Raw genomic sequence first — 454,055 nt, forward strand, 5'->3', positions numbered from 1 at the left:
CAGATCGCCGCCAGCTCCGCCGAACCCAGGTACACGTTGGTGTTGCGGCCCAGGCGGTTCGGGAAGTTGCGGGTCGAGGTGGAGAACACCGTCGCGCCCTCGCGGGCCTGCGCCTGGTTGCCCATGCACAGCGAGCAGCCCGGCATTTCCATGCGTGCGCCGGCCGTGCCGAAGGTGCCGTAGTGGCCTTCCTTGGTCAGCTCGGAGGCGTCCATCTTGGTCGGCGGGGCGACCCACAGGCGCGTCGGGATGTCGCGCTTGCCTTCCAGCAGCTTCGCGGCGGCGCGGAAGTGGCCGATGTTGGTCATGCACGAACCGATGAACACTTCGTCGATCTTCGCGCCGGCGACGTCGGACAGCGTCTTCACGTCGTCCGGGTCGTTCGGGCAGGCCAGGATGGGCTCCACGATCTGGTTCAGGTCGATCTCGATGACCGCGGCGTACTCGGCATCGGCGTCGCCTTCCAGCAGCTGCGGGTTGGCCAGCCACGCTTCCATCGCCTTGATGCGGCGGGCGAGCGAGCGCGGATCGGCGTAGCCCTCGGCGATCATCCACTTCAGCAGCGTGATGTTGCTGGTGAGGTATTCGACGATCGGCTCCTTGTCGAGCTTCACCGTGCAACCGGCGGCCGAACGTTCGGCCGAGGCGTCGGACAGCTCGAACGCCTGTTCGACCTTCAGGTGCGGCAAGCCTTCGATTTCGAGGATGCGGCCGGAGAAGATGTTCTTCTTGCCCTGCTTGGCGACGGTGAGCAGGCCCTGCTTGATCGCGGCCAGCGGGATCGCATTGACCAGGTCGCGCAGCGTGACGCCCGGCTGCATTTCACCCTTGAAGCGCACCAGCACCGATTCCGGCATGTCCAGCGGCATGACGCCGGTGGCCGCCGCGAAGGCGACCAGGCCCGAGCCGGCCGGGAACGAGATGCCCACCGGGAAGCGCGTGTGCGAGTCGCCGCCGGTGCCGACGGTGTCGGGCAGCAGCATGCGGTTGAGCCAGCTGTGGATCACGCCGTCGCCCGGGCGCAGCGCGATGCCACCACGGTTGCTGATGAAGGCCGGCAGCTCGTGGTGCGTCTTCACGTCCACCGGCTTCGGGTAAGCGGCGGTGTGGCAGAACGACTGCATGACCAGGTCGGCCGAGAAGCCCAGGCACGCCAGGTCCTTCAGCTCGTCGCGGGTCATCGGGCCGGTGGTGTCCTGCGAACCGACCGAGGTCATCTTTGGCTCGCAGTAGGTGCCCGGGCGGATGCCTTGCTGCGTACCGTTAACTTCGGGCAGGCCGCAGGCGCGACCGACCATCTTCTGCGCCAGCGAGTAGCCCTTGCCGGTGTCGGCCGGGTTCTGCGGCAGGCGGAACAGCGTCGACGGCGCCAGGCCCAGCGCTTCGCGCGCCTTGGCGGTCAGGCCGCGGCCGACGATGAGCGGGATGCGGCCGCCGGCGCGGACCTCATCGAACAGCACGTCGGACTTCACCGAAAACTCGGCGATCACCTTGCCGTCCTTCAGCGCCTTGCCTTCGTACGGACGCAGTTCGACCACGTCGCCCATGTGCATCTGCGACACGTCGAGTTCGATCGGCAGCGCGCCGGCGTCTTCCATGGTGTTGTAGAAGATCGGCGCGATCTTCGAGCCCAGGCACACGCCGCCGAAGCGCTTGTTCGGGATGTACGGGATGTCCTCACCGGTGAACCACAGCACCGAGTTGGTGGCGGACTTGCGGCTCGAACCGGTGCCGACGACGTCGCCGACGTAAGCAACCAGGTGACCCTTGGCCTTCAGCGATTCGATGAAGGCAACCGGGCCGCGCTTGCCGTCTTCTTCCGGCTCGATGCCGTCGCGCTTGTTCTTCAGCATCGCCAGCGCGTGCAGCGGGATGTCCGGGCGCGTGGTGGCGTCGGGCGCCGGCGACAGGTCGTCGGTGTTGGTTTCGCCGGTCACCTTGAACACGGTGATGGTCATCGACGCCGGGACTTCCGGACGGCTGGTGAACCATTCGGCGTCGGCCCAGCTCTGGAGGACGGACTTGGCGTTCGCGTTGCCCTTCTCCGCCTTTTCCTGCACGTCGTGGAAGGCGTCGAACATCAGCAGCGTGTGCTTGAGCGCATTGGCGGCGACGGTGCCGACTTCGGCGTCGTCCAGCAGCTCCACCAGCGGGTGGATGTTGTAGCCGCCAAGCATCGTGCCCAACAGCTCGGTGGCACGCGCGCGCGAGATCAGCGCGTTCTTCTCGGTGCCGAACGCCACGGCGGCGAGGTAGGACGCCTTCACCTTGGCGGCATCGTCCACACCGGCCGGGACGCGGTTGGTGATGAGGTCGAGCAGGAAGCCTTCCTCGCCCGCCGGCGGAGCCTTCAGCAGTTCGATGACGTCGGCGGTCTGCTGCGCGGTGAGCGGCAGCGGCGGGATGCCCAGCGCGGCGCGCTCGGCAACGTGGTGGCGGTAGGCTTCCAACATTGAACTTCTCCGAAAGGAATTGCGTGCAATCAGGCGACGACTTTGGGGACGATGATCTTCAGTCCCTTGAAGTAGTCGCGAAAGAATCCTGCGTCCCGGGTGATGAGTCCCGAGCACTGCAGCAACGCATGCGCGCCGACGATGAAATCGGGCACGGTGCGCGGTGAAATCTGGCCGGCCTGCCCCGCGGCGCGGCGGCGCTGGTTGAAACGGCGCTGCATCTCGCCGGCGCGGATCGCCGAACGGCGCTCCACCGGCAAGTAACGCATGCCCATCTCCTCGACGACGTCCATGATGTCGGTGCCGTGTCCCAGGCCCGCGGTGATCTCGCTGACCACCACGTCGCACAGCACCACCGGGCCCTGCGCGAGCGCGTCGCGCACGCACTGCTCGGCGGCGTCGGCCATGCCGGCGTCTTCGCCCAGCAGGTCGATCAGCACCGAGGTGTCGATGGCGATCATGGTTCCGGCAGGAATGCTCATGCGATCACTCGTCCAGCGGATCGCCCGGCGCGCGTCCGCGCAGCTCGCGCATGATGTCGTCCGTCCTCACGCCCTCGGGCAGCTTGAAACGGCCGCGCGCGCGCGAGATGGCGTCGTCGACGTTCTTGCGAAGGATGATCCGGCTGCCTTCCAGTTCCACCTTGAGCAGCGTGCCCTTGGTCAGGCCCAGCGCGTCGCGCACGGCCTTGGGCAGGGTGATCTGGCCACGTTCGGCGACGATGGCTTCCATGGCGTACCTCCTCGGGCGGACGGGACTTCCGAAAAATCCGGTATGCATGAATGATACATACCATTCCGCCCATACTCAATCGCGCATAATCTGGCAAGCGCACAATGGCGCCCTGTTCAGGCGTAAGACCTTCGTCCGGTCGGCGCCTTAACGCGAGCAGCGGATAATCGACCGGACCGATCGTCCTCTCCGAGCCAGACTCGCCATTCAGCCAAGCCGCCAGGAGGCCCCATGTCGCAAGACTCCTTCCAGACCCGCCGCCAGCTCGCCATCGGTGGCCGATCGCTCACCTATTTCAGCCTGCCGGCGCTGGGCGAACGCTTCGATATCGGCCGCCTGCCCTACTCCATGAAGATCCTGCTGGAGAACCTGCTGCGCCATGAGGACGGCGGCGTGACGGTCGGCAAGGAGCACATCGAGGCGGTGGCGAAGTGGGACGCGAAGGCCGAACCGGACACCGAGATCGCCTTCATGCCCGCGCGCGTGGTGCTGCAGGACTTCACCGGCGTGCCCTGCGTGGTCGACCTGGCGGCGATGCGTGATGCGGTGACGAAGCTGGGCGGCGATCCCCGGCAGATCAACCCGTTGATTCCGTCGGAACTGGTCATCGACCATTCCGTGCAGGTGGACGTGTTCGGCCGCCCCGACGCGTTGGACCTCAACGGCAAGATCGAATTCGAACGCAACAAGGAACGCTACAGCTTCCTGCGCTGGGGCCAGAAGGCGTTCGACAACTTCAAGGTGGTGCCGCCGAACACCGGCATCGTCCACCAGGTGAACCTGGAGAACCTGGCGCGCGTGGTGGTCGAACGCGAGGTCGACGGCGAGAAGCTCGCCTTCCCCGACACCGTCTTCGGCACCGACAGCCACACGACGATGATCAACGGCATCGGCGTGCTGGGCTGGGGCGTCGGCGGCATCGAGGCCGAGGCGGCGATGCTCGGCCAGCCTTCGTCGATGCTGATTCCGCAGGTGGTCGGCTTCAAGCTCACCGGCGCGCTGCCGGAAGGCACGACCGCGACCGACCTCGTCCTCACCGTCACGCAGATGCTGCGCAAGCTCGGCGTGGTCGGGAAGTTCGTCGAGTTCTTCGGCGACGGCCTGCAGCACCTGCCGCTGGCCGATCGCGCGACCATCGCCAACATGGCGCCCGAGTACGGCGCGACCTGCGGCATCTTCCCGATCGACGCCGAATCGCTGAACTACCTGCGCCTGTCCGGCCGCAGCGAGGAGCACATCGCGCTGGTCGAGTCCTATGCGAAGGCGCAGGGCCTGTGGCACGAACCCGGCGCGCCGGAAGCCACCTACTCCACCACGCTGGAACTCGACCTGGGCGACGTGAAGCCCTCGCTCGCCGGCCCGAAGCGTCCGCAGGATCGCGTGCTGCTGGTCGACGTGAAGCAGAACTACCGCGACAACCTCGGCCCGCTCACCGTCAACCGCGACAAGCGTTCCAACGATGTGTCCAACTTCGTGGCCGAAGGCGGCGGTGCGGCGGTCGGCAACGAATCGCTGCACAAGGGCATCTCCGACGTCGTCATCAACGGCGAGAACGTGCGCCTGAAGGACGGCGCGGTGGTCATCGCCGCGATCACCTCGTGCACGAACACCTCGAACCCGGCGGTGATGCTCGGCGCGGGCCTGCTCGCGCGCAACGCGGCGAAGCTCGGGCTGAAGGCCAAGCCGTGGGTGAAGACCTCGCTCGGCCCGGGCTCGCTCGTGGTCACCGATTACCTGCGCAAGGCCGGCGTCCTCGACGACCTGGAGAAGCTCGGCTTCTTCGTCGTCGGCTACGGCTGCACCACGTGCATCGGCAACTCCGGTCCGCTGCCGACGGAAGTCAGCGCCGGCATCGCCGCGGGCGACCTGGTCGTCGCGTCGGTGCTGTCGGGCAACCGCAACTTCGAAGGCCGCGTACATCCGGAAGTGAAGATGAACTACCTCGCCTCGCCGCCGCTGGTGGTGGCGTACGCGATCGCCGGCACGGTCGACATCGACCTGAGCCGCGAACCGCTGGGCAAGGGCGCCGACGGCCAGGACGTGTTCCTGCGCGACATCTGGCCGAGCAACAAGGAAATCGGCGACGTCATCGCCGCGACCGTCGGGCCGGAGCTGTTCGCGCAGAACTACGCCGACGTGTTCAAGGGCGACACGCGCTGGAACACGATCGCCTCGCCGGAAGGCGAGTCGTTCGCGTGGGACGCATCGTCGACCTACATCAAGAACCCACCGTACTTCGACGGCATGGGCATGCAGGTCGGTTCGATCGACGACATCTTTGGCGCACGCGTGCTGGGGTTGTTCGGCGATTCGATCACCACCGACCACATCTCGCCGGCGGGCAACATCAAGAAGGATTCGCCGGCGGGGCGGTTCCTGATCGAACGCGGCGTACAGCCGGCCGACTTCAACAGCTACGGCAGCCGTCGCGGCAACGACGACGTGATGGTGCGCGGCACCTTCGCCAACATCCGCATCAAGAACCTGATGTTCGGCGGCGAGGAAGGCGGCAACACGCTCTACTTCGGCAAGGGGGATGCCGCGCCGGAGAAGCTGTCCATCTTTGATGCGGCGATGAAGTACAAGGCCGACGGCGTGCCGCTGGTGGTGCTGGCGGGCAAGGAATACGGCACGGGTTCCTCGCGCGACTGGGCGGCCAAGGGCACCAACCTGCTGGGCGTGAAGGCGGTGATCGCGGAGAGCTTCGAGCGCATCCACCGTTCCAACCTGGTCGGCATGGGCGTGCTGCCGCTGCTGTTCAAGGAAGGCGAGAACGCGCAGGCGCTGGGGCTGGACGGCTCGGAAACCTTCAGCGTCACGGGCCTGCAGGATGGCGAATCCAAGCGTGCGACGGTGACCGCCACGCGCAAGGACGGCAGCACGGTGTCGTTCGAAGTGAAGGTCATGCTGCTGACGCCGAAGGAAGTCGAATACTTCCGCCACGGCGGCATCCTGCATTACGTGCTGCGGCAGCTGGCGGCGAAGAAGGCGCTTTGATGCGTGTTTGGGCCCTCTCCTTCAGAGAGGGCCCACCAGGGTCGGCGGAGATCGCGACCAACAGGTCGCACGAATGAGCAGCCCTCGCCCGCCCTGAAAGCGCTACAACCGCCCCTCCCACGCCACGCTCGTCATCCGCCATTCCCCATCGACTTCGCGCCATCCGGTCGTCACGTCGTACAGCCGCGCGGCATCCGGCAGCAACTGCCCGGAACCCCCGGTCAACGCGACGCTGAAGCGTGCCGTCGCATGTTCGTCCTGCAGTTCGATGGCCACCGGCCCGACGTTCGCACCGACCGTGCCATGGCGCAGGAACATCATCTGCGCCATGCGCCGCGCGCCGGCGCGATCGAGCGAGCCGGGGCCGACGAAGTCCTCCGCCAGCACACCTTCCAGCGCGGAGGCGTCCTTCTTCTCGATCGCCGCCTGCAGCTCGCCCATCGTTTCGCGCAGGCGCTCCTCCGGCGCGCTCCGCCCGCAGGCCGCCAGCGCGAACGCAAGGCAGGCCGCCGCGACGACGACGAAACCTTTCCCCTTCCCCATTGCAACCACCCCCTGACGATGCATCAGCGCGACATCCTGCCATGGACCTGCGCGCCGGAGCCGCGCCGCAGCGCGCCTTGCCAGTCCTCCGGAGCCTATGCTCCAATCGTCCGGACACCGTACGGTGGAGCATCCATGGAATGCGACCGACGGAACTGCAGGCCGGAACACTGGCCCCGATAACGGCGATGGAGAGGGGATCGCGATGAGTTTCGAACGTCCGTGGCTGGCACAGTACCCCGAGCGGGTTCCGGCGGAGATCGACGTGGACGAGTTCCCGTCCGTCGTCGCCGTGCTGGAAAGCGCCATCCAGAATTACCGCGACCGCCCGGCCTTCGCCAATCTCGGCAAGACCCTCAGCTATGCCGAAATCGACCAGCTCAGCGCGCAGTTCGCCGCGTACCTGCTGGGCGAGCTGAAACTGAAGAAGGGCGATCGCGTCGCGATCATGATGCCCAACTGCCTGCAGTACCCGATCGCCACGTTCGGCGTGCTGCGCGCGGGGCTGACGGTGGTCAACACCAATCCGATGTACACCGCGCGCGAGTTGAAGCACCAGCTGGTGGATTCGGGCGCGAGCGTGATCCTGGTGCTCGACAACTTCGCGCACACCGTGCAGGAAGTGATCGGCGACACGCAGGTCAAGCAGGTCATCACCACCGGCCTGGGCGACATGCTCGGCTTCCCGAAGGGCGCGATCGTCAACTTCGTCCTGAAGTACATCAAGAAGATGGTGCCCGAGTACGACCTGCCGGGCGCGATCCGTTTCCGCGACGCGCTCGCGCGGGGCAGCCGGCACTCGCTGCCGGAAGTCGACATCGAGTCGTCCGACATCGCCTTCCTGCAGTACACCGGCGGCACCACGGGCGTGGCGAAGGGCGCGATGCTCACCCACCGCAACATGGTCGCCAACATGCAGCAGGCCGCGGCGTGGGTCGGCACCAACGTGAAGTACGGCGAGGAGATCATCATCACCGCGCTGCCGCTGTACCACATCTTCGCGCTCACGGCGAACGGCCTGGTGTTCATGAAGTTCGGTGGGCTGAACCACATGATCACCAACCCGCGCGACATGAAGGGCTTCGTCAAGGAGCTCAAGGGCGTGCGCTTCACCGCGATCACCGGCGTCAACACGCTGTTCAACGGGCTGCTCAACACGCCGGGCTTCAGCGACGTGGATTTCTCCGGGCTGCACCTGACGCTCGGTGGCGGCATGGCCGTGCAGCGCTCGGTCGCCGAGCGCTGGAAACAGGTCACCGGCGTGACCCTGGTGGAAGCCTACGGTCTGACCGAATCGGCCCCGGCGGCGTGCATCAATCCGATGGACCTGGCCGACTACAACGGCTCCATCGGCCTGCCGATCTCCTCCACCGATGCCTGCGTCAAGGACGAGAACGGCAACGCGCTGCCGCAGGGCCAGGTGGGCGAGCTGTGCATCCGCGGCCCGCAGGTCATGAAAGGCTACTGGAAACGCCCCGAGGAAACCGCCGCGGCCATCGACGACGACGGCTGGCTGCACACCGGCGACATGGCGCGCATGGACGAGAAGGGCTTCTTCTACATCGTCGACCGCAAGAAGGACATGATCCTGGTGTCGGGCTTCAACGTGTACCCGAACGAGGTCGAGGACGTGATCGCGATGATGCCGGGCGTGCTCGAAGTCGCCGCCGTCGGCGTGCCGGACGAGAAGTCCGGCGAGGCGGTCAAGGTGGTCATCGTGCGCAAGGATCCATCGCTGACCGCCGAGCAGGTCAAGGCCCACGCGCGCGAGAACCTCACCGGCTACAAGCATCCCCGGTACGTCGAGTTCCGCACCGAGCTTCCAAAGACCAACGTGGGCAAGATCCTGCGTCGCGAACTGCGGGACGCCCCTGCTCCCCACTGAACCTCGCCTGCCCGTTTGTCGGACGCTTCATGAAAGCCCCTCCCCGCGCGGAGGGGCTTTCTCTTTTGTCCAGAGGTCGCGGTGTAGCATCGCGCGGGTGGGCAACACCCCCTGCCGCTCGCTGCCCACTCCCTGCCTGCGGGCGGCCAGTGCCGAGGACCGCAACATGAGCATGATCGAGAAACTGCACCGCACGCGCGCCTACCCGACCCTGCGCGTCGAATCCGACCCCGCGGGCGACACCCACTGGATGTACATGCACAACGACCATGCACAGGGCGCGCGTCCGTGCTTCCGCACGGAACTCATGGACGACATGTGGAGCTTCCTCAATTCGATCACGCTGCGCGACAACCAGCGCCAGAGCGGACGTCTTCGCCACGTCGTACTCGCCTCTTCCGCGCCGCACGCGTTCAATCTCGGCGGCGATCTCGCGCTGTTCTCGCAACTGATCCGCGCGAACGATCGCGAACACCTGCTCGCCTACGCGCGCCGCTGCGTGGACGGCGTGCATCACTTCCACACCGGCCTGGGCGGCGACGTGCGCACCGTCGCGCTGGTGCAGGGCGATGCGCTGGGCGGCGGCCTGGAGCTCGCACTGTCGTGCCATACCATCGTCGCGGAGCAAGGCGTCGAGATGGGCCTGCCGGAGGTGCTGTTCGGCCTCTTCCCGGGCATGGGCGCGTACTCGTTCCTGTGCAAGCGCGTTTCGCCGCAACTCGCCGAACGGCTGATCCTGGAAGGCACGATCGCGCCGAGCGAGGAATGGCATCGCATGGGCGTGGTCGACCTCCTGGTGCCCAAGGGCGAAGGCGAGGCCGCGGTCAACGACGTGATCCGCCGCCAGCAACGCGCCCCGCACGCGCATCTGGCGATGAACGCCGTGCGCGGCATCGGCCAGCCGGTCGGTTACGACGAACTGATGGGGATCACCGAAGTCTGGGTCGACACCGCGCTGGCGCTGGGCGAGAAGGCGCTGCGGACGATGGAACGCATCGTACGGGCGCAGGAGCGTCGTTCCGGAACCGAAGCCGCCGCGTGACGGCGGTCCGGGGCACGAACCTCAGCACGACTACGGCACCACGGGGACGAACGGGCCGGACCTGCGGCCCGGGATCAGGGGGAGCGCTCGCTTTCACCGCGCGCGGCACGCTGCCGTTCGCGGGCTTCGAGCGCCGCCCTGCCCTGCGCCAGCCGTTCGCGCAGGCGCGACAGGTGCGATGACCAGTCCCGCGCCAGCTGCCAGTCCGGAAGGCGCATCAACTCGCCGCTGATCGCGGCCAGCTTGATCAGGCCCAGGTTGCTGGCGACACCCTTGAGCGCGTGCGCCTGGTCGCGCGTGCGTTCCCAGTCGGCGCGCTGCGCGCAGGCTTCGAGCTGTTGCAGGCACTTGTCTGCGTCCACCAGGCACTGCGCGATGAACTCACGCTCGAACCCCGCGCCCATGCCGAGCGCGCCCAGTTCGTCCAGCACGGACGGGTCGAAATGGCTGTCGCTGGCGAGTGCGGTGGCTTCCCCGCGCGGCGGCGCGACCACCGTCGTGGCGACGCGCTGGTTCGCCGCGATGTCGGCCAGCGTGTCGAGCAGCCGCGTGGTCGAAACCGGCTTGGACAGGAAGGCGCGCGCGCCGGCCTGCTCGCAGGCCTGGATCGATCCGGTGGTGACGTCGGCGCTCAGGATCAGCACGGGCGTACGTCGCCCACTTCCGGCTTCCATGACGCGCAGTTGCCGCAACAGGTCCAGACCGCTGACGTCGGGCATGTGCAGGTCGGTGATCACCGCGTCGTAGTCCGAGGTCGCCAGTGCGTTGAGCACTTCCTCGCCGCCTTCGACGCACACCACGCGGTGCCCCGCCTTCTGCAGCAGCCGCTGCAGCACCATGCGGTTGGCGATGTGGTCGTCGGCGACGATGATCGACAGGCTGCGCACGCGGGCGCGATGGCGCAGGAACGGATCGGAGAAAGCGATGACGTTGGGCGCCGTTCCGGCAGGGCCCTGCTCCGGCGCGAACGTGTCATCGGGCTGCGACTCGATCTCCGCGCGCTCGAACGGCAACTCGACCCAGAACCGGCTTCCGCCGCCCTCCATGGGTTCGTAGCCGATGCTTCCGCCCATGCCTTCGGCGAGCCCCTTGGCGATCGTCGTGCCCAGGCCGGTGCCGCCGTAGCGGCGCGCGAGGCTGACGTCAGCCTGCTCGAACGGCTTGAACAGGCGCTGGCGCATCGCCGCGGGAACGCCGATGCCGGTGTCGGTCACCGTGAAACGCAGGCGCACGCGCTCGGCGGTGGGATCCAGCACGGCCACGTCCACGCGGACCAAGCCCTGGTCGGTGAACTTCACCGCGTTACCGGCGAGATTGATCAGGATCTGCCGCACGTGGCCCACGTCCCCGCGAAGGACCTCGGGCACGTCGCGGGCGATGGCGACCTCGTACTTCAGCTGCTTGGCGCGCGCCTGCGGCTGCAGGATCAGGCTGATGCTGTCCATCAGCTCGCGCGGGGTGAAATCGACGCGGTCGAGCTTGAGCTTGCCGGCCTCGATCGCGGAGATGTCCAGCACGTCCTCGACCAGCGACAACAGGCTGCGCGTGGACGCCTGGATCGTGCTCAGGCACTCGCGCTGCTCGTTGTCGAGCTTCGTGGTCGCCAGCAGTTCGGACATGCCCGCCAAACCGTTGAGCGGCGTGCGGAACTCGTGGCTCATGTTGGCCAGGAAGCGACTCTTGGCTTCGTTGGCGCGCCGCGCCTCGTCGGTGGCCGTGGTCAGCGCCCGCAGCAGGCCGGAGAGATACAGCGGAATGGCGACGAGCCCGAGCAGCAGGCCGATGCCGAGCACGCGGTTCGACAGCCAGTATTCGTTGAATGTCACCACCGAACCGAAGCTGGCGAACGCCATCGCCACCGCGCCGTACAGGTAGCCGTTGCCGAAACGCAGGCCGTTGCCGATGGTGACCCACATCAGGATCACGTAGACCCATGCGAGCGGTTCGCCGATGTGGATCATCGCCGCGGCCATCAGGCCGTAATCGGAGATCATCCCGATGATGCGCCGCAGGTGCGATTTACCGGGGCGCCAGAGGATCCACGCGATCAGGAACACACCGACCGCGAAACCCGTCTCGACCATCTTCAGAACGTTGACGTACTCCTTCGACGGGAGCGCGCCGGTGGCGCCGCGGACGAGCATGTAGGCCAGCACGACGGAGAGCACCGCAAGGCGTACGAAGGCCTGCCCGTGTTCGCTGTCGGGCCGCCGCGAAAGTTCCCTCTGCACGTTGCGCACCATGCGGTGCAGGACGCTCAACATCGCGGCTCACTCCAGGCCGGGGCGCGCGGACACCGTCGAGAACCGGTTGCAGATGTCCTCCAGCCGCTCGCGGCTGCGGATCAGCGCGTCGACGCAGCGGGGGTCGAACAGGCGACCGCGCTGCGCGTAGAGATAACCCAGCGCCGCGTCCACGTCCCATGCCTTCTTGTACGGGCGGGGCGAGATCAGCGCGTCGAATACGTCGGCAACCGCGACGATCCTGGCTTCCAACGGGATTTCCTCCCCGCGCAGGCCATCCGGATAACCACTGCCGTCGTAGCGTTCGTGATGGCGCAGCGCGATGAGCGCGCCGGCCTGGATGAAACGGTTCTGGCTGCCGCTGAGCAGTTCATAGCCGATGCGCGGATGCCGGCGCATCACCGCGGTCTCGTCTTCCGACAGGGGGCCGGCCTTCATCAGGACGGCGTCCGGAATGGCGATCTTGCCGATGTCGTGCAGCGGCGCGGCCATTTCGATAACGCGGACTTCGTCCTCGAACATGCCCAGCTGCTCGGCGATCAGCCCGGCGACGTGCGCCATGCGTTCCAGGTACGCGCTGGTGCCGGCGTCGCGGTATTCGATGGCGCGGGCGAGACGCGAGAGGGTTTCGCGCTCGCGCTCCTCGACCTCGTGCATGCTCGACAGCAGGCGCTGTTCCAGGGACAGCGCCCGCTGCTTCACGTTCTCGGACTGCTGGCGGAGTTGCAACAGGTTGCGGCAACGGGCCCGCAGTTCGCGCGGGCGCACCGGCTTGACGAGGAAGTCGATGACGCCCGCTTCCAGCGCGGCCTGCCGGATCGGCTCGTCGCCGACCACCGTCACCAGGATGATCGGGATGTCGCGGTGCAGCGGGAGACGGCGGAAGCGGCGGGCGAATTCCAGCCCGTCCAGCGCCGGCATCCGGTAGTCGAGCAGCAACAGGTCCGGCTGGTTGGATTCGCACCAGCCCAGCGCGGCTTCGGGGTCGCCGAAATCGGACACATGCAGCTCGGACGAAATGTCCTCGATGATGTGGCGCAGCATCGTGCGCGCGGAGGTTTGGTCATCGACGATGACGACGTTCACATCGGGGTTCCGTAGAGCCGCCACCCCCTGTGGTGGCCGATGAGGGGAGCATACCCCGGGCCGGCGGCGCCCGCAGCCGGGAACCGACCCGGCTTGATATGGGAATCGGCTGACCCTGGCGTAGGCTTTAGCTGGGCTTCACTGCGGGACGCAGGGCCTGCGCTCCGGGCGCGGCCGACGTCGCCGGCCGCGCTGCCCGACACGTTGTGGGCTTGGATCCCGGCCTTCGCCGGGATGACGACATCGACGCGCCGCTATCCGGTCGGCAACGGCGTCAGCTGGCCTCGGGCCGCATGTACGGGAACAGCAGCACGTCGCGGATCGAGGCCGAACCGGTCATCAGCATCACCAGGCGGTCGATGCCGATGCCCAGGCCGCCGGTCGGCGGCAGGCCGACTTCCAGGGCGCGGATGTAGTCGGCGTCGAAGTGCATCGCCTCGTCGTCGCCGCCCTCCTTCGCCGCGACCTGCGCGCGGAAGCGCTCGGCCTGGTCCTCGGGGTCGTTCAGCTCGGAGAACCCGTTCGCCAGCTCCTTGCCGTTGACGAACAGCTCGAAGCGGTCGGTGATGCCCTTTTCGTTGTCGCTCTCGCGCGCCAGCGGCGAGACCTCGACCGGGTAATGGGTGATGAAGGTCGGCTGCACCAGCTGGTGCTCGGCGGTCTTCTCGAAGATCTCCAGCAGCAGCTTGCCCCAGCCGTAACCGGCCTTCACCGGCACCTTCAGCCGTTCGCAATGGCGCACGAGCGCGGCTCGGTCGGTGCAGTCGGCGACGGAAATTTCCGGGTTGTAGTGACGCACCGCCTCGTCCAGGCGCCAGCGGCGGAACGCCGGGCCCAGGTCGATGTCGGCGCCGTCCCAGTGCATCTGCGTGGTGCCGAGCACCTGCACCGCGACGTCGCGGATCAGGCCTTCGGTCAGATCCATGATCTCGTTGTACGTGGCGTAGGCCTCGTACAGCTCGAGCATGGTGAATTCCGGGTTGTGGCGCGTCGACACGCCTTCGTTGCGGAAGTTGCGGTTGATCTCGTAGACGCGTTCCAGGCCGCCGACCACCAGGCGCTTGAGGTACAGCTCCGGTGCCACGCGCAGGAACAGCTCGAGATCCAAGGCGTTGTGATGCGTGACGAAGGGCTTGGCCGCGGCGCCGCCGGGGATGTAATGCATCATCGGCGTTTCCACTTCGAGGAAGCGGCGACCGTCCAGCCATGCGCGCATCGCGCGGATGATCTTGCTGCGCTTGACGAAGACCTCGCGCGCCTCGGGCGTCACGATCAGGTCGACGTAACGCTGGCGGTAGCGCTGCTCGACGTCGGCCAGTCCGTGGAACTTGTCCGGCAGCGGGCGCAGCGACTTGGTCAGCAGGCGCAGCGCATCGGTCTTCACCGACAGCTCGCCGGTCCTGGTACGCGTGAGCACGCCCTCGGCGCCCACGATGTCGCCGACGTCCCACCCCTTGAAGGCCTCGTAGGTGTCGCCGAGCACGTTCGACTGGAGGAACAGCTGGATGCGCCCGGATTCGTCCTGGATCTGCACGAAGCTGGCCTTGCCCATCACCCGCTTGAGCAGGATGCGGCCGGCGATCGCGACGCGCTGGCCCTTGGCTTCCAGCGCTTCGGCGTTCCACACCTCTGCATCGGCGAACTGCGCCTGCAGGTCGCCGGCGTAATCGGCACGGCGGAAGTCGTTCGGGAACGCGATGCCCTCACCGCGCAGCGCCGCGAGTTTGGCGCGACGCTCGGCGATCAGGAAGTTCTCGTCGGCGGGCGTCTGGGCGGTCGGGGTCTGGTCGGTCATGGGCTGGAGCAGTCGTGGGTTTCGAGAAGTGGGAATTGGGCCGGGCGAGCCGGGGAAGGCGTGCCGGAGAGGCTCATCCTCTCACTTCCCGCTCCTCCCCACCCGCCCTGCATCAAACGGCGTCGGCGCGTTTCGAACCGGCTTCCAGGCCGGATTTCAGGCTGGCCTCGACGAATTCGTCCAGGTCGCCGTCGAGCACCTTCTGCGTGTCGCTGCGTTCGATGCCGGTGCGCAGGTCCTTGATGCGGCTCTGGTCGAGCACGTAGTTGCGGATCTGGCTGCCCCAGCCGATATCGGACTTGGTGGCCTCCACCGCGTCGCGCTCGGCGTTGCGCTTCTGGATTTCCAGCTCGTACAGCTTGGCCGCGAGCATCTTCATCGCACGGTCGCGGTTGGCGTGCTGGCTGCGTTCGGTCTGGCACGCGACCACGATCCCGCTCGGCACGTGCGTGATGCGCACGGCGGACTCGGTCTTGTTCACGTGCTGGCCGCCGGCGCCGGAGGACCGGTAGACATCGGTCTTCAGGTCCGCCGGATTGATCTCGATGTCGATCTTGTCGTCGACTTCGGGCGACACGAACACCGAGGTGAAACTGGTGTGCCGGCGGTTGTCCGAATCGAACGGCGACTTGCGCACCAGGCGGTGCACGCCGGTTTCGGTCTTGAGCCAGCCGTAGGCGAAATCGCCTTCCACGCGGAAGGTCGCCGACTTGATGCCGGCCACGTCGCCGCCGCTGACTTCCATCAGCTCGGCCTTCCAGCCGCGCGATTCGGCCCAGCGCAGGTACATGCGCAGCAGGATTTCAGCCCAGTCCTGCGCCTCGGTGCCGCCGGCGCCGGCCTGGATGTCCACGAACGCGTTGGCCGCATCCATCTTGCCGGAGAACATGCGCTGGAACTCGAGCTTCTCGACGTCCTTCGCATAGCGTTCGACGTCGTCGACCACGGCCTGCGCGGTGCCTTCGTCGTTCTCCATCTCGGCCAGTTCGAGCAGTTCGCCCGCGCCATTGAGGCCATCGGTGAGGTCGCGGATGCCGCCGACCACCTTGTCGAGCGAGGAACGCTCACGGCCAAGCGACTGGGCGCGGTCGGCGTCGTTCCAGACGTCCGGGCTTTCCAGTTCGCGGTTTACTTCTTCCAGACGTTCGACCTTGCGGTCGTAGTCAAAGATACCCCCTGAGCGCATCCAGCCGACCGGTCAGGTCGGCGATGCGCTGGCGGACGGGATTAAGCTCGATCATGTCCGATTCGAATCGCGATGGTGAACCGCCGATTCTAACAAACACGGCTCCGACAAACGCGGTCCGTGGGCCGCGCGGAGCCGTGCGCCCGATCGGTGAGCACCCACCTGCCCTACGTCCGCCGGAATCCGGCGCTCAGCGGAACCGGAACGGCCCCGGGCGCCAGCCGGTATCGGAATACCGCCGCACCGGCCCGTAGCTGCTGCTTCCGCCAAAGCCCGTACCGAACCCGCTGCCGAAGCCGCCACGGAAATCGCGGTTGCGCCGGCGGTGCATCCGGTCCTGCAGTTCCTCGCGGCGGGATTCCAGCCAGTCCGCCCGCCCCACTCCGGCCGGGTCGAGCTTGCGCCGCTCGGCCTCGCGCTGGCGGAATTCGCAGAAGTCGTCGTAGGCCTCGAGTTCGTGCCGCAGCTCGCGCGCGCACAATTCGATCATGATCGCGTCGTCGATGAAGCCCAGCACCGGCACGTTGTCGGGGATCGCGTCTCCGGCCGACACGAAGTACGCCAGCGCGGAACGCACGTTCGCCGAATCCGCGTCCGACATCGCCCAGGCTTCGTCGCGCAACATCGCGATCAGCGAGTCCAGCGTCAGCAGGCGGTCCTTCACGAATTGCGGCGGATTGCTCTGCCCGGCCTTGAGCGCCAGCTGGGTGGCGGCTTCCACGACCTGGGCGTTGCTCTTGTCCGAGGCTTCCTTGCGCGCGGCTTCGACCACGCCGGCGAAATGCTGCAGGTCCTCGTCCGAAAGGTCGATGTTGATCGTCAACGGCATGGCACGGACTCCCGGAGCAGGGGAAGGGCCGTTCAGCCTAGGTGCGGAGATGTTCTGGCGGCGTCAAGCCGGGACAACCGGAGGCCGGTCCGCCTGCTCCCGGCGGCCGGCGCTGAACGAAACCGCCGACCGCGACTTCCCTCAGATTCGTCTGGTCGGAAGCTGCCGCCCGGCCCGATAGCCTACGCACTCGCCCGCACACATGCGCCGCCCATCCGCGTTCCCCATGAAAGCCTTCGTGCCATTCGCACTGCTTCCGTCGACTTTCGCGCGTTCCGTGCGCGGCGGCGCGGTGTCATGGGATGAGTTGGGCTCGCCGGATCAGGAACGCGGCGCGCGCGATCCGGTGCGCGGCGCGAAGCCGACATCCGGATGCCGGAACGTTCCGTCTCCGGTTGCGTTCGCGTGCCGCTCGACGAACGAGAGCGGAATGCGCAGCAGCGCGGCGATGTCTTCGGGCGATCGGCCGCGTTCGACCATCTGCGCGATCTCGCGACCGAGCACCGGGTCGTCCATGTGGCCGGCGTACTGGTCCATCGCTTCGGTGAAGCCGGGACTCACGACGACCTCGCCCTGCGAGACCGCCTGGAGCGCGGCGTGCAGTTCCAGCGACGGCGCCGCCTTGTCGATCAGGCCGCGCACGCCCTCGGCGAGCAGTGCGCGCAGCAGCACGCCGTTCGACATCGTGGTCAGCATGATCACGGGCAATCCCGGCCACTGCGTCCGGACGCGATGAATCATCTCGATGCCATCGACCTGCGCGTCGACCGGCATCGCGTAATCGCACACCAGCAGATCGCAGGGAAGCTCGTGGAGTGCGGCGAACAACTCGTCGGGCGAACGCGCGCGGGCGACCACCGTGGCGCCCGTGCCCGCGACCGTCGCACTGACGGACGCGAGCACCGGCAGGTGATCGTCCGCGATTACGACACGTGTCTGCATGGTCCGGCTGCTCCTGCGATGGTCGCGGCAGTGTGCGCCCGGGCGGCCGGCCGGACCATCGGACTGATCCGGATCTTCGCCTCGGGGGCAGGCCGCTTCAGGCCAGGCTTTCAGGCCAGGCCGTTCTCCCGCGCGTACGCATACAGCTCGGCCTCGTTCTCCAGCCCGAGCTTGCGCATGGCATCGATCTTCTGCCGACTGATGGTCTTCAGGCTGCGGTCCAACTGCTGGGCGATCTCTGTTACCGTCAATCCCGACGCCAGCAGGCGGATGATCTCGGCTTCACGCGCGCTTAACGTGCCGCGTCCGCGCCGCTTGCCAATGGCGTCCAGCTGCCGTCGCAGGCCGGGCGAGATGAACACGCGACGGTTGGCCGCCGACTTCACGGCCATCGGGAGGATTTCCATGTCCTCGGTCTTCTCCACCACGCCCAGCACCGCCGCGCGCAGCAGCGAGTCCAGGATGCCCACGTTCCCGATCATCGTCATCACGACGATCGGCAGCAGCGGATGGCGTTCGCGCAGCTGCCGGATCATCTCCGCGCCATCGGGCGAGGCGCTGTTGGGCATGGCGAAATCGGTGACCACGACGTCGCACGGCGTGTTTTCGAGGGCGGCCAGCAGTTCGTCGCTGGAGCGGGCTTCTCCCACCACGGCGATTCCACTGGCTTCCAGGATCACCCTCGCACCGCGAAGGACGACCGGATGATCGTCGGCCAGAAACACGCGCAGGTTCATACAGGATCGCCCGCCAGAAGAGGTTGCTTTCGGCGGATAGGATATCCCCGTACCTTCGTGCATGCACCGTGCATGAGGTTCCGTCGTTTCGCATGCCTGCTGCTGTTTTTCGTGGCGGCGCTCGCGCACGCGGCGACGATCGAACTCACCGGCGAGGAGCGCGAATGGCTGCGCGCGCATCCGACGATCACCGTCGCCACGTATGCCGGCGGCTGGCCGCCGTTCGAACGTTACGAGAACGCAACGCTCAGCGGTCTCGGCCCCGCCTACCTCGACGATGTCGCGCGCCAACTCGGCGTGCGCATCGCGGTGCGCCCGTATCCCTCGTGGGACGAAGCCTTCAAGGGCGGTTGCCGTCGCGAAGTCGACGTGCTGATGAACGTCTCGCTGGTGCCGGAGCTCACGCCCTGCCTGGTGTTCACGACTTCGTACATCGAGGCCGTTCCAGTGGCGGTGGGCTTGGCCAGCCGCAACGATCTGCTCGCACCCGACCGCTTCGCGTCGGCGCGCATCGTGGTCAATCGCGGCGCAGCGGTGGAACGCGCGGTGCGAGCACAATTTCCCGATGCGCGGATCATCGCGACAACCGCCATCGGTGAGGCATTCGACGCGATAACGAAGGGCGATGCCGACGTCTTCATCGGCAATCCGTACGTCGTGCGAACCGCACTGGCGACCGGCACGTGGCCGGCCCTGGCGGTGCTCGCACCGGTCGACCTGCCGTCGGATACCTTGCACTTCGCCGTTCCGGACGACCGCAAACCGCTGGCGAGCGCGATCGACAAGGCGCTCGCCCGCATCACGCCGCAGCAACGTGCGGCTTACGAGCGCCGGTGGCTCGGCGCTTCGTCCTCGCCGATCCCGCGCGCGGGAGGCGTGCCGCTCACGCGCGACGAGGAACTCTGGCTCGAACGCATTCCGCCGCCGCGCATCGGGTACGCACACGATTGGGAGCCGGTCAGTTTCACCGGCGCCGACGGGCGCATCAGCGGAATCGCCGCCGAATACCTGCAGATGATGCAAGCGCGGCTGGGACTCAAGCTGGGACGGGTATCCTCGGGTTACATCGAAGACCTGCGCGGCATGATGGCTCGTGGCCAGGTCGATCTCGTCCCGATACCGGCAAGCGCGCCGGTCGGTTCCGATTGGGTGCGCACCTCGGCGTTCACGCGGGTCAGCGTCGTGATCGTCATGCGCGCCAGCTCGCACGCGATCAGCGGACTGGATGACCTGGACGGCAAGCGCATCACCCTCGTGGGGCCGGCTCGTGCCGCCAGGGTCAAGGCCGAGATACCCGGCGCCGTGATCATGCCGGTGACCAGCATCTCCGAGGGATTGCGGGCGGTGGAACGGGGCGACGCGGATGCGTATGTGGGTGACATGATGTCGGCGGACCGCCCGCTCCGGCGCGGCGAGTACCCGACGCTCCGCCTCGCGGCGCCCGCCGGATTCGACGAAGACCTGGTGTTCGGCGTGCGTGGCGAGTACCAGCCGCTGGTGCCGCTGATCAACCGCATGCTCGGTGCACTGACCCCTGAAGAACGGCAACGCATCCGCTCGGGCTGGCTGGAAGTGCAGGTTTCCAGTGGCGTGAAATGGCGCACGGTCGCGATCGGTGGCGGCCTTGCCGCCTTGCTGGTGGCGGTGCTCGCCTTCGCCTACCTGCGCACGCGCACGGAAATCCGCCGTCGCGAGAAGAGCGACAGCCTGATGCGCGATCTCACGCGCAACCTGCCCGGCGTGATCTTCAGGATCACGCGCGATCCGCAAGGCAACTACGCCCTGCCCTTCGTCGCAGGCAACACGCGCGCATTGTTCGGACTGGACCACGACGAACTCGTTTCCAGGCCCCAGCCGGGAGTCGAGGGCTGCATAGACGAGCATGATCGCGAGCGATTGCGCCTTGCGCTCGAGACATCGACCGCGGAGCTGACCCCCATCGAGATGGATTTCCGCACGATCTCGCCCGCGCCGGAACGCTGGATCCGCGTGAGCGCGGTCGCGCATCGCCGCGACGATGGTCTGGTGCACTGGAGCGGATACTGGGTCGACGTGACCGCGTCGCATCGTCAATCCGAAGCGCTGGAGGCTGCAAGGACATCGGCTGAAACCGCCGCCACCGCGCGCGCGAACTTCCTCGCCGCGATGAGCCACGAGATCCGCACGCCGATGGCCGGCATCGCCGGCATCATCGAGATCCTCTCGCGCAGCGACATCAACGACGACCAGCGCCATCTCCTCGGCCTGGTGCAGGACTACGCGATGGCATTACGCACGATCCTGGACGACGTGCTCGACCTGTCGCGCATCGAAGCCGGTCGCCTGGAACTGGAGCCGGTCGAAACCGACCTGCGCGTGCTGCTGTCCAATTCGATCGAGCTGGTGCTGGACCTGTGCCGGCGCAAGAACCTGCGCTGCGCCTGCCACATCGATCCGGCGCTGGCGGCACTGGTGGTCGCCGATCCGACGCGGCTTCGCCAGATCCTGCTCAACCTGCTCAGCAATGCGATCAAGTTCACCGGCAGCGGGTACGTGGCCGTTTCGTTGCAGGTACTCGAAGCGACCGACCAGACGCAGACCTGGTGCATGGCCGTGACCGACTCGGGCATCGGGATCGCGCCCGCCGAACAGGCCAAGCTGTTCCATGCCTTCACCCAGGCGCAGACGAGCACGTCGCGAACCTACGGCGGCAGCGGCCTGGGCCTGGCGATCTGCCGGCGGCTGGCCGAACTGATGCGGGCCACGCTGGACATGGAAAGCACGCCCGGGACGGGCACGCGAGTGTGGCTGGTGCTCACCACGCCGATCGCGCCGGGCAGCACCGTCGATCCGGCGCTGGCGGGGCGCAGCGTGGTCGTGCGCAGTCGCGATCACGATGTCGCGGATTCGCTGGAGGCCATCCTGCGCTCGTTCGGCACCGAGGTCGTATCCGATGCCACGCGCGCGGATCTGCTGCTTTCCGACGAACCGCCGCCCGCCGGAGCATCCACGCGCTTCGTGCCGCTGCTGGCCGACGGCCCCGATGTGCCGCGCACTGCGATCGTGACCGAGCCGCTGCTACCCACGCACGTGCGTCGCGCCTGCGTGCTGGCGCTGGACGATGCGGTTCCGCGCACGACCGCCCCCACGGCGCCTAAGGCCTCGCACGCCGGGCACATCCTCGTTGCCGAGGATCATTCGACCAACCAGCTGCTCGTGCAGCGCCAGCTCGACGAACTGGGCTATCGCTGCCGCGTGGTGTCCAGCGGCGAGCAGGCGCTCGCGGCGCTGGCCGAAGACCGTTTCGACCTGCTCATCACCGACCTGCAGATGCCGGGCATGAACGGCTTCGAGCTCGCGCGTGCGATCCGCACCGGCGAAGCGGCTGAAGGACGAAAGCGCCTGCCGATCCTCGCCCTGAGCGCGGGCGTGATGTCGGAAGACGAGGCGCGCTGCCGCGAAGCCGGCATGGACGGCCATCTGCGCAAGCCGATCGGCCTGGACGAAATGATGAAACAGCTGGAGCTCTGGCTACCCCCCGACGACACCATGACCACCCGGCCACCCGACACCACATCGCCCGCGGCAACCGATTCGCCGCACGACGACGTGCTGGATACGGCCAGCCCGTCGCAGTCCACCGAACCCGCGCTGGAGCCGCTCGACCTGGCGATGCTGACGCGGAGCTTCGGCTCGCGGGAAACCGTCCGGCTGGTCGCCGAGGACCTGCTTGCGAACCTGCCCGACGACCTCGCCGACCTGCGGCGTTCCGAGGAAGACGGCGATGCGGTGCGCATGGGCCGCGCGCTGCATCGCATCACCGGCGCGCTGGGAACGTTCGGCTATCGCAACCTCGCGGCCGACCTGCGCGTCGCCACGCGCACCGCGGAAGCGGGGACGCTGGTATCCCCGGATGAAATCGCGCGGCTGCTCCGGCGCGTCGACGGCACGCTGTTCGAACTCGGGCAGTTCGTGACCACGCACAAGGCCGACGCCGACGAATCGTCGACGTCGCCGTGATCACGCGACTTCAGCCACCGCTTCGCGGTGCACGACGACCAGTTGCACAGCCTCGCCGCCGCGGTAATCGTCGGCTTCCAGGCGGAACGCGATGCGCACGCGCGGCGGTGGCGCCAGTCCGCCCCAGCCGCCGAACTCGATCGCGTTGAGCCGGCGTCCGGCCAGGCCGAGTTCGAGTTTCAGATGCCGTTCGCCGACGACGCGCCAGCCGAGCACGTCGAACTCGCCATCGAATTGCGGCTCGGCGAAGCCCTGCCCCCACGGACCGCCATCGCGCAACGCTTCGGCGCTGGCGCGGCAGAACTCGTCGGCGTGCAGTTCTCCGTCGCTGAGCAGCTCCGCCTGCAGCAGTTCGGGCGTGAGCAGCGCGGCGGCACAGTCGCCGAACGCCTGCGCGAACGCGGCGAACTGGTCCGCACGCAGCGACAACCCCGCCGCCATCGCGTGGCCGCCGAAGCGTTCGATCAGCTGCGGATGGCGTGCGTGCACGTCGGCGAGCGCGTCGCGGATGTGGAAGCCGGGGATCGAACGCGCCGAGCCACGCAGGGCATCGCTGCCCGGCTCGGCCGGTGCGAACGCGATGACCGGCCGGTGCAGCCGTTCCTTCATCTTCGACGCGACCAGGCCCACGACGCCCGGATGCCATTCTGCATCGAACAGGCAGATCGCCGCCGGCACCGCCGCATCGTTCATCGCCACGCGTGTGAGCGCGCGCTCGGCGTCGTCGGTCATCTGCTGCTGCACGGCCCGGCGCTCGCTGTTGATCTCGTTGAGCGTGGCGGCGATGTCTCGCGCGCGTGCGAGGTCGTCGGTGAGCAGGCATTCGATGCCGAGCGCCATGTCTTCCAGCCGCCCCGCCGCATTGAGGCGCGGGCCGACGGCGTAGCCGATGTCGGTCGCGGTGAGCCGCGCGGCATCGCGCTGCGAGACTTCGATCAGCGCACGCAATCCGGCACAGCCCTGCCCCGCGCGGATCCGCCGCAGGCCGGCGGCGACGAGCGCACGGTTGTTCGCATCCAGTGGCACCACGTCGGCGACGGTGCCGACGGCGACGAGGTCCAGCAACACCTGCAGGTCGGGTTCCCTGCCGGCGAACGCACCGCGCTCGCGCAGGTGCCTGCGCAGCGCGAGCAGCACGTAGAACATCACGCCGACGCCGGCCAGGCACTTGCTCGGGAACGCGTCGCCGCGCAGGTTCGGATCGACGATGGCATCGGCCGGGGGCAGATGTTCGCCGGGCAGATGGTGATCGGTGACCAGCACCTGCCAGCCGCGCGCCTTCGCCGCGGCGATGCCGGCGTGGCAGGCGATGCCGTGGTCGACCGTGACCAGCAGGTCCGGTTGCAGCGCAGCGAGTTCCTCCACCAGCGCCGGCGAGAGACCGTAACCATGCACGATGCGGTTGGGCACCGCATGCGACACGCGTCGCGCACCGAGCATGCGCAGCCCGCGCACGCCGACCGCACAGGCGGTGGCGCCGTCGCAGTCGAAATCGCCGACGACGACGATGTGGCGGTCGTCATCGATGGCGCGCGCGAGCAGCGTCGTCGCCGCGTCCAGGCCGCCCAGCAGTTCCGGCGGGTGCAGGTGTGCGAGTCGCGGCTGCGCGAGCTCCAGCGAGGTCGCGCCGCGCGCGGCATACAGGCGGCGCAGCAGCGCGGGCATCGAATCGGGCCATTGGCCCGGATCGACGCACTCGCGCCGACGCAGTCGCGCGACGGGCTTCATCCGGCGGCCATGGCGTTGACGAACGACGGCAGCGGACGGCGCCAGAAACGCCAGCGCTGCGACCGCGCGAGATCGTAACGCGCGCCGTCGTCGAACTCGAACCGCAGCTGTTTCAGCGCGCCGTCGGCGACTGCTTCAAGCAACGGCGCGAACCAGTCGCGTTCGAGCAACGCGAGGTCGCGCGCGTCGCGCAGGTCGAACAGGTCGCTCCCCGCTTCGACGCGGCCATTCCAGGCGTCGGGTTTCGGCGCGACGTTCACGCCGGCCAGCACGGCCAGCGCGGTGAGGGTTTCGTCGTCGCTGGCGATGCGCGCGTAGTGCGACTGCACGCGATCGGGCAGCGCACCGGCGCCCCAGAACCACAGCGAATTCACCGGCGCCAGTCCGGTCGCGGCGCGCTGCGCATTGAGCGGATGATTGTGCAGCACGATCTGCGCCTCGCTGAGGAGCGCGCGCCAGCGGCGGCCTTCGGGGCCTTGCGGCAGTTCGTCGAACAGATCGGCGCCGAGCGCCTGCTCGGGCGCGGTGAAGGCCGGCAGCTTCGCGCCGGCCGGCAACCGCAGGTACCAGCGCGACGGCACCGGCGCGTCGATCGGGAAGCCGGCGTCGCCGAACAGCGGCTTGAGCGGTTTGAGGAGCGCGGCGGCGTCCTGCGCGGTCAGGCCCAGCGCCTGCCCATACGAGAGCAGGCGCGCGCCGTTGATGTCGGGCCGCACGTAGGCGGGATCCGCGCGGAGCCACGCGGATCCCACGGCATCGCCCGCGTCGCGCTGGCGCGCGGCCGCCGCCACGGGCCAGCCGCGTGGGAGCACGTCGAGGATGTTCGACAGCGCGTCGCCATTGCGGTCGCCGCGATCGCCGCGCGCGAGCGCGCGCCCCGTCGATGCGGACAGGCGCTGGCCACCGAAGCGTTCGCGCGGCGGCAGCAGCAGCGTGATCATCGACGGGCGCGAATCAGCCGGCGTAGCTGACGCCGACGATCTCGTACTCGCGGGTGCCGCCCGGGGCGTCGATGGTGATCGTGTCGCCTTCGTGCTTGCCGATCAGCGCGCGCGCCACCGGCGAGGAAATCGCGATCAGGCCCTGTTTGATGTCCGCTTCGAGGTCGCCGACGATCTGGTAACGCTTTTCCTCGTCGGTCTCGGTGTCGGCCAGGTCGACCGTCGCGCCGAAGACCACGCGCGAGCCGGCGTTGAGCGAGGACACGTCGATGACCTGCGCGTGCGACAGCTCGGCCTCGAGCTGCTTGATACGGCCTTCGATGAAGCCCTGTTGTTCGCGGGCGGCGTGGTACTCGGCGTTTTCCTTGAGGTCGCCGTGCGCGCGCGCTTCGGCGATCGCATTGATCACCGCCGGGCGCTTGACCGACTTCAATTCTTCCAGCTCGGCGCGCAGACGCTGCGCGCCCTGAAGGGTAAGGGGTGCTCGCATTGCTTGTTCTTCCTGTGCGCCGGGCGCGGGAGCCCGGCGGTTCCGTTAGGCGGATTCTGTCTCAGATGGGCGCCGGGGTGAACCCACCCGGCGCCGCAGGATGCGCTCGTGTAGCCCGGTAAGGCCGAAGGCCGCACCCGGGATTGCGTCACCGTGGCGGCCAACCCGGGTGTGCTGCGCTTACCCGGGCTGCCAGTGCGTGGATGCGACTTACGCGCCCTGCACTTCCGCGTGCAGTTCCTGCAGCGACCAGACCGGGCCGGTGCCGCGGTAGTCGAGCGAGTTCACCAGCGCGCGCGCGCCCGACACGGTGGTCGAGTACGTCACGCGGTGCTGCAGCGCCTCGCGGCGGATCGAGAACGAATCGTTGATCGCCTGGCGGCCCTCGGTCGTGTTCACGATGTAGGCGATCTCGCCATTCTTGATGAGGTCGACGATGTGCGGACGGCCTTCGGTGACCTTGTTGATGCGCTCGCAGGCCAGGCCCTGTCCGGTGAGGAACTGGTGCGTGCCTTCGGTGGCGACCAGCGTGTAGCCGCGCTTGACCAGGTCCTGCGCGACCGGCAGCACGCGCTTCTTGTCCGGATCGCGCACCGACACGAACACCTTGCCGCCTTCCGGCAGCGCCTTGATGCCGCCGGCTTCCTGCGCGCGCGCCATCGCGGCGCCGAAGTTGCGGCCGACGCCCATCACTTCGCCCGTCGAACGCATTTCCGGCCCGAGGATCGGATCGACGCCCTGGAACTTGGCGAACGGGAAGATCGCTTCCTTGACCGAGTAGTACTCCGGCACGATCTCCTTCACGGCGCCCTGCTCGGCCAGCGTCTTGCCGACCATGCAGCGCGCGGCGATCTTCGCCAGCGCCATGCCGGTGGCCTTCGACACGAACGGCACGGTGCGCGAGGCACGCGGGTTCACTTCGATCAGGTAGATGGTTTCGCGGCCCTCGTCGTCGAAGGTGATCGCGAACTGCGTGTTCATCAGGCCCACGACCTTCAGCGACTTGGCCAGCGCCACGACCTGCTCGCGCAGCTTGTCCTGCACGGCCGCGCTCAGCGAATACGGCGGCAGCGAGCACGAGGAGTCGCCCGAGTGCACGCCGGCTTCCTCGATGTGCTCCATCACGCCGCCGACCAGCACGTGGCCGTCCTTGTCGGCGATGACGTCGACGTCGACTTCCACCGCGTTGTCGAGGAAGCGGTCCAGCAACACCGGCGAGTCGTTCGACACCTTCACCGCATCGCGCATGTAGCGATGCAGGTCGGCGTCGGCGTGGACGATTTCCATCGCGCGGCCGCCCAGCACGTAGCTCGGGCGCACGACCAGCGGGTAGCCGATCTGCGAGGCGAGCACGATGGCTTCCTCCGGATTGCGCGCGGTGCGGTTCAGCGGCTGCGCCAGGCCCAGGTCCTGCACCAGCTTCTGGAAGCGCTCGCGGTCCTCGGCCAGGTCGATGCTGTCCGGCGAGGTGCCGATGATCGGCACGCCGTTGGCTTCCAGCGCGCGCGCCAGCTTCAGCGGCGTCTGGCCGCCGTACTGCACGATCACGCCCTTGGGCTTCTCCAGATCGCAGATTTCCAGCACGTCTTCCAGCGTCAGCGGCTCGAAGTACAGACGATCAGAGGTGTCGTAGTCGGTTGAAACGGTTTCCGGGTTGCAGTTGACCATGATGGTCTCGAACCCGTCCTCGCGCAGCGCCAGCGCCGCGTGCACGCAGCAGTAGTCGAACTCGATGCCCTGGCCGATGCGGTTCGGGCCGCCGCCGAGCACGATGATCTTGTTTCGGTTGGTCGGCTCGGCTTCGCACTCGTCTTCATAGGTCGAGTACATGTAGGCGGTGGTCGTAGCGAACTCCGCCGCGCACGAGTCCACGCGCTTGTACACCGGACGCACGCCGAACGCGCGGCGCAGCGTGCGCACGGCGGTCTCGTCGGTGCCGGTCAGCTGCGCGATGCGCGCATCCGAGAAACCCATGCGCTTGAGTTCGCGCATGCGCGTCTTGTCGAGCGAGGACAGGCCGGCAGCTGCGACGTCCTGCTCTGCGGCGATGAGTTCCTCGATCTGGTCGAGGAACCACGGGTCGACGAACGACAGCGCGTGCACGTCTTCCACGCTCATGCCCGCGCGGAACGCGTCGCCGATGTGGAACATGCGTTCCGGACCCGGCTCCTTCAGTTCGCGACGCAGCGTGGAGAGGTCGTCTTCGCTCGAAAGATCAAGCCCGGTGGGGTCGAGGCCGACCTTGCCGGTCTCCAACCCGCGCAGCGCCTTCTGCAGCGATTCCTGGAAGGTGCGGCCCATCGCCATGACTTCGCCGACGGACTTCATCTGCGTGGTCAATCGCGCGTCGGCCTGCGGAAACTTCTCGAACGCGAAGCGCGGGATCTTGGTGACGACGTAATCGATGCTCGGCTCGAACGATGCCGGCGTGAGGCCGCCGGTGATCTCGTTCTTCAGCTCGTCCAGCGTGTAGCCCACCGCGAGCTTCGCGGCGACCTTCGCGATGGGGAAGCCCGTCGCCTTCGACGCCAGCGCCGAGGAGCGCGACACGCGCGGGTTCATTTCGATGACGACGACACGGCCGTTCTTGGCGTTGATGCCGAACTGCACGTTCGAGCCGCCGGTGTCCACGCCGATCTTGCGCAGCACGGCGATGGAGGCATCGCGCAGGCGCTGGTATTCCTTGTCGGTGAGCGTCTGCGCCGGCGCGACGGTGATCGAGTCGCCGGTGTGCACGCCCATTGCGTCGAAGTTCTCGATCGAGCAGACGATGATGCAGTTGTCCGCCTTGTCGCGGACCACTTCCATCTCGAATTCCTTCCAGCCCAGCACCGATTCCTCGACGAGGATTTCATGCACGGGCGAGAGTTCCAGGCCGCGCTTGGCGATCTCCTCGAACTCTTCCTTGTTGTAGGCGATGCCGCCGCCGGTGCCGCCGAGGGTGAACGAGGGGCGGATGATGGTCGGGTAGCCGACCTTCGCCTGGATCTCGATCGCCTGCTCGAAGTTGCGGGCGACTTCGGCTTTCGGGCATTCCAGTCCGATCTCGGCCATCGCGACGCGGAACAGCTCGCGGTCCTCGGCCATGCGGATGGCTTCGCGCGAGGCGCCGATCAGCTCGACGTTGTACTTCTCCAGCACGCCGTTGTCGGCAAGGTCCAGCGCGCAGTTGAGCGCGGTCTGGCCGCCCATCGTCGGCAACAGCGCGTCGGGCTTTTCCTTCGCGATGATCTTCTCGACCGTCTGCCAGTTGATCGGCTCGATGTACACGGCGTCGGCCATGTTCGGGTCGGTCATGATCGTGGCCGGGTTGCTGTTGACCAGCACCACGCGGTAGCCCTCGTCGCGCAGCGCCTTGCACGCCTGCGCGCCGGAGTAGTCGAACTCGCAGGCCTGGCCGATCACGATCGGGCCGGCGCCGATGATCAGGACGGTTTTGATGTCGGTGCGCTTGGGCATGGGGGTCCTCAGTAAAGTCGTTCCTGCCACGCGTCGGGCGCGAGCCAGGTGATCTGGTCGGGCGATCGGGCGTCGATCGCGCCTTCGTTCACGGCAGCAAGCACGGCCTGCTGCATGGCGGTCCAGCTGTCGGCGGCCGCGCCGATGCGCGCGCCGAGCCGGTTGTTGTGCGCATCCATCGCACGCGCCGCGTTGCCCTGCCCGTCGCGCTCCATCACTTTCGTCACGATGTCCACGCAGCGCGGGGACAGCGTGTAGGCGACGATGGCGCTGGCGAGCGAGTGGCGGTACGCATCGGCCGGGCCGTTGCGACCGCCGGGCAATCCGGCGGCGAAGAACTGCGAGTACGTGGCCACCATCACGAACGCCGGGTAGGCGCCCAGCACGACCGCAACAACGAACAACCTGCGCCAGTGGCGCTTGCGGGCGGGCTTGGTGGCGGCCGGGCTCACTTGGCCTGCTGCATCATCGCGACGAAGCGATCGAACAGCGGCGCCACGTCGCGCGGGCCGGGACTCGCTTCCGGATGTCCCTGGAAGGAGAACGCCGGCGCGTCCGTCAGCTCGATGCCCTGGTTGGTTCCGTCGAACAGCGAGCGATGGATCACGCGCACGTTCGCCGGCAGCGTCGCTTCATCGACGGCGAAACCGTGGTTCTGCGAAGTGATCATCACCCGGCCGGTGTCGAGGTCCTGCACCGGATGGTTCGCGCCGTGGTGGCCGTGGCCCATCTTCACCGTCCGCGCGCCAGCGGCGAGCGCCAGCAGCTGGTGGCCCAGGCAGATGCCGAAGGTCGGGATCTTCGCCTTGATGAACTCCTTGATCGCCGCGATCGCGTAATCGCACGGCGCCGGATCGCCCGGGCCGTTGGACAGGAACACCCCATCGGGCTTGAGCTTGAAAACCTCCGAGGCCGGCGTCTGCGCCGGAACGACGGTGAGCTTGCAGCCGCGTTCGGCGAGCATGCGCAGGATGTTGAACTTCACGCCGTAGTCGTAGGCGACGACGTGGAACTTCGGCTCCGCGCGCACGAATTCATTGCGGTCCAGGTCGAGCTGTCCCTCGCTCCACTCGTAGGGCTCGCGGACGCTGACTTCCTTCGCCAAGTCCATGCCCTTCAGGCCCGGGAACTTGCGCGCGGCCTCGAAGGCCTTGTCGACATCGATCTCGCCGGCCATCAGCGCGCCGTTCTGCGCGCCCTTCTCGCGCAGGATGCGCGTGAGCTTGCGAGTGTCGATGTCGGAAATGGCGACGATGCCGCGGGCGGCGAGCCATTCCGGCAGCGAGACCTGGCTGCGCCAGTTGCTGGGACGGCGCGGCACGTTGCGCACGATCAGGCCCGAGGCGAAGCAGCGAGCGGCCTCGTCGTCCTGGTCGGTGCAGCCGGTGTTGCCGATGTGCGGGTACGTCAGCGTCACCAGCTGGCGGGCGTAGGACGGGTCGGTGACGATTTCCTGGTAGCCGGTGATGGCCGTGTTGAATACGACTTCGCCGACCGAAAGGCCGGGCGCGCCTACGGAAACGCCCTCGAAGAGGGTGCCGTCTTCGAGCGCGAGGATTGCGGGTTGGGTCACGGGGATCGCCTTGGCTGCCGGGGGGTGCTGAGCCGTTCCGTGCGCGTACGCCGTAGAAAAACCGGGTTGCAGCAAAGCGCGGACGCGGTGCGGGACCGGTCCGACGGAAGGGGTTCAGGCGAGCCGGAATTCTAGCGGGCCGGGGCTCGTAACGCCAGCGTCATGTGCCCGGATCGTGCGATCCGGCCCGCCTCGTTCAGGCGAGCAGATCGCGCAGGCGATAACGGCCGGGCGCGCGGCCGGCCAGCTTCGCGGCGGCGTGGAGCGCGCCGCGGGCAAAGATGTCGCGGTTGGTGGCGCGGTGGACCAGCTCGATCCGCTCGCCCGGCGCGGTGAACTGCACCAGGTGCTCGCCGACGATGTCGCCGGCGCGCAGCGAGGCATAGCGCGGCGTCGCCCCACCCTGCTCCGCGTTCGCGCCCAGCGCCAGCGCGGTGCCGGAGGGCGCGTCCTTCTTGTGCACGTGGTGCGATTCCACGATGTCGCAATCCCAGCCCGGCAGCGCCTGCGCGGCGCGTTCGACCAGTTCGCCCAGGATCGCCACGCCCAGGCTGAAATTCGCCGCCCACAGCAGCGGGATGCGCTGCGCCGCGGCGTCCAGCGCGGCGCGCTGCGGCGCTTCCAGTCCCGTCGTGCCCGACACCAGTGCGGCGCCGCGCTCCTCGCACAGCGCGAGGATGGGATCGAAGCCCTCCGGCAGGCTGAAATCGATGGCGACGTCGAACGCGGGCGCGCCATGCAGTTCGGACGCGGCGAAATGCGCCACGCCCTCCACCACCCGCTGCGCCGGTTGTGAACGCTGCACGGCCGCGACGACGACGACGTCGTCGCGCTCCGTGGCCAGGCGAAGCAGCGCCTGCCCCATGCGGCCGGAGGCACCGTGGACGAGGATGCGGGTCTGCGCGGTGTGGTCGCTCATGCGGGCAGTCTGAAGCGGCCACTTCGCGGCGACAAGCGTTTCGTGCCGCCACGACCGTTTCGCAGCGCGACGGCGATTCGGAACCTTCCTATGTTTCGACGCCAACGTGCTTCCTAGCATCGCAGCGCCGCAATCGGCGGCGCCATGCCGGTCCGGGGACCACGCACGCATGAAGACGTTGTTTCGAAGCATCGCATTGCTGCTACTGCTCGTCGCCGCTGGCTGTTCGGGCAGGAAGGACGCCGAACTGCTCGCCGCGCCCAAAGTGGGCGACCTCTACGCCAGCGAGCTGTCGCACTTCGCCGAGTTCGATGGCGGGAACCGCGCGTACGGCCTGATGAAGGTGGTCGCCGTGACCGACGGCAGCATCTCCGTCGTCACCGACAGCAGCGCCTGGCCGGCACCGTCGGGCGCGAACAACGACCTGCGCGGCGACCTGGCGGACGTGAAGTGGGACACGCAGAACATCCTCCGCCTCGCGCGCTCCGAACTCCGGGACCTGTACGAGGAGGACCGCATCTTCGGCGTCCGCCGGCCCGACGCCGGGGAATCGCAATGAACGTCTTCCATCGACCTGTGGCCGGCCGTGCTCGGCGCCGGCTCGTTCGTGCTGACCCGCTTCAACGTCGATTCAAGCTGCTCGCCTGGTGGACCACTGGGGTCCGTCCACCGGAACGCTGATCCGCGCCGGGCGGATCGTGGCGGGCGTGCTGCTGTGGCTGATGTTCCGCGCCCGCAGGTCTTCGGCGGAGTAAGGCCCCCTGCCGACAGCGCTGATGAGCGCGAAAAAAAAGCCGCGGAACGCCCGCGGCTTTTTTGATCGAGCCTCTTCCGCCGGTTACTGGTAGACCACCTGCGCGCGCAGGTTCGTCAGCACCTTCTGCATGAAGTCCCGGTAGTCGCGGTTGTAGCCGGGCTCGCACAACGGGCCTGGCGTGCGGTCGTCGAGCACGCGCGTGACGCGCAGCGTGTTGCCGTCGCGCTTGTAGGTGGCCCGATAGCTGAACGCACTGCCCTTGAGATCGACGTCCGGCGGCACCGCGATCAGCTGCACGGGCTTGGCGAACTCGATCTCGTACTCTTCCTGCGAGAAGCCGCTGGCGCAGGCGCTCGGTCTGGCCTCGTCGACTTCCAGGTTCGCCTGTGCGGCGAAACGCATCACCGGCGCTTCGGTCGGGAAGATCGGCGTCAGCGCGATCGCACCCGGCACCGGCATCAGCTGGCCGACACTGAAGTTCACCTGGTAGGCGTAACGGTCTTCCAGCGGTTCCGGATCGTCCATGCGCACGCTGCCGGTCCCGTCCTGCCCCATCTGCTGGAAGTAGCGCTTCACGCCCTGCGTGGCCTGGTCCGTGGTGGAGCCGCGGAACGCCGCGCGCGTGGTCACCGCGTACATGCCCTGCAGTTCGACGTCGGCCTGTCCTTCGATCGAGCCGTCCGCGCCGACCTTGAGTCGCGTCTTCACGGTCTGGCGCCCGCTGCCCGGAACCATCGCCGGCGTGGTGGTTCCCTCGCGATAGCCATCCACGCGGAAGACCGGCTTGCCCATGTCCGGGTACGGCAGCATGCCGAAGGGAATGCCCTTGGCGGTCGCATCCAGGTACAGGTCCCACTCGGGGAGGTAGGTGATGACGTGGTTGACCATCGCCACCGCCGGCGTGCGCGGCAGGTCGTACAGACTGCTGGAGTTGATCAGCGCCTGCGTCGCCGGAATGCCCTTCGCCGTCAGCAGCGCCTGCAGCAGGGTCGCATGGTCCTTGCAGTCGCCCATCCTGTTGTCGAGGACGAAGTCCAGATCGTGCGGCACCACCGCGCCCAGCCCGATGCAGTTGCCCGCATAGGTGATCTGGGTCGAGACCCATTCGTACATCGCCTTCGCGATGTCGCGCGGCTCCTTGCGGGTGCCGGCGATCTCGTCCGCCAGCTTGCGGATGCGCGGCGTGACCGCCGCCTTCGGCTTCGCCCGCGCGCCGTAGGCGAGCGCGATGTCGCCATAGCCGGCGAAGGTCGAATACACCAGGCCCGGCTGGTCCTCGAAGCGGAACGCGGAAGCCGACTGGTCGGGCAACAGCGGCTGGCGGTTCTGGAAGCGCCAGTGGCTCAGGCGGCGATCGCCCACCACTTCATCGCGGACGCGCTCCATCCGCCATGCCTCGGACTTCACGGGCAGCTGCGCCGGCGCGTCGAAGCGCAGATCGACCTGGCCGTAGTAGGTTTCGCGCGGGAACGTTTCGACTTCCGAGAACTGGCCGTCGAACATCGGCTGCGAGCCGGTCAGGCGGTACTTGAACACCGTGGTGTCGCCGACGGCCAGCTCGGGGAACACCACCGTCATCGACGTGCGATCGGAGAACACCGGCGCGCCTTCGCCGTGTCCGCCGTTGGTCTGCACCTGGTAGTTGGATTTGGGCACCGGCACGCGGCGGCCGTCGGGCTTGAGCGTGTAGGCCTCCAGCACCTCGACCTTCTGGATGCTGGTGCTGTAGCCGATGGAGGAATCCTTGACGTATTCCAGCGCATCGGACTTGAGCACCTTGATGGTCTGCTCGCGCGTCTCGGTGTACGAGCCGTCCGGCTGGATGACGTAGGCGACGTCGAGGCGCTCGATCTGCGCCGAACGCTCGCCTTCAGGCTGGATCGCCTGCGCCGCGGAGGCCGGCGCGCACGCGAACTGCCACGCAGCCGCGAGGGCCAGCGCACTTGCATGTTTCAACATGGTTCCCCTTATCCGGCGAATCCGTCGCCGTCCGGGGAATGCTAGCGCAGGCTCCGGCGCCCGGCAGCGGGGCGAACTTCCCACCCGCGTGCCGGACCTGCCGTAGCGTTGCTCAGGACGTCATCCGGTCCCAGAAGCCCTTCACGCCGTCCAGGAAGGTCGAGGCGCGCGGCGAATGGCGGCGGGCGCCTTCGCCAACGAAGGTGGCTTCGAACTTCTCCAGCAGTTCGCGCTGCTCCGGCGTGAGGTTCACCGGGGTTTCCACGACGATGCGGCAGTACAGGTCGCCGGGCTTGCGGCTGCGGACGGACTTCACGCCGCGGTCGCGCAGGCGGAACAGCTTGCCGGTCTGGCTTTCGGCGGGAATGCGCAGTTCGACGTCGCCGTCCAGCGTCGGCACGCGGATGGTGTCGCCGAGCGCGGCCTGCGCGATGCGCACCGGCACTTCGCAATGCAGGTCGTCGCCGTCGCGCTGGAAGATCTCGTGCTCGCGCACGCGCACGTCGACGTACAGGTCGCCCGGCGGCGAACCGGCCGGACCGGCTTCGCCCTCGCCCGCCAGGCGGATGCGATCGCCGTTGTCGACGCCGGCGGGGATCTTCACCTGCAGCGTCTTGGTGCGTTCGACACGGCCCTGGCCGTTGCAGTCGGCGCACGGGTTCGGGATCGTCTTGCCGCGACCGCCGCAATGCGGGCAGGCCTGCTGCATCGAGAAGATGCCGCGCTGGAAACGCACCTGGCCGCGGCCATGGCAGGTCTGGCAGGTTTCGGTCTTGCCGTCGGCCGAACCCGAGCCGTCGCAGGTCTCGCATTCGTCGAGGGTCGGGATTTCGATCGTCTTCTCGGCGCCGAACACGGCCTCTTCGAGCGACAGCTCCATCACGTAGCCGATGTCGGCGCCGCGACGCGGTCCGCGCGCGGCTCCGGCGCCAAAGATGTTGCCGAAGATGTCGCCGAAGATGTCGCCCATGTCGGCGTAGCCCGCACCGGCGCCATCGGCGCCCATGCCGTGCTCGAAGGCGGCATGGCCGTGCTGGTCGTAGGCGCGACGGCGGTTGCCGTCGGACAGGACTTCGTAGGCTTCCTTGCACTCCTTGAACGAAGCTTCCGCGGCGGCGTCGCCGGGATTGCGGTCCGGATGGAACTTCATCGCGCAGCGGCGATAGGCCTTCTTCAGGTCTTCTTCGCTGGCATCGCGGGCCACGCCCAGCACTTCGTAGTAGTCGCGTTTGCTCATGGAGCCGGAAATCGGGAATTGAGAATGGAGAATGGTTCGAAGCGATGGCCCTGCAGCCTACGGACACAAGAACGGGAATTGGGAGAGTGAAAGCGATGACGCCTCACGATTCCCAATTCCCGGTTCCCTATTCCCGTCTTACTTCTTGTCGTCCTTGACTTCAGTGAACTCGGCGTCGACCACGTCGTCGGACTTCGCGCCGCCCGACGGGCCGGCACCGGCGTCCGGGCCGCCCGGCTGGCCGGCCGCCGAAGCCGCCGCGAACAGCGACTGCGCGGCTTCCTCCAGCGCCTTCGACTTGGCCTCGATCTGACCCTTGTCGTCGCCGCGCATGGCGGTTTCGAGTTCGGCGATCGCGCCTTCCGTGCGACCGATGACGTCGCCCGGCACCTTGTCGCCGTTGTCCTTGATGGCGCTGCGCGCGGTGTGGATCAGCGCGTCGGCGTGGTTGCGGGCCTGCACCAGCTCGTGGAACTTCTGGTCTTCCTCGCGATGCGCCTCGGCGTCGGAGACCATCTTCGCGATCTCCTCCTCGGACAGGCCCGAACCGGCCTTGATTTCGACCTTTTGTTCCTTGTTGGTCTTCTTGTCCTTGGCCGACACGTGCAGGATGCCGTTGGCGTCGATGTCGAAGGACACCTCCACCTGCGGCATGCCGCGCGGCGCCGGCTCGATGCCGGTCAGGTCGAAGCGGGCCAGCGATTTGTTGTAGCGGGCCTGCTCGCGCTCACCCTGCAGCACGTGCACGGTCACGGCCGACTGGTTGTCCTCGGCGGTGGAGAACACCTGCGAGGCCTTGGTCGGAATGGTGGTGTTCTTCTCAATGATCTTGGTGAACACGCCGCCCAGGGTTTCGATGCCCAGCGACAGCGGGGTCACGTCGAGCAGCAGCACGTCCTTGACGTCGCCGGCCAGCACGCCGCCCTGGATCGCGGCGCCCAGCGCCACGGCCTCGTCGGGGTTGACGTCCTTGCGCGGCTCCTTGCCGAAGAACTCGGCCACGGCCGACTGCACCTTCGGCATGCGGGTCTGGCCGCCGACCAGGATCACTTCGCTGATCTCGCTGGCGCGCAGGCCGGCGTCGTTCAGCGCGATGCGGCACGGTTCGATCGTGCGCTTGACCAGGTCGTCCACCAGCGCCTCGAGCTTGGCGCGCGTCAGCTTGATGTTCAGGTGCTTCGGACCGGAAGCGTCGGCCGTCACGTACGGCAGGTTCACTTCGGTCTGCTGCGCGCTGGACAGTTCGATCTTGGCGCGCTCGGCGGCGTCCTTCAGGCGCTGCAGGGCCAGCGGGTCCTTGCGCAGGTCGATGCCCTGATCCTTCTGGAATTCCTCGACGAGGTAGTCGATGACGCGCTTGTCGAAGTCTTCACCGCCCAGGAAGGTGTCGCCGTTGGTGGACAGCACTTCCACCTGCATTTCGCCGTCGACGGAGGCGATCTCGATGATCGACACGTCGAACGTGCCGCCGCCGAGGTCGTAGACCGCGACCTTGCGGTCGCCGCCCTTCTTGTCCATGCCGTAGGCCAGCGCGGCCGCGGTCGGCTCGTTGATGATGCGCTTGACGTCAAGGCCGGCGATCTTGCCGGCGTCCTTGGTCGCCTGGCGCTGGCTGTCGTTGAAGTACGCCGGCACCGTGATGACGGCTTCGGTGACGGTCTCGCCAAGATACGCCTCGGCGGTCTTCTTCATCTTGGCCAGCACTTCGGCCGAGATCTGCTGCGGGGCCATCTTCTTGCCCTCGGAGGTCTCGACCCACGCGTCGCCGTTCTCGTGCTGGGTGATCTTGTACGGGACCAGGCCGATGTCCTTCTGGACTTCGGCGTCGGTGAACTTGCGGCCGATGAGGCGCTTGACGGCGAAGAAGGTGTTCTTCGGATTGGTGACGGCCTGGCGCTTGGCGCTGGCGCCGACGAGGACTTCGCCGTCCTTGGTGAAGGCGACGATGGACGGGGTGGTGCGATCGCCTTCGGCGTTCTCGATGACGCGCGGCTTGCCGCCTTCCATGATCGCCACGCACGAATTGGTCGTGCCCAGGTCGATACCGATGATCTTGCCCATGGTGTTGCTCCCTCTCGATGCTTTGACTGTGCGGCGGCGCGGGCCGCCATGCTTGAAGGTGTATGGCGGAGCGTCCCGCCGATGTGCGTTATCTGGGGGGCTCGCGCCCCCGCTTCAAGGCGTCAGTCGTGCTTGGCCACGACCACCAGCGCCGGGCGCAGGAGGCGTTCGTTCAGCACCCAGCCCTTCTGGTACACCTGGACCACGTCGCCGGGCGCGTGGCCGGCGGCGTCGACCATGCTCATCGCCTGGTGGCGCTCGGGGTCGAACGGCTGGCCCACCGGATCGACGGCGATCAGGCCGTTGTCGGACGCCACCTTCAACAACTGGCGCAGCGTGAGTTCCATGCCCTCGCGCAGATGGGCGGCGGTGTCGCCCTGCACGGCCAGGCCGGCTTCCAGGCTGTCGATCACCGGCAGCAGTTCGGACAGCAGGCGCTCGTTGGCAAACCTGCGCGCCATGTCGATGTCGCGCGTCATGCGCTTGCGCTGGTTTTCGAGTTCGGCGCGCTCGCGCAGCGAGTCCTCGCGCAGCTGGGTCAGCTCGGCCTGGACGGCCTCGAGCTGCGCGGCCAGCGTGGCGACGGCGTCGGGCGTCTCGGTGTCGGGGGCCACTCCGGTGGTCTGGTTGGGTTCGCCGGAAGGTGTGCTAGCGGTCATGCGGTGCTCCATCCCTGCGCCAGGGGCGCTCAAACTTGCTGGAATTCAAGGTCTTGCAACCGCGCTCGAAGGCGCGTCAGGCCAGCAATGGGGCCGTCCCAACGGGTTTCAAGACAGCACATGGGAGACGAATGCGGCGGCGGGCGCCGGCCAGCCGCCCGCCCCGGCCCGGGAACCGGCCTGTTTCCAGGGCGTTTACTGATCCGGATGCAGCGCCGCCCCGAGCGCATCGGCGGCGGCCTGCACGACGGGGATCACCCGGTCGTAGGCCATGCGGGTGGGCCCGATCACGCCCAGCACGCCCAGCACCGTGCCGGAGCCGGACGCCACATAGGGCGCGGTCACCAGCGACATGCCCTCCAGCGGGGCCAGCCCGGTTTCCTCGCCGATGAAGATGCGCACGCCCGGCGCCTGCACGGTGCGTTCGAGCAGCTGGAGGATCTCCCGCTTGCGCGAGAAGGCCTCGAACAGCTCGCGCAGGCGGTCCAGGTCGGCCAGTTCCTGCACGCCCATCAGGCGAGTCTGGCCCGCCAGCACCATGTCGTCGCCGCCGGGGGCGAGCGCCTGTTCGGCCAGCTCGACCGATTGCGCCAGCAGCAGCTGCATCTCGTCCTGTGCGCTGCGCAGCTCGCGCACCAGCGTGGCGCGGATGTCGGCCACCGTGCGGCCGGCGAAATGCGCGTTGAGGTAGTTCGCCACACGCTCCAGTTCGCCGCTATCGAACGGACGCCGCGTGGCGACAATGCGGTTCTGCACCTCGTTGTCGGCGAACACCAGGATCGCCAGCACGCGCGAGCCGTCCAGCGGCACGAAGTCGATGCGCCGGAACGCGAACTGCTCGCGCCGCGGCACGCTGACCACGCCGACGAAATGGGTCATCGCCGACAGCAGCTCCGACGCGCTGCCCAGCAGCGCCTGCGTACCGGAGCCGGCGGGCAGCTCGCCGCGCAGCCGCGCGACGTCGGTCTCCGGCAGCGGGCGCACCTGCAGCAACGAATCGACGAACAGCCGGTAACCCTGCGGCGTCGGCACCCTTCCGGCCGAGGCATGCGGCGCGCTGAGCAGGCCTGCGTCCTCCAGGTCGGCCAGGATGTTGCGGATCGTCGCCGGACTCACGTCCAGCCCCGCGTGGCGGGCCAGCGTCTGCGACCCGATCGGCTCGCCGCTGCGGATGTAGCGGCCGATCAGGGTGCGCAGCAACTGGCGTGCGCGCGGGTCGAGGCTGGGATCGGCGGGTTTGCGGCTCATGTCGGCGATATATGACGGCTGGGTACGGGGCGCAAGTCGGGACGCTACGGAGCGCGCCATCCCGAGCCACAGGCGGCGCCAGCGCACGAACGGAACCCGGTCGCGATCTCCACCCGTGAGACGCCCCACCGCTATCAAGCCGCAACCCACACAGGGCACAATCGCGCTCCGATGCTCGTCCACCTGTCCCTCAAGCAATTCGCCGTCGTCACCGAAGCCGAACTGGCCTTCGGTCCCGGCCTGACCGTCATCTCCGGCGAAACCGGCGCGGGCAAGTCGCTGCTGGTCGACGCGCTGGGCCTGATCTCCGGCCTGCGCGCCGACAGCGGCGTGGTGCGCCACGGCGCCGATCGCGCCGAGCTGGTCGCCGAGTTCGCCCTCGACGACGTTCCGCAAGCCGCCGCCTGGCTGCGCGAGAACGAACTCGACGAGGACGACAGCTGCCAGATCCGCCGCGTGATCCGCGCCGACGGCGGTTCGCGCGCGTGGGTGAACGGCCGGCCGGTGACGCTGGGCCAGCTCGGCGAACTGGCGGCGCTGCTGGTGGAAATCCACGGCCAGCACGAACACCAGGCCCTGCTCTCGCGCCCGAGCCAGCTCGCCCTGCTCGACGCCTTCGGCCGCACCGAGGCCGAACGCCGCGCGGTGGAAGTCGCCGCCGCCCGCTGGAGCGCGCTGCTCGCCGAGCGCGACACGCTGCTCGCGCAGGGCGACGTCTCCGACCGCATCGACTGGCTGGAACACCAGCACGCCGAACTCGATCGCGAAGACCTCTCGCCGGACGCCATCGACCGCCTGCAGGCCGACCATCGCCGCCATGCGCACGCCGCCGGGCTGATCGCCGCCTGCGACGGCGCGTTCGCGCAGCTCGGCGGCGACGACGGCCCCTCGCTTTCGCGCACGCTGCAGCACGTGCGTTCGGACCTCGCCCGCGTGGCCGAACACGAGCCGCGGCTGGGCGAAGTCGATGCGATGCTCGACGCCGCCACGATCCAGATCGACGAAGCGCTCGCCCTGCTCGACCGCGTGCGCAGCGACCTGGACCTCGATCCCGCCGCGTTCGACTCGCTCGAACACCGCCTGGGCCGCCTGCACGAACTGGCGCGCAAGCATCGCGTCGCGCCCGAGCAGCTCGCCGCGCAGCGCGACGCGATCGCCGCCGAACTCGACACCCTGCGCGGCGCCGGCGTGCGCCTGGCGAAGCTGGATGGCGAGATCGACGCCGCCGGCCACGCATGGCGCGAGGTCGCGCAGGTGCTGAGCGCGCGTCGTCGCGAGGCGGCGGCGCATCTGTCGTCGAGCACGAGCGCGCTGATCGGCGAACTCGGCATGGGCGGAGGCCGGTTCGATGTCGAACTGGAACCGCTCGACACCGGGCGCCCCGATCCGCAGGGCGCCGAGCGCGTGGAATTCATGGTCGCCGCCAACCCCGGCCAGCCGGCGCGCCCGCTGCGCAAGGTGGCGTCGGGCGGCGAACTGTCGCGCATCTCGCTGGCGATCGAAGTCGCTGCGCTGGGGCTGGATGCCGTGGCGACGATGGTGTTCGACGAAGTCGACACCGGCATCGGTGGCGCCGTGGCGGAGATCGTCGGACAGAAGCTGCGCGCCCTGGGCGCCAGCCGGCAGGTCCTCTGCGTGACCCACCTGCCGCAGGTCGCGGCGCAGGGCCACGCGCACTACCGCGTCAGCAAGGCCAAGAGCGAAGGCGTCACCCAGAGCGCGGTGCAGTTGCTGAAGGCGAAGGAACGCGAGGAAGAGCTCGCGCGCATGCTCGGCGGCGTGGAACTCACGCGCGAGGCGCGCGCGGCGGCGAAGCGGTTGCTGGCCGACGTGGGGTGAGGAGCCGGGACCCGGGATTCGGAAAAACAGAAAGCCCGCCATCCGGCGGGCTTTCTGTTTGGTGCGGGAAGCCCGCGGGAGCCGCTCTTGCGAATCCCCGATGCTGAATCCCTGCTCTTACCGCTTCTTCCGCACATAGAGCACCAGCGAGTGCTCTTCGATCTCGTAGCCGTGCCTGGCCGCGACCTTGCGCTGCAGCTCTTCGATCTCCGGGCTCTCGAACTCGATGATCTTGCCGGAGTCGATGTCGACCATATGGTCGTGATGGTGGCCGCGATCGAGTTCGTACACCGACTGCCCGGCCTCGAAGTTGTGCTTGAGCACCAGCCCCGCCGCCTCGAACTGCGTCAGCACGCGGTACACGGTCGCAAGGCCGATGTCCTCGCCGTGTTCGAGCAGGTGGCGGTAGATGTCCTCGGCGGTCATGTGCCGGGGCTTGGCCTGCTCCAGCAGTTCCAGGATCCGCAGTCGCGGATGGGTGACCTTGAGTCCGGCCTTGCGGAGGTCTTGCGATTCCATGGTGGTCCCTCAACGAAGCGGCGCGACCGGGGGCGCCGGAACGGCGGATGAACACGGCCGACCGGTAAGCTGGTCCGCCCGACTCCGCGCTTGGTGGATACGCCCTTCAGTGTATCATCGCGGCGTTATCCGCCTGTCGCAGACACCGATGCCGAAGCACACGCACAAGCTCCTGCTGGTCCTCTCCATTGCCTTGGTCACCAGCGGCTGCGGCATCCTCTACAAGCAGCCGATCTACCAGGGCAACCTGCTGGAAAAGGCCAACATCGACCAGTTGCAGACCGGCATGAGCAAGCAGCAGGTCACGCTGCTGCTCGGCACGCCGTCGGTGGAGGATCCGTTCCACCACGACCGTTGGGACTACACCGCCACGCAGCGCACCAACCGTCGCGGCACCACCGAGAAGAAGAACCTCACGCTGTGGTTCGAGAACGACAGCCTGGTGAAGTGGGAAGGCGACTACTTCCCCGAACAGGACGAACAGCTGGCCCGCCAGACGGTCAAGCAGTTCGGCCGCAACCTGCCGAAGGAAAAGGGCAAGAAGGGTCGCTGATCCTACGCGAACGCCCCGCTCCGCGAACGGAAGCACGAACGAAAACCCCGGCTCACGGCCGGGGTTTTGTTTTGGTCGATTCGGCTCGTCGCCGGCGGGCGTCCTTCGGGTCGGCCACCAGCGGGCGCAGCAGTTCCAGGCGATCGCCCTCGCGCAGTTCGGTCTCCCGCGTGGCGCGCACGCCGAACACGGCGTAGCCGACGGTTTCGGGCTCGTCCCGCCATCCCGCCGCCGACAGCGCATCGGCCACGGTCGCGCCCGCGGGCAGTTCCAGCCAGACCGAGTCGAAGCGCCGCGGCCAGGCGCGGACGACCTCGATCCTCACGCCTCGTCTCCGCGATCGGCCACCCGCACGAAGTCGTCGACCATGCGGTCGGCCAGGCTCTGGAAGCCCACCGCCATCGCCGGGCCCAGCAGCTTCACCTTCGGCTCGAACTCCAGCGTGAGCGTCACCTTGCAGGCCGACTCGTCCAGCGCGTGGAATTCCCAGCGCCCGCCCAGGCTCTGGAATGGCCCGTCGACCAGCTTCAGGTCGATGTGGTGCGGCGCGCGGGTGGTGTTCTGCGTGACGAACCAGGTGCGCAGCGCGCCGAAACCGATGTCCAGCCGCGCCACCATGCGCCCGGTGCCGTCCTCCTGGCTGCCCTCCTCCAGCACCGTGGAGGCCTCGCACCAGCTGAAGCGGCGCGAATAGGCGGCCACGTCGTTCACCAGCGCGTACATGCGCGCGGCGGAGTGTTCGACGAGGGCGGAACGGCGGATGGTCTGCATGCGGCGGCGGTTCCCGAAGCGCTGGTGTCGCGCGCGGGCCCCGCTTTCGGGGACAATGGCGCGATGTCCAAGAATTCCAACAAGAAGACCGGCAAGGATAAGGGAAAGGGCGCCGGCGGCGGGACCATCGCGCTGAACAAGCGCGCCCGCCACGAGTACCACCTCGAAGAGAAGTTCGAGGCCGGCCTGTCCCTGCAGGGCTGGGAGCTGAAGGCGATCCGTGCCGGCCGCGCCAACATCGGCGACGCCTACGCGGTGGTCCTGCGCAACGAGATCTTCCTGATCGGCTCGCAGATCACGCCGTTGATCTCGGCCTCGACCCACGTGGTCGCCGACGACCGTCGCTCGCGCAAACTGTTGCTGCATCGCGCGGAGATCGACACCCTCATCGGCCGCGTGCAGCGCGACGGCTACACCATCGTGCCGACCGCGCTGTACTGGAAGGGCAACAAGGTCAAGGCCGAAGTCGCGCTCGCCAAGGGCAAGCAGGCGCACGACAAGCGCGAAGCGAGCAAGGAGCGCGACTGGCAACGCGAGAAGCAGCGGGTGATGCGGCGCCATAATAAAGACGCGTGAGGAACGAGCGGAGAGGAACGAGAAACTAGAGTGAGCGTTCAACTCGTTTCTCACTCCTCTTGACTCGTTCCTCGTCTTACTCGCCCAGCTTCTCGCGCGGCAGCGTGAACCAGAACGTCGCGCCCTTCCCCACTTCGCCTTCCGCGCGGATGCTGCCGCCGTGGCGTTCGACGATGCGCTTGACCGACGCCAGGCCGATGCCGTGGCCGGCGAAATCCTCGTTGTGGTGCAGGCGCTGGAACGGGCGGAACAGCTTGTCGACATAGGTCTGCGAGAAACCCGCGCCGTTGTCGCGAACGAAGTACTCCAGCCCCTGCTCCGTCGGCACCGCGCCGAATTCGATGCGCGCGTCGAGCCGGTCGCGGGTGAATTTCCACGCATTGCCCAGCAGGTTGCCGAGCAGGTTGCGCAGCAGCGGCGCATCGCCGATCACGAACAGGTCGGGCTGGATGTCCACCTCGACCTGCCGCCGGTGGTCGCCCACGCGCAACTCCTCGATCACCTCGCCGGCGAGCCGGCTCAGGTCCACGCGTTCCAGGCGCAGCTCGCCGCGGCTCACGCGCGACATCTTGAGCAGCGCGTCGATCAGCTCGCCCATGCGCGCCGCCGCGCGGCGCACGCGCGCCAGGTACGCACGGCCGTTCTCGTCCATGCCGGCGCAATGGCGCTCGATCAGGATGCGGCTGAAGCCGTCGATCGCCCGCAACGGCGCGCGCAGATCGTGTGAGACAGAGTATGCGAAGGCCTCCAACTCCTGGTTGGCCTGGCTCAATTCGCGGGTGCGCAGGGCCACCCTCGCCTCGAGCGTCCGGTTGAGCGCATGCACGCGCGCCTCGGCCCGCAGGCGCTCGGTGACGTCCTCCACCTGCACCAGTCCGGCGATGTCCTGACCGACGTTTCCCGGCACCGGCGCGTAGGTCAGCTGCGCCTGTCGCGGCTCGCCCCCTTCGCGATGCAGGCGGCGCGTCGCGCGATGCACGCCCTGCGCGTCCGTGGTGCCGTGGCCGTAGGCGATCATTTCCGGCTCGTCGCTTTCGAACAGCGCGTCGAAACGCCGGCCGACCAGCGCCTCGGGCGTCAGTCCGACGATGTTCCCCAGCGCGGGATTGGCCTCGACGATGTGGCCCTCGCTGTCCAGCAGCGCCTTGCCGATCGCGGAATAGCGCATCGCGCTGCGGAAACGCGCCTCGCTGCGGCGGAAGTCCTCGGTCATGCGTACCGCGATGCGATACGCCTGCGCCTCGGTACGCGCCAGCATCCACGCCACCGCGTACAGCAGCAGCGACGAGAACAGCCCCAGCGCGAGCAGGTTGCGCAGCCCCAGCAGGCGCGGCGCAGCCTGCGCCAGCGGCGGCGATTCGAAATCCACCCGCCAGTGACGGCCGTACAGTTCGAACGTGCTGCTGTGGCGGAACGCCGGCGGCGGCCGGTCGTTCGGCGCGTAGGTCGCGTACAGCAGGCGCTCGCCGGCCGACACGTCGTACACGCGAAACTGGTTATCGTTGCGCAGCGGGCCCAGCGCGTTGCGCACGAAGCCTTCCATCCGCACCGGCACGTACACCCAGCCCTGCATTTCGGCGCGCCGGTTGGCGAGCGTCGCCGGCCGCGCCCCGCCGCGATAGACCGGCAGGTACAGCAGCAGCCCGGTGCTGCGCAACGAGCCGTCCTGGATCAGGTGCACCGGCCCGGACAGCGTGGCGTTGCCGGTTTCCATCGCCTTGGTCATCGCGGCGTGGCGCACCGGCTCGGAATACATGTCGAAGCCGATCGCGCCGACGTTCGCCGGCGTCTTCGGTTCCAGGTAGAGGATCGGCCCATAGTCGCGCCGTTGCCCGCGCGGCCAGATCTGCAGCAGCCCGTGGCCGGCCTCGCGCCATTCCAGCTGCAGGTCGGTCAGGCGCGTGGCCGGCACGAACTCGCCGAACCCCAGTCCGACCATGCCCGGGAAGCGCCGCTGCAGGTCCATGCCGTCGACGTACGCCTGCCACTGCATCGGCGACGGTCGCGGTCGCGTCACCGACGCGAACATCGACACGCCGCCGCGCGCGACCAGCTCGTACTTCGTCATGCCCTGGCGCAGCAGTTCGGTGACTTCGGCGGTCTTGCTGATGAACTCGGCTTCGGCCGCGCGCAACTCGCGTTCGCGCGCCGCATGCCACGCCGTGAACACCAGCAGCAGCGAGCCCACCAGCACGATCAACGCCAGCAGGTAGCCGCGGCGTGGCGCCAGCTCGGACAGGTCGGGCGTGCGGTCTTCGCGAACGGCCACGGGGCTCATCCCCCAAGCATACAGGGGCGAGACTTTGTCGCGTTCAGCCTGACGGCACGGAGCAAACCGTGTGGGCGATCACATGCACGGTCAGGTCCGCGGGCCCCGTGGCGAACGCCGCACACCGAGAGCGCCAGCAGCTCGATAGCATCGACACGGAAACTGCATGCGCGCGCCATGATCAACGCACGTTTTCGCGTGGTGACGTAACCGCGCTTGCGCATGCGCCGAAGCATTTCGGTGCTGATGCCGGCTGCCTGCGCAGCCGCGCCACAGGATGGGAAACATTCTACGTATCGCTCGACCGGATTGGCCGCGACGTCCATTTCGTTAGTCATGCGGCATTGGATACCACCGCCAGTTGGCACATTCAACAACCCATAAATGCGCGCTTTTCTTGCAGGCCGCGCAACAATAAGTTGCGACGACGCACACTCCTGATGTGCGTGTCGGAACTCTCCTGTTTCGAGCGTAGGGAAATGCCTAAAGCACCGCACAAGGAATTCGCCAAACGCCTGCACGAGGTCTGGGATTACGCCGGCATCGCGCAGGGTCGGGGCCGCACCGCCGCGGTCGCCGAGTACTACGAAGTCAGTCGCGAATCGGCCCGCAAATGGTCGCTGGGGCTGTCGATCCCCGCCAACGAACGCCTGCGCGCGATGGCGGTGCAGCTGGGGCTCAGCTACGAATGGATCTCCACCGGCCGCGGCACGATGGAGGGCAAGAACCTCGTGCGCGAGCAGCCCAGCAAGTACGACAACCCCGAAGAACTGCGCCTGGTCGGCCTGGTCCGCAAGCTGCCGCGCAAGAAGCAGCGGGCGCTGATCCAGCTGCTCGAGGACACCTGAGCGGCGGCACCGTCGCAGCGGGCGTCCGGAACGTCGGGAAACGCCGGAACGCGCCTCCCCGCTTGAACGTGCGCAAACGCGCGTCAGCGCGGCCCTTGTGGTCGCGACCGTCGCCCCTATACTGGTCGGGTCAGCGCGAGCTGTCCCCGGGGGTGCACTGGCTTCGACGGGGGTTGCGAAATCGCTTGGCGCATGCCGAGGGGGTAGCTTTCCTCGTAAATCCAGCTGCGAACTCATAGTTGCCAACGACGACAACTACGCTCTGGCCGCTTAAGGCCTAAGCCCCGAAACTGCTTGTGTCCGTGCTCGCAGCGTAGGGTCACTATCACGGAATCGCCGGAGGCCGTTGCCTGTCAGCCCCCGGTCAACCCAAAACAGGCTGGCCTTCGGATGCGCTTTGCGCGCCGTGCTGTCCGGGGGCGAGATCCAACGGAGCGCTAAGCATGTAGTGCCGGGGATGGAGTGCCTTCGGACGGGGGTTCAATTCCCCCCACCTCCACCATTACCTTGAAAGGCCCGCTTCGGCGGGCCTTTTTGTTTCCGGCTGGCGGGCTCCCATCCTTTCGGCGGCAACCACGCATCTTTCGGACTCGTCTGATAGGCCCGCAAACGCCGGTTGCGGATTCTGGGTTCCACTTCGCCTCCGGTATGCCCATGCGCCAGGCCTGTCGACTCACCGGCACCGAGCTGACCCAGACCGAACGTTTCGCGCTGCTCGCGCTGCGGAACCGGACGCAGTTGTTCCGCTGGGAACGTGCGCTGATGGAAACGCCGACGATGCAGCGGCTGGCCATGCAGGGACTGGCGGTGTTCGAGAACGAGCGCTGGGAGCCGACGCAGAAAGGCATCGAGCTGATCGCACGCCTGACCGGCTACGACCTCAGTTCCATCGCGATGCCCGAGTCCGCGCAGGAAACCATGCCGGCGTGAACGCCTGCCGCTGCTAGCCCTTCGCGCCTTTCCCGCCCTTGCGACTGCGCCGCAGCAGGCGCAGCGCCGCCTGTTCCCACTGGCGATCGCCACGCGCACCAGCCACCGCCCGCTGCAGGCGCCCGTCTTCCCAGCATTCGAACACGGTCGGGTCGATGTAGGACTTGCGGCACACCGCCGGGGTGTTGCCCAGCAGGTGCGCGACTTCCTTGATCACTTCGTTGCGCACGGCGGGAATGGCGGTGATCTTGACCTCGCCGTCCTCGCGGCGCGGCACCTCGCGTTCGGCGAGCAGGCGGATCGCCACCAGCGTCCCGCCCCAGGTGCGGAAATCCTTGGCGGTGAACTCCGCGCCCATCGCGTCGCGCAGGTAATCGTTGACCATGCCCGAATCGACCGGCTGCTGCGTTCCGTCGCCGTCGAGGTACTGGAACAGCATCTGCCCCGGCAATTGCTGGCAGCGGCGCATCAGCTTCGTCAGTCGCGCGTCGTCGAGGACGATGTCGTGCTCCAGTCCGCCCTTGCCGCGAAAACGCAGGTGCGCGCGACCGCCGCGGAGGAATTCGACGTGGCGGTTGCGCAGCGTGGTTAGGCCATAGGAGCGGTTGCCGCGCGCGTATTCGGAGTTGCCGATGCGCACCAGCGTGTCGGCCAGTACCGAGACGACGATCGCCAGCACCTTCTCGCGCCCCAGTCCTTCGCGCGCCAGGTCGCGCCGCAACGCGCGACGCAGATGCGGCAGCGCGGCCGCGAAAGCGACGATGCGATCGAACTTGCGGGCGTCGCGCACTTCCTTCCAGCGCGGGTGGTAGCGGTACTGCTTGCGTCCACGCGCGTCGCGACCGCATGCCTGCAGGTGGCCGTTCGCGCGGCGGCAGATCCACACGTCGCGATAGGCCGGCGGAATCGCCAGCGAGCGGATCCGCGCCAGCGTGTCCGCATCGCGCACGGTGCGGCCTTCGGGGTCGATGTAGCGGAACCCGCGCCCCGAGCGCATGCGACGCAGCCCCGGCTCGCCGTCGCTCACGTAGACCAGCCCGCCGTCGCTCGCCGAGGCGATGCACGCCTCGTCCTTCGGAACACCGCTGCCGTTGCCGTTCCGGGGCGTCGGGATCTTGCGCGCACGTGCCATGCGTCCAGCATCGGAAGTGCCGCATCAAAATCGCGTCGCGACGGAACGCGACGGAGCGCGTACACGCGCGATGGGCGATCATCGGCGCATGGCTTTCCTGCGCACCAGCGAGCCCGAACGCACCCGCGGCGCCAGCGAAGGCGCCTGCCACCTCTACGTGCTGCCCTGCGCGTACGAGGACCTGCTCAAGCTGGGGTTTTCGCGGCAGCCGCTGGAGCGCATGCAGGCGCTGCATCCGCGCTTCTTCGAGTTCTTCGACCTCGACCGCGCCCTGCTGGTGGAAACCGAGACGGTGCGCGATGCACGACGACTCGAACTCGAACTCGGCCATCGCCTCAATGAACACAGCGCGCCGGCGCCGCTCACGGTGCGCGTGCAGGCGGCGGGGCTGACGGAGTGGTACCGGGGCGCGTATCCGCTGCTGGCGCAGGCGGTCGAAGGCCTGGCCCAAACCGGCCACACCGTGCACGCGCCGCTGCGCGGCTGGATCCAGGCGCAGATGCAGGCCCGTGCGCCGGCGCTGTTCGGCTGGGGGATGGCCGTGCTCGATCGCGTGGAAGGCGAACCCGGGCATCTGGATCGCATGCAGATGCTGCACGCGCTGCGCCAGCAGGTGCTGGACGTGCTCGATGCGCACCGCGCGCTCGATATCGACGTCGGCGATTACCTGCCGGACGCGCTCGCGCAGTGGTACGCGCGACGATCCCGTTGATCGGCCCGCCTCACTTGCGACCTGCGGACAACGGCTCCTCGTCCCGGTCGTATGCCGGCGGATAGTAGAAATTGACGGTCGCCAGGCGTGTGCGCCCGGTGTTGCGGATCTCGTGGCGCTCGCCGCGCTCGATCACCAGCAGGCTGCCCGCTTTCAGGGGCTGGCGACGTCCTTCGACGATCGCCAGCCCCGTGCCCGATACCACGTACAGCCACTGGTCCGCGCCGCGATGCCGGTTGTCCGGACCGCCTTCGCTATCGCCCGGTGCGATGACCATTTCGGCCGCCTGCACCTTGCGCACGTCGAAGGCCACGCGGAATCCGGTTCCGAAGCGGAACCGCTTGTGCTTCATGCGTCAGCGGGCGCGACCGCGCGTGAACAGGTTCACGATGGCAAGCAGCACCACCGCGCCCAGCAGCGACAGCAAGAGGCCGGCGATGCTGAAGTTCCCGTCGTTGATGTCGCCGCCGCCGATGCCCAGCATGCTGCCGAGCCAGCCGCCGATGAAGGCGCCGATGATGCCGACGACGATGTTGAGGATGATGCCCTGCTGCGCATCGCGACGCATGATGAGACTGGCCAGCCAGCCGACGATGCCACCCACGATCAACCAGATGATGATGCCCATGGTGCTGTCCTCCGCTCCCGTCCTGATGTGCCGCGGATGGTAGGAATGGTGTCGTGAGCGGCGCGTGTGGGGCGCACCGGCCGTCCGTGACGGCGCCTACACGCCCCGGCTTCCACCGTGGGTGGATGGACTGGACCCTGCAACTGCTCGTCCTGCGCGACGCGGCGCTGGCGATGCTGCTGGGCGGCGCGGTCGGCTTCGAGCGGGAGTTGAAGAACCGCCCGGCCGGGTTCCGCACGCACATGCTGGTTGGCGGCGCGGCGGCGCTGCTGGTGGGGTTGGGGCAGCTGGTGATCACCGACCACCGCCTCGACAGCGTGCAGCACCTGACGATGGATCCGCTGCGCCTGGTCGAAGCCGTCATCGCCGGCGTGTCGTTCATCGGCGCTGGCACGATCTTCGCGCGGCGCGGTTCGCAGGTGGTGGTGGGCATCACCACGGCGGCGTCGATCCTGATGGTCGCGGTGATCGGCGTGATGTGCGGCTTCCGCTATCACCTGCTCGCGACGCTGGCGACGGTGCTGGCGCTGATCGTGCTGACGCTGATCGCGTGGGTGGAGCGGCGGATCCCGTCCAACGGCGATCCCGGCGCGAAGAGCGGGTGACTGACGCCGGCCGCCGCGCGTGAAGCGCGCGGCGGCCGGGGCTCACGAAGCCTTAGCACCGTCCTCCTATGCTGGAGCCCGTTCGCGGCGACGCGACGCACGCTCCATGCGCACGCAGCGCACCACCCGCGGCATGCGGACGCGGGTTGCAACGACACCCGCATTCCCCCGCACGACGGAGCCCGATCGAATGCCAGACGCCCTGCCCGCGCCCTCGCTCTCCGCGATTCCCAAGCCGCGCGATGCCACCAGCACGCAGGCCAACGGCCTGGCGCGCACCGGCCGCATCCTGCGGTTCCTGATGCGCTATCGCGGCACCGGCGTGTTCACCGGGCTGGACCTGCGTTCCTCCACCGCGGTCGCCGGCGAGGTCGACGTCGCCGACCAGCGGCCAGAGCAGTTCGTGAAGGACCTCGAAGCGCTGGGGCCCACCTTCATCAAGCTCGGCCAGGCGCTGTCCACGCGCACCGACCTGGTGCCGCCGGCGTACCTCGCCGCGCTCACGCGCATGCAGAGCCAGGTCACGCCGGTCGAATTCGATGCGATCCGCACGCAGGTGGAAACCTCGCTCGAACGCCCCATCGACGAGATCTTCGCGTGGTTCGATCCCTCGCCGCTGGGCTCGGCGTCGCTGGCGCAGGTGCATCGCGCGCGGTTGCTCGACGGTCGTCCCGTCGCGGTGAAGGTGCAGCGGCCCGGTGTCGCGGAGGAAGTGCGGCAGGACCTCGCGGTGCTCGATTCGATCGCCACCGGTGTCGACCACACCACCGGGCTCGGCCAGCGCGTGCGGTTCTCCGACTGGGTGCACGAGTTCCGCAAGGCGCTGGTGGGCGAGCTCGACTACACGCTGGAAGCGGCGAACCTGGAGCGCTTCTCCGAACATCTGGCCGCATACCCCGACCTGCTGATCCCGCGTCCGGTGTGGCCGCTCACGCGCACCCGCGTGCTGGTGATGGACCTGGTCAACGGCGATCCGCTCGATGCCCACGGCCTCTCGCGCGTGCGGCCGGACGCGCTGGAAGGACTGTGCGAATCGCTGCTGCGCGGTTACCTCGACCAGATGTTCGTGCATGGCGAGATCCATGCCGACCCGCATCCGGGCAACCTGCTGCTCACCGACGACGGCCGCCTCGCGGTGATCGATCTGGGCATGGTCGTGCACGTGCCGCCGCGCCAGCGCACGCGTCTGCTGAAGCTGATGTTCTCGGCGGTGGAAGGCCGCGGCGACGATGCGGCGGACGAGGTCATCGCGCTCGGCACGCGGCTGGAAACCTTCGACGAGGAGCGCTACCTGCGCGAATCCGGCCAGCTCATCGCGCGCTACGCCGCGCATGCCGGATTGAAGGACCATTCCGAAGGCCGGCTGATGCTCGACCTCACCCGCATCGGCGCGATGTGCGGCTTGCGCACGCCGCCCGAACTCAGCCTGCTCGGCCGCACGCTGCTGCACCTGGAAGGCGTGTGCCGGCTGCTGGCGCCGCAATTGAACGTGCAGAAGGTCATCGAGAGCCACATGCCGACGATGATCACCGCGCAGATCAGGCGCTCGCTGTCGATGCCCGCGCTCGCGGTGGAAGCGGTCGAACTGCAGGGCCTGGTGCAGGACGCGCCGCGCAAGCTGTCCGCGGCGCTGTCGCTGCTCGCGGAGAACCGCCTGCAGGTGCGCATCACCGGCCTGCAGGAATCGCGTTTGATGGAGAACCTGCAGAAGATCGCCAACCGCATCGCCGCGGGCGTGGTGGTCGCCGCGCTGATCCTCGCCTCGGCGATGCTGCTGCGCGGCAGCGGCCCGGGCACGACGAACCGCTACGAATGGCTGGCGCTGGTGCTGTTCCTGGTCGCGACGGCGCTGGGGCTGGCGCTGGTGATCAGCGCGCTGTTCCGCGACCGCAAGGCGCGACCGCGCGAGGAACGCGGGCCGCGCACGTGATTCGCGGGTTCCCGGACACCGGGGCGTCCTGCGCCCTCAGCGCACCTGGTTGATGCGCACGTGGTTGCCGGCCGGATCGCGGAACGCGCAATCGCGCACGCCGTAGGGCTGGTCGGTCGGTTCCTGGATCACCTCCGCCCCGCTCGCCTGCACCTTCTCGAAGGTGGCGTCGAGGTCGCGGCTGGCGAGGATGATCATCGCGTAGGTGCCCTTGGCCATCATCTCAACGAGCGTGCGCCGCTCCTGCTCGGTGATGCCGGGCGTGATCGCCGGCGGCGTCAGCACGATGTTCGTTTCCGGCTGGCCCTTCGGCCCGACGGTGATCCAGCGCAGCCCGCCGTAATCGACGTCGTTGCGCACTTCGAAGCCGAGCGTGTCGCGATAGAAGCCCAGCGCCGCGTCGGGATCGTTGTGCGGCAGGAAGGTGGAGTGGATGGTGAGGTCCATGGGGTCGGACTCCTGACTGGATGAAGGCGGTGGAATGTCCACCCGTTCAGTCTAGGGCCGGCGCATCGGCGGGCGCTTCTTCATTCCTGACCGGTGCGGACCGGACCGGTCGCGTGACCTGCCTGGCGACGCAGGCAGGCATGCCGTCGGCCGCCCCGTCCCGTTGGCGACGGTAGGCGCTGGGCGGCATGCCGACCAGTTCGGCGAAGCGCGTGCTGAAGCTGCCCAGCGAGGAACAGCCCACTTCGAAACACACCTGGGTGACGCTCATGTCGCCGCGACGCAGCAGCGCCATCGCGCGCTCGATGCGGCGCGTCATCAGGTAGCTGTAGGGCGATTCGCCGAAGGCCAGCTTGAATTGCCGGCTCAGGTGCCCGGCCGACATGTGCACGCCACGGGCGAGCGCTTCCACGTCGAGCGGCCTGGCGTACTCGCGGTCCATGCGGTCGCGCACCCGGCGCAGGCGCGCGAGGTCGCGAAGGTGGAGGTCGTCGGCATCGGGAGCGTTCACCGGCGCGATCCTGTCATGCGACGGCGGGAACGCTCAAGCGCGCAGCCGCTCCGGCGGAAGGCCGCCCGTCGCGGATTCACGTCGAATGTGCGGCGGCTTCACGCGCGACGAATCGCGCCGGTGCGAAGGTTCCGGTTTCGACCCCCGCAATGGAGCACGCCCATGAAAGTCGCGCAGATCATGAACACCGACGTCTTCCTGACCGCGCCGAACCGCAGCATCCGCGAAGCCGCCGAGACGATGCAGCGCATGGACGTGGGCAGCCTGCCGGTCGGCGACGGCGATCGCCTGGTCGGCATGGTGACCGACCGCGACATCGCCGTCCGCGCCGTCGCTCGCGGCCTCAACGCCGACACGCCGGTGCGCGACGTGATGACGCAGGACATCCGCTACTGCTTCGACGACCAGGACGTCGACGACGTCGCGCGCAACATGGCCGACCTGCAGGTGCGCCGCCTCCCGGTGATCAACCGCGACAAGCGGCTGGTCGGCTTCGTATCGCTGGCGGACTTCGCGCACGGCGCGGACAACGGCGCCACCGAGGAGCTGGTCAAGGGCGTCGCGACGCCTCACTGACGTTCGCGCGATGCGCTCCTTCGCGCCGCTCCTGATCGTCGCGATGGCGGCCGTGGCGTTCGCCGGCTGCCATCGCGACGACGCAACGCCGGCGGACACGGCCCCGCCCGCGTCGCAGCAGCCATCGACCGACGCGACCGGCGCGGGCACGACCGCGTCGGACACGCACACCAGCGCCGACCGGCCACCGCCCGCTCCCGCTCCGCCGCCATCGCAGGGCGTGTCGCTGGCGCTCGTCGCCGCGCTGGACGAGCACGAGATCGCCGCCGCCGAACAGGCGCGCGGAAAGAAGTTGCGCGCGCCGGTGCGCGAGTACGCCGACCTGCTGCACCGCGAGCACAGCGAGAACCTGGCGGCGTTGCGCGCGATCGCTTCGGGCGAACCGCCGATCGGCATGGAAATCACGACGGAAGTGCACGCACTGGTGGGCCGCGGCAAGGCGGAACTCGATGCGTTGTCGGAGAAGTCCGGCGCGGCGTACGAACGCGCCTGGCTGGAAGCGATGGTCGCGGGCCATGTCGATGCGTTGGCGCTGCTCGACGCGCGGCTGATCCCCGCCGCGCAGGACGAATCGGTCCGCAATTTCCTCAACAACACGCGCGACCACATGGCGATGCACCTGGAGCGCGGGCGGGCGTTGCTCGAGGGCAAGGCGCTGCGCTGAGGCCTTCGTCATTCCGCAATGGCGGGGATTACTCCAGCCGCACCTCCGTGTGCGGCATGATTCGACACGACGGTATCGTCGTCTCCGTCAGCGGATCGTCGCGAACCCGAAGCGCGGCTCCTGTTCGTACGAACGCGGCGCGTGCCGCTCGGACAGCCGCGTCCACGCGGCCATCGCAACGGGCAGCGCCTCGTTCCAGTCCAGCCGCGAATTGCCGCGCACCCGCACGTAGCACAGCTGCAGGTTGTCGGCCATGTCGTCGAAGTCCTGGCCGTGGCCGCGCAGGTACGCGTCCAGCCCGAGTTTCAGCGCCGGCAGGTAATCCTCGCTGCGGAAGCGCGGGACGTAATTGCGGTAGTGCCGCATCCAGTACGAGATCTCCTCGTCGATATCCACCGCTTCCACCACGGTCGAATGTTCCCCGTAATACAGCTTGGCGTTCATCATCTCTCTCTCCCTGCAATGTCTGTGGTCAGCGCGGTGCGTCGGAACCGGCCTCACCGGTGCGACATCACAAGCATGAGCAACTTGCATGCCATGTTGCTGTCCCACGGGACATCGCGCGAAGGACGCGTGAAAAATCTTCGCGAACATGACGCTACGCACACCGAGGTGCGCCGCTGCGCGCCTTCACGGCGTGAAGGCGTCGCACTTCGCGTGAAGATGTTTCCTTCGCCGTTGAACGTTCTTCAAGGCGCCTTAACTTCGAGGCGCATAGGCTGACGGCCTCAAGAGGGAGATCTCCAGTGCCGGCATCCTTGTTGATCGTCGATGACGATCGCGACTTCACTGCGTCCGCGGCCGACTTCGCGCGCCTGCGCGGATTCCAGCCCTACGTGGCGCATTCCATCGAGCAGTCGCGGCAGTTCAGCCACCTGCCGCCGCTCGATCTGCTGCTGCTCGACCTGGAACTGCCCGACGGAAACGGCATGGATCTGCTCGACGACCCGGCGCTCCCGGAACACGACCACGCGGTGATCGTCACCGGCCAGCCGTCGGTGGAATCGGCGATCCAGGCCGTGTCGCGCCCCGTCTACGATTACCTGCTGAAGCCGTTGTGCCCGGAGCAGTTCGACGCCCTGCTCTCCCAGGCCGCCGCCGCATACGCGCGTTCGCGCAGCGCGCAGATGCGGTTCGGGATGGTCGGCGCCTGCGAGGCGATGCGGCAGGTGATGGAGGACATCGAACGCGTCGCGCCTTCCGAGGCTTCGGTGCTGATCACCGGCGAAAGCGGCACCGGCAAGGAACTCGTCGCGCGCGCCGTGCACACGCGCAGCGGCCGGCATGGCGCGTTCGTGGCGGTGAACGCGGGCGCGATCTCGCCGGAACTGCTCGCCAGCCATCTGTTCGGCCACGAACGCGGCAGCTTCACCGGCGCCAATGCGCGCCACGCCGGCTACTTCGAACAGGCGCACGGCGGCACGCTGTTCCTGGACGAGATCACCGAGATGCCGATGGCGTTGCAGGTGTACCTGCTGCGCGTGCTGGAAACCGGCACCGTCACACGCGTGGGCGGCAGCGAGAACATCCCGGTGGACGTGCGCATCGTCGCGGCCACCAACCGCGATCCGCATGCCGCGCTCGACGCCGGCACGCTGCGCGAAGACCTGTATTACCGGCTGGCCGATTTCACCATCGCGCTGCCGAACCTGCGCGAACGGGGCGAGGACGTGCCGATGCTGGCGCAACATTTCCTCGACCTGCTCAACGTGCGCCATGCGACCAACAAACGTTTCGCCGACGGCACCGACCGCACCCTGCGTCGTCATGCGTGGCCGGGCAACGTGCGCGAGCTGCGCAGCGCGGTGCAGCGCGCATTCCTTGGCAGCGACGACGGCATCGTGCGGATGCGGCCGAATTCGCGACGCATGCGCGCGAGCGACGCGGACCCGGGCTCGGTGACGTTCACCGTCGGCATGACGTACGCCGAGATCGAACACGAAATGCTCAGCCGCACCCTCGCCTACTTCGACAACGATCGCACGCGCACGGCGCGCGCGCTCGGCGTGAGCGTGCGCACCATCCACAACCAGCTTGCGCGCCTGCGCGCGCGGGATGCGGACGCGTGAACGCGACCACGCCGCTCGACGAAGCGGCCGAACGCCGCTGGCGGCACGGCCTTCGCAACGAACTCAACGTGATCACCATGGCCGTCTCCACGGCGCTGGCGATGCTGGACCACGGCGCGGACCCGGAACGCGTGCGCGAACACCTCAAGCGCGCCGAGGCGGGCTGCCGGCGCTGCCGCGACCTGGTGACGGAGCCGGAGAAGCAGGAGTGAGGAGAGAGAAGTGAGGAGTGGCCGGTGGCGCTCGCCGTTCACTTTCCGACATCCCGCTTCTCACTCCTCCAGTGACTTCCGCAATGGAAAGGCCCGCGATTCGCGGGCCTTTCCGTGCATTCCCAGCGTGACCGTCACGTCTCAGTGCTGGGACGACGCACCCTGGTTGTCGCCGCCGCGGGTGGACGATCCCGTCGTGCCGCTCGCGCTGGTGCTGCTGGCGCCCTGCTTCGACGAAGCCGAGGTGCGGCCCTGCGTCGTCGACGATTCGCCCATGCGCTGCTGTTCGCTGCCCGAACGCTGCGACTGCACCTGGATGCGGTTCTCGACCTGCTTCACGCCGCTGCTCGCATCGGCCAGGTCTTCGGCGCGGTGCTTCATCCAGCGCTCGGCGACCGTGCCTTCCAGCGTGATCACACCATTGACGCAGCGCACGGTGATCTCGGTCGCGTCGAGGTAATCGTCCTCGGTCAGGCGCTCGTTGATGTCCTCCAGCAGGCGTTCGTCCGAACGCGTGTAGGAACGCGGGCCCATGCCGCGATAGTTGCGCCCCTGCTGGCCGCGCTGCGACATGCCGGTCATCGCCCGATGACGGCTGCCGGCGCCGAAGGACTGCGCGCCTTCGGTGTCGGAGGCGTAACCGGTCACGTAGCCACTCGTGCCGTACTGCCCGCCATACGCCTGTTCGTCGGCGTAACCGGACGACATGCCGTAGCCTTCGCCATAGCCGCGCTCCCAGTTGCGGCTGCCGGCGCGACGGCCCGATTCGCCGCCTTCGTAACCGCGATATTCGCGCCCGCTGCCATAGCCGTGCGAGCCGAAGCTGCGTTCGCCCTGCCCGTAGGCCTGCGTGCCGGAGCCGCGCTGGTTGCTGTAATCCTGCTGGCCTTCGTAGCGGCGCTGGCTGCCGTATTCGGTGCCGTACGCGCGATCGCGGCCCTGGCCGCCGTAGTCGTCGCCGTACTGCTGCGAGCCGTAACCCTGGCCGTAGCTCTGCCCGCCATAACCCTGGCTGGTGTGGCCCTGGTTGCCGTATTCGCGGTTGCTGCCGTAATCGCCGCGTCCGCGCTCGCCGAACTGGCCGCTGAAGTCGCGGTCGCGTCCGTACTCGCTGCTGCCGTAGCGTTCGAATTCGTTGCTGCCCTGCGCGCCGTAGGTGCCCTGCTCGCCCCAGCGCTGCGATTCGCGCCGGCCCTGCGACCAGTCCTGTTCATCGCGGCCCATGCCGCTGCCGTACTGCCGGCCCATGCGTGCGGCCGAGCCGGTCTCGTAATCGCCGGCATAACGCCCCTGCGTGCGGCCGTAGCTGGTGTCGTCCCAGTCTTCGCCGGCGCCCCAGCGGCGCGCGCCCTGCCCGTAATCGGAACGGCCGCCCATCCCCGATTCATGGCGCTGCTGGCGCAGCCGTTCTTCGTAGCGCGTGGAAACATCACGTTCGTTCATCGTTCCTCTCCTTCCACTCAACCAAGCACGTCCCGTTTCCAGGGCACGCGCGCCGAGCCGCATCGCGTCTTGCGCAACGGCCTTCAATTCACCGGTTCCCGATCGCTCGTCAGGCACTGGACTACCCTCCTGTGTGGATGCATGCCCTGCAGATGGATGTATCGCCGCACCGCGGATGCGCTGCGTGCGTCGCGGATCTCGCGCGCTTGAAGCGGCAAGCGCTCGCAGGCGGACTGTGCCGCGCGGCATGTAAAGACTGCGCGGACATCGTTCAGCCACGACGTAACAAGCCGTGGATGCGAGGGCGGATTCATGCGTGACGGTTCGAAAGCGTGAGACGGCTAGGAAAACGCGCCGCAAAACGCATGCCAGCGCGCGCACGCTTCAGCACGGCGTGCGCGGGTGCGAGTGCGGAGAAATCTTTCCGGCGCCGAAATTCTTGCCGTCGAGGTTTGCGCGAGGCGCTGCACGCACGTGCGATCGTCGGGGCGCGTGCGATTGGCGATCGGGGCCGCTTCGTGAGGGGTGCGTGACTTCGCGTGCGCGATGAACGCGCTGAATGCGCGTCATCGCATGTCGCCGCCGGTTACGGCCTCACGCTGCCGTTGTCTTCCTGCAGTTCCGGCTTGAACGGAATGTCCGGCGGCGGGCGCGCTTGCGCTTCCTGGTCGTTGAGGTTCGGATCGCTCAGGCCGCAGGCGCCGCCCAGGCCGAGCATCGACACCACGCACTCGATGCGCTTGTTCGTGCCGGGAATCGGGATCGCCACCTTCTGGATGCCCTTGCGCACCCATTCGGCGAGCAGGGTTTCGTCCGGCACCCAGTACTTGTCGAACGATGTGGGTTCGAAATCGGTCGGCTTGCGCTTGAGCCAGGTGCCGGAGCGGTCGAGGTCGCGGATTTCCTGGGTGATCGCGCCCGGCGGCTGGCCCGGCGAGGCGGAACCGGTGGGTTCCGGCACGCGCAGGCTGCCGTCGCGGTTGTACAGGCCCGGGGTAAGGCCGCGCTGTCCGCCCGGCGCGTTGCGCGTGCTCTCACCCCAGTCATCGCCGCGACGCGGCGTGGACCAGGTGCCCGGCGATGGCGTGGGCCGCGGACCCGCCCCCGCCGTCGCGGGCTGCGTGCCGCGACCGGCGGTGGGCGGTGCGGTAGGTGCGGTACCCGAAGGCGCCGCCGCACCGGGTGCGGCGGACGGCGCGGCAGTGCTCGGCGCGGCCGACGACGGGCTCGCCGAAGGGGCCGGCGTGGTCGCGGCGGTGCTCGCCGGGGCGGCGGCGGACGGCGCCGGAGCCGACGGCGCCGGAGCTGGCGCGGGCGGTGCAGGCGTCGGAGGCGTGGGCACTTCGCGTGTCCGCACGGTCTGCTCGGCCGCGCGCACCTGCGGCGTTGGCACGGTGAGTTCGGGCAACGTGGGCGTCTGCACGCGCGCGACCGGCGCCGGGATTTCGCGAACGGCGATGTCGCGCGTGCGCTGTTCGATGGCCGGCGCGGCGATGTCGCGCGGCGCGATCTGCGGGCGCACCGGCTGCACCGGTTCGGCGACCTCCGCCGTCCGCACCGGCGGCACCGGCGTGGTCAGCTCCGGCGCGGCGAGCGTCGGCTCGGCCGGCTGGCGACGCGTGGGCGGCAGCACGAAGACCTGCGGCGCGTCCGGCACCGGCTCGCTCACGGTCACGGCCTGCTCGACCTGCGGCGCCGGCGGCGGGAGTTGCGGCTCGGGCACTTCGCGTTGCGCGACGTCGGGCAGCGGCGCGTCGATCGTCGGCGTCGGCACGGGGGGCGTCGGCACCGCCGGCGCGGGCGGTGGCTGCGGCGCGGGTTCGGCGGCGGCCGTCTGTTCGGCGGGCGTGGGCTGTTGCGCGGGCGCAGGTTGCGCGGGCGCCTGCGTCGCCTCGGGCTGCTGCGTGGGTTCGTTCGCGCCGCCGCCCGGTTCCTCCGGCGTGCCGGTGCCGATGTACTCGATCATCGTCACCTCCTCGCCCTGCGGCGGCGGCGCGCTGGCGGCCATGAAGCGCAGGTACATCAGGTACAGCAGCAGCGCGCCGAAGAAGATGTGCCAGAAGATCGTGAACGTCGCCGCGAACCAGTGCGTGCGGCGATCGTACTTGTCCCAGCGGTCGGCATCGCGCGACCAGTCCTGGCGCATCAGCGTGGTGAATGCCTGCCAGCGCGTGAGGTCGCGCAGGCGCCGCGGGCGTTCGGCCAGCGGTCGCTGCAGGAACACGGCGATGATGGCGTCCGCGGTCGCGCCGCGCACCTCGCCCATGCGCTGTGCCATGCCGTCGAACCACGCCTGCCAGCCCGGCGGGAAGTCGCCCGGCTTGCGGCGCAGGTGCGGCGCGATGAGCTGCAGTCTTCGCTGCAGTGCGTGGATCAGATCGGCGGCGGAGAACATCTACGTCGCCGGTTCCGCGTCAGGCCGCGCTGTCGCGGCGGATGTAGGGTGCGTCGCCGGTGGCGTGGTCGGTCGCGTCGCGCACCGCCGTCACGCCGGGCACCTTGCTCAGCAGCGTCTTCTCGATGCCCTGCTTCAACGTCACGTCGGCCATGCCGCAACCGTGGCAACCGCCGCCGAAGCGCAGCACCACGACGCCCTCGGCGGTGACTTCCTGCACCGACACGTGGCCGCGATGCGAGGCGAGCTGCGGATTGATTTCCTGTTCGACGATCCAGTGCACGCGCTCGACCAGCGAGGCCGACTCGGCCGGCGCCTCGCCCTTGATCTTCGGCGCGCGGATCTGCAGCTGGCCGCCGGTGGACTGGGTTTCGTAATCGATCTCCGCGCCGTCGAGGAACTTCACGCTGGCCGCGTCGAGCCACATCGTGAAGCCTTCGCAGTCCACCGCCCATTCGTCGCCCTGCAGGTCGCCGGGCTCGGCGAACTCCAGCCGCACGTCGGCGCGCGGCGTTCCGGCGTGGACCGCGGAGAGACGAACGCCAAGGCCGGGCAAGGACTCGCGCTCGATCAGCTTGCGGAAGTGACGCTGGGCGGATTCGGAAATATTGATCATGGCGGTATTCTACCGGGGTCCACGCATTCAGATGGCGCGGTCGTCACCCGCGATCGCCGACGATGCGTTCCATTCAGTCGGCCTGCATTCGATCGGCCCGTCCCGCAAGGAGCCTTACGCCGTGAACGACCTGATTCCCCTCGCCCAGGCCCACTGCATCGCCCGGCGCGGCTCCGAGCACCGCCTCAGCGAAGCGAGGGTGCGCGAACTGCTGCCGCAGATCCCGGGTTGGGAGATCGTCGAGGACGGCCACGCCATCGCCAAGACGTTCCGATTCGGCAACTACCACGAAACGATGGCCTTCGTGAACGCGCTGGCCTTCGTGGCCCATCGCGAGGACCACCATCCCGACCTTGGCGTGCATTACGACCGCTGCGTCGTGCGCTATTCGACGCACGACGTCGGCGGCCTGAGCGAGAACGACTTCATCTGCGCGGCCAAGGCCGAAGCCCTGGTCGACTGACCGCACACGCCCGAGGTTGCCTGCATGGACGTTTCCCGCATTCGCATCGCGCTCGTCGCCGGCTTCGCGTTTTCGCTCGTTTCGCTGGCCGCGTGCCAGCCGCAACAGCCGCCCGCGCCGCCGGTGCCGACGACCGAACTGCTGGCCGTCGACACCCCGCCGCCGGGTTATCCCGAAGAACTGGCCTGCGACAACGTCGGCGGCCAGGTGGTGCTGGCGATGACGGTGGGCATCGACGGCAAGCCGAGTTCGGTCGAAGTCTTCCGCGGCAGCGGCAACGTCGCGCTCGACAAGGCGGCGCTGGAGGGCGTGCGCGGCTGGACGTTCAAGCCCGCCACCCGCGGCGGCCAGCCGCAACCCACGCGCCTGCAGGTGCCGGTGAACTTCAATCCGCCGCAGGTGCGTCCGCAGTCGTGCTTCGTGCTGGACGAGCAGCGCCGCCGCGGCGGCTGAGCCTCACGCCGTCTGGTTCGACCCGGGCCTGATCTTCGCGATCTCGGCGCCGTGCAGGTCGCGCTCGACGCCGATTTCGTAATCGCGCTGCAGGTTGATCCAGAACGCATCCGACTGCCGGAAGTAACGCGACAGCCGCAGCGCGGTATCGACCGAAATGACGCGACGCCCCGCGAGGATCTCGCCGATGCGCGTCTGCGGGCACGCCAATGTCGCGCGCGAGCCGTTAGGCGGTGACCTCCACGGCTCGAGGAATTCCTCCCTGAGCACTTCGCCCGGATGGGGATAGGGAACCGTACGCATGGCGTTCCTCTTGCTCAGCAGGCCAGTGGTGGCTCACGCCAGCCGGTCGAGCACGTCGATCAGCTCCGGCGCCAGCGGGGCGTTGAGCAGATACGGGGTCTTGCCGTCGTCCAGCGCGAACTCCAGCGTGGAGGCGTGCAGGAACAGCCGCTTGAGGCCCACCTGCTCGCGCAGGCGCTTGTTGGCGTCCACCTCGCCGTACTTGTCGTCGCCCGCGATGGGGTGGCCGATGTGCTGGGCGTGGACGCGGATCTGGTGGGTGCGGCCGGTCTCGATCCGCACCTCGCAATAGGACTGCCCGCCGCGACGTTCGAGCACCTTGAAGTGGCTCAGCGACGGCTTGCCGGCCGGGTTCACCTGGACGTGCCGCTCGCCACCCTGGCGCAGGCCGATGTGAAGCGGGGCGTCGACGGCCATCACGCCGTCGGGCATGCGGCCGGTGAGCAGCGCCAGATAGCGCTTGGAGATGCCGCCGTCCTCGCGCATCAGCGCCTGCAGCTCGGTCAGCGCGGAGCGCTTCTTGGCGATGACGAGCAGGCCCGAGGTGTCGCGATCGAGCCGGTGGACCAACTCCAGCGTCTGCCCCGGTCGCAGCGCACGCAGCGATTCGATCGCGCCGTGGCTGATCCCGCTGCCCCCATGGCTGGCCAGGCCGGAGGGCTTGTTGAGCGCGAGCAGGCGGGCGTCCTCGTAGACGATCGCCGCTTCCAACGCGTCCAGCAGGCCCTTCGGAGGCGCCGGGCGGTCGCCGGTGTCGCCCAGCCGGACCGGCGGGATGCGCACTTCGTCCCCGCCCTCGAGCTTGCGTTCGGCCTTGGCACGGCCGCCGTTCACGCGGACCTGTCCGGACCGCACGATCTTGTAGACCAGCGAGCGCGGGGCGCCCTTCAGCTGGCCCAAAAGGAAGTTGTCCAGGCGCTGCCCGGCGCGGTCGTCCGGCACGCGCACCGTACGCACCTGGGCGGCATCGTTGGCCGGGCGTGGCTCGGCGGCAGTCCGGCCCGGCCGGTTCTTCGGGTCTGAATGGGTCATCCTGCGGGGGTTATCTGTTACACTCGCGACGCGAGATAAGGTTTTGATTTCGCAGGAAGTTGCACTCCAAAGGCCGAAAGCCCTTTCCTGCGATTCCGGTCCGCGCCTAGCCACTGCCCCCGGGGCAGCCATGTTAGCAGCGATGGCCCGGCGGAACCCGACCTCGCCGGCGCGGGTCAAACCGCCCGTGATGAACACGTCCCGCGCGGCCTTCGCGCCGCCGGTCCCTAAGTTGTCCGGAAGAAACAATTAAGCGCTCCCGCGGCGTGCCGTGGTGTCGTAGCGCTGGAAAACTTGAGGCCGCAGCGCCAGGCCCCGCATCCAATGCGACCGGCGCGCGGCTTGCGGTATCCAGAGGCGAAACGCCCCACGGCGTTCCGCGGCTGCAGGACGCATGCGTCCTGCGCCGACCACGCGCAGGAGCGCGCGAGGAACGCAACAATGAAGCGAATGCTGATCAACGCGACGCAGGCGGAAGAACTGCGCGTTGCCATCGTCGATGGCCAGACCCTGTACGACATCGACATCGAACAGCCGGCCAAGGAACAGAAGAAGTCCAACATCTACAAGGGCCGCATCACCCGGCTCGAACCCTCCCTCGAAGCCGCCTTCGTCGATTACGGCGCCGAGCGCCACGGCTTCCTGCCGCTGAAGGAAATCTCCCGCGACTATTTCCAGGCCGGCGTCGACCACAACAAGGCCGGCCTGCGCGAACTGCTGCGCGAAGGCCAGGAAATCGTCGTCCAGGTGGACAAGGAAGAACGCGGCAACAAGGGCGCGGCGCTGACCACGTTCATCTCGCTGGCCGGCCGCTACATGGTGCTGATGCCCAATTCGCCCACCGCCGGCGGCGTGTCGCGCCGCATCGAGGGCGAGGACCGCGCGGAGCTCAAGCGCGCCATGGACGCGCTGAACATCCCCGACGACATGGGCGTGATCATCCGCACCGCCGGCGTGGGCCGCGATGCCGAGGAACTCCAGTGGGACCTCGACTACCTGCTGCAGGTCTGGAAGGCCGTCGCCGAGGCCGCGCTGAGCAAGCCGGGCACGTTCCTGATCTACCAGGAATCGCGCCTGATCATCCGCGCCCTGCGCGACTACATGCGCCCGGACATCGGCGAGATCCTGGTCGACACGCCCGAGATGTACGGCGAGGCGCGCGACTTCGTCGAGCAGGTCATGCCGCACAACCTGCGCAAGCTCAAGCACTACACCGACGACACGCCGCTGTTCAACCGCTTCCAGATCGAATCGCAGATCGAGAACGCCTACGAGCGTGAAGTCCGCCTGCCCTCCGGCGGCGCGCTGGTCATCGACCAGACCGAGGCGCTGACCGCGATCGACGTGAACTCGGCGCGCGCCACCAAGGGCGGCGACATCGAGGAAACCGCGTTCAACACCAACCTTGAGGCGGCCGAGGAAGTCGCGCGCCAGATGCGCCTGCGCGACCTCGGTGGACTGGTAGTGATCGACTTCATCGACATGGCCTCGAACAAGCACCAGCGCGAGGTCGAGAACCGTCTGGCGCATGCGCTCAGGCAGGACCGCGCGCGCGTGCAGATCGGCCGCATCTCGCGTTTCGGCCTGCTCGAACTGAGCCGCCAGCGCCTGCGTCCCTCGCTGGGCGAATCCAGCCAGCTGGTCTGCCCGCGCTGCGAAGGCCACGGCCGCATGCGCAGCGTGGAGTCGCTGTCGCTGTCGATCCTGCGCCTGGCCGAAGAACACGCGATGAAGGAAAACACCGGCCAGGTGCTGGTGCAGGCGCCGACCGAGATCGCCAATTACCTCCTGAACGAGAAGCGCCGCGCGCTGAGCGAGATCGAGAAACGCCACGACGCGCCGATCGTCATCGTCGCCGACGAGCAGCTGCACACCCCCCACTACGAAGTCACGCGCATCCGCGAGAACGAGCTGGGCGAGGAATCGAGCAAGCCGAGCTACCAGCGCGGCACCCCGCGCAAGCTGCCGACGCACGCACTGACCAAGGCCCATCTGAACATTCCGGCCGCGCCGGCGGTCACCAACGTCAAGCCGGCCCAGCCGGCGCCGCTGCGCGAGCCGCGCGAGCAGCCGCCCGCCGCGCCGATGCCCGCACAGGCGCCCGCGCCGGTCGCCGCGCCGACGCATTCGATCGGCGTGGTCGAACGCATCCTGCGTTTCTTCCGTGGTTCCAGCGCGCCGATCGCGGTCGAACCGGCCCCGGCCGCGCGTTCGCAGGACAACCGCGGTGGCCGTAACGACCGCAATGACCGCAACGCGCAGCGTCGCGACGGTCGCAACGGCAAGCAGGGTCGCGACGGTCGTCGCGACGAGCAGCAGTCGCGTCGCGAGGAACAGCGTCGCGACGAGCCGCGCCGCGAGAACAAGGCGCAGCAGCCCCAGCAGCAGAAGCAGCCCAAGCAGCCGCAGGGTCAGCAGCAGCCCAAGCAGCAGAAACAGTCGAAGCCGCAGCAGGCCCAGCAGGCCCAGCAGGCGCAGGTGGACGAGCGCGTCCAGGCGCAGCAGACCGCCGAGCCGCGTCCACCGCGCAACGAGCCCAAGCCCGCACCGGTGAAGGCCGAAGCGAAGCAGGACGTCGCCCGCACCGAGGCCGTGAAGCCGGAAACGCCGGCCACCACCGCTGCGGACGTGGCGCTGGTCGCTCCGGCCGTGGTCGCCGCCGCCGTGGCGTCCGACGCGACCGACACCGCGCCGACGACCGCCGCACAGTCCGCCGACACCGTCGCCAACGCCGAAGGCCAGGCGCCGCAGGGCGAAGGCACGGGCGAAGGCGGTGCGCGTCGTCGCCGTGGCCGTCGTGGCGGCCGCCGTCGCCGTCGTGGGGGTGGCGGTGAAGCCGCCTCGGCGAACGACGAGGCGCAGCTGCACGACGATCACGACGACGTGTCGCTCCTCGACGACGAGGACGACGCGATCGAAACGCCGGCCGCCGCCGACGCGACCCAGGCACCCGTCGCGCAGCGCTCGCAGCCGGAGTTCGACTTCGACGACGAACCGTCCACGCCGGCTGCATCCGTGCCGTCGTCCGTGACGCAGGCGCCTGCCGCGCCGGCGCCGAAGGCAGCGGCGTCGAGCCCGGTTGCGACGCCGGCTCAGGCCGCAGTCGCGACCGTCGCCGCCGTCGCCACGGTGGCGATCGAAGAAACCGCCACTCCGAAGCACGAGCCGACCGCGCCGGTCGCGGCCAGCCCGGAACCGGACGCGCCGAAGGACACGCCGGCCGCACCGGCGGTGGTCGTCGAGCCGCCGGCCGTGATGCCCGAGCCCGTCCCGGAACCGGAAAAGGTCGAGGAACCGGTCGTGATCGATCCCGCCCCGGTCGCGCCGGCCGAGGATGCGCGTCCGCCGAAGCAGTCCGAGGCGGAAGTGACCGACTCGCGTCCGCAGGTGGCCGAGCCGGCCGCTGCATCGATCGAAACCAACGGCGGCTTTCCGCGCACCGCGGGGCTGTTCGATTCGCTGCCGCACGACACGCGCGCGCCGGCCGCTGCCGAGACCGCACCCGTTCCGGCGCCGGTGGAAGCCTCGGTGGCGGGCGAAGCGCAGGCCGATGAAACGCGTGCGGAATCCGCTGCGTCGGAGGCGGTCGTCGAGGCGGCCGATGAAGTAGTCGCGCCCTCGCCCGCCGAGGCTGCCGCCGAACACGTCCACGCGGTGAAGGACGAAGCCGAGCGCAAGCAGGAATCCGGGCACGTCTGATCGCGCCCGGTTTCCACGCTGGTATCAGACACCGGCTGCCTTCGGGCAGCCGGTGTTTTTTTGAGCCCTCATCCGGCGAAAGCGTGCCCTTGTTCGCAGCACCACCTTCATTCCCGCCTGGGGAATAAAGGCACCGCCCTCAGATCGCCCGCGTCGGATCCATGATCCCGTACCGGCTCGCAAGCCGTGCCAGCGCAATGCTGTCGGCGATGTCGAGCTTTTCGAACAACCGCGCCTTGTGCGTGTTGACTGTCTTCGCGCTCAGGCTCAAACGCTTGGCGATGGCGTCCTGGCGCAACCCCTGGATCAGCATCAGCGCGATCTCCATCTCGCGCGGCGACAGGCTGTCGAACGGCGAAGCGCCGCCGTCGATGCCCGCCAGTGCGAGGTTCTGCGCGATGCCGCTGGCGAGGTAACGCTTGCCGCGCGCGACTTCGCGGATCGCCCGCAGCAGTTCGGCCGCATCGCCGCCCTTGCCGACGTAGCCCGACGCGCCGGCTTCCAGCAGGCGCTTGGGCATCGGCCCGTCCTGCAGCACCGACACGATGATCACGCGCGAGCCCTGTTCGCCCTTGACGATGCGCTCGGTCACTTCCAGACCGCTCAGCCCCGGCAGGTGCAGGTCGCACAGCACCACGTCCGGCTTGAGCTTGCGGATCAGCGGCAGCGCTTCCTCGCCGCTCTCCGCGTCGCCGACCACTTCGATGTCGTTCTCGCCCGACAGGATCAGGTTCAACCCCGTCCGCACCAGGGCGTGGTCGTCGATGATGAAAACCCGGATCTCCATTCCTACTCTCCGTTACCGTTGCGTGTCGCCCGGGGCTGCACGGGGATGGCCTTCCGGCCCATCCCAAGTCCCCTGCCCTCGGGCACACTGAACCGGATTCTAATGGGGGACCCCACCGATGCACCGATTGTTAGTTGCGACACTTCCGATCCTTTTTCTCAGCGCCTGCGCCACGGCGGACACCGGAAGCCGCCCCGCGACGGCCGCGCAAGCCGCGCGATCGCCGGACACGCAATGGCTCTCCGACGTACGCGCGATCAGCGACGCAGGCCCGAACGCCCAGCGCCGTGAGGCGATCGCCGCCCGCCTGGACGCCCTGAACCTGTCGTGGCGCAAGGCGCCGTTCGAAGCCAACGGCAAGGCCGGCGAGAACCTGATCGCCGACGTCGCCGGCCCCGCAGACGCCCCGATCCTGCTGATCGGCGCGCATTCCGACCGCGTCGCCGTCGGCCACGGCGCGACCGACAACGCGTCCGGCAGCGCGTCCGTGCTCGCGCTGGCCGAGCGCTTCCAGCGCCAGCCGCTGAAGCATCACCGCGTCGCCATCGCGTTCTGGGATCTCGAAGAGGAAGGCCTGCTCGGCTCGAAGGCGTACGTCGCCGACGGTTCCACCAAGCCCGCGCTGTACGTGAACTTCGACGTGTTCGGCTGGGGCGACACGCTGTGGATGATGGCGCCCGCGCAGGGCCAGCAGGCGCTGGTGGACAGCAGCCGCACGGCGACGCAGGCGCTGCGGCTGGGCTTCTCGCCGGGCGAGAAGTACCCGCCGACCGATCACCTGCCCTTCCTGCGCGCCGGCTGGCCGGCGGTGTCGTATTCGCTGGTGGGCGCGACCGAGATCACCCAGGTGCTCGACGCCTACGCCGGCAAGAAATCGCCGACGCCGGCGAAGGTCATGCAGGTGATCCACACCGACCAGGACGTGCTCGGCCAGATCGACGCGCAGGCCGCCGTGCGCGGCGTCGACGCGGTCGAACGCGCGCTGCGCGACTGGGACGCGAAGGCCGCCGCAAGCGCGTCCACCATAACGTCCGAAACCGGCCGGTAAGCATCCCCCGGCTGCCGCACTATCGTCCGTCCCCACACGCACGAGGCCTCCCATGCACGAACGCAACGCCGAACACGCCGCCCGTTTCCGCACGCTGCACACGCAGGGCGTGTTGCGACTGGCCAACGCATGGGATGCCGGCAGCGCCCGACTGATCGAAAGCCTCGGCGCCCCCGCCATCGCCACCACCAGCGCGGGCGTGGCGTGGGCGCACGGCTACGCCGACGGCGATACGTTGCCGATCGAACACCTGCTCGCGACGACGAAGGAAATCGCGCGGGTGATCCGCGTGCCGCTGAGCATGGACATCGAAGGCGGCTATTCGGACGACCCCGCGGTCGTCGCGAACAATGTCGTGCGTGCGGCCGAAGCGGGCGCGGTCGGCATCAACATCGAGGACGGCGGCGGCTCGCCCGAAGCGTTGTGCGCGAAGCTCGCGCGCATCCGCGAAACGCTGGCCGCACGCGGACTGGACGTCTACGTCAACGCGCGTACCGACGTGTACCTGCGCGGCCTCGCGCCGCCGGAGGAACGCGTGGCGATGGTGCTCGAACGCGCCGCGCTTTATCGCGAGGCCGGCGCCGACGGCCTCTTCATTCCCGGTCTGACCGACGCCGGCGCGATCCGCGACGTCGCCGCCGGTGCCGGACTGCCGCTCAACGTGATGCTGCGCCCCGGACTGCCCACACTGGAGGAACTGGAGGCCCTCGGCGTGCGCCGCCTCAGCGCCGGCTCCGACCTGGCGCAGGCCGCGTTCGCGCATGTGGGCGCACTCGCGGGCGCATTCCTGCAGGACGGTCACGCCGCGCCGGGAGAGCGCATGGCATATGGCGAGGTCAATGCGCTGTTCGGCGAGCACTGAGACGCACTGAAGGGCAGCTGCGGTTGTTCCAGCGGTCGCCTTTTCGCGGAATTCCAATCCGCTTGAACCGGTAGACACAAGGCCGGTTTAGAAGACGGCCGGCCATCCGATGCCGGTGCGGCACATCGGCCGACGCCCGATCCCGCCCGTTGCGATGCCCGGCCGATCAGGCGCCTCAGCGTCAACGCCGGAAGCACGACGAGTACGGACTTACGACTTCTTCCGATTGCGAGCCATTTGCAGCAGCCGCTACAAGGATGCTCGCTCACTTCATGGATAAGAAGTATGAAGTCCGATGTAGCCTTCTCCTTCGCGTTGGGCGAAGGACCGGCGCTGGATGTGGTCCGTTTCGAGCTGACCGAAGGTGTTTCGCAAGCGTTCCGGCTGGAGCTGGATCTTTCCAGCGCCGATGACGCGATCGATGCGGCGGAGTTGCTGGATCGCGAAGCGGTGTTCACGATCGAACGCGATGGCGCTGCCGAGCGCACAGTGGTCGGCATCTGCACCGCGTTCGAGCAGTGCGAGACCGGCTTCCGGCTCACTCGATATCGTGCCGTCGTCGAGTCGCCGCTGGCGCGTCTGGCACTGCGTCACAACAGCCGCATCTTCCAGCAGGTCAACGCGCCGGAGATCCTGGCGACGATCCTGCAGGAACACCGCCTGCAGGGCTCGAAGACGACGTTCCTCGGCCATCACGAGCCGCGCGAGTACGCCGTGCAATACCGGGAATTCGATGCGGAGTTCCTGCACCGTTTGGCGACCGAGGAAGGCATCGTCTACTGGCACCAGGCCGAAGGGGCCACCCATTCGCGGCTGGTGTTGACCGATCGCATCGACACCGCGCCGACGCTCGACGGCGAAGTGCTGTACCAGCCTGCACCGGCTGGCGACGCACCACGACCGCACCTGTGGCACTTCGCGCACCGCCGCCAACTTGCGCCCACTCGCGTGACGCAGCGGGACGCGACATTTCACAACCCTCGGTATGACCTGCAGCACGAAGCGAGGCCCTGGAGCCACGACAAGGCCATCGGCGACTATGGATGCGCGAGCGCATGGGTGGCCATGGCGTCAACGGCTTCCGCCCGCGCACGGTGGAACGCGCGGCCGGTGCGCTGGTCGAGGTGTACGACAGCGAGGAGGTGCAGGCGCAGCTCGACCAGAGCACGAAACTATCAACGCGGCTGCGGTTCTGGCACAACGCCAAACTGGGATTGGGCGGACTGGGCCTGTTCGCATCCGCCTACAGCGCCAACGCGGCGTTCAAGGCGTTGGGGCGTGAAAACGGGCTGACGTTTGCCAATTCGCTGGATGCGGGCGGCAAGGTGCTGGGGTTGGGCGTGGGTGGTAGTGCGATGTTGAAGCGGGCGTATTACGAGAAGCAGCGGGATTTGGCACTTTCGCGCCGGGATAAGGCGGCGGCCGAGCAGTCTGATGCATTGGCTAGAAGCTTTGAGCGCAGGGCGATTCTGGCAGCAGCGGCAGTAGCAGCGATGATTGCGATCAAGGACGCCGGAAATGCGATCTCCGCAGAAGAAGGCAAAGCAGCTGCGATCAGTGCCGCCAGCGCTTCCGTGCAGGCCGTAGCGGCGTCAATAGGAGGGCTGCAATTTGCAGGCAAGATAAATGCGGAATTCCTTGAAAAGTGGGGAGTATCTCGACTCCTTGCCTTACGCGGGGCTGCTGCCGTTGCGAGAATCGGCAGCGGTCCCATCGGCTGGACACTGTTGGTCTTGGAAGGCGCATACACCGTGCTGCGCACGTGGCACGACAAGGTAGCCGATGAACAGAAGATCACCGACTGGGTTGCACGCAGCATGTGGGGCACGGGGCAATCGGACAAGTGGTTCGGCGACAAGGCTTTGCCGCCGTTCGCGGATGACATGGAAGAACAGCGCGAGTTCTACCGCCTATTCCAGCAGCCGCGCATCGAGACTGACATCGATGAATTGAAAGCTCTGCAGGCGGCCACGCCGCTTGGCATGATCGTCAATGACGGACTGCCCGATGGCCTACGCGCGATCACTGTCGCCCTGCCCGGCTGGCAGCCCCAGATCAGCCACTACAAGGTGACCCAGCAGCAGGCAGCGAAGCTGGGCGAACTGCATGCGGGCAGTCGCACCTACGACGATCCAGCACTGATCAAGCTGATCGGCGGCGTGGGCTATCTGACACTGAACACCAACACTCTGATCGGCAAGACGGCGGTGGAGTATCGACCCAATGGATTCACCGATCCGGACTACGTACTGACCGAAGGGAACTGGCTGTGAACGACACGACGGAGGAAACCTTTCCGCCGGCCGACCCGAAGGCGGAGTTCGAGCGCCAGTGCGGGGAGCTGGATGAACGGCGCGATTTTGTGGCGTTGCCTGGTATTGATTTTGCGATGCATCCGGATGACCTGTGGTTTACGGATGATGTTTCGGATGACCGCTACTTCAATGAGCAGTTCATCGAGCCGCGCATGGAGGGAGAGATAGCCTTCCTTGCGCGGATGATGGCGGGATGCTGGATAGTGATGCCGGTAGTCATTATCTTGGTTCTCGCGCCTTTGTTCGGTGAAATCAAGAGCGTGATGGATTGGTTCTGGGGCGCGCTGGGATGTGTCCCCTTCGTTCTAATTGGTTTTTTTTGGCTGTGGGCTGGCGGGAAAGGCATTCGCCGAATTCGTTTCAATCGCGTGGCGCAGGTAGTCCATGTCATGTGTCTGGATCATGCGGTGCACTTGCCTTGGCAAGAGGTGAGGGCATTCATGGAATTGGGCACCGATTACAGACTAAGGCTCTGTTTTCCTATTCCCTACTCCCAACTGCGATCGTATCTAGAGCCGATCTCCTTCAAGCGTATTTTTCACAACCGGCCGCTGGCGGAATCTGGAAGCTTCGACACTTCTGACTCGGCCACCTTCGGTGCTGCATTGGAACGCTTTGAGTTCATCCGCCGCTACATGGAACACGGCCTGGAAGCGATCCAACCGCATCCCGAAGCCGTGGCAGCTGGCCGCGTACGCAAGCCCAGCGGCTTTGTCGCCGACGACCGAAGTCGGCTACCCAAGGCATTCTCACTCGGCCACTGGGCCTACATGCTGGCGCTCGGCCCCTGGGTGGACCGCTGGATCCAGCGCAAGGCCGACGCGTACCAATGGCCCGAAGAAGTCGAACGCCTGTGCGCTCCCGATGCGGACCTGTCGGGCTACGACACCACACCGGTGAAATCCCGCACCGACGTGTACTACGTCTATCGCGGGATGGACCAGGGCATCGTCTTCGTCGACGCCAACGGCAAGCCTGTGCATGGCCTGCGCCGCTGACATCGGCACACGTGTGAAGGCACTCAAGGCCGTCACGCCGATGGGCGTTGTCGTCAATGGCGGACTGCCCGATGGGGTGCGCTCCATCACGGTCGCCCTGCCCGGCTGGCAGCCCCAGATCAGCCACTACAAGGTGACCCAGCAGCAGGCAGCGAAGCTGGGCGAGCTGTATGCCAACAGCCGCACCTACGATGATCCAGCACTGATCAAGCTGATCGACGGCGTGGGCTATCTGACCTTGAGCACCAACACCCTGATCGGCAAGACGGCGGTGGAGTATCGGCCCAATGGATTCACCGATCCGGACTACGTACTGACCGAAGGGAACTGGCTGTGAACGACACGACGGAGGATACCTTTCCGCCGGCCGACCCGAAGGCGGAGTTCGAGCGGCAGTGCCGGGAGCTGAATGAGCGGCGTGATTTTGTGGCGTTGCCCGGGATTCGTTTCGCCATGCATCCCGATGACCTGTGGTTCTGTGACGATGTGTCGGACGAGCGCTACTTCAACGAGCGGTTCATCGAGCCTCGCATGGAGGGGGATACGGCCTTCCTTGCGCGGCTGGTGGTGGGATGGGGAATCGTATTTCCTCTGGTTGGTGTTCTGATATTGGCTCCGCTGTTTGGCGAGTACGAAGGGATCAAGAACGGTGTGCAAAGGGACATTACCGATATGTTCTGGCTTCTGCTTTGGTGTACTCCGTTCTTCCTTGGTTCCTGGCTCTTCCTCTGGTTGGCTTCGGGTGCTGGAAACAAAGGCGGCGGCGTACGCTTCAACCGTCGGGCACAACTGGTGCATGTGGCGTTTAATGATGAAGTCATACATCTGCGCTGGCGCGATGTACGGCCGTTCATGGAACTTGGGTCCCATTACGGGATACGGCTTTGTTTCCCAATCCCGTACGACCAGCACGCGGGAAGGGATGCGCTCTGGCTGACTCGCACCTATCGCGGGCGCCCATACGAGCTGCGCGCCGCTTTCGACACCATCGATTCAGCCACGTTCGGACGTGCCTTAGAGCGCATTGAATTCATCCGCCGCTACATGGAGCACGGCCTGGAAGCGATCCAGCCGCATCCCGAAGCCGTGGCAGCTGGCCGCGTACGCAAGCCAAGCGGCTTTGTCGCCGACGACCGAAGCCGGCTACGCAAGGCATTCTCACTCGGCCACTGGGCCTACATGCTGGCGCTCGGCCCCTGGGTGGACCGCTGGATCCAGCGCAAGGCCGACGCCTACCAATGGCCCGAAGAAATCGAACGCCTGTGCGCTCCCGATGCGGACCTGTCGGGCTACGACACCACACCGGTGAAATCCCGCACCGACGTGTACTACGTCTATCGCGGGATGGATCAGGGCATCGTCTTCGTCGACGCCAACGGCAAGCCTGTGCATGGCGTGCGCCGCTGAGATCGGAGGTCAACACGTCACTCGGCGAGCGTTGAGACGCACTGAAGGCCGGCCGTAGCTGGTCCAGCGGTCGTCTTAGGAGCCCCGCAGCTCCAACCAGCTTCAGCTCATCAACGTAAGTCACTGATTGAGAAGAAGTCGCACCCAGTGATACTCCGGTGCGGTTCCATCGGCCCGACGCCCGGGCTTGCCCGCGGCGATGAAGGTAAATAGATTTTTACCTCAGCCAGGCCCGTACCGATGTCCGACCTCACCGCCCGCCAGGCGCAGATCCTCGCCTTCATCCAGGATCACACCGACGCCGAAGGCTTGCCGCCGACGTTGCAGCAGATCGCCGATGCGTTCGGCTTCCGCCAGGCCTGTGCGGCGCACAAGCACGTCAAGCGGCTGGAACAGGCCGGCCGTCTGCAGGTGCGGCCGAACCAGGCGCGCGGAATCCGGTTGGCCTCGCGCGGGCCGAAATCCCGGCGCGACGACGATCGCCTGACCCTCGCCGTCCTCGGCCGGGTTGCCGCCGGTGCGCCCATCGGCGCCGATGCCGGCGTCGAACGCGAGGTGCACATCGATCGCGCGCTGTTCTCCACCACGCCCGATTACCTGTTGCGCGTGCAGGGCGATTCGATGCGCGGGGAAGGCATCTTCGACGGCGACCTCGTCGCGGTGAAACGCACGCGCGATGCCCGCGACGGGCAGATCGTGATCGCGCGCATCGACGATGAGATCACCATCAAGCGCCTGGAACGCTCGGCGCGCGGCATCCGCCTGCTGCCGCGCAATCCCGATTACCCGCCCATCGACGTCCCGCCCGGCAGCGATTTCGCCATCGAAGGGCTCTACTGCGGCCTGGTCCGCACCGACTGATGGCTGCGCACGTCGTCCCCCTGGAATCGCTGCTGTCCGCGCGCACCGTCTGGCGCGCCGGGCGCCAGGCCGCGCCGGCGCCATTGGGCGAATCCACCGGCTTCGCCGCGCTCGATGCACTGCTGCCGCACGGCGGCTGGCCGCAGGGCGCGCTGAGCGAACTGCTGATTCCGGTCGAAGGCGTCGGCGAACTCACCCTGCTGGTGCCGACGATCGCACGCATGACGCAGGCCGGACGGCTGGTCGCGCTGATCGCTCCGCCGTTCTGCCCGTACGCGCCGGCGTGGCAACGCGCGGGCGTGGATCTGCGTTATCTGGAAATCGTCGACACGAACGCGCAGGCCGGTTCGAAGGGCGCGTTGTGGGCATTCGAGCAATGCCTGCGCAGCGCCGCGTTTTCGGCGGTGCTGGGTTGGCCGTCGAATGCCGACAGCCCGGCGCTGCGGCGACTGCAAGTGGCCGCCGACACCGGCGAGTGCCTCGGCTTCGCCGTGCGCGACAGCCGGCACGCCGACAATCCCTCCCCTGCCGCGCTGCGCATCGAGCGCGTGCAGGCCGACTGGCGCATCCGCAAATGCCGCGGTGGCCAGGTGCCTTCGCAAGGATTCGCGCCCCCCTCGCATCACGCCCTGCCGGGCTGAGGCCGCGCCATGCTCTGGGCCTGCATCCGCCTGCCGCATCTGGCGCTCGACGCCGTCCTTCGCGACGTCGAAGACCCCGCGCGTCCGCTCGCGCTGGTCACCGGCCCCGCGCAATTGCGCACGCTGCTTGCGGTCAACGCGGCGGCGTCCGAAGCCGGGCTTCGCCCCGGCATGCGCCTGACTGCCGCCCATGCGGTGTGCGCGCAAACCGCGCTGCACGATCACGAACCCGAGCGCGATGCCCGCGCGCACCGCTTCCTCGCCGCGTGGGCGTACCGGCACAGCTCGCTGGTGAGCGCGCAATGGCCGGGCGCGATCGTGCTGGAAGCCAGCGCGAGCTTCCGCCTCTTCGGTCCATGGCCGCAGCTGGAAGCGAAACTGCGCCGCGAACTCGAGGCGCTCGGCTACCAGCACCGCATTGCGCTCGCGCCGACGCCGCGCGCGGCGCAGGTATTCGCCGGCCTGCGCGACGGCTATGCGCTGCACGATCGCGATGCGCTCGCGCCGACGCTGGATCGGGTGCCGATCCGCCGCGCCGCATTGCCCGACGACGCCGGCACGCGCCTGCACCGCATGGGCATCCGTTCGCTGAAGGACCTGCGCGAGTTGCCACGCGACGGCATCCGGCGCCGCTTCGGCCTGCCGCTGCTCGATCACCTCGACCGCCTCTACGGCATCGCCGACGATCCGCTCGACTGCTACCAGCCGCCCGATCATTTCGATTCGCGCGTCGAGCTGGGCTACGAGGTCGAAAGCCACCAGGCGTTGCTGTTCCCGCTGCGCCGCCTCGTGAACGACCTCGCCGTGTACCTGTCCGCGCGCGACGGCGGCGTGCAGCGGTTCGTGATCCGTCTCGAACACGAGGTGCTGAAGCGCGAAGCCGGCGTACGCGAGAAGAGCCACACCGATGTCGCCGTCGGCATGCTCGCCGCCGAACGCGACGCGACGCTGCTGATGGACATCGCGCGCAACCGGCTGGAACAGGCGTCGATCGACAAACCCGTCGTCGGCCTGCGCCTGCTCGCGCGCGAACTGCCGCCGTTCGTGCCGGCCGCGCGCGACCTGTTCGACACGCGCCCCTCGCAGGCGATGCCGTGGCCGCAGTTGCGCGAACGCCTGCGCGCGCGACTGGGCGATGATGCGGTCTACCGCATCGCGCCGACGGGGGATCCGCGACCCGAACGTGCGTGGCGCGTCGCCGGCGTGGAGGACGACAGCGTCTGCGTCACTCCTGCGCCTGAACGCCCGCCCCGCCCCACATGGCTGCTGCCGCAACCGGTGCCGCTGCGCCAGAGCGGGTTGCGCATCGTTTCCGGCCCGGAACGCCTGGAAAGCGGCTGGTGGGACGACGGCGACGTGCGACGCGATTACTACGTGCTGGAAACTCCGCAGGGCCAGCGCGCCTGGGCATTCGCCGCTCCGGGAAAACGCGGCGAATGGATGCTGCACGGCTGGTTCGCATGAGCTGGGACGACGCCATCGGTGGCGTGGACCGCGAGACGCCCGGCGATCACATCCCGCGCGCGTTGCAGGTCAGCCTGCGTCTTCGCAACGCGGCCAACGACGATCGCCTGGACGATGACGCCCCGGCCTACGCGGAACTGCATTGCCTCTCGGATTTCAGCTTCCTGCGCGGCGCGGCGAGCGCGGAGGCGTTGTTCGCGCGTGCCCGGCTGTGCGGCTACCAAGCGCTGGCGATCACCGACGAATGTTCGCTGGCGGGCATCGTGCGCGCGCTGGAAGCCTCGCGGGCCACCGGGCTCCGGCTCATCGTGGGCAGCGAATTCCGCCTCGTCGATGGCACGCGTTTCGTATTGCTGGTCGAAAACGCCACGGGTTACACGCGCCTGTGCGAACTGATCACGCGCGGTCGCCGTGCCGCGAGCAAAGGCACGTACCGGCTCGATCGCGCCGACGTCGAATCCATCTTCGCCAACGCCACACCGGGCGTGTTCGCGCTTTGGTTGCCGGAGGTTTCGCCCGAAAGCGAAGCCGACGACGGCCCCGGCCGCTGGCTGCGCAACGTGTTCGGCGAACGCGCATGCCTCGCGGTGGAACTGCATCGCGAACAGGACGACGACGCACGCCTGCAGACGTTGCGTTCGCTGTCGTCGTCGCTGGGCATGACTGCCGTCGCGTGCGGCGACGTGCACATGGCCTGGCGCAGCCAGCGCATGCTGCAGGACACGATGACCGCGATCCGCCACAATCTTTCCTTGAGCGAATGCGGCGCGCACCTGTTCCGCAATGGCGAACGCCACCTTCGCGCGCGCGCGACGCTGGGCAACATCTATCCGCACGAACTGTTGCAGGCGTCGGTCGAACTGGCGGCGCGCTGCACCTTCGACCTCGACAAGGGATTGCCCTACGACTACCCGAAGGAACTCGTGCCCGAGGGCGAAACGCCGAGTTCGCACCTTCGCAAGCTGACGCTGGCCGGCATGCGCAGACGCTGGCCCGGTGGCGCGCCCGCCAAGGTCGCCGAGCAGATCGAAAAAGAACTGGAACTGATCGCCTTCAAGAAGTACGAAGCGTTCTTCCTGACCGTCGAGGACATCGTCCGCTTCGCCAACAGCCGGAACATCCTCTGCCAGGGGCGCGGATCTTCGGCCAATTCGGCGGTGTGCTACGCACTGGGCATCACCGCGGTGAATCCCGACGAAAGCCGCCTGCTGATGGCGCGGTTCATTTCGGAGGAACGCGACGAGCCGCCCGACATCGACGTGGATTTCGAGCACGAACGCCGCGAGGAAGTGCTGCAGTACGTCTACGCGAAGTACGGTCGCGATCGCGCCGCGCTGGCCGCCACGGTGATCCGCTATCGCGGCAAGAGCGCGGTGCGCGACGTCGCGAAAGCCTTCGGCCTGCCGCCGGACCAGATCGCGCTGCTGGCCAGTTGTTACGGCTGGGGCAACGCCGGCACCGAGATGGAACAGCGCCTGACCGAAGCCGGTTTCGATCCGGACAACCCGCTGATCCGCCGCGTGCTGAAAGTCACCGGACAACTGGAAAACCACCCGCGCCATCTTTCGCAGCACGTCGGCGGCTTCGTCATTTCCGAAGCGCCGCTGTCCACCGTCGTTCCCGTGGAGAACGCGGCCATGGACGACCGCACCATCATCCAGTGGGACAAGGACGATCTGGAAACGATGAAGCTGCTCAAGGTCGACTGCCTCGCACTGGGCATGCTGACCTGCATCCGCAAGGCGATCGCGCTGGTGGAGAAGCATCGCGGCCGCACGCTCGACATCGCCACGATCCCACCCGACGACAAGCCCACCTACGCGATGATCCAGCGCGCCGACACCGTGGGCGTGTTCCAGATCGAATCGCGCGCGCAGATGACGATGCTGCCGCGCCTGAAGCCGGAGAAGTTCTACGACCTCGTCATCGAGGTGGCGATCGTGCGGCCCGGTCCGATCCAGGGCGGCATGGTGCATCCCTACCTCAAGCGGCGGATGAAACAGGAACAGGTGGACTATCCCTCGCCCGAGCTGGAGGAAATCCTCAAGCCCACGCTCGGCGTCCCGCTGTTCCAGGAACAGGTGATGGAACTGGTCATCGCGGCGGCGGACTACTCGCCCGGCGAAGCGGACAAGCTGCGGCGTTCGATGGCCGCCTGGGGCGTGGACGGCGACATGGAACCGCATCGGCAGCTGATCCGCGAGCGCATGCTCGCCAACCACTACAAGCCCGAGTTCATCGACCAGATCTTCGAACAGATCAAGGGTTTCGGTTCGTACGGTTTCCCGCAGAGCCACGCCGCGTCGTTCGCCAAACTCGTCTACGTGAGCTGCTGGCTCAAGCGGCACGAACCGGCGGCGTTCGCGTGCGCGCTGCTGAATTCGCAGCCGATGGGTTTCTATTCGCCCAGCCAGATCGTGCAGGATGCGCGCCGCGGCGCGCCAAAACGCGCGGCGGACGAATTCGCCAATGAAGCCGAACGCACGCTCGCGATGCGCGAAGCCGTGGACGTGTTGCCGGTGGACGTGATGCACAGCGACTGGGACTGCACGCTGGTCGGCGGCGATGCGCGCACGCAGCCGGCGATCCGTCTGGGCCTGCGTGAAGTGAAGGGGCTGTCCGAAGCCACCGCGAATGCGATCGTCGCCGCGCGTGCGCGTCGCGCGTTCGCCGATCTGCAGGACCTGCGCCTGCGCGCCGGACTGGACGAAAAGATTTGCAAGGCGCTCGCCGAAGCCGATGCGCTGCGAAGCCTGGTCGGCCATCGTCATCAGGCGCGCTGGTCGGTCGCCGGACTGGAACGCCGCCGCCCGCTGCTGCCCGGCAGTCCGGAGGAAGACGGCATCGCCCTGCCCGCGCCACGCATCGGCGAGGAAATCCTGTCCGATTACCGCGCCACCGGGCTCAGTCTGTCGTCGCATCCGATGGCGCTGCTGCGACCGCAGCTGGATGCGCGCCGCATCAAGGGTTCGCGCGACCTGCGCGAAACGCGCCACGGCCGCGGCGTGCACGTCGCCGGGCTGGTCACGCAGCGGCAGCGCCCGGCCACCGCGAAGGGAACGATCTTCGTCACGCTGGAAGACGAGCACGGAATGATCAACGTGATCGTCTGGCCCGACCTCGCCGCGCGCCAGCGCAAGCCGCTGCTGGATTCCACACTGCTGGCCGTGCGCGGTCGCTGGGAACGCGTGGACGGCGTGGAACACCTCATCGCCGGCCAGCTGACCGATCTGAGCGGACTGCTGGGTGAATTGCAATCGCCGTCGCGGGATTTCCGTTAGCGAGCCATCGCGATGACGTCATGCGGATGACCGGTCGGGCGCGCTTCCGACGTGACATCCGACAGCGGCCCGATGGAACGCGCCGGCATTCCCCCGCAGGCGAGGCTGGCCGTGGACGCACCCCGCTATTTCGTGACCTACCGGCACCCGCACGACGGCGCGACGACCACGCGCGTGTTCGGGCGCTTCCCCGACGCGCCCCTGGCCGAACGCATCGCCCGCGCACAACTGGGCGAGGCCGGCTGCGACGTGCACGAGGTGCGCGCGGAAACGCCGACCGAAGCGCTGCACCACCGCGTCTCGCGCTTCGTCACGCGCACGCTGCGCATCGCGTTGGCGACGGGCCTGGGCCTGCTGGCCTATCACGCGCTGTTCCTTCGCGCCGGCCCGCGCATCAGCGACGTCCCACTGGGCCGCCTCACGCTGGGCATGCTGCTGACCTTCGGCTTCCACGGCGTGCTGATGATCGCGGCGCTGGTGTTCTGCTGGGACATCGCGTTCGGCGGGGGGCCGTATCACGGGCGGTGAAAGCCCACCCGATCGCAGTGCAGGCTCCCTCCCCTGCGCGAAGGGGAGGTTGGGGAGGGGGGACGAGCACAGCGCCGCATCGCCCGGCGCGAAGCGACCGCTCAACGCCGCAATGCCGCCTTACAATGCCCGACCCTTCCCCGCACGCGGACACCCGATGGAACTCGCCACCGACACGATCGCCCTCCTCATGGCGGTCGCCTTCGTGGCCGGTCTCATCGACGCCATCGCGGGCGGCGGCGGATTGCTGACCATCCCGGCCCTGATGGCAGCCGGCCTCCCGCCCGTCAACGCCATCGCCACCAACAAACTGCAAAGCAGCTTCGGCACCGCGAGCGCGGTCCTCGCTTTCGCCCGCAAGGGGCGCATCGATTTCCGCCGGTTCCTGAAACCCGCCCTCGGCGCCTTCCTCGGTTCCGCGCTCGGCGCGTGGACGTTGCAGCGATTGAACCCGGCGTTCCTGTCGGGCCTGATTCCCATGCTGCTGATCCTGATGGTCATCTACTTCCTGTTCGCACCGAAAGCGAGCGAGGAAGACCGCCAGGGCCGCCTCGGCTCCGTCGCGTTGCTGGCGATCGTCTCGGCGATCGGTTTCTACGACGGCTTCTTCGGCCCGGGCACGGGCTCGTTCCTGACCACCGCGCTGGTCGCGCTGTTCGGCCTCGGCCTGGTCTCGGCCACCGCGCACACCAAGTTCCTCAACCTGTCGAGCAACATCGCCGCGCTGATCACGCTGATCATCGGCGGCCACGTGCTGTGGACCGTCGGCCTGCTGATGGCCGCCTCCAGCATCGCCGGCGGCCAGCTCGGCGCGCACCTGGCGATGCGCGTCGGCGGCAAGGTCATCCGCCCGCTGCTGGTCACGATGTCGCTGCTGCTGACGGCGAAGCTGCTGTCGGACCCGGCGAATCCGCTGCGGGTGTTCGTGATGGCGCATGCCTGAGGGTTGAACGGCTCCAACGCTTTCCCGGCTGTACCTGCGAGCCTTCGACTCGTGCGCGATATCGGCAGGTCGCCGCGAGACCTTCCGCCGAAGGCACCACGGAATCGCGTCGGACAAAAGGCGTAAATTCTTCCGACACTTTCAGACATTTCTCATGGTTCGAAAGGGGGTGGCTCGCCCACCATTTGCATCATCGAGAGCCCTGACGCCACAGGCCGGACGTTGATCCGCCAAGGCGGCCACCAAGGGTGGTCGCGGTCGCGCCCGTTGCGATCGCAACGCGTGCGCGCCATCAAGCCGCATGCGTTTCGTCATCGAACAAGCCATCTGCCGCGACGAACGCACCGTCGCGACGGCGACGCTTGTCCGTGGCTCTCGCATCGCTCCCCAAACCAGGAAGTTGCACCATGAAAAAGCTGTACTTCGTCGCGCTCGCGGCCTGCCTTCTCAGCGCCTGCGCCAGCGTCGGCAATGTCGCGCTGAAGAACGAGACCTCCGAGACGATCTCCACAAAGATCACCAAGGGGCAGACCACGCAGGCGGACGTCCGCGCGCTCCTCGGCTCGCCCGATTCGACGAACTTCACCGACAGCGGTAACCAGATCTGGCGCTATTCGCGTAGCGAGTCCAAGGCGATGGGCCGCAACTTCATTCCGTACGCCAACCTTTTCAGCTCCGGCGCGAACGTGGAATCGAAGGAACTGGTGATCTTCTTCGACAAGGACGGCGTCGTGCAGAACTACTCGATGGAGCAGAGCAAGTCGCAGGTCAAGCAGGGCATCCTGCGCCAGTAACGCGGCATCAAAGCTTCGTAGCCCGGGCATGCGAAACGCACCCGGGCTCGACTCGACCGCAAGCGTGCAAGCAGGCAAGGCAGTCTGCATTACTGGCACGTCCCACCTGCCCGCCAAGCCCTTCGCGGTCATTTGCGAAGCACAATCCATCGGTCGCCAGTACGCCGTGCAGTAAATGCAAATGGGTTCCGAGCATCCATGGCGCGCACCTGGCGATGCGCGTCGGCGTCACGGTGATCCGCCCGCTGCTGGTGACGATGTCGCTGCTGCTGACGACGAAGCTGCTGTCGGACCCGGCGAATCCGCTGCGGCTGTTCGTGATGGCGCACGCGTGAGGCGATGCGCCCCGGCAATCAGATCGGCTGTGGCTCCGGGAATTTCCACGACCCGTCGAGAATCGCCGCACGTGGACGATACAGCCGCACCGTGTAGTTCCAGCCCGGCATCACCGGGATGCAATTCGGAACCGCGCCGTCGCATCCGCCGAACTGGATGCGGACCGACCCGTCGGCCTCCCGCCTGGCGGTCAGGTTGTTGATGGAATAGGCGTTGAGCGCGTTCTTCTCGTAATACCCCTTCGCGTCGTACACGCTGACCGACCAGAAGGCATCGACCGGCACGTCCTTCACGTCCAGGCGATAGACCGTCTTTCCGTCGTTGCGTTCGGGCGTGATGTTCAGATACGTCGCGTCCTTGTCCGGATTGCCGCCGAACCCGGCGGCCGTGCCGATGAGATGGCGCACGGGATCGACTTCCTGCTTCGTGCCGAATGCCTTCCTGAAGTCCGGCGTGGTCGCGCCCAGTGCGAGCAGCGCCTCGCGCACCTTGGCCTGACTGGCCGCGTCCCACCTCGGCAATTCAAGCGTTCCCGCGCTCTCCTGCGCGACGCCGATCGCGTCCTGCAGCGCACGCACCTGCTCCAGATCCTTCGGATCGTTGGGATCGGCCAGCGTGCGGATGCCCACGACGACGTAGCGCGTGCCGGCCTTGTCCCGCGTGATGGTGTGCGGGCCCGCACCGTACTCGGTCCACGCGTAATGATCCTGGTTGATCACCTGCAACGACTGGAACCGCTTGCCGGTATCAGGCAGCGTGATCGTCAGCGGCCCCGCGTCCAGATCGAACACGCCGGAGCTGTAGAGCGTGTCGCGATTCAGACGGATGACCGTCTGCTCGTCGATGGACGCCGGTTCACGGCGATGGTGCAGCTTCCCGACGCCGCCCGCTTCCTTCGCCATGCCCGCCATGTAGGTGTCGGATTCGGCGCGCACGAAGTTGTCGGGGGTGACGATGGTTGCGCCTGGCGTTGCGGCCGGTGTCGAACCCGCCTGCGCTGGCTGCATCGTCGGCGTGGTCGGCGTCGTCGGCGCCGTGGCTGTCGCCGGCTGCGATGCCGCAGCGTCGGTGGTTTCCTTCGGCCCACATCCCGCACACGCCAGCACGAACCCCAACGCCAGGAGACCCCCAATCGATCGGCTCATGCGAACGCTCCTCGTGGCTACCGGGCCCAACCGGCGCGAGGGAGTGAACGCCGCGACCTGATAAGGACGTGTGAAGAGGCGCGGTTGATCGAGACCGTCCGCCCGGGTCGAAGTCCGATTCCGCCATGACGAAGTCAACGACGAAGACCGTCGCGGCGCGCCTCCAGACATGGCTCGCTGCGAAGCACCTTTTCGATCTTGTACGACGTCGTGGCGTGCGACATCGCCGACCGGCACTCCTCGACCGCGCGCCACTCGACCGCGATCGATCCCGTCATCACCAGCAATGTCGTCGCCACGACGCCCAGGATGAGCTGACGTCGGCTCGGGAATGCATCGGGCATTGGCCACCTCCTTATTCACTGGAGATATCGGCCGCCTCCCGCGGGACTTGTAGCCCGGGCAAGCGAAGCGCACCCGGGGCAACGTCGCGGGCCCTCATCCCGGGGGGGAGGAGCCTGGACTCCCGCGACATCCCCACGGGATATCACGCAATCACGCGCTCCCCCGCCACCTCATCCGCCAACCGCATCGCGAGCGCATCCACCTGCGCTTCGGCTGCCGCGATGGACGCGTGCAGGCGTTCGTCGGCGAACTCGTCGTACTCGATCGCGACCCGATCGACCGCGTCGATGCCGATGTACCGCAGCGGCGTGGCGACACCGTCCTCGACGTGGTTGCTCCCGGCAAGGCGCCCGCCGGGGTCGTAACCGTGGTCGCCACGCGAGCCCAGCAGCACCAGGCGCTTTCCCTGATTCGCCAGCAGCGGCCAGTACGGCTCGCCGATGCGGCTGCGATCGAAGCCGAACGTGCGCCCGACGCGAACGATGTTGTCGATCCACGCCTTGAGCGTGGAAGGCATGCCGAAGTTGTACATGGGCACGCCGATGACGATGAGATCCGCACCCACGAGTTCGTCGACCAGGCGGTCGCTTTCGCCCAGCGCGGCATGCATCCACGGCTCGCGGCGCTCCGGCGCGGTGAACGCGGCGTGCACCCATTCCCCGGTGACCGGCGCGGGCGGCGCCAGCGCGAGGTCGCGGTAGACGACCGCATCCTGCGGCCGCCGCGCCCGCCACTGGCGGACGAAACGGGCCGAAAGGCGGCGCGTGTGCGAGCCGTGCGCCTGCTCGCCCGAACGGCCGGGACGGGCGCTGGAGTCGATATGGAGTAACCTGAGCATGATTCACCTGTGCCTGTAGGGTGCGCACAGGTTCAACGCATGAAACCCGCTCGTAAAACGATCATTTCGCATCCACCAGCTGCATCCAGTTCATCCATGAATGCACGCCGATTGCCGCCGCTGACCGCGCTGCGGGCCTTCGAAGCCGCCGCGCGGCACCTGAGTTTCAAGCATGCCGCCAACGAGCTGTCGCTGACGCCGACTGCCATCAGCCACCAGGTCCGCCAACTGGAAGACCACCTCGGCGTGCGGCTGTTCGCGCGCGGCGCGCGGCGCGTGGATCTCACGCCCGCCGGCCAGGGCTGTTCGCCGCTCAGAGCTGTAATCCTGAGCACAAGTAGGGCATCACCTGGTGGGTGGTGCCCTACTCCTCCAAAGCCCTGGTGGGGCATCGCAACCGGCTGGTGGCCGCAAGCGAACGTGAATCCATCCGTTCCCTTGGGAGCCACCCTCATGGCTGTCACCCAGATCGCGGACGTCGTCGTCCCCGCAGAATTCACCTCTTACGTCGTGCAGAACACGATGGAACGAACCGCCCTCTTCCAGTCCGGTGTCGCCGTTCGCAACGGCGAAATCGAGGCCCTGCTTTCCGCCGGCGCGGACATGCTCACCGTTCCGCACTGGAACGACCTGGGCAACGAAGAAGCCAACATCGTCAACGACAACCCCGCTGACGAGTCCACGCCCTACAAGATCAACGCCGGCAAGCAGATCGTCCGCAAGAGCTTCCTGCACAACAGCTGGTCGGCGATGAACCTCGCCAGCGAGCTGTCTGGCGACAACGCCCTGCCCCGCATCCAAGAGCGCGTGACCGCCTACTGGGACCGCCAGATGCAGCGCCGCCTCGTGGCGAGCCTCAACGGCATCCTTGCGGACAACATCGCCAACGACGGCGGCGACATGGTGCGCAGCATCGCTGCCGACATGGTCGGTGCCATCACTGCGAACACGCGCTTCAACGCGACCGGGCGTGATCGAGGCCACCGGCACCCTCGGCGATGCGATGCGACCTAGTCGCGATCGCGATGCACAGCGACACGTACGAGCACGCGCTCAAGAACGACCTGATCGAGACCGTGCGGCAGTCGGACGGCGGCTTCATCCAGACGTTCCGCGGCCTGGCCGTCATCGTCGACGACGGCATGCCGTTCACGCCGGCCGAAGGGCCGAATGCCGACGATGATGCGGCGGTCTACACCACGGTTCAGCAGCGCCTCGCGCACCGAATCGCCGGCATTACGCCGGATCCTGATGACGTCGATGGTGAAGACGACAATCGCTGCGCACAGCAGCATGTGCACCACCGTTGCTCCGACCTGCCAAGCGTTCATGTGTCCGCTCCGATCTTCCGCTTGAAACGCGCCTCCAAAGCCGGGATCAGGCGCGTTGCGAACAAGCCGATAAGGTGGGCGACGCCACCGCCCAGGTCTTGCGGCGATTTAGCAGGCAGCAGGTAGTGCATGACCAGCGGCGTGAGGAAGACGGCAGAGAGAAAGCCCGTCATCACCGCAACGACGGTCATAAGCCGGTTGAGGCCTTTCAGCCTGCCGAGCGAGAGCACGGCGCCAGCGAATCCAGCGATCGCCACCCAAGCCTTTGCGGTCAGGAAGGCGACGATGCTGCTCGATGTCGGTTCCATCACGTGGTTGCTCCAGGTTTGCCGGTGACGCGGCCGCCGGCGGCGACATAGGTCGGCGCCAGCTTCGCCATGGACACTTCGCGCTGGCCGTAACCGGCGCCGGGCAGGCTCGCCCATTCCTTCGCGCACTTCGCGATCGCCGCGTCGATGCGGCCGGCGCGCACGTCTTCCAACGCATCGCGGCCACGGATCAACTCGACGGCGCCGAGGTCCTGCAAAACGGGCGAGAAGTCGCGCAGCTTCAGCTGCTTCGCGAGGTTCTTCCACGTCTTGTTGAGGAACTGATAGCGACCGGCCGCCGTGCTGTTCACCGCGTAGCGTGGCAGCCAGACCGACTTGTTCGGGTGGCTGACGTAGCTGGTGAACAGGGCGCCGCCGACGAGCACGTTGTACCCGTCGTCGCCGCGCCCGGCGGTTCCCTCGCTGAAAGCGATCATGTCCAGGAACGCGCGGATGTTCGCGCCGCCGGTTCCGAGACTGGCAGCTGTGATCCGGGCCATGCGTTCACACCTCAAATGGCTTGGTCCACCGGCACGGCCCCAACTCCCCCGAGCCATCCACCGCGCCGGTGGACCAAATGGAAAAGCCCCGGCCTTTTCAGGCCGAGGCTGCGATTTTTGTGTTGCGTGAGCTTCAGCGCTTCGACGTAGCCGCTAGCTCCTCTTCGCTCAGCTGGGAGCGGTGCAGGTACTGACCATGTACTACGGGCAACTCGACCAACTGCGGTGCCCGGTCCACGTCCCATGTGGCACCTATCAAGCCCACGACGCCACCACCATGGCGCGCTGCCCATGCCGCAATCGGGATAACCGTCGGCCCCTCCGTCGCGGGGCTATCGAAGACGTAGTACCAGTCAACAGCGGGGCAGATTGAAACGTACATGGCGGGCACTCGCTCGGGGGGAGTCCCACCGTACTGAGTGCATGCAGCAAGCACCTTGCGAAAATGCCGTGCCCGGAATGCAGAAGCCCCGCACTGGGCGGGGCTTCGGGTCACAACTCTGCGACGATGGCGAATCTACGCCTGTTTCTGCGTCAACGCAATGACGCACCTTCAGTCGCCGATGAGACTTTCTGCCGGGATGCCGAGGTTACGGTGCAGGTTCCGGATCATGTTGATGGACAGGTCGCGCTTACCGCTCAGCACCTCGTAGACGCGGTTCGTGGCGCCGATGGACGGCTCCAGGTCCTTCACGCTGAGCCCGCCTTGCTCCATGCGGAACTTGATCGCCGCGATGGGATCCGGGGCTTCCATGGGGAAGCGGCGCTGTTCGTACGCCTCGACGAGCGTCGCGAGCACCTCCAGGCGCGCGCCGTCCTCGCTCTCCACCTCGGGATCGAGGTCGACGAGGCGCGACACCTCGGCCAGCGCGTCGCGGTAGTCCTTCTCGCTGCGGATGGGATTGATGTTCATGTGTGCTCCACGGTGGCTGCATCCACCTTGTCGTATTCGGCATGCGTGCCGATGAATTTGATGTAGACGACGCCGACGTTGTAAGCGACGGCGACGACAAGGCGGTAGTCGTTGCCCTTGATGTTGAACACCACGCGATTGCGAGCCACGAAGCTCGCGCTCGCATAGCGCGCCTTGATGTCCTGCGGCGTCGCCCACTTCGCTTCCTTCGCTTCGTCGTACCACGCCTTCAGCGGCTGCTCTGCGTCGGCGTGGGCTTCCCAGAAGCTCCGGAGGGTGCCGAGGGCGATAACTTTCATGGGTTGCAGCTTAGTCCCATTTTGGGACTATTGCAACCCTACGGCGCCGCCCGCCGCCCCAGCGCCGCCGCCCGCTGCTCGGCCTGCCGCATGGCCGTCAGCGTGAACTCGTAGCAGTGGCGCCACGACCGCCGATAGGTCGCTCCGGCTTTCGGAAACTTGCCCGCGTTGATTCGTTCGTAGATGGCGGTCTTCTTGAGGCCCACGCGGCGCATCACTTCGGGAAGACGGAGAAGGACGTCGGTCATAGCTGTTGCTCCTGCTGGTATGCGTTCCACGCGTGCTGCACGGCATGGAACTCGTCGGCGTTGCCGCCGTGGTCTGGATGATGAATTTTGCGAAGGCGCCGGTAGCTGCCTTCCGGGTCGGCCGGATCGAGCACGTCGCGCCAATGCGCGGTGCCGCCCGGCGCGGGCACATGCAGGTGCTGCTGGTAGTTCACGCCGGACTCCCGTACCGCCTCGGCGAACGCGATCACCATCGCGCCGGCACCACATGCCGGCTCGCTCACCGAAACGAATCCGACCTCCTCGACCCTGTCGCGGAGGTATGCGCCGTCGCCAATCGTGATGCGCGCCATCAAGCGGCAGACCTCGTACGGCGTGAAGAACTGACCGCGCGCGGCGTTGCCCAGGTCCAATTCGCCGAACACGCCGCCGAGCACGTCGGTCGGTCCGTCCTCCAGCGCCAGCACCAGGCGTGAGAGCATCTCTGGAAAGCGCTTCCGCTCTGCGGCGTCGTATTTTGCGATGATCTGCTTGTAGCGCTCCTCGCGCGCATCACGCTGCGTCCAGTCAACGCTGTCGCTGACGGCCAACGCCGCCATTTCGACGAAGTCGGCGAACACGTCCCAGAGGTGATGCCGGTACGCGTTCGCCTGCAGGAGCTTCGCGAGTCCTTCTGGTGTTGGCTCATCCGAACAACCCTCCGGCCTGACGATTCGCCGATGTGGCCGCGATCAGCGATCGCAGCCAGTTCACGGCCGCGCGGCTCTCGGCGCAGGGGCGATGCACCTTGTGATAGCTCTCGATCCCGAGTTCGAGCTGCTCGACGGCCGCCGCAATCGCGTCGCCTCGTGTCTGCTTGAGGACTTGCCGGTCGCTGAACGGCATTAGGGGGCTCCCCATCCCTTGGTTGGTGAACTGGTAGGAAACCGCCCAGGCCCACCCTCCAGGAACGCAGCACAGCTCAATCTCGGCTGGCTTACATCCCTGCCACGACTTTCGAGGGTGCGGACAGAAGAGGACCTCAGCGCCATTCACGACGACGCCGTACTCGTTCAGGACCACTTCGCGACCTTCGCCGCGGGCGATCAGCCCGCCGCCCGGCAGAGGCAGGTCGCGCTGATACGGCTCGGCAGAACTGATTTGGCGAGTAGCGCGCATTAGGCCACCAGTTGCCTGAACCCAATGACCCGCACCCATGGATTTTTCGCATGGATACCGGCGCGCGAACGGTCCATATCCTCCGACGGCATTTCTGCCGCATATCCACACGGAGGATTCGCAATGCGCAAGCTGTTGAAATGGATCGGGATCATCGTCTTAGCGCTGTTCGCAATAGGCGTGGTGCGAGTGATGCTCATGTCGCCAGAGGAGAGGGCCGCCGAAGTGGCGAAAGCTGAGGCCAGCCGCGCGGAGCGGCAGGCGGAGCAGGCGGCTAAGGAAGCGGCGGCAGCGGCCGACAAGACGGCCGAGGCGCAGCGCGTCGCCGATTCGCTGCCGGCGATCACGGCGGCCGAGTACGCGAGCGCGTACGAAGAGAACACCGTCGCGGCCGACGCGCTCTATAAGGGCAAGCAGTTCAAGGTGACGGGCACCATCGAGGACATCAACACGGACTTCATGGGTGATCCGTACCTGACGCTCCGCGGCACGAACGAGTTCTCGAGCCCGCAGTTCGGTTTCAGCAAGGCCAACCTCAGCGCCCTCGGCGCCCTGAAAAGGGGGGAGCGCGTCACGTTGATCTGCACGGGCAAGGGCGACATCGCGAAGACTGCAATGTCGGACGAGTGCTCGCTGCTCTGAGGCGTTAGAGGCCTTCATTCGCCCCTCCGCTCTCACGCCGCGCTGACCAGCTCGCGCGTGCCTGCTCGCGATGGCTTTGGCTGTCGCGGGCAGGCTTCGACACTGCCTCCGGCGGCAGGCATTCCGGCTGCCGCCGGGTGATCGCCGGCCATCCCGGCGCGAATGTATGCGCCGTAATCGAACAGGTTGGCTCGATGCCGGGGCAGGGCTTGGCGTCCACGTTCCGCTTCGGCCAGGCCGACGGCATCGTGCGCGGCGTCCTTGGTGCGTTGCGCATTGCGTTCGTGGAAGTGCCGCCGGCGACGTGGAAGAAGCACCTGCGGTTGGACGGTGCGGAGAAGGACGTGGCACGCAGCTACGCGATTCAGCGCTTCCCGGCCATCGCCGACCAGCTCGCGCGGAAGAAGGACATCGGCCGCGCCGACGCGCTGCTCATCGCCCTCTGAGCGCATCTAACCGAGCGGTCGCACGAGGGCCGCGTGATGGAAATGACCCCGCTGGAAATCGAAATCGAGAATGCCTGGTTCGCACTGGCGAAGCTGCCGGAAGGCGAGGGCCGGACGCTGTACCTCACCGAGGCGCGCCGCATCACGTGACAGGGCAAGCAGCGCGGTCGGATGCTGCAAGCCCGCGTCGAAGTCGGCACCTACACGCGCGCGGCGACGCTGACCAGCCTGCGCGAGGACGTGTTTTTCGTTGGCGAGCAGATGCGGAGGGCTGCGTGATGTCAAACGTTCGCGAAATGCTGGCTCGATTGAACCCCACCAACGTGCGCTTCGACATCGGCCGCTGTGGCGGCGCGCCGGCACTCACGGCGCAGGACATCGCCGCTGCGTTGGGCATGGTGACGCCCGGCCTCGGCCGGGAAGTGCTCATCGCATGCTGGTGGCCGGACGGATCTAAGCTCGATGGCGCATCGCTCGCGCGCCATCTGCTGGCCGTCATCGGTACCGAGTGGCAACGGCAGGGCCACGAGCTTGAGGAGGCCCGGATGGAGTTGTCGATCGCACAGACCTGCGCGGGCTGGCACGAAGTGGTGACGCCGGTGCTGCAGCGCGAGCTCACGCGCACTCAGTCGCGATGGGATGCGGCGAAGGCGGCGGCGTGGCCGCGCGAAATGCCGGAGATGCTGCCGGCGATCGGACGCGCCGCGTTGCATGAGCTGTGCTGGCCCGACATCTGCGGTAAGTGCGAGGGTCACGGTTCGCTGGTGGTCGAGAACCTGGTCCAGCAGTGCGACGAGTGCGAAGGCCGTGGCCGTATGTCGCTCAGCGATCGCACGCGCGCCCAGCTCGTCGGCAACCCGTGGCCGACGGTGGTGCATCGCGCTGGGTGAGGACGAAATCGACTCCTACATCGCCGCGTTGATGGAGAATCGAAACGGGGCCCAAGACGGGACCCGTCGCACGGCCGCCTAGCATAAGCAATTGTTTATAAAGGGGATTTTTTTAACAGATATGGCGGAGAGAGTGGGATTCGAACCCACGGAAGGTTTGACCCTTCGGCGGTTTTCAAGACCGCTGCCTTAAACCACTCGGCCATCTCTCCGGTTCGGCATCGCTTCCTTACATCGATCGCATCGTCCACATGGTCGCCACGTTGCCCGGCGCCCGCGATTCCGGCTTGCCCGGGATCGTTCGTCCGGGCCCTCAAAGGAAGCGGCCCGCGTGGTGCGGGCCGCATTCTCTCATGCCTCGGTGACGATGCGGGGGGCCGGCGTGGGGATCGCGGGCGTAGAAAGCTTCGCCACGTCCTCGGGGCACGGCTTGCCCTTGATCTCGCTGCACTGCAGGCGCGCGGCTTCGACGAGCGCGGGGGCCTTCTCGGCGATGAAGTCGATGAACACGCGCACCGCCGGCAGCAGGCCGCGACGCGAGGCGAACACGGCGTGGAAGATGCCCTGCGGCAGGCGCCAGTCGGGCAGTACGACTTCCAGTTCGCCGCGACGCACGGCCTCGGCGCAGATGGTTTCCGGCAGCAGCGTGATGCCCACGCCCTGCTGCGCCAGCTGCATCAGCATCGGGAAATCGAAGCCCATCACGCGCGGCTTGAGTTCGACGCGGCGCACGTCGCCATCGGGACCGTGCAGTTCCCAGCGCTGGCGCGCGTCGTCCTCGCTCATGCTGAGGGTGACGTGCTCGGCCAGTTCGTCCGGGTTCTTCGGACGGCCCATGCGCTTGAGGTAATCGGGGCTGGCGACCAGCAGTTCCTGGATCTGGCCGAAGCTGCGCATCACCAGGCTGCCGTCGTCGTCCAACTTGGAACGCACGCGCAGGGCGACGTCGATGCCTTCGTTGATGATGTCGACGCGGCGGTTACTCACCAGCAGCTGCACGCGCACCTGCGGGAAGCGCGCCAGGAATTCCGGCAGCAGCTTCGGCATCTGCTGCTGCGCCATGCCCACCGGCACGCTGACGCGGATGACGCCGCGCGGTTCGGCGCTGAGGCGGTCGACGACTTCGTGCGCCGCCTGCGCTTCGGCCAGCATGGATTGCGCGTGCCGATAGACGCTGTTGCCGACGTCGGTGACGGCGAAGCGGCGCGTGGAACGCTGCAGCAGGCGCACGCCCAGATCGGTTTCGAGCTGGCTGATGCGGCGGCTCAGGCGCGATTTGGGAATGCCGAGCGCACGCTCCGCGGCAGCGAAGCCTCCGTGCTCGACCACCATCGCGAAGTAGTACAGGTCGTTCAGGTCCTGCATGGCCATAATTCCAATTCCAGAACAGTTAGTGATATTTGACCAGATTTATTCCATTACAGCAACGATCTACCTTGGTCTCCGAGCCGGCACCCCGCCGATCGTTCCATTAGAGGCCCATCATGAAGCTCCTGCATCTGGATACCAGTGCCCTTGGCACCAATTCGGTCACTCGCGAACTGACCGCGGCCGTCGTGGCCCGCTGGCAGGACGCCACCCCCGACCTCACCGTCGAATACCGCGACCTCGACGCCGATCCGCTGCCCCACCTGACCGGCCGCACGCTGGCCAAGGCCGATCCGGCCCAGGCCGAGGCCGATGAGGCGACGCTGCAGCAGTTCCTTGCTGCCGATGTAGTGGTGATCGGCGCGCCGTTTTACAACTTCAGCATTCCGTCGACCTTGAAGGCGTGGATCGACCGCGTGGCCGTCTCCGGCCGCACGTTCCGCTACACCGAAGCCGGTCCGGAAGGCCTGGCGGGAGGCAAGCGCGTGATCGTCGTCAGCGGTCGTGGCGGCCTGTACGGCGATGCGAGCCCGGCGGATTTCCAGGAGGCCTACCTGCGCCAGGTGTTCGGTTTCCTGGGCGTGACCGACCTGGAGATCGTCCGCGCCGAAGGCGTGGCCTACTCGCCGCAGCACCGCGCGGACGCGCTGGCCGCCGCGCACGCGTCGATCCGTTCGCCTCTGGCAGAAGCTGCCTGAGGAACGCGATCGCCGGCTCACCCCTCCCCGCTTGAGCCGGCAAACGCTAACGGGCCCGCAGCGCGGGCCCGTTTTTTGCCTTTTTGAACCCCTCTCCATGTGCAGGGCTGAGAGCGCTTGAGCGGCGAAGTAATGGCGCTGATCAATCACGCCAGCCATCCATGGCGGTGCGGAACTGGCTTTCGGAATGTCCTGCCCGGCCATCCTGGCCGGTCGTTCGCCGTGCCACGCGGCAGTCCCGCGCAAGCGGGCCCGGCTCACCCTCATTCGCCCTTCGGGCACCTTCTCCCGAAGGAGAAGGGAAAAGCTCGGTGCGCCCGAGCCGTCACACCAACCGATCAACCCCACCCATATACGGCCGCAGCACCTCCGGCACCGTGATCGAGCCGTCGGCGTTCTGGTAGTTCTCCATCACCGCGATCAGCGCGCGGCCCACCGCCGTGCCCGAGCCGTTGAGCGTATGCACCAGCTCCGGCTTGCCGGTCGCCGGATTGCGCCAGCGGGCCTGCATGCGACGGGCCTGGAAGCTCTCGCAGTTCGAGCACGACGAGATCTCGCGATACGTGTCCTGCGACGGCAGCCAGACTTCCAGGTCGAACGTCTTGGTCGCGGCGAAACCCATGTCGCCCGTGCACAGCAGCACGCGGCGGTACGGCAGGCCGAGCTTCTCCAGCACGACTTCGGCGCAACGCGTCATGCGCTCGTGCTCGACGTAGCTTTCCTCGGGCTTGGCGATGGTGACCAGCTCGACCTTTTCGAACTGGTGCTGGCGGATCATGCCGCGCGTGTCGCGGCCGTGGCTGCCGGCCTCGGCGCGGAAGCACATCGAATGCGCGGTCATGCGCAGCGGCAGCGCGTCGGCCTCGACGATCTCGTCGCGCACGATGTTGGTCAGCGGCACTTCCGAGGTCGGGATGAGATAGCGCTTGTGCGCCGTTTCGCCATCGCCGATCGACGTGGCGAACAGGTCGTCCTCGAACTTCGGCAGCTGGCCGGTGCCGCGCATGCTGTCGGCGTTGACCAGCAGCGGAACGCTGGTTTCCTGGTAGCCGTGCTCGCCGGTGTGCAGGTCGAGCATGAACTGCGCGAGCGCGCGATGCATGCGCGCCAGCGGTCCGCGCAGCACGGTGAAGCGCGCGCCGCTGAGCTTGGCGGCGGTGTCGCCGTCGAGCCAGCCGTTGCGCGCGCCGAGCTCGACGTGGTCCTTCACCGGGAATTCGAACGTCCGCGGCGTGCCCCAGCGGTGCTGCTCGACGTTGTCGTTCTCGTCATTGCCCTGCGGCACGGACTCGTGCGGCAGGTTCGGCATGGTCAGCGCGATCGCCTCGATCTCGCCGCGGATGGCTTCCAGCCGCGCTTCGCTGGCCTTGAGTTCGTCGCCGAAGCCGGCGACCTCGGCCATCAGCGCGCTCACGTCCTCGCCCTTCGCCTTGGCCTGCCCGATCGCCTTGGAACGCGTGTTGCGCAGGTTCTGCAGCTCCTGCGTGCGGACCTGGATCTGCTTGCGCTCGGACTCCAGCGACTCCAGCGCGCCGGCATCGAGGTCGTACCCCCGGCTCTGGCGCAGGCGCGCGGCGAGTTCGGCGGGGTTGTGGCGCAGCAGGTTGGGATCGAGCATGGGAGCGGTCGAACGAGTGATCGAAGTCGCGATTATCGCGTGTAAGCGCCGTTCAGCGCGACGGATTGCCGAAATGTTCACGACCTGGATCGTGCGTGAAGGCAGAATCGGGGAAGGTTTCCCACCGGTTCACGCATGTCGACTCCTGCTCCCGCGCCGCACCGCCCCGTCTTCGACTTCGCCCGCTGGCTGCCCGCGGGGCGCTCGTTCCTGTGGGTCCTGCTCGCTTTCGTCGTGGGGCTGGTGCTGTTCGCGCTGGTGCTGTCGGCCGGCCGCAAGGACGACGATCTGTTCCGCGTCGGCACGCCACCGACCGCCGACGCGCCGGATTACGCCCCGCTCCCCGCACCGTTGCCGGCCGCGCGCGACAACGCCAGCGGCATGGGCGAGGCGCCCGGGCAGACACCGGCCGGCGAGGAAGAACGCCCGCGCCTGGTCGAAACGCGCCCGGCGACGCCTCCGCCGTCGCTGCCCCAGCCGGCCGCTCCGGCACCGACCGCCGCCGCTTCGCGCCCGGAACCGCTGGCCGGCCGCACGCCGGCGCCGCGCTATCCCACGCAGTCGCTGCGCCGGGGCGAGAGCGGCACGGTGATGGTGCGGGCGCAGATCGGTCCGGACGGCGTGCCGGGCGAGGTCGAAGTCGCCAACGGCAGCGGCTCGCGGTACCTCGATCGCGCGGCGGTCGATGCGGTGAAGCGCTGGCGCTTCCGCCCGGCGATGCAGGGCGGCCAGCCGACCACGGGAACGGTGATGGTGCCGGTCGAGTTCCAGGCGCAGCGCTGAGGCTACGCAGCGGACGCCGCCTTCAACCCTCGCGGGCGCGGCGTTCGCGGATCAACCCGTAGGCCATGCAGCAGCCCAACAGCAGGCCGAGCGGCGCACGCGCGTATTCGAACCGCCACAGCAGCGAATCGAAGTTGTTGGCGATCAGCACGATGCCGACGCACCCCGCGAGCCCCCAGAAGCTGGCGGTCGACACGATGCCCGTTCGCCAGGCGAGCCACAGCTCACGCATGAGCAGCGCGAACACGCCGAACAGCAGCGCGGTACCGACCACGCCCAGTCCGACCAGCATGTCGAGATAGGCGTTGTGCAGGTGAACGAAGTGCTCGGGGCCGGTGGGCAGCTGGGCGCGGTCGATCAGCACCGGGATCGTGTCGAGCCCCCAGCCGAACCATGGCCGTTCCAGGAAGCGGTCCACGCCCATCCGGTACAGCAGCATGCGGATGCCTACCGCCTTGTTGCCGGGGATGGCGGTGTCCAGTCCTTCGATGTCGCGCGGGAGCGCGAGCGGATCGACGTTCGCTGCCGGTGTTTCCGGTGACGCGATCGACTGATCGGCAGGCGTGTCCGCTGCGGGCGCCGGTGCGGCAACGGGCGCAAGCCTCTCCCCGTCCGGCTCCGGTGCGTCCTCCAGCAGCGCTTCCGCCCAGGCCGGCAGCAACTGGTCCGCCCCGTCGAAACGCAATGCGAAAATGCGATGCGCCGCCACCAGCAGCAGCAACGCGACCAGCACCGCGAGCAGGATCGGCTGCCACGGCAAGGGCCGCTTGCGCGGACCACGGGTGAGCGCATACCCGACGATCGCCAACGGCGCCGCGATCATGAACGACAGCCACGCGCCGCGCGACTGCGAGAACAGCAGCACGCAGAAGCAGCCCGCGTACGCGAGCACCGCCAGCACCAGCAGCCATGTCCGCCGCCGGCCGCGCGGGTAATCGCGCCAGATGCCGATCAGCAGGCACAACGTGAGCCAGCCACCGACCGCGGCGATCATGCCGCTGAGGTTCTGCGAGATGCCGAAGCGCGGGCGCATCTCGCCCGACCAGATCGCGGGCATCTCCGCCCAGGGCATGTGGTACAGCACCGCCGCGAGCAGGCCCAGGATCAGCACCCCCAGCAGCTTCGGGATCGCCTGCGGGCTCACCGACATCCACCAGCCGATGACGCAGGCCTGCAGCCCCAGGCGCAGCATCTTGGCGACCACGGTGAGCTGGTTCGACCAGCGCAGCTCCAGCGTCCAGGCCATGTAGCCGGCGTGCAGGATCATGAAGACCGCCAGCACGCCCAGCAGTTTCACCGCGGGATGCGCCGCCAGTTCCCGCCACGGCCGCTTGCCGGCGAACGCCATGGCGACCAGCGCCACCAGCGTGCCGTACTCCGGGTGCATGTTCGGGATGTGCCGGCCCAGGTCGTTGATCGCGAAGAACGCCTGGAACGCGATGCCCGCCAGCGCGATCCACGCCAGCGCGCGCGACACGCCCAGCGTGTCGGGACTTGCGAGGGCCAAAGCTCGACCGCCGAAGGAATCGCTTGCGTCGGGATCGGCGGATCGTTGCACTTGGGTCGGCGGAATGCGGCTGAGCAGGGGACGCGGTGAGTCTAAGTCACGCGCCCGCGGCCAGCCAGATACCGCTATCACGGGCCAGCGCATCGAACCCCGGGAACGAGGTCGCGACGTTGGCGACGTCCTCGATCCGCACCTCGCCCGACGCCCGCTGCGCGGCAACCGCGAAACTCATCGCGATGCGGTGGTCGCCATGGCTGTCGACCGTGCCCGCGCCCAGCGGCCCGGGCACGATGGTCGCGCCATCGGGATGCTCGTCCACCTCCAGGCCCAGCGTCCGCAGTCCCTGCGCCAGGGTGGCGATGCGGTCGGATTCCTTGACCCGAAGTTCCGCCGCGTCGCGGATCGTGGTCGCGCCGTCGGCGCAGGCGGCGGCAATGAACAACGCGGGGAACTCGTCGATCATGTCCGGCGCCAGTTCGCCGTCCACTTCGATGCCGTGCAGCGGCGCGTGGCGGACGACCAGGTCGGCGACCGGTTCGCCGCCCTGCTCGGTCGCGTTCTCCTCGCGGATGTCCGCGCCCATGCGGCGCAGCGCGGTGAGCAGGCCGGTGCGGCGCGGGTTCATGCCGACCGCTTCGAGCCGCAGCTCGGAACCCGGCACGATGCTCGCCGCGACGAGGAAGAACGCGGCCGAGGAAAAATCCGCCGGAACGTTGACGTCGGTCGCGCGCAGGCGCGCGCCGCCGGCGAGCTTCGCGTATCCCGGCGAGAACGCGATCGGCCAGCCGAACGCCGCGAGCATGCGTTCGGTGTAATCGCGCGTGGGATGCGGCTCGCGCACCACCGTGTCGCCCTTCGCATACAGCCCGGCCAGCAGCAGCGCGGATTTCACCTGCGCGCTGGCGACCGGCAGGGTGTAGTCGATGCTGACCAGCGGTTGCGCGCCGTGGATGCGCAGCGGCGGAAGCCCGCCCTCCTCCGCATCGATGCGCGCGCCCATGCGCGAGAGCGGATCGATCACGCGGCGCATCGGCCGCTTAGACAGCGACGCATCGCCGACCAGCGTGCTGTCGAACGCCTGCCCCGCGAGCACGCCGGCGAGCAGCCGCATGCCGGTGCCGGCGTTGCCGCAGTCCAGCGGCGCCGCACTCTCCCGCAGGCCGTGCAGGCCGACGCCGTGCACGATGCGCTCGCTCGCGCTGGGCGTTTCGATGCGGACGCCGAGCTGTTCGAACACGCGCGCGGTCGCCCGCGTGTCCTCGCCTTCGAGGAACCCGCGAACATGCGTGGTGCCTTCGGCGAGCGCGCCGAGCATCACCGCGCGATGCGACACCGACTTGTCGCCGGGCACGCGGATCGTCCCGCGCAACGGCTCGCCCCGGCGCGCGATCCAGTGCTGCCGGCTCATGCGTTCACCTGCGCGAGCACGTCGTCGACGGCCGCGAGCAGGCGGCGGTTCTCGTCGATCGTACCGACGGTGACGCGCAGGCATTCCGGCAGGCCGTAACCGCCCATCGGTCGCAGCACGACGCCACGCTTCGCAAGCTCCGCTTCGATGCGCACCGTCTGCGGCCCGAAGCGCACCAGCACGAAGTTCGTCTGCGACGGATACACGCGCAGGCCGCGCCGTTCGAACGCCTCGGCGAGCGCGGCGCGCTGTTCGGCATTGCGATCGCGCGCCCATTGCAGATGCGCGGTGTCGCCCAGCGCGGCCTCGCACGCGGCGAGCGCGGGGCCGTTGACGTTGAAGCTTTCGCGCAGGCGTTCCATCACCGCGACGAGACCCGGCGCGCCGATCAGATAGCCCACGCGCAGCCCCGCCAGCCCGTATGCCTTGCTGAAGGTGCGCGTCAGCGCGAGGTTCGAACAGGTCGCGAGCAACGGCAGCGCGGTCGCCGCGTCGGCGTCCGCGTCGGCCATTTCCGCGTAGGCCTCGTCCATCACCACGATCGCGTGCGCCGGCACCTTCGCCATGAAGGCGGCGAACGCCTCGCGGCCGAACCAGGTGCCGGTCGGATTGTTCGGGTTGGCGAGATAGACCAGCTTGGTGCGATCGGAAATCGCCGCCGCGATGGCGTCCAGGTCGTGGCCCAGCGGCATCGCCGGATGATCGTCGGGCAAGGCCGGCACGATGCGCAGCGTGGCGCCGGCGGCCTGCGTCGCGAGCGCGAACACGGCGAAGCCGTAACGCGAGAACACGACCTCGTCATCGGACCCCGCGAACACCTGCGCGAGCTGCATCAGCAGTTCGTGCGAACCATTGCCGAGCAGGATCTGTTGCGTATCGACGCCGTGCTTCACCGCGAGCGCGCGCTTCAGGTCGGCGCCGAGCGGATCGGGATAACGATGCAGCGCATGCAGCTGGTCGAGGATCGCGGCGCGCGCATCGGGCGATGGGCCATAGGGATTCTCGTTCGACCCCAACTCGACGAGATTCGCCTCGCCGAACCGCTTCCGGAACGCCACCAGATCGTGCCCCGGATCGTACGCCTTCAACCCCTGCACGCCTCGCGAGGCACGCGCCGCGAACCATGCTTCGTCGCGCGTGACCTGCATCGCGTCGGCTTGGGGATCGCGTACGGCGTTCATGCGATGGCGACCGGGTAGGAACCCAGCACCTTCACTTCCTGCGCGTATTCGGCGAGTTCATCGAGCGCGCAGCGCATCGCTTCCTCGTGCACGTGGCCGCCGATGTCGATGAAGAACGCGTACTGCCACAGCCCGGTGTGTCCGGGGCGCGATTCGATGCGGTTCATGCTCAGGCCGTGTTTCGCGAACGGCGCCAGCACGTGGTACAGCGCGCCGGGCTGGTCCTTGATGAACACCAGCAGCGAGGTACGGTCGTTGCCCGACGTCGGGAACAGTTCCCGGCCGATCACCAGGAAGCGCGTGGTGTTGTCGGGACGATCCTCGATCGGGCCGGCGATGGATTTCAGGCCGTAGACATTCGCCGCGCTGATGCCGGCGATGGCGGCCGCATCATCGGAGCTGCGCGCACGACGCGCGGCCTCGGCGTTGCTCGACACCGGGATCTTCTCCGCCTTCGGCAGGTACTGGCGCAGCCACGCCTTGCACTGCGCGAACGACTGCGGATGCGAATACACGCGTTCGATGCCTTCGATCTGCCCGTTGCGCGACAACAGGTGCTGATGCACGCGCAGTTCGACTTCGCCGCAGATCTTCAGCTTCGAGGTCAGGAACATGTCGAGCGTCGACTGGATCGTGCCCTGCGTGGAGTTCTCCACCGGCACGACGCCGAAATCGGCGTGCCCTGCCTCCACTTCCTGGAACACCTCCTCGATGCTCGCCAGCGGCAGGCCGTGGATCGAATGGCCGAAATGCTTGTAGACCGCCTGCTGCGAATGCGTGCCTTCCGGGCCGAGGTAACCGATCTTCAGCGGCTCCTGCTGCGCCAGGCACGCGGACATGATCTCGCGGAACAGCCGCACCAGCACTTCGTCGTTGAGCGGACCGTCGTTGCGATCGACCACGCGGCGCAGCACCTGCGCCTCGCGTTCGGGACGGTAGTAATCGACCGCCGCGGCGAGCTTGCCCTTGGCCTTGCCGACCTGGTTGGCGAACTGCGCGCGCTCGGCGATCAGCGACTGGATGTGGCGATCGATGCCGTCGATGCGTTCGCGCAGGGTGGCGAGGTCGAGCGGTGCGGCGTCGCTCGCCTGCACAACCGCAGCGGCGGCCCGGGTGGAGGCGCTCTTCGTGGCCTGCTTCTTCGGTGCGGCCTTGCCGGTCTTCTTCATGGGGTTGTCCGTGTTCTTGCTTCTGTAGCCCGGGTAAGCGAAGCGCACCCGGGATCCGGCACCTGGCCCGGGTGCGGCCTGCGGCCTTACCCGGGCTAGAAGAGCCTTATCCGTATCGCGACTGGAAATCGCGCATGAAATCCACGAGCGCGCGCACGCCCGCTTCCGGCATCGCGTTGTAGATCGACGCGCGCATGCCGCCGAGGACGCGATGGCCCTTCAGCGCCAGCAGCCCCGCGGCCTTGGATTCCTTCAAGAACGTCGCATCGAGCGCGGCATCGTGCAGGAAGAACGGCACGTTCATGCGCGAGCGCGCGGCAGGCGCCACGTCGTTGCGATAGAAACCGCCGGAGCCGTCGATGCCGTCGTACAGCATCGCCGACTTGCGCGCGTTGCGACGTGCGAATTCCTCGACGCCGCCTTCGGACAGCATCCACTTGAACACGAGCCCTGCGAGGTACCAGTTCCACGTCGGCGGCGTGTTGAGCATCGATTCGCCCGCCGCGTGAGAGCGGTAGTTGAGGATGTCCGCGCGCGGCTGCCCCGCGCGTTCGAGCAGGTCGCGCCGCACGATCACCACCGTGACGCCGACCGGCCCGAGGTTCTTCTGCGCGCCGCCGTAGATCAGGCCGAAGCGCGAAACGTCCAGCGCTTCGGCGGCGATCGAGGAACTGAAATCGGCGAACAGCGGCGCGTCGCCGACGTCGGGAATATCGCGGAATTCCACGCCGTGGATGGTTTCGTTCGCCGTGTAGTGCACGTAGGCCGCGCCGGGCGTCAGGCGCCATTCGCTGCGCGGCGGAATGTCGTGGAAGCCGTTCGCCTCGCCATCCGCGGCGATGCGCGCATCGACGTAGGTTCGCGCCTGCTTGATCGCGGTCCTGCCCCAGTGGCCGGTGACGACGTAGTCGGCGGCCTGCCCGGGTTCGGCGAAATTCAGCGGGATCAGCGCCTGCTGCAACGTCGCGCCGCCGGCGAGGAAGAGCACGGCGTAGTCGTCGGGAATCGACATGAGCGTGCGCAGGTCGGCCTCGGCCTGGCGCGCGACTTCCATGAATTCCGTGCCGCGATGGCTGATCTCGACGATCGAGGCGCCGACGCCGTTCCACTCCAGCATTTCCTCCTGCGCCTGGCGCAGCACCGGTTCGGGCAGGGTCGCGGGGCCGGCGGCGAAATTGAAGGCGCGGGACATGGGGCTCCGGTCAGCAAGGCGAAGAAGGGGTGAGCGACGCAGTATGCCGCACTGCAGCAGCCTGCGGATTCATGGTTTCGGAGGCAACTTTTTGCGCATCCGGCCCCTCTATAGTGGACGGGGCGCATGGTTGGCCACGCAACCGCCCTCCCCGCGATCCCACAACGCGAAAACCGGAACCGCCATGTCACTGCGCGATGCATTGAAGATTCCCGCTTCCGAAATCACCGACGAATCGGTCTATCGCGAACGCCGACGGCTGCTCGCGGCGCTCTCCATCGCCCCGGCGATGACGCTGTCCGGCTGCGGCCAGGCGGAACCGCCGGCGCCGCCGAAGGTGGCGATCACGCCCGGACAGGCGCGTTCGGGCTTCCGTACCGACGAGACGCCCACGCGCTACGAGGACATCACCACCTACAACAACTTCTACGAATTCGGCACTGGCAAGGCCGACCCGTCGAAGGCGAAGCGCACCCTGCGCACGAGTCCGTGGACGGTCGCCGTCGGCGGTCATTGCGCCAAACCCGGCAAGGTGTCGCTGGAGGACCTGCTGAAGGGCTTCACGCCCGAAGAGCGCGTGTACCGGCTGCGCTGCGTCGAGGGCTGGTCGATGGTGATCCCGTGGCTCGGCGTGCCGCTGGCGGGCGTGCTCAAGCGCTTCGAACCGACCGCGCAGGCGAAGTACGTCGCCTTCACCACGATCGCCGATCCGAAGCAGACGCCGGGCGTGGTCTGGCCGTCGCTGGACTGGCCGTACCGCGAGGGCCTGCGCATCGACGAGGCCATGCACCCGTTGACGCTGCTGGCCACCGGCATCTACGGCAAGCCGCTGCTGCAGCAGAACGGCGCGCCGCTGCGGCTGGTGGTGCCGTGGAAGTACGGCTTCAAGAGCATCAAGTCGATCGTCGCGATCGATTTCGTCGAGAAGATGCCCGAGACCGCCTGGCACCAGGCACAGCCGAGCGAGTACGGGTTCTTCTCCAACGTCAATCCGAGCGTCGACCATCCGCGCTGGAGCCAGAAGACCGAACGCCGCATCGCCGGCACCGCGAGCAAGCTGTTCGCCGAACGCATTCCCACGCGGATGTTCAACGGGTACGCGGAGCAGGTCGGCGGGATGTATCGCGGGCTGGATCTGAAGAAGTGGTTCTGACGCAGTGGTTCTGAAAGCGCGGCGCTTTGAAGCCCTCCCCTTCACGGGGAGGTTGGGCGATGGTGTCCGCTCTCCACTCTCGTGCTGCTCTCCCACCGACTGACACCCTCCCCACCCCGGCCCTCCCCTTGAACGGGAGGGAGAAAAAGCACATGCCGCCACGCGCCTCGAACCCGCTCATCGCCACCAAAACCCTCGTCCACGCCCTCGCGCTCACCCCGGCCGCGATCCTCGCCTGGCAGATCCGCGCGGAGTTCCTGACCGGCAGCGGCGGCCTCGGCGCCGATCCGGTGGCCGAGATCGAGCACCGCCTGGGCCTGTGGGCGCTGCGCTTTCTGATGATGACGCTGGCGATCACGCCGCTGCGGCAGATCACCGGACAACCGGTGCTGCTGCGCTTCCGCCGCCTGCTGGGGCTGTATGCGTTCGCCTACGCGACGCTGCACTTCAGCGCCTACCTGGTGCTCGACCTGCGCGGCTACTGGACGCAGATCTTCGAGGAGATCGCCAAGCGGCCGTACATCACCGTCGGATTCGCCGCATGGCTGCTGCTGGTGCCGCTGGCGCTGACCTCGACGCAGGCGGCGATCCGCCGGCTGGGCCGCAACTGGGCGCGGCTGCACAAGCTGGTCTACGCCATCGGCGTGCTCGCGGTGCTGCACTTCTGGTGGCTGGTGAAATCCGACGTCCGCGAGCCCGCGCTGTACGCGGGGATCCTCGCGGTGCTGCTGGGCTGGCGCGGCTGGAACGCGCTGAACAAGCGCAGGCTCAGCGCGCGCCGTAAAGCAGCAGCAGGCTGAGCGCCGCCGACAGCAGGATCGCCGCCAGCAGCAGCCACGGAATGCGCCGCGCCGAGCGCTGGATCGTCGGCGCCGCGCGCGTCTCCTCCACGACCGGCACGCGCGGCTTGGGCGCCGGCGCGTCGGGCGCGACGCTGCGCTGCATCGGCGCCTCGACCACGAACCGGTGCTGGCTGCCGAACACCACCTGGTCGCCCGCCTGCAGCAGCGCATGCCGCACCGGCCGGCCGTTGACCAGGCTGCCTTCGACCGAGCCCATGTCGCGCAGGATCACGCCATCGGCATGCGCTTCCAGGCGGGCGTGGCGGTCGGCGAAATCGGGATCGCCGACGCGGATGTCGCACTCGCCGGCGCGGCCCACCAGTCGCGGCGCGTCCAGTGTGAAACTGCGGCCGTGGTGCGGACCGGCGACGCCGCGCAGCAGCATGCGCGAGTCGGTGCCGCCAGCGAATCCATAGTCGGCCGGCGCCGGCAGCGGATCGCCGCCCAGCAGCACCAGCTCCACGCCGTCGATGAAGATCGCGTCGCCGACGCGCAGCATCGCCATGCGCTTCACCGGACGGCCGTTGACGTGCAGGCCGGGCGCGCCTTCGCGCACCTGCAGCCAGACGCCGCGACGGTCCACGCAGATCTGCGCGACGGCGGCATCGGGCGCGACCTGCGCCAGTTGACCGTTGCGGTCGTAGCCAATGGCATGCACGCCCGGCCCGAGGGACAGGTCGGCATGTTCGCGGTTCTGGAAGCGCAGGCGGAGGGCAGTCACGTCCGCGCAATCTAGCAGAAGCCCGCGCACCTTCGGCAGGGGCCCGCGCACTTGGAATGCATCGCATGCGGCGCGCACAATACCGGCCACTTCGGGAGAGCCCACATGTCGAACATCGATATCCGCCACGCGCATTCGCTGCCGCCGGAACAGGCGCGCCAGGCCGTGCAGGACGTGGCCGACAAACTGGCCGACCGCTTCGGCATGATCTACGGCTGGAGCGGCGACACGCTCAATTTCAGCCGCAGCGGCGTGGACGGCCACATCGCCGTGGCGCCGAGCGAACTGCACGTCACGGCCAAGCTCGGCTTCCTGCTGAGCGCGATGAAGGGGCCGATCGAGGCGGAGATCCGCCGCGTGCTCGACGAACGCTTCACCTGACGCTCACCGCTACCCCATCGTCCCGTCGAACGGATCCGGATCGCCCGCGAACAGCCGGCGCGAGACCTCGCGTTCGTCGCGCTCGATCTCAAGGATGAAACGGCGCGCGTCGCCAAGGCGGTCGAACGCCTCGAAGCCGCGCTCCAGGAAGCCCTGCAGTTCCGACAGCCCGGCCGCACGCGCCGGCGCGCGCGACAGGCGCAGCAGCATCGGCACGCCCGGCATGCGCAACGCATGCTCCAGGCCGGTGCCGACGCGGGCGATCAGGTCGATCTGCCAGGCGCGCAACCGCGGCAGCCCGGCGACGCGGTAGGCGTGCGCGTACAGCGCCGCGTCCAGGCGCCCGTGCGGCTCCGCGATCCGGCCCAGCACCTGCGCCATGCGCAGGTCCAGCGCGTGGGTGAGCAAGCCCAGTTCGATCGCGTCGGCCACGGTGGACAGCAGGGTCTCCGGCAGCAGGCGCTGCATCATCGGCAGGACGCGGGCGATGTCGGCGTCGCGCCGGGCGAAGTCGTGTTCGTTGTAGACGTCGCTCAGGAAGAACCGTGCGGCGGGCCGGCGCTGCGGATCACGGAGGAAGCGGTCGAAGCTCGCCTCCAGCCGGCGCGCCTGCCAGCGGCGGAGTTCCGGCAGCCACGGCAGGCGGTTGCGCGGTTCGACGGCCGGATCGTGCAGCGCCTGGTGCTCGCGCAGGAGCCGGTCGAGCCGCTCGCGCAGGGGCCGCTCCCGCAGCGGGCGGCGCCGCGATGGGACGGCGCGCGACTGACGGCGGACGGGGCTCGGGCGCGGCGGCATCCCGGCCGATGATCGGCGGCCCGCGCCCCGCCCGCAAGCCGTCGCGACGCGGCCTGCGCGGCGGACGGCTACACTCGGCCGACCTCCGACGCTCTCGCCCGCATGCTGTCACTCCACCCGGCCCGGCAACGCGCGCGCACCGGCCGCCCGGCCCGCATCGGCCTGGCGATCGCCGGCGGCGGGCCCATCGGCGGGATGTACGAGCTCGGCGCCCTGCGCGCCCTGGACGAGGCCATCGACGGCCTGGACCTCACCCGCCTGGACGGCTACGTCGGCGTGAGCAGCGGCGCGTTCCTCGCCGCCGGGCTCGCCAACCGCATCGACACCGCGCAGATGTGCCGCATCTTCATCACCGGCGACAGCACCGACGTGCAGTTCCGCCCGGAAACCTTCCTGCGCCCGGCGATCTTCGAATACCTGCGCCGCGCCGTCCGGCTGCCCCGGCTGGCGGCGCAGTGGTGGCAGGAGCTGCTGTTCTCGCGCAACGAGGCGCGCTGGTCGGACCTGCTGATGCACTTCGGCGCGCTGGTGCCGACCGGACTGTTCGACAACCGCCGCGTCGAGCTGTTCCTGCAGGACGTGTTCTCGCGCCGCGGCCGCAGCAACGATTTCCGCGAACTCGACACGCAGCTGTGCGTGGTCGCGGTGGACCTGGACAGCGGCGAGGCGGTGAAATTCGGCACGCCCGGCTGGGACGAGGTGCCGATCTCCGTCGCCGTGCAGGCCAGCGCCGCCCTGCCCGGCCTGTATCCGCCGGTGGAGATCGGCGGCCGGCACTTCGTCGACGGCGCGCTGCGGCGGACGATGCACGCCTCGGTGCTGCTCGATCGCGGGGTCGACCTGATGATCGGCCTGAATCCGCTGGTGCCCTTCACCCACGACGAAAGCGGCCGGCCGGTGAGCCACGACCGCAGCCTCGCCGCCGGCGGCCTGCCGGCGGTGCTCTCGCAGACCTTCCGCACGCTGCTGCAATCGCGCATGCAGGTCGGGCTGGCGCGTTACGCGCAGCAGTATCCCGACACCGACCAGCTGATCTTCGAACCCAACGCCGGCGACGCCGAGCTGTTCTTCACCAACGCCTTCAGTTTCTCGGCCCGCCAGCGCATCTGCGAGATCGCCTGGCGCAACACCATGGCCGACCTGCGCCGCCGCGCGGACGAACTGGCGCCCGTGCTCGAAGCCAACGGGCTGGCCCTGCGCATGGAGGTGGTGAACGACGAGGCGCGCACGCTGCTCGACGGCCTCGCCCCGCCGCCGCGCGACAACGACGCCACCGCCCGCCTGCGCCGCGCACTGGACGACGTCGATCGTCGCCTCGAGCCCCGCCGCCCCGCCGCACGCGGCGCGAACGCACGCCGCCGCGCGCCCTGACACCGCCTCGACGCGTCCGATGGTGCGATGGCCGCATGTGCATCGCGGCGGACCTCCATGCGTGCGGCATCCCGCAACGTCTACATCGGTTGCGCCGGCTGGTCGCTGCCGGCGGCTTCCCGGTCGCTGTTCGGCGCGGGTGATTCGATGCTCGCCCGCTACGCCACGCGCTTCAACGCGGTGGAGATCAACTCCTCCTTCCACCGCCCGCACCGGCGCCAGACCTATGCGCGCTGGGCGGCAACCGTGCCGGCCGGCTTCCGCTTCGGGGTGAAGCTGCCGCGCACGATCACCCACGACGCACGGCTGCGCGGCGTCGCGCGCGAACTCGACCGCTTCGCCGGCGAAGTCGACGGCCTCGGCCGCAAGCTCGCCGTCCTGCTCGTGCAGCTGCCGCCGAGCCTGGTGTTCGATGCACGCATCGCGACGACGTTCTTCGCGATGCTGCGGCGGCGTTTCGACGTCGGCATCGCGTGCGAGGCGCGCCATGCGTCGTGGTTCACGCCCCGCGCGGACGCGCTGTGGCAGCGGCACGGCATCGCGCGCGTGGCGGCTGATCCGCCGGTTCCCGACGGTGCATCACGCCAACCCGGCGGCGATGCGCGCCTGCGCTACTGGCGCTGGCACGGTGCCCCGCGTGTCTACTACAGCGCCTACGACGACGCCGCGCTGCGCACGCTGGCCGACGCGTTGCGCGCAGGACGCGGCACGCGCTGGGCGATCTTCGACAACACTGCGCACGGGCATGCGGTGACGGACGCGGCGCGTTTGCAGGCACTGCTCGGCGACGCCACGGCGACGAAACGGAGACGCGCATGAGCGACGTGCTGGACTGCATCGTGGTCGGCGGCGGACCCGGCGGACTGACCGCGGCGACGTACCTGGCGCGCTATCGCCGCCGCGTCCGCGTGTTCGACAACGGCCTCACGCGCGCGGGCTGGATCCCGCGCAGCCGCAACTGCCCCGGCTTCCCGCAGGGCGTCGGCGGCGACGAACTGCTGCAACGCATGCGCGACCAGGCGCGCAAATTCGGCGTGGACACCATCGCCGCCGAAGTCACGGCGCTGCATCGCGACGGCGACGGCTTCCTCATCCGCCATGGCGACGACGAGCTGCGTGCGCGCTGCGTCATCCTCGCCACCGGGTGCGAGGACGTGGCACCGGACGTCGACGGGCTGGACCAGGCGATCGACTGCGGCGCGATCCGCATGTGCCCGATCTGCGACGCGTTCGAGGCCATCGACACGACCATCGCCGTGCACGGCCCGGCCGACAAGTCGGCGTCGCACGCACGCTTCCTGCGTACGTATTCGTCGAACGTGGCGCTGGTGCCTTCGACCACGGACGGCATCGACGACAACATCCGCGCCGGGCTGGCGCGCGATGGCGTCGAGCTGACGCCGGTGCCTTCGTCGCTGTCGTTCGACGGACAGCGCTGCGTGTTCGAATTCGACGGCCGCGCGCGTGCGTTCGACGTGCTGTATCCGACGCTGGGGCTGATCTCGCGCTCGTCGCTCGCGGTGGGCGCCGGAGCCGACTGCGACGAGGAAGGCGCGCTGATCGTCGATGCGCACCAGATGACCTCGATCGAAGGCCTGTACGCCATCGGCGACGTGGTGAGCGCGCTGAACCAGATTTCCGTCGCGACGGGGCATGCGGCGATCGCGGCGACGGACGTGCACAACCGGTTGGGGGCGAATTTCGCCTGAGCCGAAGCGTCGTCCGCAGCGGGCGTTTGTAGCCCGGGCAAGGCCGAAGGCCGCACCCGGGGTGACGGCGGCGGGGTGCGCGCCATTGGCGCGCAAACATCCCCCTGCATTCGCGGGGGCGGGGGCGAAACGCCCCGGGTGCGCTTCGCTTACCGGGCTACAGGAGCCGCATTCGTCGCGGCCGGGCACGCGACGGTCGCGGCGACGGCCGTGCACCACCGGTTTGGGGGCGACTTTCGCCTGAGCCGAAGCGTCGTCCGCAGCGAGCGTTTGTAGCCCGGGCAAGGCCGAAGGCCGCACCCGGGGTGACGGCGGCGGGATACGCGCCATTGGCGCGCAAACGCCCCCCCCCGCATTCGCGGGGGCGGGGGCGAAGCGCCCCGGGTGCGCTTCGCTTGCCCGGGCTACAGGAGCCTACAGGAGCCGCATTCGTGGTGAGGGTTCGCTCGCGTTTACTGGTGCTTCGCCAGCACGCTCACGCCGCTGAACGTCTTCGATCCCACCACCTTGATGTAGTACACGCCCGCCTGCGGCGTCGGGATGCGCAGGGTTTCATTGTTGCCCGGGCGGGCGGAGCGGAAATCGGCGTTCTCCAGCGTCGGTTCCTCCTCGAAGCTGGCGAGCAGCGTGACGTCGCCCATGCCGCCGTACGACAGGATGCTCAGGCCGCTCGCCCCGGCCGGCACGGTCAGTGCCAGAAGGACGCCCTCGCCCGCCGCACCGCCGAGGCCGGTGATCGGGACGCCGTTGCTGATCGGCGCCGCGTCCGGCGGGCCGCAGTCGTCGCCTTCGCAGGGATGGGCGACCTGCTCGATCGCTGCCGCCGCATCGAGGATGCCCGCGCCCAGCGGCGTCGCCGACGGCATGCCGGCGGGGAACGCGCGCACGGTGTCGACCAGCAGCGTCCTCACCTGCGCCGGCGTGAGCGGCGTTTCGGCGACGCTCTGCAGCAGCGCGACCGCGCCCGCGACGTGCGGCGCCGCCATCGACGTGCCGGTGTAGCCGACGTAGGTTTCCGCGCCCTCCACCGGTGCGGTGGGGCTGTCGTGCCACGCCTGCCAGATGTAGCCGCCGGGGTTGCCGTCCACCGCGCCGCCACCGCCGGGCGCTGCCAGGTCGATGCGCGCGCCGAAGTTCGAATACGACGCGCGAGCGCCGGTGATGCGCGTGGCACCGACCGTGATCGAACCGGTGCAGCTGGCCGGCGTGAAGTTCGCCGCGTTCGCGTTGTCGTTGCCCGCCGCGACCACGACGGTGGTACCGCGCGAGATCGCGTCGTTGATCGCCAGTTGCATCGGCGACTGCGCGTCGCACACGCCCGCGCCGCCGAGGCTGAGGTTGATCACTTCGGCGGGCGTGGTGTTGTCGGGGACGCCGTCCACATGGCCGCCGGACGCCCACACGATCGCATCGGCGATGTCCGACTCGTACCCGCCGCAACGGCCGAGCACGCGCACCGGCAGCACCTTCGCGCCGTGCGCCACGCCGGCCATGCCGACGCCGTTGCCGGTCTTCTCGGCAACCGTGCCGGCCACGTGCGTGCCGTGCCAGCTGCTGTCGGAGACGGGGCATTGCGACGCGTCGTCGTTCCAGTCGCCCAGGTCGTGCGCGCCGGGAGCGCGTTCGTCGCTGTCGCGGCGCGAGATGAAGGCGTCGGTGATGAAGTCGTAGCCTTCCAGCACGTTGTCGTCGAGGTCGCTGTGCGCGGTGATGCCGGTGTCGAGCACCGCGACGACGACGCCCTCGCCGGTGGCCGCGTCCCACGCGGCCGGCGCGCGGATGCCGCCGGTGGGATTGTGGAAATGCCACTGGTATTGCGCGTAGTACGGGTCGTCCGGCGTGGCCCGCACGGCCATGCGAGGCGACGCAAGCGCGACGCTGCGGCGCTCCACGCCGGTGTGGCGCAGCACGTCGTCGACTTCGGCATGCGCGACCGACGGATCGGCCTGCAGGCTGCGCAGCAGCGCCGCGGTTTCGACGCGATCGAGCCGGCGCGAGAGCTTCACCACTTCGGCGCCGCCGGCCGTGCGACGCAGCGTGCGCGCGCTCAGTGGTGCCGCGCTGCGCGCGTTGGACAGACCGGCGCGACGGATCGCATCGTGCAGCGGCTGCGCGTGCGATCGTGCGTCGAAACGCGCGGCGGTGTCGTCGCGATAGCGCACGATCAGCCGGTCGTGGCGGCCGTCGTCGCCGTCGGCATGCGCGAACGGCGCGGCCAGCGCGAGCGCGACGAACGCCGCGAGCGGGCGGAGCGTGACACGGAAACGGGGATGCATCGTTCGAACCTCCTGGAGGAAGAAAAAGGCCGGGCGGTGGTGGATCCACGAAAATGCGCGCCCGGTCGGGAAACCGCCGTGCGTCACCAGCCGAAGCCGAGACCGACGCCGACCGAGCTTTCGTCGCTGCTGAAGGCGCCGCCGAAGGTCAGCGTGGCCTTGTCGTCGAACGAGCGCTGGTAGCCGACCGACAGCGCCGATTCGCCGCCGGAATAGCCGGCGCCGACGCCGATGCGGTTCGCCGTGCGCACGCCCGCGGCGCTGGTCGCCATGTTCACCATCGCGGCGTTCATCGCGCCCATGCGGTCGATGCGGCGTTCCTGCTCGTGGAAGCGTTCGCCGACTTCGGCGCGCAGGTCGTCGACGGCGGCCATCGGCACGGCGAGGGCTTCCTGCACGCGCGCGTCGGCGTAGGCCTTCGCATCCGTCAGCGTCTTCGCATTGGCGGCCTGCACCTCGCGCGCGCTGGCATCGGCGTCGGACGTGGCGGCGGCGACGCGTTCGCGCGACGCCGTCGGCGTGCCCTGCACGGCCTGCTTCGCATCCGGGGTCTCTTCGAGCGTCGCCGCCGTCGCGTTCGCGCGCAGCGTGCGTGCGCTCGATTCCGGCGATGCGCTGCCTGCTTCCAGTCCGTCCACGCGTGCATCCAGCGCGGCGATGCCGTCGTCGAGCGCGCCGAGTGCGTCGGCGACATTGCCGAACGACGAGCCCATCACGTTGAAGCTCGGCGCGATGAACTGCCCGTTGGCGCCGAACGTCGCGCCGCCGCCGAGCGCGTTCGCGACCGCCTGCGTGGTGGCGAACGACTCGCTGCCCAGCGCGCGCAGCTGCGCGAGATTCACCGCATCGGTGTCGCGCGTGCCGGCGGCGACGTTGGCGATCTGGCGTTCGCTGCCGGCGCGTCCGACCGACACGGTGTTGGCGCGATCGGCGATCGACTGGCTGCCGAGCGCAACGCTGTTGCCGGCGATGGCGTTCGCGCGTTGGCCGATCGCCGCCGCGCCGTTGCCGTTGGCGGACGCCTCGCTGCCGAGCGCGATGGCATTGGCGCCGTTCGAACGCGCGTAATGCCCCGCGGCCACGCTGTTCGCACCCTGCGCGACGCTGCCCGAACCCAGCGCGCTGCTGCCCTCGCCCGCCGCGCGGCTGGATTCGCCCGCGGCGGTGGCGTACGCGGCTTCGGCGCTGGCGTGGGCGCCCAGCGCGGTGGCGTTGTCACCGCTGGCCGTGCTGCCGGCGCCGTTCGCGGTCGCGTACAGGCCGCTAGCGACGCTGCTGCTGCCGCTCGCGGTGGCGAGCGCGCCGCTGGCCTGCGCCTCGTCGCCGCCTTCCTCCAGTCCGTTGGCGCGGAAGTGGCGTGCGGTCTGCTGCGCCTCCTCCGTGGCGTCACGCAACTGGGCGACGTTGACGGCGTCGTAGTCCCCGGTGCCGGCGGCGACGTTGACGATCTGCCGCTGGAACGGCGCGATGGTCTGGAAATCGCTGTCGAGCATCTCCACCGCGCTGCCCACCGAGACGGTGTTCGCACGATCGGCATGCGAGTACGCACCAAGGGCGACGCTTCCTTCGGCCGTCGCATCGCTCATCGCGCCGAGTGCGGTGCTCGCACGCTCGCGCGCCTTCGACCAGCGCCCGAACGCGCTGCTGTCCAGGCCCGCGGTGCCGGCGAACTGGCCGACGGCGGTGTTGGCTTCGTCGTACGCGGTGGCGTTCGCGCCGATCGCGACACTGCGTTCGCCCATCGTCTTCGCGCTCGCGCCGATCGTCACGCCCAGCGTTTCGTACGCGCGCGCCTGGCTGCCGATGGCGATGCTGCGATCGCCGCGCGCGGTGCTCGCCGCACCGACCGCGACGGCGCCGTCGGCGGCGGCTTCGGAGGTCATGCCGATGGCGGTCGCGGCGTATTCGGTCGCGCGCGCGGCGACGCCGACGGCGGTGCTTTCCTTGCCCGAGGCGACGGTGGACCAGATCTCGTGTTCCCACGTGGTGCCGTTCACCACTTCCATCTGCCCGCCGATGGCGGTGGCGCTGTCGCCCAGCGCCTGGCTGCCGGTGCCGTAGGCGGTGCTCCAGAGGCCCGCCGCGGTGCTGCCATAGCCGCCGGCGGTGGCCTGTTCGCCGAGCGCCATCGCCCCGCTGCCCAGCGCGGTGGCACCGAGGGCGAACGCGCTCGCGGCCGAACCGACGGCGGTGGCGTAATCGCCGTCGGCGAGCGCGTCGTCGCTGTCGTCGCGTGCGCCGTTGGCCTTGAAGTAACGGGTGGATTCCTCGGCGACCGCTTCGAGCTGCGCGAGGTTCACCGCGTCGTGCGCCTGCGTGCCGGCGGCGACGTTGACGATCTGGCGCTGCGTGCCGAGCATTTCCGAGCCCACCGACAGCACGCCGGCGCGCGTGGTGTCGGAGTTCATGCCCAGCACGATGCTGTCGTCGGCCAGCGCCATGGCGCCGTCGCCGATCGCGATGCTGTTCGCGCCCTGCGCCGAGGACAGGGTGCCCAGCGCCATGCTGTCGCGGCCTTCCGCGAAGCCGCCGCCGATGGAGATCGCATTGACGCCGCTGGCGACCGAGCCCGCGCCCAGCGCGACCGACTGGTCCGCCGCCGCCGCGCCCTTGCCCACGGCGGTTCCGTAGAACTGCGCATACGCGTTGCGACCGACCGCGACGGCGCTGTCGCCCACCGCACTGCCGCCCACCGACACGGCCATTTCGCCGCCGGCATAGGCGGTCGAGCCAACCGCGATGGCGCCGTACTGCAAGGCCTGAGCGCCGGCGCCGAAGGCCGCGCTTTCCGGCCCGGCGGCGAGCGTCGGCAGCAGTTCGCGCTCGCCGGTGTGGCCGTTGAAGATGTAGGCGTAGCCGCCGATCGCGGTGGAACCGACGCCCGCCGCTTCGCTGCCGGCGCCGTACGCGGTGGCGTACTCGCCGCTGGCGGTCGCGTTGAAGCCGCTCGCCGTCGTGTACTGCGCCAGGGCGAACGCGCCGCTGCCGATCGCGGTGCTGGCGATCTCGCGCGCCATTGCCGACGAACCCACGGCGCTGGCGTACTCGCCTTCGGCCGAGGCGTCGGCGCCCAGCGCGAGGCTGGAGGAACCCGTCGCGAGGCTGCGCGCACCGAACGCCGCGCTGCCGTCGCCGCCGGCGTGGCTGGCGTAGCCGGCGGCGGTCGCGTCGATGGCGTCCGCGCGGGCGGTGCCGCCGAGCGCGGTCGTGCGCTCGCCCCCGGCAACGCTGTTCGCACCCGCAGCGGTGGCGAACGCGCCCTGCGCGTCGCTGCCGGCACCCATCGCAGCCGCGCCGACTCCCGAAGCGTCGGCGTACGCGCCGGCGGCGAGGGCGCCTTCGCCGTCGCTGCCGGCGTTGAAGCCGAGCGCGGTGCCGATGACGCCGCTCGCGACGCTGTTCGCGCCGGCCGCCAGCGCGCCTTCGGCGAGCGCCTCGCTGTTGAGGCCGATCGCGTTGCTCTGCGCGCCGGCGGCATGGCTGCCCGGGCCGACGGCGGCAGCGAACTCGCCGCTCGCGACGGCGTTGGGACCCAGCGCCGCGGAGAAATCGGCATCGGCCCGCGCGCCCGCGCCGAGGGCGACCGCATGCGTGCCGGCCGCGGTGGTGCGGATCCAGCCGAGGAAGGAGTTGTACTGGCCGCCGATCGCCACGGACGAATCGCCGTCGGCCCGCGCGCCGGCGCCGACCGCGGTCGAGCCCAACCGCTGCGCCTGCGCGTCGTTGCCGACGGCGGTGGCGTATTCGCCGATGGAGCGCGCGTTCGCGCCCGCGGCGAGGCTTCCATAAGCGGCCGCCCGGCTGCCCGCGCCGTACGCGGACGAGAGCTGGCCTTCGGCGCGGCTGCCCGAACCGGCGGCGACGGACCGTCCGCCGGTGGCCTGCGCGCTGTCGCTGCCGTCGCCGGTGGCGCGGAAGTAGCTCAGCGTGCCGGCGATGTCGTCGAGGATGGAACGGAGGCCTGACGCCGGGACCGGTGACCAGGGACCGGGGACCCGCGTGGTCGCCCAGACATCGGCTTCGGTCTGGCCTTGTTCACGGGTCCCGGGTCCCGGGTTCCCGATCCCGACCCCACGACGCTGCTCGGCGGCCTCTGCCTTCCCGGGCGACGCCGCCTGCGCGACGCCGGCGCAGGCCAGGACGGCGAGCACGGCGACGGTCAACTGCACTCTCTTCATGCGTACCAACTCCAGGGGTGGATGGATCGCCAGATCCTTCACACGCCCCTCGCCGGGCCGCACTCCAACCGCGCAACCGTTTCGTTACAGTTTTATTTTCGCCTTGTGTTTCCGTGGGTTACGGCCAGGTCGTCCGGCATTTCGACCACCCGCGGGCGCGGGATCGCGGTCAGTGCGGCGGGGATCGAACGCTCGCCGGCCATGTGCCGGGCGGTCTCCAGCGCCGACAGCCACAGGTCGCGATGGCCGAGCGCGTGGTACAGCTGCGCCTGCAGAAGCGCGCATTCGTAGTCGCGATCGGCCCACAGGCCGACGCGCCCGACCAGCGATCCGGCCACCGCCAGACGGCCGCGCGCGATCAGCCACGGCGTGTAGGCCGACACGGCGTCGGCGATTTCCGACGGAATGCCGCGCCGCTCGGCCAGCGACAGCGCCCGCGCGTAGAGCGCGTCGGCACCGGCCACGTCGCCGGCGGCACGCAGTGCGATCGCCCGGGCGAGCCATTCGGGCACGGCGCTGCCGCGGTCGATGCCGGCCTCGGCGCTGGCATCGAGGGTCGTCGGCGGCATCGCCAGCGGCGTGGCGCCCAGCGCCAGCGCGGCCTGCTGGCGTCGGAGCAGCACCCAGGCGCGCGTGTTGTCCCAGCTTTCCTCGGACCAGCCCAGGAGGATCGCGTCGGCCCGCCGCAAGGCATCGCGGGCGTCGCCCCGGCGCCAGGCCAGTTCGATGTTCACCCAGGCGCGGCGGCGTTCGTTGACGAGCGCGCCGGCGTCGGCGAGCGCGGGATCGTCCAGCAGCATCCGCGCGCGCTGGAACTGCCCCTGGCGGATGAGGATCTCGGCGCGGTCCAGCGCGAGCGACAGCCGCTGGCCCGGATCGCGCACGCGGTCGCGCATCGCCCAGTCGCGCTCGCTCGCGGCCCATGCCTGGTCGTACTGCAGTTGCATCAGGTGCACCTGCAGCACGTGCGAGCGGGTGATCAGCAATTCCTGCACCGCCCCGTAGGACTCGAACACCGCCGCCGCCTTGCGCAGGTAGTCGATGGCGTACGCGGGCCGGCCGCGGTTGAGTTCGAGCACGCCCAGGTTCGCGTCCACGCGGGCGACGGCGAGCGCGTCGTGCGCGCGCAGCAGGTGGATGCGCGCCTGGCCGAGGTCGGCGAGCGCCGCGTCGAACTCGCGCAGGCCGCTGCGGGTGACGCCACGATAGGTCAGCGCGCGGCCGAGTTCGGCGTGGTGGCGATCCGGATCGAGCAGGTGCACGGCGGCGTCGAAGTCGCGCATCGCCTCGCCGATCTGCGCCTGCCGCATGCGCACCTGCCCGCGGGCGACGAGCACGCGGGCGACGAAGGCCGGATCGGCGTCCACCGATGCGTCGGCGAGCAGCGGCGTGAGCAGCGCCATCGCGCCGGCGAAGTCGCCCGCGCGCGTGTAGACCTGCGCCAACTCGTAGCGCAGGCGCGGGCTTTCGCGCTGCGCGGGCGGCGCCGACAGCAGGATGTCGCGCGCGGTGGCGAGTTCGTTGGCCAGACGCGCGGCCTCGGCGCGCTGCGTGCGTTCGGCGAGGTCGAGGTCGGCCTCGCCGGTGACCGGCGCGTGGCGGCCCAGCGCGGCGAGCAGGCGGTCGCTGGCGATGCGCGCGGCGCGCAGCAGATCGGCGTCGCGCGCCTCGCCGTGCCGGCGGATGCCGTGGCCGTCGACGGCGCCGACCGACAACCGCCAGTTGCCGCCATCGCGCACGATGTGGCCGTCCACCACGAGGTCCACGTTCGCGGCCTGCCGCAGCCAGTGCGCGTCCGGCGGCGCGGGGCCCGCGCGGCCGAGCAGGCCGAGCGTGCTTTCGTTCGGCACCACGGTGAGGCCGCCGCGACGCAGGCGTTCGGCGACGAAGGCCATCAACCCGAGTCGCGCCCAGGCCGCGTCTTCCGGCCCGCGCACGTCCACGGGCATCACCAGCGCCGAGGACGGCGCGCGCGACAGGGCGGACGCGGTTGCCGGCGCGGTGCCGCGCGTGACCACCACGCCCGCGCCGCCGATGGCGAGCGCCGCCGACAGCGGCACGGCCCACCACAGCCGTGGGCGCGTGCGAAAGGCGCGGCGTGGTGTGTTCGCCGGGGGGGCGGACATCGCGATCGTGTCCGCGCCGGCGCACATCGAATCGGCGATCGACGCGATGGCAGGCGCTGCCGGCAACGCGTGCGCCGTAGGATCAGGCGGATCGTTGGCGGCGTCGCGTTCGACATGCGCCGGCTCGGCGTGCGGGCTGCCGACCGGCGCGGCATCGTCGCCAAGCAGCGGCGCGCTGCGCACTTCGGTCGGCGCGGTCCAGCGGAAGCCGTAACGCGGGATCGTGCGGATCAGGCGCTGCTCGTGGCCGTCGTCGCCGACGGCGCGCCGCGCGCGGAGGATCACCTGCCCCAGATGCGCGTCGGTGACGTCGATGCGGCCGAACGCGGCGTGTCCCAGCTCGTCGCGGCCGACGGCGCGGTCGCGATGCTCGATGAGGTGACGCAGGCACTCGAACACCTTGCCCGGCAGCGCCACGACTTCGTCGTTGCGCCGCAGTTCCCGTCTGGCGATGTCGAGGACGCAGTCGTCGAAGCGGTAAAGGACGTTCATGACCTCCGCGGAAGCGCCGGCACGTGGCTTGCATTCTGGCCAACTTCGCCGCCCGCGCACGTGCCTTTTCCGGATCGGCGTCACGACTTGGAGATGAAGGCCGGAACCGGCCAACGCCCAAGGACGGACTGCCGGCTCCAACGCGGACAGCAGCGGCGCGGCGGAACCCCGCCATCGGGCGCCGCGCGCACAAGCGGGCGACAAATCAGCGACGGCAAAGGGATGCCGTCCGCCTCAGCGCTCAGTCGCTGCGTTCACACGAGCGGGGAGCCTCGTAGCGCCGGCGACGCTTCGGATCGAACGTGCGGTCCAGTATCGCGCAGCTCGGGCACCATGAGCCGCTCAGCACGCCGATCGCCCTCGCCCGCCATACGTGCCCTCGCCCGCACTGCCATGCCTGCTTGTCGTGTTCGCGCAGGTATACGTCCGACAGGCAGCGCCCGCCTCGCGATGCGGCCAGCTCCCGCATGGCACCGATGCCATGCCGTCGGTTCTCGAGGCTGCAAACCGGACACCAGCATCCCCTGGTGAGGACGTTCTGGGCGCCCCTCGCGGCAGCGGAAGCGATAGTTGCTCTTTCTCCGCAGGACTTCGTTGGTGAGACACACGCCGCCTGGTTCGATCGCCTTGCGGTGCAGTCGCTGGAGGTCGCGTTCATCCCAGCGTGCCTTGTTGACGTGCTCATAAGGGCCGTTCCACCGGATCTGATCCAGCGCTCTGCGCAGCGCCGACGTGCCGCTTCCGTCCTGTTTTGCCCAGCGGGCGCAGCACGCGCGCACCGTGTACCAGAGTGGGAATGCATCAGGCAGTCCCACGAAGGAACATTGGGTCACCGTCGGCAAGGACCTGGTCGAGGACGTCGGCAACGTCCGTATCGAAAGAACCGCGTCGGATCGCAACGTGACAACGGGTGGACATTACACCCATCGCATCGAAGGGCGGCATGACACCGAAGCGGGTGAGCGAATCACCCAGCGCACACGCATGTACGAGCTGTACGTTGCCGAGCGCCTGGAGATACATGGGCCGGGAGGGTCGATCACCCTGGACGACGCCGGCGTGACCATCGAGGGCTTCGCAATTCAGATGAAGGGGCCGGTGGAGTACGACCCCGCCGGGAGCGGGAACGCACTGACGATCCACGGATTCGTCAATGCTCCGATCGAAGAGCCCAAAGGTCCCTTCAGTGGACGCTATCTGATGATCAAGGACGACGACCGCTCCTTCGTGGGCTACGGCTACAGGGTGGTCGAAGACGACCGCCTGCTGGCCGAAGGGAAGACGGACGAGGAGGGCGGAACGGCCTGGATCGACACCCCGAAGTCGCAGCGCGTGCAGGCCTACAAGACCGTCATGCGCGAGGACCAGTGCATCACCGAGGACTGGGAATCTCGGCTGGGCTGGGTCGATCAGGCCGGCCCCATCGATGCCACGCCGCGTACGCAGGAAGATCCCGGGCGAAGTGGTGGAAACCACGATCGAGGTGGCGCTGAAGCAGACCACGGCCTCGCTAATCTTCGAGACCATCGACAACATGCTGGACTGGAAGAGCCCGCTGAAGGCCGAGCCGAATTATTACAAGGGAAACGGCAAGCCTGCGCTAGACAGCAACATCAACACAAAGCCCTACCGCGTCAGCGAGATCTTTCCGTTCTGGCCGCGACCGCGCGGCTGCATCGCACCGGATCTGGTGATCGTGGAATACCGGCAGCGGCCGTTCGCTGTGGAGAACGTGTTCGCGGCGGTGGAAATCAAGTTTCCGGGGGATTGGGTGAGGGATCAGCAAATGCGAGATTACGACGCCATCATGGGAGGAAAACACCAGAAGAAGGTTGCGCTGTTGCGCGTTCCGGAGGATTGCACCGGCACAACTCCCGACGCTACCAAGGAAGATGATTCTAGAAAGCCTGGACGAAGGAAGAGCAAATGAGCACCACGCAACGACTCATGAGCGACGAAGATATCGATGGTATGGTGGGAGGTCTGAAGAAATGGCCGAATGTCGCTCATGACAATGGCGATTTTGAGCTTGCGATAAGCCCGTTCCTGACGTTCTATTTCGATTTTGAGCCGGAGCGATATCTGGAAGCCTCACTCGCATTGATCGATGTACACGAGGACTTCGAGACGCTGGCCGGAAGGCCGTACATAATCGCAACACATCCGAGGTCGGAACGGCCTCATCCCTACGGCTCAACACGCCTTGGAGATCGCCGGGCCTGGGCCCGGAAAGCGAAGTTCGATGAGTCCTTTGTCTTCAAGGCTACCGACGAGGAGAATCATCGTAGCTCTCCAACCACGGCCGCATACTATTGGAGATCTTCCGGAATATTCTTCGAGCGCGACAAGGAACTGTATTACTCCTACGCGCAGTTCTACTATCGCTGGCAATGGTGGCTGGACAACCGTGACGCATGGCGCCGCTTCGTGCATGCGACCATCGAACGGCTGAAGCCAGAGCAGGTCTATAGCGGATTCGCCATGGCCAACCCGCTGGAGTTCGGAACGCGCTCGGAAGTGACCGTGTGGGATCGGGCGCTGGCTCCGTACTTCTACGGGCTTGACACGGATTATCCCTTCGGCATGGCCGATCGGCATGACCTGCGCAAAGGCATCCGCCCACCCACCTGGGCCTTCTTCCTTTCCGACATCTGGCGCGAAAAGCTCGACAAGAGCCGAGAGGAAGTTCACGCCGCGCTCGACCACCCGCGTATCCGCATCGATGACTTGAGTTGCGGCCAATGGATCGAACTGGGTGAACAGCCCGATCTGTATCCGGTGGAGAACGGCGTGCCGTTGCTGCCGGTGATGCTGAACGCGCTGCTCAAACCGGTCCGGCATCCGGACCTGGATCTGCTGGGCTTCGGCGAATGGGACGGCGATCCGAACGTGCGCTTCAATCGCGAAGACACCCGGCGCTGGATGGGCCGCTTCGACCGGGATAGCGACTGGCCCGACGCCGCCACCCGCGCCCGCTCTCCAACGCCAAGCGCATCGACGGGTGTACGCATCCGCTCCGGCCAGCCCTGCCCATATCCCGCTGTATGGGAGTGCCTGGACATTCCCGTCGGACCGCAGACCGTAATGCACGGCGTGCCGATGCCGCAGGTGAACGGTCGTGATGTGACGTGGCAACTGGTACGCATTGCCGGTGCTTCCGACATAAAGCCTTGAACAGGTTGTTGATCTCGAAGACATGCGGCCGTTCGGCAGCATCACGTCATAAACCGAATCGAGACCAAATGGGGCGCTTTCGTGCCGGGGGGAAGCGAGCCGAGCAGGCCGAACTGGCCTTCACCGAGAATTTCAACAACATCGCGCCGACCTTCGATGAGGCTCCGTACAGCGCCGGCAACGCGCAGGCGGTGCTGATGTCCAGCGGCAACGTCAAGCGCTTCAGGAACCCGGCCGAGATGGAACGCTGGCGAAAGGCGGAAATCGATCGCGTTCGAGCGGAAAGCTGGGAGAAACGCTACCAGCCCAAACTGGACGACCAGGCACGGACGACGTTCCTCGATCGGTGCCAGCGCGTCATGGACTCGGCCGACGCCGTGAAGGAGCTTCGCGCGTTCGATCACGCTGTGTGGTGCAGGAGCGCGCAGCTGGTGCAGGCGTGCAACGTCTACGACCGCACCGACATGCGCAACGGCATCGCGTTCGAAGGCCAGATGGGCAAGGCGCTGATCGGCATGGACAGCGCGGCGGCGGGCCGCAAGCTGCTGGACGACTGGTCGGATGAGTCCGTGCCCACGCTGGAGAACCTGTTCTGGCGCTGTGTCGCGGCGAACCAGCAGGACGCCGAGGACGAGATCGGGAAGATCCTGGCGCAGCGGGACCTCGTCACGGACATGACCGAGGACCGGACCCGTGAAATGACCAAGGCGCTTAGCGACATCTTCGACAAGGCGCACGCGCTGGTGGATGAAGTCGCGAACAGCGTGCATATCGGCGTGGCTCCGGTTCGGGTCGGCGAGAGCGCATTGCTCATCAACGTGCTCGGCAACCGACTCCTGCGTACGCGGGCTGCCGCGCTGACGGACACGCTGGCGAACCGGACTCTGGCGGCGATCCTGGCTGCGCGCCTCGGCCGTCTGGCGCAGCAGTTCCGGCTTGAAGAGCGGGGGAGCGCGCTCGGCGGGGGCGCCGCCGCGCGCATCAATCGCGCCGCGGCGCGGAGCTTCACCGACGCACTGAGGGCCGGCCTGCGCGGCCCGATGGCGGAAGTGCGCCTGGGTGCGTTGCTCACGGCGCTGGAAGCCTGGAACACGAAGATCAAGTCCGAGAAGCTGGACAAGGGCAGCCGCGAATGGTGGGAACTGGGCGCAGCAATGATGGGGCTGGGCGCGGCGGGGCTCGAACTGGGTGGCATTGCCGCCGGCTTCGCCGAGGGAAGCAGAAACGCCGCTGTGCGGCAAGCCGCTGGAGTGTTCAAGGGCGGGTTGCGGTTGGACGATGCCTTCCTCGGTGGCGAGCTGATGGAAGAACGTGGCGTCGGATTGCCGGTACTGGGTGCAGTACTCACGCAGTTCGTGATTGCCTCCATACACGCTACGCGCAACGAGGCGATGCTCCTTGAGGAGCGTCTCCAGGATTCCCGGCGCAGCGATCCGCTGGAAGATGCGGCTGTTGTGGCGCAATCCCAGGCGTGCAAGCGGGGATTCCACGACAGCGCGATAGCGGGTTCTATGGAATCCGGTCCCGCCCTGCTCGAACGCACACACAAGCCCGAACACCGCCCGGTGCACCACACCATCCCGCTCGATGGTAAAGCGCGCCTGAGTGTCCAGCAGCGCAGCGGCATCGACCGTATCGTCGAAACCGGACAAATCCAGTTCCAGGCGGAACGGCTGCGAGATGCCCTCCGACAGCTCGAAGCGAACGACATCGAAGGCGCGACCCGCGGCTTCGAACTTGAATCTCACGTCAGAACGATGCGCCATGGCTCAGTCCATTGCATGGGCTGGCCAACGTGGCGAAGTTGACATTCGGTGTCCATGAGAGTTATTCGCGAAGCCGGGGTTCACGAGTCCTCGTTCGAACCGTGCGCTCGACCGCCCTCATGGGCGGGGCTGCCGCGATCGCGACACGCACCGCCCGGACACATCGAGCAAGCACCTTCGCTCCTGCGCAAAGTTTTCACACGGAAGCCAACCGCAGTCCCATCGCATGGGGCACCCAGATGCCGGCCGTCCACGACTTGGAAACATCTCAATGAACGACACGCCCCGGGCGTGCGCTCACGGGAATCGACAGCCAGGCGGTGCGTCACCAGGCATGGATCGCCGCAAAGCCTTCCTCAGCCCCATCGCCCCTGGATCTCGGATGAAACACGTTCTTATGGCCGTGCTCGTACTGGTGTGCGCGGTCGCGTTCTCCGCGCATTTCGAAACAGACGCGGCGCAGTTCGGTGTCGAGGCGGGCGGCGAGATGTGACGCGGTGCCGGCCTTTGTAGCCCGGGTAAGCGAAGCGCACCCGGGGCCTGTCACGCGACAATCCGACGTTGTCGCCCGCACTTCCCCGCCCCAACCCTCTCCTGCATTCGCAGGGGAGGGAGTTGGAGCGCCATCGCCCTCTGACCGGCGGCATCCCTATCTGCTGACACCCACTGGCAGCAATGTGCCCATCGGCATGGCGATCGCCGCCGGCCGCTCGTTACCATGCGACGTCCTCGCATCCGGAACGCTGCTCGATGACCCGCACCCCGCTGCTCCTCGTTGCCCTGCTCACCGCCCTGCCCGCCTTCGCCGCACCGTCGGACACCACGCTGACCACCGTCTCCGAACGCAGCGGCTTCGTGAAAACCGGCCGCTACGACGAAGTGATCGCGCTGTGCGACGCCTTCGCCGCGCGTTATCCCGACGCCGTTCGCTGCCAGGACTTCGGCACCACGCCGGAAGGCCGTCCGATGAAGGTGCTGGTCGTTTCGAAGGCCGGCGCATTCACGCCCGAGGAGGCCATCGCGAAGGGCCTGCCGGTGATGCTGATCCAGGGCGGCATCCATGCCGGCGAGATCGACGGCAAGGACGCGGGCTTTCTCGCGCTGCGTCAGGCGCTCGATGGCGAGACCGCGGTCGGCGCGCTCGAAAAACAGGTGCTGCTGTTCGTGCCGGTGTTCAACGTGGACGGCCATGAGCGCTTCGCCGCATGGAATCGCCCGAACCAGCGCGGCCCGGAGGAAATGGGCTGGCGCACCACCGCGCAGAACTACAACCTCAACCGCGACTACGTGAAGGCCGACACGCCGGAAATGCAGGCGATGCTGCGCCTGGTCAACGCGTGGGACCCGCTGGCCTACGTCGACCTGCACGTCACCGACGGCGCGAAGTTCGAGCACGACGTCTCCATCCAGGTCGAGCCCGTGCACAGCGGCGACGACAACCTGCGCAAGGCCGGCACCGCGCTGCGCGACGGCGTGATCGCCTATCTCGCCGAGCAGGGTTCGCTGCCGCTGCCGTTCTATCCCTCGTTCGTGGTGAACGACGACCCGTCGTCCGGCTTCGAGGACGGCGTCGCCACGCCGCGCTTCTCGCACGGCTATTTCCAGCTGCGCAACCGTCTGGCCATGCTGGTGGAAACGCATTCCTGGCGTGATTACCCGCACCGGGTGAAGGTCACGCACGACACGATCGTGTCGCTGCTGGACCTGGTCGCGCAGCACGGCGCGCAGTGGCGCCAGGACGCGCTGGCCGCCGACGTGCGCGCGCAGCTGCTGGGCGGCAAGCCGGTGGCGCTGGACTACAAGGCCACCGACAAGGTCCGCACGATCGACTTCCGCGGCTACGAATACACGCGCACGCCGTCGGAGGTGTCCGGCGCGCTCATGACGCGCTACGACGAAACCAGGCCGCAGGTGTGGCAGTTGCCGATGCGCGACGAACTGGTGCCGGCGCACGTCGTCGCTGCGCCGAAGGCCGGCTACATCGTTCCGGCCGCGCATGCGGCATGGGTCGGCGCGAAGCTCGACCAGCACGGCGTGACGTATCGCCTCCTCGACAAACCGATGGGCAAGACCGCGGTGCAGGCGTTCCGCGCCGACAAGGCGACGCTTGCCGCGCAATCGGTCGAGGGCCACCAGCGCGCCACCCTGGAAGGCGAGTGGAACGACGAAAAACAGGACATCGGCGCCGGCGCGCTGTTCGTGCCGATCGCCCAGCCCAAGGCGCGCCTGGTGATGGCGCTGCTGGAACCGCAGGCGCCGGATGCGCTCGTCGCGTGGGGCGAATTCAACAATTATTTCGAGCGCAAGGAGTACATGGAGGACTACGTCGCCGAGGAAGTCGCGCGCGAGATGCTGAAGAATCCGAAGGTGAAGGCCGCCTTCGAGCAGCGCCTGAAGGACGACCAGGCCTTCGCCGACAGCCCGCAGCAGCGGCTGGAGTTCTTCGCGCGCCGGCATTCGTCCTGGGACGACCAGTACCGCCGCTACCCGGTGGTGCGCGTGAACCGCGCGCCGCGCTGACGCCGTCGCAACGAACGGCCCGCTAGGCTGCCGCCACTCCAGGAGGACGCGCCATGACCGTGTTCCGGAACTCCCCGTACCGCGCCGCTACGCCGGTTCTCGTGGCGCTCGCGGTGGCGGTGCTGATCGCCGCCTGCAAGCCGCAGGAGAGCGCGCCGCTGCCGCCGATGACGCAGGGCGCGCACGCCGTCACCGGCACGGCGACGTATCGGGAGCGGATCGTCCCCCCGCCCGGTTCGAGCCTGCGCGTGCAGTTGCTCGACAACCTGCTGGCCGACACGCCCAAGGCGGTCATCGCGCAGACCACGGTGAAGGACGCCGCCGCATCGCCGATCGCCTTCACCCTGCCGTTCGATCCGACGAAGCTGCGCCCCAACGGCCAATACGGCCTGCACGCCACGCTCGCCGGTCCGGACGGCGCGCCATGGTTCGTCAGCGACACGCGCGTGCCGGTGGATCCGTCGGCGAACGTGCCGGTGGAGATCGCGATGGTGCGCGTGGGCGGCGCGTCCGCGAGCGCCGACGCGCCCGAGCCGACGCACTGGCAATGCGGCGACCTGCGCGTGGGTGCGGCATTCGACAACGTCGCCCGGCGCGTGACGCTGACATACAGCGGTCGCAGCCGATCGCTGCCGCTGGCGGTGTCGGCGTCGGGCGCGCGTTATGCGGATGATGCCGGCGACGAGTTCTGGACCAAGGGCGACAGCGGGACGTTGACGCTCGACGGCGAGAAGCACGAATGCACGCGCACGAACCTCGCCTCGCCGTGGGACGAGGCACGCGCGCGTGGCGTCGCGTTCCGTGCGGTGGGCAACGAGCCGGGATGGCTGGTCGAGGTCGGCCGTGGCGAGGCGCCTTCGCTGCATGCGCAGCTGGATTTCGGCTCGCGCAAGCTCGACGTCGCGCAGGTGCAGCCGCGCGCGGACGGCACCGGCTGGACCGGCAGGACCGCGAACGGCATGCAGGTGGAACTCACCACGCAGCGCAAGCCCTGCCAGGACCCCGCCGGCGCGACGTTCGACATCACCGCGCAACTGCGCGCCGGCGGCAAGACGTATTCGGGCTGCGGCGCGTTCCTGGAACCGGAAGGCGGGTAACCGAGCGGGCCCACTCGTTCCTCGTTCCTCGTTCCCCGACACTCCTTCCTGGCCTTGACGCGTCCTGAACCCGGCACGCTGCACGCTGGCCGGCGAGCCTGCACCGTGGACGATCCATGATCGACATCCTGCCCTCGCCCTCGCACGTCGGCGCCTACCGTTTCAGCGGCACGCTGGACGGCGCGGACTACGACCGCTGCATCGCCGACATCGAAGCCCGCCTGCGCCTGCACGAACGCGTCGGACTGTATTGCGACATGACCGGTTTCACCGGCCTCACGCCCGAAGCGCTGGCGAAGGACCTGCGTTACGCGCTCGACAAGTTCGGCCAGTACCGCCGCTTCGCGCGTGGCGCGATCGTGACCGACAAGCGCTGGCTGGCCGGCATTTCCGAGTTCGCCGGCCGCTTCTTCCCGAACACGGAAATCCGCGCGTTCGAGCCGGAGGACCACGACGCGGCGCTGGCGTGGGCGTCGCAGATCGAACCGCTGGCATAGGCGGGCGTTTGTAGTCCGGGTAAGCGCAGCGCACCCGGGGAGGCGCCGAATTGCCAAGAGCATCGCAGTTCGGCATCGACGCCCTACTTCATGTACTTCCAGTTCCGCGACTTCCCCTCCGCAAGCCACTCCACCGCCTGCGCGATGCGCCGCTGCCGCGTGTCCTCGCGTTTGGCCTCGACGATCCATTCGACGTAATCGCGTCGGTATCCCGGCGCCAAGGCCTCGAACGTCGCGCGCGCCTTCGCGTTGCGGCGCAGCGCCGCGGTGAGGTCCTCCGGCACCGGCAGCTCCGCCTTCGGCGCGGGCTTCTTCTTCGGCGGCTGGATCGCCGCGTTCGCGACGCGCGCCATCGCCTGCTTCACGTAGCCGGCCAGTTCGCGCTTGCCGGGGAGATCGGCCTTCCGGGTGATGCGGCCGAACTGTCCCATCGCCTCGTCGCCCTTGTCACCCTTGTCGCTATCGACAATCGCACGGCCTTCCCAGAACCACAGCGTCATGTGCTGCTTGAACGCCGCCATGCCGCACAGGATCTTCCCGTGCCAGGTGAAACTGGGCATGCCCCACTTCAGCGTTTCCTCGACGTCCGGACACGCGGCGTGCACCACCTCGCGCACCTGCGCGAGCAGCGGCCGGGCGAAGTCGGCCGATTTGGCGATGTAGGCGTCCACACGCGGATCGGTGGTGGGCATGCGCGGCTCCGGTCGACGAAGAAGGCAAGGACGTTTCGAACGCTAATCCAGCGCCCAGCGCCCGACCACCTCGTACGGCGTGCCGCGCCCGGGATCGCTGTCGATCAGCACGAACTCGCGCACCGGCCACGCCAGCGCCGGCACCGGCGCCGGCGCGATGTGCCGGCGCACGTCGCGCTGCACGGTCAGGTGCGGGACGAAAGCCGGCGCCGGCTTCACCGGAACCCGATGCCGCAACAGCGATCGCCCCAGCGCGTCGTGCAGCGCACGCAACGCATCGGGCACGTGATGCGACCCCAGCCACCACACGTTGGCGCCGCGGAAGCTGCCGACTTCGTCCAGTGAAAGCTCGAACGCCGGCGAACGCACCGACGCGGCGGCGGCGCGCGCATCGTCCAGCAGCGACGGCGGCAGCGGCCGGAAATCGCCGAGGAACTGCATCGTCACGTGATAGCGCGCCGGTTTGAGCGAACGCCCGCCCGGCGCATGTTCGGCCACCACCGACGCCGCCGTCGCGGCGATGCGCGCGCGCAGCGCATCGTCCGGCCACAGCGCGAAGAACAGCCGGTGCATGCGTTCATCCGGGGCGTCGCCGAATCCCAGTCCCATCTGCATCGTCACTTCACCGGCTTGCGCAGGAAATCCGCGAGCCCGCGCAGCTGCTGCGCCTGGACCTTGTCCACGACCGGTGCGAGCTTCGAGAGATCGTCCGGCGTATAGCCGCCGGCGCGATAGGACATCGTGATGCGCGTGCCGCCGCCGTCGGCCGGCGCGAGGCGGAATTCCAGCGCGCCGTCCAGGCCCATGCCCTGCAACGGACCGAGACCGCCGGTCATGCGCAGCGTCCTGCCGGGATCGACGAACACCACCGCCATGTGCCGCGCCTGGCGCGCACCGGCGATCTCGCAGAAACAACCGCCGGCGCGCGCATCGATGGACAGCATCGATTCCGTGCCCCACCAGCTGTGGTCCTTCGGCCACCAGCGGTCGACGTCGTGCACCAGCGCCTTCCACGCCGCGTCTGCATCCACCTGCACGAGTTCTGCGTTCTCCACGGTGAATCCGCTCGCGATCGCATCCTTCACCGCCGCGTCCGCCGGGTGGTACATCGATGCCAGCGCCATCGCGCCCGCCAATGGAATCCAACGCATCGCACGCGCTCCTGTCCGAAACAGCCGAGATTAGGCGCGCGCGACGCCGGCCATGCAAGCGCGCACGCGATGGGCGACGCGGGCAATAATCGCGGTTCCCCCATACGAAAGGATGCGCATGTCCCGCAACGTCTGGCTGGTGCTGGTGGTGATCGCGACCGGGGCGGCGCTCGCCGCGACCTACGTTTACGAGCGCCGTCCGCCGGCCACACGCGCGGTGCTTGGTCCCGTGCCGACCGCGATCGGCTGGGCGGGCCGCATCGACCTGGTCGCCGGCGACGGCGTGGCGGGCCTGCGCGACGGCGGTGCGATGCAGGCGCGATTCGCCGACCCCTACGGCGTGGCGGTGGCGAAGGACGGCGCGGTGTTCGTGAGCGATGCGGGCGACAACAACCGCATCCGCCGGATCGCGCCGGACGGAACGGTCACCACGTTCGCGGGCTCCGTCGAAGGGTTCGCCGATGGCCTCGGCGCGGCGGCGGCGTTCGACACGCCGTCGGGCCTCGCCTTCGACCCCGAGGGCAATCTCTACGTCGCCGACACGGGCAACCACGCCATCCGCCGGATCACGCCGCGGGGCATGGTGAGCACGCTTGCCGGCGGCGGCACGCCGGGGTTCGCCGATGGGCCGGGCGCGCAGGCGCGTTTCGACGGGCCGACCGGCATCGCGGTCGGCGCCGACGGCCGCGTGTACGTCGCCGATACCTACAACGACCGCATCCGCATCATCGCCGCCGACGGCACCGTCGGCACGCTCGCCGGCGGCGAACGGCCGGGCGACGTCGATGGGCCGGGCACGCTGGCGCGTTTCGATACACCCACCGCAGTGGCGGTCGATGCGATGAACCGCGTGTACGTGGCCGACCTGCGCAACAACGCGATCCGCCGCGTCACGCCGGGCGGCGAGGTCTCCACGCTCGTCCGCGCGGTGCGCGGCGACGAACATCCGCCGGTGCATCGCCCGCTTGCCCTGGCGATCGCGCACGACGGCGTGCTCTATGTCGGCGAGATGTACCGCGGCATCGTGCAGATCGCCCGCGACGGCAGCGCGCACCAGATCACCGGACAGACGCAGGCGCAACGGTTGTCGCGCGCGGCGGGACTCGCGGTGGCGGACGACGGCACGCTGCGCGTCGCCGATGCCGGCGCGTATCGCGTGCACCGCATCCGTCCGGCCAGCGAAGCGCCGGACGCGCCGCAGATCGTCGGCCCTTCGCCGGCCAACCCGCTGCCCGCCACCGCCGGACGCTGGCCACTGCGTCCGCAGGACGGCTGGCATGAAGTGGTCGGCACGCTCGGCGAGGTGCGCGGCAATTACCAGCACGAGAACCGCGACCATCTGCACAGCGGCTTCGACATCCGCGGCGACGTCGGCCAGGAGGTGCTCGCGATCGCCGACGGCAAGGTGAGCAGCCCGCACGCGGCGTGGGGCTTCGGCGAGCTGGGCGAAGGCATGGCGATCGACACGCTCGGCTACGTCCACATGCGCGCGGGCCGCACGCCGCACGGCGAGGCGATCGATCCATCGCGTTTCATCCGGGTGGACGACGAGGACGGCAAGCCCGAACGCATCCGCGTGCGTCGCGGCACGCGCTTTGCCGCAGGCGACGTGCTGGGCACGATCAACGGCATGGCGCACGTGCACCTGAGCGTCGGTTCCAGCGGCTACGAGCGCAACGCAGTCGCGCTGGGCTTCGCGAATTACGCCGACCGTCATGCGCCGCGCATCGACCGCATCGAACTGCTCGACGCGCAGGACCAGCCTCTGACGGTGCGGCGTGACGGGCGGCTCGTGCTTTCGCGCGCGACGCCGGGCGTGCAGATCGCGGTGGACGCGTGGGACCAGGTGGACCGCAACCTGCCGCGGCGGCGGCTCGGGCTGCACGCGCTGGGCTATCAGTGGCTCGATGCGGCGGGCATGCCGCTGCCGGGCTTCGAACAGCCGCGCATGACGATCGAGTTCAACCGCATGCCGGTCGATCCGGACGCGGTGAAGGTCGCCTACGGCCCGGCGAGCGGCATCACCGTGCACGGGAGCGCGATCACCCGCTTCCAGTACCTGGTGACGAACACGGTGCGCGACGGCGTGCTGGAGTCGGGCCTGTGGCGACCGGCCGAACTGCCCGCGGGCGACTACGTGCTGCGCATCACCGCGCGCGATTACAGCGGCAACGTGGCCGGCGTCGGACGCGACCTGCCGGTGCGGCTGGAGTGAACCTCAGCGCGCGCCCTGTTTCGGCGGGCGCACGCGATACGCGAGGCTGATGCGCGGGCCGACCGGCGCCTTCGTCTTCGGAACGCCGTGTTCGTGGGTGAGCTGGCTGGCGTGGCTCATCACCAGCAGGCTGCCGGGTTCCAGGTCGATGTGCAGCGCCTTGCGCGAGGCGTTGTCGCGGATGGTCATGCGGCGCGGCGAACCGAGCGAGACCAGCGCGATCGGATGGCCTTCCTTGAGCATGTGCAGCTTGTCGCCGTGCGGGGCCACGCTGTCGTTGCCATCGCGGTAGAAGTTCAGGCCGACGGCGTTGAAGGGCTCGTTCAGGTGCCTGCGCACGCGCTGCACGCCGTCGATCAGCGGCGCGGGGATGCCGTCGTCCTCGAAGCGGTAGGAAGCGACCAGGCGCGGGACGTCGACGATGCGGTCGTACATCGGGCGGCGCTGGGCTTCCCAGGCGACGGCGGTTTTCAGCTCGGCGAACCAGGCTGAGGCGAGCTCATCCGGGAGGAAGCCGGGGAAATAGCGGATGCCGCCCTGGGCGTCTTCGACGAGCGTGCGCGGGGTGTTTGCCCGTGCCGGTGGGAACAGGTCGGAAGCGAAAAGGTCGGGGGTTGAGGCGGTGGCGCGCGGCATCGCGCGAGTGTGGGGGGTGGGCGTCTCGTGGGGTGAGACTGGGCTTGGCCCGCTCGCTTTTGAGCCTTTTCCCCAGTTGCGAGTGCGCGCGCTGATACTCCGCCGCCCCTCACCCCAACCCCTCTCCCGATGGGGAGAGGGGCTCACGGCATCGCCCTTCGTCGGAAGCGAGGCTCCGGCGTCAGCGAGTCTCAGCCTTCCAGCTCATTCCACCGCTCATACGCCGCGTCCAGTTCCGCCTGCGTCTTCGCCAGTTCGTCGGTATGCGCGGTGATGGCCGCCGCATCGCGCTGGTAGAACGCGGCCTCGTTCATCCGGGCGGTGAGGTCGGCGACACGGGATTCCAGCGTTTCGATGCGCAGCGGCAACTGCTCCAGCTCGCGCGCGTCCTTGTAGCTGAGCTTCTTCTTCGCCGGAGCGGGCGCCGGCGTCGCAACTGCAGCCGCCGGCGCGGCGGCAGCGGCGGCCTTCGCCGACGAAGCGGCCGGCACCGACTTCACCGGCCGCTGCCGCAGCCAGTCGGTGTAGCCGCCGACGTACTCGCCGACGACACCCTCGCCTTCCATCACCAGCGTGGAGGTCACCACGTTGTCGAGGAAATCGCGATCGTGGCTGACCAGCAGCAGCGTACCGGGATAGTCGCCGAGCAGTTCTTCCAGCAGCTCCAGCGTTTCGACGTCCAGATCGTTGGTCGGTTCGTCCATCACCAGCAGGTTGGACGGTTGCGCGAAGAGCTTGGCGAGCAGCAACCGGTTGCGTTCGCCGCCGGACAGGCGGGTGATCGGCGCGCGGGCGCGTTCGGGCGTGAACAGGAAATCCTGCAGGTAGCCGATGACGTGCTTGGACTTGCCGCCGACTTCGACGAACTCGCGCCCTTCGGCGACGTTCTCCAGCGCGTTCCAGTCCTCGCGCAGCGTGGCGCGGTACTGGTCGAAGTACGCGATCTGCAGGTTGCTGCCGAGTTTCACCTCGCCCGATTGCGGCTTCAGCTCACCGAGCAGCAGCTTCAGCAGCGTGGTCTTGCCGCTGCCGTTGGGGCCGATCAGGCCGATGCGGTCGCCGCGGAAGATCGTGGTCGACAGGCGATCGACCAGCACGCGGTCGCCGTAGGCGAACGTCACGTCCTTGGCTTCGACGACCTTCTTGCCGGAGGACTCGGACTGCGCGAAGTCCATCTTCACGTTGCCCTGCAACTCGCGCCGCTGCGATCGCTCCACGCGCATCTGCTTCAGGCGCGTGACGCGGCCCTCGTCGCGCGTGCGGCGGGCCTTGATGCCCTGCCGGATCCACACTTCCTCCTGCGCCAGCAGCTTGTCGAAACGCGCGTTTTCCTGCGCTTCGGCGTTCAGGCGCTCCTCGCGGCGGCGCAGGTAATTGTCCCAGTCGCCGGGCCAGCTGGTGACCTGGCCGCGGTCGATCTCGACGATGCGCGTGGCGAGCGAACGCAGGAAGCGGCGATCGTGGGTGACGAACACCAGCGCGCCCTGCCAGGCCTTCAGGAAACCTTCGAGCCAGTCGATGGCCTCGATGTCCAGGTGGTTGGTCGGCTCGTCCAGCAGCAGCACGTCGGGCGATGACACCAGCGCGCGGGCGAGCAGCACGCGGCGCTTCATGCCGCCGGACAGACGCGCGAACACGGCGTCGCCGTCCAGTTCCAGGCGCTGCAGGGTCTCGGTCACGCGCTGGTCGAGCGACCAGCCGTTGGCGTCCTCGATCTTCTGCTGCACCTTCGCCAGTGCATCGGTGTCGACGTGCTCGGCGTGGCTGAGGTGATGGAACTGCGCGAGCCAGCTGCCGAGCTCGCCCAGCCCGCCGGCGACCACGTCCCAGACATCGCCGTCGGCGCCGGGCGGCACTTCCTGCTCCAGGCGGGCGATGCGGACGCCGCCCTCGCGGCGGACCTCGCCGTCGTCGGCGTGGAGGTCGCCGGCGATGAGCTTCATCAGCGTGGATTTGCCGGCGCCGTTGCGGCCGATGAGCGCGATGCGCTCGCCGGGTTCGATGGACAGGACGACGTCGGAAAGCAGCAAGGGGCCGCCGACGCCGTAGTCGACGTTGTTCAGGGTGATCAGGGGCATGGGGGGATTCTACCGGCTCGCCCGCCTGCGCCTTAGTGCTCTCCGACCAGCCCGATGGAATTCGTCGGAATGCGGCTCGGCGCCGCGCGCCTCACGCCCCTCCCATCCTCCCGCTGCAAGCAGGGGGAGGAGCAACAGCATGGGATCATGACGCCATGCCCTCCCCCACCTCCCTCGCCGCCGCCCGCATCCGCCACTGGGTGCTCTCCGCCTTCCCGCGCGGCCAGAGCGGTATCGACTACGACCAGCCGCCCGGCGATCCCGGCCTGTTCGGCCCCGACACCGTCACCTGGCGCGTGCATTCCGACTTCCCCGGCATGCTCGCCGGGGGCCTGTGCGCGCTCATGCTCCAGACCCTGCATCCGCGCGCGCTCGCCGGCGTATGGGACCACTCGAACTTCCGCACCGACCTCGTCGGCCGGCTGCGTCGCACGACCAACTTCGTCGCGGGCACGACCTACGCATCGAAGCCGGAAGCGCGAAAGCTGATCGACCGCGTCGCCGGCATCCACGAGCAGGTGCGCGGGACCACCGCCGACGGCCGCGCGTATCGCGCCGACGATCCCGACCTGCTGACCTGGGTGCACGTCACCGAGAGTTTCGGCTTCCTTGAAGGGTTCCGCCGCTATTCGCCGCTTTCGTTGCCCGCCGGCGCCGCCGATGCCTACTACGACGAAGTGCGCCGCGTCGCCGAGGCGCTCGGCGCGCGCGACGTACCGAAGTCCGAAGCCGAAGTCGCCGCGTACTTCGCGCGCGTGCAGGGCGAACTGCGCCTGGACGAGCGTTCGCGCGAGGTGCTGGCCGTGCTCGCCCGCATCCGCCTGCCGGTGCCGGCGGCGGGGCTATCGCGCGATCTGTTCCTCGGCGCGGGCACGGCGCTGCTGCCGGACTGGGCCGCGCGCATGCTCGCGCTGGGACGCTTCGAACGCGCGCGTGCGGCCGTCGCCTCGCGCACGCTGCACGCGATCGCGCCGCTGTTCCGCGTCGCGCTCAACGACGGCGTGGCGCCGCGCGCGTGCCGGCGCGTGGGCGCCGATCCGTCGATCCTTGAACGCTGGCCCTGAGTCAGCCGCCGCCCGCAGGGCGCAACAGCACGATCTTCGATGCCGTGCGCACGCGGCCGGCGAGGTGGAACGCCATGTCGATCTCGTCGCCGGGCTTGAGCTGGTCGAGCCGCATCGGCGATCCGTCCAGCGCGAACACCTGCGTCTGCGCGTCGATCGCGATGCGGTTGCGGATGCGCGTCTCAGCCTGGTCGACCATCAGCACGTTGGTGCGCGGGACGAATTCGGCCACGGTGCCGTGCAGGTACTGGCCCCAGCCCTGTCCGCGCGTGGTGTCCGGCAGCAGGCGCACCGACGTCGCTTCGACGCGGTTGCCGGTCTTGACCGTATCGAGCATCACGCGGTCGCCCGGTTGCAGTTGCGGCCGTGTGGCGCGATCGCGCTCGGCCGTCGCCTCGTCGTAATAGAGGTTGATCGGAGCGCCCTGCCCCAGCTCGCTGCCGGTGCGCGCGTCGGGACTGAGCACGATCCGGTGCTGCGCCGGATCGTGCCGTTGCAGCGTGCCGACCGTGCGGCCCTGCACCTGCGCGATGGCCGCCGCCATGCCGAACGCGACGCACGCCAGCAGCGCGCGATGGATCCAGCCGACATTCCCGAACGTTCCGTTGCCCATGGCCGCGACTCCACGATGCCCGGCGGCATCATGCGCCGCCGGCGTGTAGGCCGCGTCAGGAACTGCAGGACAGCATCGAGCAGCCCGCGCGCTCACGCGCCCAGTCGGGGCGGCGGCGTGCGTAGGCCTCGTGGCCGGGCTGGTCGTCGTACGGGCGGCGCATCACCTCGAGCAGTTCCGTGACGCCTCCGATGTCGCCCTCGGTGGCGCGATCGATCGCCTGCTGCGCCAGGTAATTGCGCAGCACGTAGCGCGGGTTGGCGGCGTTCATGCGCGCGCGGCGCTCGCCGGCCGGCAGCGACTGGCGCGAGAGCCGCGCGACGTAGCGCGACAGCCATTCGCGCAACGCCGGCTCGACGGCCTCGCGGCGCATCGGGTCGTAGAACGCGTCTTCCATCGGCGCCAGTTCCGGCGCGTCCACGTCGAGGTCGGCGAGGCCGCGGAAGAACAGCGTCATGTCGATCTCGCCTTCCGTCAGCAGGTCCTGCAACTGCTGCATCAGCGCGGTGTCCTCCTCGCGGCATTCGTCCAGGCCGAGCTTGCGCGCGGTGTTCTCGCGATCGGCGTCGAGGTAGGTCGAGACGAAACGGCGCAGGCCCGCCTGCAATGGCTCTGTGTCGTCGAACAGCAGCGACAGCGAACCGGCGAGGCGCCCGAGGTTCCAGTAGGCGACCTGCGGCTGCTGGCCGAAGCGATAACGACGCTGGTAGCGGTCGGTGGTGTTCGGCGTCCAGCCCGGGTCGAAGTTGTCGACCCAGCCGTAGGGGCCGTAATCGATGGTGAGGCCGAGGATCGACATGTTGTCGGTGTTCATCACCCCGTGCACGAAACCGACGCGGATCCAGTGCGCCATCAGCACGGCGGTGCGCTCGCACACCTGTGCGAACCATTCGGCGTACACCGGCTGGCCGCGGCCGAGGCCGCGCAGTTCGGGGAAATCGCGGCGGATGCAGAAATCCGCGAGCTGGCGCAGCAGTTCGGTGTCGTTGCGCGAGGCCGGCAGTTCGAAATTGCCGAAGCGGATGAACGACGGCGCGACGCGGCACACCACCGCGCCGGGCTCCATCTGCGGATGGCCGTCGTAGAACATGTCGCGTTCGACACGCTCGCCGGTGCCGACCAGGCTGAGCGCGCGCGTGGTCGGCACGCCGAGGTGGTGCATCGCCTCGCTGCACAGGAATTCCCGGATCGACGAGCGCAGCACCGCGCGGCCATCGGCGCTGCGCGAGTACGGCGTCGGCCCGGCGCCCTTGAGCTGCAGTTCCCAGCGTTCGCCGTCGGCGTTGATCATCTCGCCCAGCGTGATCGCGCGACCGTCGCCGAGCTGCCCGGCCCACTGGCCGAACTGGTGGCCGCCGTAGTTCGCCGCGAACGGCTGCATGCCCGGCAACAGCGCGTTGCCGCCGAAGACGCGGGCGAAGTCGTCGGAGGAGATGTCGGCCTCGCTGAAGCCGAGCCGCCGCGCCATGTCTTCCGACACCGCCAGCAGGCGCGGCTGCGCCACCGGCGTGGGCTCCACGCGCGAGTACGCCGCGCCGTGCACCTGGCGCACGCCGGGTGAGGTGTCGGGATCGCCCGGCAGATCGCGGACGAAGGTGTTGTCGAAATGCGGACTCAACATGGGCGCGTTCAGCAGGCGGGCGCGGCGGGACGCCTGCCGAGATGGTGCCGCGCCGTGCGGGTACAAGCGGTGAACCTGCGGCATCGGTCGAGCCGGCAGGCGCGGCACATCGACGCGGTTGGCAGTCCGCGGGCGGCCGGGCGGCTATGCTGGCCGTTCACGTCGAATGGGGAGACGACCGGATGACCGACCGAGCACGCAAGCACATCGCCCGCCACCAGGTTCGTTCATCCGGGCCGATGCTCGCCGCCGCGATGCTGCTGGCGTCGGCCGTGCCCGCCGGCGCGCAGGCGCCCGCGGCGACGTCGTCGTGCCGGCTCGTCCAGGCCGGCCAGTTGCTCGACCGCCCCGGCCATCCGGCGCGCGGCGCGAGCACGCTGCTGGTGTGCAACGCCCGTATCGAAGCGGTGCGCGACGGCTTCGTCGAGCCGTCGGTCTTCCCGAACGCCACCGGCGCGGCCGTGATCGACCTGCGCCAGCGCTTCGTGCTGCCGGGCCTGATCGACAGCCACGTGCACCTCACCTCCGACAAGGCAGGCGTGGAAGGTCAGCTGGAAGGCATTTCCAAGGGCGTGGCCGACCACGCGTACGAGGCCGCGGTGAATGCGCGCAAGACGCTGCACGCGGGTTTCACCACCGTGCGCAACCTCGGCGACGAGGACGGCGTGACGCTCGCGCTGCGCGACGCGGTGGCCGCGGGCAAGCTGCCGGGGCCGCGCATCGTCGATGCGGGCATGGCGATTTCCGCCACCGCCGGCCACATGGACCCGACGCTGGGCTTCCGCGACGAACTGCACGCCGCGCTCGACGTGCACGGCAACACCTGCGACGGCGCCGAAGCCTGCCGCAAGGCCGTGCGCCGCCAGGTCGCGCGCGGCGCGGACGTGATCAAGATCGCCACCACCGGCGGCGTGAACAGCCGCATCGGCGCGGGGCTGGGCCAGCAGATGTTCGACGACGAGGCGAAGGCCATCGTCGAAACCGCGCACCTGTACGACAAGAAGGTGGCCGTGCACGCGCACGGCGCGGACGGCATCGCGCTCGCACTGCGTGCCGGCGCGGATTCCATCGAACACGGCACGCTGATGGACGAGGCGGACATCAAGCTGCTGCGCCAGACCGGCGCGTATTACGTGCCGACGCTTTCCACGGTGAACGGCTACAAGGAGCGGCTTGCGAAGAATCCCGACGCCTACACCGGCGAGGTGCTGGCCAAGATCCAGTGGCGCATCGGCATCACCGGCAAGGCGCTGGAACGCGCGGTGCCGGCGGGCGTGAAGATCGCCTTCGGCACGGATGCGGGCGTGAGCCTGCACGGGCGCAACGCGGACGAGTTCGAGCTGATGGTCGCGCACGGGATGACGCCCGCGACGGCGATCCAGGCGGCCACGGTGAACGCGGCCGACCTGCTGGGGCTTTCGGATCAGGTGGGCACGCTGGAGCCGGGCAAGCGCGCGGACCTGATCGCGGTGAGCGGCGATCCGTTGTCGGACGTGACGGTGCTCAGGCGCGTGGCGTTCGTGATGAAGGACGGGCGGGTGGAGAAGGATTCGGGCCTCGGGGCGGCCGATTGAGCCGGCAGGCGCGATCGCGCGTCCACTCGACGTGACCCCGTCGTTGTAGAGCGGTTTGCACGCGCGCGGGCGCATTTTTCCCCGCACTCGCGCATCGCTACACAGCCCCACCACGCCCCTCGGTTACACTGTTCAGTCTTCCGACCGGCGTTCGCCGGCGCTGCCGAGTCCTCCCCCATGAGCGCCGAGTCGCAAAGCTCGAACGATGCCCCGTCCCTGAAATTCACCGATCTCGACCTGCCCGAGCCCCTGCTCAAGGCACTGGCCGACGTCGGCTACGAGTCGCCCTCGCCCATCCAGGCCGCCACGATCCCGCCGCTGCTGCAAGGCCGCGACGTGCTCGGCCAGGCGCAGACCGGCACCGGCAAGACCGCCGCGTTCGCGCTGCCGATCCTGGCGCGGATCGAGCCGGGCCAGCACAAGCCGCAGGCGCTGGTGCTGGCACCGACGCGCGAGCTGGCGATCCAGGTCGCCGAGGCGTTCCAGAAGTACGCCCACCACCTGCCCGGCTTCCACGTGCTGCCGATCTACGGCGGCCAGAGCTACTACCCGCAGTTGCAGGCGCTCAAGCGCGGCGTGCAGGTCGTGGTCGGCACGCCCGGCCGCGTGATCGACCATCTGGAACGCGGCTCTCTCGACTTGTCGGAACTGCGCTGCCTGGTGCTCGACGAAGCCGACGAAATGCTGCGCATGGGCTTCATCGACGACGTCGAGGCGGTGCTGAAGAAGACGCCGGAAACGCGTCAGGTCGCGCTGTTCTCGGCGACGATGCCGCCGCCGATCAAGCGCATCGCGCAGACGTACCTGAAGGACCCGGTCGAGATCTCGATCAAGGCCAAGACCACCACCGCCGCCAACATCCGCCAGCGCTACTGGGCGGTGAGCGGCGTGCACAAGCTCGATGCGATCACGCGCATCCTGGAAGCCGAGCCGTTCGACGCGATGATCGTGTTCGCGCGCACCAAGCAGGCGACCGAGGAGCTGGCCGACAAGCTCGCCGCGCGCGGGATTGCCGCTGCCGCCATCAACGGCGACGTGCAGCAGGCGCAGCGCGAGAAGACCATCCAGAACCTCAAGGACGGCAAGATCGACGTGCTGGTCGCCACCGACGTGGCCGCGCGCGGCCTGGACGTTGAGCGCATCAGCCACGTGCTGAACTTCGACATTCCGTACGACACCGAAAGCTATGTGCACCGCATCGGCCGCACCGGCCGCGCGGGTCGCAAGGGCGAGGCGATCCTGTTCGTCACGCCGCGCGAGCGCGGCATGCTGCGCGCGATCGAGCGCGCCACGCGCCAGCCGATCGAGCCGATGGCGCTGCCCACCATCGAAACGGTGAACGAGCAGCGCGTGAACCGCTTCCTCGGCCGCATCACCGGCGCGCTCGACAGCGACGACCTGGCGCAGTTCCGCGACCTGGTCGAGCGCTACGAGCGCGAGCAGGACGTGCCTGCGGTGGAGATCGCCGCGGCGCTGGCGAAGCTCGTGCAGGGCGACATGCCGCTGCTGCTCGACGCCACCGCGGAGAAGCTGCGACCGCATGCGCAGGTCGGTTTCGAACAGCGAGGCCCGCGCGAACAGGGGCGCGATTCGCGCTTCGGCCGCGATCGGGATGCGCGTTTCGAACGCGACGGCGGGTCGCGCGCGGCGCGCGAGCCGCGTCAGGAGTCCCGTCATGAGCCGCGCCACGAACCTCGCCATGATCGCGGCGAACGGTTCGAGCGTCCGCAGCGCAGCGAAACGGCGGGCGCTCCGGCGGAGCGTTACGAGCGTCCGGCGATCGAACGACCGCAGTTCGAACAGCCCCGCTCCGAGCGTCCGCAGAACGAGCGTTCGTTCAACGCGGGCGAATCGATGTTCGACGACGACGCGCCGGCACCGCGCCGCGAACCTCGCGAGCCGCGCGAATCGCGCGAGCCCGAGGTCGGGATGGAAACCTTCCGCATCGAGGTCGGCCACGTGCATGGCGTGAAGCCGGGCAACATCGTTGGCGCGATCGCCAACGAGGCCGAACTGGAAAGCCGCTACATCGGCCGCATCGACATCCGCGACGACCACAGCCTGATCGACCTGCCCGAAGGCATGCCGCGCGAGGTCATGGACCACCTCAAGCGCGTGCGCGTGGCCGGCCAGCAGCTGCGCATCAGCCGCGCCGGCGAAGGCGGCGGCCATGGCGCCCAGCGTCCGCACGGCCGTCATGCGCGCGAGTTCGACGGCGAGCGCCGTCCGCCGCGCGGGCCGCGTCCGCCGCACGGGGCGGGGCCGCGGAAGCCGGGTGGGTTCCGGCGCTGAGGTTCCTGCGGGTGCGTGGCGCGTAGGCGGCGCGATCCGTCCTGACGCAGGGTTTGGCGGGCGCTTGTCCGCCGGTGGGCTGCATCGCCCTCACGCACATCATCCCGGCGCACACACACGTCATCCCGGCGAAGCCCGGGATGACGGCCGATGTGGGGACGAGTCCATCTGGGATGGGCGGCTTCTGACGCTTCCCTGATGGCGATGTCCGCACACCTCTCAGCCCCTCATTCCTTCGATGGCATCATCCTTCGCCCGCCGTCGATCACGGAACCTCCGAAGCGCCGATGCACCTGATCCTCCTCAGCGCCCTGTGCAGCGTCCTCGTTTCGGTGCTGCTCAAGCTCGCGCCGCGGACGCGGCTCGATGTCGGACAGCTGGTCACCTGGAACTACCTCGCCGCCGGCGCGCTGTGCGCGTGGCTGCTGCGGCCGCCGCTGCACAGCCTCACCCATCCCGACACGCCGTGGGCCGCGCTGCTGGGGCTCGCGGTGGTGCTGCCGTCGCTGTTCCTCGTGCTCGGCGCGTCGGTGCGCGCGGCAGGCATCGTGCGTACCGACGTGGCGCAGCGACTGTCGTTGCTGCTGTCGCTGCTGGCAGCGTTCACGCTGTTCGGCGAACGGGCCGACGGGCTGCGGCTGCTCGGCCTCGCGCTGGGGCTGGTGGCCGTCGCCGGCATCGTCGCGCGGCCCGAACCCGCGCCTGTCGGCGCGGAACGACGGAGCTGGCTCCTGCTGCTCACCGTCTGGATCGGCTTCGCGCTGGTGGACGTGATGCTCAAGCGCATCGCCCTGGCGGGCACGCCGTCGATGGCGGCGTTGCAGGCCGCGTTCGCCATCGCCTTCGCGCTGATGTTCGCCACGCAACTCGTGCGCCAGTTGCGCGGGCGCACGCGGTTGTCATGGCGCAACTTCGGCGGCGGGCTGCTGCTCGGACTGCTGAATTTCGGCAACATCATCTTCTACGTGCGCGCGCACCAGGCGCTGCCGGACAGCCCGTCGGTCGTGTTCGCGGCCATGAACATCGGCGTGGTCGTGCTGGGCACGCTGGTGGGCGTGTTCGCGTTCGGCGAGAAGACCAGCCGATGGAACCGCGCGGCGATCGTCCTGGCGCTGGTCGCCATCGCGCTCATCGCGATGGCGTCGCGCGCGTAGCGGCGGCGGATTTGGCATAGTCGAACGCCGCCCGCCGCCCCGCTCCACCATGCCCCGCCTGCTCGTCTTCCAGCACGTCGCCGCCGAACCGCTGGGCACGCTCGATCCGCTGATCCGCCGGCGCGGGCACCGCATCCGGTTCGCCAATTTCGAGCGGCAGCCGGATTTCGAGCCGAACGTGGACCGTTATCGCGGCCTGATCGTGCTCGGCGGGCCGATGAACGTCGAGGACCAGGCGCGGCGACCGCACCTGAAGACCGAACTGCGCGCGATCGAACGCATGCTCGAACAGGGCAAGCCCGTGCTCGGCATCTGCCTGGGCGCGCAGCTGCTCGCGCACGTGCTCGGCGCGCCGGTGCGGCGGCACGAGGCGCCCGAGATCGGCTGGTATCCGCTGCGAACGACGGACGCCGGCCGCGAGGATCCGGTGCTTTCGCCGCTGGGCGACATGGCGCCGGTGTTCCAGTGGCATCGCTACAGCTTCGAGGTGCCGCGCGAGGCCACGCACCTGGCCAGCACCTCCAGCTGCGAGCACCAGGCCTTCCGCCATGGCGAGAACGCGTACGGCTTCCAGTTCCACCTGGAGATGGACGAGGCGCTGATCGAACGCTGGCTGCGCAATCCGGCGTATCGCGAGGAACTGGCGGAACTGGGCGGGCTCGATCCGGCGCGTGCCGATGTCGAGGCGATCCGGCGCCACACGCACGAGCACATCGCCGGCATGCAGGCGCGGGCGGACGAGGTGTTCAACCGCTTCCTCGATCTGGTCGGCCGGCCGCAGCGGCGGATCACGCTGCCTTCGCGCGAGTGGGTCTGAACTCCCGCGCGGGCTTGGTGTGAAAGCTCTAGAGCCGGGCGCGAAGGTGACCGGACCCCAGCCACTCCCATCGAGGGACCCCGCATGGCGAAGTTCAAGAAAGCGGCCGGCACCAGCACGGCACAGGGCGCACGCCCGCGCAAAAAGACCGGCACGCGGACTGAACAGCAGCAGGCCGACCAGCTCTCGCGCAGCCTGAGCGAATCGGCGCAGCAGATCTGGCTGGCCGGCGTGGGCGCGTTCTCGCGCGCGCAGGCCGAAGGCACGAAGCTGTTCGATGCGCTGATCAAGGAAGGCACTACACTGGAACAAACCGCGCGCCGCCTCGCCGGCGGCCAGGCCGACGCGATGCGCGACGCGGTCGGCTCGAAGGTGGGCCAGGCGCGCGAACGCGCGGCGGACACCTGGGATCGACTGGAAAAGGTGTTCGAGGATCGCGTGCAGCGTGCGCTGGTGAAGCTGGGCGTGCCCGGTCGCGACGATCTCAACGAACTCAGTCGCCGCGTCGATGCGCTCACGAGCGAACTGCGCCGCCAGGGCGGCACCGCCGCTGCACGCAAGTCGCCCGCCGGCAAGTCGCCGGCCCGGAAGGCCACCGCCAGCCGGCAGGCGACGCAGGCGCCGGCCGCGCGCAAGTCGCCACGCAAGGCGACGCGCGCGCGATCCAGCGCGACGACCTGATCCCTACCGCTTCAACGCCCGGCCCTCTCGCCGGACACCGACAAGCCCGCCAGTCCGCGTCTTCCGTATGCTCCCCTCCCCTTACGGTTTCGGACTGGCGGGCTTTCTCTTGCGCGCAGCCAACCGGCGCACGTGATCCGCGCCACACGGGGCGCCACGCCGCTGTCGTATAGTCGCCAGCCTCCGACATCTCCGGGCTGTGCATGCTGGCTGGCTTTTCCCTGACGATCGCGCTCCTCATCACCGTCCTGCTGGGCGCCGCCGCGACGGCGTGGCTGTGGCTGGTGCGTCGAAGGCAGGAGGAGACCGCCGCCGGCATCGGCGCGTTGGCCGACATGCGCTGGCGCGAGTTCTCGCGACTGGTGGTGGAAGCCTTGCAGACACGGGGCTTCGAAGCCGAATCGATCGAACAGACGCTCGAACGCGGCCCGCAGGCCGAACTGCGCCTGCGACGCGATGGCCGCACCTGGCTGCTGGCATGCAAGCTGGCCGCCGCGCGTTCGCGTCTGGGCGTGGCGACGGTGCGCGAACTGACCGACTCGGTACGTTTCAACGGAGCCGCCGGCGGCCTGCTCGCCACACCGGCGCGCATCGACGCGGACGCACGCAAGGCAGCCGATGGCCTGGAACTGTTCGACGGCAACGCGCTGTGGGCGCTGGTCGGCCCGATGCTGCCGGCCTCGCTGCGTGACGACCTCACCGCCAATGCACGCCGGCGCAGCGTGCGCGAGACCGCGCTGGCGTGGGTCGGGGCACTGGTGCTGGGCGTCGCGGCGGGGTTCGTGCCGGCGCTGATGCAGGACGACCCGGCGGCGGCGACGCCGGTCGAGGCACCCGCCGCGCCCACGCCGGCGCAACCGGCTTCGACTGGGCCACAGGTTCCCGTTGCGGATCCGTCGCTCGCCGCTCCCGCCGACCCGAACCGCGAGCAGTTCGAACGCGGCGAAGTGATCCACGCGATCGCCGCGCTGCCGTGGGTCGAACGCGTGATGTGGTCGACCAGTTCGACGCTGGTGATCCAGCAGCGCGAAGACGTGGACCAGCACGACGTGCACGAGGTCTGCAACGTCCTCGCGCGTTACGACGCGCTGCGCGCCTCGCGCCTGCAGCTGCAGCCGCCGGCGGCGAGCGAGCGGAAGGTGCGGTTCCTGCAGTGCCGGGCGTACTGAGGCCTTGAAGCCCCTCTCCTCCGGAAGAGCGGTCGGGGTGAGGGTCGGCGGTGGGGGATGCGACCCGATCGCCGGTGTGACAAGGCTTTTGTAGCCCGGGTAAGCGAAGCGCACCCGGGGATTTCGCGCACTACCCGGGTGCGCTTCGCTTACCCGGGCTACAAGAGCTACAAAGGCTACAAGAGCCACAAGACCGGCAACGATGCTGAGGTGCCCTCAGCCTGGATCCCGGCCTTCGCCGGGATGACGATGGTCAGTTGGTCCGTCGATCGACCGCGCTACCAATGCACCCCACGCATCAGCGCCGCGAACGCGATCTGCTCGCTGCTCGGCGCGACTTCGCCCTTCAGCGCCTGCTTGTCGCCGCGCGCGGCGGCGGAATCGGGGAACAATTCGAAGGCGGTGCTCATGATCACTTCGTAAGCCTTCGGGGCCAGTGCGTTCACCACCGAAGCGAAGATGCCCAGGCGCGTCGCAATGCGGCTGGGGCGTTCGATGATGCCCTTGATCACCAGGTCCGCCGCCTCTTCCGGCGTCAGCGTCGGCACGCTGTCGTACATCCGGGTCGGAGCGATCATTGGCGTCTTCACCAGCGGCATGTTGATCGTGGTGAAGCAGATGCCCTTGCCCGACAGTTCGCCCTGCGCGCATCGGCTCCACGCGTCCAGCGCGGCTTTCGACGCCACGTAGGCCGAAAAACGCGGCGAATTGGCGAGCACGCCGATCGAGCTGATGTTGATGATGTGGCCCTTCCGGCGCTGCGTCATGCCGGGCAGGAAACCCATGATCAGGCGCAGGCTGCCGAAATAATTCAGTTGCATCGTGCGTTCGAAATCGTGGAAGCGGTCGTAGCTGAGCTCGATCGAACGACGGATCGAGCGTCCGGCGTTGTTCACCAGCACGTCGCAACGGCCGTGCTCTTCCAGCACGGTTTTCACCAGGCGGTCGCAGTCGTCCATGTCCGCCAGGTCGGCGGTGTAGGCGAACACCTTGCCGCCGGCAGCGTTCATGTCGTCGCGGGCCTTGAACAGTTCCTCCTCGCCACGCGCGACGATGATCGTGATCGCGCCGGCTTCGGCCACGCGCTGCGCGGTCGCCAGGCCGATGCCCGACGAACCGCCGGTGATCACCACGACCTTGTTGCGCACCTTGCCCTTGAGGCTGCGGTCGACGAACAGGTCCGGGTCGAGGTGGCGTTCCCAGTAATCCCACAGCCGCCACGCGTAGGTGTCCAGCGCCGGCACGTGGATGCCGCTTCCCTTGAGCGCACGCTCGGCCTCGCGATTGTCGAAGCGAGTCGGGTAGGCGAGGAACTTCAACACCTGCTTGGGGATCTTGAAATCGCGCAGCAGCATGCCGACGAAACGCCGCACCGGCGGCAGGTTCGCCACCGCACCGCGCACGCTGCCGGGGATGAAGGCGAACATGCGCGCGTCGATGCGCATGGTCATCTCCGGCGAATGCCCGGCGCGCGCGAAGGTGTTGAGCACCTCGCCCACGCGCAACGGCTCGGGGTCGGTCAGGTGGAAACAGTGGCCGTCCAGGCGCGGCTTGTGTGCGATGTGGTCCATCGCGTCGACCACGTAATCCACGGGCACGATGTTGATGCGACCGCCTTCCAGGCCGAGCATCGGCATCCACGGCGGCAGCATCTCGCGCAGTTTCTTGAGGAAGGTGAAGAAGAAATACGGGCCGTCGATCTTGTCCATCTCGCCGGTGCGCGAGTGGCCGACCACCATGCCGGGACGATAGATGCGCCATTTCACGCGCGTTTCCCGCCGGACCAGCCCTTCGGAGTCGTGCTTGGTGCGAAGGTAGGGATCGTCCAGTCCCTCGGCTTCGTCGAACATGTCCTCGCGGAACACGCCCGGATACAGGCCGGCGGCGGCGATCGAACTGGTGTGGTGGAACACGCCGGCTTCCAGCGCCGCCGCGAGATCCAGCGCATGCCGAGTGCCGTCGACGTTGGCCGCGTACTGGGCCTCCGGCTTGGCGGTGAGGTCGTAGATCGCCGCGAGGTGGAAGAAGTGCTTCACCTTGCCCTTCAGCGCACGCACCTGTGCGGCGGAGACGCCGCACGTTTCCTGCGTCATGTCGCCTTCGACCGGGACCACGCGCTTCATGTCCCAGGCCATCTTCTTCGCGACGGCGTCGAGCTTCCTGCGCGAATCCTTCCGCACCAGCACGTAGACCGTGCCCTTGCGCTGGCGGAGCAGCCGGTCGACCAGGAAGCGGCCGATGAAACCCGTGGCACCGGTGACGAAGTAGCTCATTGCCCTCTCCCCGACCTTGTGTCCGCCGCGCGGCGTGGCTCCTACGTTGCCAGAGGCCCCGCTCCGTCACAATTCCCCGCCGTATTGACCACCCCGACGGTGCGTGAGGTAATTCCGGCCACGATCCCGCCTCGCCGGAGGGCCGCCGCCATGGCCGACCTGCAGTCCGCTTTCGAACAAGCCGCGAAGGACGTCCAGGGCCTGCCCGAGCGCCCTGACAACGACACCCTGCTGCGCCTGTACGCGCTCTACAAGCAGGGCTCCGAAGGCGACGTCGCCGGGCCGAAGCCGGGGTTCTTCGATTTCGTCGGCACCGCCAAGTACGAGGCCTGGGCGAAGCTCAAGGGCATGTGCAGCGACGATGCCAAGCAGAAGTACATCGACCTGGTGAAAAAGCTGCGCGCCTGACACGCGCCGCAGCCGCCCGACACGACCGATGGCGAAACAGACACGCCAGCGCATCCTCGACAGCGCATTGACGATGTTCAACGCCCTGGGCGAACCGAACGTCACCACCAACCACATCGCCGACGAGCTGGAGATCAGCCCGGGCAACCTGTACTACCACTTCCGCAACAAGGACGACATCATCGAGCAGTTGTTCGCGCGCTTCGAGGAGCGCATGGACGCCGCGCTCGCCGCGCCGGAGGGACGGCTGCCGGGGCTGGAGGACATCTGGCTGCAGCTGCACCTGGTGTTCGAATGCATCTGGGATTACCGCTTCCTGCATCGCGACCTGGTGGAGATCCTCAGCCGCAACCGTCGCCTGCGGCTGCGCTTCGCGCGCATCCTGCGACGCGCCAACGACCAGGCGCATACGGTGATGCGCGGGCTGGTGCAGGCGGGAATCATGCGCGCGTCGAAGGACGAACTCGCCGCCACGGCGACGAACGTGCTGGTCATCGCCACCTTCTGGCTGAACTACGCCGCCGCGCGCGGCGACAAGGACGAACACGCGGCGATCCGCGACGGCATCGTGCAGGTGATGATGCTGCTGGCGCCGTTCCTTCGCGATGCGGAACGGGTGCATCTCAATACGCTGACGCGGGCGTATCTGGACTGAAAGACACCTCGTCTCACTGCCCACTCCACCCGCAGGAACACCCGTCCCGCCCCTTGCCCCCCTTGCCAGCCCCCGGGCGCAGGCGGGATGCTGCGCGCTCGACCCGCACCGAGGCACCGCCGATGGCCGCGAAGTCCAGTTGGGCCGCCTTTCCGCACGATGCCAGGAGCTTCGCCTACGCCGGCGAGGGCCTGAAAAAAGCCTGGTCGAAGCTGCATGCCGGCGACGCGGAGCCCTACCCCGACGCGCGACGCGCGGCCACCCTCCTGGCCGCCGCTGGCAAGGCGGCGCCAAAAGGCATGGAAGCCGATTCGCTTGCTGCGGCGTTGCAGGACGCCTGGCGGGCCTTCCATCGCGGCGATTTCCAGGTCGCTTACGACGCGGGGGTGGCGCTAGGGCCGATCGGCGCCTCGGTGGCGGTGAAGGCACTCGGCATCCACACGACGTACCTGGTCCACGCGGACGAGGAGCGCCTGCGGCGGTTCGAACAGGGCGCGAAGCTGGCCGAAGCGGCCATCAAGGCGCTGCCCGATGAAGCGAACAGCCACTACCGCTACGCCTTCGCGCTGGGCCGTTACAGCCAGGGACTGAGCATCGCCAAGGCGCTGAAGGCCGGGATCGCGGGCAAGGTCCGCGGGGCGCTGGAAGCCACGCTGGATCTTTCCCCCAAGCACGCCGAGGCGCACACCGCGATGGCGCTCTACCACGCCGAAATCATCGGCAAGGTCGGCGCGATGATCGGCGGCCTGACCTACGGCGCGAAAGCCGGGGAAGCGGAGAAACACATCGCCACGGCGCTCAAGCTCACGCCCGACTCGCCGATCGCCCACATCGAACACGGCAACGTGTTGATGCTGCTGCACGGCGACAAGAAGGAAGATGCAGCCGCCGCCGAATACGAGAAAGCGGCCAGGCTCAAGCCGCTCGACGCGATGGAAGCGCTGGATGCGGACTACGCGGCATCGCAGCTGGAATAGCTTGGGTGCCGGAGTCAGAGCTCCGGATGCAGCATCCCGAGGTAGCCCCGCTCCCGCGCCACGCGGGCGAGCGCCGGCAAGGTGCGCACCCCCAGCTTCACCATCAGGCTCGTGCGGTGCCGGTACAGGGTCTTCACGCTGATGCCGAGGTCGGCGGCGATCGCCTTCGGCGGCAGCTCGGACAGCAGGCCGCGCAGGGTTTCCAGTTCGCGCGGGGTCAGGCCGAAATCGCGCGAGCGGTCCACCGCCTGCCCGACGTCGCTGCTCAGCGCCACGTCGCCCTTCATCACACGGTCGAGCACCGTCACGAGTTCCGCGATCGCGGCGGTCTTGGTCACGTACCCGTGGGCGCCTTCGTCCAGCGCCCGTAGCACCACGCCCGGATCGCTGTGCATGCTGACGACGACCCGACGCACCTGCGGCAACTTCTTCCCGAGCGTGCGCAGCAGGACGAGGCCGCCTTCGGCGGTCGTCAGGCTGAGGTCGATGACCGCCACGTCGATGGGACGGATGCGGACGATCTCGAGCGCCTGCGCAGCGTCGGCGGCTTCGGCGACCACTTCATAGCGGCCCGTATTGTGGAAAAGGCGTTTGAAGCCTTCCCGGACGATCGCGTGGTCGTCCACAAGGAGTGTGCGGATCATTCCGCGAGTTTCCTTGACCGCAAGGGCCGGTGTAAGCGGAATATTCTGATTGTGATGAGGAAGAGTCCCAATCGGACAGGGGTGTTGCCAACCTCCCGCCTCTTTGCGCTATACTGCGCAGCCCTTACGGGCGGTTAGCTCAGCGGTAGAGCACTGCTTTCACACGGCAGGGGTCACAAGTTCGAAACTTGTACCGCCCACCAGTTTCAGGCAAAGGCCGGCGAAAGCCGGCCTTTTGCTTTTTCCGATCCGACCCGCTCCCGATGCGAACCGGAGGCCCAGATGAACGGAACGCGCCTGTACCACAATCCGCGCTGCTCGAAATCGCGCGGCGCTCTCGAACTCCTGCGCGAACGCGGCATCGAGCCCGGGATCGTGTCCTATCTGGAAACCCCGCCCTCCCCGGCCGAGTTGCGGAGCCTGCTCGACATGCTGGGCGTCCCCGCCCGCGCCCTGCTGCGCACCGGCGAGGACGAATACCGGGCGCTCGGCCTCGCCGATGAATCCCTGCCGGAGTCGGCGCTGATCGAGGCGATGAGTACCCATCCGCGCCTCATCGAACGTCCGATCTTCATGCACGGCGGGCGCGCCATCATCGGCCGCCCGCCGGAACGCGTGCTGGAGCTGCTCGACTAGCGCGCTCCGGTCAGAGCCGGGCGTCGACCTCGTCGCGCGGATACAGGCTCTTGATGTCGTAAAGCAGCGCCTGCGGCCGACCGTAGGCACGGGCGCCGGTCGCGCCGAGCTTCCGGAATTCGTCGTGCGCGACGGCCAGGACGATGGCGTCGTACACGCCGCGCTCGGGCTCGGCGACCAGCTCGATCCCATAGGCGGCGCGCGCCTCGTCCGCGTCGGCCCAAGGATCGTGGATGTCCACCTTCGCGCGGTATTCGCCGAACTTCTGCGCCAGCTCCACCACGCGCGTGTTGCGAAGGTCGGCGCAGTTCTCCTTGAACGTGAGACCCAGGATGAGGATGCGCGCCCCCGCGACGGCGATGTCGCGCTGGATCATCAGCTTCACCACATCGGTCGCGACATGCTCGCCCATCGCGTCGTTGATGCGCCGGCACGCCAGCAGGATGTCCGGGTAATACCCCGCGGCCTGCGCCTTCTGGATCAGGTAATACGGATCCACGCCGATGCAGTGCCCGCCCACCAGTCCGGGCCGGAACGGCAGGAAGTTCCACTTGGTCCCGGCCGCTTCCAGCACCTCGGTCGTATCGATCCCGAGCCGCTGGAAGATCAGCGCGAACTCGTTGACCAGCGCGATGTTCGCATCGCGCTGAGTATTCTCGATGACCTTGGACGCCTCTGCCACGCGCAGGCTGGACACCTTGTGCGTCCCGGCCTTGATGATGCTGCGGTACAGCGCATCGACGAACGCAGCCGTCTCCGGCGTGGACCCCGACGTCACCTTCGGAATGTCGACCAGCTTGCGCTGCTTGTCCCCCGGATTGATGCGCTCCGGGCTGTAGCCGACGAAGAAATCCTGGTTGAACACCAGCCCCGACGCGCGCTCGAGTTCCGGCACGCAGATCTCCTCGGTCGCGCCCGGATAGACGGTGGACTCGTATATCACCGTATCGCCCTTCTTCAGCACGGTGCCGATGGTGCGGCTGGCCTCGATCAGGGGGCGGAAGTCGGGGCGTTTGTGTTCGTCTACGGGGGTGGGGACTGTGACGATGAAGACGTTGCAGGTGCTTAGGTCGCTCGCTTCTGCGACGAAGCGAAGTCGTACGGCAGCCGCGATCTCGTCAGAACTCGCCTCATTCTTGGCATCGGCTCCCAACTTCAACTGGCCTACACGCACGGAATCGATGTCGTATCCCACCGTGTCGTACATACGACCCAGTTCAAGCGCGAGAGGAAGTCCTACGTATCCCAAGCCAACGATTGCGATACGCACCCCGCCTCCTCTCGCTCGATAGCGCGCACGCGGCCCGCACCAGGCCGCGATGCCAACTCGCCAGAATCATCCCAATTAGCCTGATCGGACGCAAGACGTTAGTCACCGGCATCCATCTCTCTTACGAGAGAACTGGACTCGCGGCCGATGGAGGGCGCCAGACGACAGAATGGTCATCATGCGCGTGCAATGCATAGACGTCGCCCATCTTCGAGAGCGGCTCGAATGGGGCGTATGCATAACGGAACGAGCCGGGGCCACTGCCCCATGGGAAGTACGCCTTTGCGGCATCCCAGCCGTACTGCAGGTATTGCCAGCGTAGATCCTGTAGCGGGTCCAGCTCTAGTCGCGTACTAAGGCCGCTCCAGGCATAGATCGAGATCATGCCTGCGGCCACGAAGGTTACGAACGCCGTCACGACGATCGCACGCTTCCGGCCAGCGCACGCTCGCGAGGCCCGAGGCTCTGCAGCCAGGTGGTGCGTGCCGCGCCCGGCCGGCCAGCGCGCGCCAATGTATCGATCAGCGCGGAACGCTCGAGAGGGGCCAGCGGCCGACGTGTGGACAGATCCTCGATCACCTCGGCCGCAATGGCCGGATCGGTCGAAGGAGCCATCAGGATCGACATCATGCGTCCCGTCCATGGTGGATCGGCTACAAGACTGTCGACGAGAGCGGTTCTGAGTGAGACGTCGTCAAGGTCCGGCGCGAGTGCCTGCAACAGGGCTTCGCCCAGGCCGGGTTCGACGCGCAGGATGGCATCGAGATGCTCGATACCCTCACCCGCCGCACCGCGCCTGAAAGCCTCGTCCATCAGGAACGCGTGCGCCTGCCAATCGCGCGGATCCCGCCGGACGGCGATGCGATACAGCTCCTGTGCGCGTTCGCTTGCACCGCGTCGGGCGGCGGCAATGCCGAGCATGCGGAAGGCGGTGCCGTCGACGGGACGATCGCGAAGCGCCGCATGCGCACGCGCCTCCATCATGGTCGGCCGGAGGTTGCCAGCATCGGCAAGTATCCGATCCGGACCGAGCGCCGGTCCATACTGCGTATCGACGCGGAGCAGGCACCAACCGCCGAACGCCAGCAGAGCAGACGCCGCCAAGCCAAGGAGAATCCGGCCCGGCGACGCCCCTGCACGTGCGCCGTTATCTCGCCTTCGGCGAGGCATGGTTGCCGTACCCTGCCGGTTCGCCTCGGCGATCTGCTGTTGCAGCTGCCTCATGTTCGGATAGCCGGGTTTGAACGTCGCCAACGAGTTCTGGTAGTTCGCCTCCATCGCTGCCTTCTGTTCGCGCAACTTCTGGATCAGCAGGTTACCGACCACCTGCGGCAACGCCATGCCGTCGCCTTCGCTGGCCCGTTGCCAGAGTGCCTCCGCCTTCATCCGCGCGCCTTGGGCCGTGGCGAGCGCCGCATTGAGGTCGCTCAGGCTTTGTGCATCGAGCGATGGCTTGTCGTCGCTGACCGAGACGATATGCTCCTGCGCGGAGAACGCCACGACCTGCCGCTCTGAATCTTCCAGCCGGTCCTTGAGCTGCGCGAGGCGCTCTTCCAGGTACTTCTTCGCATACGAGGACGCCTGGAATCTTCGCTCCAGGTTGCTGGCGATGAATGCGGTGGCGTACGCATTGGCGACTTTGGCCGACAAGCCCGGATCGGGCGAATCGAAGTTCACGCGCACCAGACGCGAGTTCCGGATGGGTTCGATGGAAAGCGCTTCTAGCACGGGCTTCACGACCGCGTCCTCACGAAGCTGCCGGCGCAGACTGTTGTTCACGGGTTTGCCGTCGGCTCGCTCCTCCGCATCCTCGTCTGCTGCCTCGACGTACTTCTCGTACGTGGGTTCGGCGATCATCCTGAGGTCCTCGATGACCCGCTTGGCCAACGACTCGCTCTTCAGCAATTCGTACTGCGTCTGATAGAAGTCGCGGTCGAGCGGTGATTCGGTGGGCTCGATCGCCTCGAACGAAACCACCTTCATCGTGTCGCGCTCGATCTGCAACGTCGTTCCGGCGCGGTACGACGGCGTCGCTAGCAGAGTGAACACCAGCGCCAGGAACACAGTCGCGATCGCAGTCCCGGCGAACAGGCGCCAACGCCGGCGCAGGATGCCCCAGTATTCGAGGAGGTCGATGTGGTCCTCCTGGCCCTCCGCAGGCGTGGAGTATTCGACGATCGTGCTCATTGGTATGCCCTCCAAACGGCCACGAAGGGCGCCAACTGGATCAGCGTCTTCAAGGTCTGCTTTCCCGTCGACGTGTCCACGATGATCAGGTCGTCGCCGTAGACGGCCGGGTCCGCATCCTCCCCGCGGCTGATCGCTGCGATGTCGAAGCGTGCGAACTGACGTTCGCCATCGACCGTTCGGAACACCAGGACGTTTTTCTCGCTGCCGACATCATTCAAACCTTCGGCGAGCGCCAGCGACTGCAGCAACGTCAACCGCGAACTCATCGGATAGATCCCCGGTTTCTTCACCGCGCCGCTGACGGTTACGCGCTGGCTGGAGAATTCCTTGACGAAAACACTCACCTGCGGGTTCTGCAGATAGCGGTCGCGATAGCGACCCGCTATCTCCTGCTCCGCGTCGCCAACGGTGCGTCCGGCCACTTCCACGCCGCCGATCAGCGGCAGCGAAATCTGGCCGGCGTTGTTCACGCGGACTTCGCGATTGAGGTCCTGCACCTGGAAGACCGTCACGGCGAGGAGATCGCTCGGCCCGATGCGGTACTCGCTGTGGCCCAGGGCCTCGGTGACCGGGTCGGCTTCGGGCAGCGATGAAGCCGCACCGGTCGTTCCGTTCGCGGCGCATGCGGATAACAACAGAAGCAGGCACACGACACCTGCGCGGAACATTGAGCTCGACACCCGACACCTGAACTGACTGAAGGCAGCCAGCTATTATCGTGTTCGCTCCTGACGCACCGCCGTACCGGGACCGAGACTCTTTCTACGCGTGCCCGTTAGACGCGCGACCAGCGACCGAGCATCCGCGAGATCAATCCGCCTTGCGAACCGCCTCCACTCGCGCGCCTCGCAGTGGCAAGGTTGATGGACGGCGCGGGCGGGAGATCGCCAGGCGGAAGGTTCTGCACGATTCCCGCCGGCCGCGTCACCACCAGGTGCTCGGCCTCTTCCCGCCCGACCAGACGCGTCGCCGCTTCGCGCGCTTCCATGAGGAACGGCGGGCGTCGTCGCGGATGATGCGCGTCGGTAGCGAGGATCATGCACAACCCTTCGCCCACGAAGCGCTCGGCGGCGGTCCGCGGCCGCGAACCGAAGCGCCCCGTCAGCGCACCCGCGGTGATCTGCATCCACGCACCGTGTTCGGCGAGCCGCGCGAACACGTCGAAGTGCGAATCCACCCAGCTCAATCGCTCGGGATGGGTAATGACGGGCACGATGCCCTGCGACATGAGCTGGAAGACCGCTTCCTCGAAGCGAGGCGGGGCGACGTGATGGGGAGGCTCGAGCAGCAGATAGCGCGAGGCTGCGAGCGTGGGAATGCGTCCATTGCGAATGCCATCGGCAAGATCGGGCGCGAGATGAACGTCCGCGCCTTCCACCAGGGTCAGGGCGATGCCGTGCCCGGCAAGCTCGCTCCGAAACAGTTCGATCGCGCTGCGGATCCCGTCCGCCGTGTTCTCGTAGACGCCCGGGTAGATGTGCGGCGTGCACGCGATCGTCGTGATGCCGTCGGCGACGGCTAGCCGCGCCATTTCCAGTGCGGTGTCGAGATCGACCGGACCGTCGTCTATCGCTGGAAGGAGATGGCAGTGCAGGTCGTACATCGCGTGGATCCTGTGGCTGAACCGGAGTCTAGCGATGGATCCGCGATGCGATCGGCGGTGCGCGAGAAAGTATCAGCCAGCTGCGATGCGACGCCGATCAACCGCGGTGGTAGATCGTCAGATCGTCGCCGGCGGCGATCACCAGACTGTCCCCGGAGTATGAGAATCCGCACGCGTGGATTTCCGGGTCGCTCTCGATGCGCACGAACCGTGCGTCTTCGTCTTCATGGCACACGAACAACGCGCTCCCGGGCGGCACCAGCAGCACTTCCTGCGTCGGCCATTCGAGCGTGACCAGTTCCAGCGACCAGCCATCGTGCGTGGCGCGCGGCAAACCGCCGCCCTTTCGGCCTGCGATGACGATATCGGTGTGTTCGAGCGGACCGATGCCCTTCGCCTGGAGCAGGTGCGTCGGCTTGGCATCGTGCTGCGTGCCGCTCTTGCGTGCGATCTTTTCGCCCGTGGCGCAATCGATCACGCCCCGGCCGTCACGCGAAAGAACCAGCAGCAGTTCGCTGTCGCGATCGAACCCGATGGCATCCAATTGCGGCACCGCGAACACGCCCGACACGCGCCAAGGAGACGGCGGCGCCGCCAGCGGTGTCGTGCGGATCTGCCGTCGGATGGGGCCGAGGTATCGTGCCGCGGATTCGCGCTCCGCGCGTAGGCGTCGTGTACGAAGGAGTGTGAGCATCGGCAATGCATGCTCGGCACGCCGGATGGGAGCGCCGGAACGATCGATGGGAACCCGCCGGGAAGTTCCTGCGGTACGGACACGCAGGCGGAGTCGCTCGCGATGTCGAAATGGTAGGAAGCGGCGTTCGCCACAGCCATGGGAATTGTCCGATTCCGCGTCGGAAAATCCTGATGCGCCTCTTTCGACTGGTGCCCGGACCCGGAATCGAACCGGGACGGCCGCGAGGCCGGCGGATTTTAAGTCCGCTGCGTCTACCTGTTCCGCCATCCGGGCTGGAGCGCGTGCGTAGCTTACGCGACGGCGATGCGTCGGCTGCATGGACGGCGCCAAAGAAAAAGCCCGACCTTTCGGTCGGGCTCGTCTTGCTGGAGGCCTGGGTCGGAATTGAACCGGCGTACGCGGATTTGCAGTCCGCTGCATAACCACTCTGCCACCAGGCCGGTGACTCGAATCCGCTGGCCGGATTCTTTCATATTCCAGCCCCGTTCACGCATGGGGGCCTGAAACGACAAGGCCCCGAGAACGGGGCCTTGTCAGAAACTGGAGCGGGAAACGAGACTCGAACTCGCGACCCCGACCTTGGCAAGGTCGTGCTCTACCAACTGAGCTATTCCCGCTGAGGAAGCGACATTTTAGGCATGGAATGAAAAGTGTCAACACCTTTTTCACTCCGTGGGAGGCCCCGTCACCGGGCTTCCCGAACCGCCGATCGGGCTGCCATCTCCCGGTCGGATCGTCGAACGCGTCGGCGTTCGCGATGCGCATATTCTCTATGAACGCGCGTCTTCGCGCAATACCGGCCACGCTGCACGAAGGTAGGCAAATCCCGACCACAGCGTCAGCAATGCCGCAGCAGCCAGCAACCATTCACCGATCAGGAAAATGTTCAGTCCGAGGAACGGTTCCTGGTACAGCAGGCACACCAGCGCCACCATCTGCACGATGGTCTTGATCTTGCCGATTGTCGCGACCTTCACGGTGGCGCGCTGGCCGAGTTCGGCCATCCACTCGCGCAGCGCCGATACCGCGATTTCGCGACCGATGATCACCGCCGCCCACAACGCCATCCACACGGTCGGATGCTTCTGCACGGTGAGCAGCAGCGCGATGGCGACCATCAGCTTGTCGGCCACCGGGTCGAGGAACGCGCCGAACGCCGAGAACTGGTTGTAGCGGCGCGCGATCCAGCCATCGAGCCAGTCGGTGATGGACGCGAACGCGAAGATGAAAGCGGCCGCGAAGCTCGTCCACTTGTAGGGCAGGTAAAAGACCAGCACGAGCACCGGGATCAGCATGATCCGGAGCAAGGTCAGCATGGTGGGTACGGTCAACTTCATCCTTCGCTCCGTGCGTTGCTGGTGGGTTCGGGTGCTTCCGGTTGCGTGGGCCGTTCGAGAGGTTTATCGGGCACGTCCAGGCCATGAAGGGTCGCATAGATGCGCTCGGCGAGCGCTTCGTTGATGCCGTCCACGCGTGCGATTTCCTCGATTCCCGCCGCCTTCAGCCCGCCCAGTCCGCCGAAATGCCGCAACAGGTTAGCGCGCCGGCGCGGGCCGATGCCGGCGATGTCTTCCAGCCGGCTGGTGTTGCGCGCCTTCTGGCGGCGGCCACGGTGGCCGGTGATGGCGAAACGGTGCGCTTCGTCGCGGACCTGCTGCACCAGCTGGAGGGCGGGCGACTCGGCGCCCGGACGCACGGTCCGTCCGTCGGGAAGCAGGAGTTCCTCCTCGCCCGGGCGGCGCTCGGGGCCCTTCGCCACGCCGACGAGCGCGACGCCTTCCACGCCCAGGTCGTCCAGCACCGCCCTCGCCTGTGCCACCTGGCCGGCACCGCCGTCGATCAGCAGGATGTCCGGCGTCACGCCGCCCTCCTCCACCGCGCGGCGGAAGCGGCGCTCGATCGCCTGGTGCATCGCGGCGTAATCGTCGCCCGGTTCGATGCCGGCGATGTTGAAACGGCGGTACTGCGAGCGCACCGGCCCCTGCGCGTCGAACACCACGCACGAGGCCACGGTCGCCTCGCCCATGGTGTGGCTGATGTCGAAGCATTCGATGCGCGAAGGCAGCGCCTGCAGGCCGAGCAGGTCGCGCAGTCCGTCCGCGCGCGCGTGCTGCGCGGCGTGGCTGGTGCGTTCGGCGGCGAGCGCCAGTTCCGCGTTGCGACGGGCCAGATCGACGTAACCGGCGCGTTCGGCGCGCACGTTGCATTTGATCTGCACGCGGCGATCGGACGTGCTCGACAACGCATGTTCGATCAGTTCGCGATCGGGAATGTCGCGATCGAGCACGATCTCGCGCGGCGGCGTCTGCTCGCCGTAGTACTGCGAAACGAATGCGGCCAGCACTTCCTCGGCGTTCTCGCTGCCGTTGGTCTTCGGGAAGAACGCGCGCGTGCCGAGATTGCGACCGTCGCGGAACGCGAGCAGCAGCACGCACGCGGTGACGCCGTGCGTCGCGATCGCCAGCACGTCGAGATCGGCCGCGCGGCCGTCGACGTATTGCCGCGCCTGAAGGCTGCGGATCGACTGCACCAGATCGCGCAGACGTGCGGCTTCCTCGAAGTCGAGCCGCACGCTCGCCGCTTCCATCGACTTGACGAGTTCCTCGCTGAGCTCATCACTGCGGCCTTCGAGGAACAGTCCGGAACGTCGCACGCTTTCGGCGTAATCGCGCGCGGCGACGAGGCCGACGCACGGCGCGCTGCAGCGTCCGATCTGGTGCTGCAGGCACGGCCGCGAACGGTTGCGGAACACGCTGTCCTCGCAGCTGCGCAGCTTGAACAGTTTGTGCATCAGGTTGAGCGTGTCGCGCACGGCGCCAACGCTCGCGTACGGGCCGAAATAGCGGCCGGGAATCGCACGCGGCCCGCGATGCATGGCCATGCGCGGCCACGCTTCCTGCGTCATCAGCACGTAGGGGTAACTCTTGTCGTCGCGCAGCAGCACGTTGTAGCGCGGCTTGAGCGACTTGATGAGCTGGTTTTCCAGGATCAGCGCTTCGGCCTCGGTGCGCGTCACCGTGACTTCCATGCGCGCGGTCTGCGCCAGCATCGCCATGATGCGGGCCGACTTCGGCGTCGCGTTGAAATAACTGGAAACGCGGTTCTTCAGCGCGCCGGCCTTGCCGACGTAGAGCACGCTGTCGTCCGCCGCGATCATCCGGTAGACGCCGGGCGCGGTGCTCAGGTGCTTGACGAAGGCCTTGCCGTCGAAGGCCGGTGCGGCGTCACGACTCATGAATGCGCGGGCCCTGCACAGCCCGGGCCGGGGCACGCCCGGACGCGTCGCGCGGTGGCGGCGTGGGACGGGACGATGGCGGGAATGGCGGTCATGAACATCGGCTCAGGAATGGGGCCGATTATGCGACAGGGCAAGGCGAAAGGCCGTTCCGGACGTGTCCGTGTCGGTCACAGGCGACTGGAAACGCGCGTTCAGCCCAGGCGCGACGGGTATTCATGGCGCAATCGCGCGATGACCCCGTCGGCGGCGCGATCCAACAGCTGGTAGACATGCTCGAACTGCGACGCACCGCCGGTGTACGGGTCGGGAATCTCGCCTTCGTCCTCCACGCCCGCCCAGTCCAGCAGCAGCGCGATGCGCGCGTGCGAATCGGCCGGCGCGCGCGCCCGCACGTCGCGCAGGTTGGCGCGATCGGCGCAGAGCAGCCAGTCGAAGCGGCGGTAATCCGATGCGGACAACTGGCGCGCACGCAGGCCGGCGATGTCGACGCCGTGGCCGGCGGCATTCGCGATCGCCCGCCGGTCCGGCGGCTCGCCGACGTGCCAGTCGCCGGTCCCGGCAGAATCCAGCTCCACGCGCCCGGCCAGGGTCGAGGTGGCGATGCGTGCGCGCAATACGCCCTCGGCGACCGGCGAGCGGCAGATGTTGCCCAGGCAGACGACGAGAAGTCGGACGGGCTCAGCCATGGCCGGCGGAAATCCAGGCTTCGGCGCGGGCGAGGTCTTCGGGCGTGTCGACGCCGGGCGGGAATGGCGCCGGCGTGATGCCCACGGCGATGCGGAACCCGGCCTCGAGCACGCGCAGTTGCTCCAGCGATTCGATCGCCTCCAGCCGCCCCGGCGGCAGCGCCGCGAAGCGCTGCAGGAAGCCGGCGCGATAGCCGTAGATGCCGATATGGCGCAGCCACGGCCCGCCTTCCGGCATGCGGCTGCGATCGCGCGCGAAGGCGTCTCGCGGCCACGGGATCGGCGCGCGGCTGAAATACAGCGCGCGGCCGTCCTCGCCGCGGACGAGCTTGACCGCGTTCGGATCGAACAGGGTTTCGACGTCGTTCACTGGCGCGGCCAGCGTCGCCATCTCGGTATCGCCCGCGCGCATGAGCTCGGCGACCGCGCGGATGCCGGCCGCCGGCGCGAAGGGTTCGTCGCCCTGCAGGTTCACCACGATCGTCTCGTCGCTCCAGCCGGCGAGGCGGGCGCATTCGGCGAGGCGGTCTGTGCCGGAAGCATGATCGGGCGAGGTCATCGCCACACGCACCCCCGCGCCGTCCAGCGCGCGGGCGATGCGGTCGTCGTCGGTGGCGATCCACACCTCGCGCGCACCGGCCGCGAGCCCACGCCGCGCGACGTGCAGAACCAGCGGCTCGCCCGCCAGTGCGCGCAGCGGCTTGCCCGGCAGGCGGCTGGCGGCGTAGCGCGCCGGAATCGCGACGACGAAATCGGGCGTGTTCATGCGGTCGTGTTTCCTGGTGCGCCACGGTAGTGCGATGCCTTCGCCGCGACGCGGTCGAGCAGGCTTACCCAGAAGGCCTCCGGCAGCTCCGCGCGCACCGGCACGCTGAAAAAACGGTCGTCGGCGAAGGCGGCGCACTTGACCGCGTCCTTCTCGGTCATGAGCACCGGCAGTTCGCGGCTGCCGAATTCGAAATCCTCGGCCTGGTACTGGTGGTGATCCGAAAATGCATGCGGCACGACGGCGATGCCGAAGTCGCGCAGCGTCGCGAAGAAACGCTCCGGATCGCCGATGCCGGCGACCGCATGCACGCGCTGGCCGGAGAACGAACCAAGCTTGCGCGCGCGTCCGCCCAGCATGGGATCGGCCGCGTCGGCGAGCAGCCGCATCGACCATTCGCCGAAGCCGGTGTCGGCGCCGCCGGTGCCCACGTTCACTACGCGGAAATCGCAGTCCTGCGCGCGCTCGGGGAGTTCGCGCAACGGGCCGGCGGGTAGCAGGCGGCCGTTGCCGTAACGGCGGCGGCCGTCGACGACTTCGATCTCGATGTCGCGTGCGAGGCGGTAGTGCTGCAGGCCGTCGTCGCAGATGACCAGATCGCAACCCGCGTCCGCCAGCGCCTTCGCGGCAGCGGCGCGGTCCTTGTCCACGCGCACGGGTGCGCCGGTGCGCTGCGCGATCAGCACCGGTTCGTCGCCGGACTCCGAGGCGTCGCTGCGCGTGTCGACCCATCGCGCGGTCCCGGCATCGCTGCGGCCGTAGCCACGACTGGCGACGCCGGGGTTCCAGCCTTCCGCGCGCAGGCGTTCGACCAGGGCGATCGTCAGCGGCGTCTTGCCCGCGCCACCGGCGGTGAGATTGCCGACGACCAGCACCGGCACGCCCGGATGGCGGCGCTTGAACCAGCCCTTGCGATACGCGCCACGACGCAAGCCGCTGAGCGCGGCGTACACGCCCGACAGCAGGCGCGCGCCGACCGGCACCGGCAGGTCGCCGTACCAGTACGCCGGAGGATTCACCGGGCCTTTGCTCACCGTGCCCTGCCCTTCTGATTCGTCACCGCGCCGGTCTTCATCGAACCCGTGTTCATTCGGCTTCCCGGAACTGCATGCGATGCAGGTGCGCGTAGAGCCCGCCCATCGCGAGCAGCTGCGCGTGCGTCCCGCGTTCGACGATGCGGCCCTGGTCCAGCACCAGCACCTGGTCGGCATGTTCGATCGTCGACAACCGATGCGCGATCACCAGCGTGGTGCGGTTGGGCATCAGCGTCTCGAGCGCGCCCTGCACGAGGCGCTCGGATTCGGTGTCGAGCGCCGCGGTGGCTTCGTCGAGGATCAGGATCGGCGCGTCCTTCAGCATCGCGCGCGCGATCGCCAGGCGCTGCCGCTGACCGCCCGACAGCCGGCCGCCCTTGGCGCCGATGTCGGTCTGCAAACCTTCGGGAAGGCGTTCGACGAACTCCATCGCATTGGCGCCGCGCACCGCGCGTTCGAGCGTCGCGGCATCGGCCGTCTGCATCTCGCCGTACGCGACGTTCGCCGCGATGGTGCCGTCGAACAGCATCACCTGCTGTCCGACGAGTGCGACCTGGCGGCGCAGGTCGGCGAGCCGATAATCCTGCAGCGGATGGCCGTCGAGCAGGATCTCCCCGCTCTCGACGTCGTAGAAGCGCGGAATCAGCTTGATCAGCGTCGACTTGCCGCTGCCGGAACGGCCGACGATCGCGGTGACCGTGCCGGGGCGCGCCTCGAACGTGATGTCAGACAACGCGGGCTCGGCCTGGCCGGGATAGCGCGCGGTGACGTGGCGGAATTCGAGCAGGCCCTGTGCGCGTTCGAGCGGGAGCGTTCCGGTGTCGATCTCGTCCGGCGTGTCGATCACGTCGAACAGGCGCTCGGCCGACGCGACGCCACGCTGCAGCATGCCCTGCACGTTGGTGAGCTGTTTCAGCGCGGGAATCACGGCGAGCATCGCGACCATGAGGCTCACGAATTCACCGGCGGTCAGGCGGCCCTGCATGGCTTCGCGCCCGGCAAAGAACAGCAGCATCGCCAGCCCGATGGCGCCCATCAGCTGCACCATCGCCGAGGAGATGCTGCGCGTGGATTCGACCTTCAGGCTCAGGCGCAGGTGGTGGTTTGCCTGGCCGCTGTAACGCGACAGCTCGGTGGCCTGCGCGCCATAGATCTTTACTTCCTGGTGATTCGACAGCGCCTGGTCGGCCGATTGCAGCAGTTGCGCACCGCTCTCCTGGATGCGATGGCCGATGCGGCGGTAACGGCGACCGACCTTGTCCATCGTCCACGCCAGCAACGGACCGAGCAGGAGTACCGCGAGCGTCACGCGCCAGCTCGTGTAGAGCATGACGCCCAGCATCACCAGCACCTGCAGCGATTGCTGCAGCATCACCTTGGCCGCGTCGATCGCGGCCTGAGCGACCTGGTCGCTGTCCGAGCCCAGGCGCGTGAGCATCGAGGACACCGGCTCGGTGTCGAAGCGCAGGCCCGGCAGGCGCAGGTACTTGCCAAGGACCTGCACGCGCAGGTCACGCGCGATGCTGCGACCGGCGCGCGCCATGAACGTATCGGTGAGGTAGCCCGCCACGCCGCGTGCGATGAAGATGCCGACGATCGCCAGGGGCAGCAGGAGGTTGACGCTCGGATTGCGGGTGACGAACGTCTCGTCGACGATCGGGTTCATCAGCTTGGTGAACGCGCCCGCGGCCGCCGCCTCAATCAGCATGCCGAACAGCGCGATCACGAGCACGCCGCGGTACGGCGTGACGAAATGCAGCAGCCGGCGATACGTCTTCCATGGCGACACGTCGTCGCTCACCTCGAAGCCTCCGCGGCGGCTTCGCGCGTCTGCGGCGCGGTTGCGTTCATCACCTTTCGGAAGCCGAGCTGGCCGAGTGCGTCGTACACGGTGACGACGGCCTGGTACGGCGTGCGCGCGTCGGCGCGCAGCATGACAGGGCGATCGCGGTCGCTGCCGGCGACCTCCGCGATCGTGCTCTTGAGCGATTCGACATCGCTGCGCAGCACTTCGCGATCGTCGACGAAATAGCGGCCGTCGGCGTTCACCAGCACGATCAACGCCTTGGACGTGTCGTTGGCGGCTTCGCCGGTCGCGCGCGGCAGTTCGAGCTTGAGCACCGATCGCGCGTCGAACGTGGCGGTGACGACGAAGAAGATGATAAGCACCAGGATCACGTCGATGAGCGGCACCAGATCGATGTGCGGCTCGTCGTCGGCGCGGTGGTCGCGGATACGCATTGTACGGCGTGCCTCAGGCGGCCTGCGGCGCGCGCACGGCGGTGGCCGGGCGCGTATCGAGCGTGTCCATCAGCGCGATGGCTTCGTGCTCCATCGCGACGATGTATTCGGAGATCCGGCCGCGGAACCAGCGATGCGCGGCCAGCGCCGGGATCGCGACGATCATGCCGGTCGCGGTGCACACCAGCGCCTTGCCGATGCCGCCGGCCAACTGGTTCACGTCGCCGATGCCGTGGTCGAGGATGCCCAGGAACATCTGGATCATGCCAACCACCGTGCCGAACAGACCCAACAGCGGGCCGGCGGCGGCGATGGTGCCCAGCGTGTTCAGGTAGCGCTCCATCTTGTGGACGAGATGGCGGCCGACGTCCTCGATGCGCTCGCGGATCTGGTCGCGCGGGCGCAGGCGCACGTCGAGCGCGGCGGCCAGCAGTTCGCCCAGAGGCGAGGTGCGGCGCAGGGATTCGATATGGGCCGGGTCCAGCTTGCCGCTGCCCGCCCAGGTGCGGACTTCCTTGCCAAGGTTCGCCGGCAGGACCGCGCTGCGGCGCAGCGTCCAGGCGCGCTCGACGATCAGCGTCAGGGCCAGTACCGACAGCAACAACAGCGGAATCATCGGCCAACCGCCGGCCTTGACCAGTTCCAGCACGCGAACTACCCCTCCGGCCCTCGGCCGTCTCGATCTTCCCGATAGGATAGCCCAGCCGAACGCGAGTCCCCGCGCCGCGCGGCATCCCACAGGCGCGGATGTGCCTGCCGTCGCGCTTCCACCTCGACGCCACGTTCCTGCAGCCGGACGCGCACGGCGCCCTCGCCCGCGGTGTCGTGCACGACGGCCCCGGCGTGGCGCCAACGCTCGACCACGAACGGCCGCGGATGGCCGAACCGGTTGCCGTGCCCGGCCGACACCAGCGCCTGCGAGGCGCCGGTCGCGGCGACGAAGGCGGGATCGGACGAGCCACCGCTGCCGTGATGGGCGACGACCACGACGTCGGCCCGGACGTCGGCGGGCGACTCGCGCGCGAGCCGTCGTTCGATGACCTCGCCGATGTCGCCGGCGATCAGGGCCGAACGCGCGCCGGCCTCGATCCGCAGCACGCAGCTGGACTCGTTGCCCAGATCCGGGAAATCGGCCGGCGGATGCAGGAAGCGGAAGCGGACGGCGTCCCAGGTCCAGCCCTCGCCGGCCAGGCACGGGCGCCCCCCCTGGATGCGCACGCCTTCGGGAGCGAACAGCGCCTGGGCCGGAAACAGCGTCGAAACGGCCGGCCAACCGCCGGCGTGGTCGTTGTCGCCATGGCTCACGACGGCCGCATCCAGCCGCGACACCCCGAGCGCATGCAGCACGGGAACGACCGCCCGCTCGCCGGCATCGAAGCCGTCCGGCACCGCCGGCCCCATGTCCACCAGCAGCGCATGGCGCGCCGTGCGCACCAGGACCGACTGGCCCTGCCCGACGTCGATCATCACGAGTTCGGCCTCGCCGGTGGCGGGCAGGCGACGGTCCGGCCACAACAGGGGCAGCCACAGCAGCGCGGCCAGCGCTTTCCCCGGCGTGCCACGCGGCAGCAGCAACCAGAACGCGCCGAGCAGCGCGAGCGGCAAGGCGAACCAGCGCGGCTCGGGGAGCCACCACACCGACAGCGGGCTCGCGGCGAGCCATTCGAACAGCGGCCAGCTGAGATCGAAACACCACGCCGCGAGCTGCCAGGCCCATTCGCCCGCGCCGGCGTGCAGCGTCTCCATTCCCAGCCCGAACAGCGCGAGCGGCACGACCGCGAGACTCCACCACGGCACCGCCACGAGGTTCGCCAGCGGGCCGGCGAGCGAAGCCTGCCCGAACAGGATCGCGGCCACCGGGAGCAGGCCGACCGACGCGACGCCCTGCGCCGACAGGAAATCGCGCACGGCATGTCCGGCGCTGTCGGGCAGGCACCACAGCAGCCACGCCACGCCGGCGAAACTCAGCCAGAAACCCGCCGACAGTGCGGCCAGCGGATCGATGAGCAACATCGCGAACGCGGCGAGCGCGAGGCACTCGCCGCCCGACATGCGCCGTCGCAATCCGCGCAGACCGGCGACGATGGCGATCATCAGCGCGGTCCGCACCGTCGGCAGCGCGAAGCCGGCGACGGCGGTGTACAGGCCGGCGCCGATGACGCTGCCCGCCGCTGCGGCGATCGGCGCCGGCACACGCCGGGCCAACGTCGGCCACAGCCACCAGACGGCCCGCACAAGCAGCGCGAAGAAGCCCGCGACGAGGCCGACGTGGAAGCCGGAAATCGCGATCAGGTGCGTCAACCCATTCGCGCGCAGTACCGTCCAGTCCGGGTCGTCCAGGCCACGCACATCTCCAAGTGCGAGCGCGCGGATGAAGCGCGCCGATGGACGATCCACGCCGTGCGCGATCCGTTCGGACATGCCATCGCGCCACGCATCGATCCCGTGTGCCGGCGCGAGCAGCTTCGCGGTTCCGGGCGAACGCACGTAGCCCATGGCGGCGATCCGCTGCGCCATCGCGTACTTCTCCGCGTCGGCGCCACCGGGATTGCGCAGGCCACGCGGCGCACGCAGGCGCACGTCGAAACGCCAGTGCTGGCCGGCGCGCAGCGTGCTGCGTCGGGCGGGATCGTCCTCGTACCACGCCAGGCGCAGATCGCGTCCACGCAGGCGTGCGTCGTTCACGTCATCGTCGACGCGGAACAGGAAGCGCGTGCGCCGCGGCTCGTGTTCGGGCAGGTCAAGGATGCGTCCTGTGACCACCGCGTCATGGCGCGTGGGCTCGGACGGAAGTTGCAGCGAGAGCGCGTGTGCGGCGTGCAACCCGGCGAGCGCCACGCCCGCCAGCCACCAGCCGGACAGCAACGCGCGCGACGAAGGCGTCCTGATCGAACGCCACAAGCACCCTGCGGCCAGCACCAGCAGGAACGCCGACACCCACCACGGCAACAGCCAGGGCGACCACAGGCAGGTGCATACGCCGGCGAGCAGGCCGAGCGCGGCGGCGATTCCGAAAGGCGGCATCCCTGCCGCTGCCGCCACGGACTAGACCTCGTCCGGTGCAAGTTGGCGCAGCTTGCCTTCGTGCAGTTCGAGCACGCGATCGAGGCGGCGCGCGAGGCGGCGATCGTGCGTCACCAGCACCAGCGCCGTGTGCTGTTCGCGATTGAGCGCGAGCATCAGTTCGAACACGGTTTCGGCGGTCTTCTCGTCGAGGTTACCGGTGGGCTCGTCGCCGAGCACGCACGCGGGGCGGTTGACCAGCGCACGCGCCACCGCGGCGCGCTGGCGCTCGCCACCCGACAATTCACCCGGCTTGTGATCGAGACGATGGCCGAGGCCGACCGACTCCAGCAGCGCCTTCGCCCGGCGGTTCGCGTCGGGAACGTGCGCGCCGGACAGCAGCACGGGGAGCATCACGTTCTCGAGCGCGGTGAATTCCGGCAACAGGTGGTGGAACTGGTAGACAAAACCGAGCGAGCGATTGCGCAACGCGCCGCGGTCCGCGTCGGAGAGCGAACTCATCCTCTGCCCGGCAACGAACACCTCGCCTGCCGTCGGCGTGTCCAGTCCGCCGAGCAGGTGCAGCAGCGTGCTCTTGCCGGCGCCGGACGCGCCGAGGATCGCGACGGTCTCGCCCGACTGCACGGCCAGGTCCAGCCCCGCGAACACCGGCGTGCGCAGCTTGCCCTCGGCGTAGGTCATCGCGAGGCCTTCGGCGCGGATCGCCTCGCCCTGGTGCTTGGTCGACTGCATGGTGTCACTCATAGCGCAGCGCCTCCGCCGGCGCCGTGCGCGCGGCGCGCCAGGCGGGATAGATGGTGGCGAAGAACGCCATGACGAGCGCGACGGCGGCGATGATCGCCACGTCGCTGGCCTGCAGGTCGGTGGGCAGGCCGGTGATGTAGTAGACGTCCTCGGGCAGCAACTGCACGCCTAGCACGGCCTCGATCGCCTTGAGGATATGTTCGAGGTTGAGCGTGAGCACGATGCCGCCGATCACGCCGAGGACGGTGCCGATCACGCCGATCAGGGTGCCCTGCACGACGAACACCTGCATGACGCCGCCCGGCGTGAGGCCGAGCGTGCGCAGGATCGCGATGTCGGCCTGCTTGTCGGTGACCAGCATCACCTGCGAGGAGACCAGGTTGAACGCGCCCATCGCGATGATCAGCGACAGCAGGATCGCCATGATGGTCTTTTCCATCTTGAGCGCGCGGAACATGTTGGCGTTCTCGCTGGTCCAGTCGCTGACACGGTACGGTCCACCGAGCGATACGGCCAGGTCGCGCGCCACGTCCCACGCCAGGTCCATGTCGTGCAGGCGCAGGCGCACGCCGGTGACGCCCTCGCCCATGCGCAGCAGGCGCTGCATGTCGTGCATGTTGGTGACGGCCAGGCCCTTGTCGAAGTCGTTGTAGCCGGCCTCGAAGATGCCGCTGACGGTGAAGCGCTTGAGCTGCGGCACCGCCCCCAGGGGCGTGCTGCGGAAGTCGGTCGTGGTCATCACCACGCTGTCGCCGATGCCGACGCCGAGCCACAGCGCCAACTCCTTGCCGAGCACGATGTTGAAGCTGCCCGGCGCGAGCGAATCGAGCCTGCCCTGCACCATCTTGTCGGCGAGCACCGAGACCTTGCCCTCCTGGTCCGGCAGTACGCCGCGAACCAGCGCCGGCTGGTTGCGCGCGCCGGAGAGCAGCGCCTCCTTCTCGATGTAGGGTGCCGCACCGGCCACGCGCTTGTCGGCGACGGCCTGCCTGACCGCGGTCTGCCAGTCGGTCAGGGGTTCGCCGTAGGCGCTGACGGTCGCGTGCGCGGCCATCTGCAGCATGCGGTCGCGGATCTCGCGCTGGAAGCCGCTCATCACCGCCAGCGTGGTGATGAGGGCCGTCACCCCGAGCGCGATGCCCGCGATGGAGGCCAGCGAAATGAAGGAGATGAAGCCATTACGCCGTTTGGCGCGCAGGTAGCGCAGACCGATGGCGACGGGGATGGGTTTGAACATAGCGGGCTAGGATGCCATCGAAGGCCGGGACTGCGCAGCCGGTTGGACCGGAACGGCCAGCCGCAGTTCACGGCGATCGCGCGGCGCCAGCGTATCGGTCCACCAGGCGAGCCGGCGGGACCGCCCGTCGGCGCCACGGAAATGCAGGAAGGCCCAAGGGCCGCGCCAGTGCAGGCGCAGATCGGAGATGTCGATGCCGTCCAGCGCGGCGCGCCCGTCCGGGGCGATCGTCAGGAGATGCGACGGTCGACGCGCCTCGCGCCGCCCCAGACGGACGCCCTGCCCCGCTGCGGTCAGCGCGAGCGGAACGGCGAACGTCACCGGCATTCCGCTCGACAGCACGCTCAGGGCGGCCAGCACGCCAATGGCGCACAGCGCCAAGGCGAGCCATCGCGAAGGCCGCCATTCAAGCCGGCAGGCTGCGGATGCGTTCGACGAGCTGGGCGAGTTCGGCATCGGCGGGGGTGTCGTGTCCCATGAACCAGTGCCAGAGCTTATCGTCCTCGATTTCCAGCAAACGTAGGAAAACCACCCGTTCCGACTCCGGAGCTTGCCGCCATGCACGGTCAAGATATCGCTCGAAAAGACGGTCGAGTTCCCGCATGCCGCGTCGGCTGCGCCAGCGCAGGCGGCTGAGCTCGCGTTCCAGGTCCTGCGTCATGCGCGCCACCATCCCAGCGCGATCGCGCCCCACAGCAGCCACAGCGCCACGCCGCCGGCGACGTAGGCGTAGAAGCGGTGCATGACCTTGTTGTAGGTGCAGTGGATCGCGCTGTGGACCACGCGCAGCAGCACGAACAGCCAGGCCAGCCCGATCGTCGCGACGTTCACCTGCTGCGTCAGGGCCGCCACGACGAGCCCGACGTAGAACAGCACCGGCAGTTCGAACAGGTTGCGGAAGTTGTCGGCCGCGCAGCTGTCGGTCAGCCTTGCTGCGGCCTGCGCCGAGGTCGCGACGGCCTGCGGGTGGATGCGCTCGCGCTTCATCTGCCCGATACGCGTGACGTACATGCGGCACCACACCGCGAAGGTCAGCGCGACCATCGCCGCCGCGGGCATGAAGATCAGTTTTGCATCCATCCATTCACCCCCATCGCTCCTGGAAAAAAGGCGCACTTGCGTGCGCCTTCTTCCGTATCGACTCCACCGCGGCCGCGATCAGGCGCGGCGCGCCAGCATCAGCTTCTTGATCTCGCCGATCGCCTGCGCCGGGTTCAGTCCCTTCGGGCAGGTGCGGGCGCAGTTCATGATGGTGTGGCAGCGGTACAGCTTGAACGGGTCTTCCAGGTCGTCCAAACGTTCGCCGGTGTCTTCGTCGCGCGAGTCGACGATCCAGCGGTAGGCCTGCAGCAGGATCGCCGGACCGAGGTAGCGGTCGCCGTTCCACCAGTAGCTCGGGCAGCTGGTCGAGCAGCACGCGCACAGGATGCACTCGTACAGGCCGTCGAGCTTCTTGCGGTCTTCCGGCGACTGCAGGCGCTCACGATCCGACGGCGACGGGCTCTGCGTGCGCAGCCACGGGCGGATCGACGCGTACTGCGCATAGAAGTGCGTCAGGTCCGGCACGAGGTCCTTCACCACCGGCATGTGCGGCAGCGGGTAGATCGGCACTTCGCCCGCGCTGCAGTCCTCGATGGCCTTGGTGCAGGCCAGCGTGTTGGTGCCGTCGATGTTCATGGCGCACGAACCGCAGATGCCTTCGCGGCAGGAGCGGCGGAACGTCAGCGTCGGATCGATCTCGTTCTTGATCTTGATCAGCGCGTCCAGAACCATCGGACCGCACGTCGCCATGTCCACCTCGTAGGTGTCCACGCGCGGGTTCATGCCGTCGTCGGGATTCCAGCGGTAGACCTTGAAGGTGCGCGCCTGTTTGGCGCCCTGCGCCGGCCAGTGGCGGCCCTTCTGGATCTGCGAGTTCTTCGGGAGGGTAAATTCGGCCACGGTTGCTCGCTCCGGTCAGTACACGCGCTTCTTCGGCGGCACCACGGACACGTCGTCGCTCAACGTGTACATGTGCACCGGGCGGTAGTCGATGCTGGTTTCGCCACGCTCGTTGACCGAGCACAGCGTGTGCTTCTGCCAGTTGGCGTCGTCGCGGTCCGGGAAGTCCTCGCGGGCGTGCGCGCCGCGCGACTCGGTGCGGTTTTCCGCGGAAACGATCGTCACCAGCGCCTGGTCGAGCAGGTTCGACAGCTCGTAGGTCTCGATCAGGTCCGAGTTCCAGATCAGCGAGCGGTCGCTCACCTTCACGTCCGCGAAGGACGCATGGATCTCGCGCATCTTCGTCACACCGTCGCGCAGCGTGTCGCCGGTGCGGAACACCGCCGCGTCGGCCTGCATCGTGCGCTGCATCTTGTCGCGGATGACCGCCGTCGGCGTACCGCCGTTGGCGTTGCGCAGCTTGTCCAAACGGGCGAGCGCCTGGTCGCAGGCATCGGAAGCGAGCGTCGCCTGCTTGCCGTCGCGCTTGACCGTTTCCGCCGCACGGTTGGCGACGGCGCGGCCGAACACGACCAGGTCGAGCAGCGAGTTCGAACCCAGGCGGTTGGCGCCGTGGACCGAAACGCACGCCGCTTCGCCGATGGCGTACAGGCCCGGGACGACTTCGTCCGGGTTGCCGTTCTTCAACTGCACGACTTCGCCGTGGTAGTTGGTCGGGATGCCGCCCATGTTGTAGTGCACGGTCGGGATCACCGGGATCGGCTGCTTCTCGACGTCCACGTTGGCGAAGATGCGGGCCGACTCGGCGATGCCCGGCAGCTTCTCGTGGATCACTTCCGGCCCCAGGTGCGTCAGGTCGAGCAGGATGTGGTCCTTGTGGTCGCCGACGCCGCGGCCTTCGCGGATCTCCATCGTCATCGCTCGGCTGACCATGTCGCGCGGGGCGAGGTCCTTCACGCTCGGCGCGTAGCGCTCCATGAAGCGCTCGCCGTTGCTGTTGCGCAGGATGCCGCCTTCGCCGCGCACGCCTTCGGTGATCAGGCAGCCCGCGCCGTAGATGCCGGTCGGGTGGAACTGCACGAATTCCATGTCCTGCATCGACAGGCCGGCGCGCAGCACCATGCCGCCGCCGTCGCCGGTGCAGGTATGGGCCGAGGTCGCGGAGAAGTACGCGCGACCGTAGCCGCCGGTGGCCAGCACCGTGCCCTGCGCCTTGAACAGGTGCAGCGTGCCTTCGGCCATGTCGAGCGCGAGCACGCCGCGGCAGGCGCCGTTGGCGTCCATGATCAGGTCGAGCGCGAAGTACTCGATGAAGAACTGCGCGTCGTGCGCGAGCGACTGCTGGTACAGCGTGTGCAGGATCGCGTGGCCGGTGCGGTCGGCCGCGGCGCAGGTGCGCTGCGCCGGCGGACCTTCGCCGTAACGCGTGGTCATGCCGCCGAACGGACGCTGGTAGATCTTGCCGTCGTCGGTGCGCGAGAACGGAACGCCGTAGTGCTCCAGTTCGATGATGGCCGGGATGGCCTCGCGGCACATGTACTCGATGGCGTCCTGGTCGCCCAGCCAGTCCGAACCCTTCACGGTGTCGAAGAAGTGATAGCGCCAGTCGTCCTCGCCCATGTTCGCCAGAGCGGCAGCAACGCCACCCTGCGCGGCGACGGTGTGCGAGCGCGTCGGGAAGACCTTGGTGATGCAGGCCGTCTTCAGGCCCTTCTGGGCCAGGCCGAAGGTGGCGCGCAGGCCGGCGCCGCCGGCGCCGACCACCACCATGTCGAAGGTGTGTTCGTGGATCTTGTAAGCGGGCACGGCGTCAGGCTCCCAGCGCGATGCGGACGATGGCGAGCACGCTGGCGATGCCGGCGAGTGCGCACACGAAGATGTTCAGAAGGTGCAGCGCGGTCGCGGAGAACGGCGTGTGCACGTAGTCCTCGATGATCACCTGCACGCCGAGCTTGGCGTGCCAGAAGGTGGCGATGCTGAAGGCGGTCAGCAGGATCGCGTGGCACGGATGGGCCACGGTGGCGCGCACGGTCGCGTAGTCGTCGCCGATCATCGAGATGATCAGGCCGACCGCGTAGATCGCCAGGAAGATCAGCGCGATCGCGGTGACGCGCTGGACGATGAAGTGGCCCGTGCCGTCCTTCGCCGAGCCGAGGCCGCGGGCGTTCTTCAGCGGATTGCGCAGGTGGGGCTTGTGCGGCTTGATCATGCGGCACCCCGCTGCATCATCGCGACGATCCAGATCAGCACCGTCAGCACCAGGCTGCCGAAGATCGAGAACCAGCTGTTGCGCACGAAGGATTCGATCCTGTAGGCGTAGCCGGCGTCCTGCACCAGGTGGCGGATACCGTTGAGCAGGTGGTAGGCCAGCGACCAGCTCCAGCCGAACAGGATCAGGAACCCAATCGCCGAGCGGTTGAAGGCGGTGAAGGTCGACCAGGACTCCGGACCGGACGCCAGCGCGAGCAGGCCCCAGGTGACGATGAGGCTGCCCACGACGAGGACGATGCCGGTCGCGCGGTGGAGGATCGAGGTCACCATCTGCACCTGCCAGCGGTAAACCTGCAGGTGGGGTGAGAGGGGGCGTTCGCGGACGCGGGGTTCGTTCGCCATGAGCGTGGCGGTCTCTCGGCTGGGCGGCGGTGCCGCGTGGCGGGAAGGCGTTTGCAGCGGTGTCAGTGATGAAGGCCGGGCGGTCGCGTCAGAAGTCGATGCAGCGGCCGTTCTTTTCCCAGTCGCCGTAGCGGGTCGGTTCCGGCCCTTCGCGCCCGCCGTGTTCCTTTGCCTGCGTGTCGTCCTTGGACGGCTCCGGTTCCGGAGGCGGCGGCAGTGTTCCGGGAGGGGTTTGGCCTATCATCACAGCGCCAAATGTTAAGTCCCGCCCCCCATGCATGACAACCCGCAGCCCACGGCGGACACGGTTTTCGCCCTGCCCGGCTACCGCCTGATCACGCTCGAAGGTCGCGATGCGGCCGCCTTCGCGCAGGCGCAGTTCATGAACGACGTGGCGCTGCTGGAGCCCGGCCAGTGGCAGTGGAGCGGCTGGTTGACCCCCAAAGGTCGCGTGATCGCGCTGTTCGCTTTGCTCAAGCGGTCGGATGAGGCCGTCTGGCTGGTGCTGCCCGACGCGGATGCGGCGGCACTCGCAGCCGCGCTGCAGCGGTTCGTGTTCCGCAGCAAGGTACGGATCCAGGTGCGCGAAGACCTTTATGCCAGTGGGCGGTTCGGCGCGCCGGTGGCGGCCTCGGGCGCGAACTTCACCGGCGACGAGGACGCGGGCTTCGAGCTCGATGTCGGCTCGATCAATGCTCCGCGCACCTTGAGCCTTTCGCGTGCGACGGTGTCGCACGACGAGGCCGCCGCCGCGACGTGGCACGCGTACGACCTCGAACACGGCCTGCCGCGGTTGCCAGCGTCCCAGGTCGAACATTGGACGCCGCAGCAGTTGTCGCTCGATCGCCTGCGTGCTTTCAGCGTGAAGAAGGGCTGCTATCCGGGCCAGGAGATCGTCGCGCGCACGCATTTTCTCGGGCAGGCGAAGCGCGGGCTCGTGTTGTTGGCGGCCGATGCGGCGCTGGAGCCGGGCCAGGACGTGACGGCGGGTTCCGTCGCGATGGGCAAAGTCGTGGCCTCGGCGGTCGACGGCGCGCGTCATCTCGCGCTGGCGGTGATGCCACTGGAACGCGACGCGGTTGCGCTTGGAGTCAACGGCGCGCCGGTCACCGAGCGGGCGTTACGCGAGGGATTGGCGCGCTAGCGCGCGTTGGTGGCTCGGGTAAGCGAAGCGGACCCGCGGTGTGCGGCGATCGGAACGGTGATGCCGGGTGCGGCCTTCGGCCTTACCCGGGCTACAAGGGCGATCAGGCTGCGCGGATGGCGCGGCGCTGCGCCTGCCAATGCTCATGCCATGCCTGGAACATCAGCACGTTCCAAAGGTGCGTATGCCATTTGCGCTCGCCTTCGAGGAACTGCTGCCACAGCGCGTGCACGGCATCGGCATCGAAATGCCCTTCGGCACGCAGGCGCGCCGGATCGAGCAGCGTCGCCGCCCATTGGCGCAGATCGCCCTTGAGCCAATCGCTCACCGGCGCGCCGAAACCGCGCTTGCCGCGATCGACCATCGAGTCGGGCAGATACCGCCGCAGCACGCGCTTGAGCAGGTGCTTGTTGCCAGAGGCGTGCCGCTTGAAGTCCAGCGGCAGCGACCACGCGAACTCCGCCACGCGCCAGTCCAGCAGCGGCGCCCTCGCCTCCAGGCTCACCGCCATGCTGGTGCGATCGACCTTGCACAGCAGGTCTTCGGGCAGGTACACGCTGAAGTCGGCGAGCATCATCGCGTCGGCCGGCGTGCCTTTGCCGCGCAACGGATCGGGCTCGTCGTAGAAGATCTCCGGCAGCCTCGCGCCGGGCACGACCGCCTCCGGATCGCGCCATCGCATCACGCGCTGCCGGTACACGTCGCCGATGCCACGCGCGCCCATTTCCGCGGCCAGCGCTGCAAAACCGCCGGTGCGCGAGGCTTCGCCGTGGGTCTTCGCGCTGCGCGCCAGCGCGTGCCGAAGGAAACCGGGCACCCGGCTGTGCCAGCGCCAGTTGCGCAGCGCCCGCTCGTAACGCTTGTAGCCGAAGAACAGCTCGTCGCCGCCATCGCCCGAGAGCGCGACCGTCACCGCCGTCCGCGCCAGGCGCGCGACCAGCGCGGTGGGCACCTGCGAGGCATCGGCGAACGGTTCATCGAACATCGCCGGCAGCGTCGGCACGACGCCGAGCGCATCAGCGCCGCTGACGTACAGCTCGGTGTGCTGCGTGTGCAGGTGCTCGGCGACTTCGCGCGCCAGGTGGGCTTCGTCGTGGTGCGAGCGCTCGAATCCGATGGTGAAGCTGCGCACCGGATGCCGGCTCTGCGCCTGCATGAGTGCGGTGACGACGGAGGAATCCGTACCCCCCGACAGGAACACACCGACCGGCACGTCCGCGACCATGCGCAGCGCCACGGCGTCGCGCAGCACTTCGTCGAGGCGGTTCTCCGCTTCCAACGCGTCGCCGGCGAACGGCTGCGCCAGCGCGGCGAGCATGCGGTTGCGCGGATCCCAGTAACGGCGTTGATCGCGGGAGGGATCGTGTTCGCGCGGCCCACGCGCGACCTCCGCCGCATCGATGCGCAGCAGCGAGCCGGGCAGCAGCTTGAACGTATCGACGTGGATCGCATGCGGCGCCGGGATGTAATCCAGCCGCAGCAGCAGCGCCAGCGCATCCGGATCGACGCCGTTGTCGAACTCCGGATGCCGCCACAGCGCCTTCAATTCCGAGCCGAACACGAACGTGTCGCCGGCCCAGCCGTAATAGAGCGGCTTCTTGCCCACGCGGTCGCGTGCGAGCCACAGGCAGCGTTGTTCGCGATCCCACAGGGCGATCGCGAACATGCCGTTGCAACGCGACACGGCCTCCTCCACGCCCCACTCCATCACCGCGGCCAGCAGCACTTCGGTATCGGAATGGCCGCGGAACACGTGTCCGCGTGCGACCAGCACTTCGCGCAGCTCGGCGAAGTTGTAGATCTCGCCGTTGTAGACGGCGACGAAGCGGTGGTTCTCCGACGCCATCGGCTGGTGGCCGAGCGGCGACAGGTCGAGGATGCTCAGGCGGCGATGCGCGAGCGCGATGCCCGCGGTGTCGTCGACCCACACGCCACGGTCGTCGGGCCCGCGATGCTCGAGCGCATCGCCCATCGCGCCGGCGAGCGCGTCCAGACGCGCGGCATCGAGATCCGCGGTCGGGCGCAGCAGGCCGGCGAGTCCGCACATGGGTCAGGCCAGCCGGTCCGCGGCGGCGACGATGTCGTCGTCCGACGGAATCACCAGGAACGCCGCGCCCGCGAGCGGTGTGTACGTATCCACGCCGACCACGCGCTGGAACGGGCGCGCACCGTACCCGCCTTCGGCGATCGCGGTGAGCACGCCCTCGCCGACGCCGGCGCTGTGGCGGCCTTCGTCGACGATCAGGATGCGCTTGGCGGTCTTCGCCTGTTCGCGGATGTACGTCTCGTTGAGCGGCACCAGCCAGCGCAGATCGACGACGCGCGCCTTCCAGCCGTGCTTGGCCTCGATCGCCCGCGCCGCACGCAGGCTCATCGGCACGCCGTTGCCGTAGGTGAAGATCACAAGATCGTTGTTGCCTTCGCCGTACACGCGGCCTTCGCCGAGCGGCATCGCTTCGTCGGGCTTCGGATACGACGTCAGCCACTGGCCGTCGCCAGGCTCGTACAGATCCTTGGTCATGTACAGCGCGATGGGCTCGAGGAACACGCTGACGCGCCCGTCCACCTTCGCCAGCGCGGTGAGCGTGCGCAGCATCGTCGCCGCGTCGTCGCCGCGCGAGGGGCAGCCGACGACGAGGCCGGGGATGTCGCGCAACGCGGTGATCGAGTTGTCGTTGTGGAAATGCCCGCCGAAACCGCGCTGGTAACCCAGGCCCGCGATGCGCACGACCATCGGGTTCGCATACTGGTTGTTGCTGAAGAACTGCAGCGACGCCGCTTCGCCGCGGATCTGGTCGCAGGCGTTGTGGAAGTACGCGAGGTACTGGATTTCCGGGATCGGCAGCATGCCGACGTTGGCGAAGCCCTGCGCCATGCCCAGGATCATCGTCTCGTCGAGCAGCGTGTTGAACACGCGGCGCGGGCCGAAGGCCTTCTGCAGGCCCTTGGTCACCGTGTAGACGCCGCCCTTCTGCGCGACGTCCTCGCCGAACAGCAGCGTGTCCGGGTACTTCGCAAAGATGTCGTGCAGCGCGTTGTTGATCTGGATCGCGAGATGGCGCGGCGGCTGGTTCTCCGGCAGTTTCGCTTCGCTGCCGAACACTTCGAGGCGGCGCTCCGCGTAATCGGCTCGCTGCGCTTCGGCCCGCACTCTCGCCGGCGTGTACGGCGCGAGCGGCGCGATCACGTCCTCGAGCTTGTCGAGCTTCGGGCGACGATCGGCTTCCTCGGCCGCCGCGAAGCATTTCCTGCGCGTGGCTTCGTACAGCGCCAGCACCTCGTCCTTCGACATCAGGCCCGATTCCAGCACGATCGCCGCCGAACGCAGCAGCGGATCGGTCGCTTCCACCGCGCACAGTTCCTCGATCGAACGCCACTCGATTTCGAAATCCGTGCCCGCGTGGCCCATGATGCGCGTGGTGCGCAGGTGCAGGAACGTCGGGCGGCGCGTCGTGCGGCAGTGTTCGACGGCGCGCTGCACGTCGGCATAACCGTTCGCGAGATCGAGACCGTCGGCGGCGAAATAATCGAGCCCGTCCATGTTGCGGAAGCGGTTGGCGATCCAGCCGCCCGGCGTCTTCACCGAGATGCCGATGCCGTTGTCCTCGCACACGAACAGCACGGGCGCGGGCAGCTTCTGGTAGGCGGTCCATGCGGCGGCGTTGAACGCGGTCTGCGCGGTGGCGTGGTTCGCGGAGGCGTCGCCGAAGGAGCAGATCGCGATGCTGTCGGCGGGAATCGGCAACGCGTGGTTGAGTCGCTTGCCCGCTTCGATCGCCACCGCCGTGCCCAGCGCCTTCGGCAGGTGCGAAGCGATCGTCGACGTCTGCGGCAACACCCACAACGGCTTGCTGCCCCACACCTTGTGGCGGCCGCCGGAGGCGGGATCTTCCGCGCTCGCGGCGAAGCTCAGCGCCGAATCCATCACCGGATCCATGCCCGGCAGCTTGCGGAAGCGCTCGGCCATGAAGCCGCCTGAGCGGTAATGCAGGAACGCCGGATCGGTATGGCGCGTCAGGCGCGCAACCATCGCGTTGCCTTCATGTCCGCTGGAACCGATCGTGTAGAAGACCTTGTTCTGCACGCGCAGCACGCGCGCCATCAGGTCGAGGTGGCGGCTGATCAGCTGCGATTCGAAGAGTTCGCGGAAACCCTGCGCATCGAGTTCGCTGCCCGGCAGGATCGGCGCGCCGGCGGCGGGACGTGCGTGGACGTCGCCGCTCCAGGCCTTCACGAACTCGCTGAAGTTGACGTCGCAGATCTCGGCCCGGTTGAGGCCTTTCATGCGCGCGGGGATGGGATTGGGGATCAGGGACATGGTCGGTTCCGGAGGGCCCGCGCCGAGAATGCGCGGGCGAAATGCGTGTGCGTGCGATCAGTCCGGCAGCGCCAGGCGCGAGAGGACTTCCACCGGCGGCGTCGGCATGGCGACGAAACGCGGCGTCTGGCGCACGCGTTCGATCCACGCCTGCACGCCGGGATATGCGGACAGGTCGAAGCCGCCTTCATCGGCGACGGCGGTGTAGGCGAACAGCGCGATGTCGGCGATGCCATAGGCCTCGCCGCTGAACCATTCGTTCGACTTCAGATGCTGTTCCATCACGGCGAGCGCCTGGTTGCCGCGTTCGCGCAGTTGCGGCAGTGCCGCGCGACGCGGGGACTCCAGCTGCGTCCAGCCGCGAATGAAACGCGCCACCGCGATGTACGGCTCATGGCTGTACTGCTCGAAGAACAGCCAGCTCAGCACCTGCGCGCGCGCGAACGCGTCGCCGGCCCAGAACGGCGTGCCTTCGGCGAGCCAGCACAGGATCGCGTTCGACTCGGTCAGGATGCGACCGTCGTCGGTTTCGATCATCGGCACCTTGCCGTTCGGGTTCTTCGCGAGGTAGCCGGGCGTGCGCGTTTCGCCGACGGTGCTGTCGACCTCGACCCATTTGAACTCGCGTTCGAGCTGGGTGAGCAGCAGGCGCAGCTTGTGGCAGTTGCCGGAACTGGAATAGCCGTAGACGGTGATCATCGCTTCATCCCCTCGCGTTCGCGTCGTGCGAACCACTGTTCGCGCGACTGGCCCCAGACTTCGATGTCCTTCGTGTCGTACGGCGCCGGCAGGCGGCCCATGCGCAGGAGCGTCGAACCGAGCTTGGCGGCGACGACTTTCGAGTTGGTGTTTTCGGGGGCGATGGTGTGGATCACCTCGTCCCAGCCGAGCGTGTCGAAGGCCCAGTCGATGGTGGCGATCGCCGCTTCCGGACCGTACCCGCGGCCCCAGCGATCGCGCACGATGCTCCAGCCGACTTCCGTGCCCGGCCAGCCTTCCGGCTGCCACGGGCCGACGCGGCCGATCCACTGCCCGCTCGCCTTCTCGATCACCGAGAACATCGCGAAGCCCTTCAGGTGCCACACGCCGATCATCGCCGCGAAGCTGCGCCACGCGGCCGGGCGCGGTTCGGTGCCGCCGATGTGGCGGCAGGTTTCCTCGTCGGCCTTGAAGGCGGCCCATGCCTCGAAATCCTCCGCCTGCGGCGGGCGGAGGATCAGGCGTTGCGTTTCCAGTGTCGGACCCAGCTGCATCGCCGGCTCCGGATCAGAACGCGTTGATGCCGGTGAGCTCGCGGCCGATCACCAGCTGGTGCACGGTTTCCGTGCCTTCGTAGGTGATGACCGATTCGAGGTTCAGCGCATGGCGGATCGCGGCGTGCTCGGTGGTGATGCCCGCGCCGCCGAGCAGGTCGCGGCATTCGCGCGCGATGTCGATGGCCATGCGGCAGTTGTTCCACTTCGCCAGCGAAACCTGCGCCGGCTGCATCGTGCCCGCGTCCTTCAGGCGACCCAACTGCACGACCAGCAGTTGCGCCAGCGTGATGCGACGCGCCATCTCGGCCATCTTGATCTGCGCGCTCTGCGTCGCCGCGACCGGGCGGTCGAACAGGATGCGTTCCTTCGTATAGTTCAGCGCCTCGTCCAGGCACGCGATGGCCGCGCCGATCGGGCCCCAGGTGATGCCGTAACGCGCCTGCGTCAGGCAGCCCAGCGGACCCTTGAGGCCCTTCACGTTCGGCAGGCGGTTGCTGTCCGGCACGCGCACGTTGTCGAAGAACAGCGAGCTGGTGACCGACGCGCGCAGGCTCATCTTGTGCTTGATTTCCTGCGCGGCGGAACCGGGCATGCCCTTCTCGACGATGAAGCCCTGGATGCCCTCATCGGTCTGCGCCCAGACGATGGCGATGTCGGCCAGGTTGCCGTTGGTGATCCACATCTTGGAGCCGTTGAGGATCCAGTCGCCGCCGTCGCGGCGCGCGTTGGTCTTCATGTTGGCCGGGTCGGAACCGCCGTGCGGCTCGGTCAGGCCGAAGCAGCCGATGACCTTGCCGGCGGCCATGTCGGGCAGCCAGCGCTGGCGCTGCTCTTCGCTGCCGTAGGCGTAGATCGGGTACATGCACAGCGACGACTGCACGCTGACGAAGCTGCGGATGCCGCTGTCGCCGCGTTCCAGTTCCTGGCAGATCAGGCCGTAGCTGACCGCGTTGAGGCCGGCGCAGCCGTACTTCTCGGGCAGCGAGGAACCCAGCAGGCCGAGTTCGGCGATCTCGCCGACCAGTTCCTTCGGAAAGCGGCCCTGGTCGAAGGCGTCGCCGATGATCGGGATCACGCGCTCGTCGGTGAACCGGGCCACCGTGTCCTGTACGGCGCGCTCCTCTTCGGTGAGCAGCGAGCGAACGTCGTAAAGGTCGTACGGATGCAGGGCCATGGCGCACTCGACTTGGGAAAGACCGCCATTGTACGGGCGCCCCGCGATGCGGGTAAGGCCACGTAAACGCTTGCAGCGCCGGGGATTTTCCCGTCGGGCAAGAAAAAGGGGCCGGATCGCTCCGGCCCCTTCGGGTCTTGCATGCGGTGTGGGTCAGCCGCGCGTCGGGCCCGCGGCGGAGGCGGTCTGCGTGACCACCTGGCCATCGATGACCGGCAGGCGACCGCCGACCGGGCGCTCGTCCATGCGGATGGTCTGCTCGGCGCCGTTGTAGCGGTAGGTCACGTCGTAGCCGACGACCTTGTCCTCGTCGCCCAGCAGGATGCGGCTGCCCGGCTTGCTGTCGGTGCGCATCGTGCCGGTGGTGCCGTCCGGATTGCGGTAGGTCACGTTGTAGCCGACCACGCGCGAGGATTCGGACGTGGACGAAACGGTGTGGCACTGGCGCTCGGTGCGGCTGGTGACCTTGCCGCCGACGTGACGCTTGTCGATCTGGTTGCCGATGAAGCCACCGGCCACCGCGCCGCCGACGGTCGCGGCCTTCTTGCCGTTGCCGCCGCCGACCTGGTTGCCCAGCAGGCCGCCGATCACCGCGCCAGCCACGGTGCCGCCGACGTTGCCGTCGCGTTCCGGGGCGCGTTCCTGCACGACCACGTCCTCGCAGACTTCGCGCGGCGTGGAGGTGGTGCTGGTCTCGCGGATGGCGTCGGTGCCGATCACCGTCGCGTAGAGCTTTTCCTTCTCGGTGATCGACTGGACGTTGGTGACGTCGGCGTATTCGACCTGGTTGGAGCCGATGGCGCCGTCTGCGGCGACATCGCCTTCCTGGCCCGGCAGGAGCTGGCCATCGGCGGTCGCGGCCGGGGCGGCGTCCTTGTTGCCGAAACTGTTGAATGCGGCCACTGCGACACCGCCGACGAGCAGCGAAGCCAGGGCGACGGCGAGCATGTTCTTGTTCATCTCAGGCCTCTGCGGCGGGGCGTGCCCGCGTTGTTGGATGGCGCCATTCGACCACTGGAAAGCTGAACGGCCGCCGATTTTTTAACATCAAGCTGTCGAAATTGTGAACCGGTCCGGGCGGCCGTGTTAGCGTCATTGAGACCGCCGTCAAACTGTATCTGCCATGCCGTCCCCACTCACGCCGCCGCTGCTCGCCTTCCTGTCGAAGCTCAGCTTCCCCCGCCTGTTCCTGGTCACGGCGGCGCTGTTCCTGGTGGACCTGGTCGTGCCCGACCTCATCCCGCTCGCCGACGAGCTGCTGCTCGGCCTGGGCACCCTGCTGCTGGCGAGCTGGAAGAAGCGCAAGGAACCGCTGCCCCCGCCGGCGCAGCGCTGAGCGCGCATGCCGTTGCTGATCGACACCCACTGCCATCTCGATGTCGACGAGTTCGACCGCGATCGCCATGAAGTGATCGCGCGCGCGCACGAGGTTGGCGTGCGGCACCAGATCGTACCGGCCATCGATGCCGCCGGCTGGCCGAAGCTGCGCGAGGTCTGCGCACGGGACGACGGCCTGCATGCCGCCTACGGCCTGCATCCGCTGCTGCTCGACCGGCACGAGGATGCACACCTGGACGAACTGCGCGGCTGGCTCGAGCGCGAACGCCCCGTCGCGGTCGGCGAATGTGGACTCGATTACTTCGTCGAAGGGCTCGATCGCGAGCGCCAGCAACAGGTTTTCGAACGCCAGCTGGAACTCGCGCGCGGGTTCGACCTGCCGGTGATCGTGCACGCGCGCCGCGCGGTGGACGCGGTGATCGCCTCGATCCGTCGCGTGGGCGGGCTGCGCGGCGTGGTGCACAGCTTCTCCGGGAGCCAGGAGGAGGCGAAGCAGTTGTGGAAACTGGGCTTCCTGCTCGGCCTCGGCGGTCCGGTGACGTACGAGCGCGCCAACCGCCTACGCAAGCTGGCCGCGAGCATGCCGCTGGAATTCCTGCTGCTGGAGACCGATGCCCCGGACCAGCCCGATTCGCAGCACCGCGGCCAGCGCAACGAACCGGCGCGGATCACCCGGGTCGCGCAGACGATCGCCGAACTGCGCGGCATCGACGCGGAGGAAGTGGCGCGAACGACGACCGCCAACGCCATGCGGCTGTTCGCGATCTCCTAACCCTTCGATGCACCCTTGCGCTTGAGCAGCAGTTCCAGCGCGCGCCCCACCGCCGCGAACGCGAACGTGCCGGTGATGTGCGTGGCCGCGCCGAGCCCCGCGCCGCAATCGAGCTTCAACGCCGCATCGCCCGACACCTGCGGGCGGATGCCGCACACCGTGCCGTCGGGCTGCGGGTATTTGACGTTCTCCAGCGAGTAGATCGCCGAGATACCGAAGTAACGGTCGGCGTTCTTCGGAAAATTGAATTCGCCGCGCAGCTTCTTGCGCACCAGCGCGAGCATCGCGTCGTGCTCGGTACGCGAGAGATCGCGCACGCGCACCAGCGTCGGATCGGTGCGCCCGCCCGCCGAGCCGACCACGATCAGCGGCAGCTTGCGGCGCCGGCACCAGGCCGCCATCACCACTTTCGTGCGGAAGCTGTCGCAGGCGTCGATCACCAGATCGAAGCCGCGATCGAGCATTTCCTCCAGATTCGACGGCGTGACGAAACTGGCGATGGCCTCCACCGTGATCTGCGGGTTGATGGCGCGGCTGCGTTCGGCCATCGCCTCCACCTTCACGCGTCCGTATTGGCCGGCCAGCGCCGGCAACTGGCGATTGGTGTTGGAGACGCACAGGTCGTCCGCATCGATCAGCGTCAGGTGCCCCACGCCGGTGCGCGCCAGGGCCTCGGCCACCCACGAGCCCACGCCGCCCATGCCGATCACCGCGACGCGGCAGCCGGCCAGGTGCGCGACGGTGCCGCTGCCGTACAGGCGATCCACGCCGGCGAAGCGTTCGAGCCATGCGGGATCGAGCGCGTGTTCGGGAATGGTCTGCTCGAGGGCGGTGGACGTCGTCATGGCGACATTGTAAGCGCCGCACGCGCCGGGGCCGTTCGCCGCGCGTGGTATCGTGCCGCGATTTTCCAAGGAGCCAGGCATGAATACCCAGCCCAGCGGTACGCGCAGCCATGCATCGCGATATCTGTTCCTGTTCCTCGTCGGCCTGGTGGTCGGCGTGGTCGCCACGGTGATGGCGATGCGCGCCATCGATGCGCGCAGGGACCATTTCCATGGCAGCGTGATGCACGTGCAGCAGTGGCACCTTGGCCAGCTGAAGCAGAAGGTCGAGCAGAACCGCTGCGCCGCCACCGACGTGCTGCCGCACATCAAGGCGCTGCGCACGATGGCCGACGACCTGGAGCCGGCGTTCCCCGACCTTGCCGACGACCAGCGCTTCGCCCAGCACGCCAGCCGCATGCGGGCACGACTGGACGCCGCACTGGCGAGTCCGCCGCTCAACTGCGCGGGCGTCGCGACCACGACCGCCGACGTCGGCGAATCCTGCAAGGCGTGCCATCAGGATTTCCGCTGACGCTTTGCAGTGGCTGAACGATCCGGAAAGCCGCGGCGCGCGTGGTGTCGACATTGATCGGCAGTTCACCGCGCCGCGTCTAGCGTGACCGCCATGGCGACGGGGCTGTCACGCCCGGCCATCCCACCTCCAGAAAGGAGTCGCGCATGAATATCCAGAACGTCCGTCTGCTCGGCGTTGCCGCTGCCGCCACGATCGCCCTCGCCGGCTGCGCCACGTCGTCGCCGGGCTACAGCACTTCGCCGAGCTATGGCGGCGGTTACAGCTCCGCGCCCGCGCAGTGCTACGACTGCGGCACCGTGACGCGCATCGAACAGGTCACCACCGGCAGCAGCGCGCCCAACGCCACCGGCGCGGTGCTCGGCGGCATCGTCGGCGCGGTCGCCGGCCACGAGATCTCCCGCCACACCGGCGGCAGCAAGGGCAACCAGAACGTCGCCGCGGCAGCCGGTGCGGTCGGCGGCGCGCTCGCGGGCAACGCGATCCAGAAGAACACCACCGGCGCGTCGTACAACGTCTACGTGCGCATGAACGATGGGCGCACCACCGTGGTCACGCAGCGCGACCTGGGCAACATCCGCGAGGGTTCCTACGTGCGCGTGCACGACGGCAAGGCCTGGGCGCAGTAACCGCTGCCGCCGCATCGCGTCTTCGGACGGCGCGCTGCGGATTCACCGGCAAGGTCCGAAAAAGAAAAACCCGGCTTGCGCCGGGTTTTTCATGGCTGTCGCGTCGAGGCGCGACCGCGGCGCTCCACCATCGGAGCAGCTGCGATCAGAGCGGCTGGACGGCGTCGGCCTGCAGGCCCTTCTGGCCCTGCACGACGGTGAAGGAAACCTTCTGGCCTTCCTTCAGGCTCTTGAAGCCCTGGGTCTGGATCGCGCGGAAGTGCACGAACACATCCTCGCCATTCTCGCGGCTGATGAAGCCGAAGCCCTTGGCATCGTTGAACCACTTGACGGTACCGGTTTCACGACCTGACATTGGCACTTACTCCTTGGAACGTTGCGGGTTGAAAACGTGGCACGCCACGTGCTGGTTGCAAGGAGGAAGCGAGGTGCAACGATGTAGCGGATCGAAGATCAACCGCATCGGGCCACGATTCACGGTGACCATGGCAAACACAGCGTCCGCAACGTAACCCGGGTCTGGTGAAAATGCAATCCGGGCAAAGTGGGTGTCGGCAAGGGGTATAGAACGATGGATTTTCAGGTGCTCTGGTACGTCCTGGCGGGGGTGCTGGTACTGGTCGGCGTGGCCGGTACCGTGCTGCCCGCCCTGCCCGGCCTGCCGCTGGTATTCGGCGGCATGCTGCTGGCCGCCTGGGCCGGAAATTTCCAGCACGTGGGCTGGTTCCCGCTGGTGATCCTGGGGTTGTTGACGGCCGTGTCGGTGGTCATCGATTTCCTCGCCACCGCCGTCGGCGCCAAACGCGTCGGCGCGAGCCGGCTCGCCGTCGCGGGCGCGATGGTCGGCACCTTCGCGGGCCTGTTCTTCGGACCCATCGGCCTGTTCACCGGGCCGTTCCTCGGGGCGCTGGGCGGCGAACTCCTTCACGGTCGTGAAGTGCGCAAGGCGGCGAAGGTCGGCTTCGGGACCTGGCTGGGCATCGTGCTGGGCGTGGTGCTCAAGCTCGGCCTGGCATTCGCAATGGTCGGACTGTTCGCGCTGGCCTGGATTCTCTGACCCTTCATCTTCCGCCGTGTTGCGATGCGACACTGGCCGGCATTCCTCCCCCAGCGAGTCCCCCATGCCGATGCACTGGCACGAAGCCCCGCGCGATCGCCCTTCCCTCGTCCGCCACAGCCTGCTCCTGATCGCCGCCGCCTCGCCCGCCGCGGCGCTGGCGCAGGCACCCGCCACGCCGGCCACGCCGGAGGCCTGCGTGTCGATCAACGTCGATTCCGACCGGCTGGCCTGCTACGACGCCGCGCTCGGCCGCGCCGGTCGGGACACCCGTGGCGCGGACATCGCGGCGAAGGAAGCCAGGGCGATCCAGCAGAACCTCGAACTGGCCGAGGAAGTGGTGCCCGGCACCGCACCGCCCGCGGCCGGCGGCGACCTGTATCCGATGGAGGACACGCTCCAGCGCGCCATCGCCAACGCCGGCAAGGGTTCGCTGCTCGACAGCCGGTGGGAACTCGCCAAGGACTCCAAGCTCGGCGTCTTCAACTTCCGCGCCTACAAGCCGGTGTACCTGCTGCCGGCCTTCTGGACCACCGACACGAACCAGACGCCGACCTCGCCCAATCCGAACAACACGGTGACCACGCCGCTGGAAGTCGATGCGCTCGAATCCAAGTTCCAGCTCAGCTTCAAGACCAAGGCGTGGGAGAACATCTTCGGAGACAACGGCGACCTGTGGCTGGCCTACACGCAGTCTTCGCGCTGGCAGGTCTACAGCCCGGAAACCTCGCGCCCGTTCCGTGAGACGAACTACGAGCCGGAGGTCATGCTGACCTTCCGCAACAATTACCGCCTCGGCGGCTGGAACGGCCGGCTGCTCGGCATCGGCGTGAACCACCAGTCCAACGGCCGCGCCGATCCGCTTTCGCGCAGCTGGAACCGCGTGATCGGCATGATCGGCCTGGATCGCGAGAACTGGGCGCTGACCGTGCGCCCGTGGTGGCGCGTCGACGAAAGCGCCAGCGAGGACAACAACCGCGACATCGAGGACTACGTCGGCCGCGGCGACGCAACGCTGGTGTACGTGCACGGCGGGCACCAGTTCTCGCTGATGGGCCGGCATTCGCTGCGCGGCGGCGACCGCTCGCACGGTGCGGTGCAGTTCGACTGGGGTTTCCCGATCAGCCGCAGCCTGCGCGGCCACGTGCAGGTGTTCGACGGCTACGGCGAGAGCCTGATCGACTACAACCATCGCGCGACGTACATCGGCCTGGGGATTTCGCTGCTGGAGTGGTACTGAACGGAACCCGCATCGCGCGCGCCTGATCGCACGTGGCGTGCGCCTTGTCGCAATCTGGGCGAACGGGCTGTCCCATCATGGCGATCCTTGGAGATCGCGTGCAGGGAGAAGCCACGATGGACATGCGACGCATCCTGTCGCTCGACGGCGGCGGCATTCGCGGGCTGGTCAGCTGCCTCTGGCTGGCCGGCGTCGAGGACGCACTGGTCCGCGCGGGCAAGCCCGGACTGCTGAAGTCGTTCGACCTGCTCGCCGGCAGTTCGACCGGCGCGATCGTCGGCTGCGGGCTGGCGGTCGGCCTGTCGCCGGCGCAGCTCGCCCAGCTGTACCGTCAGCACCGGCACATGATCTTTCCCGGCATGGCGCAGCGGCTGTGGTCGCGCGCCGGGCGCATGTTCACGCAGGGCGTGTCGGCACCGCGCTACGACGCGAAGGGGCTCGAGGACGTGTTGCAGGCGGTGTTCGGCGACACGCGGCTGGGGCAGTCGAAGATCCCGCTGCTGATCACCAGTTACGACACCATCGCGCGCAAGCCGATCGTGTTCAAGAGCTTCAAGCCCGAACACGCGGACCTGCGGATGTGGGAGGTCTGCCGCGCCTCGTCGGCGGCTCCGACGTACTTCCCCGCGCACGCGATGACGGTGGAAGGACGCAAGCGCGCGATGATCGACGGCGGCGTGGTCGCCAACAATCCGACCGCATGCGCGATCGCCGAGGCGATGCGCAAGGACGCGCGCGTGGACAGTGCGCAGAACCTCGTCGTGCTGTCGGTCGGCACCGGCGAACGCAGCCGTCCGATCGACCTGAAATCCGCGCAGGAATGGGGCGCGGTGGAATGGGCGATCCCGATCATCGACGTGCTGTTCGACGGCAACACCGATGCGGTGGACTACATCGCACGGCATCTCATCGGCGATGGCTATTTCCGTCTCCAGGCGGAGCTGCTCACCGGCCTGGACGACCTGGACGACGTGAGCGAGACGAACGTCGCGGCGCTGGAGGCGATGGCGACGGATTACCTGCTGCGCGAGGAGACGCGGAAGACGCTGGCGGGGCTGGTGGCGCGGGTGTAGCGGTCAGGGCTGCTTCGCGTTCACGGGCGCTGTTCCGCGCACGAGGAACCGTCATTCCGCTTGGGGAACCGTTATCCCGGCAAGGCCGGGCTCCAGCTCTTGTAGCCCGGGTAAGCGAAGCGCACCCGGGAGCTGTCACGCTTGACCCGGGTGCGCTTCGCTTACCCGGGCTACAAAACCCCGAAGTAGCCGTCATTCCGGCGAAGGCCGGGATCCAGGCTGTCGCGCGATCCGCAACATTCGTCATTCCAGCGAAAGCTGGAGTCCAGCTTGGTCTCCGCCGCGGGAAACTGCACATCGCGAGTGCGCCCGCATCGCGCGCCCCTACCCTCACCCCAGCCCTCTCCCGGGGGAGAGGGCTCAAGCGTCCGCTCGGGCGGGATTACTCCACCACCACCGGAATCTTCCCGATCCGCGCCTGCCACTCGCGCGGCCCCGTCTTGTGCACCGATTCGCCGGTCGAATCCACGGCGACCGTCACCGGCATGTCCTGCACTTCGAACTCGTAGATCGCTTCCATGCCCAGGTCCCCGAAGCCGACGACCTTCGCCGCCTTGATCGCCTTGGACACCAGGTACGCCGCGCCGCCGACCGCCATCAGGTAGGCCGAGTGGTGCTTGCGGATAGCCTCGATCGCGGCCGGGCCGCGCTCGGCCTTGCCGACCATTCCGAGCAGGCCGGTCTGGGCGAGTACCTGCTCGGTGAACTTGTCCATGCGGGTGGCGGTGGTCGGCCCGGCGGGGCCGACGACTTCATCGCGCACCGGATCGACCGGGCCGACGTAATAGATGAAACGGCCGCGCAGATCGACCGGCAGCGGCTCGCCCTTGTTGAGCATGTCGACCATGCGCTTGTGCGCGGCGTCGCGGCCGGTCAGCAGCTTGCCGTTGAGCAGCAGCACTTCGCCCGGCTTCCAGCTGGCGACGTCTTCTTTCGTCAGCGTGTCCAGGTTCACGCGACGGCCCTTCGACGCGTCGTAGGTGAGCTCCGGCCAGTCGGCCAGCGACGGCGGATCGAGCATCACCGGGCCGCTGCCATCCAGCGTGAAGTGCGCGTGGCGCGTGGCGGCACAGTTCGGGATCATCGCCACCGGCAGGTTGGCCGCGTGCGTCGGGTAATCCTTGACCTTGATGTCGAGCACGGTCGTCAGGCCGCCCAGGCCCTGCGCGCCGATGCCGAGCGCGTTGACCTTCTCGTACAGCTCCAGGCGCAGTTCCTCAGCGCGGTTGGACGGGCCGCGCGCCTGCAGGTCGGTGATGTCGATCGGCTCCATCAGCGATTCCTTCGCCAACAGCATCGCCTTCTCGGCGGTGCCGCCGATGCCGATGCCAAGCATGCCCGGCGGGCACCAGCCGGCGCCCATCGTCGGCACGGTCTTCAGCACCCAGTCGACGATGGAGTCGGACGGGTTGAGCATGGCGAACTTGGACTTGGCTTCCGAACCGCCGCCCTTCGCCGCGACGATCACGTCGACCTTGTTGCCCGGCACGACCTTCACGTTGACCACGCCCGGCGTGTTGTCCTTCGTGTTGGTGCGCTTGCCGGCCGGATCGGCCAGCACGGAGGCGCGCAGCTTGTTGTCCGGGTGGTTGTACGCGCGGCGCACGCCTTCGTGGACCATGTCCTCGACGGACATCGTGGCGTCGTCCCAGCGCACGTTCATGCCGATCTCGAGGAACACGGTGACGATGCCGGTGTCCTGGCAGATCGGGCGATGGCCCTCGGCGCACATGCGCGAGTTGATCAGGATCTGGGCGATGGCGTCCTTCGCCGCCGGCGATTCCTCGCGCTCGTAGGCGGCAGCGAGGTTCTTGATGTAATCGACGGGGTGGTAGTAGCTGATGTACTGCAGGCCGTCGGCGATCGACTGGATCAGGTCTTCCTGGCGGATCGAGACGGGCTGGCTGGCGGCGAACGGCTGCGTTGCGGTGTTGCTCACGGCGGGCGTGCTCTCGGCGGGCTTGCTGGCGGCGGAACCGCCATTCTAGCCCGTCGGGCCCGTCGGGCCCGGCGGCCCCCGTCGTGGATGCGTCCGCGCGGCCGGAACGCTGCGTCCGGCCGGACGTCCCGGGGCTCCGGGACCGCTGGATCAGGCCGCGTCGGCCTTGGTGGTGAAGCTCTCGCCGCAGCCGCATTCGGCGGTGACGTTCGGGTTGCGGAACAGGAATTGCTCGCCCAGGCGCTGCTTCACCAGGTCGATCTGCGTGCCGTCGACCAGAGGCAAGCTCAGCGCGTCGACGTAGATGCGCACGCCGTCCTGCTCGAAGATCGTGTCGTCGGCGCCCTGCGAGCGCGCCAGGTCGGCCTTGTACTGCCAGCCCGAACAGCCCGTGCGGGTCACGCCGAAGCGCAGGCCGATCGCGTCGGGGGATTCGACGAGATAGCGCTGGACACGGTCGAGAGCGGCGGGAGCGAGGGTGACGGCCATTCGGGGACTCCGGCTACATCAATGAGTTACGACAAGGGATTATAGCGACGCGATGCCGGACGTTCGGTAAACTCCGGCCTTTCCCCACATTGGCCCGGAACGGGCAGGATTCAAGGCATGACGGTGGTCAGCGTCGAACAGGCGCTCGCGGGCAAGATCCCGGCGGGTGGCGAAGTCACGGTCCGCGGCTGGGTACGCACCCGGCGCGATTCCAAGGCCGGGCTCAGCTTCGTCAACGTCAGCGACGGCTCGTGCTTCGCGCCGATCCAGGTCGTCGTGCCGGCCGAGCTGGCCAACTACGAATCCGAGGTGAAGCGCCTCACCGCCGGCTGCGCGGTGGTCGCCACCGGCACGCTGGTGGCCTCGCAGGGCCAGGGCCAGGCGTTCGAGATCCAGGCCAGCCGGCTGGAGGTCGTCGGCTGGGTCGAGGACCCGGAGACCTACCCCATCCAGCCCAAGGCGCACTCGCTGGAATTCCTGCGCGAAGTCGCCCACCTGCGCCCGCGCACGAACCTGTTCGGCGCCGTCACGCGCATCCGCGACTGCCTGGCCAAGGCCGCGCACCGCTACTTCCACGAGAACGGCTTCTACTGGATCTCCACGCCGATCGTGACCACGTCCGACGCCGAGGGCGCCGGCCAGATGTTCCGCGTCTCCACGCTCGACATGGCGAACCTGCCGCGCGATGAGAAGGGCGAGATCGATTTCAGTCGCGACTTCTTCGGCAAGGAAACCTTCCTGACCGTGTCCGGCCAGCTCAACGTCGAGGCGTACGCGCTGTCGCTGAGCAAGGTCTACACCTTCGGTCCGACCTTCCGCGCCGAGAACAGCAACACCACGCGCCACCTGGCCGAATTCTGGATGATCGAGCCGGAAATCGCCTTCGCCGACCTGGCCGAGGACGCGCGCGTCGCCGAGGAATTCCTGAAGTACATGTTCCGCGCCGTGCTCGCCGAGCGCGCCGACGACATGGCCTTCATCGCCGAGCGCGTGCAGAAGGACGCGATCACGCGCCTGGAGTCGTTCGTCAACGCGCCGTTCGAGCGCATCGAATACACCGACGCGATCAAGCTGCTGCAGAAGGCCGACCGGAAGTTCGACTTCCCGGTCGAATGGGGCCTGGACCTGCAGACCGAACACGAACGCTGGCTCACCGAGGAACACGTCGGCCGCCCGGTCGTGGTCACCAACTACCCCGAGCACATCAAGGCCTTCTACATGCGCCTGAACGACGACGGCAAGACCGTCGCCGCGATGGACGTGCTGGCGCCGGGCATCGGCGAGATCATCGGCGGCAGCCAGCGCGAGGAGCGCCTGGACATGCTGGACGCGCGCATGGCGCAGTTCGGCCTGGACCCGGCGCACTACGCCTGGTATCGCGATTTCCGCCGCTACGGCACCGTGCCGCACGCCGGTTTCGGCCTCGGTTTCGAGCGCCTGGTCGTGTACGTGTGCGGACTTTCCAACATCCGCGACGCGATCCCGTACCCGCGTGCGCCGGGGCATGCGGAGTTCTGATCGAAGCCGTGATTCGTGATTCGGGATGGGTGATTCGTAACAGCACACCGCCCGCCTTTCGAATCACGAATCACGAATTACGAATCACGGCAATCAATGATCCTCTTCTTCTCCCTGCTCTTCGTCGCCATCGCCATCGCCGGCTTCTGCGCGTTCGTGATCTTCTGGCCGCTGTCGCTGGTGCACATCCGCGACCGCCATCCGCAGCTGCAATCGCAGCTGGGCGAAGGCGCGTTCGCACGGCCGTCGGCTTGGCGCTGGCTGCTGCGTCGCGGTTACCTGACGGCGAACGACGGCAACCTCAACGGTCTGGCGAGTCCGGCGCGGATCTCGCTGCTGACCATCATCGGCGGCCTGGTGTGCGCCGCCCTGCTCTGGCTGCTCGCGGTGGTGATCGGATGAACGACAACGTCAACGACCAGTGGTGGATCGCGACCATCGGCCGCACCGTGATCTGGGCGCGCCTGCGCGTGCTCGATGCGGGCACCGCCGAGGTGCTCGACAGCGACGGCATCAGCCAGCCGTACGACAGCGAGGACAGTGCGCGCGCCGCACTGATGGATGCGGAGTTCGTCGCGCTCGACGGCCTCGATGAGGACGATGCGCGCGAACGCGGCTTCTCGCTCGACGAACTCGCGCCGCCCAGCGGCGAAGGCCTCGAGGTGCTGCGCCCGCAGATGGTCCAGCAGCTTCCCTTGCGCCACTGAGCGACCGCATGTACCTGCCCCGCGCCTTCGCCGAACACGATCTCGAAGCGCTGGACCGACTGGCGCGACGCGATCGCTTCATCACCCTGATCACCGTGCGCGATGGCGAGCCGACCGTCAGCCACCTTCCCGTGCTGTATCGACGCAACGGGAACGGCGTCGAACTGAACGGCCACTGGGCGCGCTCCAATCCGCAGGCGACGCACGCCGGCCCCGCGCTGGCGATCTTCCACGGCCCGCACGCCTACGTCTCGCCCGGCTGGTATCCCGACAAGGAAGCCGCCGCCCGCGTACCGACGTGGAATTACGCGGTCGCGCACCTGCGCGGCACCTTGTCGACGTTCGACGACGAGCGCGCGCTGGCCGACGTCGTCGACGGACTGAGCATCGACCACGAAGCCACCGTCGGCGGCGACTGGCGTTTCGAATTCGAACGTGACGATCTTCGCCGGCAACTGCGCGGCATCGTCGGTTTCCGCTTCGTCGCGGACGAGATCGCGCTGAAGTTCAAGCTCAGCCAGAACCACCCCATGGGCAATCGCGAATCGGTGGCTTCGCAGCTGGCAGCGCAATCGCGCGAAGCCAGCCGCGAGACCGCGGCATTGATGCGCGACCGCATGGCCATCGAATCCAAGGGAGACTGACGTGGACCTCGACCTCACCGGAAAGCACGCGCTGGTCTGCGGCGCCAGCCAGGGCATCGGCCTCGCGGCGGCGCGGGCGCTGTCCGAACTCGGCGCGAACGTCACCCTGCTCGCGCGCCGCGAAGAGCGCCTTCGCGAACTCGTCGGCACGCTCGCGTCCGACAAGGGCCAGACACACGGCTGGATCGCCGTCGACAGCGCCGACACCGATACCTTGCGCACGAAAGTGCAGGCGATGGTGTCCGCCACGCCGGTGCACGTGCTGGTCAACAACAGCGGCGGCCCGCCGCCCGGCCCGGTGCACGGCGCCGAGATCGCTGCGTTCGAAGCGGCCTATCGCCAGCACCTCATCGCCAACCACGTGCTCGCCGAAACCGTCGTGCCCGGCATGGAGCGCGATGGCTACGGCCGCATCGTCAACGTCATCTCGACGTCGGTGAAGGAACCGCTGCAAGGCCTGGGCGTGTCCAACACCACGCGCTGGGCGGTGGCGAGCTGGGCCAAGACGCTGGCGACGGAACTCGCGCCCAGGGGCATCACCGTCAACAATGTGCTGCCGGGTTCGACCGAAACGCCGCGCATCGAGCAGATCATCGACAACACGTCGGCCAAGACCGGCCGCAGCCGCGAGGACGTGTTCGAGAAGATGGTGTCGGAAATCCCGATGCGCCGCTTCGCGAGGCCGGAGGAAACCGCCGCGGCGATCGCTTTCCTGTGTTCGCCGGCGGCCTCGTACATCACTGGCGTGAACCTGCCGGTGGACGGCGGACGGACCCGGTCGCTGTGACGTGAAAGCCCTTCCCTTCAAGCGAAGGGTCGGGGCGGATGGTGTTCCGGACCGGCGGCAAAGTGCGGGACACCACCATACTGATCAGCACGTCCCACCCGCACTGTTAAGCTAGCCCCATGCGCCTTCGCCACTTCATCGCCGGTGAACCACGCGAGCCGACGTCGGGTCGGTGGGGCGAAGTGTTCGATCCGGCGAACGGCAAGGCCTACGCAGACGTCGCGCTCGGCGATGCCGCCGATGTCGACGCCGCGATCGGCGCCGCCGAAGCCGCCTTCCCCGCCTGGTCCGCCCTGCCCCACAGCGAACGCTCGCGTTGGCTGGAGAAACTCGCCGACGCGCTGGAAGCCAAGCTCGACGACTTCGCCCACGCCGAATCGCGCGACGGCGGCAAACCCATCAAGCTCGCCCGTGAAGCCGAGATCCCGCGCGCGATCAGCAACCTGCGCTTCTTCGCGCACGCGGCCACGCAGTTCGCCAGCGAATCGCACCACGGCCAGGCCGGCCTGAATTACACGCTGCGCCAGCCGCTCGGCGTGGTCGGCACCATTTCGCCGTGGAATCTGCCGCTGTACCTGTTCACGTGGAAGATCGCGCCGGCGCTCGCGGCCGGCAACACGGTGGTCGCCAAGCCGTCGGAAGTGACGCCGGTAACGGCGACGATGCTGGGCGAACTCGCGGCGGAAATCGGCTTTCCCAAAGGCGTACTCAACATCGTGCACGGCTTGGGTCCAGACGTCGGCGAACCGCTGGTCACGGATGCACGCGTGAAGGCGATCTCCTTCACCGGCAGCACGGCCGTGGGCCGCCGCATCGCCGGCATCGCGGGTCCGCTGCTGAAAAAGGTGTCGCTCGAACTCGGCGGCAAGAATCCGACGCTCGTCTTCGCCGACAGCGATTGGCGCGATCACCTCGACACGCTGGTCCGTTCGGCGTTCCAGAATTCCGGGCAGATCTGCCTGTGCGGTTCGCGCATGCTGGTCGAACGCGGCATCTACACCGAGTTCCGCGACACGCTGGTCGAACGCGCGCAGCAGCTGCGCGTGGGCGATCCGATCGACGAGGACAACCAGCTCGGCCCGCTCGTGTCCCGCGCGCACTTCGACAAGGTGATGAACGCGTTGCAGCGTGCGCGCGAGGAAGGCGGCAAGGTGCTGTGCGGCGGCGCGGCGCTCGATCGCCCCGGCTGGTTCGTCGCGCCGACCGTCATCGAGAACCTCGGCCCGGACTGCGCGAGCAATCGCGAGGAAATCTTCGGCCCCGTCGTGACCTTGCAACCGTTCGACACCGACACCCACGCGCTCGCGCTCGCCAACGCGGGCGACTACGGCCTCGCAGCGTCCATATGGACGCGCGACCTGCGCCGCGCGCATCGCCTGGCCGCGCAGCTGCGCGCCGGCATGGTCTGGATCAACACCTGGCTGCAACGCGACCTGCGCACGCCGTTCGGCGGCTCGGGCGCGTCCGGTCTCGGCCGCGAAGGCGGCTTCGAGGCCATGCGGTTTTTCACCGACGCCAAGAACGTCGGCCTGCAACTGGATTGAATTGGATGACAACCAACCCGCTGTCCGAACTCATCGAGAAGAACCGCGAATGGTCCGAACGGATCCAGCGCGAAGACCCCGGCTTCTTCCAGCGCCTTTCGCTGCAGCAGGCGCCGGAATACCTGTGGATCGGCTGCTCCGACTCGCGCGTGCCCGCCAACCAGATCATCGACATGGCGCCGGGCGAGGTGTTCGTCCATCGCAACATCGCCAACGTCGTCGTGCACACCGACCTGAACTGCTTGTCGGTGATCCAGTTCGCGGTGGACGTACTGAAGGTCAAGCGCATCCTCGTCGTCGGCCATTACGGTTGCGGCGGCGTGCATGCGGCCTTGCATGGCCATCGCGTCGGGCTTGCGGACAACTGGCTGCGCCACGTGTCCGACGTGGCCGACAAGCACAACGGCTGCATCGGACACGCGCACGAAAGCGAACGCCACGACCGTCTGTGCGAACTCAACGTGATCGAACAGGTGCAGAACGTGTGCCTGACCACGATCGTCCGCGACGCATGGACGCGCGGCCAGGAGCTGTCGGTGCACGGCTGGGTCTACAGCCTGCGCAACGGCCTGGTGCACGACATGGGCATCAACGTCGATTCGTACGACTCGCTCGACGCGCTGTACAAGGGCGCGATCGAGCGCGTGAACGGCTTCCGCGGGGATTCGCCGCGATGAACGACGTCATCCGCGCCGACGCCGCACCGAGGCCCGTGGGCCAGTATCCGCATGCGCGGCGCGTGGGCGAGCTGCTGTTCCTGTCGGGCATCGGCCCGCGCGATCCCGCCAGCAACGCGATCGTCGGCAACGTGCACGACGCGGACGGCCGGCTGATCGCGTACGACATCGACGCGCAGACGCGCGCGGTCTTCGCCAACGTGCGCACGGTTCTCGAAGCCAGCGGTGCGCGCTGGGAGGACCTGGTCGACGTGACCGTCTACCTCACCGACATGGCGCGCGACTTCAAGGCCTACAACGCAGTGTGGGCCGAGTATTTCCCCGACATCGACACCGCGCCGTGCCGCACCACGCTCGGCATCACCGCGTTGCCGACGCCGATCGCGATCGAACTCAAGTGCACCGCCGTCGTGCGCGGCGCGCCGTCCTCCTCTGGAGCATCGGAGTAACCATGCTGCCCGGCCCGATCAACCTGCACGCCTGGATCGAGGAACACCGCCATCTGCTCAAGCCGCCGGTGGGCAACAAGGTGATCTACGTCGGCGACTTCATCGTGATGGTCGTCGGCGGCCCGAACCAGCGCACCGACTACCACTTCGACGAAGGCGCCGAGTGGTTCTACCAGCTCGAAGGCGAGATGGTGTTGCGCATCCAGGAGGACGGAAAGGCGCGCGACATTCCGATTAAGGCCGGCGAGATCTTCCTGCTGCCGCCGCGCGTGCCGCATTCGCCGCAGCGCATGCCGGAGTCGATCGGACTGGTGATCGAACGGCGCCGCCGCCCCGAAGAACTCGACGGCCTGATGTGGTTCTGCGAACGCTGCAACCACAAGCTGTACGAGGAGTTCTTCCCGTTGCGCAACATCGAAACGGATTTCCCGCCGGTGTTCGACCGCTTCTACGCCTCGCGCGAACATCGCACGTGCCGTGAGTGCGGGCACCTGAACCCGGCGCCGTCGAAGTACGTGATGCCGGATACCTGAGGACGCACCATCGCGCATGCTGAAGATCGACACCCACGCCCATTACCTTCCGCGCGACTGGCCCAACCTGGCGCGCAAGTACGGCGACGACCGTTTCCCGGTGATCCACCACACCGAGGACGGGCGCCACCGCATCTACAAGGACGGCAAGTTCTTCCGCGAGATCTGGTCGAAGACCTGGGACCCGCAGGAACGCATCGACGATTACGCGCGCTTCGGCGTGCAGGTGCAGGTGATCAGCACCGTGCCCGTGATGTTCAGCTACTGGGCCAAGCCGCACCATGCGCTGGAGCTGCACCAGGCGCTCAACGAGCACATGGCTGAAGCCTGCCGCGAATACCCGCGCCATTACGCGGGCATCGGCACGGTGCCACTGCAATCGCCCCGACTGGCGATCCAGGAACTGGAACGCTGCATGGACCAGCTCGGCCTGCAGGGCGTGCAGATCGGCAGCCACATCAACGACTGGAACCTCGACGCGCCGGAGCTGTTCGATTTTTTTCAGGCGGCCGGCGAACTCGGCGCCGCGATCCTCGTGCATCCGTGGGACATGATGGGCGCGGCGACGATGCCGAAGTACTGGCTGCCGTGGCTGGTCGGCATGCCGGCGGAGCAGTCGCGCGCCGCATGCTGCCTGATCTTCGGCGGCGTGCTCGAACGCGTGCCGAACCTGAAGGTCTGCATGGCGCACGGCGGCGGCAGTTTCCCGTACACGATCGGCCGCATCGAACACGGCTTCAACATGCGGCCGGACCTCGTCGCCACCGACAATCCGCGCAATCCGCGCGAATACCTCGACCAGCTGTTCTTCGATTCGTGGGTCGCCGATCCGCGCGCGTTGCGGTACCTGCTCGATACCTGCGGCGTGGATCGCGTGATGCTCGGCACCGACTACCCCTTCCCGCTCGGCGAACAGGAACCCGGCGCCGGCATCGCCGCGCTCGAGCTGACCGATGCCGAGCGCGCGCGCCTGTACCACGGCACCGCGCTGGAATGGCTGGGACTCTCGATGGCGCGGTTCGCCTGAGGCCACGCATATGCCGCATGTCACGCTGCAGTACACGGTGAACCTCGCGGAATTCAATCCGACCGCGGCGCTGCGCGCGATCAACCAGGGCCTCGCCGACAGCGGGCATTTCGACGAGCACGCCATCAAGAGCCGCGCATTGCGCCTCGACGATTACCGCGTCGGCACCGCCGATACCGGCCGTGCGTTCATCCACGTGCAGCTGAAGGTGCTCCCCGGTCGCGACGATGCCACGCGCAAGGCGTTCGCCGAGACCATCATCGCCGCGCTCTCGTCCGTGCTCACGGACTGCCCGCCGTCCACGCAACTGTGCGTCGAGGTCGACGAACTCGACGCGCGCACCTACACCAAGCGCGTGATCGACGCGCCCAACGACTGACCCGATGACCGACCTGTACTCCGATTCCCACGCCCTCGCGCAGGACGCCGCCGACCCGTTGCGTTCGATGCGCACGCAGTTCCTCATTCCACGACACGACGGCGCCGACCAGGCGTATTTCGTCGGCAATTCCCTTGGATTGCAGCCGCGCGGCGCGCGAGCGCACGTCGAGGAGGTGCTGGACAAGTGGGCGCACGAAGCGGTCGAAGGCCACTTCACCGGACAGGCGCAGTGGATGCCGTATCACGAGCTGGTACGCGAATCGCTGGCGCGACTGGTCGGCGCGAAGCCGCTGGAAGTGGTCGCGATGAACACGCTCACGGTGAACCTGCACCTGATGATGGTCAGCTTCTACCGCCCCACGCGCGAACGGCCCGCGATCCTGATCGAGGCCGGCGCGTTCCCGTCCGATCGTTACGCGGTGGAATCGCAGATCCGCTTCCACGGCTTCGACCCGGCGACCGACCTGATCGAAGTGCAGCCCGATCGCGAGGACGGCACGACATCGATGGAGGCGATCGAACACGCAATCGCGTCGAACGCTGCACGCGTCGCCCTCGTGCTGTGGCCGGGCGTGCAGTACCGCACCGGACAGGCGTTCGATCTGGCGCGCATCGCACGACTGGCGCACGAGCACGGCGGGGTGTGCGGTTTCGATCTCGCCCACGCGGTCGGCAATCTCGAACTCGCGCTGCACGACAGCGACGCGGACTTCGCCGTGTGGTGCCACTACAAGTACGTCAACAGCGGGCCGGGCGCGGTCGCGGGCTGCTTCGTGCACGAGCGTCACGCGCACAGCGACGTTCCGCGCTTCGCCGGTTGGTGGGGGCATGAACAGGGCACGCGCTTCCGCATGGGCCCGCACTTCGTGCCGACGCCGGGCGCCGACGGCTGGCAGCTGAGCAATCCGCCGATCCTCGGCATGGCGCCGCTGCGCGCGTCGCTGGAGCTGTTCGACGCCGCCGGCATGCCGGCGCTGCGCGCGAAGTCGCTGCGCCTTACGGGATATCTCGAAGCGCTGATCCGCCAGCGCCTGGACGGCACGCTGCAGATCATCACGCCCGCGGATCCCGCGCAACGCGGCTGCCAGCTGTCGCTGCGCGTGATCGGCGGACGCGGTCTCACCGGCCGCGACGCGGGGCGCGCACTGTTCGATTACATCGCCACCAGGGGCGTGCTCGGCGACTGGCGCGAACCCGACGTGATCCGCATCTCGCCGGCGCCGCTCTACAACACGCATGCGGATGTGTTGCGGTTCGTGCGGGCGGTCGAAAGCTGGCGGGACGATCGTTGAGCGCTTTGCCTTCGTACGATCCTGCGGTGGGCTGGCAGTTGGATTCCCGCCTGCGCGGGAGTGACAGCATTAGGAATGGAACGTGACGACATCCGACAACCGCCACATCACCCTCATCGGAGCCGGCCTCGCGGGCGCGGTCCTCGCCACGTTGCTCGTGCAGCGCGGCTGGCGCGTGGACGTGTACGAGAAGCGAGGCGATCCGCGCGTTCAGGGCTACGGCGGCGGGCGCTCGATCAACCTCGCGCTGGCCGAACGCGGCCGCCACGCGCTGCGACTCGCGGGCGCCGACGACGCCGTGATGGAGCACGCGGTGATGATGCGCGGGCGCATGGTGCATTTCCTCGACGGACGCACCGACCTGCAGCGTTACGGCCGCGACGACAGCGAAGTGATCTGGTCAGTGCACCGCGGCGAACTCAACGTTGTCCTGCTCGACATCGCCGAACGCGCCGGCGCGCGATTGCATTTCGATCGCGGACTGTCTGACGTCGACTTCGACGCGCGAATCGCGACCTTCACCGACCCGCGCGACGGCAGCACGCACCGCGCGACGTTCGAATCGCTGGTCGGCGCCGACGGTGCGGGCTCGGCGCTGCGCGCGGCGATGGCGAAGCAGGTCGGTCTTGGCGAACGTACTGAGTCGCTCGGGCATTCGTACAAGGAACTGGAGATCCCACCCGCGCCGGACGGCGGCTTCAGCATCGAACCCAACGCACTGCACATCTGGCCGCGTGGCCGCTACATGTGCATCGCGCTGCCGAACGACGAACGCACCTTCACCGTCACCCTGTTCCTGCCGAACGAAGGCGACCCGAGTTTCGCGAACGTGCACGACGGCAAAGACGCACGCGCGTTGTTCCAGCGCGATTTCGTCGACGCGCTGCCGCTGATTCCCGATCTCGAGCGCGATTTCGAACGCAATCCCACCGGCATCCTCGCGACGCTTTACCTCGACCGCTGGCATCTCGACGGCCGCGCCGTGCTGCTCGGCGACGCCGCGCACGCGATGGTGCCGTTCCATGGGCAAGGCATGAACTGCGCGTTCGAGGACTGCGTCGCGCTCGCCGAACAGCTCGACGCGCACACCGATCGCGCGGCGGCGTTCGCCGCGTTCCAGGCCGACCGACTGCCCAATGCGCGCGCGATCCAGCAGATGGCGCTGGAGAACTACCTGGAAATGCGCGATCGCGTCGACGACGACGATTACCTGCTGCAGCGCGCGCTCGAACGCGCCCTCGCCGAACGTCATCCCGAACGCTTCATGCCGCGCTACGCGATGGTGACGTTCCACCGCATCCCGTACGCGGTGGCGTTCGAGCGCGGGCGGCAGCAGCGCGAGCTGCTGGTCGAACTCACGCGCGGTCACGATTCCCTCGACACGCTCGACTGGACTGCGGTCGATGCGGTCGTGCGCGAACGCCTGTCGCCGCTGCCCGTGGACGCGTGACGTGGCGGGCAGTTTTCTTTTCTACGACCTGGAAACCTTCGGCGCCGATCCGCGCACCAGCCGCATCGCGCAGTTCGCGGCGATCCGCACCGATTGCGACCTGAACCCGATCGAGACGCCGATCAGCGTCTTCGTGCGTCCCGCCGACGACCTGCTGCCCTCGCCCGGCGCGACCATGGTCACCGGCATCACGCCGCAGCACGCATTGCGCGAAGGCATGGGCGAGGCGGCGGCGTTCGCGTTGATCTTCGAGGAAATGGCGCGGCCGGAAACGTGCTCGGTCGGCTACAACTCGCTGCGCTTCGACGACGAGTTCGTGCGCCACGGTCTGTTCCGCAACTTCTTCGATGCGTACGAACGCGAGTGGCGCGGCGGCAATTCGCGTTGGGACCTGCTCGACGTGCTGCGGCTCGCGCATGCCATCCGGCCCGACGGCGTGGCGTGGCCCAGACGCGAGGACGGCGCGACCTCGTTCAAGCTGGAGCATCTGGCCGAAGCCAACGGCGTTCGCATCGGCGACGCGCACGAGGCGCTGTCGGACGTGCGTGCGTTGATCGGCCTGGCGCGCGCGCTCAAGACCGCGCAGCCGCGCCTGTGGGATTACGCGCTGCGCCTGCGCGACAAGCGCTATGCGTCGAGCCTGCTCGACACGATCGCGATGAAGCCCGTGCTGCACGTCTCGCAGCGCTTCCCGGCGAGCCGGCTGTGCGCCGCGCCGGTGCTGCCGGTGGCGTGGCATCCGCGCATCGACAGCCGCGTGATCGTGTTCGATCTGGAACAGGATCCCGAACCGCTGTTGCACCTCAGCGCGGAAGGCATCGCCGAACGCCTGTACGTGCGCGCGATCGACCTGCCCGAAGGCGAATCGCGCATCGCCTTGAAGGAAGTGCACACCAACCGCTGCCCGGCGCTGGTCGCGTGGGATCACCTGCGCGGCCCCGATTTCGATCGCCTGTGCATCGATCCGCTGCTCGCGGAGGAACGCGCCGCGCGCATCCGCGAGGCCGGCCCGGCGCTGGTGGAAAAGGTGCGACAGGTCTTCGCCGTCGAGCGCGAGCGCCTGCCGTCCGACGTCGATGCCTCGCTGTACGACGGCTTCATCGGCGATGGCGACAAGCGCCTGCTCCCGCAGGTGCGCACGACGCCGCCGGAAGCGCTGGGGCTGGCGGAATTCCCCTTCCGCGACGCGCGCCTGCCGGAGATGCTGTTCCGCTACCGCGCACGCAACTGGCCGGAAACGCTGGACGCGGAAGAATGGGCGCGCTGGAACGATTACCGCCGCTGGCGGCTGTACGACGAATCGGGCGCGTCGGAATACAGCTTCGCGCGCTATGCGGAGGAGATCGGCATGCTGCGGGCCCTCCACGCGCAGGACACGGCGAAACAGGTATTGCTCGATCAGCTGGAGGCATGGGGCCGGGAGATCGCGGCGAGCCTGCGATAGCCGAGGGACGCGCAGGAACGAGTGCCAAGGAACGAAGCCAGGAGGCGCTCCTCGCCTGTCTCGTTTCTCGTTCCTCCATTCCCGTCCCTCGCTTCAAGCCCCCCAGCCGAGCACCCCAGACAGATCCGAGATTCCCGGAACAACGCACCATGGCCACCTATTTCAGCGAAGCAAGTTTCAAGTTCCTGCGCGGCATCGCGCGCAACAACGATCGCGTCTGGTTCCAGGCGCACAAGGCGGACTACGACGCGCACGTGCGCGAGCCGTTCCAGCGGCTGCTGACCGATCTCCAGCCGGTGCTCGCCGGCGTGAGCCCGCACTATCGCGCCGAGCCCAAGGGGCTGGGCGGTTCGCTGTTCCGCATCCAGCGCGATACACGCTTCGCCAACGACAAAACGCCCTACAAGACCTGGCAGGGCGCGCGGCTGTTCCACGAGCGCGGGCGCCAGATCGAGGCGCCGTCGTTCTACGTGCAGATCCAGCCGGGCAACTGCTTCGTCGGCGCGGGCCTGTGGCATCCGCAGCCGGACACGCTGCGTCGCGTGCGCCATTTCATCCTCGACAATCCAGGCAGCTGGAAGGCCGCCGCGCACGATGCGAAGTTCCGTCGCCGCTTCGACCTGGACGACAGCGAGGTGCTCACGCGCATGCCGCGCGGATTCCCCGACGACTTCGAGTTCGCCGGCGACCTCAAGCGCAAGAACTTCGTGGCATATCGGATGATCGAGGACGCCACGATGATGGGGCCGCGGTTGTTGAAGACGCTCGAGACGGATCTGGGCGGGATGGCGAAGTTCGTCGACTACCTGTGCGCGGCGCTGGATCTTGAGTTCTAGCGCGGTGGTGACCCCGGTGTTGTAGCCCGGGTAAGCGCAGCGCACCCGGGGAACGCTGCCACACCCGATGCCTCCCCGGGTGCGCTTCGCTTACCCGGGCTACAAGAGCTACAGCTAATTACCTGGGCGCCACATATCCGCCCGGAACGCCTTTCGGCGACAGCACCAGCTGCCACAGCTGCGAATGCCGGCTGCGGAACGTCGCCATCGACGCGGACAGATAGAACCGCCACATCCGGCGGAAGCGCTCGTCGTAGCGGGCGTCCAGCTGGGGCCATGCGCGTTCGACGTTCGCGCGCCACGCCTGCAACGTGCGGTCGTAGTCGGCACCGAAGTTGTGCCAGTCCTCCAGCACGAACAGCCCCTCGCTCGCCTGCGCGATCTGCGCGGCCGACGGCAGCATCGAGTTCGGGAAAATGTACTTGCCGATCCACGGATCGGTATGGCTCACCGAGCGGTTCGTGCCGATGGTGTGCAGCAGGAAGATGCCGTCGTCGCCGAGGCAGCGATGCGCGAGTTTGAAGTACGTGCGGTAGTTCTTCACGCCGACGTGTTCGAACATGCCCAGCGAGAACGCGCGATCGAAACGCTCGTCGAGTTCCCGGTAATCCTGCAGGCGGATCTCGATCGGCAACCCCTTGCACAACTCGCGCGCAAAGGCCGCCTGCTCGCGCGAGACGGTGACGCCCACGCCGCTGACACCATAGCGCTCGGCCGCGAACTTCAGCGCCTCGCCCCAGCCGCAGCCGATGTCGAGCACCTTCATGCCCGGCTGCAGCCCGAGCTTGCGGCAGACCAGATCGAGCTTGGCTTCCTGCGCGTCGTCGAGGTCCTCCAGCCGCCGGCCTTCGCGGTCGCGCCAGTAGCCGCAGCTGTAGACCAGGCGCTTGCCGAGCATCGCGCGGTACAGGTCGTTGCCCAGGTCGTAATGGCGCTCGCCCACTTCGAAGCTGCGCCGGCGGCTCTGCAGGTTGGTCAGGCGCGCGCGCAGCGCGTCGATCATGACGCCGAGCCCGCGCACCTTCTGGTCCAGGTTCGCGGCGAGCAGCCGGTACAGCAGCCCGTCGAGAGACGGCACGCGCCACCAGCCGTCCATGTACGACTCGCCCAGCCCGAGCGAGCCCTGTGCGAGCACGCGCGCGTAGAGGCGATCGTCTTCGACGTGGAGATCCCATGGCCGGTCGCCATCGAGGCGGACATCGGCCAGCGACAACAGGGCTTCGACCCGACTGCGCAATGCGGACATGGCGGCTCCGGCGGGGTGGACGTCGATGTGCGTCCGGCGCCGAGGCCGGACGGTGACGATCCTAGCAGGGAGCAGGAGCCGCCCCGCTAACGCGCCGGGGGCGGCGGGTTCGAGACGGGGGGCGCCGGCGCGGCGGGCGGCACGGCGAACAGCGGCCGGTATTCCGGGGCCAGATGCGGCGCGAGCACGTCCACCGGCACCTCGACCGTCTGCGTGCCGTCCGAATACGGCCCGACCTGGTAGGGCGCGAACACGAAGCGCAGCCCGGCCAGGCGCCCGTCCGGCGCCGCGATCGGTTCGAACAGCGCGAAGTCCGAGGGGTCGGGCTGGGTTCCGTCGTCGATCATCTTCGAGGCGTTCTGCACGACCTGGGCGCGTTCCTCCGGCGGCAGGTCGTCGGCGTCCACGCGCTGCGAGAGCGCGGCGTGGAGCTGTTCGCGCACGTGGTCGGAAATGGCGGTCCAGCCTTCGGAGGACGGGATCAGCTGCTGCGCCGTGAGCATGCGGTTCTGCTTCGGCAGCCACACGAAGCGCGCGATCAGCGGCGCTCCGTGCGCGCCGCCGGTGTAGCTGCTGCCGTCGGCGGCGACGGCGACGACGTCCGGCGTGTGCATCAGTTCGGTGAAGCTGAGCGACAGGTCGTACGGCGCGCTGGTCGCGCCGCCCGGTTGGCTGCGCGCCTTGGCGGCTTCGACCAGATCGTTGCGCGCGGTGTCGGCGTACTTCTTCAGTTCGGCGGCGAGGCCCGGGTACTGCTCGGCGGACACCTGGTAGCTGATGCCGACGATGTAGTCCGACGTGGATTCGGACACGTCTTCCAGCTTCACGCCGGCCGGCGCGACGATCGCGGGCTCGCCGGGCGCCTGGGCAGGCGCGCCGGGGGTGGCGGCAGGAGTGGCGGGCTGGGGTTCCCGCTTGCACGCGGCGAGCGCCGCGGCCAGAGCACACAACAGGAGCAGTCGCTTCATGGGCAATCCCTTGTCATGCGCCGCAGGTTAGCGGCGGCGGCGTGATGTTCGAATCACGCCCGGCTAACGATCGCCGTCGACGATCACCAGTTCTCGCGCTGCGGCAGCAGTCCGCGCAGTTCGGCGTCCGTGAGGTTGCGCCACTGGCCGGGCTTGAGGTGCCCGAGCTTCACGTTGCCGATCCGCACGCGCAGCAACTGCTTCACGCGGAAGCCGAAATGCGCGGCCATCAGGCGGATCTGCCGGTTCAGGCCCTGCACCAGCACGATGCGGAAACCGAACTTGTTCAGGCGTCCGGTTTTGCACGGCAGCGTGGTCTGGCCGTGCACCGGCACACCGCGCGCCATGCCGCGCAGGAATTCGTCGGTCACCGCGTGGTTCACCGCGACCAGGTATTCCTTCTCGAGCTTGTTCTCGGCGCGCAGGATCTCGTTGACGATGTCGCCGTTGCTGGTGAGCAGGATCAGGCCTTCGGAATCCTTGTCGAGGCGGCCGATCGGGAAGATGCGGCGTTCGTGGCCGACGAAATCGACGATGTTTCCCTTCACCGTCGACTCGGTCGTGCAGGTGACGCCGACCGGCTTGTGCAGCGCGATGTAGACGTGCTGGCGCTTGCCCTTGGCCGCGACGCGCACCTTCAGAGACTGGCCGTCGACCAGCACCTCGTCGCCCTCGCCCACCTCGGCGCCGACGCGGGCGCGCAGGCCGTTGACGGTGACGCGGCCTTCGGCGATGAGGCGATCGGCCTCGCGCCGCGAGCAGAAGCCGGTGTCGCTGATGTGCTTGTTCAGGCGCATGCGCGTTGGCGCCTGGGCGGCGCGGGTGTCGGGGGACGGGGCGCGAATGCTGTCACACCTTGGCCTCTCGCGCACGCCGCAACGGGCGCCGGGCGTGAAAGGGCCGGAAGAGCGGCGTTCCCGGCGGGCTGTCGAAAACCGGCGCCTGCCGCCGCGGAAGCGCCGCTTCCGGCCCTGGGAGCGCAGGAACGAGCGCGGAAGAGTCAGAAACGGGCAGGAACGACCGCTCGTTTCTCCTCGTTTCTCGTTCCTCTTTTCCCGTTCCTGGCCTCTAGACCAGCAACTGGTTGTATTCCGGATGCCGCTCCACCCACGCCGCCGCGTAGCTGCAGCGCGGATGCACGTGCCAGCCCTGCGCCTTGGCGTATTCGAACGCCGCGCGCACCAGTTGCCCGGCGATGCCGCGACCACCGATCGCGTCCGGCACGCCGGTGTGCATGATCTCCATGCGGTTGCCTTCGCGGCGGTATTCGAGCAGCGCGACCTCGCCGTCGACGTTGGTGGAGAAAACACCGGAAGCCGGATCGTGCGCGATTTCGTGCGTGGTCATGGCGTGGCCCGCGGAAAGGAAGCGCCATCATCGCGTGCAGGCGCGTGGCGCGGAAGCGTGGCGTCCACGGAGGTGCGCGCTCGCCGCATGGGCACGGACGCGCGCCTCAGCGCGCGTCGCGTTTGCCCTGGTTGCGCCGGTCCTGGGCGCTGATGTGACCCTGGTTGCCCTCCAGGCGGATCTCGGCGTTGTGCAGCTCCTGGGCTTTCTCGGCCGCGCTGTCGGACATCGCGCCCGGGTGCCCGCCATGGCCGTGGTTCGCCTCGAACTGCTGCCACGGCGGCGCCTGCTGCTCGCGTTCCTGCTTGGCGGCGAGCAGCTCGCGGGTGTTGGCCAGCGCCTGCTCGGGGGTGATCTTCTGCCGACGCCCGGCGCCGGCGGCGCGACGCGGCGTTCGGCGTGCGGTGCCTTCGGCGGCGGTCTTGCGGGCCGGCGCCTTGCGGGCACTCGCGGCCTGCTTCGCGGTGGCCTTGCGGGCGGAGGCCTTCTTCGCAGCGACCTTCTTCGCGGCCGACTTGCGGGTCGCGGCAGCCTTCTTCGCCGGGACCTTCTTCGCTGCGGCCTTCTTCGTTGCGGTCTTCCGCGTCGCGGCCTTCTTCGGCGCGGCTGTAGTCGTGGTCTTCTTCGCGGTCTTCTTCACCGCCTTCCTGGCGCTCGCCTTCTTCGCGGTCGCCTTCTTCGCGGCGGTCTTGCGCGCGGTCTTCTTCGCCGTCTTGCCGGCCGCCTTGCGGGCCGTGGTCTTCTTGCCGGCCTTCCTCATCGCCATGCCTGGACTCCTGGCGTCATCGGGAGGTCCGGCTTACCACGGGCGGCATTCATGCCGGGTGAGCGCCGCCCCGCGTCAGCCCCGGCCAACGCACGGCGGCGGCTTATGACGGACTGCGTCACCTTCGGGCGCGCAAACCCGCTTGCAGACGTATGGCACGGAATCTGCGTGATCGATTACCGGAAATGCGCCACGGAGGACACCCCATGACCGTGCATCACCTGACGACGAACCACCTCAGCGACGACGCCCTGATGTCCCGCCTGTACGAGCTCGCACGCAGCGGCCGTCAGACGACGGAAACCGCCCAGATCGACGCCGAAGTCTATTCGCGGCTGCTGCAGACCTACGGCGACGCCGAGGCCGACACCGCGCGCGTCGCGGCCTGACCGCCGCACTCCGGGCTCCGGCGAGGAGCCCTCCGACACGGTTCGAATGCAGGCGATCGAAACCGGTCGATCCGCGCTCGGCCGAACCCGTGACTTGGAGCCGCCCCGGCATCAGCCCCCGAACGAGGGGCTCATCAACCGCTGCAGGAAATACGGGCCGATGCGCGGCTCCATCAGCAGCATGAACAGCACGCCGTACAGCGCGCCCGACAGGTGCGCGCTGTGGTTGATGTTGTCGCCGCCGCGCTTGTCCATCCAGATCGAATAGGCCACGTACGCCACCGCGTACAGGATGGCCGGCATCGGCAGGAAGAACACGATGATCAGCGACCACGGCGACAGCAGGATGAAGGCGAACAGCACCGCCGACACCGCACCGGAGGCGCCCAGGCTGCGGTAGTGCGCGTCGTGCCGGTGGCGCAGGTACGTCGGCAGGATCGCGATGACTATCGCCGACAGGTAGAACAGCACGAAGCCCAGCGGCCCGATCAGCTTCGCCATCACCTCCTCGATCTGCCGGCCGAAGAAGTACAGCGTGATCATGTTGAACAGCAGGTGCGACCAGTCGGCGTGGATGAAGCCGTGGGTCACCAGGCGGTCGTACTGCTTCTTACGGTCGATCGCCGGCGGCCACAGGATCAGGCGGTCCAGCAGCGCCGGCCGCTGGAAGGCGAGCCACGACACCAGCACGGTCACGGCGATCAGGGCGAAGGTCAGCATCGGTTCGGGTTCCGGTCTGCGTCAGGTGCGGCGGTAGTTGTCCTGCATCGGGTAGCGCCGCGCGTAGAGCGCGAACGCCGCCGCCGCGAGGAAGGCGAAGCCGGCGAAGAAGAACATCAGGAAGGCGTTCTCGCTCAGGCCGGTGGCGTCGATGTGCGACATCACCGCCTCGTTGCGCACGCCCGCGTTGGTCAGCAGCACCCACAGGCTGCCGAACGTACTGGCGAGGTACCAGAAGGCCATGATCACGCCCTTCATGGCCTGCGGCGCCTGGCTGTAGGCGAATTCCAGCGCGGTGGCCGACACCAGCACCTCGCCGAGGGTCAGCAGCGCGTACGGCAGGATCTGCCATGCCAGCGAGACCGGGTCGCCGCCGTCGATCCACAGCTGCAGGATGCCGGCGATGATCCAGGCCGCACCGGAGAATGCGATGCCCGCGCCCATGCGGCGCAGCGGCGTGGGGCTGAAGCCCATCCGCTGCAGCGCCGGGTACAGCACCAGGTTGTTGAACGGGATCAGCAGCATCACCAGCGCCGGGTTGAGCGCCTGCATCTGCGCGGCGTCCCGCACGATGAAGCTCGGCCACCACCAGGCGTCATGCGGCATCGCCATCTGGTTGCCCTGCAGCACCCAGGTCGAGGCCTTCTGGTCGAACAGAGACCAGAACGGCGTGGTCAGCGCGAACACGATCAGGATGCGCAGCACCGCGCGCACGCCGTCCACGGCGGCGTCGGGATGCGTGCCGCGGGCGCGGTCGAGCTGCATCGAGGTGCCGATGCCGCCGAAAGCGATGATCACGCCCAGCGCGAGGCAGGCCGAGATGACGAAGCCGAACGATTCCGGCCACCACGACAGCCCGACCGTCGCGTGGACCGCCCAGCCCAGCAGCAGCCCCACCGCGAGCGCGAAGCCGGCCATCGCCACCAGGTAGCCCCCGCGCCCCTGCCCCGGCGCCTGCTTCATCAGCGCGGTGCGCGCCACGTGCAGGAACGAGTCCGGATCGGACGAGGCCGGCGGCACGTTGACGTACTGCCCGCGGCCCAGCCAGAAGATGAAGGTCGCGATGAACATCAGCGCGCCCGGGATGCCGAACGCCACCGCCGGTCCCAGCTCGCGCAGGAAGATCGGCATCAGCAGCGAGGCGAAGAAGCTGCCGAAGTTGATGATCCAGTAGAAGGCGTCGAAGACCTTGCGCGCCAGGTGCTTGTTGGTCTGGTCGAACTGGTCGCCCACGAACGACACCACCAGCGGCTTGATGCCGCCCGAGCCCAGCGCGATCAGGAACAGGCCGGTGTAGAAGCCGGTGCGGTGGTTCTCGAACAGCGCCAGGCACGCATGGCCGGCGCAGTAGATCAGCGAGAACCACAGCACCGTGCGGTATTTGCCGAAGAAGCGGTCGGCCAGCCAGCCGCCCAGCAGCGGGAAGAAGTACACGCCGATGACGAAGGTGTGGAAGACCTCCTTCGCCATGCCCGCGCGCTCGGCCTCGGGCAGGTAGGCCAACAGCACGCTGCTCGCCAGGAACTGCACCAGGATGTTGCGCATCCCGTAGAAGCTGAAGCGCTCGCAGCCTTCGTTGCCGATGATGTAGGGAATCTGGCGCGGAAGCCTGGAGCTGCTTTCGGCCGGGGCTGCGGTCGCGGGAATCGTCATCCGGTTCTGCCTGTGCTCGTGATCGCCGCGCCCGGTTCGCCCCGGCGGGACGGCGCCCACCACGCGATCGCCCGGCGACGGGCAAAAAACAGGCGGAGCTCACACTCCGCCGTGCCCGGAGAGTAGCAAGGGGGGCGCGGCAAGCGAAGTGCTGATCCTGTTCGTCGCCTCCGCGCGGGCGGGGCCAAGCCTCGACGCGACTGCAGCCGCTCTTGCCTGGCGGCGATCCGGCCCCTACTCCACCGCCTCCACCTCATCGGCCAGATCCGCCGCATCGTCGAACCCGCCTTCGCCGTCCTCCTGCGCGACCGCGTCCGCATCGGGCGCATCGACGCCCTGCACCTCCAGCGTGTACTGGAAGTTCTGCAGCGATTGGCGCGGCCCTTCGCGATACCCGGCGGCGATCGCCAGCGTGTGCTGCCCCGCCGGCAGCGGCTTGAGCATCAGCCAGTAACCGTCGGTCGCCACGGCGGCCTCGCCTGTCGTCGCCGTGAAGCACTCTCCGCCCGCCACGCGCATCCGCTGGTACTGGCCGACCGGACGACCGTCCAGCAACACCAGCCCGGTGAATACGTGCTCGACGAAATTCGCCGCGCGCTGCTGCTTCTGCGTGCACGGCGCCGCGCTTCCGGACCCTGCATCGGCGACGGCCCAGGCGATCAGCGGAACGAACACGTGCCGGTCGGCGGGGATCGCGCAGGTGCGCACCGCATCGAACGTCCCGTCGGTCCCGGCGAGGAACCACACCGGTCCGTCCTGGTGCTGCGCGCAGCGGCTGCCGTCCCGGTCGGCGTACGGCGGCTGCCCGTCGAAGCGGCCGGTCCATTGCCACCAGCGCGTCGCCCACGTCGCCTGCGAGGCGTCGGCGACGGCCGCATCGGCCGGCACCCACCGATCCTCCAGGCTCACCACCGGCGCGGGCGGCGGGGCGTCGGGCTGCTTGCTCCAGCCCAGTTCCTCGCGGATGTCCTGCGCTTCCTTGCAACCGGCGGCGAGCAGCGCACCCATCGCGCACATCGTCGCCAACGCCGCGCGCGATGCGGCGCGAATCCTCATGCCCATTCGGTCAGCCCCTCGCGTTCGTACAGCGTGCGGAACGACGGCCGCGCCTTCATGCGTTCGGCCAGCTTCGCCAGATGCGGCCACGCGTGGCCCGGGCGCGGCATGTTGCGCGTCCAGCGCATCAGCATCGTCAGGTAGAAGTCGGCCGCGCTCGGGCCATCGCCGAGCAGGTACGGTCCGTTCGCGGCCAGATGCGCGTCGAGCCGGTCCCACGTCGCCTCGATGCGGCGACGCGCGCCGTCCTGCACGCGGTCGGTGTGCTCGGCGTCGATGTCCTGCGGATACCACCACAGCCGCAGCGGCGACTGCAGCGTGTTGGCGAGGTTGAGCACCCATTGCAGGTACGCGCCGCGCTTCGGATCGCCCGGCGCCGGCGCAAGCCCCGCATGCGGATGGCGGTCGGCCAGGTGCAGCACCAGCGCGGCGGCCTCGTAGAGCGGCTGGCCGTCTGCGACCAGCGTGGGCACCACGCCGTTGGGATTGAGCGCGAGGTAGTCGGCGCTCTTCTGCTGCCCGGCGCTCGTGTCGACCAGCGCCAGTTCGTGCACGACGTCCAGCTCGATCAGCAGCCAATGGACGACCAGGCTCGCCGCTCCCGGCGAGTAGTAGAGACGGTACATGCGGCATTCCCCCGAATGAGCCGAAATGATCGCATGGGCGTGGAGCAGGTGCGTTCGCAGGAGCGGGAAGTGAGCAGGGCATCACGGCGCCCCGCTCACCGCCTTTCGCGCCACGTCCACCCGCGCGGGCGGAAGGTGAACGCTCCACGTGCCGCGTGCCATGCAATGAGCCTGACGGAATACCGCCGCAAACGGCAGTTCACCAAGACCCGCGAGCCCGAACCCGGCAAGCGCCTGCCGCAGGGGAAACGCGCCATCTTCGTCGTGCAACTGCACCACGCGAGCCGGCGGCATTACGACTTCCGCCTGCAGATCGGCGACGCGCTGAAAAGCTGGGCCGTGCCGAAGGGGCCGAGCTACGACCCGAACGTGAAGCGCATGGCGGTCGAGGTGGAGGACCATCCGGTCGATTACGCGCAATTCGAAGGCGAGATCCCGAAGGGCCACTACGGCGGCGGACACGTCGCGCAGTTCGACCATGGCGTGTGGGCGACGCAGTTCGATCCCGAGGAACAGCTCGCCAAGGGCCACCTGCGCTTCGAACTGTTCGGCGACAAGCTCAAGGGCGGCTGGCACCTGGTGCGCTCGGGCAAGCCGGCGCGACAGCCGCAGTGGCTGCTGTTCAAGGACAAGGACGAATACGCCGGCACGCTGGAAGCCGACGACCTGCTCGCCGACGTCACGCCGCCGCCGGAGGAAGACGCCAAGCGCGCCGGTCGCGGCAAGACCAGGCGCAAGCGCGAAACCGAAGTGCCCGTGCACACTGCGAGCCGTCGCCGCGACTGGGCGAAAGCCGCGATGAAGCTCACCGGCGCGCGCAAGGGCGTCGCGCCGACCGAGTTCTTCGCGCCGCAACTGGCCAGGCTCGGCGACGCGCCGCCGGCCGGCGACCAGTGGCTGCACGAAATCAAATGGGACGGCTACCGCATCGTCGCGACCGTCGCGAAAGGAAAGGCGAAGCTCTGGTCGCGCAACGCGCTGGACTGGACCGGGAAGGTGCCGGAAATCACCGGCGCGATCGAAGCGCTGGGCGTGAAATCCGCTGCGCTCGACGGCGAACTCATCGCCGGTAGCGGCACGCGCGACGACTTCAACCTCTTGCAGGCGACGCTGTCGGGCGAACGCCAGGGCCTGTTGTCGTACGCGCTGTTCGACCTGCTGCACATCGACGGCGTGGACATCTCGCGCGCGCCGCTGATCGAACGCAAGGCGCTGCTGGAGGAACTGCTGGGCGAAGGCACGCGCCATCTTTCCTACAGCTCGCACGCGGTGGGCGATGGCGAGCAGGCGTTCGAACTCGCGGGCCAGCAGGACTTCGAAGGCATCATCTCCAAGCGCGTCGATCGTCCCTACCATTCCGGCCGTGGCGACGACTGGCGCAAGACGAAGGCGCTGCACAGCGACGAGTACGCCGTGGTCGGCTGGACCTCGCCGAAGGGCAGCCGCAGCGGCTTCGGCTCGCTGCTGCTCGCCACGCCGGACAAACGCCACGGGTGGGCCTACGTCGGTCGCGTCGGCAGCGGTTTTTCCGACACGCTGATCAAGGACATCAGCAAACGCCTGGGGCGCGGCGGCTCGAAGGAACCGACCGTGCACGTGCCCGAGAACGACACCGACCTGCGCAGCGCGAAATGGTTCGAACCGCGCTTCGTGGTGGAGGTGAATTTCCGCGGCATCGGCGGCCAGGGACTGCTGCGGCAGCCGTCGCTGAAATCGGTGCGCGACGACAAGAGCGTCGAGGATCTTGCGGACAGCGATCGGGGTTCGTCGAAAACCTCTCCGTCGAAAGCGGCGAAGGCCACCAAAGCCCGCGCAGGAAAAACAGCGAGGAAGACGGCGAAAAGCGCACGCACGCCGCCGAAGCTCAGCAGCCCGACGAAGGTGCTCTATCCGGACGACGGCTACACCAAACTCGACGTCGCCAACTACTACGCCGCCGTGCGCGACCACCTGCTGGCGGAAATCGCCGGGCGTCCACTGTCGATCATCCGTTGCCCGGCCGGCACCGACAAACCGTGCTTCTTCCAGAAACACCACACGCCCGGGCTGGAACTGGTCGAGTTCGTGCGCCTGAAGGAGGAAGCCGGCAACAACGCGAACTACCTGGTGGTGAACGACGAGGCTGCGCTGATGGAACTGGTGCAGTTCAACGCGCTCGAATTCCATCCGTGGGGTTCGCACGCGGACGATCCCGACCGCGCCGACCGCATCGTGTTCGACCTCGATCCCGGCCCCGACGTGCCCTTCGCCGAGGTCAAGCGCGCCGCCGTGGACGTGCGCAAGCGACTGGCGGAACTGGAGCTGGAATCCTTCCTGCGCACCACCGGCGGCAAGGGCCTGCACGTGGTGGTGCCGCTGAATCCCGGCTGCGAATGGTCGCTGGTGAAGCCGTTCGCGCAGAGTTTCGCGGAAGTCATGTCGCAATCGGAGCCGGACCGGTTCCTCTCGGTCTCCACCAAACGCCTGCGCAACAAGCGCATCTTCGTCGACTACCTGCGCAACGGCCGGGGCGCGACGGCGGTGGCGTCGTACTCCCTGCGCGCGCGCCCACGCGCGCCGGTGTCAATGCCGCTGGCCTGGAGCGAACTGTCGAAACTCAAGCGCGGCGACGCGTTCACGATCGCCGACGTGCCCGCGCGGTTGAAGCGGCGCAGGAAGGATCCGTGGGCGGGGATCGAGCGGGTGAAACAGAATCTTTCGAGGTTTTCGGCGAGGGGTTAGGTCTCCAGGGGAGGTGCTGGTTGCCTTTGTAGCCCGGGTGAGCGAAGCGCACCCGGGGCGTGGTCGTTTCTCCAACCCGGGTGCGCTTCGCTTACCCGGGCTACCGAAGCAGCACCATCGCCGGCGCTCAGCCATCGAGCCCCGATTCACCAAGCCCTTTCACGCCATTCCAACCGCCACTCCACACATCCCTCACAAACCCGCGCGCATCCTCCGCCGTCCGGATGCGCACGCTTTCGGAGGGGGAACTCCACAGGGATGCGGACGGCCTGTCGGCCGTCGTCGTCGCGTTTGCTCCGGGCAACCCTGTTCCGGCCCGCTTCCGCGGGCCCACTCCGAGGAGATCCACCCGTGATCAACAAAGCCCTGAGCGTCCTCGCCCTGGCCTGCGCCCTGCCCGCCGCCGCGCACGCCGCCTCCGGTTCGCGCCAGATCGGCGTCAACGTCCTCCTGAATGGCGATCCCACCGCCGCCACCCTGTCCAGGCTCGGCACGTACGGCACCGTTCGCGAAGTGGTGGCCGAGATCGACCTGGTCACGCTCAAGACCACCGAAAGCCAGCTCGCCGCGATCCGCGCCCTGCCCTTCGTCCTCGCCGCCAATCCCGATGCCGAGCGCAAGGGCAGCCCGGTGGACACGGTCAGCGCAACCAACTTCGCCAACGGCCTGAGCACCTGGGACCAGGACGCGGTCGACGTCACCAACTTCGGCATGGGACGCACCGCCGCCTACGACGGTGCCGGCGTGTACGTCGCGGTGCTCGACACCGGCCTTCTGGATACCTGGCGCCAGTACTTCCCGCAGGAACGTATCGCCACGCAGTTCGCCACGGCCTTCAACGGCGGCGGCGGCGAACAGGGCAGCGTGTCGGAACCGCCGAACAAGTGGGAACACGACCAGAACTCGCACGGCACGCACGTCACCAGCACCATCCTCGGCTACAGCCTCAACGGCACGCCGATCAACGGCACCGCGCCGCGCGCGACGGTCATCCCGGTGAAGGTGTTGAACCAGAACGGTTCGGGCTGGTCGTCGGTGGTCGCCGCGGGCATCGTCTACGTCGCCAACCTGAAGGCCAGCGGCGCGCTCGGCTCCTCGCCGGTGGTGATCAACATGAGCCTGGGCGGTTCGGTGCTCGATGCGGCCGAGAAGGCGGCGATCGACTACGCGATCGCGCAGGGCGTCGTCATCGTCGCCTCCGCCGGCAACGAGGGCGACGCGGGCATGGGCTATCCGGGCGCGTACGCGCCGGTCATCTCGGTCGCCGCGTCGGGCTGGAACGGCCAGTGGAAACCGGGTGCCGACGGCAATCCGGGCAACTGGTGGAACGCGGACGACGTGGCCGATCCGACCACGTCGACGGATTTCCACATCGCCGATTTCTCCAGCCGCGCGCTCGCCGGACAGGATCTCGACGTGGCCGCGCCGGGCTCGTGGGTGGTCGGCCCGTACCAGTTGCAGAGCGGCAAGACGTCGTACTTCTACCTGAGCGGCACATCGATGGCCTCCCCGCACGTGGCCGGCATCGCCGCGCTGATGTTGCAGAAGAATCCGAACCTGGAGCAGGCCGACGTCGAGGACATCCTCACGACCGCCGCCATCCCGCTGGCGCCGGGATGCGCCCTGCTCTCGCAGCCTTCGGGCCCGCCGGTGAACGAATGCTGGGGCGCGAACGCGACGGGCTCGGGCCTGATCACCGCGACGAATGCGTTGTCGCTCACGCCGTGACGTGAGGCTCCAAGGCCCCTCTCCCGTCGGGAGAGGGGCCGGGCGTGCGATCACGCACGCACCCGCGATGCCGCGTTTGTAGCGCGGGTAAGCGAAGCGCACCCGGGTCGAGCGTGACAGCTCCCGGCTGCGCTTCGCTTACCCGGACTACAGAAGCTCACGACGGACGCTCCGCCCACGGCGCCTTCTCGAATTTCCGCAGCAGGTGCTCGATCAGCAACTGCACGCGCGCCGGACGCACCCGACCGGGTGGCGTGACCACGTGCAGCGCGATCGGCGGCGGCGACCACTCGGGCATCACGACTTCCAGCTTGCCCGCCTTCAGTTCGCGCCACACCAGGAACTCCGGCTGCAGCGCGAGACCCAATCCCGCCAGTAACGCCGGATTGAGCGCCTCGGCGTTGTTCACGCGCAGCGGCGCGTTGACGCTGATCGAGAAATCGCCGTGCCGCTTGTGATGGAACCGCCATGCACCGCCGAAGCGCGAGAGCGTGTAGAACAGCGCGCTGTGCTGCGCCAGTTCGCGCGGATGACGCGGACGTCCATGCGCATCCAGATAGGCGGGCGACGCGACCAGCACGATGCGCACGCCGCACAGCCGTCGCGCGAGCAGGCTCGAATCGGCCAGCGTCGAGATGCGCAGCGCCAGATCGAAACCGCCGCCGACCAGATCCACCAGGCCGTCGTCGAAATCCACGTCGAGCGAGACGTCCGGATAGCGCGCCATGAATTCCGGCAGCACCGGCGCGAGGTGTTCGATGCCGAACGACATCGGCACCGCCATGCGCACGGTGCCGCGCGGACTGGCCGCCTGCGCGGTGATTTCGGCCTCCACGGCCTCGCCTTCGGCGAGGATGCGGCTGGCGCGTTCCAGCGCGCCGCGCCCGCTTTCGGTCAGCGACATGCGCCGCGAGGTGCGATGGAACAGCACCGTCTTCAGGCGCGTTTCCAGCCGCGTGATCGCCTTGGAGACGGTGGCCTGCGAGAGGTTGAGCTCGTTCGCGGCGCGGGCGAAGGAGCCGGTTTCGGCGACCTTGGCGAAGATCGCCCAGGCTTCCAGGTCGGGCAGTTTCATGGTGGCGCCCATCATGCAGAAAACGGAAACGATCATATTCGATTCGTTCCATTCCCAGCAGGCCGTCGGACGCCTATCGTTTGCCCCACGCAATCCACCCACTCCGGAGCAAGGTCATGATCGAGCGTCGCCCGTTCAACTCCCTCGGCGGAGCCAACCACGGTTGGCTCGATGCCAAGCACCACTTCTCCTTCGCCAGCTACCACGATGCCGCCCGCATGGGCTGGGGCGCGCTGCGCGTGTGGAACGACGACACCATCGCCGCGAACACGGGCTTCCCGCCGCATCCGCATTCGGACATGGAGATCATCACCTACGTCCGCGACGGCGCGATCACCCACCAGGACAACCTGGGCAACAAGGGCCGCACCATCGCCGGCGACGTGCAGGTGATGAGCGCGGGTACCGGCATCCAGCACGCCGAATACAACCTGGAACCGGACACCACGCGGATCTTCCAGATCTGGATCATCCCCGACGCGCGCGGCGGCGCACCGACCTGGGGCAGCAAGCCGTTCCCGAAGGGCGAGCGTTCCGGGCGCTTCGTGACGCTGGCCAGCGGCATCGCCGGCGACGAGGACGCGCTGCCGATCCGCGCGCAGGCACGGGTGCTCGGCCTGACCCTGGGCGCCGGCGAAACGGCCGAATACGCGTTCGGCGAGAACCGTTACGGCTACCTCGTGCCGGCCAAGGGCGCGATCGAGGTGAACGGCGTGCGGCTCGAAGCCCGCGACGGCGCGGCGATCCGCAACGAAGGCGCGATCACCGTGAAGGCGCTGGACGACGCCGAAGTCGTGCTGGTGGACTCGGCGCCGTAAGCGCCGCCGGTCGCAAGATGAGCACCGGGGCCCTCTCCCTCCGGAGAGGGGCCTTTCGCGTTTTCCGGCCCGTTCGACCGCTTTCGTGCCGTTCCATCCGCGCTTTCGCGTTCTCCTCCGAGGAACCGCCGCCGGCGGCCCCTTCCCCGCGAGGTAAACGTCATGCTCGAGCTGCTCGACATTACCGCCTTCGGTGCGCTGCACACCGCAATCGCGATCGTCGGCGCCCTTGCCGGCTTCACCGCGCTCGTCCTGCATCGCGAAATCCGCGTCGCCTCGCGCTCTGGCGCGGTGTTCTTCTGGTTCACGATCGGCGCCGCGGTCACCGGGCTCTTCATCTTCCGGCGCGACGGATTCGGCGCGCCGCACGTGCTCAGCGTGCTCACGCTGGTGGTGCTCGCGCTGGGCTGGTTCGCGGAACGCCGCCGGGCCCTGGGCGGTCTTTCCGCGTATGCGGCACCGCTGCTCTACGTCACCGCGCTGTTCTTCCACTTCATCCCGGCGTTCGTCGAGACGCTGACCCGCCTCCCGCTCGGCGCCCCCTACGCCGCAGGGCCCGAGGACCCGCGCCTGTTCGGGCCCATCGGCAGCGCCTTCGTGGCCTACCTGGTGGCCGTCGCGTGGCAGGCATGGCGGGTGCGCGGGGCGGCCCGGCGGCTGGCGCCGTCCCTGCGGGCGCAGCGCGAGGGGTGAACGTCCCGGCGGCGGGGGCTTTCACCGCCCGCCAACGCCGTTCCCCGGAAAGTCCTTAGTCCTCCGGCCTGATCCATCCGGTAGATAGAGGTGTCCCATGGCCCGCCCCATCTGGACCGGCACGCTGTCGTTCGGTCTGCTCAACATCCCCGTGAAACTGATGACCGGCGAGCGCCGCGTCGATCTGTCCTTCCGCATGCTCGACAGCCGCAACAACGCGCCGATCCGCTACGAGCGCGTCAACGCCGAGACCGGCGAGGAAGTGCCGTGGAAGGAAATCGTGAAGGCCTTCGAGTACGACAAGGGCAGCTACGTCGTGCTGGAGGAATCCGACATCGCCAACGCCGCGCCCGACCACAAGGAGTCGGTGGACATCGACACCTTCGTCGACCTGGAGGCGATCGGTCCGGAGTATTTCGAGAAGCCCTACATCCTCGAACCGGGCAAGAAAGCCGAGAAGGGCTACGTGCTGCTGCGTGAGGTGCTCAAGCGCACCGGCCAGGCGGGCGTGGGCCGCGTGGTGATCCGCACGCGCGAATACCTCGCCGCCGTGGTGCCGAAGGACGAAGCGCTGATGCTGCTGATCCTGCGGTTCGCGCAGGAACTCGTCGATCCGGCCGACTACAAGCTGCCCGAGGGCAGCCTGGAGAAATGGAAGATCACCACGCGCGAGATCGACATGGCCAAGCAGCTCATCGAGTCGATGAGTTCGGACTGGAAGCCGGAGGACTACAAGGACGATTTCCGCGAACGGCTGTCGAAGGTGATCGAGGATCGGGTGAAGTCCAAGAACGTCGTGCGCAAGGCCGCGACCGACGAGGACAACCTGCCCGAGAACGCCGCCACCAACGTCATCGACTTCGCCGACCTGCTCAAGCGCAGCCTGGAAAAGAAGGGCGGCGGAAAGCCCGCGCCGGCCAAGAAGGCGGCGAAGAAAACCGCGGCGAAGAAGACCACCGCGCGCAAGCGCACGGGGCGCAAGTCGGCCTGACGGGGCCGCCCGCATGCGGTGCTGACGCATGTCCACGACGCCCCGGCTCACCAGTCCCGATCGCGTGGTCTATCCCGACGCGGCGATCACCAAGGCCGACGTCGCCGATTACTACCGCGCGGTGTCGCGATGGATGCTGCCGGAACTCGTGCGCCGCCCGCTCTCGCTGGTGCGTTGCCCCGATGGCCTGGCGGGCTCTTGCTTCTTCCAGAAGCACCATGCCGATTCGCTCGGCGAGCACGTGGGTTCGATCACGCTGCGCGAAGTGGAAGGACGTGGCGAGTACCTCTATGTCGAGGACCTCGACGGCGTGCTCGAACTGGTGCAGATGAACTCGCTGGAATTCCACGTGTGGGGCTCGCACATCGACCACGTCGAGAAGCCCGACCGGGTGGTGTTCGACCTCGATCCGGACGAAGGCATCGAATGGAACGCGCTGAAGGCCGCCGCGCGCGAGATCCGCGACCGCCTCGCCGAACTGCGCCTGCGCAGCTGGGTGCGCCTGTCCGGCGGCAAGGGCGTGCACGTGGTGGTGCCGATCCGGCCCGGCCCGGACTGGTCGCAGGTGAAGGCGTTCTGCGAGGCCTTCGCCGATTCGATGGTCGCCAAGGCGCCCGAGCGCTACATCGCCACCGCATCGAAGGCCAAGCGCGAGGGCCTGATCTTCATCGACTGGCTGCGCAACTCGCGCGGCGCCACCAGCGTCGCCAGCTGGTCGCTGCGCGCGAAACCGGGGGCGACCGTGGCGATGCCGCTGACGTGGGAGGAGCTCGGCCGCGTCCGCCAGGCCGGCGCGTTCGATCTCCCCCGGGCGCTGCGCCGCTCGCGCAACCTCAAGCGGGATCCGTGGCATGCGATGCATCGGGCCCGGCAGGGGTTGCCGGATCGGGTTTGACGCTCCTCCCGCGATCCCGGCGAAAGCCGCAGCCGGCACTCGTGCCGACGAACCACTCCACCGTTAATCATTCCCGGAAGGCGCGAACGCCTGCGCGTGAACGCCAGGCGAGCGTCCGCGAACATGAACAGCCCCTCCACCCCCGTCTGCTAGCGTCATCGCCATGTCGCTACGGGTACTCATCGTCTGCAAAGGCAACATCTGCCGAAGTCCGATGGCCGAGGCCATCGTGCGCGCGCGGCTGCTTCGTCCGGGCATGCAGGTCGCGTCCGCCGGGCTGGCGGCGATGCGCGGGTTTCCGATCGATCCGAAGGCGCAGTCGGTGCTGGCCGCGCACGGTTACGACGGCTCCGGGCACATCGCGCGGCAGGCCACCAAGCCGCTGATGCTGCAATCCGACCTCGTGCTGGCGATGGAGCAACGCCAGGTCGCCGCGGTGCTCGCACTGTGCCCGACGCTGCGCGGGCGCGTGTGCATGCTCACGCACTGGGACGACGGCACCGACATCGACGATCCCTACGGTCGCGACCAGAACGCGTTCGATCTCGCATTCGATCGCATCGAGTCTTGTATCCGCGATTGGAGAACGAAACTGTGACACGTTCATTCCAAACGCTTCAGCGTCGTGCCGGCGTCGTGAAGTGATTCATCCATCTGAACCTGAGCTATCGCCGCTTGCAGGTTAATCAGGGTGAACGTGTCTTTTTCATCCTTTCATCAACCCGCCCTCCATAGGCTCCTTCGAGCACGGAGGCACCGCGTCGTTTTCATCGCGATGAATTTCACCCGATGAAGCGGGCGGTCGGCGGTGCCGATCGACCATTGAGTGCGTACGCACACGGAACGCAACACGCCTTGCCCTTTGTCATTCGTGTTCTGATCCGAGGTGCATGCATGAGGGACCCCAAGCTGGTGGCTGCCAGCGCCATCGCGTTGGCCGTGACGCTGTTCGCCATCTTCGCCATGCGACCGTGGGCGAGGAAGATCGGACTCGTCGACCGGCCCGATGCGCGGAAACAGCACCGAGGCAGCATTCCGCTGATCGGCGGGCTGTGCTTCTTCCTTGGCACCCTGGTGGGGCTGAGTTACCTGGGCTACATCGACGGTTTCGTGACCAGCCTGCTCGCCGGCGGCGTGATGATCGTCGCGGCCGGCGCGCTGGACGACGCAAGCAACCTCAGCGTGACTTCACGCCTTCTGGTCGAGGCCGGCGCCGCCGGCCTCGTCATCTTCATGTCGGGCTTCTACGTGCACGACCTGGGCGAGATCATCGGCACGCGCCACATCGACATCGGCCTGTTCGGCATTCCCTTCACGATCATCGCCGTCATCGGCCTGATCAACGCCTTCAACATGATGGACGGCATCGACGGCCTGGCCGCGTCGATGGCGATGGTGTGCATCGGCGCGATCCTGCTGTTCGACGAGTCGTCGTGGTCGGTGCCGGGCGTGCTGCTGATGCTGCAGGTGCTGTTCGCGGCGCTGATCCCCTACCTGTTCGTCAACCTGGGCTGGCCCGACGGGCGCAAGGTCTTCATGGGCGACGCCGGCAGCACGCTGATCGGTTTCATCCTGGCGTGGGCGCTGATCTACATGAGCCATGCGAAGGTCGGCCGCCTCAATCCACCGGACGTGCTGTGGTGCGTCGCGCTGCCGGTGATGGACACGCTGGCGGTGATGTATCGCCGCATCCGCGCCGGCGGATCGCCGTTCAAGGCCGATCGCCAGCACCTGCACCACCTGCTGTGCGACACCGGCATGCCGCCGCGCCTGGTGCTGCTGACGATGGTCGCCGTCGCGGGCCTGCTCGTGCTGCTGGGCTGGTCGCTGCGCGACATGCCGCAGTCGCTCGCGTTCGCCGCCTTCATGCTGGTGATGGCGCTGCACGTGTGGTGGGTGCCGAAAGTGCTCACGAAGCTGCGCGGGCGCTGGCCGAACAGCGCGCCCCGCCCTGCGCCGGCGCCGCTGCATGCGGTGCCGAACAACCACGGCATGAACTTCCTCACGTCGCTGGCGGGCTTCGACGACCACGACGGCGAGCGCATCGATGGGGCGCGCGTCAACGCCGGCACCACCGCGCCCGCGCGCGCCGGCATCGCGCTGCCGGACGTGCTGCACCTGGCCGACGCCGCGGCGGAGGCGGCATCCGACATCAATCCGAAGCCGCCGGTGCGCGCGTTGTGCGTGCTGAGCGATTCCCCCGATGCCGTGCGCATGGCGCCGATCGCGCAGCAGCTCGCGCGCGACGAACGCTTCGAGACGACGGTGTGCCTGGCGACCGAATCCGAGCAGGAATCGGCGCGCGTGCTCGAACTGTTCGATCTCTCGCCCGACGTGCAGGTCGACGTGCCGTCGGCCGGCGAGGATCCCGCGGAGATCACCTCCACCGCGCTGGGCGGCATCAAGCGCGTGATGACCCAGGTGCGGCCGGACCTGGTGGTGGTGCCCGGCGATGCGCCCGCCACGCTGGCGACGACGCTCGCCGCGCACTACCACCAGGTCCCGGTGGTGTGCATCGACGGCGGCCCGGCGAACACCGCCGCGCCGCGCGCGGCCGGCGACCCCGGGCGCCGCATCGCGCGCGCGCTCGCGGCGCTGCACGTCGCCTCGAGCCAGTCGACCGGACGCCAGCTCGTCGCCGAGGGCGTGCCCGCGCATCGCGTGCTGGTCAGCGGCAATGCCGCGCCGGATGCGTTGCGTATCGCGCTCGAACGCCTGCGGCCCGACATCGGCGTCGGCCTGGCGCTGGCCCAACGCTTCGCCGTCCTGCGCGACGACGCGCCGCTGGTGCTGATGCTCGGACACGAATGCGACCCCTCGCAGGCCGCGCTGATGTGCGAGGCGTTCACGCGCATCGCGCACGAACACCCCGGCGTCGACGTGGTCTGCGCGATCGGCCCGGTGTTCCTCGACGAGGGCCCGGCGAACCTGCATCGCATCGACGCCCCCGACTATCTCGCCGCGCTGTTCCTGCTGCGCCGCGCGCGCCTGGCGTTCGTCAGCCCGTCGCTGCACGCCGAAGCGCTGGCGCTGGACGTCCCGCTGATCGCCCTGGATCCGCCGCAGGCCGAAGCGCAGGGCCGCGTGCACCTGATGGTGCACGACGCGGAGGCGATCGCCGGCCACGTGTCGCGCCTGCTGGATGAAGCGTGGACGCTGCCGCTGCGCGCGTCGCACACGACCGAACGCATTCCCGAACCGGGCGACGCCGATGCGCGCGTCGCCGACGCATTGGCGAGCCTGCGCCCCGCAGCTCACGCACACACGAACCCGTCGCGGGTCCCAGGTTCGCCAAACCAGGTCGCGGTCCGCAACGCGTGGGGGGCGTCGTGAACGCCCTGCCCGCGCGCGGCGCGCGCCTCCATCCCAGGACCGGCCGGTCGTGGGCGACATACGCGCGGCACGCCGCGTTCCTCCTGCGTGCGCTGTCGCATGCCCCGCTCTTCACCAGGTGACGAAACATGGCCACTCACGTGATCTCCCGGGCCGATGCCCCCTACGCCGTCCCTCCCGCCGCGAACGCGCGCGAGGACGACATCGACATCCCCACCATCGTCTCGACGCTGACCGACAACAAATGGCCGATCCTGCTCGGCACGCTGGCGTTCTTCCTCGTCGCGGTCGCCTACGTGCTGCTGGCGACGCCGCAGTACGAAGCCAACGCCGTGGTGCAGGTGGAATCGCGCCCGCCAACGGTGCCGGGCCTCAACCAGCCCAACACCGCGCCGACCCCGCCGATCGTCGACTCGCCGGCCGCGACCGAAACCCAGCTGCTGACCTCGCGCCGCGTGCTCGGTGAAGCGATCGAGCGCCTCGACCTGGACACGGTCATCGAGCCGGTGCGCATGCCGGTGCTCGGCGACACGCTCGCGCGCATGCAGCAGCGCCTGCATCCGGGCGAAGTGGGCGAACCGTGGTTCGGCCTGAACAGTTACGCGTGGGGCGGCGAGCAGGTCGACATCGGCCAGTTCATCGTGCCCGAACAGCTGGTCGGCATTCCGCTGCAGTTGATCGCCGGCGAGCGCGGCCAGTACAAGCTGCTCGACCCGGACGGCAACCTGCTGCTGGAAGGCCGCGTCGGCCAGAAGGCCAGCAACGGCCGCGGTCTGTCGCTGCAGATCGACCGCCTCGCCGCCAACGCCGGCACGCGCTTCGAGATGACGCGGTTGAACACGATGGCACTGATGACCCAGCTGAAGAAGGACATCACCGTCAGCGAGCAGGGCCGCAACTCGGGCATCATCAACCTCACCTATCCGCATCCGGATGCGCTGCGCGCCAAGCAGGTGCTCGACCAGATCACCCAGGCGTACGTGCGGCAGAACGTCGCGCGCAATTCGGCCGAGGCGGCCAAGCGGTTGCAGTTCGTCACCGAGCAGTTGCCGAAGGTGCGACGCGAACTCGCCGATGCGCAGCAGCGCCTGAACACGTTCCAGTCGCGCACCCGCACGATGGACGTGGGCGTGTCGAACAAGGCGCTGCTCGACCAGACCGTCGCGCTGGACCAGAGCATCCAGCAGTTGCAGGTGCAGCGCGCCGACATCGCCAGCCGCTACACGCCCGAACATCCGGTCTACCAGTCGCTGATGCGGCAGATCGGCCAGTTCGAGTCGAAGAAGAACCAGATCATGAGCCAGATCGGCAACCTCCCCGACACGCAGCAGGGGCTGTTCCGGCTCAACCGCGACGTGGAGGTCATCAACCAGACCTACGCGAACCTGCTCGACCAGGCGCAGCAGCTGAACATCGCCGCCGCCAGCGCGGTCGGCAACGCGCGCGTGATCGACCCGGCCGACGTCAACATGGACAGCCCGTCGTGGCCGAAGCCGTTGATCGTGATTGGCGCGGGCACGCTGATCGGCGCGATGTTCATGATCGCCTTCGTGCTCACGCGGCAGATGTTCCGCCGCGGCGTGGAGGATCCGGTGGACATCGAGCTGCTCGGCCTGCCGGTGTACGCGTCGATCCCGTTCAGCCCGAAGGGCAAGCAGATCGCCACGCAGCCGGGCACGCACCGCCGCGACGGCAAGCAGCGGCTGCTGGCGTTCCGCTCGCCGTCGGACCTGGCGATGGAAGCGCTGCGCACGCTGCGCACGAGCCTGCATTTCTCGCGGTTCGAGATGAAGAACAACATGCTGATGATCGCCGCGCCGAGCCCCGGCGTCGGCAAGACCTTCGTCTGCGCGAACCTCGCGGTAACCATCGCGCAGGCCGGCCAGCGCGTGTTGCTGATCGACGCCGACATGCGTCGCGGCACCGCGCACCTGGCGCTGGGGACCCGCGCCGACGGCGGGCTTTCCGAGCTGCTGTCGGGCCACATCGACGACGTGCAGGCGGTGCGCAAGGTCGGCGGCACCGACAACCTGTCGTTCATCTCGCGCGGCGCCGTGCCGCCGAATCCGTCGGAGCTGCTGATGCATCCGCGCTTCGGCGCGCTGCTCGACAAGCTCTCGCAGCAGTACGACATCGTGGTGATCGATACGCCGCCGATCCTGGCGGTGACCGATGCGGCGGTGATCGGCCATCACGTCGGCACCTGCCTGATGGTGGTGCGCTGGGGCCTGAACCAGCAGCGCGAGATCGCGCTCGCCAAGCAGCGCCTGGAACAGAACGGCGTGGAAGTGCGCGGCGCGATCTTCAACGCGGTGCAGAAGAAGGGCTCGGGCCAGTACGCCTACACGTACTACGACTACCAGCCCATGAAGGACGGCCCCATCAAGGACGCGCCGTTCCGCGATCCGGCGCCGGCGAGGTGATGCGCATGCGAACACAGATCACGATGTCGCCCTACTACGGCACGCCGGATTTCTCGCGCCTGATGCGCGATGACGCGCCGCTGCCGCCGGTCGATACGGTGTCGGTCGCCGACCTGCTGCGCAATGCGTTCGTGTATCCGCCCTACTCGATCTACGAAGGCGTTCGCCTGGTCACGTTCGGGTTCTGTCCGCACGACGACATGCACACCGAACCCAAGTTCCGCTTCAAGTTCCGCAATGCGGGCGAGGTGCCCGAATACGCGGCGAGCGAACAGGACTGGGTGGCCGGCTACCACCGCCGCCTGTGCGACGCGATCCAGCGCAGCTGCGCCGGCATGCGTTCGCCGTGGCTGCTGCAGAGCGGCGGCAAGGATTCGACCACGCTCGCCATCGCCATCGCCGACGCGCGGCCCGACACCACCTGCATCACCTACCTCGGTGGACAGGAGGAAGACGAAGTCGAATCGGCCACGCACGTCGCGCGCACGCTCGGCCTGCGCCACGAAACGCTGCAATGCGATCCGGCGCGCGCGTACGACCGCTACCTCGACGTCGTGCATCGCATGCCGCTGCTGACCGCGGATTTCGCGCTGCTCTCGTGCATCGACCTGGGCACCGAGGTGGCGGCCAACGGCGGCGACGGCCTGATCGACGGGCTCGGTGCCGACAGCTATTTCGGCACGCCGATGAGCAAGCGGCAGGAAGTGCTCAAGCGTCTCTCGCGCGATCTGCCCCTGCCCGGCCGGCTGTCCGAGCTGCCCGGCGTGGATAGGAGTTTCAAGCTCTGCTACCTGCTGAGCACGCTGCGCATGAACGAGATCGAGCGCGTGTTCCCGGGTTCGCGCTTCACCGACGACGAGGTGGACGCGCTGTTCGGCCAACCGGTCTCGCAGCAGTCGCGCCGTCGCCTGGAACTGTTCAAGGAAGAAATCGGCACCGCGACCAGCCTGTGGGAATGGCGCGACATGTCCACCTCCATCGCCGGCTCCGCGGGCGCGTTCGCCAAGGGCCTGTACGCGAGCGCGGCGCTGTCGCTGAAGGTCGCCTATCCCTTCTGCGACCTGACGTTGCGCGAATGGATCCATCGCGAAGTGCCGCGTTACCAGAAGGTCGATCCGACGACGAAGCTCAACAAGCTGCTGATCCGCGAGCACATCGCCACGCGCTTCGGCGAGTTGCCTTACGTCAGGGGCAAGGGCAGCTTCCGCTTCGACGTGCGCGGCCTGGCCAAGGCGCGGTTCGACCGCGTACGCGGGTTCGCGGTCGATTCGCCCGAACTTCCCGGCGCGGTCGCGTGGCTCGACCGCAACCGCCGCCGCCTCGACAACAAGTACCACGCCTCGAAGTTCTACCTGCTCGCGGTGGTGCTGCCGTGGCTGGCCTCGCGGCGGGAACGCGCCGTGCAGCCCGCCGACCCGACACGCGAACCCGCCTATGCCTGATCTGCAGCGGCGGCGCATCGCCGCATCCTTCGTCCTGTTGCCCGCGGCGCCGATCGTGTCGCGGGCGGCGTCTCCCATCGGCAGCGCCATCGTCGACGTGCGTCGTTTCGGCGCGCGCGGCAACGGCGTGGACAACGACACGCGCGCGTTCCAGGCGGCGATCGATTCGCTGCCGCAGCCGGGCGGAACCGTGCGGGTGCCGCCGGGCGATTACCTCATCGACCCCGTCGTCGGCATGCAGCTGCGCAGCCGCATGCACCTGGCGATGTCGCCGGGCACGCGCCTGCTCGCCAGGCCGAACGCCGCCGAACGCGCGTACGTGCTCAACGCGCACCGCGTGAGCGACGTGACGATCTCCGGTGGCCGGGTGATCGGCGAACGTTCAAAGCACAAGGGCACGACCGGCGAATGGGGCCACGGCCTGATGATCCGCGCGTCGGAGCGCGTGACGGTGCGCGACGTGCACTTCTCGCACTGCTGGGGCGATGGCATTTCGATCGGCGGCGCCAAGGTCGCGGGTCGCTTCGTGCCGAGCCGCGACGTGACGATCGAGCGCGTCGTCTGCGCCGACAATCGCCGCCAGGGCCTGACCATCGGCCGCTCGCGGCGCGTGCGCGTGTACGACTCGGAATTCATCGACACCGGCGGCACGCTGCCGGGGGCGGGCATCGACGTGGAGCCGGACGAAGGCGACATCGCCGACGACATCGTGATTGCCCGCTGCACGATGCGCGGCAACCGCGGCGCGGGGATCCAGCTGTACAAGCGCGTGTCGGGTGCGACGGTGCGCGAGTGCCTGATCGAACACAACCGGGGCGCCGGCATCTTCACCCTGGCGGCGACCGATTGCCGCATCGAGGACAACCGCATCCGCCACAACGCCCTGGGCGGCGTCGCCGTGCGACCGGGCACGCGCGGGCTGATCGTGGCGCGCAACGAGTTCGCCGATAACGGGCCGTCGGGCACGAATGCCGACGGGAAGCGGCGTCCGGGGAAGCGTCACGTGACGATCGGCGAACGGACGGATGGCATCCGGGTGGATGCGGATAACCGCTACCTCGACTGAGCCGCTACTCCGGGTGCGCTTCGCTTACCCGGGCTACCAAAGCGAAAGAAGCCCCTCTCCCGACGGGGTGATCCATTGCGCACACGCAGCGCCGTGCGCTTTCGCGAATGGATGAGCCCGCTGCGTCCAGGCGGCGGAGCGCTGGACCAGCGGACACATCGACACGGCCCACCAAACGCGTGAAAACCCCTGCAAGCAACAAAGCTCGCAGTGAAGAAGACTTCACGCCGAAACACCAGCCTCATCCACGACAAATCAGGCCGAGCCCGGTTCATTCTGCGCAACCGTGCCGATCAGGTCGTTTCGCAAAACGCAGTCATGAACTTGAATACGGAGGAATCTGAACGTCGCGGGTCGATTTGTTTGCCCGCGTGCACAATTAGTGAAGATTGGGGTTTCGATTCACGATTGTTCCGGTAGGGTGCACGGCAAGTCACGAAGATGATCGTGGCGTGATGACGTGAGCCGCGGGGGGCGCGCTGCACGTAACCAAGCCCCAATCGAGCCGGACTGCTCACCCCGGGGGCGTTCCTTACTACCGGAACCCTACTGTGAACGAAATCGAAGTGAAGGCGCCCGCGACCGCCGAACGTCGCGAATTCCTGCGCAAGACCCTGCTGCTTTCCATTCCGCCCATGCTCGGCATCGCCGGCATCGGCAAGGCGATCGCCGCTGGTGCGACCACCGCCAACACCTACACTCCGCCGACGCGCGCACGTGGCTCCGCCTCGGTGAACGTCCGCAACTTCGGCGCACGCGGCAACGGTTCGTACGACGATACCACCGCGTTCCAGAAGGCCATCGACTCCCTGCCCTCCACCGGCGGCACGGTCGTCGTCCCGGCGGGCAACTACGTGATCGATCCCAAGCGCAACGTGCGCCTGCGCAGCAGGATGCACCTGAAGCTGGAATCGGGCGCCGAACTGTGGGCCAAGAGCAACAACGCCGATCGCGCGTACGTGCTGATGGCGATGCAGGTCAGCGACGTGCTGATCTCCGGCGGCAAGATCCGCGGCGACCGTTACCGCCACCTCGGCAGCACCGGCGAGTGGGGCCACGGCATCATGATCCGCGGCTCCACCCGCGTGACCGTGCGCGACATGTACATCGCCGACTGCTGGGGCGACGGCATCTCGATCGGCGGTGCGGCGCAGGCCAGCGGCTCGGTCGTGCCGTGCAACGACGTCGTCATCTCCAACGTGGTGTGCACCAACAACCGCCGCCAGGGCCTGACGATCGGCTGCTCGCGCAACGTGCGCGTGTACGACAGCGAGTTCAGCAAGTCCAACGGCGCCGCGCCGCAGTGCGGCATCGACATCGAGCCGGACATCAACGACCTGCGCACGACCGAAACCGTGCACATCCAGAACTGCCTGATCCGCAACAACAAGGGCAACGGCATCCAGGTCTACAAGCGCGTGAAGGGCGTGACGATCAAGAGCAACACCGTCGAGTACAACGGCGGCTACGGCATCCTGACCATCGGCGCCAACTCGGGCTACATCGCCCTGAACCGCCTGAACCGCAACTACCTGTGCGGCGTGATGTTCTCCGCGTCGTCGACCGGCTACCAGGCCAGCAGCAACGTGTTCCGCAACAACTACACGCGGATCTTCGGCACGCACAGCACCAACTACCCGCTGGTGTCGATGACCGGCATCCTCGCGGGCCCGCCGCCGAAGGGCAACGACCCGCACATCCAGAAGTCGAGCACCTGCACCAACATCCGCGTCACGTCGAACCAGTACGCGAAGTAAGACCGCGGCGCGACCTCCGGAAGGAGCGTTCGCCAAGGGATGAAGGCGAAGGCCGGCAGCGATGCCGGCCTTCGTTTTTGCGGAAATGCAAGACCGTATTGCGACGGCGTGACGACAATGGCATCGCGCCGTTCACGTCACGATGCGAACGTGAGCGGACCGTGCACGGGACGGAAAATCGGCATGGCTAGAATCGGGGCAACCCCGAACCGGACGCCTTGCCGAAGCATCGCACCAGGAAGGAGCGCTGCCCACGTGCACACAACCCGATGCGCATCGTCTTCTTCGCCAACACCGACTGGTATCTCTACAACTTCCGCCTTTCCACCGCAGCACACCTGCAGGCCCATGGCGCTGAAGTCGTCATGGTTTCGCCCGAGGGTCCGTTCGGCGAACGCTTCGCCCGACACGGCATCCGCTGGCTCACGCTGCCGATGGATCGCGCCAGCCTCAATCCGCTGCGCGAGGCGTTCACGATCAAGCATCTCGCGACGCTGCTGCGGCGCGAGCGCCCCGACCTCATCCACAATTTCACGGTGAAGTGCGCCGTGTACGGGGCGATGGCCGCGCGCCTGTCCGGCGTGCCGGCGGTGGTCAACGCCGTCGCCGGACTCGGCTACGTCTACGCGAGCAACGGCCTGAAGGCGCGCATGCTGCGCCCCGTCGTCAGCACGCTGATGCGCAGCACGCTGGGCAGCGGCAATTCGCGCGTGATCCTGCAGAATCCCGACGACGCCGACGCCCTCACCCGGCTGCGCCTGGTATCGCAGGATCGCATCCGCGTGATCCGCAGTTCGGGTGTGAACGTCGAGCGCTTCCAGCCCTGCACCGACCGCGCGACCGACGCGCCGCTGCGCGTGCTGCTCGCCGCGCGACTGTTGCGCGAGAAGGGCGTGGGCGAGTTCGTCGAAGCCGCGCGCATGTTGAAGGAACGCGGTCGCACCGTGGAATTCCTGCTCGCCGGAAAGCCCGACCCGGGCAATCCGAGTTCGTTCCAGCACGAGGAAGTCCAGGGCTGGCACGACGCCGGCCTCGTGCAGTGGCTCGGCCACGTCGACGACATGCCGGCGCTTATGGCCTCCGTCGACGTGATGACGCTGCCGAGCTACTACCGCGAAGGCGTGCCGCGCTGCCTGATCGAGGGCGCCGCGAGCGGCCTGTGCATCGTCACCACGGACCTTCCGGGATGCCGCGAGGTCGTCACCTCGCACGGCGAGGACGGATTGCAGGTGCCGCCGCGCGATGCGGCCTCGCTGGCCGCACTGATCATGCAGCTCGACGACGATCGCGCGCAGGTCCGGCGCCTCGGCGCGAAGGCGCGCGAGCGCGCGCTCGCGCATTTCGATGAACGGCTGGTGATCGGCCGCACGCTGGAGGTGTATCAGGAGCTGCTGGCCTCGCCGCTTCCGGCGGCGCGCGCTCCGGCGCTCGGATGCGCGCGCGAATGAACGCCAGCGCCTGGCGGCCGGCGGCAACGGCGATCAGCCTGTTGTGGCTGGCGACGATGGCCGGCGCGGGCATGGTGTTCCTCGCGCAGGTGCTGCTCGCGCGCAGGCTCGGGCCGGCGGAATTCGGACTGTTCGCCTCGTCGCTGGCGACGGTGACGGTGGTCGCGCCGCTCGCGGGCTTCGGACTCTCGCAGTTCCGCCTGCGCGTGTACGGCGCCGAGGGCTGGGCGGGCGACCGCTGGCTGCGGCCGTCGTTCCGCTTTTCCGCGTGGACCTGCGCGCTCGCGGTCGGTGGCGTCGTCGCGTGGGCGCTGTTCGGACCGGTGGTCGACGCCGACACGCGCGATACGCTGCTGCTGCTCACGCCGGTGATCGCCGGCTTGTTCGCGGTCGATCTGGTCGGCAGCAAGTTGCGCCTGGAAGAACGTCACGGCGCCCTCGCCGGCTGGCAGATGCTGATGTCCGCCGGGCGCCTCGCGGTCGCCGCGACGCTGATGGCGTTGCCGTTCGCGAACGCGCTGGGCGCCGCGCTCGGCTACGGCGTGGTCGCGCTGCTGGTCGCCGCGCTGGCGATCCCGCAACTCAACGCGATGTGGCACGGCCGCATGGAACTGCAGGGCCACGGGCCACGCCCGACCACGCTGGAGCCGTTGCAGACGCCAGGCGTCGCGCAGTTGTGGAACCAGGCCTGGGCGTACGGCGTCGCCGCGATCCTGTATCCGGTGTTCTTCCAGGTGAGCACGGTGCTGCTGAAATACCTCGGCAGCAACGCCGAAGCCGGCCATTACGGCGTCGCGCTCGGCGTGATGACGGCGATCTATCTCTTCCCCGCGACCGTCTACCACAAGTTCCTGCTGTCGCGACTGCATCGCTGGGCCGTGCACGATCGCCCGCGTTTCTGGCGCGTGTACCGCATCGGCAACCTGTCGATGCTCGGCGCGGGCGTGGTGGTCGGCCTGCTGCTCGCGCTGGCCGCGCCGTGGCTGGTGCCGCTCGCGTTCGGGCACGCGTTCGCCGACGTCGCCGCCCTGCTCGCGGTGCTCGCGCTGTGCGTGCCGGTGCGCTTCCTCTCCACCGCCGTGGAAGCCGCGCTGCTCACCGAAAGCCACATGCGCTATCGCGTGGTATCGATGCTGTTCGCCGCCGTCGTCGCGGTCTTGCTGAACTGGATCGCGATCCCGCGCTTCGGCGTGATGGGCGCGGCCTGGGCGACGGTCGCGTCGGAAATCGTGCTGCTCGTCGCACGCTGGCTGGGCGTGCGCGGCTTCATGCCGGAGCATTCCCGATGAATGGCGCGCCGTTCCGCGCGCGCGAGTCTGAACACAGGTTTGAAGCCCACCCGGGCTTCACTCCGCGTATACGCAAAACCCGACGGGAACGGTTTCCAATGCGGCTCATGAACGACGATTCGCGCACCTCCGATCCGTCCACGGCCGCACCGGCGCAGGCCGCCACTGCGCCGGTGTCCGTCGTCGTTCCGTGCTTCCGCTGCGGGGCGACGATCGGCGAGGCGGTCGCGTCCGTCCACGCGCAGACGCTGCGGCCGGCGCAGGTCCTGCTGGTCGACGACGCGAGTCCCGACGACACCGCCGATGCGCTGCATGCGGTCGCCGCGCGCTACGCGCCAGGCTGGATCGAAGTGGTCGTGCTGCCCAAGAACGGCGGTCCGTCGCGCGCGCGCAACGCCGGCTGGGAGCGCGCGACGCAGCCGTACGTCGCCTTCCTCGATGCGGACGACACCTGGGTACCGACCAAGCTGGAACTGCAGATGCGCGCGCTCACCGCCGATCCGGACATCGCGCTGATCGCGCATCGCATGCGCGTGCGCGATCGCGAACGCCCTGCTCCTCCCGCGCCGCACGCGGCGCGCACGCGCATCGTGCCGAGGCGTCGGCTGCTGTTCAACAATCCGTTCCCGACCGCCTCGGTGGTGCTGCGGCGCGACCTTCCGTTCCGTTTCGACGAGAACTACCGGCGTGTCGAGGATTTCCTGCTGTGGGGCCAGATCGGCTTCTCCGGTTATCGCTGCGCCAAGCTCGACCAGGTGCTCGCGTACTGGCACAAGGCGAACTACGGCGCGGGCGGCCTGAGCGAGGACCTGAAGGCGATGCATCGCGCCGGCCGTGAAGTGCGTCGCGAACTGCTGCGCCAGGGGCTGGTGAGCTATCCCGAACACTGCTTCGCGCGCGGGATCGGCATGGTGCGCAAGGCGCGGCAGCGCATGCTGCTGGCGCTGCGCCGCGCCACCGAGGGAGGCGCGACGCCGTGAACGCGATTCCCGAGTACGCCATGGGACAGCGGCGTTCGACCTACGTGCCGGCGGCGACCACGCTGAGCCTGTTGCTGCTGTTCGCCGTCGCGGCATTCGGGTGCTGGCTGGTGGGCACGCGCTCGCCGGACATCGGCACCGACACGCAGACCTACGCCGGCTTCTTCCAGGGCCTGAATTCCAGCGGCGTGGAAACGCGGCTGGAGCCCGGCTTCGTCTGGCTCACCTACGCACTGTGGAAACTCGGCGTCGGCGTCACCGGCTACCAGACCGCGCTGTTCGCCTTCATGCTCGGCACGATCGTGATCGCCACGCGCCGCTACCAGGATTACCTCGGCGAAACGCGGGGGTATCTCACCTTCCTCGGCGCGGCGCTGATGCTGCTGTACGTCTCGCCGATGTTCGTCAATGCGACGATCAACGCGGTGCGACAGGGCCTCGCCGCGCTGCTGGTGTTTTCCTCGCTGCTGTCGTTCCAGCGCAAGCGATGGGCGAGCTTCGTGCTGCTGGGCGCGCTGGCCAGCAGTTTGCACCTGTCCTCGCTGCTGTACCTGGTGTTCGCGCCGGTGCTGCTGTTCGGCACGAAGATGCAACGCCTGATCGCGGTGATCGCGTTCGCCGCGTACGTCAGCGGGATCTCGATGCAGGCGGTGCGGATGCTCGTGCCGTCGCTGTACGAGCTGGTGATGACCTACACCGCCACGCAGTACTACCGCGCCGGCGTGCGCATCGATTTCGCGGTGTTCTCGTTCTTCTGGTACTGCCTGCCCTACGTCCTCGGCCCGCTGGTGCGCGCGGAGTACCGCGACAGGATCAAGGAAAGCGCGGCGGTCTACCTGGTGATGACGCTGCCGTTCTTCGGCGTGGGCTGGGGCTACTTCTCCAACCGCTACCTGCTGCCCGCGTGGCTGAGCGTGTCGCTGATCCTCGCGGCGATGCTCGTGCACAGCCGCCTTGCGCCGCTGCGCAATCCGCTGCTGCTGCGTTTCGGCTTGCTGTTGTCGTGCGCGGTGTTCTATTACTACGTCACCAACGAGATCCTGATCTGAGGACACCCGCCCGGAAATGCAGTCCCTGCACTCGCTGCTCGTCGCCCTCACCTATCCTCCCGCCCTCACTGCCGCGCTGCTCGTCGCCGCGGCGCTGCTTGCGCTTACCCGCTGGCGCCGGCTCGCGTTGGCGACCGCCGTCCTGGCGATCGCGTGGTCCGGCCTGCTCGCGATCCCCAGCATCTCCGACTGGGTGCGCGGTCGCATCGAGCAGCAATATCCGCCGGTGGACGAAACCACGCTTCCGCAAGGCGATGCCATCGTCGTGCTCGGCGGTGCGTCGCACTTCTACTGGATGGAACGCAAGAACGTCTCGCCGTACGAACTGGAGAACAGCCGCCTCGCCGCCGGCGCACGCGCTTGGCTCGCGGGAAAGGCGCCCGTGGTGGTGCTCTCCGGCGGCGGCGACAACGGCGGCAACGAGGCCGCGAGCGAAGCGCGCCTGATGGCGAACGCGATCCAGCGGCTCGGCGTACCGCAGGACGTGCTGCTGCTGGAAACCCGGAGCCGCAACACGCGCGACAACGCGCGTTACACCGCCGAACTTGCGCAGCAGCACGGCTTCGACCGCATCCTGCTGGTGACCTCGTCGCTGCACATGCCGCGCGCGGTGCTGGAGTTCGCGGAGGAGAACGTCCACGTCGTTCCCGTTCCCGTGCCCGAGAACGGCCATCGCGAAGGCTGGAGGCGCTGGGTTCCATCACGCCGTGCGTTATGGCGGAGTGGACGCGCCATCAAGGAAATGGGAGCGATGGTGATGGCGCGTACACGCAACTGAACGAACGTGACGCGCGTTCACGTCGGCATTCGCAACACTGAATGTAACTGCACCGCTCGCCGATCCGATCACGCCGCGTGCGCCGTGCGCGATTTAGGCTCGATGCGCGAACCAAAGGACATCGCATCGTTCACGGTGTTGTTGCAACTCAGGCGTTGCCTGCAGCTCCGTCGATCCACCAATCCGGCACGTCCAGCAGGGAAAGCGTGACGAAGGCATGCACGCATTGCCGCGCCATCAACTCGAGGGCCATGCATTGAAGACGCTCACTCTTGCCTGCTCGGTCGCCGTCGCGACCGTGCTTTCCGGGTGCACCGGCCAGCAGATGACGCGCGGGGACGTGCAGGACGCGCGCTTCGTCGGCGGCGAGGTGAAGATGGTTCCGATCACCTCCGATGTGGTGTCCGCGCCCGCGCCGAAGGCGGTGGTGCCGCAGGAACTGCTCGCCTACCAGGGCGAAACCTACAAGATCCAGCCCGGCGACACGCTCATCGTCACGGTCTGGGACCACCCCGAACTCACCACGCCGGCCGGCAACCAGCAGCAGGCGGTGACCAACGGACGCCTGGTGCAGCCCGACGGCACGTTCTACTTCCCGTATGCCGGCAAGCTCAACGTCACCGGCATGACGATCGAGGACCTGCGCAGCACGCTCACCAGCCGCCTGGCGAAGTACCTCACCAATCCGCAGCTGGACGTCAACGTGGTCGGTTTCGGCAGCCGCGTGGCGCTGCAGGGCGCGTTCGTGGACACCACGCCGCAGGAAGTCACCACCGTTCCGCTGACGCTGTCGCAGGCGATCGGCCGCGCGCGCATCGACGTGCCGCAGGCCGACCTGTCCGGCCTGGTGCTTACCCGCGACGGGCGCAACTACAACCTCGATCTCGACGCGCTCAACCGCGACGGCAACGTCGCGCAGGACATCTTCCTGCGTCCGGGCGATCGCCTGTACCTGCCGTTCAACGATCGCAAGGAGGTCTACGTGATCGGCGAGGTGATGCGCCCGCAGGCGCTGACCTTCAAGACCACCGACCTGACGCTGACGCAGGCGATCGGCCGCAGCGGCGGCCTCAACCCGATCACGTCCAAGGGCGAGGCGGTGTACGTGATCCGCGGCCTGGAGGACATGCCGCAGCCGGGGCAGTCGGCGCAGTCGATGCAGGCGATGCAGTCGGCGGCGACGGTGTACCACCTCGACGCGAAATCGCCCGTGGCCTTCGCGCTGGGCGACCGGTTCCGCCTGCAGCCAGGCGACGTGGTGTGGGTCGGCCCGGCCGGCATCACGCGCTGGAACCGCTTCCTGTCGCAGCTGCTGCCGTTGTCCTCGCTCGTGACGAACGCCGCTTCGGCGCAGTACGACATCGAGCGGTAAGCCCGGGAACGAGTGGGAGGAACGGGGAACGAGGGAGGAGCGCGCGCTCCTTCCTCGTTTCGCGTTTTTTGGGCCGGCGCGGATGTCGATTCGCCAATCCCCCGCTCGTCGGGGAAGATCGGGGCAGTCCGCCCCGCCTTTCCCGGAGCCGCCATGCTGCAGCTGTACGCCCACCCGTTCTCGTCGTATTCGCAGAAGGTCCTGACCGCGCTGTACGAGAACGGCACGCCGTTCGAGTGGAAACTGCTCGAATCGCCCGAAGCCTGGAACGAACTCGCCGCGATCTGGCCGGTCAGGCGTTTCCCGGTGCTGGTGGAAGGCGACCGCATGGTCACCGAGGCCAGTTGCATCATCGAGTACCTGCACCTGCATCATCCCGGGCCGGTGAAGCTGCTTCCCGACGATGCCGACGAGGCGCTCGAAGTGCGGATGATGGACCGTTTCTTCGACCACTACATTTCCACGCCGCAGCAGAAGTTCGTGTACGACGCGCTGCGCCCGGAAGCCGACCGCGACCGGTACGGCGTGGAGGAAGCGCGCGCGATGCTGGAAACCGCCTACGCCTGGCTCGACGGCGTGATGCGCGATCGCGAATGGGCGGCCGGTGCGCGTTTCAGCCTTGCCGATTGTGGCGCCGGACCGTTCCTGTTCTACGCCGACTGGACGCACCGCATCGATGCGCGCTACGCCAACGTGCGCGCGTACCGGGCGCGATTGCTCGCGCGGCGCGCGTTCGCGCGCGCGGTGGACGAGGCGCGTCCGTATCGGCCCTACTTCCCGCTGGGGGCGCCGGATCGCGATTAGCGCTTCCGTTTGCCGCCGTCTGACGGGATGATGCGCGCTGCTCGCCAGGGGAACGCGCATGCTGTTGATCGTCACCGCCTTGATCCTGCTGGCCGGTCCCGCGCTGATGGCGCTGGCCGGCTGGCGCGTATCGTCGTCGAAGCCCGCCGTCGCCGCGTCGTCGCGCTGGCGCTGGCGCACGGTCGCCGTATCGGCGCTGCTCTACACGGTGGCCTTCAACCTGACGTTCTTCGTGCAGGAGCTGTTCCTCGTGGTGCCCAAGGCGCTGACGCCGGGACTGCAGCCCACGCTGTTCCACAACAACCACGGCTGGACCGGCGCGAACCCGCTGGCGAGCCTGTTCCAGGGCACCGGCGCGCTCGCGACCGCGCTCGTCGGCATCGCGTGCCTGATCGCGGTGCGCGCGGGCCGTCCGCGTGCGACCGCGTGGCGGTTGTTCGCGCTGTGGATGGCGTACTGCGGATTGCTGATGGCCCTGCCGCAGGTGGTGATCGGCGCGCTGAGCACCGGCAGCGACGTGGGCATGGCGATGGTGTACTTCGGTCTTTCGCCGGCGACGAAGACCGTCGCGGCGGTGCTCGCGTTGCTGGCGATCGTCGCCGTCGCGCTCGCGCTGCTGCGGCCGGCGCTCGAACTGGCGGACGATCCGGCGGCCGTCGCCACGCCAGGCGCGCGCACGCGCTTCGTCGCGCAGACGATCGCGTTGCCGACGCTGGTGGGCACCGCGCTGGTGATTCCCTTCCGCGTGCCGCGCGAGGCGCTGGAAGTCGTGCTGCTGCCGCTGCTGGTCGGCGTGCCGGGCGCGCTGTGGATGCTTGCCGGCGCATGGCGCGTGCGCGATGTGCGCGTGGGCGGAACGCGGCTCCGTGCGATCGCGGCGCCGCTGCTGTCGGCCGCCGCGCTGCTGCTGGTGTTCCAGCTGGTGCTGCGGCCGGGCATCGCGTTCTACTGAGGCGTCGTTCGCGCCTTCACGCGGGCGCGCGCATGCTGGCGCTCCCCGTCCGGGAGCGCGCGTCATGGCCGTCGATCCGATTCCGCCCGGTTACCAGCGCATCACGCCCGGCATCGTCGTCGGCGATGCGCGCGATGCGATCGCCTTCTACGAGAAGGCCTTCGGCGCGAAGGAAACCTACCGCCTGGAAGCCGGCGGCAAGGTCGCGCATGCGGAGATGCGCATCGGCGATGCGCGTTTCATGCTCTCGGACGAATTCCCCGAATGGGACGCGCTGGGTCCTGAATCGCGCGGTGGCACCACGGGCAGCCTGCTGGTCTACGTGGATGACGTGGACGCCGCGTTCGAGCGCGCGATCAAGGCCGGCGCGAGCGTGCTGCAGGCGGTGGAGAACCAGTTCTGGGGCGACCGCATGGGCACCGTGGTGGATCCGTTCGGGCACCGTTGGATGCTCGGCACGCACGTCGAGGATGTGGACGAGGACGAGATGCGGCGTCGTGGCGAGGAATGGGCGCGGCGGTGGAGCGGTAACGAGTGACGAAGACAGGCGTGCGAAACGAGGAGTGGGAAACGAGTAAAGGCGCGGACTCGTTTCTCGTTACTCTCCGCTCGCTCCTTCCGCTCGTAAAGGTCGCGTCGCCGGCCGCCCCGTCCGCCTTCTCGGGCCGCTTACGGCGATCTCCCGACACTGCATCCCTCCACACCCACGCGAGGATGCCATGGCCGTGCCCGATTACCCCCGTCCGCCGTTCAAGCCGCAGCAGCAGTCGTTTCCGGGCAAGACCGCGAGGATGGAGCCGGAACCCGATCACGGCGAGGAAAGCTACGTCGGCCACGGCCTGCTCAAGGGCAAGAAGGCGCTGATCACCGGCGGCGACAGCGGCATCGGCGCCGCGGTGGCGATCGCCTTCGCGCGCGAGGGCGCGGACGTCGCCATCGTGCACCTGCCCAGCGAGGAGCACGACGCGGGGCACGTGCTTGGACTGATCGAGAAGGCCGGCACGAAAGGCACGGCCTACGCGTGCGACATCAGCGACCCGGCGCAGGCCGAGGCGATGATCGAACAGGCCGCCGGGGCGCTGGGCGGCATCGACGTGCTCGTCAACAACGCCGCGTACCAGCGCTACTACCAGTCGCTGGAAGAGATTACGCTGGAGGAATGGACCAGACATTTCGACACGAACGTGCACGCGCCGTTCAACCTGGTGCGCCTCGCACTGCCGCACATGCGCGAGGGCGCATCGATCATCAACACCGCTTCCGTGCAGTCGAAAAAGCCTTCGCCGAACATCCTGCCGTACGCGTCCACCAAGGGCGCGCTGGCGAACATGACGCTGGGCCTGGCGGGCCTGCTCGCGGAGAAGAAGATCCGCGTCAACGCGGTGCTGCCGGGGCCGATCTGGACGCCGTTCATTCCCGCCGGCATGGACGAGGAGGAAGTGAAGCACTTCGGCGAATCGGTGCCGTTCAAGCGGCCGGGCCAGCCGGCGGAACTCGCGTCGGCCTACGTGATGCTGGCCGCCGATTCGGCCAGCTACACCTCCGGCGCGCTGCTGACCGTGGCCGGCGGGGCGCCGATGTTCTGACCGTTGCCGGCGCAGCGCGCGCGGGAGGCGCGCGATGAACGTCTTCTCGCCCGCCGGGCATTTCTCCAGCACGCCGTGGGTGCGCGAATGGGCGGACCTGATCGTGCCGCTCGGCGAAGCGGCGTTGATCCTCGCCGCCGCGTGGCTGCTGCGGCTGTCGCTGCGCAAGCTGCTCAACCGCGTGTGCACGCGCTACGAGTTGCCGCCGGAAATGACCATCGGCGCGCGACGCCTGGTCGGCACGGTGATCTATGTCGCGGCGACGCTGTTGATCCTGCAACGGCTGGGCGTCTCGGCCGGCGTGCTGTGGACGGCGCTGACCGGTTTCGCCGCGGTGGCGGCGGTGGCGTTCTTCGCGGCGTGGAGCGTGCTGTCGAACATCTTCTGCACGTTCCTGATCCTCACCGCGCGCCCGTTCCGGTTGCACGACGTGATCGAGCTGCTGGAAAACGGCGAGAAGCCGGGGCTGAAGGGCCGCGTGGTGGACATCAACCTCATCTACACCACGCTGCAGGAAATCCGCGAGGACGCGCCGGATACGACGCTGCAGATTCCGAACAGCCAGTTTTTCCAGCGGTCGATCCGGCGGTGGCGGGAGGCAGGGTGAGCTGTTGGCCGTTCTCCCTTCGGGAGAGGGATTGGGGTGAGGGCGCGACATGCGGCGCGGTGCCGAAATAGGGCGCGCATTGTTCCTGCACCAGTCGATACGGCGTCACTTCACCCCACCCCAACCCTCCCCTGCATCGCAGGGGAGGAAGTAGGCAAACGCGCTTATTCCTGCTGCGCTTGCTCGAACCGCTCGCGCAGCTTCACCGGTTCGACCTTCCGCGCTTCGCGCCTGCGGATCCACAGGTTGATCATCTCGACGAACACCGAGAAGGCCATCGCCGTGTAGATGTAGCCCTTGCTGATGTGCTGGCCGAAGCCGTCGGCGATCAGCACCAGGCCGATCATGATCAGGAAGCTCAGCGCGAGGATCTTTACCGTCGGATGGCGTTCGACGAAATCGCCGATCGGCTTGGCGAAGGCCAGCATGAAGACGATCGAGATCAGGATCGCGGCCACCATCACCCAGCGCTCGTCGACCATGCCCACGGCGGTGATGATCGAGTCCAGCGAGAAGACGATGTCCAGCACCATGATCTGCGCGATCACGCCCATGAAGCTGGCGCCGAGCGCGCCGCCGGGCGTGGCGTGCTGGCCGGCGCCTTCGAGTTTCTGGTGGATTTCGTGCGTGGCCTTGGCGATCAGGAACAGGCCGCCGCCGATCAGGATCAGGTCGCGCCACGAGAACTCATGGCCCCACACCGAGAACAGCGGCGCGGTGAGGCCGACGATCCACGCGATGGTCAGAAGCAGGCCCAGGCGCGTGATCGCGGCGAGCGCGATGCCGAGCCTGCGCGCCTTGTCGCGCTGGTGCGGCGGAAGTTTCCCGGAGAGGATGGAGATGAAGATGATGTTGTCGATGCCGAGCACGAGCTCGAGCGCCGTCAACGTGGCCAGGGCGATCCAGATTTCGGGATTCAGGAGGGTTTCCATCGGATACGTTCGGTTCGGTGGGCGGGGCCCACGACGCGAACGCATCCGCTGGATCGGCGGCTGGTCGGGTCACCGGACCAGTCCGCTGCGGACGCACCTTCGCCGTGGGTGTTACGGCGAAGGTCTTGCCCGCAGGCCGCGTGGCCTGCTGCTGCGCCGGGGACGATTCCCTTGCGGAACCTCCCGTAATGACGGCTACAGCACGATGGAGCTACTCCCCTTCCGGGCCGATCGTAGCAGGGGAACGGAGACACGAGCAACGAGGGAAGAGGAACGAGAAACGAGTGGAGCACCTCGCTCTCGTTTCGCGCTCCTGTTCATGCGGCGACGAAACGGCGCCCTCGTTTCTCGTTCCTCTCTGCTCGTTCCCAGGCCGTCACGCCTGCCCGGCACTCAGCCGACGCAAGCGCAATTGATGCTCCGCGCGATCGGCGCGCGTCGGCTTGCGCACTTCCTCCCGCCATGGCAGGCGCACGACCCGCGCGCGTGGACGGGGCGACGGGGTCGCGCCCGGCACCTGGGAAGGAGTCGGCGGCTTGCGGGTGGCCATGGGGGAAGAACCTGTCGTTTCGGAGGCACAGGATCACGGCAGGGAGGTTAAGCCGTGGCGAAGCAATCATTCGCCGCGCCGTCACCGTGGCGGCGCGTGCTAATGACTTCATAACCGCCCGTCATGACCGTGCCATGACGTCGCTTCGCGCCGCGATATCGGCATGGCGATCGTGCAGTGCACGCCGGCTTCGGTGAGCTCGTAATGCGTGCGCGCGCCGAACTGGTACGGCAGCGCACGCTCGATCAGCTCGCGGCCCGCGCCGCCGCCGGGCGATGTCGCGCCGGTGGCGAAACTGACCACGCCGCCCTCGCGCCAGTCCACGTGGAGCCACGGGCGGCCGTCCTCCAGTTCCACATGCCAGGCGATGCGCAGGCAGCCGCCGGGGTCCTTCAGCGCGCCGTACTTCACCGCGTTGGTGATCAGCTCGTGGATCGCCAGCGCCAGCGGCTGCACGCTGGAGGACCGCAACGACACGCCGTCCGGCCCGGACAGCTCGAAACGCGAGCCGTCCTGCGCATCCAGGTGCGCGGCCAGTTCCATGCGCAGCAGTTCGTCGAAGGTCACGCGCTGGCCCTCCTTCAGCCGCGACAGCAGGCCCTGCACGCGCGCCAGCGCGCCCAGCCGTTCGCTGAAGGCGGTGGAGAACTGGTCCATGTCCGTGCTCTCGCGCAGCGTGCGGTCGGCGATCGCGCGCACCACCGCGATGAGGTTGCGCGTGCGGTGCTGGAGTTCGGCCACCAGCACGCGCTGGGCTTCCTCGAACTCGCGCCGATGCGTGGTGTCGAGCATCGAACCGACCATGCGGACCGGCTTGCCCGCCACGTCGTAGAAGAAGCGCCCGCGCGCGTTGGCCCAGTGGACCGAACCGTCCGGGTGCAGGAAACGCACCTCGCGCGCGTATTCGCCGCCAGTGAGCATCGCCTGCCGCACCGCCGCCTCGGCGGATTCGCGGTCTTCCGGATGGACGCGGGCGATCCACGCCTCATAGCTGGGCACGACCTCGCCCGGCGCATAGCCTTCGATGCGGTAGTGCTCGTCCGACCAGGCGACCTCGCCCGTCGCGAGGTTCCAGTCCCACGTCGCCAGTCGGCCCACCTCGATCGCGCTGCGCAGCCGGTCCTCGCTCTCGCGCAGGCGGAACTGCGCCTTCTTCAGCAGCGTGGCGTCCTGGGCGATGCCGCCGATGCGGTTGAGCCGGCACGCGGCATCGCGCATCGGGAACTCGGTGCTCTGGATCCACAGCTCCTCGCGGCTCTCGCCGTGCAGGATGCGGAACTCGTGCTCCACGCGCTCGCCCTGCTGCACGCGCCTGACCGTGCTGCACACGGCATGGCGATCGTCCGGGTGCACCATCGCCAGCCACGCCTTGAAGCCGTGGCCGACCACGTCCTCGCAGCGGCGTCCGGAGGTGGTTTCGAACGCCGGGCTGACGTATTCCATCTCCAGCGTGTCGGCGTTGCGGATCCACAGGATGCTGGAGGCCGCCTGGCCGAACTGGCGGAAGCGTTCCTCGCTGTCGCGCAGCGCCTTCTCCGCGTCGCGATGCGGCTTGATGTCCTGGAACAGGATGCCGACCTGCTTCTGCTGCCCCTTCAGGCGGAAGACGCGGTAGCGGAAATGGCGCTGCGTGCGCGGCGAGGGACGTTCGAGCGTGCGTTCGCGGCCGGTGCGCACCACTTCATCGACGACGGGCAGCCATTCGCGGCCGAAGTCCGGCGCGATCTCCGACACCCGCCGCCCGGCGATATCGCGCCCGACGTAACGCCGCGCCATCGGGTTTTCCTGCAGGAACAGCAGGTCGACCACGGTGCCCTGCTCGTCCGTCAGCGCCTCGCCGATGTAGAACGCCTCGCCCATGCTGTCGAACAGGTCGCGATAGCGGCGCTCGCTGTCGTGCAGCGCCTGCGCCGCGCGCACCATCCGCGCCTGCAGCAGCAGCGCGTGGCGCAGCAGCAGCGCGAGCATCACCAGCGTGCCGATCAGCCCGTACACGCGGCCGACGTAGAAGCCCAGCTGGTAACGGGCGCTGATCATCATGCCGCTGAGCGCGAGTTCGATCACCGCCGCCACCAGTGTCACGCACAGCCACAGGTCGAGCAGCCGGCGCAGCCGCGTGCGCCAGACCAGCAGCGCGATCGCGGCGAGGTGCACGGCCCACACCGTGCCGCCGATCCACGGCGTGGTGGGGGCGCGGTACCGGGTCTTCAGCAGCAGCTTCGGCAACTGGTCGTCCATCCACACCAGCGCGAGCGCGATGGTCGCGATGATCCCGACCGTGGCCGGGTACGCGATGCGGTGCAGCGGCTTTCCGACGTCGTCCTCGCGCGCCGGGCCCGCGAAGGCGTAGGCGATGACGAACAGCGGCATCGCGCCGTGCCAGAAGATCCACAGCCACGGCGCGGTCTCCGCGCCGCCGAGCAGGCTGCCGCTGACGAACGCGTCCGGAAAGCTCAGCCCGTGGAGCAGCGCGAACATCGCGCTCAGCAGATAGCCGCACGCGAGCCAGAGGAAGCCGCGCTGGTGCAGGTCGCGGTATTGCGCGTGCAGCATCACCGCGGCGATGGACGCCAGCACCATGACCGCCGCGTCGTAGGCGGGCACGAAGGTCGGCACCGCCGGCAGCGCGATGCGCGCGAACGGCGCGGTCGCCGCGAACGCCAGCAGCAGCACGCCGGCGACGCACGCAGCGCGGCGGCGGTCGCCGGCGTCGGCCAGCGCGACGCCGAGGAACCCCGAGGCTTCCGTGCCCCGCGTCGGGACGGGCTGGACGGTCACGGGAGCGCTCCGGGCGGGATCCGGACACCTTCCGCTCCTGTACCGTGGCGCTGCGTGAATGCGGTGTCCTCTCGCCGCATTAACTTTTGCTCGCGAACAATGCCCGGGCGTCCGAGGAGAGCACCCATGCGCCATGCAGGTCTCCGCGGCCTCCACCTGCTGCTGGTGGAGGACGACTACCTCCTCGCCTCGGGCTTGCAGGAGGCGCTGGAACTGGAGGGCGCGACCATCGTCGGCCCCTACCCCGACGTGCAGGGCGCCCTGCACGGGATCTCCCAGGCCGGCGCGCTCGACGGCGCCCTGCTCGACGTGAACCTCGGCGACGAAACCTCATTCGCCGTGGTCGAAGCCCTGCGCAGCCGGGGCGTCCCCATGCTCTTCCTCACCGGCTACGACGACAGCGCGCTGCCGGCCGCGTACATCGACATTCCGCGCTGCCGCAAACCGGTGGGATTGGCGGAGCTGGTGCGGGAGTTGAACTCGCACGTGGCGCGGGTGGATTAGGCCCGGGAGCGAGTGGAGAGGAACGGGAAACGAGGAAGAGGGGCTTTGCTCGTTTCTCGTTCCCCTCACTCCTTCCTCACCCGGCATTGGTAGCCCGGGTAAGCGAAGCGCACCCGGGGAGCTGGCCACGTCTCACCCCGGGTGCGCTTCGCTTACCCGGGCTACGGAAGCTGGCGCGTTTCCCGCCTCACCCCGCCACGCTCGTACGCAGCGAATGGAACACCCGCAGGATCGCCGCCACGCTGCGCTCCGCATCCACCTCGCTGGTCGCCCAATTGCACACGCTGATGCGCATGGCGCCCTGCCCCTGCCACGTCGTGCCGCCGAGCCAGCAGGTGCCGTCGCGCTGCACGCCGTCGATCACCGCGCGGGTGAGCTCGTCGTCGTCGCCGAAGCGCACCAGCACCTGGTTGAGCACGACGTCGTTGAGCACACGCACGCCCTCGACCTGGCGCAGCGCGTCGGCCATCTGCCGCGCGCGTGCGCAGTTGCCGTCGATCAGGTCCTGCACGCCGTCGCGCCCGAGCGCGCGCAGCGTCGCGTACACCGGCACGCCGCGCGCGCGGCGCGAGAACTCCGGCACCCAGTCGACCGCGTCGCGCTCCTCGCCGCGTGTCTGGATCAGGTACGGCGCGGCGGAGGTCATCGCATCGCGATGGTCCTGCGCATGGCGGACGATCGCCACGCCGCAGTCGTAAGGCACATTGAGCCATTTGTGCGCGTCGGTGGCCCAGGAATCGGCCAGTTCGATGCCGTCGGCCAGCACGCGCAACGACGCGCTCGCGCGTGCCCACAATCCGAACGCGCCATCCACGTGCAGCCACGCGCCGCGCTGGCGCACCACGTCGGCGATCTCGCGCAGCGGATCGAACGCACCGGTGTTCACGTTGCCCGCCTGCGCGCAGACGACCATCGGCCCTTCGATCGACGCGACCACCTTGCGCAGGCGCTCGGCGTTCATGCGTCCCTGCGCGTCGGTTTCCACGCGATGCACCGAACGCGTGCCCAGTCCGAGGTAACGCAGCGCGACGTCGATGGTGACGTGCGATTCGGCCGAGGCGACCACGTGCAGCCGGGGCGCACCCTGCAGGCCGTCGGCTTCCACGTCCCAGCCTTCGCGGCGCAGCAGGTGATGGCGCGCGGCGGCCAGGCAGGTGAAGTTCGCCATCTGGCAGCCGGTGACGAAGCCCACGCCGGCCTCGCGCGGCAGGTCGAACAGGTCCAGCAGCCACTGCGCGGCCACTTCCTCCAGCACCGACACCAGCGGCGAGATCGCGTAGATGCCAGCGTTCTGGTCCCAGGTCGACACCAGCCAGTCCGCCGCCAGCGCGACCGGATACGCACCGCCGATCACGAAGCCGAAATAGCGCGGCGAACTGCACGCGACCGCGCCGCGTTCGGCCTGGCCCGCGAGCAGGTCGATCACGTCGCCGCCTTCGTCGCCCTGCCGGGGCAGCGCGATGCGCAGCGCGGACAGCAGTTCCTCGCGGGAGGCGCGCGCGCCGACGTGGCGATCGGGCAGCCGGCGCAGGTACTGCGCGGCATGGGCGCGGGCGTTGTCGAGGTATTCGTCGAAGACGGCCGACTGGAAGGCGCTCGACGCGAGCGGATCGCTGGACGGAAGCGGATCGGTGGCCATGGCACGCGGCTCCTCGGGGCGAGGCCGCAGCATAGGGCGCGCTGGCGGACGGGACCGTTAAATCCGCGTCGTGCCGCGGCGCCGGTGGGGCGTACCCTTCGCGTGACGCACGCGGGCATCGGACGAATGGCCAGGCATCCCTCACCGCCGCAGGCGCTGGTCGACCGCCTGCGGGCGATCTGCCTGGACCTGCCCGAGGCGGTGGAGGAAGCCGCGTGGACCGGCACGCGCTGGTGCGTGGCGCACAAGAACTTCGCGCACGTGGTGATGATCGCCGATGGCTGGCCCCCGGCCTACGCGAAGGCCACCGCATCGGACGGCCCGCTCTGCGTGCTGACCTTCCGCACGCCGCGCGCGGCGGCGCAGATCGGACGTTTGGCGCGCGCCCCGTATTTCCTTCCGCGCTGGTGGCCGGACATCGCGGGGATGACGCTGGACGATCGCACCGAGTGGGACGACGTGGAGCGGCATGTCATTGACAGCTATTGCGCGCTTGCGCCGAGGAAGCTTGCGCGGCTGGTGGTGGATCGGAGGTAGCTTCGACCCCTCTCCCTTCTGGAGAGGATCGGGGTGAGGGGCAACGAAGCGGAGAGCGGTGAACCGCCATTGCCACAGGACGCTGCGCTGTTGCTTCGTCACCGTCAGCGTGACGCGAAACCGGAAAAGCAGAATGGGCTTTCGCTGGAATGACGAAAGGATGGGAATGACGAAGGGGAAGCGGACGGCATGAACCGCTATAGTCCCTCGAACGGCCGACGGAGCGCCTGATGGACCTGCCGCACCCGCACCGCATGCAGCCCAAGTTCCCATGGCGTTACCTGTTGCTGGTCGTGGTGCCGCTGGTGGTGGCGGTGGTGGTCGCGCGCAACGGACTGCCGATGCCGGATGTATCGACCGCCGCGCCATCGACGACGCCAGGCACCACGCATGGTCCGCTGACCTCCCCGCTCTCGCGCTTCCTCCTGCAGCTGCTGGTCGTGCTGTGCGTGGCCAAGAGCGCCGGCTGGCTGCTGCGGCGGTTCGGGCAGCCGGCGGTGATCGGCGAGATGGCCGCCGGGCTGCTGCTCGGGCCGCTGCTGTTCGGCGCCGTCGCGCCGCAGGCGCAGGGCTGGCTGTTCGCGCCGGAGAGCCTGGGCGCGCTCGGCATGGTGAGCCAGCTGGGCGTGCTGATGTTCCTGTTCGTCGCCGGTGCGGAGCTGGACATGGCCAGCCTCAACGGGCGGCGCGGCTTCGCGCTGCTGGTCAGCCATGCGGGCATCGCGCTGCCCTTCCTGGGCGGCGTGCTGCTGGCCTTCGCGCTGTTCGCCGATCACGCGCCGCAGGGCGTGGGCTTCGCGAGCTTCGCCCTGTTCCTGGGCGTGTCGCTGAGCATCACCGCCTTTCCCGTGCTGTTGCGGATCCTGTCCGACCGCGGCATCGCGCGCAGCGACATGGGGCGCATCGCGATCGCCTGCGCCGCGCTCGGCGATGCCAGCGCGTGGTGCCTGCTGGCGGTGATCGTCGCGACCGTGCAGGCCAGCGGGTGGACGATGGCGGCGGTGAGCCTGGCCGGCACGCTGCTGTTCGCCACCGCGGTGCTCGCGCTGGCGCGGCCGTGGATCGCGCGACGCGAGATCCCCGCCGAACGCGAAGGCCGCGCGCTCATCGGCCTGCTGCTGCTCGCCCTGGCGTGCGCGCTGGCGACCGAGGCGCTGGGCATCCACGCGCTGTTCGGCGCGTTCCTGGCCGGCATCGCGGTGTCGGGCAACGCGCGCCTGCGCCATCTGCTGGTCGAACGCGTGGAGCCGTTCGCGATCTCCCTGCTGCTGCCGCTGTTCTTCGCCATGACCGGCCTGCGCCTGCGCGTGGACGGGTGGCGGGCCGCCGACGTGCTGCTCGGCCTGGGCGTGATCGCGGTGGCGACGATCGGCAAGGGCGCGGGCACGTGGCTGGCCGCACGCAGCGCCGGCATGCCGAACATCGACGCGATGCGGCTGGGCGCGCTGATGAACACGCGCGGCCTGATGGAGCTGATCGTGCTGAACCTGGGCTACGAGCTCGGCCTGATCGGCGACCGCCTGTTCGCCGTGCTCGTGGTCATGGCGCTGGTGACCACCGCCATGACCGGCCCGCTGCTGGACCTGATCGAGAAACGCGCGGGCAGGAACGCGGAATCCGGGACGCGCACGCCGTAGCGGGGCGCCCGGGACTCCACGGCTCCTACGCCTCCTCGATCTGCCGAACCTCGCATTCGATGTTCCACTCGTCGCCGTGCAGCGCGGCGAAGCGGCGCGTGAGCTCGGTGGCCTCGTCCAGGTCGGCCGCTTCCAGGATCGCGTAACCGCCGATCACTTCCTTGGATTCGGTGAACGGGCCGTCGATGCTGGACAGCTTGCCGTTGTGCAGCCGCACGCGGCGACCCTTCGCGGTCGGCTGCAGGCCGCCGGTGTCGACGAGCTTGCCGGCGGCGCGCATCTGCTCGATCAGCACGGTCATTTCGTCGATCAGCCGCTGGCTGGGCACCTGGCCGGTGTTCTCGTCGACGCGGATCAGGGACAGGAATCGCATGGGAGCTCCTTGGGTGGGAGGGCGCGCCCGCCGTCGATGCCGGCGTGGAAGCGTGCCTTCGATGGGATCGACGAGCGGCCACGCGCGGAATCGACAAACCGTGCGCAATGGCGCGCGGCACGGGCCGGTATGCTGCGGCGATCCCTTCCGCCCGCCCTGCGACGCGCCCGATGACCCGACCCGCCGCCCTCCACGCCCGCGCCTTGGTCCTGCTCTGGCTGCTGCTCGCCAGCACCGCCTGGGCCCAGGGCGGCTATTTCCCGCCGCGCGGAGCGTGGGCGCGCGTGGCGCCGACTCAGGGCGGGTTCGATCCGAAGCGGTTGCAGGAGGCGGTCGACTACGCCCTCGCCCACGAAGCGAAGGAGCCGCGCGACCAGTCGATCTCGCTGGCGCGGAGCTTCGGCGCGAAGGAGCCGTTCTTCGAAGGCCAGATCGGCCCGACGGCCGTTCGCGCCGGGCTCAACGGAATCATCATCCATCGCGGCAAGGTGGTCGCCGAGTTCGGCGATACCCGCAGCGTCGACATGAGCCACAGCGTCACCAAGACCTTCCTCAGCACGGTGGTCGGCGTGGCGTGGCAGCGCGGGCTGATCCGCGACACCCACGATCGTGCCGCCGAGTACATGCCGCGCGACGTGGATCTGTTCGCCTCCGCGCACAACGCGCCGATCACCTGGGAGCACCTGCTGCGCCAGACCAGCGACTGGCAGGGCACGCTGTGGGGCAAGCCGGACTGGGGCGATCGTCCGTCCGGTCCGCCGGAACAATGGCCCAACCGCGAACGCCACGCGCCCGGCACCCACTACATGTACAACGACGTGCGCGTGAACGTGCTCGCGCTGGCCGCGTTGCAGGTGTGGCGTCGCCCGCTGCCGGACGTGCTGCGCGAACACGTGATGGAACCCATCGGCGCGAGCACGCGCTGGCGCTGGCATGGCTACCGCAATTCGTGGGTCGAACTGGACGGGCAGAAGATGCAGTCGGTGTCCGGCGGCGGCCACTGGGGCGGCGGCATGTTCATCGATGCCTGGGACCTGGCGCGCTTCGGCTACCTCTTCCTGCGCGACGGGCAATGGGATGGGACGCAGATCGTCTCGCGCGAATGGATCGCCAAGGCGCGCACGCCCGGCGCGGACAACCCCGAATACGGCTACTGCAACTGGTTCCTCAACACCGGCCGCAAGTCGCTGCCGTCGGCACCGGAAAGCAGCGTGACCTTCCGCGGCAACGGGCAGAACATCGTGTACATCGATCACGACAACGATCTGCTGATCGTGGTGCGGTGGATCGATCGTGGCGATGCGCTGGATACGTTCATCGGGAAGGTGTTGGCGGCGCGGGTGAAGTAGGCGCTGCTGCGATCAATCAGTTGCGCACGATTGCGCGGCGCTGTGCCGCAATCGCGGTTCGCCGCCTCCGCTTCGTTGCTCCTCACCCGAACCCCTCTCCGTGGGGAGAGGGGCTTGAAACCGTCGTCCCGGCGAAGGTCGGGATCCAGGCTGTCACGTCATCAGCCCACTTCCGTCGTTCCCAGCACGACCCTCAGAACGTCACTTTCACCGACGCCGCGCTGCGCGTGTGCTCGCCGTGATACACCGCCTCGATGTTGTTCCCGTCGGGATCGAGCACGAACGCCGCGTAGTAGCCCGGGTGGTAAGCCCGCTCGCCCGGCGCGCCGTTGTCGATGCCGCCGCTGGCCAGCGCCGCCTTGTGGAAGGCATCGACCATCGCGCGATCCTTCGCCTGGAAGGCCAGGTGATGCCGCCCGGTCAGCTGGCCCAACGCGGCTTCGCTTTCGGCGTTCGACACGAACAGCTCGTCGTACCAGAACGCGCCATCGTCGAGCGTGCCGCCGAGCGGCACCTGCAACACGTCGAACACGGCGTCGTAGAAGCGGCGGCTCGCCGGCAGGTCGCGCACGACCAACTGGACGTGGTCGATCAGCCGGCCGCGGTGGAGTTCCTGGGTTTCCATCGTGTCGTCCCTGTGTCGTGGCGCGCTCAGTGCGGCGCGGAGGTCTGCATGGAGTGCGCCGGATGCGTGCGCAGCAGGCTTTCCAGGTTCTGCACGCCGCGCATCGACGAGACGGTATGCAGCAGCTCGTGGAATTCGTCCTCCGACACGTGGCCTTTCAGCTGCACGTGGCCGCCGTGCACGCGCACCTCCACGTCGTGCGGGCGCTCGACCAGCCGGCCCAGGCGCGAACGGATGCGCTCGTGCAGCAGATCGTCGTCGACCGGCTCGGACGCCAGGCTCGCACGCGTGCGCGCGGCGACGCCGCGCAGGCGGTCGGCGGCACGTTTGGATTTGCCGCGCACGTAGCGCTCGGCATCGTGGCGCATCGAAACGCCGCGGTCGCGCATCATGGCGCGACGGCGACGGCCGGTATTGGGATCCATCAGGTACATCGCCAGAGCACCGGCCGCGAAGGCCAGCGCGACGTTGCACAGCGTGCCCAGGGCACTTCGCGCGGATCGATCATGCATGGGTCCACCTCCAATCGGCTCGCGGGAGCCCCACCCTGCCAGAACGCGGGGAAACGCCGCGCGAAGGCCCGCCCGCCGTTTCCTTAACGGGGATGCGCAAAAGCCGCCGGTTTTTTCGGAGGATTCCGAGAGATCGCGCGGGATCGCGTTGCTAACGTTCCGCGCCTCCGCCGCTCCATTCGCCGCCGTGTCGAACCTTCTTCCGCGCGCCGCGTCGCGCCTGTCCATCGCCACGCTCGCCTGCGTCGCCGTCTTCACGCTGGCCTCGTGCGAGCGCCCGGCCGCGTCCGTCCAGGCCGAAGCCAAACCCGCTCCAGTCGAGACGTTCAGCCCGCCGCAGGACGTGTTCCAACGCGACGCGCGCGCCATGGTCGGCATCAGCTATCCGCCGGGGCTGGAGCGTTTCCCGGCGCTCGCCAGGATCCTCGTCGCGCATGCGCAGGAACGTCGCGCCGCGCTCGCCGCCGCGCTGGAGAAAACGCCGCGCCCGGCGGTGCCGTTCGAGCTGACGCTGCGCTTCAGCACGGTCGCCGATGCGCCGCGCATGTTCGCGGTGACCGCCGACGAGGAGCTCTACACCGGTGGCACGGCCAGTCGCCCGGGCCGTACGGTATTCCTCTGGCTGCCGGCGGAGAACCGCCTGCTCACGCCGGAGGAAATGATCCCCAATCCCGCCGCGTGGTCGCGCCTGCACGAGCAGATCCGCCAGTCGCATCGCGAGGAATCCGCTTCGCTCAGCGCGCCGGCGAACGAACGCGCGATGCAGCGCGTGTTCGTGCCGCGTTTCAACTCCGCCGGCCGCATCGCCGGCCTGCGCTTCCGCACCGACAACGGCGACGAGATCGAAGTGCCGGGCGGCGAGCTCAAGGCGTTGGTCGCGCCGGCGTACGCGTCGTGGTTCGAGGACGCACCGGTCGCAGCGGCGGCACCGACCATCGCGACCGCGACGCCCTGACGGCGCACCGTGCGCCGCCATCGCTGGCGGCGCACGGGCGTTCGCTTCACGCCGACGGCTTGCGCAGCGTCTGGTCGAACAGCGCCAGCGTCTTCTTCCACGCTTCGCGCGCGGCGGCTTCGTCGTAACGCGGCGTGGTGTCGTTGTTGAAGCCGTGCTGCGTGCCGGGCGGCTGGAACAGTTCGTACTTCACGCCGGCCTGTTTCAGCGCGGTTTCGTACGAAGGCCAGCCCGCATTGACGCGTTCGTCGTTGGCGGCCAGCACAACCAGCATGCGTGCCTTGATGTTCGGCACCTCGGCCAGCTCCGGCGGCGGACCATAGAACGGCGCGGCGGCGTCGAGGTCCGGCAGCTGCGTGGCGAGGAAGTTCGACATGCCCCCGCCGTAGCAGAACCCGACCACGCCCAGCCGTCCGTTGCCGCCTTCGATCGTGCGCAGCATCTTCGCGGCGGCGAGGAAATCCTGCCGGGTCTTGGCCTGGTCGAGCTTGCCGAATTCGGCGCGCGCCTTGTCCTCGTCGCCCGGATACCCGCCCAGCGGGAACAGCGCGTCCGGCGCGAAGGCGATGTAGCCCTCCAGCGCGAGGCGTCGCGTCACGTCCTCGATGTGCGGGTTGAGGCCGCGGTTCTCGTGAACCACCAGCACGACCGGCAGCGGGCCGCTCTTTTTCGCCGGACGCACCAGGTAACCGCGCCCGGTGCCGTAGCCCTGCGGCGAGGGGAAGTCGAGGTATTTCGCGCTCAGCCGCTTGTCGTCCGGCTTGATCTGCTGCGCTGCGGCGAAGTTGGGCGCGAGCGCTGCCAGCAGGCCCGATGCGCCGGCCGCACCGACCGCGAAACGCGCAGCGCCGGTGAGGAAGCCGCGCCGGTCGATGATGCCGTGCACGTACTGGTCGAACAGTTTCAGCACTTCCGGATCGAAGTCGCTGGCCTTGCGACGGGGCGTGTCGGCCATGGGAACCTCCGCGGCGGTGGTGGCACGTGCCGGCGAGGATAGCCGGTGCGCCGCCGTCGGCGTTCACGCGTCGCGACGACCCGATGCCATGGCGCGACGGGCGGTGTCGATGGATGCGGTCGAGGCGCGTCGCGCCCCCGGACTCCGAAGAAAAAAACCGCCGCCGACGCCCCACGCATCGGCGGCGGTGGCGACTTACGTCACCTTCTTGGCGATGGTCACGCCCAGAATGAAAAGCACGATCGCGATGATCAGGCCCACCCAGAACAGCAGCTTGGCGATGCCCATCGCCGCACCCGCCGCACCGGTGAAGCCGAGCGCGCCGGCGATCAGGCCGATGACGGCGAAGATGATGGCCCACTTGAACATGGCCGGACTCCGTGGAACTTCGTTGCGAAGACGGTAGTCGCGGGGTTGTCGTTCTGGCGTGAGCGGCGAGACGTGATGGATCGACGTCATGGACCGGGCCGGGTCACCGGCACACCCGCGCCGCCCCACGATCGAAGTGGAAGTGATCCGCGTGCGCGCGGTTGTAATCCGGTCCGAGCACCACGTCGAAGTAGTCGCATGCGCCATCGTGCACGGCGCGGAGGAAGCGCGCTTCCTGCGGCGCAGCTTCCTGCGACGCAGCTTGCATGGGCACCGGCTCCTCAGTCCGAAGCGACTGCCAATCCGCCAGCACCCGCACGCGCCGCCCGTCATCGAGCACGAAGCCCGCCACGTCGAATGCGTCTGCCGTCGCGTGCTGGCTGCGACGGCGTCCCTGTTCGCCGTAGAGATTGCGGCAGGCGTAGGAACCCAGGTGTTCGATCCGCACCACGCGCGCGCCGAGGTGTTCGCGTGCGGCCTGCTGCAGCACGTGGCGTTCCCACATCGCCAGCGACAGCGCCGCGCGGCAGCTCAGCGAGAACGGCGAACCGACCGCGACGCTGGTCCGCTCGATGCGCACCGCGTTGGTGAAGCCGCAATGCTCACCGGTGACGCGGTCGTCCAGTGGCGTGAGCCGCATGTCCGCCTGCGCCAGCGCGGCCTGGCACGCGGCGCGATCGTTCGACGCGCGGTCGAGCTTGAACCGCGTGAACAGGTTCGGCGGCGCGTCGATGCGCAGCGGCGCCCAGGGATTCCACGCTTCGGGAATGCGGAGCCGCCCGGTCCACACCGCCCATGCCAGGCCGAGCGCGACCACCACGGGCAGCAGCCACGCCATCCGCACCAGCGGGTTCGCCTTCGCCATGGAGCGACTGTCGGGGATGGCGCGTCAACCGCGCGTCGCGCCGTGGCGGTCGATCCTCGTGCGCGGGGCCGGAAATCCTTATCGTATGCGCACCCGTCCGAAGTGGAGCGCGTCATGGAATCCCTGTCGAAGCCTGCGATGTTCAAGCGTGCATTCCTGAAGCGATCGATCGCCGGCGTCCTGGTGACCGCCGCGCTGGCCACGCCGGCGCTGGCGGCGCTGAAGACCGGCGCGAAGGCGCCCGATTTCAGTGCCCCGGCGTACCTGGCCGGCGAGCCGTTCACCTTCAAACTGTCCGATGCGCTGAAGAAGGGTCCGGTCGTGGTCTATTTCTTCCCCGCCGCGTTCACTCCGGGCTGCAACCTGGAGGCGCACCTGTTCTCCGAGGCCATCGACAGGTTCAAGGCCGGAAAAGCCACCGTCATCGGCGTGACCGCCGGCAACACCGACCAGCTGGCCGCGTTCTCCAAGTCCACCGAACACTGCGGCGGCAAGTTCCCGGTCGCGGCCGACAGCGGCGCGAAGATCGCGAAGCAGTACGACGCGATCCTCGCCAAGAAGCCCGAGTGGTCGGACCGCACCTCGTACGTGATCGCCCCGGACGGCACCATCGCCCACGTGTACTCCGACCTCAATCCGCAGAAGCACGTGAAGGAAACGCTGGATGCGGTGGCGGGGATGGAGAAGCAGGCGAAGTAACGCCTGTTGCCACGGCTCGCGGGAAGGTCGCGAGCGTTGAACCCCTCTCCCGACGGGAGAGGGGTTGGGGTGAGGGATAACGAAGCGGAAGCGGCGAATAGCAGTTGTCGCACAACGCTGTGCTGTTGCTTGATCTCTCGGCGACCACCAACCTCAAGAGCAGAATGGGTTCCGGCTTTCGCTGGAATGACGAAAAGGGACTGATGGCGTGACAGCCTGGATCCCGACCTTCGCCGGGACGACGGTAGAGGTAAACAGCGTCCGGCTAACGCCCCTCCTGCCCCGCCTCGTCGCTCAACCCCGCGCCCAATCCCATCCCGACGCCGCCCGCGGCAAGCCCGCCTCCCATTCCGCCGCCGCCCATTCCGCCACCACGGCCGCCCTGCTTCCCTTCCTCGCGCCCGCCCTCGCCCTTCCCCTTGGAACCGGACGAAGGCCGGCTCGGCCCCTGCCTCGGAATCTCGAGGTTGCGCGGCACCGGCTCCAGGTCGAGCACGCCGCGGATGAAATCGCGCAGCGACACCACGAGTTCCGCCGTATGCACGGGCCGCCCCGCGGCGAGCTCCGACGCCGCACGTGCGGCCAGCCTCACCTGTTCGTCCGTGCCGAGCAGCAGGATGTCCGACAGCGCGCCCTCCACCGCGTCGCGGATGCGGCGCGAGCGGTCGGAACTCGGCCACGCCAACTCCGCGCTGCCCGGTTCGATACCCGCGGCTTCGCCGTCGCGGCGTTGCAGGTCGCGCAGGTGGGTGGGATCGACGGCGAGGTTGCCGGTGAACGAGCCGCCGAGCGTCTTGTACGCCGCGATGAGCGTGCGCAGGCGTTCGTTGATCTGCCGGTTCTCGCGCTCGCGTCGCGCCTGCACGGTCTGCATCACGATCAGCCGGATGCCCACCCCGATCAGCGTGATCACCGCCAGCCCGATCAGCGTCGAGAGCACGGCCTGCCAGGAACTGAAATCCAGATTGCGCATGGAACCTCCTTCACGGATGCGGGGAACGTAACGCATCGGCCGCGGGGGTGTTGTCGATCCAGCCCTCTCGCACCGGCGACCGAAGGGCGTGCAGAGCCGAGAGGGGTTGGGGTGAGGGTCGTCGGGGCGAGCAGTGCAGTGATGTGCCGATGCTTCCATTGGCGATACGGCGCCGCGCACGTCCCCTCCATCCTCGCTGCAAGCGCGGCAGCGAGCCCGCAACCTCACACCACCCTAATGCGCCCGCAACCACAGTGGCGCCACCCTCCGGCCAAGGACGCACCATGAGAACGCCCGCCTTCGCGCTCGTTGTCGGCACGCTGCTCGCCACGCTCATGCCCGCCGCCGTCGCCCAGTCGCGCAAGCAGCCGGTCGCGCAGGTGGACGTGTCGAAAGGCGCCACCTCCCTGCCCGGCCCGACCTACGCCTGGGTGCCGATGCCGGCACGGCTGGAAGCGGAACTCGACCAGCGCGCACAGGATCCCGCCTTCCGCACGCGACTTCAGGCCTCGCTCGACAAGGCGCTGCAGGCCAAGGGCTATCGCCGCATCGAGGACGTGCGCAAGGCCGACCTCGCCGTCGCCTATCGCGTCGGCGTGCGCGACGTGCAGCAGACCAGCGTCACCGAGCGCGCCACGCAGGGCGGCAGCCTGCGCGAGAGCGCGGTCGAATGCGGGCCCGGCGGCTGTTCGCAGATCGTCAGCCAGGGCGCGGGCGGCGTGCCCACGTTCAAGGTACACACGGTCGATACCGTCGAAGGCGGGTTGCAGGTCGAGGTGATCCAGCCGTCGGACATCCGCGTGCTGTGGCGCGCGCTCTATCGCGGCTCGATGAAGGCGAAGGACACCGGCCACGTGAACCTCGACGCGATCGCCACGCAGACGCTCGCCTCGCTTCCGCGCGCGCCTGCCGAGTAGCGCCGGTCACTCGCCGGCGGCGTCCTTCTCGTTCTGGGTGGCCTTCTCCACGATCTCCTCGTAGAGCTGCGCCAGCTGCGCGCCGAGCTTGTGGAACTCGGGATTGCGCGCGACGAAATGCTGCCCATCCTGCGCGTCCTCCAGCGATTCCTTCATGAAGGCGATGTCGGCATCGGTCATGCGCTCGCCGGCATCGACGCGCTCCTTCAGCGCCATCGCGCGCGGCAGCCGGAACTTCAACAGGCGATCGAGCAGTGCCTGCAACGTCGCCGTATCGTCGGTCGGTCCTGACATGGGTGGCCGCCTCGCGCGGGAGGCGGCCATTGTGCGCCCGCGCGGGGGCGCACGGCTTCACATGCGATTCACCGCGTGGCGCCCGGCGCGAACGGCGCCGCCATCGCCTTCAGCAGGCTGCGCTGGTCGTCGTCGCCGGTGAGTTCCCACATGAAGACGCCCCGCAGGCCGCGCTCCTTCGCCAGCTGCGCGCGCAGCGCGATGGACCTGGGATCCTCGTAGCTCACGAACACGCGCTCGTCGGCGTTGAACAGGTACGGCGTCTGCGCGACGGGATGCCAGTGCTGCGTCCACTTGCCGTCCTTCAGCAGTTTCGACTGGATGTCGCGCCAGTCGCCGGCGGCATACGGTTCGCGGTAGCGCTGGTACAGGCCGTCGTTGGCGGCACTGTCCACGCGGAAGCCGCGACCGTAGAACGGCACGCCCAGCACGAGCTTGTCGGCGGGCACGCCGTGTTCCAGGTAGAAATCCACCGCGCCTTCGACGTTGTTGGTGCGGCGCAGCTCCGGCGCCAGCGGATCGTCGGCGACCTCGCGCAGCGGCGCGTTGAACGTGGACACGGTGGAGAACGCGGTGCCCATGTCGTAGGTCATCAGATTGATGAAATCGAGCGTTTCGCCCAGCGCGGCCAGATCGAAACTGCGCGCCGGATCGTACGGCCCCGCCGACTGCATGCGGCCCGCCGGCAACGCCGCGGTGAGCAGGTACGCCTGCCCGCGCGCCTTCGCCTTCGCGTCGAGCTGGCGGCGGAATTCCTTCGCCAGCAGCGTCATGTTCGCGCGATCCTCGGGCCGCGCCGGGAGGTGCTTCGGACCGCCGTACACCGGGAATTCCCAATCGATGTCCACGCCGTCGAAACTGCCGCGATGCGTGTCGAAGAACATCGCCACGCACGAGGACACCAGGCGCTTGCGGCTTTCGTCGGTCAGCGCGGCATCGGAGAAACCGCCGGCTTCCCAGCCTCCTATCGAGATCAGCGTGCGCAGTTCCGGGTGCTGCTGCTTCAGTCGCGCCAAGGCCTTGAAGTGCGCCGGCGCGTCGTTCGCCACGACGCAGCGGCCGTCCTCGATGCGCGCGAAGGCGTAGAACAGGTGCGTGACGGTGTCGGCGGGGATGTTCGACACGGGATAGCGTTCGAAGGAACCGCCGGGGTAGTACGCGCCGACGATGGGCTCGGCGGCGATCGCCGGCGCGGTGAGTGCGGAAAGGACGATGGCGACGGCGGCCAGGCGCTGGCGGAGCATGCGGACGTCTCTTGGCTGGGGTGCGGGACACGATAACCGGAAGCGGTGGAAGTGGAGCTCGAGCTCGCTGGTGGTTTTAGCTCGCTCTCTCTCTGGCGTGAGCCCCTCTGCCCTCCCATGCATTCGCGGGGGAGGAACCTTCAATTCCCCCACTAGGCCAACGAAACAGCCCTACCCGTCCTTGCCGACTCATAAATCGCCTGCATGATCCGCACATCGCGCAGCCCCTCCTCGCCCGGCACCTTCGTCGGCCGGTTCTCCAGGATGCACCGCGCGAAGTCGTCCATTTCCGCAGCGAACAGGTCGATCTCGGGAAACCGGATCTCCTTGCCATCGCTGCGCCGGCCATGATTGCCGTCGTAGAAGAACGCCGGGTCCAGTTCGAACCACCCGCGTTCGGCGTTCACGCGCAGGTTCTGGATGCGCCCGGCCTTGTAGCTGGTGCTGCAGTACGCGACCACGCCGCTGGGGAATCTCGTCGTCCACGCGATGGTTTCGTCCACCTCGGCGAACTTCACCGGATCGGTCTTCGTCTCGATCGCCGACACCAGCACCGGCTCCTCGCCGGTCAGATAGCGCGTGGCCTGCAGCGCATAGATGCCCACGTCCATGAGCGCGCCGCCGCCTGCGAGCGCGCGCTTGAGCCGCCATTGCCCCGGATCGCCCACGTCGATCGCGAATCCCGCCTGCACGATGGTCGGCTTGCCGAACACTTCCTCGCGCACCAGGCGGATGCATTCCAGGTGATGCGGGTCGTACTGGCATCGGTACGCGGTGCCGAGCAGCCGGCGCGCATCGCGGCAGGCATCGATCATCGCCTGGCAGCGTTCGACCGAAATCTCCAGCGGCTTCTCGCAGAACACGTGTTTGCCGGCGCGCGCGGCGGCGATCGTGTGATCGGCGTGCAGCGCGTTCGGCGTCACGACGTAGACGATGTCGATGTCCGGGTTGTCGGCCATGCGATGCAGGGTGTCGTACGAGTACACACCGCCATCGGGAATGCCGTACTTCGCCTGCCACGCCGCGGCTTTCGCCGGCGTTCCGGTGACGATGCCCGCGAGCCGGCAGTGCTTCGTCTTCATCAGCGCGGGCGCGATCTGATGCTCGCTCAACCGCCCCAGCCCGCAGACCGCCACGCCGAGCTTTCGCGATTGCCGGGACTTCTCGCGCGTGGCGGCCGTGCTGATGAACGGCGCGGCGGCCAGTGCGATGGCGGTCTCGGCGAGGAACCTGCGGCGGTGCTCGTTGGGCATGGCGGCGTCTCGAAGGAAGCGTTCGGTCGCGGGATGCAGCGGTTTCCAGGCTCAGCCGTGCGCCAGCGCGTACTCCAGCGCGGCGCACACGGCGGCGGCCTGCGCGGCGTTGCACTGTTCGGGCGTCGCGCGCGGGCTGTCGGGATACACCTCGGTCGTGGTCTTGTAGCGCGCGTCGGTGATACCCGCGCACAGGCCGAGCTTGCGCAGCGGATATTCGATGACGCCATGCGCGACCACCGGCGAGCCGATGATGCGGCCCTGTGCGTCCGCCGGCGCGATGTGCGTGACCTTCGCGACGGCTTCGATCACCGCCTGCTGGAACGTCGGCTGCGGATGCTCGCTGTCGCCGACGAGGTAGAACCCATCCGGCACGCCGTCGGCTTCGAACGGCTTGCCGTCGCGTGCGGCAAGCGCGGGACGGAATTCGGTTTCGTCCGTGTCGGTGGTCTCGTGCAGGTCGATGTGCAGCAGCACGCGATCGCGCACCGGCTCGACCAGGCGCATGAGCGCGGCGGATTCCTGCGCGGGGCTGTTCTCGCGGAAGGAGCGGTTCGGATCGATCGCATCGGGATTCCAGCGATGGATGCGCTCGTACGCCCACGGGCTGACGCACGGCGCGACCAGCAGGTTCACGCGCCCGGCGAAATCGGCCGCATGCTCGCGCACGAATTGCAGCGCGCCGTGCACGCCGCTGGTCTCGTACCCGTGCACGCCGCCGGTGACCAGCGCGACGGGCAGGTCGTCGTTCCAGTCGCGGCTGCGGATCGCCAGCAACGGGAAGCGCTCATCGCCATATTCGAGGCGTCCGTATTCGACCACGTCGAACCGCGAGCGCAGCGCTTCGATCGCGCCCACCACTTCGTCCGCATAACTGCGATGGCGCACCTGCCGCGAAAGCCACTGCGCCCGTTCCGCCGCGCCCCAGGGCGTTCCGGGCGTGCCGATGGGATACGGGGCGGTGTCGTTCATGATGCGGGCTCGTGCGTTGCAGGAAGCGCGACTCTAGCATCGCCCCGCATGCGAGGGCCCGGATGCGATCACGTTGCGCCGATCACGCCGTGGACTTCACCGGGGCTCGCACCGTCCGCTGTCTCCCGCGCGGCATCTGCGGTCCGCATGACGGAACGCCCGCCATCACGGCGGGCGTTTCGGCCATCGCATCGGGCGACTTGTCGCCCATGACCCGCGCATCACCGCGCGTCGGGCACCTCGCACGACCAGATCGAACTGGCGATCCACTGGTTCGCGCGGGTGAGGTGGTTGTAGACCTCCTCGATCGGCTCGCCGCCCTGCGCGGTGCATTGCGCCACCGCGTCGGCGCGCGCGGCTTCCAGCGCGATGCCGGGGTCGTAGCTGATCCCGGTGCCGCTCACGTGCGTGATGGCGGCCAGCGCCGTGCCCGATGCGAACAGCGCGAGCGCCATCGCGATGCCGCTGAACGTCTTGCTCATGCTCGATCTCCTGCGTTCGTGGTGAACGCAGGCATTCGAAGCAGGCGGCGATGTTTCATCGGTGAAGATGCGGTAAGCGATGCGTAAAACGCGGACGTGGATGTCGTGCAGCGTGACGCGCGTCGCAACGGTGCCTTGCGCCCTTGTAGCCCTTGTAGCCCTTGTAGCCCTTGTAGCCCTTGTAGCCCTTGTAGCCCTTGTAGCCCTTGTAGCCCGGGTAAGGCCGCAGGCCGCACCCGGGATGACGCGCCGCCGACCGTCCCGGGCGCGCTTCGCTTACCCGGGCTACAAGAGCGCTGGCGGATTACCCCCGCCAGTTCGCATGCGTCCGCCAGAACTCCACGCTGCGCAGATACGCCTCGCGATCCAGCGGCACGCCGGAACCGCCCTCTTCCACGCCCAGCGCGTTGCGCATGATGGTGATCGGCGCCATCGGCGTTTCCACCGGCTCGGCCGTGTACATGCAGCCCACCACGCCCCAGTCCGCGTCGATGCGCGTGCCTTCCTTCGCCAGCTGCTCGCGGCTGTAGAGGATGACGATGAGGTAGTTCGCCACCGGCGGTTCCAGCCCTTCGAACCAGCGCACCAGCACCGGCAGTTCGTCGCGCGTGCGCGCGTCGTAATCGGAGCGCAGCAGGTGGCGGTTCTGCTCGGTGATCGGCACCGCCAGGCATTTCGTCGACGTCCAGTTGCGATGCACGTGCAGCTTGCAGAACGGCGCGTAGCCTTCGAGCACCTCCAGCGGCGGTACCTCATTGAGATGCCGCTCGAACGCCTCCGGCGTGCAGTCCTGGATGGTGTTGCGGCGCGGCTCGCGCGGGAACAGGCGTGGGCGGGCGAATTCGGTGAGGACGATGGACATGGGTGCGCGTGGCAGAAACCGGGTGCGCAAGCGTACCGGCCGTCGGCCTCGGCGTCGCGGGCTGCAGCGGTTCAGCGACCTGCGTACTCGAACAACTCCACGGCGTTTCCGGAGGGGTCTTCGAGCAGGATCTGACGCCCGGCCCCGGCCTCCGCCACCTCGCCACGGAAGCGCGCGCCCGCTTTGCGGAGCCGGTCGATCATGCCGTCCAGGTCCCCGGTCACGACCATGAACCGGCTCCATCCGCCAGGCCGTGGATCTCCACCGGCTTTCCCTGCGCTGCCGGCTCCCGGCGCATTGAGGAACAGATGCAGATCCTCACGCACCAGTTCGGCGAATTTGCCCGGGTTGTGCTTTTCGACCGAAAAGCCGAGCAGATCCCGATAGAAGTCGACGCAGCGGTCGATCTCGTCGGCGATGTACCTGACCGATGCCATGCATCACCTCCATGCCCGCATCCGGGCACGAGCCAACGAGCGAATGCTATTGGACTCGCGGCGCAGGCAACGTGAGGGCCTGCGTGTGGCGGGACTCCGGTGAAGATGGACGACAGAAGGCGGCGAACGCAGGCGACCGGCGAGTCAGCCCCTCACCGCGCGTTCAATCGTCGCAACGTCGATCTTCGTCATCGTCATCATCGCGTCGAACGCGCGCTTGGCTGCCGCGCGGTCGGGATTGGTGAACGCGGCGATGAGGGCGCGCGGCGTGATCTGCCAGGACAGGCCCCACTTGTCCTTGCACCAGCCGCAGGCGCTTTCCTGGCCGCCGTTGCCGACGATGGCGTTCCACAGGCGATCCGTTTCCTCCTGGTCGTCGGTCGCGACCTGGAACGAGAACGCCTCGTCATGCTTGAACGCCGGCCCGCCATTCAGGCCGATGCAGGGAATGCCCATGACCGTGAACTCCACGGTGAGCACATCACCCTGCTTGCCGTCCGGATAGTCGCCCGGCGCGTGATGCACCGCGGTGACTGCGGTGTCGGGAAAGGTGTTCGCGTAGAACGTCGCAGCGTCCAGCGCGGTGCCGTCGTACCACAGACACACCGTGTTCTTGCTGACCATCTCGGTTCTCCTTGAGCCAGTGGTGATGGGCGGGCCGCATCGTCTTCCGGCCTGCCGCGAGCTTGCGCCACGCGCGGCGCGAGGACTATGCACGATCGGGCATGAAGGGGCCACTCATGCAGGATCGGCTGGACCCGCCCCGCGCAGAGCCACAACGCCGCCGTCGGCACGACCGCGATCAAGCCGGGCTTTTGTAGCCCGGGTAAGGGCAAAGCCCGCACCCGGGTCGCCCCTTCCGCGTCACCCGCCTACGCACCCTGCTGTGCATGCCACGCCTTCAGCAGTTCGGCTTCCTTCTCGCGCGTGATGCCCGCGCGCAGTTGGGCCTGCCGTTCGGCGGGCTGGCTGCGGAACCAGGCCATCAGCTCCGTCACGGTGGTTTCCAGCGGGCGACAGGTGAGCCCCGCCTTGATGGCCCGCGCATTGCTGACCGCGCCATACCCCGCGAATTCGCCGTTCTTGCGTGACACCCAGATCGGCAGTTCGGCCACCTTCTGTGCTTCGAGGAACTCGGGCGTGACATGCGTATACGTCGGCTTGCCGCCGGTGGCCTTCTGGCAGACGCGCAGCATCTCGTCCATCGTCATCGGCGTTTCCGGGCCGACGGCATTGAAGGTGCCGATCGTGCCCGCTTCCGCCAACCGGATCATCCATTCGCCCAGGTCGCGGCCGTCGATGATCTGCACGGGGTCGAGACCGTCGCCAGGCACCAGCATTTCGCCGCCCTGCGCGACGCGGTGCGGCCAATACGTGAAGCGATCGGTCTCATCGCGCGGGCCCACGATGTAACCCGGACGCACGATGGTCACGCGCTCGCCGAACTGCTTGCGCGCCTCGGCCTCGCTCAGCGCCTTCAGCGGGCCGTAGAGGTTTTCGATGTCGGCGCGCAGCGATTCCTGCGTTTCGGCCATCGCATCCTTGCCCTTGTAGACGGCCAGCGGCGCGTTCTCGTCGATGCCCGGTCTGCTGCCGTCGGCATACACCGAAATGGTCGAGATGAAGAGGTAATGCCCCACGTTACCGGCCAGTACCTTGCCGGCGTCGCGCACCCAGAACGGCAGGCTGGTCGGGTTGTCGAGGCACACGTCCCACTTGCGGCCCTGCAGCGATTTCAGATCGCCCGTGTTGCGATCGCCGAACAACTGCTCCACCTCGCCCGGCCATTCCGGCGACGGCTTCTTGCCGCGATTGAACAGCGTGACCTTGTGCCCGCGCGCCAGTGCGTAGTTCACCTGGAACGGTCCGGTGAACCCGGTGCCGCCGAGGATGAGGATGTTGAGCGGCTTCTTCGCCCGGCCGACGGGCTTTGCCTTCTCGTCGGCGAACGCGAACGACGGCAGCGTCGCGGCAGCGGCGGCGAGCGCGCTGAACTTGAGCAGGTCACGGCGGGTGGTCATCGGGACGTCTCCATGCAGGGCGGGCGGACCGTCCAACGCCCTGCCCCTCGCCTGGCGTCTTCCTGATCCAAACGGGGCCACTCTAGAGGCGCGCGCCGGGTGGGCGGGAATGTCGATAGTCACGGCCGCCGCGGTTGTAGCCCGGGTAAGGGCGAAGCCCGCAGCCGGGTGCACTCAACGTCGATGCTTGCGGGAAGGCCAACCCGGGTGCGCTTCGCCTACCCGGGCTACAAACTGGCTGAAAGTCACCGCCCTTTTTGCCCGGGTAAGGGCGAAGCCCGCACCCGGGATGCGCCGAGCGATAAGGCGGCGGCGACGTTGACCCGGGTGCGCTTCGCTTACCCGGGCTACAAACGCCGAGTGGCTACTCAAGCGCCGGCGCGGGGATGTCTGGAACCGCATCCATCTCGAAGTGCGGTCCACGAGGACCGCTGGATCGCGGGTTGCAGGTGGGAAGCGGTGGCGGCTGGAGGGGTGGAAAACTGGACGTCGGCAGCCGGTCGAGATACTCGTACCACGCCTTCTGATACTCAAGGTGCGTCTTCAGGCACGCTTCCTTCCCCGTCAGCTGACTGCGTCCCGCCAGTGCCTGGAGGTTCCGTTGCGTAGCATCGCGCTTCGATTCCGATCGCGAATGGTCGGCCGCGGCGCACGCAGGATCATTACCCGCTCCGATACGAAAGTTCCCTACGTATACGTCATCTTGCTGAAACGCCCGGACAGTTCGCGCCGCAGCGCTTCCAGTCCCTGATTGCGGCCGGCCACCTTGAGCAGTGCGTAGCCTTCCAGTGCCAGCGACATCACATCGCTGCCCAGCGCGACCTCAGAGTCATCCGCACGCTCGGCCAGCTTGCGCAGGCGGTTCAGGCGCGGACGCAGGCGGTCGAGCGTTTGCAGATCGACCAGCGCCTCGGCCAGCCCGATGCTGGCCGGCACCACCTGCGGGTTGTCGGTCAGCACGCTGAGCGTCTGCCGACAGAACTGCTCCGACTTCGGCCCCATGCGGCTGAGGCCTTTGCGCGCGTCGGGGTCCAGCGCGATCAGGCCGGTGAGCGCGGCTTCCAGCGAGGACAGCGCCTGGTCCACGGCGGCCAGTTGTTCATCGGAAAGCGTGAGGGAAATGAGGTTCTGCGACATGGTGGATTCCAAAAGTTCGCCCGGATCGGGCGATTGAATCGTCATCGCCCGACTCCTTCCGTCGCCGTCAGCGAAGAACGCGTGGAGGGGTACGGAAATTCCGAGTCGGGGGTGAAAAAGTCGGGTTGAGATGCGCGCAAAGAAAAGGCCCGCCGAAGCGGGCCTTTGATTCGAACCGTAGTGGCGCGGAACACCGGGTTACGGCTTGGCGTCCTTCGGCGGGTTTGGGTCGTTCCCGTAGCTGTTGCTGCCCTGGATCTTCCCGTCCCTGCCGTGCTCCACGACTTCCACCTTGTCGCGGCGGCCCATGTCGCGGGCCTCGTGCATCGCCGCTTCCTTGGTCGAGTGGAGCGAGCTGGCGCGCTCGCCGCCTTCCCGCTGGACCGCCCAGCCGCCCGCGTGCGGAACCACGTGGATGTCCTTCTTGGTCATACCTGCCTCCTTGTCATGCCTACGGACCGTCCGTAGGTCACCCGCAGGATCGCGCAGATGTGTCTCAAGTAGTGCGTTTGTGGGGTGCTGCGGTATCAGAAGAAGTCGGGGGCGCGGGGCGGCGATCAGGTGGAGGCGAACAGGGGCGGTTTGTTCAAGCCCCGCGTCTGGCAGTGGGCACGTCTGCTGTCGATGGGTTTCGCTTTGCTCAACCCATCCTACGCGCTGATTCGCTCAGAAAGGGATGTCATCGTCTTCGCGCCTTAACACAGATTGGCGAACCGACTCAGGTAACGGAAGATTGCAGACAATGAATAGATTGAGGATGTCATCACGATCCATAAACATCACTTGGCTCCTTTTGGACGCATCAAGCTTTCCGCCCAACCAGTTTCTCGCCTGCTTAGTAATCACCCCTCCCGCCACGATGAAAGCATGATCGACAAGCACGCGCCTGCTTGTCTCGGGATCGAACACCTCGTGCCCCAGCATCATCAAAGCTTGGTTAGACCTGTACTCAAAATGCTCGGCGTCGCCGATGACCATCTCGGCCAGCTCTCGCAGGTTTCGGCTCTTGAACTTCATCCTCACACCCTAAAGAGAAACGCCGAGCAGACCTCCGTCACACCCTGCACCACCCAACTAAGACGCACGTAGCTGCCTTTGCAATGCGAGATCCAGCTGTTTCCACGAAGCCCCATCCCCACGATGGGCCAGCTCCGAAGTTGCCGCCGCAAAGCGCTGATCCACCGTTGCTTCTTGACGCATTCCTGACAAAGCAAAAAGACGATAGACAACGGGCTCTATCACGGTATTTCCGTAGCTACCGAGCTCCGCCTTCTGGAGTTCTTCAAGGGAGTACAGGGTTGTGCATCGTTCAAGATAGGCAACCGCAGTGCGCCCCACACTCTTTGCATCTTTAGACGAAAGATGTCTAAAAACCCGAACAGCCATCCCAAGTGGGTTTGGATTCTGCTCGAGAACGATGTCGAGTGATCGATCACGTAGCTCTTCTAAGTACGTCGGCCCGCATATGAAGCGCTTCGTCCTCCAATCCATAAGGATTGCGTCCCAGTTCAGGACCGTTGTCTTTGTTAACGATTCGACTCCCGAGTAAGCAACCAGCCCCTGTCTGATTGCCCAAGTTTCCTCAGCATTCCAGATATCTATTGGCCACTCACCTGCATAGAGCCGGTATCCCCCGAACTTGTTCTTGCGTGCACCAAGGTGCTCGAGGTAAGCGGCAAAGTACTTCCAGTCACCTTCAACGACAATGTCAACGTCCGAGTTGAATCCCTTTCTCCCAAACAGCGCCAAGTCACGCAGCATCCCGCCGAAGAGATAGATCTCTCCAACGGGAAGGGACGCCGCGAGAAAGTCGATGAATCCCGTAAGGGTTGACTGGGGAATTGGAACATCAGACCTTCCCATCTCTAACTGAAGAGGCAACTCCTGCTGCTTTGGATCGCGCGCCAGCTTTGCACTGCTAAATAGACGCCGAACTCGCGCGCGCAAGATTTCCAGCGACCCAGCCGATTTCACGGTTTCAACTTGCATTGGCTAAGCTCTTAAGTTCCCTATGCCTCTTTAGAAGATAACTTTCCGTCATGCCAGAAACCGTGTCACAGATCAGCTGCCGCTTGTCGAAATCCGACTTCGCTGATGACTCGTAAACACGCCGATAGTTCTCCGACACGGAGCCGTAGACGTAGCGTCCAAACGGACACGTTCCTTTATCGCCATCATCCAACGAGTCCCATAGCATATCCATCGTCGACTGGATGTAGTTGTGCCCCTGGAGCTCCAGACGCAGCACTTCGCGATGCTGAAATCCATAGCGACGATCGAACGTCTTAACAACCTTGCAGAACTGGCCTACGTCTGAGGCTTTGATCAACTCGAACCCAGGATCCGGCTCGCCCGACATGATCCTCCCCAGGTTAGCGACGAAGGCCTCCGTCGCAGCCTGCACCATCCTAGATATAGCGATCGCCCTGAAAACCTGCATTGAGACATCGTTGAGTTCGCGAGAACTCAATGAGGCCTGCTTGAAGGAGAGGTTCTCTGCTCTCGCACGACTGATAATGTCCTTTGATACAGGATCGTCCGCCTCACTCTCGATGAAATCCATGAGGTCGTAGAATGAGGCGCAGGCCTTCTTCACTGTGTCCTCAGCGTCAATCACTGAGTAAGCAATGTCATCGCATGCCTCCATAACAACTGTCAGCGGATGGCGCACTCCCGGCAACAGCCCTGTGTGGGTCCAGACTTCATCCGCTATTGCTTTTTCGCTACTGAACACGCCCCACTTCTTGTAGCCCATTCGATCCTCGCCGTAGACGACTGGATACTTGATCAAAGCCGCAAGCGTGCCGACAGTCAGATTCAGCCCGAAATCGTCATTCAGAACCTGCAAGCGGGTGAGCAGTCTGAATGTCTGAGCATTTCCGTCAAACTTCAGGAAGTCCGCCTCGATTTCCATACCATCGCGCTCAGCCAAGGCGCGGAACCAATCCTGCATCGACGCCTCACCCTGATGACCGAAAGGCGGATTTCCCAGATCATGGGCCAAACCCACGGCCGCGAGTAGCGCCGGCACGTTCCGCTTTACCTTTAGACGCTCATGATCAGGACCGAACACTTCTTCGGCGTGATCAAACGCCAATCTCATGCCGATACTTCTCGCCAGATTGCTGACTTCATGCGAGTGAGTCAGGCGCGTCCTGACGGAATCATGCTCCTCCATTGGGAAGACTTGCGTTTTGTCAGCGAGCCTCCTCGTGGGAGCAGCAAAGAGAATGCGGTCGTAGTCGCGCTCAAACTCTTCGCGCCCGACGGCCGTCCCGAGGGACCTGGTCTTACCAGCGATTGCCTTCCGCCTTGATCCATTCAAAAGCTTTTCCCAAATCAACATAGCGCCTCCCTTGTCCTTGCTGTCTCGGCCGCATCACCTGCAACCTTCCGTCTCGACTCGTGCACCTAACCACTTGTCACATCACTTATAGCGAAAGGCCCGCGTGTTCGCGGGCCCTCCAAGGTCGTGAGACTGACTTACATATTCCGCCGGTATTCTCCACCGACGTCATAAAGCGCATGGCTGATCTGCCCAAGGCTATGCGTCTTAACCGCCTCCATCAAACTGGCAAACACATTCCGCCGCTCCCGCGCCGTCGCCTGTAGCGCCTTCAAGCCCTCGGGCGCGTAACCGTTGCGGTTGCCCTGGTAGCCGGCGACGTTATCGATCTGCTGGCCCTTTTCGCTTTCGGTGGAGCGGATCAGTTCGATCTCGGTGACGATGTCGCCGCCGTGGTTCTTCGGCAGGAAGGTGTTCACGCCGATCAGCGGCAGGGTGCCATCGTGCTTCTTGTGCTCGTAGTACAGGCTTTCTTCCTGGATCTTGCCGCGCTGGTACATGGTGTCCATGGCGCCCAGCACGCCGCCGCGCTCGCTGATGGCTTCGAATTCCTTGTAGACGGCCTCTTCGACGATGTCGGTGAGCTTGTCGACGATGAAGCTGCCCTGCCAGGGGTTCTCGTTGAAGTTGAGCCCCAGTTCCTTGTTGATGATCATCTGGATGGCGACGGCGCGACGCACGCTTTCTTCGGTCGGCGTGGTGATGGCTTCGTCGTACGCGTTGGTGTGCAGGCTGTTGCAGTTGTCGAACAGCGCGTACAGCGCCTGCAACGTGGTGCGGATGTCGTTGAACTGGATTTCCTGCGCGTGCAGCGACCGGCCGCTGGTCTGGATGTGGTACTTCATCATCTGGCTGCGCGCGGAAGCGCCGTAGCGCTCGCGCATGGCACGCGCCCAGATGCGGCGGGCAACGCGGCCGATGACGGTGTATTCCGGGTCCATGCCGTTACTGAAGAAGAACGACAGGTTGGGCGCGAAGTCGTCGATCTTCATGCCGCGCGCGAGGTAGTACTCCACGATCGTGAAGCCGTTGCTGAGCGTGAAAGCCAGCTGGCTGATCGGGTTCGCCCCGGCCTCGGCGATGTGATAACCGCTGATGGACACCGAGTAGAAATTGCGGACATTCTTGTCCACGAAGTACTGCTGGATGTCGCCCATCATGCGCAGGGCGAACTCGGTGCTGAAGATGCAGGTGTTCTGCGCCTGGTCCTCTTTCAGGATGTCGGCCTGCACGGTGCCGCGCACGGTGGCCAGCGTCTGCGCCTTGATGTTGGCGTAGGTTTCGGCGTCGATGATCTGGTCGCCGGTCACGCCGAGCAGGCCCAGGCCGAGGCCGTCGTTGCCTTCGGGGAGCATGCCGCTGTATTCGGGGCGTTTCTTGCCTTCGAACAGTTTTTCGATCTTGTCGTGCGCCTCATTCCAGCGCGCGTCATCGCTTCGCAGGTACTTCTCGACCTGCTGGTCGATGGCGGTGTTCATGAACATCGCCAGGATGATCGGCGCCGGGCCGTTGATGGTCATCGACACCGAGGTGCTCGGCGCGCACAGGTCGAAGCCGGAGTACAGCTTCTTCATGTCGTCCAGCGTGGCGATGTTGACGCCGGAGTTGCCGATCTTGCCGAAGATGTCCGGGCGTACGGCGGGGTCTTCGCCGTAGAGCGTGACGCTGTCGAACGCGGTGGACAGGCGCGCGGCCGGCTGGCCGACGGACAGGTAATGGAAGCGGCGGTTGGTGCGCTCCGGCGTGCCTTCGCCGGCGAACATGCGGATGGGATCCTCGCCGGTGCGGCGGTACGGATACACGCCGCCGGTGTACGGGTAGTAGCCCGGCAGGTTTTCCTTCTGCAGGAAGGTCAGCAGCTCGCCCCAGCTCTTGTAGGTGGGCGCGGCGATCTTCGGGATCTTCTGATGGCTCAGCGATTCGCGGTAGTTCTCGACGCGGATCGTCTTGTCGCGGACCTTGTATTCGTTGACTTCGTCGGTGATCGACTTCAGGCGCGCGGGCCAGTCGCGCAGCAGCTTCAGCGCCTCGGACGTGAGCGACTGCACGGCGTCGTTGTAGCGCTGGCGCAGGGTGAGGAGCGTCTTGTCGCCGCCGCTGGTGAGGGCGTCGCCGGCGTACAGGTCGAGCGCCTTCGGCAGGCTTTCGTCGCCCAGATCGTTCAGCGACTGCCAGTAACTCTGCGCGCGATCGGCGACTTCCGCCTGCGTCTCGATCTTCGCGTTGATGCTGCGGCCCTGCTCGGCGATCTCGGCCAGATACCGCACGCGGGCGCCCGGAATCAGCACGGTGGCGCGCGGCTCCTTCAGCGAGGTGTCGATCTCCGGCGTCCACTTCTCGGCCGGCAGCTGGAGCTTGTCGCGCAGCAGGCGGCACAGGTTGGCGAACATCCAGCTGATGCCGGGGTCGTTGAACTGCGAGGCGATGGTCGGATAGACCGGCACGTCCTCGTCCTTCGTCTGGAAGGCGACGCGGTTGCGCTTCCACTGCTTGCGCACGTCGCGCAGGGCGTCTTCGGCGCCGCGCTTGTCGAACTTGTTGAGCACCACGAGCTCGGCGAAGTCGAGCATGTCGATCTTCTCCAGCTGGCTCGGCGCGCCGAAGTCGCTGGTCATGACGTACATCGGGAAATCGACGAGATCGACGATTTCAGAATCCGACTGGCCGATGCCGGCGGTTTCGACGATGACCAGGTCATAGCCCAGGCCCTTGAGGAACCCGATGCAGTCCTTCAGCACGGTGTTGGTGGCGGCGTGCTGGCGGCGCGTGGCCATCGAACGCATGTAGACGCGCTTGCTGCGCAGCGAGTTCATGCGGATGCGGTCGCCCAGCAGCGCGCCACCGGTGCGGCGACGCGTGGGGTCGACGGAGATCACGGCGATGCGCATCTCCGGGAACGCGGCGAGGAAACGGTTGAGCAGTTCGTCGGTGACGGACGACTTGCCGGCGCCTCCGGTGCCGGTGATGCCGATGACGGGCGTCTTGCCGCCGGCCAGCTGCCACTGCTTGCGAAGGTGCGCGAGCTGGGCGTCGTCGAAGATGCCCTCCTCGATGGCGCTGAGGGTGTGGCCGATGCTGATTTCGTCGTCGATGTCGGCGGTCTTGTCGGGATGCTGCGCGGACTTGCGCGCATCGCCGGCGCGGCGGATGACGTCCTCGATCATCGCAACGAGGCCCATGTGCATGCCGTCGTTGGGGTGGTAGATGCGCTCGACGCCGTAGGCCTGGAGTTCGCGGATTTCTTCCGGCGTGATCGTGCCGCCGCCGCCGCCGAAGACGCGGATGTGGCCGGCACCGCGCTCTTTGAGCATGTCGACCATGTACTTGAAGTACTCAACGTGGCCGCCCTGGTAGGACGACAGCGCGATGCCGTCGGCATCCTCCTGCAGCGCGGCGCGGACGACGTCTTCCACCGAGCGGTTGTGGCCCAGGTGGATGACTTCCGCCCCCTGCCCCTGGATCAGGCGCCGCATGATGTTGATGGCGGCGTCGTGCCCGTCGAACAGGCTGGCGGCGGTGACGAACCGCAGCGGGCTGGTCTCGGGGGCGGTTTCGGGCAGGTTGCTGGCGGGGGTGCTCATTGCGCTCAGATACGGAAACGATCGAATCCGTATTGTAGCCCGAGGGGGATTAGGGGCTTGTTGTGCGGCGCGGGATCGACCGGCGTGGCCTTTGGCCTTTGCAGCCCGGGGAAGCGCCAGCGCACCCGGGAGCCGCCGGCCGCCTCCCCGGGTGCGCTTCGCTTACCCGGGCTACAGGAGCTCGTCATCCCGGGGAAGGCTGGGGGCAAGGCTGTCACGCGTGCATACGAATCACCGCAGCAACCGACCCGTTCGGCAAAGTCGAACTCCCTTTCTGGCTACACTCGCCCTCCCACCTCGCGAGCCGCCATGAACCAGGACGCCGCCCTGCTCGACCTTCGCCGGCGCGCACACGACGGGGCGCCGCAGGCGTTGTACCAGCTCGCTTCCGCGCTGGTCGCGCGACACGAGCTGGACGAGGCGCTCACCCTGCACCGCCGCGCGGCGGAAGCGGGGCTGGCGAACGCGCAGATCGAATACGCGCGCATGCTGATGTACGGCGTGGGCTGCGATGCCGAACCGGTGCGCGCCGCCGAATGGCTGCTGCGCGCGGAAGCATCGGGCAGCCCGATCGCGTCCTATTTCCTTGCCCTGATGTCGCTCGGCGGGCGCACGCTGCCGCGCGATGGACGCATCAACGAGCGCGTGCTTCGCGCGGTGCGCGCCGACTATCCGCCCGCGCTGCGTGCGGCGGCGGTGCATTTCGGCCGCAAGGCGCATCCGGCCGACCAGCTGCGCTGCCTGCAGTTGCTGGAACGCGCGACGTCGCTGGGCGACGTGATCGCGGCCAGGCTGTTCCTCGAACGCCTCGCGCGCGGCGAAGGCGACAAGCCGCAACCCGACGCCGCGCACGAACTGCGCGTGCAGCTGCGCGCGCGAGGCATCAAGGCGCTGCCCGACATCGCGGTGCCGGAGTACGCACCGAACGTCTCCGCGCCCGGCGTGCTGTCGATGGAAGACGTGCTGGAGCCGGTCGCGCTGGCATCGCGCGCCACGCGCCCGCGCGTTTCCACCGTGGACGGCCTGCTCAGTGCGGAGGAATGCCGGCTGCTGATCGCAAACGCCGAAGTGCACCTGCAACGCTCGCGCACGGTCGATCCGGAAACCGGATTGCCGATTGAGCAGGAAATCCGCACCAGCAGCGATGCGGCGTTCGACGCGATCCTCGAGGATCTCGCGCTGCGCGCCGTGCAACTGCGCATGGCGAGCGCGGCCGGCGTGCCGCTGGATCACGCCGAACATCTCGTCGTGCTGCGCTACGAACCCGGCCAGGAATACCGCCCGCATCGCGATTACCGGCCGCCGAGTTCGATCGAGCGCGACCGTCCGCAGGCCGGCAATCGCCTGCGCACGATCTGCGTGTACCTCAACGACGTCGAAGCCGGCGGGCAGACCGAATTCCCGATCGCCGCGTTGAAGGTGGAACCGCGGCCGGGACGCGCGGTGGTGTTCGACAACCTGCACGCGGACGGCACGCCGGATGCGGATTCGCTGCACGCGGGGCTTCCGGTCGAACGCGGCGAGAAGTGGCTGGCCACGCTGTGGCTGCGCCAGGCGCCGTACCGCGACTTCTGAACGACGGCTGCTGAATGGGCGGCGCCCGGCAAGCCGTCCGTCGGCATGCCTGTCCCACTTCGCCGATTGGATTAGACTGTCGCGCCTGCGGCGGGGTCATGACCCAAAGTCGCAGAGGCGATTCCATTTCGATTCAACGACTTACCCATCACAGTTGGCGTAAAGCGCGATGCGCAACTCCTCGCGCCAACGCGGAGCACCCGATGATTTTCGAAACCCTGGACACCTTCGGCCACGAGCAGGTCGTGTTTTGCCACAACAAGGACGCGGGCCTGAAGGCCATCATCGCGATCCATAACACCGTGCTCGGTCCGGCCCTCGGCGGTACGCGCATGTGGCCGTACAAGACCGAGCAGGATGCGCTCAACGACGTGCTCCGCCTCTCGCGCGGCATGACCTACAAGAACGCGGTCGCCGGCCTGAACATCGGCGGCGGCAAGGCGGTGATCATCGGCGATCCGGCCGCCGACAAGTCCGAGGCGCTGTTCCGCGCGTTCGGCCAGTTCGTCGAATCGCTGGGCGGCCGTTACATCACGGCCGAAGACGTCGGCATCGACGTCAACGACATGGAATACGTGTACCGCGAGACCGAGTACGTCACCGGCGTGCACCAGGTCCACGGCGGTTCGGGCGATCCGTCGCCGTTCACCGCGTACGGCACGCTGCAGGGCCTGATGGCCACGCTGAACAAGCGTTTCGGCGACGAGGAAGTCGGCAAGTACTCCTACGCCGTGCAGGGCCTGGGCCATGTCGGCATGGAGTTCGTGAAGCTGCTCAAGGAGCGCGGCGCGAAGATCTTCGTCACCGACATCAACAAGGGCCTGGTCGACAAGGCCGTGTCCGAGTACGGCGCCGAGGCCGTGGGCCTGGACGAGATCTACGACGTCCCGGCCGACGTGTACTCGCCGTGCGCGCTGGGCGGCACCGTCAACGAGAACACCCTGCCGCGCCTGAAGGCGAAGGTGATCTGCGGCGCGGCCAACAACCAGCTGGCCAACAACGCCATCGGCGACGAAGTGGCCAAGCGCGGCATCCTGTACGCGCCGGACTACGCGGTGAACGCGGGCGGCGTGATGAACGTGGCGCTGGAACTCGACGGCTACAACCGCGAGCGCGCCATGCGCATGATGCGCACGATTTACCACAACCTCGCGCGCATCTTCGAGATCGCCGAGCGTGACGCGATCCCGACCTACCGCGCGGCCGATCGTCTGGCCGAAGAGCGCATCACGGCCATCGGCAAGCTGAAGCTGCCGCTGGGGCGTTCGGCGCCGCGGTTCCAGGGTCGCATTCGCGGCGGGCACTGATTTTCCAGTCGAGACTGGAAAATCCCCAAAGTTTGCATTCGCAAACTTCGGGCCCCAGCAGTCTTCCTCCAAATCCCTGCCGCTGCCGCGGCGCCCCCTTTACCAAAGGGGGCTATCGCTTCCGACGGGGTGCAGGAGCCGCATCGCAATGCTTCGAGAAACGCCCGGCTTGTCCGGGCGTTTTCTTTTGTGCGGCGATTGTGCGGTGCATTCTTCCGGCCATTTCACCGGGTCGTACCGTCTCCCGTCGTCATTCCGGCGGAAGCCGGGACCCAGGCTCGTTGCGTCGCGGGTCGCGCATGTCGCTCACGTCTTGCCGTGACGGCCTGAATCCCGGCTTTCGCCTGGATGAGGACCGATTGCGACCCACGGCCTTTTTCAGGCAATTCCGAAAGACGCCGCATTGCGCTCGGCGCACAGTGGCACTCCCCACACTGGAGTGCTCCCATGCGCCTCGCCAAGCCCCTCGCCGCGCTTTGCTTCGCCGCCGCATTCGCGGCCCATGCCGGCGACGGCCGCATCGATTACGACCACCAGGAAAAATGGCAGGCCGCGCACGACATGTCGCAGTCGCCCATCGACATCGTCACGCACGACGCCATCGACGCGCAGGCCGACGAACCGCAAACGCTGGTGTTCACGCATACGCGCGCGCCGATGGAGGCGGTCGACAACGGCCACGCGGTGGAAGTGGAAACCCATTCCACCGACGCCACCATCCGCGGCCGGCACTTCACGCTGACGCAGTTCCATTTCCACGCCGCCAGCGAACACACCATCGACGGCAGGCATTACCCGCTGGAAGGCCATTACGTCTTCAAGGCGCAGGACGGGCGCCTGGCCGTCGTCGGCGTGATGTACGAGGTGGGCAGGCCGAACGCGCAGGCGCAGGCCGTGCTGGACAGCCTGGCGCACAGGCAGAACGCGCCGCACGAGGTCGACATCGACGCGCTGCTGCCGAAGCCGCGTGGCTACTACCATTACCTGGGCTCGCTGACCACGCCGCCGCTGACCGAGAACGTGGAGTGGTACGTGCTGCCCGCGCCGGTGACGATGTCGCAAAAGCAGATGGATGCGTTCCTGGCGCATTACCGCCACAACAACCGCAACGTGCAGCCGCGCAACGGCCGGCCGGTGGTGCATTTCCGGGGCTGATCGCCGCTTCCATCGCGCGTCCGGCGCCCCGCACCGTTGCGTACGGTTGCGGGGCAGCCTGTTTTTATTGCACCGCACGACGACCGTTTCACCGCGCACCACTAGAATTGGCGTATCTCGCGCGGGCTGCGACCGCGCCACCCTTTCGAACTCAAGGATTCCCATGCGCCCTTTCCCTCTCGGTGACGAAATCGATGCCCTGCGCGACGCCGTGCGACGTTTCGCCGAGGCCGAGATCGCACCGCGCGCGGCGCAGATCGACGAGGAGAACTGGTTCCCGCAGGACCTGTGGCCGAAGCTCGGCGAGATGGGCCTGCTCGGCATGACCGTTCCGGGCGAGTACGGCGGCAGCGAGATGGGCTACCTCGCGCATCTGGTCGCGATGGAGGAGATCTCGCGCGCGTCCGGTTCCGTCGGCCTGAGCTACGGCGCGCATTCGAACCTGTGCGTCAGCAACCTGTACGCCAACGGCAACGATGCGCAGCGGCGGAAATACCTGCCGAAGCTGTGCAGCGGCGAATGGAAGGGCGCGCTGGCGATGAGCGAACCGGGGGCGGGTTCGGACGTGGTCGGCTCGATGAGTTGCCGCGCCGAACTTCGCGACGGCGTGTGGATCGCCAACGGCAACAAGATGTGGATCACCAACGGCCCCGAGGCCGACGTGCTGATCGTCTACATGCGCACCGCCGGCAAGGACGCGGGCAGCCAGTGCATGACGGCCTTCATCGTCGAGAAGGGCATGAAGGGGTTCTCCACCGCGCAGAAGCTCGACAAGCTCGGCATGCGCGGTTCGAACACCTGCGAGCTGGTGTTCGACAACTGCGAGATTCCCGCCGAAAACGTGCTGGGCGAAGTGAACCGCGGCGTGAAGGTGCTGATGCGCGGCCTCAACACCGAGCGCCTGGTGCTGACCGGCGGGCCGATCGGCCTGATGCAGGCGGCGCTCGACATCGCCCTGCCCTATGTGCGCGAACGCAAGCAGTTCAACGCGGCCATCGGCACGTTCGGGCTGATGCAGGGCAAGATCGCAGACATGTACACCGCGCTGCAGTCCAGCCGTGCGTTCGCCTACCAGGTGGCGCGCGATTTCGATGCCGGCCACAGCAGCCGCGTCGATGCCGCATCGTGCCTGCTGCATGCCTCCGAAGCGGCGGTGCAGGTCGCGCTGGAAGGCATCCAGGCGCTGGGCGGCAACGGCTACATCAACGAATTCCCGACCGGCCGCATCCTGCGCGACGCGAAGCTCTATGCGATCGGCGCGGGCACGAACGAAATCCGCCGGATGCTGATCGGGCGCGAGTTGTTCGAAGAGCGGCACTGAGCCGCAACGTCTTTACTGTCGCAACGAAACGGCCGCCGGAAGACGGCCGTTTCGCCTTGCGCGGTCAGAACGCCGTGATCCATGTCGCCATCGCGCCGGTCCACTGCTCGCCGTCGCCGTAGCGGCTGTCGAGATCGAGTCGCACCGTGCCGCGCGCGCCGAAGCCGGCTTCCAGTCCGAGGCCGAACAGGCCCACATCGCGATCCAGCCCGTCGGCGACGATCGGCGCCCACGCATCCATGCCGGTGAAACGCGCATGGATCGAGGCGTCGGATTGCGACAGCAGGCGCTGCCACTCGAGCCGGCCACTGAGCGTCCAGCGGTTGGAGCGCGTTCCCCACGCATGGCTCCAGCGCGCGCCCGCCAGCGCCTGCAACGCGGACATCGAGGCATCGTCCGATGTCAGGCCGAAGCCCGACGCGCCTTCCTCGCTGAAACCTTCGCGCGCCAGCTGCAAGGCCTGCACGCCGAGGTAGGGCGTGATCACGCTTGCGCCGAACGGGATGCGTCGTCCGGACTGCAACGCGAGTGCGCCGTAACGGTGCGCGTAATCGCTGGACACGCGATACGACGCATCGCCCAGCCACACTTCGCGCTGCAACCAGCGCTGCATGTGGCCGAACGCGGCCGAACCGAGCAGGTAACCGCCCTCGCCCAGCGTCCACGAGGCGTACACCTGCGCGTCGACCTGACGGTTGCGTTCGCGATCGAACCGCTGCGAATGCCAGGCGTCGCCGTCGGTCTGCGCGAGCGACGCGCCGATGGTCATGCCGTCGCGACCGGGCTGGTCGAAGCCGAGCGTCCAGCCATGGGTGTTCACGTCGAAGGAGGACCAGCCACGCATGCCATCCATGCGATGCGACCACGCACCGGGCTGCGCGCCTGAATCGAGTGCATCCAGACGCGATTCGAGCGCTTGGTGGTTCCCGTCGATGGCCATCATCGCAAATGCGGTGTCCATGTCGTGGAGCTCGCCGGAAAGGCTGGACAGCGAGCGGTCCAGCTGCGCCACCGACCTGACCGACTGGAATGCAGCCGCGCCCTCAAGCGTTGCCGCGGCTACGGCTTCACCGTCGGCGAGTTCGCGATCCAGCGCGCCGAGCGCGTCGTCGATGCGTTGCGCGCTGCCCAGCGCCGTCGCTTCCAGCCCCGTCGCGGTTGCTACGCTGGTGGTCTGCGCGCGGATCACGTCGAGCCAGACCGTGGTGGCGTTCTGCCCGATGTTCGCCTCGATCAGCAGATTGCCGGCATAGGGGTACGCGCTGCTGAAGGCGCCCGTGATGCCGCCATCGGCGATGAGCACCGTGCTTCGTCCGGGTGCGACGTAGCCTTCCTTGTATCCGGCCAGCAGGATGGGGCCCTGGATCGTCGCGGTGCCGGCGAAGTGCGCCGGCGGCTCGCCCAGTATGTAGACCAGCGCACCCCCGCTTTCCTGCGTGTAGTTGCCCTCGAACGAAACCGTATTGCCATAGTCCATGTACTGGAAGAAGGAGCGGTTGCGGATATCGCCCTGGATGACGGTCGGAGGGTTGAAGGTGGTCGGGGTGACATAGAGCCAGCCGTTATCGATGTTCAGATCGCCCGCGATCGTGCCCCCCATGATCTGCACCGAGCCCCCGCTCTCGATCGTGATCGAGGAGGACTTCAGCGATTTTTCCACCGTGAGCGCCGCGGCAACCACACGCGTGGGACCTTCATAGGTCATTTCACCGAACAGATCCAGATGCGCGTGGTTTCCTGAAACGCCTCCACGGACGGTGAGGCCGCCCGGCCCGGAAATGGGATTGGCGAAACTGTAGTAATCGGTCGTCGCCATCTGGACCAGCCAGTCTTCCTCGAATCGAGTCGGTCCGGCCACAGCCTTGGCGACATCCAGCAGGCCCCAGCCAAAGACCGGATCGACGCCACGGTCTCCCAGGTCCTTCGCGGTCGTCAGCAGGACCTGCTGCACCTGTTCCTCGGTAAAGCCGGGGAAGCGCTCCCACACCAACGCCGCCGCACCGGCCACCTGCGCCGCGGCGTAATCAGTGCCGCGTACGGTGCGCAGCCTGGTCGTCTCGGCGGTATGACCCTCGGCAGGCACCATGACGTCGCCTGGCGCCGTCATGCAGTACGCCATCGTCGCACCGCATGCGTTCGAATAGGTCGCCAGTTGCGAAGGAGCGGTTGAGTCGACCGCCGCCACGTTGATCCAGTGCTTTTGCAGCGCAGCAGGATCGAGCCCGAGGTCCGGTCGGGCAGCCAGCTGCGGCAACGATGCGAACTGCGACGGCTCCGCCTTCTGGTCGTCGCCGGTCGGAGCGACGATCAGATGCTGGTCGAGGACATCAAACGAAGCGACCAGGTCCGTGGATGTCCGCGGATCGGACCAGTGGAGCCGGCTGCCGGAGATATCGACGATGCGCCCTTTGTCGGCGCTCCATGCCATGGCCTGGCGCCATGCATCGTTCACGGCGAACGACTGTCGCGCGTCCTGATCGGTAAGTGCGTCCTCGTACGTGCGTACCGAGTACAGGTCGGCGCGGGGCGCGATGCCGCGCGGCCATCCGCCAACCGGGCTGCCCGCGGCAATCTGCGCGACCGAGGTGCCGTGGCCGATCGCATCATCGACGCTCAGGTCGTTGCGTGCGGCATCCACCGCCACCATCGAATCCTTCACCCGCCCGGCCAGCGCAAGGTCGTTGCGTTTCAACCCGGAATCGAAGAACACGATCCCCTGCCCGGCTCCGGTGAGTCCCGCCCGCTGCGCGTCGTACGTGTTCGTCAAGTACAGATGCGCGTCGATCGCATTGGGCGCGGGTGCGACCGGAGGCGTCGTGGGCGTTGTGGGGTCGGTCGGCGTGACCGGATCGGGCGCACTCGGCGCCGGAGGCGGATCGCTGCGCACGTTCCCGCCACCGCCACCACCCCCACACCCCACCAGTCCCGTGATGCAAAGTCCCAGCATCACGCCGCGCGCCAGCGGCGCGCGATTCGGCACACGTTCCATGTCTTCTCCCCTGCGGACGGAGCCGCCCCCCGGCGACCTCCCCGCACGCTCGCGCTAGTGAATCACGACGGCCTCGCCTTTGCGAGGCGTGGCCGCGCGAATCAGAACGCCGTCGTCCAGTTGACCATCGCCTGCGTCCAGGTTTCGCCCTGATCGCGGCGGGCGTCGAGGTCCAGGCTCAGGCGGCTGTTGTGGCGCAACCACGTGCCGATGCCGAAACCCAGTACACCGACGTCGCGGTCCAGCGTGCCGCCGAGGATCGGCGACCACACGTCCAGCGCGGTGAAGCGCGCCTGGATGTCGCCGCCGGACTGCGACAGCAAACGCTGCCATTCCGCACGCGCCTGCAAGTCCCACTGGGCCGAACCGAGGCTCCACTGCGTCGCGTAACGCGCGCCGAGCAGCGCCTGGCTGACGCGCATGGACGACGCGTCCGAGCTCAGGCCGAAGCCGACCGCACCCGCTTCGCTGAAGCCATCGCGTTCGAGCTGGAGGTTCTGCACGCCGACATACGGCGTGATGCGCCCCTCGCCCACCCGCATCGGCAAGCCGGCCTGCATGCCGAGGCTCGCGTAACGCTGCGCGTAATCGGTGCCGACGCGGAATGCATCCACGCCGAGCAGCACGTCGCGGCGGGTCCAGCGCTGCATCCGTCCGACGGCGAGGCTGCCGAGCAGGTAGCCCTGCCCGAGGTCGTAGCTCGCGTAGAACTGCGCTTCGAGCTGGCGATTGTGTTCGCGATCGAAGCGTTGTTCGTGGTGCGCGTAGCCTTCGGTCTGCGCGAGCGCGGCGCCGAGGGTGAGCGCGCCGAAGCGATGGTCCTGTCCGGCCATCCAGCCGTCGGCCTGCATGTCGAAACGCGCGAGCGCACGCTGCGAATCCAGGTTGTCGAACCACGCGCCGCCGGCCGGCGCGACCTGCAACGCATCGATGCGCGATTCCAATGCGCGACGGTTGCCTTCGATCGCCATCATCGCGAACGCCGCGTCCGCCACGTGCAGTTCGCCCGAAAGGCTCGACAGCGAACGTTCGGCCGCGGCGGCATCGGGCGTGCCCTGGAAGGCGGTCGCACCGGCGAGCACGCTGGCGTCGGCGCCCGCGCCGCTTTCGAGGCCGGCGTCGATCTGGTCCATCGCGCCTTCCATGCGCTCCGCGCTGGACAGCGAGGTCGCGGTCAGGCCCATCGACGTGGCGGTCGTGGCGACGTCGGCGCGCGAGAGCAGCAACGACACGTCGGTGGCGGCGTACTCGACCGAACCGGTGACGAACGGCGACCACGTCACGGTCGCGAAGGTACCGCTGACCGTGCCCGCTTCGAGGAAGGTCTCGCGCGTGGGCGAGGTGATGCTGGGCGTGGCGATGACGTAGTTCGGCGCGCGGCCGGTCAGTCGCAGTTCGCCGCCGAGCGTCGCCGTACCCGATACATCCAGGTGCGCGCCGATCTGCAGTTCCATCGCGCCGCCGGCATTGTTGCGGAACGACGACATCGTGTACGTCGCGCCCTGCGACGTGGCGCCGCCAAGGAATTCGATCGTGCCGGTGTTGTCGAGCGAGCCGACGTTCGCCGCCACCGGATTGCCCTGCAGGCCGGCGCTAAGCCGCAGCCGTCCGCCAGACAGCACGGTGGCGCCGCCGGGCATCGCGCGCTGCACTTCCAGCGTGCCCTGCTCGACGGTGGTGCGGCCGGTGTAGGTGTTCGCGCCGGTGAGCGCGAGCGTGCCGGAGCCCAGCTTGCGCAGGCCACCGCTGCCGGCGATGTCGTTGCTCCATGGGCGGCTGGTGCCGGAGACGCTGGCCGTGGTCACGCCCCAGTCGAAACGCCCGGGGCCGTTGATCGCACGCGCCACGTTGAGCAGGCCGTAGCCGAAGGTGATGTCCACGCCCGGCGTGCCGAGGTCGGTCGCCGTGCCCAGCAGCGTCTGCCGCACCAGGTCGTTGCTGAAGTACGGGAAGGCCTGCCACACCAGCGCCGCCGCACCCGACACCTGCGGCGCGGCATACGAGGTGCCCGAGCCGCGCCAGTACGTCGGCGCGGTCGGACCGTCGTCGGTGCCGGTGAACACCGCCGTTCCCGGCGCGGCCATGCAGTAGCGCAGCGCCACGCCGCAGGCGTTCGCGTAGACGACGCCGTCGGAGTCGACGTCGAGCTGCTGCACGTTGTTCGGATTGACCGCCGTCACCGCGAGCCAGCCGCGCTCCAGGTCCGCCGCCGGCAGCGTGCCGTTCGGGCCGGGCTGGCTCGGCAGCGCGCCCATGCTGTCGGGGTTGGGCCTGCCGTCGTTGCCGGTGGCGAACACCACCAGGCCGTTGTTGCTGAGGATGAAGGGACGGTATTCGTCGGCGATGGGATTGGTCGCGGCCGGGTCGGTCCAGTACAGGCCGCCCCACGAGTTGTTCATGATGCGCACGCCGCTGCTGATCAACTGCTGGTGGATCTGGCGCAGGCCGAGTTCGCCGGTGACCTCGTTGCCCTGCCCGCTGCCGTCGTCGACCGGGTCCTCGTCGGCCAGGATGCGCGCCGAGACGATCTGCGCGCCCGGCGCGATGCCGCCCGGCCACGCGCCGAACGGCGTGCCCGCGGCGAGCTGCGCGACGCTCGTGCCATGGCCGAGCACGTCGTCCACCTGCAGGTTGTTGGGCGGCGACGGCACGTAGTTGAAGTTGGCGACCACACGCGGCGCCAGCGCCGGGTGGTCGCGCATCACGCCGCTGTCGACGATGCCGATGCGCAGGCCGGTGCCGGTGATGCCGGCCTGGTGCGCGACGGCGGTGTTGGTCAGCGCGATGTGTTGGCTGTAAGCCGGATTGGGCGTACTGACGACCGGGGTCGTCGGCGTGCTCGGTGGAGGCGTCGGCTCGGCCGGCGGTGGCGCGAAGAGCGGAGGTTCGTCGCGGACGTTGCCTCCGCCCCCGCCTCCGCCGCACGCGGCCAGTCCGATCAGCCCCGAGCACAGCAGCACGCTGCGCATCGCCGTCACAAGTCCCTTTTGCCTGCAATACATGTGATTCCCCCGAAAAGATCGCGTCGCTCCCCAGCGGCGCGCACCGAGTATTGACCCAAGCCGGATCGTCCACAATCGGCATGAACGATTGGGTGACGAAATCCACATCGCACGCACGTCGCAACCACATCGGTGAACGCCATGCACCGCATCGACACACGACCTTTGCGAAGCGACGACTGGCCGGTCGTCGAAACGCTGTTCGGCCCGCGCGGCGCGTGCGGCGGCTGCTGGTGCATGTGGTGGCGCGTGCCCGAGGGCGGCCGGACATGGGACGCCGCGAAAGGCGAGCCCAATCGCCGCGCGTTTCGCGGAATCGTCAAGGCTGGCGAGGCCTCGGGCGTGCTGGCGTTCGTGGAAGGCGAGCCCGTGGGCTGGTGCGCCATCGGTCCACGCGCCGACTTCCCGCGCGTGGATCGAAGCCGTCCACTGGTACGCGACTGGACCGCCACGACGTGGTCGCTCAATTGCCTCTTCGTACCGGCACCATGGCGCGGCCAGGGCGTGGCACGGGCACTGGTCGCCGCCGCGGTCGAACTTGCGCGACACGGCGGCGCGACCGAGATCGAGGCCTACCCGCAATCGCTCGCCCCCGGCGAGCGCCAGGCCGGAGCATTCGTCTGGACCGGCGTGCCGTCCCTTTATGAGCCGTTGGGGTTTCGCCGCCTGGGCCCGCCGGGACGCGGCCGGGCCCTGCATCTGCTGGAACTCGCCCGCCAGCCGTTTGCCGCGGCGCAGCACGGCCCCGCATAATCGGGAGGTTCCGGCCGCGCGCCGGTCTGCCGTCCAAGTTCTGCTGGAGTCCCCATGAGCGACGTCGTCATCGTCGGTGCCAAGCGCACCGCCATCGGTTCCTTCCTCGGCCAGTTCACCGGCGTCCCGACACCGGCGCTGGGCACGGCCGCCATCAAGGGGGCGCTGGAGCACGCCGGCGTCGCCGCCGACCAGGTGGACGAGGTCATCATGGGTTGCGTGCTGCCGGCCGGTCTCGGCCAGGCGCCGGCCCGCCAGGCCGCGCTGGGCGCCGGCCTTCCCACCTCCGCCGGTTGCACCACCGTCAACAAGGTGTGCGGTTCGGGCATGAAGTCGATCATGCTCGCGCACGACCTGATCAAGGCCGGTTCGGCCAGTGTCGTCGTCGCCGGTGGCATGGAGTCGATGACCAACGCGCCGCACCTGCTCAACAACTCGCGCACCGGCATCCGCTATGGCAGCGCGGAGTTCCTCGACCACATGGCGTGGGACGGCCTGACCAATCCGTACGACGGCAAGGCGATGGGCGTGTTCGGCGACATGGCGTGCGAGAAGTACGGCTTCGATCGCGAAGCGCTCGACGCGTACTCGGCCGAAAGCGCGCGTCGTGCGCAGGCCGCGGTGAGCGGCGGTGCGTTCAAGGACGAAGTCGTGCCGGTGACGGTCAAGGGTCGCAAGGGCGACGTCGTCGTCGACACCGACGAGGAGCCGGGCAAGATCGACCTGGCCAAGATCCCGACGCTGCGCGCGGCGTTCGGCAAGGAAGGCGTGCTGACCGCCGCCTCGTCCTCCAAGATTTCCGACGGCGCCGCGGCGACGGTGCTGATGAGCGCCGAGGAAGCCGGCAAGCGCGGCCTGCAGCCGCTCGCGCGCATCGTGGCGCATGCGGGCCACGCGCAGGCGCCGGAGTGGTTCACCACCGCACCGGTGAAAGCGATTTCAAACGTGTTGGCCAAGGCCGGCTGGTCGGTCGAGGACGTTGACCTGTTCGAGGTCAATGAGGCGTTTTCCTGTGTGGCCATGGCGCCGATGAAGGACCTGGGCATCTCGCACGAGAAGCTCAACGTCAACGGCGGCGCTGTTGCCCTGGGGCATCCGATCGGCGCCAGTGGCGCCCGCCTGGTGGTGACGTTGCTGCACGCGTTGCGTGCACGTGGCGTCAAGAAGGGTGTGGCGTCCCTGTGCATCGGGGGTGGCGAAGCTACCGCTGTCGCCATCGAGCTGCTATAAGGCGTTAAAAACGCATTACTCAAAAAAAACCGGCCAAGCCGCTTGACACGCGTCACCGGCTTGTCATCATGTTATTGACGCGCAATTGCGCGTTGCCTAACTAACGACGAGGATAAAAATCATGACCTTCAACAAGGCGCTGATCGCCCTGGCTATGGTTGCCGCTCTGGCCGCCTGCTCGAACCAGAAGCAGGCTGACGAAGCCGCTGCCGACGCCGCCGCTGCTTCGACCGAAGCCGCTGCTGCCGCCACCGACGCCGCTGCTGCTGGCGACGCCGCTGCTGCCGACGCTGCCCAGGCCGCTGCCGACACCGCTGCCCAGGCTGCTGACGCCGCCGCCGCTTCGGCCGACGCCACCGCCGCCGCTGCTGCTCCGGCCGCTGCCGACGCTGCTGCCGACGCCGCTTCGCAGGCTGCCGACGCTGCCGGCCAGGCTGCTGACGCCGCCACGCAGGCTGCCGATTCTTCGAAGGAAGAAGAGAAGAAGTAATCACTCCGGGCAAGCGATTGCCCAGGTGACTTCCTCTCGAAAAAGCCGCCGGATCTCCGGCGGCTTTTTCATTTGTCGCGACTGCATTCGCATGCAGTCGAAAGCAGTCGTTGTGCATCGAGATGACGCCCCGCTTTCGACCCTCGCCGGTCATGCGCCGTTTCGAAAGCGCCCGCTCCGGGCATCGCCACGCACGCGTTTCCTGACGATTCATGTCGAACGCCGCGCGCGTCGTCGGCAATGACTTTTTCTTCGCGCCCGCGCTGTCATCGTCCGCCCCGGCTGGGAACCCACCCCGTCACACGGAGAACCCCGATGAACACCAAGCTTTACGTCGCCATCGCCATGACCGCCGCCGCGCTGTCGCTGTCGGCCTGCAATCGCGCCGACACGCAGAGCGAAGCCGCCGAAGCCGCAGCGGCCACCGACCAGGCGGCCGACGCGACCGCCAACGCCGCCCAGGAATCCGCCGAGGCCGCAGCCGCCGCCACCGACGAAGCCGCGCAGCGCGCAAGCGTCGCCGTGGACAATGCCGCCGAGCAGTCGCGCGAAGTCGCCAACGATGCCGCCGCCGGTGCCGCTGCCGCCACGGCCGACGCCGCGCAGGCCACCGCCGATGCGGCGAGCAAGGTCGCCGAGAAGGCCGATGCCGCCGCGGAGAAGGCCGACCAGGAAGCCGCCGAACGCAAGTAACGCACGCAACGCGTCGCTTTCGAAAGGCCCGCCCCGCGCGGGCCTTTTCTTTGCACAGGTGGCGCGCAAACGTCCCATGTCAGCGCGTCTGGAACATCGCACGGTTGGCCGCACCCCGCCCTTTGTGGTCTGATGCCGCATCTTCCGCACGCTGTCGCATCGATGCCCGCGCTGACTTCCCACATCGATCCCCGTTCGCAGGAATTCCAGGACAACGTCGCCTACCATCGCGCGCTGGTCGACGAACTGGATGCCCGCCTCGCCCGCGCGGCCGGCGGCGGCGGCGAAAAGGCGCGTGCGAAGCACACCGAACGCGGCAAGCTGCTCGCGCGCGATCGCATCACCGCCCTGCTCGATCCGGGTTCGCCCTTCCTCGAAATCGCGCCGCTCGCCGCCGAAGGCATGTACGACGATGCGGCGCCCGCGGCGGGCATGGTCTGCGGCATCGGTCGCGTCATGGGGCAGGAAGTCGTGATCGTCGCGAACGACGCCACCGTCAAGGGCGGCACCTACTTCCCCATGACGGTGAAGAAGCACCTGCGCGCGCAGGAGATCGCACGCGAGAACCGCCTGCCCTGCGTGTACCTCGTCGATTCCGGCGGCGCGTTCCTGCCGCTGCAGGACGAGGTCTTCCCCGACAAGGAACACTTCGGCCGCATCTTCTACAACCAGGCGCGGTTGAGCGCGGAAAACATCCCGCAGGTCGCCGTCGTCATGGGCTCGTGCACCGCCGGCGGCGCGTACGTGCCGGCGATGTGCGACGAATCGGTCATCGTCAAGGAACAGGGCACGATCTTCCTCGGCGGCCCGCCGCTGGTGAAAGCCGCGACCGGCGAAGTGGTCGACGCCGAAGCGCTCGGCGGTGCCGACGTGCATACCAGCGTGTCGGGCGTGGCGGACCATTTCGCCGAGGACGACCGCCATGCGTTGCAGATCGCGCGCGACATCGTCGGCACGTTCAATCGTCGCAAGACGCTGCCAGTCGCGGTGCGCGAGTCGCGCGATCCGGCGTTCCCCACCAGCGAGTTGTACGGCATCGTGCCGAAGGACACGCGTCGCCCGTTCGACATCCGCGAAGTGATCGCGCGCGTCGTCGACGGCAGCGAGTTCCAGGAATTCAAGGCGCGCTACGGCAAGACGCTGGTCACCGGCTTCGCGCACGTGCACGGCTATCCGGTGGGCATCGTCGCCAACAACGGCATCCTGTTCGCCGAGAGCGCGCTCAAGGGCGCGCATTTCATCGAACTGTGCAACCAGCGCGGCATCCCGCTGGTGTTCCTGCAGAACATCACCGGCTTCATGGTCGGCCGCAAGTACGAGAATGCCGGCATCGCGAAGGACGGCGCGAAGATGGTGACGGCCGTGGCGTGCTCGCACGTGCCGAAGTTCACCGTCGTCATCGGCGGCAGTTTCGGCGCCGGCAACTACGCGATGTGCGGCCGTGCGTACGGCGCGCGTTTCCTGTGGATGTGGCCGAACGCGCGCATCAGCGTGATGGGCGGCGAACAGGCCGCCAGCGTGCTGGCGACGGTGAAGCGCGACGGCATCGAAGCGGCCGGCAAGTCGTGGTCGCGCGAAGAGGAAGACGCGTTCAAGGCGCCGATCCGCGAGCAGTACGAATCGCAGGGCAACCCGTACTACGCGACCGCGCGCCTGTGGGACGACGGCATCATCGACCCGGCCGACACGCGTCGCGTGCTCGGCCTGGCGCTGTCGGCGAGCTTCAACGCGCCGATCGAAAGCGCGCCGGGCGACGGCAGTACGCGCTTCGGCGTGTTCCGCATGTAAGGCGGGCGCGCGCAACGCACATTGGAACGTGACGCAACCGGGGGAGTTGCAGCAGATGATCGTGGGTATCGATTTGGGGACGACCCATTCGCTGATCGGCGCGTATGGGGCGACGGGGAGCCGCCTGTTCCGCAATGCGCTGGGCGATGTCCTCACGCCATCGGTGGTGAGCCTGGACGATTCCGGCGTGCTGGTCGGCCAGGCCGCGCGCGAACGGCTGGTGAGCCACCCGCAGCGCACCGTGTCGAACTTCAAGCGCTGGATGGGTTCCTCCCGCGAGACGCGACTGGGCGAGCGCACGTTCCGCCCGGAGGAACTCTCGGCGATGGTGCTGCGTTCGCTGATCGCCGATGCCGAAGCCGAACTGGGCGAACGCGTGCGCGAGGCGGTGATCAGCGTGCCTGCGTATTTCTCCGACGCGCAGCGCAAGGCCACGCGCACGGCCGGCGAGCTGGCCGGCATCAAGGTCGAACGGCTGATCAACGAACCCACCGCCGCCGCCCTCGCCTACGGGCTGCAGGACCGCGAGGGCGAAGGACGCTTCCTCGTGTTCGACCTGGGCGGCGGCACGTTTGACGTGTCGATACTGGAAGTGTTCGAAGGCGTGGTCGAAGTCCATGCGAGCGCGGGCGACAACTTCCTCGGCGGCGAGGATTTCCTCGACGCGCTCGTCGAAGCGTTCTGCACCGACCACGGACTGCGCTCGCGCGAGCTGCCCGCCCACGAGATCGCGCAGCTGCGCCGTCGCCTGGAGCAGGCCAAGCGCGAGCTGAGCAACCGCGCGGATGCAGCCGTGCAGGTGCAGATCGCCGGGCGCACGCTGGACTGGAGCGTGGACGAAGGCCGCTTCGCCACACTGTGCGAACCGCTGCTGCAACGCATGCGCGGTCCGTTGGAACGCGCGATGCGTGACGCGCGCCTGCAACCCACGCAACTGGACGAGATCGTGCTGGTCGGCGGCGCGAGCCGGATGCCGCAGGTCGCGCGGCTGGTCTCGCGCATGTTCGGCCGCCTGCCTCTGCGGCACGTCAATCCGGACCAGACGATCGCGCTCGGCGCGGCCGTCGCGGCCGGGTTGAAATCGCGCGACGAACGGCTGGAGGAAATCATCCTCACCGACGTGTGCCCGTACACGCTGGGCACGCAGGTCTCGCGCCGCGATGGCGACGGCCAGGTGCGTGCGGGCTTCTTCCATCCGATCATCCAGCGCAACAGCACGGTGCCGATCAGCCGCGAGGATTCGTTCTATCCGATCGACGACGCGCAGAAGCGCCTGCTGATCGACATCTACCAGGGCGAAAGCCCGATGGTGGCGAACAACATCAAGCTCGGCGAGATCGAGGTCGCGCTCGACGGCAAGCGCGGCGCGGCCGAGAACGGCGTGACCGTGCGCTTCACCTACGACGTCAACGGCCTGCTGCAGGTGGAAGTGAAGGAGCATTCCACCGGCAAGGTGCACGAACTGGTGCTGCAGCAGAATCCGGGACTGCTCGATGCGGACGAAGTCCGCCGGCGACTGGCGGCGCTCGCGGAGCTGAAGATCCATCCACGCGATCAGCACGAGAACCTGTCCGTCCTCGCGCGCGCCGAGCGGCTGTACGAGGAATACATCGACCAGCGCGCGATGCTGCAGGAGTGGATCGGCCGCTTCCGCGGCGTGCTGGAAACGCAGGACACGGACCTGGTCACCGACCACCGACGACAGCTGCACGAAGCCCTCGACTCGCTGGAGGCGAACGCCTGATGTGGGCGCTCGACGTGCTCGGGCTTCCGGGCGATGCCGACGAGCGCGCGATCAAGCGCGCCTACGCACGGCAGCTGAAGCAGACGCGGCCGGACGTCGATCCGGAAGGCTTCCAGCGACTGCACGACGCGTATCGCTACGCACTGGACCACTCGCGCGATCGTGCGTGGCAGGACGACGTCGAGACGGACCGAACGCACGAGGAACCGTTGGCCGAGACCGCGCAGGTGTCGGCCGAGCTCCAGGCGCCTTCGATCGTCGACGACGAACCGCCGCTCGCGTCGCACATCGAAATCCCGACGCCTTCTGTCGTGCCCACCGAACCCGCCGTCGAACCGCCGGCGCACGCCGCATCGGAGGTCGCGGACGAAGGCGAGGCGCTCGATCTTCCCGCCTTCCTCGACGACTGCATCGCGCACCTCACGCAGGATGATCCGGCCTCGCTGCGCCGCTGGCTCGAAGCGCAGCCGGTGTTGTGGTCGCTGCAGATGAAGCCGCACATCGGCCGCTGGCTGCTGCAGGCGCTCGACGAACGCGCGCCGGCGATGCCGGCCGCCAACTTCGACGAGATGCTGCGCTTCTTCGACATGGACCACGTGCTCAGCGGGGTGGACGCGTGGTTCCTGCACAGCCTGCGCGCGCAGCTGCGACTCAGGCACGAACTGCTGCCGGGCCACGAATACGATCTGGCCAACCGCGTGGCCGCGGGCACGGCGTACCACGAACGGCTTCCGCTCGTGCGCCGGGCGATGCGCCAGCTGCGCAAGCCGTTCTCGTGGGACGGCGCACTGTGGTTCGCCCTCCCCTACGGGCGCGCGCCGCAGATGCTCCGCATCGTGAACAACCTCGACGATGGCCGGATCGATCGGCTCGGCGAGACCATCGACGTGCGGCAGGCGCAGTTCTGGCTCGATGCGGGCGACACCTCGCGCATGTCGACGGCGCGACGCGCGGTCGTCATGGCGCGCTGCGCCGCGGTGGTCTGGGCGGTCGGGCTGATGGCGCTGGCGGTCCGCTGGCTCGTGGCCGACATCGCGCCGCAAGAACGCGGCGCCGAGGCGCTGCAGGCGGCGCTGCTGCTCGCCGGTGGGCCGGTCCTCGCCTACGCGCTATGGGAGGCCTGGCACGCGGTCCGGGCGTACGTGCGCTGGCAATGCGCGCCGGAAGGCACTCCCGTGCGCTGGCCGATGTTGCGGCTGCTGTGGGTGCCGCTGCTCGCGGGCCTGGCCGTGGTCGACTACCAGTTGGGGTACACGGCCGCCGCTGCGTGGTTGGGGCTGCTCGCGTGCGTGACGGGCCTGTTGCGTCTGGGCGGGCGCGCGAACCTGCGCCTGAGCTTCGTCGGCTGGCGGATCCTCTTCGTGCTTCCGTTCCTCAAGGGCATCTTCGGGCTCGGCGCGCTGGCGATCGTGTACCCGTTCGTGAGCGCGGGACTCGGCACGACGTTCTGGCTGATCGACGCGATCCGCCATGCGCGCGTGCTGTGGAACGACGCGCGTTCGCGCTTCGCCCGCGCTGCGGCGGATTCAGGCACGTGATCGGCACATGAACGGTGCGTTCACGCCGACGATTGGGTGAGAAGTGTCACACCGGGGGTGGATCGACGGGCGTAGCCTCGGGTGGGTTGCACCCCACTCATTGCACCCCCGTGCATTGCCCCGCCCCTGCCAATCGAGGAAGTGCGTCATGGCGATCTTCAATTCCCCACAGCCCTCCGCCCCGAAGCGCGACAACGCCGCCGCGCCGAACACTCCGCCCGAATCCGCGCTGCCGAAGGAACCGGCACGCGACGAGTTTTCCTTCGGCGCGCCGAAGCCCGCGGCCGCCACGGCCCCCGCGCCTGCGCCGACGCCGTCGTCGAGCCCGCGTCCGGTCGAGCGCGAAGGCAAGGAGTCGGTGATCGCCGCCGACCTGTCGATCGAAGGCAAGATCAACGGCGCCGGCCACATCCGCATCGCCGGCCGCTTCAAGGGCGACGTGCACGTCGAAGGCGACCTCACCATCGAAGTCGGCGCGAAGGTCAACGGCGGCGTGCGTGCGCGCAAGGTCGTGATCGCCGGCGAGCTCGAAGGCAACGTCGAATCCGCGCAGCGCGTGGAACTGCTGGAAGGCGGCGTGGTGATCGGCGACGTCAAGGCCGGCGTGGTGAGCATCGCCCCGGGTTCGCGCATGCGCGGCCAGGTCGACTTCGGCTTCGACGATCGCGACACCCGCACCGCCGGCAAGCCCGACAAGGGCGAGAAGGCCGACAAGTCCGACAAGGGCGAAGCGAAGGCCGAGGCGTCCGCCGCGTCATGAGCCTGGCGCGCCCCGGTACGCCCGGCGCGACGCGGACGTGCCCGCACTGCAAGACGACGATCCTGGAAAGCGCCAACGTCTGTCCGTCGTGCCGGCACCACCTGCGTTTCGATCCGGACGCCGTACAGTCCGCGCAACTGCGGTCGGTGCCGCTGCGCGTGGAGGGCACGATCAAGCCGCCGCCTGGCGACAACGCGCTGGAGTACTCGGTGGTGCTCACGATCCGCAACGCCGATGGCGAGGAAATCGATCGCCAGGTGATGGGCGTGGGCGCGCTCTTCAGCGACGAGGAGCGCTCGTTCACGCTCGAGGTCGAGGCGGTGGAAGTGCGCGGCTATCGGGCTCGGCGGAGGCACTGAGTGCTTCTACCCCCTCCCCTGCGGTGCAGGGGAGGGTTGGGGGGAAGTGCGCACCAGGAGCGCCCGGCGTGGCGGCGTAACGCCCCTACCGATCAGTGCCGCTTGGGCTCCGACGGCCCGCAGCTGTTACATCCCCCGCACGCACCATCGTTCGACATGGCCGCCGGCGCGATCCGCCGTCCGAGCTTCTGCAACCACGACGCGCGCCCATCGCGCACCATCGGAACCGCGACCGCCACGCGCAACCGGCGCACCGCGTTCGGGAACTGGCGCTTCGCGACGAACCATGCGCTGGCGATCACCGCCACGGCGATGATCGCGTACTGCACGAGCAGGCCCGCGTCCATCGTCAGCCCGCGCCCAGCGCCACGGCGACGTGGTACGTCACGAACGACGCCAGGTACGCCAGTCCGAACAGGTAGCCGGTGGCGATCGTCACCTGCTTCCACGAGTTGGTCTCGCGCTTGATCGTCGCCAGCGTCGAGATGCACTGCGGCGCGTAGATGAACCACACCAGCAACGACAGCGCGGTGGCCAGCGACCACGAGCCGGTGATGATCGGCGACAGCGCCTGCGCGGCGGCTTCGTCGTTGGCGGCCGACAGCGCGTACACCGTCGCCAGCGAGGACACCGCGACTTCGCGCGCGGCCAGGCCGGGGATCAGCGCGATGCAGATCTGCCAGTTGAAGCCGATCGGCGCGAACACCGCCGTGAGCGCGTGGCCGATGCGGCCGGCGAAGCTGTAGTCGATCGCCGGGCCCGTGGCGCCGGCCGGGGGCGCCGGGAACGTCAGCAGGAACCACAGCAGGATCGTCAGCGCGAGGATGATGCCGCCGACGCGGCGCAGGAAGATCCACGCGCGTTCCCACAAGCCGATCAGCAGGTCGCGCGGATGCGGGATGCGGTACGACGGCAGTTCGAGCAGCAGCGCATGCTCGCTCTTGTCGCGGCGCCACTTCTTCATGATCCATGCGACCGCCAGCGCGCTGGCGATGCCCGCCGCGTACAGCGCGAACAGCACGAGGCCCTGCAGGTTGAGCAGGCCGCCGCCGACCTGCCGCTGCGGGATGAACGCACCGATCAGCAGCGCGTACACCGGCAGGCGCGCCGAACATGTCATCAGCGGCGCGACCAGGATGGTGGCGAGACGGTCGCGCGGATCCTGGATCGAACGCGTCGCCATGATGCCCGGCACGGCGCAGGCGAAGCTCGACAGCAGCGGGATGAACGAGCGCCCGGACAGGCCCGCCTGCGACATGAGCCGGTCGAGCAGGAACGCCGCGCGCGGCAGGTAACCCGATTCCTCCAGCGCGAGGATGAAGGCGAACAGGATCAGGATCTGCGGCAGGAACACGACCACGCTGCCAAGGCCGGCGATGATGCCGTCGACCAGCAGGCTGCGCAGCGGACCGTCCGGCATCGCGTTGCCGAGCGTTTCGCCGAGCGCACCGGTGCCCGCTTCGATCAGGTCCATCAGCGGCGTCGCCCAGGCGTACACGGCCTGGAAGATCAGGAACATCACCACCGCCAGCGACAGCAGGCCCAGCACCGGATGCAGCAGCCAGCGGTCGAGCGCGTCGTCCACCTCGGCGGTGCGGCGCGGCATGGTCACCGCGAGCGACAGCAGGCGGCGCGTTTCGGCGTGCAGCGCGTCGGGATCGTGGACGAGTTCGGCCGGCAGGTGCGTCGTGGGTTCGTGCAGCTTCTGCGCGACGCGGTCGAGCATCGCCACCAGCTCGCGCGCGCCGCCGTTGCGCACGGCGACCGTCGGAACCACCGGCACGCCGAGTTCGCGTTCCAGCGCGGCCAGATCGACTTCGATGCCGCGACGCTTGGCGGCATCCATCATGTTGACGGCCAGCACCATCGGTCGGCCCAGCTCTCGCACCTCGAGCGCGAAACGCAGATGCAGGCGCAGGTTGGTCGCATCGACCACGCACACCAGCACGTCGGGCGCGGGTTCGCCCGGATAGAAGCCGCGGCACACGTCGCGCGCGACGGCCTCGTCCAGGCTCGCCGCGTGCAGGCTGTACGCGCCGGGCAGGTCGAGCACCGCGTAGCTGCGGCCCGACGGCGCATGGAAGCGGCCTTCCTTGCGCTCGACCGTGACGCCGGCGTAGTTGGCGACCTTCTGCCGGCTGCCGGTGAGCTGGTTGAACAGCGCGGTCTTGCCGCAATTGGGGTTGCCGATCAGCGCGACGCGCACGCTCTGCGTCGCCTCGCTCCTGACTGCCGCGCCCGGGACGACGCTGTCGACGGCGCTCATGCGACCGCTCCGGCGACGGCGTCGTCGAGCAGCACCTGCACCCGCGCGGCCTCGGTGCGGCGCAGCGCGAAGCGGGTGAAGCCGACCTGCACCAGCAGCGGCTCCCTGGCGACGGGACCCGCGGCCATCACTTCCACGCGCTCACCGCGCACGAAGCCCAGCTCGCGCAGGCGGCGGGCGATCGCGTCGTTGGGCGACTGGTCCTCGACGGCATCGACAGTGGCGGCGGTACGGCGTGGCAGTTCGGACAGCTTCAAGGTTCACCTGTGGGCCGATCCGGCGCGGGAGCGACGAGGCGGCAAGATGGGAATCGTTCTCAATTGTAGCACCCGGATGCGGCCGCGGCCGGTCGCGGCACGGCGGCCGGAGGGCAGCGGCTATCATTCGCCAGACTCCAACAAGCATCCCGGCCGATGACCAATCCGCTGTTGAACCTGCGCGAAGGGCCCGTCGCCCGCCTGCGCCTGAATCGCCCGGAGCTGCACAACGCCTTCGATGCCATGCTGATCGCGGCCCTGACCGGGGCCCTGGAGGCCGTAGCCGAGGACGATAGTGTCCGCGTGGTGGTGCTGGAAGGCGAAGGTCTCTCGTTCTCCGCCGGCGCGGACCTCAACTGGATGCGCAACATGGCCGCCGCCAGCGAGGAAGCCAACCGCACCGATTCCCTCGCCCTCGCCCGCCTGATGCGGACCCTGGACGAACTCCCCCGCCCGACCATCGCCCGCGTCCAGGGCGCGGCCTTCGGCGGTGGCGTCGGGCTGGTGGCCTGCTGCGACATCGCCATCGCCTCGGCCGACGCGAAATTCGGCCTGACCGAGAGCAAGCTGGGCCTGCTGCCGGCGGTGATCTCACCCTATGTCATCGACGCGATCGGCCCGCGCCAGGCGCGGCGCTGGTTCGCCACCGCCGAAATCTTCGATGCCGCCACCGCGCTCGAGATCGGCCTGCTGCACCAGGTCGTCGCGGGCGAGGCGCTCGATGCGGCCGTGCAGCGCCAGATCGACCTGCTGCTGAAAGCCGGCCCGCACGCCAGCGCGCAGGCGAAGGCGCTGGTGCGCCGCGTTGCGTTCGAACGCGACCGCGATCGTCTGGATCACGACAACGCCGCGCTGATCGCGCGCCTGCGCGTTTCGGACGAAGGGCAGGAAGGCCTCACCGCTTTCCTCGACAAGCGCAAGCCGCGCTGGTGCCAATAAAAACGGGAGGACCGCGATCATGCTCGACCACACCGGCATCACCGTTTCCGACTACGCGCATTCCCGCGCCTTCTACGAACGTGTCCTCGGCGTACTCGACTACGGCGTCGTCATGGACGTCACGAAAGAGCAGACCGGAGGCTACGAAGGGTGTGGCTTCGGCCCCGAAGGCAAGCCCGCCTTCTGGATAGGCACCGGACAGACACCAAGCACTGGCGTGCACATCGCCTTCGTCGCCGCCTCGCGCGCGGCCGTCGACGAGTTCCACGCCATCGCCCTGCAGCATGGCGCGCGCGACAACGGCGCGCCCGGCCTGCGCCCGCATTACCACCCGAACTATTACGGCGCCTTCGTCATCGACTTCGATGGCAACAACATCGAAGCCGTGTGCCATCGTCCCGAGTGACCTCATGCCCCAACAGCGCCAGTTCGAAAAGATCCTCATCGCCAACCGCGGCGAAATCGCCTGCCGCGTCATCCGCACCTGCCGGCGCCTCGGCATCCGCACCGTCGCGGTGTATTCGCAAGCCGACGCCGACGCGCAGCACGTGCGCCAGGCCGACGAGGCCTACGCCATCGGCGGCCCGCGTCCGCAGGACAGCTACCTGCGTGGCGATGCGATCATCGAAGTCGCACTGAAGTCCGGCGCGCAGGCGGTGCATCCGGGCTACGGCTTCCTCAGCGAGAACGCCGATTTCGCCGATGCCGTCGAAGCGGCGGGCATCGCGTTCATCGGTCCGAAAGCGGCGTCCATGCGCAAGATGGGCAGCAAGGCCGGCGCGAAGGAACTGATGCAGGCCGCCGGCGTGCCGGTCGTCCCGGGCTACACCGGTGAGGACCAGTCGCCCGAACGCCTGCAACGCGAGGCCGACGCCATCGGCTACCCGCTGATGATCAAGGCCGCGCACGGCGGCGGCGGCAAAGGCATGCGCATCGTGCGCGAAAGCGCCGAATTCGCCGCGAACCTGCAAAGCTGCCAGCGCGAAGCGGCCAACGCGTTCGGGCGCGACCGCGTCCTGCTCGAACGCTATGTCGAGAAGCCGCGCCACATCGAGATCCAGGTCTTCGCCGACACGCACGGCCATGCGATCCACCTCAACGAGCGCGAGTGCTCGGCGCAGCGCCGTTACCAGAAGGTGCTGGAGGAATCGCCCTCGCCGTTCCTCTCGCCGCAACTGCGCCGCGCGATGGGCGACGCCGCCGTGCTCGCCGCGCGCGCGATCGACTACGTGAACGCCGGCACCGTCGAATTCATCGTCGGGCAGGACGGCGGTTTCTACTTCATGGAAATCAATACGCGCCTGCAGGTGGAGCATCCCGTCACCGAAATGGTGACCGGACTCGATCTGGTCGAATGGCAGCTGCGCGTGGCTGCCGGAGAAGCGCTGCCGCTCGCGCAGGACGCCATCGCACAGGACGGCCACGCGATCGAAGTGCGCCTGTACGCCGAGGATCCCGATGCCGGTTTCCTGCCGGGCTCCGGCACGCTGGAACGCCTGCGCCTGCCGCGTCCCGGCGAAGGCGTGCGCATCGATTCGGGCGTGATCGAGGGCGACACCGTCACGATCTTCTACGACCCGATGATCGCCAAGCTCATCGTCCACGCCGCCGACCGTCCCGCCACCCTGGCGCGGCTGCGCGCGGCGCTGGCGGCGTGCGACATCGCCGGACCGAAGTCGAACGTCGAATTCCTCGAACGCCTCGCACGTCACCCCGCCGTGGTGGATGGAACCATCGACACCGGCTATCTCGACCGCCATCTCGACGAATTCCTGGCCCCCGCCGCTGAGGATGCCATCGAGCGCCTGCTCGCCGCCGCGACCGTCGTGCTGCTCGCGCAGGAGCGCGACACGCGCCAGCGCGCGGCGGCATCGGGCGATCCGACCTCGCCCTGGGCCATCGCCGATGGCTGGCGCCTGGGGCATGGGGGCCATCGCAGCCTCGCCTTCCTGCAGGGCGACATCCGCCATGAGCTGCACGCGCAGGGCGCGGCCGGCGAATACCGGATCGAGCTGGGCGGCCAGTCCCATGCGGTCGAAGGCGCCCGCATCGGCGCCGACAGCACGCTGAGCCTGCGCATTGGCGGACATGGACGCCGATTTACGTTCGAACTGGATACGCTGGCCGAAGGACGCCAGCGTCTGGTGGTGCACGACGGCGAACGCCGCCTGCGCCTGCTGGGGGTGCCGATGTATCGTCACGAGCGCAGCGGAGGCGGCAACGCCGGCCACCACGTGCTCGCGCCGATGCCCGGCCGCGTGGTGCTGGTGAAGGCCGCCGAAGGCGATACGGTGGAGTCCGGTCAGGAGCTGATGGTGATCGAAGCGATGAAGATGGAGCTCAGCCTGAAGGCGCCGCGCGCCGGCACCGTCGCGCAGGTGCGCGCCGCCGCGGGCGATTTCGTCGAGGCCGACGCCGTGCTCGTCGCGCTGGCGCAGGACGAATGAGGCCGTCCGCGATGAAGTCGACCGTCCGCATCGTCGAAGTCGGCCCGCGCGACGGGCTGCAGAACGAGAAGGCGACGATCGCCACGGCCGACAAGATCGCGCTGATCGATCGCCTGTCCGACACCGGCCTTCGCAGCATCGAGGCGACCAGCTTCGTCAGCCCGAAGTGGGTGCCGCAGCTGGCCGATGCGGCGGAGGTGTTCACCGGCATCCACCGCAAGCCTGGCGTGCGCTATCCCGTGCTGGTGCCGAACGAACAGGGTTACGAACGCGCCCGCGCCGTGGGCGTGGAGGAGATCGCGGTGTTCACCGCGGCGTCCGAAGCGTTCAACCGTAAGAACATCAACGCGTCCATCGACGAATCGCTGCAGCGCTTCGCGCCGGTGATGGAACGCGCGCGCGCCGACGGCGTCGCCGTGCGCGGTTACGTATCGACCGTGCTCGGCTGCCCGTACCAGGGCGAGGTGCCACTGAGCGATGTGGTGCGCGTGGCGCGTGCGCTCCACGAAATGGGCTGCTACGAGATCTCGCTCGGCGACACCATCGGCGTCGGCACGCCCGGCAAGGCGCGCGCGATGCTGCTGGCGGTCGCGTCCGAAGTGCCCATCAACGCGCTGGCCGTGCATTTCCACGACACCTACGGACAGGCGCTGGCGAACGTTCTGGCGTGCCTGGAGGAAGGCGTCGCCGTCGTCGACGCCGCGGTGTCCGGGACGGGCGGTTGCCCGTACGCGAAGGGCGCCAGCGGCAACGTGGCGACCGAGGACGTGGTGTACATGCTGCACGGCCTCGGCATCGAGACCGGCATCGATCTTCCGAAGCTGGCCGACACCGGCCGCTGGCTCGCGCAGCTCCTGGGGCGCGAGACCGGCAGCAAGGTGGGCAAGGCGATCGCAAGCACCTGACGGCCCGCCCAAATGACGCGACGCACGCCCGCGCAGGACACCGCCCCGCCCCAACCGGCGGATGCGAAGACCACGCTGGCGGCGCTGGAGGAAGCCGCGCGCGATCGCACGCTTCCCGCGCAGACGCGCGAACTGCTGCTGCAGGCGCATGAGTCGCTGTCGCGAGCGCTGGCCGAATGCGAGGCCGAACGCGCCCGCTATCGCACGCTGTTCGATGCCGTGCCCGATCCGGTCAGCATCATCGCGTGGGACGGCACGGTGCTCGATCTCAACAAGGCCGGCATGGACGCCTATCGCCGTCCGCGCGAGGAAATCGTCGGCAAGCCGATCGAGACGCTCAATCCCGACCTGCCGCAGGACCACATGGTCCCGGTGTGGGAGACGCTCAACCGCGGCGGCACCTACGTGGTGGAAGTCACCAACATGCGCGGCGACGGCACGCGCTTCCCGGTGGAGGTGCACACCGCCGGGCTCACGTTCGACGGCCGCAAGGCGATGGTCGCCGTCGCGCGCGACCTCAGCAGCCGCCACACCGCCGAACTACGCTACCGCGAGCTGATGGAAGCGGTGGACCGCGGCATCCTCGTGCAGGACGCGGACCTGCAGATCACCTACGCCAACGTCGCGGCGATGAAGATCCTCGGCGTCGGCGAGGACGAACTGGTGAACGACGCGCTGCGCACCGACCAGTGGCTGGTCGTGGACGAACGCGGGCGCGAACTGCCACGCGAACGCTATCCGTCCACGCGCGCGTTGCAGACCGGCCGCATCATCGAGAGCACCCTGCTCGGCCTGTACCACCGCACGCGCCAGCAGCTGATGTGGCTGTCGGTGACGGCCGTGCCGCAGTTCCCGCCGGGCGGCGACAAGCCGCAGCAGGTGCTGTCGATGTTCTCCGACGTCACCACGCTCAAGCGCGACAGCACGCTGTTCGACCGCGCGCAGAGCATGGCGCACATCGGCGGCTGGGAATGGGACGTCGCGCCGGACCGGCTGTACCTCACCGAGGAAGCGCAGCGCATCCTCGGCCACCGGCCCGCGCCCGAAACCATCGAAGGCATGCTCGCGTGCCTGCGTGGCGACGACCGCGACCGCCTGCGCGCGGCGCTCGGCCAGGCGATCTCCTTCGGCCGCAACCTCGACCTGGAAGTCCAGGGCCATCGCGCCGACGGACGTTCGTTCTGGGTGCGGGTGATCGGCGAGGCCGAAGCCGGCGATCCGCTCAACTCGCGCCTGACCGGCACGCTGCAGGACATCACCGAACGCAAGCACGACGAGGAAACCCTGCGCGTGCAGGCGCGCAGCGATCCGCTCACCGGACTGCTCAATCGCGACGCGGTGCTGGCCGAACTGGAAAGCAGGCTCGACGATCCGCTGCGCTCGCAGCTGGCGGTGCTGTATGTCGATCTGGATCGCTTCAAGGTCGTCAACGACGTGCTCGGGCACGCGGCGGGCGATCGCCTGCTCGCATCGGCCGCGCGTCGCATCCAGCGCGCGATCGGCAACGAAGGCCTGATCGCGCGTTTCGGCGGCGACGAGTTCCTGATCCTGTGCGACACCGGCAGCGATCCCTCGCGCCCGGAACGGCTGGCGGATGCGATCCTGGAAATCTTCGGCGACAGCTTCCGCCTGGACGGCGAGGAATTCAGCATCACCGCGAGCATCGGCATCGCGCAGGCGCCGCTGGACGGCGTGCGTTCGCAGCAGCTGATCCAGAGCGCCGACGTGGCGATGTACGACAGCAAGCGTCGCGGTCGCAACGGCTGGCAGACCTTCACCCCGGAACTGGCCGAGCAGCAGCTGCATCGCCTGCAACTGGAAACCCACCTGCGCCGCGCGGTGAACAACGAGGAATTCCATCTCGTCTACCAGCCGCAGGTGGAGATGCGCAGCGGTGAAGTGGTCGCGGTGGAGGCGCTGATCCGCTGGCGCAACCATTCGCTGGGCGAGATCCGCCCCGACCGGTTCATCGACCACGCCGAGACCACCGGCGACATCGTCGGCATCGGCGACTGGGTGCTCAACGAGGCCTGCCGGCAGATGCGCGAATGGCAGGACGCGGGGCTGAAGATCCCGCGCGTCGCGGTGAACGTCTCGTACCGGCAGTTCCTCGGCGAGGACCTCGCCAGCACCGTGGGCGCGGTGCTCGCCGAATACGGCCTGCCCGGCCATGCGCTGGAACTGGAGTTCACCGAGCGCGTGCTGATCGAGGACGCGCCGGACACGCTGCGCACGTTCGCGGCGCTTCGCCAGCTGGGCGTGATCCTGACGATCGACGATTTCGGCGAGGGCTACAGCGCGCTGAACTATCTGCGCCGCTTGCCGATCCACGGGCTCAAGCTCAGCCAGCTGTTCGTGCAGGGCGTGCCGGACAACCAGTCCGACGTGGCGGTCTGCCAGGCCGTCGCCGGCATCGCGCGGAGCCTTGGGCTGGCGCTGGTCGCCGAGGGCGTGGAGGCCGGACACCACCGCGACTTCCTGCTGGACCTGGGCGTCGAGGTCGGACAGGGGTTCCTGTTCGCGCCGGGGCTGACGCCGGAGGAAGTGCGGGAGCGGTATCCGACGGTGGGGGTGGCCTGAGTTTCTGCAGCCCGGGTACGCGAAGCGCACCCGGGGACCCGCTGCGTTTCCGATGGCGGCGTGCGCGCTGGGCGATCGCTGCGCTCCGATCGGGCGCAATTGGCCGGCCACTTCCCCTCCCCGACCCTCCCCGCATCCGCAGGGGAGGAAGCGCGCTGCGGGGACGGGTATTCAAACGCTAAAATCCCGCCTTTCCGCGTCCCAGGACCCACGCCCATGCAACTCGATTCCGTCCGCGCCATCGTCACCGGCGGTGTTTCCGGCCTCGGCCTCGCCGTCGCCCAGCACCTCGTCGCCAGCGGAGGCAAGGTGGCCCTGTTCGACGTGAACGACGAGAAGGGCGCTGCCGCCGTCGCCGAACTGGGCGAAGCCAACGCGCGCTACTTCAAGACCGACGTCACCAGCGAAGCCGGCGTCGTCGCGAACGTGAAGGCCGCCCGCGAGTTCCTCGGCGGCCTCAACGTCGTCATGAACTGCGCCGGCATCCTCGGCGCCGGCCGCGTGCTGGGCAAGGAAGGCGCGATGCCGCTGTCGCAGTTCCAGTCCACGGTGATGGTGAACCTGGTCGGCAGCTTCAACGTCGCCAAGGCCGCCGCCGAACTGATGCAGCACAACGAAGCCGGCACCGACGGCGAGCGTGGCGTCATCGTCAACACGGCATCCGTCGCCGCATACGAGGGCCAGATCGGCCAGGCCGCGTACTCGGCGTCGAAGGGCGGCGTGGTCGGCATGACCCTGCCGATGGCGCGCGAACTGGCGCGCTTCGGCATCCGCGTCATGACCATCGCGCCGGGCGTGTTCTGGACGCCGATGGTCGACGGCATGCCCGACTCCGTGCAGCAGTCGCTCGCCGCCTCGATCCCCTTCCCCTCGCGCCTGGGCCAGCCGAAGGAATTCGCCGACCTGGTCGCCTACATCCTCGGCAACACCTACCTCAACGGCGAGACGATCCGCCTGGACGGCGCGACGCGGCTGGCGCCGAAGTAAGCCGGGAATCGGCAGTGGGGAATGGTGAATCGTGAAAGCGAAAGCGCCTCCCCATTCGATGCAGCCCGCTTTACCCATTCCCTGTTCCCGATTCCCCATTCCCGAAAAAAGCCATGAAAGCCTACGACGTAAAGAAAGGTAACGTTGTCGAGTACAACAACGCGGTCTACCAGATCCGCGACATCGAACGCAGCTCGCCGCAGGGTCGCGGCGGCAACGTCAAGTTCCGTTTCACCATGTACAGCGTGCCGGGCGGCACCAAGCTCGACGTGAGCATGGGCGCGGAGGACGAACTGAAGGAAGTCGAGCTCAGCCGCCGCCAGGCGACGTTCTCGTACAAGGACGGCGACGCGTTCGTGTTCCTCGACGACGAGGACTACACGCCGTACACGCTCGATGCCGACGTCGTGGGCGACCTGGCCGGCTACATCGTGGCCGACCTCACCGGCTGCTACGTGCAGATCATCGACGACGCGCCGGTCGCGCTGCAGCTGCCTCAGAGCGTGGCGATCGAAGTCGTCGAGACGCCGCCGGAACTCAAGGGCGGCACCGCCACCAAGCGACCGAAGCCGGCGAAGCTGTCGACCGGCATCGAGATCATGGTCCCCGAGTACATCGGCAACGGCGAACGCGTGCTGGTGAACACGACCACGGGCGAGTTCGCCGGCCGCGCCGACTGATGGGCGTGGAGCGCTACCTGCGCGAACGCTTCCTCGACGCCGATGCGTTCGCCGCGGCGTGCGGCATCGGCGCCGACGAACTGTCGGCGCTGATCGAACGAGGCCTGGCGCCCCGCCCGGCGTATGTGATCGATGAGGCCGGGCGCATGCGCTCGTTCGTATTCGGCGAGATCGAATCGCCGGGCGCGCCCGCAGGTCGCTGGTTCAACCGGCGCAGTACGCATTGGGTCGCACGCGCGCGCGACGCGCTGGCGGCGCACGACGGCGATGCCAACGCGGCTTCGGATGCGTTGCGGGCCCGGTTTCGTGGGGCATACCTGCAAGCGCTGCGCGAATCGCATGCGATCGACGGCCCCATCCCCGGCTTCGTCGACGGCGCAGGCCACTTCGACGAAGCGTCCTTCGATGCGGAGTTCGCATCGATCTGGCGCCATTTCCTCGAAGGCACCTACGGCCTGTGCGTCGCCGATCCGCAGGACGAAGCGCACATCGTCGCGAAGGAAGCCGCGCAGGCGCGCCTCACCCGCCTCACCGCGAACGGCACGCGGCGCGATTACGCCGGCGACGAGAAGGCGCGCGTGCGCGATCTCATCGCGCGTTACGAAACCCTGTCGATGCCGTTCTCGCCGGCCGAATACGCGCGCAGCAGCCGCAAGCGGCTCATCGAGGATGTGCGCGGCGCTCTGATCAACGAGTGCTGAGGAACGAGTAACGAGTGACTAGGCGTCGCCTCACTCGTTTTTCGTTCCTGTTTTTTCTGTTCCTGGTTCCTGTTTCCTCGTGCCCCTGCCCTTCAGGGCAACCGCAGTCCGCCCTGCTCCGCATGCAGCGCGCGCAGGCGCGAGCCAAGCCGCTCCGCGTTGTCGGCGATCGCGTCGAGACGATCGCGCTGATCCGCGCCCATCCACTCGCGCGCGCCCCGTTCCAGTTCCGCACGCACCGTCTTCAGTTCCGATACCAGCGATGCGCTGCGATCTTCCAGCGCCGCGCGTTCGTCCGCCTGTGGCACGCCGTAACCGGCATCGTCCAGCAGGCGCGAAGGCCGGCCGAGGTACACGCTTTCCTCCAGCAGGCGACGCACGGCGTCCGGTGCATCGCCCTCGTCGCGGTTCGATGCGAGATACCGCCGCTTGAGCGTCTCGCGCACCTGCGCCAGCGCGCGCCGCTGCGCCGCCTGTTCGAGCAGCAGCAGCGCGGCGCTCGCGCGCAGATCGGCGCGTTCGATCCACGGCCGGCGTTGTCCGGGCGAAAGATCCATCCATTGTTCGACGGAGCGGTACGGCAGCGACAACGACGCCTTGGCGGTCGCATAAACCTGCCCGAAATACGCGCCTTGCGATTGGAAGCGATAGCCCAGCCGCAGCGCTTCCGCACGATCCTCCAGCACCGACGCGTCCGCCACGCCGGCATTCTCCAACCGTCGCAACAAGCCGGTAGGCGTGATGCTGCCGATGCCCTGCCCGGCGAGCCTGGGCACGCCGTCGTGCAGCAGCTTCCAGGTTTCCGCGGCGCAGTTGTTGCCGAGGAAGTAATAGCGACCGTCGTAACTCCAGTGCAGCTGCGCCGTGCGTTCGAGCACCGTCGCGATCTCGTCGCGCGAAAGCCGCAGCGGCACCGAGCGGAGGCCGCGCAGTTCGACCCGGGTGTATTCGTCGATCACCTGCTCCATCGGCAGCACGAACAACCGCGAGGGATAGCGACCGCTGAGCCCGCGCCAGGTGGAAATCTGCACGTCGTCGACGAACGCGCGGAACGAGAGCACGCGATGGTGCGCCAGATCGAGCCGGCAATCCGGCCCCGGCGCGCGGCCGGGCGCGCACACCACCAGGCGCAGCATGCTGTGGCCCCAGCGGCTCATCGGCTGCGCATTGCCTTCGGCGAGCAGGTAGTCGATGGCGTAGACGCGCGCGGGATCCAGCGTCGCCAGCGCGCCGCCCTGGCGTTCGCCCGCGTCCACGTAGACCAGGTCGTCCGCGCAGGCGTCCGGTGCGGCCGTCGAAGCGCCGACGCGTTCGCGCAGGTAGCGCGCCATCGCCGGACGTCGGCAGGCGTACTGCGGATCGAGCGCGTAATGCTCCAGGTTCACTGCGAAGTATTCGGACGGCGCGTGCAGTTCGTAGGCATCCGGCGTGCGGTCCACGAAGCGGTTTTCGTGCACCCGTCCGGCCACGCGCGTGGTCAGCCGCGTCGCGCGGACCTGCCAGCCGGCGAGATCGAGGAAACGCGGATCGCGCGAGATGCCGTGCGCGCGATCGTGGAAATGCGCCAGTTCGTGCAGCACCGTCGCGAGCGCGTCGCGCCTGGCCGGTTCGTCGTGTGGCTGGAGCAGCGGCGGCAGCAGCGTGCGGTTGAGCAGCAGCTCCGACCGCCTGGCGCGGCCGTGCACCCGGGCATCGAGCGCCGATGTCCAGCGGACGATGATGTCGGGGCCCGACGCCGCGCGCAGGGCGCCGGGAAGGCGCGACCGCGCCTCGTCGAGGAGGCGCTGCGTGGCGGCGGTTTCGTCCGGGGTCAGCCCGGTGGTGTCGAGCCGCAGCGCCGCCTGTGCGCCACCGGCCCAGAGCGTCGATACCAGTACCGCCGACGCCCATCCCGTCGAAAGAAGGCCGCCGCGGATCGCTCCGCGACGGCCGGCGAACCTGCTCACTTCGCGAGGATGGCCTGCGCGAGTTCCAGGTCGCTCGCGTCGCGCGCCTGCGGCACGTGGTCGCGCAGGTGGCGCAGCGCCGCTTCCAGCTGCGCGCCGCGGATCGCGCCGTCGGTGGCGACGAAGCCCGCCGCGTCGTCGCGCGCCGCCAGCACCACCTTGTCGTCGCCGCCCGAGCTCGAATCGGAGCTGGCGTCGCTGGACGCCGAGCTGCCGCCGGCGGACGTACCGGCGCTGGTGCCGGCGAAGCTGGAGGCGAAGGCGGCCGGCGTGGCGGCCATCAGGGCAAGGGTGAGCAGCAGGGTGGAACGCTTCATCAGGATTTCCCGGTTCGATGGAAGGCCGCAGGGCGCGGCCGGCGCGTGAAGGGTACCGGGTTGCGGGCGGAAAATCGGTGCGCGGGGCCGCGTATCGCAGGCATGTTCATCTGCCGCCCGGTTGCGCGCGGGGCGCGGTCACGGGTCGAACACCTTCCCCGGATTCAACACCCCCGCCGGATCGAGCACCCGCTTGATCCCGCGCATCAGCTCGATCTCCGCCGCCGAGCGGGTGCCCGCCAGGTAGGGCTTCTTGACCAGCCCGATGCCGTGCTCGGCCGAGATGCTCCCGCCGTGGCGCGCAAGCGCATCCGACAGCAGCTGCGTGACGTGCTCGCACTGGCCGACGAACGCCGTGTACTCCGCATCGTCCGGCTTGAGCACGTTGATGTGCAGGTTGCCGTCGCCGATATGGCCGAACCAGACCACGTCGAACTTCGGGTACTCGCGCGCCAGCAGCGCCTGCGTCTCGGCGAGGAACGCCGGCATCGCCGAGATCCGCACCGACACGTCGTTCTTGTACGGCTTGTACTTCGCCAGGCTCTCGGTGATGCCCTCGCGCAGGCGCCACAGCTGCGCGGCCTGCGCGTCGCTCTGGCTGATCACGCCATCGCTGACCAGCCCGTTGTCCAGGCAGTGTTCGAAGGCGGCCATCGCGGCGGCGGCTTCCGCGTCGTCGCCCGCCGCGAACTCGGTGACGACGTAGAACGGATGGACCTCGTCGAACGGCTTCTGCGCGCCATGCGCGAGCACGTGATGCAGCGCGCGGTCGGTGAAGAACTCGAAGGCCTCCAGCGTGAGGCGTTCGCGGAACGCGGCGAACACCTGCATCAGCGATTCGAACGACGGCAGCGCCAGCAGCATGACGTTGGTCGGCGGCGGCGGATCGGTCAGGCGCAGCGTCGCCTCGACCACGATGGCGAGCGTGCCTTCCGAGCCGATCATCAGCTGGCGCAGGTCGTAGCCGCTGGAGTTCTTGATCAGCGCGCGATTGAGCTCCAGCACCTCGCCCGTCCCGGTGACGACCTTCAGCCCGGCGATCCATTCGCGCGTGTTGCCGTACCGGATCACGCGGATGCCGCCAGCGTTGGTCGCGATGTTGCCGCCGATCGAACACGAACCGCGTGCGGCGAAATCGACCGGGTAGACCAGGCCGTGTTCGCGCGCCGCGTTGTGCACGGCCTCCAGTGCGATGCCCGCCTGGACGGTGAGCGTGCGGTCGATCATGTCGAAGTCGAGCACGCGGTTCATGCGTTCCAGGCTCAGCACCAGTTCGCCGTTCGCCGCGACCGCGCCGCCCGACAGCCCGGTGCGACCGCCGGAAGGCACCACCGCCACGCCTTCCCCGACGGCCCAGCGCACGACTTCGGCGACCTCGTCCACCGACGACGGCAACGCGATGGCCAGCGGCGCGGGCGTCCAGCGGCGGGTCCAGTCGCGACCGTAGTGCTCGGCGTCGGCCGGATCGGTGGTCAGGCGAAGGCCCGGCGCCCGTGCGAGCAGGCGTTGCAGGCGGGGTTCGAACGGGCTCGGATCGGTCATGGCAGGCGGGCGGACAACACGGCCGGACGGGACGGCCAGCCTGCCACCGGCCCCGCGCCGGCGTCCAGTGATGCACCGCAGCAACCGGGCCGGATTTCTGACATAGTCGGTTTCCCTCCCCAGCCCGTCACCGTCGTGAGCCCGACGACCTCGTTTCCGAAGTCCGACATCCGCGTCCTGCTGCTGGAAGGCGTCGCGCCCACCGCCGTGGAAAGCTTCCGCAACGCCGGCTATTCGAACATCCAGCTCTACGACAAATCGCTGCCGGCCGACCTGCTGCAGCAGGAAATCGCGCAGGCGCACATCGTCGGCATCCGCTCGCGCACGCAGCTGACCGCCGAAGTGCTCTCGCACGCGCGGCGGCTGATGGCGATCGGCGCGTTCTGCATCGGCACCAACCAGATCGACCTGGACGAAGCCGAGCTGGCGGGCATCCCGGTGTTCAACGCGCCCTACTCCAACACGCGCAGCGTCGCCGAACTCGTCGTCGCCGAGGCGATCATGCTGATGCGCGGCATCCCGCAGAAGAGCGCGCAGTGCCATCGCGGCGGCTGGTCGAAGTCCGCCGCCGGCAGTCACGAAGTGCGCGGCAAGACGCTGGGCATCGTCGGCTACGGCCACATCGGCACGCAGGTCGGCGTGATCGCCGAAGCGCTGGGCATGCAGGTGATCTTCCACGACATCGAAACCAAGCTTGCGCTCGGCAACGCGCGCATGGCGATGGGGCTGGACGACCTGCTCGAACGCAGCGACATCGTCACCCTGCACGTGCCGGAGACGCCGGCGACGCAGGGCATGTTCGGCGCGGCACAGGTGGCGAAGATGAAGCCGGGCGCGCACCTGATCAACGCCTCGCGCGGAACGGTGGTGGACATCGACGCGCTCGCCGGCGCACTGGCCTCCGGCGCGGTCGGTGGCGCGGCGATCGACGTGTTCCCGGTCGAGCCGCAGGGCAATGCCGATCCGTTCGTCTCGCCGCTGATCGGCCTGGACAACGTGATCCTCACCCCGCACATCGGCGGCAGCACGCTGGAAGCGCAGGAAAACATCGGGCTGGAAGTGGCGGCCAAGCTGATCCGCTACAGCGACAACGGCTCGACGCTGTCGGCGGTGAACTTCCCCGAAGTGACGCTGCCCGAGCACACCGGCAGCACGCGCCTGCTGCACATCCACCGCAACGTGCCGGGCGTGCTGTCGCAGGTGAACGACGTGTTCTCGCGCCTGGGCGTGAACATCGACGGCCAGTTCCTGCGCACGCATCCGAAAGTGGGCTACGTCGTCATCGACGTCACCGCGACGCAGGAACAGGCCGCGCAGGTGCGCGAGGCACTGGCGCGGATTCCGGGGACGCTGCGGACGCGCGTTCTGTATTGAGTCGTTTCGACTGAAGGCACCGCTCAGCGCAACCGCTGAGCCCCGCGCCCACAAGGAGCCGACCCGATCGCGAACGTTGCGAACCCGGGTGCGCTTCGCTTACCCGGGCTACACAGGCGCGGCTCTCATCCAGTCGGAGCGGTTACGACCGCGTCTTCCACTTTCCCGCCATCCGCCGCATCGATTCATCGCTTGTCGGGTCGTTCGCGATTTCCTCGATCCCGCGCCACGCCAGATCGTGCGACTCCTCGCTGACGACGTACGCCTCGCCGCCTTCGGCATGCACCACGTAGCGCACGTCCCAATGCCAGTGACCGGGCACGTCGCCGCGTTCGGGAATCCAGTGGCGGTCCAGGTCGAAGATCTCCGGCTCCACGCGCAGGCCGGTCAGGCCCGACTCCTCTTCCGCCTCACGTAGCGCGACGCGCGCGAGATCGCGGTCGCCATCGGCGTGGCCGCCCAACTGCAACCAGCGTTCGAGCTTGCGATGGTGCGTGAGCAGCACGCGCGTGCCGCCGCGGTCGACCAGCCACGACGACGCGGTGAAATGCCCCGCCAGATGGATGCGTTCGAACACCGTCGACGCCTCGTCCAGGAACGCGGCGAACTCACGCGCGAGGTGTGCTTCTTCCGGCCAGCGTTGCGCATAACGGACCAGCGCGTCGTGCAGCGAAGCGGTCTGCGAAGGCGAGGCTGAAGAATCCAAGGAACGGGCCTGCGGGTCGGGCGCGACAGTGTACTTCGGCTTCCTGGCCGACCTCGAGGGAGCTGCCAACTCCTGCTTGCATATCCGCGCAATCATCGGGTGATGAATTTCGGAATCGTCCGATGCCAGTGAGCGACACGAAGCGGCACCGTCTGGGTGTCCTCAACGCAAGAAGGTCCTCATGCCAGCATCCCGCTCCTTCCACGCCCGCGCCCTGTCCGCGCGCGTGGCCCCGGCCTTCGCCGGCCTCGCACTGGGCCTGTTCGCCGTCTCCCTCGCGCATGCCGATACCGGCGTGTCCGCCGAGCCGGACATCCGCTTCACCGGTTCGCTCGCCACGGGCGGCCCGCCGCTGCCGAAAGGTATGTTCAACATCGAGCCCTACCTGATCGACACCCAGGTCCGCGGCGTGTACGACGACCGCGGCAATCGCCACGACGTCGATGGCGTCCCCGACAGCTGGGCCGTGGTCGTGCCGATGAGCTACGGCCTCACCGACCGCCTCGGCGTCGGCGCCACGTTCTCGGCGGGCTATGCCTCGACGCTGTCCGGCGATCGCACGTGGGAACTCGGCGACACCAACGTGTCCGCGGCGTACGTGCTGGCGAGCGGCGAGAAGCACAACTCCACGCTGTTCGGAACGCTCAGGCAGACCCTGCCGAGCGGGCAGGCCGATGTGCTGTCGCGCCACAACCTCGCCGAAGCCACCGGCAGCGGTGCGTCGACGACGCAGCTGTCGCTCTCCGGGCAGGCGTACTTCCTCGAGGGCCGCAACCTGCGCGGCCGTTTCAACGTCGCCTGGCGCCTGCCCGGCGCGCACGCGTCGATCGACGACGACAGCGCGTACGGCACGCCCGACTCGTTCCGCGGACGCGCCGAACTCCACGCCGCATCGCAGGCGTCGATCGCGCTGGAGTACAGCTTCAATCCGCAATGGGTGCTGGCGACGGACCTCATCTACGAACAGGATCGCGGCGCGCACGTGCGCGGCACGTGGACCGGTACGGACGGCCGTCGGGCCGACTGGGATCGCGAACTGCCGTCGTCCTGGCGCCTGTCCCTCGCCCCCGCGGTCGAATACAACTTCACCGACAACATCGGCCTGATCGCCGGCGCGCAGGTGTCGCTGGATGGCCGCAACGCCGCCGCGATTTTCGCGCCGCAGGTCGCGTTGAACATGGCGTTCTGATCCAACGCGAGCCCTCGCGACACCGTGGCGCGAGGGCTCGCACACGTGGTTTCGACCGTGACCTTGCGCGCTTGCCGCTGCTTTCCCGCGTGGGTTATGGTGGCCCGCCCCCCACGGCCATACGTTTCATCGCCCGCCTGAACGGGCGCAGATCTCACATCCCCAGGGGACTTCGATGTTCAAAAACCTGTTCCTCACCAAGCCGGTCGAACCCGCAGGGCACGTCGACGCCGGTGAGCCCGTAGAAGGCAGCCTCCAGGGTGAGGCCACCCTCAAGCGGTCCCTCACCGCCACACAGCTGGTGATGCTGGGCATCGGCGCCGTCATCGGCGCGGGCATCTTCGTACTTTCCGGCCACGCCGCTGCGGAACACGCCGGCCCGGCCATCGTGTTGAGCTTCGTCATCGCCGGTTTCGCCTGCGCGCTCGCGGGCCTGTGCTACGCCGAATTCGCGGCGATGCTGCCGGTGTCGGGCAGCGCCTATTCCTATTCGTATGCCACGCTCGGCGAATTCGTCGCCTGGTTCATCGGCTGGAACCTGGTGCTGGAATACATGTTCGCCGCCTCCACCGTCGCGGTGGGCTGGTCGGGCTACCTCAACAGCTTCCTCGGCGACCTCGGCATGGCCTTGCCGGCTTCGCTCGCCGCCGCGCCGCTCAACGTCATCAATGGTTCCGTCGTCTACACCGGCGGGCTGGTCAACCTGCCGGCGGTGGTCATCGTCGCCGCGCTCAGCGGCCTGTGCTACGTCGGCATCACGCAGTCGGCGATCGTCAACTCGGTCATCGTCGCCATCAAGGTGATCGTGATCGTGATGTTCGTGGCCTTCGCCGCGCAGTACGTCAATCCCGACCACTGGACGCCGTTCGTTCCCGACCGCGTGACCGACGCCAACGGCATCGGCCATTACGGAACGCAGGGCATCATCCGTGGCGCGGCGACCGTGTTCTTCGCCTACATCGGCTTCGACGCCGTATCCACGGCAGCGGGCGAAGCGAAGAACCCGCAGCGCGACATGCCGATCGGCATCCTCGGCTCGCTGGTCATCTGCACGGTCATCTACATCATCGTCGCGCTGGTGCTGACGGGCCTGCTGCCCTACTACGAGCTCTCCACCCCCAAGCCGGTCGCCACCGCGCTGGAAGCCTACCCGTCGCTGCTGTGGCTGAAGAAGATCGTCGAGATCGGCGCCATCGCGGGCCTGAGCTCGGTGATCCTGGTCATGCTGATGGGCCAGCCACGCATCTTCTACTCGATGGCGAAGGACGGCCTGCTGCCGAAGCTGTTCGCCAAGGTCCACCCGAAGCACCAGACCCCGTACGTCGGCACGATCATCGTCGGCGTGTGCGCCTGCCTGCTCGCCGGCCTGCTGCCGATCAACCTGCTGGGCGACCTGGTGTCGATGGGCACGCTGCTCGCCTTCGCGACCGTGTGCGTCGGCGTGCTGGTGCTGCGCTACAAGCGTCCGGACCTCGCGCGTCCGTTCCGCGTCCCGGCCGTGTGGATCGTGTGCCCGCTGGGCATGGCGGCGTGCCTGTACCTGTTCTGGCAGCCGTTCTCCGAGCATTGGCACCTGATGACCGGCTGGACCGCGATCGGCCTGCTGATCTACTTCCTCTACGGCTATCGCAACAGCAAGGTGCGCCAGGCGGCGCGCTGATCCCCTGACGATCACGAGGCCGGCGGCATTCCCGCCGGCCTCGTTCCTTTCGGCTCCACTTCGCCGGCCATCGCATGCGCCGGCTTTCGGGAATCACGATGCTTCAACAACTCTGGGCGACCAAGCATCCCCACGCCAGCCACACCGACGCCGAAGGACTGAGCCTGCACCGCACGCTCGGGCCCTGGGGCCTGACCGCGCTGGGCATCGGCGCGGTCATCGGCGGCGGCATCTTCGTCATCACCGGCCAGGCCGCGGCGAACCACGCCGGCCCGGCGATCATGCTGTCGTTCGTCCTCGCGGCGATCTGCTGCACCTTCTGCGCCCTGGCCTACGCCGAATTCGCGGCGATGGTGCCGGTGTCCGGCAGCGCCTACACCTACACCTACGCGACGCTCGGCGAACTGGCCGCGTGGTTCATCGGCTGGATGCTGGTACTCGAATACGGCGTATCGGCGTCGGCGGTGGCGGTGAGCTGGACCGGCTATTTCCTCAGCCTCCTGCAACACTTCGACATCACCCTGCCAAGGGAACTCGTCAGCGCCCCGCTCGATGGCCAGCTGCGCCCCACCGGCGCGATCGCCAACATTCCCGCGGCGGCGATCGTGCTGCTGCTGACGTGGCTGTGCTACGTTGGCATCCGCAAGTCGTCGGCCATGAACATGGCGATGGTCGTGCTCAAGACGGGCCTGATCCTGCTGGTGATCTTCGTCGGTTGGAAGTACGTGAATCCGGACTACTGGCACCCCTTCATTCCCGCCAACGAAGGTCCCGGCAAGTACGGCTGGGAAGGCGTGCTGCGCGGCGCGTCGATGGTGTTCTTCGCCTACATCGGTTTCGAGGCCGTCTCCGTCGCCGCGCAGGAATCGCACAAGCCGCAGCGCGACCTGCCCATCGGCATGCTCGCCTCGCTCGCCATCTGCACCGTGCTGTACATCGCGATGGCCGCGGTGATGACCGGTCTTGTCCCCTTCAACCTGCTGGGCACGGACGAGCCGGTCGTGACCGCCGTTGCCGCGCATCCCGAGCTGGGCTGGTTGCGCGTGGTGGTGGAGATCGGCGCGCTGATCGGCCTGTCGTCGGTGGTGCTGGTGATGATCATCGGCCAGCCGCGCATCTTCATGATCATCGCGCGCGACGGCCTGCTGCCGCCGGTGTTCACCAAGATCCATCCCGAGTACCGCACGCCGCACATCAACACGGTGATCACCGGCATCGGCATCGCATTGCTGGCGGCGCTGTTCCCACTGGACGTGCTGGGCGAACTGACCTCGATGGGCACGCTGATCGCCTTCGCCGCGGTCTGCGGCGGCGTGCTGATCCTGCGCCGCACGCAGCCCGACCTGCCGCGGCCGTTCCGCATCCCGGCGGCATGGCTGATCTGCGGCGCCGGCATCCTCAGCTGCCTCGCCCTGCTCTCGACGATGACGGCCCACAACTGGTTCCTGATGATCCTGTGGACCGCCGCCGGCTTCCTGATCTACTTCCTCTACGGCTACCGCCACAGCCGCCTGCGGCGCGGCTGACGCCCGTTCCGGCCCACGCACGAAGGCGCCCACGTGGCGCCTTCGTCGTTTCCAGGCGACCGCCGAACGCACGGGCGAGCCGGCACGAAAGGCGCGTCTTTCCGCCCACGGGATGCCGGATTTCCCCTTCCGGAACGGTCCCTTACCACCGGTCCGCTACACTTGCCGGCATGAACGCCCCCCTTCCCTACGACTCCCAGCGCCTGGCGCATTGCGCCGGGGAAATCATCGTGAACGTGCGCGAGCTGTCGGCGCTGGGCTGGACGCCGGCGACCAGCAGCAACTTCTCGCGCCGCATGGACGAGCAGCACATCGCGATCACCGTCTCCGGCCGCGACAAGGGCAAGCTCACCGAGTCGGACATCATGGTGGTCGACCTCGAAGGCCGGCCGGTCGCCACCACCCAGAAATCCTCCGCCGAAACGCTGCTCCACACGCAGCTGTACAAGCGCTTCCCCGACATCGGCTGCGTCCTGCACACGCATTCGAAGGTGCAGACCGTCGCCTCGCGCCTGTACGCCGGCCCGGGGCACGTCCACCTGGAAGGCTACGAGCTCTTGAAAGCCTTCACCGGCAACACCACCCACGAGATCAGCGTCGAGCTCCCCGTGCTGCCCAACAGCCAGGACATGCACACGCTGGCCGCGCAGGTCGATTGCCTGCTCGACCGCCAGCAGATGTGGGGCTACCTGATCGACGGCCACGGCCTCTACGCCTGGGGCCGGGACATGCCGGAAGCCCGGCGCCACCTTGAAGCATTCGAATTCCTGCTCGGCTGCGAGCTTGAACTGAGGAGACTGCAGCGATGAGCCGCCTGCGCATCTTTTCCGAGAACGACCCGTCCAACCCGCGCCTGTCCACCTCCGACCACGCCGAGATGGCGAAGGAACTGGAGAAGATCGGCGTGGCCTTCGAACAGTGGCAGGCGACCGCGCCGGTCGCGCCGGGCGATGCGCCCGAGACGATCATGGACGCCTATCGCGCCGACATCGACCGGCTCGTCCGCGAGCGCGGCTTCAAGACCGTCGACGTGGTGAGCATCGCGCCGGACAACCCGCAGCGCGAGGCGATGCGCACCAAGTTCCTCGACGAGCACTTCCACAAGGAAGACGAAGTGCGCTTCTTCGTCGCGGGCTCGGGCTTGTTCACCCTGCACGTCAACGACGAGGTGTACGAGGTGAAGTGCGAGCAGGGCGACCTGATCGCCGTGCCCGACAGCACGAAGCACTGGTTCGACATGGGCCCGGAACCGAGCTTCATCGCCATCCGCTTCTTCACCGAACCGGACGGCTGGGTCGGTCATTTCACCGGCACCGACATCGCGCAGCGCTTCCCGCGCTTCGAGAAAGGCCAGGCGGGGTGATACGGCGAGAAACGAGCGGGGGGGAACGAGCAACGAGCGTCGCTCGCGTTTCGCTCCCTTCCTCGCGTTTGTCGTTCCTGCGCACTCGTTCCCGACTTCCGATCACACCTCAGCTCCCACTTACTTCATGACCGTAAAAGCCATCCTCACCGACATCGAAGGCACCACCAGCAGCATCTCGTTCGTGAAGGATGTGCTGTTCCCGTACGCACGACGCGCCCTGCCCCGCTTCGTCGCCGCGCGCGGCAGGGAGCCGGGGGTGCGCAAGTGGCTCGACGCCGTGGCGACCGAAAACGGCGGCATGTGCCAGGACGAGATGATCGTGGAGGTGCTGCAGGGCTGGATCGACGAGGACCGCAAGCACACCGCGCTCAAGGCGCTGCAGGGCATGATCTGGGCCGACGGCTACCGCAACGTCGACTTCACCGCGCACATCTATCCCGACGCGGCCAAGGCCCTGCGCGCATGGCATGCGGCCGGCCTGCCGCTGTACGTGTACTCCTCCGGCAGCGTGCCCGCGCAGCGGCTGTTCTTCGGCCATAGCGATGCCGGCGACCTGACCACGCTGTTCTCCGGCTGGTACGACACCGAAGTTGGCGGCAAGCGCGAGGCGCGGAGCTATCGCAACATCGTCGAATCCATCGGCCTCCCGGCCGGCGAGATCCTGTTCCTGTCCGACGTCGTGGAAGAGCTCGACGCCGCGCGCGAGGCAGGATTGCAGACGGTGCTGATCGACCGGCTCGAGGATTACGCAACGCCGCGCACCGGCGAAGGTACGCACGGACACACGCGAGTCGAGACGTTCGCGGACATTTCGATCGGCCGATAGCGCCGCCCACGATCGCCTTTCGCCGCTACGGGAGCATGCTCCCGACGACGGTGATCGCGACATGCGCGATCACCCGTGGATCTTCTCCCCGCGCTCCAGCATCCCGACGAACTTCTCCACGCGCGCAGATTTCGTTTCCGGCTTCTTCGCCGTGTGCACGCGCCAGCAGAACGCGTAACGGTTGGTGCGATCCAGCGCGTCGAAGGCCTTGCGCGCCTTCGCGTTCTTCGCCAGTGCCGCGGCGAGTTCCGGCGGGATGTCCATGACGCTCGCCGCCTGGTACGCGGCGTCCCAGCGACCATCCGCCTTCGCCGCGTGGACCTCGCGCAATCCGGCCGGCTGCATGCGTCCGGCCGCGACCAGTCTCTCCACCCGCGCCACGTTGAGTTTCGACCACAGGCTCTTCGCCTTGCGCGGCGTGAAGCGCTGCAGGAAGTACTGCGCATCGCAGCTGCGCTTGAGCCCGTCGATCCAGCCATGGCACAGCGCCACGTCCAGCGCCTGCGAATAGCTCACCGACGTCGCGCCCGTGTCCTTCTTCGCGATCTTCAGCCACACGCCCGCGTCATCGCCGTGCGCGCCGAGCCACTGCTCCCACGCCGCTTCGGTCCTGAACAGCTTGATCGGCAGATCCGTCGGCGGTTGCACACTCATCGCGCCTACTCCCCTGCATCGTCCAGACGATAGCTTCCCTGCGCACGCTGCTCGCCCTGCCAGCGATCGAACGCGCGCACCTCGATGCGATGCTCGCCCACCGCAAGATCCGTCGGCAACGCACCACGCCACAGGTGCGTCGACGGGTCGGCTTCGGGCGACCGGTCGTAGCCGCGCAGCGACGCCGCCGTATCGTCGGCAACGTTCTCCGCAAGCAGCTTCGGGTCCGGCTGCTCGACGCGCTTCATCGGCTTCCACGCACCATCGTCGATACGGTACTCGACGCGGGTTTCGGCGTCGCCCATGTACACGTTCGCGAACACGCCGAACGCCGGATACGCGCCGCGACGCAGCACCTTCGGCGCATGCAGGCCGATCGCCTCATCCTTCGCACCACGCGCGACCACGTAGCGCAGCGAGTACGAACCATCCGGCCGGAACGTTGCCCACGCATGGCCGTTCGGCGTGCCGTCGCTCATCATCGTGTCGGGAATGCCCTGCGCATCCTTCACGCCCGACCAGAACGCGCCGCAGGTCGCACCGACGTTGTATTCGTGCAGCGGCTTTGCGCCGTGCCATCCGGTGGAAGCATCATGGAAATAGTGCCGCTGGTTGTGCGTGTGCGCGCTGAGCAGCAACACGTTCGGGCGATCGGCCAGCAGCGCGAACAACCGCTCGCGATCGGCACGACGGAACGTCTCGACGCCCGGCACCGGATCGAAGAGCGGGATGTGCACCGAGATCACCACGCGCCGCTCCTTCGGCAACGTCGCCAGGTACGCCTCCAGGAACGCGAACTGGTCCTCGCGCAATCCGCCGACGTAGGACGGCTTCTTCCCCGGCATGTACACCACGTCGTCCATCACGATGAAGCTGGCCTGCGGCTCCTCCCACGCGTACGTATCCGGTCCGAACACGTTGCGGAAGCCGAGCAGCGCGTCCTCGTCGCGCGTGGCGTCGAAATCCAGATCATGATTGCCCGCCACATGAAGCCACGGCACGCCGAGCTTCGCCGTCACGCGGTTCATCGCCGGATACAGCGACAGATCGTCGTTGACGATGTCGCCCATGCTGATGCCGAGCTGCGCGTCGTGTCGGCCGACGAGCGGATCGACGATGTCGCGTTCGTAGTAGCCCACGTCCACCATGCTCTTGGCCTGCGGATCGCCGAACACCAGCATCTTCAACTCGCCGGGCCGACGCGGGAGACGATGCAGTGCGAAGTCGTAGGACGCCTGCGGCGTGGTCGCGGGAATGCCGCCATGGCGCAGCGACGGCGAGCCCAGCGGAAACAGGTGATGCCAGAACAGCGGCAGTCCGTTCGCACCGGTGGCGACGGCATGTCGCGGCGGCTTGACGACGAACAAGGTGCTGCCTTCACGCATCGGCAGCGTGTAAGCGCCCTGCGCGTCGGTGATCGCGAGCTCGCGGCCGTTGGAGACCTTCACGCCCTCGATGCCGCGCTCGCGCGCATCGCGCCGGCCGTTTGCATTCGCATCGTCGAACACGATGCCGGCAACGCTGGATTGCGCCGCCGCGTGGCCCGACACAGTCAACAGGGCGATGAGGACGACGGGAAGAACGTGCGGCATGGCGGGACTCGGCACCGGGATCGCGGGATTATCGTCCGCGCCCGTGTCCGCCGGAAGTCGCGCGGCTTGCCTCAGCGGGCGTGACGCGCCTTCAGCAGCGCCTCGACGTCGGCCAGCCCGAGCCCGCGCGCGCGCAGCAGTACCAGCAGGTGGTACAGCAGATCGCCCGCTTCGTCCATCAGTTCCTCGTCGCCCTGCGCCACCGCGGCCAGCGCGGTCTCGACACCCTCCTCGCCCACCTTCTGCGCGATCCGGCGGATGCCACCGTCGAACAGCCGCGTGGTGTAGCTGTCGGCGGGGCGCTCGCGTTCGCGCTGCGCTATGAGGACGTCGAGTTCGTGCAGGAACGGCTGCGCCCCGCCCGGCGCCTGCGCGAAACAGCTTTCGCGTCCAAGGTGGCAGGTCGGCCCATGCGGTCGCGCCGTCACCAGCAGCGTGTCGCGATCGCAATCCACGTCGATGGCAACGAGATCGAGGTAATGGCCGGAGGTTTCGCCCTTCGTCCATTGCGCGTTGCGGCTGCGGCTGAAGAACGTGACGTGCCCGCTGTCGAGCGTGGTGCGCAGCGCGGTGGCATCCATGTAGCCGAGCATCAGCACGCGCAAGGTGTCCGCATCCTGCACGATCGCGGGCAGCATGCCGCCCTGCTTGTCCCATGCGAGCGTTTCGATCGCGATGGACGAACGTTCAACCGACATCGCGCACCTCGATGCCCTGCCCGCGCAGGTACCGTTTGAGTTCGGGAATCCGCACCGCCCCGGAGTGGAACACGCTCGCCGCAAGCGCCGCATCGACATCGGCCTGCGCGAACGCCTGCGCGAAATGCGCGATCGTCCCCGCGCCGCCGGACGCCACCAGCGGCACCGCACAGCGCTCGCGCACGGCGCGCAACTGTTCGATGTCGTAGCCCTGCCGCACGCCATCGCTGCCCATGCAGTTGAGCACGATCTCGCCCGCGCCACGCTCCTGCGCTTCGACGACCCAGTCGAGCGTGCGCTTCGGCAACGCGCGCGTGCGTGAGGGATCGCCGGTGTACTGGCGCACGCGCCATTCGCCGTCCGCGTCGCGCAGGCTGTCGATGCCCACCACAACGCACTGCACACCGAACACGTCGGCGATCTCGCCAATCAGCGCGGGCCGTTCCAGCGCCGGCGTGTTGATCGACACCTTGTCCGCACCCGCGTGCAGCACCGCACGCGCATCCTCGACCGTGCGGATGCCGCCCGCCACGCAGAACGGAATGTCGATCACGCGTGCGACGCGCTCCACCCACTGCCGGTCCACGCTGCGGCCTTCGGGGCTCGCGGTGATGTCGTAGAACACGAGTTCGTCGGCGCCCTCATCGCGATAACGCAATGCGAGCTCGACGATATCGCCCATGTCCACGTGATCGCGGAAGCGCACGCCCTTCACGACGCGGCCATCGCGAACATCCAGGCACGGCACGATCCGGCGGCTCAGCATGCCTGTGTCCTCTTCAGCGCTTCATCGAGCGCGAAGCGTCCTTCGATCAGCGCCTTGCCCAGCACCGCCCCCGCGCAGCCGGCGCTGCGCGCGTCTTCGATGTCGTCGACACCGCGCACGCCGCCGGACGCCTGCACGCGCAGGTTTGGCGCCAGCGCGGACAGATGCCGATACAGCGCGATGCCCGGGCCCGCGAGCATGCCGTCGCGCGCGATGTCGGTGCACAGCACGTTGCGCACACCGCCGTCCGCGACGCGCTGCACCAGTGCATCGAGTTCGACGCCGCTGTCCTGCGTCCAGCCCGCGGTCGGCAGGCGCCACGCGCCGGACGCGTCCTGCCGCGCATCGAGCGCAACCGTGATGCGATCCGCTCCGAAGCGTTCGACCCAGCGCAGCACGCGTTCCGGTTCGCGCACCGCAAGCGATCCGACCACGACGCGTTCGGCGCCGGCATCGAGGATCATCGCGACGTCGTCCTCGCTGCGCACGCCACCGCCGGTCTGCACGCGCAATCCGGTTCGCGCGACCACCTCGCGCACCAGCGGGTGCAGCGTGTAACCGCCTTCACGCGCGGCGTCCAGGTCGACCAGATGCAACCACCGCGCACCGGCGGCCGCATACTGCGATGCGAGCTCGATCGGCGACGGCGCATAGCGCGTCTCGCGCGCGTAGTCGCCCTGGTGCAATCGCACGACTCGGCCGTCGCGCACGTCGATGGCGGGATACAGTTCGAAGGCGATGTCCCGCATCGCTGGCGAAGGCACGTTCATGCCGCCTCCATCGCGAGGAAGTTCGCGAGCAGGCGCTGCCCGGTCGCGGCCGAACGTTCCGGATGGAATTGCGCACCGAAGCGGAGACCACGTCCGGCGACGGCGGTGAATGCACTGCCGTACTCGCTGCTCGCAAGCGTGTCCTCGTTGGGCGGCGCGGCGAAGCCATGCACGAAGTACGCCCATTCGCCGTTCGCGATGCCATCGAGCAGCGGCGAGGCGCGCTCGCATCGCAAGCGGTTCCAGCCCATGTGCGGCACGCGCAGGCCGGGGCGCGGCGGCATGCGTCCAATGCGTCCACGCAGCACGCCAAGCCCTTCCACGTCGCCTTCCTCCGAGGATTCGTACAGCAGTTGCATGCCCAGGCAGATGCCGAGCAGCGGCGCTTCGAGCGACCGGATCGTCTCCACCAGGCCGAGTTCGTGCAGGCGCCGCATTGCCGGCGCGGCGGCGCCGACGCCCGGCAGGATGACGCGCGGCGCGTTGGCGATGGTGTCCGCGTCGGCGCTCAACACCGCACGTGCGCCCACGCGCTCCAGCGCATAACGCACCGAACCGATGTTGCCGCCGCCCCAGTCGATGAGAACGACGTCGGTCATGATTGCCAGCTCTTGAATGTCACGTTGAAGCTCATGCGAATTCCGCCCCTCAGAGCGTGCCCTTGGTGCTCGGCAGCTCGCGCCCCTCGCGTTTGACGGCCTGGCGCAACGCGCGCGCGACCGCCTTGAAGCAGGCTTCGACCTTGTGGTGATCGTTGTCGCCGTCCACGCGCAGGTTGAGGTTGAGTCCAGCGGTTTCGCACAGCGAGCGGAAGAAATGCGGGACGAGTTCGGTCGGCAGCCCGCCCACGCGTTCGCGCGCGAACGCGCCTTCGAATACGAAGTACGGGCGGCCGGAGAAGTCCAGCGCCGCGCTCGCCAGCGATTCGTCCATCGGCAGCGTGAAACCGTAGCGACCGATGCCGCGCTTGTCGCCCAGCGCTTCGCGCAGGGCCTGGCCGAGCGCGAGCGCGCTGTCCTCGACCGTGTGGTGTTCGTCGATGTGCAGGTCGCCGTCGCAGCGAAGCTCCAGCGCGATGCCGCCATGCTTGCCGATCTGTTCGAGCATGTGGTCGAAGAAACCGAGCCCGGTCGACACCTTCGGGTCCGCGTTGCGGTCGAGATCGACCGCGACCTCGATGCGTGTCTCGCGCGTGTTGCGCGTCACGCGCGCGGTTCGCGGCGCATCGGCCAGCGCATGTGCGATGCCGCTCCAGTCCCACTCGCCGCCGAATTGTGGCGTGCGCAGCTGGAACGCGCGGATCCCGAGGTTGCGGGCGAAGGCGTTGTCGGTCTCGCGATCGCCCACCATGGCCGAACGCGTCCAGTCGATCCCGCGATCGCGCAGCAGCGGAAGTGCGAGCGCGATGCCCGGCTTGCGCGTGGCCGCGTTCTCCGCCGGCAGGCTCGTGTCGATGAGCACGTCGCGGAACACGATGCCCTGGCTCTCGAACACCTGCATCATCAAGCCATGCGGGCCATCGAAATCGGCCCGCGGGAAGGCGTCGGTGCCCAGGCCATCCTGGTTGGTGACCATCACGAACTGGTAGCCGGCATCGCGCAGGCGCAGCATCGCCGGGATCACGCCCGGCACGAAACGCAGCTTGTCGAAGCGGTCGATCTGGAAGTCGGACGGTTCCTCGATCAGCGTCCCATCGCGATCGACGAACAGGATGGGCGTCGTGTTCATGCGCGCGACTCCAGCACCGACAGCACCGTCGCATTCTGCTGCGGCGTTCCCACGCTGATGCGCAGCGCGTCGCCGAGGCCCGGCGCGGCGCGCATGTCGCGCACGACGATGCCTGCGTCGAGGAGGCGATCGAATGCGGACTGCGCATCGTCGAAGCGCGCCAGCACGAAGTTCGCCCGCGAGGCGTACACGCGTCGAACGCCGGGCAGTTCCGCGAGTTTCTCCTCAAGCGCGTCGCGTTCGGCGCGCACGATGCCGATGCGCGATCGCGTCCGCGATGCCGCTTCCGTCGCGAGTGCACGCAGCGCCTCGTCCGTGCACGCCGCAGGCAACGGATACGGCGCCTGGCAACGGCGCAGCACTTCGATCAGTGCGGCATCGGCGACGACGACACCGATGCGCGCCGCGGCCAGCGCGTGCGCCTTCGACAGCGTGCGCAGCACGGCCACGTTGCGGCAGGTGGCGATCAGTTGCGTTGCGGAGGGTGCGTCGGCGAACTCGATGTAGGCCTCGTCGACCACGACCAGCGCCTGGTCTTCAAGGCGACGGGCGAGCGCGGCGATCGCGTCGAGCGGAAGCAGCGCGCCGGTCGGATTCCCGGGCGAACACAGGAACACGATGCGCGCGCCCTGCGCGAGCGCGGCATCGCCGATGGCAGCGAAATCGCAGCGCCACTCGCGGTCGTTCTCGCGCAGCGGCACGTCGATCACGCGCGTGCCGTGCAGGCGCGCGCTCACCGCATACATGCCGAAGGTCGGCGTGCTGACGACGATGGCATCGCCGCCTGGCCGGCACACGGCGCGCACCAGCAGGTCGATGCCTTCATCGCTGCCGCGACCGGCGAGCAGCTGCTCCGGCGCGCAGTCGTAGAGTGCGGCGAGCGCTTCTCGCAGCGCCTGCGGTTGCGGATCGGGATAGCGGCGCAGCATGCCGTCGGCGTCCGAGGGATTCGGCCATGGGGATTCGTTGGCATTGAGCCAGATCTCGCCCTGCAGGCGATCGCTGCGCGCCGAGCGGTAGCCGCCGAAATCGCGCAGGTCTTCGCGCACCAGCGCGAGCGGACCCGTGGCGATGTTCTCGTTCACGACCGCGTTCACGACGCCACCGCCTGCAAGCGCAGCGCGACCGCTTGCAGATGCGCGTCGAGGCCTTCGGCGCGTGCGAGTTCCACCGCGCACGGGCCGATCGCCTCGATGCCGCGCGGCTGCACTTCCTGCACGGTGATCGCCAGCTGGAAGCTCGCGACATTCAGGCCACCGGCAAAGCGCGCCGCGCCGCTGGTCGGCAGCACGTGGTTGGTGCCGCTGCAGTAATCGCCCAGCGCTTCGGGCGCCCAGTCCCCGAGGAACACCGAACCCGCCGCCGTCACGCGCGGCAACCACTGGCGCGCGTCGCGCAGCGCGAGGATGAGGTGTTCGGGCGCGTATCGGTTGCTGACTTCCAGCGCCTGCTCGATCGATTCCACGCGGATCGCGCTGGAGGATTGCAGCGCGCGTCGTGCGATGTCCGCACGCGGCAGCGCGAGTTGCAGCGCGAGCTGGCCGGCCACCGCTTCGATCAACGCATCATCGTCGCTGAGCAGCAGCACCTGCGAGTCGGGCCCGTGCTCGGCCTGGGAGAGCAGGTCCGCGGCGACGAAGGCCGGGTTCGCACCGGCATCGGCGATCACGAGCACTTCCGACGGGCCGGCGGGCATGTCGATCGCGGCGCCGTCGACGTCCATCGCGACCTGGCGCTTGGCCTCGGTCACGTACGCGTTGCCGGGGCCGAACAGCTTGTCGCAGCGCGGGATGGTCGCCGTGCCGTAGGCCATCGCGGCGATGGCCTGCGCGCCGCCGACCTTGAACACGCGCGTCACGCCGCAGCGCCTGGCCGCGTACAGCACGGCGGGATCGGCGCTGCCGTCGCGACGCGGCGGCGTGCACAGCACGATGTCCGGGCAGCCGGCCAGCCGCGCCGGCACGCCGAGCATCAGCGCGGTCGACGGCAGCGGCGCCGAGCCCGCCGGCACGTACAGGCCGACGCGCTGGATGGGTCGCAGCACGCGTTCGCAACGCACGCCGGGCGCGGTGTCGACCGCGTACGGCGCGGTCATGCCGGCTTCGTGGAAGACGGCGATGCGTTCGGCGGCTTCGTCTATCGCGGCGCGAAGGTCCGGCGGCAGCGCGGATTCGGCCTCGGCGAATTCCGCATCGCTCACCGTGAAGCCGGCCAGTTCCACGCCGTCGAAGCGTTCGCCGAAGGCGCGCAGTGCGGCATCGCCGTTGTCGCGGACCTCGTTGATGATCGCCGCGACGGCACTCGCCGTCGTGCTGGACGCCATCTGCGCGGGACGGCGCAGCAACTGCGATTGCGTGCGCGCATCGAGCACGCGCCAGTCGACGCGGCGCATCAGCGATTCGGTGGAGACGGCGGCGTTCATGCCAGCATGCCCTCCACCGGCAGCACCATCAGGCCGCGCGCGCCGGCACGCTTGAGTTCCTCCAGCCGCTGCCAGGTCACCGCGCCGTGGCAGAGCGCCTGCAACGCGAGGTCTTCGCCATCGTCCAGGCGCATTACCGTCGGCGCTTCCGCATCCGGCAGCAGCGGCAGCAGATCGGGCAGCACGCGGCGTGGCGCCTGGAACAGCAGCAGCTTGCTGTGACGGATGCGCAGCGCGCCGTCGAGGCGACGCAGCAGCAGGTCGGCGAGTTCGCCGCGCGTGGCGTCCAGCGCATCGGCCGGGCCGGCGAGCACGGCTTCGCTTTCCAGCAGGGTGGTCACCGGCTTGAGCTGGTTCGCCGCGAGCGTCGCGCCGCTCGACACCAGGTCGCAGATCGCATCGGCCTGGCCGAGGCGCGGTGCGATTTCGACCGAGCCCGACAGCAGCACCACCTTCGCGTCGATGCCCCGGTCGGCAAGCCATCGCGAGAGCAGCGCCGGGTAGCTGGTGGCGATGCGCTTGCCGGCGAGTTGCTCCGGGCCCTGCCAGTCCCAGCCATCGGGAATGGCGAGCGACAGGCGGCAGCCGCCGAAGCCGAGCGCGCGCCATTCGCGGAACGTGGGCTTGGCGCCGTTCGCCTCGCGGTCGCAGCCCTGCTCAAGCAGCACATTGCGGCCGACGATGCCGAGGTCGCACACGCCTTCGGCGATCAGGCCGGGAATGTCGTCGTCGCGCACCAGCAGCAGGTCGACGGGTAGCGATTCGCCGTAGCAGAACAGGCGGTCGCGGCTCTCGCGCCAGCTCAGGCCGCAGGAGGTCAGCAGGGCGCGCGCCGGGTCGGCCAGCCGGCCGGACTTCTGGATCGCGATGCGCAGGCGGTCGCGCGCCGGCGTGTTGGGGGACGGACTCATGGGGTTCTCGGATCAGCCGGCGTTGACGGCGGCGGGAGGCGTGGAAAGACGGGATGCCGCGATGCCGTAGCCGCCGGCGCCGCGTTCGAGCGTGCGCGCGACGCGGCCGATGGTGGTCACGCTGACCTGGGTGCGCTCGTGGATTTCGCGGTACGGCACGTTTTCCTGCAGCAGCGGGACGACGCGCCAGCGGTCGCCCATCGCTTCCAGTTCGGCCGGCGTGCACAGGTCCTCGAGGAAGGCCTGGACCTCCTCGACCGTGCGCAGGCTGGCCAGCGCGGTCGCGAGGAACGCGAGGTTCTCGGCGCTGCGCTCGTTTTCGGTGGGTCGTCGTTTCATTACGTGCGAATGAATGTATTAACGCGTTAATACATTGGACCATCCGACAAGGACGCGCGTCAACCCGGAACGGCTTCCGCGATCGGGTCCGAGGTCCTTCGGCCCCGCTTGTCTGAACGCCGCGTTCACACCGTCCACGGCGATAGTGACGGCCGCGTCACGACGCGACTGCATCGCCCCGCACTGCCCGTGGCCCGATGCCCGTCACTGGAACCAACGACCGGACGCCGGCCGACCGCCGGTGCCGAAGGGGACGACATGGGATGTGCGCCTGCCTGGCTCCGGCTCTGCCTCGCGGGGGTCGTCCTGCTCGCGTCCGCGGCGATGGCGGCAGGCCCGCCCGGGGAGACGATCGAGCTGCGCCGGGACACCGCCGAGGTGGCGCTCGGCCCGGCGATGCGCCATGTCCACGACGCCACGGCGCAGGGCGATCTGGCGGCGGCGACACGCTGGCTCGACGAAGGCCGGTTCCGGCCCCTGCCGCGCGGACGGACGTCGCTCGGTTTCCAGGACGGCGCCTTCTGGTTCCACACTCGCGTGCTCAACCGCGACAGCCCCGAAACCCGCTGGCTGCTGGTCCAGCGCTTCGCGCTCAGCGACCGCATCGACGTCTACGCGCGACATGCCGATGGCCGCGTCGCGTTCCAGGCCGGCGGCGATCACCGCCCCTTCGGCGCGCGCAGCATCCGCTACCGGCATCCGAACTTCCTGCTGACGTTGCCTCGGGGCGAGCCGGTGGACCTGTTCGTCCGCGTGCGCAGCGAGAGCTCGATGCAGGTGCCGCTGTCCCTGCTCACCCTGCCCGCCTTCGCCGAAACCACGCGCGACGCGCAGTTCGTCATCGGTGCGTACTACGGCATCCTGCTGGCGCTGTTCTTCTACAACCTCGCGCTGTGGCTGAGCCTGCGTGATGCCGGCTACTTCTGGTACCTGTTCCACCTGTCGGCGTTCGGACTGGTGCTGTTCACGCTCAACGGCCTGGGGTTCGAGTACCTGTGGCCGGGCTCATCGACGTTGAACGACCGCATGGTGCCGCTGTCGGTGTGTCTTGCGCAGATCGGCATGCAGCAGTTCACGCGCGTGTTCCTCGAACTGCGCCAGCGCTGGCCGCCCGGCGATCGCGCTGGACTGGCGCTGATCGCCTTCTTCGCGCTGCTCGGCATCGCCTCCACGTGGTTGCCGTATCGCATCGCGACGCCACTGGCTGCCGCCGCGGTACTGGCGAGCATCGCGTGGATCGCGATCGTCACGGTGACGATGGTTCGCCGTGGTTACGCGCCGGCGCGGCTGTTCCTGATCGCGTGGGCGATGTTCCTGCTCGGCACGGGACTGTTCGTCGGTGTCGCCTTCGGCATGGCGCCGAAGAATTTCCTGACCGAATACGGTGTGCAGATCGGCTCGGCGCTGGAGATGCTGCTGCTGTCGGTCGCGCTGGGGCACCGCTACGCGCGGCTTCGCGGCGAGAACGAACGCATCGCGCGCGAAGCGAAGGAACTGCTGGAACACAAGGTCGAACAGCGCACCACCGAGCTGCGCAGCGCACTGGTGCAGTTGGAGGACGCCCACGCGCGATTGCGCGAATCCAGCCAGCGCGACGCGCTCACCGGCCTGCACAACCGCAGCCATTTCCGCGACCGGTTCGATGCGCTGCTGCGGCAGGCGCGCGAGCATCGCCGCCCGCTGTCGCTGCTGATGATCGACCTGGACAACTTCAAGACGATCAACGATCGCTACGGCCACCTGATCGGCGACGAATGCCTGCGCTGGGCCGCGCGCACGCTGGGCCACGCATTGCGCCCGCATCACGACGCGTTGCTGGCGCGCTTCGGCGGCGAGGAATTCGTGGTGGTGCTGCCCGGGCTCGACCTCGTCGCGGCGGCGCGCGTCGCCGAAGACCTGAGGCAGCACCTGCGCGAAGCCCCGTTCCGCAGCAGCGGCACGTACGAGATCCCGGTGACGGCGAGCATCGGCGTGCACGCGGTCGATCCTGCGACCGTCGGCGGGATCGACCCGCTGTTGCAGCTGGCCGACCAGGCGCTGTACCGCGCGAAGGCGGATGGACGCGATTGCGTGCGGACGTCGCAGGGGGAGATGGCGTGAGGGCGCGCTGACCTCCGTCACTTCATCCGCTGCGCGGGAATGATCAGCGCGACTGCAACGCGACTGCCATCAGCCCCGCGCCGCCCCCAGGATCGTCCCGTCCTTCACCAGCCGCACCGCCGTCGCGACTTCGCCGTCGAGCGCGCGATCGCGATCGAGGAACGGGATCTCGCGACGGATCGCGGCGTGCGCGGCAGCGACCGCGCGGCCAGGCTGGAACTCATCGGCCATCGCGAGCTCCACGCGCAGCGATTCCACTTCGTCCAGAAACGCGTCGTACTCCAGCGTTCCCGGCGTCGGGCCACCGGCGATCTTCGCGGCCAGTGCGGCCGCGTCGGCGCGGCTGGCGAGATCGCGGGCGGCGTTGATCATGTCGCGACGAAGATCCAGCGCCTGCGCGGCGGTGTACAGCTCCAGCGCGATCACCTTGCCCAGGTCGTCGGCCATCGCCAGCACGTGGCGCGCTTCGTTCGCGCCCATCGAGACGTGGTCCTCGGCGTTCGCGCTGGTCGGAATCGAATACACCGACGCCGGATGCGCGCGGCTCGCCAGGTCGTTGACGATCGCGGCGGCCGTGTACTGCACGATCATGTGGCCGGATTCGGTGGAATCCTCATTGCCGATGAGGAATCCCGGCAGGCCGTCGTTCGTCGCCGGATCGACCAGCTTGTTGAGGCGGCGCTCGGAAATGCTCGCCAGCACCGGGATCGCGGCCTTCACGTAGCTCATCGCCAACGCGAGCGGCATGCCGTGGAAGTGGCCGGCGGAAATCACCTGCTGTTCGACGAACTCCGCCTTCGCGTCCGGGAACACGATGGGGTTGTCGGTCAGCGCATTGAGTTCGATGTCGAGCACGCGCGCGGCCTGCGCGATGGCATCGCGCACCGCGCCGTGCACCTGCGGGATGCAGCGCAGCGAGTAGCTGTCCTGCGGCTGGTGCTTCTTGCCGCCGCGGAACGGGCGGAAGCGGCGGTAGAACTTCTCGCGGCCGTGACGCTGCGCCAGCGGCACCCAGTCCCAGCCGATGTCGAAGCGCAACTGCTGCGCCTGCTCCGTGTCCCAGCTGCCCGGCTGCCATGCGCGGAACTTCGGCACGAGATGGTACGGGATGTCGGCCAGCGTCGAGCCTTCCAGCAGGATGCGCAGGTTCGCCGCGCTGTGCACCTGGCCCGGATGCGGACGCAGCGCATGCACTTCCTCGGCGAACGCGCCGAGGCGGCCGGCGAAAGCGTCGATGGTCATCGCCGCCGCGAGATCCGCCGTGTCGAGCAGGTCCTCCAGCTTGTCCAGCGCGAGCACGCCGCAGGCGAGCATCTGCGCGGTGCCGTTGTTGAGCGCGAGGCCTTCCTTGTACGACAAAGTGATCGGCGACAGGCCCGCGCGCTTCAGCGCCTGCGCGCCCGGCATGCGCTGGCCTTCGAAGAACGCCTCGCCACCGCCGAGCAGCACGATCGCCAGATGCGACAGCGGCGCCAGATCGCCCGAAGCGCCGACCGAACCCAGCTGCGGCACCACCGGCACGATGCCGGCGTTGAGCATCGCCGTCAGCGCCTGCAGCGTTTCCACGCGGATGCCCGAATGTCCGCGCATCAGCGTGTTGATGCGGATGCACAGCATCGCGCGGACGACGTCCGGCGCGAACGCCTCGCCCACGCACACCGCGTGCGTCACGATGAGGTTGCGCTGCAGTTCCTCGTGCAGCGTCTCGTTCGAACGCAAACTGCCAGGCAGCTCATCGCGCAGGCGATGGTTGCCGAGCAGGCGGTCGGCGTTGCTGCCGAAGCCGGTGGAAACGCCGTAGATCGGCTCCTCGCGGCTGACCTGTTCGGCCAGGAATTCGGCGGCGCGCGCGACGGCCGGAAGCTGCTCCTGCGCCAGTTCGACGTGCGCGCCATAGGCCACGTCGACCAGCTGTGCGCGGGTGAGGGAGCGGCCGTCGAGTCGGATGGGTTTCATGGATGTTCCGTTTGTGGTTTCAGCTCCCTCCCCTGCGAATGCAGGAGAGGGTTGGGGAGGGTGAAGTCCGTCGCCTCGGCGTCCGGCGCTTCGCGCCTCGTCCCTCCCCACCTCCCCTGTAACAGGGGGGAGGAGAAAGGCAGCTCAGCGTCGCGCCAGAACTTGCGCCTGCTCCAGCTCCACGCGCAACGTGCTCGCCAGCTCCTCGCGCGCGACTTCGAACTGCTCCTCGCGCAACAGATCCTTCACCGCGACCACGCCGCGCGCGCGCTCGTCCTCGCCGGTCAGCACGACGAAGCGGATGCCCGCGCGCGATGCGTACTGGAACTGCTTGCCGATCTTGCGCGCTTCCATCTGCATCTCGGTGTTGATGCCGGCCGCACGCAGGCGGCGCGCGATGTCGAGCGCGTCGTCCAGCGACGCGTTGTCCATCAGCGCGACCATCGCCTGCACCGTGCTGCCGGTCGCCTTGCCGAGCAGGCCCGCCTCGCGCAGCTGCCAGAACAGGCGCGTCAGGCCGATCGAGATACCGACGCCGGGCAGCTTCGACCTGGTGTAATGGCTGGCAAGGTTCTCGTACCGACCGCCCGAGCAGATCGAACCGATCTGCGGGTAATCGTTGAGCGTGGTCTCGTAGACCGTGCCGGTGTAGTAATCCAGCCCGCGCGCGATGGAGAAGTTCAGTGCGTAATGCGTTTCGGGAACGCCGAGCGCGCGCACCAGCTCCAGCACCTCGCGCAGTTCGGCCACGCCCTCGCGCAGCGACTCGCTACCCTCGCCCAGCGCGTCCAGCTTCGCCATGGCATCGGCGTGCGAGGTCGAACGCACCTTCACGAAATCCAGGATCTTCTCCACGCCTCCGGCCGGCAGGTTGAAGCCTTCGCCGGTCAGCGTCTCGCGCACGTAGTCCTCGCCGCGCTTGTCGAGCTTGTCGACTTCGCGCAACACCAGCGCCTGCAGTTCGCCGTCGGCGACGCCCTGCGCCTCGAAGAAGCCGCGCATCAGCTTGCGGTTGTTGAGCTGGATGGTGAACGCGCCGATGTCCAGCTCGTTGAACACCGAGTAGATGACCGCGGGCAGTTCGGCATCGAAACGCACGCTCAGCGCGTCCTTGCCGATCACGTCGATGTCGCACTGGTAGAACTCGCGGAAACGGCCGCGCTGGGCGCGTTCGCCGCGGTACACGCGCTGCATCTGGTAACGACGGAACGGGAACGCGAGTTCGTGTTCGTGCTCGGCGACGAAACGCGCCAGCGGCACGGTCAGGTCGAAGCGCAGGGCGAGTTCGGGGAGGCCCTCGCCGGCCCCGCCTTCGGACGACTTGCCCAGCGCGCCGGTGGACTGCACGAAATACACCTGGCGTTCGGTTTCGCCGCCGGATTTGGTCAGCAGCACCTCCGACAGCTCCATCACCGGCGTTTCCACCGGCAGGAAGCCGAAGCGTTCGAAATTTCGGCGGATCGCGTCCAGCATGCGCTGGAAGGCGATCTGGTCAGGAGGCAGCAGCTCCATGACCCCGGGCGGGGTGCGCGGCTTGATCAAGCGGGACTCCAGTGGATCGGGCGGGCGCGCCTGTGCGGCGCGTCGCGAGGGGTGGAAACCGCCACAGTTTAGCGGTTGCGCCCGGTCTTCCCCCAGCGAGCCGGACGCGTGGATCGGGCCGACCTGAAGAAATTGCATCCGACCCCTTGCCTCGCCCCCGTCGGACTGACTAGAATTTGCGGCTCAGCAGTCGGGGTGTAGCTCAGCCTGGTAGAGCGCTACGTTCGGGACGTAGAAGTCGCAGGTTCAAATCCTGTCTCCCCGACCAACTCCGCAGCGATGCGGTTGCTGACCCAGAAAACGCCGGCCGATGCCGGCGTTTTTCGTTTGGGGCGTCGGCCGCCCCGGCTTCGTCCCGATCCACGCATGCGCGCATCGACGCGCGCTGCGGCATCATGCGGCGCAGTTCCCCGTCCGACCGCCCATGCCCCTTTCCATCGAGTCCTTCGAACAGCACGGCCGCCCCTGCGTGCGCCTGCGCCATTCCGCCGGCGCGAGCGTCGCCATCAGCCTGCACGGCGCGCACGTGCTGTCGTGGATGCCGGCGCCCGGTCGCGAGCGCCTGTACCTGAGCCCGAACGCCAGCCACGCGCCCGGCAGTGCGATCCGCGGCGGGATTCCCGTGGTCTTCCCGCAGTTCGCCGGGCGTGGCCCGCTGGTGAAGCACGGCTTCGCGCGGCTGCTGGAATGGCGCTTCGCCGGCCTGCAGGACGCGACCCCGTTCGGCGAGGCGGCGGTGTTCGAACTGGACGACAGCGAACACACCCGTGCGCTGTGGCCGTTCCGCTTCGGTGCACGGCTGCACGTGACGCTGTCGCCGGGCGCGCTCGACGTGGGCCTGGAAGTGCTCAATCGCGACGAGACGCCGTTCGCCTTCACCGCCGCGCTGCACACCTACCTGCGCGTGGGGCGCCTCGCGGCGGTCGAGCTCGACGGCCTGCAATCCACGCCGTACGAGGACAGCGCACGCAAGGGCGCGGCGATGCCGGCGTCCGGCGCGCCGGTGCGTTTCGAAGGCGAACTGGACCGGATCTATGCAGGCGCGCCGAGCGCGCTGCGGCTGCGCGAAGGCGACTCGACACTGCACATCGACGCCGAAGGTTTCCGCGACGCGGTCGTGTGGAATCCCGGCGCGACGCTGGCGGCGTCGATGGGCGACCTCGGCGCCGGCGAGCACCTGCGCTTCGTCTGCGTGGAAGCGGCGGCTGTCGTGGAGCCGGTCCCGCTCGCGCCAGGGGAGCGGTGGCTGGGCGTGCAGCGATTGCGGGAGTGAATGCCGGCGGCTCTTGCTTCTCCCTGCGGACCAGGTGCCCGGAGGGCGGATGAGGGATGACCCCGAAGAGAGAGCGCCTCAAGCATCCCGCGACTCCTCATGCCGCACCTGCCCTTCCCCGCGCACCACGAAGCGCTCGACCGTCAGCGACTCCGCGCCCATCGGCCCGTACGCATGCAGGCGCGTGGTCGAGATGCCGATCTCCGCGCCGAGCCCCAGCTGCCCGCCGTCGTTGAATCGCGACGACGCATTCACCATCACCGCCGAACTGCGCGTACCGCGCACGAAAGCCTCGGCCGCGGCCTCATCCCGCGTCGCGATCACCTCGGTGTGGTCCGAGCCGAACCGTGCGATGTGCGACAGCGCCGCGTCGAGGTCGTCCACCACCCGCACCGCGATCACCAGATCGAGGTATTCGGCCGCGTAATCCCCCTCGTCCGCCTCGCGCACCTGCGGCAGGATCGCGCGCGTGCGTTCGCAGCCACGCACTTCGACGCCACGCGCAGCCAGGCGCGCCAGCGCGGACGGCAGGAAATCCGCCGCGACATCGCGATGCACCAGCAGTGTTTCCAGCGCATTGCACACGCCCGGCCGCGACGCCTTGCCGTCGACGAGCAGGTCCAGCGCGAGCGCCAGGTCCGCCGCGCGATCGACGTAGAGATGGCACACGCCCTTGTAGTGCTTGATGACCGGCACGCGCGCATGCTCGGCCACGAAGCGGATCAGGCTTTCGCCGCCGCGCGGGATCGCCAGGTCGATCAGGTCCGACAGTTGCAGCAGCTCCAGCACGTGCTCGCGCGCGGGATCGCTGACCAGCGACACCGCCGCTTCCGGCAATCCTTCCGCGCGCAGCGCCGCGTGCAGGCAGGCGGCGATGGCGGCGTTGCTCGCGCGCGCTTCCGAGCCGCCACGCAACAGCACCGCGTTGCCGGCCTTCAGGCATAGCGCGGCGGCATCGGCGGTCACGTTCGGGCGCGCCTCGTAGATCATCGCGATCAGGCCCAGCGGAATGCGCTGGCGCTCGACGATCACGCCGTTCGGACGCACCTCGCGCCGCACGATGCCTGCAAGCGGATCGGCCTGCACGGCGACCTCGCGCAGGCCCTGCGCGATCGCGTCGATGCGCGCGTCGTCGAGCTTCAGGCGATCGAGCACCGCGTCGTTCAGGCCGCTGGCGCGACCGCGCTCCATGTCTTCGGCGTTCGCGGCAAGCACCTCCGCGCGACGCTGCGAAAGCACGTCGGCCATGCGTTCGATCAGGCGCTGGCGCGCGGCGCCATCCAGGCGCGCGATCCGCATCGCCGCTTCGCGCGCGCGCTCGGCGAGATGACGCACGTAACCGCTCATGGCGTGGCCTCCTTGTGGGCACTCGAATCGAGCAGCACCAGATCGTCGCGATGCACCACCGATTCGCCGTAGCGGAAACCGAGGATGGTTTCGATCTCGTTGCTGTGCCGGCGCGCGATGCGCCGGATCTCGCCCGCGCTGTACTGCGCGATGCCGCGTGCGAACGCGTCGCCCCGCCCGCTCGCGACTTCCACCACGTCGCCGCGACGGAACTCGCCCTCGGCCGAAAGCACGCCGCCGGGCAGCAGCGACGCGCCCTGGCGATGCAGCGCCGCGACTGCACCCGCATCGACGAACAGGCGACCGGAAGACGGCGCATGCCGCAGCCATTGCTTCCGCGCGCGCAGGCGGTCACCCTGCGCGAGCACCAGCGTGCCGTGCAGGCGATCGTCGTGAAGCGCACGCACCACGTCCCCATCGCGACCGCAGAACAGCGCGGTCGCGATACCCGCCGCGCCGGCCTTCGCGGCGGCATCGAGCTTGGTGCGCATGCCGCCGGTGCCGAGCGCGCCGGCGCCACCGCTCGCGGCCTGCAACAGTTCCGGCGTGATCGCCTCAACGCGCGCGATCGGCCGCGCCGACGGATCGGCCGGATGCGCGCTGTAGAGCCCACCGATGTCGGTGGCGATCAGCAGCAGGTCCGCATCGACCAGCGATGCGACCGCGGCGGCGAGGTTGTCGTTGTCGCCGAGCTTGAGTTCGTCCACCGCCACCGCATCGTTCTCGTTGATGACCGGCAGCGCGCCCAGGCGCAACAGTTCGCGCAGGGTGGCGCGCGCGTTGAGATAGCGGCGGCGGTTGCGCAGGTCGTCATGCGTGAGCAGCACCTGCGCGACCGGGCGATCGATCAATCGCTGCCAGAACGTCACCAGCGACGCCTGCCCGAGCGACGCAAGCGCCTGTCGCAATACGAGCCCGTCGCCGCCCGCAGCGACGCGATGCCGCCCCGCCGCGACCGCGCCCGACGACACAAGGACGACATCGCGCTGCCGCGTTCGTGCGTGTTCGATGAAGCGCGCCAGTGCGCCGGCATGACGCGGATCGAGCCCGCCTTCGCCCGACAGCAGGCTGCTGCCCACCTTGAGCACGGCGCGCCGCCAGTCCGGCAGCGGTTGCGCGGGGAAATCGGTGGCGTTCATCGCAAGGTTCTCCGCGCGCTATCGCGTGCCGTATTCCCAGTCGAACGGCACGCCGGTTTCGCCCAGCACGAAACGCACCAGTTGCGGGAAGCCCGCTTCACTGCGCACGTCGTTCGACAGGATGACCACGCAGCGTTCGTGCTGTTCGACGCAGACCCAGGTATTGCCGGTCGTTTCGTTGTGCCCGCCCTTGAAGAAACCCCGGCCTTGCGGGCCGTCGAACACCACCACGCCGAGGCCGGCCGCAAGATCCTTGCGGCGCTGTTCGACCGGAAGCTCCGGCTGCAGCGTCGGGAACTGCGACTTCGTGGTGATCGCCAACTGCGGCTTCACGATCTCCGCGCGGCTCTCGCGCGTGAGCCCGTCGCCACGCACGAAGGCGGCGGCGAACTCCGCGAAATCGGCGATGGTGGTGTCCATCGAACCGGCCGCGCGCACCTTCGATCGCTCGTCGTGCGGCTCGATCCTGCCGTTCTCGTCCCAGCCATCGGCGAGGTTGCCGGCGAAGTCGTCGCGCCAGATCAGGCTTGTTCGCGACATGCCGAACTCCTTGAAGACACGCGCCGTTTCCGCGCCGACGTCGATGCCCTTTCCGGTTTCCAGCGCGAACTGCAGCGTGTTCAGGCCATCGCCCGAGTACGCGTAGCGCGCGCCGGGGTCGAAGTGGAAATGCAGCTTCTCGTCGGGTTCCAGGAATCCGAAGTTCGCGAACCCCGTCGAATGCGTCAGCACGATGCGTGGCGTGAGCTTGCGCCAGCGCGGGTCCAGCGCGGTCCAGTCGGCATAGCGGTTCGTGATGTCGGCCGATGCATACGATGGCAACGGCTTCGGCAGCAGGTCCGCGAGCGGAGTGTCGAGCGTGAAACGCCCCGCATCGACCTGCCGCATCACGGTGTATGCGAACACCGCCTTGGTCAGCGACGCGCCGTACATGATCGTGTCGGTCTGCAGCGGATCGCCCGCCGCGTTGCGAACGCCGTGCGCGGCGACGTGGACCGGCTTGCCGCCGTCGATGATCGCGATCGCCAGCCCCTTCGCGCCGGTGTCGCGCATCACGCGCGCGACTTCGGCCTCGATGGCGGCGGGTGCGGGAATCGCGTGCGCCGCCGCCAGGGCGGGCGCGACCGCGAGCATTGCGATGAACCAACGGCGCATGTGGAGCTCCCCTTCATCATGGTCGAACCGTGTGATGCGGAACTGCGACTGCAACTGCCCTGGTGCTGCTAACCGCCGAGACGTTCCTTCAATGCATCCAGGCGAAGGTCGGCGGATGCGCCCGGCGACACGCGCGCGCGCAGGCTCGTATCCGGATCGCCCCCGGCCCAGCGTGCGGGATCGGCCGCGAGCCGGTACGCCTCGCGGAACGGCAGGCCCTGGCGCGCCATGTCGACCGCGAGATCCGTCGCGTACATCGACGGGTCCAGCGCTTCGCGCATGCGGTCGGTCTTCCATTCGAGGTTGCGCAGCAGGTCCGGCAGCAACTCCAGCGCATCCAGTCCACGACCGAACGCGTGGAAGATCGCGCCCTTCGAGAACTGCAGGTCGCGGTGATAGCCCGACGGCAACGAGAGCAGTTGTTCGATCTCGGTGCGCGCAGCGGCGGCGGCGGAATAGCTGGCGCGCATCAGTTCGATCACATCGGGATTGCGCTTGTTCGGCATGATCGAACTGCCGGTCGTGTACTGCGACGGCAGCGCGACGAAGCCGAACTCGGCGCTGGTGAACAGGCTCAGGTCCCAGGCGAGACGACGCAGGTCGAGCAGCGCCGACGTCAACGCTTCGATCGCCGCCATCTCGAACTTGCCACGCGACAGCTGCGCGTACGCGGCCGATACCTGCATTCGTCCGAAGCCCAGCGCCTGCGTGGTGTGGTCGCGCGCGAGCGGCAGGTTCACGCCGTAGCCGGCAGCACTGCCGAGCGGATTCGCGTCGACCCACGCCAGCGTGTCGGCGGCGCGCTGCGCGTCGTCGATGAAGCCTTCCGCCCACGCGGCCCACCACATGCCGAGCGACGACACGACGGCACGTTGCAGATGCGTGTAGCCCGGCAGCGGCACGGCCTGTTCGGCCTCCGCGCGAGCGAGTGCGACCTGCGCGCTTTCGCGACATGTGGCGACGAGGCGCGTCAGGCGATCCTTCAGCCACAGGCGCGTCGCGACGAGGATCTGGTCGTTGCGGCTGCGGCCGGTGTGGATCTTCTTGCCCGCATCGCCGAGGCGTTCGACCAGTCGGGCTTCGATCGCCGAATGCCCGTCCTCGTACTGCTCGTCGAGCACGAAACGCCGCGCCTTGAAGTCATCGGCAAGGGTCGACAGTTCGCGTTCCAGCCCGGCGAGCTCGGCGGCGGTGAGAATGCCGATCTGCTGCAATCCCTGCGCGTGCGCGCGGCTGGCTTCGATGTCGAACACGAAGAACTCGCGATCCAGGATCACGTCCTCGCCGGCGAGGAATTTCTGGATGCGCGCGTCGACCTTGACGCCGGGTTTCTGCCACAACAGTTCGGACATGGGGGTCACCTTCCAGCGATCTTGGCGCGGTCTCGTAGCGCTTTATCGTGCAATGCCCAGCTTCTCGTCGAAGCCGAACGCGAGATTGAGATTCTGCAGCGCCTGCGTCGCCGCACCCTTCAGCAGGTTGTCCTCCGTCGCGACCACGACCAGGCGACGACCATCCGGCGAAAGCGTGAAACCGCCGAGTTCGACGTGATGTTTGCCGGCGATGCGGCTCACCCACGGCGCCTCGTCGAGCACGTCCACCAGCGCCTCGCCCGCGTAGCGTTCGCGATAACGCGCGACGACGGCCTCGCGATCGAACGAGGTCGAAAGCGGCAGGTTCGCCGTGATCGTCAAGCCACGGAAGTGCGGCGCGACGTGCGGCAGGAACTGCACTTCGTGGCCGAGCTGGCGCGTGACCTCGCGCTCGTGCACGTGGTTGGTCAGCGCGTACGGCATCAGGTTGTCGCGCAGCTTTTCCGGATCGTTCCTGTCCGACGGCGACGTTCCCGCGCCGGAATAGCCCGACACACCAAAGCACTGCACCGGCCCTCCCAGCGCATCGAGCATGGGCGCGACCGCCAGCTGCATCGCGGTCGCATAACAGCCGGGATTGCTGATGCGGCGCTGTCCGGCGTACTTCGCGCGCGTGAGTTCGGGCAGGCCGTAGTACCACGTATCGTCGAAACGGTAATCGGCGGACAGATCGACGATCACCGGATCCACGCCCGCCGCATCGAAGGCCGCCACGCATGCGGCGGCCTTGCCGTTCGGAAGGGCGAGCACGACCGCGTCGGCGCCAAGCGCCGGCAACTCATCGTTCGCCGGCGCGACGTAGCGCAGCCCGGAATCGATGCCCGCGACGCCTTCGAAGTGGTCGGCGACCCGCTGGCCGACGAGCTCGCGCGACGAGACGAACGCGAGTTCGAAGTCCGGATGGCCGGCGATCAGCCGGATGAGTTCGGCGCCGACGTAACCACGCGCGCCGACGATGCCCACGGACCTGCTCTTGACGGACCTGCTCATGTCCGGTCGCTCCCTTGCTCGTGTCGTTCCAGGCGATGGAGCAGGTTGCGCTTCACCGCTGGCCATTCGGATTGGATGATCGAGAACGCGACGGTGTCGCGCACGCTGCCGTCGGCATGGCGACGATGGCTGCGCAGCACGCCGTCCTGCTTCGCCCCGAGCCGCGCGATCGCCGTGCGCGAGGCGTGATTGAACCAGCTGGTTTCGAAACCCACGCACATGCAGCCCATCGATTCGAACGCATGCGTGAGCAGCAGCAGCTTGGCCTGCGTGTTCAGGCCCGTGCGCTGCACGCGCGACGCGTACCAGGTGTAGCCGATCTGGACGCGCGGCACGGCCGGATCGAGATCGTAGAAACGCGTGCAACCCACGAGCTCGCCATTCGCGTCATGCACCGCGAACGCGAGCGCCTTGCCCTGCGACTGCATCTCCAGCGCGGCGGCGATATGGCTTTCGATGTCCTTCGGCTCGGGCACGTTGGTGTACCACAGGCGCGAGAGTTCGCCGTCGCCCAGCGCGATGCGCAGCCCGGCGGCATGCGCCGGACGCAGCGGTTCGAGCGCGACATGCTCGCCGCGAAGGCTGGGGACACGGGTCCAGTGATCGACTTGCGCGCTCATTCGTTTCCCCTCAGTCCTTCAGCGTGGCGGTCCGTCCCGCGCAGTGCGCCACGCAGCGGGCGATCTCGTCGAACGTGTCCATGCCGTACCAGAACACCTTCCACTTCTCCTGCTTCAGGCAGCCGTCGGATTCGGCGTAATAGAACGGATTCACCGGATTTCCGTGGCGCGAACGCCAGAACAGGCGCGGATTCTGCTCGCGCATCACCAGCCACACCGCGCGGCCGAGGCCCTCGCCCTGCGCTTCGTCGAGCACGGCGAACTTGTCGAGGTAGATGCCGGCTTCCTCGCTCGTCAGGATCACCGCCGCGCGATAGTTTTCGCTGACGTACGCGCGATGCAGCCTGGTGCGCTCGAAGTAGTCCGGCAGCAGGCGGCGACCGAACGCCGATTCGATGAGCCCGCGCAGGCGTTCCAGGTCGAGCTCGTTCCACTGCGACACCTGCAGCACGCGCTCGCCGCGACGCACCAGCGTGCCCGAGCCCTTGTGGGTGAACAGCTCCTTGGCCAGCTCGCTTGGCTTGGTGATCGACACCGAAGAGGTCAGCGGCAGCTTGTCGAGCAGATCCTTGATCTGCTCGATCTTCACGCGCATGCCGCCGTTGATCCACGGCTGCGACATCAGGTGGTCGTACTCGGTGGACAGGTTGATCGAGTCGATGACCTTGCCGTTGTCGTCGAGCAGGCCGCCGGTGCCGGTGAGGAAGACGATCTTGTACGGCTGCAGCTTCTGCACGAGTTCGTTCGCGGCGAAGTCGGCATTGACGTTGAGGATCTGGCCGGACGCGGTTTCGCCGAGGCTCGCGATCACCGGAATGGAACCGGCGCGCAGGCTCGCCTCGATCGGCGCGAGGTTCACGCGCTTCACTTCGCCGACCAGGCCGTAGGTGTCGCGGTCGAGGTAGTCGGATTCGAACACGCCCGAGACGATCGACGTCGCGCGCGCGTCGAACGCCTGCAGCGCTTCCACCAGCTTGAGGTTCTGCGACTGGAACACGCGACGCACGATGGCGAGCGCTTCGGGCGAGGTGACGCGCAGGCCGTTCACCGTCTGCTTGGCGATGCCGGCAGCGGAAAGCTCCTCGTCCAGTTGCGGGCCGGCGCCGTGGATCACGATCGGCGTGAGCCCCACGTCCTGCAGGAACGCGAGCGAGGACGTCAGCGCTTCCAGATCGTCGCGCAGCACCGCGCCGCCGACCTTCACCACGGCGAAGCGCTTGGCGTCCAGTTGCGAGAAGCGCTTGAGGTACTGCGAGATCTCCTTCGCGCTGGCCATGCTCGAAAGCAGGCGCACGATGGTCTGTCTCGTCTGGATGTCACGGGTGTCGTTCACGTATTGCGTTCCGTTGGTCTCTGTAGCCCGGGTAAGCGCGGCGCACCCGGGTATGCATCGATCCCGGGTGCGGCCTGCGGCCTACCCGGGCTACATCAATGTTCGAGGATGCGGGTTACCGATTCGGTGTAGCGCTGCAGTTGCTCCAGCGCGACCCATTCGTCGGCGGTATGCGCCTGGGCGATGTCGCCGGGGCCATACACGATCGCGGTGAGGCCGGCGGCGGAGAACAGCGACGCTTCCGTCCAGAAATCCACCGCGTTGCCGATCGGCAGGCCCAGCGCATCGGCGAGGTCGCGCGCTTCCAGGCGCCGGTTCTCCGCATCCGCGATGTCGCCCGACGGCAGCGACGGACCGCGGAAGGTTTCTTCGTAACGCTCCACCGCGCCGGCCTCGATAAGCGTGCCGAAGCGCTCGTGCAGCGCATCGATCGACATCGACGGCAGCGGGCGGAAGCCGAAACGCAACTCGGCGCTCGGCGCGATCATGTTCGCCTTGATCCCGCCTTCGACGCGGCCGATGTTGAAGCGCAGGCCGGTCAGCCCGCCGAAACGCTGGTGCGCCTGGCTTTCGACGAAGTCGAGCGCATGACCGCCCCAGCGGATCGCCTGGTGCAGCGCGCTGGCCTGCATCGCGTTCGCGCCCGATGCGTGACCTGCAACGCCGCGGAAGCGCATCAGCACCGAGCTGATGCCGCGATGCGCGAGTACCGCTTCGCATTGCGTGGGTTCGGCGACGATGACGTCCTGGAACGCATGCGCGGTCGCGAGGAACGCCGCGATGCAGCGCGCGTCGTTCGCTTCCTCGTCGGTGGAGAACAGGAACGCGGCATCGCCCTTCGTCGCCGCAGCGGCGGTGAGCAATCCGGCGGCGGCGCCCTTGATGTCGCACGCGCCCAGACCGATGGCGCGGTCGCCGGTGACGCGCAGCACGTGCGGATCGGCGCTCCACGCTTCCGATGACGGAACGGTGTCGAGATGCACGTTGAACAGGCGGCGTGGATTGCCGCGCACGGCCAGCATCGACACGGCGCCGTCGCCGTGGTCCGTCACGTCGATGCGGAAGCCACGAAGCTGCGTGCGCAGGTAATCGAAGATGCCGCCGGTGCCGATGGCGCGTGGCGGATTGCGGGTGTCGAAGGACACCAGGGCTTCGAGGTGTTGGAGGGTCTGGTCGAGCATGTCGTTTGCGCAGGAGTGCGTGGAAAGGAGTGAGGAGTGAGCATCGCTTCGCTCACTTCCCGCTGCTGCTGTTTCTCGCTTCTCAGCCCTTCCGGTTGACCTCGGCCCACAGCGTGCTGCTCATTCCGAACAGCTTGATGAAGCCTTCGGCCTCGGCCACGCCCCAGTCCGCCGCCTGCGCGTAGGTCGCGCCCTTGGCGTTGAGGATGTGCCTGGATTCGATGGCGACCGCGTTGACGATGCCACCTTGCGTTTCCAGCGTGACTTCGCCGTTCACGGTGGACTGGCTCGACTGCAGGAACGCCTCCAGGTCGGTCTTCAGCGGATCGTGGAAGAAGCCTTCGTAGACCAGTTCCACCCACTTGCGCGCGACCTCGGGCTTGAAGCGGTTCTGCTGCTTGCTCAGCACCGCTTCCTCCAGCGCGCGATGCGCGGTGAGCAGCGCGGTCAGGCCCGGCGCTTCGAAGATGATGCGGCCCTTCAGGCCGATCGTCGTGTCGCCCGTGTACAGGCCGCGACCCACACCGTACTGCGCGAACAGACCGTTGAGCTTGGCGAGCATCGTGTGCCCTTCGATCTTCTGGCCATCGAGCGTCACCGCTTCGCCGTTCACGAAACCGATCTTCACGCGCAGCGTGTCGGCCGGCCACTCGGCGCGCGGCTTGCACCAGCCACGTGCGCCCTCGCCCGGCGTCTGCCAGCGATCGATCTCGCCGCCGGACATCGTCACGCCCAGCAGGTTCTCGTTGATCGTGTATGCCTTCTGCTTCGCGCGCACGCCGAAGCCGCGGTCTTCCAGGTACTTCTGCTCGTAGGCGCGGACTTCGGTGTGTTCCTTCTGGATCTCGCGGATCGGCGCCACGATCTCGTAATCGCCCAGCGCCTTCACCGCCAGGTCGAAACGCACCTGGTCGTTGCCCATGCCGGTGCAGCCATGCGCGATCGCCTTCGTCCCCAGCTCGGCGCAACGCTTCAGCGCCGCTTCGACGATGAGGTAACGGTCGGACACCAGCAGCGGATACTGCGACTGGTAGCCCTCGCCCGCCCACACGAACGGCTTGACGAAGCCGGCCCAGATCGCCGGGCCGCCATCGACGGTGACGTGCGAGGCGACGCCCAGTTCCGCGGCGCGCTGCTCGATGAAGGCGCGCTCTTCCGCATCCACGCCGCCGGTGTCGGCGAACACGGTGTGCACGTTCCAGCCGCGCTCCTTCAGGTAGGGAACGCAGAAGCTGGTGTCGAGGCCGCCGGAGAAGGCGAGGACGATGTCCTTGAAGCCGGGATTCGTGATTCGTGATTCGTGATTCGATGTAGCGTTCTGCTGGGACATGGGAGGCTCTATTTCGATGTTAAGGGGAGGAAGAACCGGGAAGGCGAGTGCTTTTGCGAATCACGAATCCCGAATCACGAATCACGGTTTCTGCACGAGCGCGGCCATGATGGCCTTCTGCACATGCAGCCGGTTCTCGGCTTCGTCGATGGCGATGCACTGCGGCGAATCCATCACCGCGTCGGTGGCTTTCACGTTGCGGCGCAGCGGCAGGCAGTGGCTGAAGACGCCGTTGTTGGTCAGCGCCATCTTCGCCTCGTCGACGATGAAGTGCTTGTACTCATCGCGGATGGGCTTTTCCGGTTCCCAGTTGCCGAAGAACGGCAGCGCGCCCCAGCTCTTGGCGTAGACGACGTCGGCGCCGCGATAGGCGCTTTCGATGTCGTGGCTGATGGCGAAGGAGCCGCCGCTTTCGGCGACGTTCTGCTCGGCCCAGCCGATGTAGCGCTCATCCAGCACGTACTGCGGCGTCGGGCACAGCAGCGTGACGTCCATGCCCATGCGCGTGGCGATCGTCAGCGCGGAGTTCGCCACCGCGGTGTTGAGCGGCTTGGGATGGTAGGTCCAGGTCAGCACGTACTTCCTGCCGCGCAGGTCGGAGGTGCCGAAGTGCTCCTGCAGCGCGAGGATGTGCGCGAGTTCCTGGCACGGGTGCGTGATCGTCTCCATGTTGATCACCGGCACCGGCGAGTACTTCGCGAAGCTGTTGAGCACGATGTCCTGGCGGTCGAGCTGCCAGTCGACGAACTTCGGGAACGCGCGCACGCCGATCAGGTCGACGTAACGGCCCAGCACGCGCGCGACTTCGGCGATGTGCTCCTCGGTGTCGCCGTCCATGACCGTGCCGAGGTTGAATTCGATCGGCCATGCGTCCTTGCCCGGCTGCAGCACCACGGCATGGCCGCCGAGCTGGAAGGCGCCCAGTTCGAAGCTGGTGCGCGTGCGCATCGAGGGGTTGAAGAACACCAGCGCGATCGACTTGCCCTTCAGCTGGTCGCCGAGCTTGCTGCGTTTGAACCGCGCGGCCTGCGCGAGCAGCGCGTCGAGGTCGTCGCGCGACCAGTCCTGGGTGTTGAGGAAGTGCCTGTGGGTCATCGACTGCGTTCCGGTGGGGAGTGGATCGCTGGGCCGAAAAGCAGAAAAGCCCAGCGCGTAGGCTGGGCTTTCCGTGTGTCACTTCGCCTGTTGCGAATGGCGCGTGCGACCGTCTACCCAGCGGATTGGCGGGTGTACGGTCGGCGCGCGCGCGAGGTCATCCCCGCCGCCATCCAGGCGGAGGTGAGCACGTCGGCGTCGGCGTAAAGGGCGTTCATGAGGGGGCGAATGCTCGCATGCGAGGGGGGCCGGCGCAACACATTTGTGCCCGGGGTTGGGAACGGATGGGTCGCGCCTGCCGGCATGGTGATCCGGCAAAGCCGCTGCACGCAGCTGGCTTGGCGGACGCGGCCCGGATCTACCGGCTGCGCGGCGGCTGCACGACCGGCGTCACGGAAACCCGGATCCGCAGCCGGTTGCCCGGATCCTCCGGCAGGCGCGAGCGGTACTTGGCGCCCTTGTAGGTGTAGTCGACGTCGTAGGCGATCGGCCGACGGAACTCGCGTTCGACGGTGACCGGCTTGCAGTCCACCGCCGCCGCCTGCTTGTCCTTCTCCTCGCGGCCGAGGGCTTCCTTCACGGCGCCGATCGCGCGCGAGAGCTTGGAATCGCCCTTGGGTTCCTCGCACTGCTCCTCGACCGAGCTCGCCTTGAGGGTCTGGTAGACCGGCGTCACGCGCAGCACCTGCGCGTAGTCGAAGCGGACGTTCTCCGCCTGGATGACCGTGTTCTGCGTCGGCGCCTGCTGCGCCTGCGCCGCCCCCACCCACAGCATCGCGATGGCCACCGCGGCGACGGGCCCGGACAGGGCGGCTGCTGTCGCCGGCAGGAACGTGACTCGACGGGCCATCACTCTCGCAAGGTAGGGAAATGTTCAGAAAGTGTAAGCGGATACGGTGGCCGGGGTCTGAACCCCGCCTTTAGGTTGCCCGGGGTGGCGGACGCGCGGAACCGGGTCGCGAGCCCGGCGCTGCCGCTAGAATGGCCGGCACTTCCGGCGGTAACCCCATGAGCCTGCACCTTTTCAACAGCCTGACGCGTCGGGTCGAGCCGTTCGCGCCCCTCAATCCCGCCCGCCCGACCATGTACCTGTGCGGGCCCACGGTCTACAACTTCGTCCACATCGGCAACGCGCGCGGGCCGGTGGTGTTCGGCGTGCTGGCCGAGGTGCTGCGCCGCCGATTCGGCGGCCTGGCCTACGCCCGCAACATCACCGACATCGACGACAAGATCAACAACGCCGCCCGCGAGCGCGGCGTGCCGATCTCGGAGATCACCACCCGCTTCACCGCCGCGTACCTGGACGACATGGCCGCGCTGGGCGTGAAGCCGCAGGACATCCAGCCCGAGGCGACGGCGCACGTGCCGCAGATCATCGCGATGATCCAGCGCCTGATCGACGCCGGCCACGCCTACGAGGCCGAAGGCCACGTGCTGTTCGCCGTCGGCACCTTCGCCGGCTACGGCAAGCTGTCGCGCCGCGATCCGGAGGAACTGCTCGCCGGCGCGCGCATCGACGTGGCGCCGTACAAGCGCGATGCGGGCGATTTCGTGCTGTGGAAGCCGTCCACCGACGATCTCCCCGGCTGGGAATCGCCCTGGGGCCGCGGCCGTCCAGGCTGGCATATCGAGTGCTCTGCCATGGCCGCCGCGCATCTGGGCGAGACCATCGACATCCACGCTGGCGGCGTCGACCTGCAGTTCCCGCACCACGAGAACGAGATCGCGCAGAGCGAGTGCGCCCACGGCGGCAGGATCTTCGCCCGCTACTGGCTGCACAACGGCATGCTGAATTTCGGCGGCGCCAAGATGGCCAAGTCGGTCGGCAACATCCAGCGCGTGCACGATCTGGTCCGGCAGTACCCGCCGGAGGCGCTGCGTTTCGCGCTGCTGTCGGCGCATTACCGCCAGCCGCTGGAGTGGTCCGACGGGCTGATCGAACAGAGCGTGCGCACCCTGGACCGGCTGTACGGAACCTTGCGCGATCTGGCGGATGTCTCCGCCGATGCCGCGATTCCGGACACCGTGGAAGCCGCGCTGGACGACGACCTCAACACGCCGCAGGTGATGGCGGAAATCGCGCGCATCGCCGGCGAGGCGCGCAAGGCCGGGTCGGTCGACGAGAAGGCGCGACTGAAGTCGGAACTGCTCGGCGCGGGTCTGGCGCTCGGTCTGCTCCAGCAGGAACCGGCGGCGTGGTTCGCGCGCGGCACCGACGATGACGACGACGCGCGGATCCAGGCGCTCATCGACGAGCGTGTCGCGGCGAAGAAGGCCCGTGATTTCGCGCGTGCGGACGCGATCCGCGACCAGCTCGCCGGCGAAGGCATCCTGCTGGAAGACACGCCGCAGGGCGTGCGCTGGAAGCGCGGTTGATGCTTTTTTGCTCCCTCCCCTGCTTTGGGGGAGGTGAAGTGAACTGCGGCCACGTTTGATCTGGTCGCTGCACCCGGCGCTTCGCGCCGCCTACCCCCTCCCAACCTCCGTCTGCAAGCAGGGGGAGGAGCAAACAAGACGGCCCCGCGAGACAGCCTGCGGCGCAACAACAAACCTCACCGTGCATTCCGCTCGCACGCGTAAAATCACACGCAATGAACGCCATCGCCGCCCCCACCAGCCCGTTCCCGCTCGAAGCCACTGCGCGCGAGGCGCAGCAGGCCATCCGCGATGAGTTCGCCTTCTTCGGCGACTGGTCCGAGCGTTATCAGTATCTGATCGACCTCGGCCGCAAGCTGCCGGACCTGCCGGCGGACTGGAAGACCGAGGAACACCGCCTGCACGGCTGCCAGTCGATGGTCTGGATCGTCGCCGAGGGCGATGCCGACCGGCTCGATTTCCATGCCATAAGCGACTCGGCCATCGTCTCGGGCCTGATCTACCTCGCCCTGCGCGTCTATTCGGGCCGCAGCGCGAAGGAGATCTCCGAAACCGACGCGGACTACATCGCCGAGATCGGGTTGGCGAAGCACCTCTCGCCCACCCGCAGCAACGGCCTGGCGGCCCTGCTCGGCTTCATCCGCGAGCGAGCGCGCCAGGCGCTGTGAGTCCTGACCGGTGAGCGAAGCTGCTGAGAGCGAAAGTCCCGCCCACCCCGGGGTCGGCGAACTCCTGCGCAACCGCGGCTTCACCGGCCTGCTGACCTATCGCCTGCTGGCGATGCTGTCCTACCAGATCGTCGCGGTGACGGTCGGGTGGCATGTGTACGAACTCACGCGCGACGCGTTCGCGCTCGGCCTGATCGGCCTGGCCGAAGTCATTCCGTATTTCTGCTTCGCGCTGTTCGCCGGATACGCGGTGGACCACCTGCCACGTCGCAGGCTCGGCATGGCGGCGTGCATCGGTTTGCTGCTCACGACACTGACGCTCGCCGGCGTCGCGTCGGGCGTTTTGCCGGCGGGCACCTCCTGGTTCGGCACGCTCACGATCTACGCGGCGATCGCGGTGAACGGCGTGGTGCGTGCGTTCCTGGCGCCGGTGTACATGTCGCTGTTCGCGCGCGTGCTCAAGCGCGAGGAATTCGTCCGCGGCGCGGGCGTGAGCAGCGTGGTGATGCAGACCGGCCTGGTCTTCGGCCCCGCCGCCGGCGGCCTGCTGGTGGCCTGGGGCGGCAAGAGCGCCGCCTACCTCGTCGCGGCTGCCTTCGCGGCGGCGGCGGCGATCGCGGTGATCACGCTTCGCGTGACCGAGCCGCCGCTGCCGAGCGAACGCGCGCCGGTGTTCAAGAGCATCGGCGAAGGGCTGCGTTTCGTCCTCAACACGCAGGTCGTGCTGGGCGCGCAGGCGCTGGACATGTTCTCGGTGCTGTTCGGCGGCGCGGTCGCGCTGCTGCCGGCGTTCATCAACGAGATCCTGCATTACGGCCCCGAAGCGCTGGGCCTGCTGCGCGCCTCGCCGGCGGTGGGCGCGGTGCTGATGGGCATCTACCTGGCGCGACGGCCGCTGCAACGCCACGCGGGACGCGTGCTGCTGATCGCGGTGGCGGGCTTCGGCCTGTCGATCATCGGCTTCGCGATGTCGCGGCATCTGTGGCTGTCGTCGCTGATGCTGGTGTTCTCCGGCATGTGCGACGGCGTGTCGGTGGTGCTGCGCTCGACCATCCTGCAGCTGGCGACGCCGGACCACATGCGCGGGCGCGTGTCGTCGATCAACGGCATCTTCATCGGCTCGTCGAACGAGCTGGGCGCGTTCGAATCGGGCGTCGCGGCGAAACTGCTGGGCCTGGTGCCGTCGGTGATCTTCGGCGGCTGCATGACCCTGGCCGTGGTGGGCGCGACCGCGAAGCTGGCGCCGAAACTGCGCCGGCTCGATCTGCGCGACCTGCACTGATGTCCGCCATCACCGACGCGACCGCCGCGGAAACGCAGCGCATCTGCCTGGGGCTGCAGGCGTTCAATCGCGCGGCGGCGGGCGGTATCGACTGCATTGCGATCCAGCTCGCGGCAAAGGACGACAACGGCGAACTGATCGGCGGCATCGTCGCCGAAGTGCTGCTCGGCTGGCTGGAAATCCACGTGTTGTGGCTTCACGAACGCGTCCGCGGGCAGGGCCACGGCGCCGCGCTGCTGCACGCCTGCGAGCAGCGGGCGCTCGCACTGGGCGCGCTTCACGCACGGCTGGACACGTTCGACTGGCAGGCCGAGGCGTTCTACCGGCGCCAGGGTTACGAGCGGTTCGCGGTGCTGGAGGATTACCCGGACGCGCACGAGCGCATCTTCATGCGCAAGCGGCTGAAACCCTGGCCGCGCACCGCCGACCACGCCTCGTAGAGTCCGCGCTCGCCTTCGGGACGCAGGGGCTCCAACGACAGCGATTGCCGATCCGGCGGCAGCGCCATCTGCGCATACACGGCCGAGGTGGAGAGACCGAACGGCTCGCCGTCCTCGTTCGAATACGCGTAGTACGCGCGCGTCACGCCGCACAGGTGCATCGCGGCCAGGCACATCGGACACGGATGCCCGCTCGCATAGATCACCGCTCCATCGAGGCGCGGCGAACCCGAACGCTGCGCGGCCTCGCGGATCGCGAGCAGTTCCGCATGCGCGGTGGGATCGTGGGTCGCATGGATGCGATTGGCGGCACGCGCGAGCACTTCGCCATCGCGCACGAGCACCGCGCCGAACGGACGCCCGCCTTCGGCGACGTTCGCACGCGCCAGCGCGATGGCTTCTCGCATGAAATCGGTGGGTTCGGACATGACGGCTGCGGGCTTCGTTCGGAAGCAGCAGCATGCACCGGCGGCGGGCGCGGCGCATGGACTGGATCGGGCCGTTACGGAGCGACGATGTCGCCGACCGGATGCGCTTGCGAGCAGAGCCGTTTCGCTCGCGGCGAATCGCCTTCCACGAAGCCCACCCGCCGGTAGCCCGCCGATTCGAGCGCGCTCGCGATGCGCGCGACCGCACGGTACGGGGTTTGCGGGCAGCCCACGATATTGACCCGTATCGACTCCGGATCGCCCAGGTGGTTTTGCAGGCGGCCCAGCTCGCCCGTCATGCCATCCAGTTCAAGGCTGCCGTCCGGAAGCACATGGAGATTGCGGTACACCGGCGGAGCACCGCTGCCACAACCCGCAATCACGACCAGCAGCAAACCGGCAATGTTTCGCAGAGGAAGGCTCCACCGACGGAAGGAAACCGAAACGAAAAGCCCGGCATGCGCCGGGCTTTCGTGGCTGTACAAGCGACGCTGGATCAGTCGCCCATCTGCTTCTGCAGATGTTCCCACCGCTCCTGCGCGTCGATCGTGCGCTCGGCGGTGAGGCGGGCTTCCAGGCGCTCCAGGCCGATTTCCTCGCCGGTGTCGACGCAGTAACCGTAATCGCCCGAATCCACGCGCTTGAGCGTGCTGTCGATCTTGCTGATCAGCTTGCGATAGCGGTCGCGGGTGCGAAGTTCCAGCGAGTTCTCGGTTTCGCGGGTCGCGCGCTCGGCTTCGTCGCCGACGTCGCGGACTTCGTCCTTGAGGTTCTCGATGGTCTGCTTGGATTCCTCGACCAGGTCCGCACGCCATTGCAGCAGGCGCTGGCGGAAGTACTCCAGTTGCAGCGGGTTCATGTATTCCTCGTCCACCGTGGGCTTGTAGCCCTGCGGGACGAGCGGACGGCCGGTGGCCTCATCTGTCTGGTACGGCACGACTTTGACCTTGCCTTTCGGCGCGGGAGCCTGCGGCTTGGCGACGACGGCCACGGCGACCTTGCCGGCCGGGCGCGGAGCGGTCTTGGTCGCGGGGTTGCTTGCTGCCGCCGCTTTGGTTGCAGGCGCCTTGTTGGATGCGGGTTGTGTCACTGGATTCTTGGCGACTTCTGGCTTGCTGGCGACCGGCTTGGCTGCTTGGGATTCGGCGGCCGGCTGCACTGCGGGTTTCTTGACGACAGGCTTGCCCGCCGGCTTTGCGGCCGTGGACTTGCCTTCCTGGGGAGGGGCGGCCTTCACCGGCGTGGACTTCACCGGCGCGGCCTTTTTCGCGGGGGCCGGCGCCTGCTTGGCGACCGGCTTGCCCGCCGGAGCCGCCTTCTTGGCGACGACGGGCTTCTTCGTGCTGGCGGCCGGCTTGGCCGGCACCTTCTTCGCCACCGGAGCCTTCTTGGCGACCGGCCTGGTGGCGGGAGTCTTCCTGGCCGGAGCGGCCTTCTTGGCCACCGGCTTCTTCGCCGGAGCCGCCTTCTTCGCGGCCGGCTTCTTCACCGCGGTCTTCTTCGCTGCGGGTTTGCTGGACGCGGCCTTCTTGGCGGCCGGCTTGACGGTCTTCTTGATGGCCTTGGCGGCCTTCTTCGCGGTTTTTTTCACTGCCACGAGCGACGTGTCCTTCTGTTCCCTGAGGACCTCCGGACGACGGTCCGAAGGCGGTGTGGAGCACAGCATGCCCCACTTCGTGTCCGCGCTGCATGACATCGCATGCATGTGCCGGACACCGTCCGCGGAAGCCATCGATCGTGCCGGTTCCGCGATGGTCGGTCGATCCGTGGATCGGCCGAAAACTGGAGCCTTGTGACGGGAAAGCGCGCTGTTATACCCTGCCCCGGCACCTGCGGCAACCGCATATTCAGATGCCTGTCCGCATTAAGGAACCGTGATCGACCGTCTGCTCATCATCCTGCTGCGCGGTTACAAGCGCTGGATCAGTCCGCTGCTTGGTCCGCGCTGCCGTTTCCATCCGACGTGCTCGGAATACGCCATGCAGGCCATCGCCCGTTTCGGCGCCTTCAAGGGCAGTTGGCTGGCGCTGCGCCGGATCCTGCGTTGCCATCCCCTTCACCCGGGCGGGATCGATCCCGTTCCGGAACCACCCTCTGGGAAACACTCATGCCATCGACACTGATCGTCAACGCCCGCCTGGTCAACGAAGGCCGCGAATTCGACGGCGACCTGCGCTTCGAGGACGGGCGGATCGCCCAGATCGGCACAGGCCTGTCGGCGCGCGCGAACGAATCGGTGATCGATGCCGGTGGCCGTCGCCTGCTGCCGGGCATGATCGACGACCAGGTGCACTTCCGCGAACCGGGCCTGGAATACAAGGCGGACATCGCGACCGAATCGGCCGCCGCCGTCGCGGGCGGGCTGACGTCCTTCATGGACATGCCCAACACCAACCCGCCCACGCTCGACGCCGAAGCGCTGGAAAACAAATACCGCCGCGCCGCCGGCCGGGCATGGGGCAACTACGGCTTCTACATGGGCGCGAGCAACGACAACCTCGCCGCGATCCAGTCGCTGGATCCGCTCGCCGCGCCGGGCATCAAGGTGTTCATGGGCGCCTCCACCGGCAACATGCTGGTCGACAACCCGGAGATCCTCGACGGCATCTTCCGCGATGCGCCCACGCCGATCATCACGCATTGCGAGGACACGCCGATGATCGACGCCGAACTCGCCCGCTACAAGGCGAAGTACGGCGACGACATCCCGGCCGCGTGCCATCCGGACATCCGTTCGCGCGAAGCGTGCATGAAGTCCACCCAGCTGGCGCTGTCGCTGGCCCGCAAGCACGATGCGCGCCTGCACGTGCTGCACATCAGCACGGCGGACGAACTGGCGCTGTTCGAAGCCGGTCCGCTGGTCCGCGCCGACGGCAGCCGCAAGCGCATCACCGCCGAGACCTGCATCCACTTCCTGCGCTTCGACCGCGACGACTACGCGCGGCTGGGACACCTGATCAAGTGCAACCCGGCGATCAAGGACGCCGGCGACCGCGAGGCGCTGATCCAGGCGCTGGCCGACGACGTGCTCGACGTGCTCGCCACCGACCACGCGCCGCACACGCTGGAGGAAAAGGCGCGTCCGTACACCGGCGCGCCGAGCGGGCTGCCGCTGGTGCAGTACGCGCTGGTCGCGGCGCTCGAACTCGTGCACGAAGGTCGCCTGACCACGGCGCAGGTCGTGCAGAAGTTCGCGCATGCGCCGGCGCAGCTGTTCGACGTGAAGCAGCGCGGTTTCCTGCGCGAAGGCTACGCGGCGGACCTCGTGCTCATCGACGACACGCCCTTCACCGTGCAGCGCGAGGACGTGCTGTCGAAGTGCGGCTGGTCGCCGTTCGAAGGCACGACGTTCCGTTCGCGCATCGCCTCGACCTGGGTCAACGGCGAGCTCGCGTGGGACGGCCGGCAACTGGTCGGACAACCGCGCGGCCAGCGACTGGCGTTCGATCGATGAGGTTCGCGCAGGCGTTCGCGCTGTCGCTGCTGGCGATGGCGTCGGCGGGTTGTGCGGCGGCTCCGGTATCGCAGGCGATTGCGCAGGTTTCGGCCGCCGCGACCGCGCCGGTCGATACGCGCGTGGTGTTTCCCGCGTCCGTGCAGCAGGGCTCGCTCGTGTTCGGCAAGGTGCCGGCGAACGCGACCGTGCGCTACGGCACCCGCGTGCTGCGGCCGACAAACTACGGCACGGTCGTGTTCGGCGTCGGGCGCGACGAGGCGGGGCCGGTCAGCGTCGACATCCTGACCGCCGACGGCCGCACGCAGGTCGCGAGTGTCGACGTGACGCCGCGCGACTGGCCGGTCGAGAACGTGCGCGGCGTCCCGCCGAAGACGGTGGCACCACCGCCGGACATCGCCGCGCGCATCGAACGCGAGCAGGCGCAGGTCACCGCGACGCGTGCCCGCGACGACGATCGGGTCGATTTCGCGCAGGCGTTCATCTGGCCGCTGCAGGGCCGCATCAGCGGGCGCTTCGGCAACCAGCGCGTGTACAACGGCGTGCCGAAATCGCCGCATTCGGGCATGGACATCGCCGCGCCCAACGGCACGCCGGTGCTGGCGCCGGCCGCGGGCGTGGTCACCTTCGCCGCGCCGAACCTGTACCTCACCGGCGGCACGCTGCTGCTCGATCACGGGCATGGCGTGAGTTCGAATTTCCTGCACCTGTCGCGGATCGACGTGAAGGTGGGCGATCGCGTGCAGCAGGGCCAGGTGATCGGCGCGGTGGGCGCGACGGGACGCGCGACCGGGCCGCATCTGCATTGGGGGATGAACTGGTTCGAGGTGCGCGTGGATCCGTTGCTGGTGCTGGAGCGCACGCAGTAGTGCAGGAGTGGGTGAAGGGGAGCGGGCAGCGAGTACAGCCGCCTTCTCACTTCCTACTTCTCACTTCTCACTTCTCCCACCTCACGCCTCACACCACCGAATCGGCCGTATTCGCCACCGGCGTCGCCGACGTGGTGCGCAGGCGCGAGGCGGTGTAGCCGGTGACGCGGTCGCGGCCGGCGGCCTTGCTGGCGTACAGCGCGGCGTCGGCGCGTTCGAGCAGTTTCTCCACGGTTTCGCCGTGGTGGAGTTCCGCCACGCCCAGGCTCAACGTCGTGGTGAACAAACGGTTGTCGATCGACAGCGGCCGGCAGTTCACCGCCGCGCGCAGGTTCTCGGCGACGCACAGCGCTTCGCGCAACTGCGTGTCGGGAAGGACGACGAGGATCTCGTCGCCGCCGTAACGTCCGAACAGGTCGTACGTGCGCAGCCGGTTGCGCGTGCGCAGCGCGACGATGCGCAATGTCTGGTCGCCCACGCGATGGCCGTGCGCATCGTTGATGCGCTTGAAATGGTCGATGTCGAAGAACACCACCGACAACGGACGCCGCCCGCGCTGCGCCGCCTCGGCGAGCGCTTCCAGCCGCTCGTTGATGGCCGAACGCGTCAGCGCGCCGGTCAGCACGTCGTAGGTCGCCAGACGGCTGGCATGGTCGCGGTCGCGGCGCATCTGGTGCATGTGATCGGTCAGGCCGATGGTGAGCACCAGGCCGCCCATCGCCAGGCCGATCGGGAACGCGTACTCCATCCACTCCGGATTGCGCCAGCCGCCCAGCAGTTCGCCCATGCGCAGCATCACCAGCGCGACCATCGGCGCCCACGAGAGCACCATGAAGTACGCCTCGCGCTGGCGGGCCCAGGCGCCGGTCACGCTGGCGGCGAAGGTCATCACCGCCGAGAGCAGGAACACCACGTTCGCCACCCAGCCCAGCCAGCCTGCCGCGCTGCCGATGTTCGCCAGCAGCAGCGCCAGCAGCACCGCGTTGCAGCCGTGCAGCGCACGCATGAAACGCACGTGCCGTTCGGGCAGGTTGAGGTAGAGCGCGACGAAACTGTTGCTCGCCAGCACGCCCAGCAATCCGAACATGCGTCCGACGCGCGGATCGGAGCCGACCAGTTCGGCCAGCCAGGGCACGGCGCGGATCTCGCCGCCCATGCAGGCCAGGTAGAACGCCTGCGCGGCGAGCGTCAACGACAGATAGGCGTAACTGCGCTCGCCGATGCCCACCCAGAAACCCACCGCCAGCAGCGCCAACACCACCAGCGTGCCGAGCACGAAGGTGCGCAGCGCGACGTGGCGCAGGTCGTGCCGGTGCACGGCGGCGAGCGGTTCGATGTCCACCGCCATCGGCGTGGGCGACAACGCGCTCACGCGCAGGTAGATCGACTCGCCGGTGGCCAGCCCCTGCGGCAGCGGGACGACCAGCGCGCGGGTGGAGAATTCGAGGTCGGCGTCGTCGCCGACCAGCCCCCTGCGCACCGGGATCGCGTCGCCCGGACGCCAGACTTCGACGTGGTTGAGATAGGGAAAGCGCAGGATCAGGTTCGGCGCATCGGCCGGCTGCACGGCTTCCCGGGCGGTCAGCCGCCACCAGCGCGGGCGGCGGCTGGTCTCGTGGATGGCCTGGCCTTCCACGCTGGCGAATTCGCCCTGGTGCCGGCCGGAGAGGACTTCCAGCGGCACCGGATCTCCGTCGAGGCGGGACACGTCGAACAGCTGCGCCGACGCGGACGTCGCCACGAGCATGCCGAACCCGGCCAATGCGGCCTGCCACCACCGACGAAAGGGTTTCCCCATGACCCGTCTGGCCCCCGAGCAAGGCCGGGGAGCATACCGTAATGAGACGGCCGTCGCGGAACCGTCCGACGAAGGGCAAGCCGGCCGGGGCCGGCGGTGCCCCGGAAGGTCAGGCCGGGGCGCCCTGCCCCGTCACCCGAGCCACCGCGTCGTGGGCGTGCAGGCTTTCGAAATGGGACACCCGGGCGTCGAAGCGCTCGATGCGCGGATCGGCCGACAGCGCGGCGGCGACGCGACGCGCGGCGTCCTCGCAGAACATCAGGTTCTCGGCGTTGAGGCGTGCGAAGGCCTGCTCGTCCTCGCGCTTCACCGCGGTCTGCACGGGCGTGGCCACGGCGGTTTCCAATGCGTCGATCAGCGCCGACAGCGGCACCTCGTCGAACGCCGGACGCAGTTCGACACGAACATCGGCGCGGCTGCGCTGCGCGTGCGGCGTGGCGGCCAGCCCGCGTTCGGAGGCAAGCCATTCGCCGACCACCGCCGCCGACAACGGGCGCGCGGCGGCGAAATCCTCGGCGAAGCGCTCGGCGTTGAGCTGGCGCGACAGCGCCGCCGACGCCGGGCAGGTGCTGGAGTATTCGACCGAAAACGCCAGCGCCAGATGCAGATGGCCGTCGCGCAGGGTCGCATCGATCTCGACCGGATAGCGCTTCCAGCCCGCGTTGTTGCTGGCGAGCGCGGGACGCAGCAGCAGTTGTTCGTAGCGCAGCACCAGCCGCGCGGCGCTGGAAATGCCGCCCTGCTTCTCGATGAGCGTCTGCAGCACGCGGCGCAGGCCGGCGGGCGTCACCGTCTCGCTGGCGAAGGCGTCCTGCAACTGCAGGTACATGCGCGACATGTGGATGCCGCGCGCGTTGGCGTCCTTCAGGTCGACGCTGACATCGACCGAGGCGGCGACGGTGATCGCCTCGCCCTCGGGTCCGGCCACGCGCAGCGGCAGGGCGATGTTGGACATGCCGACCCAGTCGAGCGGTCGCGCCGCGGCGGCGGCATCGAAGGCGACATCGGGCAGACGGCGCGGGGTGTTGGAAGTCGTGGTCACGGCGGACGATGTGGGGTTGGCGCGGGGGAGCGCAAGCCGGGCCATTGTAGCGGCCGTATCCGGACGGCCAGCCGGACAGGCTGCAACAGTCAGTTACGGGGCGTGAAGACGGCTATCGGACCGATAGCCGCGGCGCGTTCACCCGCGAGCGCCCCGCCAGGCGGTCCACAGCGCCGACCACGGCGGCAGCGGCTGCGACGCATCGCCGCGGCGCAGGCGCTGGCGGGCCAGCGCGTTCCAGACGCGACGCGGGCGATTGGCCGCGTCCTCCGGCCAGTGTCCGAGCAGTTCCGCCGCCCAGGCGCGCGTCGTCGCGCCCTCGCCCGCACGGGCGATGACGCTCATCGGCACCGACGCCTCGCCTGCATGCGCGAGCCGCGTGTGCAGCAGGCCCGCCTGCACGGCGGACGCCGCGCCCGGCGATGCGTCGAACAGCACCGCTTCGATCTCCGCCACCGCCTGCGCGAACGGCGCCAACGCGGCGAAGGCCTCGTCGCGATCGCGCGGACGTTCGCGGCTCTCGCGCAGCGCGGGAATCGCCGCCGCGAGGGCCGTCCAGGGCGCCGGCAGCTTCTGCAGCGCGATGCCGAGCGGATGCCGGCGCAGGCCGCGCGACCAGCCCTGCAGTTCCTCCATCCACCACGCGAGCTTCGCCTCGCCCGGACGCGGATCGCTGCCGCCCCAGGCGGCGTCGGTGAGCTCCTGCTGCAACGCGGCCCAGGCGAGCGCGATGTCGCGTTGCGCCGGCGGCACGAACGCCTGCGCGACGGCCCATTCCGGCCAGCGCGTGCGCCATTTGTCGAGGAAGCTGTCGAGCGCTTCGTCGCGTGCGGGCCCGATCGTGTTCATCGCGTGCCCGGCCAGGCCTCGGCGGCGATCAGTTGCGACGGCAGGTCGATCATCGCGTCGCCCTGCCACGCGATCGGATCGTCCTCGTCGAGGCGATAGCCCCACAGCGCGACCACCGACGGCATGCCGGCCGCGCGCGCGGCGACGATGTCGCGTTCGTCGTCGCCGACGTAGACGCACTGTTCCGGCGCCACGCCGATGCGCTCCGCGGCGACGATCAACGGCAGAGGATCGGGCTTGCGCGCCTTGAGCGTGTCGCCACCGATGAGCACCGCGCAGCGATGCTCCCAGCCGAGCACGGGCATCAGCTGGCGCGCGAGGTATTCGGGCTTGTTGGTGACGATGCCCCACGCGCAGCCGGCGTTTTCCAGCGCCGCGAGCATCGCTTCGATGCCGTCGAACGGCACGCCGTACTGCCCTAGCGCGCGCTGGTAGCAATCGAGGAATTCCGGAATCCAGCGCTCGCGCTCGTCTTCGGCGACGTCGGGAAACGCCGCCGCGACCATCGCGCGCGCGCCTTTCGAAACGTGGGGACGCAGCGCTTCCAGCGGCATCGGCGGCTGGCCGCGTTCGGCGCGCATCGCGTCGATCGCCGCGACCATGTCCGGCGCGCTGTCGAGCAGCGTGCCGTCGAGGTCGAACAGCACCGCCTTCGGGAACTTCACCGCTTCCACCGCCGGCATCACGCCGCGTCCGGCTTGGCCGCGCAGGCCAGGTAGTTCACGTCGGTGCGCGGGATGATGCGCGCGCCGTTGCGCCACGGTTCGTACATCAGGCCGCTGACGTCCTCCGGCGCCAGGCCCGCGTCGCGCAACCAGGCGCCGAGTTCGTGCGGCTTGATGAAATCGCGGTACTGGTGCGTGCCGCGCGGCAGCAGCCGGGCGATGTATTCGGCGCCGACGATGGCGAGCGCGAACGCCGCCGGCGTGCGGTTCAACGTCGACAGGAACAGCTTCCCGCCCGGACGAAGCAGCGTCGCGCACGCGCGGATGATCGAACCCGGATCGGGCACGTGCTCGAGCATCTCCATGCAGGTGATCGCATCGAACTGGCCCGCCATTTCGTCGGCGAGCGATTCGACCGACTGCAGGCGGTAATCGACCTTCACCCCCGATTCCAGGCCGTGCAGGCGCGCGACCTTGACCAGTTCCGGCGCGAGGTCGAGCGCGGTGACCTGCGCGCCTTCGCGCGCCATCGCTTCGCTCAGCAGGCCCGCGCCGCAGCCGACGTCGAGCACGCGCGCGCCGCGCAACGGCGTGCGATCGGCGACGTAGCCCAACCGCGCGGGATTGAGCGCGTGCAGCGCCTTCTGCGGGCCGTCCGGATCCCACCAGCGCTGCGCGAGCGCGCCGAACTTGTCGAGCTCGGACTGGGTGAAGTTGCCGTCGGTGGATGCGTTGGTCGTCATTGGCGCTCCGTTTCTTCGTCCCCGCGATGCGGGAATCGGTGCTTTGCCGCGTCGCGCGCGAGTCGCTGGATTTCCGCCTGCGCGGGAACGACGGGCACCGGCCGTGGTGTCAGGTGAGTCTTATCGCCGCGATCCGCTCGCGCCACTGCCGTGCGTTGGCGACCAGCGCCGCGGCATCCATGTCGACCAGCATGCGCTCGCGCAGCTTCGCGCGGCCGGCGATCCATACGTCGCTCACCTGGTGGCGGCCGGTCGCGTAGATCAGTTGCGAGACCACGTGGTGCAGCGGCTGGGTTTCGATCTGGCCCAGGTCCACGCAGACCAGGTCGGCCTGCTTGCCCGGTTCGATCGAACCGACCAGCGCGTCGAAGCCCAGCGCGCGTGCGCCGCCCAGCGTGGCCGCATGCAGCGCCGTCGCGGCATCGAACGCCGACGCGTCTTCCGCCACGGCCTTGGCCAGCAGCGCGGCGGTGCGCGCCTCGCCGAACATGTCCAGGTCGTTGTTGCTGGCGCAGCCGTCGGTGCCGATGGCGACGTTCACGCCGGCCTTCACCAGCTTGCCGACGGGACAGAAGCCCGAGGCCAGCTTGAGGTTGGATTCCGGGCAATGCACCACGCTCACGCCGCGCTGCGCGCACAGCGCGATTTCCGCGTCGGTGAGCTGGGTCATGTGCACGGCGATGAGGCGGTCGTTGACCAGGCCGAGGCGGTCCAGGCGCGCGATCGGCCGCTGGCCGAGCTTCGCGTGCGATTCGACGACTTCATGCGCGGTCTCGTGCGTGTGCAGGTGCACGGGAATGTCGAGCTGGTCCGACAGCATGCGGATGCGCTCGAAGTTCTCGTCCGACACCGTGTACGGCGCGTGCGGCGCGAAGGCGGTCGCCACCAGCGGATCGTCGCGCCACTGGTCGTGCACTTCGCCGGCGCGTTCGAAGTATTCCTCGGATGTCTTCGCCCACGCGGTGGGGAAATCGATCACCGGCAGGCCGACGCGCGCGCGGAAGCCGTGCTGCTTGTAGACGGCGGCCTGCACGTCGGGGAAGAAGTAGTTCTCGTTGGCGCAGGTGGTGCCGCCGCGCAGCATCTCGGCGATGGCGAGCGCGATGCCGTCCTCGATGAACTCAGGCCCCATCACCGCGCCTTCGACCGGCCAGATGTGGCCCTGCAGCCATTCCATCAGCGGCAGGTCGTCGGCGATGCCGCGCAGCAGGGTCATCGGGTTGTGCGTGTGCGCGTTGACCAGGCCGGGAATGAGCGCGGCGTCGGGGCGCGAGACGGTTTCCTTCGCGGAGAAACGCTCGCGGGCCTCGCGGACCGGCAGCACCGCGACGATGGCGCCGTCGCGCACGGCGACGGCGTGGGCTTCGAGCACCACGCCGTGCGGGACGACCGGCACGACCCAGCCGGCTTCGATCAGCAGATCGCAGGATTCGGGGGCTCGATCGTGGGTCATGCGGCCTCGTTTCTGGCTACTCCCTCCCCTGCCTGCAGGGAGGGTTGGGGAGGGGGGCGAGCCGCGTCGCGGCTCGCTTTGATCCAGGGTGGCTTGCCGGTGTTCCGGGAAGGTCACGGCCCGGTTTCCTCCGGGTCGCGTGACGGCCTGGATCCTCGCTTTCGCGAGGATGACGCATCGGCAAAGGCGTTCGCGCTACGCGCGAACGCGCCGGTGCGTCACTTCACCCGGCTGACGTACTCGCCCGAGCGGGTGTCGACCTTGATCACTTCTTCCTGGTTCACGAACAGCGGCACGCGGACCACGGCGCCGGTTTCCAGCGTCGCCGGCTTGCCGCCACCGCCCGAGGTGTCGCCGCGCAGGCCCGGGTCGGTCTCGACGATCTTCAGTTCGACGAAGTTCGGCGGCTGCACGGCGATCGGCGTGCCGTTCCACAGCGTGACCACGCACTCTTCCTCGCCCTTGAGCCACTTTTCGGCGCCGCCCATGCCGGCCTTGTCGGCCTGCACCTGCTCGAAGGACTCCTGGTTCATGAAGTGCCAGTACTCGCCGTCCGAATACAGGTACTGCATGTCGGTGTCGACGACGTCCGCCTGCTCCACGCTGTCGGTCGCCTTCATGGTCATTTCGACCACGCGGCCCGACTTGATGCTGCGGTACTTCACGCGCGTGAAGGCCTGGCCCTTGCCCGGCTTGACGTACTCGGTTTCGGTGATGATGCACGGGTCGTTGTTGACCAGGATCTTCTGTCCGGTCTTGACGTCGTTCATGCCCAGGCTGGCCATGAGTGGAACTCCTGCGTAGGTGAATAGGTGTCGCCGGCCCGCCCGGATGCGGGCGGGAGGCTAGAATGTCGGGCTGTTGTGCCCGGCCGGATGGCCGCGGCGCAAGGAAAACCGGTCCGCCATGATACCTGCTGCCCCCGCCCCTCTTCACCCCGCTTCGTCCCCTGCCGCCCCGCCGCGCTGGCAACAGCTGTGGCGCGACGCCGTGCGCGACCCGCGCGAGCTGCTGGCGATGCTGGGGCTGGACGCGTCCGGGCTGGGCGTTTCGGACGAGGCGGCGGCGCAGTTCCCGCTGCGCGTGCCGCACGGGTTCGTGGCGCGGATGCGCCGTGGCGATCCGCACGATCCGCTGCTGCGCCAGGTGCTGCCGCTGGACGACGAGATGCGCCCGATGCCCGGCTTCGCCCTCGACGCCGTCGGCGACGGCGCGGCGAAGGCCGGCCATGGCGTGATCCGGAAGTACCGCGGCCGGGCACTGCTGATCGCCACCGGTTCGTGCGCGATCCACTGCCGCTACTGCTTCCGCCGCCACTTCCCCTACGCCGGGGAAACCGCGGCGGCGGCCGGCTGGCGCGAGGCGGTCGCGGCGATCCGGAACGACGCCTCGATCGACGAGGTGATCCTCTCCGGCGGCGACCCGTGGTCGCTGGCCACGCCGAAGCTGGCCGAACTGACCGATGCGCTGGCCCGGATCCCGCACCTCAGGCGCCTGCGCGTCCACACGCGCCTGCCGGTGGTGCTGCCCGAGCGCGTCGACGATGCGCTCGCCGACTGGCTCGCCGCCCTGCCCTGGCCGGTCACCGTGGTGCTCCACGCCAACCACGCCAACGAGTTCGACACCCACGTCGACGCCGCACTGGCCCGCCTGCGCGGCACCGGCGCGATGCTGCTCAACCAGGCCGTGCTGCTGCGCGGGGTCAACGATTCGGTCGATGCGCTCGCCGCCCTCGGCGAGCGCGGACACGCGGCCGGCGTACTGCCCTACTACCTGCACCAGCTCGATCGCGTGCAGGGCTCGGCGCACTTCGAAGTCCCCGACGAGGTCGCCCTGCGCCTGCACCGCGAGCTGGCCGCGCGCGTGTCCGGCTATCTCGTGCCGAAGCTGGTGCGCGAAGTCGCCGGCGATCCGGGCAAGCGCCCGCTGTAGTCGACACCTCCGATCCGCCGCAATCGGCAAGCCGCGCGCGACGTCCGTCTCAAGTTCGTTCCGCTCCGGTCGCTAAACCGTCATATCCCCCAGTTCCGGCGTGCGTGAATGGACTGAACACTCCCGTTCATGTCATAACTCGCGTTCGGGGAGGTGACGCAATGCAATTCGGCAAAGACACGGCGCTGCGGCTGCTGATCGTCGACGACAGCGTCGAGGCGGCGGAGGCCATCGTCAGCGGACTGCGCAACAGCGGCATCGCCGTGCGCCCGTCGCGACCGGAGAACGAGAACGAACTGGCCACGCTCATCGCGAGCCAGTCGCCGGACCTCGTCCTCGCGGCCCGCGAAGCGACGCTGGTTCCGATCACCAGGGTCATGCAGGCGGTGGACGCCAGCGGCAAGGACCTGCCCGTGCTGATGCTGCTGGACACCGTGGACGACTCGCGCGTGCTGGAGATGGTGACCCTCGGCGCCCGCGGCATCGTCCTGCGCCGCAGCGGCGAACACCTGCAGGTCCGCGTCCGTCAGGAATGGGCGGACCTGGAGGCGCGCCGTTCGCAGCGCCGCCTGGAGGCGCAGATCCGCGAGACCGAGCGCCGCTGCGACGCGCTGATCGACTCCTCGCGCGAGCCGATCGCCTACATCCACGAAGGCATGCACATCCGCGCCAATCCGGCGTACCTGGAAATCTTCGGCTTCGAGTCCTTCGAGGACATCGAAGGCATGTCGCTGCTCGACCTGATCGCTCCGTCGAAGGTCGAGGGCTTCAAGACGCTGCTCAAGCAGATCGCCAAGGGCGAGGCGCCGCCGCGCCATGAGACCGAGGCGCGCGCGCTCGACGGCAGCGCGTTCCCGGCGGTGATGGAGTTCACCACGGCGACGTACGAAGGCGAGCATTGCCTGCAGGTGATCCTGCGCCGGCAGGAAGTCGATCCGGAACTCGCGCGCGAAGTCGAGGAACTGCGCCAGCGCGACCAGGTCACCGGCCTGCTCAACCGCGCGACCTTCCTGCGTTCGCTGGAGGACACCGTCGGCGATGCCGCGCAGAACGCCTCACACCACGGCCTGCTGCTGATCGAGCCGGACCACTTCAACCGCCTGCTGCAGGACATCGGCCTGGATGCCGCCGACGCACTGGTGTCCGCGATGGGCGACCGCCTGCGCACCGTGCTCGGCACCGACCACGTCGCGGCGCGATTCGGCGAACACCAGTTCGCCGTGCTCGTGCCCAACGCCGACCACCGCATGGTCACCGGCCTTGCCGAAAAGCTCCGCGCGGCGTTCGCCGACCACGTGCTGGAAACGCCGGACCGTTCGCTCAGCACCACCGTCAGCATCGGCGGCGTGCTCATCGGCGAGAAGATCGCCAGCATCACCGCCGTGCTCGGCAAGGCCAGCCAGTGCCTGCAATCGGCCAGCGGCGTGGGCGGCAACCGCACCGAACTGTTCGACCCCGGCGCGGCCGACCGCGCCGAGGAAGAACGCGTCGAAGCGTGGGTGCAGCGCATCCGCGACGCGCTCGACGCCGACCGTTTCGTCATGGAATACCAGCCCCTCATCGGCCTGCACGGCGAACCGCTGGAGATGTACGAGGCCTACCTGCGCCTGCAGGGCGAACACGGCGAGCTGGTGCCGCCGCTGGCGTTCCTGCAGATCGCCGAGGAACACGGGCTGTTGTGGGAAATCGACCGCTGGGTCGTCGGCAAGGCGATCTCGGTCATCGGCGAGCGTTCGCGCGCCGGCCGCCCGACGACGGTGCTGGTGAAGATCACCCAGGCCTCGCTGCAGGACAACACGCTGGCGCAGTTCATCCAGGAAAAGCTCGCCAAGCACGGCGCCGACGGCCACCTGCTGGTGCTGCAGCTGCCCGAATCGAAGGTGTTCACGCACCTGCGCGCGGCCCAGGACTTCCAGGCGCAGGTCGCGCAGTACGGCGTGCGCGTCGGACTGGAGCAGTTCGGCGTGGGCCTGAATTCGTTCCAGCTGCTGGCCCACTTCAACGCCGCGCTGCTCAAGATCGACCGCAGCTTCATGGAAGACCTGTCCAGCAATCCCGACCACCAGGCGCGGTTGCGCGAGATCGCCGAGAAGGCGCGCGAACTCGGCAAGACGACCATCGCCGAATTCGTGCAGGACGCGGCCAGCATGAGCACGCTGTTCGGCGCGGGCATCGACTACGCGCAGGGCAATTTCCTCGCGCCGCCGGGTGCGGCGATGGATTACGAGTTCTGATGGCGTCGACGTGTTCGAAAGATTGCGCCATCCCAGGCTCAATGCTCTTTTGATCGGCGTGCCCCTGGCCTCTCGGGCGGGCTGGACGCGGACCGCACGGCGGCATTCGCACATCCCGGTGCCGATGCGCACTGGCCGCTGATCGCTGCCGTCTGGCTGATCTTTCCGCCCCTCGCAACATTACTCGGCATCCGGTCGCGACGAGGCCGCCCATCGCGATGGCAGCGCGCCATCGCGCCATACCTCGATTTCCATCAGTTCCTGTTCTGGACGCTGATGTCGCTCGGACTGAGCCAGTTGTATGACGTCCAGCCTCGTGCCCAGCCCGCCGGACATGCCCCGGGCGTGTTCTTCATCGCCTGCGCGGCCGGGTTCCTGATCGCCGGTTTGGTCGAGCGGCGCATGACGACCGCAGCATCGGCGCGCACCAGATAACTCCTGAAACAAAAAGCCCGCCGGAAGGCGGGCTTGCTTGCTGACTTATGCGGGCCGTCAGCCCACCACCGTCCCCCGCACCTGCTCCATCGGCGCATTGCGCAGGGCCAGGATGCGCTCTTCCAGCGGCGGGTGGCTCAGGAACAGGCGACGCAGGCCGTGGCCCACGGCGCCGCTGATGCCGAACGCCTGCACCGTCTTGGGCAGCGTGCTTTCGCCGTAGGTCATCGACAGGCGCTGCAGCGCGGCGATCATCTTCTCGCGGCCGGCCAGTCGGGCGCCGCCGGCGTCGGCGCGGAACTCGCGGTGACGCGAGAACCACATCGCGATCATGCTCGCAAACAGGCCGAACACCATGTCGAGCACGAACACGATGGCGAAGTAGCCCAGGCCCGGGCCGCCTTCGCGGTTGCCGCTGAGGTAGCTGTCGATCACGCGGCCGACCACGCGCGCCAGCACGATCACGAACGTGTTCAGCACACCCTGGATCAGCGCCATCGTCACCATGTCGCCGTTGGCGACGTGGCTGACTTCGTGGCCGAGCACGGCTTCGGCTTCGTCGCGGTTCATCGCGCGCAGCAGGCCGGTGGACACGGCGACCAGCGAGTTGTTGCGGCTCGGGCCGGTGGCGAAGGCGTTGATTTCCGGCGCGTCGTAGATGGCGACTTCGGGCATCTTGATGCCCGCCGCTTCGGCCTGGCGGCGCACGGTGCTGACCAGCCACTGTTCGGACTCGTTGCGCGGCTGCTCGATCACGTGCGCGCCGGTGGAGCGCTTGGCGACCCACTTGGAGATCATCAGCGAGAACAGCGAACCGCCGAAGCCGAACACCGTCGCCATCACCAGCAGGCCGGAGAACGTGCGCGGATCGACGCCGAGGATCGACATGACGATGCTCAGCAGGATCAGGACCGCGAAATTGGTGGCAAGGAACAGGAACAGACGCTTGAACATGATGGGAACCTTCCGCGCACCACGCGCGGCATGTCGGAAAAATGTGGCACGCTCGCGTTGAATTCAAGTGAAACCGCGACCCGCCGACGACCCGCCGTGACGACTTCCCCTGGCCCTTCCGGCTATCGCGGGCGATTCGCCCCTTCTCCGACCGGCGATCTGCATTTCGGTTCCCTGCTCGCCGCCTTCGGCAGCTGGCTGCTGGCGCGCCGCGCCGGCGGGCGCTGGCTGGTGCGCGTGGAGGACCTGGATCCGCCGCGTGAAGTCGAAGGCGCCGCTCGTCGGCAACTCGACGCGCTGCACGCGTTCGGCCTGGAACCGGACGAGGAGATCGTCTGGCAGAGCCGGCGCCCGACGCTGTACGAGGCGGCGCTGCAGCGGCTGCTCGACGAAGGCCGCGCCTTCCATTGCCATTGCAGCCGGACCGACCTTGCCACCGTGTCAGGGATCCATCGCAGGTGCGTCGCGCGCCACACGCGGCCCGATCCGGCGGTGCGCCTGCGCGTGGAGGATGGCAGCGTGGTGGCGTTCGACGACGCGATCCGCGGACATGTCGAACAGGACGTATCGCGCGAGGTCGGCGATTTCGTGCTCAGGCGCGCCGACGGGTTCTGGGCCTACCAGCTGGCGGTGGTGGTGGACGACGCCGATCAGGACATCACCGACGTGGTGCGCGGCGCCGACCTGCTCGATTCGACGCCGCGACAGATCCTGCTGCAGCGCGCGCTCGGCCTGCCGACGCCGCGCTACGCGCACCTGCCGCTGGTGCTGGGGCCGGACGGGCGCAAGCTGTCCAAGTCGGATGCGGCGCAGCCGGTGGATCCGGCCGATCCGCTCACGACCTTGCGCGCGGCATGGCTCCGGCTCGGGCAGGCACCGCAGGCGCTGGCCGAGGCCCGCGACGTGCCCGACCTGCTGGCCCGCGCGACGACGGCGTTCGACTCGTCGCGCATTCCGCCACGCGACGGCGCACCGCACGAAATGTCATGAGCGTCGCGCACGATCCGGCGATTGCCTTGACCATAGAATCGTCATGGGTCGCGCGTCGTGCGGACCCGTCCAGGAGATCCCCCATGCAGTCTCGCGTCGCCCTCGTCACCGGCGGTACCGGCGGTATCGGCAGCTCGATCGTCCAGCGCCTTTCGGCCATGGGGCATCGCGTCGCCACGAACTACCGCGACGAGGCGCGTGCCCTCGCCTGGCAGGCGAAGATGCGCGAGCGCGGCGTCGAGGTGGTGCTGGCGCGCGGCGACGTGTCCTCGCCCGACGAGGCGCAGGCGCTGGTCGACGACATCGAACGCCAGCTCGGGCCGATCGAGATCCTGGTGAACAACGCCGGCATCACCCGCGATTCCACCTTCCACCGCATGACGCCGGTGCAGTGGAACGAGGTGATCGGCACCAATCTCAATTCCTGCTTCAACGTGACCCGTCCGGTCATCGAGGGCATGCGCGAGCGCAAGTGGGGGCGGATCGTGCAGATCAGCTCCATCAACGGCCTCAAGGGCCAGTATGGCCAGGCGAACTACGCCGCCGCCAAGGCCGGCATGCACGGCTTCACGATTTCCCTGGCGCGCGAGAACGCCCGCTTCGGCATCACCGTGAACACCGTTTCGCCCGGCTACGTGGCCACCGACATGGTGATGGCGGTGCCGGAGGACGTGCGGGCGAAGATCGTCGCCGAGATCCCCACCGGGCGCCTGGGCACGCCGGACGAGATCGCCTATGCGGTGTCGTTCCTGGTCGCCGAGGAAGCGGCGTGGATCACCGGCTCGAACCTCGACATCAACGGCGGCCACCACATGGGCTGGTGAGGCGCGCGTCCGGTGTTCGCGCCGCCGGCGTGTCGTTTCCGGGAACGTTTTCAAGCGCTTTCAGCCTGCGTTGCCGGTCGCGACGGCGCCTTCCCCATTCACCCGACCGCGCCTGCCGACCGTGCCCGGCGGCAGTTGCAAGGCCCGCCGGGCTGCGCCATGCTGCGAAGCATCACGATTTAGAGCCGATGCTCCATGGCCTCGATGCGCGTCATCAAGAAGTATCCGAACCGCCGGCTCTACGACACCGAGATTTCGAGTTACATCACCATCGAGGACGTTCGACAGCTCATCGTCGACGGCGAGGAGTTCGAGGTGCGCGACGCCCGCACCGGCGACGACCTGACCCGCCAGGTGCTGCTGCAGATCATCGCCGAGCACGAACAGGACGGCGAACCGGTCCTCTCGACCCAGCTGCTGAGCCAGATCATCCGCTTCTACGGCGACTCGCTGCAGGGCTTCATGGGCAGCTACCTGGAGCGGTCGATGCAGGTCTTCCTCGACCAGCAGCAGCAGTTCCGCAACCAGATGGGCGGCATCCTCGGCCAGACCCCGTGGGCGCTGATGAACCAGCTCACCGAGCGCAATCTGCAGATGTGGAACGAGTTCCAGCGCAACCTGTCCGGCAGCGTCGGCCAGAGCACCACGCCGCCGCCGAACAAGGCCAAGGGCGGCGAGCAGAAGCGCTGAGTTCGCCCGTCGTCCTGGCGCATGACGGACCGAGGGCGAAGATGTCGCGGAATGACGACGCGAGCGTTTGTAGCGAGCTTTTGTAGCCCGGGTAGGCGAAGCGCACCCGGGTTCACCGACGCGGTGCCTTGCCTTCGCGCCGGCGCGCCTCAGCGCACCGCCGTCGCCGCCACCGCCGTCTTCGCCCCCGCCCCGCAATACTGCGCCCGGAACTGCTCCGCCTGCGGCATCAGCGATTGCAGCACCTGGATGCGGTTGGCCGGGTCCGGATGGGTGGAGGCGAATTCCGGCGGGCGTTCGCCGCCGCCGAGTTCGGACATGCGCTCCCACAGCGGGATCGCCGCATTCGGGTCGTAGCACGCCGCCGCGGCGAGCATCAGCCCGACCTTGTCCGCCTGCGTCTCGTGGTTGCGCCCGTACGGCAGGATGAAACCGTACTGCGCGCCGGCGCCGAGCGCCGCCATCACCGCCTGCTGCTGTTGCGGGTCCATGCCGCCGATCGCCATGCCGGCCGCCATCTGTCCCATCTGCACCAGCTTCTGCTGGGCCATTCGCTGGCTGCCGTGGCGCAGCAGTGCGTGGGCGATCTCGTGGCCCATCACCACCGCCATCGCATCGGCGTTCTGCGCGATCGGGATCAGCCCGGTATAGACGGCCATCTTCCCGCCCGGCAGGCAGAACGCGTTCGCCTGGTCGGACTGGATCACCGCCACGTCCCACTGGAACTGCTGGTGCTCGGTCGGCACCTGCTGCTGGTTCTGCGCGGCCAGCGTCGCGGTCACCTCGGGCACGCGCTGGATCAGCCGCTGCGCGATCTGGCGGATCTGCACGCTCGCCTGCGAATCGGCCGGCAACAGCGCGCCCTGCGCGTTGGCATCGCCCAGCACCTGCTGGAACGCCTGCGCGCCCAGCTGCACTTCCTCGTCGGCGGTGGTGCCGTAGTGGGCCTTCTCGCCCGTGTACGGATCCACTCGCGCATTGCCGAACCACTGCCACGCCGCGTAACCGGCGAACAGGATCAGGATCCACCAGCGGATCCCGCCAAAGCCACGGCGTGGACGGCCCTGTTGCTGCCGAGCCCCGCCAAACGGGTCGATCCTCATCTGCGCCTCCTCTTCCGTCCCTGGTCAGTGTGCGGCCGCGTCGCGGCCGGATCGATGCTCAGATGTCGCGCACCACGCGGAACCCTATCCGCGCGGTCGTGTTGTTGGCGTCACTGCCCTGTCGCCAGGCCGAACGCATTTCCTCCGGCGCGCTGGTCCACGAGCCGCCCCGTACCACACGGGAACGGCAGCCGGGATTGAGCCAGGCCTCGCCGCCGCGCGGGGCGCGACGGAAGCTGTCGTGCCAGCAGTCGGCGACCCATTCGCTGACGTTGCCGACCATGTCGTGCAGTCCCCAGGCGTTGGGCTGGTAGGTTCCGACCGGCGCCGGCCCCCACGCTCCATCGCCATACCCCGGGAACGCATTGCGCCAGCGCCGACCGCTCGGGGAGACGTCCGCGCCGCCGGTGAAGTTGCCGATCCGCAGCGGCGGCGGGCCTTCGCCCCACGGGTAACGTCCGCGATTGCCGGCCCGCAGTGCGTATTCGAATTCCGCCTCGCTCGGCAGCCGGTAGCGCTCGCCGGTCTGCGCCGACAGCCATTCGGCGTAGGCCAGCGCGTCCTTCGCGCTGACGTGGAGCACCGGCATGTCGTCGCGCGCGGGCTGGCCGACGTAGTCCGACTGCCAGTCCACGTTGCCGCGACGCACCAGGTTGCCGCTGCGTTCGTCGTAGGCGGTCGAATAGCCGCGCCGGCTGGCGCGCGCGCGATGCTTGGTGGCCTGCATGAAGCGGCGGAACTCGCCCACGGTGATCTCGGTCCGCGACATCGCCAGGCCGCGCTCGAAACGGATGTTGCGCGCCGGACGCTCGGATTCCTGCCCTTCGTTCTCCTCCGAGCCCATGCGGAACGCGCCGTGGGGAATCACCACCATCTGCGGCCCGCGCCCGCCGCCCTGCATCGCGTCGGTGAACACCTGCCCCGGGCGGAACAGGCCGTAATGCGTCGCCAGGTCGATGCGCTCGCGCAACTCGCGCGTGGCCGGATCGCCGGCCGGCGCGATGCGCAGCATCACCGCGAGATGGCGCCGCGCTTCGTCGATGCCGCCCTGCCGCATCAGCGCCGCCATGCCGGCGTCGCGCAACGCGTTGACGCGCACGATGCGCTGCATCGCCATCCGCCCGCGCGCGTCCTCCACGCTGGGCGCGTCGGGACGCACCTTCGCGGCGATGTCGAGTTCGCGTTCGGCCGTAACGTAATCGTCGCGATCGGCCGCGAGCTCGGCGCGGCGGATCAGCGCGCTCTCGACGGCGGCGATGCCCTGGTTGGCGCGCATGTCGCCCGGCCGGAGTTCGAGCGCCTGGCGGAAATGCGTCAGCGCATGCCCCGCCTCGCCGCCGACGCCGAGGCGACCGGCGTTGAGCGCTTCCTCGCCCAGGCGGTTGGCTTCCTGCGCTTCGTCGGCGCGATCCAGTCGCGCGAGGTATTCGACGATGTCGACGTTGCCCGGCGCGACGGCGCGCGCGACGGCGGCGATCTCGTGCGCGCGGCGCAGCGAGAGCGGATCGCGGTCGAGCGCGGCCAGCGCCTCGTCGCCGCTGGCGATCAGCCGCTTCAGCGAGCGATCGAACCCGGCGTTGGCCGTAGCGTCTTCCGGATCGAAACGGCGCAGCGCGTAATACAGCGGGATCGCATCCTCCGCCCCGCCGAACAGCCGGCCGCGCGACAGCGCCTGTGAGGCTTTTTCCTTCAGCTCTGCGACGTTTTCGTCCGTCACCTGCACGGCCGGCACGCGCCACGGCGGCACCGGCGACACCGCCTGGTCGGCGCTGATGGTGACGATCGGCGTGCGTGCGCCCGCGCCGTCGCGCGCAGGCGAGGACGCATCGCGCGAGCATCCCGCCGCCACCAGTGCCATCACCGCGATGCCGGCGGTCAAAGGCAATGCGCGCAAACGTCCTCCTCGCCTCCTGGGCAGATCATGCGGGTGTCATGGGTCCGGCCTTCACGGACCGCGATGCCGGGAGCCCCGAAAGTAGGCTATTGTCGCCCGCCCCGGCAACCGCCGCCGAATCGTCCGTTCACCGCTGACATGCCCGTCGCCTGGATCAACGACCCCGCCGAACTGCGGGCCCGCTTCGCATCAAAGCCGGCGCGCATCGGCCTGGACACCGAATTCATCCGCGAACGCACCTATTGGCCGCAACTGGCGCTGGTGCAGATCGCGCTGGGCGATGCGGGCGGCGAGCCGGACATCCTGCTGATCGATCCGCTGGTGCCCGGCATGCTGCAGGCGATGACGCCGATCCTCGCCGACGAGGCGATCGTCAAGGTCATGCACAGCCCGAGCGAGGACCTGGTGGCGTTCAGGCATGCGTGCGACGTCGTGCCCAAGCCGCTGTTCGACACGCAACTCGCCGCGGCGCTGACCGGGGTCGGCGGCGGCCTGGGCTACCAGAAGCTGGTCGAGCAGCTCACGGGCGTGGTGCTGCCCAAGGGTGAGACGCGGTCGGACTGGCTGCGTCGCCCGCTCTCGCCATCGCAGCTGGAATACGCCGCCGACGACGTCCGCCACCTGTTCGAACTGCACGACCAGCTGGACCATCGTCTGGGCGAACTCGATCGTCGCGAATGGCTGGCCGAGGACGCCGCGCGCACCGTGTTCAACGCCGAGCACGAAGCGCCCGAACGCTGGCCGCACGCGTCGATGCGCAGCGCGCAGTTCCTCGACCGCGACGCCCAGTTGCGCCTGCTGCGGCTGCTGCGCTGGCGCGACGTGTACGCGCGCCAGAACGACCGCCCGCGCACCTGGATCCTCGACAACGAACTGGCGGTCACGCTCGCGCGCACGCCGCCGATCGATCGCGCCGGACTGCAGCGCACGCTCGACGCGATTCCCAAGTCGCCGCGCCGCCTCACCGATGCGATCTGGTCCGCGCTGAACACGCCACTGTCCGACGAAGGCGACGCGCCCGACGCCGTGCAGTCCGAACAGCGCGACAAGCAGCGCCTGCGCAAACTGCAGGACGCCGTCGCCGCGCGCAGCGCCGAACTCGGCCTGCCCGACGGCGTGCTCGCCTCGCGCCGCTGGCTGGAAGTGCTGATGGACCAGGGCGAATGGCCCGAAGCGCTGGCTGGCTGGCGCCGCCGGGCGCTGGAGCCTGGACTGGCGCCGCTGCTCGCGCAGGCGCGCTGAAGCCCTACACCGCCGCCAGTTGTGCGAATCGACGTAAGCGATCGCCCGCAAGCGGGCCGTCGCCGTCCTCGTACGCGCGCGAGGCCGGGCTGACGATGAACGGATCCGGCTCGCCGATCGCGTCGCGATCCCTGGCGGTGTAGTCGAACGCGTCCAGTACCACGCGCATCGCGTTGATCCGCGCGCGCTTCTTGTCGTCGGAACGGATCACCGTCCATGGTGCATCCGGCGTGTCGGTCGCGACGAACATCGCCTCCTTCGCGCGCGTGTATTCGTCCCATTTGTCGAGCGAGGCCAGGTCGACCGGCGAGAGCTTCCACTGCTTCAGCGGATCCTTCCTGCGCTGCGCGAAACGGCGGTGCTGCTCGGCGCGGCTCACCGAGAACCAGAACTTGAACAGCCGCACGCCGCTGCGCACGAGCATGCGTTCGAAGTTCGGGCACTGGTGGATGAACTCCAGGTACTCGTCGGTCGAGCAGAACCCCATCACCCGCTCCACGCCGGCGCGGTTGTACCAGGAGCGGTCGAACAGCACGATCTCGCCCGCCGCCGGCAGGTGTTCGACGTAACGCTGGAAATACCACTGCGAGCGCTCGGTATCGCTGGGTTTCTCCAGCGCGACCACGCGCGCGCCGCGCGGGTTCAGGTGCTCCATGAAGCGCTTGATCGCCCCACCCTTGCCGGCCGCGTCGCGTCCCTCGAACAGGATGACCACCCGCTGTCCGGAGCCTTTCACCCACGCCTGCCATTTCAGCAGTTCGATCTGCAGCCCGCGCTTCTCGCGCTCGTAGCGGACACGGGAAGGTCGCCTATCTGCTTCAGGCAATGGGCGCTCCCCTCAATCTAGACTTCTCGCGCAATCTGCACGGCCCGTACTCAGATGTCTTAAAGAAGGCTCTCATAACCCTTGAAAAGCACAAGCTGATCGCGGGCCTCCAATCGGCGGACAGGAGCGTACACGTAACTAGCGCCGGATATGCTGCTGCTGACGACTATCTGAAGGCAAATCAGCGCGACGAGAAGATCATCGACCGCCTCTCCAAGCTTGTCGACGGTTTCGAAACCCCATTCGGGTTGGAGCTGCTCTCGACTGTCCACCACGTTGCCACGATGGCCCGGCACGAACCCTCGCTGAGCGCCATTCTAGTCCGTATTGGGGAATTGGACGAAAGCAAGCGACCATCACATCAGTATCAGCATGCAATAAGCGTGGAAAGCACGGCGATGGCCAGTTCGTTTCCTGGGAAGAACAACTTTCGGCAAAATGTATTGAATCGTTGATTGCACGCCAAGAACGTCGAGCCAAGATCCTCGCTCACATCGAGCGGTATCAGTATCCTCGCCTGACCATCCAAGAACGGCATGCGATTCGGGTGATCGCCGAATCTCACACCAATATCAAGGGCGAAGCTGAGAAGTCACTGACCATGTACAGAGCATTGGATGAGGCGTTCGTCAAAGCAGCCTATGAACCCCTAAGCCAGTCCGCCGCTCTCGAACCGCCCCCCCTTTTACTGCGTAAGGCACATCAGCCGTCGCCCTATATGAGCAACGCAAAGGACGAAACTGAGTTCAAACTTTGGGCAGAGGCGGATACCCGCCAGAAGTCGTTTGTGGTCCAGGTGTTGCATTGGTTCCACTACCGACCCACAAGGTTACGGGCTTCTTGGAAGCAGGAAGAGGTTTTGACATGGGAGTTGATTCGCGCATTCGAGATCCTTCCCCAGAGCATTTTCCTTCAGCCTCTGCTCGAGCGGATTGCCACCCGCAGCACAAGGGCCCAAGTGGCGATCACCCCTCTGCTCGGGAGGGATAGAGTAGAAGTCACACCGTACCCGAGCCTAGGTTTATCCGGCGGAAAGCGAAACTGCAAGTCTGACATCGGGCTCGGACAGAACGGCCAACCCACTGTCTGGATCGAAGCGAAGACCGCAAAGTTCAAGGAATCGGATTTACGCGCGCAGTTGCAGCAGCAAGAATCTTCGATGTCCGTGCTAATGCCCGACAGGCCGACCGTCTTAGTCACCCTACTACCAGAGTCACGCGCGCTGGACACCTTTCCGAATCTATCCTGGGATGACGTACTGGCTGCGCTTCACGTTTGCGGCAACGAGGTGGCTGCCTCGATTCAGAGTCCGGACTTGTCCTATGGCTATCGTGAAATGGTAAGGGAACTATCCGAAAGAATCGAATCACATCCCGGCCGCAAGTCAGGCTGGGTATGACAGTCACGGGACTCGAAGTCGGCGACCACCACGCCTCGCCTGTATGGAGTGCCATCGCAATATCGTCCACTTCGGCCCGACTGGATCATGGGTTCTAGCCACCACCTAGGACTTCCATCCCATCCCGAGAGGCGCGCGCAGCACGCACCCCACTCACAGCGCGCGCTGCAGTCCCATCAGGCCGAAACCTGCGCGCCCTTGGCGGGCCCCGGATCGATCAGATAGGGGTGTAGCTGTCAGTGCATAGGATGCACACCTACAGCTGTTGGCCGGGTCGGAGCTATGCCTAGTGCAACGACTGCCGCTTACTGCATCAGGCTGTCAGCTTCGCCACTGCCGCAGCAAGCCCATCGGGCGACAGATGCGAATACCTCAGCGTCATGGTGATATCTGCATGCCCCAGTAGTTCACGAACGGTGTTCAAATCCACACCAGCCCGCACCAGCTTGCTCGCGAAGTGGTGACGCAGGTCATGAAAGCGGAATCCACTGATGCATGCGGACTCCAGTAACCCGCCCCAAGCGGTCTTAACGTCCGCCACGTCGAACACCCGTCCCACCCGACCCATCTGTGAGCCCCACTGCGCAAGCACAGCTTGGCCTTCGGTGTTCAGGGGCACGTGACGCTGACGCCCGCTTTTGGCGTTCTCGGCGCGGATGGTCAGCATTCGGCCTTCTAGGTCGACGTCGGCCCACGTCAGCGACAGTAGTTCGCCCCTGCGCAGCCCAGTGTTCATCGCCAGTAGCACTACCGGGGTCAAGTGATCCCCGTAGCTGCCCAAAGGCAGATCCGGATACAACGGCTCACCCCTAATGGTCCGCCAATGATTGCCCGACGCGCGCGCTGCGACCATGTAACCATCCCGACGCTGCAGGGCTGCCCGGAGCCGGGTTTCTTCATCCGGTGACAGGTAACGGATGACCTTGCGGGACTGCACAGACTTCTGCCGCAGCCCGAGCAGCGGATTTCGCTCCAACAACCCCCAGTCCACAGCCTTCGTGAGGGCTGATCGCAGACACGCTAGATCGCGCGCTGCGGTGGCCTTGGTCGGAGGTTTGCCGGTTTTGGCCGTGTCGGAGGTAAGCCGGTCCCGCCACCAGGTGTCGATCAGGGCGGCATTGAAGTCAGTCAGGAGCGTATCGAGCATGCCAGTAAAGACGGCGCGGATGCGCTCGACGTATCCCTGCCCACCCTTGAGCTCGACCCGAGCCCAGGGGGCATAGCGATCGGTCAGGAACACGTCCAGCGTGCAACTCGTGGGTTTGGTCTTCGCGATCCTGGGTAAGCCCTGCTGAATGTATTCGGCTGCGGTCTGCTGAGCGTGTGCCCGGGCCTGCTCAAGCGTCAGGTGCCCGAAGGCCCCAAGGGTGCGACGCTTCCCTCGCGTCCATTCGATGATCCAGGCTTTGTATCCCGACGGCTGGACGCGAAGGATCAGACCCCGCACCCGGATATCCCGAAGCTCATAGGGGCGATCCCGGGGCTCAGCGGCTTCGACGATGCGCTTGGTGAGGACGGTCCTCATTTGGGGGGTGTGGTCCGTAAGTGGCTGTAAGTGCCACGTTAGGACGGGCCCGAAAGCGGTGTTCGGACGCGGATCATCCGCATTGGGGCGCCCGAAAAGCGCGGACCCAGGCCGGCTCTACGGCTCCCGGAATTCCGAACCCGCCCGGGGGCTAGCGCACCGCCGCATGGCCCGCTAGAATTTGCACCTTCGTGGGGCGGTAGCTCAGCTGGGAGAGCGTCGCGTTCGCAATGCGAAGGTCGGGAGTTCGATCCTCCTCCGCTCCACCACTCATCCAGCCAGGACAGCGCGTTACGCCTCGGGCGTTACGCGCTGTTTTGCCATGGGGCTCCGGAATGCACGAGACCCGGGAATGCCCGTCCTTCAGCCCGCCGACTTCCCGCGGAACTCGGCGACCACTTCCTCCGGCGTCGGGTTCGCCTTCGCGCGGCCGTTGACGTAGACGATGGGCACCGGGCCGTTCATCACCGACATCACGCGCGAGGCTTCCTCGGGCGAGGTGAGGCTGTTGTAGCTCGCCTGGTCGGTGCGGACGTAGGCGATGCGCTGCTTCGAAAGATGGCTGACCAGTTGCTCGGTGCGACGCGCGGCGTCGGAGGTGCAGTGCTTCGGCGCGAACACGATGACGCCCCGCGACGGCACGCCATCGGGCATGGGCATCGCCTGGAAGCCCTGCGCGCTCGCGTCGCCCGCAGCGGACGAGCCGACGCGCTCGGCAACCCACGCCTTCGGGTCCACGCGTCCGCTGTCGATGTAGGTTTTCCACACGCCCACGCCCGCCACCAGCACCAGCGCGCCGACGCATGCCTTCACTGCGTTCATCCCGTTCCCCTCGCGAATGTGCGGCGTGTGCAGCCGCGATCTTCCCTGCGCGGCACGACGCCGCCCCCTTCGTGACGGCAGCCTCGCATACCCGGACCCGCGCCGGCTACCATGCGTCGATGCGCATCCATCACTGGCTTACGGGCGCCGCCCTGCTGCTCGCCGGTTGCGCGGGCGGAGGGACGCGAATGCAGCACGACATCGACGCGCTCATGCGCGATTACCAGGGCCGCGTGCCCGGCGCGAGCGTGCTCGTGCTGCGCGACGGTCAGCCGCTGGTGCGGCGCGCCCACGGCATGGCGGATCTGGAGGAAGGCATCGCGGCCACGCCGCAGACGAACTACCGCCTGGCTTCGGTGAGCAAGCAGTTCACCGCCGCCGCGGTGCTGCTGCTGATCGAGGATGGGCGGCTGAAGCTGGACGACCGCATCGGCCAGTACCTGCCCGGCCTGCCCGCCGCAACGAACGCCATCACCCTCCGCCACCTGCTCACGCACACGTCCGGCCTGATCGATTACGAGGACGTGATGGACCCCGCCGACACGCGGCAGGTGCACGATGCCGATGTCCTCACGTTGCTGCAGTCGCAGGACCGCACCTACTTCGCGCCCGGCACCGGATACCGCTACAGCAACAGCGGTTATGCGCTGCTGGCGCTGATCGTCGAACGCGCATCGAACCAGCGCTACGCGCGGTTCCTGCACGATCGCATCTTCCAGCCGCTGGGCATGCGCGATACCGTCGCCCACGAGGCCGGCGTGTCCGAAGTCGCGCATCGCGCGTACGGCTACAGTTTCGAGAACGGCGCGTGGACGCGCACCGACCAGAGCACGACCAGCGCGGTGCTGGGCGATGGTGGCATCTATTCGTCCATCGACGACCTGGCGAAGTGGGACGCCGCGCTTTACGACGGGCGCCTGCTGTCCGAGCAATCGCTGCGGCAGGCCTTCACGCCGGCCACGCCGACCGACGATCCGCAGGTGGAATACGGCTTCGGCTGGCGCATCACAGGCGATTCGCTGTGGCATTCGGGCGAGTCCATCGGCTTTCGCAACGTCATCGTGCGCTGGCCGCAGCGGCGCCTGACCGTGGTGATGCTGACCAATCGCGACGATCCGGAGCCTTACGAGCTTGCGAAGAAGATCGGCGCACTGGCGATGGGCGAAACCGCGACGAATTGACGCGTGTCGTTGTAGCGCAGGCAAGCGAAGCGCACCCGGGGCGCAGAGACGGCGGCGTTCCCGGATGCGCTTCGCTTACCCGGACTACAAGAGCAGGAACTCATTCGATCGGCACGTCGAAGAATCGCTTCAGCGCCGGCTCCGGATCGAGCGTGAAGTGCCACCACTCCCTCGGGTAATTCTTCAGTCCCGCACGCGCCATCGCAGCACGCAGGCGATCGCGGTTGGCGCGCTGCTCCGGCGTCGCGTGCGGCGAATCGGTATTGGCGAGCGGATCGAAGAAATCGAACCCGGTGCCCATGTCGAGCGGCGTACATGCGCCAGCGGCGTCGCAACGCATCAGCGTCAGATCGATCGTCGCGCCACGGCTGTGCCCGGAGGTCGGCGAGATGTAGCCGCCCAGCAGATCGGGCTTCTCCAGCGCGGGATAGAAGCGCGCCTTCGTGTGTTCATCCGCATTGTTCGCCCATGCCACGAACGAACGCACCGCACGCGCGGGACGGTAGCAGTCGAAGATGCGAAGGCGGAAACCTTCCGCGCGCAGCGCGGTTTCGGCGCGCTGGATCGCCTTCGCCGCCGGTTCCAGCAGGTAGCAACGCGGTGCGCCGTAGCCGTCCACCGTCGCGCCGGTGAAGTTGTTGCTGCCGGCGTAGCGCATGTCCAGGTCGATGTCGGGCACGAGCGTGCGGATATCGACGAGTCCGGCGGCTTCGGGCGTGGTCGCGGGATCGATCTCCATCCGCGGCGTCGACGCGCATGCCGCCAATGCGAGCGTGGCGAACGCGATCGCCAGGCATGCAACGTGCCGCATCAGGGGCAATCCCCCACCCGTTCGAACGCAAGGTCCTCGTAGTCGTAGCTGAAATCGGCCTGCGGATCGACCTTCGCCAGGCGCATGCCACCCTCGTTGAAGTCGAGCCACGCTTCCGCATCGACGCTCGGTTCGTTCCAGTCGATGAGCCAGCGATCGCCGACGCGCTGCACCACGCCATCGAGCAGCGGCGACTTGCGCGCGCGGAACCGCACGGCATCGCCATCGCCATCGCCATCGCGGCACAGCGTCGCTTCGCCGAACCACGGATCGCGATACGCGCCGAGTCGCGGCGACAACTCCTTCGCGGTGGCGCGCCGGCGACGCGACGTGTCCGGCGCCTTTTCGGCGGCCGGTCGCGCGGCGTCCTCCTCGTCCAGCAACCGCGCGTAATGCGCGACAGACAATGCCGGATCGTTGGACGTGTAGCGCTTCACCAGCACCTGGGTCAGCACGGTGCGCGCTTCGTCGCCTTCGCCGTTGATCAGGATGACGAAGCCCGCGCCCTTGTCGGGCAGCATCGTCACGGCCGAGTACATGCCCATCAACGTGCCGGTGTGCGCGACCTTGAACACGCCATCGACGTCGGCGAGGCGCCAGCCGTAACCATAGGCGGCGAAATGGCTGCGATCCCATTCGCGCATGCGTCTGGAGACCGGCATCGGCATCTGCGGCGCCCACAATGCCTGGCGCTGCTCCTGCGAAAGCCAGCCCGCGTTGGCGGGTTCGGGCTTCAGCCAGTTCGCGGTCCAGCGGAGCATGTCGTCGAGGCTGCAGCGCACGCCGCCGGCGGGGTCCATCGTCGTCGCGGAAACGATATCGCCACCGCTGCGCACGGGCACGTTGCGCTGGCCTTCGCGGCGATGCGGCTGGGCGACGTTGCCAACCTCGATGCGATTCCACTGCCCGACCTGGCAACGCGACATGCCCAGGGGTTCGAACACTTCGCGACGCACCAGCGTTTCATACGGCGCACCGCCCGCCGCAGCGGCGACTTCGCCCGCGACGATGTACATCAGGTTGTCGTAGTCGTAACCGGAACGGAAACTCCGGTACGGCTTGAGATGCCCGAGCCCATGGATGATGTCCGCGCGCGTGAACGTGTTCGGCTCCGGCCACAGCATCAGGTCGCCGGCACCTGCGCGCAGGCCGCTGTTGTGGATCAGCAGGTCGCGCACCTGCATTTCGCGACCGACCCATGCGTCATGCATGCGGAAGTCCGGAAGCCACTTCACCACCCGGTCGTCCCAGCGCAGCTTGCCGGCATCGACCAGGCGCGCGAGCGTCGCCGTCGTCATCGACTTCGTATTGGAGGCGACCTTGAAGAGGGTCTGCGAGTCGATCCTGTCGCCCTCGCCCTCCACGAGTTCGCCGGCGGTGCGCGAATACACCACGCGCCCATCCTCGACGATCCCCAGCGCAAGCCCTGGCAGGCGGTAGCGCGCGAACACGTCCTCGAAGATCGCATCGACCGCCTCGCGGTCCGAGGCCGATGACGCCGCGCCGCAGACGGCCGGCAGGCACGCCAGCCACAACGAAAGCGCGAACGCGACGATCCGGTCAGGTTTCATGCCATGCCTGCGCGAGTTGTTCGCCGGCCATCATCTCCGCGAGCGTCTGGCGCCGGCGCACGATGGCGTAGCGGCCATCGTCCAGCAGCACTTCCGCGGGCAGCGGCCGGGAGTTGTAGGTGGACCCCATGGACGCACCGTACGCGCCGGCGCCGCCGATCATCAACAGGTCGCCGGCCTCGCAGCGCGCCATCGTGCGGCCCTGCGCGAAGGTGTCTCCGGTTTCGCACACCGGGCCGACTACGTCGTACGCCACCTCGGCCTCGGCGCGGCCGTGGAGCGGGACGATCTCGTGCCACGCGTCGTAGAGCGAAGGCCGCAGCAGGTCGTTCATCGCCGCATCCACGACGAGGAAATGGCGATCGGTTCCATGCTTCACGCGGATCGCCCGCGTCACCAGCACGCCGGCCTCGCCGACGAGATAACGGCCGGGCTCGAGCGCGAGCGTGCCCTGGAAACCGGCGAACGTCTCGCGCACCAGCGCGGCGTAGTCGGCGATGTCGATGGGCCGGTCGATGCCGGGCCGATAGACCACGCCGAGGCCGCCGCCGATGTCGACGCTGGCGATGGCATGGCCGGCTTCGACCAGTTCGCGGCGGAACGCTTCCACGCGTTGCAGCGCCATGCGGAAGGGTTCGAGGTCGAGGATCTGCGAACCGATGTGCGCGTGCAGCCCATCGAGCCGCACGTGGTTCAGCGATGCCCCCCGCGAGAACCAGCGGCGCGCTTCGTCGATGGACACGCCGAACTTGTCCTCGGCCTTGCCGGTGGAAATCTTGGCGTGCGTGCGCGCATCCACGTCGGGGTTGATGCGCACCGCCGCGCGCGCAGACGCGCCGCGTGCCTGCGCGACGTGCTGCAGCAGCTGCAGTTCGTCGGCGGATTCGACGTTGAACCGCCACACGCCCGCGGCCAGCGCGGCGTCGATTTCCTCCGCCGTCTTGCCGACGCCGGAGAACACGATGCGGTCCGCGGCGATGCCTGCCTTCAGGCTGCGCTGCATCTCGCCGAGCGAGACGATGTCCGCGCCGACGCCGTGGCCGGCCATCAGCTGCAATATCGCGAGATTGGGGTTGGCCTTGACCGCGTAGCAGATGCGGATGTCGAGGCCGCGGAAGGCGTTCTGCAGGCCGGCGATCCGCGCGCGGATCATGTCGGCCGAGTATGCGTAGAACGGCGTGTGGACGTGACGCGCGATCGCGTCCAGTTCGCCGGGATGGAAGTTCGACAAGGCCCGTCCCTGTGGAAGAAAAAAGGCGGCGGACGGCACCTGGCCGTCCGCCGCTCGAGGGAGATCAATAGCTCAGCGAAAGGATGAACTGTGCGTTGCGGGGCGCCTGGAACGCGGTGGGGTTGCCGAAGAACGGATTCATCAGGCCCACGCCTTCCTCTTCCTGCAGCGTCTCGTTGCGTTCGATCACCGTCTGCTCGTTGAGCACGTTGTAGACGGCGAACTTCGCATTGAGCTTCACCGGGCCCAGGTCGGTGTTGTACGCCACGCTCAGGCCGAGGTTGTAGGTCCACGGCAGGGTGTCATACGCACCGCGGCGCGACAGCCGCCACTGGCCCTCGTCCGTGTAGCACAGGCTCGGATCGCTTTCGCAGATGTAGTGCGTGAGGAACTCGTTGTCGTCGTACGGATTGCCCGCACCGTATTCACTCATCGGACGGCCCGAGCGCGCATCCAGCGTCGCGCCGATGGTCCAGTTGTCGGTGATGGCGTAGTTGCCGCGCAGCTTGATCTGGTGGCGGTGGTCGTTGGGCAGGAAGCCGTAGCCGCCGATTTCCACGAACGGATTATCGAAGGCTTCGGTACGGCCCGAGTCGGAGAAGTCGGTATCCGAATTCACCGGACCTTCGTAGTTGCCCTTGCTCGCCGACCAGACGTAGGTGGCATTGAACGCCCACTTGTCGTCCCACGCGCGGTCGAGCTGCAGCTCGATGGCGCGATAGGTGCGCTTGGGGTTCTCCCAGCCGATCATCGTGCCGTCGCGCAGTTCCCAGCCCGTCACGCCGGTGTCGATGGTGACGAAGCCGTCGTTCTCGCCGTCGCAGTCGGTGTCGGTGTAGTAGGTCAGGTTCTTGCCCGGGTTCGCCATGACGAAGCCGCTGTCGCCGCAGCTGTTGACCACTTCGATGTCGTCGATGGCGTTGTGCATCTTGCGGTACGTGCCGCTCACGCCCCACGACCACTTCTCGCCCAGCATCTGCTGGAAGCCGAGGATGAACTCGTCCTGGTAGACCGGATCCATGTCCTTGTCGACTTCGCCACGGAAGTCGGCGACGCTGCCATCGCCCTGCGAGTCGTCCACGGTGCCGATTTCCGCGCCGAGGCCCGGAATCGGGTTGTCGCCCTCGGCGAAGGTGCCGTCCCAGAAGTAGAAGCGGCGTGCATCCAGGAACGGACCGGCCTGCTTGATGTTGATGACGTTCGCCACCGGCAGGAAGTAGCGGCCGACGTTGCCGAACACCTTCGAGCGCCCGTCGCCGTTCATGTCCCACGAGAAGCCGAAGCGCGGCGCGATCATGTCGTCGAGCTTGATGTAGCTGTTGCCGGCCGCGTCCTTATTGTCGAAGCTCTCGATGCGAACGCCCAGGTTCAGCAGCAGGTTCGGCGTGACGTTCCAGTTGTCCTCGATGTACAAGGCCTGGTTCTCCGTCTCGAACGTGCCCTGGTTGGCGACCTGGCGCGTACGCACGTACACCGTGCCTTCCGGCACGTCGACGCCGTTGACACGCGCGCCGGCGTTGTTGACCTCGTAACGCAGGCCATCGCCTGGATAACGGCTGCTGTAGTCGGACGTGTTGTTCTCGTGGTCGGCGCCGAAACGCAGCAGGTGGTCGCCCAGGCTCCATTCGAAGTCCAGGCGCGCGGCCTCGCGCGTATCGGTGCGGTCGATCACCGCGGTGTTGCTGGTGCAGCCGATGAACGAGGTGTTCACGCGCTGGTCCTGCACCAGGCTGCAGCGGTCGTCGTTGACGCCGATGGACGACGCGTTGCGCTCGTTCTCGCCGTACATGGCCTTCATCGAGAACGTATCGGTGAAATAGCTGGTGTAGGTGAGCGCCCAGTTGTCGCCGCCGGACTTGTTGACGATGCGGTTGCGGAATTCCTCGCGCGTGCCGGTGTCGGCGTCGAACCCGTAGACGTCCTGCGTCGTGTCGTTCTTGTCGGAGAAGCCGAACACCTCCAGCAGGTTGGCGTCGTTGATCTGCCAGTCGATCTTCGCGCCCCAGAAGTCGTTGTCGCCCTGGTTCTCGAAGAAGTTCCCGCCGCCGTCGTCGGTGTTCTGCGCCTCGAGGTCGCGCTTCTCGTAGATACCGAAGAAGAACAGGCGGTCCTTCACCAGCGCGCCGGAGCCCCAGATCGAATAGTTGTTCTCGTCCGAATCGTCCCAGCGGGTGTACAGCGTCGGTGCGTAGTTCCTGCCCTTGCCCTGCCACAGGCCGTCGATCACGATGTCCGCGCCGGCCTGGAACTCGTTCGTACCGCGACGCGTCACGGCGTTGATCACGCCGCCGGTGCTGCGGCCGTACTCCACCGAGTAGCCACCGGTCTTGATCTGGAACTCTTCCAGGAACGAGAACGGCAGCGAGGAAAAGCCCACGCGGTTGTAGAAGTCGGTGACGTTCAGGCCGTTGATGTAGACGGTGTTTTCCGCCACGGACGAACCGCCGAACGACAGGCCGCCGAACTCACCACGGTTCACGCCGGGCGCCAGCGTGGCGACGTCGAGAATGTCGCGCTGCACCGGCAGGCGCGCCACTTCCTCGCGGCTGATGTTGGTGGCCGATTCGGTGGAGGTCACGTCCACCGGCGAGATCACGCGCGAACCGACGACCTGCACCGCGGCGAGCTCCGTCGCCGCGCCGCCTTCGGCGATGTTCAACGTGGTCGCGTTGCCGAGGCTGATGGACGTCGCGAACGGTTCCGCCACGGGCTGGCCGTCGCGGCTCACCTCGACCTGGTAGTTGCCTACCGGAAGGAACGGAAAGCGGTAGTTGCCCTGCCCGTCCGCGCGCACCGTGCGGGTGAAGCCGGTGGCGGGATTGCGCACCGTCACCTCGGCGTTCGGCGTGGTGCGGCCGACCAGCGAACCGTCCGTGTTGGCGGCGTGCGCCTGATGCAACGACAGCGCGGATGTCAGGCAAACGCCCAGCGCCATGCACAACGCGGTCCTACGAAACCCCATGCTCTTCATGTCCCCTCTCCACGGTGAAAGTGATGCGGAAGGCGCTACCGTCCCGTCCCGGCGACGGGCAGCACCTGCGCTTCGAAGCTGTAATCCCACTGGTCGAAGTAGAGGTTGCCCCCTGCCCACTCCACTTCGCCGCGTTGCGAATCCACGGTCTCCGACCGGACGTGCTGCTTGGCCGGCATGAAATCCGTGCCGAAATCGTCATTGAAGGCGATCCGGTACGCATCCAGGCCGCCGAGATAGAACCACTCCACTTCCGGATCGCGTGTGCCGTTGAACTGGCCGGTCGTCACGTCCATCGGCACCCAGCCGTACGGGGCGAGGTACAGCGCGCCCCAGTCGTGCAGGTTGTCGTACGTGCCATCGGAATAGACCATGCCCGACTGCCAGCGCGACGGAATGCCGTTCAGGCGCAGCAACGTCATCAGCAGCAGCGTCTGCTGGCCGCAGTCGGCGTGGTTGCCGCGCAGCGCGTAATCGCTGATGTTGGTGATGGTCGAGTATTCGCGCGCGCCGCCCCACGGAATGGCGTCCACGGCCTGGAACAGCTTCTTCGCGATGCGGTACGGATTCGTCTCGTCGCCGACGGCCTTCTTCGAGAACGCGCGCATCTCGTCGGTGAAGACGATGTGCGGCGGACGCTCCGCCAGGTACGGCGCGAGGTCGGGCCGGTCGCCCAGCGACGTCACCTTGTCGGGATCGATGAGGTGGTGCTCGCCGAAGATGGTGAGTTCGTAGTTGATCGAGAACGTGGTCGGCTTGCCCGCCACCGCCGGCTGTTCGAGATAGACAGTGCGTTGCATAGTCGACTCCGGCGCGATGCGCTGCTTCGCAGGCAGGCTCGCGAGGAAACGGATGTCTTCCTGTCGCCCCGGTATCGCGCGCGGATACGGGATCCACGCGCGCACGGTCTCGCCCGCGGGCACCGCGTCGGCGTCGACGGTGATCGACTGCTTCACCCGCACGCGGCGCGGCGCGACGCTGCTGTTGCCGGTCCGTCGCGCATCGGCCACCGCCTCGTCGTGGTAGGCGTTGGCGTTTTCCATCGGCCCGTCGTTGCGCTGGAACGGCGTCGCGCGTCGCGCCATCGCCTCCGGGCTCACGCGGAACAGATTCGAGATGGACCGGTTGAAGTACCACGGCGTCCCGTCGATCACCATGTGCTCGAGCAGATCCGCCTGCGTCCAGCGCTGGAATTCGTCCTCGCGCAGGTCGGGAATGGATTCGCGCAACTTCGCGCGCGCCTGGTCGGCGGTGAGGGTGAAATCCAGGCGGATGCGGCGCATGCGTTCGCGCTGGAATTCGAGGTCCGCGCGGGTTCGCGCGTCGAGTCCGGGTTGCGCCAGGGCCGCATCGATGCGGACGGTCGCTTCGCGGAAATCACCGCTGTCGATACGGGCGATCACGTCGGGCAGCGGGTCCGTGGCGGACAGGGCGGCGTCCGTCGCGGCCATCGCCCCAAGGGCGAGAATGGCGGCGAACAGGACGTGCCGGCGGCGCGTCCGGGGCATCGGCGATCGAAGCGGTAACCGTAGATCGTCCACGCAGACCACTCACTGGGCGGCCGTTAGATGGGCCGTTCACCGCTGTGTAACATGAGTGGAGTACCCGGTCAATAATTTATTCTTGACTATCCGGCAGAAAGAAGTATCTATTCTGTCCCAGCCGGCCGCCGCCTCCCGCAAGGCGGTCCAGGAGGGGACGCGATGATCGAGGACGCTTCGGCCTTCGGCCGCCGCACGGCGAACGCCGCGCAGGCGTGCGCCGCTGTTCGCGGGTTGCCGGAACCGCGCCGCGACGCCACGGTCCAGTCTTCCGGCCCTCGCGCCGCCGTTCACGGATTCCGCTCCATGCGCCTTCGCCCCATCCTCGCCGCCTGCCTGCTTTCCACCGCCCTGTTTTCAACGGGCCTACTCTCGTCGGCCAACGCCTACGAGCACGGATGGACCATTCCCGCCGATACCGGCGTGGTCGGTGTCGAACAGGCGCAGCTCGATCCCGCGTGGTGGGTCGAAAGGCAGACCGAACCGGACCGCGTGATCCTCGACGCGCAGGCCATCGCCGCGCAGAACGCGAAGCTGATGCAGCTCGATCGCAGCATGCACGACCTGGATGCGTTGCCGTCCTCGCTCGAACGTGCGCGCGTGGCCGGCTGGATCGAGGGCCTGTCGAAGCGTCCCACGCGCACGCTCTACGACGAACGCGGCGAAGTCGTGCCGGCTGCCGATCTCGACTCGATCGTCGACAACGCCAACCTCGCCGCGGTGCCCGCGACGCAGGCCACGCGCTTCGGTCTGGTCGTGCATCGCGCCGCGTTGCGCTCGTTCCCGACGCGGACGCGCGTGTTCAGTTCGAACGACGACCACGACATCGACCGTTTCCAGGAAAGCGGGCTTTTCCCTGGCGATCCGGTGGCGATCGTGCACGAGAGCCGCGACGGCAACTGGTTCTTCATCGTCAACACGCGTTATGCGGCGTGGATCGAGAAGCAGTACGTCGCCGAAGGCAGCCGCGACGCGGTGTTGGGCTACGGCCGCAAGACGCCGTTCCGCATCGTCACCGGCGCGCGCGCCACCACCGTCTACACGCCGGAGGAACCGGGCGTTTCCGAAGTGCAGCTCGACATGGGCGTGCGCGTGCCGGTACTCGCCGACTGGCCGGTCGGCACCGCCGTGAACGGTCAGCATGGCTACACCTCGCATGTCATCCAGCTACCGGTGCGCAATGACGACGGTTCGCTGCGTTTCGCGCCGGCGCTGCTCCCGCGCCGCGAACCGACCGCCGAAGCGCCGCTCGCGCTCACCCCGCGCAACCTGATCCAGCAGGGCTTCAAGTTCCTCGGCGAACGCTATGGCTGGGGCCACAGCTACAACGCGCGCGACTGCAGCGGTTTCGTATCCGAGATCTACCGCAGCATGGGCGTGCAACTGCCGCGCAACACCAGCGACCAGGCGGTGAGCCCCGCGCTCAACCGCATCGCGTTCGCCGAAAAGGACAGCCACGCAAAGCGGATGGCCGTCGTGCGCGAATTGCAGGTCGGCGATCTGGTCTACATTCCCGGCCACGTGATGATGGTGATCGACCGGATCGACGGCGAACCGTACGTGATCCACGACACCACCGGCCTGAGCTTCGCCGGCCCCGACGGCGGGATCGTGCGTGCCAGGACCAACGGCGTCACCGTCTCGCCGCTCACGCCGCTGCTGTTCAACGGCAAGACCAGCTTCGTGGACCGCATCACCAACATCCAGCGGATCCGGCCGTAAGCGCCGGCACCCACTCCCGCCCGCACCCCACATCCCAGAACCACACGAATGAAAATCACCGACATCCGGTTCGGCATGCTGCGCGTTCCGCTGAAAACGCCGTTCAAGACCGCCCTGCGCACGGTCGAGGCGGTGGAGGACATCATCGTCTGCGTGCACACCGACACCGGGCAGGTCGGTTACGGCGAAGCGCCGGCGACGGCGGTCATCACCGGCGACACGCACGGCTCGATCGTCGAGGCGATCCGCAAGTTCATCGCGCCGCGCCTGATCGGACAGGAAATCGCCAACCTCAACCGCATCACGCAGCTCATCCAGACCGCGCTGGAGAAGAACACCAGCGCGAAGGCCGCGGTCGAAATCGCCGTCTACGATCTGTTCGGGCAGTTGTACGGCGTGCCGCTGTACAAGATGCTCGGCGGCGGCGATCCGGTGATCACCACCGACATCACCATCAGCGTCGACTACATCGAGAAGATGGTCGCCGACTCGCTCAGCGCCGTGGATCGCGGTTTCGAGTCGCTGAAGATCAAGGTCGGCAAGGACATCGGCGTGGACATCGAGCGCGTCAAGGCGATCTACGCCGCCGTCGAAGGCCGCGCCCTGCTCCGCCTCGACGCCAACCAGGGCTGGACCGCGAAGCAGGCCGTGCATGCGATCAACATGCTCGAAGACGCCGGCGTGCGCCTGGAACTGGTCGAGCAGCCGGTGAAGGCGCAGGACCTGGATGGCATGAAGTACGTCACCGAGCGCGTGCACACGCCGATCATGGCCGACGAAAGCGTGTTCGGGCCGAAGGAAGTGATCGACCTGATCCGCATGCGCGCGGCCGACATCATCAATATCAAGCTGATGAAGACCGGCGGCCTGAGCAACGCGATCCGCATCGCCGATATCGCGGCGTTGTACGAAGTGGAATGCATGATCGGCTGCATGCTCGAAAGCAGCATCAGCGTGGCCGCGGCCGTGCACCTGGCGGTGGCCAAGTCCAATGCGATCACCAAGGTGGACCTCGACGGCCCCTCGCTTTCCGCGTTCAATCCGGTCGATGGCGGCGTGATCTTCAACGAATCGGAGATCTCGGTGACCGATGCGCCGGGGCTGGGCATTCGGGAGATTCGGGGGCTGGAGCTTCTTTGAAGCGCAGGGACGGGTGACGGGGAGGCGGAAAACGAGTGACGAGGAGGGAGAACCGAGTGAAAAGCAAAGGCCATCGCCGTTTCCCGCGCATGCAGCGAAGGAACGCGCCCGCTCGTTCCCGGTTCCGCCGTCCCCGTTTCTCGTTCTTGGCCCGTCAGGTGTGCGAGGCTGCCCACCCGTTTCTCACTCCTTCCCACTCGTTGCGGGCCCCATGTCGCCGCTGCTGAAGATCCGCTCCGAGCGCGACCAGATGTCCGCCATCGAGCGGCGCATCGCGGATTTCCTGCTGGAAAACGCGCACCTGCTGCGCGACTACTCCTCGCAGCAGCTCGCCAACGCGCTCGGCATCAGCCAGTCGAGCGTGGTGAAGTTCAGCCAGAAGCTCGGCTACAAGGGCTATCCGGACCTGAAGTACTCCATCGGTCAGGCCGTGGCGCGTGGCGATGGCGGCGAGGAAGGCGGCAATGGTCGCGAAGCGCGCGCGGGCGATCCGCACGCGGCGCTGGCCGAAGACCTCTGGCACCTGAAGGCGATGGCCGAAGCCGAAACGCGCCTGATCAATCCGCCGGAAAACATCGACGCGATCGCGCACGCCATCGCGCAGGCCGGCAAGGTGTTCATCATCGGCCTGGGCGAGGACGGCATCCCGGCGCGCGCGTTCGCCACGCGGCTGTCGATGCTGGGCATCCTCACGGTGCACTACGTCGACGCGATCCTGATGCAGGCCGGCGTCTCCAGCGCCGCGCCCGGCGATGTGCTGCTGGTGTTCTCCGAACACGGCCGCCAACCGACCCTGTGCCAGATCAGCCATCTGTTCCGCGAGCGCGTGGGTCGCGTGGTGACCGTCACGCGGCACACGCCCAATCCGCTGCGCGCGCACGCCGATGCCGCGCTGCTGGTATCGGCGCACGACGAGCGCCGGCACATCGAGCCGCTGCTGTACCAGTCGGCGCTGCAGCACCTGCTCGACCTGATCTTCATCCTGCTATGCGATGCCAGCGAGGAACGCCGGCTGCAACTCGACTTCAACTTCGAGCGCATGCAGGATCTGCTCGACCACTGACCGGGGTTCTCCATGCGTTCGACCGCTGCATTCGTCCGGGGCCTGGCCGCCGCATCGCTCGCGCTGCTCGCCGGCTGCGCCGGGATGGCCTCGAAAACCGATGCCACGGTGCCGTGGAGCGACGCGCAACAACTCGTGCTGGTCACCACCGCCGACTGGAACGCGACGACCGGCACGCTGCGTCGCTACGAGCGCGATGGCGCGTCATGGCGCGAGGTTGGCAGCGCGACGCCGATCACGGTGGGCCGTAGCGGTTCGGCATGGGGCCTGGGCCTGAATCCGGCGCAATCCGACGGCCCGCAGAAACAGGAAGGCGACGGCCGCGCGCCGGCGGGCGTGTTCCGCATCGGCACGGCGTTCGGTTACGCCGACAGCGCCGCGACGGCGTGGCCGTACCAGGGCATGTCCGCCTCGGACTGGTGCATCGACGTGCCCGCGTCCCCGCTCTACAACCGCATCGTCGATGCGAAGGCGGTGGGCGATGCCCCGGTCGAAGGCTCCACCGAGCCGATGCGCCGCGACCTGCACGCCGACGGCGACGTGCGCTACAAGCTCGGATTCGTCATCGAACACAACGCAGGCCATCGCAGCGGCGCGGGCAGCTGCATCTTCGCGCACCTGTGGCGCGCGCCGGGCGAGCCCACCGCCGGTTGCACCGCCATGCCGGAACCGGCGATGCGCGCACTGCTCGCGTGGCTGGATCCGCGCCGCAGGCCCGTGTTCGCGCTGCTGCCCGAGGATGAACTCGAACGGCTGCACGCAACCTGGCGTTTGCCGGCTCCGGCATCGTCCCGCTGAAAATATCGCGCCTCGCGACCCACGCCCCCGCCGCTGCGCGAGGATGGCTCCACCGCACAACCGGAACTGACGCCCGATGTCGAACACCGCCCGCGTACTGCTCGGACTCGTCCTCGGCGCCGTCATCGGCCTGCTGCTCGCGTGGCTGGCGCCGGACCTCGCGGTCAAGGTCGCCGACTTCGTCCAGCCCGTCGGCCGGCTCTGGCTCAACGCACTGCAGATGACGGTGGTGCCGCTGGTCGCGGCGCTGGTGGTGATCGGCGTGAACAACGCCACCGATGCGGCGGCATCCGGCCGTACCGCGCGCAAGGCGATCGTCACCTTCGTGGTGATCCTTTCGGTGTGCGCGGCGTTCGCGGCGATCGTCGCGCCGGTGCTGTTCTCGTTCGTGCCGCGCCAGGAAGGCCTGGCCGATTCGCTGCGCGCGGCCACCGCGGGCGCGGCGCAACTCTCGCTTCCCGGTTCGTTGTCCGAATGGTTCGCCGGCATCATCCCCGCCAACGCGCTGGCCGCCGCCGCGGCGAGCGCGATGCTGCCGCTGGTGGTGTTCGCGCTGTTCTTCGGCTTCGCGCTGACGAGGATCGAAGCCGGGCGCCGCGCGCGCCTGCTCGACCTGGTGCAGGGCATCGCCGACGTGATGATCGTGATCGTGCACTGGGTGCTGTGGGTCGCGCCGGTCGGCGTGTTCGCGCTGGTGCTGGCCGTGTGCGCGCGCGTGGGTCACGGCATGATCGGCGCGTTCGGCTGGTACATCGCGATCCTGTGCACGATGTACCTGCTGGCGACGGCACTGATGTATCCCATCGCCGCGATCGCCGGCCGCGAACGCCTGCGCCGCTTCGCCTCGGCCATCGCGCCGGCACAGGTGGTGGCCGCCAGCACGCAGTCCTCGCTGGCGTCGCTGCCGGCGATGATCGAGTCCTCACGCGAACGCCTCGGCCATCCGCTCAGCGTGACCTCGCTGGTGCTGCCGATGGCGGTGTCGCTGTTCCGCATCACCAGCCCGATCCAGTACCTGGGCGTGGCCGCGTTCATCGCCTGGGCCTACGGCGTGGACCTGACCATCGCCCAGTGGGCCGCCGCGGCGGCGCTGGCGGTGGTGATCAGCATGGGCTCCGTCGGCCTGCCCGGCCAGGTCAGCTTCATGGCCACCAACATGCCGGTGACGCAGGCGCTGGGACTGCCGGTCGAGCCGCTCGGCCTGCTGCTTGCGCTGGACACCATTCCCGACGTGTTCGCCACGCTCGGCAACGTCACCGGCGACCTCACCGCGACGACGGTGGTGGCGAAGGGACAACGCGATCCGGTCGATCTGGGGCTCGGCGAAGGGCCGTCGGACGGCTGATCGCGCGGCCGGGCCGCGCGACGCATACCCGCGAAAGGCGCGCCGGCCCGCGTCCTGACGCGAATCCGCAGACTTTTCCGACACCACTTCGGCCCGCGGGCCGGCCCGATCCGCACGCGTTCATGCGAAAATGCCCGCCGCATGGCCCCGTAGCTCAGCTGGATAGAGCGGTCCCCTCCTAAGGGACAGGTCGCACGTTCGAATCGTGTCGGGGCCGCCATGAAGCAGCAGCGAGTGCCCGGACGAGAAACGAACGGTTTCTCCGCCCGCGACTCGTTTCTCGTTCCTCTCCACTCGTTTCTCGCAGTAAAGGGAGCCGCCATGACCCACCCCGTCCTCACCGCCCTCGGCCTGAACGACGCCGAATCCGGCACCTACCTCGGCAACGGCGAGTGGTCCGCCACCCGCGACGCCGGCGTGCTGGAGTCCGTCAACCCGACCAACGGTGAGGTGCTGGCGAAGGTCCACGCGTCGTCGCAGGCCGACTACGACACCATCGTCGAGCGCGCCCAGGCGGCCTACAAGGTGTGGCGCACCACGCCGGCCCCGCGCCGCGGCGAGGCGATCCGCCTGTGTGCCGACGCGCTGCGCAGGCACAAGGACGCGCTGGGTTCGCTGGTCGCGCTGGAGATGGGCAAGTCCAAGCCCGAAGGCGACGGCGAAGTGCAGGAAATGATCGACATCGGCGACTTCGCGGTCGGCCTGTCGCGCCAGCTGTACGGCCTGACCATGCACTCCGAGCGCCCCGGCCATCGCATGTACGAGCAGTGGCATCCGATCGGCCTGGTCGGCGTGATCTCGGCGTTCAACTTCCCGGTCGCGGTGTGGGCGTGGAACTCGTTCATCGCTGCGATCTGCGGCGACATCACGATCTGGAAGCCGTCGCCGAAGACTCCGCTGTCGGCCATCGCCTCGATGAAGATCTGCAACGAAGCGCTGAAGGCCGGCGGCTTCCCCGACATCTTCTTCCTGTTCAACGACGCCGGCACCGAACTCGCCTCGACCTTCGTCGACGACAAGCGCGTCCCGCTGATCAGCTTCACCGGTTCGACCCGGGTCGGCCGCATCGTCGGCGAGCGCGTCGCGCGCCGCATGGGCCGTTCGCTGCTGGAACTGGGCGGCAACAACGCGATCATCGTCGACCCGTCGGCGGACCTGAAGCTGGCGATTCCCGCCATCGTGTTCGGCGCCGTCGGCACCGCCGGCCAGCGCTGCACCACCACGCGCCGCCTGTTCGTGCACGAATCCATCTACGACGACGTGCTGGCCAAGCTCGTCACCGCCTACAAGCAGGTGGAGAAGAAGATCGGCGATCCGACCGATCCGGCCAACCTGATGGGCCCGCTCAACAGCCGCGACGCGGTGCAGGCGTACCTCGAAGCGGTCGAACGGGCCAAGGCCGCCGGCGGCAAGGTCGAGACCGGCGGTGCGGCGATCGATCGCGCCGGCAACTTCGTGCTGCCGACCATCGTGACCGGCCTGTCGAACGACGTCGACATCGTCCAGCACGAGACCTTCGCCCCGATCCTGTACGTCATGAAGTACAGCGACCTCGGCGACGCCATCCACATGCAGAACGACGTGCCGCAGGGCCTGTCGTCGGCGATCTTCACGCAGAACCTGAAGGCGGCCGAGGCGTTCCTGTCGGCGTCCGGTTCGGACTGCGGCATCGCCAACGTCAACATCGGCACCTCGGGTGCGGAGATCGGCGGCGCGTTCGGCGGTGAGAAGGAAACCGGCGGCGGCCGGGAGTCCGGCTCCGACGCCTGGAAGGCCTACATGCGCCGCCAGACCAACACCATCAACTACTCCGACGCGCTGCCGCTGGCGCAGGGCATCAAGTTCGATCTGTGACGCCGTGATTCGGGATTCTGGATGCGCAAAGGCGGCGGCGCCAGCCGCCGACGAATCGCGGCAAGCCCGTCCTTGCGACCGCTGATCCACCACGTCCGACCTCTCGAATCCCCAAATCTCAAATCCGAATCCCGAATCCCGAAAAGACATGTACGGACTCGCCCGCCCCTTCCTGTTCGGCCTGGACGCCGAAGCCGCGCACGGCGCGGCGCTCAACGCGCTGGAAGTGGCCTACCGCACCGGCGCGGGCGCGCTGCTCTCGCGCCGGCCGGCTCCGCTGCCGACGCGCGCGTTCGGGCTGACGTTCCCGAATCCGGTCGGCCTCGCGGCGGGGCTGGACAAGAACGGCGCGCACATCGACGCGCTGCTCGCGCTCGGCTTCGGGTTCATCGAGATCGGCACGGTCACGCCACGCGCGCAGGAAGGCAATCCGAAGCCGCGCATGTTCCGGCTTCCGGAGCACGAAGCGGTCATCAACCGCCTGGGCTTCAACAACGGCGGCGTGGATGCGCTGGTGCGCAATGTCGAACGCGCGAAGCGCCGGCACGGCCTGCTCGGCATCAACATCGGCAAGAACAAGGACACGCCGAACGAGTCGGCCGAGAACGACTACCTGTTCTGCCTGGAGCGCGTGTACCCGCTCGCCGACTATGTGACGGTGAACATCTCCTCGCCCAACACGGCCGGTCTGCGTGAACTGCAGGAAGAGCAGGCGCTGCGCCGTCTCGTCGGCACGTTGCGCGACGCGCAGGAACGGCTGGCCGGCGTGCACGGCCGGCGCGTGCCGATGCTGGTGAAGATCGCGCCGGACCTCACCGACAACGACGTCGAGGCCGCCGCCCGCGTACTTGGCGATCTGCACGTGGACGGCGTCATCGCGACGAACACCACCGTTTCGCGCGTGGGCATCGAAGGCTCGCCCCTGGCGCAGGAAACCGGCGGGCTCTCCGGCCGGCCGCTGCTCGGCCAGGCGACCGCGGTGCTGCGCATGATGCGCACGCGCCTGCCCGAATCGATCCCGATGATCGGCGTCGGCGGCATCCTCTCCGGTCCCGACGCCGCGGCGAAGATGGCCGCGGGCGCGACGCTGGTGCAGTGCTACACCGGCCTGGTCTATCGCGGCCCCGCGCTGATCAAGGAATGCGTCGAAGCCATGCGTCGCCGCAAGGAAGCGCCGAGCCGCGGCAACATGCCGCCGATCGTATGAGGCCTTCGATCGCCGTTCCCCCGGTTGCGGGGCCGCAAGGTTCCCTGACAGTACGACCGATGTCCCGTCCAACCGCCCGCTTCCGCAACACGAAGGCGACTCGCAGCCGCGTGAACGACGAGTGCGAATCCCGATGACCGACGCCATCCGCGTACTGCGCGACGCGCCGCTGCACTCGCGCAACACGTTCGGCGTCGCGGCGACCGCGCCCCTCCTGGCCGAAGTCGCCGACGCCCGCGCCCTGCCCGACCTGCTCGCACGGCCCGAATTCGACACGCACACGCCGCTCGTGCTCGGCGGCGGCAGCAACCTGCTGTTCGCCGGCGATCCGGCCGTCCCGCTGCTCGCGCTCACCGGGCAGGACGTTTGCGTGGTCCGCGACGAAGGCGACATCGCGATCGTGCGCGCCGATGCCGGAGTGACCTGGCACGGCTTCGTCCTGCGCATGCTGGACGAAGGCTTCGCCGGGCTGGAGAACCTCGCGCTGATACCCGGCACCGTCGGCGCCGCGCCGATCCAGAACATCGGCGCGTACGGCATCGAGGTGCGCGAGTTCATCCACGCGGTGGAAAGCTTCGAGCCCGCCACCGGTCGCGTGCACCGCTTCGACGCGACGCAGTGTGCGTTCGCGTATCGCGACAGCGTGTTCAAGCACGAGCCCGATCGCTACATCGTCACCGCCGTGGAATTCGCGCTGCCGCGCACGCCGGCGCTCAAACTCGACTACGCCGGCATCGGCGACGAGCTCGTCGCCATGGGCATCGCCTCGCCCACGCCGCGCGACGTCGCGCAGGCGGTCATCGCGATCCGCCGGCGCAAGCTGCCGGACCCGGCCGTGCTCGGCAATGCGGGCAGTTTCTTCAAGAATCCCATCGTCATGCACGCGCAAGCCGAAGCGTTGGCGGCGGAACATCCGGGCATGCCCGTGTTCCGGGGCAACGGTCCGGACACGCGCAAGCTCTCGGCCGCATGGTTCATCGACGCCTGTGGCTGGAAGGGCCACCGCGACGGCGACGCCGGCGTCGCGCCCACGCACGCGCTGGTGCTGGTGAACCACGGCCGCGCGACCGGACAGGACCTGCTCACATTGGCGCGACGCATCGCCGACTCGGTGCACACGCGCTTTTCGGTATCCATCGAACCCGAACCGCGCATCGTCGGCGCGAGCTGGTAAGGAGCCTCCACGGTGAGCGAAGCCCTGCCCCATCCGCTTCGCGCCGCGGGCTTCATGCTCGCCAGCACGCTCTGCTTCGGCGTGATGGCCATCGCCATCCGCCTGGCCTCGCAGTCGCTGAACACGCTGGAGATCGCATTTTTCCGCAACCTGTTCGGCCTGCTCACCGTGCTGCCGCTGGTGATGCGCGTCGACCCGGCCTCGCTCCGCACGCGGCAGCTGCCGCGCTATTTCGTGCGATGCGTGATCGGCATCTTCTCGATGCTGTGCGGCTTCTGGGCGATCGGCCATCTGCCGCTCGCGCAGGCGATTTCGCTGTCGTATTCCTCGCCGGTGTTCGTGACGATCCTCGCGGCGCTGCTGCTGGGCGAACACGTGCGCGGCCGGCGCTGGGCCGCGGTCGCGGCCGGCTTCATCGGCGTGCTGGTGATCGTGCGGCCGTTCTCGCACGAGTTCACCGGCGGCACGCTGATCGCGCTGCTCGCCGCGGTGCTGAGCGCGGTGGTGGCGATCCAGATCAAGCAGCTCTCGCGCGTGGATGCCGCCAACACGATCGTGCTCTACACGTACCTGTTCTGGGTGCCGATCTCGCTGGTGCCGGCGCTGTTCGTGTGGGAATGGCCGCAGGGCATCACCTGGCTGTGGGTGATCGCCGCCGGCCTGTTCGGCACGGGCGGCCAGGTGCTGTGGACGCACGCGCTCAAGCTCGGCGAGGTCTCCGCGCTGACGCCGATCAGCTTCATCCAGCTGCCGCTGGTGGCGCTGGTGGGCTGGCTCTGGTTCGACGAAACGGTAGACCTGTGGACCTGGATCGGCGCCGGCATCATCCTTTCGTCGGTCGCCTACATCGCGCACCGCGAAGCCGTGCTCCTGCGCCGGCACGCGACGACCGCACCCACGGAAGCCGCCAAGCCCGGCGAATGAGCGCCCGCGTCAGTCGGCCGCGGGATCGATGACCGGCCGCGCCCAGGGCCGGCCGTGCACGCGATACACCGAAAGGAACACCGCCGCGACCCACGCCATCGCCACGGCCCAGCCGGCGAGGATGTCGGACGGGTAATGCACGCCCAGGTACACGCGCGACAGGCCGACGAGGACCACGAACGCCGCCATCGACAGTGCGACCGGCCAGCGCCAGCGCGTGTGCCAGGCCAGCAGCACCAGCACGCATGCGAGCGTCATCGAGCCCATCGCGTGGCCGCTGGGGAAGCTGTAGGTGGTTTCCGGCGCGACCGAATCCCACAGCGCCGGGCGATCGCGCGCGAAGAACAGCTTCGCACCGATGTTGAGCAGCGCCGAGCCACCCAGCGCGATCGCCGCGAACACCGCCTCGCGATAACGGCGCAGCAGCGCCAGCACGAGCACGAACGCGACGTCGAACGGCACCACACCCCAGGCGTAGCCGACCTTCGAGATGAACACGAAGAACGTATCGAAGCCCTCGCGCGCCATCGCGTGGGCGAAACGCAGGATCGGCTCGTCGAAGGCGATGGCTTCCTGCTCGTGGATCTCGTCGGCGAGTTCGCCGAACACCCACAGCGGCAGCAGCAACCCGACGAACACCACCGCCAGACGCAGGCCGTGCCGGCGCAGCAGGCCCGCGCCGAAACGCAGGACGCTCGCCAGCGCGCCGCCGCCCGCGTCAGCCGCCACGTGCCGCGCCGGCCCCGAACTTGCGCTCGACGTAATGGTCGATCAGCGCCACGAACTCGTGCGCGATGTTCTCGCCGCGCAGGGTCACGGTCTTCTCGCCGTCCTCGAACACCGGCGCGGACGGCGCCTCGCCCGTGCCCGGCAGCGAGATGCCGATGTTCGCGTGGCGCGATTCGCCCGGGCCGTTCACGACGCAGCCCATCACCGCGAGCGTCAGGTTTTCCGCGCCCGGATGCGTCACCTTCCACTCCGGCATCTTCGCGCGCACGTGTTCCTGCACGGTCTTGGCCAGCTCCTGGAAGAACGTGCTGGTGGTGCGACCGCAGCCCGGGCACGCGGTGACCATCGGCGTGAACGCGCGCAGGCCCATGGTCTGCAGCAGTTCCTGCGCGACGACGACCTCGTTCGTGCGCGGCTGGCCCGGCTCCGGCGTGAGCGAGATGCGGATCGTGTCGCCGATGCCCTCCTGCAGCAGCACGCCCAACGCCGCGCTGGAGGCGACGATGCCCTTGCTGCCGATGCCGGCCTCGGTCAGGCCCAGGTGCAGCGCGTACTTGCCGCGGCGCGCGAGTTCGCGATACACCGCGATGAGTTCCTGCACGCCGCTGACCTTCGCACTGAGCACGATGCGGTCCGCCGGCAGGCCGAGTTCCTCCGCGCGCGCCGCCGAATCCAGCGCCGAGCGGATCAGCGCCTCGCGCAGCACTTCGCCGGCCTCGCGCGGCTCGGCGAGCGTGTGGTTCTCGTCCATCAGCTGCGCGGCCAGCGCTTGGTCGAGCGAGCCCCAGTTCGCGCCGATGCGCACCGGCTTGCCGTAACGGATCGCCAGTTCGATCAGCGTCGCGAACTGGCTGTCCTTCTTCTTGCCGAAGCCGACGTTGCCCGGGTTGATGCGGTACTTCGCCAGCGCTTCGGCACAGGCCGGCTCGGCGGTGAGCAGCTGATGCCCGTTGTAGTGGAAGTCGCCGATGATCGGCACGTTGACGCCCATCATCGCCAGCTTGTCGACGATGCGCGGCACGGCGGCGGCGGCTTCAAGCGTGTTGACGGTGACGCGGACCATTTCCGAGCCGGCGCGCCACAGTTCGGCGACCTGCTTCGTGGTGGAGGCGACGTCGGCCGTGTCGGTGTTCGTCATCGACTGCACGACGACCGGATGGCCGCCGCCGACGTCGACGCCGCCGATGCGCACCGCCGTCGTCAGGCGGCGTGGCAGGGGTCCGAAACCGGGATGGGCGCAGGGCGCCTGGGCGTGCGAATTCATGCGCCTATTGTAGGCCACGCGGCCGTGGCGACCGCGCGTCTTCACGCGGCCGGGCGTGCGAACGATCACGTGACCGACGCCCCCTCCTGAGGTACCGTGGCCGGCCATCGAACGGCCCCGCCATGCCCTCCTTCGCCGACGCCAGCCGCCCCGACACGGTGCTCACGCCCAGCCAGCTGAACACGCTGGCGCGCGACCTGCTGGAAGGCGCCTTTCCCTCGATCTGGGTCGAGGGCGAGCTGGGCAACGTCTCGCGCCCCTCGTCGGGCCATCTGTACTTCACGATCAAGGACGCGCGCGCGCAGGTGCGCTGTGCGATGTTCCGGCCCAAGAGCAGCTGGCTGCGCTTCACTCCGCGCGAAGGGCTGCGCGTGCTCGGCCGGGGCCGGCTCACGCTGTACGAAGCGCGCGGCGAGTACCAGATGGTGTTCGACCACCTGGAGGAAGCCGGCGAAGGTGCGCTACGCCGCGCGTTCGAGGAACTCAAGGCGAAGCTCGCCGCCGAGGGCCTGTTCGACGCCGAACGCAAGCGCCCGCTGCCGCGCTTCGCGCGGCGCATCGGCGTGATCACCTCGCCCAGCGGCGCTGCCGTGCGCGACGTGCTGAGCGTGTTGTCGCGCCGTTTCCCGCTGGTGCGGGCCGACGTGCTGCCGGTGCCCGTGCAGGGCGAAAGCGCGGCGGCGCAGATCACCACGATGCTGCTCAAGGCGATCGCCGCGCAGCGCTATGACGTGATCGTGCTCGCGCGCGGGGGCGGTTCGCTGGAAGACCTGTGGGCGTTCAACGATGAACGGCTGGCGCGCACGATCGCCGCCTCGCCCGTGCCTATCGTCTCCGCCGTCGGCCACGAAACCGACTTCAGCCTCAGCGATTTCGCCGCCGACGTGCGCGCGCCGACGCCGTCGGTCGCCGCCGAACTGCTGGTGCCCAATCGAGAGGACCTGCTGCACCGGCTGCGCGTGCTCGACGCGCGCCTGCGCAACCTGCAATTGCAGCGGTTGCGCCAGGCAATGCAGCGCGCCGATCGCGCGGCGCTGCGCCTCAACGCGCTGCGTCCCCGCGCCCGGCTGGACATGTTGTGCCGGCGGCAGGCCGATGCGCTGCGTCGCCTCGACGCCGCATGGAAACGCCGCATCGAACGCGAACGCGCCCACCTTCGCCACGCCGACGCGGTGCTGCGCGCCGCGCATCCGCAGCGTCGCATCAACCGCCTGCGCGAACGCCTGGCCGCGATGGCGCAACGACCGCAGTCGGCCATCGTGCGCCGGCTGTCGAAGGAAGCACTGCACCTGCGCGGACTCGCGCGCTCGCTCGAAGCGGTGAGCCCGCTGGCGACGGTCGCGCGCGGGTATTCGATCCTGCGCCACGACGACGGCCGGATCGTCCGCAGCGTGCTGGATGCGGCGCCGGGCGATCGGCTGTCGGCACGGCTGTCTGATGGCGAACTGGCCGTCCGGGTGGAAGCGAAGGACACGCGCGACTGAGTGGCCGGGATCGCGCGCCGGATCGCGCATAGAATCGCCGCAACGCCACCGCCTACGGGCATCGCATGCGTCCATCCAGACCGGCCCGTCCGCTCCTGCTGGTATCGCTGTCCTTCTGCCTGATCGCCTGTGAACGTACTCCGGTGGCCCCGGCGCCCGCGCCAACCACGCCACAGCGCGCCGCGCCGCCCACGAGGCCGCCGTCGCCGCCACTCGTCGCCGCCGCGCGCGAACAGATCGGCGTGACCGTGCGTTACGACCCGGAATACACCGCGATCGCTTACCCCAACGGCGACGTGCCGGTCGATCGCGGCGTGTGCACCGACGTGGTGGTCCGCGCCCTGCGCCGGCAAGGGCTCGACCTGCAACGTGCCGTGCACGAGGACATGCGCCGGAATTTCGCCGCGTATCCGCGCATGTGGGGCGCACGCGCGCCGGACCGAAACATCGACCATCGTCGCGTGCCGAACCTGATGCGCTGGTTCGCGCGACAGGGCTGGGAGCTGCCGTCGTCCGGAAACGCCGCGGATTACCAGCCGCAGGACATCGTCGCCTGGCGCCTGCAGGGCAGCGGGTTGCTGCACATCGGCATCGTGTCCGACCTCACCTCGCGCGAAGGCGTGCCGTTGATCCTGCACAACATCGGCTGGGGCACGCGCGAGGACGACATCCTGTTCGGCCACGCGATCATCGGCCATTACCGCCCGCCGGTCGCCGGGCTCGACGTCGTCGCGAACATGTCCGCGTCTCCCGCGCAGACCACCGCGCACTAACGGCCGCTCGCCTACACTGCCGGCTTTTCCGGGGAGTCCATCATGCCCAAGGACAAGAAGAAGACGCGCGCCGGCAAGGGATTGAAGTCGAGCTATCCCTACTACCTCGCCAACGCGCCGGTCGCGGCCAACACCGGCCTCGACGTGCTCGACAAATACAGCGGCCAGCGCGCGACGCGCGTGGCGCTGGCGGACGCGGCGGCCGTGCGCAAGGCGATCGTCGCCGGTTACCAGGCGCGCGAGTCGATGGCGGCATTCCCGCCGGACGCGCGCCGCGACGTGCTCGAACATTGCGTGCGGCGCTTCACCGAGCGCTTCGAGGAACTCGCGCTCGCGCTGTGCATCGAAGCCGGCAAGCCCATCCGCGACGCGCGCGGCGAAGTCACGCGACTGATCGACACCTTCCGCATCGCCGCCGGTGAAGCCACGCGCATCGGTGGCGAGGTGATCGAGCTGCAGATCTCGCCACGCACCCGCGGTTATCGCGGGATGACGAAGCGCGTGCCGATCGGCCTGTGCGGGTTCATCACACCGTTCAATTTCCCGCTGAACCTGGTCGCGCACAAGGTCGCGCCGGCGATCGCCGCCGGCTGCCCGTTCGTGCTGAAACCTTCGGAAAAAACCCCGATCGGCGCGCTGATCATCGGCGAGATCCTGGCCGAGACCGACCTGCCGAAAGGCGCGTTCTCCATCCTCGCCTGCAGCAACGACGACGCCGCGCAACTGGTCGAGGACGAGCGCGTCGCGCTGTTGAGTTTCACCGGCGGCCTTGTCGGCTGGGACCTGAAGGCGCGCGCCGGTCGCAAGAAGGTGACGCTGGAACTCGGCGGCAACGCGGCATGCATCGTCGATGACGAGCCGGGCGCAGCGCTGGATCACGTCGTCGAGCGCCTCGTCTTCGGCGCGTACTACCAGAGCGGCCAAAGCTGCATCAGCGTGCAGCGCATCCACGCGCACGCGGCGGTGTACGACAAGCTGCGCAAGAAGCTCAAGGCCGCGGTGGCGAAGCTGCGCATGGGCGATCCGCGCGAAGAGTCCACCTTCATCGGTCCGATGATCGACGAGAAGGCCGCGCAACGCATCGAGTCGTGGATCGCCGCCGCGCGCAAGGGCGGCGCGAAACGGCTGGCCGGCGGCGAACGCAACGGCAACATGGTGCCGGCGGCGCTGCTGGAAAACGTGCCGCACGACAGCGACCTGTACCGCAAGGAAGCCTTCGCGCCGGTCGCATTGATCGAACCCTTCGAGGACTTCGAACGGGCGCTCGACCAGGTCAACGACAGCGATTTCGGCCTGCAGGCCGGCGTGTTCACCGGCCGGCTGGAACACGCGATGCGCGCGTGGGACCGGCTGGACGTCGGCGGCGTGATCGTCGGCGACGTGCCGAGCTTCCGCGTCGACAACATGCCCTACGGCGGCGTGAAGCACTCGGGTCTCGGGCGCGAGGGCGTGCGTTACGCGATGGAGGACATGACCGAACAGCGGCTGCTGGTGATCCGCGATCCGGTGGAGTGACCGAGGCGCTGCGGCGCCGGATCAGCTGGTGACGGCAACCTTCAGCGGCGCCACGCGCAGGCGTTCGGCCGGATAGCCGAACAGATAGCCCTGTCCGTACGTGCAGCCCAGTTCGCGCAAGGTCGCGCGCTGGGCTTCGTTTTCAACGCCTTCGCCGATTGTGTGGATGCCCAGCGTGCCGGCCAGCGCCTGGATCGCGCGCACCACCGCCACGCTTTCCGGCTGCGTGTCGCCGACCAGGCCGGAGACGAAACTCTGGTCGATCTTCAGGCATTCGATCGGGAAGCGGTGCAGGTACGACAGCGCCGAGAAACCGGTGCCGAAGTCGTCCAGTTGCGCCAGCACGCCGTGGCTGCGCAGCGTGCGCAGCATGCGCAGCGCGCGCGGCACGTCGTCGAGCAGCGCGACCTCGGTGATCTCGATGCGCAGGCGATGCGGGTCCGCGCCGGCCTGGTCGATCATCCGCAGCAGCCGGTCGGCGAAGTCCGACGAGCGGAAGTGCCGCGGCGACACGTTCACCGAGATGTAGCCCTCGCCGCCGCGCGCGAGTTCGTCCATCACCTGCCGATACAGGATCCAGTCGACCTCCTCGATCAGCCCGCTGTCCTCGCCCACGCCGATGAATTCGCTCGGCGTGAGCAGGCCACGGCGTTCGTGGCGCCAGCGCAGCAGCGCTTCGTGGCCGATCACGCGCTGGTCGTCCAGGCGCACGATCGGCTGGTAGAACGCGACGAAACCATCGCCGTTGATCGCGCGGCGCAGGTCGGCTTCCAGGTCGAGGATGCGCACGGCCTCCTCGCGCATCGCCTCGTCGAACACGGCGCAGCGATCGCGGCCGGCCGACTTGGCGCGATACATCGCCGCGTCCGCATCGCGCAGCAGTTCGGCGCCGGTGCGATAGCGCGGATGCCACAGCGCGATGCCCAGGCTCGCCGACGGGAAGACTTCGCGACCGGCGATCCAGCACGGTTCACCCAGCGCGCGCAGCACGCGCTGCGCGAGTTCCTCGGCGACCTGCGGGCCGTCGATGTCCTCGATGAGGATCGCGTACTCGTCGCCGCCCAGGCGCGCGACGGTATCGTCGGTGCGCACCGCATCGACGATGCGCCGGCCGGTTTCGATCAGCAGTTCGTCGCCCGCGGAATGACCGACGGAATCGTTGACCAGCTTGAAGCGGTCAAGGTCGAGGAACAGCACCGCGAACGTGCGCTGCGAATCGCCCTGCGCACGCGCGATGGCGTGCGACAGGCGATCGAGCAGTTGGCTGCGGTTGGGCAACCCGGTGAGCGCGTCGTGCGTGGCCTGGTGCGTGAGCTGCTGCTCCACGCGCAAACGCTCGCCGATCTGCGAAAGCAGTTCCGCATTCGCCTGCGCCAGTTCGCGCGTGCGCGATTCCACGCGCTGTTCGAGTTCCGCATGCGCGGCGACCAGGCGATCCTGCGACTGCTTGCGCGCCAGGCCAATCGAGATGTGGTGCGCGACGAACGTCAGCAGCTCCTGGTCCCGCACGCTGAAGTTGATCGCCGGCGAATAGCTCTGCACGGTGATCACGCCGACCACCGCCTCGTTGCGGAACAGCGGCACGCCCAGCCAGCAATGCGCCAGCGAACCACGGCTGCGCAGCACGCCCTGCGTTTCCAGCGCGGCGATGCGCTTGCGGTCGGCCAGCAGCGGCCGGCCGCGTGCGATCACGTACTCGGTCAGGCCCGAGGTGAGCTTGCGCGTTTCGCGCACGGCATCGCGTTCGTCGATCGAGTACGGGAATTCCAGCCGCTCGCCGTCGTCGGTGAGCAGTGCGATGTAGAAGTTGCGCGCGTACAGCAGGTCGCTGACGACGTCGTGCACCTGCGTGTAGAAGCGCTCCAGCGTCTCGGAGGTGATCGACAGCTCGGCGATGCGGAACAGCGCGCGTTGCAGGCGTTCGGCGCGCTGGCGCTCGATGATCTCCGCCTGCAGGTCGCGGTTGCTCAGCTGCAGCGCCTGCGTGCGCTCCTCGACGCGGCGTTCGAGTTCCTCGCGCGCATGGAAGCGGTCGAGCGCGGTCAGGATGTGCTGCGCGACGAAGGCGAGCAGCGCGCGTTCCTCTTCGCCATAGACATCGGGGCGGTCGTAGCTCTGCACCACGATCGCACCGCAGATGCGGTCGTCGCGACGCATCGGCACGCCGAGCCAGTCCTCGCTGTCCGGACCGTGGCGGATGTCGCGCGCGACGCCGAGGCGTTCGCGGATCGCGGCCGACGGCCCCTGCAGCGGCTCGCCATGGCGCAGCAGCGCGACCGTCACCGAATTCGGCATCTCGTCCACGGGGATGTCGCGCTCGGGCTCGGCCACGTAGGTGTCGCGCTGGTCGGCGAAGTACAGGAAGCGCATCGAATCGCGCACGTCGTCGTACAGCACGATGTACAGGTTCGCCGCATACATCAGGCCGGCGACGACGGTGTGGATCCGGCGCAGCATGTCGGCCAGTTCGAGGTCCGAGCCGGCAAGATCCGCGATCTCGAACAGCGCCTGCTGCAGCCGTTCGGATTTCTCCAGCGACTCCGCGCGCGCCAGCGTGCGCAGCGCCACCAGGTGCGCGCCGATGACGATGCGCGCCAGCGCCAGCCACATCTCGCGCGTTTCCGACGACAGCGCCGCCGGCAGTTGCGCGGCGAGGCCGACGCGCACGCCTTCGGAGGTGGTCCAGCTCGCCTCGATGCGCTGGGAATGCTGGGTCAGCGGATCGCGGGTGAGCAGCGACTCGGCGCGGTGGGCCAGCGACGAGCTCGCGCCGGGCGAAGCCGATCCGGCCACACCGCCGTAGCCGTCGCGCCACAGCACGGCGACTTCCGACCCGGCCGGCAGGGCTTCCTGCAGCGTGTCCGCGAGCGCGTCCCGCCCGCTGCGGGCGTCGACGATTCTCACGGCCTTGGGCCTGGGACGAGTGGACACTGCGGAAGAAACCCCTGGGCGGACGGGGCAGGATAACGCGGCAATTCGCCCGCGTGCTCAACCCCATCCGGAACTGCGACCCGTTCGTCTGAATATGAACCTCGCAGCGCATGCGGTCGCCGGACCGGCCCGCGACTCCCGCGACTTCCCGCCGGCGCCCTCACCCCGTACCCTGCCGCGCATGAATGCGGGAGCGGACACCGACGACGACGTGCTGATGCTGGCCTGGGCGGCCGGCGACGCCGCGTCGTTCGAGCTGCTCTACGCGCGCCATCGCGGACCGCTGTACCGTTTCCTGCTGCGGCAGGTGCGCGATCCGGCGCTTGCGGACGAGTTCTTCCAGGACGTCTGGCAGCGCGTGATCGCCGCGCGCCAGGGCTGGAAACCCGAGGCCGCGTTCAGGACCTGGCTGTTCCGCATCGCCCACAATCGCCTCAACGATTACTGGCGCGGCCTGAAGCATCGCCCCGCCGCGCCCGACGACGCCGACGAGCGCGCTGCCCGAGTGCCCGACCCGAGCAGCCCGGAGCGCGAGCTGTCGGAGTTCGAACAGCGCCGTCGCCTGCAGCTGGCGATCGAGGAACTTCCGGACGAGCAGCGCGAAGCCGTGCTGCTGCGGCTGGAGCAGGAACTGAGCCTGGAGGAGATCGGCGCGATCACCGGCGCCGGCCGGGAAACCGTCAAGTCGCGGCTTCGCTATGCGATGGGCAAGCTGCGCGCGAGATTGAACGAATGAGCCGCTTCGACGACGAACCGCTGAGCCCGGAAGAACGCGCGCTGGCCGACCGCCTGGCGCGGCTGGGCCCGCACGACGGCCCGTCGGCGGCGCTGGACGCGAAGATCCTCGCCGCGGCCCACGCCGCCGTGGCGGGACCCGCGCGCCGTCGCCGCCGGCTGGGACTCACCGCGATTCCCGGCGGACTGATCACCGGCGCCGGCATGGCCGCCGCGCTGGTGCTGGTTATCGGCACCGTGTGGCAGTTGCGGCCGTCCGATCCGGCGCCGCGGCCGGCGCGCGGCGAGGGCGATGGTGCCTATGTCAGCGCGGAAATCATCGAACGACGCCAGCAGGTGGTGGCTCCGCCGCCGCCTGCCGCGGAAGCGCCCGCGACGGCGAAGGCGTTGAACCCGCCGCCTGTCGACCGGGCTGCGGTGGTGGCGCAGCGAAAGGCGACCGCAGCGGCTCCGGCCGCTGCTCCGGCGCCCTTGCCGGAGGAAGCGCCGGCCGGCGCGGCACCCCGCATCGCGACGGTCGGTCCGGACGAGCATCCCGCCGCGTTCCGCAAGGACGCCGCGGATGCGCGAAGCCGGGATGCCTTCGCCGCCCCGGCGGCGGCTCCCGTGGCGCCGCGCGAAGTGCAGGCGTACTCCGACGCCGAACGGAGCGAGGCTTTCCAGCTCGCCCGCGCACGCCAGCAACGCAGCGACGAGCAGACGGTCGCCGCCGAACGCGACGTCGCGGCCTCCGTGCCTGCCGCAGCTTCCGTCGCCGCCCCGGCCAGTGCCGAACCGCCGTCCACGCTCGATCGCGTCGAAGTCACCGGCAGCCGGCTCGCTTCGGAGGGCGGGATCGCCGCCACGCCCGTCGTCGAGGACGCGCGCCTGGAGCCGGCCGCATGGCTCGAACGCATCCGCGAGCGCCGCGACGCCGGCAACGTCGAGGACGCGCGCGAAAGCCTCGCGCAGTTCCGCAAGGCGTATCCGCGCGTGCGCCTGCCGCGCGACCTGCGCGCGCTCGCGCAGCCCGCCACGACGCGATGAGCAGCACGCTCGCCGGCCCGACCTCGCATGTACTGGAGGTCAAGCACAGCCGTTTCCTGGTGAACGCCGCGCCGGTCGAGACGCCGGAGGACGCGCTGGCATTCGTCGCGCGCGTCGGCGATCCCGACGCCACGCACAACTGCTGGGCCTACCGCATCGGCGGCGAATACCGCTTCAACGACGACGGCGAACCGGCCGGTACCGCCGGACGCCCGATCCTCGCCGCCATCGACGGCCAGGGCCTGGACCGCGTGGTCGCGGTGGTGACGCGCTGGTTTGGCGGCATCAAGCTCGGCGCGGGCGGCCTCGTTCGCGCCTACGGCGGCAGCGCGGCCGAATGCCTGCGCATCGCGCCGCGTCGCCCGCTGGTGGTGTTCGCCGAATTCCGCCTCGCCTACCCGTTCGCCGAAACCGGCACGGTGCACGCACTGATCGCGCAATTCGAGGCGGAAAAACTCGACGAACGCTTCGAGACGGACGGCGTCCACCTGCTCTTGCGCCTGCCGGCCGATCGTGCCGACACCTTGAAAGCCCGCCTGCGCGACGCCACCCGTGATCGGGTGCGTTTCTCCGAGGCGTAGGCGGTTCTCCCGCCGAGGCCGAAACGCGGAAACTTCCGACACTCGCGCGCGGTCCGTTCCGCGTTCCGCGGTTCCACCGCCGCCTCCATACTGGCCATCCGATGACCGACGCCCCTTCCGCCAACGCTCCGATCGGCAGTTTGCGCACGCTGTGGCCGTTCGTGCGCCGCCACCGCGCACTGTTCGTCGCCTGGCTCGTCGCGCTGGCAGGATCCAGCGCGGCCACGCTCAGCCTGCCGGTCGCGTTCCGCACGATGATCGACCAGGGCTTCGCGCAGGGCGGCGGCGCGGCGATCGATCGGGCATTCCTGCTGCTGTTCGCCGTGGCGGTGGCGCTCGCGCTGGCGACCGCCGCGCGCTTCTTCTTCGTCTCGCTCCTGGGCGAACGCGTGGTGGCCGACCTGCGCGAACGCCTCTATTCGCATCTCATCGCACTCGATGCCGGTTTCCACGACCGGAACCGCAGCGGCGAACTCGTCTCGCGCCTCACCGCGGACGCCGAACTGCTGCGCAGCGTGGTGGGATCGAGCATGTCGGTCGCGCTGCGAAGTCTCGTGACCGTCGTAGGCAGCCTGGCGATGCTGTTCGTCACCGCGCCGCGGCTGGCGGCGTTCGCGCTGGTAGGCATCCCGCTGGCGGTATTGCCGATCGTCGTCGGCGGGCGACGGTTGAAGAAGATCTCGCGCGCCAGCCAGGACCGCATCGCCGACGCCAACACGCTGGCCAACGAAACCCTCGGCGCGATCCGCACCGTGCAGGCGCACGCGCGCGAGCCGTACGAACGCGACCGCTTCGGCACCGCGCTGCGCGAGGCCGTCGACACCGCGCGTCGCCGCATCCAGGCGCAGGCCTGGGTCACCGCCATCGCCATCGTGCTGATCTTCGGCGCGATCACCCTGGTGCTGTGGTCCGGCGCGCACGATGTCGTCGCCGGCCGCATGAGTGCGGGCACGCTGGGCCAGTTCGTGCTCTACGCGTTGATCGGCGGCGGTTCGGTCGGCGCGTTGGCCGAAGTCTGGAACGAACTGCAACGCGCGGCCGGCGGCATGGGGCGCATCAGCGAACTGCTGGTGGAAACCGCCTCCGTGAAACCGCCCGCGCATCCGGTTGCGCTGCCGAAGCCCGTGCGAGGCGAGCTGGCGTTCGAACGCGTGAGCTTCCACTACCCGCTCCGACCCGATGCGCCAGCCTTGGAGGATTTCGACCTGCGCGTGCGGCCCGGTGAGACGGTCGCGCTGGTGGGTCCATCGGGCGCGGGCAAGAGCACCGTGTTCTCGATGCTGTTGCGCTTCCACGATCCGCAGTCCGGCGCGGTGCGCGTGGACGGCGCCGACGTACGCCAGCTCGATCCGGCCGAACTGCGCGAGTCGATCGCGCTCGTGCCGCAACAGCCGACGATCTTCGCGGCAAGCGCGCGCGACAACATTCGTTACGGGCGCCTCGACGCGAGCGACGCGGACGTCGAGCACGCCGTCAAGGCCGCGCATGCGTCGGACTTCATCGCCGCCCTGCCGCAGCGGCTGGACACCGAGCTCGGCGAACGCGGCGCGCGCCTCTCCGGCGGCCAGCAGCAGCGCATCGCCATCGCTCGTGCGCTGTTGAAGGACGCGCCGATCCTGCTGCTCGACGAGGCCACCAGCGCGCTGGACGCGCAGAGCGAACGTGCCGTGCAGCAGGCGCTGGAAACGCTGATGGAAGGCCGGACCACGCTGGTGATCGCGCACCGGCTCGCCACCGTGCTCAAGGCCGACCGCATCGTCGTGATGGATCACGGCCGCATCATCGCCGAGGGCACGCACGAGCAACTGCTGGCGCAGGGCGGGCTGTATTCGGAACTGGCCAAGTTGCAGTTCCTGGATTGATCCCGCCCAAGTCGTTGCCGCGACGGTTGATCCGTTGCCTTCAAGGAATACTGCCGAGCCTGACGCTTGTAACCCTTCGCCGAGGAGCAAGGATGCACTGGAAGAAGATCGCGATGCTTTCCGCCATGCTGACCGCGGTGCTGTTCGCCGGACTATTCATGGGCCCGGCCTACCGTTGGGGCGAGATCGAACTGAAACGCCGTGCCGAGGCGCCCGACCCGGTGGTCGCTACCACGGACGAAACTCGCGCCATCCTGACCGCAGTGTTGGCGCATCACGTCTACGAGGGCGTCCCGCTTCGGCCGCCAGCACAGGGGGATCCGCCGCGCGAAGACTCGCCGCGCACGCTCATCGTCTCCGATCGGTCCCTGTGCCTGTACCGAAAGACACCACGCGTGGGCTGCAGCGATGGAGATGCCCTCGTCCTGTACTCCGAACTGGACTCTGTCGCACCACTCAAGCTGCGCACCGAACTGGTGATGGCAAACCGGCAAACGCAACCGTTGTCGCTCGATGGCATCCCGGGAACACGCGTGGTAGCGCAAGCCGATATCGACCGCGTGCTCCAGCAGCCCGGCTGGTGGGCAGCGTTCTATCGCAAGGTCGGCCAGTCAGCCGGCATGGTGCGGATCGCGCGACCAGTTGTCAGTCCCGATGGGGCGCGCGCGCTGATCCTCGTCGACCACTCGTGCGACGGTCTCTGCGGAAGCGTCACGCTATTCGCATTGGATCACCGGAATGCCCAGTGGCACGTGTCTGAAACGTTCCTGCTGGCGGTCAGGTAGCTGCACCTCTCGCATCCGACCATCACAGCCGCAGGCGCTATCCCGCAGACCACGCCCGTCCAATCAACGTGCCCAGCTCGAAATCCCGCGGCAACGTCCCGTACGCATTGCCATGATCGCCGCCGATGCGCGTGGCGCAGAACGCCGCCGCCATCGGGCTGCCGTTGCGCAGCAGCAGGCTCGCCTGCAACGCGATCGCCAGTGCTTCCACCCAGCGTCGAGCCTCGACTTCACCCGGCACGCTCCGGCCTTCCAGCACCGGCCGCAGCTCGGCGAGTTCCGCGTCGAAATCCGGATCGAGCTGACCCGCCACCTCGAGTTCGGCCAGCAGCGCGCGTCCGGTCTGCGGCTCGCGTTGCAGCGCTCGCAGCACGTCCAGGCACTGGATGTTGCCGCTGCCTTCCCAGATCGAATTCAGCGGCGCCTGCCGATAGAGGCGCGGCAGCATCGATTCCTCGATGTAACCCGCGCCACCCAGGCATTCCTGCGCCTCGTTGACGAAGCCCGGCGCGCGGCGGCATATCCAGTACTTGCCGGCGGCCGTGGCGATGCGTGCGAACGCGGCTTCCTGTGGATCGTACGGAGCGCGGTCGACCGCACGCGCCACGCGCATCGCCAAGGCGATCGACGCCTCGGCCTCGATCGCCAGGTCCGCCAGCACGTTGCGCATCAACGCGTGATCGGCCAGGCGCTTGCCGAAGCTCGCGCGGTGATGCGTGTGATGCATCGCCTGCGCCAGCGCCATGCGCATTTCCGCGGCGGCGCCGAGCATGCAGTCCAGCCGCGTGAGCATCACCATCTCGATGATGGTCGCCACGCCGCGCCCTTCCTCGCCGATGCGGTACGCCCACGCGTCCATGAACTCGACTTCCGATGACGCGTTCGACCAGTCGCCGAGCTTGTCCTTCAGCCGCATCAGCGCGAAGGCGTTCTTGACGCCGTCGGGCGTCCATCGCGGCATCAGGAAGCAGCTGAGCCCGGCGGGCGCCTGCGCGAGCACGAGGAACGCGTCGGACATCGGCGCGGAGAAAAACCACTTGTGGCCGACCAGCCGGTATTCGCCCTCGCCGGACAGCGGCATCGCGACGGTCGTGTTGGCGCGTACGTCGCTGCCGCCCTGCTTCTCGGTCATGCCCATGCCGAGGGTGATGCCCAGCTTCTGCTCGCACACGATGTCGCGCGGGTCGTAGAACGGCGACGTCGCCTTGCCTTCCCAACCGGCCAGCCGCGGTGCGTGGCGCAGCACCGGCACGGCGGCGTGCGTCATCGTCAACGGACAGCTCGTGCCCGGTTCGACCTGATGGTGCAGGTAGCTCAGCGCCGCGCGCGCGACGTGCGCGCCCGGACGCGGCTGCGCCCACGACAACCCCGCGACGCCGTGCTCGATCGCCGCCTGCATGATGCGGTGGTAGTTCGGATGGAACTCGACCAGGTCGATGCGCTGGCCGAAACGATCGTGCGTGCGCAGCCGCGGCCGGTCGCGATGCGCGTCGAAACTGAGCCGGTACAGCTCGTCGCCGGCGAGCGCGCCGTAGGTGGCCAGCGACTCGGCGAAATCGCCGCCGCCCTCGCGAACCACCGCCTCGCGCAGCGCGACGTCGTCCTTCCACAGGTCGCGCGGGGCGAATTCCGGCGGCTGGTTCTCGACGCGATGCGTGGCGAACGGCGGCAGAGGGTCCACTGCGGCTCCTGCGGGGATGGAGGGGCACCGATGAAACGATTCTAGGAGGACACAGGGGGCCTCCGGAACGCTACGTAGGCCGGCCCGGTCGGCGGCCGCTGCCGCCGGGAAAAAACCGCATGTCCGCCGGAACGGGCCGCCATTAAGGTGCGCGCCCGGCCGGCACATCGCCAGGACGGCACCGACTCTCAAGGAACGTACATGAACAAGCTCCTCCCCCTGCTCCTGCTGTCCACGACGGCTTTTTCGGCGAACGCCGCCGGCCTGCGCTACAGCTTCGTCGAGGCCGGTTATGCGCAGGCGAAGATCGACTCCGGCAGCGACCAGGCCCTCGGCCAGGACCAGTGGGCCCACATCGACGACATGAAGCCCAGGGGCGCCTACGTGCGCGGCTCCGTGGCGGCCGGCGAAACGCTGTACGTGCTCGCCGATTACCGCCAGGGCAAGGACACTACCGGTTTCGGCATCGGCAACGCCGTGACGTCCTCGGACGGCTCGTTCGAAGCGGACGTCGAGCAGGGCTCGATCGGCCTGGGCTTCCGCCGCGGGATCTCCGAACGCACCGACCTCATCGGCGAAGTCGCCTACCTGTGGACGCACGCCAAGGTGTACGACGTCCGTGTCGACGGCCGCCACAGCCTCAACACGAGCGATGCCGGCGCGAGCGACGCCCGGTTGTCGGTCGGCGTGCGCAGCCGCATGGGCAAGCATGTCGAAGGCTGGGCGCTGGCGAACTACATCGGTGGCGATGCCTACGACCGCGATTTCGGCGCCACGCTCGGCGGCCAGCTGAAGCTCAACGAGACCTGGGGCCTGGTCGGCGAAGCCAACCTCGGCGGCACGATCAGCGAATACCGCGTCGGCATTCGCGCCAGCTTCTGACGCGCGCGCCGCGATTCGCTCGTGAGGGAAGCCCCGCTCCGGCGGGGCTTTTCGTTCGCTACGGCGCCTCGCCGGCGGGACGGCCCAACGCGAGGAAGCTGCGCTCGGCCAATGCATCGAGGAAGCCGGGGTCGAGCGCGAACGTGCCCAGCCAGCCGCGGCGCGTCCCGGTGAGCACGCGCAGCATCTGCCCGCGCCCGCCCGGCACGCGTGAGAGCGGATGGAAGACGAGGTCGCGCATCGCCGCCAGGCGATCGCGTTCGGACTGGAACAGCGGCGTCAGCCAGCGGCTCCAGAAGTGATACGCCGACAGATGATCGCGGCGGCGGCGCTCGTAATCGGCGAAAGCATCGGCGGTGCGGCCGTGCGTCCGCAACGCGTCGCGCAGCGCCAGCGCGTCGACCAGCGCCATGTTCACGCCCTGCCCGAGCTGCGGGCTCATCGCATGCGCGGCATCGCCCATCAGCACCGCGCGACCACGATGCCAGCGACGCTGCACGGTGTCGCGATAGCGCGCCTGCGCGAGGCCGGCCGGAACCGCGGTATCGCGCAGGCGTTCGGCGGCTTCGGGCCACACGGCGGCGACGTCGTCGCGCCAGGCGGCCTCATCCGTGCCAGCGCTCGGCAGCGCGGCGGCAGGCAGGCTCCAGAAGAAACTCAAGCGCGGCACGGAATCGCCAGGCCGCGTGCCGACCGGCAGCATGCCGGCCATGCGGCGGGCGCCGACGTAGCGCTGGCGCAGCTCGTCGGGGAACGCCCACGCCTCCTGCGCGACCAGGCACCACTGCGCGCCCCACGGGTACGGCCGATCGAGTGCCGGCGCGGCGACCGCGCCGCGCAGCGCCGAGGCCGAGCCGTCGGCGACGATCACCACGTCGAACGCGCCGTGTTCGGCGCCATGTTCGTCGCGCAGCACGCCACGATCGGCGTCCACCTCGACGATGCGCCGGCCGCAATGCACGCGGCGGCCTTCGCGCCATGCGTCGTCCAGCAGCCCGAACAGCGCGCCGCGCTGCATGCCCAGGCCGAAGAAGCGCGGCTCCAGCTCGTGGTAGCGCATGTCCATCACCGCGCGCCCGGCGGTGGTCTCGCCGAACAGGCGGCCGATGCGCGCGCCGTGCGCCAGCGCCGCGTCGAGAAGGCCGAGCTCCCACAGCACCGCCAGTCCGGTCGGCTGCAGCAGGAAGCCGGCGCCGACGGGGCCGAGTACCGGTGCGCGTTCGAAGACCTCGACGTCATGCCCGTCGCGCGTGAACAACAATGCAGCCGCCTGCCCGGCCGTGCCATAGCCGACGATGCCGATGCGCAGGGGCGAAGCTGGAAGTTCCATCCTTGAACCGATCGTGCCTTCGGTCAGTGCCCGCGGTCGGGGCGAAAAAAAGGCCCCGCGAGAGCGGGGCCTTCGAACGCGATGTGGCGTGGTTCCCGAGGGATCACGCGACCACGTTGATGTTGGACGCCTGGGCGCCCTTCGGGCCCTGCGTCAGCTCGTAGCTCACGCGCTGGCCTTCCTGCAGGCTGCGGAAGCCCTTGGCGTTGATCGCGGAGAAGTGCGCGAACACATCTGCGCTGCCATCTTCGGGGGAAATGAACCCGAAGCCCTTGGCGTCGTTGAACCACTTCACGGTGCCGTACTGCATGTCCTTGTCAACCTCATGCTGGATGCGAGTCGCGCACCGACGCGGATGCGATCCGGAGCGCCCGGCGAGTATGCAAACTGAATGCCGGCTTGACAATCACCTTTTGACAGGGGCGCCGAGCAGGGCCGACAGGAGGCGCGGCAGACCGGACGAAGCGGCGGCGACATTGTCCAGGACATCCTGCAGCGTGATGACCTCGTCGACGTCCGGCCCCGCCCCCGCCGCCCAATTGGCGACGATGGCCAGGCAGGCGTACTCCAGCCCCAGTTCGCGGGCGAGTCCGGCCTCGGGCATGCCGGTCATGCCGACCAGGTCGCAGCCGTCGCGCCGCATGCGGGCGATCTCCGCGCGGGTTTCCAGGCGCGGGCCCTGGGTGGCGCCGTAGCAGCCGTCGGCGACCAGTTCGACGCCGGCCCGCTGGGCGGCCTCGATGACCGCCTCGCGCAGCGAGCGCGTGTACGGCTCGCCGAAATCCACGTGCAGCACGTCGGTGCCGGGCTCCTCGCAGATCGTCGAGATGCGGCCCCAGGTGTAGTCGATCAGCTGGTCCGGGCACGCCAGCACGCGCGGGCCGAAGCGTTCGGTGATGCCGCCGACGGTGTTCATCGCGAGCACGCGCGTGGCGCCGAGCGCCTGCAGCGCGGCGAGGTTGGCGCGGTAGTTGATCTTGTGCGGCGGCAGTGAATGGCCTTCGCCGTGGCGCGCCAGGAACGCGACGCGGTGGCCGTCGAGCGTGCCGATGCGGATGGGCCCGGACGGCGCGCCGAAGCGCGTGTCGGGCTGCTGCGTCTCCACGTCCTGCAGGTCGGCCAGCATGTACAGGCCGGTGCCGCCGATGACGGCGAGTTCGATGTTGCTCATTCGGTTTCTCTGGTTTGCGTGTCGGCTCGACACCATCCCACCCAACCTCCCATTGAACGGGAGGGCTTTGCGCGGTTCCTTCGAATGGGGAGGGGCCGGAGGCTCAGTCCTTCAGCGCGTAGATCGCCGGCAGGTTGCGGCCCTGCTCGTGGTAGTCCATGCCGTAACCGAAGACGTAGCGGTCCGGCACTTCGACGCCGACGTAGTCCGCGCAGATGCCTTCGACACAACGGTCGTGCTTCTTCACCGCCAGCGCGGCGATGCGCACGTCGCGCGCGCCCTGCTCCTGGCACCAGTCGCGGATCGCCGCCAGCGTGTGGCCCTCGTCGAGGATGTCGTCGACGAGCAGCACGCGGCGCCCCTTCAGCGGCGTGGCCGGACGGTGCTTCCACACCAGCTCGCCGCCGGAGGTCTCGCCGCGATAGCGCGTGGCGTGCAGGTAATCGAATTCCAGGTCCTGGCCCAGCGCGCCCAGTTCCATCGCCAGTTGCGCGGCGAACGGCAGGCCGCCGTGCATGATCGTCAGATACACCGGCACATCGGCGGCGGTGTAATCGGCATCGATGTCGCGTGCCATGCGCGCGATGGCCTGCTCCAGCGTGGCGCGGTCGAGCAGAAGATCGGAATTGGCCAGCGCCGCGGCCAGGTCGTGCGTGTTCGCAATGGTTTCCATCAAGCCAGTCCTTCCTGCCGGTTGCGCGCCACGCCGTAGCGGGCGTCCGCGAGCAACCCGTCCCATCCCAGGGCGCCGCGGCCGATCAGGCCGGTCAGCGCCATCGTGTTGAGCTTGCGGCCTTCGACGGCCGCCAGCGATTCCTCCACCAGCTGCGGGTGGCAGACGAGCACCGCGTCGCAGCCCGCGTCGTAGTGCGCGTCGATGCGGCCCTTCACGCCACCGGCGTGTTCACCGGCCTTCATGCCGATGTCGTCGCTGAAGACGACGCCACGGAAATGCAGCTCGCCGCGCAGGATCTCCTCGATCCAGCGCCTGGAATAGCCGGCCGGTTCCGGCGCGATGGCCGGGTACTTCACGTGCGCCATCATCACCGCGTCGGCCTTGGCGTCGATGCCGGCGATGAACGGGATGAGGTCGTTCGCACGCAGTTCGTCGAGCGAACGCGGGTCGACCGCCTCGCCGAAGTGCGTGTCGGCCTGCACCGAGCCATGGCCGGGGAAATGCTTCAGCGTCGCCGGCATGCCGGCGGCGTGCATGCCGCGGATGTAGGCGCGGGTGAAGTCGGCGACGACCGCCGGATCCCCGGAGAACGCGCGATTGCCGATGGCGAGGTTGCCGCGTCCCAGGTCGACCACCGGCGCGAAGCTCAGGTCCACGCCGCTGGCGAGCACTTCCTTCGCCATCAGCCAGGCGTGTTCCTCCGCGAGCTTGAGCGCGGCCTCGGGATCGGCGGCATAGCGGCGGCCGAAACCGTCGAGCGGCGGCAGCGCGCTGTAGCCCTCGCGGAAGCGCTGCACGCGCCCGCCTTCCTGGTCGACGCAGACCAGCTGCGGGCGCGGCGCGGCCTCGCGGATGGCGGCCGACAGTTCGGTCACCTGCGCCTTCGATGCGAAGTTGCGGCTGAACAGGATCACGCCGGCGCACGCGTCGTGCTGCAGCCAGTCGCGCTCCTGCGTGGTGAGTTCGGTACCGGCGACGCCGATCACGAGCATGCGGAAGACTCCAGTGGACACTTCGTCAGGGCGGACCGCGCCGTACGCGCGGAGCCGCATTGTCGCGCAGATGCCCTGGCGGGGCATCCGCACGCATGGGACCAGTGTGAACGCGCGGTGCTCAGACCGCGCAACCGCCCGGACCGCAGGCGTCGCCGCCGGCGCGCTCGTCGGTGGGCCGCGATTCGAGCCCCAGGCGCTCGAATACCTGCGCGAACACCGCCGGCGTCTGCGCGCCCTGCACCGCCAGGCGGCCGTCGAACACGAACGTCGGCACGGCCTGGATGCCCAGCGCCTGCGCCTGGGCGAGCTGGGCGCGGACTTCGGCCACGCCTTCGTCGGAGTCGAGCATCGCCCGCACGCGCGCCTCGGTGAGTCCGCCTGCGGCACCGGCCTCGACCAGCGTCTGCACGTCGGCGAGATTCCGCCCTTCGGCGAAATGCACGCGGAACAGCGCCTCGCCGACCTTGTCCGCATCGCCTTCGCGACCGGCGAGCCAGATCAGCCGATGCGCCTTGAGCGTGCTCACGCGCACCTGTCCGCGATCGAAATCGAACGGCAGGCCTTCGGCAAGGCCGGTGGCCTGGGTCTGCGACAGGATCTGTTCGGTGCGCTGCGCGCCGCCGAACTTCTTTTCGTACGCCTCGCGCAAGGGCACGGGCGTGTCGTCGGATTCGGGATCGAGCTGGAATGCGTGCCAGTGGATCTCGGCCGTGCGGCCCTTGTCGCCCAGCTGCGCCAGCGCTTCGCGCAGCCGGTGCTTGCCGATCCAGCACCAGGGGCAGACCACGTCGGACCAGATGTCGATGCGCAAGGGAGTGTTGTCCATTGAATTGAAGTGGGGCCGGGCCGGCCTTACGCAACCACGCCGGCGCGCTCGTCGGCGCTCCACTGGCTGTACGGGCGCGTGGCGAGCGCGAGGTTGTAGTAGCGCGAGGCGTCGGTGACCTCCGCGCCGATCCACTCCGGACGCGCGAATGCCTCGTCGGCGCTGGACAGTTCGATCTCCGCCACCACCAGCCCGGCGTTGTCGCCGAGGAACTCGTCGACCTCCCACAGATGGCCTTCGTGCCGCACGTAATGGCGGCGCTTGTCGACGAGTCCTCCGACGCACAGCGCGAGCAGCGCGCGTGCATCGGCGACCGGAATGGCGTAGTCGAATTCCTGCCGCGTATGGCCGAGTTCGCGCGACTTGAGGTTGAGGAAGGCCTCGTCGCCGGCGATGCGCACGCGCACCGACGCCTTCATCGCGCCTTCGTCCATCGCCTTCTGGTCGTTGATGTAGCCCTGCGCCATCGGCACCACGTCGCGCGCGGCTGCGCGCCAGCCGTCGCCGGTGACCAGGAATTTGCGTTCGATTTCGAGGGCCATCTTCGTGATTCCTGCAGGACGAAAGCGGTCAGCGCTCGAACAACGCAATGGATTCGACATGCGCCGTATGCGGGAACATGTCCATCACGCCGGCCGCCTTCAGCTTCCAGCCGCGCTCTTTCACCAGGAAACCCGCATCGCGCGCCAGCGATGCCGGGTGGCAGCTGACGTAGACGATACGGTCGAACTGTTTCAGCGGAAGCTGCGCGAGCACGACGTCGGCGCCGGAACGCGGCGGGTCGAGCAGCAGCTTGTCGAAGGGCTGCTTCATCCAGTATTCGCTCGACAGGTCCTTCGCCAGGTCCGCCGCGTGGAACTCGGCGTTCGCGATGCCGTTGTGCGCGGCGTTCTCGCGCGCGCGGCGGACGAGGCCCGCCTCGCCTTCCACGCCCACCACTTCGCGCACCTGGCGCGCCAGCGGCAAGGTGAAATTGCCCAGGCCGGCGAACAGGTCGAGCACGCGGTCTTCGGGCCTGGGATCGAGCAGGTCGATCGCCAGCTGGATCATCTTGCCGTTGAGGCCGGCGTTGACCTGGATGAAATCCAGCGGGCGGAACAGGAATTCCAGGTTCCATTGCGGCAGCGAGAACGCCAGCTTCGGCGATTCCGGCCACAGCGGATGCACGCTGTCCACGCCGCCAGGCTGCAGGAAGATGGCGAAGCCGTGCGTCTTTCCGAAGGCGACCAGCGCATCGCGATCGCCGTCGGACAACGGCGCCAGATGGCGAATGGTCAACGCGACGCCGCTGAAATCGTCCTGCGCGTCGCCCGCGATGAACTCGATCTGCGGGATCTCGCGGCGCGCCTGCATGCCGTCGATGAGCGCGGCCAGTTCCGGCAGCTTCGACGCGATCTGCGGCATCACCGTGTGGCATTCGCGGATGTCGGCGACGAAACGCGGATCGGTCTCGCGGAAACCGACCAGCGTCTTGTCCTTCTTCTCCACGCGACGCACCGAGAACCGGCCCTTGCGGCGATAGCCCCATGCGCCGTCGACGAGCGGCGCCAGGATGCGTTCGGGCTCGACGTGGCCGATGCGCTCGAAGTTCTCCATGAGCACGCGCTGCTTGGCGAGGATCTGCCTGCCCTCGTCGTAGTGCTGCAACGCGCAGCCGCTGCACACGCCGAAATGCGCGCAGCGTGGCGCGACGCGTTCGGGCGCGGCGTCCAGGACCTCGACGGTCCGGGCTTCATCGAAACTGCGGTGGCGGCCGGTCTGGGAGGCCATGACGCGTTCGCCCGGCAGCGCGCCGGCGACGAACACGGCCTTGCCGTCGGGACGGCGGGCAACGCCGCGTCCGTCGTGGGTCAGGTCGGTGATGGAAACTTCGAAGGGGGTCTGATCGATGCGGGCCACAGCGGCTGGCGATACTGCTCAACAGGGCCGCGTATTGTCGCAGATCGCGGCTGGGGGGCCGGGATTCGGTACTCGGGATCCGTCATTCCGGAGAAGGCCGGGATCCAGGCGCGGAATGTTCGGGCAGTCCCTTACCGGCGAACGATGTCACCGGCATTCCGGCGGAGGCTCCCGGTCTTCATGGACGCGTGCCAGGCCAGTTCGCCGCTGCGTGGCCCGCTGCGCCTCCCCAACCCTCCCCTGCACGCAGGGGAGGGAGCCATCGGCGGTGGCGGTGAGGGCGCCGTCGGGTGAGTCGGACGGGGCGCGCTGTCGGCGCTACCCGATCACTTCTGCCGCCAGCCCCCACCCGCATCCTGCACCCACCAGCCCGGGCGCGCGCTGTCGATCCACTGGCGCGCGAACACCGCGCGGATCTGCTGCTCCCACTCGGGATGGTCGTTGGCCACGGCGATCTCGCGATACACGGCGCGTGCGTCGCGGTTCTGGTCGGCGACGGCCTGGTTCACCGCCACGCGCTGCGGCAGCGGGATCTTCGCCGCGTCGCGCACGGTGATGGTGCCGTCGTTGGCGATGCCCAGCGCGCCGGATCCGAAATGCGCCTTCAGCTGGCCATCGAACCGCTGCGACATGCGCGACTGGATCGCCTGGATCGCCGGCGTCCTGATCGTGATGTCCGGCTGTCCCTGCGCATGCGCGCTGCCGATACCGACCAGCGACAGCCAGTCGATGCGCGCGGCCAGCGAACGCTGCGCGGACGGCACGAACGCGCTCTGCCCGCCGGGCTTGTCCTGCGGCTGCGGTGCGGGCTGCGCTTCGTCGCCGATGACCTTCTCGACGAACTCGCGCGCCGCTTCCTTGGCCTCGGCCGCCGGGAAGTACACGTTGATCGTGACGCAGGCGGTCAACGCGACCGCCGCCAGCGGAATGCCCATCCAACGACGCATGACGATTTCTCCTGTTGATCCGTTGACCGGCATGCAGCGTGCGCCGGGATGCCGCGAAACTTACTCGAAGACCGGCTTCACGTCGCCCGTGCTGGCGGCCTTCAGGCGTTCCAGCAGGGTCGGCCAGTCCACGTCGCGATTGAATCCCACCACCGTCAGCCGCGGCAGGCCGGACCCTTCGACGATAGTGAAGCCGTTGCCGGCTGAACCCAGACCGCTCATCCGGCACACCTCGTCGTCGAGATAGCACGACAGGCCGAGCCGCCGATAGCCGAAATCGTCGAACAGCCCGATCAGCTGCGCCTGCAGGCTGCCCACGAACGACGCGTCGGACACGCTCGACAGATCCTGCACCGCGCGCTGGCTGATGCGCTGGCGGACACGCGCGCGGCGTGCGGCCTGCGCATCGGTGGCGATCGCCGCCTCGAACGCCACCGGCTGCCAGTCCACCAGGCGCAGCCGGTCGAAGCGGCCATCGAGCTTGCCGGTGATCTCGCCGAAACCGAGCACGCTGGTGAGCGATTGCAGGTCGATGTCCTCGAAGGCGATGTCCGACGACAACGTCGGCGCGACGCCGAACGGCCGCTCCATCGCCAGCGACGACACCTGCACCGTGCCGCCGAACAGTTCGACCGAAAGCCCGCCTTCGAAATCGAGCCGTTCGTCCGCATAGCGCGCTTCGGGGATGCGGCCGGTGAGTTCGCCCGTGAACGGCGGCCAGCCCAGCGCCTGCGACAGTTGCGCGATGTCCAGGCGGTCCAGGTCCATGCCGAACCGGATCTCCAGTCCCTGCCTGCCCGCAGGTGGCCGCAGGTGCAGATGGTTGAACGTGACGGTGCCGCCGAGCATCGGCATCCGCGACGCCGCGCGCAGGCGCAATTCGCCCGCGCTGCTGGCGAACGGCAGCGTCGCTTCGCCGAACGCGAGCCCGTGCAGCCGGCCGCCGCTCCATCGCAGTTCGCTGTCGAGCGGCTTCGTGGAGGAAAAGCGCACGTCGCCTTCGAGCCCGGCGAAGTCGAAGCGCCCGCGCGGATCGTCGATCGACACGCCGTGCGGCACGAAGGACGCGTCAAGCACGGTGCCTTCGTGCATGCGCAGATGGGCGTCGGCCGCGCCGCGCAGTTGCAGGTCCGCCAGGCCCGCGATGCCGAGGAAGCCCGTGAGATAGCCGTCGCGCAACGGCGCGAGGTCCTCGCTGCGCGCACGCACGTCGAGCGAACGCAGGGCACCGCCTGCGCCCAGTGCCGCGCTGCCCTCGGCGCTGAGGATGCCGGTGTCGTTCCAGCGCATCCGCGGCAGGTGCCAGCCGTCGGCGCCGTGCTGCGTCGCCAGCAGATCGACGGCGACGCGACGCTGCTCCAGGGCCAGGTATGCGTTGCCGAACAGCAGGTCGCCGCCGTGCAGCGCGCCGTCGATCGCGACCGAGGTATCCGGGCCGACGCGCATGTCCAGGCGTGCCTGCGCCGAGACATTTTCTCCCGCGATCAGGCCATCGGCGGTATCGAAGGCCACACCGGACAGGCGCAGCGGGCCGCTCACCTGCAACGGCGCATCGGCCGGTGCACGCACGTCGATCCGGCCTTCCAGGGTGCCCTTGCCGAGCCGTCCGGCCTCCCAGGCGCGCGCGACCAGCGCCTGCGCCCAGACGATCGGCACCTGCGTCAGGTCGATGCGGGTGAGGTCCGGCGTGCGTGCGTCGCGATGCAGGGCGATGCTGCTTCGCCCACGAAAAAGACGCGCGTCGGTGCGCGCGTCGTCCAGGTCGATGGCCAGCGTCAGTACCGGCCCGCGCCCCTCGCGCACGGCGCCTTCACACCGCCACCGGTTTCCTGCACGCGAGAGCGGACATTGCCAGGCGACGTCGCCGAAGCGGTAGCCGAGCCCGGGCGCGTCGATGCGCGCGGCCTGCAGGCGCAGGACGCCCTGCGGCGCGGCATCGGGCCAGTCGAGCTGCACGCGGACGTTTTCCAGCGTCGCCACCGCGGTGCTCACCCGGGCGATCCTCGCCTGCGCGGTCGCGGCGGCGGCGACGCCGCTGCATGCGGCGAACGCGATGGCCGTCATGGCCAGCAGGAGGCGTAAGATCGAACGCGACATCCGATCAGCATACCGACAGGACGCGAAATGCCGATGATGCCCGACATGCTCCCCCGCATCCTGCTGGTCGAGGACGATCCGACCAGCCGTACCTTCCTCACCGCCGCGCTGCGCGCGACGCCGGCCGACGTCGACGCCGTCGACACCATGGCCGCGGCGTTGGCGCTTGCGTCCTCGCAGGCGTATTCGGCGTGGATGATCGATGCGCGCCTGCCCGACGGCAGCGGCGAGGAACTGCTGGCCCGACTGCGCGAACGCGATCCGCGCACGCCGGCCATCGCGCACACCGCCGCGCACGAGGCGCAGGTGCTGGACGCGCTGGTCGCCGCCGGCTTCGCAGAGGCGCTGGTCAAGCCGATGCCCGCCATCACCGTGCAATCCGCGCTGCGTCGCGTGCTCGGCGTCGCGTCGGACAGCGCACCGGTGGCCCTCGCGGTGGCCGGCGACGAGCTGCCGCTATGGGACGACGACGCGGCGACGCTCGCGCTCAACGGCAACCGCACGCACGTGGACACGCTGCGCGATCTGTTCGTGCAGGAGCTGGCGAAGTCGGTCTATGCGATTTCCACCGCGGCCGAACGCGGCGACCTGGACTCGGTGCGTGGCGACCTGCATCGGCTGCGCGCCAGTTGCGGCTTCGTCGGGGCGCAACGCCTCGCCGCGGCCGTGCAGACGTTGCAGGAGGAACCCTCGTCGACGGCCCGGCTGGCGGCGCTGGAACACGTCGCAAACGAAACGCTCGCGCACGCCGACGTCCCGTCGTTCCGGGCACCGCTCACCGAGGCTCAGTCGGCCGCGCTTTGATCCGGGGCGCGCGAAACGCGGTTCAACTCGGCAAGCATGTCCCACGACTTGAGCCCGCGCGGGCCGAGATAATGCGCGAGGACGTCGCGCATGGCGCGGCGAAGACCCGGCAGGTCGTCGGATTCCGGCAACCGGTCGTCGGCCAGCGCGAGCAGCCCGCGGCCGGTGGCGGCCTGGCTGCGATCGCCGTGCCCGCGATCGCTCAGCACCCGGCGCGGACCGTATTCGGGATCGAGCCGGTAGCGTGCCGCCGGATCGATCGGTACGCCGTCGCCGTCGTTGGCCCAGTCGAAGCCGAAGCCCAGGGCGTCGAGCAGGTCGCGCTCGTAACGGCGCAGCGTCCATGCGAGCGGCTCGGCGGCGCCGAGTCGTGCGCGGGCGCGACCGTAGGCTTCGTAGAGTTCCGGCGCGGGGTCCTGGCGCGGCGCAAGGCGCAGAGTGAGTTCGTTGAGATAGAAACCCGAGAGCATCGCCTCGCCGGACAGACGTGGCGCGACATCGAGCGCCTCCGCGGTGTTCAACCGTGCCAGCTCGCCGACCTGCACCGCATCCAGCCGGATCCACTGCAGCGGCTGCAACGCCGCACGCAGCGCCTGCTTTTTCGGCCCCTGCACGCCGCGCGCGACCAGGCCGAGCCGGCCGTGGTGTTCGCTCAGCACTTCGACCAGCAGGCTGGTCTCGCGCCAGGGGCGCGCGTGCAGGACGAAGGCGGGTTCGGCGCTGAGACGCATGATGCTAGGAACGACCGACGGGGAAACGGGTTAGTCGTGAGCGCGACACTCGTTCCTCGTTCCTCTCCACTCGTTCCTGCCTCAATCGTGGTAGCCGAATGCCCGCAGCGCCGCCTCGTCGTCCGACCAGCCTTCGCGGACGCGGACCCAGGTTTCCAGGAACACCTTGTTGCCGAACAGGCGTTCCATCTGCTGGCGCGCGCGGGCACCGATCTCGCGCAGGCGTTCGCCGCCCTTGCCGATGACGATGGCCTTCTGGCCGTCGCGTTCGACCCAGATCACCGCGCCGATGCGCAACAGGTTGCCGTCGACTTCGAACTTCTCGATCTCCACTGTCGTCGCGTACGGCAGTTCCTCGCCGAGCTGGCGCATGAGCTGTTCGCGGACCATCTCCCCGGCGAGGAAGCGCTGGCTCTTGTCGGTGATCTCGTCCTCGCCATAGAGCGCGGGTTGTTCGGGAAGCTGCGCGAGGATGGTCTTCACCAGCGGGTCCAGACCGGTTCGCTTGAGCGCGGAAACCGGATGCACGCCGGCGAAGTCGCGGCCTTCGCTGACCTTGGCCAGGTACGGCAGCAGCGCCGCCTTGTCCTTGATGCGATCGACCTGGTTGACCACGAGCACCACCGGGACGCCCGCCTTCGTCAGGGCGTCGTAGGCGAGCGCGTCCTCGTCGTCCCATTGCCCGGCGCGCACCACGAGCACGGCCGCGTCCACCCCTTCCAGGGCGCCGCGGGCGGCGCGGTTCATCCAACGGTTCATCGCGCGCTTCTGCTCGCGGTGGATGCCCGGGGTGTCGACCAGCAGCAGCTGGCCCTCCGGGAAGGTGGCGATGCCGAGCAACTGGTGGCGCGTGGTCTGCGGGCGGCTGGAGGTGATGCTGACCTTCGCGCCGACCAGGGCGTTGACCAGGGTGGATTTGCCGACGTTCGGACGGCCGATGACGGCCACGTGGCCGGCGCGATGGGCGGGGGTATTCATGCTGGGAATTGTAAGGCGCCGCCCGGGAGCGTGCGGCGAAAGCGGGCGCTCAGCGCTCCTGCAGCAATTCCAGCACGGCCTCGGCGGCGGCCTGCTCGGCCGCGCGTCGCGAGTTGCCGACGCCCTCGGCGACCAGCGACGGCTGGCCGAGCGTGCAGCTGACCTGGAAGCTCTTGGCATGGTCCTCGCCGGATTCGGCGAGCAGCGCGTAGACCGGCAGCGGCTTCTGCCGGGCCTGCAACCATTCCTGCAGGCGGGTCTTGGCGTCCTTCCCCACCTTGTGCGGCGGCGGCAGCGCGGCGATGGCCGCCTCGAACCACGGCATCACCACGGCCCGGCAGGTCGGGAAATCCGAATCCAGGTAGATGGCGGCGATCACCGCCTCCAGCGCGTCGGCCAGGATGGAATCGCGCCGATGCCCCCCGGACTTCATCTCGCCCGGTCCCAGCGTGAGGCGCGGGCCCAACTCGAGCGTGCGCGCGATCGGCGCCAGCGCGGATTCGCGCACCAGCTCGGCGCGCGCGCGCGTGAGCGCGCCTTCATCGGCGCGCGGCCAGTGCGTGTACAGCGCCTCGGCAACGATCAGGTTCACCAGTGCGTCGCCGAGGAACTCCAGCCGCTCGTTGTGTGGCGCACCGGCACTGCGGTGCGTCAGCGCCTGCTGCAGCAGTTCCGGGCGCGCGAAGCGGTGGCCGATCGCATCACTCACTACGGCTCAGGCTCTGCTCGGCGTTGAAGCGCCCGACCACGTCGATGTTGGAGATGAGGGGACGGCGGACTTCATAGTTGACCGTGACGAGGAACCCCGCGTCGCGGCGCAGCACGTTCACGTTGTTCTTCTTCACGCTGTCGGCGTAGCTGATGTCCAGGCGGCGGAAGAACAGCTCCTTGATGCGCGCGGGGTCTTCTCGCGTGATGCCCGGTTCCTCGGAAAGCTGGCTCAACGCCTTCTTCACCGCGAAGAACTCGGTGTACATCGGCACCACCTTGATGCCCATGTAGACGAACACACCGACCACGGCCAGCACCACGATGAACCCGATCAGCGTGATGCCGCTCTGCGTACGCTTCATTTTTTCTATCCCCCATGAGTCAGCTTCGAACCCGCGAGCGGCGCGCTCCCCCGCCGCCGCAGGCAGTGTCTTACTGGATTCTGTTGCCGATGCGCGAGGTGTCCACGCCACCGTCGAAGTTCATCCAGATCAGGAACGCCTTGCCGCGCAGGTTCTGCTCCGGCAGGAAGCCCCAGTATCGGCTGTCCTCGCTGTTGTCGCGGTTGTCGCCCATCACGAAATAGTGACCCGGCGGCACGATCCAGTCGCCTTCGCCCTGGTCGATGAACGGCAGGTTGGTGCGTTCGAGCACGCGATGCTCTCGGCCCAGCAGGTTTTCCTGCAGTTCCTCGGCGCCGGTCATCTCGGTGCCGTTGCCCTTGCCCTGGTACACGCCCACCGGCGCGTAGCCGAGCACCTTGCCGTTCACGCTGACCTGGTTGTCGTGGTAGCCCACGCGATCGCCCGGCAGGCCGACGACGCGCTTGATCCAGTCCTGGTCGGGATGGTGAGGCGGGCGGAACACCACCACGTCGCCGCGCTCCGGTTCGCCGATGCCGAGGAACTTGTGGTTGTTGATCGGCAGGCGCAGGCCGTAGGTGAACTTGTTGACGAGGATGAAGTCGCCGGTCAGCAGCGTCGGCATCATCGAGTTGGACGGGATGCGGAACGGCTCGGCCACGAAGCTGCGCAGGATCAGCACCACCGCCAGCACCGGGAAGAAGGCCTTGGAATAGTCGACGACGATCGGCTCCTTGCCGTCGTCCAGCAGGCCCTGTCGCGCTTCGCGGCGCTTGGCGAGCACCAGCTTGTCGAGCAGCCACACCAGGCCGGTGAACAGGGTCAGGACGACCAGGGCGATTTCAAACCAGCGCATGCATGCTCCTTGGCAGAGCGGGGAACGGGAATACGGACGAGTGGACCGAGGCCGGGCAGGAAGGCCCGGGGACCGCGCAGGTCGCCCCCCGGCAACCTGCCATGGCGAGGATAGCCGCGTGCGTGCCGTCCGTCATGGGCGAACCCTTCCCGAAGCTGGCGGGAACTCCCCGCCCGGACGTAGGAAAACGCCGCGGCATCGCCTTTATTACTTGTCCACCTGCAGGACGGCCAGGAACGCCTCCTGCGGGATCTCGACGCGGCCGACCTGCTTCATCCGCTTCTTGCCCTCTTTCTGCTTCTCGAGGAGCTTCTTCTTGCGGGTGATGTCGCCGCCGTAGCACTTGGCCAGCACGTTCTTGCGCAGCGCCTTGACCGTGGTGCGGGCGATGATCTGCGAGCCGATCGCCGCCTGGATCGCCACGTCGAACATCTGGCGCGGGATCAGTTCCTTCATCTTCTCGCACAGCTCGCGACCGCGGCGGTCGGCATGGCTGCGATGGCAGATGATGGAGAGCGCGTCGACCTTGTCGCCGTTGATGAGCGTGTCCACGCGCACGAACGGGCCGGCGTCGAAGCGCAGGAAGTGGTAGTCCAGCGAAGCGTAGCCGCGGCTGACCGACTTGAGCTTGTCGAAGAAGTCCAGCACCACTTCGGCCATCGGCAGCTCGTAGCTGATCTGCACCTGGCTGGCCAGGTACTGGATGCCCAGCTGCACGCCGCGCTTTTCCTCGCACAGCTTGATGATGTTGCCGATGTACGCCTCGGGCGTGAGGATGTTGGCGCGGATGATCGGCTCGCGGATCTCCTCGACCATGTTCACCGGCGGCAGCTTGGCCGGGTTGTCCATGGGGACGATCTCGCCGTCGGTGCGCAGCACCTCATAGATCACCGTCGGCGCGGTGGTGATCAGGTTGAGGTTGTACTCGCGCTCAAGGCGCTCCTGCACGATTTCCATGTGCAGCATGCCAAGGAAGCCGCAGCGGAAGCCGAAGCCCATCGCCTCGGAGCTTTCCGGTTCGAAACGCAGCGCGGCGTCGTTGAGGCGCAGTTTTTCGAGCGCTTCGCGCAGGTCCGGATAGTCCTCGGCATCCACCGGGAACAGGCCGGCGAACACGCGCGGCTGCATTTCCTGGAAGCCCGGCAGCGGTTTGGGCGCGGGATCGCCCGCCAGCGTGAGCGTGTCGCCGACCGGCGCGCCGTGCACGTCCTTGATCGACGCCGTGATCCAGCCCACCTCGCCGGCGCCGAGCTTGTCGAGCACCTTGCGCTTGGGGGTGAAGACGCCGACCTGGTCGACCTGGTGCGTGCGACCGGTCGACATCACCAGGATCTTGCTGCCCGCGCGGATCTCGCCCTGCATCACGCGCACCAGCGAGACCACGCCCAGGTAGTTGTCGAACCACGAGTCGATGATCAGCGCCTGCAGCTTGTCGGTGTCGCGCGGCTTCGGCGGCGGGATGCGATGCACGATCGCCTCCAGCACGTCCACGACGTTCAGGCCGGTCTTGGCGCTGATGGCGACCGCGTCCTCGGCGTCGATGCCGATGACGGCCTCGATCTCGGCCTTGGCGCGCTCGATGTCCGCGGTCGGCAGGTCGATCTTGTTGAGGACCGGCACGACCTCCAGCCCCTGCTCCACCGCGGTGTAGCAGTTGGCGACCGACTGCGCCTCGACGCCCTGCGCGGCGTCGACCACCAGCAGCGCGCCTTCGCACGCGGCCAGCGAACGGCTGACTTCATAGCTGAAGTCGACGTGGCCGGGCGTGTCGATGAAGTTGAGGAAGTAGGTCTGGCCGTCGCGCGCCTTGTATGGCAGCGACACGGACTGGGCCTTGATGGTGATGCCGCGTTCGCGCTCGATCGGGTTCGAATCGAGGACCTGCGCTTCCATCTCGCGGGCTTCGAGGCCGCCACAGAGCTGGATGATGCGGTCGGCCAACGTCGACTTGCCGTGGTCGACGTGGGCGATGATGGAGAAGTTTCTGATCTGCTGCATGCGGGGGCGCGCGAGGCTGGCCGTTCCTTGAAATCAACGCGCGATTATCGCACAGGCCCCGCCGCAGCCGGTCCCGGCGCCACGCCATGGCGGGCGCCGGGATGGCGGTGATGGACCTCAGCCGGTCTGGGCGTCGTCCTGCGCGGTGACGGCGATGAACTGCGTGGAACCCTGGCGGCGGACCAGCAGCATCACGGTGTCGCCGGACTTCACCGAGCCCAGCTCCTTGTCGAGCGCGGCGGCGGAGCCGACCGCGCTGCGGCCGACCTGCAGGACCACATCGCCCGGACGCAGGCCGGCTTCGGCGCCGGAGTCGCCCGGGTTGCGGATCAGCACGCCCTCGCCCGACCGCAGGCCCAGGCGCTGGCGTTCGCCCGCCGACAGGTCCTGACCGACCAGGCCCAGTGCGTTGCCGGACGACGGCTTGGCGGAACCGCCATCGGTGGCCGGCCGCGGGGTCGCCCGACCGTTGCCGGCCAGCTCGTCCAGTTCGTTGACGGTCACGGTCTTGTCGATCGTGCGCCCGTCGCGGATCAGCGTGACCTTCGCCTTCGTGCCCGGCGCCATGTTGCCGATGATCGGCGGCAGGTCGGCCGAATCGTCGATGGTGCGGCCGTCGACGGCGCGGATCACGTCGCCGCGTTCGATGCCGGCCTTTTCCGCCGGGCTGCCGGGCAGCACGTCGGCGATCAGCGCGCCGCTGCTGTCGGGCAGGCCGAGCGCCTTCGCCGATTCGCTGGTCAGCGCCTGCACCTGCACGCCCAACTGGCCGCGGCTGACCTTGCCGGTCGCGCGCAGCTGTTCGGCCGCGCTCATCGCGACGTCGATCGGGATCGCGAAGCTCACGCCCATGTAGCCGCCGGAGTTGCTGAAGATCTGCGAATTGATGCCGACCACTTCGCCGCTGGTGTTGAGCAGCGGGCCGCCCGAGTTGCCCTGGTTGATGGCCACGTCGGTCTGGATGAAGGGCACGTAGCGCTGGTTCGCGTACGGGTTGGCGCGGCCGACCGCGCTGACGATGCCGGCGGTCACCGAATGATCCAGGCCGAACGGCGAACCGATGGCGATCACCCACTGACCGGCCTTCGTCGCATTCGCTGGCGCCATGCGCAGGAACGGCAGGCCCTTGGCGTCGATCTTCAGCAGCGCGACGTCCGACTGCTCGTCGCTGCCGACGACCTTGGCCGGGAACTCGCGACGATCCGACAGCGTGACCGTCACGCTGTCCGCGCCATCGACCACGTGGTGGTTGGTCATGACGTAGCCGTCGGCCGACATCAGGAAGCCGCTGCCCAGCGAGGTGCCGCCGCCGCGCGGGCCGCGCGGACCCGGGCCGCCGGGACCGCCGGGGAACGGCAGCTCATCGCCGAAGAAGCGGCGGAAGATTTCGGGAATCTGCTCCTCGTCCGGCATCTGCCCGCGCGCGGTGCGACGCGGCGCGACTTCGGCGCGGATGTTGACCACGGCCGGGCCGACACGCTGCACCAGGTTGGTGAAGTCCGGCAGGCCCGAGACCAGCGGCGGCGCCGGCGTCGCGGCAGGCGGCTGTGCGATCGGATTCGCGGGCGGCTGCGCCGTGCAGGCGACCGGGAGCGCCGCGGCGATCGCGGCGACCAGGAAGATGCTGCGCAGGGAGGAACGGGGCGTGCGGTTCATCGGCATCGGGCCTCGGGAAAACGTTGGGATGAGTGTGGGCGGTACGCCGTTTTCACGGCGCGAGGAAGGGGGGATCGCTGCGGGCCCGATCGCGGGAGCGGGCCCGTCCGTGGGGTCAGTCCTGGGACTCGCGTGGCGCCGGGCTTTCTTCGGCGGCGGGCATCGCGGTCTGCGGCTCGAACGGATAGAACGAAGGCGAGGCGGCGCTGTTTCCGCCGAAGCTGGCGGTCAGCGCGCCGCTGCCGCCGTACTGCGGCAACACCGCGCGCGGCCAAGGACGCGAAGCCGGCTCCATGTGTTCGGGCTGGAACGGCTTCGCCGGAGTCGGCGCGACAATCGCCGGGGTCGCATCGGCGACGGCGGTGCGGGCGATGTCGGCACTCGCGACGGTGGGTTGCTCGATCGCACGCGTGACGCGTGGCACGCGTGGATTCGTGTTGCGCGCGGCGCGGCTGGCGCGACGCGGGGCCTCGATCGCGGCCACGGCCGCCGCGCTCGCGGCGAGCGTGGCGCCCGGCGACTGCGGATCGGTCGTGCCCGGCGTCGCGGGCGTGGCGGCCGGTGCGACCGGCGCGCGCGAGGCCGCACCGGCGGCGATGCGCGACACCGCGGCGGCGCCCGGCGCGCTGGCGACCTGGGGAGAAACGCGATCGCCCGTCGAAGGCGCGTCGTCGGTGAACGGTCGCGTCACGAACAACGCCGCGACCGCGACCGATGCCGCGAGCGCACCGCCCATCCAGCCGCCGGCCCAGGCGCGCCGTCCGCCGGCGGCTTTCGCCGGCATCGCGACATGCAGCGATTCCTCTTCGCGGATCGCCAGCGCCACGCGATCGGCGAAACCGCTCCCTGCGATGCCCTGCGCCTGTCCGCGCAACGCGTCGCCGTACAACTGCCAGCGGCCGACGGTGTCGCGCCACTGCACGTCGTGGCCCAGCCGCTTCAACGCGAAGCGCGCTTCGTCGCCGCGCAACTCGCCGTCGAACAGCGCGCACAGCGTCTCGCGGTCCTGGGTGGGTCGATCGTCGATGGAACGTTGGTTGGAAGTCATCGCTTGGTGGCTTTCGCAGTGTCGTGGTCCAGCAGGGGCCGCAGTTCGGTATCGATCGCCTCGCGCGCGCGGAAGATGCGCGAGCGGACCGTACCGATGGGGCACCCCATCTTCTGCGCGATGTCCTCGTAGCTCAGGCCGTCCACCTCGCGCAGGGTGATCGCGGCCCTCAGTTCCTCCGGCAGTCCTTCGACCACACGCATCACCGTGCGTTCGATTTCCTGCCGCAACAGTTCATGTTCCGGCGTGTCGGTGTCGCGCAGCCGCGTGCCGGTGTCGAACAGTTCCGCCTCGCCGGCGTCGACGTCGTCCGTCGGGGGGCGGCGGTTCTGTGCGACCAGGTGGTTCTTGGCGGTATTCACGGCGATACGGTGCAACCATGTATAGAACTGCGCGTCGCCCCGGAAGTTCGGCAGCGCCCGGTAGGCGCGGATGAAGGTTTCCTGGGCCACGTCCTGGCATTCGCTCCAGTCGGCGACGTAGCGGCCGATCAGCGCGGTGATCCGGTGCTGGTACTTGCGCACCAGCGCATCGAAGGCCGCGCCGTCGCCTCGCTGCACGCGCGCGACCAGCTCCTGGTCCAACTCAGCATCTTTGTGCAACGTCGTTTCGGCCATACCGCGCCGGCGCTCCTGTCAGCTCGGCCATGGCCGAACGAATGGACAACCCCGGAGGACGAAAGTTCAACGGCGGGTTCAACGCGACGTTCAACGGGGCGAAGACTGAATCACGATCATTAATGGGGATGCGCCGATGGCCCGCAAGCGCCGGCCGTCAGGGGTCCGGCGGGAGGTGCGGAAGACGCGGCGATTGACGCCGGCGAAACATCCTCGGGATGATAGCGGTCTCTCCATACCTGAACGGATGGTGCCTCCCATGACGGCTGGCTTCGACGGTCTTCGCTTCCAGCACTGGCAGACCGAGCTGCGCCCCGACGGCGTGCTGCTGCTGTCCTTCGACAAGGCCGGCACGCCGGTGAACACGTTCTCGCAGGACGTGCTGATCGAACTGGACACCCTGATCGAACGCCTCGCGCTGGATCCGCCCAAGGGCGTGGTGCTGCGCTCGGCCAAGACCTCGGGCTTCATCGCCGGCGCCGACATCCGGGAATTCCAGGCCTTCGACGAAAAGGGCACGGTCGGCGACGCGATCCGTCGCGGCCAGCAGACCTTCCAGCGCCTGGCCGAACTGCCCTGCCCAACGGTCGCGGCGATCCACGGCTTCTGCATGGGCGGCGGCACCGAGATCTCGCTGGCGTGCCGCTACCGCGTCGCCAGCAACGATCCGTCCACGCGCATCGGCCTGCCGGAAGTGAAGCTCGGCATTTTCCCGGGCTGGGGCGGCAGCGTGCGCCTGCCGCGCCTGATCGGCGCGCCGGCGGCGTTCGACATGATGCTGACCGGCCGCACGCTCTCGGCCTCGGCCGCGCGCGCGAACGGGCTGGTGGACAAGGTCACCGATCCCGCCACGCTGGTCGACGTTGCGGTCGCCTTCGCGCTGAGGGCCGGCGCGCAGCGTCCGTTCAAGCAGCGCTTCCTCGGCTGGGCGACGAACACCCTGCCCGCCCGCAAGCTGCTCGCGCCGATGCTGACCAAGCAGGTCGCACGCAAGGCGCGCAGGGAGCACTACCCCGCGCCGTACGCACTGATCAACAGCTGGGCGAACGTGGGCGGCGGCATCCAGCAGCAGCTCTCGGCCGAACGCAAGGCGGTGGTGAAGCTCGCGTCCACGCCGACCGCGCGCAATCTCATCCGCGTGTTCTTCCTGCAGGAACGGCTGAAGGGCCTGGGCGGAAAGGATCACGGCATCCGCCATGTCCACTTGGTCGGCGCCGGCGTGATGGGCGGCGACATCGCCGCATGGTCGGCGTGCAAGGGGTTCGACGTCACGCTGCAGGATCGCGAACAGCGCTTCATCGATGCCGCGCTGACCCGCGCGCAGGCCCTGTTCGAGAAGAAGGTGAAGGACGAAGGCAAGCGAGCCTCGGTCGCGGCGCGGTTGAAGGGCGACCTCGCCGGCGACGGCGTGGCCGATGCGGACCTCGTCATCGAGGCGATCATCGAGAACGCCGAAGCCAAGCGCGAGTTGTACGCCTCGCTCGAGCCGCGCATGAAGTTCGACGCGCTGCTGACGACCAACACCTCGTCGATCCCGCTGACCGAACTGCGCGAACACATCGCGCGTCCCGTGCATTTCGCCGGCCTGCACTACTTCAACCCGGTGGCGCTGATGCCGCTGGTGGAAATCATCCACCACGATCGCGTCGCGCCGCAGACGGAGCAGCGCCTGGCGGCGTTCTGCAAGGCGATCGACAAACTGCCGGTGCCGGTCGCGGGCACGCCGGGCTTCCTCGTCAACCGCGTGCTGTTCCCGTACATGCTCGAGGCGGCGACCGCCTACGCCGATGGCATTCCGGGCGCGGCGATCGACAAGGCCGCGGTGAAGTTCGGCATGCCGATGGGCCCGATCGAACTGATCGACACGGTGGGCCTGGACGTCGCGGCGGGCGTGGGCGCGGAGCTCGCGCCGTTCCTCGGCCTGCCGATCCCGGCGTCGCTCTCCACGCCGCCGCAAGCCGGAAAGCGAGGCAAGAAGGACGGCCAGGGCCTGTACAAATGGGAGAACGGCAAACCGGTGAAGCCCGCGCTGCCGAAGGATTACCAGATCCCCTCCGATCTGGAGGACCGCCTGATCATGCCGCTGATCAACGAAGCGGTGGCGTGCCTGCACGAAGGCGTGGTGGACGATGCGGAACTGCTCGACGCCGGCGTGATCTTCGGCACCGGCTTCGCCCCGTTCCGCGGCGGCCCGATCCAGTACGTGCGCGAAACGGGCGTCGACAACCTGGTGGCGCGACTGGAGATCCTCCAGCAGCGCTACGGCGATCGTTTCAAGCCGCGACCGGGCTGGGACAATCCGACGCTGCGCGGGCAGGCTGCGGTTTCGCGGGCGGCCTGACGCGCCTGGCTCGGCGGCTCGTGGTGCGGGCCGGCAATAACTGCTCCGTGCGTGGAGCGCGGCGTTTTTGTCGCTCATCACGTTGCAAGCGGGGATGACGAGCAAAGAGCAGCCGCTTTTGTAGCCCGGGTAAGCGAAGCGCACCCGGGAGCGCGGTCGCCTCTCCAACCCGGGTGCGCTTCGCTTACCCGGGCTACAGGAGCAAGCCGTGTCCCGCGAAGGATTGTCGTACCGGGAAGATCGTCATCCCAAGAAGATCGTCATCCCGGCTTTCGCCGGGATGACGCGATCCTGCGGCTGCGAAGTTGCGTGATGCGCTCGGCGTGAGGGCCCGCGAATTCGTGGCGAAGCGTTTCAGCTATCCGGTCATCGCCGGGCAGCTGCTGGATTTCCTCGACGGCGCGCCGCGTTGATCCAGCCGCGCGCGGCTCACATCGTATGCGTCGGCCGCTCGGCGGTAAGCGTGCCGGCCAGCAGCGCTTCGATCTTGCCCTTCACGGTTTCGCCTTCGGCGGTGTCGGCGAACTGCACGCCGATGCCGGCCGGGCGGTTGCCCTGCGCGCCCACCGGCGTCACCCAGACGACCTTGCCGGCGACCGGCAGGCGTTCGCTCGATTCGGGCAGCGTGAGCAGCAGGAAGACCTCGTCGCCGAGGAAGTAGCGCTTGGGCGTGGGCACGAAGATGCCGCCGCTCTTGAGGAACGGCATGTAGGCGCTGTAGAGCTGCGCCTTGTCCTTGATCGCGCACGACAGGATGCCCTGGCGCGCGCCGCCCGCTGCGTTCATACCGCTCATCTCCTGCTTCCCCCTGACGCCCGGGCGCCGCTCGCGCCGCGCCAGGCCAGCAACAATTCGGTGACCGCGAGGTCCGCCCGCACGGTCGTGCGCAGCAGATCCCGGGTCCGGTTCGCCTGGTCGAACCACGCGGCCAGACTGCGCGTTCGCACAGGGTCGGTCAAGCCGGATGCCTCGGCCAGCGCGAGGTCCGCGGCGTGCCGCAGACGCAGCGCCGCCTGTTCATCCCCGACCCAGCGCTGGGCGATTTCCACGGCCCCCTCGTCGCCGCGACCCAGCTTCGCCAGATCGGCGGCGACGTCGCGGCGCAGCTTGAGGCCGTCGTTCTCCAGCCATTCGTGCGCCAGGCCCGGATGCCCGCGCGCGGCGTCGAGCGCTTCGCGCGCGGCGGCCTCGGCGTGCCCGCACGCGCGCAGCCACGCCAGCGCGTCGTCGTGCGGCGGCAACCTGAATTCGTAACGCTGGCAGCGGCTGCGGATCGTCGCCGTCAATCGCGCCGGATGCGCGCTCACCAGCCACAGGTAGCGACCCGGCACCGGTTCCTCCAGCGTCTTCAGCAACGCGTTGCACGCGGCGTTGTTGATGGCTTCGGCCGGGTCGAGGATCGCCACCTGCGCGCCACCGTATTGCGGCGTCAGCGCGAGCTGCTCGGACAGCTGGCGGATCTGCTCGATCACGATCTCGGTGCGCAGCCGCGTGCCTTCCTTGTTCGGAACGAACGAGACGACGTGGTAATCCGGATGCGTGCCGGCGTCGATCAGGTGGCAGCTCCGGCAGGCGCCGCAGGGCTCGCCGCCGGCGACCGGCTGCTGGCACAGCACGCGTCGCGCGACGCGTTCGGCCACGGCGCGCTTGCCCAGTTTCGCCGGGCCGCAGAACAACAGCCCGTGCGCGAGCCGTCCCGCGTCGAGCGCCGTCACGGCCTGTTCGTACACGCGCTGCTGCCACGGCGCGAAGTTCGGGATCGCGGCGATCATGCGTTCGCTTCCATCCATGCGCGCAGGTGCGCGACCGCCTGCGCGGCGACGATGTCGGCCGGCTGCGTGGCGTCGATCACGCGGAACCGCGCCGGTTCGGCCGCGGCGCGCGCGAGGTAGCCTTCGCGCACGCGTTCGAAGAAGTCCTCGCGTTCGGCCTCGATGCGATCGGCGGCGCCGCGTCCGCGCGCGCGTTGCAGACCGATGGCCACCGGCACGTCGAGCAGCAGCGTCATGCCGGGCGCGATGCCGACCACGCGCCGTTCCAGTTCGCCGATGAACGCCGCATCGCCGCCGCGCGCCGCGCCCTGGTAGGCGTAACTGGCGTCGGTGAAACGATCGCTGATCACCCACGCGCCGCGCTCCAGCGCCGGCACGATGGTTTCGCGCACGTGCTGCGCGCGCGCCGCGAAGACCAGCAGCAGCTCGGCTTCGGACGTGGGCGTTTCATGGTGCGTGTCGAGCAGCAGGCCGCGGATCTGTTCGGCCAGCGGCGTGCCGCCGGGCTCGCGCGTGACCACGGTCGCGCGCGAGTCGTTCGACAGCACGTCGCGCAATGCCGCGAGCACGGTCGACTTGCCGGCGCCCTCGCTGCCTTCCAGCGTGATGAAGCGTGGATACGAACGCAGCGTCATTGCCGCTCCTGCGTCTTCGCGCCGGATTCGATGGCACGTTCGGCCGCGCGCGCCTGGCGATACTTGGCCAGGTATCGCTGCACGTTCGCCTCGTGTTCGGCCAGCGTGCGCGCGAACAGATGGCGTCCGCTGCCGTCGCCGACCGCGACGAAGTACAGCTCCTCGCCGCGCTGCGGACGCGCGACGGCCTGCAGTGCATCGGCGCCGGGCATCGCGATCGGCGTCGGCGGCAGGCCAGCGCGCGTGTAGGTGTTGTACGGCGTGTCGCTGGTGAGATCGGCCTTGCGGATGTTGCCGGCGTAGCTCGTTCCCAGTCCGTAGATCACCGTCGGGTCGGTCTGCAGGCGCATGCCGATCTTCAGGCGACGCTCGAACAGGCCGGCGATGCGCGGGCGTTCCTCGGCGATGCCGGTTTCCTTCTCGACGATGGACGCGAGGATCAGCATTTCCTCCGGGGTGTTCAGCACGCTGTCCGGCACGCGGCGCTCCCACGCGGCGGCGAGCGCCTTTTCCATCGATTCGTGCGCACGGCGGAGCACGTCCAGGTCGCTGTCGCCACGGGTGAACAGATACGTTTCCGGCAGGAAGCGGCCCTCCGGATGCTGGCCCGGATGGCCGAGCGCCTTCATCAGCGCGGCGTCGTCGAGACCCGCGGTTTCCTGCTCCAGTTCCTTCGTCCGCGCCAGCGCCGCGCGCAGTTCGCGGATGTTCCAGCCTTCGACGATGGTGAAGCGGCGGCGCACGACCTTGCCGTCGCGCATGGCGGTGAGCAGGTCGCGCGGCGAGGTGCCGGGCTCCAGCGCGTACTCGCCGACCTGCAGCTTGCCGGCGGCGCCGAGTTGGCGCGCCAGCGCGCGCCATTCGATCAGGTCGCCCTGATGCACGCCGGCCTCGCGCAGCTTGCGCACGACCGAGGGCAGCGAATCGCCGCGTTCGACGACCAGGCTCTCTCCGGGTTCCAACCCCGCCAGCGGGGCGTCGGCGAAGCTCGTATAACGGTGCCACAGATACGCGCCGACGCCTGCGGCGATCAACAGCAGCACGAACAAGAAGCCGCCCAGGCGGCGTCCAGATTTGCGACTCACGCAACCTCCGTGGCGAATGCGGGATGCTCGGCGGCCAGGCGGCGGCGGAGTTGCGCCACCTGCGGATGCGGTCGCCATGAGCGAGCGCCGAGCCGCGCCACGGGCAGGATACCGCGCGCGGCATTGCACAGGAAAACCGCGTCGGCCGCTTCGACGTCCGTCACAGCCAGGCGCGCTTCCCGGGCTGCGAGCGCGCCGATCGCCCATTCGCGGCACACGCCGGCGATGCCGCAGCGGTCCACGGCCGGGGTCGTCCAGCGGTCACCGTGGACCACGAAGAGATTGGCGGCGGTGGCGCAGACGACGTCGCCATCGGTGCTGCGCACGAGGCCGTCGTGGATGTCCGGATCGCGCCATTCGGCGCGCGCCAGCACCTGTTCGAGCCGGTTGCAGTGCTTGATTCCGGCCAGCGCCGGTTGCAGCGCCAGTCGCATGTCGCACCAGCGGAGCGTGAGGCCTTCGGCAGGCGCGGCAGGTGGTACGTCGTGACGCGAGAGGATCCAGTGTGGCGTCGGGCTTTCCGGCGGTGCGTAGCCGCGACCGCCCGTGCCGCGCGTGACGATCAGTTTCAGCACGCCGCCGGTGCCCTCGAGCAGCGCTCGCGCCTCGCGCTGGACGCGCGATTCATCCGGCAGAGCAAGGCCGAGCGCCTGCGCGCCGCGCTGCAACCGGCGCCAATGCGCGGGCCACCAGTGCACTTCGCCTTGATGGGCGCGCATCGTTTCGAACAGGCCGTCGCCGTAGGCGAGGCCCCGATCGTGATCGGGGGTGCCCGCGGCGGCGGCGGCGCCGATGAAGTGCCGCACGCTCACCCGGCGACTCCCAGCGCGCGCAGCATGCCGCGCGCCTTGGCGCGGGTTTCGTCGAGTTCCTTGCGCGGATCGGAGTCGGCGACGATGCCGGCGCCGGTGCGGAAGCGCAGCGTCGCACCGCCTTGCGCGGATTCCAGTTCGGCGCTGCGGATCAGGATGTTCAGGTCCATGTCGCCGTCGCGGTTGAGCCAGCCCATCGCGCCGGTGTACGCGCCGCGGCCGACGCCTTCGAGCTCGGCGATGATCTGCATGCAGCGCACCTTCGGGCAACCGGTGATCGTGCCGCCCGGGAACACCGCGCGGATCACCTGCCCCGGCGTCGCCTCCGCGCGCAGGCGACCGCGCACGTTGCTGACGATGTGGTGCACGTGCGCGTAGCTCTCGACCGTCATCAGCTCATCCACTTCGACGCTGCCCGGCGTGCAGACGCGGCCGAGGTCGTTGCGCTCCAGATCGATCAGCATCACGTGTTCGGCGCGTTCCTTCGGATGGCCGACGAGTTCCTGGATGCGTGCGGCATCGTCGTCGCCGGCGAAGCGTGGGCGCGTGCCGGCGATGGGCCGCGTCTCGACGACGTCGCCGCGCACCGACACCAGACGTTCCGGCGAGGCGCTGACCACGGCCCAGTCCTCGCCCGCGAACACGCCGGCGAACGGCGCGGGGTTGTTGTCGCGCAGGCGCTGGAAGAGCTCGGCGGCCTCGACCTTTCGACCGAAGCGGGCGCGCCAGCCGCGCGAGAGGTTGGCCTGGAATACGTCGCCCGCGGCGAGATAGTCGAGCACGCGGCGCACGCCATCGGTGAAGCGTTCGGGCTCGTCTTCTTCGAGTGCGTGTGGCGTTCGCCACGTCGGCAACGGCGGCAGCGCGGCGAGCCGGGCGATGTCGTCGAGCACGCCATCGCGCAGGGCGTCGTGTCCGGTTTCCACGACGAGCACACACTCGCCGCTGGTGTGGTCGCGCAGCACGGCCGCCGGGCAGCGCAGCGCGAGTGCGACGGGCAGCCGGCCTTCGGCGCGCGGAAGTTGCAGGATCGGCTCGACCTGCGCCGCGGCCTCGTAACCGAACAGCAGCGCCCAACCGCCGCGGAACGGCCAGCGCGGTTCGTCGCGCGGCACGCGTTCGTGCTGCCAGCGGGTATCGAGGGCGGCGAAGAAGTCGGTGCCGACGTCGGCGCCGCGTTCGTCGCGCACCGTTCCGTCGGCGTCGAGACGAAGCTGTCCTTCGCCGGCCACGAGCAGCAGGTCCCAACGTCCCTGCGCGGTGCCGTGCGCGCTGGATTCCAGCAGCAGCGGGTAGCGCGTGGGCGCCAGGCGTTGCAGCGCGAGCAGGTCGAAGGAGCCGGGCAGCGGATGGGTCAGGAGCATGGCGACATTGTCCGCTATTGGTGAGGCTTCGCGGCTGGGATGGGGAGGCAAGAACGGGTTCCCCAGGCGTTTGGCGCAACCGCCCGTCATCCCGGCGAAGGGCGGATCCAGGGCCTTCACGTTCGACGTCGGCGGTGCTTGCCGTTCGAAGCGGCCAAGGCAGGCCGAGGCAGCCGGATCATTGACCGAGCGAAGGCCCTTGCGACGGAACGTGTGTCGGCCTGGATTCCGGCCTTCGCCGGGATGACGGCTACGGTTGACCGTTACGGTTGAAGACTTCAGTTGAAGACTTTCGGTTGAGGACTTCGCTTCGGGATCGTTGGTTGGGAGCGTCGGTTAGGAACGTCGTTGGTGGACTTGGCAGACGACTTCGCTTGAGCGCCCTGCCGAGGGTGTGGATGCGGCTTCAGGAATGGTCGAAGTCGGCCAAAAGAAAAATCCCCGCCGAAGCGGGGATTTCCAGGATCGCATCACGCGGCCCGATCAGACGCGCTTGAACACCAGCGTGCCGTTCGTGCCGCCGAAGCCGAAGCCGTTCGACATCGCGACGTCGATCTTCTTCTCGCGCGCCACGTTCGGCACGTAGTCCAGATCGCAGCCCTCGCCCGCTTCGAACAGGTTGATCGTCGGCGGGATGATGCCGTGATGCAGCGCCAGCACCGAGAAGATGGCTTCCACGCCGCCGGCCGCGCCGAGCAGGTGACCGGTCATCGACTTGGTCGAGCTGACCATCGTCTTGTAGGCATGGTCGCCGAGTGCGCGCTTGATCGCGAGCGTTTCGGCCAGATCGCCCAGCGGCGTCGAGGTGCCGTGCGCGTTGAGGTAGGCCACCTCTTCCGGATTGATGCGCGCGTCCTTCATGGCCGCGACCATGCAGCGCGCCGGGCCTTCGCCGTTCTCGCTGGGGGCGGTCATGTGGAAGGCGTCGGAACTGGCGCCGAAGCCGGCGAGCTCGCAGTAAATGCGCGCGCCGCGGGCCTTGGCGTGTTCGTACTCTTCCAGGATCAGGATGCCGGCGCCGTCGCCGAGCACGAAGCCGTCGCGGTCCTTGTCCCACGGACGCGACGCGTGCGTCGGATCGTCATTGCGGGTGGACATCGCCTTCATCGAGCAGAAGCCCGCGACCGAAGTCGGCGAGGAACCGCGTTCGGCGCCGCCGGCGACCATCACGTCGGCATCGCCGTACTGGATCATGCGCATCGCCATGCCGATAGAATGGTTGGCGGTGGCGCAGGCCGAGACGGCCGAGAAGTTCGGACCCTTGATGCCGGTCAGCAGCGAGACCTGGCCCGGCAGCATGTTGATGATCGTGCTGGGCACGTAGAACGGCGAGACCTTGCGCGGGCCGCCGTCGTGGTACTTCACGGTCTGCTCTTCGATGCCGAGCAGGCCGCCGATGCCGGAGCCGATCAGCGCACCGATGCGCTCGGCATTGGATTCATCGACGTTGAGGCCGGCGTCCTTCATCGCCATCAGCGAAGCGGCGACGCCGTAATGGATGAACTCCTCCATCTTCTTGGCGTCCTTCGGATTCACCCACTGGGTGATGTCGAAGTCGCGCACTTCACCCGCGATACGGGTGGTGAAGGCGGAGGCGTCGAAATGGGTGATCGGGCCGATGCCGGAGCGACCGTTGACGATGCCGTCCCAGGTGCTGGCGACGTCGTTGCCCAGCGGCGACACCGCGCCGAGGCCGGTCACGACTACGCGTCGGTTGTTGGACATGAAACACTCCGTCTGACACTACGCCGGCGTATAGACCGGCTGATAAGACACGGGGCCGCGATGTGCGGCCCCGGTCTGATTTTCCTGACATACCAGGCGCCAGAGATGGCGATGGCGTTCTCGCGCGGTCCCGCCGGATGGCCGGCCCGCGCGCAGGATGAACTTACGACTTGACGTGAGCCTTCACGTAGTCGATGGCCTGCTGCACCGAGGTGATCTTCTCGGCTTCTTCGTCCGGGATCTCGCACTCGAACTCTTCTTCGAGCGCCATCACCAGCTCGACGGTATCGAGCGAGTCCGCGCCGAGGTCGTCGACGAACGAAGCGTTGTTGGTGACTTCTTCTTCCTTAACGCCAAGCTGTTCGACCACGATCTTCTTGACGCGTTCTTCGATGCTGCTCATGGGTTCTCACTCCTCCCGGGACGGGATATTCGACGGAATAGTCTAATTGAATCGAAGGCGTTCGCGAGCATACGCGAAAGCCCTTGGGGTTCAAGCGGTTACAGCTGAAACATTGCCCTGCCGGGCCCGCTTCACGGCATGTACATGCCGCCGTTGACGTGCAGGGTTTCACCGGTGATATAGGCCGCCGACGGGCCCGCCAGGAAGGCGACGGCACGGGCGATGTCCGCCGGCTCGCCGAAACGGCCCAGCGCGATCTGCCCCAGCATGGCGTTCTTGGCGTCCTCGGGCAGCGCCTTGGTCATGTCGGTATCGATGAAACCCGGCGCCACCACGTTAACGGTAATGTTGCGGCTGCCGATCTCCTTCGCCAGCGACTTGCTGAAGGCGATGATGCCGGCCTTGGCCGCCGCGTAGTTGGCTTGGCCGGCGTTGCCGGTCACGCCGATCACCGAGGCGATGTTGATGATGCGGCCCTTGCGCGCCTTCATCATCGAACGCATCACCGCCTTGCTGGTGCGGTAGACGCTGGTGAGATTGGTGTCGAGGATCGCCTGCCAGTCCTCGTCCTTCATGCGCATCAACAGGTTGTCGCGCGTGATGCCGGCGTTGTTGACGAGGATCGAGATGGCGCCGATGTCCTTGGCGATGCCGTCGATCAGCGCTTCGATGGACTCGGCATCGCTCACGTCGAGCACACGGCCATGACCGCCGTGCGCGGCGAGGCGCTCGCCGATCGCCTTCGCACCGGATTCGGACGTGGCCGTGCCGATCACCGTCGCGCCCTGCGCGGCCAGTTCGTCGGCGATCGCCGCGCCGATGCCACGGCTGGCACCGGTCACGAGGGCGATTTCACCTTTCAACAGTTCGGTCATGAAATTCTCCAGTTCTTTCGACACCGATCGCACGGAAGCGCGAACCGGTCGATCAGGGTCGATCCGTTTTCGGCCGCACCATCCGCGTTACGCATCAGGCCCAGTCGCCACGCGCGGATTCGAGCTCGCCCACCGCCCCGATCGCACGTGCGTCGATGCCCTTGTCGATGCGCTTGACGAGTCCGGCAAGCACTTTGCCCGGGCCGCATTCGGCCATGCGCGTGACGCCCTTGCCTGCCAGCGCCTGCACGCAACCGGTCCACTGTACCGGCAGGTAGAGCTGGCGCACGAGCGCGTCGCGAATGTAGTCCACGCTTTCGTGCACGCGTGCATCGACGTTCTGCACGACCGGCCGGTCGGGCATGCGCCAGGACAGGCCGGCCATCGCTTCGGCCAGACGGTTGGCGGCCTCGCGCATCAGCGGCGTATGGGAGGGCACGCTGACGGCCAGCTTCACCGCCTTGCGCACTCCGCGTTCGCCGAGCATCGCCAGCGCCTTGTCTACCGCGCCCGCATGGCCGCCGATGACGATCTGGCCGGGCGAATTGAAATTGGCCGGAACGACGACCTCGCTGCCGGAGACGGCGTCGCAGACCTCCTGCACCAGCGCGTCCTCGGCGCCGAGCACGGCCGCCATTGCGCCGACTCCAGCCGGGGCGGCGTCCTGCATCAGCTGCCCGCGCAATCGCACCAGGTGGGCGCCGTCCTTCAGCGACAACGCGCCGGCGGCGACCAGCGCCGTGTACTCGCCCAGGCTGTGGCCGGCGAGGAACGCCGGCGAGCGACCGCCCTGCTGCTGCCACGCACGCCACACCGCCACGCCCGCGGCGAGCAGCGCCGGCTGGGTGTATTCGGTGCGGTTGAGCATTTCCTCGGGACCGCCCTGGCTCAGCGCCCACAGATCCGCGTCCGCGCCCTCGCTGGCTTCCGCGAACGTCTCGCGCACGACCGGGTGCAGTTCGGACAGCTCGGCAAGCATGCCGACCGACTGCGAGCCCTGGCCCGGGAAGACGAAGGCGAGCGAAGCGTCGTGGGCGTTGGAATCGGTCACTCGGCGGGGTCCCTGCGAAAAGAGTGCGCATGATACGAGCCTTTGCTCTAGTGCGTCTGTACCGGGTCGTACTGAACCCGGCCACGTGCCGGAACTGTGAAGGCGCGCGGTTTGCATGGCATGGCGGCTTCGCCCCGTGAAGGCTGGCGGCGCTGTTCACGGGCACGCGGCCTGCTCCTGTTCTCGTTGATGCCACGCGTCTGCCCTCCCCCGTCCCTTGCTACGGCACACAGCATGACGCGCGAGCCGGCGCAGCCGAATCGCGTCAACACTCGATCTGAAGTAGGGATTTCTCCCGACGCGCAGTCAGACGCTAAGCGTCCGACACGGCATGCGCCAGCCGACGTTGTTCCGTGGCAGATCGCGCCACGTCGCCAACGTGAGGAACGCGATACGCGAACCCCAAACGAAAACGCCTCCGCATCAAGCGGAGGCGCCATGTTCTTCGCGAACGCGGAAACTCAGTAGCGCAGCAGCGCCGAGCCCCAGGTGAAACCGCCACCGAAGGCTTCCAGCAGCACCAGCTGGCCGCGCTGAACCTTGCCCGAGCGCACCGCTTCGTCCAGCGCCAGCGGCACCGAGCCCGACGAGGTGTTGCCGTGCTTGTCGACGGTGACGATCACGCGCTCCATCGGCATGTCCAGGCGCTTGGCCGTGGCTTCGATGATGCGCAGGTTGGCCTGGTGCGGAATCAGCCAGTCGATGTCGTGACGATCCAGGCCGTTGGCCTCGAGCGTTTCCTCCACGACCGAATCCAGCGCCTTCACCGCATGCTTGAAGACTTCGTTGCCGGTCATCAGCACGCGCACGCCGGCGTTGTGCTCTTCCGGCTTGAAGCCGACCGAGACGCCGACCGGATTCCACAGCAGTTCCTTCTTGCCGCCATCGGCGTGCATGTGGGTGCTGAGGATGCCGGTTTCGGTGTCGGCCTTGAGCACCACCGCGCCGGCGCCGTCGCCGAACAGCACGCAGGTGGAGCGGTCGCTCCAGTCGAGCATGCGGGTGAGCGTTTCCGAACCGACCACGAGCACGGTCTTCGCCGCGCCGGAACGGATGAACTTGTCGGCCACCGTCAGCGCGTAGACGAAGCCCGTGCAGGCGGCGTTGACGTCGAACGCCGGGCAGCCGTTCGCCCCGAGGCGATGCTGCAGCAGACAGGCGGTGGACGGAAAAATGAGGTCGGGCGTGGTGGTGCCGACGACGATCAGGTCGAGCTCGGTCGCATCGAT

General features: G+C 68.2%; 412 protein-coding genes, 8 tRNA genes, 1 other RNA gene and 1 pseudogene (2 of these 422 running past the window's edge). 188 read left to right on the forward strand and 234 right to left on the reverse strand.

What is annotated here, in order from left to right; translation table 11 throughout:
* The 3 genes in view from acnB to I4U41_RS08435 are tightly spaced (at most 29 nt apart) and all read right to left on the reverse strand, a layout consistent with a single transcriptional unit that may run on beyond the window.
* Positions 1 to 2,453, reverse strand: partial view of a bifunctional aconitate hydratase 2/2-methylisocitrate dehydratase gene (gene acnB / locus I4U41_RS08425; RefSeq protein ID WP_206860701.1) — the 5' portion only. Its footprint begins 145 nt before the window's first position; only the first 2,453 of its 2,598 coding nucleotides appear in the window; the start codon lies at positions 2,451 to 2,453; its stop codon lies beyond the left edge, outside the window.
* Positions 2,454 to 2,482: 29 nt separating this feature from the next.
* Positions 2,483 to 2,914, reverse strand: a complete 432-nt coding sequence (locus I4U41_RS08430) for a type II toxin-antitoxin system VapC family toxin (protein WP_206861594.1) — start codon at positions 2,912 to 2,914, stop codon at positions 2,483 to 2,485.
* A 25-nt stretch (positions 2,915 to 2,939) separates the two neighbouring features.
* Positions 2,940 to 3,185, reverse strand: a complete 246-nt coding sequence (locus I4U41_RS08435) for an AbrB/MazE/SpoVT family DNA-binding domain-containing protein (protein ID WP_206860702.1) — start codon at positions 3,183 to 3,185, stop codon at positions 2,940 to 2,942.
* 231 nt (positions 3,186 to 3,416) lie between these two features.
* On the opposite strand from I4U41_RS08435, the gene acnA reads away from it, so the two are divergent.
* The gene (gene acnA / locus I4U41_RS08440) at positions 3,417 to 6,182 is read left to right on the forward strand and encodes an aconitate hydratase AcnA (protein ID WP_206860703.1); all 2,766 of its coding nucleotides are present in this window, start codon (positions 3,417 to 3,419) and stop codon (positions 6,180 to 6,182) included.
* Between the two features lie 102 nt (positions 6,183 to 6,284).
* Here acnA and I4U41_RS08445 read toward each other — a convergent pair whose 3' ends face one another.
* Positions 6,285 to 6,725, reverse strand: coding sequence for a Cif family virulence factor (locus I4U41_RS08445; protein ID WP_206860704.1), 441 nt, complete (start codon positions 6,723 to 6,725; stop codon positions 6,285 to 6,287).
* 205 nt (positions 6,726 to 6,930) lie between these two features.
* Here I4U41_RS08445 and I4U41_RS08450 point away from each other — a divergent pair, with 205 nt between their 5' ends.
* Both I4U41_RS08450 and I4U41_RS08455 read left to right on the forward strand, forming a co-directional pair.
* Positions 6,931 to 8,610: a long-chain fatty acid--CoA ligase gene (locus I4U41_RS08450; protein WP_206860705.1), complete on the forward strand. Its 1,680-nt coding sequence runs from the start codon at positions 6,931 to 6,933 to the stop codon at positions 8,608 to 8,610.
* A 166-nt stretch (positions 8,611 to 8,776) separates the two neighbouring features.
* Positions 8,777 to 9,652 (forward strand): crotonase/enoyl-CoA hydratase family protein, encoded by an 876-nt coding sequence (locus I4U41_RS08455; protein WP_206860706.1) that lies wholly within the window; start codon positions 8,777 to 8,779, stop codon positions 9,650 to 9,652.
* Between the two features lie 74 nt (positions 9,653 to 9,726).
* Here the strand turns inward: I4U41_RS08455 and I4U41_RS08460 are convergent, their stop codons facing one another.
* The 7 genes from I4U41_RS08460 to I4U41_RS08490 all read right to left on the reverse strand — a co-directional run bounded on the left by I4U41_RS08460 (position 9,727) and on the right by I4U41_RS08490 (position 18,599).
* A complete protein-coding gene (locus tag I4U41_RS08460; RefSeq protein WP_206860707.1) occupies positions 9,727 to 11,916 on the reverse strand; it encodes an ATP-binding protein in 2,190 nt (729 codons plus the stop codon).
* Positions 11,917 to 11,922: 6 nt separating this feature from the next.
* Complete coding sequence (gene rpfG, locus I4U41_RS08465; protein WP_206860708.1) at positions 11,923 to 12,981, reverse strand: cyclic di-GMP phosphodiesterase response regulator RpfG; 1,059 nt, start codon at positions 12,979 to 12,981, stop codon at positions 11,923 to 11,925.
* A gap of 274 nt (positions 12,982 to 13,255) precedes the next feature.
* Positions 13,256 to 14,776 (reverse strand): lysine--tRNA ligase, encoded by a 1,521-nt coding sequence (gene lysS, locus I4U41_RS08470; RefSeq protein ID WP_206860709.1) that lies wholly within the window; start codon positions 14,774 to 14,776, stop codon positions 13,256 to 13,258.
* Positions 14,777 to 14,888: 112 nt separating this feature from the next.
* A protein-coding gene (gene prfB / locus I4U41_RS08475; RefSeq protein ID WP_206860710.1) for a peptide chain release factor 2 occupies positions 14,889 to 16,017 on the reverse strand; the annotation gives its coding sequence in 2 pieces (ribosomal slippage) (positions 14,889 to 15,941 and positions 15,943 to 16,017; 1,128 coding nt in all).
* Between the two features lie 135 nt (positions 16,018 to 16,152).
* A complete protein-coding gene (locus I4U41_RS08480) occupies positions 16,153 to 16,791 on the reverse strand; it encodes a YkvA family protein (protein ID WP_206860711.1) in 639 nt (212 codons plus the stop codon).
* Between the two features lie 321 nt (positions 16,792 to 17,112).
* Positions 17,113 to 17,733, reverse strand: a complete 621-nt coding sequence (locus I4U41_RS08485) for a response regulator (protein WP_206860712.1) — start codon at positions 17,731 to 17,733, stop codon at positions 17,113 to 17,115.
* A 110-nt stretch (positions 17,734 to 17,843) separates the two neighbouring features.
* Positions 17,844 to 18,599 (reverse strand): response regulator transcription factor, encoded by a 756-nt coding sequence (locus I4U41_RS08490; protein WP_320415160.1) that lies wholly within the window; start codon positions 18,597 to 18,599, stop codon positions 17,844 to 17,846.
* Between I4U41_RS08490 and I4U41_RS08495 the strand changes: the two genes are divergently transcribed.
* Positions 18,543 to 22,469: an ATP-binding protein gene (locus I4U41_RS08495; RefSeq protein WP_206860713.1), complete on the forward strand. Its 3,927-nt coding sequence runs from the start codon at positions 18,543 to 18,545 to the stop codon at positions 22,467 to 22,469. The genes I4U41_RS08490 and I4U41_RS08495 overlap by 57 nt on opposite strands.
* On the opposite strand, the gene recJ is transcribed toward I4U41_RS08495, so the two are convergent.
* The 7 genes from recJ to dapB form a co-directional block, all read right to left on the reverse strand.
* Positions 22,470 to 24,197, reverse strand: a complete 1,728-nt coding sequence (gene recJ, locus I4U41_RS08500; protein ID WP_206860714.1) for a single-stranded-DNA-specific exonuclease RecJ — start codon at positions 24,195 to 24,197, stop codon at positions 22,470 to 22,472.
* Complete coding sequence (locus tag I4U41_RS08505; RefSeq protein WP_206860715.1) at positions 24,194 to 25,138, reverse strand: phosphoglycerate mutase; 945 nt, start codon at positions 25,136 to 25,138, stop codon at positions 24,194 to 24,196. Before I4U41_RS08505 ends, recJ begins: the two co-directional genes overlap by 4 nt.
* 13 nt (positions 25,139 to 25,151) lie before the next feature.
* Entirely contained in the window at positions 25,152 to 25,628 is a 477-nt protein-coding gene (gene greA / locus I4U41_RS08510; protein ID WP_206860716.1) for a transcription elongation factor GreA, read from the reverse strand.
* A 210-nt stretch (positions 25,629 to 25,838) separates the two neighbouring features.
* Positions 25,839 to 29,087, reverse strand: a complete 3,249-nt coding sequence (gene carB, locus I4U41_RS08515) for a carbamoyl-phosphate synthase large subunit (protein ID WP_206860717.1) — start codon at positions 29,085 to 29,087, stop codon at positions 25,839 to 25,841.
* Positions 29,088 to 29,095: 8 nt separating this feature from the next.
* Positions 29,096 to 29,539, reverse strand: coding sequence for a DUF6973 domain-containing protein (locus I4U41_RS08520; RefSeq protein WP_206860718.1), 444 nt, complete (start codon positions 29,537 to 29,539; stop codon positions 29,096 to 29,098).
* A complete protein-coding gene (carA, locus tag I4U41_RS08525) occupies positions 29,536 to 30,660 on the reverse strand; it encodes a glutamine-hydrolyzing carbamoyl-phosphate synthase small subunit (protein ID WP_206860719.1) in 1,125 nt (374 codons plus the stop codon). Before carA ends, I4U41_RS08520 begins: the two co-directional genes overlap by 4 nt.
* Before the next feature lie 196 nt (positions 30,661 to 30,856).
* Complete coding sequence (gene dapB, locus I4U41_RS08530; protein WP_206860720.1) at positions 30,857 to 31,579, reverse strand: 4-hydroxy-tetrahydrodipicolinate reductase; 723 nt, start codon at positions 31,577 to 31,579, stop codon at positions 30,857 to 30,859.
* 169 nt (positions 31,580 to 31,748) lie between these two features.
* On the opposite strand from dapB, the gene I4U41_RS08535 reads away from it, so the two are divergent.
* Positions 31,749 to 32,138 carry a hypothetical protein gene (locus I4U41_RS08535; protein ID WP_206860721.1) on the forward strand — a complete coding sequence of 130 codons (390 nt, stop codon included), beginning with the start codon at positions 31,749 to 31,751 and terminating at the stop codon, positions 32,136 to 32,138.
* 279 nt (positions 32,139 to 32,417) lie between these two features.
* On the opposite strand, the gene I4U41_RS08540 is transcribed toward I4U41_RS08535, so the two are convergent.
* The 5 genes from I4U41_RS08540 to hrcA form a co-directional block, all read right to left on the reverse strand.
* The gene (locus I4U41_RS08540) at positions 32,418 to 34,295 is read right to left on the reverse strand and encodes a DUF3857 domain-containing transglutaminase family protein (protein WP_206860722.1); all 1,878 of its coding nucleotides are present in this window, start codon (positions 34,293 to 34,295) and stop codon (positions 32,418 to 32,420) included.
* Between the two features lie 112 nt (positions 34,296 to 34,407).
* On the reverse strand, positions 34,408 to 35,532 hold the full coding sequence (dnaJ, locus tag I4U41_RS08545; protein WP_206860723.1) for a molecular chaperone DnaJ: 1,125 nt from the start codon (positions 35,530 to 35,532) through the stop codon (positions 34,408 to 34,410).
* A 138-nt stretch (positions 35,533 to 35,670) separates the two neighbouring features.
* The gene (gene dnaK, locus I4U41_RS08550) at positions 35,671 to 37,593 is read right to left on the reverse strand and encodes a molecular chaperone DnaK (RefSeq protein ID WP_206860724.1); all 1,923 of its coding nucleotides are present in this window, start codon (positions 37,591 to 37,593) and stop codon (positions 35,671 to 35,673) included.
* A gap of 122 nt (positions 37,594 to 37,715) precedes the next feature.
* Positions 37,716 to 38,252, reverse strand: a complete 537-nt coding sequence (gene grpE, locus I4U41_RS08555; protein ID WP_206860725.1) for a nucleotide exchange factor GrpE — start codon at positions 38,250 to 38,252, stop codon at positions 37,716 to 37,718.
* Positions 38,253 to 38,447: 195 nt separating this feature from the next.
* Positions 38,448 to 39,500, reverse strand: a complete 1,053-nt coding sequence (gene hrcA / locus I4U41_RS08560) for a heat-inducible transcriptional repressor HrcA (protein WP_206860726.1) — start codon at positions 39,498 to 39,500, stop codon at positions 38,448 to 38,450.
* Positions 39,501 to 39,671: 171 nt separating this feature from the next.
* Between hrcA and recN the strand changes: the two genes are divergently transcribed.
* Positions 39,672 to 41,339, forward strand: coding sequence for a DNA repair protein RecN (gene recN, locus I4U41_RS08565; RefSeq protein WP_206860727.1), 1,668 nt, complete (start codon positions 39,672 to 39,674; stop codon positions 41,337 to 41,339).
* Between the two features lie 117 nt (positions 41,340 to 41,456).
* On the opposite strand, the gene fur is transcribed toward recN, so the two are convergent.
* Complete coding sequence (gene fur, locus I4U41_RS08570; RefSeq protein ID WP_206860728.1) at positions 41,457 to 41,858, reverse strand: ferric iron uptake transcriptional regulator; 402 nt, start codon at positions 41,856 to 41,858, stop codon at positions 41,457 to 41,459.
* 148 nt (positions 41,859 to 42,006) lie between these two features.
* Between fur and I4U41_RS08575 the strand changes: the two genes are divergently transcribed.
* Positions 42,007 to 42,411 (forward strand): outer membrane protein assembly factor BamE, encoded by a 405-nt coding sequence (locus tag I4U41_RS08575; RefSeq protein WP_206860729.1) that lies wholly within the window; start codon positions 42,007 to 42,009, stop codon positions 42,409 to 42,411.
* Positions 42,412 to 42,463: 52 nt separating this feature from the next.
* On the opposite strand, the gene I4U41_RS08580 is transcribed toward I4U41_RS08575, so the two are convergent.
* Together I4U41_RS08580 and I4U41_RS08585 are read right to left on the reverse strand one after the other, a co-directional pair.
* The gene (locus I4U41_RS08580; protein WP_206860730.1) at positions 42,464 to 42,736 is read right to left on the reverse strand and encodes an RnfH family protein; all 273 of its coding nucleotides are present in this window, start codon (positions 42,734 to 42,736) and stop codon (positions 42,464 to 42,466) included.
* Positions 42,733 to 43,182, reverse strand: a complete 450-nt coding sequence (locus I4U41_RS08585) for a type II toxin-antitoxin system RatA family toxin (RefSeq protein WP_206860731.1) — start codon at positions 43,180 to 43,182, stop codon at positions 42,733 to 42,735. The genes I4U41_RS08580 and I4U41_RS08585 overlap by 4 nt, the downstream gene beginning before the upstream one ends.
* A 63-nt stretch (positions 43,183 to 43,245) precedes the next feature.
* On the opposite strand from I4U41_RS08585, the gene smpB reads away from it, so the two are divergent.
* A complete protein-coding gene (gene smpB / locus I4U41_RS08590; protein ID WP_206860732.1) occupies positions 43,246 to 43,758 on the forward strand; it encodes an SsrA-binding protein SmpB in 513 nt (170 codons plus the stop codon).
* A gap of 76 nt (positions 43,759 to 43,834) precedes the next feature.
* On the opposite strand, the gene I4U41_RS08595 is transcribed toward smpB, so the two are convergent.
* Complete coding sequence (locus tag I4U41_RS08595; RefSeq protein ID WP_206860733.1) at positions 43,835 to 46,027, reverse strand: CHASE domain-containing protein; 2,193 nt, start codon at positions 46,025 to 46,027, stop codon at positions 43,835 to 43,837.
* Positions 46,028 to 46,506: 479 nt separating this feature from the next.
* On the opposite strand from I4U41_RS08595, the gene I4U41_RS08600 reads away from it, so the two are divergent.
* From I4U41_RS08600 to I4U41_RS08610, 3 genes are all read left to right on the forward strand, one after another.
* Positions 46,507 to 46,875: a hypothetical protein gene (locus I4U41_RS08600; protein ID WP_206860734.1), complete on the forward strand. Its 369-nt coding sequence runs from the start codon at positions 46,507 to 46,509 to the stop codon at positions 46,873 to 46,875.
* A gap of 148 nt (positions 46,876 to 47,023) precedes the next feature.
* Positions 47,024 to 47,377: a transfer-messenger RNA gene (ssrA, locus tag I4U41_RS08605) on the forward strand.
* 152 nt (positions 47,378 to 47,529) lie between these two features.
* Positions 47,530 to 47,805, forward strand: coding sequence for a hypothetical protein (locus I4U41_RS08610; protein ID WP_206860735.1), 276 nt, complete (start codon positions 47,530 to 47,532; stop codon positions 47,803 to 47,805).
* 13 nt (positions 47,806 to 47,818) lie between these two features.
* Here the strand turns inward: I4U41_RS08610 and I4U41_RS08615 are convergent, their stop codons facing one another.
* A complete protein-coding gene (locus I4U41_RS08615; protein WP_206860736.1) occupies positions 47,819 to 48,937 on the reverse strand; it encodes a DNA topoisomerase IB in 1,119 nt (372 codons plus the stop codon).
* 88 nt (positions 48,938 to 49,025) lie between these two features.
* Between I4U41_RS08615 and I4U41_RS08620 the strand changes: the two genes are divergently transcribed.
* On the forward strand, positions 49,026 to 49,649 hold the full coding sequence (locus tag I4U41_RS08620) for a GIY-YIG nuclease family protein (RefSeq protein WP_206860737.1): 624 nt from the start codon (positions 49,026 to 49,028) through the stop codon (positions 49,647 to 49,649).
* A 10-nt stretch (positions 49,650 to 49,659) separates the two neighbouring features.
* Here the strand turns inward: I4U41_RS08620 and I4U41_RS08625 are convergent, their stop codons facing one another.
* Positions 49,660 to 50,001 carry a cupin domain-containing protein gene (locus tag I4U41_RS08625; protein ID WP_206860738.1) on the reverse strand — a complete coding sequence of 114 codons (342 nt, stop codon included), beginning with the start codon at positions 49,999 to 50,001 and terminating at the stop codon, positions 49,660 to 49,662.
* A gap of 3 nt (positions 50,002 to 50,004) precedes the next feature.
* Positions 50,005 to 50,277 (reverse strand): GlsB/YeaQ/YmgE family stress response membrane protein, encoded by a 273-nt coding sequence (locus I4U41_RS08630; protein ID WP_206860739.1) that lies wholly within the window; start codon positions 50,275 to 50,277, stop codon positions 50,005 to 50,007.
* 125 nt (positions 50,278 to 50,402) lie between these two features.
* Here I4U41_RS08630 and I4U41_RS08635 point away from each other — a divergent pair, with 125 nt between their 5' ends.
* Positions 50,403 to 50,882, forward strand: a complete 480-nt coding sequence (locus I4U41_RS08635; RefSeq protein ID WP_206860740.1) for an MgtC/SapB family protein — start codon at positions 50,403 to 50,405, stop codon at positions 50,880 to 50,882.
* Between the two features lie 190 nt (positions 50,883 to 51,072).
* Positions 51,073 to 52,812 carry an ABC1 kinase family protein gene (locus tag I4U41_RS08640; RefSeq protein WP_206860741.1) on the forward strand — a complete coding sequence of 580 codons (1,740 nt, stop codon included), beginning with the start codon at positions 51,073 to 51,075 and terminating at the stop codon, positions 52,810 to 52,812.
* Between the two features lie 36 nt (positions 52,813 to 52,848).
* On the opposite strand, the gene I4U41_RS08645 is transcribed toward I4U41_RS08640, so the two are convergent.
* Positions 52,849 to 53,259, reverse strand: coding sequence for a VOC family protein (locus tag I4U41_RS08645; protein ID WP_206860742.1), 411 nt, complete (start codon positions 53,257 to 53,259; stop codon positions 52,849 to 52,851).
* A 46-nt stretch (positions 53,260 to 53,305) separates the two neighbouring features.
* The gene (locus tag I4U41_RS08650) at positions 53,306 to 53,770 is read right to left on the reverse strand and encodes a helix-turn-helix transcriptional regulator (protein ID WP_320415162.1); all 465 of its coding nucleotides are present in this window, start codon (positions 53,768 to 53,770) and stop codon (positions 53,306 to 53,308) included.
* A 162-nt stretch (positions 53,771 to 53,932) separates the two neighbouring features.
* Between I4U41_RS08650 and I4U41_RS08655 the strand changes: the two genes are divergently transcribed.
* Positions 53,933 to 54,346, forward strand: coding sequence for a CBS domain-containing protein (locus tag I4U41_RS08655; protein ID WP_206860743.1), 414 nt, complete (start codon positions 53,933 to 53,935; stop codon positions 54,344 to 54,346).
* 10 nt (positions 54,347 to 54,356) lie between these two features.
* On the forward strand, positions 54,357 to 55,010 hold the full coding sequence (locus I4U41_RS08660; RefSeq protein WP_206860744.1) for a DUF4142 domain-containing protein: 654 nt from the start codon (positions 54,357 to 54,359) through the stop codon (positions 55,008 to 55,010).
* 87 nt (positions 55,011 to 55,097) lie between these two features.
* Here the strand turns inward: I4U41_RS08660 and I4U41_RS08665 are convergent, their stop codons facing one another.
* The gene (locus I4U41_RS08665; protein ID WP_206860745.1) at positions 55,098 to 55,457 is read right to left on the reverse strand and encodes a hypothetical protein; all 360 of its coding nucleotides are present in this window, start codon (positions 55,455 to 55,457) and stop codon (positions 55,098 to 55,100) included.
* Positions 55,458 to 55,756: 299 nt separating this feature from the next.
* On the opposite strand from I4U41_RS08665, the gene I4U41_RS08670 reads away from it, so the two are divergent.
* Entirely contained in the window at positions 55,757 to 57,079 is a 1,323-nt protein-coding gene (locus I4U41_RS08670; protein ID WP_206860746.1) for a sigma 54-interacting transcriptional regulator, read from the forward strand.
* Positions 57,076 to 57,291 carry a hypothetical protein gene (locus I4U41_RS08675; RefSeq protein ID WP_206860747.1) on the forward strand — a complete coding sequence of 72 codons (216 nt, stop codon included), beginning with the start codon at positions 57,076 to 57,078 and terminating at the stop codon, positions 57,289 to 57,291. The genes I4U41_RS08670 and I4U41_RS08675 overlap by 4 nt, the downstream gene beginning before the upstream one ends.
* Positions 57,292 to 57,432: 141 nt before the next feature.
* On the opposite strand, the gene I4U41_RS08680 is transcribed toward I4U41_RS08675, so the two are convergent.
* The 3 genes from I4U41_RS08680 to I4U41_RS08690 all read right to left on the reverse strand — a co-directional run bounded on the left by I4U41_RS08680 (position 57,433) and on the right by I4U41_RS08690 (position 61,745).
* Positions 57,433 to 58,734: a BON domain-containing protein gene (locus tag I4U41_RS08680; RefSeq protein ID WP_206860748.1), complete on the reverse strand. Its 1,302-nt coding sequence runs from the start codon at positions 58,732 to 58,734 to the stop codon at positions 57,433 to 57,435.
* Positions 58,735 to 59,320: 586 nt separating this feature from the next.
* The gene (locus I4U41_RS08685) at positions 59,321 to 61,129 is read right to left on the reverse strand and encodes a transmembrane repetitive protein (RefSeq protein WP_206860749.1); all 1,809 of its coding nucleotides are present in this window, start codon (positions 61,127 to 61,129) and stop codon (positions 59,321 to 59,323) included.
* A gap of 19 nt (positions 61,130 to 61,148) precedes the next feature.
* A complete protein-coding gene (locus I4U41_RS08690) occupies positions 61,149 to 61,745 on the reverse strand; it encodes an NfuA family Fe-S biogenesis protein (RefSeq protein WP_206860750.1) in 597 nt (198 codons plus the stop codon).
* 121 nt (positions 61,746 to 61,866) lie between these two features.
* Between I4U41_RS08690 and I4U41_RS08695 the strand changes: the two genes are divergently transcribed.
* Positions 61,867 to 62,208 carry a 4a-hydroxytetrahydrobiopterin dehydratase gene (locus I4U41_RS08695; RefSeq protein WP_206860751.1) on the forward strand — a complete coding sequence of 114 codons (342 nt, stop codon included), beginning with the start codon at positions 61,867 to 61,869 and terminating at the stop codon, positions 62,206 to 62,208.
* Positions 62,209 to 62,232: 24 nt separating this feature from the next.
* Positions 62,233 to 62,661: an energy transducer TonB gene (locus I4U41_RS08700; protein ID WP_206860752.1), complete on the forward strand. Its 429-nt coding sequence runs from the start codon at positions 62,233 to 62,235 to the stop codon at positions 62,659 to 62,661.
* 3 nt (positions 62,662 to 62,664) lie between these two features.
* Here the strand turns inward: I4U41_RS08700 and I4U41_RS08705 are convergent, their stop codons facing one another.
* Together I4U41_RS08705 and I4U41_RS08710 are read right to left on the reverse strand one after the other, a co-directional pair.
* The gene (locus tag I4U41_RS08705; RefSeq protein ID WP_206860753.1) at positions 62,665 to 62,964 is read right to left on the reverse strand and encodes a HigA family addiction module antitoxin; all 300 of its coding nucleotides are present in this window, start codon (positions 62,962 to 62,964) and stop codon (positions 62,665 to 62,667) included.
* Positions 62,965 to 62,997: 33 nt separating this feature from the next.
* The gene (locus I4U41_RS08710; protein ID WP_206860754.1) at positions 62,998 to 63,996 is read right to left on the reverse strand and encodes an RluA family pseudouridine synthase; all 999 of its coding nucleotides are present in this window, start codon (positions 63,994 to 63,996) and stop codon (positions 62,998 to 63,000) included.
* 441 nt (positions 63,997 to 64,437) lie between these two features.
* Between I4U41_RS08710 and rne the strand changes: the two genes are divergently transcribed.
* Positions 64,438 to 67,695 (forward strand): ribonuclease E, encoded by a 3,258-nt coding sequence (gene rne, locus I4U41_RS08715; RefSeq protein WP_206860755.1) that lies wholly within the window; start codon positions 64,438 to 64,440, stop codon positions 67,693 to 67,695.
* A 139-nt stretch (positions 67,696 to 67,834) separates the two neighbouring features.
* Here the strand turns inward: rne and I4U41_RS08720 are convergent, their stop codons facing one another.
* The gene (locus I4U41_RS08720) at positions 67,835 to 68,482 is read right to left on the reverse strand and encodes a response regulator (protein ID WP_206860756.1); all 648 of its coding nucleotides are present in this window, start codon (positions 68,480 to 68,482) and stop codon (positions 67,835 to 67,837) included.
* 118 nt (positions 68,483 to 68,600) lie between these two features.
* On the opposite strand from I4U41_RS08720, the gene I4U41_RS08725 reads away from it, so the two are divergent.
* From I4U41_RS08725 to bamE, 13 genes are all read left to right on the forward strand, one after another.
* Positions 68,601 to 69,530 carry a M28 family metallopeptidase gene (locus I4U41_RS08725; RefSeq protein ID WP_206860757.1) on the forward strand — a complete coding sequence of 310 codons (930 nt, stop codon included), beginning with the start codon at positions 68,601 to 68,603 and terminating at the stop codon, positions 69,528 to 69,530.
* Positions 69,531 to 69,582: 52 nt separating this feature from the next.
* Complete coding sequence (locus I4U41_RS08730) at positions 69,583 to 70,392, forward strand: isocitrate lyase/PEP mutase family protein (RefSeq protein ID WP_206860758.1); 810 nt, start codon at positions 69,583 to 69,585, stop codon at positions 70,390 to 70,392.
* A 285-nt stretch (positions 70,393 to 70,677) separates the two neighbouring features.
* Complete coding sequence (locus I4U41_RS08735; protein ID WP_206860759.1) at positions 70,678 to 71,685, forward strand: type VI secretion system Vgr family protein; 1,008 nt, start codon at positions 70,678 to 70,680, stop codon at positions 71,683 to 71,685.
* A 976-nt stretch (positions 71,686 to 72,661) separates the two neighbouring features.
* Positions 72,662 to 73,705 carry a hypothetical protein gene (locus tag I4U41_RS08740; RefSeq protein WP_206860760.1) on the forward strand — a complete coding sequence of 348 codons (1,044 nt, stop codon included), beginning with the start codon at positions 72,662 to 72,664 and terminating at the stop codon, positions 73,703 to 73,705.
* On the forward strand, positions 73,689 to 74,042 hold the full coding sequence (locus I4U41_RS08745) for a hypothetical protein (protein WP_206860761.1): 354 nt from the start codon (positions 73,689 to 73,691) through the stop codon (positions 74,040 to 74,042). The genes I4U41_RS08740 and I4U41_RS08745 overlap by 17 nt, the downstream gene beginning before the upstream one ends.
* A complete protein-coding gene (locus I4U41_RS08750) occupies positions 74,039 to 75,112 on the forward strand; it encodes a hypothetical protein (protein WP_206860762.1) in 1,074 nt (357 codons plus the stop codon). The genes I4U41_RS08745 and I4U41_RS08750 overlap by 4 nt, the downstream gene beginning before the upstream one ends.
* A gap of 240 nt (positions 75,113 to 75,352) precedes the next feature.
* Positions 75,353 to 75,973 (forward strand): transcriptional repressor LexA, encoded by a 621-nt coding sequence (gene lexA, locus I4U41_RS08755; RefSeq protein WP_206860763.1) that lies wholly within the window; start codon positions 75,353 to 75,355, stop codon positions 75,971 to 75,973.
* Positions 75,973 to 76,614: a translesion DNA synthesis-associated protein ImuA gene (imuA, locus tag I4U41_RS08760; RefSeq protein WP_206860764.1), complete on the forward strand. Its 642-nt coding sequence runs from the start codon at positions 75,973 to 75,975 to the stop codon at positions 76,612 to 76,614. Before lexA ends, imuA begins: the two co-directional genes overlap by 1 nt.
* Positions 76,615 to 76,623: 9 nt before the next feature.
* Positions 76,624 to 78,078 (forward strand): Y-family DNA polymerase, encoded by a 1,455-nt coding sequence (locus tag I4U41_RS08765; RefSeq protein ID WP_206860765.1) that lies wholly within the window; start codon positions 76,624 to 76,626, stop codon positions 78,076 to 78,078.
* A complete protein-coding gene (locus I4U41_RS08770; protein ID WP_206860766.1) occupies positions 78,075 to 81,359 on the forward strand; it encodes an error-prone DNA polymerase in 3,285 nt (1,094 codons plus the stop codon). The genes I4U41_RS08765 and I4U41_RS08770 overlap by 4 nt, the downstream gene beginning before the upstream one ends.
* Positions 81,360 to 81,410: 51 nt before the next feature.
* Entirely contained in the window at positions 81,411 to 81,887 is a 477-nt protein-coding gene (locus I4U41_RS08775) for a hypothetical protein (RefSeq protein ID WP_206860767.1), read from the forward strand.
* Positions 81,888 to 82,044: 157 nt separating this feature from the next.
* Positions 82,045 to 82,830, forward strand: coding sequence for a TSUP family transporter (locus I4U41_RS08780; RefSeq protein ID WP_206860768.1), 786 nt, complete (start codon positions 82,045 to 82,047; stop codon positions 82,828 to 82,830).
* A gap of 407 nt (positions 82,831 to 83,237) precedes the next feature.
* A complete protein-coding gene (gene bamE / locus I4U41_RS08785) occupies positions 83,238 to 83,624 on the forward strand; it encodes an outer membrane protein assembly factor BamE domain-containing protein (RefSeq protein ID WP_206860769.1) in 387 nt (128 codons plus the stop codon).
* 353 nt (positions 83,625 to 83,977) lie between these two features.
* On the opposite strand, the gene I4U41_RS08790 is transcribed toward bamE, so the two are convergent.
* From I4U41_RS08790 to I4U41_RS08800, 3 genes are all read right to left on the reverse strand, one after another.
* Complete coding sequence (locus tag I4U41_RS08790) at positions 83,978 to 85,105, reverse strand: DUF1254 domain-containing protein (RefSeq protein ID WP_242525106.1); 1,128 nt, start codon at positions 85,103 to 85,105, stop codon at positions 83,978 to 83,980.
* 134 nt (positions 85,106 to 85,239) lie between these two features.
* Positions 85,240 to 85,449: a hypothetical protein gene (locus tag I4U41_RS08795; protein WP_206860770.1), complete on the reverse strand. Its 210-nt coding sequence runs from the start codon at positions 85,447 to 85,449 to the stop codon at positions 85,240 to 85,242.
* A gap of 143 nt (positions 85,450 to 85,592) precedes the next feature.
* Positions 85,593 to 86,288 carry an FMN-dependent NADH-azoreductase gene (locus I4U41_RS08800; protein ID WP_206860771.1) on the reverse strand — a complete coding sequence of 232 codons (696 nt, stop codon included), beginning with the start codon at positions 86,286 to 86,288 and terminating at the stop codon, positions 85,593 to 85,595.
* A gap of 39 nt (positions 86,289 to 86,327) precedes the next feature.
* On the opposite strand from I4U41_RS08800, the gene I4U41_RS18520 reads away from it, so the two are divergent.
* Complete coding sequence (locus I4U41_RS18520; RefSeq protein ID WP_425492527.1) at positions 86,328 to 87,302, forward strand: LysR family transcriptional regulator; 975 nt, start codon at positions 86,328 to 86,330, stop codon at positions 87,300 to 87,302.
* Here I4U41_RS18520 and I4U41_RS08810 read toward each other — a convergent pair.
* The 8 genes from I4U41_RS08810 to I4U41_RS08845 all read right to left on the reverse strand — a co-directional run bounded on the left by I4U41_RS08810 (position 87,299) and on the right by I4U41_RS08845 (position 91,024).
* Complete coding sequence (locus I4U41_RS08810; RefSeq protein WP_206860772.1) at positions 87,299 to 87,619, reverse strand: hypothetical protein; 321 nt, start codon at positions 87,617 to 87,619, stop codon at positions 87,299 to 87,301. The two genes, I4U41_RS18520 and I4U41_RS08810, sit on opposite strands and share 4 nt — an antisense overlap.
* Positions 87,616 to 87,927 carry a hypothetical protein gene (locus tag I4U41_RS08815; protein ID WP_206860773.1) on the reverse strand — a complete coding sequence of 104 codons (312 nt, stop codon included), beginning with the start codon at positions 87,925 to 87,927 and terminating at the stop codon, positions 87,616 to 87,618. The genes I4U41_RS08810 and I4U41_RS08815 overlap by 4 nt, the downstream gene beginning before the upstream one ends.
* Positions 87,927 to 88,427 (reverse strand): glycoside hydrolase family 24 protein, encoded by a 501-nt coding sequence (locus I4U41_RS08820; protein WP_206860774.1) that lies wholly within the window; start codon positions 88,425 to 88,427, stop codon positions 87,927 to 87,929. Before I4U41_RS08820 ends, I4U41_RS08815 begins: the two co-directional genes overlap by 1 nt.
* Positions 88,428 to 88,980: 553 nt before the next feature.
* Positions 88,981 to 89,340: a helix-turn-helix domain-containing protein gene (locus I4U41_RS08825; protein ID WP_206860775.1), complete on the reverse strand. Its 360-nt coding sequence runs from the start codon at positions 89,338 to 89,340 to the stop codon at positions 88,981 to 88,983.
* On the reverse strand, positions 89,337 to 89,639 hold the full coding sequence (locus I4U41_RS08830) for a type II toxin-antitoxin system HigB family toxin (protein ID WP_206860776.1): 303 nt from the start codon (positions 89,637 to 89,639) through the stop codon (positions 89,337 to 89,339). The genes I4U41_RS08825 and I4U41_RS08830 overlap by 4 nt, the downstream gene beginning before the upstream one ends.
* Before the next feature lie 38 nt (positions 89,640 to 89,677).
* The gene (locus I4U41_RS08835; protein WP_206860777.1) at positions 89,678 to 89,887 is read right to left on the reverse strand and encodes a helix-turn-helix transcriptional regulator; all 210 of its coding nucleotides are present in this window, start codon (positions 89,885 to 89,887) and stop codon (positions 89,678 to 89,680) included.
* Entirely contained in the window at positions 89,884 to 90,486 is a 603-nt protein-coding gene (locus I4U41_RS08840; RefSeq protein ID WP_206860778.1) for an N-6 DNA methylase, read from the reverse strand. The genes I4U41_RS08835 and I4U41_RS08840 overlap by 4 nt, the downstream gene beginning before the upstream one ends.
* A gap of 64 nt (positions 90,487 to 90,550) precedes the next feature.
* The gene (locus tag I4U41_RS08845; protein WP_206860779.1) at positions 90,551 to 91,024 is read right to left on the reverse strand and encodes a hypothetical protein; all 474 of its coding nucleotides are present in this window, start codon (positions 91,022 to 91,024) and stop codon (positions 90,551 to 90,553) included.
* A gap of 123 nt (positions 91,025 to 91,147) precedes the next feature.
* Between I4U41_RS08845 and I4U41_RS08850 the strand changes: the two genes are divergently transcribed.
* From I4U41_RS08850 to I4U41_RS08860, 3 genes are all read left to right on the forward strand, one after another.
* Positions 91,148 to 91,666 (forward strand): OB-fold protein, encoded by a 519-nt coding sequence (locus I4U41_RS08850; RefSeq protein WP_206860780.1) that lies wholly within the window; start codon positions 91,148 to 91,150, stop codon positions 91,664 to 91,666.
* 209 nt (positions 91,667 to 91,875) lie between these two features.
* Positions 91,876 to 92,112: a RuvC family protein gene (locus I4U41_RS08855; RefSeq protein WP_206860781.1), complete on the forward strand. Its 237-nt coding sequence runs from the start codon at positions 91,876 to 91,878 to the stop codon at positions 92,110 to 92,112.
* Between the two features lie 278 nt (positions 92,113 to 92,390).
* Positions 92,391 to 93,002 carry a hypothetical protein gene (locus I4U41_RS08860; protein WP_206860782.1) on the forward strand — a complete coding sequence of 204 codons (612 nt, stop codon included), beginning with the start codon at positions 92,391 to 92,393 and terminating at the stop codon, positions 93,000 to 93,002.
* Positions 93,003 to 93,124: 122 nt separating this feature from the next.
* Here the strand turns inward: I4U41_RS08860 and I4U41_RS08865 are convergent.
* Positions 93,125 to 93,214: transfer RNA gene (locus tag I4U41_RS08865), tRNA-Ser, on the reverse strand.
* 139 nt (positions 93,215 to 93,353) lie between these two features.
* Positions 93,354 to 94,382, reverse strand: a complete 1,029-nt coding sequence (locus tag I4U41_RS08870) for a LysR family transcriptional regulator (RefSeq protein WP_206861599.1) — start codon at positions 94,380 to 94,382, stop codon at positions 93,354 to 93,356.
* Positions 94,383 to 94,486: 104 nt separating this feature from the next.
* On the opposite strand from I4U41_RS08870, the gene I4U41_RS08875 reads away from it, so the two are divergent.
* Positions 94,487 to 95,068, forward strand: coding sequence for an FMN-dependent NADH-azoreductase (locus I4U41_RS08875; RefSeq protein ID WP_206860783.1), 582 nt, complete (start codon positions 94,487 to 94,489; stop codon positions 95,066 to 95,068).
* 325 nt (positions 95,069 to 95,393) lie between these two features.
* On the opposite strand, the gene serS is transcribed toward I4U41_RS08875, so the two are convergent.
* Positions 95,394 to 96,686 carry a serine--tRNA ligase gene (gene serS, locus I4U41_RS08880; protein WP_206860784.1) on the reverse strand — a complete coding sequence of 431 codons (1,293 nt, stop codon included), beginning with the start codon at positions 96,684 to 96,686 and terminating at the stop codon, positions 95,394 to 95,396.
* 135 nt (positions 96,687 to 96,821) lie between these two features.
* Between serS and I4U41_RS08885 the strand changes: the two genes are divergently transcribed.
* On the forward strand, positions 96,822 to 97,469 hold the full coding sequence (locus I4U41_RS08885; RefSeq protein WP_206860785.1) for an energy transducer TonB: 648 nt from the start codon (positions 96,822 to 96,824) through the stop codon (positions 97,467 to 97,469).
* Between the two features lie 22 nt (positions 97,470 to 97,491).
* On the opposite strand, the gene I4U41_RS08890 is transcribed toward I4U41_RS08885, so the two are convergent.
* The 5 genes from I4U41_RS08890 to serC all read right to left on the reverse strand — a co-directional run bounded on the left by I4U41_RS08890 (position 97,492) and on the right by serC (position 103,926).
* A complete protein-coding gene (locus I4U41_RS08890) occupies positions 97,492 to 98,976 on the reverse strand; it encodes an O-antigen ligase family protein (RefSeq protein ID WP_206860786.1) in 1,485 nt (494 codons plus the stop codon).
* Between the two features lie 97 nt (positions 98,977 to 99,073).
* Positions 99,074 to 100,384 (reverse strand): 3-phosphoshikimate 1-carboxyvinyltransferase, encoded by a 1,311-nt coding sequence (aroA, locus tag I4U41_RS08895; protein ID WP_206860787.1) that lies wholly within the window; start codon positions 100,382 to 100,384, stop codon positions 99,074 to 99,076.
* Positions 100,381 to 101,565 carry a histidinol-phosphate transaminase gene (hisC, locus tag I4U41_RS08900; protein WP_206860788.1) on the reverse strand — a complete coding sequence of 395 codons (1,185 nt, stop codon included), beginning with the start codon at positions 101,563 to 101,565 and terminating at the stop codon, positions 100,381 to 100,383. Before hisC (I4U41_RS08900) ends, aroA begins: the two co-directional genes overlap by 4 nt.
* Positions 101,562 to 102,734, reverse strand: a complete 1,173-nt coding sequence (pheA, locus tag I4U41_RS08905; RefSeq protein WP_206860789.1) for a prephenate dehydratase — start codon at positions 102,732 to 102,734, stop codon at positions 101,562 to 101,564. Before pheA ends, hisC (I4U41_RS08900) begins: the two co-directional genes overlap by 4 nt.
* Before the next feature lie 106 nt (positions 102,735 to 102,840).
* Entirely contained in the window at positions 102,841 to 103,926 is a 1,086-nt protein-coding gene (gene serC, locus I4U41_RS08910) for a 3-phosphoserine/phosphohydroxythreonine transaminase (protein WP_206860790.1), read from the reverse strand.
* A gap of 184 nt (positions 103,927 to 104,110) precedes the next feature.
* Here serC and msrP point away from each other — a divergent pair, with 184 nt between their 5' ends.
* Positions 104,111 to 105,079 carry a protein-methionine-sulfoxide reductase catalytic subunit MsrP gene (msrP, locus tag I4U41_RS08915; protein ID WP_206860791.1) on the forward strand — a complete coding sequence of 323 codons (969 nt, stop codon included), beginning with the start codon at positions 104,111 to 104,113 and terminating at the stop codon, positions 105,077 to 105,079.
* Positions 105,080 to 105,231: 152 nt separating this feature from the next.
* A complete protein-coding gene (gene msrQ / locus I4U41_RS08920) occupies positions 105,232 to 105,879 on the forward strand; it encodes a protein-methionine-sulfoxide reductase heme-binding subunit MsrQ (protein ID WP_206860792.1) in 648 nt (215 codons plus the stop codon).
* On the opposite strand, the gene I4U41_RS08925 is transcribed toward msrQ, so the two are convergent.
* Positions 105,848 to 106,642 carry an FHA domain-containing protein gene (locus tag I4U41_RS08925; RefSeq protein ID WP_206860793.1) on the reverse strand — a complete coding sequence of 265 codons (795 nt, stop codon included), beginning with the start codon at positions 106,640 to 106,642 and terminating at the stop codon, positions 105,848 to 105,850. The two genes, msrQ and I4U41_RS08925, sit on opposite strands and share 32 nt — an antisense overlap.
* Positions 106,643 to 106,747: 105 nt before the next feature.
* Here I4U41_RS08925 and I4U41_RS08930 point away from each other — a divergent pair, with 105 nt between their 5' ends.
* Positions 106,748 to 107,023 (forward strand): polyhydroxyalkanoic acid system family protein, encoded by a 276-nt coding sequence (locus I4U41_RS08930; protein WP_206860794.1) that lies wholly within the window; start codon positions 106,748 to 106,750, stop codon positions 107,021 to 107,023.
* Positions 107,024 to 107,032: 9 nt separating this feature from the next.
* On the opposite strand, the gene I4U41_RS08935 is transcribed toward I4U41_RS08930, so the two are convergent.
* On the reverse strand, positions 107,033 to 107,818 hold the full coding sequence (locus I4U41_RS08935; protein WP_242525108.1) for a DUF8198 family protein: 786 nt from the start codon (positions 107,816 to 107,818) through the stop codon (positions 107,033 to 107,035).
* A gap of 102 nt (positions 107,819 to 107,920) precedes the next feature.
* Between I4U41_RS08935 and I4U41_RS08940 the strand changes: the two genes are divergently transcribed.
* The 3 genes from I4U41_RS08940 to I4U41_RS08950 are packed head-to-tail and all read left to right on the forward strand — an operon-like array spanning position 107,921 to position 110,898.
* Entirely contained in the window at positions 107,921 to 109,189 is a 1,269-nt protein-coding gene (locus tag I4U41_RS08940; protein WP_206860795.1) for a patatin-like phospholipase family protein, read from the forward strand.
* Between the two features lie 57 nt (positions 109,190 to 109,246).
* Positions 109,247 to 110,008, forward strand: a complete 762-nt coding sequence (locus tag I4U41_RS08945) for a DUF72 domain-containing protein (RefSeq protein ID WP_206860796.1) — start codon at positions 109,247 to 109,249, stop codon at positions 110,006 to 110,008.
* A complete protein-coding gene (locus I4U41_RS08950; RefSeq protein ID WP_206860797.1) occupies positions 110,005 to 110,898 on the forward strand; it encodes an NAD(P)/FAD-dependent oxidoreductase in 894 nt (297 codons plus the stop codon). Before I4U41_RS08945 ends, I4U41_RS08950 begins: the two co-directional genes overlap by 4 nt.
* A 452-nt stretch (positions 110,899 to 111,350) precedes the next feature.
* Here the strand turns inward: I4U41_RS08950 and I4U41_RS08955 are convergent, their stop codons facing one another.
* The 3 genes from I4U41_RS08955 to I4U41_RS08965 form a co-directional block, all read right to left on the reverse strand.
* The gene (locus I4U41_RS08955; RefSeq protein WP_206860798.1) at positions 111,351 to 113,174 is read right to left on the reverse strand and encodes a S8 family peptidase; all 1,824 of its coding nucleotides are present in this window, start codon (positions 113,172 to 113,174) and stop codon (positions 111,351 to 111,353) included.
* Positions 113,175 to 113,257: 83 nt separating this feature from the next.
* Positions 113,258 to 117,352 carry a YadA-like family protein gene (locus I4U41_RS08960; RefSeq protein ID WP_206860799.1) on the reverse strand — a complete coding sequence of 1,365 codons (4,095 nt, stop codon included), beginning with the start codon at positions 117,350 to 117,352 and terminating at the stop codon, positions 113,258 to 113,260.
* Positions 117,353 to 117,444: 92 nt separating this feature from the next.
* Positions 117,445 to 119,970, reverse strand: a complete 2,526-nt coding sequence (locus tag I4U41_RS08965; RefSeq protein ID WP_206860800.1) for a transcriptional regulator — start codon at positions 119,968 to 119,970, stop codon at positions 117,445 to 117,447.
* 1,534 nt (positions 119,971 to 121,504) lie between these two features.
* Between I4U41_RS08965 and I4U41_RS18645 the strand changes: the two genes are divergently transcribed.
* Together I4U41_RS18645 and I4U41_RS08975 are read left to right on the forward strand one after the other, a co-directional pair.
* Complete coding sequence (locus tag I4U41_RS18645; protein ID WP_425492571.1) at positions 121,505 to 121,900, forward strand: VRR-NUC domain-containing protein; 396 nt, start codon at positions 121,505 to 121,507, stop codon at positions 121,898 to 121,900.
* On the forward strand, positions 121,897 to 123,144 hold the full coding sequence (locus I4U41_RS08975) for a type VI immunity family protein (protein WP_206860802.1): 1,248 nt from the start codon (positions 121,897 to 121,899) through the stop codon (positions 123,142 to 123,144). Before I4U41_RS18645 ends, I4U41_RS08975 begins: the two co-directional genes overlap by 4 nt.
* 41 nt (positions 123,145 to 123,185) lie before the next feature.
* On the opposite strand, the gene I4U41_RS18650 is transcribed toward I4U41_RS08975, so the two are convergent.
* Entirely contained in the window at positions 123,186 to 124,910 is a 1,725-nt protein-coding gene (locus tag I4U41_RS18650) for a contractile injection system protein, VgrG/Pvc8 family (protein ID WP_206860803.1), read from the reverse strand.
* Between the two features lie 750 nt (positions 124,911 to 125,660).
* Here I4U41_RS18650 and I4U41_RS08985 point away from each other — a divergent pair.
* The 3 genes from I4U41_RS08985 to I4U41_RS08995 all read left to right on the forward strand — a co-directional run bounded on the left by I4U41_RS08985 (position 125,661) and on the right by I4U41_RS08995 (position 129,024).
* On the forward strand, positions 125,661 to 127,430 hold the full coding sequence (locus tag I4U41_RS08985; protein WP_206860804.1) for a M14 family metallopeptidase: 1,770 nt from the start codon (positions 125,661 to 125,663) through the stop codon (positions 127,428 to 127,430).
* A 53-nt stretch (positions 127,431 to 127,483) separates the two neighbouring features.
* Positions 127,484 to 128,527 (forward strand): YbaY family lipoprotein, encoded by a 1,044-nt coding sequence (locus I4U41_RS08990; RefSeq protein WP_206860805.1) that lies wholly within the window; start codon positions 127,484 to 127,486, stop codon positions 128,525 to 128,527.
* Positions 128,528 to 128,643: 116 nt separating this feature from the next.
* On the forward strand, positions 128,644 to 129,024 hold the full coding sequence (locus I4U41_RS08995) for a SpoIIAA family protein (RefSeq protein ID WP_206860806.1): 381 nt from the start codon (positions 128,644 to 128,646) through the stop codon (positions 129,022 to 129,024).
* An 83-nt stretch (positions 129,025 to 129,107) separates the two neighbouring features.
* On the opposite strand, the gene I4U41_RS09000 is transcribed toward I4U41_RS08995, so the two are convergent.
* Genes I4U41_RS09000 through I4U41_RS09010 form a run of 3 tightly spaced genes read right to left on the reverse strand, consistent with a single transcriptional unit; the run spans position 129,108 to position 130,867 of the window.
* The gene (locus tag I4U41_RS09000; protein ID WP_206860807.1) at positions 129,108 to 129,716 is read right to left on the reverse strand and encodes a YdeI/OmpD-associated family protein; all 609 of its coding nucleotides are present in this window, start codon (positions 129,714 to 129,716) and stop codon (positions 129,108 to 129,110) included.
* A gap of 42 nt (positions 129,717 to 129,758) precedes the next feature.
* Complete coding sequence (thpR, locus tag I4U41_RS09005) at positions 129,759 to 130,331, reverse strand: RNA 2',3'-cyclic phosphodiesterase (protein ID WP_206860808.1); 573 nt, start codon at positions 130,329 to 130,331, stop codon at positions 129,759 to 129,761.
* 2 nt (positions 130,332 to 130,333) lie between these two features.
* Entirely contained in the window at positions 130,334 to 130,867 is a 534-nt protein-coding gene (locus I4U41_RS09010; RefSeq protein WP_206860809.1) for an SRPBCC family protein, read from the reverse strand.
* Between the two features lie 118 nt (positions 130,868 to 130,985).
* On the opposite strand from I4U41_RS09010, the gene I4U41_RS09015 reads away from it, so the two are divergent.
* The gene (locus I4U41_RS09015) at positions 130,986 to 133,082 is read left to right on the forward strand and encodes a virginiamycin B lyase family protein (protein WP_206860810.1); all 2,097 of its coding nucleotides are present in this window, start codon (positions 130,986 to 130,988) and stop codon (positions 133,080 to 133,082) included.
* Positions 133,083 to 133,085: 3 nt separating this feature from the next.
* On the opposite strand, the gene I4U41_RS09020 is transcribed toward I4U41_RS09015, so the two are convergent.
* Both I4U41_RS09020 and I4U41_RS09025 read right to left on the reverse strand, forming a co-directional pair.
* A complete protein-coding gene (locus I4U41_RS09020) occupies positions 133,086 to 133,718 on the reverse strand; it encodes an alpha-ketoglutarate-dependent dioxygenase AlkB family protein (protein ID WP_206860811.1) in 633 nt (210 codons plus the stop codon).
* A gap of 191 nt (positions 133,719 to 133,909) precedes the next feature.
* Positions 133,910 to 135,796 carry an ATP-binding cassette domain-containing protein gene (locus I4U41_RS09025; RefSeq protein ID WP_206860812.1) on the reverse strand — a complete coding sequence of 629 codons (1,887 nt, stop codon included), beginning with the start codon at positions 135,794 to 135,796 and terminating at the stop codon, positions 133,910 to 133,912.
* 155 nt (positions 135,797 to 135,951) lie between these two features.
* Here I4U41_RS09025 and I4U41_RS09030 point away from each other — a divergent pair, with 155 nt between their 5' ends.
* The gene (locus I4U41_RS09030) at positions 135,952 to 136,860 is read left to right on the forward strand and encodes an oxygenase MpaB family protein (RefSeq protein WP_206860813.1); all 909 of its coding nucleotides are present in this window, start codon (positions 135,952 to 135,954) and stop codon (positions 136,858 to 136,860) included.
* Position 136,861: 1 nt separating this feature from the next.
* On the opposite strand, the gene I4U41_RS09035 is transcribed toward I4U41_RS09030, so the two are convergent.
* Positions 136,862 to 137,473 carry a hypothetical protein gene (locus I4U41_RS09035; RefSeq protein ID WP_206860814.1) on the reverse strand — a complete coding sequence of 204 codons (612 nt, stop codon included), beginning with the start codon at positions 137,471 to 137,473 and terminating at the stop codon, positions 136,862 to 136,864.
* Positions 137,474 to 137,528: 55 nt separating this feature from the next.
* Positions 137,529 to 139,094, reverse strand: coding sequence for a protein adenylyltransferase SelO (locus I4U41_RS09040; protein WP_425492528.1), 1,566 nt, complete (start codon positions 139,092 to 139,094; stop codon positions 137,529 to 137,531).
* A gap of 182 nt (positions 139,095 to 139,276) precedes the next feature.
* On the opposite strand from I4U41_RS09040, the gene I4U41_RS09045 reads away from it, so the two are divergent.
* The 6 genes from I4U41_RS09045 (at position 139,277) to I4U41_RS09070 (ending at position 146,781) form a co-directional block, all read left to right on the forward strand.
* Positions 139,277 to 140,668 (forward strand): metal-dependent hydrolase family protein, encoded by a 1,392-nt coding sequence (locus I4U41_RS09045; RefSeq protein WP_206860816.1) that lies wholly within the window; start codon positions 139,277 to 139,279, stop codon positions 140,666 to 140,668.
* 177 nt (positions 140,669 to 140,845) lie between these two features.
* Positions 140,846 to 142,960 carry a DEAD/DEAH box helicase gene (locus I4U41_RS09050; protein WP_206860817.1) on the forward strand — a complete coding sequence of 705 codons (2,115 nt, stop codon included), beginning with the start codon at positions 140,846 to 140,848 and terminating at the stop codon, positions 142,958 to 142,960.
* Between the two features lie 287 nt (positions 142,961 to 143,247).
* The gene (locus I4U41_RS09055) at positions 143,248 to 144,114 is read left to right on the forward strand and encodes an EamA family transporter (protein WP_206860818.1); all 867 of its coding nucleotides are present in this window, start codon (positions 143,248 to 143,250) and stop codon (positions 144,112 to 144,114) included.
* A gap of 49 nt (positions 144,115 to 144,163) precedes the next feature.
* Positions 144,164 to 144,931 (forward strand): type 1 glutamine amidotransferase, encoded by a 768-nt coding sequence (locus I4U41_RS09060; protein WP_206860819.1) that lies wholly within the window; start codon positions 144,164 to 144,166, stop codon positions 144,929 to 144,931.
* A gap of 84 nt (positions 144,932 to 145,015) precedes the next feature.
* Complete coding sequence (locus tag I4U41_RS09065; protein WP_206860820.1) at positions 145,016 to 145,612, forward strand: phasin family protein; 597 nt, start codon at positions 145,016 to 145,018, stop codon at positions 145,610 to 145,612.
* Positions 145,613 to 145,815: 203 nt separating this feature from the next.
* Positions 145,816 to 146,781 carry a restriction endonuclease gene (locus I4U41_RS09070; RefSeq protein WP_206860821.1) on the forward strand — a complete coding sequence of 322 codons (966 nt, stop codon included), beginning with the start codon at positions 145,816 to 145,818 and terminating at the stop codon, positions 146,779 to 146,781.
* A gap of 278 nt (positions 146,782 to 147,059) precedes the next feature.
* Here I4U41_RS09070 and I4U41_RS09075 read toward each other — a convergent pair whose 3' ends face one another.
* Complete coding sequence (locus tag I4U41_RS09075) at positions 147,060 to 149,054, reverse strand: SDR family oxidoreductase (RefSeq protein WP_206860822.1); 1,995 nt, start codon at positions 149,052 to 149,054, stop codon at positions 147,060 to 147,062.
* A gap of 150 nt (positions 149,055 to 149,204) precedes the next feature.
* Between I4U41_RS09075 and I4U41_RS09080 the strand changes: the two genes are divergently transcribed.
* From I4U41_RS09080 to I4U41_RS09090, 3 genes are all read left to right on the forward strand, one after another.
* Complete coding sequence (locus I4U41_RS09080) at positions 149,205 to 149,462, forward strand: acyl-CoA-binding protein (RefSeq protein WP_206860823.1); 258 nt, start codon at positions 149,205 to 149,207, stop codon at positions 149,460 to 149,462.
* A gap of 28 nt (positions 149,463 to 149,490) precedes the next feature.
* Positions 149,491 to 150,117 (forward strand): TetR/AcrR family transcriptional regulator, encoded by a 627-nt coding sequence (locus I4U41_RS09085; RefSeq protein ID WP_206860824.1) that lies wholly within the window; start codon positions 149,491 to 149,493, stop codon positions 150,115 to 150,117.
* 122 nt (positions 150,118 to 150,239) lie between these two features.
* Positions 150,240 to 151,094, forward strand: a complete 855-nt coding sequence (locus I4U41_RS09090) for a tetratricopeptide repeat protein (protein WP_206860825.1) — start codon at positions 150,240 to 150,242, stop codon at positions 151,092 to 151,094.
* A gap of 14 nt (positions 151,095 to 151,108) precedes the next feature.
* Here the strand turns inward: I4U41_RS09090 and I4U41_RS09095 are convergent, their stop codons facing one another.
* On the reverse strand, positions 151,109 to 151,738 hold the full coding sequence (locus I4U41_RS09095) for a response regulator transcription factor (RefSeq protein WP_206860826.1): 630 nt from the start codon (positions 151,736 to 151,738) through the stop codon (positions 151,109 to 151,111).
* A 128-nt stretch (positions 151,739 to 151,866) separates the two neighbouring features.
* On the opposite strand from I4U41_RS09095, the gene I4U41_RS09100 reads away from it, so the two are divergent.
* Positions 151,867 to 151,941 (forward strand) — tRNA-Val (locus tag I4U41_RS09100).
* A 79-nt stretch (positions 151,942 to 152,020) separates the two neighbouring features.
* The gene (gene arsC / locus I4U41_RS09105; protein WP_206860827.1) at positions 152,021 to 152,374 is read left to right on the forward strand and encodes an arsenate reductase (glutaredoxin); all 354 of its coding nucleotides are present in this window, start codon (positions 152,021 to 152,023) and stop codon (positions 152,372 to 152,374) included.
* Between the two features lie 10 nt (positions 152,375 to 152,384).
* Here arsC and I4U41_RS09110 read toward each other — a convergent pair whose 3' ends face one another.
* The 27 genes and pseudogenes from I4U41_RS09110 to I4U41_RS09240 all read right to left on the reverse strand — a co-directional run bounded on the left by I4U41_RS09110 (position 152,385) and on the right by I4U41_RS09240 (position 175,938).
* Positions 152,385 to 153,644, reverse strand: a complete 1,260-nt coding sequence (locus tag I4U41_RS09110; RefSeq protein WP_206860828.1) for a nucleotide sugar dehydrogenase — start codon at positions 153,642 to 153,644, stop codon at positions 152,385 to 152,387.
* 414 nt (positions 153,645 to 154,058) lie between these two features.
* Positions 154,059 to 155,831 carry a GumC family protein gene (locus I4U41_RS09115; protein WP_206860829.1) on the reverse strand — a complete coding sequence of 591 codons (1,773 nt, stop codon included), beginning with the start codon at positions 155,829 to 155,831 and terminating at the stop codon, positions 154,059 to 154,061.
* Entirely contained in the window at positions 155,828 to 156,502 is a 675-nt protein-coding gene (locus I4U41_RS09120; protein ID WP_206860830.1) for a polysaccharide biosynthesis/export family protein, read from the reverse strand. Before I4U41_RS09120 ends, I4U41_RS09115 begins: the two co-directional genes overlap by 4 nt.
* 107 nt (positions 156,503 to 156,609) lie before the next feature.
* Positions 156,610 to 157,437, reverse strand: a complete 828-nt coding sequence (locus I4U41_RS09125) for a tyrosine-protein phosphatase (protein ID WP_206860831.1) — start codon at positions 157,435 to 157,437, stop codon at positions 156,610 to 156,612.
* A gap of 97 nt (positions 157,438 to 157,534) precedes the next feature.
* Complete coding sequence (locus I4U41_RS09130) at positions 157,535 to 157,999, reverse strand: hypothetical protein (protein ID WP_206860832.1); 465 nt, start codon at positions 157,997 to 157,999, stop codon at positions 157,535 to 157,537.
* Between the two features lie 321 nt (positions 158,000 to 158,320).
* Positions 158,321 to 158,407, reverse strand: a tRNA-Leu gene (locus I4U41_RS09135).
* Between the two features lie 93 nt (positions 158,408 to 158,500).
* A tRNA-Cys gene (locus I4U41_RS09140) sits at positions 158,501 to 158,574 on the reverse strand.
* Between the two features lie 101 nt (positions 158,575 to 158,675).
* Positions 158,676 to 158,751 (reverse strand) — tRNA-Gly (locus tag I4U41_RS09145).
* Between the two features lie 153 nt (positions 158,752 to 158,904).
* Positions 158,905 to 159,471 carry a CDP-diacylglycerol--glycerol-3-phosphate 3-phosphatidyltransferase gene (gene pgsA / locus I4U41_RS09150; RefSeq protein ID WP_206860833.1) on the reverse strand — a complete coding sequence of 189 codons (567 nt, stop codon included), beginning with the start codon at positions 159,469 to 159,471 and terminating at the stop codon, positions 158,905 to 158,907.
* The gene (gene uvrC, locus I4U41_RS09155; protein ID WP_206860834.1) at positions 159,468 to 161,369 is read right to left on the reverse strand and encodes an excinuclease ABC subunit UvrC; all 1,902 of its coding nucleotides are present in this window, start codon (positions 161,367 to 161,369) and stop codon (positions 159,468 to 159,470) included. Before uvrC ends, pgsA begins: the two co-directional genes overlap by 4 nt.
* Before the next feature lie 194 nt (positions 161,370 to 161,563).
* Complete coding sequence (locus I4U41_RS09160) at positions 161,564 to 162,058, reverse strand: low molecular weight protein-tyrosine-phosphatase (protein ID WP_206860835.1); 495 nt, start codon at positions 162,056 to 162,058, stop codon at positions 161,564 to 161,566.
* Positions 162,051 to 162,824 carry a 3-deoxy-manno-octulosonate cytidylyltransferase gene (gene kdsB / locus I4U41_RS09165; RefSeq protein WP_206860836.1) on the reverse strand — a complete coding sequence of 258 codons (774 nt, stop codon included), beginning with the start codon at positions 162,822 to 162,824 and terminating at the stop codon, positions 162,051 to 162,053. The genes I4U41_RS09160 and kdsB overlap by 8 nt, the downstream gene beginning before the upstream one ends.
* Positions 162,821 to 163,858 carry a tetraacyldisaccharide 4'-kinase gene (lpxK, locus tag I4U41_RS09170; RefSeq protein WP_206860837.1) on the reverse strand — a complete coding sequence of 346 codons (1,038 nt, stop codon included), beginning with the start codon at positions 163,856 to 163,858 and terminating at the stop codon, positions 162,821 to 162,823. The genes kdsB and lpxK overlap by 4 nt, the downstream gene beginning before the upstream one ends.
* Positions 163,859 to 163,910: 52 nt before the next feature.
* The gene (gene msbA / locus I4U41_RS09175; protein WP_320415163.1) at positions 163,911 to 165,659 is read right to left on the reverse strand and encodes a lipid A export permease/ATP-binding protein MsbA; all 1,749 of its coding nucleotides are present in this window, start codon (positions 165,657 to 165,659) and stop codon (positions 163,911 to 163,913) included.
* Positions 165,656 to 166,099 (reverse strand): ExbD/TolR family protein, encoded by a 444-nt coding sequence (locus I4U41_RS09180; protein ID WP_206860838.1) that lies wholly within the window; start codon positions 166,097 to 166,099, stop codon positions 165,656 to 165,658. Before I4U41_RS09180 ends, msbA begins: the two co-directional genes overlap by 4 nt.
* A gap of 13 nt (positions 166,100 to 166,112) precedes the next feature.
* Positions 166,113 to 166,748: a MotA/TolQ/ExbB proton channel family protein gene (locus tag I4U41_RS09185; RefSeq protein WP_206860839.1), complete on the reverse strand. Its 636-nt coding sequence runs from the start codon at positions 166,746 to 166,748 to the stop codon at positions 166,113 to 166,115.
* Positions 166,642 to 169,123, reverse strand: a pseudogene (locus tag I4U41_RS09190) (DNA internalization-related competence protein ComEC/Rec2); the annotation flags it as partial. The pseudogene I4U41_RS09190 and the gene I4U41_RS09185, both read right to left, overlap by 107 nt.
* A 21-nt stretch (positions 169,124 to 169,144) precedes the next feature.
* Positions 169,145 to 169,867 carry a lipoprotein-releasing ABC transporter ATP-binding protein LolD gene (lolD, locus tag I4U41_RS09195; RefSeq protein WP_206860841.1) on the reverse strand — a complete coding sequence of 241 codons (723 nt, stop codon included), beginning with the start codon at positions 169,865 to 169,867 and terminating at the stop codon, positions 169,145 to 169,147.
* Positions 169,860 to 171,104: a lipoprotein-releasing ABC transporter permease subunit gene (locus I4U41_RS09200; RefSeq protein ID WP_206860842.1), complete on the reverse strand. Its 1,245-nt coding sequence runs from the start codon at positions 171,102 to 171,104 to the stop codon at positions 169,860 to 169,862. The genes lolD and I4U41_RS09200 overlap by 8 nt, the downstream gene beginning before the upstream one ends.
* Positions 171,105 to 171,110: 6 nt before the next feature.
* Positions 171,111 to 171,485 (reverse strand): hypothetical protein, encoded by a 375-nt coding sequence (locus tag I4U41_RS09205; protein WP_242525111.1) that lies wholly within the window; start codon positions 171,483 to 171,485, stop codon positions 171,111 to 171,113.
* A gap of 25 nt (positions 171,486 to 171,510) precedes the next feature.
* Positions 171,511 to 171,765: an FAD assembly factor SdhE gene (locus I4U41_RS09210; protein WP_206860844.1), complete on the reverse strand. Its 255-nt coding sequence runs from the start codon at positions 171,763 to 171,765 to the stop codon at positions 171,511 to 171,513.
* Positions 171,762 to 172,184, reverse strand: coding sequence for an MAPEG family protein (locus I4U41_RS09215; protein WP_206860845.1), 423 nt, complete (start codon positions 172,182 to 172,184; stop codon positions 171,762 to 171,764). Before I4U41_RS09215 ends, I4U41_RS09210 begins: the two co-directional genes overlap by 4 nt.
* Before the next feature lie 78 nt (positions 172,185 to 172,262).
* Complete coding sequence (locus I4U41_RS09220; RefSeq protein WP_206860846.1) at positions 172,263 to 173,045, reverse strand: succinate dehydrogenase iron-sulfur subunit; 783 nt, start codon at positions 173,043 to 173,045, stop codon at positions 172,263 to 172,265.
* 15 nt (positions 173,046 to 173,060) lie between these two features.
* Complete coding sequence (gene sdhA, locus I4U41_RS09225; protein WP_157030483.1) at positions 173,061 to 174,851, reverse strand: succinate dehydrogenase flavoprotein subunit; 1,791 nt, start codon at positions 174,849 to 174,851, stop codon at positions 173,061 to 173,063.
* 4 nt (positions 174,852 to 174,855) lie between these two features.
* On the reverse strand, positions 174,856 to 175,254 hold the full coding sequence (gene sdhD / locus I4U41_RS09230; RefSeq protein ID WP_206860847.1) for a succinate dehydrogenase, hydrophobic membrane anchor protein: 399 nt from the start codon (positions 175,252 to 175,254) through the stop codon (positions 174,856 to 174,858).
* Entirely contained in the window at positions 175,251 to 175,658 is a 408-nt protein-coding gene (gene sdhC, locus I4U41_RS09235; protein WP_115841666.1) for a succinate dehydrogenase, cytochrome b556 subunit, read from the reverse strand. Before sdhC ends, sdhD begins: the two co-directional genes overlap by 4 nt.
* 88 nt (positions 175,659 to 175,746) lie before the next feature.
* Positions 175,747 to 175,938: a DUF1674 domain-containing protein gene (locus I4U41_RS09240; protein ID WP_320415164.1), complete on the reverse strand. Its 192-nt coding sequence runs from the start codon at positions 175,936 to 175,938 to the stop codon at positions 175,747 to 175,749.
* Between I4U41_RS09240 and ygfZ the strand changes: the two genes are divergently transcribed.
* On the forward strand, positions 175,933 to 176,802 hold the full coding sequence (ygfZ, locus tag I4U41_RS09245; RefSeq protein WP_425492529.1) for a CAF17-like 4Fe-4S cluster assembly/insertion protein YgfZ: 870 nt from the start codon (positions 175,933 to 175,935) through the stop codon (positions 176,800 to 176,802). The genes I4U41_RS09240 and ygfZ overlap by 6 nt on opposite strands.
* A 103-nt stretch (positions 176,803 to 176,905) precedes the next feature.
* Here ygfZ and asnB read toward each other — a convergent pair whose 3' ends face one another.
* The 6 genes from asnB to I4U41_RS09275 form a co-directional block, all read right to left on the reverse strand.
* Positions 176,906 to 178,849: an asparagine synthase (glutamine-hydrolyzing) gene (gene asnB, locus I4U41_RS09250; RefSeq protein ID WP_206860849.1), complete on the reverse strand. Its 1,944-nt coding sequence runs from the start codon at positions 178,847 to 178,849 to the stop codon at positions 176,906 to 176,908.
* A gap of 3 nt (positions 178,850 to 178,852) precedes the next feature.
* Positions 178,853 to 181,120 (reverse strand): thiamine pyrophosphate-dependent enzyme, encoded by a 2,268-nt coding sequence (locus tag I4U41_RS09255; protein WP_206860850.1) that lies wholly within the window; start codon positions 181,118 to 181,120, stop codon positions 178,853 to 178,855.
* Between the two features lie 57 nt (positions 181,121 to 181,177).
* Positions 181,178 to 181,819, reverse strand: a complete 642-nt coding sequence (locus I4U41_RS09260) for a glutathione S-transferase family protein (protein WP_206860851.1) — start codon at positions 181,817 to 181,819, stop codon at positions 181,178 to 181,180.
* A complete protein-coding gene (locus I4U41_RS09265; protein ID WP_206860852.1) occupies positions 181,816 to 182,373 on the reverse strand; it encodes a GNAT family N-acetyltransferase in 558 nt (185 codons plus the stop codon). Before I4U41_RS09265 ends, I4U41_RS09260 begins: the two co-directional genes overlap by 4 nt.
* Before the next feature lie 13 nt (positions 182,374 to 182,386).
* Positions 182,387 to 183,550 (reverse strand): acyl-CoA dehydrogenase family protein, encoded by a 1,164-nt coding sequence (locus tag I4U41_RS09270; protein ID WP_206860853.1) that lies wholly within the window; start codon positions 183,548 to 183,550, stop codon positions 182,387 to 182,389.
* Positions 183,551 to 183,703: 153 nt separating this feature from the next.
* Positions 183,704 to 184,510 (reverse strand): glycine zipper 2TM domain-containing protein, encoded by an 807-nt coding sequence (locus I4U41_RS09275; RefSeq protein WP_305062066.1) that lies wholly within the window; start codon positions 184,508 to 184,510, stop codon positions 183,704 to 183,706.
* 163 nt (positions 184,511 to 184,673) lie between these two features.
* On the opposite strand from I4U41_RS09275, the gene I4U41_RS09280 reads away from it, so the two are divergent.
* Both I4U41_RS09280 and I4U41_RS09285 read left to right on the forward strand, forming a co-directional pair.
* A complete protein-coding gene (locus I4U41_RS09280) occupies positions 184,674 to 184,886 on the forward strand; it encodes a DUF6116 family protein (RefSeq protein WP_206860854.1) in 213 nt (70 codons plus the stop codon).
* Positions 184,887 to 184,892: 6 nt separating this feature from the next.
* Complete coding sequence (locus I4U41_RS09285; protein WP_206860855.1) at positions 184,893 to 185,660, forward strand: TatD family hydrolase; 768 nt, start codon at positions 184,893 to 184,895, stop codon at positions 185,658 to 185,660.
* Here I4U41_RS09285 and I4U41_RS09290 read toward each other — a convergent pair.
* Positions 185,657 to 186,505, reverse strand: coding sequence for a tRNA threonylcarbamoyladenosine dehydratase (locus tag I4U41_RS09290; RefSeq protein WP_206860856.1), 849 nt, complete (start codon positions 186,503 to 186,505; stop codon positions 185,657 to 185,659). The two genes, I4U41_RS09285 and I4U41_RS09290, sit on opposite strands and share 4 nt — an antisense overlap.
* Before the next feature lie 79 nt (positions 186,506 to 186,584).
* Here I4U41_RS09290 and I4U41_RS09295 point away from each other — a divergent pair, with 79 nt between their 5' ends.
* Both I4U41_RS09295 and I4U41_RS09300 read left to right on the forward strand, forming a co-directional pair.
* Positions 186,585 to 187,019: a cytochrome c gene (locus I4U41_RS09295; protein WP_206860857.1), complete on the forward strand. Its 435-nt coding sequence runs from the start codon at positions 186,585 to 186,587 to the stop codon at positions 187,017 to 187,019.
* Between the two features lie 146 nt (positions 187,020 to 187,165).
* Complete coding sequence (locus tag I4U41_RS09300) at positions 187,166 to 187,648, forward strand: glycine zipper 2TM domain-containing protein (protein ID WP_206860858.1); 483 nt, start codon at positions 187,166 to 187,168, stop codon at positions 187,646 to 187,648.
* A 145-nt stretch (positions 187,649 to 187,793) separates the two neighbouring features.
* Here the strand turns inward: I4U41_RS09300 and I4U41_RS09305 are convergent, their stop codons facing one another.
* A complete protein-coding gene (locus tag I4U41_RS09305; protein ID WP_206860859.1) occupies positions 187,794 to 188,003 on the reverse strand; it encodes a cold-shock protein in 210 nt (69 codons plus the stop codon).
* Positions 188,004 to 188,219: 216 nt separating this feature from the next.
* Between I4U41_RS09305 and I4U41_RS09310 the strand changes: the two genes are divergently transcribed.
* The 3 genes from I4U41_RS09310 to I4U41_RS09320 all read left to right on the forward strand — a co-directional run bounded on the left by I4U41_RS09310 (position 188,220) and on the right by I4U41_RS09320 (position 191,018).
* Positions 188,220 to 188,705 (forward strand): DUF456 domain-containing protein, encoded by a 486-nt coding sequence (locus tag I4U41_RS09310; RefSeq protein WP_206860860.1) that lies wholly within the window; start codon positions 188,220 to 188,222, stop codon positions 188,703 to 188,705.
* Positions 188,706 to 188,775: 70 nt separating this feature from the next.
* Positions 188,776 to 189,945, forward strand: coding sequence for a phospholipase A (locus tag I4U41_RS09315; RefSeq protein ID WP_206861604.1), 1,170 nt, complete (start codon positions 188,776 to 188,778; stop codon positions 189,943 to 189,945).
* Between the two features lie 116 nt (positions 189,946 to 190,061).
* Positions 190,062 to 191,018, forward strand: coding sequence for a patatin-like phospholipase family protein (locus I4U41_RS09320; protein ID WP_206860861.1), 957 nt, complete (start codon positions 190,062 to 190,064; stop codon positions 191,016 to 191,018).
* Positions 191,019 to 191,400: 382 nt separating this feature from the next.
* Here the strand turns inward: I4U41_RS09320 and I4U41_RS09325 are convergent, their stop codons facing one another.
* Both I4U41_RS09325 and I4U41_RS09330 read right to left on the reverse strand, forming a co-directional pair.
* A complete protein-coding gene (locus I4U41_RS09325; RefSeq protein WP_206860862.1) occupies positions 191,401 to 192,957 on the reverse strand; it encodes a FumA C-terminus/TtdB family hydratase beta subunit in 1,557 nt (518 codons plus the stop codon).
* 150 nt (positions 192,958 to 193,107) lie between these two features.
* Positions 193,108 to 193,446 carry a HesB/IscA family protein gene (locus I4U41_RS09330; RefSeq protein WP_206860863.1) on the reverse strand — a complete coding sequence of 113 codons (339 nt, stop codon included), beginning with the start codon at positions 193,444 to 193,446 and terminating at the stop codon, positions 193,108 to 193,110.
* Between the two features lie 117 nt (positions 193,447 to 193,563).
* Between I4U41_RS09330 and asnS the strand changes: the two genes are divergently transcribed.
* The 15 genes from asnS to I4U41_RS09405 all read left to right on the forward strand — a co-directional run bounded on the left by asnS (position 193,564) and on the right by I4U41_RS09405 (position 206,735).
* A complete protein-coding gene (asnS, locus tag I4U41_RS09335) occupies positions 193,564 to 194,964 on the forward strand; it encodes an asparagine--tRNA ligase (RefSeq protein ID WP_206860864.1) in 1,401 nt (466 codons plus the stop codon).
* Between the two features lie 96 nt (positions 194,965 to 195,060).
* Positions 195,061 to 195,366, forward strand: a complete 306-nt coding sequence (locus I4U41_RS09340; RefSeq protein WP_206860865.1) for a hypothetical protein — start codon at positions 195,061 to 195,063, stop codon at positions 195,364 to 195,366.
* Positions 195,363 to 195,671 (forward strand): hypothetical protein, encoded by a 309-nt coding sequence (locus I4U41_RS09345; protein WP_206860866.1) that lies wholly within the window; start codon positions 195,363 to 195,365, stop codon positions 195,669 to 195,671. The genes I4U41_RS09340 and I4U41_RS09345 overlap by 4 nt, the downstream gene beginning before the upstream one ends.
* Positions 195,672 to 195,679: 8 nt before the next feature.
* Entirely contained in the window at positions 195,680 to 196,315 is a 636-nt protein-coding gene (locus I4U41_RS09350) for an FMN-binding negative transcriptional regulator (RefSeq protein ID WP_206860867.1), read from the forward strand.
* 1 nt (position 196,316) lies between these two features.
* Complete coding sequence (locus I4U41_RS09355) at positions 196,317 to 197,102, forward strand: SDR family oxidoreductase (protein ID WP_206860868.1); 786 nt, start codon at positions 196,317 to 196,319, stop codon at positions 197,100 to 197,102.
* Positions 197,103 to 197,221: 119 nt separating this feature from the next.
* A complete protein-coding gene (locus I4U41_RS09360; RefSeq protein WP_206860869.1) occupies positions 197,222 to 198,646 on the forward strand; it encodes an aldehyde dehydrogenase in 1,425 nt (474 codons plus the stop codon).
* A 5-nt stretch (positions 198,647 to 198,651) separates the two neighbouring features.
* Entirely contained in the window at positions 198,652 to 199,323 is a 672-nt protein-coding gene (can, locus tag I4U41_RS09365; protein ID WP_206860870.1) for a carbonate dehydratase, read from the forward strand.
* Positions 199,320 to 199,772 (forward strand): RidA family protein, encoded by a 453-nt coding sequence (locus I4U41_RS09370; RefSeq protein ID WP_206860871.1) that lies wholly within the window; start codon positions 199,320 to 199,322, stop codon positions 199,770 to 199,772. The genes can and I4U41_RS09370 overlap by 4 nt, the downstream gene beginning before the upstream one ends.
* A gap of 2 nt (positions 199,773 to 199,774) precedes the next feature.
* Positions 199,775 to 200,305, forward strand: a complete 531-nt coding sequence (locus I4U41_RS09375; RefSeq protein ID WP_206860872.1) for a 3-hydroxyanthranilate 3,4-dioxygenase — start codon at positions 199,775 to 199,777, stop codon at positions 200,303 to 200,305.
* A gap of 16 nt (positions 200,306 to 200,321) precedes the next feature.
* Positions 200,322 to 201,332, forward strand: a complete 1,011-nt coding sequence (locus I4U41_RS09380) for an amidohydrolase family protein (RefSeq protein WP_206860873.1) — start codon at positions 200,322 to 200,324, stop codon at positions 201,330 to 201,332.
* 10 nt (positions 201,333 to 201,342) lie between these two features.
* On the forward strand, positions 201,343 to 201,711 hold the full coding sequence (locus tag I4U41_RS09385; protein ID WP_206860874.1) for a 5-carboxymethyl-2-hydroxymuconate Delta-isomerase: 369 nt from the start codon (positions 201,343 to 201,345) through the stop codon (positions 201,709 to 201,711).
* Between the two features lie 4 nt (positions 201,712 to 201,715).
* Positions 201,716 to 203,005, forward strand: a complete 1,290-nt coding sequence (gene kynU, locus I4U41_RS09390; protein WP_206860875.1) for a kynureninase — start codon at positions 201,716 to 201,718, stop codon at positions 203,003 to 203,005.
* A gap of 82 nt (positions 203,006 to 203,087) precedes the next feature.
* Positions 203,088 to 204,455, forward strand: coding sequence for an FAD-dependent monooxygenase (locus I4U41_RS09395; protein WP_206860876.1), 1,368 nt, complete (start codon positions 203,088 to 203,090; stop codon positions 204,453 to 204,455).
* 1 nt (position 204,456) lies between these two features.
* A complete protein-coding gene (sbcB, locus tag I4U41_RS09400; RefSeq protein WP_206860877.1) occupies positions 204,457 to 205,899 on the forward strand; it encodes an exodeoxyribonuclease I in 1,443 nt (480 codons plus the stop codon).
* 149 nt (positions 205,900 to 206,048) lie between these two features.
* Complete coding sequence (locus I4U41_RS09405) at positions 206,049 to 206,735, forward strand: DUF2461 domain-containing protein (protein ID WP_206860878.1); 687 nt, start codon at positions 206,049 to 206,051, stop codon at positions 206,733 to 206,735.
* A gap of 118 nt (positions 206,736 to 206,853) precedes the next feature.
* Here I4U41_RS09405 and cfa read toward each other — a convergent pair whose 3' ends face one another.
* The 5 genes from cfa to I4U41_RS09430 all read right to left on the reverse strand — a co-directional run bounded on the left by cfa (position 206,854) and on the right by I4U41_RS09430 (position 211,062).
* On the reverse strand, positions 206,854 to 207,981 hold the full coding sequence (gene cfa, locus I4U41_RS09410) for a cyclopropane fatty acyl phospholipid synthase (protein WP_206860879.1): 1,128 nt from the start codon (positions 207,979 to 207,981) through the stop codon (positions 206,854 to 206,856).
* An 86-nt stretch (positions 207,982 to 208,067) separates the two neighbouring features.
* Positions 208,068 to 208,949: a DUF3298 and DUF4163 domain-containing protein gene (locus tag I4U41_RS09415; protein ID WP_206860880.1), complete on the reverse strand. Its 882-nt coding sequence runs from the start codon at positions 208,947 to 208,949 to the stop codon at positions 208,068 to 208,070.
* Positions 208,950 to 209,032: 83 nt separating this feature from the next.
* A complete protein-coding gene (locus tag I4U41_RS09420; RefSeq protein WP_206860881.1) occupies positions 209,033 to 209,746 on the reverse strand; it encodes a pseudouridine synthase in 714 nt (237 codons plus the stop codon).
* Positions 209,747 to 210,017: 271 nt separating this feature from the next.
* Positions 210,018 to 210,296 carry a GNAT family N-acetyltransferase gene (locus tag I4U41_RS09425; protein ID WP_206860882.1) on the reverse strand — a complete coding sequence of 93 codons (279 nt, stop codon included), beginning with the start codon at positions 210,294 to 210,296 and terminating at the stop codon, positions 210,018 to 210,020.
* A 106-nt stretch (positions 210,297 to 210,402) separates the two neighbouring features.
* Positions 210,403 to 211,062, reverse strand: coding sequence for a histone H1-like repetitive region-containing protein (locus I4U41_RS09430; RefSeq protein ID WP_206860883.1), 660 nt, complete (start codon positions 211,060 to 211,062; stop codon positions 210,403 to 210,405).
* 206 nt (positions 211,063 to 211,268) lie between these two features.
* On the opposite strand from I4U41_RS09430, the gene I4U41_RS09435 reads away from it, so the two are divergent.
* Positions 211,269 to 211,451, forward strand: a complete 183-nt coding sequence (locus I4U41_RS09435) for a hypothetical protein (RefSeq protein ID WP_206860884.1) — start codon at positions 211,269 to 211,271, stop codon at positions 211,449 to 211,451.
* Positions 211,452 to 211,562: 111 nt separating this feature from the next.
* On the opposite strand, the gene I4U41_RS09440 is transcribed toward I4U41_RS09435, so the two are convergent.
* From I4U41_RS09440 to I4U41_RS09455, 4 genes are all read right to left on the reverse strand, one after another.
* Entirely contained in the window at positions 211,563 to 212,171 is a 609-nt protein-coding gene (locus I4U41_RS09440; RefSeq protein WP_206860885.1) for a rhomboid family intramembrane serine protease, read from the reverse strand.
* A 21-nt stretch (positions 212,172 to 212,192) separates the two neighbouring features.
* Positions 212,193 to 213,824 carry a POT-type proton-dependent oligopeptide transporter gene (locus tag I4U41_RS09445; RefSeq protein ID WP_206860886.1) on the reverse strand — a complete coding sequence of 544 codons (1,632 nt, stop codon included), beginning with the start codon at positions 213,822 to 213,824 and terminating at the stop codon, positions 212,193 to 212,195.
* A 234-nt stretch (positions 213,825 to 214,058) separates the two neighbouring features.
* Positions 214,059 to 214,880: a hypothetical protein gene (locus I4U41_RS09450; RefSeq protein ID WP_206860887.1), complete on the reverse strand. Its 822-nt coding sequence runs from the start codon at positions 214,878 to 214,880 to the stop codon at positions 214,059 to 214,061.
* Positions 214,877 to 215,506 carry a glutathione S-transferase family protein gene (locus I4U41_RS09455; RefSeq protein ID WP_206860888.1) on the reverse strand — a complete coding sequence of 210 codons (630 nt, stop codon included), beginning with the start codon at positions 215,504 to 215,506 and terminating at the stop codon, positions 214,877 to 214,879. Before I4U41_RS09455 ends, I4U41_RS09450 begins: the two co-directional genes overlap by 4 nt.
* A 165-nt stretch (positions 215,507 to 215,671) precedes the next feature.
* Between I4U41_RS09455 and ligD (I4U41_RS09460) the strand changes: the two genes are divergently transcribed.
* Together ligD (I4U41_RS09460) and I4U41_RS09465 are read left to right on the forward strand one after the other, a co-directional pair.
* A complete protein-coding gene (gene ligD / locus I4U41_RS09460; RefSeq protein WP_206860889.1) occupies positions 215,672 to 218,227 on the forward strand; it encodes a DNA ligase D in 2,556 nt (851 codons plus the stop codon).
* A gap of 351 nt (positions 218,228 to 218,578) precedes the next feature.
* The gene (locus I4U41_RS09465) at positions 218,579 to 219,955 is read left to right on the forward strand and encodes a S8 family peptidase (RefSeq protein ID WP_206860890.1); all 1,377 of its coding nucleotides are present in this window, start codon (positions 218,579 to 218,581) and stop codon (positions 219,953 to 219,955) included.
* A 157-nt stretch (positions 219,956 to 220,112) separates the two neighbouring features.
* On the opposite strand, the gene I4U41_RS09470 is transcribed toward I4U41_RS09465, so the two are convergent.
* Positions 220,113 to 221,066, reverse strand: coding sequence for a LysR family transcriptional regulator (locus I4U41_RS09470; RefSeq protein WP_242525113.1), 954 nt, complete (start codon positions 221,064 to 221,066; stop codon positions 220,113 to 220,115).
* Positions 221,067 to 221,146: 80 nt separating this feature from the next.
* On the opposite strand from I4U41_RS09470, the gene I4U41_RS09475 reads away from it, so the two are divergent.
* From I4U41_RS09475 to I4U41_RS09575, 21 genes are all read left to right on the forward strand, one after another.
* Entirely contained in the window at positions 221,147 to 221,848 is a 702-nt protein-coding gene (locus tag I4U41_RS09475) for a pirin family protein (protein ID WP_206860891.1), read from the forward strand.
* Between the two features lie 162 nt (positions 221,849 to 222,010).
* Positions 222,011 to 222,541: a hypothetical protein gene (locus I4U41_RS09480; protein ID WP_206860892.1), complete on the forward strand. Its 531-nt coding sequence runs from the start codon at positions 222,011 to 222,013 to the stop codon at positions 222,539 to 222,541.
* A 97-nt stretch (positions 222,542 to 222,638) separates the two neighbouring features.
* Complete coding sequence (ku, locus tag I4U41_RS09485) at positions 222,639 to 223,532, forward strand: non-homologous end joining protein Ku (RefSeq protein WP_206860893.1); 894 nt, start codon at positions 222,639 to 222,641, stop codon at positions 223,530 to 223,532.
* A 28-nt stretch (positions 223,533 to 223,560) separates the two neighbouring features.
* A complete protein-coding gene (ligD, locus tag I4U41_RS09490) occupies positions 223,561 to 224,427 on the forward strand; it encodes a non-homologous end-joining DNA ligase (protein WP_206860894.1) in 867 nt (288 codons plus the stop codon).
* 163 nt (positions 224,428 to 224,590) lie between these two features.
* On the forward strand, positions 224,591 to 225,025 hold the full coding sequence (locus tag I4U41_RS09495) for a low molecular weight protein-tyrosine-phosphatase (protein ID WP_255542039.1): 435 nt from the start codon (positions 224,591 to 224,593) through the stop codon (positions 225,023 to 225,025).
* A gap of 296 nt (positions 225,026 to 225,321) precedes the next feature.
* Positions 225,322 to 227,760: a UDP-N-acetylglucosamine 2-epimerase gene (locus tag I4U41_RS09500; protein ID WP_206860896.1), complete on the forward strand. Its 2,439-nt coding sequence runs from the start codon at positions 225,322 to 225,324 to the stop codon at positions 227,758 to 227,760.
* A gap of 128 nt (positions 227,761 to 227,888) precedes the next feature.
* Positions 227,889 to 230,183, forward strand: coding sequence for a polysaccharide biosynthesis tyrosine autokinase (locus I4U41_RS09505; RefSeq protein WP_206860897.1), 2,295 nt, complete (start codon positions 227,889 to 227,891; stop codon positions 230,181 to 230,183).
* Positions 230,184 to 230,188: 5 nt separating this feature from the next.
* Positions 230,189 to 231,625: an asparagine synthase-related protein gene (locus I4U41_RS09510; RefSeq protein ID WP_206860898.1), complete on the forward strand. Its 1,437-nt coding sequence runs from the start codon at positions 230,189 to 230,191 to the stop codon at positions 231,623 to 231,625.
* The gene (locus I4U41_RS09515) at positions 231,618 to 232,691 is read left to right on the forward strand and encodes a right-handed parallel beta-helix repeat-containing protein (protein ID WP_206860899.1); all 1,074 of its coding nucleotides are present in this window, start codon (positions 231,618 to 231,620) and stop codon (positions 232,689 to 232,691) included. Before I4U41_RS09510 ends, I4U41_RS09515 begins: the two co-directional genes overlap by 8 nt.
* 551 nt (positions 232,692 to 233,242) lie before the next feature.
* Complete coding sequence (locus tag I4U41_RS09520; protein WP_206860900.1) at positions 233,243 to 234,448, forward strand: right-handed parallel beta-helix repeat-containing protein; 1,206 nt, start codon at positions 233,243 to 233,245, stop codon at positions 234,446 to 234,448.
* A gap of 269 nt (positions 234,449 to 234,717) precedes the next feature.
* The gene (locus tag I4U41_RS09525; protein ID WP_206860901.1) at positions 234,718 to 235,896 is read left to right on the forward strand and encodes a glycosyltransferase family 4 protein; all 1,179 of its coding nucleotides are present in this window, start codon (positions 234,718 to 234,720) and stop codon (positions 235,894 to 235,896) included.
* Entirely contained in the window at positions 235,893 to 237,185 is a 1,293-nt protein-coding gene (locus I4U41_RS09530; RefSeq protein ID WP_206860902.1) for a lipopolysaccharide biosynthesis protein, read from the forward strand. Before I4U41_RS09525 ends, I4U41_RS09530 begins: the two co-directional genes overlap by 4 nt.
* Positions 237,186 to 237,292: 107 nt before the next feature.
* On the forward strand, positions 237,293 to 238,165 hold the full coding sequence (locus I4U41_RS09535) for a glycosyltransferase family 2 protein (RefSeq protein ID WP_206860903.1): 873 nt from the start codon (positions 237,293 to 237,295) through the stop codon (positions 238,163 to 238,165).
* Complete coding sequence (locus tag I4U41_RS09540) at positions 238,162 to 239,214, forward strand: EpsG family protein (RefSeq protein WP_206860904.1); 1,053 nt, start codon at positions 238,162 to 238,164, stop codon at positions 239,212 to 239,214. Before I4U41_RS09535 ends, I4U41_RS09540 begins: the two co-directional genes overlap by 4 nt.
* Before the next feature lie 16 nt (positions 239,215 to 239,230).
* Positions 239,231 to 239,992: a YdcF family protein gene (locus I4U41_RS09545; RefSeq protein ID WP_206860905.1), complete on the forward strand. Its 762-nt coding sequence runs from the start codon at positions 239,231 to 239,233 to the stop codon at positions 239,990 to 239,992.
* A gap of 256 nt (positions 239,993 to 240,248) precedes the next feature.
* The gene (locus I4U41_RS09550) at positions 240,249 to 241,364 is read left to right on the forward strand and encodes a polysaccharide biosynthesis/export family protein (RefSeq protein ID WP_242525114.1); all 1,116 of its coding nucleotides are present in this window, start codon (positions 240,249 to 240,251) and stop codon (positions 241,362 to 241,364) included.
* Between the two features lie 153 nt (positions 241,365 to 241,517).
* Entirely contained in the window at positions 241,518 to 242,168 is a 651-nt protein-coding gene (locus tag I4U41_RS09555; protein ID WP_206860906.1) for a glutathione S-transferase family protein, read from the forward strand.
* A gap of 58 nt (positions 242,169 to 242,226) precedes the next feature.
* On the forward strand, positions 242,227 to 243,120 hold the full coding sequence (locus tag I4U41_RS09560) for a hypothetical protein (RefSeq protein ID WP_206860907.1): 894 nt from the start codon (positions 242,227 to 242,229) through the stop codon (positions 243,118 to 243,120).
* 64 nt (positions 243,121 to 243,184) lie between these two features.
* Complete coding sequence (locus I4U41_RS09565; protein ID WP_206860908.1) at positions 243,185 to 243,658, forward strand: VOC family protein; 474 nt, start codon at positions 243,185 to 243,187, stop codon at positions 243,656 to 243,658.
* A 181-nt stretch (positions 243,659 to 243,839) separates the two neighbouring features.
* The gene (locus tag I4U41_RS09570) at positions 243,840 to 244,706 is read left to right on the forward strand and encodes an SDR family oxidoreductase (protein ID WP_206860909.1); all 867 of its coding nucleotides are present in this window, start codon (positions 243,840 to 243,842) and stop codon (positions 244,704 to 244,706) included.
* A gap of 34 nt (positions 244,707 to 244,740) precedes the next feature.
* Positions 244,741 to 245,313: a mechanosensitive ion channel family protein gene (locus I4U41_RS09575; RefSeq protein ID WP_206860910.1), complete on the forward strand. Its 573-nt coding sequence runs from the start codon at positions 244,741 to 244,743 to the stop codon at positions 245,311 to 245,313.
* A 164-nt stretch (positions 245,314 to 245,477) separates the two neighbouring features.
* On the opposite strand, the gene I4U41_RS09580 is transcribed toward I4U41_RS09575, so the two are convergent.
* The 3 genes from I4U41_RS09580 to I4U41_RS09590 form a co-directional block, all read right to left on the reverse strand.
* Complete coding sequence (locus tag I4U41_RS09580; RefSeq protein ID WP_206860911.1) at positions 245,478 to 246,245, reverse strand: TerC family protein; 768 nt, start codon at positions 246,243 to 246,245, stop codon at positions 245,478 to 245,480.
* A 376-nt stretch (positions 246,246 to 246,621) separates the two neighbouring features.
* Positions 246,622 to 246,795, reverse strand: a complete 174-nt coding sequence (locus tag I4U41_RS09585) for a hypothetical protein (RefSeq protein WP_206860912.1) — start codon at positions 246,793 to 246,795, stop codon at positions 246,622 to 246,624.
* A 108-nt stretch (positions 246,796 to 246,903) separates the two neighbouring features.
* Positions 246,904 to 249,573, reverse strand: coding sequence for a PAS domain-containing protein (locus I4U41_RS09590; protein ID WP_206860913.1), 2,670 nt, complete (start codon positions 249,571 to 249,573; stop codon positions 246,904 to 246,906).
* A 126-nt stretch (positions 249,574 to 249,699) separates the two neighbouring features.
* Between I4U41_RS09590 and I4U41_RS09595 the strand changes: the two genes are divergently transcribed.
* On the forward strand, positions 249,700 to 250,077 hold the full coding sequence (locus I4U41_RS09595) for a response regulator (protein ID WP_206860914.1): 378 nt from the start codon (positions 249,700 to 249,702) through the stop codon (positions 250,075 to 250,077).
* A gap of 187 nt (positions 250,078 to 250,264) precedes the next feature.
* On the opposite strand, the gene I4U41_RS09600 is transcribed toward I4U41_RS09595, so the two are convergent.
* Entirely contained in the window at positions 250,265 to 251,716 is a 1,452-nt protein-coding gene (locus I4U41_RS09600) for a pyridoxal phosphate-dependent decarboxylase family protein (RefSeq protein WP_206860915.1), read from the reverse strand.
* Positions 251,717 to 251,842: 126 nt separating this feature from the next.
* Between I4U41_RS09600 and I4U41_RS09605 the strand changes: the two genes are divergently transcribed.
* Together I4U41_RS09605 and I4U41_RS09610 are read left to right on the forward strand one after the other, a co-directional pair.
* Complete coding sequence (locus tag I4U41_RS09605) at positions 251,843 to 252,253, forward strand: hypothetical protein (RefSeq protein WP_206860916.1); 411 nt, start codon at positions 251,843 to 251,845, stop codon at positions 252,251 to 252,253.
* A gap of 230 nt (positions 252,254 to 252,483) precedes the next feature.
* Positions 252,484 to 253,890, forward strand: coding sequence for a cation:proton antiporter (locus I4U41_RS09610; RefSeq protein ID WP_206860917.1), 1,407 nt, complete (start codon positions 252,484 to 252,486; stop codon positions 253,888 to 253,890).
* Positions 253,891 to 253,915: 25 nt separating this feature from the next.
* Here I4U41_RS09610 and I4U41_RS09615 read toward each other — a convergent pair whose 3' ends face one another.
* Positions 253,916 to 254,263, reverse strand: coding sequence for a YciI family protein (locus I4U41_RS09615; protein ID WP_206860918.1), 348 nt, complete (start codon positions 254,261 to 254,263; stop codon positions 253,916 to 253,918).
* A 170-nt stretch (positions 254,264 to 254,433) separates the two neighbouring features.
* Between I4U41_RS09615 and I4U41_RS09620 the strand changes: the two genes are divergently transcribed.
* A complete protein-coding gene (locus I4U41_RS09620) occupies positions 254,434 to 255,612 on the forward strand; it encodes a serine hydrolase domain-containing protein (RefSeq protein WP_206860919.1) in 1,179 nt (392 codons plus the stop codon).
* Between the two features lie 193 nt (positions 255,613 to 255,805).
* On the opposite strand, the gene I4U41_RS09625 is transcribed toward I4U41_RS09620, so the two are convergent.
* Together I4U41_RS09625 and I4U41_RS09630 are read right to left on the reverse strand one after the other, a co-directional pair.
* Positions 255,806 to 256,237 carry a VOC family protein gene (locus I4U41_RS09625; RefSeq protein WP_206860920.1) on the reverse strand — a complete coding sequence of 144 codons (432 nt, stop codon included), beginning with the start codon at positions 256,235 to 256,237 and terminating at the stop codon, positions 255,806 to 255,808.
* 26 nt (positions 256,238 to 256,263) lie between these two features.
* The gene (locus I4U41_RS09630) at positions 256,264 to 256,749 is read right to left on the reverse strand and encodes a BON domain-containing protein (RefSeq protein ID WP_206860921.1); all 486 of its coding nucleotides are present in this window, start codon (positions 256,747 to 256,749) and stop codon (positions 256,264 to 256,266) included.
* Between the two features lie 187 nt (positions 256,750 to 256,936).
* Here I4U41_RS09630 and I4U41_RS09635 point away from each other — a divergent pair, with 187 nt between their 5' ends.
* Positions 256,937 to 257,704, forward strand: coding sequence for a hypothetical protein (locus I4U41_RS09635; protein WP_206860922.1), 768 nt, complete (start codon positions 256,937 to 256,939; stop codon positions 257,702 to 257,704).
* 46 nt (positions 257,705 to 257,750) lie between these two features.
* On the opposite strand, the gene I4U41_RS09640 is transcribed toward I4U41_RS09635, so the two are convergent.
* The 3 genes from I4U41_RS09640 to I4U41_RS09650 all read right to left on the reverse strand — a co-directional run bounded on the left by I4U41_RS09640 (position 257,751) and on the right by I4U41_RS09650 (position 259,893).
* Positions 257,751 to 258,659 carry a dienelactone hydrolase family protein gene (locus I4U41_RS09640; protein ID WP_206860923.1) on the reverse strand — a complete coding sequence of 303 codons (909 nt, stop codon included), beginning with the start codon at positions 258,657 to 258,659 and terminating at the stop codon, positions 257,751 to 257,753.
* Between the two features lie 195 nt (positions 258,660 to 258,854).
* Positions 258,855 to 259,028, reverse strand: coding sequence for a DUF1328 family protein (locus tag I4U41_RS09645; RefSeq protein WP_206860924.1), 174 nt, complete (start codon positions 259,026 to 259,028; stop codon positions 258,855 to 258,857).
* Between the two features lie 103 nt (positions 259,029 to 259,131).
* Positions 259,132 to 259,893 (reverse strand): extensin-like domain-containing protein, encoded by a 762-nt coding sequence (locus I4U41_RS09650; protein WP_206860925.1) that lies wholly within the window; start codon positions 259,891 to 259,893, stop codon positions 259,132 to 259,134.
* 138 nt (positions 259,894 to 260,031) lie between these two features.
* On the opposite strand from I4U41_RS09650, the gene I4U41_RS09655 reads away from it, so the two are divergent.
* The gene (locus tag I4U41_RS09655) at positions 260,032 to 260,592 is read left to right on the forward strand and encodes a peroxiredoxin (RefSeq protein ID WP_242525186.1); all 561 of its coding nucleotides are present in this window, start codon (positions 260,032 to 260,034) and stop codon (positions 260,590 to 260,592) included.
* A gap of 265 nt (positions 260,593 to 260,857) precedes the next feature.
* Here I4U41_RS09655 and I4U41_RS09660 read toward each other — a convergent pair whose 3' ends face one another.
* Entirely contained in the window at positions 260,858 to 261,565 is a 708-nt protein-coding gene (locus I4U41_RS09660; protein ID WP_206860927.1) for a hypothetical protein, read from the reverse strand.
* A 284-nt stretch (positions 261,566 to 261,849) separates the two neighbouring features.
* On the opposite strand from I4U41_RS09660, the gene I4U41_RS09665 reads away from it, so the two are divergent.
* Positions 261,850 to 262,482, forward strand: a complete 633-nt coding sequence (locus I4U41_RS09665; protein WP_206860928.1) for a DUF4136 domain-containing protein — start codon at positions 261,850 to 261,852, stop codon at positions 262,480 to 262,482.
* Positions 262,483 to 262,488: 6 nt separating this feature from the next.
* Here the strand turns inward: I4U41_RS09665 and I4U41_RS09670 are convergent, their stop codons facing one another.
* The 15 genes from I4U41_RS09670 to I4U41_RS09740 all read right to left on the reverse strand — a co-directional run bounded on the left by I4U41_RS09670 (position 262,489) and on the right by I4U41_RS09740 (position 278,111).
* Complete coding sequence (locus I4U41_RS09670; RefSeq protein WP_206860929.1) at positions 262,489 to 262,776, reverse strand: hypothetical protein; 288 nt, start codon at positions 262,774 to 262,776, stop codon at positions 262,489 to 262,491.
* Positions 262,777 to 262,844: 68 nt separating this feature from the next.
* A complete protein-coding gene (locus tag I4U41_RS09675; protein WP_206860930.1) occupies positions 262,845 to 264,020 on the reverse strand; it encodes a glycoside hydrolase family 18 protein in 1,176 nt (391 codons plus the stop codon).
* A gap of 152 nt (positions 264,021 to 264,172) precedes the next feature.
* Complete coding sequence (locus tag I4U41_RS09680; RefSeq protein ID WP_206860931.1) at positions 264,173 to 265,273, reverse strand: Gfo/Idh/MocA family protein; 1,101 nt, start codon at positions 265,271 to 265,273, stop codon at positions 264,173 to 264,175.
* 51 nt (positions 265,274 to 265,324) lie between these two features.
* On the reverse strand, positions 265,325 to 266,245 hold the full coding sequence (locus I4U41_RS09685; protein WP_206860932.1) for a M14 family metallopeptidase: 921 nt from the start codon (positions 266,243 to 266,245) through the stop codon (positions 265,325 to 265,327).
* Between the two features lie 221 nt (positions 266,246 to 266,466).
* Entirely contained in the window at positions 266,467 to 266,727 is a 261-nt protein-coding gene (locus I4U41_RS09690; protein WP_206860933.1) for a hypothetical protein, read from the reverse strand.
* Positions 266,728 to 267,031: 304 nt separating this feature from the next.
* Positions 267,032 to 267,589: a DUF3228 family protein gene (locus I4U41_RS09695; RefSeq protein WP_206860934.1), complete on the reverse strand. Its 558-nt coding sequence runs from the start codon at positions 267,587 to 267,589 to the stop codon at positions 267,032 to 267,034.
* 71 nt (positions 267,590 to 267,660) lie between these two features.
* On the reverse strand, positions 267,661 to 268,026 hold the full coding sequence (locus I4U41_RS09700; protein WP_206860935.1) for a VOC family protein: 366 nt from the start codon (positions 268,024 to 268,026) through the stop codon (positions 267,661 to 267,663).
* Between the two features lie 144 nt (positions 268,027 to 268,170).
* Complete coding sequence (locus I4U41_RS09705; protein WP_206860936.1) at positions 268,171 to 268,650, reverse strand: VOC family protein; 480 nt, start codon at positions 268,648 to 268,650, stop codon at positions 268,171 to 268,173.
* Positions 268,651 to 268,898: 248 nt separating this feature from the next.
* Positions 268,899 to 270,047, reverse strand: a complete 1,149-nt coding sequence (locus I4U41_RS09710; RefSeq protein WP_206860937.1) for an SDR family oxidoreductase — start codon at positions 270,045 to 270,047, stop codon at positions 268,899 to 268,901.
* Positions 270,048 to 270,734: 687 nt separating this feature from the next.
* A complete protein-coding gene (locus tag I4U41_RS09715) occupies positions 270,735 to 271,184 on the reverse strand; it encodes a hypothetical protein (protein ID WP_206860938.1) in 450 nt (149 codons plus the stop codon).
* Positions 271,185 to 271,382: 198 nt separating this feature from the next.
* Positions 271,383 to 271,616, reverse strand: a complete 234-nt coding sequence (locus tag I4U41_RS09720; protein WP_206860939.1) for a DUF2188 domain-containing protein — start codon at positions 271,614 to 271,616, stop codon at positions 271,383 to 271,385.
* Positions 271,617 to 271,850: 234 nt separating this feature from the next.
* Positions 271,851 to 272,201, reverse strand: a complete 351-nt coding sequence (locus I4U41_RS09725; protein WP_206860940.1) for a hypothetical protein — start codon at positions 272,199 to 272,201, stop codon at positions 271,851 to 271,853.
* A 57-nt stretch (positions 272,202 to 272,258) separates the two neighbouring features.
* Positions 272,259 to 273,173 carry a nucleotidyltransferase domain-containing protein gene (locus I4U41_RS09730; protein WP_206860941.1) on the reverse strand — a complete coding sequence of 305 codons (915 nt, stop codon included), beginning with the start codon at positions 273,171 to 273,173 and terminating at the stop codon, positions 272,259 to 272,261.
* Positions 273,163 to 274,530: a deoxyguanosinetriphosphate triphosphohydrolase family protein gene (locus tag I4U41_RS09735; protein WP_206860942.1), complete on the reverse strand. Its 1,368-nt coding sequence runs from the start codon at positions 274,528 to 274,530 to the stop codon at positions 273,163 to 273,165. The genes I4U41_RS09730 and I4U41_RS09735 overlap by 11 nt, the downstream gene beginning before the upstream one ends.
* 137 nt (positions 274,531 to 274,667) lie before the next feature.
* On the reverse strand, positions 274,668 to 278,111 hold the full coding sequence (locus I4U41_RS09740) for a methylmalonyl-CoA mutase family protein (protein ID WP_206860943.1): 3,444 nt from the start codon (positions 278,109 to 278,111) through the stop codon (positions 274,668 to 274,670).
* Between the two features lie 309 nt (positions 278,112 to 278,420).
* On the opposite strand from I4U41_RS09740, the gene I4U41_RS09745 reads away from it, so the two are divergent.
* The 4 genes from I4U41_RS09745 to I4U41_RS09760 all read left to right on the forward strand — a co-directional run bounded on the left by I4U41_RS09745 (position 278,421) and on the right by I4U41_RS09760 (position 283,469).
* On the forward strand, positions 278,421 to 279,686 hold the full coding sequence (locus tag I4U41_RS09745; RefSeq protein ID WP_206860944.1) for a 2OG-Fe(II) oxygenase: 1,266 nt from the start codon (positions 278,421 to 278,423) through the stop codon (positions 279,684 to 279,686).
* 203 nt (positions 279,687 to 279,889) lie between these two features.
* Positions 279,890 to 280,993, forward strand: coding sequence for a Glu/Leu/Phe/Val dehydrogenase (locus I4U41_RS09750; RefSeq protein WP_206860945.1), 1,104 nt, complete (start codon positions 279,890 to 279,892; stop codon positions 280,991 to 280,993).
* Between the two features lie 447 nt (positions 280,994 to 281,440).
* Positions 281,441 to 282,148 (forward strand): carbonic anhydrase family protein, encoded by a 708-nt coding sequence (locus I4U41_RS09755; RefSeq protein WP_206860946.1) that lies wholly within the window; start codon positions 281,441 to 281,443, stop codon positions 282,146 to 282,148.
* Between the two features lie 163 nt (positions 282,149 to 282,311).
* On the forward strand, positions 282,312 to 283,469 hold the full coding sequence (locus I4U41_RS09760; RefSeq protein ID WP_206860947.1) for an isovaleryl-CoA dehydrogenase: 1,158 nt from the start codon (positions 282,312 to 282,314) through the stop codon (positions 283,467 to 283,469).
* A 64-nt stretch (positions 283,470 to 283,533) separates the two neighbouring features.
* Here I4U41_RS09760 and I4U41_RS09765 read toward each other — a convergent pair whose 3' ends face one another.
* Positions 283,534 to 286,458: an autotransporter domain-containing protein gene (locus tag I4U41_RS09765; protein ID WP_206860948.1), complete on the reverse strand. Its 2,925-nt coding sequence runs from the start codon at positions 286,456 to 286,458 to the stop codon at positions 283,534 to 283,536.
* Positions 286,459 to 286,559: 101 nt separating this feature from the next.
* Entirely contained in the window at positions 286,560 to 289,427 is a 2,868-nt protein-coding gene (locus tag I4U41_RS18525) for an autotransporter serine protease (protein WP_206860949.1), read from the reverse strand.
* 174 nt (positions 289,428 to 289,601) lie between these two features.
* Between I4U41_RS18525 and I4U41_RS09775 the strand changes: the two genes are divergently transcribed.
* From I4U41_RS09775 to I4U41_RS09815, 9 genes are all read left to right on the forward strand, one after another.
* Positions 289,602 to 290,213 (forward strand): GNAT family N-acetyltransferase, encoded by a 612-nt coding sequence (locus I4U41_RS09775; RefSeq protein WP_206860950.1) that lies wholly within the window; start codon positions 289,602 to 289,604, stop codon positions 290,211 to 290,213.
* Between the two features lie 54 nt (positions 290,214 to 290,267).
* Positions 290,268 to 291,443: a thiolase family protein gene (locus I4U41_RS09780; RefSeq protein ID WP_206860951.1), complete on the forward strand. Its 1,176-nt coding sequence runs from the start codon at positions 290,268 to 290,270 to the stop codon at positions 291,441 to 291,443.
* A gap of 121 nt (positions 291,444 to 291,564) precedes the next feature.
* Positions 291,565 to 291,933, forward strand: a complete 369-nt coding sequence (locus tag I4U41_RS09785; protein WP_206860952.1) for a hypothetical protein — start codon at positions 291,565 to 291,567, stop codon at positions 291,931 to 291,933.
* A gap of 315 nt (positions 291,934 to 292,248) precedes the next feature.
* Positions 292,249 to 292,626 (forward strand): hypothetical protein, encoded by a 378-nt coding sequence (locus I4U41_RS09790; RefSeq protein WP_206860953.1) that lies wholly within the window; start codon positions 292,249 to 292,251, stop codon positions 292,624 to 292,626.
* A gap of 162 nt (positions 292,627 to 292,788) precedes the next feature.
* Complete coding sequence (locus tag I4U41_RS09795) at positions 292,789 to 294,414, forward strand: carboxyl transferase domain-containing protein (RefSeq protein ID WP_206860954.1); 1,626 nt, start codon at positions 292,789 to 292,791, stop codon at positions 294,412 to 294,414.
* Positions 294,415 to 294,469: 55 nt separating this feature from the next.
* The gene (locus I4U41_RS09800; RefSeq protein ID WP_206860955.1) at positions 294,470 to 296,158 is read left to right on the forward strand and encodes a molecular chaperone HscC; all 1,689 of its coding nucleotides are present in this window, start codon (positions 294,470 to 294,472) and stop codon (positions 296,156 to 296,158) included.
* Complete coding sequence (locus I4U41_RS09805; protein WP_206860956.1) at positions 296,158 to 297,696, forward strand: J domain-containing protein; 1,539 nt, start codon at positions 296,158 to 296,160, stop codon at positions 297,694 to 297,696. The genes I4U41_RS09800 and I4U41_RS09805 overlap by 1 nt, the downstream gene beginning before the upstream one ends.
* A 148-nt stretch (positions 297,697 to 297,844) precedes the next feature.
* Positions 297,845 to 298,456, forward strand: a complete 612-nt coding sequence (locus I4U41_RS09810) for a bactofilin family protein (RefSeq protein ID WP_206860957.1) — start codon at positions 297,845 to 297,847, stop codon at positions 298,454 to 298,456.
* Positions 298,453 to 298,815 carry a hypothetical protein gene (locus I4U41_RS09815; protein ID WP_206860958.1) on the forward strand — a complete coding sequence of 121 codons (363 nt, stop codon included), beginning with the start codon at positions 298,453 to 298,455 and terminating at the stop codon, positions 298,813 to 298,815. The genes I4U41_RS09810 and I4U41_RS09815 overlap by 4 nt, the downstream gene beginning before the upstream one ends.
* Before the next feature lie 92 nt (positions 298,816 to 298,907).
* On the opposite strand, the gene I4U41_RS09820 is transcribed toward I4U41_RS09815, so the two are convergent.
* The 3 genes from I4U41_RS09820 to I4U41_RS09830 are packed head-to-tail and all read right to left on the reverse strand — an operon-like array spanning position 298,908 to position 301,338.
* Positions 298,908 to 299,162, reverse strand: coding sequence for a DUF6587 family protein (locus tag I4U41_RS09820; protein WP_206860959.1), 255 nt, complete (start codon positions 299,160 to 299,162; stop codon positions 298,908 to 298,910).
* A 2-nt stretch (positions 299,163 to 299,164) separates the two neighbouring features.
* A complete protein-coding gene (gene feoB / locus I4U41_RS09825; protein WP_206860960.1) occupies positions 299,165 to 301,081 on the reverse strand; it encodes a ferrous iron transport protein B in 1,917 nt (638 codons plus the stop codon).
* A complete protein-coding gene (locus tag I4U41_RS09830; protein ID WP_206860961.1) occupies positions 301,078 to 301,338 on the reverse strand; it encodes a FeoA family protein in 261 nt (86 codons plus the stop codon). The genes feoB and I4U41_RS09830 overlap by 4 nt, the downstream gene beginning before the upstream one ends.
* A gap of 156 nt (positions 301,339 to 301,494) precedes the next feature.
* Here I4U41_RS09830 and I4U41_RS09835 point away from each other — a divergent pair, with 156 nt between their 5' ends.
* From I4U41_RS09835 to I4U41_RS09870, 8 genes are all read left to right on the forward strand, one after another.
* Complete coding sequence (locus tag I4U41_RS09835) at positions 301,495 to 302,277, forward strand: enoyl-CoA hydratase-related protein (RefSeq protein WP_206860962.1); 783 nt, start codon at positions 301,495 to 301,497, stop codon at positions 302,275 to 302,277.
* Positions 302,278 to 302,296: 19 nt separating this feature from the next.
* Positions 302,297 to 302,683 (forward strand): VOC family protein, encoded by a 387-nt coding sequence (locus I4U41_RS09840; RefSeq protein WP_206860963.1) that lies wholly within the window; start codon positions 302,297 to 302,299, stop codon positions 302,681 to 302,683.
* A gap of 4 nt (positions 302,684 to 302,687) precedes the next feature.
* Positions 302,688 to 304,724 carry an acetyl-CoA carboxylase biotin carboxylase subunit gene (locus I4U41_RS09845; protein WP_206860964.1) on the forward strand — a complete coding sequence of 679 codons (2,037 nt, stop codon included), beginning with the start codon at positions 302,688 to 302,690 and terminating at the stop codon, positions 304,722 to 304,724.
* A gap of 11 nt (positions 304,725 to 304,735) precedes the next feature.
* Positions 304,736 to 305,629, forward strand: a complete 894-nt coding sequence (locus I4U41_RS09850) for a hydroxymethylglutaryl-CoA lyase (RefSeq protein WP_206860965.1) — start codon at positions 304,736 to 304,738, stop codon at positions 305,627 to 305,629.
* Positions 305,630 to 305,641: 12 nt separating this feature from the next.
* Positions 305,642 to 308,209, forward strand: coding sequence for a sensor domain-containing protein (locus tag I4U41_RS09855; protein ID WP_206860966.1), 2,568 nt, complete (start codon positions 305,642 to 305,644; stop codon positions 308,207 to 308,209).
* 216 nt (positions 308,210 to 308,425) lie between these two features.
* A complete protein-coding gene (locus I4U41_RS09860; RefSeq protein WP_206860967.1) occupies positions 308,426 to 309,196 on the forward strand; it encodes an SDR family NAD(P)-dependent oxidoreductase in 771 nt (256 codons plus the stop codon).
* Between the two features lie 113 nt (positions 309,197 to 309,309).
* Positions 309,310 to 309,876 (forward strand): elongation factor P-like protein YeiP, encoded by a 567-nt coding sequence (yeiP, locus tag I4U41_RS09865; RefSeq protein ID WP_158987810.1) that lies wholly within the window; start codon positions 309,310 to 309,312, stop codon positions 309,874 to 309,876.
* Entirely contained in the window at positions 309,876 to 310,577 is a 702-nt protein-coding gene (locus I4U41_RS09870; protein ID WP_206860968.1) for a DUF6058 family natural product biosynthesis protein, read from the forward strand. The genes yeiP and I4U41_RS09870 overlap by 1 nt, the downstream gene beginning before the upstream one ends.
* 92 nt (positions 310,578 to 310,669) lie before the next feature.
* On the opposite strand, the gene I4U41_RS09875 is transcribed toward I4U41_RS09870, so the two are convergent.
* The 3 genes from I4U41_RS09875 to I4U41_RS09885 all read right to left on the reverse strand — a co-directional run bounded on the left by I4U41_RS09875 (position 310,670) and on the right by I4U41_RS09885 (position 314,382).
* On the reverse strand, positions 310,670 to 312,523 hold the full coding sequence (locus I4U41_RS09875) for a DUF7844 domain-containing protein (RefSeq protein ID WP_320415165.1): 1,854 nt from the start codon (positions 312,521 to 312,523) through the stop codon (positions 310,670 to 310,672).
* Complete coding sequence (locus tag I4U41_RS09880) at positions 312,520 to 312,840, reverse strand: DUF2388 domain-containing protein (protein ID WP_206860969.1); 321 nt, start codon at positions 312,838 to 312,840, stop codon at positions 312,520 to 312,522. The genes I4U41_RS09875 and I4U41_RS09880 overlap by 4 nt, the downstream gene beginning before the upstream one ends.
* Positions 312,841 to 312,978: 138 nt before the next feature.
* Entirely contained in the window at positions 312,979 to 314,382 is a 1,404-nt protein-coding gene (locus I4U41_RS09885; protein ID WP_206860970.1) for an FAD-binding oxidoreductase, read from the reverse strand.
* 135 nt (positions 314,383 to 314,517) lie between these two features.
* Between I4U41_RS09885 and serA the strand changes: the two genes are divergently transcribed.
* A complete protein-coding gene (gene serA / locus I4U41_RS09890) occupies positions 314,518 to 315,756 on the forward strand; it encodes a phosphoglycerate dehydrogenase (protein ID WP_206860971.1) in 1,239 nt (412 codons plus the stop codon).
* A gap of 142 nt (positions 315,757 to 315,898) precedes the next feature.
* On the opposite strand, the gene I4U41_RS09895 is transcribed toward serA, so the two are convergent.
* Complete coding sequence (locus tag I4U41_RS09895) at positions 315,899 to 316,462, reverse strand: NUDIX hydrolase (protein WP_425492535.1); 564 nt, start codon at positions 316,460 to 316,462, stop codon at positions 315,899 to 315,901.
* 181 nt (positions 316,463 to 316,643) lie between these two features.
* On the opposite strand from I4U41_RS09895, the gene I4U41_RS09900 reads away from it, so the two are divergent.
* From I4U41_RS09900 to mtnC, 6 genes are all read left to right on the forward strand, one after another.
* Positions 316,644 to 317,651: a hypothetical protein gene (locus I4U41_RS09900; RefSeq protein ID WP_206860973.1), complete on the forward strand. Its 1,008-nt coding sequence runs from the start codon at positions 316,644 to 316,646 to the stop codon at positions 317,649 to 317,651.
* 175 nt (positions 317,652 to 317,826) lie between these two features.
* A complete protein-coding gene (locus I4U41_RS09905) occupies positions 317,827 to 319,311 on the forward strand; it encodes an amino acid permease (protein ID WP_206860974.1) in 1,485 nt (494 codons plus the stop codon).
* Between the two features lie 98 nt (positions 319,312 to 319,409).
* Complete coding sequence (locus tag I4U41_RS09910; protein WP_206860975.1) at positions 319,410 to 320,837, forward strand: amino acid permease; 1,428 nt, start codon at positions 319,410 to 319,412, stop codon at positions 320,835 to 320,837.
* Between the two features lie 170 nt (positions 320,838 to 321,007).
* Positions 321,008 to 321,646, forward strand: a complete 639-nt coding sequence (locus I4U41_RS09915) for a methylthioribulose 1-phosphate dehydratase (RefSeq protein WP_206860976.1) — start codon at positions 321,008 to 321,010, stop codon at positions 321,644 to 321,646.
* Positions 321,643 to 322,200, forward strand: coding sequence for a 1,2-dihydroxy-3-keto-5-methylthiopentene dioxygenase (locus tag I4U41_RS09920; protein WP_206860977.1), 558 nt, complete (start codon positions 321,643 to 321,645; stop codon positions 322,198 to 322,200). The genes I4U41_RS09915 and I4U41_RS09920 overlap by 4 nt, the downstream gene beginning before the upstream one ends.
* A gap of 127 nt (positions 322,201 to 322,327) precedes the next feature.
* On the forward strand, positions 322,328 to 323,029 hold the full coding sequence (mtnC, locus tag I4U41_RS09925; RefSeq protein WP_206860978.1) for an acireductone synthase: 702 nt from the start codon (positions 322,328 to 322,330) through the stop codon (positions 323,027 to 323,029).
* A gap of 69 nt (positions 323,030 to 323,098) precedes the next feature.
* Here mtnC and I4U41_RS09930 read toward each other — a convergent pair whose 3' ends face one another.
* The 11 genes from I4U41_RS09930 to I4U41_RS09980 all read right to left on the reverse strand — a co-directional run bounded on the left by I4U41_RS09930 (position 323,099) and on the right by I4U41_RS09980 (position 332,909).
* Positions 323,099 to 323,683, reverse strand: coding sequence for a YdeI/OmpD-associated family protein (locus I4U41_RS09930; protein WP_206860979.1), 585 nt, complete (start codon positions 323,681 to 323,683; stop codon positions 323,099 to 323,101).
* 5 nt (positions 323,684 to 323,688) lie between these two features.
* Positions 323,689 to 325,275: a calcineurin-like phosphoesterase C-terminal domain-containing protein gene (locus I4U41_RS09935; RefSeq protein ID WP_206860980.1), complete on the reverse strand. Its 1,587-nt coding sequence runs from the start codon at positions 325,273 to 325,275 to the stop codon at positions 323,689 to 323,691.
* Positions 325,276 to 325,346: 71 nt separating this feature from the next.
* On the reverse strand, positions 325,347 to 325,973 hold the full coding sequence (gene hisIE, locus I4U41_RS09940) for a bifunctional phosphoribosyl-AMP cyclohydrolase/phosphoribosyl-ATP diphosphatase HisIE (RefSeq protein ID WP_206860981.1): 627 nt from the start codon (positions 325,971 to 325,973) through the stop codon (positions 325,347 to 325,349).
* The gene (gene hisF, locus I4U41_RS09945; RefSeq protein WP_206860982.1) at positions 325,963 to 326,739 is read right to left on the reverse strand and encodes an imidazole glycerol phosphate synthase subunit HisF; all 777 of its coding nucleotides are present in this window, start codon (positions 326,737 to 326,739) and stop codon (positions 325,963 to 325,965) included. The genes hisIE and hisF overlap by 11 nt, the downstream gene beginning before the upstream one ends.
* Entirely contained in the window at positions 326,733 to 327,479 is a 747-nt protein-coding gene (hisA, locus tag I4U41_RS09950) for a 1-(5-phosphoribosyl)-5-[(5-phosphoribosylamino)methylideneamino]imidazole-4-carboxamide isomerase (protein WP_206861608.1), read from the reverse strand. Before hisA ends, hisF begins: the two co-directional genes overlap by 7 nt.
* Positions 327,480 to 327,505: 26 nt before the next feature.
* Positions 327,506 to 328,108 carry an imidazole glycerol phosphate synthase subunit HisH gene (hisH, locus tag I4U41_RS09955; RefSeq protein WP_206860983.1) on the reverse strand — a complete coding sequence of 201 codons (603 nt, stop codon included), beginning with the start codon at positions 328,106 to 328,108 and terminating at the stop codon, positions 327,506 to 327,508.
* Between the two features lie 49 nt (positions 328,109 to 328,157).
* Positions 328,158 to 329,237: a bifunctional histidinol-phosphatase/imidazoleglycerol-phosphate dehydratase HisB gene (hisB, locus tag I4U41_RS09960; RefSeq protein ID WP_206860984.1), complete on the reverse strand. Its 1,080-nt coding sequence runs from the start codon at positions 329,235 to 329,237 to the stop codon at positions 328,158 to 328,160.
* Positions 329,234 to 330,334 carry a histidinol-phosphate transaminase gene (hisC, locus tag I4U41_RS09965; RefSeq protein WP_320415166.1) on the reverse strand — a complete coding sequence of 367 codons (1,101 nt, stop codon included), beginning with the start codon at positions 330,332 to 330,334 and terminating at the stop codon, positions 329,234 to 329,236. The genes hisB and hisC (I4U41_RS09965) overlap by 4 nt, the downstream gene beginning before the upstream one ends.
* Positions 330,331 to 331,629: a histidinol dehydrogenase gene (gene hisD / locus I4U41_RS09970; RefSeq protein WP_206861610.1), complete on the reverse strand. Its 1,299-nt coding sequence runs from the start codon at positions 331,627 to 331,629 to the stop codon at positions 330,331 to 330,333. The genes hisC (I4U41_RS09965) and hisD overlap by 4 nt, the downstream gene beginning before the upstream one ends.
* A 26-nt stretch (positions 331,630 to 331,655) precedes the next feature.
* Positions 331,656 to 332,570 carry an ATP phosphoribosyltransferase gene (hisG, locus tag I4U41_RS09975; protein ID WP_206860985.1) on the reverse strand — a complete coding sequence of 305 codons (915 nt, stop codon included), beginning with the start codon at positions 332,568 to 332,570 and terminating at the stop codon, positions 331,656 to 331,658.
* A 12-nt stretch (positions 332,571 to 332,582) separates the two neighbouring features.
* On the reverse strand, positions 332,583 to 332,909 hold the full coding sequence (locus I4U41_RS09980; RefSeq protein WP_206860986.1) for a YerC/YecD family TrpR-related protein: 327 nt from the start codon (positions 332,907 to 332,909) through the stop codon (positions 332,583 to 332,585).
* A 324-nt stretch (positions 332,910 to 333,233) separates the two neighbouring features.
* Between I4U41_RS09980 and I4U41_RS09985 the strand changes: the two genes are divergently transcribed.
* Positions 333,234 to 335,009, forward strand: a complete 1,776-nt coding sequence (locus tag I4U41_RS09985; protein WP_206860987.1) for a sensor domain-containing diguanylate cyclase — start codon at positions 333,234 to 333,236, stop codon at positions 335,007 to 335,009.
* Positions 335,010 to 335,078: 69 nt separating this feature from the next.
* Here the strand turns inward: I4U41_RS09985 and I4U41_RS09990 are convergent, their stop codons facing one another.
* Both I4U41_RS09990 and hisS read right to left on the reverse strand, forming a co-directional pair.
* Positions 335,079 to 336,965 carry an HAL/PAL/TAL family ammonia-lyase gene (locus I4U41_RS09990; protein WP_206860988.1) on the reverse strand — a complete coding sequence of 629 codons (1,887 nt, stop codon included), beginning with the start codon at positions 336,963 to 336,965 and terminating at the stop codon, positions 335,079 to 335,081.
* Positions 336,966 to 337,109: 144 nt separating this feature from the next.
* Entirely contained in the window at positions 337,110 to 338,507 is a 1,398-nt protein-coding gene (gene hisS / locus I4U41_RS09995; protein WP_206860989.1) for a histidine--tRNA ligase, read from the reverse strand.
* A gap of 191 nt (positions 338,508 to 338,698) precedes the next feature.
* Between hisS and I4U41_RS10000 the strand changes: the two genes are divergently transcribed.
* Positions 338,699 to 338,775: transfer RNA gene (locus I4U41_RS10000), tRNA-Pro, on the forward strand.
* 156 nt (positions 338,776 to 338,931) lie between these two features.
* On the forward strand, positions 338,932 to 339,780 hold the full coding sequence (locus tag I4U41_RS10005) for a D-hexose-6-phosphate mutarotase (RefSeq protein ID WP_206860990.1): 849 nt from the start codon (positions 338,932 to 338,934) through the stop codon (positions 339,778 to 339,780).
* Positions 339,781 to 339,858: 78 nt separating this feature from the next.
* Here the strand turns inward: I4U41_RS10005 and I4U41_RS10010 are convergent, their stop codons facing one another.
* From I4U41_RS10010 to I4U41_RS10060, 11 genes are all read right to left on the reverse strand, one after another.
* The gene (locus tag I4U41_RS10010; RefSeq protein ID WP_206860991.1) at positions 339,859 to 341,127 is read right to left on the reverse strand and encodes a glutamate-5-semialdehyde dehydrogenase; all 1,269 of its coding nucleotides are present in this window, start codon (positions 341,125 to 341,127) and stop codon (positions 339,859 to 339,861) included.
* Entirely contained in the window at positions 341,124 to 342,266 is a 1,143-nt protein-coding gene (gene proB, locus I4U41_RS10015) for a glutamate 5-kinase (RefSeq protein ID WP_206860992.1), read from the reverse strand. The genes I4U41_RS10010 and proB overlap by 4 nt, the downstream gene beginning before the upstream one ends.
* 18 nt (positions 342,267 to 342,284) lie before the next feature.
* A complete protein-coding gene (locus tag I4U41_RS10020) occupies positions 342,285 to 343,421 on the reverse strand; it encodes a serine hydrolase domain-containing protein (protein WP_206860993.1) in 1,137 nt (378 codons plus the stop codon).
* Between the two features lie 68 nt (positions 343,422 to 343,489).
* Positions 343,490 to 344,773, reverse strand: a complete 1,284-nt coding sequence (gene argH / locus I4U41_RS10025) for an argininosuccinate lyase (RefSeq protein ID WP_206860994.1) — start codon at positions 344,771 to 344,773, stop codon at positions 343,490 to 343,492.
* 42 nt (positions 344,774 to 344,815) lie between these two features.
* Positions 344,816 to 345,784, reverse strand: coding sequence for an N-acetyl-gamma-glutamyl-phosphate reductase (argC, locus tag I4U41_RS10030; protein WP_206860995.1), 969 nt, complete (start codon positions 345,782 to 345,784; stop codon positions 344,816 to 344,818).
* The gene (locus I4U41_RS10035) at positions 345,781 to 346,404 is read right to left on the reverse strand and encodes a GNAT family N-acetyltransferase (RefSeq protein WP_206860996.1); all 624 of its coding nucleotides are present in this window, start codon (positions 346,402 to 346,404) and stop codon (positions 345,781 to 345,783) included. Before I4U41_RS10035 ends, argC begins: the two co-directional genes overlap by 4 nt.
* A 10-nt stretch (positions 346,405 to 346,414) precedes the next feature.
* Positions 346,415 to 347,737 (reverse strand): acetylglutamate kinase, encoded by a 1,323-nt coding sequence (locus tag I4U41_RS10040; RefSeq protein ID WP_320415167.1) that lies wholly within the window; start codon positions 347,735 to 347,737, stop codon positions 346,415 to 346,417.
* 95 nt (positions 347,738 to 347,832) lie between these two features.
* Complete coding sequence (locus I4U41_RS10045) at positions 347,833 to 348,918, reverse strand: acetylornithine deacetylase (protein ID WP_206860997.1); 1,086 nt, start codon at positions 348,916 to 348,918, stop codon at positions 347,833 to 347,835.
* Positions 348,919 to 349,000: 82 nt separating this feature from the next.
* The gene (locus tag I4U41_RS10050) at positions 349,001 to 350,248 is read right to left on the reverse strand and encodes an argininosuccinate synthase (protein WP_206860998.1); all 1,248 of its coding nucleotides are present in this window, start codon (positions 350,246 to 350,248) and stop codon (positions 349,001 to 349,003) included.
* 81 nt (positions 350,249 to 350,329) lie between these two features.
* Positions 350,330 to 351,343: an N-acetylornithine carbamoyltransferase gene (locus I4U41_RS10055; RefSeq protein ID WP_206860999.1), complete on the reverse strand. Its 1,014-nt coding sequence runs from the start codon at positions 351,341 to 351,343 to the stop codon at positions 350,330 to 350,332.
* A gap of 358 nt (positions 351,344 to 351,701) precedes the next feature.
* Positions 351,702 to 352,118: a hypothetical protein gene (locus I4U41_RS10060; protein ID WP_206861612.1), complete on the reverse strand. Its 417-nt coding sequence runs from the start codon at positions 352,116 to 352,118 to the stop codon at positions 351,702 to 351,704.
* A 233-nt stretch (positions 352,119 to 352,351) separates the two neighbouring features.
* On the opposite strand from I4U41_RS10060, the gene cysS reads away from it, so the two are divergent.
* The 4 genes from cysS to I4U41_RS10080 all read left to right on the forward strand — a co-directional run bounded on the left by cysS (position 352,352) and on the right by I4U41_RS10080 (position 356,109).
* Positions 352,352 to 353,719 carry a cysteine--tRNA ligase gene (gene cysS / locus I4U41_RS10065; protein ID WP_206861000.1) on the forward strand — a complete coding sequence of 456 codons (1,368 nt, stop codon included), beginning with the start codon at positions 352,352 to 352,354 and terminating at the stop codon, positions 353,717 to 353,719.
* A gap of 215 nt (positions 353,720 to 353,934) precedes the next feature.
* Complete coding sequence (locus I4U41_RS10070; protein WP_206861001.1) at positions 353,935 to 354,387, forward strand: SufE family protein; 453 nt, start codon at positions 353,935 to 353,937, stop codon at positions 354,385 to 354,387.
* Positions 354,388 to 354,397: 10 nt separating this feature from the next.
* Entirely contained in the window at positions 354,398 to 355,669 is a 1,272-nt protein-coding gene (locus tag I4U41_RS10075) for an MFS transporter (protein WP_206861002.1), read from the forward strand.
* Entirely contained in the window at positions 355,669 to 356,109 is a 441-nt protein-coding gene (locus tag I4U41_RS10080; protein WP_206861003.1) for a GNAT family N-acetyltransferase, read from the forward strand. Before I4U41_RS10075 ends, I4U41_RS10080 begins: the two co-directional genes overlap by 1 nt.
* Here the strand turns inward: I4U41_RS10080 and I4U41_RS10085 are convergent.
* The 3 genes from I4U41_RS10085 to dksA all read right to left on the reverse strand — a co-directional run bounded on the left by I4U41_RS10085 (position 356,031) and on the right by dksA (position 358,134).
* Positions 356,031 to 356,537, reverse strand: coding sequence for a nucleoside deaminase (locus tag I4U41_RS10085; RefSeq protein WP_206861004.1), 507 nt, complete (start codon positions 356,535 to 356,537; stop codon positions 356,031 to 356,033). The genes I4U41_RS10080 and I4U41_RS10085 overlap by 79 nt on opposite strands.
* Before the next feature lie 74 nt (positions 356,538 to 356,611).
* Entirely contained in the window at positions 356,612 to 357,022 is a 411-nt protein-coding gene (locus I4U41_RS10090; RefSeq protein ID WP_206861005.1) for an ExbD/TolR family protein, read from the reverse strand.
* Between the two features lie 11 nt (positions 357,023 to 357,033).
* Positions 357,034 to 358,134: an RNA polymerase-binding protein DksA gene (gene dksA / locus I4U41_RS10095; RefSeq protein ID WP_206861006.1), complete on the reverse strand. Its 1,101-nt coding sequence runs from the start codon at positions 358,132 to 358,134 to the stop codon at positions 357,034 to 357,036.
* A 277-nt stretch (positions 358,135 to 358,411) separates the two neighbouring features.
* Between dksA and yidD the strand changes: the two genes are divergently transcribed.
* From yidD to I4U41_RS10110, 3 genes are read left to right on the forward strand one after another with little or no spacing between them, the layout of a single operon-like run.
* The gene (gene yidD, locus I4U41_RS10100) at positions 358,412 to 358,660 is read left to right on the forward strand and encodes a membrane protein insertion efficiency factor YidD (protein WP_206861007.1); all 249 of its coding nucleotides are present in this window, start codon (positions 358,412 to 358,414) and stop codon (positions 358,658 to 358,660) included.
* The gene (locus I4U41_RS10105) at positions 358,645 to 359,991 is read left to right on the forward strand and encodes a dihydroorotase (RefSeq protein WP_206861008.1); all 1,347 of its coding nucleotides are present in this window, start codon (positions 358,645 to 358,647) and stop codon (positions 359,989 to 359,991) included. Before yidD ends, I4U41_RS10105 begins: the two co-directional genes overlap by 16 nt.
* On the forward strand, positions 359,988 to 360,860 hold the full coding sequence (locus I4U41_RS10110) for a M23 family metallopeptidase (protein WP_206861009.1): 873 nt from the start codon (positions 359,988 to 359,990) through the stop codon (positions 360,858 to 360,860). The genes I4U41_RS10105 and I4U41_RS10110 overlap by 4 nt, the downstream gene beginning before the upstream one ends.
* An 88-nt stretch (positions 360,861 to 360,948) precedes the next feature.
* On the opposite strand, the gene I4U41_RS10115 is transcribed toward I4U41_RS10110, so the two are convergent.
* The 7 genes from I4U41_RS10115 to efp all read right to left on the reverse strand — a co-directional run bounded on the left by I4U41_RS10115 (position 360,949) and on the right by efp (position 368,195).
* Complete coding sequence (locus tag I4U41_RS10115; protein WP_206861010.1) at positions 360,949 to 362,658, reverse strand: GGDEF domain-containing protein; 1,710 nt, start codon at positions 362,656 to 362,658, stop codon at positions 360,949 to 360,951.
* A 109-nt stretch (positions 362,659 to 362,767) separates the two neighbouring features.
* Positions 362,768 to 363,700 carry a GTP cyclohydrolase FolE2 gene (gene folE2, locus I4U41_RS10120; protein ID WP_320415168.1) on the reverse strand — a complete coding sequence of 311 codons (933 nt, stop codon included), beginning with the start codon at positions 363,698 to 363,700 and terminating at the stop codon, positions 362,768 to 362,770.
* 138 nt (positions 363,701 to 363,838) lie between these two features.
* Positions 363,839 to 364,549, reverse strand: coding sequence for a phytoene/squalene synthase family protein (locus tag I4U41_RS10125; protein WP_206861012.1), 711 nt, complete (start codon positions 364,547 to 364,549; stop codon positions 363,839 to 363,841).
* Positions 364,546 to 365,232 (reverse strand): phosphoglycolate phosphatase, encoded by a 687-nt coding sequence (locus tag I4U41_RS10130; protein WP_206861013.1) that lies wholly within the window; start codon positions 365,230 to 365,232, stop codon positions 364,546 to 364,548. The genes I4U41_RS10125 and I4U41_RS10130 overlap by 4 nt, the downstream gene beginning before the upstream one ends.
* Positions 365,232 to 365,957, reverse strand: coding sequence for a bifunctional 2-polyprenyl-6-hydroxyphenol methylase/3-demethylubiquinol 3-O-methyltransferase UbiG (gene ubiG, locus I4U41_RS10135; RefSeq protein WP_206861014.1), 726 nt, complete (start codon positions 365,955 to 365,957; stop codon positions 365,232 to 365,234). The genes I4U41_RS10130 and ubiG overlap by 1 nt, the downstream gene beginning before the upstream one ends.
* A gap of 109 nt (positions 365,958 to 366,066) precedes the next feature.
* The gene (locus I4U41_RS10140) at positions 366,067 to 367,410 is read right to left on the reverse strand and encodes a TRZ/ATZ family hydrolase (RefSeq protein WP_206861015.1); all 1,344 of its coding nucleotides are present in this window, start codon (positions 367,408 to 367,410) and stop codon (positions 366,067 to 366,069) included.
* 218 nt (positions 367,411 to 367,628) lie between these two features.
* Positions 367,629 to 368,195, reverse strand: a complete 567-nt coding sequence (gene efp, locus I4U41_RS10145) for an elongation factor P (protein ID WP_206861016.1) — start codon at positions 368,193 to 368,195, stop codon at positions 367,629 to 367,631.
* A 121-nt stretch (positions 368,196 to 368,316) separates the two neighbouring features.
* Here efp and epmB point away from each other — a divergent pair, with 121 nt between their 5' ends.
* The 3 genes from epmB to I4U41_RS10160 all read left to right on the forward strand — a co-directional run bounded on the left by epmB (position 368,317) and on the right by I4U41_RS10160 (position 372,011).
* Complete coding sequence (gene epmB / locus I4U41_RS10150) at positions 368,317 to 369,342, forward strand: EF-P beta-lysylation protein EpmB (protein ID WP_206861017.1); 1,026 nt, start codon at positions 368,317 to 368,319, stop codon at positions 369,340 to 369,342.
* A 161-nt stretch (positions 369,343 to 369,503) separates the two neighbouring features.
* The gene (locus I4U41_RS10155) at positions 369,504 to 371,576 is read left to right on the forward strand and encodes an EAL domain-containing response regulator (RefSeq protein WP_206861018.1); all 2,073 of its coding nucleotides are present in this window, start codon (positions 369,504 to 369,506) and stop codon (positions 371,574 to 371,576) included.
* A gap of 276 nt (positions 371,577 to 371,852) precedes the next feature.
* Positions 371,853 to 372,011, forward strand: coding sequence for a hypothetical protein (locus tag I4U41_RS10160; protein WP_206861019.1), 159 nt, complete (start codon positions 371,853 to 371,855; stop codon positions 372,009 to 372,011).
* Positions 372,012 to 372,068: 57 nt separating this feature from the next.
* Here I4U41_RS10160 and htpX read toward each other — a convergent pair whose 3' ends face one another.
* Positions 372,069 to 372,965 carry a protease HtpX gene (gene htpX / locus I4U41_RS10165; RefSeq protein ID WP_206861020.1) on the reverse strand — a complete coding sequence of 299 codons (897 nt, stop codon included), beginning with the start codon at positions 372,963 to 372,965 and terminating at the stop codon, positions 372,069 to 372,071.
* Between the two features lie 96 nt (positions 372,966 to 373,061).
* Between htpX and gluQRS the strand changes: the two genes are divergently transcribed.
* The 3 genes from gluQRS (at position 373,062) to phaR (ending at position 375,469) form a co-directional block, all read left to right on the forward strand.
* Positions 373,062 to 373,955 (forward strand): tRNA glutamyl-Q(34) synthetase GluQRS, encoded by an 894-nt coding sequence (gluQRS, locus tag I4U41_RS10170; RefSeq protein ID WP_320415169.1) that lies wholly within the window; start codon positions 373,062 to 373,064, stop codon positions 373,953 to 373,955.
* Positions 373,956 to 374,038: 83 nt separating this feature from the next.
* Complete coding sequence (gene phbB, locus I4U41_RS10175) at positions 374,039 to 374,779, forward strand: acetoacetyl-CoA reductase (RefSeq protein ID WP_206861022.1); 741 nt, start codon at positions 374,039 to 374,041, stop codon at positions 374,777 to 374,779.
* A 195-nt stretch (positions 374,780 to 374,974) separates the two neighbouring features.
* Positions 374,975 to 375,469 (forward strand): polyhydroxyalkanoate synthesis repressor PhaR, encoded by a 495-nt coding sequence (gene phaR, locus I4U41_RS10180; RefSeq protein ID WP_206861023.1) that lies wholly within the window; start codon positions 374,975 to 374,977, stop codon positions 375,467 to 375,469.
* A gap of 149 nt (positions 375,470 to 375,618) precedes the next feature.
* Here phaR and I4U41_RS10185 read toward each other — a convergent pair whose 3' ends face one another.
* Entirely contained in the window at positions 375,619 to 376,572 is a 954-nt protein-coding gene (locus I4U41_RS10185) for a M48 family metallopeptidase (protein ID WP_206861024.1), read from the reverse strand.
* A 58-nt stretch (positions 376,573 to 376,630) separates the two neighbouring features.
* Complete coding sequence (locus I4U41_RS10190; protein ID WP_206861613.1) at positions 376,631 to 378,430, reverse strand: SUMF1/EgtB/PvdO family nonheme iron enzyme; 1,800 nt, start codon at positions 378,428 to 378,430, stop codon at positions 376,631 to 376,633.
* A gap of 174 nt (positions 378,431 to 378,604) precedes the next feature.
* Between I4U41_RS10190 and rnd the strand changes: the two genes are divergently transcribed.
* Entirely contained in the window at positions 378,605 to 379,708 is a 1,104-nt protein-coding gene (gene rnd, locus I4U41_RS10195) for a ribonuclease D (RefSeq protein WP_206861025.1), read from the forward strand.
* 4 nt (positions 379,709 to 379,712) lie between these two features.
* On the opposite strand, the gene ppk2 is transcribed toward rnd, so the two are convergent.
* Positions 379,713 to 380,534 (reverse strand): polyphosphate kinase 2, encoded by an 822-nt coding sequence (gene ppk2, locus I4U41_RS10200; protein WP_206861026.1) that lies wholly within the window; start codon positions 380,532 to 380,534, stop codon positions 379,713 to 379,715.
* On the opposite strand from ppk2, the gene I4U41_RS10205 reads away from it, so the two are divergent.
* Together I4U41_RS10205 and I4U41_RS10210 are read left to right on the forward strand one after the other, a co-directional pair.
* A complete protein-coding gene (locus I4U41_RS10205; RefSeq protein ID WP_206861027.1) occupies positions 380,534 to 380,989 on the forward strand; it encodes a hypothetical protein in 456 nt (151 codons plus the stop codon). The genes ppk2 and I4U41_RS10205 overlap by 1 nt on opposite strands.
* On the forward strand, positions 380,986 to 381,933 hold the full coding sequence (locus I4U41_RS10210; RefSeq protein WP_206861028.1) for a hypothetical protein: 948 nt from the start codon (positions 380,986 to 380,988) through the stop codon (positions 381,931 to 381,933). Before I4U41_RS10205 ends, I4U41_RS10210 begins: the two co-directional genes overlap by 4 nt.
* Before the next feature lie 313 nt (positions 381,934 to 382,246).
* Here the strand turns inward: I4U41_RS10210 and I4U41_RS10215 are convergent, their stop codons facing one another.
* Positions 382,247 to 383,458, reverse strand: coding sequence for a site-specific integrase (locus I4U41_RS10215; protein WP_206861029.1), 1,212 nt, complete (start codon positions 383,456 to 383,458; stop codon positions 382,247 to 382,249).
* A gap of 193 nt (positions 383,459 to 383,651) precedes the next feature.
* Here I4U41_RS10215 and I4U41_RS10220 point away from each other — a divergent pair.
* Positions 383,652 to 383,727: transfer RNA gene (locus I4U41_RS10220), tRNA-Ala, on the forward strand.
* Positions 383,728 to 383,821: 94 nt separating this feature from the next.
* Here I4U41_RS10220 and I4U41_RS10225 read toward each other — a convergent pair.
* Positions 383,822 to 384,280 (reverse strand): hypothetical protein, encoded by a 459-nt coding sequence (locus I4U41_RS10225; protein WP_206861030.1) that lies wholly within the window; start codon positions 384,278 to 384,280, stop codon positions 383,822 to 383,824.
* 188 nt (positions 384,281 to 384,468) lie between these two features.
* Between I4U41_RS10225 and I4U41_RS10230 the strand changes: the two genes are divergently transcribed.
* Positions 384,469 to 385,461, forward strand: coding sequence for a serine hydrolase domain-containing protein (locus tag I4U41_RS10230; RefSeq protein ID WP_242525117.1), 993 nt, complete (start codon positions 384,469 to 384,471; stop codon positions 385,459 to 385,461).
* A gap of 100 nt (positions 385,462 to 385,561) precedes the next feature.
* On the opposite strand, the gene I4U41_RS10235 is transcribed toward I4U41_RS10230, so the two are convergent.
* The 5 genes from I4U41_RS10235 to I4U41_RS10255 all read right to left on the reverse strand — a co-directional run bounded on the left by I4U41_RS10235 (position 385,562) and on the right by I4U41_RS10255 (position 393,553).
* Complete coding sequence (locus I4U41_RS10235; protein ID WP_206861032.1) at positions 385,562 to 386,272, reverse strand: M15 family metallopeptidase; 711 nt, start codon at positions 386,270 to 386,272, stop codon at positions 385,562 to 385,564.
* A complete protein-coding gene (locus I4U41_RS10240; RefSeq protein WP_206861033.1) occupies positions 386,272 to 387,843 on the reverse strand; it encodes a serine hydrolase in 1,572 nt (523 codons plus the stop codon). Before I4U41_RS10240 ends, I4U41_RS10235 begins: the two co-directional genes overlap by 1 nt.
* Positions 387,833 to 389,074, reverse strand: a complete 1,242-nt coding sequence (gene lysA / locus I4U41_RS10245; protein ID WP_242525118.1) for a diaminopimelate decarboxylase — start codon at positions 389,072 to 389,074, stop codon at positions 387,833 to 387,835. The genes I4U41_RS10240 and lysA overlap by 11 nt, the downstream gene beginning before the upstream one ends.
* A gap of 64 nt (positions 389,075 to 389,138) precedes the next feature.
* A complete protein-coding gene (locus tag I4U41_RS10250) occupies positions 389,139 to 392,009 on the reverse strand; it encodes a TonB-dependent receptor (RefSeq protein ID WP_484502684.1) in 2,871 nt (956 codons plus the stop codon).
* 71 nt (positions 392,010 to 392,080) lie between these two features.
* Positions 392,081 to 393,553, reverse strand: coding sequence for a transglutaminase-like domain-containing protein (locus I4U41_RS10255; protein ID WP_206861036.1), 1,473 nt, complete (start codon positions 393,551 to 393,553; stop codon positions 392,081 to 392,083).
* 339 nt (positions 393,554 to 393,892) lie between these two features.
* On the opposite strand from I4U41_RS10255, the gene I4U41_RS10260 reads away from it, so the two are divergent.
* From I4U41_RS10260 to I4U41_RS10305, 10 genes are all read left to right on the forward strand, one after another.
* Positions 393,893 to 395,308 (forward strand): C40 family peptidase, encoded by a 1,416-nt coding sequence (locus I4U41_RS10260; protein ID WP_206861037.1) that lies wholly within the window; start codon positions 393,893 to 393,895, stop codon positions 395,306 to 395,308.
* 48 nt (positions 395,309 to 395,356) lie between these two features.
* A complete protein-coding gene (locus tag I4U41_RS10265; RefSeq protein ID WP_206861038.1) occupies positions 395,357 to 396,448 on the forward strand; it encodes a dipeptide epimerase in 1,092 nt (363 codons plus the stop codon).
* Between the two features lie 211 nt (positions 396,449 to 396,659).
* A complete protein-coding gene (locus I4U41_RS10270) occupies positions 396,660 to 397,511 on the forward strand; it encodes a MurR/RpiR family transcriptional regulator (protein ID WP_206861039.1) in 852 nt (283 codons plus the stop codon).
* 12 nt (positions 397,512 to 397,523) lie between these two features.
* Positions 397,524 to 398,309 (forward strand): L,D-transpeptidase family protein, encoded by a 786-nt coding sequence (locus tag I4U41_RS10275; RefSeq protein ID WP_206861040.1) that lies wholly within the window; start codon positions 397,524 to 397,526, stop codon positions 398,307 to 398,309.
* Between the two features lie 76 nt (positions 398,310 to 398,385).
* Positions 398,386 to 399,654, forward strand: a complete 1,269-nt coding sequence (locus I4U41_RS10280; RefSeq protein WP_206861041.1) for a dicarboxylate/amino acid:cation symporter — start codon at positions 398,386 to 398,388, stop codon at positions 399,652 to 399,654.
* A gap of 143 nt (positions 399,655 to 399,797) precedes the next feature.
* Positions 399,798 to 399,874: transfer RNA gene (locus tag I4U41_RS10285), tRNA-Arg, on the forward strand.
* A 101-nt stretch (positions 399,875 to 399,975) separates the two neighbouring features.
* Positions 399,976 to 401,508 carry an L-piperidine-6-carboxylate dehydrogenase gene (gene amaB / locus I4U41_RS10290; protein WP_206861042.1) on the forward strand — a complete coding sequence of 511 codons (1,533 nt, stop codon included), beginning with the start codon at positions 399,976 to 399,978 and terminating at the stop codon, positions 401,506 to 401,508.
* Positions 401,509 to 401,656: 148 nt separating this feature from the next.
* On the forward strand, positions 401,657 to 402,715 hold the full coding sequence (locus I4U41_RS10295) for a quinone-dependent dihydroorotate dehydrogenase (RefSeq protein ID WP_206861043.1): 1,059 nt from the start codon (positions 401,657 to 401,659) through the stop codon (positions 402,713 to 402,715).
* Between the two features lie 133 nt (positions 402,716 to 402,848).
* Complete coding sequence (murB, locus tag I4U41_RS10300) at positions 402,849 to 403,889, forward strand: UDP-N-acetylmuramate dehydrogenase (RefSeq protein WP_206861044.1); 1,041 nt, start codon at positions 402,849 to 402,851, stop codon at positions 403,887 to 403,889.
* A 54-nt stretch (positions 403,890 to 403,943) separates the two neighbouring features.
* A complete protein-coding gene (locus I4U41_RS10305) occupies positions 403,944 to 404,813 on the forward strand; it encodes a DMT family transporter (protein WP_206861614.1) in 870 nt (289 codons plus the stop codon).
* Positions 404,814 to 404,822: 9 nt separating this feature from the next.
* Here I4U41_RS10305 and I4U41_RS10310 read toward each other — a convergent pair whose 3' ends face one another.
* The gene (locus I4U41_RS10310; protein WP_425492573.1) at positions 404,823 to 405,515 is read right to left on the reverse strand and encodes a phosphatase PAP2 family protein; all 693 of its coding nucleotides are present in this window, start codon (positions 405,513 to 405,515) and stop codon (positions 404,823 to 404,825) included.
* Between the two features lie 16 nt (positions 405,516 to 405,531).
* Positions 405,532 to 406,806, reverse strand: a complete 1,275-nt coding sequence (gene ispG, locus I4U41_RS10315) for a flavodoxin-dependent (E)-4-hydroxy-3-methylbut-2-enyl-diphosphate synthase (protein ID WP_206861045.1) — start codon at positions 406,804 to 406,806, stop codon at positions 405,532 to 405,534.
* A gap of 122 nt (positions 406,807 to 406,928) precedes the next feature.
* Here ispG and xseA point away from each other — a divergent pair, with 122 nt between their 5' ends.
* The 3 genes from xseA to I4U41_RS10330 all read left to right on the forward strand — a co-directional run bounded on the left by xseA (position 406,929) and on the right by I4U41_RS10330 (position 410,578).
* Entirely contained in the window at positions 406,929 to 408,290 is a 1,362-nt protein-coding gene (xseA, locus tag I4U41_RS10320; protein WP_206861046.1) for an exodeoxyribonuclease VII large subunit, read from the forward strand.
* 65 nt (positions 408,291 to 408,355) lie between these two features.
* Positions 408,356 to 409,063: a DUF1287 domain-containing protein gene (locus tag I4U41_RS10325; RefSeq protein ID WP_206861047.1), complete on the forward strand. Its 708-nt coding sequence runs from the start codon at positions 408,356 to 408,358 to the stop codon at positions 409,061 to 409,063.
* A gap of 42 nt (positions 409,064 to 409,105) precedes the next feature.
* A complete protein-coding gene (locus I4U41_RS10330) occupies positions 409,106 to 410,578 on the forward strand; it encodes an aldehyde dehydrogenase family protein (protein ID WP_206861048.1) in 1,473 nt (490 codons plus the stop codon).
* Positions 410,579 to 410,599: 21 nt separating this feature from the next.
* On the opposite strand, the gene I4U41_RS10335 is transcribed toward I4U41_RS10330, so the two are convergent.
* Positions 410,600 to 413,482, reverse strand: coding sequence for a sensor domain-containing phosphodiesterase (locus tag I4U41_RS10335; protein ID WP_320415171.1), 2,883 nt, complete (start codon positions 413,480 to 413,482; stop codon positions 410,600 to 410,602).
* A 208-nt stretch (positions 413,483 to 413,690) separates the two neighbouring features.
* On the opposite strand from I4U41_RS10335, the gene I4U41_RS10340 reads away from it, so the two are divergent.
* The 5 genes from I4U41_RS10340 (at position 413,691) to I4U41_RS10360 (ending at position 418,498) form a co-directional block, all read left to right on the forward strand.
* On the forward strand, positions 413,691 to 414,245 hold the full coding sequence (locus I4U41_RS10340; RefSeq protein ID WP_206861049.1) for an RNA polymerase sigma factor: 555 nt from the start codon (positions 413,691 to 413,693) through the stop codon (positions 414,243 to 414,245).
* Positions 414,242 to 415,270, forward strand: coding sequence for a hypothetical protein (locus tag I4U41_RS10345; RefSeq protein WP_206861050.1), 1,029 nt, complete (start codon positions 414,242 to 414,244; stop codon positions 415,268 to 415,270). The genes I4U41_RS10340 and I4U41_RS10345 overlap by 4 nt, the downstream gene beginning before the upstream one ends.
* On the forward strand, positions 415,267 to 415,851 hold the full coding sequence (locus tag I4U41_RS10350; RefSeq protein ID WP_206861051.1) for an IMPACT family protein: 585 nt from the start codon (positions 415,267 to 415,269) through the stop codon (positions 415,849 to 415,851). The genes I4U41_RS10345 and I4U41_RS10350 overlap by 4 nt, the downstream gene beginning before the upstream one ends.
* A gap of 101 nt (positions 415,852 to 415,952) precedes the next feature.
* Positions 415,953 to 417,713: an ABC transporter transmembrane domain-containing protein gene (locus tag I4U41_RS10355; RefSeq protein ID WP_206861052.1), complete on the forward strand. Its 1,761-nt coding sequence runs from the start codon at positions 415,953 to 415,955 to the stop codon at positions 417,711 to 417,713.
* A 92-nt stretch (positions 417,714 to 417,805) separates the two neighbouring features.
* Positions 417,806 to 418,498 (forward strand): hypothetical protein, encoded by a 693-nt coding sequence (locus tag I4U41_RS10360; RefSeq protein WP_206861053.1) that lies wholly within the window; start codon positions 417,806 to 417,808, stop codon positions 418,496 to 418,498.
* 37 nt (positions 418,499 to 418,535) lie between these two features.
* Here the strand turns inward: I4U41_RS10360 and I4U41_RS10365 are convergent, their stop codons facing one another.
* The gene (locus tag I4U41_RS10365) at positions 418,536 to 420,179 is read right to left on the reverse strand and encodes an acyl-CoA dehydrogenase family protein (RefSeq protein ID WP_320415172.1); all 1,644 of its coding nucleotides are present in this window, start codon (positions 420,177 to 420,179) and stop codon (positions 418,536 to 418,538) included.
* Between the two features lie 201 nt (positions 420,180 to 420,380).
* On the opposite strand from I4U41_RS10365, the gene I4U41_RS10370 reads away from it, so the two are divergent.
* The gene (locus I4U41_RS10370) at positions 420,381 to 421,061 is read left to right on the forward strand and encodes a hypothetical protein (protein WP_206861054.1); all 681 of its coding nucleotides are present in this window, start codon (positions 420,381 to 420,383) and stop codon (positions 421,059 to 421,061) included.
* A gap of 58 nt (positions 421,062 to 421,119) precedes the next feature.
* Here I4U41_RS10370 and I4U41_RS10375 read toward each other — a convergent pair whose 3' ends face one another.
* The 10 genes from I4U41_RS10375 to I4U41_RS10420 form a co-directional block, all read right to left on the reverse strand.
* The gene (locus I4U41_RS10375) at positions 421,120 to 422,391 is read right to left on the reverse strand and encodes an FAD-dependent oxidoreductase (protein ID WP_206861055.1); all 1,272 of its coding nucleotides are present in this window, start codon (positions 422,389 to 422,391) and stop codon (positions 421,120 to 421,122) included.
* A 103-nt stretch (positions 422,392 to 422,494) separates the two neighbouring features.
* Positions 422,495 to 422,701: a cold-shock protein gene (locus I4U41_RS10380; protein WP_115842987.1), complete on the reverse strand. Its 207-nt coding sequence runs from the start codon at positions 422,699 to 422,701 to the stop codon at positions 422,495 to 422,497.
* A 96-nt stretch (positions 422,702 to 422,797) separates the two neighbouring features.
* On the reverse strand, positions 422,798 to 423,562 hold the full coding sequence (locus I4U41_RS10385) for an S-methyl-5'-thioinosine phosphorylase (protein WP_206861056.1): 765 nt from the start codon (positions 423,560 to 423,562) through the stop codon (positions 422,798 to 422,800).
* A 103-nt stretch (positions 423,563 to 423,665) separates the two neighbouring features.
* Positions 423,666 to 424,235: a hypoxanthine-guanine phosphoribosyltransferase gene (locus I4U41_RS10390; protein ID WP_206861057.1), complete on the reverse strand. Its 570-nt coding sequence runs from the start codon at positions 424,233 to 424,235 to the stop codon at positions 423,666 to 423,668.
* Complete coding sequence (gene nagZ / locus I4U41_RS10395; RefSeq protein WP_206861058.1) at positions 424,235 to 425,230, reverse strand: beta-N-acetylhexosaminidase; 996 nt, start codon at positions 425,228 to 425,230, stop codon at positions 424,235 to 424,237. The genes I4U41_RS10390 and nagZ overlap by 1 nt, the downstream gene beginning before the upstream one ends.
* Positions 425,231 to 425,351: 121 nt before the next feature.
* Positions 425,352 to 426,044 (reverse strand): DsbA family oxidoreductase, encoded by a 693-nt coding sequence (locus tag I4U41_RS10400; protein ID WP_206861618.1) that lies wholly within the window; start codon positions 426,042 to 426,044, stop codon positions 425,352 to 425,354.
* A 41-nt stretch (positions 426,045 to 426,085) separates the two neighbouring features.
* Positions 426,086 to 426,601 (reverse strand): CYTH domain-containing protein, encoded by a 516-nt coding sequence (locus I4U41_RS10405; RefSeq protein WP_206861059.1) that lies wholly within the window; start codon positions 426,599 to 426,601, stop codon positions 426,086 to 426,088.
* 28 nt (positions 426,602 to 426,629) lie between these two features.
* Positions 426,630 to 427,958, reverse strand: coding sequence for a 23S rRNA (uracil(1939)-C(5))-methyltransferase RlmD (gene rlmD / locus I4U41_RS10410; protein ID WP_206861060.1), 1,329 nt, complete (start codon positions 427,956 to 427,958; stop codon positions 426,630 to 426,632).
* A gap of 326 nt (positions 427,959 to 428,284) precedes the next feature.
* The gene (locus tag I4U41_RS10415) at positions 428,285 to 428,905 is read right to left on the reverse strand and encodes a YdbL family probable chaperone protein (protein WP_206861061.1); all 621 of its coding nucleotides are present in this window, start codon (positions 428,903 to 428,905) and stop codon (positions 428,285 to 428,287) included.
* A 60-nt stretch (positions 428,906 to 428,965) separates the two neighbouring features.
* A complete protein-coding gene (locus tag I4U41_RS10420) occupies positions 428,966 to 430,969 on the reverse strand; it encodes a translocation/assembly module TamB domain-containing protein (protein ID WP_206861062.1) in 2,004 nt (667 codons plus the stop codon).
* A gap of 60 nt (positions 430,970 to 431,029) precedes the next feature.
* Between I4U41_RS10420 and I4U41_RS10425 the strand changes: the two genes are divergently transcribed.
* Positions 431,030 to 431,806, forward strand: a complete 777-nt coding sequence (locus I4U41_RS10425; RefSeq protein WP_242525119.1) for a response regulator — start codon at positions 431,030 to 431,032, stop codon at positions 431,804 to 431,806.
* On the opposite strand, the gene recO is transcribed toward I4U41_RS10425, so the two are convergent.
* The 9 genes from recO to rpoE form a co-directional block, all read right to left on the reverse strand.
* A complete protein-coding gene (gene recO, locus I4U41_RS10430) occupies positions 431,788 to 432,537 on the reverse strand; it encodes a DNA repair protein RecO (RefSeq protein ID WP_206861063.1) in 750 nt (249 codons plus the stop codon). The genes I4U41_RS10425 and recO overlap by 19 nt on opposite strands.
* 81 nt (positions 432,538 to 432,618) lie before the next feature.
* Positions 432,619 to 433,515, reverse strand: coding sequence for a GTPase Era (gene era / locus I4U41_RS10435; protein WP_206861064.1), 897 nt, complete (start codon positions 433,513 to 433,515; stop codon positions 432,619 to 432,621).
* Between the two features lie 49 nt (positions 433,516 to 433,564).
* Positions 433,565 to 434,224 carry a ribonuclease III gene (gene rnc, locus I4U41_RS10440; RefSeq protein WP_206861065.1) on the reverse strand — a complete coding sequence of 220 codons (660 nt, stop codon included), beginning with the start codon at positions 434,222 to 434,224 and terminating at the stop codon, positions 433,565 to 433,567.
* The gene (locus tag I4U41_RS10445) at positions 434,217 to 434,588 is read right to left on the reverse strand and encodes a DUF4845 domain-containing protein (RefSeq protein ID WP_206861066.1); all 372 of its coding nucleotides are present in this window, start codon (positions 434,586 to 434,588) and stop codon (positions 434,217 to 434,219) included. Before I4U41_RS10445 ends, rnc begins: the two co-directional genes overlap by 8 nt.
* A 70-nt stretch (positions 434,589 to 434,658) precedes the next feature.
* Entirely contained in the window at positions 434,659 to 435,444 is a 786-nt protein-coding gene (gene lepB, locus I4U41_RS10450; protein ID WP_206861067.1) for a signal peptidase I, read from the reverse strand.
* 207 nt (positions 435,445 to 435,651) lie between these two features.
* Positions 435,652 to 437,442, reverse strand: coding sequence for a translation elongation factor 4 (gene lepA, locus I4U41_RS10455; protein WP_206861068.1), 1,791 nt, complete (start codon positions 437,440 to 437,442; stop codon positions 435,652 to 435,654).
* A 117-nt stretch (positions 437,443 to 437,559) separates the two neighbouring features.
* Entirely contained in the window at positions 437,560 to 439,098 is a 1,539-nt protein-coding gene (locus I4U41_RS10460; protein ID WP_206861069.1) for a DegQ family serine endoprotease, read from the reverse strand.
* 115 nt (positions 439,099 to 439,213) lie between these two features.
* Positions 439,214 to 440,146, reverse strand: a complete 933-nt coding sequence (locus tag I4U41_RS10465) for an RseA family anti-sigma factor (protein ID WP_206861070.1) — start codon at positions 440,144 to 440,146, stop codon at positions 439,214 to 439,216.
* Complete coding sequence (rpoE, locus tag I4U41_RS10470; RefSeq protein WP_206861071.1) at positions 440,143 to 440,763, reverse strand: RNA polymerase sigma factor RpoE; 621 nt, start codon at positions 440,761 to 440,763, stop codon at positions 440,143 to 440,145. The genes I4U41_RS10465 and rpoE overlap by 4 nt, the downstream gene beginning before the upstream one ends.
* A 259-nt stretch (positions 440,764 to 441,022) precedes the next feature.
* On the opposite strand from rpoE, the gene I4U41_RS10475 reads away from it, so the two are divergent.
* On the forward strand, positions 441,023 to 443,104 hold the full coding sequence (locus I4U41_RS10475; RefSeq protein ID WP_206861072.1) for a 3-hydroxyacyl-CoA dehydrogenase NAD-binding domain-containing protein: 2,082 nt from the start codon (positions 441,023 to 441,025) through the stop codon (positions 443,102 to 443,104).
* Positions 443,105 to 443,533: 429 nt separating this feature from the next.
* Here I4U41_RS10475 and I4U41_RS10480 read toward each other — a convergent pair whose 3' ends face one another.
* From I4U41_RS10480 to I4U41_RS10530, 11 genes are all read right to left on the reverse strand, one after another.
* Positions 443,534 to 443,899, reverse strand: coding sequence for a PilZ domain-containing protein (locus I4U41_RS10480; RefSeq protein WP_206861073.1), 366 nt, complete (start codon positions 443,897 to 443,899; stop codon positions 443,534 to 443,536).
* Positions 443,896 to 444,876 carry a DNA polymerase III subunit delta' gene (locus I4U41_RS10485; protein WP_206861074.1) on the reverse strand — a complete coding sequence of 327 codons (981 nt, stop codon included), beginning with the start codon at positions 444,874 to 444,876 and terminating at the stop codon, positions 443,896 to 443,898. The genes I4U41_RS10480 and I4U41_RS10485 overlap by 4 nt, the downstream gene beginning before the upstream one ends.
* Positions 444,873 to 445,511, reverse strand: coding sequence for a dTMP kinase (gene tmk / locus I4U41_RS10490; protein WP_206861075.1), 639 nt, complete (start codon positions 445,509 to 445,511; stop codon positions 444,873 to 444,875). The genes I4U41_RS10485 and tmk overlap by 4 nt, the downstream gene beginning before the upstream one ends.
* Positions 445,508 to 446,596, reverse strand: coding sequence for an endolytic transglycosylase MltG (gene mltG / locus I4U41_RS10495; protein ID WP_320415173.1), 1,089 nt, complete (start codon positions 446,594 to 446,596; stop codon positions 445,508 to 445,510). Before mltG ends, tmk begins: the two co-directional genes overlap by 4 nt.
* Positions 446,593 to 447,402 (reverse strand): aminodeoxychorismate lyase, encoded by an 810-nt coding sequence (gene pabC, locus I4U41_RS10500; protein ID WP_206861077.1) that lies wholly within the window; start codon positions 447,400 to 447,402, stop codon positions 446,593 to 446,595. Before pabC ends, mltG begins: the two co-directional genes overlap by 4 nt.
* A 2-nt stretch (positions 447,403 to 447,404) precedes the next feature.
* Positions 447,405 to 448,772 carry an aminodeoxychorismate synthase component I gene (locus I4U41_RS10505; protein ID WP_206861078.1) on the reverse strand — a complete coding sequence of 456 codons (1,368 nt, stop codon included), beginning with the start codon at positions 448,770 to 448,772 and terminating at the stop codon, positions 447,405 to 447,407.
* Positions 448,773 to 449,255: 483 nt separating this feature from the next.
* Entirely contained in the window at positions 449,256 to 450,497 is a 1,242-nt protein-coding gene (gene fabF, locus I4U41_RS10510; RefSeq protein WP_206861079.1) for a beta-ketoacyl-ACP synthase II, read from the reverse strand.
* Positions 450,498 to 450,660: 163 nt separating this feature from the next.
* On the reverse strand, positions 450,661 to 450,900 hold the full coding sequence (gene acpP / locus I4U41_RS10515) for an acyl carrier protein (protein ID WP_031373652.1): 240 nt from the start codon (positions 450,898 to 450,900) through the stop codon (positions 450,661 to 450,663).
* A 131-nt stretch (positions 450,901 to 451,031) separates the two neighbouring features.
* The gene (gene fabG, locus I4U41_RS10520) at positions 451,032 to 451,775 is read right to left on the reverse strand and encodes a 3-oxoacyl-ACP reductase FabG (RefSeq protein WP_206861080.1); all 744 of its coding nucleotides are present in this window, start codon (positions 451,773 to 451,775) and stop codon (positions 451,032 to 451,034) included.
* Between the two features lie 94 nt (positions 451,776 to 451,869).
* A complete protein-coding gene (fabD, locus tag I4U41_RS10525) occupies positions 451,870 to 452,826 on the reverse strand; it encodes an ACP S-malonyltransferase (protein WP_320415174.1) in 957 nt (318 codons plus the stop codon).
* A gap of 461 nt (positions 452,827 to 453,287) precedes the next feature.
* Positions 453,288 to 454,055: the 3' portion of a beta-ketoacyl-ACP synthase III gene (locus tag I4U41_RS10530; protein ID WP_206861082.1), read on the reverse strand. It continues 213 nt past the right edge of the window; 768 of the gene's 981 nt are visible here — the last part of the coding sequence; its start codon lies beyond the right edge, outside the window; its stop codon occupies positions 453,288 to 453,290.

The organism is Lysobacter changpingensis (assembly GCF_017308985.1).
In the GTDB taxonomy this organism is placed as follows: domain Bacteria; phylum Pseudomonadota; class Gammaproteobacteria; order Xanthomonadales; family Xanthomonadaceae; genus Lysobacter_J; species Lysobacter_J changpingensis.

Coding starts and splice junctions, on each gene's coding strand:
- I4U41_RS08765 (WP_206860765.1), top strand. CDS start 76,624: ATGCTCTGGGCCTGCATCCGCCTGCCGCATCTGGCGCTCGACGCCGTC.
- I4U41_RS09610 (WP_206860917.1), top strand. CDS start 252,484: ATGGACCTGCCGCACCCGCACCGCATGCAGCCCAAGTTCCCATGGCGT.
- xseA (WP_206861046.1), top strand. CDS start 406,929: ATGCCCTCCTTCGCCGACGCCAGCCGCCCCGACACGGTGCTCACGCCC.
- I4U41_RS09980 (WP_206860986.1), bottom strand. CDS start 332,909: ATGAAACGACGACCCACCGAAAACGAGCGCAGCGCCGAGAACCTCGCG.
- serS (WP_206860784.1), bottom strand. CDS start 96,686: ATGCTCGATCCCAACCTGCTGCGCCACAACCCCGCCGAACTCGCCGCG.
- I4U41_RS09515 (WP_206860899.1), top strand. CDS start 231,618: ATGCCTGATCTGCAGCGGCGGCGCATCGCCGCATCCTTCGTCCTGTTG.
- I4U41_RS09305 (WP_206860859.1), bottom strand. CDS start 188,003: ATGTCAGGTCGTGAAACCGGTACCGTCAAGTGGTTCAACGATGCCAAG.
- I4U41_RS09735 (WP_206860942.1), bottom strand. CDS start 274,530: ATGTTGATTTGGGAAAAGCTTTTGAATGGATCAAGGCGGAAGGCAATC.
- efp (WP_206861016.1), bottom strand. CDS start 368,195: ATGGCCAGCCTGGGCATGAACGACGTCAAGACCGGACAGAAGATCCTG.
- I4U41_RS09915 (WP_206860976.1), top strand. CDS start 321,008: ATGAACGCCCCCCTTCCCTACGACTCCCAGCGCCTGGCGCATTGCGCC.
- I4U41_RS09315 (WP_206861604.1), top strand. CDS start 188,776: ATGCACTGGCACGAAGCCCCGCGCGATCGCCCTTCCCTCGTCCGCCAC.
- I4U41_RS08770 (WP_206860766.1), top strand. CDS start 78,075: ATGAGCTGGGACGACGCCATCGGTGGCGTGGACCGCGAGACGCCCGGC.
- imuA (WP_206860764.1), top strand. CDS start 75,973: ATGGCTGCGCACGTCGTCCCCCTGGAATCGCTGCTGTCCGCGCGCACC.
- I4U41_RS09070 (WP_206860821.1), top strand. CDS start 145,816: ATGCTGGCTGGCTTTTCCCTGACGATCGCGCTCCTCATCACCGTCCTG.
- I4U41_RS09820 (WP_206860959.1), bottom strand. CDS start 299,162: ATGGACGCGGGCCTGCTCGTGCAGTACGCGATCATCGCCGTGGCGGTG.
- I4U41_RS09805 (WP_206860956.1), top strand. CDS start 296,158: ATGTGGGCGCTCGACGTGCTCGGGCTTCCGGGCGATGCCGACGAGCGC.
- I4U41_RS09025 (WP_206860812.1), bottom strand. CDS start 135,796: ATGCCCCTGATCACCCTGAACAACGTCGACTACGGCGTCGGCGGCCCC.
- I4U41_RS09275 (WP_305062066.1), bottom strand. CDS start 184,510: ATGAACAAGAACATGCTCGCCGTCGCCCTGGCTTCGCTGCTCGTCGGC.
- I4U41_RS08835 (WP_206860777.1), bottom strand. CDS start 89,887: ATGACCGACGTCCTTCTCCGTCTTCCCGAAGTGATGCGCCGCGTGGGC.
- I4U41_RS09905 (WP_206860974.1), top strand. CDS start 317,827: ATGTTCAAAAACCTGTTCCTCACCAAGCCGGTCGAACCCGCAGGGCAC.
- I4U41_RS18645 (WP_425492571.1), top strand. CDS start 121,505: ATGCTGGACTGGAAGAGCCCGCTGAAGGCCGAGCCGAATTATTACAAG.
- I4U41_RS09650 (WP_206860925.1), bottom strand. CDS start 259,893: ATGGCGAAGGCGAACCCGCTGGTGCGGATGGCGTGGCTGCTGCCCGTG.
- I4U41_RS08575 (WP_206860729.1), top strand. CDS start 42,007: ATGCCGAAGCACACGCACAAGCTCCTGCTGGTCCTCTCCATTGCCTTG.
- I4U41_RS09790 (WP_206860953.1), top strand. CDS start 292,249: ATGAACACCAAGCTTTACGTCGCCATCGCCATGACCGCCGCCGCGCTG.
- I4U41_RS08610 (WP_206860735.1), top strand. CDS start 47,530: ATGCGCCAGGCCTGTCGACTCACCGGCACCGAGCTGACCCAGACCGAA.
- I4U41_RS10390 (WP_206861057.1), bottom strand. CDS start 424,235: ATGGAAACCATTGCGAACACGCACGACCTGGCCGCGGCGCTGGCCAAT.
- I4U41_RS08730 (WP_206860758.1), top strand. CDS start 69,583: ATGCACGAACGCAACGCCGAACACGCCGCCCGTTTCCGCACGCTGCAC.
- I4U41_RS09545 (WP_206860905.1), top strand. CDS start 239,231: ATGCAGTCCCTGCACTCGCTGCTCGTCGCCCTCACCTATCCTCCCGCC.
- I4U41_RS09715 (WP_206860938.1), bottom strand. CDS start 271,184: ATGTCGCAGAACCTCATTTCCCTCACGCTTTCCGATGAACAACTGGCC.
- pgsA (WP_206860833.1), bottom strand. CDS start 159,471: ATGAAGTTGACCGTACCCACCATGCTGACCTTGCTCCGGATCATGCTG.
- I4U41_RS08955 (WP_206860798.1), bottom strand. CDS start 113,174: ATGCATCCCCGTTTCCGTGTCACGCTCCGCCCGCTCGCGGCGTTCGTC.
- I4U41_RS09800 (WP_206860955.1), top strand. CDS start 294,470: ATGATCGTGGGTATCGATTTGGGGACGACCCATTCGCTGATCGGCGCG.
- uvrC (WP_206860834.1), bottom strand. CDS start 161,369: ATGAGTCGTGACGCCGCACCGGCCTTCGACGGCAAGGCCTTCGTCAAG.
- I4U41_RS09570 (WP_206860909.1), top strand. CDS start 243,840: ATGGCCGTGCCCGATTACCCCCGTCCGCCGTTCAAGCCGCAGCAGCAG.
- I4U41_RS08960 (WP_206860799.1), bottom strand. CDS start 117,352: ATGAAGAGAGTGCAGTTGACCGTCGCCGTGCTCGCCGTCCTGGCCTGC.
- I4U41_RS10340 (WP_206861049.1), top strand. CDS start 413,691: ATGAATGCGGGAGCGGACACCGACGACGACGTGCTGATGCTGGCCTGG.
- I4U41_RS09720 (WP_206860939.1), bottom strand. CDS start 271,616: ATGACCAAGAAGGACATCCACGTGGTTCCGCACGCGGGCGGCTGGGCG.
- I4U41_RS09785 (WP_206860952.1), top strand. CDS start 291,565: ATGACCTTCAACAAGGCGCTGATCGCCCTGGCTATGGTTGCCGCTCTG.
- I4U41_RS08965 (WP_206860800.1), bottom strand. CDS start 119,970: ATGAACGTCCTTTACCGCTTCGACGACTGCGTCCTCGACATCGCCAGA.
- I4U41_RS08685 (WP_206860749.1), bottom strand. CDS start 61,129: ATGTTCTCCGCCGCCGATCTGATCCACGCACTGCAGCGAAGACTGCAG.
- I4U41_RS09500 (WP_206860896.1), top strand. CDS start 225,322: ATGAGGGACCCCAAGCTGGTGGCTGCCAGCGCCATCGCGTTGGCCGTG.
- I4U41_RS09525 (WP_206860901.1), top strand. CDS start 234,718: ATGCGCATCGTCTTCTTCGCCAACACCGACTGGTATCTCTACAACTTC.
- I4U41_RS10325 (WP_206861047.1), top strand. CDS start 408,356: ATGCGTCCATCCAGACCGGCCCGTCCGCTCCTGCTGGTATCGCTGTCC.
- nagZ (WP_206861058.1), bottom strand. CDS start 425,230: ATGCTCGTGATCGGCGTCGCCGGTACCGAACTCACCACGCAGGAGCGC.
- I4U41_RS10110 (WP_206861009.1), top strand. CDS start 359,988: ATGAGGTTCGCGCAGGCGTTCGCGCTGTCGCTGCTGGCGATGGCGTCG.
- I4U41_RS09435 (WP_206860884.1), top strand. CDS start 211,269: ATGACCGTGCATCACCTGACGACGAACCACCTCAGCGACGACGCCCTG.
- I4U41_RS10240 (WP_206861033.1), bottom strand. CDS start 387,843: ATGAAACCTGACCGGATCGTCGCGTTCGCGCTTTCGTTGTGGCTGGCG.
- I4U41_RS10375 (WP_206861055.1), bottom strand. CDS start 422,391: ATGGAACTTCCAGCTTCGCCCCTGCGCATCGGCATCGTCGGCTATGGC.
- hisF (WP_206860982.1), bottom strand. CDS start 326,739: ATGCTGAGCCGCCGGATCGTGCCGTGCCTGGATGTTCGCGATGGCCGC.
- I4U41_RS08940 (WP_206860795.1), top strand. CDS start 107,921: ATGCTGTCACTCCACCCGGCCCGGCAACGCGCGCGCACCGGCCGCCCG.
- I4U41_RS09000 (WP_206860807.1), bottom strand. CDS start 129,716: ATGCCCACCACCGATCCGCGTGTGGACGCCTACATCGCCAAATCGGCC.
- I4U41_RS08445 (WP_206860704.1), bottom strand. CDS start 6,725: ATGGGGAAGGGGAAAGGTTTCGTCGTCGTCGCGGCGGCCTGCCTTGCG.
- sdhD (WP_206860847.1), bottom strand. CDS start 175,254: ATGATCAAGCCGCACAAGCCCCACCTGCGCAATCCGCTGAAGAACGCC.
- I4U41_RS09555 (WP_206860906.1), top strand. CDS start 241,518: ATGCTGCAGCTGTACGCCCACCCGTTCTCGTCGTATTCGCAGAAGGTC.
- I4U41_RS09425 (WP_206860882.1), bottom strand. CDS start 210,296: ATGACCACGCACGAAATCGCGCACGATCCGGCTTCCGGTGTTTTCTCC.
- I4U41_RS08800 (WP_206860771.1), bottom strand. CDS start 86,288: ATGCTCAGGTTACTCCATATCGACTCCAGCGCCCGTCCCGGCCGTTCG.
- I4U41_RS09935 (WP_206860980.1), bottom strand. CDS start 325,275: ATGCCGCACGTTCTTCCCGTCGTCCTCATCGCCCTGTTGACTGTGTCG.
- I4U41_RS09310 (WP_206860860.1), top strand. CDS start 188,220: ATGGATTTTCAGGTGCTCTGGTACGTCCTGGCGGGGGTGCTGGTACTG.
- I4U41_RS09600 (WP_206860915.1), bottom strand. CDS start 251,716: ATGGCCACCGATCCGCTTCCGTCCAGCGATCCGCTCGCGTCGAGCGCC.
- I4U41_RS09730 (WP_206860941.1), bottom strand. CDS start 273,173: ATGCAAGTTGAAACCGTGAAATCGGCTGGGTCGCTGGAAATCTTGCGC.
- I4U41_RS09605 (WP_206860916.1), top strand. CDS start 251,843: ATGGCCAGGCATCCCTCACCGCCGCAGGCGCTGGTCGACCGCCTGCGG.
- I4U41_RS09625 (WP_206860920.1), bottom strand. CDS start 256,237: ATGGAAACCCAGGAACTCCACCGCGGCCGGCTGATCGACCACGTCCAG.
- I4U41_RS08645 (WP_206860742.1), bottom strand. CDS start 53,259: ATGGACCTCACCATCCACTCCACCTTCCTGCCGCACAACGATCCCGAC.
- I4U41_RS09290 (WP_206860856.1), bottom strand. CDS start 186,505: ATGACGACGTCCACCGCCCTCGAGCAGACCATTCCCGAACACGCGCTC.
- I4U41_RS08705 (WP_206860753.1), bottom strand. CDS start 62,964: ATGCGTACGGTTCCCTATCCCCATCCGGGCGAAGTGCTCAGGGAGGAA.
- I4U41_RS09475 (WP_206860891.1), top strand. CDS start 221,147: ATGATCGAGCGTCGCCCGTTCAACTCCCTCGGCGGAGCCAACCACGGT.
- I4U41_RS10130 (WP_206861013.1), bottom strand. CDS start 365,232: ATGCCGGCGGTGGAAGCGGTGAAGTTCCCGAAGGCGGTGCTGTTCGAC.
- recO (WP_206861063.1), bottom strand. CDS start 432,537: ATGCGTCTCAGCGCCGAACCCGCCTTCGTCCTGCACGCGCGCCCCTGG.
- I4U41_RS09125 (WP_206860831.1), bottom strand. CDS start 157,437: ATGTACGACCTGCACTGCCATCTCCTTCCAGCGATAGACGACGGTCCG.
- I4U41_RS09745 (WP_206860944.1), top strand. CDS start 278,421: ATGAACCAGGACGCCGCCCTGCTCGACCTTCGCCGGCGCGCACACGAC.
- I4U41_RS09810 (WP_206860957.1), top strand. CDS start 297,845: ATGGCGATCTTCAATTCCCCACAGCCCTCCGCCCCGAAGCGCGACAAC.
- I4U41_RS09120 (WP_206860830.1), bottom strand. CDS start 156,502: ATGTTCCGCGCAGGTGTCGTGTGCCTGCTTCTGTTGTTATCCGCATGC.
- phaR (WP_206861023.1), top strand. CDS start 374,975: ATGGCCTCGATGCGCGTCATCAAGAAGTATCCGAACCGCCGGCTCTAC.
- I4U41_RS10155 (WP_206861018.1), top strand. CDS start 369,504: ATGCAATTCGGCAAAGACACGGCGCTGCGGCTGCTGATCGTCGACGAC.
- I4U41_RS09320 (WP_206860861.1), top strand. CDS start 190,062: ATGGACATGCGACGCATCCTGTCGCTCGACGGCGGCGGCATTCGCGGG.
- mtnC (WP_206860978.1), top strand. CDS start 322,328: ATGACCGTAAAAGCCATCCTCACCGACATCGAAGGCACCACCAGCAGC.
- I4U41_RS09115 (WP_206860829.1), bottom strand. CDS start 155,831: ATGAGCACGATCGTCGAATACTCCACGCCTGCGGAGGGCCAGGAGGAC.
- I4U41_RS09030 (WP_206860813.1), top strand. CDS start 135,952: ATGCCCTCCCCCACCTCCCTCGCCGCCGCCCGCATCCGCCACTGGGTG.
- I4U41_RS09565 (WP_206860908.1), top strand. CDS start 243,185: ATGGCCGTCGATCCGATTCCGCCCGGTTACCAGCGCATCACGCCCGGC.
- I4U41_RS09930 (WP_206860979.1), bottom strand. CDS start 323,683: ATGAGTGTGCAACCGCCGACGGATCTGCCGATCAAGCTGTTCAGGACC.
- I4U41_RS08975 (WP_206860802.1), top strand. CDS start 121,897: ATGAGCACCACGCAACGACTCATGAGCGACGAAGATATCGATGGTATG.
- I4U41_RS10350 (WP_206861051.1), top strand. CDS start 415,267: ATGAGCAGCACGCTCGCCGGCCCGACCTCGCATGTACTGGAGGTCAAG.
- I4U41_RS10085 (WP_206861004.1), bottom strand. CDS start 356,537: ATGTCCGAACCCACCGATTTCATGCGAGAAGCCATCGCGCTGGCGCGT.
- I4U41_RS09200 (WP_206860842.1), bottom strand. CDS start 171,104: ATGTTCAAACCCATCCCCGTCGCCATCGGTCTGCGCTACCTGCGCGCC.
- I4U41_RS09260 (WP_206860851.1), bottom strand. CDS start 181,819: ATGATCACCGTCTACGGCTATTCCAGTTCCGGCAACTGCCACAAGCTG.
- hisC (WP_206860788.1), bottom strand. CDS start 101,565: ATGAACGCCGTACGCGATCCCCAAGCCGACGCGATGCAGGTCACGCGC.
- fabF (WP_206861079.1), bottom strand. CDS start 450,497: ATGTCCAACAACCGACGCGTAGTCGTGACCGGCCTCGGCGCGGTGTCG.
- I4U41_RS09765 (WP_206860948.1), bottom strand. CDS start 286,458: ATGGAACGTGTGCCGAATCGCGCGCCGCTGGCGCGCGGCGTGATGCTG.
- I4U41_RS10080 (WP_206861003.1), top strand. CDS start 355,669: ATGTCCGCCATCACCGACGCGACCGCCGCGGAAACGCAGCGCATCTGC.
- I4U41_RS10345 (WP_206861050.1), top strand. CDS start 414,242: ATGAGCCGCTTCGACGACGAACCGCTGAGCCCGGAAGAACGCGCGCTG.
- I4U41_RS08700 (WP_206860752.1), top strand. CDS start 62,233: ATGGACGTTTCCCGCATTCGCATCGCGCTCGTCGCCGGCTTCGCGTTT.
- I4U41_RS10140 (WP_206861015.1), bottom strand. CDS start 367,410: ATGACCCACGATCGAGCCCCCGAATCCTGCGATCTGCTGATCGAAGCC.
- I4U41_RS09780 (WP_206860951.1), top strand. CDS start 290,268: ATGAGCGACGTCGTCATCGTCGGTGCCAAGCGCACCGCCATCGGTTCC.
- I4U41_RS08825 (WP_206860775.1), bottom strand. CDS start 89,340: ATGAACATCAATCCCATCCGCAGCGAGAAGGACTACCGCGACGCGCTG.
- I4U41_RS10045 (WP_206860997.1), bottom strand. CDS start 348,918: ATGCTCGACCAGACCCTCCAACACCTCGAAGCCCTGGTGTCCTTCGAC.
- I4U41_RS08950 (WP_206860797.1), top strand. CDS start 110,005: ATGAGCGACGTGCTGGACTGCATCGTGGTCGGCGGCGGACCCGGCGGA.
- I4U41_RS10465 (WP_206861070.1), bottom strand. CDS start 440,146: ATGACTTCCAACCAACGTTCCATCGACGATCGACCCACCCAGGACCGC.
- I4U41_RS09455 (WP_206860888.1), bottom strand. CDS start 215,506: ATGTACCGTCTCTACTACTCGCCGGGAGCGGCGAGCCTGGTCGTCCAT.
- feoB (WP_206860960.1), bottom strand. CDS start 301,081: ATGAGCGCCGTCGACAGCGTCGTCCCGGGCGCGGCAGTCAGGAGCGAG.
- I4U41_RS08815 (WP_206860773.1), bottom strand. CDS start 87,927: ATGGAACCGACATCGAGCAGCATCGTCGCCTTCCTGACCGCAAAGGCT.
- I4U41_RS10485 (WP_206861074.1), bottom strand. CDS start 444,876: ATGATCGCCGCGATCCCGAACTTCGCGCCGTGGCAGCAGCGCGTGTAC.
- tmk (WP_206861075.1), bottom strand. CDS start 445,511: ATGACGCTGCGTTCGTATCCACGCTTCATCACGCTGGAAGGCAGCGAG.
- I4U41_RS10055 (WP_206860999.1), bottom strand. CDS start 351,343: ATGACCCACAGGCACTTCCTCAACACCCAGGACTGGTCGCGCGACGAC.
- I4U41_RS09585 (WP_206860912.1), bottom strand. CDS start 246,795: ATGGCCACCCGCAAGCCGCCGACTCCTTCCCAGGTGCCGGGCGCGACC.
- I4U41_RS08860 (WP_206860782.1), top strand. CDS start 92,391: ATGTCAAACGTTCGCGAAATGCTGGCTCGATTGAACCCCACCAACGTG.
- I4U41_RS09690 (WP_206860933.1), bottom strand. CDS start 266,727: ATGAGCAAGACGTTCAGCGGCATCGCGATGGCGCTCGCGCTGTTCGCA.
- smpB (WP_206860732.1), top strand. CDS start 43,246: ATGTCCAAGAATTCCAACAAGAAGACCGGCAAGGATAAGGGAAAGGGC.
- I4U41_RS10355 (WP_206861052.1), top strand. CDS start 415,953: ATGACCGACGCCCCTTCCGCCAACGCTCCGATCGGCAGTTTGCGCACG.
- acpP (WP_031373652.1), bottom strand. CDS start 450,900: ATGAGCAGCATCGAAGAACGCGTCAAGAAGATCGTGGTCGAACAGCTT.
- grpE (WP_206860725.1), bottom strand. CDS start 38,252: ATGACCGCTAGCACACCTTCCGGCGAACCCAACCAGACCACCGGAGTG.
- dapB (WP_206860720.1), bottom strand. CDS start 31,579: ATGAGCGACCACACCGCGCAGACCCGCATCCTCGTCCACGGTGCCTCC.
- bamE (WP_206860769.1), top strand. CDS start 83,238: ATGAAAAAGCTGTACTTCGTCGCGCTCGCGGCCTGCCTTCTCAGCGCC.
- can (WP_206860870.1), top strand. CDS start 198,652: ATGACAACCAACCCGCTGTCCGAACTCATCGAGAAGAACCGCGAATGG.
- I4U41_RS08625 (WP_206860738.1), bottom strand. CDS start 50,001: ATGAAGCACAAGCGGTTCCGCTTCGGAACCGGATTCCGCGTGGCCTTC.
- I4U41_RS09840 (WP_206860963.1), top strand. CDS start 302,297: ATGCTCGACCACACCGGCATCACCGTTTCCGACTACGCGCATTCCCGC.
- acnA (WP_206860703.1), top strand. CDS start 3,417: ATGTCGCAAGACTCCTTCCAGACCCGCCGCCAGCTCGCCATCGGTGGC.
- I4U41_RS09350 (WP_206860867.1), top strand. CDS start 195,680: ATGTACCTGCCCCGCGCCTTCGCCGAACACGATCTCGAAGCGCTGGAC.
- I4U41_RS08450 (WP_206860705.1), top strand. CDS start 6,931: ATGAGTTTCGAACGTCCGTGGCTGGCACAGTACCCCGAGCGGGTTCCG.
- I4U41_RS09535 (WP_206860903.1), top strand. CDS start 237,293: ATGAACGACGATTCGCGCACCTCCGATCCGTCCACGGCCGCACCGGCG.
- I4U41_RS08660 (WP_206860744.1), top strand. CDS start 54,357: ATGCGCTCCTTCGCGCCGCTCCTGATCGTCGCGATGGCGGCCGTGGCG.
- I4U41_RS09725 (WP_206860940.1), bottom strand. CDS start 272,201: ATGAAGTTCAAGAGCCGAAACCTGCGAGAGCTGGCCGAGATGGTCATC.
- I4U41_RS09645 (WP_206860924.1), bottom strand. CDS start 259,028: ATGTTCAAGTGGGCCATCATCTTCGCCGTCATCGGCCTGATCGCCGGC.
- I4U41_RS10405 (WP_206861059.1), bottom strand. CDS start 426,601: ATGGCCCTCGAAATCGAACGCAAATTCCTGGTCACCGGCGACGGCTGG.
- I4U41_RS08435 (WP_206860702.1), bottom strand. CDS start 3,185: ATGGAAGCCATCGTCGCCGAACGTGGCCAGATCACCCTGCCCAAGGCC.
- argH (WP_206860994.1), bottom strand. CDS start 344,773: ATGTCCGAACTGTTGTGGCAGAAACCCGGCGTCAAGGTCGACGCGCGC.
- ispG (WP_206861045.1), bottom strand. CDS start 406,806: ATGAATTCGCACGCCCAGGCGCCCTGCGCCCATCCCGGTTTCGGACCC.
- I4U41_RS08985 (WP_206860804.1), top strand. CDS start 125,661: ATGACCCGCACCCCGCTGCTCCTCGTTGCCCTGCTCACCGCCCTGCCC.
- I4U41_RS08600 (WP_206860734.1), top strand. CDS start 46,507: ATGCCTAAAGCACCGCACAAGGAATTCGCCAAACGCCTGCACGAGGTC.
- I4U41_RS09255 (WP_206860850.1), bottom strand. CDS start 181,120: ATGTCCCTGATCCCCAATCCCATCCCCGCGCGCATGAAAGGCCTCAAC.
- I4U41_RS09065 (WP_206860820.1), top strand. CDS start 145,016: ATGGCGAAGTTCAAGAAAGCGGCCGGCACCAGCACGGCACAGGGCGCA.
- I4U41_RS09430 (WP_206860883.1), bottom strand. CDS start 211,062: ATGGCGATGAGGAAGGCCGGCAAGAAGACCACGGCCCGCAAGGCGGCC.
- I4U41_RS09470 (WP_242525113.1), bottom strand. CDS start 221,066: ATGATCGTTTCCGTTTTCTGCATGATGGGCGCCACCATGAAACTGCCC.
- rpoE (WP_206861071.1), bottom strand. CDS start 440,763: ATGGCCGAAACGACGTTGCACAAAGATGCTGAGTTGGACCAGGAGCTG.
- I4U41_RS08795 (WP_206860770.1), bottom strand. CDS start 85,449: ATGCCCGATGCATTCCCGAGCCGACGTCAGCTCATCCTGGGCGTCGTG.
- I4U41_RS08780 (WP_206860768.1), top strand. CDS start 82,045: ATGGAACTCGCCACCGACACGATCGCCCTCCTCATGGCGGTCGCCTTC.
- recN (WP_206860727.1), top strand. CDS start 39,672: ATGCTCGTCCACCTGTCCCTCAAGCAATTCGCCGTCGTCACCGAAGCC.
- arsC (WP_206860827.1), top strand. CDS start 152,021: ATGAACGGAACGCGCCTGTACCACAATCCGCGCTGCTCGAAATCGCGC.
- I4U41_RS08945 (WP_206860796.1), top strand. CDS start 109,247: ATGCGTGCGGCATCCCGCAACGTCTACATCGGTTGCGCCGGCTGGTCG.
- I4U41_RS08505 (WP_206860715.1), bottom strand. CDS start 25,138: ATGATCACGCTGCTGCTGCCGCCGCGCGAACGCTTCGGTGGCCAGCGC.
- I4U41_RS09040 (WP_425492528.1), bottom strand. CDS start 139,094: ATGTTGAGTCCGCATTTCGACAACACCTTCGTCCGCGATCTGCCGGGC.
- I4U41_RS09660 (WP_206860927.1), bottom strand. CDS start 261,565: ATGCGCAATCTGGATTTCAGTTCCTGGCAGGCCGTGCTCTCGACGCTG.
- I4U41_RS08430 (WP_206861594.1), bottom strand. CDS start 2,914: ATGATCGCCATCGACACCTCGGTGCTGATCGACCTGCTGGGCGAAGAC.
- I4U41_RS08495 (WP_206860713.1), top strand. CDS start 18,543: ATGAGGTTCCGTCGTTTCGCATGCCTGCTGCTGTTTTTCGTGGCGGCG.
- msrP (WP_206860791.1), top strand. CDS start 104,111: ATGTCACTGCGCGATGCATTGAAGATTCCCGCTTCCGAAATCACCGAC.
- I4U41_RS09050 (WP_206860817.1), top strand. CDS start 140,846: ATGAGCGCCGAGTCGCAAAGCTCGAACGATGCCCCGTCCCTGAAATTC.
- I4U41_RS09375 (WP_206860872.1), top strand. CDS start 199,775: ATGCTGCCCGGCCCGATCAACCTGCACGCCTGGATCGAGGAACACCGC.
- I4U41_RS09835 (WP_206860962.1), top strand. CDS start 301,495: ATGACCAATCCGCTGTTGAACCTGCGCGAAGGGCCCGTCGCCCGCCTG.
- I4U41_RS08640 (WP_206860741.1), top strand. CDS start 51,073: ATGCCAGACGCCCTGCCCGCGCCCTCGCTCTCCGCGATTCCCAAGCCG.
- I4U41_RS09595 (WP_206860914.1), top strand. CDS start 249,700: ATGCGCCATGCAGGTCTCCGCGGCCTCCACCTGCTGCTGGTGGAGGAC.
- I4U41_RS10125 (WP_206861012.1), bottom strand. CDS start 364,549: ATGAACACGATCGGGCCCGCACGCGACGAAGCGCTCGACAGCTTCCTC.
- I4U41_RS08850 (WP_206860780.1), top strand. CDS start 91,148: ATGCGCAAGCTGTTGAAATGGATCGGGATCATCGTCTTAGCGCTGTTC.
- I4U41_RS09010 (WP_206860809.1), bottom strand. CDS start 130,867: ATGCGTTGGATTCCATTGGCGGGCGCGATGGCGCTGGCATCGATGTAC.
- cfa (WP_206860879.1), bottom strand. CDS start 207,981: ATGTCCGCATTGCGCAGTCGGGTCGAAGCCCTGTTGTCGCTGGCCGAT.
- I4U41_RS09850 (WP_206860965.1), top strand. CDS start 304,736: ATGAAGTCGACCGTCCGCATCGTCGAAGTCGGCCCGCGCGACGGGCTG.
- I4U41_RS10420 (WP_206861062.1), bottom strand. CDS start 430,969: ATGACGGCCATCGCGTTCGCCGCATGCAGCGGCGTCGCCGCCGCCGCG.
- I4U41_RS09685 (WP_206860932.1), bottom strand. CDS start 266,245: ATGAACGACACCGCCCCGTATCCCATCGGCACGCCCGGAACGCCCTGG.
- I4U41_RS10060 (WP_206861612.1), bottom strand. CDS start 352,118: ATGCTGTGGGTGGGGGCGGCGCAGGCGCAGCAGGCGCCGACGCAGAAC.
- I4U41_RS09910 (WP_206860975.1), top strand. CDS start 319,410: ATGCTTCAACAACTCTGGGCGACCAAGCATCCCCACGCCAGCCACACC.
- ubiG (WP_206861014.1), bottom strand. CDS start 365,957: ATGACGACCAACGCATCCACCGACGGCAACTTCACCCAGTCCGAGCTC.
- I4U41_RS10190 (WP_206861613.1), bottom strand. CDS start 378,430: ATGGCACTGGTGGCGGCGGGATGCTCGCGCGATGCGTCCTCGCCTGCG.
- I4U41_RS09080 (WP_206860823.1), top strand. CDS start 149,205: ATGGCCGACCTGCAGTCCGCTTTCGAACAAGCCGCGAAGGACGTCCAG.
- fabG (WP_206861080.1), bottom strand. CDS start 451,775: ATGACCGAACTGTTGAAAGGTGAAATCGCCCTCGTGACCGGTGCCAGC.
- I4U41_RS09385 (WP_206860874.1), top strand. CDS start 201,343: ATGCCGCATGTCACGCTGCAGTACACGGTGAACCTCGCGGAATTCAAT.
- murB (WP_206861044.1), top strand. CDS start 402,849: ATGACCGACGCCATCCGCGTACTGCGCGACGCGCCGCTGCACTCGCGC.
- I4U41_RS09060 (WP_206860819.1), top strand. CDS start 144,164: ATGCCCCGCCTGCTCGTCTTCCAGCACGTCGCCGCCGAACCGCTGGGC.
- I4U41_RS10415 (WP_206861061.1), bottom strand. CDS start 428,905: ATGCGTCGTTGGATGGGCATTCCGCTGGCGGCGGTCGCGTTGACCGCC.
- era (WP_206861064.1), bottom strand. CDS start 433,515: ATGAATACCCCCGCCCATCGCGCCGGCCACGTGGCCGTCATCGGCCGT.
- I4U41_RS09270 (WP_206860853.1), bottom strand. CDS start 183,550: ATGGCCCTGCATCCGTACGACCTTTACGACGTTCGCTCGCTGCTCACC.
- I4U41_RS08830 (WP_206860776.1), bottom strand. CDS start 89,639: ATGAAAGTTATCGCCCTCGGCACCCTCCGGAGCTTCTGGGAAGCCCAC.
- I4U41_RS08635 (WP_206860740.1), top strand. CDS start 50,403: ATGGACTGGACCCTGCAACTGCTCGTCCTGCGCGACGCGGCGCTGGCG.
- I4U41_RS09415 (WP_206860880.1), bottom strand. CDS start 208,949: ATGAAGCGACTGCTCCTGTTGTGTGCTCTGGCCGCGGCGCTCGCCGCG.
- ku (WP_206860893.1), top strand. CDS start 222,639: ATGGCCCGCCCCATCTGGACCGGCACGCTGTCGTTCGGTCTGCTCAAC.
- I4U41_RS09640 (WP_206860923.1), bottom strand. CDS start 258,659: ATGGCCGACACGCCCCGTCGCAAGGCCAGCGACTTCGATCCGGAAGTG.
- I4U41_RS09095 (WP_206860826.1), bottom strand. CDS start 151,738: ATGATCCGCACACTCCTTGTGGACGACCACGCGATCGTCCGGGAAGGC.
- I4U41_RS10280 (WP_206861041.1), top strand. CDS start 398,386: ATGTCGAACACCGCCCGCGTACTGCTCGGACTCGTCCTCGGCGCCGTC.
- I4U41_RS08725 (WP_206860757.1), top strand. CDS start 68,601: ATGCACCGATTGTTAGTTGCGACACTTCCGATCCTTTTTCTCAGCGCC.
- I4U41_RS09090 (WP_206860825.1), top strand. CDS start 150,240: ATGGCCGCGAAGTCCAGTTGGGCCGCCTTTCCGCACGATGCCAGGAGC.
- sdhC (WP_115841666.1), bottom strand. CDS start 175,658: ATGGCGAACGAACCCCGCGTCCGCGAACGCCCCCTCTCACCCCACCTG.
- I4U41_RS10160 (WP_206861019.1), top strand. CDS start 371,853: ATGTCGCTCGGACTGAGCCAGTTGTATGACGTCCAGCCTCGTGCCCAG.
- I4U41_RS10010 (WP_206860991.1), bottom strand. CDS start 341,127: ATGAGCGGTTACGTGCGTCATCTCGCCGAGCGCGCGCGCGAAGCGGCG.
- I4U41_RS10475 (WP_206861072.1), top strand. CDS start 441,023: ATGACGGCTGGCTTCGACGGTCTTCGCTTCCAGCACTGGCAGACCGAG.
- epmB (WP_206861017.1), top strand. CDS start 368,317: ATGATACCTGCTGCCCCCGCCCCTCTTCACCCCGCTTCGTCCCCTGCC.
- I4U41_RS10235 (WP_206861032.1), bottom strand. CDS start 386,272: ATGCGGCACGTTGCATGCCTGGCGATCGCGTTCGCCACGCTCGCATTG.
- I4U41_RS09160 (WP_206860835.1), bottom strand. CDS start 162,058: ATGGCTGAGCCCGTCCGACTTCTCGTCGTCTGCCTGGGCAACATCTGC.
- hisD (WP_206861610.1), bottom strand. CDS start 331,629: ATGCGCCGCGTCGACTGGCGCGTGCTCGATGCGCGCACGCAATCGCAG.
- kdsB (WP_206860836.1), bottom strand. CDS start 162,824: ATGAACACGCCCGATTTCGTCGTCGCGATTCCGGCGCGCTACGCCGCC.
- I4U41_RS09750 (WP_206860945.1), top strand. CDS start 279,890: ATGATTTTCGAAACCCTGGACACCTTCGGCCACGAGCAGGTCGTGTTT.
- I4U41_RS10445 (WP_206861066.1), bottom strand. CDS start 434,588: ATGAAGCGTACGCAGAGCGGCATCACGCTGATCGGGTTCATCGTGGTG.
- I4U41_RS10185 (WP_206861024.1), bottom strand. CDS start 376,572: ATGAGGATCGACCCGTTTGGCGGGGCTCGGCAGCAACAGGGCCGTCCA.
- I4U41_RS10225 (WP_206861030.1), bottom strand. CDS start 384,280: ATGAACGCAGTGAAGGCATGCGTCGGCGCGCTGGTGCTGGTGGCGGGC.
- I4U41_RS09510 (WP_206860898.1), top strand. CDS start 230,189: ATGCGAACACAGATCACGATGTCGCCCTACTACGGCACGCCGGATTTC.
- I4U41_RS10035 (WP_206860996.1), bottom strand. CDS start 346,404: ATGAGCGCGCAAGTCGATCACTGGACCCGTGTCCCCAGCCTTCGCGGC.
- I4U41_RS09795 (WP_206860954.1), top strand. CDS start 292,789: ATGCCCGCGCTGACTTCCCACATCGATCCCCGTTCGCAGGAATTCCAG.
- I4U41_RS10270 (WP_206861039.1), top strand. CDS start 396,660: ATGTCGCCGCTGCTGAAGATCCGCTCCGAGCGCGACCAGATGTCCGCC.
- I4U41_RS09055 (WP_206860818.1), top strand. CDS start 143,248: ATGCACCTGATCCTCCTCAGCGCCCTGTGCAGCGTCCTCGTTTCGGTG.
- I4U41_RS10385 (WP_206861056.1), bottom strand. CDS start 423,562: ATGAGCAACATCGAACTCGCCGTCATCGGCGGCACCGGCCTGTACATG.
- I4U41_RS08630 (WP_206860739.1), bottom strand. CDS start 50,277: ATGGGCATCATCATCTGGTTGATCGTGGGTGGCATCGTCGGCTGGCTG.
- I4U41_RS08845 (WP_206860779.1), bottom strand. CDS start 91,024: ATGCGCGCTACTCGCCAAATCAGTTCTGCCGAGCCGTATCAGCGCGAC.
- I4U41_RS09285 (WP_206860855.1), top strand. CDS start 184,893: ATGCCGTTGCTGATCGACACCCACTGCCATCTCGATGTCGACGAGTTC.
- I4U41_RS10275 (WP_206861040.1), top strand. CDS start 397,524: ATGCGTTCGACCGCTGCATTCGTCCGGGGCCTGGCCGCCGCATCGCTC.
- I4U41_RS09740 (WP_206860943.1), bottom strand. CDS start 278,111: ATGAGCACCCCCGCCAGCAACCTGCCCGAAACCGCCCCCGAGACCAGC.
- I4U41_RS09815 (WP_206860958.1), top strand. CDS start 298,453: ATGAGCCTGGCGCGCCCCGGTACGCCCGGCGCGACGCGGACGTGCCCG.
- I4U41_RS09575 (WP_206860910.1), top strand. CDS start 244,741: ATGAACGTCTTCTCGCCCGCCGGGCATTTCTCCAGCACGCCGTGGGTG.
- I4U41_RS09495 (WP_255542039.1), top strand. CDS start 224,591: ATGTCGCTACGGGTACTCATCGTCTGCAAAGGCAACATCTGCCGAAGT.
- I4U41_RS09295 (WP_206860857.1), top strand. CDS start 186,585: ATGAATACCCAGCCCAGCGGTACGCGCAGCCATGCATCGCGATATCTG.
- I4U41_RS08460 (WP_206860707.1), bottom strand. CDS start 11,916: ATGTTGAGCGTCCTGCACCGCATGGTGCGCAACGTGCAGAGGGAACTT.
- I4U41_RS08540 (WP_206860722.1), bottom strand. CDS start 34,295: ATGTTGAAACATGCAAGTGCGCTGGCCCTCGCGGCTGCGTGGCAGTTC.
- I4U41_RS10020 (WP_206860993.1), bottom strand. CDS start 343,421: ATGCGCCGTTGGTTCATCGCAATGCTCGCGGTCGCGCCCGCCCTGGCG.
- I4U41_RS09045 (WP_206860816.1), top strand. CDS start 139,277: ATGACCGACCGAGCACGCAAGCACATCGCCCGCCACCAGGTTCGTTCA.
- I4U41_RS09300 (WP_206860858.1), top strand. CDS start 187,166: ATGAATATCCAGAACGTCCGTCTGCTCGGCGTTGCCGCTGCCGCCACG.
- I4U41_RS09450 (WP_206860887.1), bottom strand. CDS start 214,880: ATGAGGATTCGCGCCGCATCGCGCGCGGCGTTGGCGACGATGTGCGCG.
- I4U41_RS10380 (WP_115842987.1), bottom strand. CDS start 422,701: ATGCAGTACGGCACCGTGAAGTGGTTCAACGACGCCAAGGGCTTCGGG.
- lexA (WP_206860763.1), top strand. CDS start 75,353: ATGTCCGACCTCACCGCCCGCCAGGCGCAGATCCTCGCCTTCATCCAG.
- I4U41_RS09340 (WP_206860865.1), top strand. CDS start 195,061: ATGATCCTCTTCTTCTCCCTGCTCTTCGTCGCCATCGCCATCGCCGGC.
- cysS (WP_206861000.1), top strand. CDS start 352,352: ATGAGCCTGCACCTTTTCAACAGCCTGACGCGTCGGGTCGAGCCGTTC.
- I4U41_RS08620 (WP_206860737.1), top strand. CDS start 49,026: ATGGCTTTCCTGCGCACCAGCGAGCCCGAACGCACCCGCGGCGCCAGC.
- aroA (WP_206860787.1), bottom strand. CDS start 100,384: ATGAGCCGGCAGCACTGGATCGCGCGCCGGGGCGAGCCGTTGCGCGGG.
- I4U41_RS09280 (WP_206860854.1), top strand. CDS start 184,674: ATGCCGTCCCCACTCACGCCGCCGCTGCTCGCCTTCCTGTCGAAGCTC.
- I4U41_RS10480 (WP_206861073.1), bottom strand. CDS start 443,899: ATGAGCGGTATGAACGCAGCGGGCGGCGCGCGCCAGGGCATCCTGTCG.
- I4U41_RS09405 (WP_206860878.1), top strand. CDS start 206,049: ATGGCCACCTATTTCAGCGAAGCAAGTTTCAAGTTCCTGCGCGGCATC.
- I4U41_RS09695 (WP_206860934.1), bottom strand. CDS start 267,589: ATGTCCATCGTCCTCACCGAATTCGCCCGCCCACGCCTGTTCCCGCGC.
- I4U41_RS09670 (WP_206860929.1), bottom strand. CDS start 262,776: ATGTCAGGACCGACCGACGATACGGCGACGTTGCAGGCACTGCTCGAT.
- I4U41_RS09870 (WP_206860968.1), top strand. CDS start 309,876: ATGGGCGTGGAGCGCTACCTGCGCGAACGCTTCCTCGACGCCGATGCG.
- I4U41_RS08720 (WP_206860756.1), bottom strand. CDS start 68,482: ATGGAGATCCGGGTTTTCATCATCGACGACCACGCCCTGGTGCGGACG.
- I4U41_RS10360 (WP_206861053.1), top strand. CDS start 417,806: ATGCACTGGAAGAAGATCGCGATGCTTTCCGCCATGCTGACCGCGGTG.
- I4U41_RS09420 (WP_206860881.1), bottom strand. CDS start 209,746: ATGCGCCTGAACAAGCACATCAGCGACACCGGCTTCTGCTCGCGGCGC.
- I4U41_RS09360 (WP_206860869.1), top strand. CDS start 197,222: ATGCGCCTTCGCCACTTCATCGCCGGTGAACCACGCGAGCCGACGTCG.
- I4U41_RS09505 (WP_206860897.1), top strand. CDS start 227,889: ATGGCCACTCACGTGATCTCCCGGGCCGATGCCCCCTACGCCGTCCCT.
- I4U41_RS10070 (WP_206861001.1), top strand. CDS start 353,935: ATGAACGCCATCGCCGCCCCCACCAGCCCGTTCCCGCTCGAAGCCACT.
- I4U41_RS09880 (WP_206860969.1), bottom strand. CDS start 312,840: ATGAAGCGTTCCACCCTGCTGCTCACCCTTGCCCTGATGGCCGCCACG.
- I4U41_RS09665 (WP_206860928.1), top strand. CDS start 261,850: ATGAGAACGCCCGCCTTCGCGCTCGTTGTCGGCACGCTGCTCGCCACG.
- I4U41_RS09655 (WP_242525186.1), top strand. CDS start 260,032: ATGTTCAAGCGTGCATTCCTGAAGCGATCGATCGCCGGCGTCCTGGTG.
- I4U41_RS18520 (WP_425492527.1), top strand. CDS start 86,328: ATGAAACCCGCTCGTAAAACGATCATTTCGCATCCACCAGCTGCATCC.
- rnd (WP_206861025.1), top strand. CDS start 378,605: ATGCCCGTCGCCTGGATCAACGACCCCGCCGAACTGCGGGCCCGCTTC.
- carB (WP_206860717.1), bottom strand. CDS start 29,087: ATGCCCAAGCGCACCGACATCAAAACCGTCCTGATCATCGGCGCCGGC.
- I4U41_RS09680 (WP_206860931.1), bottom strand. CDS start 265,273: ATGCCCAACGAGCACCGCCGCAGGTTCCTCGCCGAGACCGCCATCGCA.
- I4U41_RS10105 (WP_206861008.1), top strand. CDS start 358,645: ATGCCATCGACACTGATCGTCAACGCCCGCCTGGTCAACGAAGGCCGC.
- I4U41_RS10255 (WP_206861036.1), bottom strand. CDS start 393,553: ATGCCCCGGACGCGCCGCCGGCACGTCCTGTTCGCCGCCATTCTCGCC.
- I4U41_RS10230 (WP_242525117.1), top strand. CDS start 384,469: ATGCAGCACGACATCGACGCGCTCATGCGCGATTACCAGGGCCGCGTG.
- I4U41_RS08535 (WP_206860721.1), top strand. CDS start 31,749: ATGAAGACGTTGTTTCGAAGCATCGCATTGCTGCTACTGCTCGTCGCC.
- I4U41_RS08665 (WP_206860745.1), bottom strand. CDS start 55,457: ATGATGAACGCCAAGCTGTATTACGGGGAACATTCGACCGTGGTGGAA.
- proB (WP_206860992.1), bottom strand. CDS start 342,266: ATGAACGCCACCGATTTCCCCGCGCAACCGCTGCCGGACTGGCGGCGC.
- msrQ (WP_206860792.1), top strand. CDS start 105,232: ATGCCGCCACGCGCCTCGAACCCGCTCATCGCCACCAAAACCCTCGTC.
- I4U41_RS09630 (WP_206860921.1), bottom strand. CDS start 256,749: ATGCATGATCGATCCGCGCGAAGTGCCCTGGGCACGCTGTGCAACGTC.
- I4U41_RS08655 (WP_206860743.1), top strand. CDS start 53,933: ATGAAAGTCGCGCAGATCATGAACACCGACGTCTTCCTGACCGCGCCG.
- I4U41_RS09775 (WP_206860950.1), top strand. CDS start 289,602: ATGCACCGCATCGACACACGACCTTTGCGAAGCGACGACTGGCCGGTC.
- I4U41_RS08875 (WP_206860783.1), top strand. CDS start 94,487: ATGAAGCTCCTGCATCTGGATACCAGTGCCCTTGGCACCAATTCGGTC.
- I4U41_RS10050 (WP_206860998.1), bottom strand. CDS start 350,248: ATGTCCCAGCAGAACGCTACATCGAATCACGAATCACGAATCACGAAT.
- I4U41_RS10215 (WP_206861029.1), bottom strand. CDS start 383,458: ATGAGGACCGTCCTCACCAAGCGCATCGTCGAAGCCGCTGAGCCCCGG.
- I4U41_RS09580 (WP_206860911.1), bottom strand. CDS start 246,245: ATGGAAACCCTCCTGAATCCCGAAATCTGGATCGCCCTGGCCACGTTG.
- I4U41_RS08885 (WP_206860785.1), top strand. CDS start 96,822: ATGTCGACTCCTGCTCCCGCGCCGCACCGCCCCGTCTTCGACTTCGCC.
- I4U41_RS09380 (WP_206860873.1), top strand. CDS start 200,322: ATGCTGAAGATCGACACCCACGCCCATTACCTTCCGCGCGACTGGCCC.
- I4U41_RS09265 (WP_206860852.1), bottom strand. CDS start 182,373: ATGCAGCTGGGTCCGACACTGGAAACGCAACGCCTGATCCTCCGCCCG.
- pheA (WP_206860789.1), bottom strand. CDS start 102,734: ATGAAGAAGACCGGCAAGGCCGCACCGAAGAAGCAGGCCACGAAGAGC.
- greA (WP_206860716.1), bottom strand. CDS start 25,628: ATGCGAGCACCCCTTACCCTTCAGGGCGCGCAGCGTCTGCGCGCCGAG.
- ligD (WP_206860894.1), top strand. CDS start 223,561: ATGTCCACGACGCCCCGGCTCACCAGTCCCGATCGCGTGGTCTATCCC.
- I4U41_RS08480 (WP_206860711.1), bottom strand. CDS start 16,791: ATGCCGTTGACGATCAACATCGACCTTTCGGACGAGGACCTGCAGCAT.
- hisIE (WP_206860981.1), bottom strand. CDS start 325,973: ATGTCGGTTGAACGTTCGTCCATCGCGATCGAAACGCTCGCATGGGAC.
- I4U41_RS08455 (WP_206860706.1), top strand. CDS start 8,777: ATGAGCATGATCGAGAAACTGCACCGCACGCGCGCCTACCCGACCCTG.
- asnB (WP_206860849.1), bottom strand. CDS start 178,849: ATGTGCGGACTCGCCGGCCTGCTGCGCCCGACCGCGGATCTCGATGCC.
- amaB (WP_206861042.1), top strand. CDS start 399,976: ATGACCCACCCCGTCCTCACCGCCCTCGGCCTGAACGACGCCGAATCC.
- I4U41_RS10330 (WP_206861048.1), top strand. CDS start 409,106: ATGCCCAAGGACAAGAAGAAGACGCGCGCCGGCAAGGGATTGAAGTCG.
- I4U41_RS08615 (WP_206860736.1), bottom strand. CDS start 48,937: ATGGCACGTGCGCGCAAGATCCCGACGCCCCGGAACGGCAACGGCAGC.
- htpX (WP_206861020.1), bottom strand. CDS start 372,965: ATGTTCAAGCGTCTGTTCCTGTTCCTTGCCACCAATTTCGCGGTCCTG.
- I4U41_RS08690 (WP_206860750.1), bottom strand. CDS start 61,745: ATGATCAATATTTCCGAATCCGCCCAGCGTCACTTCCGCAAGCTGATC.
- I4U41_RS08810 (WP_206860772.1), bottom strand. CDS start 87,619: ATGAACGCTTGGCAGGTCGGAGCAACGGTGGTGCACATGCTGCTGTGC.
- asnS (WP_206860864.1), top strand. CDS start 193,564: ATGACGGTGGTCAGCGTCGAACAGGCGCTCGCGGGCAAGATCCCGGCG.
- I4U41_RS08790 (WP_242525106.1), bottom strand. CDS start 85,105: ATGAGCCGATCGATTGGGGGTCTCCTGGCGTTGGGGTTCGTGCTGGCG.
- I4U41_RS09990 (WP_206860988.1), bottom strand. CDS start 336,965: ATGAAACCCATCCGACTCGACGGCCGCTCCCTCACCCGCGCACAGCTG.
- I4U41_RS09075 (WP_206860822.1), bottom strand. CDS start 149,054: ATGAGCTACTTCGTCACCGGTGCCACGGGTTTCATCGGCCGCTTCCTG.
- I4U41_RS09480 (WP_206860892.1), top strand. CDS start 222,011: ATGCTCGAGCTGCTCGACATTACCGCCTTCGGTGCGCTGCACACCGCA.
- I4U41_RS09845 (WP_206860964.1), top strand. CDS start 302,688: ATGCCCCAACAGCGCCAGTTCGAAAAGATCCTCATCGCCAACCGCGGC.
- I4U41_RS08745 (WP_206860761.1), top strand. CDS start 73,689: ATGGCCTGCGCCGCTGACATCGGCACACGTGTGAAGGCACTCAAGGCC.
- I4U41_RS08485 (WP_206860712.1), bottom strand. CDS start 17,733: ATGCAGACACGTGTCGTAATCGCGGACGATCACCTGCCGGTGCTCGCG.
- I4U41_RS10505 (WP_206861078.1), bottom strand. CDS start 448,772: ATGCTCCTGACCCATCCGCTGCCCGGCTCCTTCGACCTGCTCGCGCTG.
- hisG (WP_206860985.1), bottom strand. CDS start 332,570: ATGAGTCCGTCCCCCAACACGCCGGCGCGCGACCGCCTGCGCATCGCG.
- lysS (WP_206860709.1), bottom strand. CDS start 14,776: ATGACCGACCAGACCCCGACCGCCCAGACGCCCGCCGACGAGAACTTC.
- I4U41_RS09560 (WP_206860907.1), top strand. CDS start 242,227: ATGCTGTTGATCGTCACCGCCTTGATCCTGCTGGCCGGTCCCGCGCTG.
- hrcA (WP_206860726.1), bottom strand. CDS start 39,500: ATGAGCCGCAAACCCGCCGATCCCAGCCTCGACCCGCGCGCACGCCAG.
- I4U41_RS09855 (WP_206860966.1), top strand. CDS start 305,642: ATGACGCGACGCACGCCCGCGCAGGACACCGCCCCGCCCCAACCGGCG.
- rne (WP_206860755.1), top strand. CDS start 64,438: ATGAAGCGAATGCTGATCAACGCGACGCAGGCGGAAGAACTGCGCGTT.
- I4U41_RS09370 (WP_206860871.1), top strand. CDS start 199,320: ATGAACGACGTCATCCGCGCCGACGCCGCACCGAGGCCCGTGGGCCAG.
- I4U41_RS09760 (WP_206860947.1), top strand. CDS start 282,312: ATGCGCCCTTTCCCTCTCGGTGACGAAATCGATGCCCTGCGCGACGCC.
- I4U41_RS10425 (WP_242525119.1), top strand. CDS start 431,030: ATGCCGATGATGCCCGACATGCTCCCCCGCATCCTGCTGGTCGAGGAC.
- I4U41_RS10005 (WP_206860990.1), top strand. CDS start 338,932: ATGCCCCTTTCCATCGAGTCCTTCGAACAGCACGGCCGCCCCTGCGTG.
- I4U41_RS09345 (WP_206860866.1), top strand. CDS start 195,363: ATGAACGACAACGTCAACGACCAGTGGTGGATCGCGACCATCGGCCGC.
- I4U41_RS08820 (WP_206860774.1), bottom strand. CDS start 88,427: ATGGCCCGGATCACAGCTGCCAGTCTCGGAACCGGCGGCGCGAACATC.
- I4U41_RS09210 (WP_206860844.1), bottom strand. CDS start 171,765: ATGACGCAGGACCTGGAACGCGAGCTCAGCCGCCTGCGCTGGCGCAGC.
- thpR (WP_206860808.1), bottom strand. CDS start 130,331: ATGCAGATGGGACTGGGATTCGGCGACGCCCCGGATGAACGCATGCAC.
- hisH (WP_206860983.1), bottom strand. CDS start 328,108: ATGACCGACGTCGTTCTCATCGACTGGGGCGGCGGCAACATCGGTTCG.
- I4U41_RS09900 (WP_206860973.1), top strand. CDS start 316,644: ATGCCAGCATCCCGCTCCTTCCACGCCCGCGCCCTGTCCGCGCGCGTG.
- I4U41_RS09180 (WP_206860838.1), bottom strand. CDS start 166,099: ATGCGTATCCGCGACCACCGCGCCGACGACGAGCCGCACATCGATCTG.
- lolD (WP_206860841.1), bottom strand. CDS start 169,867: ATGAGTGACACCATGCAGTCGACCAAGCACCAGGGCGAGGCGATCCGC.
- I4U41_RS10265 (WP_206861038.1), top strand. CDS start 395,357: ATGAAAATCACCGACATCCGGTTCGGCATGCTGCGCGTTCCGCTGAAA.
- I4U41_RS09035 (WP_206860814.1), bottom strand. CDS start 137,473: ATGGGCAACGGAACGTTCGGGAATGTCGGCTGGATCCATCGCGCGCTG.
- dnaK (WP_206860724.1), bottom strand. CDS start 37,593: ATGGGCAAGATCATCGGTATCGACCTGGGCACGACCAATTCGTGCGTG.
- I4U41_RS09445 (WP_206860886.1), bottom strand. CDS start 213,824: ATGACGATTCCCGCGACCGCAGCCCCGGCCGAAAGCAGCTCCAGGCTT.
- fur (WP_206860728.1), bottom strand. CDS start 41,858: ATGGAATCGCAAGACCTCCGCAAGGCCGGACTCAAGGTCACCCATCCG.
- I4U41_RS18525 (WP_206860949.1), bottom strand. CDS start 289,427: ATGCGCAGCGTGCTGCTGTGCTCGGGGCTGATCGGACTGGCCGCGTGC.
- lepB (WP_206861067.1), bottom strand. CDS start 435,444: ATGCGCTGGTTTGAAATCGCCCTGGTCGTCCTGACCCTGTTCACCGGC.
- I4U41_RS09085 (WP_206860824.1), top strand. CDS start 149,491: ATGGCGAAACAGACACGCCAGCGCATCCTCGACAGCGCATTGACGATG.
- I4U41_RS09015 (WP_206860810.1), top strand. CDS start 130,986: ATGTCCCGCAACGTCTGGCTGGTGCTGGTGGTGATCGCGACCGGGGCG.
- ygfZ (WP_425492529.1), top strand. CDS start 175,933: ATGCATGACAACCCGCAGCCCACGGCGGACACGGTTTTCGCCCTGCCC.
- I4U41_RS10370 (WP_206861054.1), top strand. CDS start 420,381: ATGAACAAGCTCCTCCCCCTGCTCCTGCTGTCCACGACGGCTTTTTCG.
- I4U41_RS08680 (WP_206860748.1), bottom strand. CDS start 58,734: ATGAACGAACGTGATGTTTCCACGCGCTACGAAGAACGGCTGCGCCAG.
- I4U41_RS09530 (WP_206860902.1), top strand. CDS start 235,893: ATGAACGCCAGCGCCTGGCGGCCGGCGGCAACGGCGATCAGCCTGTTG.
- I4U41_RS10115 (WP_206861010.1), bottom strand. CDS start 362,658: ATGGGGAAACCCTTTCGTCGGTGGTGGCAGGCCGCATTGGCCGGGTTC.
- I4U41_RS09920 (WP_206860977.1), top strand. CDS start 321,643: ATGAGCCGCCTGCGCATCTTTTCCGAGAACGACCCGTCCAACCCGCGC.
- I4U41_RS18650 (WP_206860803.1), bottom strand. CDS start 124,910: ATGGCGCATCGTTCTGACGTGAGATTCAAGTTCGAAGCCGCGGGTCGC.
- I4U41_RS09710 (WP_206860937.1), bottom strand. CDS start 270,047: ATGACCACCCGCCGTGACCTGCTCAAGTTCAGCGCGCTCGCCGCCGCT.
- I4U41_RS08585 (WP_206860731.1), bottom strand. CDS start 43,182: ATGCAGACCATCCGCCGTTCCGCCCTCGTCGAACACTCCGCCGCGCGC.
- I4U41_RS09755 (WP_206860946.1), top strand. CDS start 281,441: ATGCGCCTCGCCAAGCCCCTCGCCGCGCTTTGCTTCGCCGCCGCATTC.
- I4U41_RS10295 (WP_206861043.1), top strand. CDS start 401,657: ATGTACGGACTCGCCCGCCCCTTCCTGTTCGGCCTGGACGCCGAAGCC.
- I4U41_RS09860 (WP_206860967.1), top strand. CDS start 308,426: ATGCAACTCGATTCCGTCCGCGCCATCGTCACCGGCGGTGTTTCCGGC.
- ligD (WP_206860889.1), top strand. CDS start 215,672: ATGAGCCTGACGGAATACCGCCGCAAACGGCAGTTCACCAAGACCCGC.
- I4U41_RS09885 (WP_206860970.1), bottom strand. CDS start 314,382: ATGACCGATCCGAGCCCGTTCGAACCCCGCCTGCAACGCCTGCTCGCA.
- I4U41_RS08735 (WP_206860759.1), top strand. CDS start 70,678: ATGAAGTCCGATGTAGCCTTCTCCTTCGCGTTGGGCGAAGGACCGGCG.
- I4U41_RS09615 (WP_206860918.1), bottom strand. CDS start 254,263: ATGCGATTCCTGTCCCTGATCCGCGTCGACGAGAACACCGGCCAGGTG.
- I4U41_RS10250 (WP_484502684.1), bottom strand. CDS start 392,009: ATGGCGCTGGGCGTTTGCCTGACATCCGCGCTGTCGTTGCATCAGGCG.
- I4U41_RS10460 (WP_206861069.1), bottom strand. CDS start 439,098: ATGAACCGCACGCCCCGTTCCTCCCTGCGCAGCATCTTCCTGGTCGCC.
- I4U41_RS08710 (WP_206860754.1), bottom strand. CDS start 63,996: ATGACCCATTCAGACCCGAAGAACCGGCCGGGCCGGACTGCCGCCGAG.
- serC (WP_206860790.1), bottom strand. CDS start 103,926: ATGTCCCGCGCCTTCAATTTCGCCGCCGGCCCCGCGACCCTGCCCGAA.
- dnaJ (WP_206860723.1), bottom strand. CDS start 35,532: ATGAGCAAACGCGACTACTACGAAGTGCTGGGCGTGGCCCGCGATGCC.
- I4U41_RS08930 (WP_206860794.1), top strand. CDS start 106,748: ATGTCGAACATCGATATCCGCCACGCGCATTCGCTGCCGCCGGAACAG.
- I4U41_RS08995 (WP_206860806.1), top strand. CDS start 128,644: ATGATCGACATCCTGCCCTCGCCCTCGCACGTCGGCGCCTACCGTTTC.
- yeiP (WP_158987810.1), top strand. CDS start 309,310: ATGAAAGCCTACGACGTAAAGAAAGGTAACGTTGTCGAGTACAACAAC.
- I4U41_RS09215 (WP_206860845.1), bottom strand. CDS start 172,184: ATGGATGCAAAACTGATCTTCATGCCCGCGGCGGCGATGGTCGCGCTG.
- I4U41_RS09985 (WP_206860987.1), top strand. CDS start 333,234: ATGGCGGCAGGCCCGCCCGGGGAGACGATCGAGCTGCGCCGGGACACC.
- argC (WP_206860995.1), bottom strand. CDS start 345,784: ATGAGCAGGTCCGTCAAGAGCAGGTCCGTGGGCATCGTCGGCGCGCGT.
- I4U41_RS08935 (WP_242525108.1), bottom strand. CDS start 107,818: ATGCCGCCGCGCCCGAGCCCCGTCCGCCGTCAGTCGCGCGCCGTCCCA.
- I4U41_RS09240 (WP_320415164.1), bottom strand. CDS start 175,938: ATGCATGGGGGGCGGGACTTAACATTTGGCGCTGTGATGATAGGCCAA.
- recJ (WP_206860714.1), bottom strand. CDS start 24,197: ATGAAGCCCGTCGCGCGACTGCGTCGGCGCGAGTGCGTCGATCCGGGC.
- I4U41_RS10205 (WP_206861027.1), top strand. CDS start 380,534: ATGGGCGCTCCCCTCAATCTAGACTTCTCGCGCAATCTGCACGGCCCG.
- kynU (WP_206860875.1), top strand. CDS start 201,716: ATGACCGACCTGTACTCCGATTCCCACGCCCTCGCGCAGGACGCCGCC.
- phbB (WP_206861022.1), top strand. CDS start 374,039: ATGCAGTCTCGCGTCGCCCTCGTCACCGGCGGTACCGGCGGTATCGGC.
- lepA (WP_206861068.1), bottom strand. CDS start 437,442: ATGCAGCAGATCAGAAACTTCTCCATCATCGCCCACGTCGACCACGGC.
- I4U41_RS09705 (WP_206860936.1), bottom strand. CDS start 268,650: ATGGTCAGCAAGAACACGGTGTGTCTGTGGTACGACGGCACCGCGCTG.
- I4U41_RS09620 (WP_206860919.1), top strand. CDS start 254,434: ATGACCCGACCCGCCGCCCTCCACGCCCGCGCCTTGGTCCTGCTCTGG.
- hisB (WP_206860984.1), bottom strand. CDS start 329,237: ATGAACACGACGCCCATCCTGTTCGTCGATCGCGATGGGACGCTGATC.
- I4U41_RS09675 (WP_206860930.1), bottom strand. CDS start 264,020: ATGCTCCGCCAGCGCCTGGCCGCCGTCGCCATCGTCCTTTCCGCACTC.
- I4U41_RS09700 (WP_206860935.1), bottom strand. CDS start 268,026: ATGGCATCGGTCAGGTACATCGCCGACGAGATCGACCGCTGCGTCGAC.
- I4U41_RS08990 (WP_206860805.1), top strand. CDS start 127,484: ATGACCGTGTTCCGGAACTCCCCGTACCGCGCCGCTACGCCGGTTCTC.
- I4U41_RS10260 (WP_206861037.1), top strand. CDS start 393,893: ATGCGCCTTCGCCCCATCCTCGCCGCCTGCCTGCTTTCCACCGCCCTG.
- I4U41_RS09330 (WP_206860863.1), bottom strand. CDS start 193,446: ATGGCCGTCACCCTCGCTCCCGCCGCTCTCGACCGTGTCCAGCGCTAT.
- I4U41_RS10305 (WP_206861614.1), top strand. CDS start 403,944: ATGCTCGCCAGCACGCTCTGCTTCGGCGTGATGGCCATCGCCATCCGC.
- I4U41_RS09440 (WP_206860885.1), bottom strand. CDS start 212,171: ATGCTGACCTTCGCCCTGATCGCCGTGACCGTGCTGGTGTCGTGGCTC.
- I4U41_RS09020 (WP_206860811.1), bottom strand. CDS start 133,718: ATGCCGCGCGCCACCGCCTCAACCCCCGACCTTTTCGCTTCCGACCTG.